This window comes from Chryseobacterium angstadtii (genome assembly GCF_001045465.1).
GTDB lineage: Bacteria > Bacteroidota > Bacteroidia > Flavobacteriales > Weeksellaceae > Chryseobacterium > Chryseobacterium angstadtii.
Map to the genome: position 1 here is coordinate 1 of NZ_LFND01000005.1, position 402,259 is coordinate 402,259.

General features: G+C 37.6%; 370 protein-coding genes, 3 tRNA genes and 1 pseudogene. 230 read left to right on the forward strand and 144 right to left on the reverse strand.

Features of this window, described 5'->3' with window-relative positions; translation table 11 throughout:
• The 18 genes from ACM46_RS14915 to ACM46_RS15005 all read left to right on the forward strand — a co-directional run.
• Nucleotides 1-2,412: RHS repeat-associated core domain-containing protein (locus ACM46_RS14915; protein WP_131707602.1), on the forward strand; the 2,412-nt coding region annotated here is incomplete at its 5' end.
• Nucleotides 2,413-2,729: 317 nt separating this feature from the next.
• Nucleotides 2,730-2,942, forward strand: coding sequence for an RHS repeat-associated core domain-containing protein (locus tag ACM46_RS14925; protein WP_185116205.1), 213 nt, complete (start codon nt 2,730-2,732; stop codon nt 2,940-2,942).
• 69 nt (nt 2,943-3,011) lie between these two features.
• On the forward strand, nt 3,012-3,758 hold the full coding sequence (locus ACM46_RS23555; protein ID WP_185116206.1) for a hypothetical protein: 747 nt from the start codon (nt 3,012-3,014) through the stop codon (nt 3,756-3,758).
• A gap of 19 nt (nt 3,759-3,777) precedes the next feature.
• On the forward strand, nt 3,778-4,098 hold the full coding sequence (locus ACM46_RS14935; RefSeq protein WP_131707603.1) for a hypothetical protein: 321 nt from the start codon (nt 3,778-3,780) through the stop codon (nt 4,096-4,098).
• Nucleotides 4,099-4,164: 66 nt separating this feature from the next.
• A complete protein-coding gene (locus tag ACM46_RS14940; RefSeq protein ID WP_048507498.1) occupies nt 4,165-4,590 on the forward strand; it encodes an RHS repeat-associated core domain-containing protein in 426 nt (141 codons plus the stop codon).
• A gap of 70 nt (nt 4,591-4,660) precedes the next feature.
• Nucleotides 4,661-4,885 carry a hypothetical protein gene (locus ACM46_RS14945; protein WP_131707604.1) on the forward strand — a complete coding sequence of 75 codons (225 nt, stop codon included), beginning with the start codon at nt 4,661-4,663 and terminating at the stop codon, nt 4,883-4,885.
• A gap of 60 nt (nt 4,886-4,945) precedes the next feature.
• On the forward strand, nt 4,946-5,140 hold the full coding sequence (locus ACM46_RS14950) for a hypothetical protein (protein WP_048507500.1): 195 nt from the start codon (nt 4,946-4,948) through the stop codon (nt 5,138-5,140).
• 2 nt (nt 5,141-5,142) lie between these two features.
• The gene (locus ACM46_RS14955; RefSeq protein ID WP_048507501.1) at nt 5,143-5,679 is read left to right on the forward strand and encodes a hypothetical protein; all 537 of its coding nucleotides are present in this window, start codon (nt 5,143-5,145) and stop codon (nt 5,677-5,679) included.
• Nucleotides 5,680-5,825: 146 nt separating this feature from the next.
• Nucleotides 5,826-6,233: a hypothetical protein gene (locus ACM46_RS14960; protein WP_048507502.1), complete on the forward strand. Its 408-nt coding sequence runs from the start codon at nt 5,826-5,828 to the stop codon at nt 6,231-6,233.
• Nucleotides 6,223-6,579 (forward strand): hypothetical protein, encoded by a 357-nt coding sequence (locus tag ACM46_RS14965; RefSeq protein ID WP_131707605.1) that lies wholly within the window; start codon nt 6,223-6,225, stop codon nt 6,577-6,579. Before ACM46_RS14960 ends, ACM46_RS14965 begins: the two co-directional genes overlap by 11 nt.
• 386 nt (nt 6,580-6,965) lie before the next feature.
• Nucleotides 6,966-7,460 (forward strand): hypothetical protein, encoded by a 495-nt coding sequence (locus ACM46_RS14970; RefSeq protein WP_131707606.1) that lies wholly within the window; start codon nt 6,966-6,968, stop codon nt 7,458-7,460.
• A gap of 378 nt (nt 7,461-7,838) precedes the next feature.
• The gene (locus ACM46_RS14975) at nt 7,839-8,600 is read left to right on the forward strand and encodes a hypothetical protein (protein WP_048507505.1); all 762 of its coding nucleotides are present in this window, start codon (nt 7,839-7,841) and stop codon (nt 8,598-8,600) included.
• 108 nt (nt 8,601-8,708) lie between these two features.
• Nucleotides 8,709-9,740: an RHS repeat-associated core domain-containing protein gene (locus ACM46_RS23825; protein WP_338151998.1), complete on the forward strand. Its 1,032-nt coding sequence runs from the start codon at nt 8,709-8,711 to the stop codon at nt 9,738-9,740.
• A 2-nt stretch (nt 9,741-9,742) separates the two neighbouring features.
• The gene (locus ACM46_RS14985) at nt 9,743-10,288 is read left to right on the forward strand and encodes a hypothetical protein (protein ID WP_048507507.1); all 546 of its coding nucleotides are present in this window, start codon (nt 9,743-9,745) and stop codon (nt 10,286-10,288) included.
• A gap of 129 nt (nt 10,289-10,417) precedes the next feature.
• A complete protein-coding gene (locus ACM46_RS14990) occupies nt 10,418-10,774 on the forward strand; it encodes a hypothetical protein (protein WP_131707607.1) in 357 nt (118 codons plus the stop codon).
• Nucleotides 10,775-11,028: 254 nt separating this feature from the next.
• Nucleotides 11,029-11,502, forward strand: coding sequence for a hypothetical protein (locus tag ACM46_RS14995; protein ID WP_048507509.1), 474 nt, complete (start codon nt 11,029-11,031; stop codon nt 11,500-11,502).
• A gap of 171 nt (nt 11,503-11,673) precedes the next feature.
• Nucleotides 11,674-12,447 (forward strand): hypothetical protein, encoded by a 774-nt coding sequence (locus ACM46_RS15000; RefSeq protein WP_048507510.1) that lies wholly within the window; start codon nt 11,674-11,676, stop codon nt 12,445-12,447.
• A 190-nt stretch (nt 12,448-12,637) separates the two neighbouring features.
• Nucleotides 12,638-13,009: a hypothetical protein gene (locus tag ACM46_RS15005; RefSeq protein ID WP_048507511.1), complete on the forward strand. Its 372-nt coding sequence runs from the start codon at nt 12,638-12,640 to the stop codon at nt 13,007-13,009.
• 123 nt (nt 13,010-13,132) lie between these two features.
• On the opposite strand, the gene ACM46_RS15010 is transcribed toward ACM46_RS15005, so the two are convergent.
• From ACM46_RS15010 to ACM46_RS15035, 6 genes are all read right to left on the reverse strand, one after another.
• Nucleotides 13,133-14,158, reverse strand: coding sequence for a phytase (locus ACM46_RS15010; RefSeq protein WP_083997434.1), 1,026 nt, complete (start codon nt 14,156-14,158; stop codon nt 13,133-13,135).
• 4 nt (nt 14,159-14,162) lie between these two features.
• Nucleotides 14,163-16,973 (reverse strand): TonB-dependent receptor, encoded by a 2,811-nt coding sequence (locus tag ACM46_RS15015; protein WP_048507512.1) that lies wholly within the window; start codon nt 16,971-16,973, stop codon nt 14,163-14,165.
• Between the two features lie 469 nt (nt 16,974-17,442).
• Entirely contained in the window at nt 17,443-19,383 is a 1,941-nt protein-coding gene (locus ACM46_RS15020) for a S8 family serine peptidase (RefSeq protein ID WP_053082709.1), read from the reverse strand.
• Nucleotides 19,384-19,791: 408 nt separating this feature from the next.
• Complete coding sequence (locus ACM46_RS15025; protein ID WP_048507513.1) at nt 19,792-20,151, reverse strand: nuclear transport factor 2 family protein; 360 nt, start codon at nt 20,149-20,151, stop codon at nt 19,792-19,794.
• A 2-nt stretch (nt 20,152-20,153) separates the two neighbouring features.
• Nucleotides 20,154-20,741 carry an FMN-dependent NADH-azoreductase gene (locus tag ACM46_RS15030; RefSeq protein ID WP_048507514.1) on the reverse strand — a complete coding sequence of 196 codons (588 nt, stop codon included), beginning with the start codon at nt 20,739-20,741 and terminating at the stop codon, nt 20,154-20,156.
• A 69-nt stretch (nt 20,742-20,810) separates the two neighbouring features.
• Complete coding sequence (locus ACM46_RS15035; RefSeq protein ID WP_048507515.1) at nt 20,811-21,647, reverse strand: sigma-70 family RNA polymerase sigma factor; 837 nt, start codon at nt 21,645-21,647, stop codon at nt 20,811-20,813.
• A 185-nt stretch (nt 21,648-21,832) separates the two neighbouring features.
• Between ACM46_RS15035 and ACM46_RS15040 the strand changes: the two genes are divergently transcribed.
• From ACM46_RS15040 to ACM46_RS15055, 4 genes are all read left to right on the forward strand, one after another.
• Nucleotides 21,833-22,393, forward strand: coding sequence for a DUF6624 domain-containing protein (locus ACM46_RS15040; RefSeq protein ID WP_048507516.1), 561 nt, complete (start codon nt 21,833-21,835; stop codon nt 22,391-22,393).
• Between the two features lie 244 nt (nt 22,394-22,637).
• Nucleotides 22,638-22,722: transfer RNA gene (locus ACM46_RS15045), tRNA-Ser, on the forward strand.
• A 249-nt stretch (nt 22,723-22,971) separates the two neighbouring features.
• Nucleotides 22,972-23,508: a helix-turn-helix domain-containing protein gene (locus ACM46_RS15050; RefSeq protein WP_048507517.1), complete on the forward strand. Its 537-nt coding sequence runs from the start codon at nt 22,972-22,974 to the stop codon at nt 23,506-23,508.
• Between the two features lie 102 nt (nt 23,509-23,610).
• Complete coding sequence (locus ACM46_RS15055; RefSeq protein WP_048507518.1) at nt 23,611-25,131, forward strand: serine hydrolase domain-containing protein; 1,521 nt, start codon at nt 23,611-23,613, stop codon at nt 25,129-25,131.
• Between the two features lie 143 nt (nt 25,132-25,274).
• Here ACM46_RS15055 and ACM46_RS15060 read toward each other — a convergent pair whose 3' ends face one another.
• Entirely contained in the window at nt 25,275-26,126 is an 852-nt protein-coding gene (locus tag ACM46_RS15060) for an AraC family transcriptional regulator (RefSeq protein WP_048507519.1), read from the reverse strand.
• 90 nt (nt 26,127-26,216) lie between these two features.
• On the opposite strand from ACM46_RS15060, the gene ACM46_RS15065 reads away from it, so the two are divergent.
• The 3 genes from ACM46_RS15065 to ACM46_RS15075 are packed head-to-tail and all read left to right on the forward strand — an operon-like array spanning nt 26,217 to nt 28,787.
• A complete protein-coding gene (locus ACM46_RS15065; protein ID WP_048507520.1) occupies nt 26,217-27,188 on the forward strand; it encodes a polysaccharide deacetylase family protein in 972 nt (323 codons plus the stop codon).
• 36 nt (nt 27,189-27,224) lie between these two features.
• Nucleotides 27,225-28,361: an alkene reductase gene (locus tag ACM46_RS15070; RefSeq protein WP_048507521.1), complete on the forward strand. Its 1,137-nt coding sequence runs from the start codon at nt 27,225-27,227 to the stop codon at nt 28,359-28,361.
• Nucleotides 28,362-28,382: 21 nt separating this feature from the next.
• On the forward strand, nt 28,383-28,787 hold the full coding sequence (locus tag ACM46_RS15075) for a DoxX family protein (RefSeq protein ID WP_048507522.1): 405 nt from the start codon (nt 28,383-28,385) through the stop codon (nt 28,785-28,787).
• Here the strand turns inward: ACM46_RS15075 and ACM46_RS22845 are convergent.
• Nucleotides 28,777-30,642 (reverse strand): BspA family leucine-rich repeat surface protein, encoded by a 1,866-nt coding sequence (locus ACM46_RS22845; protein ID WP_053082710.1) that lies wholly within the window; start codon nt 30,640-30,642, stop codon nt 28,777-28,779. The genes ACM46_RS15075 and ACM46_RS22845 overlap by 11 nt on opposite strands.
• 631 nt (nt 30,643-31,273) lie before the next feature.
• On the opposite strand from ACM46_RS22845, the gene ACM46_RS15085 reads away from it, so the two are divergent.
• From ACM46_RS15085 to ACM46_RS15155, 15 genes are all read left to right on the forward strand, one after another.
• Complete coding sequence (locus tag ACM46_RS15085; RefSeq protein WP_157859457.1) at nt 31,274-32,269, forward strand: L-tyrosine/L-tryptophan isonitrile synthase family protein; 996 nt, start codon at nt 31,274-31,276, stop codon at nt 32,267-32,269.
• Nucleotides 32,270-32,301: 32 nt separating this feature from the next.
• Nucleotides 32,302-33,138, forward strand: a complete 837-nt coding sequence (locus ACM46_RS15090) for a TauD/TfdA dioxygenase family protein (protein WP_048507523.1) — start codon at nt 32,302-32,304, stop codon at nt 33,136-33,138.
• Nucleotides 33,135-34,577 (forward strand): FAD-binding protein, encoded by a 1,443-nt coding sequence (locus ACM46_RS15095; RefSeq protein WP_048507524.1) that lies wholly within the window; start codon nt 33,135-33,137, stop codon nt 34,575-34,577. Before ACM46_RS15090 ends, ACM46_RS15095 begins: the two co-directional genes overlap by 4 nt.
• A 95-nt stretch (nt 34,578-34,672) precedes the next feature.
• A complete protein-coding gene (locus ACM46_RS15100) occupies nt 34,673-35,905 on the forward strand; it encodes an ATP-grasp domain-containing protein (protein WP_048507817.1) in 1,233 nt (410 codons plus the stop codon).
• A gap of 110 nt (nt 35,906-36,015) precedes the next feature.
• Entirely contained in the window at nt 36,016-37,368 is a 1,353-nt protein-coding gene (locus ACM46_RS15105) for an MATE family efflux transporter (protein ID WP_048507525.1), read from the forward strand.
• An 84-nt stretch (nt 37,369-37,452) separates the two neighbouring features.
• Nucleotides 37,453-37,977 carry a KdsC family phosphatase gene (locus tag ACM46_RS15110; RefSeq protein WP_048507526.1) on the forward strand — a complete coding sequence of 175 codons (525 nt, stop codon included), beginning with the start codon at nt 37,453-37,455 and terminating at the stop codon, nt 37,975-37,977.
• 147 nt (nt 37,978-38,124) lie between these two features.
• On the forward strand, nt 38,125-39,663 hold the full coding sequence (locus ACM46_RS15115) for an FAD-binding oxidoreductase (RefSeq protein WP_048507527.1): 1,539 nt from the start codon (nt 38,125-38,127) through the stop codon (nt 39,661-39,663).
• A 164-nt stretch (nt 39,664-39,827) separates the two neighbouring features.
• Nucleotides 39,828-40,856, forward strand: coding sequence for a bestrophin family protein (locus ACM46_RS15120; protein WP_048507528.1), 1,029 nt, complete (start codon nt 39,828-39,830; stop codon nt 40,854-40,856).
• A gap of 128 nt (nt 40,857-40,984) precedes the next feature.
• Nucleotides 40,985-41,689 carry a hypothetical protein gene (locus tag ACM46_RS15125; protein WP_206541010.1) on the forward strand — a complete coding sequence of 235 codons (705 nt, stop codon included), beginning with the start codon at nt 40,985-40,987 and terminating at the stop codon, nt 41,687-41,689.
• A 167-nt stretch (nt 41,690-41,856) separates the two neighbouring features.
• Nucleotides 41,857-42,687, forward strand: coding sequence for an SDR family NAD(P)-dependent oxidoreductase (locus ACM46_RS15130; protein ID WP_048507529.1), 831 nt, complete (start codon nt 41,857-41,859; stop codon nt 42,685-42,687).
• 414 nt (nt 42,688-43,101) lie between these two features.
• On the forward strand, nt 43,102-44,235 hold the full coding sequence (locus ACM46_RS15135; protein WP_131707608.1) for a serine hydrolase domain-containing protein: 1,134 nt from the start codon (nt 43,102-43,104) through the stop codon (nt 44,233-44,235).
• A 52-nt stretch (nt 44,236-44,287) separates the two neighbouring features.
• Nucleotides 44,288-44,911, forward strand: a complete 624-nt coding sequence (locus tag ACM46_RS15140) for a prealbumin-like fold domain-containing protein (protein ID WP_131707609.1) — start codon at nt 44,288-44,290, stop codon at nt 44,909-44,911.
• A gap of 36 nt (nt 44,912-44,947) precedes the next feature.
• The gene (locus ACM46_RS15145) at nt 44,948-45,721 is read left to right on the forward strand and encodes a leucine-rich repeat domain-containing protein (protein WP_048507532.1); all 774 of its coding nucleotides are present in this window, start codon (nt 44,948-44,950) and stop codon (nt 45,719-45,721) included.
• A gap of 69 nt (nt 45,722-45,790) precedes the next feature.
• The gene (locus tag ACM46_RS15150; protein ID WP_048507533.1) at nt 45,791-46,657 is read left to right on the forward strand and encodes a helix-turn-helix domain-containing protein; all 867 of its coding nucleotides are present in this window, start codon (nt 45,791-45,793) and stop codon (nt 46,655-46,657) included.
• 70 nt (nt 46,658-46,727) lie between these two features.
• Complete coding sequence (locus tag ACM46_RS15155) at nt 46,728-47,783, forward strand: hypothetical protein (protein WP_048507534.1); 1,056 nt, start codon at nt 46,728-46,730, stop codon at nt 47,781-47,783.
• Between the two features lie 117 nt (nt 47,784-47,900).
• Here ACM46_RS15155 and ACM46_RS23520 read toward each other — a convergent pair whose 3' ends face one another.
• The 5 genes from ACM46_RS23520 to ACM46_RS15170 all read right to left on the reverse strand — a co-directional run bounded on the left by ACM46_RS23520 (nt 47,901) and on the right by ACM46_RS15170 (nt 52,359).
• Nucleotides 47,901-48,047 (reverse strand): bacteriocin-like protein, encoded by a 147-nt coding sequence (locus ACM46_RS23520; RefSeq protein WP_173426491.1) that lies wholly within the window; start codon nt 48,045-48,047, stop codon nt 47,901-47,903.
• 27 nt (nt 48,048-48,074) lie between these two features.
• Nucleotides 48,075-48,218 carry a bacteriocin-like protein gene (locus tag ACM46_RS23400; protein ID WP_157859458.1) on the reverse strand — a complete coding sequence of 48 codons (144 nt, stop codon included), beginning with the start codon at nt 48,216-48,218 and terminating at the stop codon, nt 48,075-48,077.
• Between the two features lie 172 nt (nt 48,219-48,390).
• Nucleotides 48,391-49,335, reverse strand: a complete 945-nt coding sequence (locus ACM46_RS15160) for a 3',5'-cyclic-nucleotide phosphodiesterase (protein WP_048507535.1) — start codon at nt 49,333-49,335, stop codon at nt 48,391-48,393.
• A 318-nt stretch (nt 49,336-49,653) separates the two neighbouring features.
• The gene (locus ACM46_RS15165) at nt 49,654-51,108 is read right to left on the reverse strand and encodes a sigma 54-interacting transcriptional regulator (protein ID WP_048507536.1); all 1,455 of its coding nucleotides are present in this window, start codon (nt 51,106-51,108) and stop codon (nt 49,654-49,656) included.
• A gap of 108 nt (nt 51,109-51,216) precedes the next feature.
• The gene (locus ACM46_RS15170) at nt 51,217-52,359 is read right to left on the reverse strand and encodes a vWA domain-containing protein (RefSeq protein ID WP_048507537.1); all 1,143 of its coding nucleotides are present in this window, start codon (nt 52,357-52,359) and stop codon (nt 51,217-51,219) included.
• Nucleotides 52,360-52,719: 360 nt separating this feature from the next.
• Here ACM46_RS15170 and ACM46_RS15175 point away from each other — a divergent pair, with 360 nt between their 5' ends.
• The 3 genes from ACM46_RS15175 to ACM46_RS15185 all read left to right on the forward strand — a co-directional run bounded on the left by ACM46_RS15175 (nt 52,720) and on the right by ACM46_RS15185 (nt 57,801).
• Entirely contained in the window at nt 52,720-55,053 is a 2,334-nt protein-coding gene (locus tag ACM46_RS15175; RefSeq protein WP_048507538.1) for a hypothetical protein, read from the forward strand.
• Nucleotides 55,054-55,462: 409 nt separating this feature from the next.
• On the forward strand, nt 55,463-57,148 hold the full coding sequence (locus tag ACM46_RS15180) for a sensor histidine kinase (RefSeq protein WP_241486027.1): 1,686 nt from the start codon (nt 55,463-55,465) through the stop codon (nt 57,146-57,148).
• 5 nt (nt 57,149-57,153) lie between these two features.
• Nucleotides 57,154-57,801, forward strand: a complete 648-nt coding sequence (locus ACM46_RS15185) for a response regulator transcription factor (RefSeq protein ID WP_241486028.1) — start codon at nt 57,154-57,156, stop codon at nt 57,799-57,801.
• 727 nt (nt 57,802-58,528) lie between these two features.
• On the opposite strand, the gene ACM46_RS15190 is transcribed toward ACM46_RS15185, so the two are convergent.
• Nucleotides 58,529-59,845, reverse strand: a complete 1,317-nt coding sequence (locus ACM46_RS15190; protein WP_048507541.1) for a sensor histidine kinase — start codon at nt 59,843-59,845, stop codon at nt 58,529-58,531.
• 22 nt (nt 59,846-59,867) lie between these two features.
• The gene (locus tag ACM46_RS15195; protein WP_048507542.1) at nt 59,868-61,211 is read right to left on the reverse strand and encodes a sigma-54-dependent transcriptional regulator; all 1,344 of its coding nucleotides are present in this window, start codon (nt 61,209-61,211) and stop codon (nt 59,868-59,870) included.
• 205 nt (nt 61,212-61,416) lie between these two features.
• On the opposite strand from ACM46_RS15195, the gene ACM46_RS15200 reads away from it, so the two are divergent.
• The 4 genes from ACM46_RS15200 (at nt 61,417) to ACM46_RS15215 (ending at nt 67,366) form a co-directional block, all read left to right on the forward strand.
• Nucleotides 61,417-62,658 (forward strand): efflux RND transporter periplasmic adaptor subunit, encoded by a 1,242-nt coding sequence (locus ACM46_RS15200; RefSeq protein WP_048507543.1) that lies wholly within the window; start codon nt 61,417-61,419, stop codon nt 62,656-62,658.
• A gap of 35 nt (nt 62,659-62,693) precedes the next feature.
• A complete protein-coding gene (locus tag ACM46_RS15205; protein ID WP_048507544.1) occupies nt 62,694-63,416 on the forward strand; it encodes an ABC transporter ATP-binding protein in 723 nt (240 codons plus the stop codon).
• A 132-nt stretch (nt 63,417-63,548) separates the two neighbouring features.
• The gene (locus tag ACM46_RS15210; RefSeq protein WP_048507545.1) at nt 63,549-65,963 is read left to right on the forward strand and encodes an ABC transporter permease; all 2,415 of its coding nucleotides are present in this window, start codon (nt 63,549-63,551) and stop codon (nt 65,961-65,963) included.
• A gap of 107 nt (nt 65,964-66,070) precedes the next feature.
• Complete coding sequence (locus ACM46_RS15215) at nt 66,071-67,366, forward strand: TolC family protein (protein WP_048507546.1); 1,296 nt, start codon at nt 66,071-66,073, stop codon at nt 67,364-67,366.
• Between the two features lie 351 nt (nt 67,367-67,717).
• Here ACM46_RS15215 and ACM46_RS15220 read toward each other — a convergent pair whose 3' ends face one another.
• The 6 genes from ACM46_RS15220 to budA all read right to left on the reverse strand — a co-directional run bounded on the left by ACM46_RS15220 (nt 67,718) and on the right by budA (nt 72,870).
• Nucleotides 67,718-67,957: a hypothetical protein gene (locus ACM46_RS15220; RefSeq protein WP_048507547.1), complete on the reverse strand. Its 240-nt coding sequence runs from the start codon at nt 67,955-67,957 to the stop codon at nt 67,718-67,720.
• A gap of 211 nt (nt 67,958-68,168) precedes the next feature.
• Nucleotides 68,169-69,182: a zinc-binding alcohol dehydrogenase family protein gene (locus tag ACM46_RS15225; protein ID WP_048507548.1), complete on the reverse strand. Its 1,014-nt coding sequence runs from the start codon at nt 69,180-69,182 to the stop codon at nt 68,169-68,171.
• 39 nt (nt 69,183-69,221) lie between these two features.
• Nucleotides 69,222-69,533 (reverse strand): putative quinol monooxygenase, encoded by a 312-nt coding sequence (locus ACM46_RS15230; RefSeq protein ID WP_048507549.1) that lies wholly within the window; start codon nt 69,531-69,533, stop codon nt 69,222-69,224.
• A 20-nt stretch (nt 69,534-69,553) separates the two neighbouring features.
• Nucleotides 69,554-70,567, reverse strand: a complete 1,014-nt coding sequence (locus ACM46_RS15235) for a hypothetical protein (protein WP_131707610.1) — start codon at nt 70,565-70,567, stop codon at nt 69,554-69,556.
• Between the two features lie 98 nt (nt 70,568-70,665).
• Entirely contained in the window at nt 70,666-72,069 is a 1,404-nt protein-coding gene (locus ACM46_RS15240; RefSeq protein WP_048507551.1) for an L-dopachrome tautomerase-related protein, read from the reverse strand.
• 30 nt (nt 72,070-72,099) lie between these two features.
• Nucleotides 72,100-72,870, reverse strand: a complete 771-nt coding sequence (gene budA / locus ACM46_RS15245; RefSeq protein WP_048507552.1) for an acetolactate decarboxylase — start codon at nt 72,868-72,870, stop codon at nt 72,100-72,102.
• Nucleotides 72,871-72,972: 102 nt separating this feature from the next.
• Here budA and ACM46_RS15250 point away from each other — a divergent pair, with 102 nt between their 5' ends.
• Together ACM46_RS15250 and ACM46_RS15255 are read left to right on the forward strand one after the other, a co-directional pair.
• The gene (locus tag ACM46_RS15250; protein ID WP_048507819.1) at nt 72,973-73,821 is read left to right on the forward strand and encodes an AraC family transcriptional regulator; all 849 of its coding nucleotides are present in this window, start codon (nt 72,973-72,975) and stop codon (nt 73,819-73,821) included.
• Between the two features lie 123 nt (nt 73,822-73,944).
• On the forward strand, nt 73,945-74,457 hold the full coding sequence (locus tag ACM46_RS15255; RefSeq protein ID WP_048507553.1) for a thermonuclease family protein: 513 nt from the start codon (nt 73,945-73,947) through the stop codon (nt 74,455-74,457).
• Nucleotides 74,458-74,570: 113 nt separating this feature from the next.
• On the opposite strand, the gene ACM46_RS15260 is transcribed toward ACM46_RS15255, so the two are convergent.
• The 5 genes from ACM46_RS15260 to ACM46_RS15280 all read right to left on the reverse strand — a co-directional run bounded on the left by ACM46_RS15260 (nt 74,571) and on the right by ACM46_RS15280 (nt 79,073).
• The gene (locus ACM46_RS15260) at nt 74,571-74,987 is read right to left on the reverse strand and encodes a hypothetical protein (RefSeq protein ID WP_048507554.1); all 417 of its coding nucleotides are present in this window, start codon (nt 74,985-74,987) and stop codon (nt 74,571-74,573) included.
• Nucleotides 74,988-75,191: 204 nt separating this feature from the next.
• Nucleotides 75,192-76,394: an MFS transporter gene (locus ACM46_RS15265; RefSeq protein ID WP_048507820.1), complete on the reverse strand. Its 1,203-nt coding sequence runs from the start codon at nt 76,392-76,394 to the stop codon at nt 75,192-75,194.
• Nucleotides 76,395-76,610: 216 nt separating this feature from the next.
• Nucleotides 76,611-77,222: a response regulator transcription factor gene (locus ACM46_RS15270; protein ID WP_048507555.1), complete on the reverse strand. Its 612-nt coding sequence runs from the start codon at nt 77,220-77,222 to the stop codon at nt 76,611-76,613.
• Nucleotides 77,215-77,649: a hypothetical protein gene (locus ACM46_RS15275; RefSeq protein ID WP_048507556.1), complete on the reverse strand. Its 435-nt coding sequence runs from the start codon at nt 77,647-77,649 to the stop codon at nt 77,215-77,217. Before ACM46_RS15275 ends, ACM46_RS15270 begins: the two co-directional genes overlap by 8 nt.
• Nucleotides 77,650-78,425: 776 nt before the next feature.
• Nucleotides 78,426-79,073 carry a DUF1349 domain-containing protein gene (locus ACM46_RS15280; RefSeq protein ID WP_048507821.1) on the reverse strand — a complete coding sequence of 216 codons (648 nt, stop codon included), beginning with the start codon at nt 79,071-79,073 and terminating at the stop codon, nt 78,426-78,428.
• An 82-nt stretch (nt 79,074-79,155) separates the two neighbouring features.
• On the opposite strand from ACM46_RS15280, the gene ACM46_RS15285 reads away from it, so the two are divergent.
• The 9 genes from ACM46_RS15285 to ACM46_RS15325 all read left to right on the forward strand — a co-directional run bounded on the left by ACM46_RS15285 (nt 79,156) and on the right by ACM46_RS15325 (nt 88,156).
• Nucleotides 79,156-79,905, forward strand: a complete 750-nt coding sequence (locus ACM46_RS15285; protein WP_048507557.1) for a response regulator transcription factor — start codon at nt 79,156-79,158, stop codon at nt 79,903-79,905.
• Nucleotides 79,906-79,997: 92 nt separating this feature from the next.
• A complete protein-coding gene (locus ACM46_RS15290) occupies nt 79,998-80,360 on the forward strand; it encodes a helix-turn-helix domain-containing protein (RefSeq protein ID WP_048507558.1) in 363 nt (120 codons plus the stop codon).
• 402 nt (nt 80,361-80,762) lie between these two features.
• Complete coding sequence (locus ACM46_RS15295) at nt 80,763-82,019, forward strand: aminotransferase class I/II-fold pyridoxal phosphate-dependent enzyme (protein WP_048507559.1); 1,257 nt, start codon at nt 80,763-80,765, stop codon at nt 82,017-82,019.
• A 6-nt stretch (nt 82,020-82,025) separates the two neighbouring features.
• Nucleotides 82,026-82,655, forward strand: coding sequence for a TetR/AcrR family transcriptional regulator (locus ACM46_RS15300; RefSeq protein WP_048507560.1), 630 nt, complete (start codon nt 82,026-82,028; stop codon nt 82,653-82,655).
• A gap of 98 nt (nt 82,656-82,753) precedes the next feature.
• Nucleotides 82,754-83,839 (forward strand): DNA polymerase III subunit gamma/tau, encoded by a 1,086-nt coding sequence (gene dnaX / locus ACM46_RS15305; protein ID WP_048507561.1) that lies wholly within the window; start codon nt 82,754-82,756, stop codon nt 83,837-83,839.
• 32 nt (nt 83,840-83,871) lie between these two features.
• On the forward strand, nt 83,872-84,447 hold the full coding sequence (locus tag ACM46_RS23700; RefSeq protein WP_241486029.1) for a hypothetical protein: 576 nt from the start codon (nt 83,872-83,874) through the stop codon (nt 84,445-84,447).
• 431 nt (nt 84,448-84,878) lie between these two features.
• On the forward strand, nt 84,879-85,958 hold the full coding sequence (locus ACM46_RS15315; RefSeq protein ID WP_048507562.1) for a chorismate mutase: 1,080 nt from the start codon (nt 84,879-84,881) through the stop codon (nt 85,956-85,958).
• 163 nt (nt 85,959-86,121) lie between these two features.
• Nucleotides 86,122-87,048 carry a ribosome small subunit-dependent GTPase A gene (gene rsgA, locus ACM46_RS15320; RefSeq protein WP_048507563.1) on the forward strand — a complete coding sequence of 309 codons (927 nt, stop codon included), beginning with the start codon at nt 86,122-86,124 and terminating at the stop codon, nt 87,046-87,048.
• A gap of 691 nt (nt 87,049-87,739) precedes the next feature.
• On the forward strand, nt 87,740-88,156 hold the full coding sequence (locus ACM46_RS15325) for a nucleoside-diphosphate kinase (protein WP_048507564.1): 417 nt from the start codon (nt 87,740-87,742) through the stop codon (nt 88,154-88,156).
• A gap of 76 nt (nt 88,157-88,232) precedes the next feature.
• On the opposite strand, the gene ACM46_RS15330 is transcribed toward ACM46_RS15325, so the two are convergent.
• On the reverse strand, nt 88,233-90,077 hold the full coding sequence (locus ACM46_RS15330; RefSeq protein ID WP_048507823.1) for an alpha-L-fucosidase: 1,845 nt from the start codon (nt 90,075-90,077) through the stop codon (nt 88,233-88,235).
• A 191-nt stretch (nt 90,078-90,268) separates the two neighbouring features.
• Here ACM46_RS15330 and chrA point away from each other — a divergent pair, with 191 nt between their 5' ends.
• The 4 genes from chrA to ACM46_RS15350 all read left to right on the forward strand — a co-directional run bounded on the left by chrA (nt 90,269) and on the right by ACM46_RS15350 (nt 93,066).
• On the forward strand, nt 90,269-90,484 hold the full coding sequence (gene chrA / locus ACM46_RS15335) for an MNIO class RiPP chryseobasin precursor ChrA (RefSeq protein WP_048507565.1): 216 nt from the start codon (nt 90,269-90,271) through the stop codon (nt 90,482-90,484).
• A gap of 3 nt (nt 90,485-90,487) precedes the next feature.
• Complete coding sequence (gene chrH, locus ACM46_RS15340; protein WP_083997424.1) at nt 90,488-91,582, forward strand: MNIO family chryseobactin maturase; 1,095 nt, start codon at nt 90,488-90,490, stop codon at nt 91,580-91,582.
• 41 nt (nt 91,583-91,623) lie between these two features.
• The gene (gene chrI, locus ACM46_RS15345; protein ID WP_173426492.1) at nt 91,624-92,112 is read left to right on the forward strand and encodes a chryseobasin maturation helper ChrI; all 489 of its coding nucleotides are present in this window, start codon (nt 91,624-91,626) and stop codon (nt 92,110-92,112) included.
• A gap of 321 nt (nt 92,113-92,433) precedes the next feature.
• Complete coding sequence (locus ACM46_RS15350) at nt 92,434-93,066, forward strand: DUF4082 domain-containing protein (RefSeq protein ID WP_048507568.1); 633 nt, start codon at nt 92,434-92,436, stop codon at nt 93,064-93,066.
• A 70-nt stretch (nt 93,067-93,136) separates the two neighbouring features.
• Here ACM46_RS15350 and rpe read toward each other — a convergent pair whose 3' ends face one another.
• The gene (rpe, locus tag ACM46_RS15355; protein WP_048507569.1) at nt 93,137-93,787 is read right to left on the reverse strand and encodes a ribulose-phosphate 3-epimerase; all 651 of its coding nucleotides are present in this window, start codon (nt 93,785-93,787) and stop codon (nt 93,137-93,139) included.
• Between the two features lie 132 nt (nt 93,788-93,919).
• Nucleotides 93,920-94,993: a chryseobasin maturation metalloprotease ChrP gene (gene chrP, locus ACM46_RS15360; RefSeq protein ID WP_048507570.1), complete on the reverse strand. Its 1,074-nt coding sequence runs from the start codon at nt 94,991-94,993 to the stop codon at nt 93,920-93,922.
• 51 nt (nt 94,994-95,044) lie between these two features.
• On the opposite strand from chrP, the gene ACM46_RS15365 reads away from it, so the two are divergent.
• Nucleotides 95,045-95,749 (forward strand): DUF4294 domain-containing protein, encoded by a 705-nt coding sequence (locus tag ACM46_RS15365; protein ID WP_048507571.1) that lies wholly within the window; start codon nt 95,045-95,047, stop codon nt 95,747-95,749.
• Between the two features lie 21 nt (nt 95,750-95,770).
• Here the strand turns inward: ACM46_RS15365 and ACM46_RS15370 are convergent, their stop codons facing one another.
• Together ACM46_RS15370 and mnmC2 are read right to left on the reverse strand one after the other, a co-directional pair.
• Nucleotides 95,771-96,187, reverse strand: a complete 417-nt coding sequence (locus ACM46_RS15370; RefSeq protein WP_048507572.1) for an NUDIX domain-containing protein — start codon at nt 96,185-96,187, stop codon at nt 95,771-95,773.
• Nucleotides 96,188-96,493: 306 nt separating this feature from the next.
• Nucleotides 96,494-97,168, reverse strand: a complete 675-nt coding sequence (mnmC2, locus tag ACM46_RS15375) for a tRNA (5-methylaminomethyl-2-thiouridine)(34)-methyltransferase MnmC2 (RefSeq protein ID WP_048507573.1) — start codon at nt 97,166-97,168, stop codon at nt 96,494-96,496.
• Nucleotides 97,169-97,253: 85 nt separating this feature from the next.
• Between mnmC2 and ACM46_RS15380 the strand changes: the two genes are divergently transcribed.
• From ACM46_RS15380 to ACM46_RS15405, 6 genes are all read left to right on the forward strand, one after another.
• The gene (locus ACM46_RS15380) at nt 97,254-98,327 is read left to right on the forward strand and encodes a branched-chain amino acid aminotransferase (protein WP_048507574.1); all 1,074 of its coding nucleotides are present in this window, start codon (nt 97,254-97,256) and stop codon (nt 98,325-98,327) included.
• Nucleotides 98,328-98,441: 114 nt separating this feature from the next.
• Nucleotides 98,442-99,710, forward strand: a complete 1,269-nt coding sequence (locus ACM46_RS15385; protein WP_206541011.1) for a spondin domain-containing protein — start codon at nt 98,442-98,444, stop codon at nt 99,708-99,710.
• A gap of 593 nt (nt 99,711-100,303) precedes the next feature.
• Complete coding sequence (locus ACM46_RS15390; RefSeq protein WP_048507576.1) at nt 100,304-100,816, forward strand: FKBP-type peptidyl-prolyl cis-trans isomerase; 513 nt, start codon at nt 100,304-100,306, stop codon at nt 100,814-100,816.
• Between the two features lie 81 nt (nt 100,817-100,897).
• Nucleotides 100,898-101,938 (forward strand): peptidylprolyl isomerase, encoded by a 1,041-nt coding sequence (locus ACM46_RS15395; protein WP_241486042.1) that lies wholly within the window; start codon nt 100,898-100,900, stop codon nt 101,936-101,938.
• Between the two features lie 209 nt (nt 101,939-102,147).
• Nucleotides 102,148-103,938 (forward strand): DUF6119 family protein, encoded by a 1,791-nt coding sequence (locus ACM46_RS15400; RefSeq protein WP_048507578.1) that lies wholly within the window; start codon nt 102,148-102,150, stop codon nt 103,936-103,938.
• A 73-nt stretch (nt 103,939-104,011) separates the two neighbouring features.
• Complete coding sequence (locus tag ACM46_RS15405) at nt 104,012-105,178, forward strand: aspartyl protease family protein (RefSeq protein WP_048507579.1); 1,167 nt, start codon at nt 104,012-104,014, stop codon at nt 105,176-105,178.
• Between the two features lie 316 nt (nt 105,179-105,494).
• Here ACM46_RS15405 and ACM46_RS15410 read toward each other — a convergent pair whose 3' ends face one another.
• From ACM46_RS15410 to ACM46_RS15445, 8 genes are all read right to left on the reverse strand, one after another.
• Nucleotides 105,495-105,758, reverse strand: a complete 264-nt coding sequence (locus ACM46_RS15410) for a hypothetical protein (protein ID WP_131707611.1) — start codon at nt 105,756-105,758, stop codon at nt 105,495-105,497.
• 844 nt (nt 105,759-106,602) lie between these two features.
• A complete protein-coding gene (locus tag ACM46_RS15415) occupies nt 106,603-107,961 on the reverse strand; it encodes a M20/M25/M40 family metallo-hydrolase (RefSeq protein ID WP_048507581.1) in 1,359 nt (452 codons plus the stop codon).
• 3 nt (nt 107,962-107,964) lie between these two features.
• Complete coding sequence (locus tag ACM46_RS15420) at nt 107,965-109,323, reverse strand: M20/M25/M40 family metallo-hydrolase (RefSeq protein ID WP_048507582.1); 1,359 nt, start codon at nt 109,321-109,323, stop codon at nt 107,965-107,967.
• Between the two features lies 1 nt (nt 109,324).
• Entirely contained in the window at nt 109,325-110,728 is a 1,404-nt protein-coding gene (locus ACM46_RS15425; RefSeq protein ID WP_048507583.1) for a M20/M25/M40 family metallo-hydrolase, read from the reverse strand.
• 55 nt (nt 110,729-110,783) lie between these two features.
• Nucleotides 110,784-112,028: a DUF1015 domain-containing protein gene (locus ACM46_RS15430; RefSeq protein WP_048507584.1), complete on the reverse strand. Its 1,245-nt coding sequence runs from the start codon at nt 112,026-112,028 to the stop codon at nt 110,784-110,786.
• A 3-nt stretch (nt 112,029-112,031) separates the two neighbouring features.
• The gene (locus ACM46_RS15435) at nt 112,032-112,997 is read right to left on the reverse strand and encodes a D-2-hydroxyacid dehydrogenase (protein ID WP_048507585.1); all 966 of its coding nucleotides are present in this window, start codon (nt 112,995-112,997) and stop codon (nt 112,032-112,034) included.
• Nucleotides 112,998-113,120: 123 nt separating this feature from the next.
• Nucleotides 113,121-114,185 carry a 3-phosphoserine/phosphohydroxythreonine transaminase gene (gene serC, locus ACM46_RS15440; protein WP_048507586.1) on the reverse strand — a complete coding sequence of 355 codons (1,065 nt, stop codon included), beginning with the start codon at nt 114,183-114,185 and terminating at the stop codon, nt 113,121-113,123.
• A 124-nt stretch (nt 114,186-114,309) separates the two neighbouring features.
• The gene (locus ACM46_RS15445; RefSeq protein WP_048507587.1) at nt 114,310-114,660 is read right to left on the reverse strand and encodes a 4Fe-4S binding protein; all 351 of its coding nucleotides are present in this window, start codon (nt 114,658-114,660) and stop codon (nt 114,310-114,312) included.
• Between the two features lie 59 nt (nt 114,661-114,719).
• On the opposite strand from ACM46_RS15445, the gene ACM46_RS15450 reads away from it, so the two are divergent.
• Genes ACM46_RS15450 through ACM46_RS15460 form a run of 3 tightly spaced genes read left to right on the forward strand, consistent with a single transcriptional unit; the run spans nt 114,720 to nt 116,964 of the window.
• Nucleotides 114,720-115,754, forward strand: a complete 1,035-nt coding sequence (locus ACM46_RS15450; RefSeq protein ID WP_048507588.1) for an acyl-CoA reductase — start codon at nt 114,720-114,722, stop codon at nt 115,752-115,754.
• A gap of 43 nt (nt 115,755-115,797) precedes the next feature.
• Nucleotides 115,798-116,241 carry a hypothetical protein gene (locus ACM46_RS15455; RefSeq protein ID WP_048507589.1) on the forward strand — a complete coding sequence of 148 codons (444 nt, stop codon included), beginning with the start codon at nt 115,798-115,800 and terminating at the stop codon, nt 116,239-116,241.
• A gap of 33 nt (nt 116,242-116,274) precedes the next feature.
• Complete coding sequence (locus tag ACM46_RS15460) at nt 116,275-116,964, forward strand: Bax inhibitor-1/YccA family protein (RefSeq protein ID WP_048507590.1); 690 nt, start codon at nt 116,275-116,277, stop codon at nt 116,962-116,964.
• A gap of 496 nt (nt 116,965-117,460) precedes the next feature.
• On the opposite strand, the gene ACM46_RS15465 is transcribed toward ACM46_RS15460, so the two are convergent.
• The 4 genes from ACM46_RS15465 to ACM46_RS15480 all read right to left on the reverse strand — a co-directional run bounded on the left by ACM46_RS15465 (nt 117,461) and on the right by ACM46_RS15480 (nt 120,174).
• On the reverse strand, nt 117,461-117,709 hold the full coding sequence (locus tag ACM46_RS15465) for a DUF6952 family protein (protein WP_048507591.1): 249 nt from the start codon (nt 117,707-117,709) through the stop codon (nt 117,461-117,463).
• A gap of 2 nt (nt 117,710-117,711) precedes the next feature.
• Entirely contained in the window at nt 117,712-118,017 is a 306-nt protein-coding gene (locus ACM46_RS15470) for a thioredoxin family protein (protein WP_048507592.1), read from the reverse strand.
• 148 nt (nt 118,018-118,165) lie between these two features.
• The gene (locus ACM46_RS15475; protein ID WP_048507593.1) at nt 118,166-118,798 is read right to left on the reverse strand and encodes a peroxiredoxin; all 633 of its coding nucleotides are present in this window, start codon (nt 118,796-118,798) and stop codon (nt 118,166-118,168) included.
• Between the two features lie 182 nt (nt 118,799-118,980).
• Nucleotides 118,981-120,174, reverse strand: a complete 1,194-nt coding sequence (locus ACM46_RS15480; RefSeq protein WP_048507594.1) for a pyridoxal phosphate-dependent aminotransferase — start codon at nt 120,172-120,174, stop codon at nt 118,981-118,983.
• Nucleotides 120,175-120,344: 170 nt separating this feature from the next.
• On the opposite strand from ACM46_RS15480, the gene ACM46_RS15485 reads away from it, so the two are divergent.
• The 6 genes from ACM46_RS15485 to ACM46_RS15510 all read left to right on the forward strand — a co-directional run bounded on the left by ACM46_RS15485 (nt 120,345) and on the right by ACM46_RS15510 (nt 127,115).
• Nucleotides 120,345-121,172 carry a GLPGLI family protein gene (locus ACM46_RS15485; RefSeq protein WP_083997425.1) on the forward strand — a complete coding sequence of 276 codons (828 nt, stop codon included), beginning with the start codon at nt 120,345-120,347 and terminating at the stop codon, nt 121,170-121,172.
• A 176-nt stretch (nt 121,173-121,348) separates the two neighbouring features.
• Nucleotides 121,349-122,686 carry a M20/M25/M40 family metallo-hydrolase gene (locus tag ACM46_RS15490; RefSeq protein WP_048507824.1) on the forward strand — a complete coding sequence of 446 codons (1,338 nt, stop codon included), beginning with the start codon at nt 121,349-121,351 and terminating at the stop codon, nt 122,684-122,686.
• 97 nt (nt 122,687-122,783) lie between these two features.
• The gene (gene rsmG, locus ACM46_RS15495; RefSeq protein WP_048507596.1) at nt 122,784-123,419 is read left to right on the forward strand and encodes a 16S rRNA (guanine(527)-N(7))-methyltransferase RsmG; all 636 of its coding nucleotides are present in this window, start codon (nt 122,784-122,786) and stop codon (nt 123,417-123,419) included.
• A 62-nt stretch (nt 123,420-123,481) separates the two neighbouring features.
• Entirely contained in the window at nt 123,482-123,886 is a 405-nt protein-coding gene (locus tag ACM46_RS15500) for a hypothetical protein (protein WP_048507597.1), read from the forward strand.
• Complete coding sequence (locus ACM46_RS15505) at nt 123,886-124,425, forward strand: DUF922 domain-containing protein (protein ID WP_241486030.1); 540 nt, start codon at nt 123,886-123,888, stop codon at nt 124,423-124,425. The genes ACM46_RS15500 and ACM46_RS15505 overlap by 1 nt, the downstream gene beginning before the upstream one ends.
• The gene (locus ACM46_RS15510) at nt 124,422-127,115 is read left to right on the forward strand and encodes a PD-(D/E)XK nuclease family protein (protein WP_048507598.1); all 2,694 of its coding nucleotides are present in this window, start codon (nt 124,422-124,424) and stop codon (nt 127,113-127,115) included. Before ACM46_RS15505 ends, ACM46_RS15510 begins: the two co-directional genes overlap by 4 nt.
• Nucleotides 127,116-127,178: 63 nt before the next feature.
• On the opposite strand, the gene ACM46_RS15515 is transcribed toward ACM46_RS15510, so the two are convergent.
• From ACM46_RS15515 to ACM46_RS15530, 4 genes are all read right to left on the reverse strand, one after another.
• Complete coding sequence (locus ACM46_RS15515) at nt 127,179-129,125, reverse strand: T9SS type A sorting domain-containing protein (RefSeq protein WP_048507826.1); 1,947 nt, start codon at nt 129,123-129,125, stop codon at nt 127,179-127,181.
• Nucleotides 129,126-129,287: 162 nt separating this feature from the next.
• Nucleotides 129,288-130,466 (reverse strand): acyl-CoA dehydrogenase family protein, encoded by a 1,179-nt coding sequence (locus ACM46_RS15520; RefSeq protein ID WP_048507599.1) that lies wholly within the window; start codon nt 130,464-130,466, stop codon nt 129,288-129,290.
• A gap of 128 nt (nt 130,467-130,594) precedes the next feature.
• Nucleotides 130,595-131,383 carry an NUDIX hydrolase gene (locus tag ACM46_RS15525; protein ID WP_048507600.1) on the reverse strand — a complete coding sequence of 263 codons (789 nt, stop codon included), beginning with the start codon at nt 131,381-131,383 and terminating at the stop codon, nt 130,595-130,597.
• A gap of 23 nt (nt 131,384-131,406) precedes the next feature.
• A complete protein-coding gene (locus ACM46_RS15530) occupies nt 131,407-132,594 on the reverse strand; it encodes an MFS transporter (RefSeq protein ID WP_048507601.1) in 1,188 nt (395 codons plus the stop codon).
• Nucleotides 132,595-132,769: 175 nt separating this feature from the next.
• Here ACM46_RS15530 and ACM46_RS15535 point away from each other — a divergent pair, with 175 nt between their 5' ends.
• The 6 genes from ACM46_RS15535 to ACM46_RS15560 all read left to right on the forward strand — a co-directional run bounded on the left by ACM46_RS15535 (nt 132,770) and on the right by ACM46_RS15560 (nt 143,148).
• Nucleotides 132,770-135,610: a SusC/RagA family TonB-linked outer membrane protein gene (locus ACM46_RS15535; protein ID WP_048507602.1), complete on the forward strand. Its 2,841-nt coding sequence runs from the start codon at nt 132,770-132,772 to the stop codon at nt 135,608-135,610.
• Between the two features lie 10 nt (nt 135,611-135,620).
• Nucleotides 135,621-137,060 carry a RagB/SusD family nutrient uptake outer membrane protein gene (locus ACM46_RS15540; RefSeq protein ID WP_048507603.1) on the forward strand — a complete coding sequence of 480 codons (1,440 nt, stop codon included), beginning with the start codon at nt 135,621-135,623 and terminating at the stop codon, nt 137,058-137,060.
• Between the two features lie 2 nt (nt 137,061-137,062).
• Complete coding sequence (locus tag ACM46_RS15545; RefSeq protein WP_048507604.1) at nt 137,063-138,493, forward strand: glycoside hydrolase family 30 protein; 1,431 nt, start codon at nt 137,063-137,065, stop codon at nt 138,491-138,493.
• A gap of 9 nt (nt 138,494-138,502) precedes the next feature.
• A complete protein-coding gene (gene bglX, locus ACM46_RS15550; RefSeq protein ID WP_048507605.1) occupies nt 138,503-140,725 on the forward strand; it encodes a beta-glucosidase BglX in 2,223 nt (740 codons plus the stop codon).
• A 130-nt stretch (nt 140,726-140,855) separates the two neighbouring features.
• Nucleotides 140,856-141,665 carry a glycoside hydrolase family 16 protein gene (locus ACM46_RS15555; RefSeq protein WP_048507606.1) on the forward strand — a complete coding sequence of 270 codons (810 nt, stop codon included), beginning with the start codon at nt 140,856-140,858 and terminating at the stop codon, nt 141,663-141,665.
• A gap of 43 nt (nt 141,666-141,708) precedes the next feature.
• The gene (locus ACM46_RS15560) at nt 141,709-143,148 is read left to right on the forward strand and encodes a glycoside hydrolase family 30 protein (RefSeq protein ID WP_048507607.1); all 1,440 of its coding nucleotides are present in this window, start codon (nt 141,709-141,711) and stop codon (nt 143,146-143,148) included.
• An 81-nt stretch (nt 143,149-143,229) separates the two neighbouring features.
• Here the strand turns inward: ACM46_RS15560 and ACM46_RS15565 are convergent, their stop codons facing one another.
• Both ACM46_RS15565 and ACM46_RS15570 read right to left on the reverse strand, forming a co-directional pair.
• Complete coding sequence (locus tag ACM46_RS15565; protein ID WP_048507608.1) at nt 143,230-144,039, reverse strand: enoyl-ACP reductase FabI; 810 nt, start codon at nt 144,037-144,039, stop codon at nt 143,230-143,232.
• 120 nt (nt 144,040-144,159) lie between these two features.
• Nucleotides 144,160-144,459 (reverse strand): hypothetical protein, encoded by a 300-nt coding sequence (locus tag ACM46_RS15570; protein WP_048507609.1) that lies wholly within the window; start codon nt 144,457-144,459, stop codon nt 144,160-144,162.
• Nucleotides 144,460-144,671: 212 nt separating this feature from the next.
• Between ACM46_RS15570 and ACM46_RS15575 the strand changes: the two genes are divergently transcribed.
• Nucleotides 144,672-145,226 (forward strand): DNA-3-methyladenine glycosylase I, encoded by a 555-nt coding sequence (locus tag ACM46_RS15575; protein WP_048507610.1) that lies wholly within the window; start codon nt 144,672-144,674, stop codon nt 145,224-145,226.
• Between the two features lie 270 nt (nt 145,227-145,496).
• Nucleotides 145,497-146,864 (forward strand): hypothetical protein, encoded by a 1,368-nt coding sequence (locus ACM46_RS15580; RefSeq protein ID WP_048507611.1) that lies wholly within the window; start codon nt 145,497-145,499, stop codon nt 146,862-146,864.
• A gap of 87 nt (nt 146,865-146,951) precedes the next feature.
• Here ACM46_RS15580 and ACM46_RS15585 read toward each other — a convergent pair whose 3' ends face one another.
• From ACM46_RS15585 to ACM46_RS15620, 8 genes are all read right to left on the reverse strand, one after another.
• Entirely contained in the window at nt 146,952-147,542 is a 591-nt protein-coding gene (locus tag ACM46_RS15585) for an SMI1/KNR4 family protein (RefSeq protein ID WP_048507612.1), read from the reverse strand.
• A 10-nt stretch (nt 147,543-147,552) separates the two neighbouring features.
• Nucleotides 147,553-147,951: an HNH endonuclease gene (locus tag ACM46_RS23580; RefSeq protein ID WP_048507613.1), complete on the reverse strand. Its 399-nt coding sequence runs from the start codon at nt 147,949-147,951 to the stop codon at nt 147,553-147,555.
• A gap of 216 nt (nt 147,952-148,167) precedes the next feature.
• Nucleotides 148,168-148,440 (reverse strand): SMI1/KNR4 family protein, encoded by a 273-nt coding sequence (locus tag ACM46_RS23890; protein WP_420911838.1) that lies wholly within the window; start codon nt 148,438-148,440, stop codon nt 148,168-148,170.
• Entirely contained in the window at nt 148,400-148,582 is a 183-nt protein-coding gene (locus ACM46_RS23585) for an SMI1/KNR4 family protein (protein ID WP_206541012.1), read from the reverse strand. The genes ACM46_RS23890 and ACM46_RS23585 overlap by 41 nt, the downstream gene beginning before the upstream one ends.
• Before the next feature lie 148 nt (nt 148,583-148,730).
• Entirely contained in the window at nt 148,731-149,315 is a 585-nt protein-coding gene (gene comJ, locus ACM46_RS15600; protein ID WP_048507614.1) for a competence protein ComJ, read from the reverse strand.
• A gap of 13 nt (nt 149,316-149,328) precedes the next feature.
• Nucleotides 149,329-150,936, reverse strand: coding sequence for a polymorphic toxin-type HINT domain-containing protein (locus ACM46_RS15610; RefSeq protein WP_083997426.1), 1,608 nt, complete (start codon nt 150,934-150,936; stop codon nt 149,329-149,331).
• A gap of 4 nt (nt 150,937-150,940) precedes the next feature.
• The gene (locus tag ACM46_RS15615) at nt 150,941-151,747 is read right to left on the reverse strand and encodes a hypothetical protein (RefSeq protein ID WP_048507615.1); all 807 of its coding nucleotides are present in this window, start codon (nt 151,745-151,747) and stop codon (nt 150,941-150,943) included.
• Nucleotides 151,748-151,751: 4 nt separating this feature from the next.
• Nucleotides 151,752-153,881, reverse strand: a complete 2,130-nt coding sequence (locus tag ACM46_RS15620; protein ID WP_083997436.1) for a type VI secretion system Vgr family protein — start codon at nt 153,879-153,881, stop codon at nt 151,752-151,754.
• A gap of 545 nt (nt 153,882-154,426) precedes the next feature.
• Here ACM46_RS15620 and ACM46_RS15625 point away from each other — a divergent pair.
• Nucleotides 154,427-155,185: a Rossmann-fold NAD(P)-binding domain-containing protein gene (locus ACM46_RS15625; protein ID WP_048507616.1), complete on the forward strand. Its 759-nt coding sequence runs from the start codon at nt 154,427-154,429 to the stop codon at nt 155,183-155,185.
• Nucleotides 155,186-155,279: 94 nt separating this feature from the next.
• Here ACM46_RS15625 and ACM46_RS15630 read toward each other — a convergent pair whose 3' ends face one another.
• The 3 genes from ACM46_RS15630 to ACM46_RS15640 are packed head-to-tail and all read right to left on the reverse strand — an operon-like array spanning nt 155,280 to nt 157,140.
• Nucleotides 155,280-155,798: a hypothetical protein gene (locus ACM46_RS15630; RefSeq protein WP_048507617.1), complete on the reverse strand. Its 519-nt coding sequence runs from the start codon at nt 155,796-155,798 to the stop codon at nt 155,280-155,282.
• 10 nt (nt 155,799-155,808) lie between these two features.
• Entirely contained in the window at nt 155,809-156,663 is an 855-nt protein-coding gene (locus ACM46_RS15635) for a nucleoside phosphorylase (protein ID WP_048507618.1), read from the reverse strand.
• A gap of 18 nt (nt 156,664-156,681) precedes the next feature.
• Nucleotides 156,682-157,140, reverse strand: a complete 459-nt coding sequence (locus ACM46_RS15640) for a hypothetical protein (RefSeq protein WP_048507619.1) — start codon at nt 157,138-157,140, stop codon at nt 156,682-156,684.
• Between the two features lie 456 nt (nt 157,141-157,596).
• Between ACM46_RS15640 and ACM46_RS15645 the strand changes: the two genes are divergently transcribed.
• The 3 genes from ACM46_RS15645 to ACM46_RS15655 all read left to right on the forward strand — a co-directional run bounded on the left by ACM46_RS15645 (nt 157,597) and on the right by ACM46_RS15655 (nt 162,951).
• Nucleotides 157,597-159,426, forward strand: a complete 1,830-nt coding sequence (locus ACM46_RS15645) for a cytochrome-c peroxidase (protein ID WP_048507620.1) — start codon at nt 157,597-157,599, stop codon at nt 159,424-159,426.
• A gap of 417 nt (nt 159,427-159,843) precedes the next feature.
• Nucleotides 159,844-161,997 (forward strand): alkaline phosphatase PhoX, encoded by a 2,154-nt coding sequence (locus ACM46_RS15650; protein ID WP_048507621.1) that lies wholly within the window; start codon nt 159,844-159,846, stop codon nt 161,995-161,997.
• A gap of 54 nt (nt 161,998-162,051) precedes the next feature.
• The gene (locus ACM46_RS15655) at nt 162,052-162,951 is read left to right on the forward strand and encodes a leucine-rich repeat domain-containing protein (protein WP_048507622.1); all 900 of its coding nucleotides are present in this window, start codon (nt 162,052-162,054) and stop codon (nt 162,949-162,951) included.
• Between the two features lie 2 nt (nt 162,952-162,953).
• Here the strand turns inward: ACM46_RS15655 and ACM46_RS15660 are convergent, their stop codons facing one another.
• Nucleotides 162,954-163,277, reverse strand: a complete 324-nt coding sequence (locus ACM46_RS15660) for a translation initiation factor (protein ID WP_048507623.1) — start codon at nt 163,275-163,277, stop codon at nt 162,954-162,956.
• 162 nt (nt 163,278-163,439) lie between these two features.
• Here ACM46_RS15660 and ACM46_RS15665 point away from each other — a divergent pair, with 162 nt between their 5' ends.
• The 6 genes from ACM46_RS15665 (at nt 163,440) to ACM46_RS15690 (ending at nt 169,466) form a co-directional block, all read left to right on the forward strand.
• The gene (locus ACM46_RS15665; protein ID WP_048507624.1) at nt 163,440-164,369 is read left to right on the forward strand and encodes a DUF2268 domain-containing putative Zn-dependent protease; all 930 of its coding nucleotides are present in this window, start codon (nt 163,440-163,442) and stop codon (nt 164,367-164,369) included.
• A 144-nt stretch (nt 164,370-164,513) separates the two neighbouring features.
• Nucleotides 164,514-166,055, forward strand: coding sequence for a 2,3-bisphosphoglycerate-independent phosphoglycerate mutase (gpmI, locus tag ACM46_RS15670; protein ID WP_048507625.1), 1,542 nt, complete (start codon nt 164,514-164,516; stop codon nt 166,053-166,055).
• A gap of 152 nt (nt 166,056-166,207) precedes the next feature.
• Nucleotides 166,208-167,185, forward strand: coding sequence for an acyl-ACP desaturase (locus ACM46_RS15675; RefSeq protein ID WP_048507626.1), 978 nt, complete (start codon nt 166,208-166,210; stop codon nt 167,183-167,185).
• Between the two features lie 93 nt (nt 167,186-167,278).
• A complete protein-coding gene (locus tag ACM46_RS15680; protein WP_048507627.1) occupies nt 167,279-167,710 on the forward strand; it encodes a BT0820 family HAD-type phosphatase in 432 nt (143 codons plus the stop codon).
• 179 nt (nt 167,711-167,889) lie between these two features.
• Entirely contained in the window at nt 167,890-168,699 is an 810-nt protein-coding gene (gene map, locus ACM46_RS15685) for a type I methionyl aminopeptidase (RefSeq protein ID WP_048507628.1), read from the forward strand.
• On the forward strand, nt 168,699-169,466 hold the full coding sequence (locus ACM46_RS15690; protein ID WP_048507629.1) for a class I SAM-dependent methyltransferase: 768 nt from the start codon (nt 168,699-168,701) through the stop codon (nt 169,464-169,466). The genes map and ACM46_RS15690 overlap by 1 nt, the downstream gene beginning before the upstream one ends.
• A 136-nt stretch (nt 169,467-169,602) precedes the next feature.
• Here the strand turns inward: ACM46_RS15690 and ACM46_RS15695 are convergent, their stop codons facing one another.
• Nucleotides 169,603-169,929: a DMT family transporter gene (locus tag ACM46_RS15695; RefSeq protein ID WP_048507630.1), complete on the reverse strand. Its 327-nt coding sequence runs from the start codon at nt 169,927-169,929 to the stop codon at nt 169,603-169,605.
• A 168-nt stretch (nt 169,930-170,097) separates the two neighbouring features.
• Nucleotides 170,098-170,661, reverse strand: a complete 564-nt coding sequence (locus tag ACM46_RS15700) for a Crp/Fnr family transcriptional regulator (RefSeq protein WP_048507631.1) — start codon at nt 170,659-170,661, stop codon at nt 170,098-170,100.
• 219 nt (nt 170,662-170,880) lie between these two features.
• On the opposite strand from ACM46_RS15700, the gene era reads away from it, so the two are divergent.
• Nucleotides 170,881-171,756 (forward strand): GTPase Era, encoded by an 876-nt coding sequence (era, locus tag ACM46_RS15705; RefSeq protein WP_034727661.1) that lies wholly within the window; start codon nt 170,881-170,883, stop codon nt 171,754-171,756.
• A gap of 67 nt (nt 171,757-171,823) precedes the next feature.
• A complete protein-coding gene (locus ACM46_RS15710; protein ID WP_048507632.1) occupies nt 171,824-172,252 on the forward strand; it encodes a DoxX family protein in 429 nt (142 codons plus the stop codon).
• A 63-nt stretch (nt 172,253-172,315) separates the two neighbouring features.
• On the opposite strand, the gene ACM46_RS23405 is transcribed toward ACM46_RS15710, so the two are convergent.
• Nucleotides 172,316-172,480 (reverse strand): bacteriocin-like protein, encoded by a 165-nt coding sequence (locus tag ACM46_RS23405; protein ID WP_157859459.1) that lies wholly within the window; start codon nt 172,478-172,480, stop codon nt 172,316-172,318.
• Between the two features lie 129 nt (nt 172,481-172,609).
• Between ACM46_RS23405 and ACM46_RS15715 the strand changes: the two genes are divergently transcribed.
• From ACM46_RS15715 to ACM46_RS15725, 3 genes are all read left to right on the forward strand, one after another.
• Nucleotides 172,610-175,012, forward strand: coding sequence for an alpha/beta hydrolase family protein (locus ACM46_RS15715; RefSeq protein ID WP_048507633.1), 2,403 nt, complete (start codon nt 172,610-172,612; stop codon nt 175,010-175,012).
• Between the two features lie 5 nt (nt 175,013-175,017).
• Entirely contained in the window at nt 175,018-175,725 is a 708-nt protein-coding gene (locus tag ACM46_RS15720) for a hypothetical protein (protein WP_131707612.1), read from the forward strand.
• Between the two features lie 96 nt (nt 175,726-175,821).
• Complete coding sequence (locus ACM46_RS15725) at nt 175,822-176,256, forward strand: hypothetical protein (protein ID WP_048507635.1); 435 nt, start codon at nt 175,822-175,824, stop codon at nt 176,254-176,256.
• Between the two features lie 25 nt (nt 176,257-176,281).
• On the opposite strand, the gene ACM46_RS15730 is transcribed toward ACM46_RS15725, so the two are convergent.
• A complete protein-coding gene (locus ACM46_RS15730; RefSeq protein WP_048507636.1) occupies nt 176,282-176,971 on the reverse strand; it encodes an HAD family hydrolase in 690 nt (229 codons plus the stop codon).
• 78 nt (nt 176,972-177,049) lie between these two features.
• Here ACM46_RS15730 and ACM46_RS15735 point away from each other — a divergent pair, with 78 nt between their 5' ends.
• The 3 genes from ACM46_RS15735 (at nt 177,050) to ACM46_RS15745 (ending at nt 178,962) form a co-directional block, all read left to right on the forward strand.
• A complete protein-coding gene (locus ACM46_RS15735; protein WP_048507637.1) occupies nt 177,050-177,616 on the forward strand; it encodes a Crp/Fnr family transcriptional regulator in 567 nt (188 codons plus the stop codon).
• A 290-nt stretch (nt 177,617-177,906) separates the two neighbouring features.
• Nucleotides 177,907-178,407 carry a GNAT family N-acetyltransferase gene (locus ACM46_RS15740; RefSeq protein ID WP_048507638.1) on the forward strand — a complete coding sequence of 167 codons (501 nt, stop codon included), beginning with the start codon at nt 177,907-177,909 and terminating at the stop codon, nt 178,405-178,407.
• Between the two features lie 9 nt (nt 178,408-178,416).
• Nucleotides 178,417-178,962, forward strand: coding sequence for a hypothetical protein (locus ACM46_RS15745; protein ID WP_048507639.1), 546 nt, complete (start codon nt 178,417-178,419; stop codon nt 178,960-178,962).
• A gap of 181 nt (nt 178,963-179,143) precedes the next feature.
• On the opposite strand, the gene ACM46_RS15750 is transcribed toward ACM46_RS15745, so the two are convergent.
• The 10 genes from ACM46_RS15750 to ACM46_RS15795 all read right to left on the reverse strand — a co-directional run bounded on the left by ACM46_RS15750 (nt 179,144) and on the right by ACM46_RS15795 (nt 190,032).
• On the reverse strand, nt 179,144-179,632 hold the full coding sequence (locus ACM46_RS15750) for a hypothetical protein (RefSeq protein WP_048507640.1): 489 nt from the start codon (nt 179,630-179,632) through the stop codon (nt 179,144-179,146).
• Between the two features lie 11 nt (nt 179,633-179,643).
• A complete protein-coding gene (locus tag ACM46_RS15755; protein ID WP_048507641.1) occupies nt 179,644-180,471 on the reverse strand; it encodes a GLPGLI family protein in 828 nt (275 codons plus the stop codon).
• 238 nt (nt 180,472-180,709) lie between these two features.
• Nucleotides 180,710-182,068 carry an MATE family efflux transporter gene (locus ACM46_RS15760; RefSeq protein ID WP_048507642.1) on the reverse strand — a complete coding sequence of 453 codons (1,359 nt, stop codon included), beginning with the start codon at nt 182,066-182,068 and terminating at the stop codon, nt 180,710-180,712.
• A 104-nt stretch (nt 182,069-182,172) separates the two neighbouring features.
• Complete coding sequence (locus ACM46_RS15765; protein WP_048507643.1) at nt 182,173-183,357, reverse strand: sigma-54-dependent transcriptional regulator; 1,185 nt, start codon at nt 183,355-183,357, stop codon at nt 182,173-182,175.
• A gap of 56 nt (nt 183,358-183,413) precedes the next feature.
• On the reverse strand, nt 183,414-184,073 hold the full coding sequence (locus ACM46_RS15770) for a YggS family pyridoxal phosphate-dependent enzyme (protein WP_048507644.1): 660 nt from the start codon (nt 184,071-184,073) through the stop codon (nt 183,414-183,416).
• Nucleotides 184,074-184,237: 164 nt separating this feature from the next.
• The gene (locus tag ACM46_RS15775; protein WP_048507645.1) at nt 184,238-185,110 is read right to left on the reverse strand and encodes a polysaccharide deacetylase family protein; all 873 of its coding nucleotides are present in this window, start codon (nt 185,108-185,110) and stop codon (nt 184,238-184,240) included.
• Nucleotides 185,111-185,549: 439 nt separating this feature from the next.
• Nucleotides 185,550-188,420, reverse strand: coding sequence for a heavy metal translocating P-type ATPase (locus ACM46_RS15780; RefSeq protein WP_048507646.1), 2,871 nt, complete (start codon nt 188,418-188,420; stop codon nt 185,550-185,552).
• A gap of 278 nt (nt 188,421-188,698) precedes the next feature.
• Nucleotides 188,699-189,259 (reverse strand): helix-turn-helix domain-containing protein, encoded by a 561-nt coding sequence (locus tag ACM46_RS15785; protein ID WP_048507647.1) that lies wholly within the window; start codon nt 189,257-189,259, stop codon nt 188,699-188,701.
• On the reverse strand, nt 189,256-189,648 hold the full coding sequence (locus ACM46_RS15790; RefSeq protein ID WP_034727696.1) for an acyl-CoA thioesterase: 393 nt from the start codon (nt 189,646-189,648) through the stop codon (nt 189,256-189,258). The genes ACM46_RS15785 and ACM46_RS15790 overlap by 4 nt, the downstream gene beginning before the upstream one ends.
• Nucleotides 189,649-189,828: 180 nt before the next feature.
• Nucleotides 189,829-190,032: a helix-turn-helix domain-containing protein gene (locus ACM46_RS15795; RefSeq protein WP_048507648.1), complete on the reverse strand. Its 204-nt coding sequence runs from the start codon at nt 190,030-190,032 to the stop codon at nt 189,829-189,831.
• 421 nt (nt 190,033-190,453) lie between these two features.
• On the opposite strand from ACM46_RS15795, the gene ACM46_RS15800 reads away from it, so the two are divergent.
• Nucleotides 190,454-190,816: an RNA recognition motif domain-containing protein gene (locus ACM46_RS15800; RefSeq protein ID WP_048507649.1), complete on the forward strand. Its 363-nt coding sequence runs from the start codon at nt 190,454-190,456 to the stop codon at nt 190,814-190,816.
• Nucleotides 190,817-190,998: 182 nt separating this feature from the next.
• Here the strand turns inward: ACM46_RS15800 and ACM46_RS15805 are convergent, their stop codons facing one another.
• Both ACM46_RS15805 and ACM46_RS15810 read right to left on the reverse strand, forming a co-directional pair.
• Nucleotides 190,999-191,487: a BlaI/MecI/CopY family transcriptional regulator gene (locus ACM46_RS15805; protein WP_048507650.1), complete on the reverse strand. Its 489-nt coding sequence runs from the start codon at nt 191,485-191,487 to the stop codon at nt 190,999-191,001.
• 9 nt (nt 191,488-191,496) lie between these two features.
• Entirely contained in the window at nt 191,497-192,099 is a 603-nt protein-coding gene (locus ACM46_RS15810) for a phosphatase PAP2 family protein (protein WP_048507651.1), read from the reverse strand.
• A 125-nt stretch (nt 192,100-192,224) separates the two neighbouring features.
• Between ACM46_RS15810 and pdhA the strand changes: the two genes are divergently transcribed.
• The 10 genes from pdhA (at nt 192,225) to ACM46_RS15860 (ending at nt 203,230) form a co-directional block, all read left to right on the forward strand.
• Complete coding sequence (gene pdhA, locus ACM46_RS15815) at nt 192,225-193,226, forward strand: pyruvate dehydrogenase (acetyl-transferring) E1 component subunit alpha (RefSeq protein ID WP_048507652.1); 1,002 nt, start codon at nt 192,225-192,227, stop codon at nt 193,224-193,226.
• Between the two features lie 95 nt (nt 193,227-193,321).
• Entirely contained in the window at nt 193,322-194,935 is a 1,614-nt protein-coding gene (locus tag ACM46_RS15820; protein WP_048507653.1) for a 2-oxo acid dehydrogenase subunit E2, read from the forward strand.
• Between the two features lie 133 nt (nt 194,936-195,068).
• Nucleotides 195,069-195,737, forward strand: a complete 669-nt coding sequence (locus ACM46_RS15825) for an ABC transporter ATP-binding protein (protein ID WP_048507654.1) — start codon at nt 195,069-195,071, stop codon at nt 195,735-195,737.
• Between the two features lie 13 nt (nt 195,738-195,750).
• Nucleotides 195,751-196,329, forward strand: coding sequence for a murein L,D-transpeptidase catalytic domain-containing protein (locus ACM46_RS15830; RefSeq protein WP_241486031.1), 579 nt, complete (start codon nt 195,751-195,753; stop codon nt 196,327-196,329).
• Nucleotides 196,330-196,347: 18 nt separating this feature from the next.
• A complete protein-coding gene (gene radC / locus ACM46_RS15835; protein WP_048507656.1) occupies nt 196,348-197,025 on the forward strand; it encodes a RadC family protein in 678 nt (225 codons plus the stop codon).
• A gap of 197 nt (nt 197,026-197,222) precedes the next feature.
• Entirely contained in the window at nt 197,223-197,885 is a 663-nt protein-coding gene (locus tag ACM46_RS15840) for a hypothetical protein (protein ID WP_173426493.1), read from the forward strand.
• Nucleotides 197,886-197,958: 73 nt separating this feature from the next.
• The gene (locus tag ACM46_RS15845; RefSeq protein ID WP_048507658.1) at nt 197,959-198,891 is read left to right on the forward strand and encodes a phytanoyl-CoA dioxygenase family protein; all 933 of its coding nucleotides are present in this window, start codon (nt 197,959-197,961) and stop codon (nt 198,889-198,891) included.
• A gap of 200 nt (nt 198,892-199,091) precedes the next feature.
• Nucleotides 199,092-199,604 (forward strand): DUF7935 family protein, encoded by a 513-nt coding sequence (locus ACM46_RS15850; protein ID WP_048507659.1) that lies wholly within the window; start codon nt 199,092-199,094, stop codon nt 199,602-199,604.
• An 18-nt stretch (nt 199,605-199,622) separates the two neighbouring features.
• A complete protein-coding gene (locus tag ACM46_RS15855; RefSeq protein WP_048507660.1) occupies nt 199,623-200,234 on the forward strand; it encodes an inorganic pyrophosphatase in 612 nt (203 codons plus the stop codon).
• 260 nt (nt 200,235-200,494) lie between these two features.
• Nucleotides 200,495-203,230 carry a sodium-translocating pyrophosphatase gene (locus ACM46_RS15860; protein WP_048507661.1) on the forward strand — a complete coding sequence of 912 codons (2,736 nt, stop codon included), beginning with the start codon at nt 200,495-200,497 and terminating at the stop codon, nt 203,228-203,230.
• A 434-nt stretch (nt 203,231-203,664) separates the two neighbouring features.
• On the opposite strand, the gene ACM46_RS15865 is transcribed toward ACM46_RS15860, so the two are convergent.
• Nucleotides 203,665-204,804, reverse strand: a complete 1,140-nt coding sequence (locus ACM46_RS15865; protein ID WP_048507662.1) for an aminotransferase class I/II-fold pyridoxal phosphate-dependent enzyme — start codon at nt 204,802-204,804, stop codon at nt 203,665-203,667.
• An 89-nt stretch (nt 204,805-204,893) separates the two neighbouring features.
• On the opposite strand from ACM46_RS15865, the gene ACM46_RS15870 reads away from it, so the two are divergent.
• From ACM46_RS15870 to ACM46_RS15890, 5 genes are all read left to right on the forward strand, one after another.
• Entirely contained in the window at nt 204,894-205,937 is a 1,044-nt protein-coding gene (locus ACM46_RS15870; protein ID WP_048507663.1) for a M28 family metallopeptidase, read from the forward strand.
• Nucleotides 205,938-206,096: 159 nt separating this feature from the next.
• On the forward strand, nt 206,097-206,537 hold the full coding sequence (locus ACM46_RS15875) for a GNAT family N-acetyltransferase (protein WP_048507664.1): 441 nt from the start codon (nt 206,097-206,099) through the stop codon (nt 206,535-206,537).
• Nucleotides 206,534-206,896 (forward strand): VOC family protein, encoded by a 363-nt coding sequence (locus ACM46_RS15880; protein ID WP_048507665.1) that lies wholly within the window; start codon nt 206,534-206,536, stop codon nt 206,894-206,896. Before ACM46_RS15875 ends, ACM46_RS15880 begins: the two co-directional genes overlap by 4 nt.
• A 9-nt stretch (nt 206,897-206,905) precedes the next feature.
• On the forward strand, nt 206,906-207,406 hold the full coding sequence (locus tag ACM46_RS15885) for an endonuclease V (protein WP_048507666.1): 501 nt from the start codon (nt 206,906-206,908) through the stop codon (nt 207,404-207,406).
• A 175-nt stretch (nt 207,407-207,581) separates the two neighbouring features.
• The gene (locus tag ACM46_RS15890; protein ID WP_048507667.1) at nt 207,582-208,376 is read left to right on the forward strand and encodes a T9SS type A sorting domain-containing protein; all 795 of its coding nucleotides are present in this window, start codon (nt 207,582-207,584) and stop codon (nt 208,374-208,376) included.
• A gap of 85 nt (nt 208,377-208,461) precedes the next feature.
• Here ACM46_RS15890 and ACM46_RS15895 read toward each other — a convergent pair whose 3' ends face one another.
• Nucleotides 208,462-211,806, reverse strand: coding sequence for a DEAD/DEAH box helicase (locus ACM46_RS15895; protein ID WP_048507668.1), 3,345 nt, complete (start codon nt 211,804-211,806; stop codon nt 208,462-208,464).
• Between the two features lie 227 nt (nt 211,807-212,033).
• Between ACM46_RS15895 and ACM46_RS15900 the strand changes: the two genes are divergently transcribed.
• Nucleotides 212,034-213,092, forward strand: coding sequence for a 3-oxoacyl-ACP synthase III family protein (locus ACM46_RS15900; protein WP_048507669.1), 1,059 nt, complete (start codon nt 212,034-212,036; stop codon nt 213,090-213,092).
• Nucleotides 213,093-213,208: 116 nt separating this feature from the next.
• On the opposite strand, the gene ACM46_RS15905 is transcribed toward ACM46_RS15900, so the two are convergent.
• Together ACM46_RS15905 and ACM46_RS15910 are read right to left on the reverse strand one after the other, a co-directional pair.
• Entirely contained in the window at nt 213,209-214,273 is a 1,065-nt protein-coding gene (locus tag ACM46_RS15905) for a fimbrillin family protein (RefSeq protein WP_053082711.1), read from the reverse strand.
• Between the two features lie 286 nt (nt 214,274-214,559).
• The gene (locus ACM46_RS15910) at nt 214,560-215,624 is read right to left on the reverse strand and encodes a poly(ethylene terephthalate) hydrolase family protein (protein ID WP_053082712.1); all 1,065 of its coding nucleotides are present in this window, start codon (nt 215,622-215,624) and stop codon (nt 214,560-214,562) included.
• 547 nt (nt 215,625-216,171) lie between these two features.
• Between ACM46_RS15910 and ACM46_RS15915 the strand changes: the two genes are divergently transcribed.
• Nucleotides 216,172-217,587 carry an aminotransferase-like domain-containing protein gene (locus ACM46_RS15915; protein WP_048507670.1) on the forward strand — a complete coding sequence of 472 codons (1,416 nt, stop codon included), beginning with the start codon at nt 216,172-216,174 and terminating at the stop codon, nt 217,585-217,587.
• Nucleotides 217,588-217,700: 113 nt separating this feature from the next.
• Here ACM46_RS15915 and ACM46_RS15920 read toward each other — a convergent pair whose 3' ends face one another.
• Nucleotides 217,701-218,027, reverse strand: a complete 327-nt coding sequence (locus tag ACM46_RS15920; RefSeq protein WP_048507671.1) for a transposase — start codon at nt 218,025-218,027, stop codon at nt 217,701-217,703.
• Nucleotides 218,028-218,047: 20 nt separating this feature from the next.
• Nucleotides 218,048-218,440: a helix-turn-helix domain-containing protein gene (locus ACM46_RS15925; RefSeq protein ID WP_241486032.1), complete on the reverse strand. Its 393-nt coding sequence runs from the start codon at nt 218,438-218,440 to the stop codon at nt 218,048-218,050.
• Nucleotides 218,441-219,126: 686 nt separating this feature from the next.
• On the opposite strand from ACM46_RS15925, the gene ACM46_RS15930 reads away from it, so the two are divergent.
• The gene (locus tag ACM46_RS15930; RefSeq protein ID WP_083997427.1) at nt 219,127-219,711 is read left to right on the forward strand and encodes a Crp/Fnr family transcriptional regulator; all 585 of its coding nucleotides are present in this window, start codon (nt 219,127-219,129) and stop codon (nt 219,709-219,711) included.
• A gap of 115 nt (nt 219,712-219,826) precedes the next feature.
• Here ACM46_RS15930 and ACM46_RS15935 read toward each other — a convergent pair whose 3' ends face one another.
• Complete coding sequence (locus tag ACM46_RS15935; protein ID WP_048507673.1) at nt 219,827-220,663, reverse strand: hypothetical protein; 837 nt, start codon at nt 220,661-220,663, stop codon at nt 219,827-219,829.
• Between the two features lie 259 nt (nt 220,664-220,922).
• On the opposite strand from ACM46_RS15935, the gene ACM46_RS15940 reads away from it, so the two are divergent.
• The 3 genes from ACM46_RS15940 to ACM46_RS15950 all read left to right on the forward strand — a co-directional run bounded on the left by ACM46_RS15940 (nt 220,923) and on the right by ACM46_RS15950 (nt 223,288).
• Nucleotides 220,923-221,168: a hypothetical protein gene (locus tag ACM46_RS15940; protein ID WP_048507674.1), complete on the forward strand. Its 246-nt coding sequence runs from the start codon at nt 220,923-220,925 to the stop codon at nt 221,166-221,168.
• A gap of 329 nt (nt 221,169-221,497) precedes the next feature.
• Nucleotides 221,498-222,295, forward strand: a complete 798-nt coding sequence (locus tag ACM46_RS15945) for an SDR family oxidoreductase (RefSeq protein ID WP_048507675.1) — start codon at nt 221,498-221,500, stop codon at nt 222,293-222,295.
• 78 nt (nt 222,296-222,373) lie between these two features.
• The gene (locus ACM46_RS15950; protein ID WP_048507676.1) at nt 222,374-223,288 is read left to right on the forward strand and encodes a helix-turn-helix domain-containing protein; all 915 of its coding nucleotides are present in this window, start codon (nt 222,374-222,376) and stop codon (nt 223,286-223,288) included.
• A gap of 87 nt (nt 223,289-223,375) precedes the next feature.
• Here the strand turns inward: ACM46_RS15950 and ACM46_RS15955 are convergent, their stop codons facing one another.
• The gene (locus tag ACM46_RS15955; protein WP_083997428.1) at nt 223,376-224,935 is read right to left on the reverse strand and encodes a T9SS type A sorting domain-containing protein; all 1,560 of its coding nucleotides are present in this window, start codon (nt 224,933-224,935) and stop codon (nt 223,376-223,378) included.
• Nucleotides 224,936-225,482: 547 nt separating this feature from the next.
• Between ACM46_RS15955 and ACM46_RS15960 the strand changes: the two genes are divergently transcribed.
• Nucleotides 225,483-226,337: an EamA family transporter gene (locus ACM46_RS15960; protein ID WP_048507678.1), complete on the forward strand. Its 855-nt coding sequence runs from the start codon at nt 225,483-225,485 to the stop codon at nt 226,335-226,337.
• A gap of 141 nt (nt 226,338-226,478) precedes the next feature.
• On the opposite strand, the gene ACM46_RS15965 is transcribed toward ACM46_RS15960, so the two are convergent.
• Nucleotides 226,479-226,550: transfer RNA gene (locus ACM46_RS15965), tRNA-Arg, on the reverse strand.
• Nucleotides 226,551-226,644: 94 nt separating this feature from the next.
• Nucleotides 226,645-227,886: a PKD domain-containing protein gene (locus ACM46_RS15970; protein ID WP_048507679.1), complete on the reverse strand. Its 1,242-nt coding sequence runs from the start codon at nt 227,884-227,886 to the stop codon at nt 226,645-226,647.
• 560 nt (nt 227,887-228,446) lie between these two features.
• Here ACM46_RS15970 and ACM46_RS15975 point away from each other — a divergent pair.
• Entirely contained in the window at nt 228,447-229,784 is a 1,338-nt protein-coding gene (locus ACM46_RS15975; protein WP_173426494.1) for a helix-turn-helix transcriptional regulator, read from the forward strand.
• Nucleotides 229,785-229,810: 26 nt separating this feature from the next.
• Here the strand turns inward: ACM46_RS15975 and ACM46_RS15980 are convergent, their stop codons facing one another.
• Nucleotides 229,811-231,667, reverse strand: coding sequence for a helix-turn-helix transcriptional regulator (locus ACM46_RS15980; protein WP_048507681.1), 1,857 nt, complete (start codon nt 231,665-231,667; stop codon nt 229,811-229,813).
• Between the two features lie 231 nt (nt 231,668-231,898).
• Here ACM46_RS15980 and ACM46_RS15985 point away from each other — a divergent pair, with 231 nt between their 5' ends.
• The 4 genes from ACM46_RS15985 (at nt 231,899) to ACM46_RS16000 (ending at nt 234,518) form a co-directional block, all read left to right on the forward strand.
• A complete protein-coding gene (locus ACM46_RS15985; RefSeq protein WP_048507682.1) occupies nt 231,899-232,222 on the forward strand; it encodes a DUF4870 domain-containing protein in 324 nt (107 codons plus the stop codon).
• A gap of 25 nt (nt 232,223-232,247) precedes the next feature.
• A complete protein-coding gene (locus tag ACM46_RS15990) occupies nt 232,248-232,718 on the forward strand; it encodes a hypothetical protein (RefSeq protein ID WP_048507683.1) in 471 nt (156 codons plus the stop codon).
• Between the two features lie 82 nt (nt 232,719-232,800).
• The gene (locus ACM46_RS15995; RefSeq protein WP_048507684.1) at nt 232,801-233,784 is read left to right on the forward strand and encodes a hypothetical protein; all 984 of its coding nucleotides are present in this window, start codon (nt 232,801-232,803) and stop codon (nt 233,782-233,784) included.
• Nucleotides 233,785-233,789: 5 nt separating this feature from the next.
• Nucleotides 233,790-234,518, forward strand: a complete 729-nt coding sequence (locus tag ACM46_RS16000) for a hypothetical protein (protein ID WP_048507685.1) — start codon at nt 233,790-233,792, stop codon at nt 234,516-234,518.
• A 641-nt stretch (nt 234,519-235,159) separates the two neighbouring features.
• Here ACM46_RS16000 and ACM46_RS16005 read toward each other — a convergent pair.
• Both ACM46_RS16005 and ACM46_RS16010 read right to left on the reverse strand, forming a co-directional pair.
• Nucleotides 235,160-236,050: a hypothetical protein gene (locus tag ACM46_RS16005; RefSeq protein ID WP_048507686.1), complete on the reverse strand. Its 891-nt coding sequence runs from the start codon at nt 236,048-236,050 to the stop codon at nt 235,160-235,162.
• 4 nt (nt 236,051-236,054) lie between these two features.
• On the reverse strand, nt 236,055-236,912 hold the full coding sequence (locus tag ACM46_RS16010) for a hypothetical protein (protein ID WP_048507687.1): 858 nt from the start codon (nt 236,910-236,912) through the stop codon (nt 236,055-236,057).
• 755 nt (nt 236,913-237,667) lie between these two features.
• On the opposite strand from ACM46_RS16010, the gene ACM46_RS16015 reads away from it, so the two are divergent.
• Nucleotides 237,668-238,309 (forward strand): NAD(P)-dependent oxidoreductase, encoded by a 642-nt coding sequence (locus ACM46_RS16015; protein WP_048507833.1) that lies wholly within the window; start codon nt 237,668-237,670, stop codon nt 238,307-238,309.
• A 73-nt stretch (nt 238,310-238,382) separates the two neighbouring features.
• Here the strand turns inward: ACM46_RS16015 and uvrA are convergent, their stop codons facing one another.
• Both uvrA and ACM46_RS16025 read right to left on the reverse strand, forming a co-directional pair.
• Nucleotides 238,383-241,175 (reverse strand): excinuclease ABC subunit UvrA, encoded by a 2,793-nt coding sequence (gene uvrA / locus ACM46_RS16020; RefSeq protein WP_048507688.1) that lies wholly within the window; start codon nt 241,173-241,175, stop codon nt 238,383-238,385.
• A 6-nt stretch (nt 241,176-241,181) separates the two neighbouring features.
• Complete coding sequence (locus ACM46_RS16025; protein WP_048507689.1) at nt 241,182-242,258, reverse strand: hypothetical protein; 1,077 nt, start codon at nt 242,256-242,258, stop codon at nt 241,182-241,184.
• Nucleotides 242,259-242,942: 684 nt separating this feature from the next.
• On the opposite strand from ACM46_RS16025, the gene ACM46_RS16030 reads away from it, so the two are divergent.
• Complete coding sequence (locus tag ACM46_RS16030; protein WP_048507690.1) at nt 242,943-244,754, forward strand: TonB-dependent receptor plug domain-containing protein; 1,812 nt, start codon at nt 242,943-242,945, stop codon at nt 244,752-244,754.
• A 72-nt stretch (nt 244,755-244,826) separates the two neighbouring features.
• On the forward strand, nt 244,827-245,543 hold the full coding sequence (locus ACM46_RS16035) for a DUF2490 domain-containing protein (protein WP_048507691.1): 717 nt from the start codon (nt 244,827-244,829) through the stop codon (nt 245,541-245,543).
• Here ACM46_RS16035 and ACM46_RS16040 read toward each other — a convergent pair.
• Nucleotides 245,540-245,986: a phosphohydrolase gene (locus ACM46_RS16040; RefSeq protein ID WP_048507692.1), complete on the reverse strand. Its 447-nt coding sequence runs from the start codon at nt 245,984-245,986 to the stop codon at nt 245,540-245,542. The two genes, ACM46_RS16035 and ACM46_RS16040, sit on opposite strands and share 4 nt — an antisense overlap.
• Before the next feature lie 79 nt (nt 245,987-246,065).
• Entirely contained in the window at nt 246,066-246,401 is a 336-nt protein-coding gene (locus tag ACM46_RS16045; protein ID WP_048507693.1) for a YegP family protein, read from the reverse strand.
• A gap of 397 nt (nt 246,402-246,798) precedes the next feature.
• Between ACM46_RS16045 and ACM46_RS16050 the strand changes: the two genes are divergently transcribed.
• Nucleotides 246,799-247,203, forward strand: coding sequence for a DUF805 domain-containing protein (locus tag ACM46_RS16050; protein WP_048507694.1), 405 nt, complete (start codon nt 246,799-246,801; stop codon nt 247,201-247,203).
• 81 nt (nt 247,204-247,284) lie between these two features.
• Here ACM46_RS16050 and ACM46_RS16055 read toward each other — a convergent pair whose 3' ends face one another.
• From ACM46_RS16055 to ACM46_RS16100, 10 genes are all read right to left on the reverse strand, one after another.
• Nucleotides 247,285-249,060, reverse strand: coding sequence for an acyl-CoA dehydrogenase family protein (locus tag ACM46_RS16055; protein ID WP_048507695.1), 1,776 nt, complete (start codon nt 249,058-249,060; stop codon nt 247,285-247,287).
• A 56-nt stretch (nt 249,061-249,116) separates the two neighbouring features.
• Entirely contained in the window at nt 249,117-249,473 is a 357-nt protein-coding gene (locus tag ACM46_RS16060; protein ID WP_048507696.1) for a four helix bundle protein, read from the reverse strand.
• 42 nt (nt 249,474-249,515) lie between these two features.
• Nucleotides 249,516-250,694 carry a thiolase family protein gene (locus ACM46_RS16065; RefSeq protein ID WP_048507697.1) on the reverse strand — a complete coding sequence of 393 codons (1,179 nt, stop codon included), beginning with the start codon at nt 250,692-250,694 and terminating at the stop codon, nt 249,516-249,518.
• Between the two features lie 37 nt (nt 250,695-250,731).
• Nucleotides 250,732-251,094, reverse strand: coding sequence for a four helix bundle protein (locus tag ACM46_RS16070; RefSeq protein WP_048507698.1), 363 nt, complete (start codon nt 251,092-251,094; stop codon nt 250,732-250,734).
• Nucleotides 251,095-251,133: 39 nt separating this feature from the next.
• The gene (locus ACM46_RS16075) at nt 251,134-253,527 is read right to left on the reverse strand and encodes a 3-hydroxyacyl-CoA dehydrogenase/enoyl-CoA hydratase family protein (protein WP_048507699.1); all 2,394 of its coding nucleotides are present in this window, start codon (nt 253,525-253,527) and stop codon (nt 251,134-251,136) included.
• Between the two features lie 55 nt (nt 253,528-253,582).
• The gene (locus tag ACM46_RS16080; protein ID WP_048507834.1) at nt 253,583-254,035 is read right to left on the reverse strand and encodes a MarR family winged helix-turn-helix transcriptional regulator; all 453 of its coding nucleotides are present in this window, start codon (nt 254,033-254,035) and stop codon (nt 253,583-253,585) included.
• A 165-nt stretch (nt 254,036-254,200) separates the two neighbouring features.
• Nucleotides 254,201-255,124 carry an ABC transporter ATP-binding protein gene (locus ACM46_RS16085; RefSeq protein ID WP_048507700.1) on the reverse strand — a complete coding sequence of 308 codons (924 nt, stop codon included), beginning with the start codon at nt 255,122-255,124 and terminating at the stop codon, nt 254,201-254,203.
• Nucleotides 255,125-255,577: 453 nt separating this feature from the next.
• Nucleotides 255,578-255,955, reverse strand: a complete 378-nt coding sequence (locus tag ACM46_RS16090) for a GxxExxY protein (RefSeq protein WP_048507835.1) — start codon at nt 255,953-255,955, stop codon at nt 255,578-255,580.
• A 503-nt stretch (nt 255,956-256,458) separates the two neighbouring features.
• Nucleotides 256,459-257,430, reverse strand: coding sequence for an iron ABC transporter permease (locus tag ACM46_RS16095; RefSeq protein ID WP_048507701.1), 972 nt, complete (start codon nt 257,428-257,430; stop codon nt 256,459-256,461).
• 23 nt (nt 257,431-257,453) lie between these two features.
• Entirely contained in the window at nt 257,454-258,014 is a 561-nt protein-coding gene (locus ACM46_RS16100; RefSeq protein ID WP_048507702.1) for a TlpA family protein disulfide reductase, read from the reverse strand.
• A 32-nt stretch (nt 258,015-258,046) separates the two neighbouring features.
• Here ACM46_RS16100 and ACM46_RS16105 point away from each other — a divergent pair, with 32 nt between their 5' ends.
• Together ACM46_RS16105 and ACM46_RS16110 are read left to right on the forward strand one after the other, a co-directional pair.
• Nucleotides 258,047-259,171: a ferredoxin--NADP reductase gene (locus ACM46_RS16105; RefSeq protein ID WP_048507703.1), complete on the forward strand. Its 1,125-nt coding sequence runs from the start codon at nt 258,047-258,049 to the stop codon at nt 259,169-259,171.
• A gap of 5 nt (nt 259,172-259,176) precedes the next feature.
• Nucleotides 259,177-259,785, forward strand: a complete 609-nt coding sequence (locus ACM46_RS16110; RefSeq protein WP_420911839.1) for a SanA/YdcF family protein — start codon at nt 259,177-259,179, stop codon at nt 259,783-259,785.
• Here the strand turns inward: ACM46_RS16110 and tamL are convergent.
• Nucleotides 259,782-262,412, reverse strand: a complete 2,631-nt coding sequence (gene tamL / locus ACM46_RS16115) for a translocation and assembly module lipoprotein TamL (protein WP_048507705.1) — start codon at nt 262,410-262,412, stop codon at nt 259,782-259,784. The two genes, ACM46_RS16110 and tamL, sit on opposite strands and share 4 nt — an antisense overlap.
• On the opposite strand from tamL, the gene ACM46_RS16120 reads away from it, so the two are divergent.
• Nucleotides 262,398-263,123: a TrmH family RNA methyltransferase gene (locus tag ACM46_RS16120; RefSeq protein ID WP_048507706.1), complete on the forward strand. Its 726-nt coding sequence runs from the start codon at nt 262,398-262,400 to the stop codon at nt 263,121-263,123. The two genes, tamL and ACM46_RS16120, sit on opposite strands and share 15 nt — an antisense overlap.
• A gap of 284 nt (nt 263,124-263,407) precedes the next feature.
• On the opposite strand, the gene ACM46_RS16125 is transcribed toward ACM46_RS16120, so the two are convergent.
• From ACM46_RS16125 to porQ, 5 genes are all read right to left on the reverse strand, one after another.
• Nucleotides 263,408-263,905 carry a hypothetical protein gene (locus tag ACM46_RS16125; protein ID WP_048507707.1) on the reverse strand — a complete coding sequence of 166 codons (498 nt, stop codon included), beginning with the start codon at nt 263,903-263,905 and terminating at the stop codon, nt 263,408-263,410.
• Nucleotides 263,906-263,908: 3 nt separating this feature from the next.
• Nucleotides 263,909-264,217 (reverse strand): phage holin family protein, encoded by a 309-nt coding sequence (locus ACM46_RS16130; protein ID WP_048507708.1) that lies wholly within the window; start codon nt 264,215-264,217, stop codon nt 263,909-263,911.
• Between the two features lie 79 nt (nt 264,218-264,296).
• The gene (locus tag ACM46_RS16135; RefSeq protein WP_048507709.1) at nt 264,297-264,647 is read right to left on the reverse strand and encodes a YtxH domain-containing protein; all 351 of its coding nucleotides are present in this window, start codon (nt 264,645-264,647) and stop codon (nt 264,297-264,299) included.
• A 97-nt stretch (nt 264,648-264,744) separates the two neighbouring features.
• Entirely contained in the window at nt 264,745-265,419 is a 675-nt protein-coding gene (gene cmk, locus ACM46_RS16140; RefSeq protein ID WP_048507710.1) for a (d)CMP kinase, read from the reverse strand.
• A gap of 83 nt (nt 265,420-265,502) precedes the next feature.
• Entirely contained in the window at nt 265,503-266,495 is a 993-nt protein-coding gene (gene porQ, locus ACM46_RS16145; protein WP_048507711.1) for a type IX secretion system protein PorQ, read from the reverse strand.
• Nucleotides 266,496-266,660: 165 nt separating this feature from the next.
• Here porQ and pyrH point away from each other — a divergent pair, with 165 nt between their 5' ends.
• Both pyrH and frr read left to right on the forward strand, forming a co-directional pair.
• Complete coding sequence (pyrH, locus tag ACM46_RS16150; RefSeq protein ID WP_040999212.1) at nt 266,661-267,368, forward strand: UMP kinase; 708 nt, start codon at nt 266,661-266,663, stop codon at nt 267,366-267,368.
• A 155-nt stretch (nt 267,369-267,523) separates the two neighbouring features.
• Nucleotides 267,524-268,078 (forward strand): ribosome recycling factor, encoded by a 555-nt coding sequence (gene frr / locus ACM46_RS16155; protein ID WP_048507712.1) that lies wholly within the window; start codon nt 267,524-267,526, stop codon nt 268,076-268,078.
• Nucleotides 268,079-268,133: 55 nt separating this feature from the next.
• On the opposite strand, the gene ACM46_RS16160 is transcribed toward frr, so the two are convergent.
• The 5 genes from ACM46_RS16160 to ACM46_RS16180 all read right to left on the reverse strand — a co-directional run bounded on the left by ACM46_RS16160 (nt 268,134) and on the right by ACM46_RS16180 (nt 274,932).
• Entirely contained in the window at nt 268,134-268,778 is a 645-nt protein-coding gene (locus ACM46_RS16160) for a hypothetical protein (protein WP_048507713.1), read from the reverse strand.
• Between the two features lie 325 nt (nt 268,779-269,103).
• On the reverse strand, nt 269,104-269,898 hold the full coding sequence (locus ACM46_RS16165) for a hypothetical protein (RefSeq protein WP_131707614.1): 795 nt from the start codon (nt 269,896-269,898) through the stop codon (nt 269,104-269,106).
• 185 nt (nt 269,899-270,083) lie between these two features.
• On the reverse strand, nt 270,084-271,538 hold the full coding sequence (locus ACM46_RS16170; RefSeq protein ID WP_048507715.1) for an LptF/LptG family permease: 1,455 nt from the start codon (nt 271,536-271,538) through the stop codon (nt 270,084-270,086).
• 128 nt (nt 271,539-271,666) lie between these two features.
• Nucleotides 271,667-272,314 (reverse strand): outer membrane lipoprotein periplasmic chaperone LolA1, encoded by a 648-nt coding sequence (gene lolA1, locus ACM46_RS16175; RefSeq protein WP_048507836.1) that lies wholly within the window; start codon nt 272,312-272,314, stop codon nt 271,667-271,669.
• 65 nt (nt 272,315-272,379) lie between these two features.
• A complete protein-coding gene (locus ACM46_RS16180; RefSeq protein ID WP_048507716.1) occupies nt 272,380-274,932 on the reverse strand; it encodes an FtsK/SpoIIIE family DNA translocase in 2,553 nt (850 codons plus the stop codon).
• A gap of 524 nt (nt 274,933-275,456) precedes the next feature.
• On the opposite strand from ACM46_RS16180, the gene ACM46_RS16185 reads away from it, so the two are divergent.
• The 14 genes from ACM46_RS16185 (at nt 275,457) to ACM46_RS16255 (ending at nt 293,394) form a co-directional block, all read left to right on the forward strand.
• On the forward strand, nt 275,457-278,726 hold the full coding sequence (locus ACM46_RS16185; RefSeq protein WP_048507717.1) for a cytochrome c biogenesis protein CcsA: 3,270 nt from the start codon (nt 275,457-275,459) through the stop codon (nt 278,724-278,726).
• Between the two features lie 272 nt (nt 278,727-278,998).
• Complete coding sequence (locus ACM46_RS16190; RefSeq protein ID WP_048507718.1) at nt 278,999-279,862, forward strand: SPFH domain-containing protein; 864 nt, start codon at nt 278,999-279,001, stop codon at nt 279,860-279,862.
• 176 nt (nt 279,863-280,038) lie between these two features.
• On the forward strand, nt 280,039-280,236 hold the full coding sequence (locus ACM46_RS16195; protein ID WP_048507719.1) for a type II toxin-antitoxin system antitoxin: 198 nt from the start codon (nt 280,039-280,041) through the stop codon (nt 280,234-280,236).
• Between the two features lie 379 nt (nt 280,237-280,615).
• A complete protein-coding gene (amaB, locus tag ACM46_RS16205; protein ID WP_048507720.1) occupies nt 280,616-282,166 on the forward strand; it encodes an L-piperidine-6-carboxylate dehydrogenase in 1,551 nt (516 codons plus the stop codon).
• 104 nt (nt 282,167-282,270) lie between these two features.
• On the forward strand, nt 282,271-283,596 hold the full coding sequence (lat, locus tag ACM46_RS16210; protein ID WP_048507721.1) for an L-lysine 6-transaminase: 1,326 nt from the start codon (nt 282,271-282,273) through the stop codon (nt 283,594-283,596).
• Nucleotides 283,597-283,658: 62 nt separating this feature from the next.
• A complete protein-coding gene (locus ACM46_RS16215) occupies nt 283,659-283,889 on the forward strand; it encodes a DUF2007 domain-containing protein (RefSeq protein ID WP_048507722.1) in 231 nt (76 codons plus the stop codon).
• A 474-nt stretch (nt 283,890-284,363) separates the two neighbouring features.
• A complete protein-coding gene (locus ACM46_RS16220) occupies nt 284,364-284,876 on the forward strand; it encodes a GNAT family N-acetyltransferase (RefSeq protein ID WP_048507723.1) in 513 nt (170 codons plus the stop codon).
• 116 nt (nt 284,877-284,992) lie between these two features.
• Complete coding sequence (locus ACM46_RS16225) at nt 284,993-285,448, forward strand: hypothetical protein (RefSeq protein WP_048507724.1); 456 nt, start codon at nt 284,993-284,995, stop codon at nt 285,446-285,448.
• Nucleotide 285,449: 1 nt separating this feature from the next.
• A complete protein-coding gene (locus tag ACM46_RS16230) occupies nt 285,450-286,634 on the forward strand; it encodes an efflux RND transporter periplasmic adaptor subunit (protein ID WP_048507725.1) in 1,185 nt (394 codons plus the stop codon).
• Nucleotides 286,634-289,780: an efflux RND transporter permease subunit gene (locus ACM46_RS16235; RefSeq protein ID WP_048507726.1), complete on the forward strand. Its 3,147-nt coding sequence runs from the start codon at nt 286,634-286,636 to the stop codon at nt 289,778-289,780. Before ACM46_RS16230 ends, ACM46_RS16235 begins: the two co-directional genes overlap by 1 nt.
• A 91-nt stretch (nt 289,781-289,871) precedes the next feature.
• Nucleotides 289,872-291,287, forward strand: coding sequence for a TolC family protein (locus ACM46_RS16240; protein WP_048507727.1), 1,416 nt, complete (start codon nt 289,872-289,874; stop codon nt 291,285-291,287).
• Nucleotides 291,288-291,501: 214 nt separating this feature from the next.
• Complete coding sequence (locus ACM46_RS16245) at nt 291,502-292,485, forward strand: pentapeptide repeat-containing protein (protein WP_048507728.1); 984 nt, start codon at nt 291,502-291,504, stop codon at nt 292,483-292,485.
• Entirely contained in the window at nt 292,482-293,111 is a 630-nt protein-coding gene (locus ACM46_RS16250) for a nucleotidyltransferase domain-containing protein (protein ID WP_048507729.1), read from the forward strand. The genes ACM46_RS16245 and ACM46_RS16250 overlap by 4 nt, the downstream gene beginning before the upstream one ends.
• A complete protein-coding gene (locus ACM46_RS16255; RefSeq protein WP_048507730.1) occupies nt 293,095-293,394 on the forward strand; it encodes a hypothetical protein in 300 nt (99 codons plus the stop codon). Before ACM46_RS16250 ends, ACM46_RS16255 begins: the two co-directional genes overlap by 17 nt.
• A 71-nt stretch (nt 293,395-293,465) precedes the next feature.
• Here ACM46_RS16255 and ACM46_RS16260 read toward each other — a convergent pair whose 3' ends face one another.
• A complete protein-coding gene (locus ACM46_RS16260) occupies nt 293,466-293,819 on the reverse strand; it encodes a hypothetical protein (protein WP_048507731.1) in 354 nt (117 codons plus the stop codon).
• 177 nt (nt 293,820-293,996) lie between these two features.
• On the opposite strand from ACM46_RS16260, the gene ACM46_RS16265 reads away from it, so the two are divergent.
• The 5 genes from ACM46_RS16265 (at nt 293,997) to ACM46_RS16285 (ending at nt 298,949) form a co-directional block, all read left to right on the forward strand.
• Complete coding sequence (locus ACM46_RS16265; protein ID WP_048507837.1) at nt 293,997-294,494, forward strand: GNAT family N-acetyltransferase; 498 nt, start codon at nt 293,997-293,999, stop codon at nt 294,492-294,494.
• Nucleotides 294,491-294,970, forward strand: coding sequence for a MarR family winged helix-turn-helix transcriptional regulator (locus tag ACM46_RS16270; RefSeq protein WP_048507732.1), 480 nt, complete (start codon nt 294,491-294,493; stop codon nt 294,968-294,970). The genes ACM46_RS16265 and ACM46_RS16270 overlap by 4 nt, the downstream gene beginning before the upstream one ends.
• Nucleotides 294,971-295,141: 171 nt before the next feature.
• A tRNA-Ala gene (locus ACM46_RS16275) sits at nt 295,142-295,215 on the forward strand.
• A 277-nt stretch (nt 295,216-295,492) separates the two neighbouring features.
• Nucleotides 295,493-297,238: a T9SS type A sorting domain-containing protein gene (locus ACM46_RS16280; RefSeq protein ID WP_048507733.1), complete on the forward strand. Its 1,746-nt coding sequence runs from the start codon at nt 295,493-295,495 to the stop codon at nt 297,236-297,238.
• A 259-nt stretch (nt 297,239-297,497) separates the two neighbouring features.
• Nucleotides 297,498-298,949 carry an autotransporter outer membrane beta-barrel domain-containing protein gene (locus ACM46_RS16285; protein ID WP_048507734.1) on the forward strand — a complete coding sequence of 484 codons (1,452 nt, stop codon included), beginning with the start codon at nt 297,498-297,500 and terminating at the stop codon, nt 298,947-298,949.
• 463 nt (nt 298,950-299,412) lie between these two features.
• Here ACM46_RS16285 and ACM46_RS16290 read toward each other — a convergent pair whose 3' ends face one another.
• Complete coding sequence (locus ACM46_RS16290; RefSeq protein WP_048507735.1) at nt 299,413-300,096, reverse strand: hypothetical protein; 684 nt, start codon at nt 300,094-300,096, stop codon at nt 299,413-299,415.
• 425 nt (nt 300,097-300,521) lie between these two features.
• Between ACM46_RS16290 and ACM46_RS16295 the strand changes: the two genes are divergently transcribed.
• The gene (locus tag ACM46_RS16295) at nt 300,522-300,890 is read left to right on the forward strand and encodes a hypothetical protein (protein ID WP_048507736.1); all 369 of its coding nucleotides are present in this window, start codon (nt 300,522-300,524) and stop codon (nt 300,888-300,890) included.
• A gap of 39 nt (nt 300,891-300,929) precedes the next feature.
• Here ACM46_RS16295 and ACM46_RS16300 read toward each other — a convergent pair whose 3' ends face one another.
• Nucleotides 300,930-301,577 (reverse strand): hypothetical protein, encoded by a 648-nt coding sequence (locus tag ACM46_RS16300; protein ID WP_048507737.1) that lies wholly within the window; start codon nt 301,575-301,577, stop codon nt 300,930-300,932.
• A gap of 152 nt (nt 301,578-301,729) precedes the next feature.
• On the opposite strand from ACM46_RS16300, the gene ACM46_RS16305 reads away from it, so the two are divergent.
• From ACM46_RS16305 to ACM46_RS16380, 16 genes are all read left to right on the forward strand, one after another.
• The gene (locus tag ACM46_RS16305) at nt 301,730-302,302 is read left to right on the forward strand and encodes a C40 family peptidase (RefSeq protein WP_083997438.1); all 573 of its coding nucleotides are present in this window, start codon (nt 301,730-301,732) and stop codon (nt 302,300-302,302) included.
• 18 nt (nt 302,303-302,320) lie between these two features.
• Nucleotides 302,321-302,653 carry a LytR/AlgR family response regulator transcription factor gene (locus tag ACM46_RS16310; RefSeq protein WP_241486034.1) on the forward strand — a complete coding sequence of 111 codons (333 nt, stop codon included), beginning with the start codon at nt 302,321-302,323 and terminating at the stop codon, nt 302,651-302,653.
• Nucleotides 302,654-302,837: 184 nt separating this feature from the next.
• The gene (locus tag ACM46_RS16315) at nt 302,838-303,209 is read left to right on the forward strand and encodes a DUF2255 family protein (protein WP_048507738.1); all 372 of its coding nucleotides are present in this window, start codon (nt 302,838-302,840) and stop codon (nt 303,207-303,209) included.
• A 139-nt stretch (nt 303,210-303,348) separates the two neighbouring features.
• Nucleotides 303,349-304,161: a 2,3,4,5-tetrahydropyridine-2,6-dicarboxylate N-succinyltransferase gene (locus tag ACM46_RS16320; protein ID WP_048507739.1), complete on the forward strand. Its 813-nt coding sequence runs from the start codon at nt 303,349-303,351 to the stop codon at nt 304,159-304,161.
• A 123-nt stretch (nt 304,162-304,284) separates the two neighbouring features.
• On the forward strand, nt 304,285-305,382 hold the full coding sequence (locus tag ACM46_RS16325; protein WP_048507840.1) for a glycosyltransferase family 4 protein: 1,098 nt from the start codon (nt 304,285-304,287) through the stop codon (nt 305,380-305,382).
• Nucleotides 305,383-305,629: 247 nt separating this feature from the next.
• Nucleotides 305,630-306,487, forward strand: a complete 858-nt coding sequence (hisG, locus tag ACM46_RS16330) for an ATP phosphoribosyltransferase (protein WP_048507740.1) — start codon at nt 305,630-305,632, stop codon at nt 306,485-306,487.
• 2 nt (nt 306,488-306,489) lie between these two features.
• Nucleotides 306,490-307,764 carry a histidinol dehydrogenase gene (gene hisD / locus ACM46_RS16335; protein WP_048507741.1) on the forward strand — a complete coding sequence of 425 codons (1,275 nt, stop codon included), beginning with the start codon at nt 306,490-306,492 and terminating at the stop codon, nt 307,762-307,764.
• 4 nt (nt 307,765-307,768) lie between these two features.
• Nucleotides 307,769-308,800, forward strand: a complete 1,032-nt coding sequence (hisC, locus tag ACM46_RS16340; protein ID WP_048507742.1) for a histidinol-phosphate transaminase — start codon at nt 307,769-307,771, stop codon at nt 308,798-308,800.
• Nucleotides 308,797-309,891, forward strand: a complete 1,095-nt coding sequence (gene hisB, locus ACM46_RS16345) for a bifunctional histidinol-phosphatase/imidazoleglycerol-phosphate dehydratase HisB (RefSeq protein ID WP_048507743.1) — start codon at nt 308,797-308,799, stop codon at nt 309,889-309,891. Before hisC ends, hisB begins: the two co-directional genes overlap by 4 nt.
• Nucleotide 309,892: 1 nt before the next feature.
• Nucleotides 309,893-310,471 carry an imidazole glycerol phosphate synthase subunit HisH gene (gene hisH / locus ACM46_RS16350; RefSeq protein WP_048507744.1) on the forward strand — a complete coding sequence of 193 codons (579 nt, stop codon included), beginning with the start codon at nt 309,893-309,895 and terminating at the stop codon, nt 310,469-310,471.
• Between the two features lie 3 nt (nt 310,472-310,474).
• The gene (gene hisA, locus ACM46_RS16355) at nt 310,475-311,197 is read left to right on the forward strand and encodes a 1-(5-phosphoribosyl)-5-[(5-phosphoribosylamino)methylideneamino]imidazole-4-carboxamide isomerase (RefSeq protein WP_048507841.1); all 723 of its coding nucleotides are present in this window, start codon (nt 310,475-310,477) and stop codon (nt 311,195-311,197) included.
• A complete protein-coding gene (hisF, locus tag ACM46_RS16360) occupies nt 311,190-311,942 on the forward strand; it encodes an imidazole glycerol phosphate synthase subunit HisF (RefSeq protein WP_048507745.1) in 753 nt (250 codons plus the stop codon). The genes hisA and hisF overlap by 8 nt, the downstream gene beginning before the upstream one ends.
• Nucleotides 311,939-312,523 carry a bifunctional phosphoribosyl-AMP cyclohydrolase/phosphoribosyl-ATP diphosphatase HisIE gene (hisIE, locus tag ACM46_RS16365; RefSeq protein ID WP_048507746.1) on the forward strand — a complete coding sequence of 195 codons (585 nt, stop codon included), beginning with the start codon at nt 311,939-311,941 and terminating at the stop codon, nt 312,521-312,523. Before hisF ends, hisIE begins: the two co-directional genes overlap by 4 nt.
• 191 nt (nt 312,524-312,714) lie before the next feature.
• Complete coding sequence (locus ACM46_RS16370; protein ID WP_048507747.1) at nt 312,715-313,506, forward strand: SDR family oxidoreductase; 792 nt, start codon at nt 312,715-312,717, stop codon at nt 313,504-313,506.
• Nucleotides 313,507-313,509: 3 nt separating this feature from the next.
• Complete coding sequence (locus ACM46_RS16375) at nt 313,510-313,911, forward strand: GlcG/HbpS family heme-binding protein (protein WP_048507748.1); 402 nt, start codon at nt 313,510-313,512, stop codon at nt 313,909-313,911.
• A gap of 18 nt (nt 313,912-313,929) precedes the next feature.
• Nucleotides 313,930-314,733: a helix-turn-helix domain-containing protein gene (locus ACM46_RS16380; RefSeq protein ID WP_048507749.1), complete on the forward strand. Its 804-nt coding sequence runs from the start codon at nt 313,930-313,932 to the stop codon at nt 314,731-314,733.
• A 57-nt stretch (nt 314,734-314,790) separates the two neighbouring features.
• Here the strand turns inward: ACM46_RS16380 and ACM46_RS16385 are convergent, their stop codons facing one another.
• From ACM46_RS16385 to ACM46_RS16400, 4 genes are all read right to left on the reverse strand, one after another.
• On the reverse strand, nt 314,791-315,867 hold the full coding sequence (locus tag ACM46_RS16385) for an SDR family oxidoreductase (RefSeq protein ID WP_048507750.1): 1,077 nt from the start codon (nt 315,865-315,867) through the stop codon (nt 314,791-314,793).
• 83 nt (nt 315,868-315,950) lie between these two features.
• The gene (locus ACM46_RS16390; protein ID WP_048507751.1) at nt 315,951-316,532 is read right to left on the reverse strand and encodes a Crp/Fnr family transcriptional regulator; all 582 of its coding nucleotides are present in this window, start codon (nt 316,530-316,532) and stop codon (nt 315,951-315,953) included.
• Nucleotides 316,533-316,579: 47 nt separating this feature from the next.
• Entirely contained in the window at nt 316,580-317,035 is a 456-nt protein-coding gene (locus tag ACM46_RS16395; RefSeq protein WP_053082713.1) for a PPC domain-containing DNA-binding protein, read from the reverse strand.
• A gap of 47 nt (nt 317,036-317,082) precedes the next feature.
• Nucleotides 317,083-317,928, reverse strand: coding sequence for an NAD(P)-dependent oxidoreductase (locus ACM46_RS16400; protein ID WP_048507753.1), 846 nt, complete (start codon nt 317,926-317,928; stop codon nt 317,083-317,085).
• A 252-nt stretch (nt 317,929-318,180) separates the two neighbouring features.
• Between ACM46_RS16400 and ACM46_RS16405 the strand changes: the two genes are divergently transcribed.
• Together ACM46_RS16405 and ACM46_RS16410 are read left to right on the forward strand one after the other, a co-directional pair.
• A complete protein-coding gene (locus ACM46_RS16405) occupies nt 318,181-318,810 on the forward strand; it encodes a chloramphenicol acetyltransferase (protein ID WP_048507754.1) in 630 nt (209 codons plus the stop codon).
• A 553-nt stretch (nt 318,811-319,363) separates the two neighbouring features.
• On the forward strand, nt 319,364-319,705 hold the full coding sequence (locus tag ACM46_RS16410; protein WP_053082714.1) for a helix-turn-helix transcriptional regulator: 342 nt from the start codon (nt 319,364-319,366) through the stop codon (nt 319,703-319,705).
• 22 nt (nt 319,706-319,727) lie between these two features.
• On the opposite strand, the gene ACM46_RS16415 is transcribed toward ACM46_RS16410, so the two are convergent.
• Together ACM46_RS16415 and ACM46_RS16420 are read right to left on the reverse strand one after the other, a co-directional pair.
• A complete protein-coding gene (locus tag ACM46_RS16415; protein ID WP_048507755.1) occupies nt 319,728-320,459 on the reverse strand; it encodes an MBL fold metallo-hydrolase in 732 nt (243 codons plus the stop codon).
• Nucleotides 320,460-320,534: 75 nt separating this feature from the next.
• The gene (locus ACM46_RS16420; protein ID WP_048507756.1) at nt 320,535-321,284 is read right to left on the reverse strand and encodes an NUDIX hydrolase; all 750 of its coding nucleotides are present in this window, start codon (nt 321,282-321,284) and stop codon (nt 320,535-320,537) included.
• 349 nt (nt 321,285-321,633) lie between these two features.
• On the opposite strand from ACM46_RS16420, the gene ACM46_RS16425 reads away from it, so the two are divergent.
• Nucleotides 321,634-322,881: an MFS transporter gene (locus tag ACM46_RS16425; RefSeq protein WP_241486035.1), complete on the forward strand. Its 1,248-nt coding sequence runs from the start codon at nt 321,634-321,636 to the stop codon at nt 322,879-322,881.
• 9 nt (nt 322,882-322,890) lie between these two features.
• Here ACM46_RS16425 and ACM46_RS16430 read toward each other — a convergent pair whose 3' ends face one another.
• Nucleotides 322,891-323,265: a winged helix-turn-helix transcriptional regulator gene (locus ACM46_RS16430; protein ID WP_048507757.1), complete on the reverse strand. Its 375-nt coding sequence runs from the start codon at nt 323,263-323,265 to the stop codon at nt 322,891-322,893.
• Between the two features lie 163 nt (nt 323,266-323,428).
• Between ACM46_RS16430 and ACM46_RS16435 the strand changes: the two genes are divergently transcribed.
• From ACM46_RS16435 to ACM46_RS16490, 12 genes are all read left to right on the forward strand, one after another.
• The gene (locus tag ACM46_RS16435; RefSeq protein WP_048507758.1) at nt 323,429-324,364 is read left to right on the forward strand and encodes an alpha/beta hydrolase; all 936 of its coding nucleotides are present in this window, start codon (nt 323,429-323,431) and stop codon (nt 324,362-324,364) included.
• A 2-nt stretch (nt 324,365-324,366) separates the two neighbouring features.
• Nucleotides 324,367-325,539: an MFS transporter gene (locus ACM46_RS16440; RefSeq protein WP_048507759.1), complete on the forward strand. Its 1,173-nt coding sequence runs from the start codon at nt 324,367-324,369 to the stop codon at nt 325,537-325,539.
• Nucleotides 325,540-325,624: 85 nt separating this feature from the next.
• Entirely contained in the window at nt 325,625-326,323 is a 699-nt protein-coding gene (locus ACM46_RS16445; RefSeq protein ID WP_048507760.1) for a DsbA family oxidoreductase, read from the forward strand.
• Between the two features lie 245 nt (nt 326,324-326,568).
• Nucleotides 326,569-327,360 carry a T9SS type A sorting domain-containing protein gene (locus ACM46_RS16450; protein WP_048507761.1) on the forward strand — a complete coding sequence of 264 codons (792 nt, stop codon included), beginning with the start codon at nt 326,569-326,571 and terminating at the stop codon, nt 327,358-327,360.
• 131 nt (nt 327,361-327,491) lie between these two features.
• A complete protein-coding gene (locus ACM46_RS16455; RefSeq protein ID WP_048507762.1) occupies nt 327,492-328,100 on the forward strand; it encodes a 5'-methylthioadenosine/S-adenosylhomocysteine nucleosidase family protein in 609 nt (202 codons plus the stop codon).
• Between the two features lie 34 nt (nt 328,101-328,134).
• On the forward strand, nt 328,135-328,704 hold the full coding sequence (locus tag ACM46_RS16460) for a Crp/Fnr family transcriptional regulator (protein WP_048507763.1): 570 nt from the start codon (nt 328,135-328,137) through the stop codon (nt 328,702-328,704).
• Between the two features lie 95 nt (nt 328,705-328,799).
• On the forward strand, nt 328,800-329,330 hold the full coding sequence (locus ACM46_RS16465) for a YceI family protein (protein WP_048507764.1): 531 nt from the start codon (nt 328,800-328,802) through the stop codon (nt 329,328-329,330).
• Nucleotides 329,327-330,403: an NAD(P)H-dependent flavin oxidoreductase gene (locus tag ACM46_RS16470; RefSeq protein WP_048507765.1), complete on the forward strand. Its 1,077-nt coding sequence runs from the start codon at nt 329,327-329,329 to the stop codon at nt 330,401-330,403. The genes ACM46_RS16465 and ACM46_RS16470 overlap by 4 nt, the downstream gene beginning before the upstream one ends.
• Nucleotides 330,404-330,756: 353 nt before the next feature.
• On the forward strand, nt 330,757-331,338 hold the full coding sequence (locus ACM46_RS16475; RefSeq protein WP_048507766.1) for a 5'-methylthioadenosine/S-adenosylhomocysteine nucleosidase family protein: 582 nt from the start codon (nt 330,757-330,759) through the stop codon (nt 331,336-331,338).
• Between the two features lie 63 nt (nt 331,339-331,401).
• Entirely contained in the window at nt 331,402-332,196 is a 795-nt protein-coding gene (locus ACM46_RS16480; RefSeq protein WP_048507767.1) for a helix-turn-helix domain-containing protein, read from the forward strand.
• A gap of 68 nt (nt 332,197-332,264) precedes the next feature.
• A complete protein-coding gene (locus ACM46_RS16485) occupies nt 332,265-333,275 on the forward strand; it encodes a S41 family peptidase (protein WP_048507768.1) in 1,011 nt (336 codons plus the stop codon).
• Nucleotides 333,276-333,285: 10 nt separating this feature from the next.
• Nucleotides 333,286-333,807, forward strand: coding sequence for a GNAT family N-acetyltransferase (locus ACM46_RS16490; protein ID WP_048507769.1), 522 nt, complete (start codon nt 333,286-333,288; stop codon nt 333,805-333,807).
• Nucleotides 333,808-334,120: 313 nt separating this feature from the next.
• Here the strand turns inward: ACM46_RS16490 and ACM46_RS16495 are convergent, their stop codons facing one another.
• Complete coding sequence (locus tag ACM46_RS16495; protein ID WP_048507770.1) at nt 334,121-335,218, reverse strand: Fe(II)-2OG oxygenase family protein; 1,098 nt, start codon at nt 335,216-335,218, stop codon at nt 334,121-334,123.
• A 217-nt stretch (nt 335,219-335,435) separates the two neighbouring features.
• Here ACM46_RS16495 and ACM46_RS16500 point away from each other — a divergent pair, with 217 nt between their 5' ends.
• From ACM46_RS16500 to ACM46_RS16540, 9 genes are read left to right on the forward strand one after another with little or no spacing between them, the layout of a single operon-like run.
• Nucleotides 335,436-336,962, forward strand: a complete 1,527-nt coding sequence (locus ACM46_RS16500; protein ID WP_053082718.1) for a pyridoxal phosphate-dependent decarboxylase family protein — start codon at nt 335,436-335,438, stop codon at nt 336,960-336,962.
• Nucleotides 336,934-339,360: a GNAT family N-acetyltransferase gene (locus ACM46_RS16505; RefSeq protein ID WP_048507771.1), complete on the forward strand. Its 2,427-nt coding sequence runs from the start codon at nt 336,934-336,936 to the stop codon at nt 339,358-339,360. The genes ACM46_RS16500 and ACM46_RS16505 overlap by 29 nt, the downstream gene beginning before the upstream one ends.
• Nucleotides 339,353-340,669: a lysine N(6)-hydroxylase/L-ornithine N(5)-oxygenase family protein gene (locus tag ACM46_RS16510; RefSeq protein WP_048507772.1), complete on the forward strand. Its 1,317-nt coding sequence runs from the start codon at nt 339,353-339,355 to the stop codon at nt 340,667-340,669. The genes ACM46_RS16505 and ACM46_RS16510 overlap by 8 nt, the downstream gene beginning before the upstream one ends.
• Nucleotides 340,670-340,675: 6 nt before the next feature.
• On the forward strand, nt 340,676-342,493 hold the full coding sequence (locus ACM46_RS16515; protein ID WP_048507773.1) for an IucA/IucC family protein: 1,818 nt from the start codon (nt 340,676-340,678) through the stop codon (nt 342,491-342,493).
• A complete protein-coding gene (locus tag ACM46_RS16520; RefSeq protein WP_048507774.1) occupies nt 342,490-343,893 on the forward strand; it encodes an MATE family efflux transporter in 1,404 nt (467 codons plus the stop codon). Before ACM46_RS16515 ends, ACM46_RS16520 begins: the two co-directional genes overlap by 4 nt.
• 1 nt (nt 343,894) lies before the next feature.
• Nucleotides 343,895-344,140: an acyl carrier protein gene (locus ACM46_RS16525; protein WP_048504159.1), complete on the forward strand. Its 246-nt coding sequence runs from the start codon at nt 343,895-343,897 to the stop codon at nt 344,138-344,140.
• Between the two features lie 4 nt (nt 344,141-344,144).
• Complete coding sequence (locus ACM46_RS16530) at nt 344,145-345,533, forward strand: AMP-binding protein (RefSeq protein ID WP_048507775.1); 1,389 nt, start codon at nt 344,145-344,147, stop codon at nt 345,531-345,533.
• Entirely contained in the window at nt 345,520-347,958 is a 2,439-nt protein-coding gene (locus tag ACM46_RS16535) for a TonB-dependent receptor (RefSeq protein ID WP_083997430.1), read from the forward strand. The genes ACM46_RS16530 and ACM46_RS16535 overlap by 14 nt, the downstream gene beginning before the upstream one ends.
• Nucleotides 347,959-347,960: 2 nt before the next feature.
• On the forward strand, nt 347,961-349,130 hold the full coding sequence (locus ACM46_RS16540) for a PepSY-associated TM helix domain-containing protein (protein ID WP_048507776.1): 1,170 nt from the start codon (nt 347,961-347,963) through the stop codon (nt 349,128-349,130).
• A 723-nt stretch (nt 349,131-349,853) separates the two neighbouring features.
• On the opposite strand, the gene ACM46_RS16545 is transcribed toward ACM46_RS16540, so the two are convergent.
• Nucleotides 349,854-351,341, reverse strand: a complete 1,488-nt coding sequence (locus ACM46_RS16545) for an aminotransferase-like domain-containing protein (protein WP_048507777.1) — start codon at nt 351,339-351,341, stop codon at nt 349,854-349,856.
• A gap of 179 nt (nt 351,342-351,520) precedes the next feature.
• Here ACM46_RS16545 and ACM46_RS16550 point away from each other — a divergent pair, with 179 nt between their 5' ends.
• The 5 genes from ACM46_RS16550 (at nt 351,521) to bioA (ending at nt 356,380) form a co-directional block, all read left to right on the forward strand.
• Nucleotides 351,521-352,144, forward strand: coding sequence for a hypothetical protein (locus ACM46_RS16550; protein WP_048507846.1), 624 nt, complete (start codon nt 351,521-351,523; stop codon nt 352,142-352,144).
• Nucleotides 352,137-353,237 carry an aminotransferase class I/II-fold pyridoxal phosphate-dependent enzyme gene (locus tag ACM46_RS16555; RefSeq protein ID WP_048507778.1) on the forward strand — a complete coding sequence of 367 codons (1,101 nt, stop codon included), beginning with the start codon at nt 352,137-352,139 and terminating at the stop codon, nt 353,235-353,237. Before ACM46_RS16550 ends, ACM46_RS16555 begins: the two co-directional genes overlap by 8 nt.
• Nucleotides 353,238-353,309: 72 nt before the next feature.
• A complete protein-coding gene (gene bioD, locus ACM46_RS16560; RefSeq protein ID WP_338151999.1) occupies nt 353,310-353,993 on the forward strand; it encodes a dethiobiotin synthase in 684 nt (227 codons plus the stop codon).
• Between the two features lie 2 nt (nt 353,994-353,995).
• Nucleotides 353,996-354,982 (forward strand): biotin synthase BioB, encoded by a 987-nt coding sequence (gene bioB, locus ACM46_RS16565; RefSeq protein WP_048507779.1) that lies wholly within the window; start codon nt 353,996-353,998, stop codon nt 354,980-354,982.
• A 108-nt stretch (nt 354,983-355,090) separates the two neighbouring features.
• The gene (gene bioA, locus ACM46_RS16570; RefSeq protein WP_048507780.1) at nt 355,091-356,380 is read left to right on the forward strand and encodes an adenosylmethionine--8-amino-7-oxononanoate transaminase; all 1,290 of its coding nucleotides are present in this window, start codon (nt 355,091-355,093) and stop codon (nt 356,378-356,380) included.
• Here bioA and ACM46_RS16575 read toward each other — a convergent pair.
• Nucleotides 356,346-356,687, reverse strand: a complete 342-nt coding sequence (locus ACM46_RS16575; RefSeq protein WP_048507781.1) for a winged helix-turn-helix transcriptional regulator — start codon at nt 356,685-356,687, stop codon at nt 356,346-356,348. The genes bioA and ACM46_RS16575 overlap by 35 nt on opposite strands.
• 91 nt (nt 356,688-356,778) lie before the next feature.
• On the opposite strand from ACM46_RS16575, the gene ACM46_RS23710 reads away from it, so the two are divergent.
• From ACM46_RS23710 to ACM46_RS16585, 3 genes are all read left to right on the forward strand, one after another.
• Nucleotides 356,779-356,961 (forward strand): hypothetical protein, encoded by a 183-nt coding sequence (locus tag ACM46_RS23710; RefSeq protein ID WP_241486037.1) that lies wholly within the window; start codon nt 356,779-356,781, stop codon nt 356,959-356,961.
• 15 nt (nt 356,962-356,976) lie between these two features.
• Nucleotides 356,977-357,543, forward strand: coding sequence for an MBL fold metallo-hydrolase (locus tag ACM46_RS16580; RefSeq protein WP_277619859.1), 567 nt, complete (start codon nt 356,977-356,979; stop codon nt 357,541-357,543).
• Between the two features lie 77 nt (nt 357,544-357,620).
• Nucleotides 357,621-358,328, forward strand: coding sequence for a DUF421 domain-containing protein (locus ACM46_RS16585; RefSeq protein WP_117614446.1), 708 nt, complete (start codon nt 357,621-357,623; stop codon nt 358,326-358,328).
• Between the two features lie 28 nt (nt 358,329-358,356).
• Here the strand turns inward: ACM46_RS16585 and ACM46_RS16590 are convergent, their stop codons facing one another.
• Nucleotides 358,357-359,559 (reverse strand): CynX/NimT family MFS transporter, encoded by a 1,203-nt coding sequence (locus ACM46_RS16590; RefSeq protein WP_048507782.1) that lies wholly within the window; start codon nt 359,557-359,559, stop codon nt 358,357-358,359.
• 74 nt (nt 359,560-359,633) lie between these two features.
• Here ACM46_RS16590 and ACM46_RS16595 point away from each other — a divergent pair, with 74 nt between their 5' ends.
• Complete coding sequence (locus ACM46_RS16595; protein WP_048507783.1) at nt 359,634-360,416, forward strand: helix-turn-helix domain-containing protein; 783 nt, start codon at nt 359,634-359,636, stop codon at nt 360,414-360,416.
• 52 nt (nt 360,417-360,468) lie between these two features.
• On the opposite strand, the gene ACM46_RS16600 is transcribed toward ACM46_RS16595, so the two are convergent.
• Entirely contained in the window at nt 360,469-360,813 is a 345-nt protein-coding gene (locus ACM46_RS16600) for a mannan-binding lectin (RefSeq protein ID WP_048507784.1), read from the reverse strand.
• A 485-nt stretch (nt 360,814-361,298) separates the two neighbouring features.
• Complete coding sequence (locus tag ACM46_RS16605; protein WP_048507785.1) at nt 361,299-361,895, reverse strand: Crp/Fnr family transcriptional regulator; 597 nt, start codon at nt 361,893-361,895, stop codon at nt 361,299-361,301.
• A 504-nt stretch (nt 361,896-362,399) separates the two neighbouring features.
• Between ACM46_RS16605 and ACM46_RS16615 the strand changes: the two genes are divergently transcribed.
• From ACM46_RS16615 to ACM46_RS16630, 4 genes are all read left to right on the forward strand, one after another.
• Entirely contained in the window at nt 362,400-364,205 is a 1,806-nt protein-coding gene (locus ACM46_RS16615; protein WP_048507849.1) for a hypothetical protein, read from the forward strand.
• A 183-nt stretch (nt 364,206-364,388) separates the two neighbouring features.
• Complete coding sequence (locus ACM46_RS16620) at nt 364,389-365,933, forward strand: serine hydrolase (RefSeq protein WP_053082715.1); 1,545 nt, start codon at nt 364,389-364,391, stop codon at nt 365,931-365,933.
• 14 nt (nt 365,934-365,947) lie between these two features.
• On the forward strand, nt 365,948-367,399 hold the full coding sequence (locus tag ACM46_RS16625; RefSeq protein WP_048507787.1) for an amidohydrolase family protein: 1,452 nt from the start codon (nt 365,948-365,950) through the stop codon (nt 367,397-367,399).
• A 230-nt stretch (nt 367,400-367,629) separates the two neighbouring features.
• Nucleotides 367,630-368,583: an FAD-dependent oxidoreductase gene (locus tag ACM46_RS16630; protein ID WP_048507788.1), complete on the forward strand. Its 954-nt coding sequence runs from the start codon at nt 367,630-367,632 to the stop codon at nt 368,581-368,583.
• 100 nt (nt 368,584-368,683) lie between these two features.
• Here the strand turns inward: ACM46_RS16630 and ACM46_RS16635 are convergent, their stop codons facing one another.
• Complete coding sequence (locus ACM46_RS16635; RefSeq protein ID WP_048507789.1) at nt 368,684-370,531, reverse strand: chloride channel protein; 1,848 nt, start codon at nt 370,529-370,531, stop codon at nt 368,684-368,686.
• A 301-nt stretch (nt 370,532-370,832) separates the two neighbouring features.
• On the opposite strand from ACM46_RS16635, the gene ACM46_RS16640 reads away from it, so the two are divergent.
• Nucleotides 370,833-371,375 (forward strand): hypothetical protein, encoded by a 543-nt coding sequence (locus tag ACM46_RS16640; protein ID WP_048507790.1) that lies wholly within the window; start codon nt 370,833-370,835, stop codon nt 371,373-371,375.
• A gap of 96 nt (nt 371,376-371,471) precedes the next feature.
• Here ACM46_RS16640 and ACM46_RS16645 read toward each other — a convergent pair whose 3' ends face one another.
• Both ACM46_RS16645 and ACM46_RS16650 read right to left on the reverse strand, forming a co-directional pair.
• A complete protein-coding gene (locus tag ACM46_RS16645) occupies nt 371,472-372,275 on the reverse strand; it encodes an SDR family oxidoreductase (protein ID WP_048507851.1) in 804 nt (267 codons plus the stop codon).
• A gap of 43 nt (nt 372,276-372,318) precedes the next feature.
• Entirely contained in the window at nt 372,319-373,977 is a 1,659-nt protein-coding gene (locus ACM46_RS16650) for an FAD-binding dehydrogenase (RefSeq protein WP_048507791.1), read from the reverse strand.
• 145 nt (nt 373,978-374,122) lie between these two features.
• Here ACM46_RS16650 and ACM46_RS16655 point away from each other — a divergent pair, with 145 nt between their 5' ends.
• A complete protein-coding gene (locus tag ACM46_RS16655) occupies nt 374,123-374,557 on the forward strand; it encodes a rhodanese-like domain-containing protein (protein ID WP_053082716.1) in 435 nt (144 codons plus the stop codon).
• A gap of 1 nt (nt 374,558) precedes the next feature.
• Complete coding sequence (locus tag ACM46_RS16660; RefSeq protein ID WP_241486039.1) at nt 374,559-375,068, forward strand: TlpA family protein disulfide reductase; 510 nt, start codon at nt 374,559-374,561, stop codon at nt 375,066-375,068.
• A 140-nt stretch (nt 375,069-375,208) separates the two neighbouring features.
• On the opposite strand, the gene ACM46_RS16665 is transcribed toward ACM46_RS16660, so the two are convergent.
• From ACM46_RS16665 to ACM46_RS16690, 6 genes are all read right to left on the reverse strand, one after another.
• Nucleotides 375,209-377,479 carry a multicopper oxidase family protein gene (locus ACM46_RS16665; RefSeq protein ID WP_048507794.1) on the reverse strand — a complete coding sequence of 757 codons (2,271 nt, stop codon included), beginning with the start codon at nt 377,477-377,479 and terminating at the stop codon, nt 375,209-375,211.
• Nucleotides 377,480-377,501: 22 nt separating this feature from the next.
• A complete protein-coding gene (locus ACM46_RS16670; RefSeq protein WP_048507795.1) occupies nt 377,502-377,951 on the reverse strand; it encodes a heme-binding domain-containing protein in 450 nt (149 codons plus the stop codon).
• A 1-nt stretch (nt 377,952) separates the two neighbouring features.
• Nucleotides 377,953-378,615, reverse strand: a complete 663-nt coding sequence (locus ACM46_RS16675) for a DUF3347 domain-containing protein (protein WP_048507796.1) — start codon at nt 378,613-378,615, stop codon at nt 377,953-377,955.
• Nucleotides 378,616-378,654: 39 nt separating this feature from the next.
• The gene (locus ACM46_RS16680; protein WP_048507852.1) at nt 378,655-379,536 is read right to left on the reverse strand and encodes a DUF3347 domain-containing protein; all 882 of its coding nucleotides are present in this window, start codon (nt 379,534-379,536) and stop codon (nt 378,655-378,657) included.
• Nucleotides 379,537-379,628: 92 nt separating this feature from the next.
• On the reverse strand, nt 379,629-379,976 hold the full coding sequence (locus tag ACM46_RS16685; protein ID WP_131707615.1) for a hypothetical protein: 348 nt from the start codon (nt 379,974-379,976) through the stop codon (nt 379,629-379,631).
• 228 nt (nt 379,977-380,204) lie between these two features.
• On the reverse strand, nt 380,205-380,699 hold the full coding sequence (locus ACM46_RS16690) for a hypothetical protein (protein WP_048507798.1): 495 nt from the start codon (nt 380,697-380,699) through the stop codon (nt 380,205-380,207).
• Nucleotides 380,700-380,883: 184 nt separating this feature from the next.
• Here ACM46_RS16690 and ACM46_RS16695 point away from each other — a divergent pair, with 184 nt between their 5' ends.
• From ACM46_RS16695 to ACM46_RS16705, 3 genes are all read left to right on the forward strand, one after another.
• Nucleotides 380,884-381,222 (forward strand): MerC domain-containing protein, encoded by a 339-nt coding sequence (locus ACM46_RS16695; protein WP_048507799.1) that lies wholly within the window; start codon nt 380,884-380,886, stop codon nt 381,220-381,222.
• A 5-nt stretch (nt 381,223-381,227) separates the two neighbouring features.
• A complete protein-coding gene (locus ACM46_RS16700) occupies nt 381,228-382,433 on the forward strand; it encodes a GTP-binding protein (protein WP_048507800.1) in 1,206 nt (401 codons plus the stop codon).
• Nucleotides 382,434-382,717: 284 nt separating this feature from the next.
• Nucleotides 382,718-384,115 (forward strand): alkaline phosphatase, encoded by a 1,398-nt coding sequence (locus ACM46_RS16705; protein ID WP_048507801.1) that lies wholly within the window; start codon nt 382,718-382,720, stop codon nt 384,113-384,115.
• Between the two features lie 24 nt (nt 384,116-384,139).
• Here ACM46_RS16705 and ACM46_RS16710 read toward each other — a convergent pair whose 3' ends face one another.
• Nucleotides 384,140-384,742: a DNA-3-methyladenine glycosylase gene (locus ACM46_RS16710; protein ID WP_048507802.1), complete on the reverse strand. Its 603-nt coding sequence runs from the start codon at nt 384,740-384,742 to the stop codon at nt 384,140-384,142.
• A gap of 284 nt (nt 384,743-385,026) precedes the next feature.
• On the opposite strand from ACM46_RS16710, the gene ACM46_RS16715 reads away from it, so the two are divergent.
• From ACM46_RS16715 to ACM46_RS16750, 8 genes are all read left to right on the forward strand, one after another.
• On the forward strand, nt 385,027-385,377 hold the full coding sequence (locus ACM46_RS16715; RefSeq protein ID WP_048507803.1) for a hypothetical protein: 351 nt from the start codon (nt 385,027-385,029) through the stop codon (nt 385,375-385,377).
• A 45-nt stretch (nt 385,378-385,422) separates the two neighbouring features.
• Nucleotides 385,423-386,991: a hypothetical protein gene (locus tag ACM46_RS16720; RefSeq protein ID WP_048507804.1), complete on the forward strand. Its 1,569-nt coding sequence runs from the start codon at nt 385,423-385,425 to the stop codon at nt 386,989-386,991.
• 83 nt (nt 386,992-387,074) lie between these two features.
• On the forward strand, nt 387,075-387,467 hold the full coding sequence (locus ACM46_RS16725) for a hypothetical protein (protein ID WP_048507805.1): 393 nt from the start codon (nt 387,075-387,077) through the stop codon (nt 387,465-387,467).
• Nucleotides 387,468-388,734: 1,267 nt separating this feature from the next.
• Nucleotides 388,735-389,157: a transposase gene (locus ACM46_RS16730; protein WP_338152000.1), complete on the forward strand. Its 423-nt coding sequence runs from the start codon at nt 388,735-388,737 to the stop codon at nt 389,155-389,157.
• Between the two features lie 144 nt (nt 389,158-389,301).
• The gene (locus tag ACM46_RS16735; protein WP_048507806.1) at nt 389,302-389,676 is read left to right on the forward strand and encodes a hypothetical protein; all 375 of its coding nucleotides are present in this window, start codon (nt 389,302-389,304) and stop codon (nt 389,674-389,676) included.
• A 10-nt stretch (nt 389,677-389,686) separates the two neighbouring features.
• On the forward strand, nt 389,687-394,444 hold the full coding sequence (locus ACM46_RS16740; RefSeq protein ID WP_131707617.1) for a hypothetical protein: 4,758 nt from the start codon (nt 389,687-389,689) through the stop codon (nt 394,442-394,444).
• 29 nt (nt 394,445-394,473) lie between these two features.
• On the forward strand, nt 394,474-395,007 hold the full coding sequence (locus ACM46_RS16745) for a hypothetical protein (RefSeq protein ID WP_048507854.1): 534 nt from the start codon (nt 394,474-394,476) through the stop codon (nt 395,005-395,007).
• Nucleotides 395,008-395,834: 827 nt separating this feature from the next.
• A complete protein-coding gene (locus ACM46_RS16750) occupies nt 395,835-399,083 on the forward strand; it encodes a discoidin domain-containing protein (protein ID WP_048507808.1) in 3,249 nt (1,082 codons plus the stop codon).
• Here the strand turns inward: ACM46_RS16750 and ACM46_RS23715 are convergent.
• Nucleotides 399,061-399,234, reverse strand: a complete 174-nt coding sequence (locus tag ACM46_RS23715; RefSeq protein WP_241486040.1) for a hypothetical protein — start codon at nt 399,232-399,234, stop codon at nt 399,061-399,063. The genes ACM46_RS16750 and ACM46_RS23715 overlap by 23 nt on opposite strands.
• A 28-nt stretch (nt 399,235-399,262) precedes the next feature.
• Here ACM46_RS23715 and ACM46_RS16755 point away from each other — a divergent pair, with 28 nt between their 5' ends.
• A complete protein-coding gene (locus tag ACM46_RS16755) occupies nt 399,263-399,637 on the forward strand; it encodes a hypothetical protein (protein WP_241486041.1) in 375 nt (124 codons plus the stop codon).
• 86 nt (nt 399,638-399,723) lie between these two features.
• Here the strand turns inward: ACM46_RS16755 and ACM46_RS16760 are convergent, their stop codons facing one another.
• Both ACM46_RS16760 and ACM46_RS16765 read right to left on the reverse strand, forming a co-directional pair.
• Nucleotides 399,724-400,419: a response regulator transcription factor gene (locus ACM46_RS16760; protein WP_048507809.1), complete on the reverse strand. Its 696-nt coding sequence runs from the start codon at nt 400,417-400,419 to the stop codon at nt 399,724-399,726.
• Nucleotides 400,416-401,762 (reverse strand): sensor histidine kinase, encoded by a 1,347-nt coding sequence (locus ACM46_RS16765; protein WP_083997433.1) that lies wholly within the window; start codon nt 401,760-401,762, stop codon nt 400,416-400,418. The genes ACM46_RS16760 and ACM46_RS16765 overlap by 4 nt, the downstream gene beginning before the upstream one ends.
• Before the next feature lie 243 nt (nt 401,763-402,005).
• On the opposite strand from ACM46_RS16765, the pseudogene ACM46_RS16770 reads away from it, so the two are divergent.
• Nucleotides 402,006-402,259: pseudogene (locus ACM46_RS16770) on the forward strand (protein-disulfide reductase); the annotation flags it as partial.

The following is a 402,259-nucleotide window of genomic DNA, read 5'->3' on the forward strand; positions in this document are numbered from 1 at the left end:
GTTAACTACTACGACTCCTATCCTCAAGGGTATGATTTCAATCCCCCGTTTCCAACCACTATTCAGGGAGAGCCTGTCCTTACCGAAACTCCCTCTTCAGACGGCAGAAGCACCAAAGGCCTCCCCGTGATGAGCCTGGTGAAGAACATAGAAGACGATAGCTGGACCAAAAATTACACCTATTATGACACCAAAGGCCGTGCAGTGGGAACCTATTCCATCAACCATTTGGGAGGCTATACGAAAACAGAATCCAGACTGGATTTTGCGGGCGTTCCTCAGACTGTCATTACAAAACATAAAAGGCAGGCAACCGATACAGAAAAAGTCATTACCGAAAACTTTACCTATGACCATCAGAATAGAATGCTGGTTCATAAACATCAGGTAGACAATAATCCCGAAGAAATTCTTACTCAGAATATCTACAACGAACTTTCTCAGCTGAAATCTAAAAAAGTAGGAGGAATATCATTAGCCACCCCGTTACAAACCATAGATTACCAGTACAATATCAGAGGCTGGATGACCCAGATCAATGACCCGGCCAACCTGAATGGAAAACTTTTCGGATATAAAATAAAATACCATGATCCCGTTTACACCAGTATTTCATCAGCAAAATTTAATGGGAATATTGCTGAAATAGACTGGAATATGTCAACCGTCAATAATCTGAAAAGATACAATTACACCTATGACAAACTGAACCGGTTAACAGATGCCGAATATGCCGAACCTAATGCGACCAATCCTCATAATAAAAATTTTGATGAGCGTCTCACCTATGATTTAAACGGCAATATTTCATTCCTGAAAAGAAATGCCCTTCCTGTTTTTGGAGGAACCGCTACTCTGGTGGATAATCTTGAGTATAAATATTCTGGGAACCGTCTCAATCAGATTATAGAAAGCTCTCTGAATGACACAGGATATGAAGGTGGAAACAATACCATTGATTATGACCTGAACGGGAATATGATCAATATGAAAGACAAAGGAATCCAGACTATTGCTTACAATTACCTGAGTCTGCCCGATGCCTTTTCAATCAGCCAGTCAGATGCTTTGGGAAGCGGCCAGCCATCCAATTCAGATTTAAACTATTTATACCGTGCAGACGGAACAAAACTCAGAAAAACCTTTATAGGCTATGCGAGAAGAGGAGGATCCGATGTAAGGCGTATTACAGATTATCTGGATGGTTTTCAGTATAACTATAATGAAGAAGGAGGCCTTTGCCTGACCTGCAGAACAGATGCCGCTTTTGAAGAACAGGCCTACGAAAATGTAGCAAAAACATTTCCCGAGCCTAATGCTCTGCCCGAATGGAAACTTGATTTTGTGCCCACAGCGGAAGGATTTTACAGTTTCACGGAAAGTCGTTATATTTACCAATACCGGGACCACTTAGGCAATGCCAGAGTGAATTTTGCCAAAAACAGCGCAGGTGTTCTTGAAATTACGGATACCAATAATTATTATCCATTTGGATTGAATCATATTGAGGGAATGCTTAGTAATTCTAATTTTGGAAGTTATAATAGCTATAAGTACAACGGGAAAGAATTGCAGGAAACAGGAATGTATGATTATGGAGCTAGGTTTTATATGGCGGATATTGGAAGATGGGGAGTGGTGGATCCGCTGGCGGAAACTTCTAGGAGATGGAGTACTTACAATTATGCTTACAACAATCCTGTTAGGTTTATTGATCCGGATGGAAGGCAGAATGAAGATATAATTAAAGTTAATGCACAGGGCTATGTTCAATCTATTACCCCTCAGGAAGGGCCACACGTTGTAGTGGATGAACAGGGAAATCAATTAAATATGGGTGATTCTGTTGCTGATCAGGAACAGCTACAGGCACTTGTTGATTATGCCGGAACAATGACGGACTATGAAGTACAGGATGCGGAAGTCAGTTTGTATATACCATATCCAGCTCAAGATATGGCGGACAGTTTCAACAAATTAGGAATGGGAGGCATAAAAGATACGGCACAATACCTTCAGGCTTTTGGAGAGCAATCATTTTTTATGTCACCTTGGATGTTTTATATGGGTTTACTTGGTAATGGAACATTTGATTTTGCTGAAGAAATGTCTTTTTTGGTTCAAACAAGGGATAATGCTTATAATCCTATACAAGGGGGGGGTGCTACACCACCGGATGGAGCGGGAGGCTTTATCAGATTTGAAGGAACTAATACATTATATAATGTGTATGACGCAGGGAATTTTAAAACAGGAAAGGCATTTCAAATGATTGGTGCCCCTTTGGATGTTTTGAAAAGTGGTGCGGAGTTGAATAGTAAATATATATCACGTCAAGGTCCTGATACCGTAACAGATAAGAAGGCGTATACTAATGGTTACAATTATAACAGAGTAGGATGGAAAAAATAAATATTAGAAATTTAGCAATTTTATCTTTTATAATTTTCTTGTTAAATTTCTCCGCATTTGTCTTTATAGATATATTAGAGTTTATTAAACCATATTCGTCTTTTAATAAGAGAATAAGCTTTTTTATTTTATTTCCCTTAAATGTAATTGGTATTATAATTTCATTTGCTGTTATTATAAAAAATACAATAAATAAAGGGAAAATATTTTATACACTATTGTGCTTTCCACTATTACTTATATTATTTTATTTCTTTTTTCTTAAAGGGGTTTATTTAAAATAAAATAATAAGAGGATATAAAATCATTTGGGTAATGTGAGAATAAGTTTCACCAGAAACAGCACAGGAGCTCTGGAAATCACCGATTCAAATGATTACTATCCTTTTGGAATGAATCATTTAAGGACTGGAGGTGCTTTTTTTGGTGGAAATACATATAAGAATTATAAGTACAACGGAAAGGAGTTGCAGGAAAGCGGGATGTATGATTATGGGGCGAGAATGTATATGCCTGATATTGGGAGATAGGGAGTGGTGGATCCGCTGGCGGAGAAGATGACGAGGCACAGTCCCTATAATTATGCTTTTAATAATCCTATGATGTTTACAGATCCTGATGGTAGATATCCTATTCTACCTTTAGTCGGGACTATATCTACATTTTTAAAAACTTTTAATAACACTCCTTCTAAAATGGGTGCTCTTTCAGGTACAAATGCAGCCAATGCAATGTCAAGACTAGGAAATACTGAATTTAGTTGGAGTCAAGGAAGAAGCTTACCCATAGCTACTGGTTATTTTAATAATAGGGAAGGAAGATATGTTTACACATCTAAGGGAGGTTGGGTTGATATGGTACATTTTCTATTCTATGCTGGTAGGGCATACAATTATAAGCAAGAAAAAATAGATGCTCAAAAAGAAGTTTCTGAAAAAGGAGGGGCTGTATCTCTTCAAACGCTGGGTAAGTCTAAAATGAATCCAGTAAGTGAATCTTTACAAGATGGTTATTTACAAGAAACCTCGGATGTTGCTTTTGCTGCACATTCAGCATATAGTTATGAGGATTTACCTAGCGATAAGTTTGGAGCAGAGTTTGGAGCTAATGTTTTCGACTCTAATAGCAAACTATCTTTTGGAGAACAATTATTGAATTATATGAACACATTAGGAGCAACAGATCCACAAAATGCACCTAATTACAATGAGTTACCAAAGCAAGATAATTTAAAGACTCCTCCAAGAAAAAATTACAGTACAAAACCTGTTTATATTGAAGGAGATGACGGAAGTTCAAATGACAAGCCTTGTTCGTTATGTCAGCCAACAAGATCAAGACAATAATATTAAATTTAATTCGAATATGAAAGTATATAAATTTCTTGTACTATTTGTGAGTATGTTCATATTAAGTTGTACTTCAAAAAATATAAAAGAAGCTAATCAAGTTATTAATAAAATTGAGAATTACAGAAAGGAAAAGCATATGCTTCCCAATGATTTGAATTCTATAGGAGTTCAAGAAACGGAAGAGGGACCGGTCTATTATAAAAAAGTAGATTCATTAAATTACATTATCTGGATTCAAGCAGAATCTTCTATAGGTGAATCTAGAATATATTATTCAGATACTCAGAAGTGGGAAAATGGATTTAGAGAAGTAGATAAAAACAATACGAAATAGGTTATATATAAGATAACTTCAAATAGAATAATTCAAAAAACAGGTAATCTAAATGATTGCCTGTCTTTGGTTAAAAATCATTTAGTAAATGTAAGGATCGGTTTAGCAAGAAACACTGCAGGCGTTCTTGAAATTACGGATACCAATAATTATTATCCTTTTGGGCTTAATCATATTGAGGGAATGCTTAGTAATTCTAATTTTGGAAGTTATAATAGCTACAAGTACAACGGGAAGGAGTTGCAGGAAACTGGGATGTATGATTATGGTGCGAGGATGTATATGGCGGATATTGGAAGATGGGGAGTGGTAGATCCGCTGGCAGAGAAGATGAGAAGATGGAGTCCTTATAATTATGCGTTTAATAATCCTGTTCGTTTTATCGACCCAGATGGAATGACTCCTGTTACTGATTATTACAATTTAAAAGGACAGCTCACAAAGCATGTTGAAGATGGGAAGCTTGATAAAAAAGTAGTTTTTAACTACTAGTAAAAAAGAAGCTGATACAGATGCAGCAATTATTGCAGGACATGTAATTAATCAAGTGTCTAATGATGATTTGAAACAAATTGATGACATATATGCTTTTGGCAAAACAGATAAAACAGGTACTGAAAAAGGTTTTTTCTTTGGTCAAAGTGGAAAATCTTCAAAAACAGTTACTGGAGAGAAAGCTGGAGAAGTAGGCACTAAAGAATGGGCAGATGCAAGAAAAGATTTAAGAGAAAAAGGTGATAAACCAGCTTCTGATGCACACTTGCATCCATTGCATTATGATAGTTAAGGTAACGTAACAAGTTATGGAGTACCTAGTCCATCTTCTACAGATAGTGATCCAAAAAATATGTCTGGTAATACACAGCCTTCTATGGTATTAGGATGGACTGAAAATCAAGGATCATTACCTTCTGGTCAAATAGGAGGAACTCCTCCTCCAAATACATATACTCCTACTGTAGGATTTTATAATACTGGAGGGTCTATTATTAGAATAGATTATTCATCATTTAAAAAAGCAATGGAAAAAATAAACAAATAATTATGAAATATTCAGCCTTTATTTTATTAGTTCTGTTGATGAGCTCTTGTGCTTCTTACATAGATGTACCAAAAAAAAGTATTAGTAATGATAGTATGGTATTTGAGTATGGTAACAATTATAATAAGCTTAAATATATCAATAAAGTTAATGCTTCAGCCGATCAGGATATATACTATACAACAAACTTTTCAATAACATTACCTAAAAATATTGTTAACTGGAATGTAAGTAATAATAATTTTTTCTTCGAATATGATGATAAGCAGATATTTTATATTTACTCTTCTTATAAAAATGAAGGACAGGAGTCTGAGAATTGGGAGTTAAAAGATATTGATTACAATGAAGTTTTAAAATATCTAGGAGAGTATTGGGATAAACGAAAATATAACGAAAATTATCTCTATAAAGTCCATAATGGAAGAGTATCGAAGTTTTATACAAATGGGAAATACAAAATATTACTTTATAATATAAAAACTGAAAATATTCAGACATTTATCGATAGCTCAAAAACATTTAATACGAACTTATAACCCCTCGCTGCCGCACAAATCCTTTCGTGTGGCATTTTTATTAATAATGTTATCATATGTATATCTTTACGTAAAATATATATTGATGAGCAGAAATTCACGCTTGGTGTATCTGTCTAGTCATATACATTTAGTTTTTAGAATGTATGATTTGTCGTTTTTTACCACGCGAAAGGATTCGCGCGGTAGCGAGGGAAACAGATTGGTTTTCTTCATTTAATGCGAATATTGGTTTTGGTGCATCAGCTGGACTTGAAAAAGGAATTATAGTTCCTACAGACCCAAATCATAAATTTATTACATCAGATTTTGCAGGAACAGGTGTTTCCTATTCTGGCGGGGACGGTCCTATTAATTTGTCATATGGAGGTTCATTTAATGATACATATGATGGATATAAAAATGGTGATAATTTTATACCCTCTCATTTTGGACAAAATTCTAAAGCTACTAATAGTGGATACAGGAGTGGGGGTATAGGTGTATTTAAAGGGTCGGCGCAAGCTTTACCCGTAATGTGGACAAAATCTAAAACGCATGTATATGGACAATAATAATTTTAATCTATCTGATAAAAAACCAATGATTGTTTTTTTGTTAATATTTGGGTCAATTGTCTTTCTTATTGTTTTTTATTTGAATCATGATTCAGATAATATAACTAAAAAACAACTTTTAAAAATTAATAGACACACAAAAGTTATTGATATATATGTCAATAAAAATGAGCATAATTTTTTATATGTAAAATTTTCGAACGGGTCTGAGAAAATTATGGAAACTTCTTACCAAATAGGTGATTCTATTTCAAAAAGTAAAGGTGATTCCATTGAGTATATTTTTAGAGGGGATAGTATTATCCAAAATAATTTATTTGAAACAGCAAGAAAAGATGATTAAATGAAATCTAATAATAAAATCCTCGCTGCCGCACGAATCCTTTCGTGTGGCATTTTTATTAATAATGTTATAATATGTATATCTTTATGTAAAATATATATTCATGAGAAGAAATTTATGCTTGGCATATCTGTCTAGTCATGTATATTTATTTTTTAGAATGTATGAACCACGCGAAAGGATTCGTGCGGTAGCGTGGATTTAAACACGGAAGACATTAGTAGTATTAAAGGACGGTCTGAAGGAGTACCTAGTCCTAGAGATCCCGAAGCTGCTGCAACGAGGGTAGAAATGACAACCGCCGTTCAGATTGGAATTAAAAGAGATCCAGCCAATGCCCAAAAATTACTAAACTCTAACTAGAATTAGTTTAAAAACAAACCAAAATGAATAAATTGATTTGCCTATTTTTATTTATAGTTGTGAATTGCAGGGCTCAAATAAAAAGTGATAATGATTATCAAAATATGAGTGATGTAATAGATGAAAATATAAAAAAAACTGTTTACTATGAGATTTTAAAAGAGAATAATATACAAACAAAATTTTATATTACGAATTTATCTTCTGATGAAAAGGAAACTATAAAATCAAAATCTTTAAAAAATGGATTGCTACTAAAAGATGGGTTTTATGCTTTTTATATAAAGGATATTAGGTATTCATTTACTCATATTTATGTAAAATCAAATGGAAAAATAAAAATATTTCAATCTATAAATTGTCCGCCGGATAATATAAAAATAAAAGAAGCAATTACATATATAAAAGACAATTTTGGAAATAAAGGAAGCTTAGTTGATGATATTTCTAATTATTCAAAATATATTCAATATTCTAAAATTGATCCTCAATCTAAATTTAATTGTCAAACCCAATGAAGGGAAATTATTATTAATGACTAGTCTTTAAAATGAATGTAGATTATAGGGCAAAAAGTAATTATTGATTGGAGGTTTGGAAAGATTTATAAGTGATGCAACCCTCACTGCCACACGAACCCTTTCATGTGGCATTTTTATTTATAATTAATTTTAGTAAACACATCATTGTATATATTTCCGTAAAACAGATACAAAGAGTAAGATTCATTCAGTAGTATGGAGTAGATTTGAGTAAGGATATTTTTAGTCATTCATATCCAGAGATAACGGTAACCCTGAAACTTCTTTGTCTGATATAAATACAGCAAGAGGAAGTTGTCTACCTAGAGTGTTTCAAGTTTCAAGTAAAAGAGTGTGTAAAGCAATATCTAGAGAATGAAAATAGTATTTATAATAATATTAAGTTTAATCATTAATTTGTTTTATAGCCAAGACTATATTCCTGATTTTGATATTCCAAAATTTATAAAAGGTGGAGGAGTTTCAAAAGAAATTTACCGTAAGAAGAATGGAAAATTAGAACTTAGTGAAAAATTTTATTATGAGAAAGATTCTGCACTATTAAAATTAACAACACATCAAATATTATTGGATGGCAATATTCTTACAGGGGTTAATTATTTTTTAGATTCTCAAAATCGAATTATAAAGGAAGAGATTCAAACATCTAATTCTCATGTTGAACCCAATATTTACTTAACAAAAAATGTAACAATTAACTATTTTGATACTTATAAAGTAATTTTATTTCATGATAAACAAAATAAGGTGTATCTCAAAGAGTATTATTTTTATAATGATAAAAAAGAACTGGTTGAAAGCTTTATAGTTTCTAATGATGATCTCACATTGCATGAAAGAAGTATCTACTACAAAAAAAACGGATATCAAATCAATGAAAAAGAAACTTTTACAGATCCCAGATACAAAACTATTGTAAAAACGAAACTTGATAAAAATGGATTTCCTATTTATATAGAATCAGAAGGAAAACTAATGCAAAATAATGAGAAAATACCTAAGCAAATTACCTATTATGAGAATGAGATAGATGCTAGAGGGAATTTGTCTAAAGTATTTATTATGGATGGTAAAAAGAAAGAATTGATTAAGGAGGTAATTAATAAATACGAGTAGACAATTATTTGTATTAATTAGATAGTAAAAGCCATTGTAATTGATAGTCTACAATGGTTTTATTATTTTAAGATTGTAAACCGTTATATTTACCAATACCGTGATCACTTGGGCAATACCAGAGTGAATTTTGCCAAAAACAGCGCAGGCGTTCTTGAAATTACGGATGCCAATAATTATTATCCTTTTGGACTCAATCACATTGAGGGAATGCTTAGTAATTCTAATTTTGGAAGTTATAATAGCTATAAGTACAACGGGAAAGAATTGCAGGAAACTGGAATGTATGATTATGGGGCGAGGTTTTATATGGCGGATATTGGGAGGTGGGGAGTTGTTGATCCGTTGGCAGAGAAGATGACGAGACATAGTCCTTATAATTATGCTTTCAATAATCCGATAAGGTTTATTGATCCGGATGGAATGGCTCCTACGCCAATAGACATCATAACGAAAATTCTATCTGCAAAAACCAAAACTTATCCTTCGGGAACTAAAGAGTATTCTCGAAATGTTGCTATAACAATGACACTTTTAGTGTATAATCCTGAAAGACTAGATTTGTCAAAATCAAAATTTAATAAATCGCAAGGAGTTATAAACTGGAAAGAATTCAAAGGGGCTGCAAGTAGAGATTTAGCTTTAGGTAGTATTAGGCAAAATGATAATATAGAAAGTTTAAACGTTGTTTATAAGGTTATTACTGATGCAAATGATATAAAAGGGACAGCCAATGTTATGACAATTACCTCTAAGGATGTCTATAATAAAAAAGAAAATACTGATGTAAATGGATTAACAGAAGGGCGAGGAGGACAGATTGGTATTGTTCAGTATCAGGATGGAAATTTTAACGACACTATATTTCATGAAATGGGACATATGTTGGGATTAGGGGAAGGCTATAAAAGGCTTGGTTTTCAGTATCCAAACGAAGATTCAAATACAATAATGGATACTAATGGTAATAAATCTGTTACTACTCAACAAAAAGCAGAAGTGGGATTTGTTCCAGTAAATTATCAAACTGGTGATGTATATAAAGCCTCTACTCCCGGTAATAACCCTAATTTTAGAAGATCTTCTAAATTGCGGAAAGATGTTGAGACTTTTAATAATGATAATACACGTACTCGATAATTATGTTTAGATTGTTTTTTATATCATTTATAATTTTATTTATTAGTTCTTGTGAAAATAAAAAGAATGGTACATCATTCCAAAAGACTAATATCCAAAATATTCATTTTGAAATTCCAGAAACTTTCTCATTGAAAAAATCTAAGAGTGAAGATATGGTAGTATATGATATTTTTTCTAATGGAAAATCAATAGGTTCTATATATTTTGGATCCTACTACGAACCTTTCCATGAGAATTATTCCATTACAGTTGAAAAGGAAATATATGATAAAGGTAAGGTGAACGGGGAGAAAATATTTTTATCAGATAATGCTCAAAGAGATTATAAGAATGGTATTTTCAATGAGAACTATTATTATCTCGATACAATTAATAATAAAGTAGGGCAAATTATGTTACCAAAAAGAAGTAGTAAAGGATTAGTAGGGATTTATTTTGATAGTATAGACATCCATAAAAATAAGTTTGCCATAATAAGCACAGATTTAAGTGAACACAATAAAAAAATATTTTTGAAAATCTTTAAGACAATAAAAATAGAATAATTATTAAAATATAGTTTTTTGATAATTTTAAATATGTATTATAAATTTTTCATACCAGTACTAATTCTATTGATATTCTTTTCCTGTAAAGAAAAGAGGAGCATTCAAGCAATAACTATAAACAAAAATATGATTGACGAATTACAAAGAGATAATAAAAGATCTAAAGTGGGAGCTGTTTATGTTATAAGTTTATTTACGGATAATAATAAAAGTTTATGTGAGATTGTGAAGTGTAAGGAATCCCCCACGTCAATGAATTTTGTTGGGTGCCAGCTTTTAGATAACGATACAATCTTTTTGTATATAGATAAAAAAAATAAATATTTAAATTGTTATGAGCCATTAAATAAAGTTATTAAGTTTAATAAAAAGCAATTTATACTTGAGCAAAAAAAAGAAGTAAAGTATTATATGCTTGATACACTGAATTGTTCAATAACTCCTACTACCTCAAGCTTCAGCTCTGAGCAGGTGAATAGATAGTCTTCTTAATAAGTTAGATCTATTAATTTTAGTTAAGTGAGTCGGTAAGCTGTTTCTGAAAATAAAATGTACAGTTCTTATTGTCACAAGAATCCTTTTGTGTGGCATTTTTGTTCATAATTATTAGTATAGCCTAAGCTACTCAACAGCAGGGCTTGAAACAATTTATATCATAACTCAAGCTTAGAAAATAGAATTGGAGGTATTTATGCTCAGTATAATAATAAAAGTACAACTTGTAAAGGAAAATCTAAATGAAAAGAATAATATTATTAATTTTTTTAGCCAATTTCTTATTGAGTTGTAAATCTCAACTTGATAGAAAAGATGCGGAATATATTTTAGATACAGCTTTAGAAGTTTCTAGTAAAAATAGAATTAAATATAACTTTATAATTTTAACATCTATGAATGTTAGAGATACAGCATTTTATAAAAATGGAAAATTTGGCATTGGTATTACAATTATGGATAGTAAGGTGACAGATGGCTTAAATTATAAAAAAATATATTCTTATAAAGGAATTCCTATTGTTTCGAAAGATTCTTTAAGAATTTTTAATTCTTTGCTTACTCCTATTCCTTATCAAAATCTTAATGAAAATTCTATAAAAGGGTTACATTATGATCCATTTAATATCACATTAATTTTTGATAAAAAATCGAAGCTACTACATACCTTTCCAGAAAATTATGAGAATTATTTTAAGAAATTTAATAAAAATTAAATCATTGATTTTTTAGAATTCATTAAAAAAGATAATTTTAAAACAAGAGTGAGATATCCCATCTACTCTTCTTTAAAACATCTGCAAATGATTCCTAGTGTATCAGATTTAATTTTGACTTCAAGCACGAAGAGTATAATTGGTAAGTTTTCATCAAATTGATCTAATTCTATGAAAAATATAATTTTTTTAATTCTTCTAGGACCATTATTGTTTTCCCAAAATTTTCAAACAAAAGATTCTCTTAAAGTGCTTGCTAAAAGTAATTTTAAATCAATGGAAGTATTTGAAAATAAGAATGGGAAATTAACTCCAACAAGAAATTACAGCTACGACAAAAATAAGAATGAGATCACTATAAAAAATGTATCTGACAAAAATAAAGAATGGATCAAGACAGTTGTTCAACTTGATGATACTTATCGTATTATTCAAGAGAATAAAATAATTGAAGGGATGATGATTTCTGAGAAGGAAAATAAACTTGTGAAGAAACAAGTTTCAAAGATTAAACAATATACTTATGTATACAATAGTATTCAAATAGAAAGCTATAATAATGAAGGTCATCTATATAAAAAGGAATTTAATCTCGTTGACGATAAAGATCGCCTAATTTATAGTACATTATTATTAAATGCTTCTAGTGACATTGTCGTTGCGCAGACAGAAAGATATAATTGGATTGATAATAATAGCTATGATTATGAAAAGCTAACTTTCAATGCTCCAAAATCAAGAGTAGAAGGGGTATACAAGTTAAATCCATATGGAGATAGGCATTCTTTTAAAGGAAGTATGACTATTAATGATAAAACAGAATTGTTGGATTTTAGCCTAGAAGAAAAGATTAAAAAGTTTGATTCCAAAGGAAATTTAATGAAAATTTATATTCTTGATAATGGAAAAGAAAATATTTTAGAAAAAAGAAAAATTGTTTATTAATAAAAATTCCTCTGCTGCCGCACGAATCCTTTCGTGTGGTACTTTTATCAATAACTATCATTTGAATTTTTTTGAGAAGGAAATAGATTCAAATATTTTAGAAAACCATTATATTTACTAATACCTATAAAGACTGTTTAAATTTGCATAGTCTTTATATAGATAACGAAGGAAAAACTAAGAAATCAAAATGAAAAAGATAATGAGTTTATTAGTGATTGTATCTTTTGTATGCTGTACATCGCAGAATAGAATATATACCGAAAGTTTCAAAGGTAATTATACATATGCTGATAACAAACAATTTCTAAAAATAAAAATCCTTGATAATAATGCAATCACTATAGAGAAAAAAGTTGAGGCAAATAGAGTTGAATGCATTGGTAGTTATAAAATTATTTCAAATAAAAAGATTAAAATTAATTGTACAGATAAAAGAAATATAGATAAAGCCAATAGTATTGCTGATTTTATTCCTTTAAGATTTAATATGAAAGATGAAACAATATTTTTAGAATCAAATACAATCAAGTATAGGAGTCTAATATTACAAAAAGATTAATAATAGATTTTGGATTCAAAACTTATAAATTCAATAAACCTTCGAAAACCTTCGAAGGTTTACAGTTATAAATTACCCATAATAAACAAGCCCTTTAATCTCCATCTCATTTCAGGTCATGCCTTATTTTATACCCTGGCTTTTAATCCTTTCCTCAATAATCCTCCAGTCATAAAAATGAAAAACCCTTCCGTTGCTCATGGCGACAAATACACCTTTCGGAAATTTTGGTCCTAAATTCACATTCGCGACCTCCGAACCGTCGCTTTCACTGGTGGAAACGGGAATTTCAGCGATTCTTCCTTTTGCCGGATCTTCTCTCAGATAGACATTAAAGGTATCTTTTTGTTGGTTTGAAACCAGAATATATCCGGTTTGGGCTGAAGTAGGATAGATGGAGATTCCTTCCACATCAGATTTAAAATCACCTTTTCCAAAAATGAGAAGCTCCTCATTTCCTTTGGCCGGATCCGCATAATACTGATGTACTCCAAACTGTTCATCCGAGTAATAGATGTATCCCATTTCATCATCTACGGCGATACTTTCAATTTCTTTAAGACCGCTGTATTTTCCAAACTTACGGATAACTTCACCCGTTATTTTTCCGTTTTTTTCAGAAAGCTCATATTGCCACAGATAACCGTCGGCAGGTCCCGATTTTCGTCCCACAACAGCATAAATCATTCCCGTTGCCGGATTTTTATACATCGAAATCCCCATTGGATCACGCTCTGTTTCTCCGTCAAATACGGTAAAAGCACCCACTTCTTTAAGATCAGGAAGACTGTAAAGCTTTACCGTATTGGTTTCCCTTTCCGTAACCGCAGCAATATCCGTTTTCTTTCCGTTTAAAACAAAGCCGTATTCGATGTCTACGTTGTTCGGGCGCTTTAACCCCGGAACTTTATTGATAATTTTTCCGTTCAGATCGAAGGCGAACAGGCCACCGTCTGTATCTTTATCTGTGCCAATGATGATACTTTTTGAAGCATCTTCAGGATGAATCCAGATCGCGGGATCGTCCGTATCATGAACTACTGTTTCGGTAATGATAGAAGGTTTTATTTTTTTTCCTAAATGGTGTGCGGTACAGCTTACTACAAAAGGTAAAACTGAAATAGCTATTATAAGTGATGTCTTTTTCATACGTTTAAAAATCAAATTTTACTCCTAAAGTAAATCTTGGTCTGTAATATTCAACCTGTGCTGTTCTGCTCTGGATTCCCTGGTAGTATCTTAACGGTTGATTCGTTAGATTATTTGCTTCTGCAAAAACTCTCAGCTGACTGGTGATTTTATAGGAAGCATTGGCATCAAGGAAAACCTGTTTATCGTAATAGCGGTCCTCAAAAGAATTTCCACCCAGTTCATCAATATAATGAGAAGCATAATTCATAGATACTCTTGCTGAAAAACGTTTGTTTTCCCAGGATAGAGACCCGTTGAACATATGCGGAGCAGCTCCCGGAAGCCCTACATCGGTTCTTTCTATTCCATCTTCATTGGTGATTCCTTTAGCCTTTGACTTTGTATAGGTATAATTCACATACACACCAAGACCTTTCCAGAATGCTCCCGGAATAAAATCCAACTGACGCTGAAGAGCGACTTCAAAACCGTAAATATCTACATTATCACCATTACGCTGCTGGGTAAATCTCCAGTTGCTTTCTCCGGCAGGGATAGGATTGGACTGCCCTGCAAAATCGCCCGCAAAATCAGAGGCTGTATAATTCCTTCTGGAGTAGGTATAAATAAAATCCTTTAAATTCTTATAAAAAACACCTCCCGAAAGAATTCCTACGGATTTAAAATATTTTTCAGCCATAAAATCAAAATTATAGGCATAAGTGGCTTTTAAATCAGGGTTTCCGGCGGCAATGGTTTCATCGGCAGAGATAACGTTCAGATAAGGAACCAGTGAGTAATAATTCGGACGGGCTAAAGCTGTTGTAAAAGCCGCACGGAGCACAAGATCCTGAACCGGAACATATTTGAAAGAGATATTAGGTAAAATATTCGTGTAGGTATTGGTTCGGTTGATTTTTCCTTCCAAATCCTCTTCATTCATGACGTAGTTTCCGGTATAATCAATTTTTGTGGTTTCAAAACGGGCTCCGGCAATCATCGAGAAAGTTTCGCTGAAATCCTGATCCCATCTGATATATCCTGCGTAAATATTTTCTTTTGCATTGTAATTGCTGGAAAGGAATTCTTCAGGTTTCAGTTCTCCTTTAAATAAATTAGGATTAAACAGATCCAGACCACCTACATAGGCAGGATCTGCAAAAGTTCCCGGAACATAGTGGCCCGGCTGGAAATTGTTTCCATCTAAATTCACGGTAGGAACGGAGAGCAGGCTTCCCATATTATCCAAAGGCTCGAAAGCATAATAATCATTATTTCGCTCCTTTTCTTTTAAGCGAAGACGTAATCCTGCACGTAACCTTCCTTTCTGATTATCTATTACCGAAAATGGAAAACGGACGTTCACCTTAGCACCAAATTCTTTCTCCTGTGTAAAACTGTTGGCATCTGAAAGGTCACTCAGCGTATAGACTCCTAAATTGTCAGCGGCCAGTGGAGTGATCATAGGTCTTTCCGGATTGCTGAGATCTGAGGAAAAAGTCATTTTCCCGTTTTCAAATTCCATATACCGCTCATGAGGTTTTTTCTCACTTGCCGTAGCATAATTCATAGACCAGTCCAGATCGATCTTAGAGCCCAGAAGATGTTCACCGCGTAATGCATAGTTCTGCACTTTTTGTCTTTCCAGACGGGTATTGTCGTTATTGGCATCTCCCGTTTTATTCTGTCGGGTGATGCTCCCTTTCCAACCGGTGATCTCGGTTTCGTCCGTATTGTAGACCGGTTTAATTTTATATCCTAATGCAAACCTGTTTTCTTTATCTGTCCTGAAATTATACATGGCAGAAGCATAGATCTTATTTTTTGAATTGAATTCATAATCCATGTTCAGGTCAAAACTATGCCGGATTCGGTGTTCATTATAATACCGGATACCCATTTTACTGATGTAAGCCGTTTGTGCGGGATCATTAGCCTGGCTCCATGTAGGCTCAATATTGTCTGAACCGAAATTATTATTGTTATAAGAAAAACTGAAAACAGCGCCCAGCTTTTTATTAAGGAAACGGTTACCATACACGAATCCGGCTGTATAATTACCCTTTTCACGGATTGGATTATAACCGCCGGCAAGGGTTGCTGAGATTCTCTGACCATTAGGGGAGGCTCTTGTGATAAGGTTGACGGAACCACCTATGGCATCGGCATCCATATCCGGAGTAAGTGTTTTATTCACTTCAATAGTGGAAATCATGTCAGAAGGAATAAGATCCATCTGTACATTTCTGTTATCCCCTTCGGCAGAAGGAATTCTGTCGCCGTTCAGTGTTACGGAATTTAAATTCGGAGCAAGCCCTCTGATGATGAGGCTTCTCGCTTCACCCTGGTCATTCTGTATGGTGATTCCGGGAACACGTTTCAAGGCATCACCAATATTGGCATCCGGAAAACGTCCGATCTGATCAGCAGAAATTACGTTGGTAATATTGGCATTGTTTTTCTGCTTGTTCAGCGCCCTTGCCTGATTTTTTAGCGTAGCTCCACTCACTACCACTTCAGCAATCGTTGTCTCCTTGCGGGTAAATACAATATTCTGCTTTGTATTTTTTTCGGCTTCCACAGAGACATTGTATTCAGTTGCTCCATATCCTAGATAATCTACAGTCATTGTATAATTTCCGGAAGGAACATTCAGGAAAACAAAATTACCATGATCATCGGAGGTGGTGTAGATATTTCCCGGAGTCAATTTTATTTTTGCACCCGGAAGTGCTATTTTAGAATCGTCATTAATATTTCCGGAAACGGTTCCGGTTTGTGCGTAGAAAAAAATAGAGGCACATAATAAGACAGAGGTAAAAATTTTCTTCACTTTTTAACGGTATATTAGATTCGGACAAATTTAAACGTCTGTTTGGTAAGTGAGTTGAAATGAAGGTTAAGATTGTTTTAAGGATTTATGAATAGAATTGAGGTTTTCAAGAGTTAAGCGCTGCCTGATTTTCAAAATTAAATCATATTAGGCGAATGAAATCTTACATTATTTCATCAACAAAACCGACCTGAGTTTAATGGAATTATTAAACCCGGCCGGTCAAAATATATTAAAATTTGCTATTAAGCCTACTTAAAATTATTCTCCTTACTGCACTTCCGTTTTCGCTTCTTTAATGCTGTTGATTGAAGAGAAGACTACTTTTACTATGATATAATTAACTTAAAAAAAATAGTAGTTTTTCATCATTTTAAAAATGGGCCGGAAATGAATGCTCATACTAAATCAGCCCGGCCCCACATAAAAAAACTTTTGAAAATCGTATGAAAAATTATAATAAAAAAAACTATTCTTTAATCATTTTTTCAGTGACTGTTTCTTTTCCATTGCTTATTGAAACAAGATAAGTTCCTGAAGGAATAGAAGAAATATTGATTTTATTTTCTCCTTCTACTGCTTTTTGAGTGATAATCTCTTTTCCTCCGGCATCCATGATTCTAATTATTGTTCCTGATTTTTCTATTGCTGAAAGGCGCACATTAATTTCATTTTTAGCAGGATTTGGATAAATCTTAAATGATTCCGTTTTACTGATAGGCGTCTCGTTCTTTACCGTAGCTCTTGTTGGGTTGTTAGCTGATTTTCCGGTTACAATCAAGGTGTAGTTTTGTGAACCTCCTGTCAGTGTTCCTTTATGGCTGATCACCACAGAGTATTTTCCAGCTGGAAGTACGCCTGCATCTACGCGCTCAAAGTTATCGCTGTTATTATCCTTCTTTGCATTGGTAGACCGGGAGGTTAGAGCCCACGGATAATAGTTTGTGCCATTAGAGGCTACAATTCTAAGATCAAGATCATTCACTAATCTCTTCGTAGGATTGTTAAGATCACTTTCAGAGGTTTGTACAGCGCCGGCTCTGTCATACCATGAAATGGAAGCTATTATAGGATTAATACCGTCCGAATTGATGCTGACAGTTTCTTTTGCACCGTTATTGAGTTGTTTGTTTACAATTAGAGCTGTTGAGTTTCTGTTATTAATAGTTTCCACCATTTTTTTAGCATTAAGTAACCCCCATCCGAAATTTACATCAGGACCAGTTGCTCCGGAATCATCGGAAGTATGTAAGGCAAGGCCTTTTAATGCAGCTCCCAGCATAAAACTTCCGGTCTGGTTTTTGAAATGCTCATTCACAAGTACTAGGGTTCCCGTAACGTTAGGAGATGCCATGGACGTACCAGTCAACGATTCATAAGCGGTATTAGAAGAAGATACAGTAGAGTAAACTCCTGTTCCATTTCCTGTAATATCCGGCTTAATCCGCATATCATCAGTAGGTCCCTGACTGCTGGATGAATTAATAGTTACAGAAACTAAATTTCCGTTATTATCAATATTAGCATCATTGGCATTAGCTACTACAATAGCATTCTTTGAGGTAGACGCATCACTCAGGTTATCAAAAACTTTTGAAGACCCACCTCCTAAAGGATATTGGTTATAGCCACTGCCACCACTGTTACCAGCAGCTTTACACACAACATAATAAGGTGCATTAAACAGAATTTCGTCAAACTGGGCGGAAGTATCTATATAAGCTCCGAAATACCAGTAAGCAGCTTGCTCGTATATATTAACAGGATTGTATCCATAAGAATGATTGGAAATAGTAAGTCCCTGCGATGTTTCTGTAGCCATTTCACTGACATCATTGTTCCATTCATATGATTTAATTTTAGACTTAGGAGCCATCCCTTTAGCACTTGGAGTTATTCCAGATGCAGCAACAGTTCCTCCTACGTGAGTAGCATGGCGATTTCCTTGTGTACTGGTTGTAGGATTTCCGGTATCACCAATTGTTACACGGTTTCCAAACTCCTGATGGGTTTTGCGGATAGCATCACCATCCCAAACATTGACCTGAATATTTTCTCCATTCAGGTTCAAACCTAAGGAACCTCCTGAATTGAGATGATTGGCTCTTGTGGATTTCGCTGCTGCCGTATTGTTGTTGGTATAATAGATGGGAACTCCGTCTATTACTTTCATTAATTCCTGTTTGGATCCGTCACGGTTCTCAATAATAACAGGAATATTTTTTTTCTGGGCAAATTCCAATGCTTGGCTTTTTTCACGGGCAAACTTTTCTGCACTTTCTAAAGAGATTTTTTCAAGTGCGGAAACATTGGTTGCTCTAACGATTTTTTGTTTTTCTTCTAATGTTTGTGCATTAAAAAATAAAGTACCTGCTGTTAAAGCGCCTAATAAAATAATTTTGTTCTTCATAACTTTTGTTTTCTAATTTGTGTTTTGAATCTTTTGTTTTGGTTTTTTCAAAAGTACTATTTGAAAGATGTAATTGGATGGCTAAAGAAGCTTAGTTAATGTTTTTTGTTTTTTATTTAATTTATAATCAGTTGATTAGATGTGTTTGAATTAACAATAAAATTCATTGCGTTGTGATTTTTCACCTGATTTTATGGCGAAGTCCAGTTTTTTTCTGTCTGTAATGTCAAATTGCTTTGATAGGGTTATTTAAGGATAAAATGAAGTTTTTTTGGGCATTCGCCCATGCTGAATAGCTAAGTTGTTTAATTTGTAATATGTTTTTCTTAAAAACTGCTTTTTAAAAGAAAAAGACCCGGATTTTTTGCTCCGGGTCTTGATATATTCGTAATATAAAAATGCTAAATCTTATTCTTTGACTATAATAGAAGGAATATTAGTCATGACCAACCATTCACCATGTTCCTTAACGCAAATAATCAGGGATGAAAAAGAAAGGGCAGAGCTTTCCAGTTCTACTTCTGCATGAGCTATATTTCCCTTTATAGATAAGGATTTATACATGATGCTCCGTGATTTTCCTCCAAAAGTTTTTTCCTGAACATATTTGATATATTGTTCTTTTGAAATAATAAAAATACCTTCATTGCCAAAGAAGCCGTCCTGAATATTCTGGTAGCGGGGATGCAAAACTTCTTCCAGGGCTTTTGGGTCGCTGTTGTCTCCACCTTTGATGAATTTTTCAATAGTTTGTTTTATGTTTTCCATAATTAGCTGAAATTTAAATACTTATTAATCTGAGTCTTTACTAAATCTGTTTTTGCAGAAGTCTGATCGGAAAGGGCAATGCCTTCCAGAGGAAAATAATTAATATCAGTAATACCCAAATGATTTAAAATACAGGTCAGGTGGTTTTCCATTGGATTTCTACCTTCTATGGAATGAATGCCGCCTGAAACTGTAATGATATGGGCCTTTTTATTGGAAAGCAATCCTTTAATTCCATTGTCGGAAGTGAAGGTCTTTTCAGTTCTGATAACATGATCAAAATAAGCCTTCAGAGCAGAGGGTATTCCATAATTGTACATAGGGCAGAGGATCAGGATCTCGGTGCATCGGTACAGCTCGTCTATCCATACATCAGACAGGTGAAGATAGCCAGGATAAAAGCGGTCATCATAAAAAGCAGCAAAGGTTTGCTGGGTAAGATGGGGAACAGGCTGTGTGACTGTATCTCTTTGGATGACTGAACTATTGGTATGTTTTGTGGTCCAAAGATGGACAAAATAATCACCCAAAGTTCGCGAATAAGAATCTTCAAGCCTGATGCTGCTGTCGATTCTGAGAAGTGTGTTCATACTTTTTTCTCTAAAGACACAGCGATGGGAGAGAATGTGACAAAGAGCCGGATTATTTTATTTTTGAATTTAAACCGGAGATAGTCTTTTTAATTTTTCAGGATCTACAATAGAATAAATTTCACGGATCAATCCATGATGATCCAGATCTAAAATATGGCAGTTGTACAGGTGTTCCCCCTGCCAGAAACATAACGCAGGTTGGTGGTTGAGGTAATGAAACGTGAATGCTTTTTTGGATAAAAACTGTTCGTAAACATAAGCAAGCAGTGATGCGGTTGCTGATTTTCCTGTTTCTACAGCTTTAACTACACGAATGCGTTTCCCGCCATCTGCAGACAGTCTGATATCATCCATGAGGAGTTCCTCTATCCTGGGAATATTCCCTTCACTTAATGCTTCCTGGTATTGGTGAAGTATAGAAGTGTCTGTAGAATTGGCTGCATCAGGAGCGTACTGAATATGTTGCAGCTGTTTTCCCGCACGGCTGAGGAGCTGCCGGGAATTATCAATGCTTATATCAAGGGTTTCAGCAATTTCCTGATGAGAATAATCAAAGGCTTCTTTTAAAATATAAACAGCGCGTTCTCTGGGATTTAGCTTTTCCAGGAGTACAAGAAGGGTGTAGCGGGCTGTCTGTTCCCGGATCAGTTTATTTTCTCCGTTGTCGAAGGACAGAGGTTCCGGAAGCCACTCTCCATATACCATTCTTCCGGTATGTCTATTCTTGAAATTAATGGCATGGTTAATGGTGCTTTTTATCAAAAAATTAGTTTCATTCCTGATTTCGGAGTGATCTAAAGAAATATATTTTTCAATGACATCCTGTACAATGTCCTGAGCATCTTCGTAGGAGCCTGTTATATTGTAAGCGTAAGTCAATAGCCTGCTGTAATTTTCCTGCATGGTATTTCTCTGAAAGACAAATCTAATGAATAAAATGTGACAAGTTTTCGGAAATATTAAAAGAAGAGATAAAAATAGCTGCCGACATTCGTGTAAAAATACTGATTTCAGAGAGCTGAATATATTAACGTTTTGAGAAATACTTAAATCTTTATAATATTACAATTCTAAAACGCTGAAATAATATGGATAAAGAATTTTCATCAGAATTGCTTAGACTTGCTCAGAAAGATCTGTCAGTAAGAGAACGTCTCGCTTCTGAGGGGAAACTTTCGGGAGGTTATCACCCTGAAATGGAATCTGTTCATAAGCAAAATGCAGAACGTCTTAGAGAAATCATGGATGCAATTGGTTTTCCAACAGTTTCAAAGGTAGGAGCTGAAGCGAGTGATGCAGCCTGGCTTATTATACAGCATTCCATAGGAGAACCGGAATTTATGAAAAAATGTTACGAAAAAATGCTGGAGAACCGCCGGGATATCAATCTGTCCAATTTAGCTTATCTGCATGACAGAATACATTTTTTTCAGGGAAAGCCGCAACGCTATGGTACTCAATTGACCTTTACGGGAGTGCCATATCCGGTAGAAAATAAAGATATTCTCAATGAAAAACGCGAGCAAATGAATCTGCCTGCTCTTTCTCAGGAGGAAATAAACAGGATTCCCGGTGTGGACGATATTCCTGAAATAGAAAATCAGGATCAAAATTATAATGATTGGCGTGCTAAAACGGGATGGACGTAGCCGGAATCAGGTGAAATATCAGGACAGGAAGTATTCATTTGAGGAGAATCCGGAAAGATTTAGAGTATAATTATACAAAAATGGTCAGTGTAAAAATGCCTGAAAATACTGATGCATATGGGCTGATCAATATTTTACTCCTTATTATCCAATGACTTTGGCTAAACTGTGAAAAAATATTTTGCCAGTTACAAAAAAGTCTCTATATTTGCACCACTGAAAACAACGGTACAGCCGTTATTCAGGAGAGTTGGCAGAGTGGTCGATTGCGGCAGTCTTGAAAACTGTTGACTGTAACAGGTCCGGGGGTTCGAATCCCTCACTCTCCGCAGAAAAGCCTTAGAATGAAAATTCTAAGGCTTTTTTATTGGCTCATTCAAACTTAGCAATGCTGATAACAAATTTTAGGATGCTTGTACTCAGGAATATCAAGAAATGAAGCGATGTTGTTGTTTTAAATTATGAAGAGTAGGCGATTTAGGATTTTAAAATAGATTTAGCGTATCTAATCATCAGCTATTTCGGAATAGAGTGAAAATAATTAATATTGTTACATAAATTAAAATGTTCAATATCATATGTCACAACTTCTTAAATACAGAGAAAACTTGAATCTTACTCAAGAAGAACTGTCGGCAAAGTCAGGTATTTCCGTAAGAACCATTCAACGGATTGAGGCTGGTACTGAACCCAAAGGTTATACTTTAAAAATGCTGGCAAAAGCACTTAATGTAAAAGAAACTGAATTATTAAACAATCCTGTTAACGAGACTGTCAATTACCAATTGATTAAACTTATCAATTTATCTTCATTACCTTTTATTATTTTTCCGCCAATGAATATATTGGTGCCACTGCTTATTATGTATTTTAAAAAGGAAAATAATTTAATGACAAAACAGATGGTTTCTCTTCAGATTTTATGGACTTTAATATCAGTAATCGTATTCTTCTCTAGTCCGTTTTTGAATAGGATATTTTCTATTGATTTTCCATTAGTATTGATTGTTGCTGCAATAGCCTGCATCATCAATATTTATATTATCATTCTCAATGCAATTTCAATCGACAGGAAAGGCAAGATGCGTATATTTTTGAATTTCAACTTCTTATAATACCTGTCGGGTAGTTGGCGTGTTCTTGTCGGGCTAACTTTTCTATTAAATCGGGAATCATCCTGAAATTTGTCTCATTCATTAATATTAAATATTTTAACAATGAGACCGTTCAATTTAATTACTGCTATCTTAATTTTATTATCAATAAATACAAGAGCCCAGGTAAATCCAAAATCAGAATTATTTATTACCCTTCAGAAAAAAGACAGTATTTTATTTGAACAGGGATTTAATAAATGTAATCTGAGTGCTGTCGAGAATCTGGTCACTAATGATTTTGAATTTTATCATGATCAAAACGGGATTCAGGACCAAAAAACATTTTTAAAGAATTTTAAAGAAAGTATTTGTGAAAACCCCAAAGGCAAGCCCATCCGGAAGTTAGTAAAAGGAAGCCTCACAGTTTTTCCTTTATATAATGAGGGAAAATTATATGGAGCCCTTCAGTCGGGTATTCATGATTTTTACATGATGAATGACAAAGAACAACGTTTCACGGAAAGGGCAAAATTTATGGCTACATGGTTGTTGGAAAAGGGAGAATGGAAGTTGAATAAAGAACTGAGCTATGATCACAATAAGCCGGAAAGATACGATCCTCAATTTGAAGATGGCTATCCTTTTCCTTTATTCAATTCGGATTCAGAAATTCAGAGGCTTTTAAAAGATTTAAAAATACCTTCATTATCAATTGGATATATCCATGATGGGCAATTGCAGCAAATAAGATCTTTTGGAGTACAAAAAAATGATATTCCGGTAAAGTACAACAGTATTTATAAAGTAGCTTCACTTACAAAACCAATCACAGCAGTAGTCGTATTGAAACTGGTGGAGGCAGGAAAATGGAATTTGGACGAACCTTTAGCCAATTATTATATCGATCCCGCAATTAAAGAAAGCCCATTTTTAAATAAATTAACAACCAGAAATGTTTTGTCTCAAAAATCAGGTTTTCCCAATTGGAGATATTTAAGAGCAGACAAAAAATTAGCGTTTGAATTTGAGCCCGGAACGAAATTTCAATATTCCGGTGAAGGATTTGAATATGTAAGAAAAGCTATCGAAAGGAAATTCAAAAAATCTTTGGAAGAAATTGCAAAAGAAATCCTTTTTACCCCATTGAAAATGAATGATACCTCTTATTACTGGATGAAAGCAACAGACGAAAGCAGATACGCGGTAGAAAGTGATACAGCAGGACGGGCAATGAAGTATGAAAAATACGATACATCCAATGCTGCCGCAAATTTGCTCACAACCGTTGAAGATTACAGTCAATTTTTAGTGCATATTTTGCAAAAAGCAGGGCTTTCAGAAAAGTTATATAAGGAATTTATTCAACCGCAGACTCAGGTGAAAACCGGCATCAGTTGGGGGTTGGGAATGCAGATTCTTCCGGATCTCCCTGATCATGAATTGGCATTGCAGCATACAGGAGGAGATGATGGAACCAAATGTATTGTCTTGCTTCTTCCAAAATCAAAAAGAGGTCTTATTATTTTTATAAATTCTGAAAATGGTCTCATTATTTGGAAAAAAATTATTGAAGAATACTTAGGGAAAGTTGGTGAAGAAATTGTAAAACGGAATTTAAACAAAACTGAAAAACAAAATTGATTGATTAAAAGGAGGAATGCAATCAAAAGCTCATTGAGAAACGGTTTGTAAACCATTGTGAGAGGGTATCAAAAAGATATCTTTAAAAATTAAAGCCTGCAGTTTTTATCATTACAGGCTTTTTTTTGTTTTAACCACCCAAATTACTCCTTGTCTTCTGCTTTAAAATTTGAAGGTGATGTATTTTTATATTTCGTAAACAGTTTATTAAAATGGCTGGCATCGGTAAAATTAAGTTTGTCAGCAATTTCATTAATGGTATAATCACTGTGTAAAAGCAGCTTTTCCGCTGTTTTTATTTTATATTGAATCACGTGCTGTTGAATAGAAAAACCAGTCTTGTTTTTCACATAAATGCTTACATAATTGGAGGAGAGTGAAAATTCTCCGGCAATATTTTCTATCCTCATTTTGGTCTCATCCAGAGCGTAAATGCTTATATAGGCAAGGATTCTGTCGATTTTACTGAGTTCCGCATTCTTCCAGCTGTTTGTAGTTGGGTCATTAATCAGGTTTCTGCACAATAAGGTAACCATAATGGAAAATAATTCCGTAGTAATATCACCATTATATATTTTTTTTGCTGAAAACTCGTACCGTAAATTTTTAGCCAGCTGGATGAAGTACTTTCGGTCTTCAGCATTTAAAACTGCCGACTCATATTTGACAGACCTTCCTGTAAGCAGCAACTGAAAAGCTTCCTTTACATTTTTACTTTTTCCGGGCAGCAGATAAGTGGATGCATAATGATGGGTAAATTTTATGTAAATGAATTTTGTCTTTTTGTGAATGATGAACTCATGCTGATCACTGGGATGAAGCAGAAATACATCTCCTTTTCTGTAGGAAAAAGTAACATCATTCAGATGGTGGTTGCCTTTACCGGACTCTATTACAATCAGCTCATAAAAATTGTGATTATGGTATTCTACATCCCAGACTTCCTTTTCAACAGTGAAAATATTAAAATCCCTGAAATTGACGATACGTTTCATTTTTAATAGATTTTTACAAATATATAATAAATACATACAATGTTTATTCGGTTGAATTTGAGAAACTTTGCATCAACAAATTATCAAAACATGAAAATATCTCATCTATTACCTATGGCTTTGCTGGCCATATTATTAGTTTCCTGCAATGATTCCAGAGCAACCGGAGAAAAAGGTCAAAAGACTGTAATAAAAATGCATAAAAATCATTGGGCTAACGGTGCTCAATTGGTAATTTCAGTTTCCATGCAGTTTGAAACAGGTGGGCAACCTGATAGGGCAGAAAGCCCGTTTAGTGGAAGCCCGCTGCCTAAAGGACAGCCAGACCTGCCTGCAGAAAGCTGGTACCGGTACGGAGCTAATGAAGGCATTTACCGGATGCTTGATCTCTGGAGAAAATACGATATCAAAGTCACTTCCCATGTTGTAGGAACTGCGGCCCAAAAATATCCCGAAATTGCCAGGGCTATCGCAAAAGATGGGCATGAAATAGCCGCACATGGCATAGCGTGGGACAATCAATGGAATAAAAACTATGCTGATGAGCTAACCTTCGTAAAAGATGGTGTAGACATGGTGGAAAAGATCACTGGGCAAAGAGCGGTCGGCTATAATTGCAACTGGCTGAGACGCAGTCCGAATACTTTAAAAGTGCTTCAGGAACTTGGTTTTTTGTATCACATAGATGATCTCAGCCGGGATGAGCCATTCATTACTAAGGTCAATGGAAAAAAATTCGTTGTGATGCCTTATACACTTCGTAATAATGATATTGTACAAATCGCGGGAAATCACTGGAGTCCCGATCAGTTCCTATCCCAGTTAAAACATGAATTTGACCAGCTGTATGCCGAAGGCGCTGAAAAGAGAAGAATGATGAGTATCAGTTTCCATGACCGCATTGGCGGAACACCGGCAATGGTACATGCTATGGAAGAATTCATACAATATACAAAAGAGAAAACTAATGTAGTTTATATGAGGAAAGATGACATCGCCAAAATGGTGATTCACGATCCCAAAACGCTTGTAGACAACAGTGAAGAACAATACAATAACTAATCATACATCATTTAGAAACCTATTTAAATTAACCCAATGAAAAAGCTTTTTGAAACGTATACATTATCCGGAAATCATTTAAAAAACCGTTTTGTTATGGCTCCCATGACCAGAAGCCGGGCCTCAGAGCCCGGGGATATTCCTAACGCTTTAATGGCAGAGTATTATGGGCAGCGCGCCACTGCCGGTCTCATTATTACGGAAGCCACACAAGTATCAGTACAAGGTATGGGCTATGCTAAAACACCCGGAATTTACTCCAATGAACAGGTGAAAGGCTGGCAGTTGATCACACAGGCTGTCCACGAAAAAAAAGGAAAGATATTTCTGCAACTCTGGCATGTGGGCAGGGTTTCTTCATCTAAAATAAACGGCTTACAACCTCTGGCTCCGTCTGCTCTGACTGCGGATAAAACCAATGTTTATATTTTTGATGGTGCCCCGAATGGAGATGCTACATTTGTTCCGGTAGAAAAGCCGAGAGCTATGGATCAATCAGAGATCAGACAAGCTATCAGAGAATTTGCGGAAGGGGCTGAAAATGCTATTGCAGCAGGGTTTGACGGGGTTGAGATTCATGGCGCGAATGGATACCTGATTGACCAATTTCTCCGCAGTAATTCGAATATCCGTACCGATGAATATGGCGGAAGCAAAGAAAACCGTATTCGTTTTTTAATAGAAGTTACCGAAGCTGTTATTGAAGCTGTTGGTAAAGAAAAAACCGGGGTCCGCCTGTCGCCTTTCATCAAATTTAAAGATATGGATGACCCCGAAATCATGGAAGCCATTATGCTGGCGGCAGAATATTTAAACCGTATGGACATCGCCTATATTCACCTGTGTGAGGCAGACTGGGATGATGCGCCCGCGATTCCCCTGGAATTCAGGAAGGAATTGAGGGAAAAGTTTAACAATACTATTATTGCGACCGGAAATAAAACCCCGGAAGAAGCTGAAGAATTATTAAAAAACAACAGGGTAGATCTTATCGGTTTTGGGAGAAATTTTCTGACGAATCCGGATTATCCTGAACGGGTAAGGCTGAATGTGCCACTTAATGAAATATCAGATCCCCATACCTTATTTGGCGGAGGTGGAGCAAGAGGGTATACGGATTATACATTTTTTAATATGAAAGATTACGCGGGTAAAATGCCACCCAAAATTTAATTTTAAGAACAGTTCATATTTATGGAAAAATTGAAATTACAAAATACGGCTTATTTTCTGTTGAAAATTTCTATGGGCGTTAATATGCTGGGGCATGGGCTTGCCAGAATTCCTAAAATCAATGCTTTTGCAGAGGGAATGACTAAAATCTTTGAGAAAAGCTGGCTGCCTGAGCCTCTGATCATGATTTTTGGAACAGTTCTGCCATTCGCCGAGTTTCTTATCGGATTAATGCTGCTCATTGGGTTTAAAACCCGATGGGCACTTATAGCCGGAGCATCTTTGATTGTTGTTTTACTTTTCGGAAGCAGTACTATTGAAAATTGGGAAGCTATGGGAATTCAGATGATTTATGCCATTTTCTTTTACATACTGATCATTCAAATGAAGGATGAAAAACCTGGTCCGTTAAACTCTAATCTTTAATAAATTTTTTAGACTGTGAGTTTCCTGAATGGTCACTAGCTTTTAAAATATGTACCCCTTTCTGCAGCTCGGAAACATTAATATTATTTCCTTCAGGGCTCTTTTTTAAAAGTTTTCCATCTATAGAATAAATTTCAATATTTTTCAATCCATCTGAAAAGAATAGCGTGTTTTTTACAGGATTAGGATAAATATTGAAATTTGTTTTTTTATCTACCTCAGATGTGGCAAGTGTATTACATTCTGCATTGTAGGTATCACCGGTAATAATCCATCCTTTAAAACCGGTTAATGCATTTCTTGCCGCTACAGCCTGTGGAGTAGAATACGCCAACCCGGATGCTCCCAGTGTTAAATTATTCGGTGTGGAAGGACTGTTGGCCCATCCTTGTAACGTGGAGTTGTAATTAGAGCAGGATAAACCGGAAGAATCCAGCATGAAGTTCGTCTGCGTAACAGCATATAAATTCCAGTTGCTCAAATCCTGATTAAAGGCGGTAGCATTTTTAAATATATTACGCATATCTGTGACTGAAGAGGTATTCCAGTTACCTATCGGCTGATTAAAAATAGGGCTATCTGTAAACATTGCATACATATTGGTTACATTGGTGGTATCCCAGTTGCCTATGGGTTGATTAAATTTTTTTGCTCCGAAAAACATATAACTCATATTGGTAACCGATGATGTATCCCAGTTTCCGATAGGTTGATTAAATTTTTCTGCTCGGGCAAACAAATCCAGCATATTGGTTACCTTTGAAGTGTCCCAGCTTTCTATAGGATGATTGAAAAGTTTACTTTCTCTGAAAACCCCCGCCATATCTGTTACATTGGAAGTATTCCAGTTTCCGATGGGTAAATTAAATTGGTGGGTACTGCTGAACATATAGCGCATATTGGTAACTTTTGAAGTATCCCAGCTTTCAATAGGTTGATTGAACATTTCTGTACCATGGAACATATAGCCCAAATTGGTTACCTTAGAAGTATCCCAGTTTCCAATAGGTTGGTTGAACTTGAAGGCATTGCTGAACATTCCCTCCATATTGGTCACCTTAGAAGTATCCCAGCTGGAAAGAGGCTGATCAAAAATAAAAGCACCATCAAATACATGTGCCATATTGGTGACATTAGACGTATTCCAGACGCCTATGGGCTGATTAAACTCTTCTGTATAAGCAAACATTAATGAAATATCGGTAACATTGGAAATATCCCAGCTACTGATAGGCTGATTGAATTTTTTCGCAGAATCGAAGCTTTGTTTTAAATTGGTCACATGAGAAATGTCCCAATTGCTGAAAGAGGAATTTCCAACCAGTTTATAGCATCCTGAAAAGATACCGGACATATCTGTAACATTGCTTAAAAATGGAATGTCCGTAGCGGTGACATCCATTTCTTCACAGTACCAGAACGCATCTTTCATACTGGACCATTTAATATTTCCCCATTGTGCTACATCTATAATTTTATAAACATCTCCGCGAACAGCTGAGGGTAGTACATAAAAGCAGATACGGTGAAAGTTGCCGTTTCCATTGGTTGTTTTTAAAGTATAGGTCGCATTATTAGCGATAGGATTAGAAGGAGTACCGAAATCAATTAAAAGAGGGACTCCAAGAGAAGTAGTTACATTCGCCAGTGTTCCGTGGTGAGTTGGATAGCCAATTTCCTCCCAATAGATGTTATAGTTCGTGCCTATTCCTGGAAAGAGAATTTGATTGGAGGTACTTGGTGAAGGAAATGGCCCCGTATTGCTGGGCTTCCATATCGTGATAAATTCATCCTGTGCTTTTATAAACGAGAAAAACATTAAAAACAGACTCAAAAACAGAAATTTAATTTTCATAGGATTTCATTTATTTTAAATAGGACAGCCTTTTGATTTTACTTTTATTGCTTAAAAGTAACTGATACAGCCATTATAACAAAACCTTACTTAATAAGTGTAATGATATACCGGTTAACTGTTTCAGATTAATTGGTATTCGTTATTAAAAGTCTTTGAATTCACAATGACAATTTTTAAAGTATGTAAAACGTATCCTGATGAGGTTTTTCCGATGTAAGACCGTATCCGGAAAAAATAAAGTGAAGAATAAAATTCATGGGTTCCTCACTTTGTGCTGGTATTTCCTCAATTAATCTATTGTAAAATTTTGTACTTCGCTGTATACTTGTACAAACATATGTTTAGATTTTAAAACACACCTATTCTTAAGTAAATGAATTAAAAAAATACTTTGGAATTGATAGGTTGATTTAATTTCAAATCAGTATAAGTATATTAATCCGGTAATCATATACTTAAACAGGTAGTCAACAGATATCTAAAACTACATTTTCAGAACTTAATTTTTTTACCTCAAACCATTGTTGAAAAATAATGGCGGGGAACATCATTGCTATGCAGCTGCCGGAGCTAAGTGTATTCAAACTTACAAACCACAAACCACACACAAATCGAATTAACAATTAATATGATTAAAAAGAACAACGATTATAATATATGTTCACTAAACAGTGAGTTAGTGTATCAGAAGGCCCACGATATTCTGACAACTATCATGGAGTTCCGTATTACGGAAGATAAGAAAGGCATAAGTTGTACTATACCATGTAACAGCTGTTATCAACCCCATATTCCTAAAATTGTACAGGCAATTGAGAAGGAGCAACCTGTTTTGTTTGTATTGCCTGCGTTTCCGGGGAAATCTCCCAATCCTCAAAAAGTACTGGGTTCATTGCCGGATATGGCAGAAAGATATTCCTTACAATTTCTAAACGGTTTATGCCAGTCAATACAGAAAATATATGCTCCGGGAGCACGTATTCTGATATGTTCAGACGGGAGGGTATTCAGTAATGTAATTGGGATGAAGGATTCGGATATTACTGCTTATCAAAAGGAAATAGACTCCATCATCAGCAGGTATCAGCTTACCCATATTTCCACATTTCACCTGGATCAGCTATACGAAGGGGATAATTTTGAAAATATGAGGCTTGAGTTACTGGAAACATTTGGCAAGCCCATTTCTGTATTGAAAGATAAAGTATCCCGTGGCACTGAAGAAAATGCTTCCAGAGAAGACAAAGAAGCCAATAGGATGTATAAAGGAATTACAAGGTTTTTGTTTGAGGATTCCATCCATCCTGAACAGATAAAATCCCGGGCCGGTATTCAAAAAGATGCGAAAAAAAGAGCCTATCGCGTCATTCAGCTTAGCAATGCATGGAGTGAACTTATTGCCAGCGAATTCCCTGAGTATGTCCGTTTATCCATTCATCCGCAGACCTGTGGTGATATCAAACTTGGCATCAAACTATCCACCGAAAACTCAATAACGCCCTGGCATGGAGTTGCTCTGAATAGGAATGGCAGGATTGTGTTCATGAAAAGATTTGAAGCCGAAAAATTAAATGCCCGCTTAATATACGACGAAAACGGGCGACCTGATTATTATGAACTCTAAATAAACACCCAACTCAATAAATATTAATTAAAATGAAATATACCGTTACACACCTTAAACCATTTGGAATTTTAATAGAAGCAGATGGTAATGACCATCATGTAAAAGATTTAAGTACCAAAATGCTGAAAAACTATTTTGAAGAAGAAAAACTGGTGGTAGTCCGTGGTTTTAAAACATTTGACTCCTCTGATGATTTTGCCGGTTATTGTGAACGCTGGGGAGAAGTCAGCTTATGGCCTTTTGGAAAAGTTCTTGAATTGGTAAGGCAAAACAATCCTGAAGACCACATTTTTGATAATAATTATGTGCCTTTGCACTGGGACGGAATGTATAGACCCGAAGTCCCTGAATATCAGATTTTCCATTGTGTTGATTCCCCGAATATAGATCAGGGAGGAAGAACCACCTTCTCAAATACCAGCATAGCCATTGATCAGTCCCCGGCAGAACTGGTTGAATTATGGAAAAATATATCCGTACGCTATACCCGCAAAATGGAGTTTTATGAAAGTACTACCATTTCTCCCATCGTTACCAAGCATCCATATAGAGAGCAGTTCATCATGCGTTACAATGAACCGCCGGCAAAAGATATTCCTGATTTTATTAATCCGCCCATCATAGAGTTCGTCGGGGTAGAAGAAGACCATCTTGATGAAATTCAGACACAACTAAGAGAATTGTTGTACAGTCCACAGGTCTATTATGCCCATACATGGCAGAAAAATGATATTGTTATTTCAGATAATTTTACCCTTTTGCATGGCCGTGAAGCGTATACCCAGGATGCTCCCCGTCATTTACAGAGAGTGCATGTGAATAGTTCACCTGCTTTCAAAAATCCCGGATTAGAATCATACAGATGAGAACACAAATAGCAGATATCGTAATTATTGGGGCCGGACCCGTTGGATTAATGTGTGCCTATCTTGGTCAGCTGTGTGGTTTATCCGTCATCATTATAGATAAATCTTCAGGCCCGTTGGAAGTAGGCAGAGCAGATGCTTTGAATGCCCGTACCCTGCAGCTTATTGAGATCGTGGATTTATTTGATGAATTATATCCGCAGGGGAAGCCCTGCAATACGAGTTCCGTGTGGAGCAATGGTGAATTTATTTCCAGACAGTCTACATGGTGGGATGAGCTGGAAGGCTGCTTACATAAACATTTCCTCATGCTTGGCCAGTCTTTTATAGAAGAATTGCTGGATAAAAAACTTAAGGAGAAAAAAGCAGCTGTGCAGCGAATGACCACAGTGGAAAATATTGAATTGACAGATGATAGCTGCATCACCTATCTTTCAAACGGAGACATTATCCAGTCTGCTTACGTAATCGGGGCAGATGGTTCACGATCCACTGTTAGAGATCTTTTTCAGATTCCGTTTGATATTCTGCGCCCACAAATTATATGGGCCGTGATTGATGGAATAATAGAAACCGATTTTCTCAAAGTACCGGAGATTATTGTTTTTCAGGCGGATACTTCAGATGTGGCATGGATTCCCCGTGAAGGAGAAATAGACAGATTCTACGTAAGAATGGATGTTAAGGATTTTAGTATTGAAGAAGCGGTTGAGAAAATTAACCGAGCGATGAGTCCTCATCAACTAAAATTTAAAGAAGTGGTCTGGTTCTCACAATTCTCTGTTAAAGAATCTGTTGCGGAAAAATTTTCAGTCAATAATAAAGTATTTCTGGCTGGAGATGCCTGTCATATTCACTCGGTTAACGGAGGGCAGGGCCTTAATACAGGTCTTGCTGATGCCTTCAATCTGATATGGAAATTAAATATGACCATTAAATTCAATACATCCACAGCGCTTTTGCAGACTTATGAAAACGAGCGCAGGCCGGTGGCTCAAAGTGTTATCAATGCTTCAGGAGAACTTGTCCGTTCTACGAAATATTCTGATAGTGGGACCCATGCACAGGATTATGTGAGAATTGTACAAAAATATGCGGGGAATATAACCGGGATGGGAATCCGCTATGGAAATGAAGGATTGGCAGGGTCCAGAATATTCGATTTTAAAATGTATAAAGAGAATGTCGAAACACGATTATATTCTGTTTTGAATTATTCCCACTTCACGCTGCTGATTTTTGGAAATACACCCCAAAATGTGGAAGTTCCCGGATTTGTAAAAATAGTTCAGATCTATCCTGAAAAGCATTCCTCAGAATTTTGGACAAGCCATTCTCCCTATAAAGATATGGCCATTTTAGTAAGACCGGATTCCTATATCGAGTCTTTTGGCTCTTTAGAAGATATTCAGGCCCTATTATGGGATGAAATACTATAATATTGGTAAAATACAAGAGCAACAGTGAAGAAAAGATGATTTTTTCTTTGCTGCTGCTTAATACTTACAATTTTTATGAAAAATCAATTTATGTTATGAGCAGACCTGTTATTATTATAGACCCATTATCATCAGGGGTAGAGTTAGCTCCTGCATTCAAAAAAAGGGGAATACCGTCAATTGCCGTTACTATAGGATATACTGACAGGATAGGGTATGGAACACAAGTTCAAACTTCAGATTTTTCTGAAATTATTATGGATCAGCCTAACCTTTTGGATATCATCAAAAAATATAATCCTCTTGCCATTATTGCAGGAACAGATAAGGCTGTTCCTTTAGCAGAAGAACTCGCATTGGCTTTAACTCCCGAATTGGCTAACGACCCTTTAAAATCTTTAGACAGAAAACATAAGGGGTTGATGCAGAAAGCTCTTCAGGATGCCGGTGTTCCAAATATTAAGACGATCAGTACTTCATCTGAAAGCGAAGTGATTAATTGGATGAAAGAACATGAATTAACCGGATCTTCATTGGTGCTTAAACCACCCCTTTCAGCCGGAAGTGACAATGTTTTTCATATTCCGCAAGGGGGAAATTGGAAAGAAGCTTTTAACCAAATTCTGACTGAACCGTCCAAAATTACCGGGATAGTAAGTGAAACAGTTATTGTGCAGGAAGAAGTAGTGGGGACGGAATTTGCTGTAGGAACAGTATCGGCCAACGGTAAACATTATCTGGCTCACTTAATTAAGTATAATAAAATATCGTTTAATGGGCGTAAGACTATTTATGATTGCGTAGAGTTCATTCCTTATGAAGAAGAACTTTACGGTGAGTTATTCGAATATACCAAAAAATGTCTGGACGCATTGGGAATCTGCTGGGGAGCTGCTCATAATGAAATTATGCTTACTGAAAAGGGACCTCGTCTTATAGAAACGGCTGCAAGGATGTGTGGAGGTCCGGTGGTCATTTTTGCAAGGCAGGCCAGCGGCAGCAGCCAGGCAGATAAAGTAGTTGAAGCTTTTGTAGACGGAGATGTTTTAAAAAAAGACTATACATTTAAAGTACCTGTGATGCCTGTTTTTCTTAAATCTCCTGTGAACGGGGTTATCTCGAATTCCGAAATATTATCCGGGATTTCCCAATTGCCAACATTATTCAACCAATACATATGGTTTAAAGATGGTGATATTGTTCCCAAAACGGTAGATTATCTTACGAGTATTGGAATTGTTGCATTGTCCGGTGACCGCGATTCTATTTTGGCTGACTATCAAAAAATACGAAATATGGAAGCCAAATTAGTAATTCGTGAAGTATAACGCATGCAGTATTGGATCCGGTAATTACTGATCATGTACTAACAATCTGTAATAGTGAGTTCAGACAATAATTTTCTGCTAAAATCTGCTACAACTTTTTAATTATAATGATGCCTTTTTTAAATAGAGAATATACAAGAGAATGTCTGGCTTTGGCTTTTCCCGTAATGATTACACAGGTGGGACAGGTCTCCGTGAATTTATTTGATAATATTATCGTTGGGAAAATGCTGGGTGCAGATGCTCTGGCCTCTGTTTCTCTCGCTAATGCCATCTTCTATTCTACATTTGTTATTGCATTAGGATTTTCTTTTGCCATTCCTCCGTTAATTTCGGAGGCTCATGCCAGGCACGATTCACAAACGGTTAATTCCGTTTTTGCTCATGGTCTGATGATCAACATGGCTGTAGGAATTATTCTGACAATGGCATTGTTTATCTCTTTACCATTGCTTTATTATTCCGGGCAGCCTGCAAAGATAATTCCCGGAACTATAGATTTTCTGCAGATTGTCATAATTAGTATTATCCCGTTTATGGCATTTCAGGCTTTGAGAGGTTTTTCAGAAGGCCTTTCATATACTGCAGGTGTCACAAAGGCGACAGTTATTGCCAATGTAATCAATATTGTCCTCAACTATGTTCTTATTAAAGGAGTGTGGGGAATTCCTCCTATGGGGATCAGAGGCTCTGCTGTAGCAACTTTAACAGCAAGAATTTTCATGGTTGTTTTTCTTTATTTTGTTTTGTTTAAGGAGAATAGAACAAAAAGTTACCTCAACAATTTTTCATTGAAAATGGCTAGTTTCTCTAAAAGTATATTTTTTAGAATGATACAAATAGGCTTGCCGACAGCGTTACAAATGTTTTTTGAAGTTACGGCTTTTGCAAGTGCTGCTTTTATCTGCGGATTAATTTCTGCAGATCAGATAGCCGCTCACCAGATTGTATTTAGTATGGCTTCTTTTACGTATAATCTTTGTATTGGATTCGGTGTTACGGCAACGGTCATGATGGCCAGAAAATTAGGGGAGAAAAAGTTTACAGAGCTGAGAAAAGTAGGAATCAACAATATTAAAATTACATTTATTTTCATGCTGCTGTGCGGACTGCTCCTGATAATCGGTAGAAATAGTATTCCCTCTTTCTTTGTTAAAAAAGAGGATATCGAATTGATAAGGATAGTATCCGGATTAATGATTATTGCGGCTGTATTTCAGCTTTTTGGAGGGATTCAGGTGACTTCACTGGGAATACTCAGAGGTTTACAAGACATGAAAAAAGCTTCCTTCTATATCTTTATTGCGTATTGGATTATGACAATTCCTTTAGGGTATTTCCTCTGTGTATATCTGAAAATGGGAGCTCTCGGAATGTGGATTGCACTGGGAGCAGGGGTAATCATCTCTTCTATATTAGTTGTAAAAAGATTTTTATATACCTCTTCAATCCGGTCAGAATAAAAAAAGACCACATCTGTGGAGTAAATTGAAAGTATCCTGAAGACATAACATAAAAAATGAATTTATTAAGTAAAAAAAATAGATATGAAATTGAAAAAAAAATTAAGGAATATTAAAGCTTTTGTATTTGATGTGGATGGGGTTTTCACAGATGGACGCGTATATCTGTTGCCCGGCGGACACATGATGCGGTCAATGAATGTCCTGGATGGTTACGGAGTGACAAAAGCACTAAAGAAAAACTATTTAATAGGAATAATTACTGCTGGAAACGATGAGATGGTAAAACAAAGATTTAATGATTTGGGAGTTAAGGACTATTACGCCAAATCACAGGATAAAATGACTGATTTCATCCATTTCAAGAAAAAATATAATCTTAAAAGTGAAGAAATTCTGACTATGGGTGATGATCTCCCTGATTTTCATATGATGAAAAGTTCTGCGTTGGCTGTTGCTCCAAAGAATGCTATGGCTGAAATAAAGAAAATTGCAGATTGGATTACAACGCAGCAGGGAGGAAGCGGAGCCGTACGGGAAGTGATTGAAGAAGTGATGAAAGCGCAGGGAAACTGGCATAATAATGATGACATACATGTGAAAATGTAATACTTTTAGCTGGAATGTTAGTTGAAGATATCTTAGTAATAGATATCTTTTTTTGTTTTATAAATAATTGAAGTTGTATAGATGAAGACTGCTGCAATAATTTGTATCTTGTAGTACCACAGAACATTAAAAACTAATTACAAAATCATGAATATTATAGAACAACTTGAGAATATTACTCCTTACAACGGCAGGCCTGTAGAGGTGGTTGATAAGAAATGGTTAATAAGCTTTAATGGGTACAAGAAAAAAAAACAAAACTTTAATACTTACTATCAGTTTGACCCATTAGCAATAGTATATTGTGAATCTCCTGAGCAGGTAAGTGAAGTCGTTCAATTGGCAGGTAAAGAAAACCGCATTTTGAGGGTACGCTCAGGAGGACATGATCATGAAGCTGAATGTTCCGCAACAGGTGCTATTGTTATTGATCTGTCCAAAATGAAGCATGTTTCATTTGACAAAGCAACGAAAATTGCCGAAATAGAGCCGGGTGCCAGGTTTGAAGATATCGTAAGGATACTGAGTGCATATGATGTCTCTATCCCGCATGGAACCTGTCCTTCCGTAGCTATTGCCGGTTTTATTTCAGGCGGAGGATGGGGGCCCTGGACACGGTCAAAAGGAATGTGCTGTGAAAGTTTAGTAGCTGTTTCTATTGTTTTAGGAAATGGCGAAATTGCTTATCTGGACGAAAGGACGCAGAGAGGAAGGGAACTGTTATGGGCCATTAGAGGGGGAGGTGGCATGAGTTATGGGATCATTACAAAATTTTATATCGAAACCTTTCCGTTACCGGATGAATTGATCAAATTTGAACTCACATTTAAAGGAAGATTCAAAAGCATGGATGTCTTTAAAGTTTGGGAAGACATGATTGCTCCTTCAAACAATCCTGAGCTAACGGGAACCAATATCAAAATAAAGGCAAGAAATCCGGAGGATAAAGATTCCATAGAAGAATGTGTTATTTACGGCTCATTTGCAGAAAGTTCAGAAACATTTAAAACAAAGCTTAAAGTCTGGCTTAAACCTCTGGAAACCGATGAAAGTTTTTTAGAAGAATATCTGAAGATTGAAGAGATTAGAGAAAAAGGGAAACAGATTGCAGGGCAGATATTTTTTGAAGAATTATATGTAAACTGGGAACTAGGCCAGGCTAAATTAAGAGGAGGTACTCCGTCACCACATAAAGTAACTTCGCGGGTTGTGGTTGAAGACGGTTGGGGAGCCAGCGGAAGACAAAACCTCTATGAAAGCCTTAATACCTGTATTCTTCCTACTTCTCAGGAACTGAAAGATTCCGGAATAGAATGCTACGCAACGCACAATGCCATTTCAGGAGCGTATTATGCTAACCACAAAGCAGCAGGAACAGGAAATACTGAAAGTTCATTTCCATACAAGCAAAGACCTTTTATTATTCAGTATCAGGCTTGGTGGAAGCTGGAGGGTAATATTCCCGAAGCAAAATTTAAAAAATGTCTGAACAGTGTCCTGGAGTGGCAGCAGGAATGCAGAGACCGGTCTTTTCCTGAAACCAGCGGCTCTTTTATCAGCTTCAAAGACGCAAGCATTATGACCAAACATTATTTTGCCGAGAGCTACGAAGAATTGAAAAGAATAAAGGAGAAATGGAGCAATGACCCGGAAAATATCTTTAGTTCCCGAAAAACCATTATTTGATGAAATGGCGAAGTTGATTTTGGTAAACAAAATTCTAATGTATTGTAATGAGTCATTTTTACTGCGTTGTCTGATCAGAAAGTCTTGTAATTAACATAAAAAAAAATCTTCGAATCTATAGGTTAAAATAGTTAAATTAAACTATCAAAATAATATATAAACCTATGATTGTAAGAAAAAGTTTTAATCTTGTTGCTATTTTTCAATTCGCAGGTCATCATTTATGGTGGTTGGTAGCGTATATGCTTGTGGTCTCTTTGTCATATAACCTTCTTGGCTGGAATTGGCTGGCTATACCGTGGTTGCCGGTGTCTCTCATAGGTACGGCAGTTGCATTTTATATTGGATTTAAAAATAATCAGTCATATGACCGGGTTTGGGAAGCCAGAAAAATTTGGGGGGCTATAGTGAACAGTAGCCGAAGCTGGGGAGTAATGGTCAATTCTTTTATATGCAATAATGAAGATACTCAAATGTCAGAAAAAGAATTGATGCAGGTAAAGAAAAGACTCATTTACCGGCATATTTCCTGGCTGTATGTTCTTCGGAATCAATTGCTGGCACCTACCCAATGGGAACATGCGAGTTTAAAGGGGCTGTATGGAAAGGTAGCCCGCCAAAGACAGGAAGTAGGTGGTGTTGGTTTATTCAAAGAATATTTAAACGAAAAACAAAAAGAAAACTATTTCTCAGATGAAAAACAATGGAGTGGTGCAGCGAACGGAGCCACACAGATTATCAGCTTACAGTCTTTAGATATTGCAGATTTGGAAACAAAAGGCATTCTGCATATGCGGAAACAATTGGATATGCAAAAAGTATTATCAGATTTTTATGACCATCAGGGCAGAGCCGAGCGCATCAAAAAATTTCCTTTTCCGCGACAATATGCCAATATGAGTTTTATTTTCAACTGCATCTTCATTTTCCTCTTGCCACTGGGCATTGTTGCTGAGTTTGCAAAATTAGGCGAGGCAGGTGTATGGCTGATGATACCTTTTGGAACCATTGTAGGCTGGACCTATGTGGTGATGGAACTGATAGGTGATTATTCCGAAAACCCGTTCGAAGGCCTGCCGACCGATACACCCATGTTATCCATTTGCAGAACCATTGAGATTGATCTGTTGCAAATATTGGGGGAAGACGAAATACCTAAACCTATTCAGCCGGTAAATGATGTATTAATGTAATTACGGATCGCGCTTCAATTACTGATAATGCTATATCGGTAAGATTTTGAGGATAGAACTTAAAAGAAAAACCCGGGTTACGGCTAAATAGGCGGTCAATTTAATTAAAATTTATAAAAAAATAGATTGTGCAAAAACTAGCTAATAAAAATACGGCAATATGGATGGTATTGATTGGCAGTATAAGCATCATTGCTATGCCGTTGCTGCTTCCACTTTTGCCTCTTGGATATCTTAAAGACTTTGGTACAATAGGAGATGCATTTGGAGGTATTTCCAACCCGCTTTCACAAATAGTAGGATTTGTGCTGTTGTACCTTGCTTTAAAAGCACAAATAAATGCGAACAATATCCTTCAGCAGAACATATTGAAAGAGAACATGAAAGAGATGAGACAGAGAGAACTGGAACAGCTCCATGAACTCTATGTGATCTTTGAAAGAAATATTCGGGAATTTACGTATATCAACCGTTTTGAAGTTGAAGTTCAATTGCAGGTACTCAATGGCAAAAGAGCTATTTATTGTTTTGTAAACGATATTGAAAAAAGAAATATTGATCTACACAACACAGAAGGGTTATTACAGGAAGATGGAGTTCGGGAAATCGTAAGTATTCTGAAAACGGCCCAACTGATATTTGTGAAAATCGGTAATATGGATGTCGAAAATGATGATAAAAACTTTTATATCAACATCATGAAGCATGAATTGGTTTTCAGTATTTTTCCATATACAGATCTGGATGAGTCGGCGGAATTGAAATTACCTCAATGCCCGTACTGCCATGAATATCACGGTAATTATCCTCCGCTTATTTTTGATAAACTCTAGGAATTGAAGCTCTATTTTTCTGCTTAGAAATTTCAATTATTTTAAAACTTTTGCAATACATGTTTTTCTAAAAAAATCAATAAAAAAGTAAAATCATTTTTCAATCGTCATGTATTGTAAGCAGAATATATTTTGCGATTTATAAAACAAAAAATCAAAAATTTAAAATGGAAACAACAAACAAAACCTGGTTTATAACCGGTGCATCTCGCGGGTTCGGACGTATTTGGACAGAAGCTGCATTACAACGTGGTGACAAAGTGGCTGCAACCGCAAGAACCCTTTCAAGCATTGCCGATCTGAAAGAAAAATATGGTGATCATGTACTCACTCTGGAACTCGATGTTACCAATGCAGAACAGGCAAAAAAAGCGGTAGATGAAGCTTTTGCGCACTTTGGCAAAATTGATATTGTATTGAATAATGCAGGGTTTTCAATGATTTCAACCATTGAGGATGGTAATCCGGAAGATATTCGTGCGCTTTACGAAACCAATGTGATAGGGCCTTTGTTTGTGATAAAAGCAGCCCTTCCGCATTTGCGTAAACAGGGGTATGGTCATATTCTGGGAACTTCCAGCAACTTAGGTCATGTTACAATGCCTATTATCGGATACTATTGTTCTTCAAAATGGGCTTTCGAAGCCATTCACGAAAGTTTGGCGATGGAAATAGCACAATTCGGAATTAAGGTGACCATTGTAGAACCCGGAGCTTACGCCACTGAATTTGGAAGCGGGCAAATGCCGGATCTGTTTAAAGGTCTGGATATTTACACCGATTTCAAAAACGGATTTTTGGAACAAATGAAAGATCACCAACGTGGAAATCCCCATGCAACGCCGGAAGCACTTTTCAAAATGGTTGATTCACCCAATCCGCCGCTTCGTTTTTTCCTCGGAAGTGGTAATTTGGCCTGGACAAAAGGAGAATATGACAAACGTATGAAAGAATGGGAAGAATGGCAGGATGTTGCCGCTTCTGCACAGGGAAATTAGAACTCCTTAATAAATATCGTTTATTGAAACAGAGACTGTCTTTTTGTTAAGGCAGTCTCTGTTTTTTATTATTTATGGGAGTAATGCTTTTTAATCCTGGCACAGCAAGTCCACATTCAACATGATCATCGTATTTGTTTTAGTATAGCAAAGTTCAAAAGGAACCTTTTAACGGGAGTAACCGAATTCAGGGAAGTTGTAACAGTATCTCTGACACTTAATTCTTACCGGAATAGTTTTAGAAACTACTTGTCAGGGGTTTCTATTTCATTGTATTCAGAGGCAGTAAGATACAATTTCCTGATAGATCGGTTGAAGGCTACAAAGAAGTATTTTTTGAACATTTTGTGAATGAAAATAAAGTTAACTATATAGTTGACTTTATTTTTATATATTTACAAAAAAATAATTGTGGTGAAAAAAATAAAAAACAGAGTATTAACATCGGGATTGTTGCTGTTACTTCTCATTTGCTGGTACATAGGAACATCATCTCAACCGGTAACAAAACCGGAGAACGCTCAGGATCAAATAGAAAAGGTTATTGCTGAAGAAACGGAAAAATTGATGCGGGAGCCGGGCTATAAGGCTGTTTCAGGAGTACTTTATATCAAAGGCAAAGCTTATGAGTTTCATTATGGCAGACTGTCCAACGGAAAAAAGCCAGATAGTCATACCATATATGAAATAGGATCCTTAACTAAAACCTATACTGGCTTATTACTTTCCCAGGCGGTACACGACGGTAAAATCAACCTTGATGAGGACGTGAGAAACTATCTGGATGGGCCATATCCCAATTTTATTTTATCGGATGGCAGGCCCATCACGTTCAGACATCTCATTACTCACACAGCTGGTCTTCCTTTGTTTTTAAACTGTTATGATGGAAAACCAACAATAGAGCAACAAATAGCTTGTTTTGAACATTTGACTCCGGACGATTTTTTCGCCAGGCTAAAACAAACCAAGTTGATTGACAATTCGGGCAAAAATTACCATTATTCAAGTGTAGGAACGCAATTGATTGGCTATATTTTAGAGCGTGTTTATGGTTTATCATTCAAAGACTTGTTCCAGAAATATATTTTTTCCCGCTCAGGCGAAAAGCAAACCTTCTCGGAGTTAAAATATGACAAGAACTCGAATATATCAATAGGAAGAGACAGTAGTGGAGTTAAAATGCCTTTAATTAATGGGTTCTACAAATATTCAGGAGGTATGAAAGCCTCAACAGCTTCCATGTTCAATTACATAAAGATGTATCTGGAAAGCAATGATCCGGTGGTGAAACAAACGATGACCCGTTTGGCTGGCAACGTACAATACGGAAGAGCTTATGCCTGGAACACCTATAACTACGATAAAAAAATGAAAATGCTCTATCATAATGGCGGTAGCTTTGGTCATTCCTCATGGATCGCTCTTTACCCGGACATAAAAGTGGGAATTTTCATTGTGACGAATGTAGTAACTGCAGATTCCCAGAGCAAGCTGAACGAATTGTCCAATAACATTATCGACAAGATTGAAAACTCCATCAATTAAAATCTTTCAACAAAATAAAATATACAATCATCAATATCTAAAATAATATATCATGTTAAAAATCAATCATTCTTTCAAACCAAGAACTTGTTGTTCTTTTGTGTTTCTTTTGTGTTTTTGCCTGGGGGTGGAGGCACAGAAAAATGTGGAATATGTTCTTCCTACATCAGCTTTTAACAAAGAAGAAGCCTATAAAATGCTTGATGAGGGAAACAACAGCATCGAAGGGACTATTTCTTTGAAAAAAAGAGGTTATGTCAATTACCCGGGTTATCTGAGTACAGTTTTATTATATCCTGTAACGCCTCATCTTACCGAATTTATTGAGCTTAATAAGAAGTACAACAGCAGGAAAAAACAGGCAGCTATGACAAAAGAAGCTGCTATGGTCCGTATTGAAACAAAGACGATAGACAGCAAGGGGAATTTTGTATTCACCAACCTGAAACCGGGAAAATATTATATTGTAAGCCTGGTAACGTGGGAAAAAGTTAGAGCAAACAAGGTTCAGTCAGGGCCGGTAAGTGCCAATTACAACATGCTTGGAATACAGATGGGCGGCGGCCATGTTCCCACAGAAACCCGGTATGAGTCCCAGGCCTATGAAAAGGAGGTTGGCGATTACATTGAGGTATCAGGAAATAATAAGATCACTACTGTGAATATTGCTCAATAATCAGAATGTTATACTAATCACTAAAAACAAAAACAAATGAAACCCATTCATATTTTTCTCATCCATCTGTTTCTGTATTCCGGTATTGTTACCTTAAAGGCTCAAAACATCAGTTTTCCGGATGAAAATTTTAAAGCAGCTCTTATTGACCAGGGTGTTGATACAAACGGAGATGGAAATATCCAAAAATCGGAAGCCGCTCCAATTAAAAAACTGCATGTAAATAATGCCAATATTTCGTCATTGGTAGGAATTAAAAACTTTACAGGTCTTGAGGAACTTGCGTTTCTTGATAACAGGCTCACCTCTGCTGACTTTGAAGGGATGAAAAACCTTAAATACTTATATGGAAATAATAATAAGCTCACACAGCTCAAGTTGAAAGGGTGTACCAACCTGGAAGTGATCTTTATGGACCAAAACGAACTGTCTGCTTTAGATCTTTCCGGGATGGTACAGCTAAGAGACATACGGATCAACGTCAATAAGCTACGGTCAATTGATTTGAGTAGAAAGCCTAAACTGGAGAAAGTAATGCTCTTCAGGAATGAGCTGACGCAATTTAAAGCCGATGAATCTCCGGAGCTGAAAGAACTGGATCTTTCCAGGAATCAGATAACAGAAATGGATCTGAGACGTTTTTCCAGGCTAAAAGAAGCAGATCTTAACGGAAATCCTTTAAGAAAGATTAATGTGACAGGACTTGGTGCCCTGGAAAAACTCTATTGCGAACCCGCACCTTTTGCTCCGGCTCTGATAAAGCAAATGAATACTTCCGGTCTTGTCAGTCTGAAAGAGTATAAGTGGTAAGAATATGACCAACAGAGAAAATTTGTATTTTTAACTCATCCTTGTAACGGGAAAAAATTCTAACAGGAAATGGGATCAGTCACAAAAATTAAAACATATCATTTTCTCCCCTATAAATATGGTTCGGAAATGCTGTTGGATATCGGGCGTATCGAAACACTGAAGAATTATGTGTTGGATTGTACATTACATCAACTTAGTTTTTATGAGATTATTTTCATTGAAGAGGGCGAAGGAACCTTTACATTAGGCGAAAACAAGACATTGATAAAGCCTGGAACCGTTATTTTTACAAGTCCGGGACAAATCCGGCACTGGGACATAAAGAAAGAGGTAAAAGGGTATACGCTGTTTTTTGAAAAAGACTTTCTTCATCTGTTTTTTTCGGATGAACTGTTCCTGTACCGGTTCCAGTATTTCCATCAGTATTCACGCCCAACCGATATGCAGCTATCTGATCAGTCATTGGGCAGATGCCTGGAACTCTTGCATGGAATAGAAGGAGAGTTCAGACATCTTCAGAATGACAGCAATCATTTGATCAGGTCACTTTTGTACCAGTTACTGGTCATACTCAATCGGGATTATGCCAATGTTTACCATGTTCGGAGAGATACGTATATCCATCCGGATTTTTACAGGTTCAGGGCTTTACTGGAGAAGAAATTTGTAGATGACCGGAGTGTGGAAAATTATGCTCAGATGCTTAATATCAGTTCGGGATTTCTTAATAAAATCTGCAGACAGTTTAGCGGATTTTCGGCCCAGCAAATGATTCATTACAAACTGATTTCGGAAATAAAGAAATTACTTTATCAAAACAGATCTGCAAAAGAGATTGCTTACGAGCTGGGTTTTTCAGATCCGTCTAATTTTAACCGTTTCTTTAAAAAATGTACAGGGACCACTCCTCAGGAATATCGGAAGAAGATGTAAATGATCATTCTAAAAGCAAAATGACCATATTCGTACAATAGGCATATTCTAATTTTACAAAAAAAAGAATATGACAAAATACATCCTTAGTCTTCTCTTGTTCATCATGAACCTATTATTGATACAGGCTGAGCAACTATACGTTAATCCTCAGACGGGCAACGACGGAAATTCCGGAATAAAGTCTCAACCGCTAAAGACCATGATGGAGGCTGCAAAACGGGTAAACTTAAACAAAGAGGAGGGAGCAACCACCATTATCCTTTCAGAAGGTGTACATCTGTTAACTCAGACGGTTGTCTTCACCAATGATAAATATACCCTTAAAAACCGTCTTGTCATTCGTGCAGAGGTTATGCCGGATGATGCAGACTGGACTCCCCAGAAAATGCCGGTTGTTGTAACGGCAGTGCCGCTTGTACAGGGTGTGGGCGGAGAAGAAGCGAAAGGAATACAGCCGGAAGTAAGCCATGTGACGATTGAGGGGCTTCGATTCAGTGGCAGCCCGGACTATTCTTATGTAGATGGCAATAATCTACGCCGTTCCTATCCCATATGGCGTGATGGAAAAACATTGGATGATCTGCTTGTAACGCAGTGCCTGTTTGCGGGAAATGTAGATGTATTGCCGTTGCATGTCGGGGTTATTGCCAATGGATATGGTTTGGTCATCGATCATTGTGTTTTCTTCAATTGTAAAAACCCTGTTGTCTTTTGGAAAACCGATGGAGGAACCGGGAGTCGTAATGCGATGCGTTATTCACTTGTGTATGGCTGCTATTTCAGTGGGGTTTGGACGACGCAAAGTACTGATGGAGAGTCTTTCGATTTTCACCATAATGTCATAGCCAACAGTAGTACCGTATGGGTAAGAGAAAAAGGAAGTACACGGAAATATAGAGCTTCTGACAGCCTTTTTGCAGACTATACCAACCTTTCAGGATATGGAAGCGGTCCGTTAAGCGGAAGTGATGCAACATCAACAGACTTTCTGGAAATGAAAAATGTACAGACCACCGGCTCCGTAACAATCGAAAAGGACCAGAGTAAACGCAATTATCTGCAATTAGCAGAAGGCTCGATGGGTTCAAACTTAAAGGCAGGTCTTTTCAAAAAGGACCGGTAAGATCCGAAATGATTCTGAAAATAGTCTGATATATTGATGTGTTTTATAGTGAAAAGAGACTGTCTCAAAGTGAGATAGCCTCTTTTATTTTAATGTTTGGTAAGTATTATTGCTTTTTTAGCTTAGTATATCACATGGAGCTACACAAATCACCCAGGGGCATCTTTTTATTCCCGGAGGCGGGCAGCATGCTTCGGAACATCCGGAGGCTCCGCCATTGATACTTTTCAACTGATCTCTTGAAATTTTCTTAAAATTTTTCATAATAAAGTTATTGAGTTAGGTTAAAAATTAAGGCTGGTTTCCACCGCCGCATCCGTCGTATGGCATACATGTCCATTTTCCGTTGATCAGGCATATCTGGCCGCCCGGGCAGTTAATACCGCCTGTAATGGATTTCATTTCCTCTCTCTTGATTTTTTTTAAATTTTTCATAAAAATTAGGTTTAGTGTAGGCCTAAATTAATCAATTTTAATCAAGTGAAATATAATTATTATGAAAATTTTTATACTAATCCAATTTTATGTTGTGATATTGTGAGTTGCCTGTAGATTTTCTTTTAGATGAAATAAATGCTGCATGAGCGTGGAATACCTTGATGAATAACTATGGCAAACTTATTTTCACGCCTTGTTCGGGGAAAATATAATTGACTTTTAAAGGATTGTTTTCCAGCAGTTCTTTTTTTATAATCTCCGGATTATTTCCTGTAGGTTTTCTATGGGTGACTACGATATTGAGGTTTTCCAGGCTGTTTTGTCCTGTTTTTTCTTTCAGTTTTTCTAATTCTTCCCGCAGCAGATTGGGCGTCAGATGTCCAAATAACAGATTTTCAGGCTGGCTGTTTGGGAATGAAACCTCAATGAGTATGGTATTCAACTGTTTCTTTTTAATGAGAGGAGCCATATTTTTCCAGAGAATATCGAGTCGGTCAGATTTCTCAATCCGATCAGCTCCCGTATCACCTAAATAGAGTAAATAATGTTCACCTCTTCGAACCAGTGCTGCACTGCTTTTGTACGGATTCACATGGCTCAGTTCATAAGCTGTCAGAAAGAACGGCGTATTTGGAGCAGGGATTTCAATACCTTCCTGAAGCTCGTTATAATGGTACTTCCCGAGTATTGGTTTTTGGCCCTGATCGGCGAAATTAATCCAGGTATCTGAGATAAAGTAATGATTTTGCAAAATCTGAAGAACAGGTGACATCACAAAAATGTTCTTTTTACTGTCGGCAGGAGAGTTGATAATAAGCCCTGATAAATGATCCAGGTGGCCATGCGAGATAAAATATCCTTTTATCTGATCCCGCAGAACGTTTTCAGCAGTTCCGTTAAGGCTTTTCAGTTCAATGGCTTTTCGTATTCCGCTATTGACGGTACCGGCATCGAGGCAGATAAAAGCATTGTCTTTTGGGGCACCCACTAAATAGGCAGATAGATTATCTTCCTGTTCGCCGCCGTATATTCCTAATGGGACAACGTCAAAATTTTGGGCTTGACAGACAGTATACAGAAGAAATGCAAATAAAGAAAGTGTCGTTTTTTTCATGGGAGGTAAGCCGGAAAATCCGGGCAGCACAAATTTACATTGTTTTTTTGTGATGATATGCCTCTCTTTGTATTACTTTAATAAACGAAGTGGCTTTGTCTGACTTTAAAATTATTCAAAAAGGTAAAGAATCCTTGTTTATCCTTGCGGTAAATAATATTATTTTAATAATCAATTACTTAATACTATTCCTTAGCCCGAACTCAGGTTAAATAGTAAAAACATGGTCACATCATAAAAAGGACTGTCCACAACGAGAACAGTCCTTTGTTGGTATCTATTTGAAGAAATTCACTCCTGAATCCCTTTTGAAATTTTTTAGTTACGTAAATACTGGCCAATTCCCGCAGAATCGAATGTATAAGCAGATTGGTTCTCCGATTTATCCAGCTTTTTACTGATCGTTAATGCCCATAAAACAAGCTCTTTGCAGAAGTTCTGATCTTCCGGGCTTAATTCTGAAGCATTTTCCTCAACCACGGTTACTAAAGGAGTAATGCTGTTAAGTTTAGCATAGAATTCCTCATCCGTATCGTTGTAATTCAGTTCAAGGTGGTTTTTGTTGAACCATTTGATCAGGTCTGTATAAGGTGTTTTTATTCCTTCCTTCTCAAGTTTGGATATGCGTGGAAACAGGCTTTCAAACTGAATCATCACCGCCTGATCAATTAATATCCTGGCGACATAATCTGCACCTTCCTGTTCGCCTTCATACACCAGTTCAATTTTTCCTGTGATGGATGGAATGATGGACATGAAATCAAGCAGACGCACCGTAGTTTTCGCAGAACCTGATTCAATTAAACGCAATTTGGCCGCGGCTACCAAATTTTCCATTGCACTGATCGTGAGACGTGCGCTGACGCCACTTTTTGCATCCACATATTCACTGTCACGGGCTGCAAAAGCAACTTCTTCCAAAAGGTCTTTAGCCATATCCGGAATCTGTATCTGTGACTGATCCTCTGCGGAAATCATAGCCTCCTGTTCCGTAATCTGTCGGGCAAGTGCGATTGTTTTTGGATAATGTGTGAAAATCTGTGATCCGATTCTGTCTTTTAAAGGCGTTACGATGCTTCCTCTGTTGGTATAATCTTCTGGATTGGCCGTAAAAACAAACTGAATATCAAGAGGCATTCTCAGTTGAAAACCACGGATCTGGATATCGCCTTCCTGTAAAATATTAAACAGAGAAACCTGAATTCTTGCCTGAAGATCCGGAAGCTCGTTCAGAACGAATATGGATCTGTTCGCCCGAGGAATCATTCCGTAATGCAAAACGCGTTCATCAGAATAGGGTAGTTTTAAGGTAGCCGCTTTGATGGGGTCTATATCACCAATTAAATCAGCAACATTCACATCGGGAGTCGCCAGTTTTTCGTAGAAACGGTCGGAGCGGTGTACCCACGAAACAGGAGTGTCATCACCATGTTCCGCAATGAGATCTCTGGCATATTTTGAGATAGGCTGAAACGGGCTGTCATTGATCTCGGAGCCTTTTACAACGGGCATGTACTCATCAAGAAGGCTCACCATGCTTCTTGCAATTCTGGTTTTCGCCTGGCCTCGTAAGCCTAAAAGATTGATATGATGGCCTGCAAGAATCGCCTTTTTCAGTTGGGGAATTACAGAATCTTCATAGCCCCAAAGTCCCTCAAATACAGGTTCTTTAGCTTTAATCCTGGCTATTAGATTGGCTTGAATTTCCTGACTGATTGTTTTATCTGTATAACCGGATTTTTTTAATTCTCCGAATGTAGTATCGTTTTTCATTGTTCTTAAAGTAATAATAATTATCTGAAATGAGCTATTTTAATCCCAGCTCACAATTGTATAAATCTAAAGTTTGAAGTTTGAAGTCTGTAATCTGACATCTGTCATCTAAATCCTCTTTATCCTGTTCTTCTCATAATCCTCAAAAATCATTTGCCCCAGACCTGAAAGTCCTGTTAAAAAGGCTTTTCCTTTATTCTGGGCTGTAAATTCCTTTACAAATTGTCGCAGATAAGGATCCTGAGCAATCATAAAGGTCGTGATTGGAATTTTTAATTTTCTGGCCTGTGCGGCTCTGTTGAGGCATTGGGAAACAATCATTTCATCCAGGCCATAGCTGTTCATATAAAATTCTCCGTTGGGTAACCGGATGCAGCTTGGTTTTCCATCGGTGATCATGAAAATTTGTTTATTGGTATTTCTTTTTCTGCGAAGAATATCCATGGCAAGTTCCAATCCCGCTACCGTATTCGTATGGTAAGGACCTACTTTTAAATAAGGGAGATCTTTGATTTTAATGGGCCACGCTTCATTTCCGAAAACAATAATATCAATAGAATCTTTGGGATATTTCCGGTTGATTAATTCCACCAAAGCCATGGCTACTTTTTTAGCGGGTGTGATGCGGTCTTCCCCATATAAAATCATAGAATGGCTGATATCAATCATCAGAACCGTACTCATCTGCGCCTTATGTTTGGTTTCCTCTACAATGAGGTCGTCTTCCGTAAGGCGTAAGTCTGAAATTCCGTTATTGATCTGTGCATTTTTTAGGCTTTCGGTCATATTAACCGCGGATAAATCGTCGCCGTATTGAAAAGAACGGTTTTCGCCATCGCGTTCGTCCCCGATACCTGTTTTGCGGGTACGGTGATTGCCTGCGCCACTTTTTTTAAGTTTCCCGAAAATCTGATCCAGGGCATATTCCCGCAAAGCAGCTTCGAGTTTCGGAGTCAGTATATTTTTACCTTTTCCGGTTCCTGAATTGCCGTCTTCGGAATCTTTTTCTTCCTTAATGTAACCTCTCTTTTTTAAATCTTCTTCAAAATCCTGAAGAGAATATTCGTCGGTGAAAATATCATATTCCTTGTCAAGGATGTCGAGCCACTCAAAGGCTTCCTCTATATTGCCGGAAGTATGGGTAAGCAGATCCTTGAATACATCAAAGACCCGGTCGAAATGGGAAATGTCTTCCGGAATATGTTTGCTGAATGTAAAGCCTTTTTGATGATTAAAATCTTTGTTCTTCATAAAACGATGAAGCTTTTTTTACTGTTATTTACGTATAAAATACCTGAAATATGTTGTGCAACTTAAATCCATTAAACAGTTATGACCGTTTTTTAGCCCAGTTGAAAATAATCTGAAGGTATTCTGTATTTTTTTTAGCTGTTTGAGGATACAAGTTAGGGAAATAATAGGATCGTGAAAAATAGAAAAAACTAATGATTGTGATATGAAAAGAGAATATAGTTGAATAATAAAGCTGTTTTTCAAAACAACCTAAGCAAAAGTTTTATGTGATTCAAGAAAAATAACACAAAAGGGTGATTTTTACAGGATTATGTTTTTACTAATTTTATAGGGATAACTAAAACTAATAAAAACACCATGGAAAAACTTTTTGATTATCTTGAAGGACTTTTAGATACTATTAAGGACAACGGTCTTTTTATATTTCTGGCAGTTCTTTTTCCTGTTCTGCTCTACAAATTCGGAGCGGGTGAGGAAATTATTCTGGATCTTACATCCCGTGACATGATGGAAAGCCGGAACTTTTTTGTTATTGCTTCCTTTCTTTTCTTGGGCTTAAGCATCTGGTGCATACCTACATTGTCTATTTATATATTCAAAGCATTTACCAGAGTGCCATCTGACAGGGTTCTTCCTATATTGGACAAACTGCTGGATTTGTACAATGCCAAACCAAAGTCTAACCAGATGAGGAAAATACTTCAGGTTCCTGTCCGCTATATCGCCGTACTTCCGTGGATAATTTTCATTATTTCGTTAGTGAATGTTTATTATGGAAAGAAAACTATGATAATTACAATTCTGGCCCTTGCTGTTGTTATAAAACTTCTGGATTATTATAGCAAGATTTTAACGAAATCTTTTGATACGACTTTTCTTCAGCTTAAGAAATTTTGGGAAATTATATGTCTCGTGCTTATACTGGTTTTTGAATACGGAATTCTTCAGTTAGGTGTAAAAGGGTATTATACTTCTCTTATTGTATTTGCTAATATAACAGGAGTTTTGCTTGCCTATATATTTTTCCTGGTAAAAGAAAACTCAGAGGATTTTCCCGATGGTGATCCCCGCAAAATGAAAATGATTCATGATAAAACCTTTTGCATGCACGGCTTACTGCTGCTTATTTCTGTTGGAGTAATGATTTTTTACTTCACGAAGCAAATAAATGGAACGCTGAATACGGTTTCACCCATAACCATAGGTACAATGATAATGAGTTTCTACATTCTCATTATTGAACTTTTTATAACATCTCAGATGTTGCTTGCGAATTTAATGATTAAAGGTTTTTCTGATAATCGGTTTAGGTTCAGGGTGTATAAAGGAGTAGTTGTTTCTTTTGCCCTGTTGTGGATTATTTTGCTTTTCAGCAGTACGAATCCTCATACGATTACTCAAAATCCGGTAAAAGACCAGAATGAATATTTTGTAAGAGAAAACCTTTACAACCATTTTTCAGAATGGTACAAGAGACGCGGACCAGATCCAAAAACAGGTGAACTTGAAGTATTTTTGGTGTCAGGGCAGGGTGGCGGTTCCAGAGCTGCTTACTGGTTTATGTCCAATATGTTTGAACTGGACAGCCATAGAAAGGACTTCTATAAAAACCTCTATTCTATATCCACGGTATCAGGGTCAAGTTCCGGAGCTCAGATGTTTCTGGCTTCCAAAGAGCATTACAGGCTCTCTGAAAAAGCCAAACGGGATGTTGCAAGGAACATTTATACAAGAAATTATCTCAGTGGAGCTTTATATGGTTTACTCATTGGTGATTTTTTTGAAACCATAGCCGGTCTGTTTGGAATGCAAGAGCGTGACAGGAATTTCTATTTTCAGATGGAAGAACAAAAGGCATTTTTAGAGGCCCATAAAAAAGTAAAAGTATGGTCTGCTAAGGATTCTGTAAAGTACTTTTTTTCCAGAGATTATATGTATTACTACAACCGGAAGAAAAGTAAATACAACATTCCGTTGTTTTTTCTCAATTCAGCTATTGTTGAGAATGGTAAGAAAGCAGTTTTTAGTCCTGTGCAGCTGAATGCTCCCATAGACATTGTGAATAACGGGATAAGTAATGACTATGCTCTTTTCACCCTTTATGAGGATGCCTACGGGATTTACCGTAAATGCGACTGGTCTGCGAACAAGGAGATCCCCATGTCTGCCTGTGTAAATGCCAGCCAGTCGTTTCCGCTCATTAATGCTTACAGTTTCCTTCATGGGGTAGGTCGTTTGACAGATGGTGGTTTTTTTGAGAATTCAGGAACATCTACCACTCAGGAAATCTATACAGCTCTTAAAAAGTATGTTAATGAAAATAAGCTTCCTGTAAAATTTACTATGATCAATATATTAAATAGTAAGACGGATAGCGATCATGCTGTAAATTATTCAAGAGCATCTATACTTAATACAGCCACTGCCATACTGAACAACCCTTTTAAAGGCCATGAAGTTCTTGCCGTAAAGCAGCTTCATAAGCAGGTTGTGCTTATGAATAGTGACGGAAAAGACCGTATCATCACATTGATACCGACCGGAAAATATAATCTGACAAGAATTCTTAGCGAAAAATCGGTTTCTAAAATGCGTATTGATTTAGACAGTGTAAAGAAGCACAGCGATATTTTCAGGCTTAAAGATACCATGAGAGACAAACAGTTCCTTAAAGGATTTGCGACCCAGTAAAGTGGTTTGAACAATTCTATAGTTTATTCATAGGGAATTTAAATACAGAAAACAGACATATATTTTTCTTTTCCATAAAAAATTTAACCTGATAATGATTCGTAGCATCACGAAATTTTGCCCCTTTTATTTTGTAAATGATTTAAAAATAGATTTACCTGTGTGAAATTCTGAAGTTTATTAAGCGTTTTAAAGCAAAATTTAATTAAATTCTTGTGTTTATCAGTGATTTACTATTACCATAAAGACAAAAATTACTTTAACTTTGCTAATTGAATGATATACACTCATTGCTAAGTTTTAAGTAATGTTATGATATCAATTAAAACTAATACCGGAAGAATTAAATAATCAGAGAGTTAACCTAGCTGACATCACAGATATGAAATATAAATTCTTAAATTTTAAATTGAGAAAGATTGTTCATTACTCACTAATTCTATGTATTCTATTGATACAGGTTATTATAGCCGTATTCTTTTACAATGAATTCGTGAATGAGAAGAAACTGAATTTCATCAAAAAACAATTAGAGGAAAGCAGAGCTTTGGGTGGTTTAACGGATAATTCCAGAAAAGATTTTCTGGATGCCCAAAACTATCTTCAGAAATATATGGTCAGCCAGGATGGTGATGATCTGAAATTATATTTTAAATCACTCGGAAAACTGAAAAGTAATTTCGACAAAATAGATGAATACAAAGGCATACGGCCCAGAGTGAAAACAAGTCTTGCCCAGCAGAAAAAAGATACGCTGGGAAAAGCAAGGATGAAAACGATGCTGGATTCTGCCTACCAATCTTCTCTGAACCCTCCTGCAAGAATTGAAGATAAACCGTATGAGCTGAAAAAGTACAAGAATAATTTCGAAAATATGACGATTGAGACCCATACCTATTCTGATACCATCAAAAAGAAAGGTTTCATGGGACGTTTAAAAGATGCCATATCCGGAAAAGTAGAAGTTCAGAAAGAAAATACGGTCATCACGCTGACCAATAATAAAACGCTTGATCTTGCCCATGTAAAATCCGAAATGGATAGTACCATAAAGTCTATGGACAAACATTATACAGCCGAGATTAAGAAAGTACAGCAGAACGCCGTAAAGAGCCAGAAGGATAATACCTATTTTTACAATAATTTCAATAAACTACTGGTTTACAGTAACGGACTTATCAATGTTTATGAAAGTGCCATTAGGGATTTTAAAGCACAGCTAGAGAAAGAATACAACAAACAGGTTTCAGATAACAGTGAAATCAGAACCTCTCTGGTGCTCGGATTAATGATCTTAATGTTCATTGTTTCCATCCTGATCATGTATCTCACAAGAATGGCGTTTATCTACGAAAAGAAACTGAATGCGGCCAACGAAGAGATTAAGAAAAGTCTCACTTTCAAAAACAGAATTTTGGGAATGCTGAGCCATGAGCTGATGTCTCCGTTAAAGATTATTAATATTTTTATCGACAAGATCAATAGAACAACAAAAGATGAGACCACGAAAGATTATTTGAAGTCAATAAAATTTACCAACAGTACCCTTTTGATCCAGTCTAATCAGATTTTGGAATATACTAAGAACCAGGAAGCTCCAAAAAAACTGATTAGTACGGTTTTTAATCTTAAAGATGAAATTAATTCTATTACCACAGCTATTACGCCTTATATAGAAACCAGAAATAATAAATTTATAGTAACAGACAGAATACCTGCAGACCTTATCGTCAATTCAGACAACATAAAAATGAACCAGATTTTCATGAATATTCTGGGAAATGCCAATAAATTTACAGAAAACGGACAGATTGAACTTACTATGGCCACGGAAATGGTCAACGAAAATACAGTCTCCCTGATGACTACGGTAGGAGATACTGGAGTAGGAATTTCCGAATCTGATCTGGCGAAAATTTTTGAACCTTACTATCAGGGAATGATTTCAGATGAAATTAATAATTTTGGAGCGGGATTAGGACTGAGCTTATGTAAGGAAATAATAGAACTCTTCGATGGAGACATCTCCGTTTCAAGTAAGCTGCATAAAGGAACAAAAGTAACATTCAGTATCAATTTAAATATGAATAAATAATGGAAATGCCTGTTGAAAACAAGGAAATTGTATTTCTTTTAGCGGATGATCACAGCATTGTACGTCAGGGAATGGCCATTCTTATTGATGAAATTGTTCCCAATGCTACAATACACCACACTTCCTCCTTGCTGCAGATTGTAGAGCTGATAACATCCAAAGGAATAGAGATTGCTGTGATTGATGCCCATTTTCCGGACGGAAACAGTCTGCATATCTTATCGCAGATGAAAAACGCCAATCCGGATATTAAAATTCTCATTTTTTCAGGTCTTGAAGAAGATCTGCATGTTCTGAAATTTATAAAAGCGGGAGCCAACGGATATGTAAGTAAATTGAGTGATGAAGATGAAATAAGACAGGCTATTTCAGATATTGTTCACAAAGGAGAATATTTTTCTGATCTTTCCCGGAATTTATTGATACAGTACGTTCACAATCCGAATCTCATTAATCCATTGAGTCGCTTAACCAACAGGGAATTGCAGATCGCAGAAATGTATGCCGATGGTTATGGAAATCTGGAAATATCTAATCACTTGAATATCAAACAAAATACAGTTAGTACGATCAAGAAAAATATATTTGAAAAATTAAAAATAGAAAATCTTGTTGAGCTGATTGACCTGATCAAAACCCACCATAAAATATAGGATTTTTAAAACCTGAACTTCATTTATTCTTTATTCAAGCTATTTCGCCGATAAACATCTATGCTTTTATCGATATATATCGATGCCTTTCGTAAATATTTTTATCATGGAATGTTGTTACTTTGTACCAACAAAAACAACAAATGAAAAAAAGAGCAGATGAATTAAGAATGCTTTTAGGCTTTCTTAATTTTCTGCGGATGACTCCACAATAATTATGGGTGTGAAAATAATAAAACTATAATTATTGAAAACCTAAGTGATGAAATAAATATAAGTGTATGAATAACCTTGGGCTAGGCTTCTTGAAGACAGACCTTAAAAAAACACAAATTATTATAAAGAAGTAAATAGTTTTTGGTGATTGTACAGAAAAAATGAGGCTGCTTGTGATGGGCAGCCTCTTTTCGTATAAAAGATTGTCGTTATAAGCAGGTAATTTTTTAATCATTACATATGCATTTCCTTCATCAGAATCAACATCGTTGATTCCATCTTAGCTTCTCTTTGTAAGCAGCATAATAATTTTCTTTGCGTTAAAAAGAACTTTATCTCCTCTGCACAATCCATACTCAGTTTTGTAGATTTTAACGGATCAGGAGCAATAGTTGCGAGTAAACAAAAAATAATTGCTCTCGCAGATGACACAGATAGAGCAGATTAACAAAATTGAAAATCTTCATCATCCGATTAATCTGCGCGAAATTAAAAAAAATACGAGTTTTTTCTATTGTAAAAACCACATTTCAAAAGAGCTTCCTTCTTCCTGTGCATGATAGATGAGGTAGCCACGGTGGGCTTCCATAATACTTTTGGAAAGGGTTAAACCAATTCCGGAGCCGCCGTTTCTTGTGGTAAAAAACGGAAGGAATATTTTATTTTTAATCTCATTGGTAATACCCGAACCATTGTCCGTTAACGTTAAAATAACCCTGTTGTTTTGAGACCTTATAGCTGTTGTAATGATCTTTTCTTCCTTTTCTGAAACCGCAAATATAGCGTTGAGATAAAGATTGATAATGCATCGTTCAATCATTTTTACATCAGCGGAAACAAAATGTTCTTCTAAATTTAAAACCACCTGAATATGGTTCTTTTCAAATTCATGTTTTAAGAAATCGACTGCAGATTCTGTAATTGTTTTCAGCGATACATTTTTAAGGATCGGTTTGGGAAGCTCGGCCACCTGGCGGTAATTGTCAACGAAATTGAGGAGCTGCTTTGATTTCGAAGTGATAATCATCAGGCTTTCTTTCATTTCTTCCTGATCATCTTTATTCACCATATCCTGATTACTGATATATTCCAGATTTTGGATAAGACTGTTCACCGGAGTTAATGTATTTAAAAGCTCATGAGAAATCACTTTCATAAGGTTGTTCCAGGCCAGTTTTTCTTTCTGTTCAATGATTTTCTGAACAGATTCCAAAGTAATGATGAAAAAACTGTGCTGAACATTTTTCACCTGCTTTGTTCTCATGGAAAAAGACTGTTTCGCATTCTGGCGGATAGAAATATCAAGAAATTCCTGCCAGCTTTCATAGTTGGTCTCCTCAATAATTTTATAAAACTCAGGAATTTTAGTGGCATAGAGCTTCCATGAATTGTATTTTGGAATTTCAAGAATATTCAGGAAGGTAGGATTCACGTAAAACACCTTCCATTCCTTATCGGTTTCTGATAAAATCATCAGACCGGTATCTATTTGATCTAAAATACTTTCATACAGCAGCTTATAGGAAGACAGAGAAAGATGTTCATTTTTGCTCTGGTAGTAGAGCTGCACACTGCTGTTCATGAGCTCTGAACCTTTTTCTTTTGGAAATAGGGAAAAATCCTTTTTGATGATGGATTGAATAATTTTCTCTGCTTTTGTTATTTGAGATAAAAATGAGGAATTGGCTAAAATGACTAAAATCAGCATCAATGCAGAAAAAAGAAGCACATTGATCCATTTTTCCAACAGGAAAAAATGATAGCCCAGTATTCCGCAGACGATGGCCAATAAAATATAAATCAGCCAGATGTAATTATTTTTACTCATTGAAATGTATTTATAGATTCAATTATAATCCGAACTTTTCCATTCTTCTGTACAAAGCTGCTCGTGAGAGTCCCAGATCTTCTGCCGCCAAAGATATGTTGCCCTGATGCTTTTTTAGTGCTTTTTTGATGAGTACTTCTTCCATGTCTTCAATATTCAGGTTAGTGATTGTGCTTTCCTGTTCTTCCAGTTGAGGCATCAGCAGCTGAAGAATTTTATCATTGGATAAAATCACACTCCGTTCTATGCAGTGGTCCAGTTCACGGATATTTCCGGGCCATGGATAGTTTTTTAACTGGGATACTAAATTTTCGGATAATTCTAAATTCGGCTTATGGTATTTCTGCTTATACCGGTCCAGGAAATAGGTAGCCAGAAGAGTGATGTCTTCCTGTCTTTCCCTCAAAGCGGGAATGTTCACTTCCACCGTATTGATTCTGTAGTATAAATCCTGCCGGAAACGGTTCTCCGCTACTGCTTTTTTCAGGTTCTCATTGGTCGCGAATATAAAACGGACATCCAGCATTCTTTCCTTTGTTTCACCGATTCTGGAGAGTTTTCTGTTTTGAATCAGACTAAGCAGTTTGGTCTGGAGCTGAAGAGGAAGGTTGCCAATTTCGTCCAGAAAAACGGTTCCGTTCTGAGTGTTTTCTATTTTTCCCGCATAATCCTGGTGAGCGTCTGTAAAAGCTCCTTTTTTATATCCGAATAATTCCGCTTCAAAAAGATTCTCAGAAATACTTCCCAAATCAATATGTACAAAAGGCTCATTCTTTCTGTCGGACTGCTCATGAATAGATTCTGCCAAAACATATTTTCCCGTTCCGTTTTCACCCAGAAGAAGGACGTTGGCGTCAGTAGGAGAAACTTTTTTTATCTGTTCAAGAATTTCCTGCATTTTAGGTGAATGACTCTCCAGCTGATACTGATTGCTCTTTTGATTGATATTTTCCCATTGGCTCAGCTTTTTATTCTTCCGTGAAAGATCTACCGCGAGATTCACAGAGGCATATAGTTTTTCGTTATTCCATGGTTTGAGGATAAAATCCGATGCTCCTTTTTTTAAACCTTCAATCGCTAATTCCACTTCACCGTAAGCCGTCATCAGAATGACAGGAAGCTGTGGTTCAAGGGTTTTGATCTCATTCATCCAGTACAGGCCATCCTGACCGCTTTCAAATCCTTTCCGGAAATTCATATCCAGAACAACCGCATCGATCTGATGTTCAACGATAAATTTCAGAACTTTTGCGGGCTGGCTGAGACAGCTTACTTCCGAGAAAAATTTCTTCAGCCAGACTCTCGCAGAAAATAAAATATCTTCATCATCATCAACAATCAATATATGGGCTTCTTTTTTACGCATATCATTAAAAAAATTAATTGAACAGAGAACTCATTACACAAATTTAAAGCTTAAGTGTTCATTTTCGAACAAAAAGTGTCCGATAATGAACAGTTTTAACCAATGGCTTTCAAGCTTTATTTCAGACTGTCAGTCACTTACAGATTTATAATTTACTGGCATTTGGATTGTGTAATTAATTGTAAGCAAACGAGTTATCTTAATTATGGATACGAAAATAGTAAAAAAGAAATCTACATTGAAAATTGTTTTAATCGGATTGATCATTATAGTGGCAGGATCACTGTTCAGTCTGTATTTCATGAAACAGAAAAAGACGTATAATATTTCAGCGGAAGACATTCAGACAGAAGAAGTCACCCGTGGAAAATTTGAAGACATGCTGATGCTCACAGCACAGACCCAATCTTTAAACTCATCCCTGGTGAATGTTCTGGAAGGTGGTGCCATAAAGGAAAAGTTTGCAGAAGACGGGCAAATCCTCACGAAAGGAGAACCTATTGCAAGAGTCTACAATCCGAATACAGAATTTAATTATCTGAATCAGGAAACGGGAATCATGCAGCAGATCAGCCAGATGAGAAGTACGCTTCTTGAACTTAAAAATCAGGAATTCGTTCAGGACAAGGAACTGTTGCAGTCCCAGAATGATTATAATACGGCTTTACAGTCGTTCAATCTGCAGAAACGTCTTTATGAGGCTGAGATCGGCAAAAAGACAGATTATGACATCAGCCTGCAGAACCTGAATTACCAGAAACAAAGAAAATCAATCGTAGAAAAGGGAGCTTTTAACGAAAAAAAATCCAGAAACTCACAAATGGCTGCCATTAATTCTTCTATTGCTCAAATGGAGAAAAGCCGTCAGATTCTGCACTCCAATAAAAATAATTTCCTCATCATGGCTCCTGCTTCAGGAAGGCTGTCCTCATTTAATGTTTCGATAGGTGAAAACCTGACAACGGGCCAGAGTATTGGTAAAATTGATTTGATGGACGGTTATAAATTAGTGGCCAAAGTAGATGAATACTACATCAATAAGCTTCAAAACGGAATCAAAGGAAGTCTGGATAACGACGGTAAATCTTACCAGGTGATCATCACTAAAATTTTACCGGAAGTAAAAGACGGACAGTTTTCTGTAGAACTTAACTTTACAGATGTAAAACCACAAAACCTGAAAATAGGGATGACCTTTGGTGTAAAGCTTAAACTTTCTGCTGATACCCAGAGTGTAATGATTCCAAAAGGGAACTTCTATAAAGATACCAACGGAAAATGGATCTTCGTGGTAAAAGGAAACAAAGCAGAAAAAAGAAACGTTGTTTTAGGGCGCGAAAATCCTTTATTTTACGAAGTAGTTTCAGGACTGAAAAGCGGGGAAACAGTGATTACATCTGACTATTCAGATATTAAAAAATACGAAATTCTTGAGATTAAAAAATAAAAATAATTAACCTTCACATTTAAATAAGAATTACAATGATCAACGTTCAGAATCTTTCTAAAATCTATAAAACTGAAGATGTACAGACCAATGCTTTGAATAACATCAGCCTTCATATCAAAGAAGGGGAGTTTGTAGCCATAATGGGGCCTTCAGGTTGCGGGAAATCTACATTTCTTAATATTCTGGGTCTGCTGGATGATGCTTCTGCAGGATCTTACAAATTTGCGGAAGTGGAAACGGTAAAAGCAGGAGAAAAAAAGAAATCGGCTATCCGGAAGAAAAATATAGGCTTCATTTTCCAGAATTTTAATCTGATAGATGACCTTACAGTGTATGAAAATATAGAACTCCCATTAATTTATAACGGTGTTTCCTCATCTGAAAGAAAAAGAAGGGTAGAGGAAATCATGGAGCAAATCAATATCGGACACCGTGCCAGGCATTATCCACAGCAGCTTTCGGGAGGTCAGCAGCAGAGGGCGGCCGTTGCAAGAGCTCTGGTGACAAAACCCCAGTTGATTCTTGCCGATGAACCTACCGGAAACCTTGACAGTTCCAACGGAAATGAGGTGATGAATCTTCTGGCAGAGCTTCACAGAGAAGGCTCCACCATTGTAATGGTAACGCACTCTTCTTACGATGCAGGATTTGCTTCCAGAATTGTGAATATGAAGGATGGTGAAATATTCAATGAAGAACATGCTTCCCAAAGAAGGGATGTCTTTGAAAAGGCGGATGCGCAGGAGCTCCAATAACCGGAACATTCTTTAACTCATTATATTGTAAAAAACTAATAACCGTGGAACTCACTTTCCCGGATGGCAGGTGTGTTTTAGACCTGAATCTTCCCGGAAATATACCTTCATTACTTACAAAATTATACGATCATGCTTAATAACTGGCTTAAAATTGCTTTTATCAATTATAAAAAGAACTGGCTGTCTACTGCAATCAATTTATTTGGTCTTACGGTTGGTCTTACGGGATTCATGCTGATTCTGCTGCATTGGAATGATGAAGAGTCATTCGAAAAATGGAATCCTGAAAAAGATAAGATCTTCTATTTCCAAAGTCATTACAAGAAAGATAATTCTTACGGGAATAACATATCTGTTCCTATGGCAAGACGTGCCAAAGACGTCATTCCGGGCGTCGAGGATTATGTCCTGTTCAATGGTTCAGGAATAGGGCTTAAAATGACGACCAAAAACAAAACAGTCTATCAGCAGGAAGGAATGACCGCTACGGAAAGTTTTTTCAAATTCTTTCCTTTTAAACTGGTTTCCGGAACCTATAAAAATGCGTTGAAAGGAGAAGGCGTTATTGCATTGTCTACCACTGCGGCTAAAAATCTTTTCGGGACAACCAATGCTGCCGGAGAAAGTGTGAAATTTGATGGTAAAAACTATGTGGTAACTGCTGTTTATGAGCTGCCGAAAGAAAACAGCCAGATCAAACCTGAATTCATTATCAATCCTGTAGAGCAGATTAAAAATGATGAGAAGAACTGGGGGAATTTCAATTACGGATGCTTTTTTATGCTTAAAAAGGGGACTGATCTTATCACTTTACAGCAGAAATTTTTAACCGAAATTTTTGAATACAGAGCCAAACTGGACAAGGATTCCAATGGCATGACCCCTCAGCAGTATCTGGATCTCTATGGCCCTACAGGAAGCTTATTTACGCCTCTTGATGAGGTAAAACTTCACGCAAAGGCATCATGGTTTGGAGCGCCTGATTTCAAAACAATCTTGATCCTGTTCAGCCTTTCTGTCCTGATCGTTGTTTTATCAGCTATTAATTTCATCAATCTGAAGACTGCACAGGCCTCTCAGCGGGCTAAAGAAATCGGGGTAAGAAAAGCTATTGGCAGTACGAGAACCAACCTTATTGTTCAGTTTTTACTGGAAACGTTTGTTCTTTGCATCGCTTCGTATTTTCTTTCATTAGCTTTAACAGAGCTTCTTTTACCAGCCTTCAACAAGTTTTTTGATAAGGAAATGAAGATGAATGACTGGCATATCTACTTTTATTCCTTTGTCATGGTCATTATGGTAACATTGATCTCCGGATTGATTCCGGCCATCTATCTGTCCAACTTCAAAGCCATAGAAACCCTGAAAGGAAATTTCGCAAGAAGCAAACACGGAATCTGGCTGAGAAACGGAATTCTGACGTTACAGCTTATCATCTCATCTTTCTTTATTATTGGCGGATTGATCGTGAATCAGCAGGTGAAACACATGATGAACAAAGATCTCGGCTACAACGGGAAGCAGATTTTGATTATCAACTTCAATGACCCTAATCCAAAACCCTGGCTGAAATACGAAAGATTAAGAACCGAAATGAGCAAGATACAGGGAGTAGCTGAAATTTCTTATGGAGAAATTGTTCCGGGAAGTAATAGATCCAGCAGTTCCAATGTTGATTTTATGGACCAAAGTATTCAGGCTCAACACGGATCTATGGATTACAATTATCTGCAGTTTATGAATGTAAAACTGAAAAAAGGACGCTGGCTGGATCCGAATCTTAGTTCTGACACCATCAACAATGCCTTAGTCAACGAGGCTTTTGTGAAGAAATTCGGCTGGAAAGATGACGAAGCTTTAAAGAATGAGATCCGTCCGGGATTCGACAGCATAAAATATCATATTGTAGGCATCGTGAAAGATTTCAATATCAGAAGTTTGAGATCGAAGATAGAACCCATTGTGTTTTTTCATTATAAGGAAACAGGCTGGAAAAGAATGAATATTTATAACATTCAGATTAAAATAAAACCGGATGATATCGACGGAACTGTACAAAGAATTAAGAAATACTGGTCAGGATCAGTAGAACCGGGATATCCTATGGATTACTTTTTTGTGGATCAGAAATTTGCCAAAACTTTTGAAAAATACCAAAAACAGCAAACTCTTTTCACCATTCTGAATGCGATGGTTTTGATGGTGGCGTTGTTAGGCTTATTTGCCCTTTCTTCATTAATGATTGAACAGAAACTGAAAGATGTGGCTATTAAAAAAACTTTAGGAGCTTCAGACGGAATTTTAATCATGGGATTGACAAAACAATTCCTTTGGATTACTTTAACAGCGGTTATTATCAGCGTTCCGATCAGTTATTATCTGATGAGCGAATGGCTGAAAGACTTTGCTTACAGAATAGATATGCCGGTTTGGCCATTTATTATCAGTCTTCTTACGCTGCTTGTTCTAACATTTGCTGTGGTGAGCATCAAAGCCTATAAAGCAACAAAAGTAAGTCTTGTGAAGTATCTTAAATACGAATAATATTCACTTCCCTTTACAATACACTGAGTTCGGATAAGATATTTTGCTTTTAACGATATTATAAAGCCAGAAGCCTATTCCGGACTCAATTTAAATTCATCTTACACATGAAAAATCTAATCTTCCTATTTTTTGTGGGGCTATTTCCTGCACAGCAATCGTGGAATCTTCAGCAATGTCTGGATTATGCTGCCGCCAATCATCCGCTGGTTAAACAGGCAACAGTGAATATAAAGAAAAATGATCATCAGATAGCTGCCTCAAAAGGAATGTTATTGCCTTCTGTAGAGGCTGGCATTGATCATAGCTATAGTTTTGGATCGTCAATTAATCAGTCCAGTAACCAGAGAGAAGTGCTGAATACACAATACGACCAGCTGAAGGCTCAGGCTGATATTGAGCTTTTCAACTGGCGGAATTATGTGAATATTTCCCTGTCAAAACTCAACAAGGAAACCAGCTCCTACAGGCTTAAAAAGGCTCAGAATGAAGTGAAGCTGAATGTCATTCAAACCTTTTTCATCTACCAAAACAGCAAAAGCTGGCTCGATGTTCTGGAAACTCAGATTTCAGGGATTGAAGAGCAAATCAAGCGGACTGAAAAAGAAGTCGAAATAGGAAGCCGCTCAAAAAGCGATATTTATGACATAAAAGCCAACCTGGGGACGTTGCAGGAGCAATGGGTAAGCGCAAAAAATCAACGTGATCTGGCTAAAATAAATCTTCTTAACGCTTTAGCCATTCCTCAGGATTCTATAGATTTTGTGGCTACTGATGAGGAGGCTTTAGCGGAAGATGATTTCAATCAGCCTGATTTTACCAAAAGGTTACTGGAAAATAATCCGGCATACCAGACTGTTCTTGCGGAGATCAAAGCTCAGGAAAAAACGGTAGAGCTCGCAAGGGCAGCTTATTTACCAACCCTGAACGGAAGTTATAGTTGGTCTACTTTTTATAATAAATCTTTAAATAATAATGCTTCCACCACCAGTTTTTCAGATCAGTTGAGTCAAAACAAAAATCAATCGGTGTCTTTTGGACTTAGTATTCCGATTTTTAATAAATTTCAGGTCAAAAACAATGTGGAAGTTGCCAAATTGAATGTGATCAATTCTGCGTATGATAAAGAATTGATCGTCAACAATCTTACCCAAAGCATCAATTCCATAAAAGCACAATATATAAATGCTCAGGAAAAATATACTCTTTTAGAGGCTAATTTTGAAAATCAGAAACTGTCTTTTCAGAAATCAGAAGAAAAATATAAAGAAGGTCTGATGGATGCGTATACTTTCTTTGTGGTGAGAAACAACTGGCTGCAGGCTAATTATAACCTGATCAACAGTAGAAACGACGTTATCCAGCAGACGGAAATGCTGAAAGTACTGAAGAGCGGATTATAATCGACTGTTGTAAATAACCTGAGAGTTCGGGATAATGATGTAAGGAAGTCAGAAGCTCGAAGAGGGAAGTTATTGAAGTCCAAATATAGAAATGCGGGTGTGTTTTTATTAATATTTTTAAAACCACTTCAATAAGTATAAAGAAATTGTTAAATACTTACCGTCCAATAGTAGCTTCCATCCTCCATCTTCCTTCTTTTAATCTTAATTTCTTATTCCGAACTCAGGTCAAATATCGCATCATCCTATGAAATTCAAATGAGGCTGCCTCACTTTTGAGACAGCCTCATTTTCTGTACTTTTATTAAAGTATGATGGTAATAGTATAAAAAAATCTCTGGTTTATTGCTTTTAAGGATGAATCACTACAGGAGTTCCACCGCAAGTTGCATTACAAACATCGTACGGACCAGGGCCTAGCGGTAAATCAGTTTGGGCTTGGTAGAATCCGAGACAGCAGTTGAAACATGTGGAGAACTCAGCATTTTCCCAGCTGCCACAAGGACCGGCAGAAACACCTCCGGTGATATTTTTCAGTTTTGATCGGTCCAAAGTTTCCGCTCCCGGGATAGTTAATTTTAAATTTTTCATAGTAATAGATTTTAGTCACTCAAATATAATAATAAATTTCAAACAAGAGTGATAAATTTTGATTTAATGTGTTGATTTAAAATTGATTAATGTTATGTTAAATGATTTTACTTGAGAAATGTTTATTCTAAAGTGGTATTGAAAAATAGGATGCCTGCATTCAAATAGATTGCAGGCCCCTGTTCATAAATGTGGAAATGGAAATTTTCAATTAAAATTTAATCACTGTTTTGCCTATTGCTTTTCCGCTTTCCTGAAGTTCATGGGCTGCTTTCAGATGATCTGCCGTAAAACCTGTATACATCTTACCCAGAGTAGTTTGTAAAGTGCCGTTATCAATAAGTTCAGCCACTTTGTCCAGAATTTTATGCTGTTCCTCCATATCATCAGTCTGAAAAGTAGACCGGGTAAACATCAGTTCCCAATGAAAACTGACACTTTTACCTTTTAGCAGACGAAGATCTACAGGCTGTCCGGGATCACTTATAGAACCAATCCGTCCCTGAGGTTTAATCAGCTGTACAAAATCATTCCAGTATTGGTTGACATTCACAAAATCTACAATGAAATCTACCGTTTCAAAACCTGCTTCTTTCACTTCTTCTGCCAGATCATGATGATTCACTACATAATCGGCACCCATATTTTGGCACCATTCAATGGTTTCAGGTCTGGAGGCTGTCGTAATCACCTTCAGTCCTAAGACCTTTTTGGCAATTTGTATCGCAATGGAACCTACGCCGCCGGCACCACCAATAATCAGAATGCTTTTGCCCTGGTCTTTTTCGGGAGAAAGATGCATCCGGTCAAAGAAAAGTTCCCAGGCAGTAAGAGCCGTTAAAGGAATGGCAGCAGCTTCCTCTGTACTTATGTTTTGAGGAGCATGCCCCACAATCCGTTCATCCACCAGCTGATATTCCTGATTGCAGCCATCACGTGTAATAGCTCCGGCATAGTATACCTTATCACCTTTTTTAAAAAGAGATACCCCGTCACCAATGGCTTCTACTGTGCCTGCGGCATCCCATCCTATAATTTTGGGTTCATTGCTTACCTGATCTTTAAGGCTGTTCTGACGTACTTTGTAATCAACAGGGTTTACCGCAATAGCTTCTATTTTGACCAGAATATCTCTTCCGGTAGGTTGAGGGATTTCTTTTTCAAATTCAATAAAGCTTTCCGGTTCCGAAATAGCCAGTGATTTTTTAAATCCGATTGCTTTCATAGGAGAGTGTTTTATACTTTGATAATGTACGATATTTAATTAGGACTCAATATCCGAAACCGGGTTCAGTTCAATAAGCTGTATAGGCTCACTCATCAGCTCGCCGGTCTGTGCAGCAAAATTTTTAAAATGAATCGTTTGGGTGTGAAATTCAAAGGCAGCCGTGTCCTTAAATGCTTCCCGCATATAAAAGGTTCCTTTATTATTTTTATCCTCAAAAAGAATATAGTAAAGACATCCGGGCTCACTGCGTGTCGGATTGATCAGTTTTAATAATGCTTCCTTTAAAGCCGCTCTCTTTCCTTCTTTTGCTTTTAAAACAGCTGTTGATATAAATTGTTGATGAATCATAGTAATTTGATTTTTTGGTTTTAAAATTTAATGCCTTTAATTTGATAGTCCGCTTGTGTTTTATCACCACCCAATAATTTTCCGAGATAAGAATTAAGCACATAAATTGTCCCGTTATCTGCAGCATAGGCTGAAGTAGGGAATTCTGTCTGGCCGATCGCCATTTCTTTAACTTTGGACGCGGCAGCCCAGTTACTGGTGCTGGACAGCAAATGTACTTTTCCTTCTGCCAGGCCATTCTCTACCACAATGAGATGGTTTCCACTCCATTCCAGTCCGTCGGGTGCTTTGAAGGCATTATCCAGGCCTGTAATTTCTGTAACACTGCCATTGGAAATAGTAATTTTAAACAGTTTATTGCCCTGTGTATGAGCTGCAATTAAATAGCCGTCTTTGTGATAAACGATCCCGTTAAGTCCAAAACTGCCTGAAGGTGCAGCAAAGGCCGGGTTGGTCACAAAAACTGAAGCATTGTAGTCCTTATCAATTTTGTAAATCACAGGTGAAAAAGAATCTGTAATATAAATGTTTCCGTTGGCATCGGTGGCTATATCATTGGGAAATGCGCCTGCACTGGTTAATGGTTTTAAATTAATCCCTTTAATTATCGAGCCGGTTTTAGCATTATAAATTCCTACATACGCTATCTTTCCTGCTGTACTTCCGTTGGCTCCGCTTTTTTCCGAAGCACCTGCGTCACCGCTTGCTATAATGATTCTGTCATTTGTTTCGTCTGTATATATGCCTAAAGCCGCAATAAGATTGGCATCATTCACTAAAGGAGAGAGCGTTTTGCCGTCAGGGCTCAATGTGTACACCATACCTTTGTTAAAAGAGCTTATAACAAAACGGTTATTTTTATGGTCAAAATCAACCGATTCGGGATAAATACCTTCAGATTTTAAAGAATAGTTTTCCAGAAGAGGAACGGCTGAGGTTTCAGAGTTGTTCTCTTTATCATCGCTGCATGATGAAAGGCTTACTACTACTGCTGCGAGTAGAAAACCAGCCAATGAGTTTATTTTTTTATTCATAAGATTTGTTTTATTTTGTTTATCATTTATCATTTATCATTTATCATTTATCATTTATCATTTATCATTTATCATTTATGAAGAGTAGACCTCTCATACTAAAGTTTCACTCTATAGATAAAATAAGGAGGTTTCCCTTTATCTGCTTCTCCGGAAAAAGCAGGAGTACTGTTCAGCTGATTGACCGAAATGTACAGATAACCGTCTTCAGAAACCGCTACATTATCCGGCCATTTTAATCTTCCGTCTTTAATCAGTTCGGTAAGTTGCCCGTTCGCATCCAGTTTACTGATGCTGTGTCCTCCAAGATTGGTAATATAATGGTTACCGGATTTATCTGTTGCCGCGCCATCGCTTATAGGCTTATCTCCGAATTTTTGGATCGAATTTCCGATAGTGATATCGTCTGAATTGTCTCTGAAGAGTCTGGCAGGAACTTTATACCAGGATGTTCCGTTCATCGAACCAAAGAAAATAGTTTCCCGGTCATTGGAAAGAGTGATGGGATTAACAGCTACGCGTGCCGGTTTTCCACCAAAATCAATTACTTTTCCATCGATAATGATGTCCACATCTTCAGACTGCAAAGAAGCATGCCCGCTGAATCTTCTCGCTTTTTTTGTTTTAAGGTTTAAAGCGATAATACCCGGATTGGCAATACCAGCAAGATAAGCCCAGCCGTTTTTCTCGTCTATGGCCACATCCTGTATAAAACTTCCTTTTGGGGCAATATCAGCAGGAAGTTCAATTTTTTCTGCTACTTTGTTTTTCTTCAGATCAAACCACCAAAGTCGGGTTTTCCCTAATTCCAGACCCATATCTATTACCCACAGTCTGTTTTCTTTATCAACTGTGATGCCTAATGGTGTATCCAGTTGATCATTACTTGCGGGACCTCCGTTCTTTTGTAAAGCTGCGGATGGGAAAGGAACAGGTTTTCCGTTGACGATTTCCACCAGCTGCTGTTTAGGTGCCCCTAAAGGATGAATGGTTGCAAAAACACGTCCGGTACGGCTTACGGCAACATTTCCGGGTCTCACATCATTAAACTGAGCGACTATTTCAAGAGGGTTTCCCTGCTGCTGAAGATAAGAAGCAGTCCCATCCGTCCAGTCTTTGCGGACAGGAGTAAAAAAATCCAGATCTTCAGTACCGTCTTCCAGACAGAAAAACTCATGGGTAATACCCGCCGGAATAATCAGAACGCCACCGGCTTTTACAATGTACTCTTTATTGTTCATCAGAACCTTTACACTGCCTTTTGTGATATAAGTGACCTGTTCATTCGGATGCTGATGGGGCGGGACGTGGGCTCCCTTATCCATTTTCCAGAAGGCGAAAGTACTTTCTGCTCCCGAAACCCATTTACGTTGCAAACCTTTACCGACACTTTCCCAGGTTCCTTTGCTGAAATCGGTGTGTACTATTTTTTGCTGGGCAGGCATCACACCAAAGGAGAATAGGGCCGCAGCCTGAATAAGAATTGATTTTCCGGTATTCATAGTATTGATTGTTTATTTTTTTGAATTAATTTAATATTGTGCTTTAGCTTCGGAAGTCTTCCAGTTTCGCTGGTAGCCTTCGTTGTTCGTGTGAGGCAGTATTACTTCATAGTTGCTTTTTTCATCAAGCTGTATGGTTATTTTTGTATCGGAGAAAGTACCGTCTATCAAATGTCCTCCTGCCGTTTTATCATCCGAGATAAAATGAAAATGAAATGGAGAAAGATCCAGACCGCCTACATAAGGTGGACTATAAAAACCGACAAGAGTTCCTCTGATATTTTGCTTTTTATATTGTGGCCTTGTTTTCATAAAAGTGGCAATTCCGGTGGTATCCTTTTCACTCACTTTTACGGCTCCGCCTAAGGTTAGATTTTCGAATCCGGCTTCTATTTTTATGGCGTAGAAACGGTTTCGGGATGGCAGAAGATGTACAAGTTTCTGTTGTAATTCTGCCACGGTTTTTATCTGTTCTGCCATAATGGATTGATCTTTCCTGAAAAAGGTAAATGAACCGAAAGGAACCTGTCTTTTTTCAGAAGCTGTTTCTACCGATCCGTCTGTAGCCACGCGGAATAGTTGACCATCCAGCTGAATCAGTTCCCCGTCCAGAAAATTATAGGTTCCCAATCCAAAGTCACTTTTTTCTTTCAGCTCTTTTACTGTAATATCGCCTGTATAAACCCCGTTTCTCAGAGCATCCATAGAAGAGTAGTGGTAGATTTTATCTTCAGTTTGCTGGGCATGCAGTGAGGCAGAAAGGAGCGCTGTTATTTTTAAACTGAATATTGCTTTTTTCATAAATCAGAATTTGATAAAGCAAAATTATACTGATTTTTAGCAAGTTATTGGTATATTGTTTCTATGTTTTTGTATATTTTTGCTCATATAAAAACAACAGATATGAACCGGGATGTACTATACCAGCCTTACAGTATCCACTTTGAAACTTTGGATGTATTTCCGGAGAAAGAGAGCCGGAAGAATTTTTTTGAGCTTGTCTTTATTTTATCGGGTACCGGCCGCCATTGCATCAATAAACACAGCTTTGATTATTCCAACAATCATATGTTTCTTCTGACTCCTCAAGACTGCAGCCAGTTTTGGATAGACAGTACCACAAGATTCTTTTTTTTACAGTTCAGCAATATTTATTTAAAGGACAGCAGTATTTCGAAAGATAATATCCAGCGTCTGGAATTTATTATGGAAAATGCGAATCATAAACCGGGCTGTATTTTAAAAAATCAAAGTGATAAAACACTTATTCGTCCTATTGTGGAGGCATTAATCAGGGAAGCGGTGAACAAAGATGTCTATCACAGTGATATTACGGCACAGCTGGTCAATACGCTCATTGTGGTTGTGGCCAGAAATATAGCCAAATACCTGCCTCAAAAAATAGATGAAACCTCCGAATCGCGTATCATCAACATTCTGAATTACATACAAAGTAATATTTATGAGCCGGAAATGATCCGGACGGAAAATATCAGTAAAGCATTTGGGTTTTCAGAAAATTATCTGGGGAAATATTTCAAAAAACACAGCGGGGAAACGCTTCAGTCGTATATCAATAACTATAAAACGACTTTAATAGAACACCGTCTTAAACACAGCGACAGAAGGATTACTGAAATTGCAGATGAATTAGGATTTACAGATGAAAGCCATCTTAATAAATTCTTTAAAGCCCAGCGGGGAAAGAGCCCTAAAGCATTCAGACTGGAATTTATACAACAATCAGCCTAAGTTCTCTAATCCGGTTGAAAATTAATGCTTTTTTATTCTGTATTCAGATAAAAATAAAATGAAGGGTGAATAAAAATTCCTTTCTGGCAGAGGGTTTTCGAAATAAATACCTATTTTCGCGCCATGAGAATATTTCTATATGCATGGTTATGCTTTCCCCTTTCATTGTTCTCACAGACAAAGGCAAAAGTAGTTGGGATTTCAGATGGAGACACGATCACGGTTTTATTAAGCGGAAATGTACAGAAGAAGCTCCGTCTGGCGGAGGTAGACTGTCCTGAAAACCGGCAGCCGTTCGGAAAAAATGCCAAAAAATTCACATCAGATCAGGTTTTTGCGAAACAGATCTTATTTACGGAAACAAAAAAAGACCGCTATGGCCGCTCGGTGGCTAAAGTATATTATGACAACGGAAAATACCTTTCCGCAGAAATTATAAAAGCCGGCTACGGCTGGTGGTATTATGCGTATTCCAAAGATGCTGATCTTGGAGTGATGCAAAATAAGGCAAAAACTAAAAAGCTCGGTTTGTGGCAGGATAAGAAAGCGGTATCGCCGTGGGATTTTCGCAAAGAACAACGGGAAAATACTAAGAAGAAGCGACTTCAGAAACGTTTGGAGCAGCATGCGGCATAAAGAAATCCATTTTCCTTTTTCATTGTACAATAAACAGATAAAAGGCTATTATACAAAACGAAGCCGCGGCAGGAAATGCAGCGGCTTCTCTATATAAAATAATAAACAGGATATTAAGATTCAGCTTTCATCAGTCCGAAACCGGATGTGGCGGGCTCTTTTCCAAAAAGACACGAAAATATATTCTGAAACTCGTGAATGTATCTGCATTTAATAGAGTTTCCAGATATTTTCAAACCTTCCAGAATTTTTTTTGAACTTAAATCAATATCATATTTAATAAACGCTTCCGGCCTTTCATATCGGATTCTCTGTTCAGAACTGTACGTTCGTAGAAAACCGAATTTTTCAAGCCATTCTTCCGTTATCTGAATGGGTTTGATAGCGTCTGCCGGAACTGAAATACTTTGGATATCATTCTCAATTTTCACAAAATAATCATGGTTTCTGCCGTGAAATATTTCAGAGATCGTGTAAGTTTGGTTTTTGTATTCAACTAGGTTTTTAATTTTAAGATCTGCTGCGTTCATAATACTGTGAGTTTAGAAAGGTGTGTAGTAGAAGATGAATTGCAAATATTATGCCCAGCATTACAGTAAAAGCCTCGTGATTTTGAATGTTTTGTTAATTTTTTCTATAAATAATTAATTATATGTTAAAATAATACAGTTTTAGCCTAAAAATAACCGGATGGTGAAAAATAAATGAGGTACCTATGTGGTAGATAAAAGTGGTTAAAGATTCTTAACCGTTGCCGAGTCTCTGTTTTTTAAGGCCAGAATAAGTGAAATCCCGATGGAAAATAGAATGATTGAGATAAAAACGGTCCAGGAAAATGCATGAAGGATATAGCCGGTACCGCTTCCCAGAATACTGGATCCGAAATAATAAAAAAGCCAGTAAATAGAAGTGGCTGAAGATTTTCCATGCTTTGCCCGTAATGCTGTCATTTGGCTGGCCATCGTGTGAGCCGCAAAAAAAGCCAGTGTAAAGAGCCCCAGACCAAAAATTACAACATAGATATTTTCCGAAAGCAGGAGAGAAGCTCCACAAAACATAAAGATAACCGAACCTTTCAGAATACGTGAATGGCTGAACCTTTTGGAAAGCCTACTCGTAATCATAGTCCCGAAAACCCCGAAAGTATACATTAAAAAGATAAAGGCAATCACAAAATGGCTGAGAGAGAAAGGCGGGTCTTCCAGTCTGAAGGTAAGATAATTATATACACTCACAAAAGCGCCCATGAGAAGAGCAGCCATACAGTATAAACGGAGCATATAAGGATCTGTAAAAAACCTTCTCATCTGTTTTACTTTGAGAGAATAGTCAGTTTCCTGCGGATTAAAGAACCTGGACTCCGGGAAAAGCTTCCAGAAAACGAGGCCCAGAACAAGGCTTTCTATTCCTATAATCAGAACGGCATTCCGCCAGCCGAATTCTCCGGAAAGAAGGGTAGCGAATATTCTTCCGCTCATTCCGCCAATGGTATTTCCGCTCAGATACATACTGATGGCCAGGGCAACTACAGAAATATGTACTTCTTCTGTGAGATAAGCCAAAGCAACGGAAGAAACACCGGATACCACAAAACCTTTAATGACTCCTACCGCAATAAGCATACTGAGGCTGGGCATCCATGCTGAAATAATGGTAAGGATGGCAGAGGATATCAGCGAAAAAGTCATCAGTTTTTTTCTTGAATAACTGTCTGCTTTAAAAGCGAAAAACAGCAGTCCTATTGCCATACCAATGGTGGAAGAAGAAACAAGCAGCGAGCTGTCTCCGGCAGTAGTCCTGAAATATTCGGCAACTGTAGGCAGCATGGGCTGAAAAAGATAAAGCTGTGCAAATACGGAAAGCCCCGAAAAAAAGATACAAAACTTTATATACCGGAAACGCCGGCTTCCTTTTTCCGCTTTTTCAGATAGATCCATGATTCTTTTTACATTTAGAAAGGCTGTGACTTTTATAGACACTAAAAGTTCTGCAAAGTTCAGGATATTTTCTCAATTCTGAAAACGCTTTACTCAATTGGGTATATTGGCAAAACCGATGATAAGATAATTATTTTCTTTTGGATAGAGACCGGATACTATAACTCCATATTCCGGTCTCAGTATTAAGAAGGGGTGCTGTAAATGCACCATCCTTTAATGCATCATTTCGTGCACTTTAATCAGTTCGGCAATATTGCTGATGTTCAGTTTTTTGAAAATTCTTTTTTTATAAGTGCTTACGGTAGACATCTGGATATCCAGTTTGTTTCCGATTTCCAGATTTCCGCTTCCGTTGGCAAGAAGTTTGAAAATTTCGTATTCTCGGGAAGACAGTTTTTCAGAAGGATTGCTTTTTTTATTCTGAATGATAAGCCCAATCAGTTCACCGGGATAATAGTATCCTTTTTCGATGACCGATTTTACCGCTTCCTGGATCTCCTCTTCACTGCTCTGTTTGCTGAGGTAGCCTTCAGCTCCTTCACGGATGTATTGTATGGCTACATTTTTATCATACCCTGAAAATACAAGGATTTTTAAACTTTCCTGTATACTTTTAAGTTCAGAGATCATTTTTTTATACTGGGTTCCCGGCATATCAATATCCAGGAGAAGCAGATCGTAATGTTGGGTATGCAGATGTTGCTGTACCTGCTCATAGTTTTCTGCAAAATCTATTTTTAAATCAGGATAGGCAGATTCCAGCACTAAAGCAGTTCCTGCCCTCACTACATAGCGATCATCAGCAATTAAGATTTTTTCATTCATAAAAATTGACTTTAATAAGAGATAGTTCATGAGGGAAATTGAGGACTGGATTATTTAATGGATGCTTTTTTAAAGCCCCTATAATCGTACTCAGCCTGAATTCTTTTCCTCCGGAACAGGGATTTTCAAACTCCAGACAATACAAGCGGCGGGGGATGCCGGCTTTTCTTTCTGCAATTTTTCTTATTCCCGCATTGATGGTTATTTTAATTAGTTTTTGGTTATTTTCAATGGTATTTTGAAGGATTCTGCTGTATTTTGATATTAGTGTGTTGATAGAGGTCCGGAATAGCCCACGACCATTCTTAGCAGTGGTCTTAGCAATGTTTTGCGAAAGTCCCTTGCCATGATTACGTACTGTGAAAGTATGACACTGTCCGTAAATACTCGAAAACAATATTACAAAAAACAAGGTCCTTGCCTTCATAAATGCATAAATGATCTATGTTTTCCGCTTGATCAGGGCGAAAATGTATTAATAATAGTCATTGTACAAGTCGAAGTTTTTTTAAGGGTTGGGAATAACTGAATACAATTTTTTTTCATTAAATATTTCTATGTTTTGTGCCTTGTAATTAAACAACTTTGGTGTAGGCTGTAAAATTAGTGATTTTGTACGCATAAATTATCATAATATAGAATATTTGATATGAATTTTATCCGAAGGAATAAGCCACAGGCAGAAATAGGTGTAGTTAAATTTCTACAGGAGGTGACATATTATTCTACGGATTTTGTTTCCTTATCATTTTGAAGAATTTTAATTTTGATTGACTGCTTCAGGAAAGCTGATCCCGGATTCTTTTGAATTAACAGGCCGGTCTAATGAATTCTGAAAGCACAGATGTAAGCGCTGAATGACTTGTTCCCTCATAGAATTTCGGCCTTTTATCGATGAAGATATCTGGCTGGCAGAACAGGATCCCTTCAATATGACTCATTATACATGCTTTTTTTTATATTCTAACCAGGTCCGGAACACTTTTATAAGTACTCCGGATTTTTTTATTAATCAGGAAACAATGAATATCCGCTTAATAGCCATGTCAAGGTTCAAAACCTTGACATGGCTAGCTTCCACCTTACACTTCAAGTGCCCGAACCTATTAAAAGAACTTTACCAGGAACTCAGAGTAAATTAAAAACCTCCCCAAAAAGGGAGGCGAATAAAAATTGACTGTATATTGAATGAAAATTCAATCGTTATTGGTTGTTTTTGAGCCATTGAAGCCTGCGCTGATCGGGGAGATGCTTTACTTTGAAATTCTCAAAAACGGCAGTAAATCCTTTTCCGTCCGGACAAGCGGCCATTAAGCCTATCATTATGGGCGTGTTATCCTGAAGATGAGCATTACGCATCATCGTATAGGTTTTGTCATCAAAAGAGTAGAAGACTTCCACTGCATCAAGCCGCCTGACTGCTTTTATCCAGACCGAATCAGGAATTTTGTCTAATGAAACCACACTCCAGTCACTTGTTCCGTGGGTAACAACGGTGCTCAGGTTGTATTTTCCGTCTACAAATTCGATTCCTGCTTTGATATAATTTTCTTTATCAATTCTTAACATGAGTCCCATCTGATCAAACCGGGCTTTATAATTTCCGGTAATCTTCACTTTTGCCTCAAACTCGCCTCCGTAAGTCGTATAATAGAAAGGAGCATCATCTACCGTGAAACCGTAATGGGAAATTCTCCAGTAATCGCTTTGAGGAGTAACAAACATAGATAAACTGTTGTTTTTAATCTCCCATTTTTCGGGTTCATTGAACCAGTTCATCTTTTCCAGTGTCTGGGCAAAGGTATGCTGCATCAATGAAAAGATACAGAAACTTAAAACCAATTTTTTCATTCTGTTTAGCTGGACGTAAATTATTATTTTAGCAAAAGTATTGCGAAACCCCATTTCTGCCAATACTGATAAATAACCATTTATGAACATCATAGAAAAACTGAACAGCCGGCTTCTGGACAAAATGGCAGACAGATGTAAGCTTGACATAGAGATTTACAAGCAGGCTGCATTGATGTATGCTCAAATGGAAGGCGCCATATCCGTCCTGAGTGATATGCAGGCCGATAAAAGTTATGTTTACAAATCCAAGACGGCTCTCGAGCTGGGACTCAGAACTGAGGAAAATCCTGCAGAGATCAATTCTATATGGGAAGAGGAGATCATAAAAAAGATACATCCGGATGACAGGCTTAAAAAATATATTCATGAGCTAAGGTTTTATGAACTGATGGATTCTATAGAGCCAGACTCCAGAGCTGATTACTGTGTCCTTTCAAAAATCAGGATGAAAGATAAAAATAATGAGTACAGAATGGTGAAGCACCGCATGTTCTACATCTATTCACCAGACAACGGAAAGCTGAGATTTGCCCTGTGTCTTTATCATATGGCTCTTAATCAGAAGCATCCTCTGATTTCAGATTTTATGATCATCAATACCTGCAAAGGAGAAGTAATTGCAAAAGATAAGCTTGATTATCAGAGTATTCTGTCTAAAAGAGAGCTGGAGATCCTGAAATATGTGGGAGAAGGATATGCCAGTAAAGAAATAGCCGGATTTCTTTCCATCAGTATCAATACGGTAAGCAGACACCGCCAGAATATCCTTGAAAAACTGAATGTAAAGAATTCCGTACAGGCTTTTAAAGACGGTTTTTATGAACAGTAGATTGAACCCCTGCTGAAAATCCGAAGAGTCAACCATGTTTTTTTTATTCTTATCTTTAATTTTATAGATTGAAATTTTACTATAAACAAATGATGATAATGAAAAGAAGTGAAGAAATTACCCTGCAGTATTTCGCCTTCCTTGAAAAGCATATTCAGGAGGTGCTTTCCGGAGCGGTGCCGGAATTTATGGAGCTCAATGAAATTGCCGGACAGCTGGCAGTTTCTCATAAACACCTTACAGATACTGTGAAAAAAGAGAAAGGGAAGCATCCCTGCTATTTTTATGATGAGAAAATCATTCATGAAGCCAAAATCATGATTGCTGATTCGGAGCAGTCTATTGCTGAAATAGCCAGAATATTCACTTATGATCCTTCCAATTTTTCCAAATTCTTTAAAAAAATGACCGGAACTACACCGGGAAAATTCAGAAAAAATTACAGTTCTGAGTGAAAACTAAAAATAATGACGCTTACGGAAATTAAGTCTACTTTTTGTATACTCTTTTGAATTTGTAAAATGCCGGAAATTTTTACAAACCGAAATAACAAAAGAAAAATAATATTTTAGAAATGAGGCAATTGTGAGAACAGTTGTCTTTTTTTTATGATTTGTTTATAAATAGTGATTTATTGTTGTCTTTTTTTTGTTAAATTTAATTCACTAAAAACTAATTAACTGTTAAAATACGCAGCAAAATATCATGATCATTAAAATAATTTGATTGCCAGATCGTAAGGTGAAAGATCTTATATCATGTATAATATTTAATGAAATAGATGGATTTAACAAGCATCAAATAATCATATATTTGTTTCTTCAAACAACTAACATTAACAACTAACAACATTAAGGATGAGTATCGATTTTACAACAGCAACATTCAAGGACTTTGAGAATATTCCCGATTACAATATTCTTCAAAGAGCAGAAATTTTCAGCGACTTTCTGGACTATATGAAATCCAACGGACGCTTACATTACAGATTGAGAAATACTTCAGGGACCAATGCCACATTAAATGTGAAAATTGAAGACCAAAGCAGAGAATACGTAAGTTTTGTATCCAGCGATTATCTTGGATTTACACAGCACCCTAAAGTAAAACAGGCTGCGATTGAGGGAATAGAAAAATACGGAACGGGTACGGGAGCCACGCCGCTTATCGGAGGTTATTTTGATTATCACGACCGGTTGGAAAACAGAATTGCAGATTTTTTTGGAAGACAGGGAGAAGAAGCCGTTGTTTTTACCACCGGATATACCGCGAATAGTGCCATGCTGCAATGTCTTATGAAAGGAGAGGATCTGGCTATTTTAGACATGGCAGTTCACGCCAGTGTTCATGAAGGATGTGCTTTTACCAATAAAAAAACATTTCAGCACAACAATTTGGAACATTTGGAACACATTTTGAAGGCTTCAGAGAATCAGTACCGTACAAAACTCGTTGTAATCGATGGAGTGTATTCCCAAGATGGTGATATTTCGCATACCAGAGAGATCTATGACCTTGTTAAAAAGTATAATGCTTTCCTGATGGTAGATGATGTTCATGGGATCGGAGTGTTGGGAGAAACAGGAAGAGGAACCCTTGAGCAGGCAGACTTACTACAAAAAGTGGACATTATGACAGGGACATTCAGTAAGACCTTTGGTAATCTTGGTGGATATGTCATTGCTAATAAAAAAATAGCAACATTCCTAAAATTCCAGTCCCGTCAGCAGATTTTTTCCGCCACAGCGCCCCCTTCATCAGCAGGAGTGATTAAAGCTATTGACCTGATAGATGAAGAGCCGATCTGGAGAGAAAGGCTTTGGAACAATATCAATTATTTAAAGAAAGGACTTGATGATCTGGGACTTGATACAGGAATTACCTGCTCTGCCATAGTCCCTGTAAAGATTGGAGATCCTCATATTACGGGAGATGTAGGAAGATTATTAATGGAAAACGGCATTTATACAAACCCTATTATATATCCTGCCGTTTCCAGAAAAGATGCCAGAATCAGGATGAGTGTAACAGCCAGACATGAGAAAGAGCATTTGGATAAAACTTTAAATATATTTGAAGATATCAATACAAAATTGCATATTGCAAAAAAATAATAAATTATGCCCAGAAAAGTAGTGCAAGGTCCCATCAGGGATAAAGAAAAAACCAAACAGAAACTGCTCGCCGCAGTAGGTAAAATCCTTAGAGTAAAAGGTTATTCAGGATTAAAAGTAAGTAAAATCGCAGCTGTAGCCGGTTTCGATAAAAAGCTTATTTATGAATACTTCGGTAGTACAGATAAGCTTATTGATGAATACATCAGATCTCAGGATTATTGGAGCAGAGTGAATCAGGAATCTGTAGATGTAGATCTTTCCGACGGAGGAAAAGAACTTTGTAAGAAAGCTGTACTGAACCAGTTCGAAAGCTTTAAGAAAAACAAAGAACTGCAGAAAATTATTCTTTGGGAACTTTCGGAAAGCAAACCAATCCTTAGAAAATTGGTAGAGCAGAGAGAAGAAGCCGGAGAAGTTCTGTTTGAAAACATTATCGATCCTTATTTTGGTGACCAGGCAGTAAGAACAAGGGCTATTATGGCATTGCTTGTTTCAGGAGCTTATTATCTCAATCTTTATACAGGGTACAATGCCAGCAAATTCTGTGGTATTGATCTGAAAAGTGATGAAGGAAGAAAAGCAATTGAAGAAGCTATCGTTGAATTAATTGATCTTTCTTACACTAAAAAATAATGATTAAAAGTTTTCCGATTTTACCGAAAATAATTTTTTGTTGATAATTTGAAAACTTTTAATTTTCAGATTAAAACTATATTTCTTATTTTTGACCAATGGAAAATTTTATCGTATCTGCAAGAAAATATCGCCCCCAGCAGTTTGACACTGTAGTAGGGCAGTCTCATATTACAGATACGCTGGAACACGCCATTGAAGAAAATCAGCTGGCTCAGGCGTTGCTTTTCTGTGGTCCCAGAGGTGTAGGTAAAACTACATGTGCCAGAATCCTGGCAAGAAAGATCAACGAAAAGGACGGCTCAGTTTCAGAAGACGGTTTCGCCTATAATATCTATGAGCTGGATGCTGCATCCAACAATTCTGTGGATGATATCCGCGAGCTGATAGATCAGGTACGCTTTGCGCCTCAGGTAGGTAAATATAAAGTTTACATTATCGATGAGGTGCACATGCTGTCTTCTGCTGCCTTCAATGCATTCCTTAAAACCCTTGAAGAACCACCGGCACACGCTATTTTTATTTTGGCGACTACTGAGAAGCACAAAATAATACCCACCATTTTATCGCGTTGCCAGATTTATGACTTCAAGAGAATTACCATTGAGGATATTCAGGGACATTTAAGAAACATCGCCCAAAAGGAAAGCATCCAGTATGAAGACGATGCCCTGTACCTTATCGCTCAGAAAGCTGACGGTGCTTTAAGAGATGCCCTTTCTATTTTTGACAGACTGTCTACTTTTTCCCAAAAAAATATTACGCTGGCCAAAGCCGCAGAAGTATTAAATATTCTGGATTATGATCAGTATCTCAATATAGTGGATCTGGCCAAAGAAAATAAAATTCCCGAAGTCCTGTTTGCTTTCAACGAAATTGTAAAAAAAGGCTTCGATCCCCATATCTTTATTGCTGGGTTGGGAAATCACTTCAGAGACCTGATGATGGCTCAAAACAACAGAACAATAGAGCTTATTGAAGTCGGGGAAAAGACCAAAATGAAGTTTATGGAGCAAAGCCAGAAATGGAGTGCCCAGCAGCTGATAGACGGGATAGAGATCTGCAACCATGCGGATATTAATTATAAGAATTCCAAGAATCCAAGACTTACAGTAGAAATTGCACTGATGCAGCTGTCTTCCCTGACAGCCAATTTAGGCGATACTAAAAAAAAAAGTTCTTAATACTGGCGCCATTTCTCAGTGAAAAGCAGGAAGTGAAAATTCCTGAAAAAGCTCCTGAGAAAATAGAGATAGCAGCCGAAAAACCCGCAGAGCCTGAAACGCTTCAGGAAACAGCGGTAAAAACTACAAAACCTTTATCAAGACAGGGTGCTTCTTCCGGTTTCAGCATTAATTCTTTTCTGAATAAAGAAGAGAAAGAAGTAAAAGAAGAAACCGTAGCCGTAAGAACAGAAAACCTTCCCCAAAACCATTTTACGGAAACAGATCTGCAGATGGAATGGAACCTTATGCTCAAACAGCTCCAGACCAGAAATGGTTTTATCTTTAATGCAGTGAAAGCATTTAAACTGATAAAGGCCGGAGAGAATATCATTAGAGTTCTGTATCCTTCAGATTCTGCCAAAGTGGAGTTCGACAAAATTGCCGGAGAATTCTTTAATCACTTTAGAACAAAAGTTCACAACCATGCTATTGAAGTAGACTATCAGAGAGACTTTGATAATCTCAAGATCGAAGTAGTGACCAAAAGAAAAATGTTCGAAAAATTCATCGAAAAAAACCCGCTTTTAAAAGATCTTGATGATTTAATGAAGTTTGATCTGACATAACTTATTGTATTTTTCATAATTTTTTTTTGTGAGAATAAGTTTTTTTATATCTTTGTCAAAGATTTTTGCAAAAAATACTTTTTTGACAAAAACAAATCAGATTTAAAAAGCTAAACAACAAAAGGTTCAGACCCAAGTGGAAAAATTATTGATCCCATATCTGTCTCATTTTGCACCCGCTAAATTCTTTAGCGGTTATTTTAGTTTTTCTGCTTTCTATTATAGAAATTTCAGAACGTATTATCGATTTTATTGGTACTGCTAACTGAATTTCTTTCCAAAAAATACGGGAAAATTAAAGTCCTTTTGTTTTCCTGATTCCTTTAAAAAACTTTGAACGGCATTTTTTGAAAAGATTTATAAAGTAAATTTTATAATGAAAGGACTATTGCTGTTAATCAAAAAAAATAAAAAACAATAAATTTAAAAGTATGAATTTAAAAGATGTAAAAAATGAGTGGATCAATGAGCTTTCGCAGCCTTTAATGATCGCAGGACCATGCAGCGCGGAAAGTGAAGCTCAGATGCTTGAGACCGCCAGAAGAATAAGGGAAACCAATGCTCAGGTTCCTATTTTCCGTGCAGGAATCTGGAAGCCGCGTACAAAGCCGAATGGTTTCGAAGGAGTAGGTGTAATCGGTCTGAACTGGCTAAAAAAAGTAAAAGAAGAATACGGATTCAAAACGGCTACGGAAGTTGCCAATGCACACCACGTATTTGCTGCTCTGGAGGCTGATGTAGATGTCCTTTGGATTGGAGCACGTTCTACAGTAAATCCATTCACAGTTCAGGAAATTGCTATGGCTTTAAGAGGGACTGATAAGCCTGTTTTCGTTAAAAACCCGGTAAACCCGGATCTTGCTCTATGGATCGGTGCTTTGGAAAGACTTTTAGGACAGGATATTAAAAACCTGGGTGTGATTCACAGAGGATTTTCAACCTACCAGAAAACAAAATACAGAAATAACCCAAACTGGCAGATTGCTCTTGATTTCAAAAGCCAGTTCCCAAATATTCCTATGCTGATAGACCCTTCCCACATCTGCGGAAACAGAACAGGTCTTGCAGATATTACACAGGAAGCATTGAACGTTGGATACCAGGGCGCTATTATTGAATCTCACTGCAATCCTGATGAGGCCTGGAGTGACGCTTCACAACAGATTACGCCTGAAGTATTGGCAGAACTGATCGGAAATTTAAAAGTAAGAAATTCCGGATTGGCAGGTTTCGACAATGAAATGGGACGACACAGAACCCTGATCTCTGACCTCGATTTTCAATTGATAGAACTTCTTTCTCAAAGAATGAAGATCTCCGAGAAAATCGGAAAACTTAAAAAAGAGAATGACATTGCTATTTTCCAGCCTGAAAGATGGAAAGTGATCACGGAATACGCAACGCAAAAAGCAAAAGAAACCGGAATGTCACAGGAGTTTATTGAGAAAGTTTTCAAAGCGATTCACGAAGAATCTATTGAAGTACAGAACAGTATTATGATCGAAAGATAATCAGTAACAGGATTGAAGAAGGAGAAATTTATTCCTATTCATTCTTGTAGAAAGATAAATATTAGGGCTTAGAGCGTTTGGATTAAGGGAAAATTATATTTTTGTTTTCAACTATATCCTAGACTCTAAGCCCTAATTCCTTATATTTGCATCCACATTATCTATGAAAGGCAAAATCATTAAATCTACAGGTAGCTGGTACCAGGTCATGGAGCTCGAAACAAATACAATTTTCGAAGCCAGGATTCGTGGCAAATTCAAACTTATTAAGACAAGACTTACCAATCCGCTTGCTGTAGGAGATTTTGTAGAATTTCAGTTGGAACAGGATGATATCGCCTGGATTACCAAAATAGAGCCGCGTACCAATTATCTCATCAGAAAATCGGTCAACCTTTCCAAAGAAGCCCATATTATTGCTTCCAATATAGATTTGGCCTGCTTTATTTTTACGCTGAAGCATCCCGAAACCTCATTGGGATTCCTGGATAGATTTCTAGCCTGTTGTGAAGCCTATAATATTACCCCTTTACTGTTATTTAACAAGATGGATGTTCTGAATGAGGAAGAAATAGAACTTGTAAAGGACATAGAATTCCTGTATCAGGAAATAGGGTATGATACGTTGGAAATTTCTTCTTATTCCAAACTGAACTTTGAGGATCTTCAGGAACTTCTTAAAGATAAAACCTCTGTATTCTTCGGACATTCGGGATGTGGAAAATCTACTCTCGTTAATGCATTGCAGCCTGGTTTGAACCTAAAAACGTCTGAAATTTCAGATTCCCATCTGAAAGGAAAACATACCACTACTTTTGCACAGATGTATTTCTGGGATTTTGGCGGAAATGTTATTGATACACCCGGAGTACGTGAATTTGCCATGATTGACATTGAAAAAGAAGAAGTGCAGCATTATTTTCCGGAGATCTTCAAAAAAAGAGAAGAGTGTAAATTTCACAACTGTCTTCACGTCAATGAGCCTAAATGTGCCGTTCTCGCTTCCCTTGAGACGGGAGAAATTCAGCATTCCCGCTATGCCAACTATGTAAAACTCATGGAAGAGGCTGAAGAAGCTTCACTGAAATAAGCTCTGGTTTTTTAGCAAGCCTGAATTGTTTTCTGTTTGTTAGAACTTTTTATGAGAAGGAAGGGGCAAACAGAGATGGATAGAAACTGCTTTGTTCGGAAAAATCCTGTGGTGAGCCTTTTGATAAATTGTACTGACTTTGTTACCGGATTCAGGTCTTCGAAGCTGTAATTTTTTTATAATTTTTCCTCGAAATAATTTTATCATACTTGTCGCTGCCTTTTTTAAGTTAATTTTTTTCTGACAACACCATTTTTTTCAATATACTGTGCGTCTTATTTTACAATAACTCCACTTTTTCCCTCTTAAATTTCTGCCAATATGAACTTTTATTTAAATTCATATTCTGTTTACAATTTATTGCATAAAAAAAAATTTAAAAAATGCATTTATTTCATTGATTACAATAGAAGCAATAATGTATTAATATGGTTTTTATAGGTTTTAAAAATTATCAAATATTCAATAAAATGATTGATTTTTTACAAATAAAAAACCCAGCCGAAGCTGGGTAAAAACTAATAACCATGAAAACTCAAATTAAACATGAGAATCGTAATATAATTAACAATTACTGTGCCAAAGTTTTTTCTGCATTTCTTAATAAAAGTTATTTTTATGTTAAAAAAAAATTAAAATAAAAATCAAAGATATTTTTTGTAATTTTGCGGCATTAAAAAAATATACATTTATGTCTAACATTACATTCACTATGATTAAGCCTGATGCAGTAGCAGACGGACATATCGGTGCTATATTAGGTAAGATTGCAGAAGGAGGTTTTAAGATTAAAGCTCTAAAATTAACTCAGCTTACTGTAGCTGATGCTAAAAAATTCTACGAAGTACACGCTGAAAGACCATTTTACGGAGAGTTGGTAGAATTTATGAGTTCAGGTCCTATCGTTGCTGCTGTTTTAGAGAAAGATAATGCAGTTGAAGACTTCAGAACATTAATCGGTTCTACAAACCCTGCAGAAGCAGCAGAAGGTACAATCAGAAAAATGTTTGCAAGAAGCATCGGAGAAAATGCTGTTCACGGTTCTGATTCTAACGAGAACGCTCTTATCGAAGCTCAATTCCACTTTTCAGGAAGAGAGATTTTCTAAGAAAACGACCTTTAAAATATAGAAACCAGAGAATTTTCTCTGGTTTTTTTGTGTCATAATGTCTTAAAACAGATGTCTATAAATTGTTCTCAATAGCGCCAACCCCTTCTCTGTACAGTTCTACGGGCTTGTCAAGCAATACGGCAATGACTGTCATATTTTTATCAAGCCTGTCTTTCGGAACATCAATATAAACCACTCCGGGAGTATCGCTCCAGTAAAGCTTATTATATGTCTGATGCTGAATCATGGATCCTTCACCTGCAATCCTGATTCTGGCAATATTATTTTTTATTCCTTTTAAAGCAACAGGGCCTGTAGGAGTGCCTTCCACAAACAGATATAAGGTCTGTTTATCACTGGAAAGAGCACTCATCCCGGAATAATGTCCTTCCGGAAGACCTTTTCCGGTTTCGTATAATGCTTCCGCATGTTTGCTGATCCACTGCAGCGTCTCAGAATTGGTCTTAGCTGTTTTTTTAATTTTCATTTCCTGTCCGTCACTGGTAAGTCCGGAGTTATTGAGAAGATTGTTTCCGCTATACAGAAGATTGGCCAGATCATAAACCGCCGTTTTAGTTTTTTTACTTTCTAAAATATCATTCAGGGAATAAGAATCCGCAAGGAAATTTTTCAAAAAAATGGGTTGATCTTTGAAAACAAGTTCTACTGTTGTGACATCTTTGTCAAATTTTATTTGAGACAGATCGAGAGTCATCGTACTTTTATTTTCAAAACTAATTCCTACTTTGGCGCCCGGATCGCCGACAACCTTTACAGCATAGGGTTTATTGGTAACGCCATACAGTTTCACGAAATCCTTAGCTTCTTCAAGGTAAAGGAATACCGATTTTTTTGATTGTGAAACCGAAGATTTTCCTTTGAAATTTTCAAAAGGAATCCCTTCATCCGTTCCGTAGATCGCTTCTTTGTTTTTTGAAGTCCATCTTCCGAGATCCTTTAAAATCTCAACCTGTTTTTCAGGAATAGTACCGTCAGATTTCGGACCGATATTGAGCAGTAAATTTCCTCCCATACTCATCACATCGGTCAATGTTCTTATCAGCATATTGGACGTTTTATAACGATCGTCATACGTCTGATATCCCCAGGAATCATTCATGGTATAGCAGAGTTCCCAGTATTTGCTTTGCGGTCTTTCAACCGGAATGCCTTGTTCGGGGGTATCATAATCCCCCGGAATGCTGAGTCTTGAATTGATGATGATATTAGGATTGTACTTTTTTAAGATGTCAGAGGTTTTAGAAGCTTCCCACTCTTCAGGGGTATGTTCCCAATCGCCGTCGAACCACAAAAGATCCGGCTGATATTGTGAAGAGAGTTCGTTCAGCTGGGTCTGATAATAGTTGACGAACTGCTTCCAGCGCTTTGGATCACTGCCGATTTCATATCTTTTTTTTGTCCGGGTATTGATGTCGTAATAAGGATGACTCCAGTCAGGAAGAGAAAAATAAAGCCCTGTTTTCAGCCCTGATTTTTTAAGGTTGCTTATCAAAGGAGTTAAAACATCTTTTTTAGCTAAAGAGTGAGAAGGAATAGTTGTTGCTTTATCGGCTTTTGAGTTCCATAATGCAACGCCGTCATGATGTTTGGTGGTGATCACGGTGTATTGTGCACCGGAGTTTTTGATCAGATCAGCCCATTGATCCGGTTGGTATTGTGATGCTGAAAACCCATTCAGTTGCTTCATGTAATTTTCATGGTTGATATAGTTGTTAAAGAATGACCATGATTCTGAAATTCCATCAACAGAATAGATTCCCCAATGAATCATAATGCCGAGCTTGGCATTTTTAAACCACTCCATTTTTTTATCATCCGAAGATTTCGTTTGAGCATGAATACTGCACGATACCAACATTAATCCTAAGAAAAAGGCTTTGATCCACCTGTGTTTCATTTTCCACTTTTTATTAAACCTTAAATATAAATAAAGAAGATCAGATTTTTCAATAATAACACTGAATACTATCTTCAATATAAAAATAATAAGCTTAAACTTTTTATTTTAAAATATTCTACCTGTAATTGTTGTAATTTTAGAACAATCATAAATGGAATACTTATTGTAAGTTTCATCAAAAAGGTAATATGAAAATTCCAGCAATAGTAATGGCCAGCTTAGTGGCCGTAAGTGTTTCCGGACAGACGACAAAACCTGTGAAAAAAGGAAGCAAACCTGTTAAGAAAGTAGTGAAGAAAGCAGATTCTCCGAAAACCGTAAAAGCGGCCGAGCCCAAAGTGGTACTCAAAAAAGATACCATCCTGAAGCATGGCGGAGGTTGCCCAGCCTGTGGAATGGGATAGTTTATGAAGAAGCCGCTATTGGGTTTGTCTATGATGCCGGAAGCAGATTTTGTTTCCGCAATACTTCCTTTGCTGCAGGATCATTCTGTAGAGGTATTGGAATGGTCTTTTGATACCTTTTTTGATGAAAAAGAACCTGAATGGCTTTCCGGGTTGTTGGATTTTTACTCAGCAAACAACAGGCTTTTAGGACATGGAGTGTACTATTCTCTCTTTGATGCAAGATGGACCGGGCGGCAGGAAATCTGGCTTGAAAAATTAAAAGAAGAATGTAAACATAGAAAATACAGCCATATTACCGAGCATTTCGGTTTTGTGAACACTGAAAATTTTCATCAGGGCGTTCCGTTGCCCGTTCCGCTTCACCCTCAGATACTTCAGATAGGAAAAGACAGGCTGAAAAGACTTCAGGATGCTGTGGAAGTTCCTGTGGGAGTTGAGAATCTCGCTTTTTCATTTTCCATAGAAGATGTAAAAGAGCAGGGAGAGTTTTTATACAGGCTTGTGGAAGATATAGACGGTTTTCTTATTCTCGATCTTCACAATATATACTGCCAGTCCTGTAATTTTGAAAAAGATATGCAGGAAATTATCCGGCAGTATCCGCTAGAAAAAGTAAAAGAAATTCACCTTTCGGGAGGGAGTTGGCAGGAAAGTGCTTATGGGAAGAAATTGATAAGAAGAGATACGCATGATGACCGTATTCCGGATGAAATCCTGCTCGTACTGCCTGAAGTGTTATCCCAATGTCCTTCTCCTGAATATGTTATCATTGAAAGGCTGGGGCATACTTTAAACACAGAGGCTGAGAGACATATTTTCCTGGAAGATTTTAAAAAAGTTAAAGACATTATTGAGGCTTTTGATGGGTATTCTGATGAAAATAAACCGGGATCCCGAATGACCGGGAAATATTCAGAGCCGGTTGAAGATTTTTTGCTGTATGATGAACAGACAAAGCTGACAAAGTTGTTGTTTGATGAAAATAATGTTGAGTTTATAAAAAATCAGAAGTTTCATTATTTCAAACCGGAAAACTGGGACGAGGAAATGATCAATACTGCGCAACAGATTATTAAAAAATGGAATCCTTATTAGGATTTTTTTTGTTTTACATCACAAATCAAAAATAAATGAAAATGACAACGGTATTTTTATTAGTTACTGCCGTGCTTGCGGCTTTGATCGCTGGGCTTTTTTATGCTTATTCATGTTCTGTAGTGCCCGGTCTGGGTAAACTTTCAGATGTGGAGTATTTAAAGTCTATGCAGAGTATTAACCGTGAAATCCTTAATCCGGTATTTTTCATGAGTTTTATGGGAACAGCGGTACTACTCCCGGTGACCACTTTTCTGTTTCGCGGAGAACAGCCTGCTTTCATCCTGCTTCTTTTGGCATGTGCGGCTTATCTTATTGGTGTTTTCGGGGTTACTGTGGTAGGAAATGTCCCTTTAAATGATATGCTGGATAAGTTTGATATCAGCGGTTCAACAGCGGAAGCAATTCAAGAGATGCGCAATAATTTTGAAAACAGATGGAACCTTTTGAATAATGTAAGGACTGCATTTTCGGTCATAAGCATCATTTTAGTGGTCTGTGCATGCTTATGGAACAAACAGGCATCGTAATGATTTTTCAGATTACGTATAAATACTTAATCCTAAATTAGGTATTTATACGGATGCGTCGTATATGATTTTATTTAGATTTTTACATCAGCAATTGCACAGGGAATCAAAAGCATTAAAGTCTTACGACAAAAAAAACTAATAACCACATAAGCTCAAATTCCGCAGGAAAGGCAGCATCCCAAGAGCTGCCTTTTTCTTTTTAATCCGTTTGTATCTAAAAAAACGGTGCAATAACTCCTCTTAAAAGAGTGTTTTTCCTGGTGTTTTACTTTTCAGATATTTTAATCTTTGTCATATCAAATATTAAAATTAAAACCCATGAAACATTTAGAAGTTTTTTTTAAGCTGAGATCGCTATCTCTTAAAAGTTTATGTGCAGTAATAGCGCTGAATTCTATATTCTTAATCACAAGCTGCAGTAAAGATGACGATGAGGCAGCAGTTCCCGTGCCTGTAGTATATGCAGAAGAAAATCCGTTAAATAAATACCATGAAAACGCAGGATTTACTACGGTGACGAATTTTATCAATTCCGGAAATTACGAATTTGGCCTGGCGTTTTCCCCGAATGTAAAAGGAAAAATCAATGCTATTACAGTGAAACTGCCGGATGCAAATCCAAACTTAAAGGTAACGATTTGGGATTACACGGATAAAACCGTTCTCAGAACAGAAATGGTGAATGTATCGGCTTCTAATACTCTGGTAACTAAAGCGATTACGGAACTGGCTCTTGAGAAGGATAAAAAATATATGATTACGATGAATTCGAACGACTGGTACAAAAAAAATAAACCGGACAATACGAATGCAGTATATCCAATCACCGCCGGGAATATCAAATTTTTGGAATATCGATGGGTCGGTACTTCGTCTCAGGTTTTCCCTACTAACATATCATCAGATTACAATGGAGGGGATTTGAGTTTCAATTTTCAGCAGGTAGACTAATAACCAATATATTTCTTTGAGAAAGGGCAGCCCAATTGGCTGCCCTTTTATATGAATAAGTTTGAAACTTCTAAATTTTCAGTAATTCAATGGTTCTTTCCGGACTCTCAGCAGAGAATACGGCATTTCCGGCAACAAGTACATCTGCCCCTGCTTCGAATAATTTGGAAGCATTTTCAAGATTAACTCCACCATCAATTTCAATAAGAGCTGTAGAGTTGTTGCTCAGGATAAGATCTTTGGTTTCAGCGATCTTTTTGTACGTATTTTCAATGAATTTCTGTCCTCCGAATCCGGGATTTACACTCATTAAAAGAACAAGGTCCACATCAGCAATAATATCTTCAAGCATCAGTACCGGAGTAGAAGGATTTAAAACAACTCCAGCTTTTGCCCCCTTGCTCTGGATATGGTGAATGGTTCTGTGAAGATGAGTACACGCTTCATAATGTACGGAAATAAGATCTGCCCCATGATTGATGAATTCATCTACATATTTATCCGGTTCCACAATCATCAGATGAACATCTACAAATTTTTTGGCATGCTGCTGTACGGTTTTCATCACAGGAAAGCCAAATGAAATGTTAGGTACAAATCTTCCGTCCATCACATCAATGTGAAACCAGTCGGCTTGTGAATTGTTCAGCATTTCAATGTCTCTTTGCAGATTCCCAAAGTCTGCGGATAAAAGGGAAGGAGCAATAAGCTTCGTTTTCATTTTTACTTTTATATTAGATATATAGAATCAAGAATCAAGAACCAAGAGTCAGGATAGAATCTTCCGGATATTGGCTATCTTTTATTTCCTATTTTGAACGTCTTGAATCTTGTGTCTTGCATCTTGGTTCTCTTAATGATACTTCAGTTTCATCTCCGGTTTAATCTTCAGAAGCGTTTCGTAGATCAGCTTGATCACGTTGCCTACATCTTCTTTGGACACCATTTCTACTGTTGTATGCATGTAGCGCAAAGGTAAGGAAATTAATGCACTTGGTACTCCGCCGTTAGAGTGGGCAAAAGCATCCGTATCCGTTCCTGTAGCTCTGCTGGCTGCGGCTCTCTGGAAAGGTATTTTTTTAACCTTGGCGGTATCTATGATCAGTTCTCTGATGGTATGGTGAATGCTTGGCGCAAAGAAAACAACAGGGCCGTCACCACATTTCTGGTCGCCTTCTTTTTTCTTCTCAATCATTGGGGTGGTGGTGTCGTGGGTAACGTCCGTTACGATGGCAATATTAGGTTTAATGGTATCAGCAATCATATCTGCACCATACAACCCAACTTCTTCCTGTACGGAATTGGTAATATATAAGCCAAAAGGGATTGTTTTCTTATTTTCTTTTAAAAGTCTTGCCACTTCCGCGATCATAAAGCCGCCGATTCTGTTGTCTAATGCTCTGCAGACAAAGTATCTGTCATTCATTTCAAAGAATTCATCAGGATAGGTGATCATACAGCCCACATAAACGCCCATTTCTTCCACTTCTTTTTTGGAGACAGCGCCACAGTCGATGAAGATGTTTTCAATTTTTGGGGTAGGTTCATTCTGATTGGCTCTGGTATGAATGGCCGGCCATCCGAAAACCCCTTTTACAATTCCTTTTTCTCCATGAATGTGAACCACTTTTGATGGAGCGATCGTCTGATCTGAGCCTCCGTTTCGGATTACATAGATCAATCCATCATCTGTAATGTAATTCACGTACCAGGAGATTTCGTCTGCATGAGCTTCAATAACTACTTTAAATTCAGCCTCGGGATTGATTATCCCATAGCACGTTCCGTAATGATCCACTTCAATTTTGTCTACATAGGGTCTGATGTAATCCATCCAGATTTCCTGGCCTTTATGTTCGTAACCTGTTGGTGAAGAAGTGTTTAGGTATTTTTCTAAAAATTTCAAAGATTTCTTTTCAAATTTCATAAAAAGGAATGATTTTTGCGTTCAATTTTTACTGTTATAAGTGTAAAAATAATGAATTTTAGTAAGATTGTCTGTCTTTTTATCTTCTTTTTTGGAGTCAGTGTTTTTGGTCAGAAGGATTCTATCATAGCAAAACCTCTCAACCAATATCCTGCAGAATCATTGAAAGTAGATGAGTTCGGTAATAAGTATTTTTATGACGAACGTCAAAAGATGAAGGTTTATGAAATTAATGGCGAACCCGTTGTCGTTCTGGACGAATTGGTTCTGGTCAATAAACCCCGATTTAATAATCAGTTAGATAAAAACTACTATTATTTCCTTAATAAAAAACTGAATAGAGTGTATCCGCTGTTTGTTACTGCACTTCAACAGTACAGAGATATCCAGGCTGATATGAATAATATGGACAGCAAAGCAAAAAGAAAGTTTGTGAAAGAAAGACAGAATATGCTTGCGGATCAGTATGAAAAACAGCTTCGTGATCTTACAACCACTGAAGGCCAGGTTTTTGCTAAACTCATGAACAGAGCAACCGGTAAGAACGTCTATGAAATTATTAAAGAACTTAGAGGAGGATGGAGCGCTTTCTGGTGGAATGTAAAAGGTAAAATGGCCGATATTGATCTGAAAGACCAGTACAATCCGCATAAGAACCGAACCGATGAGTTTGTAGAATCTTTGCTTCAGTCCAACTGGAACTCAGGATATCTGCAGCCTTATCCCGGAGCCGAAAATTTTAAAGTCAGAAAATAAATATAAAATTCCTGTAAATCATTACAGGAATTTTTCTTTTAATTTATCGAATACAATTTTATCTACCGGAAGAGGAAAAGGATTATCAGGTCTGTCGATGTCAATCCATTCCGTTTTTTCAATACATGGATCAAGGATCAGGAAATCTTCTTCGGTGGTAATGTTTACTATATAATATATGGTAAGGAGCTGCTCATTTTCTCTGAAACGGGAAACCAGAAAATCTTCCTGCGTATAAAAATGTTCCACAACTTCTATTTTCACATTCAGTTCCTCATCAAATTCGCGGTGAAGACATTCAAGAAGTCCTTCACCGAATTCAAGACCTCCTCCCGGAAATTTCATTAAAGGTTCTCCCGCATATTCTTCAAATAGGGTCAGTACTTTTTTATCCTTTACTGCACACGCATATACTCTAATGTTGATCTTGTCAATCATATATAATGTTTTGTATAGCTAAAGTAGGGAAATAAGTGGAAAGGGCAAAGGGATGAGATGGCAAAAAGGTGAATAGGCGAAGAAAGCTGAGGAGGCTGAGAAAGCAAAGAAAGCGAATAGGAGCTTCATAGGAGAAACTGTCAATTCGCTTTTATTCTTTATTATATCTATTTATATTTTCCGTCCCCTTTCCTTATTTCCTTTATCTTAGCCTTCTCAGCTTTCCTTGCCTTTTCACTGCTTCATCATTCATCATTCATCATTCATCATTTATCATTTATCATTTATCATTTTTTCCTCCCCAAACTACATCTTCACTGCATTTATCATTTCCCGCTTGCCCGGAGGTCCCTGTTTCTTCTCTACCTTAAAATTAAGTTCCTGAAGGATTCTTCTTACACTGCCTTTAGAAGAATAGGTTGTTAACAATCCGTTAACGGACATTTTGTCCGAAACCATTTCAAATAGTGGTTTTTCCCAAAGATCAGGCTGTACCCTTGCCCCAAAACAGTCGTAGTAGACAAGGTTAATTTTTGGTAAGTCTATGTCTTTCAGGTCAAAAAAATCACATTCTATCTTTTTTAGGTTGAAACCATTAATGATTTCAGATGATTTCCCCCATTCTGCCTGATGAATTTTTTGATAAATATTTTTGAATTCGGGGTTATCAAAATGCTCAAAGTAGGCAAGGTCATTAATTTCGGATTCATTTATGGGGTATTTTTCCAGTGAAAAATAATTGATGACATGATTTTTGTCAGTTTTTAAATATTCATTAATTGTCACTAAAACATTCAAACCTGTTCCAAAACCGAGTTCTAAAATATTAATTTCGCAATCATTTAATTGATTTAATCCATTTTTTATAAACACATGTTCTGCTTCCTGGAGTGCTCCATGATGAGAATGATAGTTTTCATTTAAATCATTGATAAACAGTGTTTTACTTCCGTCGTTTGTGGTCTTAATTTCTCTTTTCAAGCTATTTTTTTGTCAAATTTACTCTAAAATTTTTATATTTAGAAAATTATGTTAAATTTGTAGAACATCGTAAAAATTTTTAAAAATGATAATTCAAAAAACTGAAAACTCCAGACTTTCGGACTTTGATCCGAACAATTTTTCATTTGGAAGTACTTTTATAGACCATATGGTGATATGTGAGTATGAGAATGGAAAATGGGGTGATGTTAAATTAGTTCCTTATGGTCCTATACCTTTTACACCAGCCATGATGGGAGTAAACTACGGACAGGCTTGTTTTGAAGGTATGAAAGCTTATAAAGACAAAGACGGGCAGGTTTTCCTTTTCAGGCCTGAAAAGAATTTTGAACGTATCAATAAATCGGCAGCACGTTTGGCTATGCCTGAAGTGACTGAGGAAATGTTTTTGGACGGGTTGAAGGCATTGGTAGATATAGACAGAAACTGGATTCCTCAGGGAGAAGGAATGTCATTATATATCAGACCACTTATTTTTGCTACTGAAGAAGCTCTTAAAGCAAGAGTTGCCAATAAATATATGTTTGCCATTGTAGCAACACCAGCGAAAAGCTATTACTCGGAGCCGGTTTCTGTAAAAATTTCAGACCATTATTCCAGAGCAGCAAATGGTGGAGTAGGTTCTGCTAAGGCTGCAGGAAACTATGCCGCTTCTTTCTATCCTACACAATTAGCTATCGAAGAAGGATATGAGCAGATTATCTGGACAGATGATGCTACTCACGAATATTTCGAAGAAAGTGGTACCATGAACGTATTTGTAAGAATTAACGATACCATCTATACACCACCAACTTCTGAGAAGATCCTTGACGGAGTAACGAGAGATAGCTTCATTCAGCTTGCCAAGAAAAGAGGAATTGAAGTTAAAATAGAGCCTGTAGCAGTGAAAACTGTTGTTGAAGCTCAGAAAAACGGAACATTGAAAGAAGTTTGGGGAGTAGGAACAGCTGTTGTCACTACCGTATTCCAGGCTTTAGGATATGAAGGAGTGAAATTGGCTCTTCCAAAATTATCAGACGAAGAAAGCTATGCTGCTATTCTTAAAAAAGACCTTACTGACCTTCAGAACAACCTTAGCGAAGATCCATTCGGATGGAGAGTTGTGGTTGAAAAAGATGTTTTGGAAACTGTTTAATTAAGCATTATTTAGCTCAATAAATAAGACCGGCAGAATAAATTTCTGTCGGTTTTTTTATTTTCTCGCTAAATATTGGTAATTTTTCAGAAAATTTAAAATACTATGCAATTTGTGAAGTTCAGATTATCGTTGAGTATGCTTTCTTTAATGAGTGTTCTAGCTGTTTCGTCATGCAGCGAGGATGATGCAGAGCTGGCGGTAAATGATTCGGCGGTAATCACAGTAGAAAATATTATTGAAAGTAAATCCCTGGTAGAATCCGGAACTTTCCAGAATGCGGGGTCTTCCCCTGTTCTTAATCCGGGGGAATCGGCTTCCTTTAGCTTTTATGCGGGAAAAGGGCAGGCGATTAGTTTTGTAGCGATGTACGGAAATAGTAATGATCTTTTTTTTGCTCCCGCCAATCCTGGGATAAAACTATATCAGGACAATGGGAATCCGGTAACCGGAGACGTTTCTTCACAGATGAAACTTTGGGATAACGGAACACGTGTCAATGAGGCTACAGGTCCTACGGTAACTCATCCTGGTGTAGCAGAAACAATTGTTAAAAATATTGCAGAAATTGCATTGGCAGTTCCTGCTTCACAGCTGTTGAAAGCAGAGCTTACCCATGAAGGCGGAACTAAATTTACATTAAAGCTAACCAATACTTCAGGCGGAACAGCCAATGAAACACCAATAAGCGCAGGAGTATGGGCCATATCTCATATTTCAGGAACAACACTTTCTAAGGAAGATCCTATTTTTTCACCGGGAAAACTGTCTGCCAACGGATTGACCGATCTTGCCGAAACCGGTAAAACAACGGCGATGACTCAGTATCTTACCGGAATTACAGGCCCTAATTCTCCTTTTTCACCTGTTTTGGTTGTTGTATACAGCGGAAATGACAATCCTATCTTTAAAACAGGAGAAAACGATCGGGGACAAGGCTTAAAAGAACTTTCCCAGCAAGGGAATGCAGATGTTCTGGCCGCTTTCCTTAAAACCAAATCCGGAGTAAAGGAAGTTTTTGTACTTAAAGACCCAGCTACCACTATTTTACAGCCCAGAATCAACGGGAACAATGGTGGCAAGGCTTCACAGACTATTTCTGCCCGTAAAGGAGACCGTATTGCTCTGGCAACGATGTACGGACAGTCCAATGACTGGTTTGTTGCTGCTACCAATAATGGGGTAGACGGTTCGACAAGAGGCGATATCTCTTCCATTATGGGTATTTTTGATAGCGGAACTCTGGAAAGCTCTTTTCCCGGTGCACATATCGGATCCCAGCCGGCGCAGGTTGAAAATCAACCGGTACAGCAGCTGGCTAATCCTAATCCGTTTAATACGCTTCCTTCCGTGCAGCAGATGATTAAAGTGACAATTCAGTAATATTTCAAGATTTAAAATAGATGATCACCTCTTTTTTGGGGTGATTTTTTGTTTAAATAAATGTTTTTTTTAACCACAAAAGACACAAAATTTTTTTGAATATTTAGTTTAAAGATGGAAATATATGATGTTATTAAAACTCATATAAGTATTTTAAAAATCTTAGATTTTTATATTCGGGATGCTAAAATCTGCTGAATCTGTGAAATCTGCGCGAGATAATTTGTAAACATTAAGATGAATGAAGATAATAAGTGAAGTTAAGATAAAATCCAATAGATTTTTTAAGCTGCACGGCAATACTTAAAGCGAAGCTTACCTTAATTATTCTTCAATACTTAAAAAATCTTAATGTTTAAAAAATACTCACTTAGATCAAGCAAATTGGGCAGATTTTTTATAAAATTTAAATAAGTTTAAGCATTTCAAAAAGCTTCTGTGTCTTCTGTAATTAAATTTTTTTAATCCTTGAATTTTTCAATCTTTTAATCATCTCAAACCTCCTTCATTACAAGTACTTTATCACGATCTGCTAAATTTTTTAAAACCGATTGAACAATATTTCCCCGAAATGCGTATTTTCGCAAAAGTTTATGAAAAAGTTACTCTTCATATCGGCAGTAAGTCTGTTAAGCTGCAACCGGAACACCCCCACGGCACATCCTCCTGTAGGGGGAATTCTGAGCCAGAAAGATCTGGATATTTCGAAGGAAAGGATGAGAAATCTGAATACGATTGAAAGAGGCCAGATTCAGGATTGGATCGCGGGGCAGTCTGTAAAGTATTATCCTACACAGCTTAATTACTGGGTAACTGTTGAAGGCTTTGATCAAAGAACAAGAAGAGCGGATGATACACCGATTTCTTATTCTTATGATCTGTATGATTTTGATGAAACTAAGATCTACGACAAACCTTTTGAAAGAAGAGATGCCAGATTCGGGCATTTTGATGAACTGAAAGCGGTAGAAAATGCTTTGCGTTTTATGCATGATGGAGAGGAAGTAACGCTTTTGGTGCCTTCTTCACTGGCCTACGGAACCTTTGGAGACGAAAAGAATATAGACAACGATATCCCATTAATCATAAAATTAAAAGCTCTATAAATAATGAAATTGTTTAACAAGAATATAATTCTGGCAGCGGCAAGTATTTCGCTGATGAGTTGTACCCCAATCTATAAAAAAATGAACGTAGACAAAGAAACTTACGAAGGTCTTAATGACGGACTTTATGCAAATCTTCAGACTTCTAAAGGAAACCTGATCGTGCAGTTCGAAGACAAAAAAGCACCGGTAACTGTAGCCAACTTTATTGGTCTTGCAGAAGGGAAAATAGATAACAAAGCTAAGGCGAAAGGAGTTCCTTATTATGACGGAACTATTTTCCACAGAGTAATCAAAGATTTCATGATCCAGGGAGGTGATCCTCAGGGAACAGGAGCAGGAGATCCGGGATATAAATTCGAGGACGAGAAAAACGACCTTAAACATACAGGAAAAGGAATCCTTTCTATGGCGAATTCAGGACCTAACACCAACGGTTCTCAGTTCTTCATCACTGAAGTAGCTACTCCCTGGCTGGACGGAAGACACACGATCTTTGGAAAAGTAGTAAAAGGAAACGATGTAATCGATGCAATTGCAAACGTTGAAAAAGGAGCTCAGGACAAGCCTAAAACAGATGTTGTTTTAGAAAAAGTGTCTGTTTTTGGGAAAGGTGATGCTTACAAAAACTACGATGCTGCAAAAACTTTCACAGAAGGTAAAGCTAAAATCGCAGAAAATAACAAAGCTTATATCGCTAAAGAAGAAGCCGAAAGAAAGAAAAAAGAGGAAGAATTCAAAGCTAACCAGGAAAAAATGGTGGAAAACCTTAAAGCTGGAATGCAGAAAACTGAATCAGGATTATACTACAAAATCACAAAAACAGTTGATGGTGCAAAAGCTCCTAAATCTGGTGACAATGTATCTGTACACTATGCAGGTAAATTAATCGACGGTACAGAATTCGATTCTTCATTCAAAAGAAACGAGCCAATTGAAATTCCAATTGGAATGGGAAGAGTAATCAAAGGATGGGATGAAGGTATCCTATTGCTTAAAGAAGGCGAAACTGCTACTTTATTAATCCCACCAGCAATGGCTTATGGGGAAAGAGGAGCAGGAGGAGTTATTCCACCAAACGCTTGGTTAGTTTTCGATGTTGAGCTTGTGAAAGTACAGTAATTGAAAATTTAAGATATTGAAAGCCGTCCGTGAGGACGGCTTTTTTTTGTTTTTATACGTAAATCTTTGAAAATAAGGGTGAAGTACGGATTCCCGTAAGGATGTAATATGCTACATTCAATAGATTTGAAAATGTACACTAATTTTGAATATTATAGGTGTAAAAGAATAAAATAATCTATGAATATGATAATTTAAAAGTAAAATCTATGAGTGAAAAGATTCAAAATAATATTTATCTATTAAGAGATAAAATTATGGTCCATACTAAAACAGGGGGAGCTCAAATAAAACTAATTGATTTTAGATATCTGAAATTATTTTTAAAAAATAAAGGATATGATGAACAAAAAATAAAACAAAACTTAGATAAAACATACGAAGTAAAATTATTTTACAAAAGAGCCGAGAATAAAATAAAGTGGAAGGATTTCATTAGATCAATATCTTTGGAGGAAGAAAAAATTTTAGAACTTGAAAAATCTGTTTCAGAAAGCTATATCCTTTTTTTAAAAAATAATAAAACGGGGAAAATATATTCATCAACTGGTGGTTATGCACATTTGACAGTTCAAGAAATTGCCACAACAGATTTTGGAATCCAAATTCTGTCAAGAATTATTAAATTGGATGACAAGGCTTTACGAGCAACAAAAGAACGTAATTTGACTGGAGGAGTGCAAGGGGAAGTTAAAATTTTCAGAAAAGATTACAATTTATACGAAAATGAAGATTATTCTAAAATCTATAATGAACTAGATGCTTTGATAGATAAAAAAACTCTTGTTGAAAAATTTGGATTTAAACATACTGATGTTAAAACTAATAGTATTTGTGTTGTGAAAAATTCTTTTTTATTAAAAAAATCCATATCATTTAAGGAACTTTTGAATATAATTGAGAAATGTGAAAAATTGTTTGAAGATGAATCTAATACCATAGAAATAAATAGCATAGAGAAAATAACCAGAACGGATAAGGTGCTACTTGATACTTTATTTGATGAAATATTAAGAAATGTATATAGTAATTATCTTAATAGGAACAATTTTTTTAGTGTTGAAATTAGTAATAAAGAATTTGAGAGATATTTTTATGCTTCCTATAGTCTATTGTATTTTAAATTGGGAAAAGTCAGCATAGAAAAAGAGACAGATGGAATTATTCGAGAAATCCAGTCAGTATTTGAAATTTTAGATGAGAAATTAGAAGAACCATTAGAATATAATGAGTTCAAAAAAGTAATGCTAAGCTCATATATTGAGACTTTTGATGAAAATGGAAATACACTAACACTAGATAAACTTATCGATCATTTTTGTACTGAAATTACTTATGAGGGAAGTTCTTATTTTTTCATTGAGAAAGATTGGTACATTGTTAAAAAGTCCTTTGTTGAAAATGTTAATAATCAGGTTAAAATCTTCTTAAGCGAAAACAAATATCAGAGTTTACAATTAAACAAGTGGTCTTCTGGAAACGAGAATGATTTCAATGCAAGTCACTTAGGTTATAAAAACACTTATGTTTTTGATAAAATTACACCACTGAATATTGAAGCATGTGATTTAATGAAAATTGACGAAATTAATAATGTAGTCTATTTTTATCATGTTAAAAAAGGCTTCGATAACTCCATGAGAGACCTTTGCAATCAGGTTTTGATTTCAGCTAAAAAGATAGAAGAAGATTCAAGATTAGGATATGCCTACCTACGAAAATTATATAAAAAATCATCTAATTATAAAGGAAAAGATGATTATTATCAAAAAGTTAAAAAGCAATTTAGTACAACTAATGAAGAACAATTTATAAATTTATTTAAAAATAAAAAAATTGTTTTTGTTTTGTCTGTTTTAGATACAGCTAAGAAAAAAAGAAGCTTGTATAGCAATATTGAAAAGTTTGATTCAAATATTGCAAAATTTACTTTAATAGATTTATCGAGACAAATGCGTGCGATAGGTGTAGATTTTCAAGTCTTACAATTGGAAAGATAAAAGTTTACATATATTGACTTATTTTACATTCTAAAAATCCATAAAAAGCTTTACTTTCGTGTAAAGTAATTTCATGAAAAAAATCCTCTACACCCTCCTCATTTTCTCCACAACCACCATTTCGGCCCAGGGCAAGAAATTCTTCAAAGGCGGGGAAGTAAAGTTGCAGAATCCGGTAGAAAAGATTAATCTGAAATTCGCCAATGATCTGCCCTTTGTAAAGGTAAGTATCAACGGGAAATTATATAATTTTCTGTTTGATACCGGAGCGCCTACCGTGATTTCTACAGCGGTTTATACTGAACTGGGACTGGAGAAAAAATACAAAAGCAAAGTAAAGGATTCACAGAAAAATAAACAGGAGCAGGTTTTTACCGTTCTTCCTGAAATGACTGTTGATAAAGCCGTTTTTAAAGATGTAGCAGCTATTGTTATGGATTTCAGTATCTCTGAACTGAGCTGTTTTAAAATAGATGGTATTCTGGGAGCCAATCAAATGGCTAAACTGTTTTGGAAAGTCAATTATGCAGAAAATTCATTGGAAGCTTCTACGGATCTGGCGCAGTTTAATCCTTCAGATTATGATATTGTGATTCCTTTTAGTCCCAGACCCCAGAAAACACCGATTGTAGAGGTTGATATTCAGGGGAAGAAAATGGATCTCACTTTTGATACCGGGTTTTCGGGAAGGCTAAAGATTGTAGATAAGGCATATGACGCCCAAAAAGTACTAAAGAGTGTTGATGTCTATGGGACGAGCTCTGTCGGTGCTTATGGAGCCGGAAAGCCTGCACCGGGCCATATTTTCAAGACAGCAGAGCTTTCATTGGGCAATCAACGTTTTTTCAATGAAATAGTAGCAACCGGAAATGCCGGCCTGATTGGAAATGATTTCTTTAAAAACTTTATTTTCATCCTCGATTGGTCCGGAAATAAGATTTACATGAAGCAAATTAAAAACGAGCCTGCAAAATTGGAATCTTTCGGTTTCGGATATCGTTTTATAGATGCAAAACCGACAGTTGCCTTCGTGTTTCAGGAAGAAAATTTTCCCCTTAAAGTAGGTGATTCTATCATCAGCATCAACAATGTCAATCTTGAAAATCTGGATAAAGACGGGGCCTGTCATTATTTTCTCAACAGAGTAGAAAGCGGACAGAATACAATCAATATAAAGATCAGAAGAGAGGGAAAAGAGATGGAAGTGAGATTGGAGAAGAAGGATTTTTTGAAAGTATAAGCTGGTGTTTGAGAGTTTGAGAGTGGGAGAGTTTTAGGTGTTGCGGGCGTGAGATGTGAGAGAATAAACTTTTAGGGTAAAATAATCTCATGCAGATTTCACAGATTGAGCAGATTTCTAGCATTGTAAATAAAAAAATCCTAGATTTTTAAAATACTTTTGTGAACTTTCTGTTTTCAAAGTATTTAGCTTTAGAAATAATTAAAAAGATTAGATAAAAACTTTTGTCCCTTTTGTGGTTAAAAAAAAACAAAAATTATAAATAAAAAACCGTTCAAGTCTATTGAACGGTATTCTAGTAAAGTCGAAATTAAGGTTATGCGTGTCTTGATTTCTTCCTCATTTGGGAAGAATTCATTTTTCCTGTAAGGGAGCTGATAAATACGAGTCCAAATCCTAGATAAGCTACGAATGCAGTTACGTATATGATCACACTGTTAAAATCTGGTTTTGAGGCATATATCAAATACACCAATACGGAAAAAACGGCAAAACTTAACAGGAGCATCAGGCTCCAGATATTCATTTTTGCGGCATCTTCATTTCTCTTAAAAATCATTTCAAAAAAGTCTCTCATCATAATCACTTTTTAAGGGTTATACATCTGTTTTCCGTTCTTTAATAGAGCGGTCCGGAATCATTTTCCGTTATAAATTAATAGCACACGGATCATGGTTAAAACTTGCTAAGGTCATGATCTTATGGCCGTTTGATTGTTGTACATCAGGAGATATTTTAATATCCCCATAAAATTTTAATTAAAAGCAGTATTGAAACCCGGAAAGGGATTCATGAGCTTTATGACACCGTACACAATATTCATCGTAAATGGAATTGATAAGAGGTTTATCTTTTCCGTTGCATACGGTATCTAAAGAAAAAGGATCATATAAATATGATAATGGCCTTTATCCGGCTCAGCGGAAACTGAAAATTCCGCGGTAACCTTTTCTCATCGTTTGTGCCTTAAATAATTTTTTTTCAATGATTTAGCTTGCGAATTTCATGCCAAAGTGAATTTTTTAACTTGTTTTTATAGATAAGTAATTTTAAGTTTGCATAAATCCACAACAAGTGACTCCGGAAAATTGAGAATAAAATTACAGAAGCCTGTTAAAGAATTAAACCATTTAAAGACAGCCCTCTTATGAATTCAAATACCGGAAAATGATCAGGAAGTACAAAAAATAGCCACTATAAATTAAACTCCTAAAGATCCAATTTACGGAATCAGATTCCCTTCTCATGTAAGGGTGGAGAAAATTCAGAGAATTTTTTGATGGGTTTGTTTAAAAGCCTTACAAAAAAAAATCAACAAGTTAATTCTAGAATACCAGAATCAACCTGTTGATGAAATCTTTCCAACTTAAAGTGAAAATATTTTAAAGAAGATTTTACATTAAAAATACATTTAAAGTAAAATCCTACCAGTTTTTATCAATCATATAAACAATCTGCGTCATCGCAGTAGCTCCCAGGAGAAGTTCTCTTCTGTTTACCTTATCAAAAGTATCTTCTTCGGTATGATGAATATCAAAATACCTTTGGGAATCGGGAACAAGCTCTGCCGTAGGAACTCCCATATCGTGAAGCGGGTAGATATCCGTTCCTGAATATCTTCCTTCAAAATTATATACACCATAAGGAAAGAACAGGCTGGACCAGCTTTTAATCTGATTTCTTTTCTGATCATCCATTTCCAGAGCAATACCTCTTGGAGTGAAACCTCCGGCATCAGATTCTATGGCAAAAAGATGTTTTTCATTCTTTTCTTTGACTGTTTTTCCGTATTGGATGCCTCCTTTTACTCCGTTTTCTTCATTTGCGAAACAGACCACTCTGATGGTATGATTATTTTTAATACCCAGTTTTTTAAATGTTCTCAATACTTCAATGCTCTGTACAATTCCGGCACCGTCATCATGAGCACCTTCACCTACATCCCAGGAATCGAGATGTCCTCCGACTAGGATCACGCTCTGGTCTTTTTTACCCGTAATTTCTCCAATGACAGAATGGGAGAGCTTTTCACCTTTCATTCCGCAATTGGAATTCAGTTTTGCGGTGACTTTCTGTGTTTTTAAAAGGGCTTCAAGTTCGTCTGCTGTAGTACTTCCAATAGCTACCGCCGGGATTTTTGAAACTTTGTCGTCGTAACGCATTGCTCCGGTATGTGGAACATCATCGAAGGCTGAAGACAGAGACCGGATAATAGCAAATTTACCTCCTTTTTTAGCCGTTAAAGAAGCAGCCGTTACCCTGTATTTGGCCGCATCACCGTAGCCTCTGAATGTTTCTACAAAAGACTGACTGAAAGGGTAGTTAAAGAATACTATTTTATCCTTTACCTGATCTGCAGAAAGCTTGTCATATTCTTCCATAGATTTTACGATAATAATCTCACCGGAAACATCTTTCCCGCCTGTGCCTTCAGAATTTCCAAGCGAAAGCATTTTCAGGTTTTTCCATCGGCCATCGGCCGTTTTGATCTGCAGAGATTCTTTTCCTCTCGTCCAGACCGGAACCATTACTTCCTGAAGCCATACTTTATCGGCTCCGGCATCACGAAGTTTTTGTTCGGCCCATTTTACAGACTTTTCATAGGCAGGAGAGCCACTGAGACGATGTCCGATATTTTTAGTTAAATCTTTAAGGTCTGTATAACCCTTTCCGTTGTTCAGAATTTCAATAGAAATCTTGCTGAACTGTATAGAATCTTCTTTAGACTGCCCGAAAACAGCCATTCCTAAGAATAATAGTGAAGTTCCAATGATCTTTTTCATAGTTTACCAGTTTTTATCAATCATATAAATAAGTTGTGTCATCACCGCGGCTCCCAGTAGGAGTTCTCTGCGGTTGACTTTCTCAAAAGTATCTTCTTCTGTGTGGTGAATGTCAAAATAACGCTGTGGATCAGGCACCAGTTCTGCCGTAGGAACACCCATTTCATGCAGAGGAGCTATATCTGAACCGGAATATTTTCCTTCAAAATTGTAAACTCCGTAAGGCAGGAACAGATTGCCCCAGCTCTGGATCTGCTTTCTGTTCTGATCATCCATTTCCAGGGAAATTCCTCTCGGAGAAAAGCCTCCCGCGTCAGATTCTATTGCAAAAAGGTGTTTTTCATTCTTTTCTTTGGCTGTTTTTCCATATTGTTTCCCTCCTTTGGTTCCGTTCTCTTCATTAGCAAAACATACCGCTCTGATGGTATGGTTGTTTTGAAGACCCAATTTTTTGAATGTTCTCAAGACTTCAATGCTCTGTACAATTCCGGCCCCGTCATCATGAGCGCCTTCACCTACATCCCAGGAATCGAGATGTCCTCCGACTACGATCACACTCTGGTCTTTTTTACCTGTAATTTCGCCAATGACAGAGTGGGAGAGCTTTTCGCCTTTCATTCCGCAATTGGAATTGAGCTTAGCTGTTACCATTTTGTTTTTTAATAAGGCTTCCAGTTCATCCGCAGATGTATTTCCAATGGCTACCGCCGGGATTTGCACGATATGGTCTTCGTAACGCATGTTTCCTGTATGAGGAACGTCATCGAAAGCGGAAGAAAGAGAACGGATAATCGCAAATTTTCCACCTTTTTTTGCCGTTAAATTGGCTGCTGAGCGTCTGTAGGCTCCGGCTTCCCTGTACGAAATAAAAGTCTGTACATGAGACTGATTAAAAGGATAGTTAAAGAATACAATCTTATCCTTTACCTGATCTGCGGAAAGTCTGTCATATTCCTCCAGAGATCTCACCATAATAATCTCTCCGGAAACATCTTTTCCGCCTGTGCCCTCTGAATTTCCCAGAGAGAGCATTTTTATTTTTTTCCATGATCCGTCTGAAGTTTTGATCTGCAAGGATTCTTTTCCTCTGACCCAAACCGGAATCATTACTTCCTGTAGCCATACTTTATCGGCTCCGGCATCACGAAGTTTCTGTTCGGCCCATTTTACGGATCTCTCGTAAGCTTCAGAACCACTTAAACGGTTTCCGATGTTTTTTGTAAGGTCTTTTAATTCCTGATATCCTTTTCCGTTATTCAGAATTTCTGTGGAAATCCTGCTGAATTGCAGAGAATCTTCTTTACTTTGCCCGAAAACAGTCAGATTGAGTACCAAAAACGAAAGGGCAGTGATCTTCTTCATATTACCAGTTTTTATCAATCATGAAAATAAGCTGAGTCATGGCAACAGCACCCAAAAGAAGCTCTCTTTTGTTCACTTTATCGAAAGTATCCTGCTCGGAGTGATGGTAATCAAAGTACCTTTGAGTATCTACCACCAGTTCAGCTAAAGGAATATCCAGCTTTTTCAGGGGTGAGATATCCTGAATAGCATCAGTCTGGTCAAAATCATAAACCCCGTAAGGAAGGAAATAATTCTTCCATTCGAAAATTTGCTTTCGTCTTTGTGGCGGCATATCTAAGGAAAATCCTCTTGGTGAATATCCTCCCGCATCTGTTCCTAAAGCAAAAACATGTTTTTCATCCTTTTTTTTCACATAGGCTGCATACATTTCGCGTCCTTGTCCTCCGTTTTCGCTGTTGGCATAAAAAACAAGTCTTATCGTATGGTTATTTTCAATGCCAAGCGCTTTGAATGTTCTTAAAACCTCAATACACTGGGCAATACCGGTTCCGTCGTCAATAGCGCCTTCCCCGAAATCCCACGAGTCTAATTGAGCTCCCAAAACAATCACTTTAGCATCTTTTTTACCTTGAATTTCAGCAATAATGTTGGGATTGGTAGTGTCGCCTTTTGACTGGGCGTTCATATTTATTTTGGCGGTAACTTTTTGATTTTTCAGTAGTTTTTCTAATTCGTCAGCAGATCTTACTCCAATGGACAGGGCTGGAATTCTTATTTTGTCATCAGGTTCATAATACACCATTTTTGCATGAGGCGTATCATCAGTAGCTGTTGTTAAAGATCTTATAATTAAAGCTTTTGCTCCTGTTTTGGCAATGACGGAGGCAGAAATTAATTTGGATTTTGCGGTGGCCAAATAAGAATCATTGGTATTAATGATCTTCGGGTCCATTGGAAGATTAACGAAAGCTATTTTCCCTTTCAATTGCCCCACAGACATGGCATTAAGTTCAGAGGTTGAATTGATTAAAACAATGTCTCCTGTAAGATCTTTCCCGCCAGTTCCTTCAGAATTTCCGAAAGACAGCATTCTGATATTTTTCCAGTCTCCGTTAGCTGTTTTTATTTCCAGGGATTCTTTTCCTCTGATCCAGACCGGAGCTTTAGCTTCCATTCTCCAGATCATTTCAATACCGATGGATTTGAGTTTTTTTTCTGCCCATTCCACCGCTTTTATATAGCCGGAAGTCCCGCTGAACCGGGGCCCGATTCCTTTGGTCAGTTCTCCCAGATTTTCATAGGCAGCACCGTTGGTCATAATCTCGTCCGAGATCTTCCTGAATTCATCATGATAGTTGAACTTTGCCGTGGCGACCTTTTTTACAGGTTTTTTCTGTGGCTTTTTTTGAGAAAATAAAAATCCACTCAAAAAGAGTGGAAGTATAATGAATATTTTTTTCATTTTTTATTTACCTTTCTTTTTCCAATGATAAAAGTAGGGAAAAATTGGGAATTTATTAAGGTTTCATATCATACATTAAGAGTGCTGTAACCAATTTAGGCTCAATGAAAGTACATTTTGGAGGCATACTCAGTTTAAGATCTGAAATTTTGATCATATCGTTGAAACTTACCGGATAGATTCCGAAACCTACCTTTCCTTCACCGTTGTCTATTTTTTCCTTTAAAAAGTTAATTCCCTGAAGGTTAGAAGTTCCTTTAGCATAAGAAATCTTTTCAGAACTGTCTGAATCTTCTATTTTAAGGATGTTTTTGAAAATGTATTTATCCAGAAGATGGTGATCCAGATTGTCCAGTGACATTTCCTTTGAACGGAGATCATGCTTTACATGAAGTGAGTAAAATTTACCGTCCAGATACATGGATATGTGGAATTTCTGCGAAGGGAAATAAGAGGTTTCACCCTTTTCATGGATCAGGAAATATTGGTCCAGCTGTTTTAAGAATTCTTCGCTGGAAAGCCCGTTAAGATCCGTTATGATCCTGTTGTAATCATGGATTTTGATGGATTGGTTGGAAACAATGAAACTGTATACGAAGTTGTAGGCTTCAGTTCCGTTGTGTCTTTTATTTTTTTCTTTAAGATGTTTCGCGTTCAGAGCTGTGGAGCCTATTCTGTGGTGGCCATCCGCAATGTAGAAAGAATCGATCTGATCAATCACTTCCTTGAACTGCTGAAGTTTCAGACGGTTGTCTATTCTCCAGATTTTGTGTCTGATTCCGATAGAATCTATATGATTGAAAATAGGAACATTTTTTTCCTCATGATTCATGAGAAGTTCAATCTTGGAATTGGAAGGGTAGGTAAGCAGTACAGGTTCGGCCTGCAGGTTTACTTTCTCCAGATAATGAGCGAGCTTTTCCTTTTTCTGAGGAATGGTACTCTCATGTCTTTTAATCTTTCCGTTCCAGAAATCTTCAATGCTTGCCAGTCCCAGTAAGCCTCTGAAAACCTGTTTGTTGGGGTAGATCTGCTCATAAAGATAGTATGCAGAACTGTCCTGGACCAATTTTTTTTCATCCAGAAGTTCTTCAAACGTTGAACGGATTTTCCTTAGATTCCGGTCAATATCTTTAGATTTACTTACAACGTAGGGTTTAATCATGTTGATGTAAGTATTTTCAACTTGAGCCTTCTCTGCAATCTCCTCTTGGGTGAAATTGTCAAGTGGATGTGTAGGGAAAGTGCTCTCAAAGTCTTTATGAGGTCTAATTCCACGGAAAGGTTTAAAAACAGGCATATTTTATCTTATGGTTTCTTTTTGTAGCTTAATAATTTGTTCTGCAAGTTCTGCGCCGATTTTTTCCTGAGCATCCACGGTGTTTCCTCCTACATGAGGAGAAAGGGATAATGCAGGGTTCATCAGCAGGGGAAGTTCAGGGGTTGGTTCGTTCTCAAACACGTCCAGTGCAGCTCCCGCCACTTTTTCAGATTCGATGAAATCAATAAGGGTAACTTCGTTGATGACACCGCCTCTTGCAGTATTCACTATGTAGACTCCGTCTTTCATTTTTTCAAATTGAGGCGTGTCTATGATATATTCATTCGTTTTTGGAGTATTGATACTGATGAAGTCTGTGTCTTTTAGAAAAGCATCCATATCATTGGTGGAAGTAATTTCAAAATTCAGAGTCTGTCCGTCGAAAAAGTCCAGCGTAAGAACTTTTGTCTTTGGGTTTTTGGTCAGAACTTTAATTTTCATTCCTAATGCTATTCCTATTTTCACGACTTCCTGTCCGATACTTCCAAAGCCGATTACTCCAAGTGTTTTTCCGGAAAGTTCATAAGCTTTGCTGAACGACTTTTTCATGGCATCGAAGTGAGTTTCCCCCTCCAAAGGCATCAGCCGGTTCGATTCGTGAAGGAATCTTGCCAATGCGAAAAAGTGTCCGAAAACCAGCTCAGCTACTGATTTTGAAGATGCTGTAGGCGTATTGATCACTTTGATTCCTTTACTTTTAGCATAATCTACATCAATATTATCCATCCCGATGCCTCCGCGTCCGATAATTTTCAAGCCCGGACAGGCATCAATCAGGTCTTGTCTTACTTTCGTAGCGCTTCTTACCAAAAGAATATCTACGTTATTTTCATTAATAAAATCAATAACGTGATTCTGAGCCACTCTGTTGGGCAGAATTTCAAATCCTGCTTCTATAAGGGCTTTTTCTCCTGTTTTTGAGATTCCGTCGTTTGCTAGAACTTTCATGTATAGTTTAGATTTAAAGATTGAAAAATTTAGCTATTTAAAAATTTTAAATCGGGGCGCAAATTAATAAATTTTAATTAACTGCTCTAAATCTTTCAATCTCTGAATTTTTTTAAGGTAAAATTATTTAATAGATTTCATGACATCTACCAGAACCTGAACACTTTCGATAGGCAAAGCGTTGTATAAACTTGCTCTGTATCCGCCCAAACTTCTGTGCCCGTTCAGTCCGCTGATTCCCGCAGCTTTCCAGGCATTGTCGAATTCTTCTTTTTTGCTTTCGTCTGTCAGTTTGAAAGAAACATTCATCAGAGAACGGTCCTCTTTTACACAGAACGTTTCAAACAGAGGATTGTTGTCTATCTCATCATATAAAAGCTTGGCTTTTGCTTCATTTCTTGCTTCCGCCGCTGCTATTCCTCCGTTCTTCTCAAGATACTGTAAAGTAAGAAGAGATGCATAAACAGGGAAAACCGGCGGTGTATTGTACATGGATTCTTTTGAAATATGCTGAGAATAATCCAATATAGACAACATATTTTCTCTTCCTGTTTTTCCAAGAATTTCTTTTTTGATCACAACCAGAGTAACTCCGGCAGGTCCCATATTTTTCTGAGCTCCTGCATAAATCAGATCAAATTTAGAAAAATCAATCTGTCTTGAGAAAATATCAGAACTCATATCGCAAACCATCAGGGTATCTACCTCCGGGAAAGATTTCATCTGAGTTCCGTAGATGGTGTTGTTTGAGGTGCAGTGGAAATAGTCATATTCCGAACCTACCGTATAGTTTTTAGGAATAAAAGAATAGTTTTCTTCTTTGGAAGAACCTACCACATCTACCGTTCCTAATTTTTTTGCTTCTTTTACAGCCCCTGCTGCCCATGTTCCTGTATCCAGATAAGCTGCTTTACCACCCACTTTCATCAGGTTGTAAGGAACCATTGCAAACTGCAGGCTTGCACCGCCTCCTAAATAAAGTACTTCATAATCATCACCAAGGTTCATCAGTCTTTTCACAATGGCACGCGCTTCGTCCATTACAGCAACGAAATCCTTGCTTCTGTGCGAAATTTCAAGAAGAGACAGACCAATTCCGTTGAAATCTAAAATAGCCTCTGCTGATTTTTCGAATACCTCCTGAGGTAATATACATGGCCCTGCGCTGAAGTTGTGCTTTTTGCTCATATTTTTACTTTTTTGGGTTGTGCAAGAGTTTTAAGAACTTGCGGTTGTGTTATTGATATTTTACTAGATTTATTGAAATTTATAGTTAAAAAAACCGCCTCAACCTACTGAGACGGAGCCTTTATTATTCACCGTGTAAGAACGCTTTTTTGTTAAGCAGCGCTTCGTCAGATTCTACGTGATCTTCATCAGGAACACAGCAGTCTACCGGACATACGGCAGCGCACTGAGGTTCTTCGTGGAATCCTTTACATTCGGTACATTTATCTGTTACAATAAAATAGACATCATCGCTTACCGGTTCCTGCGGTGAATTTGCATCTACAGTAAGTCCTGATGGCAGGGTCACAGTACCGGAAAGAGCGGTACCTTCAGAAGCTTTCCAATCTACGGCCCCTTCATATATTGCATTATTCGGGCATTCCGGTTCACAGGCTCCGCAATTAATGCATTCATCAGTTATTTTAATAGCCATCGCTAATTTTTTTTAAATTTGCACAAAATTACAAAATATTCCCCAATTTAAAAGTAATTATGAATACCGAAAATCAAGTTTTAGGACTTATTAAGTTAAGTGCTTATATAGAAGAGTTTTTAGCAAAGGATCAGGCTGAATATAATGATGGTGATATCGAATTTGAATTATTGCTGAAAAGATCCGAAATAGAAAATCCGTGGTTTACCATTGATAATCAGAAATTTGCTCTGAAAGAATGGACAGGACTTCTTACGGAGGAAAATATAAACAACTGGATCAGAAAGTATTCCGTTTCTAAACTTTCTAAAAAAGTGGGATTAATCCTTGCCGGAAATATTCCTCTTGTAGGATTTCATGACGTGATATCCGTGGTTTTAAGCGGTCATATTCCCATGATCAAACTTTCTTCAAAAGATAAGCAGATGATTCCTTTTCTGCTTAAAAAATGGAATGAATTTTCAGATAACACAGTTCAGTTTGAATTGGTTGAAAAACTGGAAAATTTCGATGCGGTGATTGCCACAGGAAGCAATAATACAGCAAGATACCTTGAGTACTATTTCAAAGATCATTTAAATATCATCAGAAAAAACAGAACGTCTGTTGCCGTTTTAAAAGGAGACGAAACTCCGGAAGAACTGGCACTTCTGGCTGAAGATATTTTCAGGTATTTCGGACTTGGATGCAGAAATGTTACACGGGTTTTTATTCCGAAAGATTTTGTGATCGACCGGTTGTTTGAAAGTTTCCTGGCATTCAAGGAAATTATCAATCATCATAAGTATGCGAATAATTATGACTATAACAGAGCGGTTTACCTGCTGAATCAGGATCAGTTCTGGGATAATAATTTTGTAATGCTGAAAGAAGACGATAAGCTTTTCAGTCCGCTTTCTGTTATTAATTTCAGCAGATATTCTTCTATGGAGGAAGTTAAAAGTTTTATCACTGAGAATGAAGAAAATATTCAGTGTATAGTGGCTAAAGATGAGCTGGGACTGGATTCCATAGCTTTTGGAGAGGCACAGCATCCCGCTTTGGATACCTATGCAGATAATGTGGATACGATGAAATTTTTGGAAGTGGTGTGATTTTCGTATCTTAACTGACTTATTTCACCAAACCCAATAGATTATGAAAAAAATATTTTTAGGACTTACATTGCTTGCAGCGCAGCTGATGTTTGCTCAAAAAGTGACCGGAGTAAAGGTTGAAAAGGTACAGAAAGAAGTTCCGGCACAGCTGACTAAAGAGAAAATCAATCTGTATAACGACAACTTTATGAAGTTTGTCGAAGCTCTTAAAAATTCTGACAGACCGTCTATTGATGTTCTTCTTTCCGATAAAGTAAAAGAAATCGTTACGGATGATGTTCTTAAAAAGGTAAAAGAAGGCTTTGACGTCAATAAAAAGCTGGACATTTTAAAAACAGGGTACCATAAATTAATGGACGGGTCCAGTTTGCCAAGCATCAACTATAAATATGCCGGAGATGCTTCTTCAAAAGAAGTGATTATGGCTGTATTTGAAGAAGATGGAAAAATTCTTGGGGTAATGCCTGCCAAGAAAAACAAATAATTTTATATCAAAAACAATAAAAAAATACTAACTATGATGACAGATGTCTTAGTCGCTCATTCTTCTGATTTGGAGAAAGCGTCTTTTTACAGGAAAACGTACCTGCATGTGGCTTTATCAATCCTTGCGTTTATCGGGGTTGAAACTATTTTATTGAAAACGGTTCCTGTAGAGATCATTGCAATGATGTTCGGGCAGAAATACACTTGGTTACTGATTATCGGTGTGTTTTGGCTGGCTTCCATGCTGGCTTCAAAATGGTCGTTATCACAGAGCAGAAGCACCCAGTATTTCGGATTAGGATTTTACATTATCCTGGAAGCGCTGATCTTTATGCCTATGATTTATATTGCGGCCGGAATGCAGGGCGGCGGAAACATTATTTTCCAGGCGGCTATGCTTACGATTGCTATGTTTGCAGGACTTTCTGCGGTAGCTTTTACTTCCAAGAGAGATTTTTCTTTTCTTAGAAATATCATTATTATCGGAGGCTTTATTTCAATAGGGCTTATTGTAGGAGGTGCTTTGTTTGGGTTCAACCTCGGACTTTGGTTTTCTGTAGGAATGGTACTTTTAGCTTCGGCAAGTATCCTGTATGAAACCAGTAAACTTAAAAATACCTATACAACAGGGCAGTATGTAGGCGCTTCTTTGCAGCTTTTTGCTTCCGTTATGCTGTTGTTCTGGTATATTTTGAGAATCCTGATGAGCAGAAGAAGTTAATTGAAAGTGAAGAGTGAAGAATGATGAATGAAAAATAGTGAATTCAGATTGGAAGCTCTTATCAATATAATCCTGGTGATCTTTTTATCAGGATTTTTTTATGCTTTTAAATTTTCAACCACAAATGGCACAAATAGTTTCACAAATACCACAATTTAAAGACTGCAATATTCGTGTCATTAGTGCAAAAAAATTAGTATAATTCGTGTTTTAAATGATTTGGGCAATTGAATTTTTAAATCTTTAAATGTTTCAATCTTTAAATTTCTAACAATTAATCCAAAAAATCCTGATGAAAAGATCACCGGGATTTTAATTGGATTCTTTACTGCAGATAAACAGAGGCAGCAGCATCAGCAATGGCATATTACGGAAGCTTAAAGCATTTGTTTAAAAGTAGATTAAAGAATGAAGAAAATAATAGGTTGAGGAAAGCCTCAGTAGTTTTGTGTTTTTAAGCTTTTCTTATTAAATCTTTAAATGATTCAATAAAAAATTATCTGTCAATAGATCCTAAGACCTTCTGTGCAAAAGAGTTTAAAGCGTCTTTTTCACTCATTCCGCTCTGAACGTTGGCATGTACTTCCAAAGCACCGCAGATGTTCGTGATCAGTTCTCCTGCTACATTTAAATCCTCTTCGCTGGTTCCTCTGAATTCGCAGAAGCTTTCCAGTACTTCTAATGTTTTTTCAAGATTTTCAGGAGTCTGATTCTGATAAAACTGTCTGATTACGGGTAACTTCATGATTATAATTCGTTAAAAAGATTAATTAAACTTTCTGCCTGGTTGCTCTGAACCTGATTCACCAGTTCTCCGTTTTTAAAAACTGCGAATGTAGGAAGGTTGTCTACTGTTGCTAATTTTCTGCTTTCAGGAAGTTTTTCCGCATCCACATAAAGGAAAGGGATATCTTCGTTTTCTGATGCCAGTTTCTTGAATTTAGGCTTCATGATTCTGCAGTTTCCGCACCATGTTGCGCCATATTGAACCACTACTTTTTCGTTGTCGTTTACTATATTCTGTAAAGTATCTTCTGTTAATTCTGTATACATAAGTTAAATTTTATGAAATTTAACAATGTAGCAATTTGATAATGTACCAGTGTAACAATTAAAATATTGGGTTTTAAATATTGTTAGATTGTTACACTGCTATATTGTTACATTAGTGTAATTGCTACATTGCTATATTAATTTTGTATTAGTTCTTAGCCAAGTATGCTGCTGTAGAATTTCTGTCTGCTTTCATAGCATCTTTTCCTTCTTCCCAGTTAGCAGGGCATACTTCTCCGTGTTTCTGAACGTGCGTGTAAGCATCAATCAGTCTTAGATATTCTTTTACATTTCTTCCTAAAGGCATATCGTTTACAGATTCGTGGAAAATTTTTCCGGTCTCATCAATAAGATAAGTTGCTCTGTACGTTACATTTGAACCAGTGAAAGTTTCTTCTCCTTCTTCATTGTATTCGAAATCCTGATCTACGATTCCCAATAGGTTAGCCAATTGTCTGTGTGTATCAGCTAAAAGCGGGTAAGTTACCCCTTCAATACCTCCGTTGTCTTTTGCTGTGTTCAGCCAAGCGAAGTGTACTTCGTTAGTATCACAAGAAGCACCAATTACTTTAGTGTTTCTTTTTGCGAATTCACCTAAAGCATCCTGAAAAGCGTGAAGCTCGGTAGGACATACGAAAGTGAAGTCTTTCGGATACCAGAATAAAATTACTTTTTGTTGGTTGGAAACTGCTTCTTCAAGAATGTTGATTCTAAGATCGTCACCCATTTCAGACATAGCATCGATTGTTACATTTGGGAATTTTTTTCCTACTAAAGACATAATTTTTCTGTTTTTATATTTAAATTTCTTGTGCAAAGATATAGATATTCCATCTATCGAACAAATGATTTTTGATAAATAAAATCTATAATTATTTTTGATCGATTTAAAGGAAAAAAGCCCTGATATCAGAGCTTTTTGTTTACTTTATATTAATTTTTATAGAGTCTAAATTGAAGTTATTAATTAAATGGAGCAAGAGTATCTTTGATACGTTTCATAGCTTCCCTTAAATCCTCTTCAGAAGCAGCATAAGAGAATCTGATGCATTCCGGGCTTCCGAAAGAAACACCTCCTACACAGCCTACATGTGCATTTTCCAGTAAGAACATGGCAAAATCATCCGAATCTTTAATTTCCGTACCATTCAATGTTTTTCCGATATAGTGGGAAATATCCGGGAAAAAGTAAAAAGCAGCTTTTGGAAGAACTACTTTGAATCCCGGGATCTCCTTCATCAGGTCAAATACCAGATCTCTTCTTGTTTTAAAAGCATCAATCATATATTTGTATTCAGAAGGATCGGTCTTTAAGGCGGTAATAGAAGCTCTTTGCGCTACGGTATTGGCCCCGCTGGTCATTTGTCCCTGAATCTTTTCACAAGCCTTAGCCAGCCATTCAGGACACGCAGAATACCCGATTCTCCATCCGGTCATGGCAAATGCCTTAGACATTCCGTTAATAACGGCAGTCTGCTCATAAATCTCAGGAAATTGAGCGATGGATGTCGTTTTTGTTTCGTAGTTGATATATTCATAAATCTCATCTGAAATCACGGTCACATGAGGATATTTTGCAATGACTTTCGCCATAGACTGAAGCTCATCATACGTATAATATCCACCGGAAGGATTACACGGAGAGCTGAAAAGAATCGCTTTGGTTTTATCCGTAATCGCTTCTTCAAGCTGTTCAGCTGTAATTTTAAAATCTGTAACGTAAGAAGTAGGAAGCATGACAGAGTTTCCGCCCATCATTTTTACCATTTCATCATAACTTACCCAATAAGGAGCAGGAAGAAGAACTTCATCACCGTCATTGATCACGGAAGCCAGTACGTTCAGAATAGCCTGTTTGGCTCCATTGGAAACACAGATCTGTGAAGGCTTATAGTCAAGGTGATTATCCCTTTTTAATTTGTAAGCGATTGCTTCACGAAGTTCAAGAAAACCGGGAACAGGAGAGTAGTGGCTGTAATTTTGGTTAATGGCGTCAAAAGCGGCCTGTTTGATATTGTCCGGAACATCAAAATCCGGTTCGCCCAGGGTAAGACTGATTACATCAATGCCTGCGGCCTTCATTTCTCTTGCTTTATTTGACATCACAAATGTCTGCGAGTAACCTAACCTCTTTACTCTATCTGAAAGTTTGTCCATTTAGTATTTTTGAATTTAAACAAATATATAATAAAAACGTTGGGGCAAAAAATAAAAAAGGATAAAGGAAAAAAGATTTTTGTCAGGTTTTGATTTAATCACTAGATTTGGAAATATGATCAAGCTTATCCGCTTTACCGTAGTATTTTATTAAATTTTAAGTTAAAAAAATGTTCAAACTTTTGTTTTTACTCTGTGCAGCTCTTTTCTCGGCGCAGAACTATCGCTTTGTCTACGAATATAAAATGAAACCTGACGTGGAAAGAAAAGATTCTGTCGTAACAGACTATATGAATCTGGATACAGACGGGAAAAAATCCTATTTCTCCAATGCAGTAAAATATGAAAGGGATTCGGTGTACAACGCCGATAAAAGCTATGCCGCTTTTTTGAAATCCAAAAACTACAACCGCAACCTGAATTATGTTCTTGAAAAAGACCATGCAAAAAAGTCATTTAATTTTTATAACAAATTCAAAAACGTAGGTCTGGTTGTAACAGATCAGGAGCTTCCGAAGTGGAAAATGGAGAATGAATTTAAAAAGATCAGCAATATGAATTGTCAGAAAGCAATCGCAGATTATAAAGGCAGAAAGTGGGTAGCCTGGTTCAGTAAAGATTTTCCGGTAAGTGATGGTCCTTACAAATTCAGTGGACTTCCGGGACTTGTAGTGTCCGTAAAAGACCGTGAAGATGATCATGTTTTTGAACTGATTCAGATAAAAAAAATCAGCGCAGTTACTGCTTTTATTCCTAAAAATAACAAGAAGATGAGTCAGGATGAATACAGAAAACTCATTAAAGGTTATAGATTTTCACCCGGAGAAGATATTGCAGCCATGAATGTCGATTCTAAAGCAGGAACCATCGGGCTGGAGCTGAAAGACGGCTATGTCACCCAACTTGACTATAGCAAAATCAAGAAAAGCGGAGCCGATATGGATGCTGTTATTGATAAAATGCTCAGGATGAGTAATAATCCTATTGAAAAAGAATAATATAGAGAGACTGCCCAAAAGCAGTCTTTTTTTATTTTTACTCAGATTTATTGATGATATTTTTTATGAATTAATACTTTGTTGAGTAAAAAATGAATTCCGATCAGAAGAGAATGGTAAAATGCCGTTCTCAAACTTTAGGTTTTGTATATTTAAACCATCTTATATTCAATCATATGAAATGTTCGCTTTTCTTTCTGCTGGTTCCTTTTATCGGGTTTTCACAAACTCATTCAAAAGATACTGAAATCAAGAAATATGTTTCTGAAGTGAATTCGGATTCATTAAAATCATACATCAATAAGCTTGTAGGATTTAATACCAGACATACTTTAAGCTCAGTAGACGATAAAAATCAGGGAATTGGAGCAGCAAGAAATTGGGTGGTTACAAAATTTAAAGATTATGCCAAAAATTCAGGAGGCAGAATGGAGGTGTATCTTCAGCAGGAAGATATTCAGCCGGATGGAAAACGGGTAGATAAAGTGGTCAGTCTGGGAAATCCCATCGCCTTTCTGAAAGGTACAGATCCCAATGATAAAAGGATTTTTCTGATTTCTGCCCATCTGGATTCACGTGTTACAGATGTGATGAACAGTACTTCATTCGCGCCGGGTGCCAATGATGATGGGAGCGGAGTAAGTGCCGTTCTGGAATCTGCAAGAATTTTAAGCAGATCTTCTTTTCCTGCCTCCATTATTTTTGTTGCGTTTTCAGGTGAAGAACAGTCGCTGCTGGGGTCTAAGTTGTTGGCTGATAAGGCTAAAAAAGACAACCTTCAGATAGAAGCTGTGCTTAATAATGATATGATAGGAAATCCCAAAGCAGGAGAAACAGGAGAGGTGAATAATAAGACACTTCGGGTATTCAGTGAAGGACTGCCTTATGCAGAGCTGGATAAAAAAGCCATGAGCATACGGAATCTCGGCCTTGAAAACGATAGTGAGTCCCGTCAGCTCGCACGCTACATCAAAGAAGTTGCAGAGCAATATGTAAAAGGCCTTGAAATAAAACTGATCTACAGAGACGACAGATTTCTGCGTGGCGGAGATCACTCCAGCTTTGTCAGTAACGGCTTCCCCTCCGTAAGACTTACCGAATACTATGAAAACTACGATCATCAGCATCAGGACATAAGAACAGAAAAGGGCAAACAATACGGTGATCTTCCGGAATTTATAGATTTTGGCTACCTGAAAAAAAATGTAGCCGCCAATATTGCGGTGCTGGCCAGCCTGGCCAAATCCGTTTCAAAACCGGAACATGTGGAAATGAAAGTAAAGGATCTTACCAACACCACGACCTTGCAATGGGAGAAACCAAAAACGGGAACTCCGGCGGGATATTACGTTCTTGCAAGGGAAACCGACAGTCCTGTATGGCAAAAAAAAATGTTTACAACGGAACTTTCCATGAAGGTTCCGCTTTCAAAGGATAATTTCATTTTTGCGGTGCAAACCGTTAACTCAACCGGAAATGTAAGCGTTCCCGTTATTCCGTCTATTGCCAGATGATCTTTTCCTGCGATAGATGAAATTAAAGCCTTACCGGAGCAACTTGATTTGAATACAACGGAAATAAAACTTATTTTTGCGGATTATAATAATTCATATGGCAATATCGTTAGTATTAAAATATTTTCCGGATCTTACAGAGAAGCAGATCGAGCAGTTTACCCAATTGGAAAATCTGTATAATGAATGGAATGAAAAAATCAATGTGATCTCAAGAAAAGATATGGAATCGCTGTATGAAAAGCATGTTCTGCATTCTTTAGGAATTGCAAAAATCATGGAATTCGCACCGGGTACAAAAGTCCTGGACATAGGTACCGGAGGCGGTTTTCCGGGAATTCCCCTGGCGATTCTTTTTCCTGAAACGGAGTTTACACTGGTAGATTCCATCGGAAAGAAAATCACGGTTGTGAAAGCTGTGGCTGAAGGAATAGGATTGACTAATTTAACGGCTATCCACGGAAGAGCAGAAAAAGTAAAGGAAAAATTCCATTTTGTAGTAAGCCGTGCAGTTACCCAGATGCCGGAATTCCTGAGATGGCTGAAAGGAAAATTTGAAAAAGAACAGTTGAATCCGAAACATAACGGAGTTTTGTATTTAAAAGGCGGCGATCTTGCCGAAGAACTTGCCGGAATTAAATGCGAAATCTTCAATCTTAAAAACCATTTTGATGAAGAGTTTTTTGATACTAAAAAAGTGATTTATGTATCAAAAGGTAATTTTAACTCTTAATTTCGTGAAATTATAAGTTATTTTTTACTGAAATTACATTAATAATCAGTAAATTAGAAGGTATGAAAAATCTTTTAAGTATTGGGTTTTCTGTATTGCTTTCAGGGCTGGTTTTCGTCTCCTGTGAGGATGATGATTATCAGACCATACAATCTGTAGGAAAGATCAGGATCGACAGTGTGAAGATCATGAAAGATACCATGGATGTATATTCAATACAGAGCATTAAGACGTATTCTACTTATCCGTCCCAATGTCAGGGTTTTTACGGATATGACTATATTCATGACAGCAGTCTTGAAAGATCGGTTACAGCCTATAGATACACAACGGAAGGTCCCTGCACGCAGCAGTCTCATGTAGGCGCCAGCCAGATCAATTTCAGCCCGCGTCAGACAGGAAATTATACATTTAGATTCTGGAACGGCAACAACAGCTGGATTACGAAAACAATTGTGGTTCAGTAATGATGAAGCTGCTTGTATTTTTCTGCCTTATTTCCGCCAATATCCTTTTCGCACAGAAAATCATCTGGCAGGAAGACCGGAAACTGACCTGGGATAATTTTAAAAGTCCCTTAAACAGGAAGAATAATGCCGATGTAGCTGCTTACACTCATTGTGGCTGGGAATATTCCGTAGTGAAATCCAGCAACCCTAAATCTCCGGTTAAAATTGAAATCACCACAATTTTTAATGAAGACCGATCCTGGAAAGACCCCAAAAGAATAGATGATTATATTCTCCTGCACGAGCAGAAACATTTCGATATCGCTGAATTGTTTGTACGGAAATTCAGAAAAGAAGTAGAGGAAAAAATCAAAACTTCCGGGGACTACGATAAAAACTTTAAAGTACTGTACCAAAAAATATCAAACGAGTATAAAAACTTTCAGATCTCCTATGACAAAATTACAGAACATGGGATGAATAAAGAAAAACAGGCAGAATACAATGCCATCATCGCTGAAGAAATAGACCACTTAAAAAGCTACAAAGCCTCTTGAAATTCCTTAACAAGATCATCCGTGAACTGCTGGACCAAAATCCGGACCTTTCGGAGTTTAACATCGTTTTGCCCGGAAAACGGCCCATCGTATTTATCAGGCAGATTTTAGAAGAAAACAACTATTCCGGATTTCTTCCCAATTTTTTTACCGTAGAAGAACTGATTGACAGGATTGCAGACAAACAGCCTGTTCAGGGGATCTCTCTGTGGCTTTTTGCGTTCGAAGTCTACCGTAACTTAGGTCTTATTCCAAGAGATGATTTTTCGGACTTTTTAAAGTGGTTTCCTACGCTTCAGAAAGATTGGGATGATATCCTGAAGTTTTCTGAAAGTGATGAAGCTGTTTTGCAGTATATGTTTGATGAAGAACGAATTAAAGAATGGGCTCAGGATCTTGGGGAAGATGATGATGTTCCACGTAAGAAATTTCTGAATTTCTGGCAGAATATGAATATTTTTCTTCCGGAATTGAAGAAAAAGCTACAGGAAAAGAACTGGGCTACTTCCGGAATGATTCATGAAGCGGCAAAAGAAAAAATTGCTGGTTTTGCTGAAAATACTTCTGAACATTTTGTTTTTTGTGGTTTTAACGCCTTTACGCCTGTAGAGGAAAAATTGGTAAGAAGCCTATTGAGGTGGAATAAAGCGCAGTGTTTTTTTCAGGCAGACCGCTATTATTTTGATGATGAAAAGCAGGAAGCCGGAAAATTCCTCAGAAATCACAAAACTTGGAAAGAATTTGATGACAACAGAGCTTTCCAGTGGATTGAGAATGATTTTAACCAACCCAAAAATATAAAAGTCTATGAAGTTTCAGGCAATGTAACGCAGACTAAAGTGCTGCCTGAAATTTTCAGTGGCATTGAAAATAAAACCTATTCCAATACAGCGGTTGTGCTGCTGGATGAAAATCTTCTTCCTGCAAGTCTGGATGTGATGTATGGAGTTGAAAACCTGAATATTACGATGGGTTTTCCTCTGAAGAATCTTTCATTTTCCAATGCGGTAAAGCAGCTTTTCTACCTTCAGAAGCAGCTGGAAAAGAACAGGTCTTCCTATTACTACAGAGATATTTTTCCTATCCTTGAAGAGCTTCCGAAATCTGCTGAAGATGAGTTGATTATCAGTAATTTCAGAACAAAAGTAGAGGAGAGGAATATCGTTTATATTTCAAAAAAGCTTTTAGAAGAGCTTCTGAGCGATCTTTCTTATTATGATCTTCTTAAAAAAGCGGATCATACGGGCGTTTATCTGGATCAGCTGATTGATTTCTGTAAACGGATCAAATGGCTGGAAATAGATGATATCCAGTATGAAAATGTATCTCACTTTGAAACCGCATTCAGAATCATTAAAAACCAGCTTAGTCCGTATGATTTTGTCATTAAGATGGAAACGCTTGAGATTCTGATCAATCAGCATGTGAATTCCGAAAGTATAGATTTTCAGGGAGAGCCGCTTCGGGGACTTCAGATCATGGGGCTTCTGGAAACCCGTCTTCTGAACTTTGAAAATGTAATCATGCTTTCGGTGAACGAAGGAAAGCTTCCGTTGGGAAATTCGCAGAATACCTATATTCCGTTTGATATCAGAAGGTATTTTGATCTTCATACTTTTCTGGAAAATGACAGTATTTATGCCTATCACTTTTACCGGCTGATTCAGGATTCTCAGAATGTGCATCTGTTGTACAATGCGCTCAGTTCGGGAGTGAATACCGGAGAAAAAAGCAGGTTTATTACCCAGATTGAAATGGAGAGTTCCCATCCGATAGAACACCTTATTATTGAGAATTCTTCCGAGCCTATTGCCTCTATGCCAATAGAAATTCCGAAGACGGAAATTGTGCAGGAAAGACTTTTGAAATGGAAAGAAAAAGTCTCAGCTTCACACCTTACCAGTTATCTGTATAATCCGATAGATTTTTATCTTTCCAAGATATTAAAGACTTCGGAAACGGATGAAATTGAAGAAGAGCTTTCCGTTAAAAACTATGGGAACCTGGTTCATTATTCACTTCAAGAAGTATATGAGATACTTAAAGGTAAAGTGTTAAAAGAAAAAGATTTACAAAATTCAATTAAAGATATAGATCAATACATTAATGTAGCCATTGAAAAGCTGAAACATCAGCCTGAATTCTATGAAAAAGGGATGAATTACATCCATAGGGCCATTGCTAAAAAGGTGATTGAAAATGTACTTACCCATGATCTTGAACTTGTAAAAAGTGGTAACAGCCTTGAGATTTTAGATATTGAAAAAAGATTTGAAAACGTAGATTTCTATCTGGATCCCAATGATAAAATTTCTTTCTTCGGATTTATAGACCGGATAGACCGCCTGAACGGGACTCTAAGAATTATTGACTACAAAACCGCAAAGATTAAAAACCTGACGGTAAAAATTGACGAAAACAATATAGATGACTATTTCCATAACAGTGAAAGAAAGCAGGCTTTACAGCTTTGTATCTATCATTATGTAGTGCAGAATCTCCCTGAGTTCTGGGGACTTCCTATAGAGACGGGAATCTGGAGTTTTGCAGAAGCTAAAAAAGGAGTGGTTTCCCTGCAATTCGACAAAGGAAATATTGATGACGCTATGGAATCTGTAAAAAATCTCATTCTGGAAATTCTGAATCCGGATCTCAGTTTTATTGAAAATATCAAGTCTTATTCGAATTAAAAAATGCATCCCATTGCCGGGATGCACTCAATTTGAAATGAAGAATATACAAGTGGGCTTGTTTTATAATTTTACTTTTTTGTTGACGGTTTTTCCATCAGTACCTGTCATTTGTACGATGTAAATGCCTGATTCTAAGTTTTTAGATTCAAAATTTGCTTTGTTGACTTCCTGCTGAGTAACCAATGCTCCGGAAATGCTGTAAATACTTATGCTTTTGATACCATTGTCAGCTTTCGCAATGATCTGACGGTTTTTTGTAAATATTTCAGCTTTATTTGCCAATGCCGGGTTTGCAACTGCCTTTTTGAACTGCAGATGGTAATAAGGAGTAGCGATTTCAAATATATTGTTTTGATTTTCAATTTCTTTGATGTCAATTCCACCGTCTGCGGCATACTGTTCCTGTGAAATGGTTTTTAACAGGTTCTTATTTTCATCAAAAATATAGACGCTGATCAATTCTTCCTGAGGAATTTTAATTTTTAAAACGCCATTGCTTTCAGATTGAACGATCTCATTTTCAGGAACTTCAATAGGGGTGTTTTTAACATACGGAATAAGCTTTTCATTTGCCTTTTCCTGTACTTTCAGAAGATAAACCCCGTCTTTCAATGTAGTCAGACTGTTTCCTGTTGCAGATTTACTCGCTGCTTTTTCCTGATTAAAATCTGTAATTCCGACAAGCTGCATATCACCAAGATCAGGTTTCAACTGCGAAGAATACTGAGCATTCGCTTCCGGTTTATTATTTCCCTGCTGTTTTGAAGTCAGGATAGCCCATTGATTAAGAAGGCCTCCGCTTCTAAGGGTGTTGAATTTAACATTGGAAGCCAGAACGAAAGGAACAATTCCTCCCACATGGCCCAATGGTCCCCAATAGAAAGAATCCAGCTTATATTTGTTAAGATCCCACCATGCATAGTAACCGCGCTGTACATCAATGGTTTTAGAGGTATTTTCAGGCGGAATGGCCAAATCTACGGTAGAATGTCCTAAGGTCATAGGAGTTTTGTTGTACCAGTCGTAGACATCCTTCGGTTTCATGCATCGTCTGAGGTTATTATTAGGGTTGTTGGTCACATCATTGATGAAGCTCTGTGTGAAAAGTTTTCTCCAGATGACAGGGCCCCAAAGAAGGCCTCCGTTGTCCTGAACCACATGGTAGTTGTATTTGTCAAGATATTCGGCCGATATTACTTCCGAAATACTGTTGTTGTACGTTTTATAACCTGTATTGTTGCAGGTATGGAGCACATTGGCCAGGAAAGAGGTGAACGGATAGAAATCTTTTTCCAGAACGCCTTTGTTTAGTGTGACCCCTGAAAAATCATAAGGTCCGTCTCCCATATAGGCATATTTGAATTTCAGATTCGTGGGATTGGAAGAATTCAGGCTTTTCAGCGTTGACATTGCGGCGTGAGCACCTTGAGAATAACCTGCCAGGAAATATTCATCATAGCGTTTTATTCCCTGCTGGGCCAGTACTTTATTGGCTGCCGTTACAAAATCTATGGTAGCTCCGGCCTCGGTTGCGGAGTCTACATAAGGATGAACACCTTCTCCGCTTCCCATTCCTACATAATCCGGTGCCATCAGGATGTAACCGTTCAGTACATAAGAAAGTTCCACAACAAATCCCGCTGTTAAGGCTCCTTTAAAATTGGAGGGAACATTTTCTCTGCTGTCCGTGGTCCCGTGGTCGGATACTACGGTGGAAAGTTTAAAATTAAGGTTAGGATACATGAGAAGTCCGGTAGCTTTTACCAGAACATTCTTCTCATTTTTAGTATAATAGGTAATCTTATAACCTTTGAGTCCTACATTGAAACCATTAAGATAGCTTACGAAATCCGGAGCATTCTGTTCGCCAAGACTGTTGGCAATGAAATTAACGACGCCTTGCGGGGTCAGATCCAGTTTCTGCTCTGCGCTCACAAGATCTCCTGCCTGCTGGGCAAAGAAGAATGGAGCTGCTAAACCAAGTAAAAGAGTGGATAATTTTCTCATATCAATATTTTTTAATGTGATTAAATTAATTATTTTTAATAAAATCATTATAATATTAATATATCAATAACTATTCATTGAATATAAATTCCCAGTAAAGTGAGTAAAATAAGGAGTCCGGCCATTCGGCCGGACTCCTCTCCAGTATATTTTGTCTTTTATTTAGAAAGCGTTGATTCCTGTAATATCTAAACCTGTGATCAGCAAATGAACATCATGTGTTCCTTCGTACGTAATTACAGATTCAAGGTTGGCTGCATGTCTCATCATTGGGAACTCACCCATGATTCCCATACCGCCAAGTATTTGTCTTGATTCTCTTGCAATGTCAATAGCCATTTTCACGTTGTTACGTTTAGCCATAGAGATTTGTGCAGGACTTGCTTTGTGGTCATTTTTAAGATTTCCTAACTGAAGACAAAGCAATTGTGCTTTAGTGATTTCCGTTAAGAATTCAGCCAGTTTTTTCTGCTGAAGCTGGTAAGAACCGATAGGCTTTCCGAACTGTTTTCTTTCTTTGGAATACTGAACAGCTGTACAGTAGCAGTCGATAGCAGCACCTATTACACCCCAGGAAATTCCGTATCTAGCTGAATTCAGACAAGATAGAGGTCCTTTCAGACCGGTAACTCCAGGAAGCAGGTTTTCTTTAGGAACTTTTACATCATTGAAAACAAGTTCTCCTGTTTTTGATGCTCTTAAGCTCCATTTGTTATGAGTTTCAGGGGTTGTGAAACCTTCCATTCCTCTTTCAACAATCAGTCCCTGTATTTTTCCTTCTTCATTTTTTGCCCATACTACAGCAATATCGCATACAGGAGAGTTGGTAATCCACATTTTGGCTCCGTTCAGAAGATAATGGTCACCCATATCTTTGAAATAGGTTTCCATAGAGCTTGGATCAGATCCGTGATTAGGCTCCGTAAGTCCGAAAGAACCGATCATTTCTCCGGCAGCAAGCTGAGGAAGATATTTTTTCTTCTGCTCTTCAGAACCGAATTCATTGATAGGGAACATCACAAGCGAGCTCTGTACCGAAGCAGCAGAACGTACCGCAGAATCTCCTCTTTCCAATTCCTGCATAATAAGACCGTAAGAAATCTGATCTAACCCTGAACCCCCATATTCAACCGGGATATACGGACCTAAAGCTCCGATTTTTCCCAATTCTTTCATCAAGCCCGGAAGATCGGTATGATTTTGCGCGGCCTGGTCAATCTGCGGCATTACAAAACTTTCCACCCAATCTCTTACCGATTGACGGATCAGTTTGTGTTCTTCAGTAAGTAAAGCATCAATTCCGTAGTAGTCTGGAATGCTTGTAAGAGGATAATATGACATGATTTTTTGATTTGTCTAAAAGTAATACTTTTCGGGTGGTTTGAAAAATTTTTTTGAAAATCTTTGTACCCTTTGATTCTCAGTGAGATAAATCCGGACTGGTGAAATATCAGTCAGGATAAAGTCTCCTAAGATTCTTCGTCATTAGAGATAGGATACTGATGGACTGCATTGTGCACCTTGCTTTTGAACTTATACAGATACGGAGCTTTGTTTGCGGATCCGTCATAAAGTTTTTCCAGCCTGTCCAGAATATTTAAGCTTAATATTTTACGCTGAAAATTATTTCTTCTGAACTTCTGTCCTAAAATAGTTTCATACAGCGACTGAAGATCTTTCATCGTAAATTTCTCAGGAAGCAGATTGCTGGCTGCCACTTCTGTGTTGATGTTCATACGCAGGTATTCCAGACCGGTTTCTATCACCCTGTCATGATCAAAAGCCATTTTCGGAAGTTTATTCACCTCAAACCATTCACAGCTTTCATTGAAAGCATCCGGAAAAGTATTGGCAATAGAAAAATCAATAAGGCTGCAATAGCCGACAGTAATGAATCTCTGAAAAATCCAGTGATCTTTGGGAACTTCAATTCCTTTGTTATTGAGAAGAATCTGATGTACGTTATTTTCAGTACGGTCTATCCTTCCGAAAGTATGGAACTGCTTTAAGAAAAGATCCTGAAGATGAGTTCTTTCATACAGCACTCTGGCAGCAGCTTCGCGAAGATCTTCATCATTGAAAACAAAACCGCCGGGAAGCGACCATAAATCCAGATCGTGGTATTTTAAAAGCAAAACCTTCAATATGTTGTTGTGAAAACCAAATATGGTGCAGTCAACAGATACATGTGCTACAAAATCTTTTGTATCAATAAGTTCCTGAAGGGTTTCTTTATTTTTGGTGTCTTTGATTTTCATGGGAGTAAAAATAAAATTATTTTCTATAATTTCTTCCCTGCAAGCTTAAAATATATCAAACTTACCGTAAAAAGCACAGAAACAGCAAGTAATATGTAAAGCGGATAATAGTTTAGTAGTTGTTTTCCAAACAGGACAGACATGATGATAGAACTCACAGAGCTGCCAAGAGAAGAAAAAATAACAATCAGGGAAGTAAACAGGTTAATTTTCTCTTTATCCACCTTAGCAATCATCTTAGAATTGATAACAGGGTAGAGCGGCGACAAAAAAAGCCCGATCACAGGAAACAGAAATACAATAATCCCGGAATTCACAGAATCAAAATACTGCACCCCTAAAATAATAAGCAGAACAGTAATAATTAAAGAAATACACAAAATATAATATTTCGATAAGGAAAACCGGTGAATCACATTGGCAGTAACCGTTCTTCCTGCGTAAGAAAAGAGGGCAAGGAAAGAAGTAGCCTGCAAAGCAAAAAAAGAATTGACATTCATGTGATTTTTATAAAAGGAGGGAAGCCACGAATTGAATCCCTGTTCTACAAAAACAATAAAGAAAATAACGGCAAGGAATGTCAGGGTTGCCGGCTTGGCAAAAACAGAAAGCTCAGAAAAAAGACTTGTGCCTTCTGCTTTTTTGGCTTCCGAGATATTCAGCTTTGAAAATAGAAATATGGTCACCGCACAAAGAATAGATATAGACAGAAATCCGAATTTCCAAAACTCTGAATATGGGCTGGAGATCAGCCACCCAAAACCTGTATTCACTACGAAAATTCCTATCATAAATGAAGCTTCCACACTGTTCATCATCTTCGCAAGAGACTTTTCATCTGAAATATTGTTCCGGATAATTCCAAATACACAGATTTTTCCAACGGCAAAACACGTCCCGATAATGGCAAACCAAACCTTATAAAACCAGAAATCTTCTACAAAAGGCAGCAGGCACGAACAGATTCCCACAATTACAAGGGCAGATATCAAAGCCTTTTTAGTGCCTGTTTTACTGATAAAATTCACTGCAAAAAGCGAAATAAATGCAATGGGAAGGTCCTTAAATGATTCCAAAAAGCCTAACTTCTCGTAAGTGATTTTTGCCTCAGAAAGCTGGAGGATCACAATACCCATACAGTTTAAGACCATTGAAAAAATAAGAAAGGTCAGTTTTAAGGGAAGTGAGATCCGGGAAAGCTTAGCAGTCATTTTGGGGATTTTTTTATTGTTTTTTTTGAGTTATTTTATGAATTATGACGCGAATATAGGGCTTTAAATGCCCAAAAATAAACGAAAAATTAAAATATTTATGAATACAATGTTAATTAATTAAAAAAAAATATATTTTTATTGTCTCAATTTGAGAATTAAAAACTAACTGTATATGAATCTAAGAATATCAAAAAGCCTGGGAATGGTTGCTGTGCTGTATTTTACAGCAAATTTCAGTGCACAGACCAAGGTAAAAGACACCGTTCCGAAAGAAAAAGCCATAGAAGAAGTTGTTCTTGTCGGTTACGGATCAGTAAAAAAGCAGAATCTTACCAGTGCTGCTTCTGTTGTAAAAGCAGACGCTTTTGATAACAGGCCTCTTTATAACGTAGGGCAGGCGCTTCAAGGACAGGCTGCCGGAGTGAGTGTGGTTCAGGCTTCAGGAAAGCCGGGTGCCAATATTGACATCAAGATCAGAGGAAACAACTCAATTTCATCGGCGGTAAGCCCTCTTTACGTGATTGATGGTATACAGACCAATGATATCAGTGGAGTCAATACGGATGATATTGTAGATATGACGATTCTGAAAGATGCATCATCCACTGCGATATATGGTATTAACGGATCTTCCGGAGTTGTTATCATCACCACAAAAAGAGGAAAAATAGGGAAACCGCAGCTTAATTTCAATGCTTACTGGGGATTTTCTAAAGCCGTGAAAAATATTGATGTCCTCAACCAGGATCAATACAAATCGTTATTAAGCGATATTAAACTGAACGGAGGTGGGGACTACCTTGCGACAGCCAATAACCCACGATATGCAGGAATTAATACGGATTGGACGAAAGAAGTTTTTCAGACTGGCTTCGATCAAAATTACAACGTTAACTACGCTTTCGGAAATGAAAGCATCAAAGCGTATGCAGCACTTGGATACCAGGATATTGACGGAATTATAAAACCATCCCGATTTCAGAGAACCTCTGCAAAACTCAACCTGGATGCGGTGATTCTTCCCTGGCTGAAATTAAATTCATCCGTTAATTATTTTCTCACCAACCTTACGAATACCAATGATAACCTGAGTACAGCAAGAGGCGGTGTTGTGTTAAGTGCCTTCAATACCCCTACATTTTTACCTGTTTATGGAAACCAGGTCAATATGAGTCCTTCAGATCCTGAGATATATGACCAGGCGACCGGAGCGATAAAAGACGGTTATAAACCGGGCCAGTTTGCTCCCAATCCATATCAGTCATCATGGGAAAACCCTGTTGCTTATCAATCCAGAAAAGATAAAACCCTTACCCAGAGATTTTTAAGTAATTTAGGACTTGAGGTGAGACTTTTCAAAGATCTGACCTGGAAACCATCTATCTCATTTGATATGATAGATTCCAGAAATACGAAGTTTACAGATGGATTTCAAACGAGTTATGGAAGATCCAAGTTGGGGATAGGTTCTCAGGAGTTCAATACCTTCCAGGAATATAATTTTGAAAATACGCTGAACTATACTTTCAAAAAATCTGTTCATGACTTCTCTTTGCTTGGAGGAATGCAGATCAATGAAAGAAATTTCCAAAGCAATTATTACGGCGGAGACACCTTCCCTGAAGGCATCTTCAACTTTAATTACGATCTGGCAAAAAATCAAAGCTATGATATCCGTAAAGAAATTTTAAGACAGGTTTCGTTTTTTGGAAGAGCACTTTACACATTGAACGGGAAGTATACGGTAATGGGAGTATTCAGAGAAAATGCCAATTCGGCGCTGGCTCCGGGAAATAAATGGGGCTTCTTTCCGGGAGTTTCTGCCTCATGGCTGATTTCCAAAGAAAACTTCCTGGCAGACAGTAAAATAATCAGTGAATTAAAATTAAGAGGAGGTTGGGGAAAAACAGGAAATGCTTCAGCAATTCCGGCCTATTCCCATTTTAATCTTTATAATCCTTTCTGGAATAACGGTGTTCCTGTCTATACAAATACTCAGTCCGACAGTGGTGATCTGGCTTGGGAGACAACAACAGATACCAATGTGGGATTGGATCTTGGAATTTTAGATAACAGAATCAGACTGAGTGTGGATGCCTATCAAAGAAAGACAGACAATCTGATCGCTCCGATTAGATTAGGGACTTCTGACTTTTTAATTTTCAGAAATATTGGTTCTCTGGAAAATAAAGGACTGGAGCTGGCTCTTAATACCGTGAATATTAAGAATGAAAGCTTCACATGGAATACCTCATTTAATATTTCATTTACTAAAAACAAGATAACAGAGATGAGCTCCTATCTTAGATCCATCCCGGCAACTAATATAGAAGGAATGGGAACGTTGGTGAAATTTGAACAAGGGCAGCCATTGGGAATGTTTTATGGGTACCAAACTTCAGGAGTAAATCCTAACAATGGAGATATGATGTATGTAAATGCCAGTGGAAATGTAGTTCCTTATACAGAATTAAAACCTGAAGACAGAAGATACATCGGAAATCCTAATCCTGATTTTACTTTTGGTTTCAGCAATAATTTCAAACTTAAAAACTGGTACCTGGATATGCTTGTTACCGGATCCGTGGGTAATGATATTTTCAATGCAACACGATTTGATCTTGAAATGATGAATGATTACAAAAATCAGTCTACAGAAGTATTGAACCGATGGACAACAGCAGGCCAAATTACCGATGTGCCAAGAGCGAATTCCCCATCTGCACAGTTTATCTCTGACCGATTCATAGAAAACGGATCTTATCTTAAACTGAAAGCCGTAACTTTGGGATACAATTTTTTGAATCCGTTCAAAGGACTAAGCAAACTTAATCTGTACGTAACAGGACAGAATATCTTCACCATAACAGACTACTCAGGAATGGATCCTGAAGTAAACGCATTCAGCCCTAATAACGGAACTTCCGGTGCCGAAAGAGCTGTTTTTGGAATAGATTACGGAACCTATCCGCAGGTAAGAACCATCATCATAGGATTAAAAGCTAATTTCTAAATTATTCACAATGAAAATCAATAAAGCAATATATTATCTGTTCGGAGCATCCGTCCTTTTTACAGGGATTTCCTGTAATGATTTCTTAGATACCGAGCCTATTACAGAGCAGGGTATTCCCATCATAAACCCACTAAAAACTGCAGCTGATGCAGAAAACAGGATGAATACCATTTATTCTGCATTTGGAAATGAATACTGGCAGCTGGATTATCCCATGAATGGTGATGCACAAACCGATATTTCCTACGCAGGAGCAGATAACATCCAAAACTTCCAGCAGGATGAATACCGTATTATAGCAACCAATTCCAATGTAGAAAGAGACTGGAAATACCTATACGGTTTTATCAATGACTGTAATATGATCCTCAATTATGTAGATGAAATCAATGATCCGGCACTCACAGCAGCCAGAAAGACCGAAATGAAATCCGAAGCAGCGATTATGAGAGCCTTATATTATTTCCATGGGGTACAGCTTTGGGGAGATATTCCGTTAGTAACGAAAGCGGTGATAGGGGTAAATGCGGGTAACTTTGATGAGGTGTACAGTCAGGTTTATCCTGCAAGAAAAACAACTCAGGAAGCGTATGACATGATCATTGCAGATCTTGAAGGCGCTCTTGCCAATGCTCCGGCAGGAAGTGAAAAATACAGAGCCAATAAAAATTTAGCGTACGGATTACTAGCCAAAGCAAATGCTACAAAACCCAACCCGGACTGGGCAAAAGTAAAACAATATGCCTCCAATATATCAGGAGTGAACCTACTTCCCGTATATGATCAACTTTTTGACGGACTCCATGAAGCCAATGCAGAATCTATTTTTGAGGCTAATGGTAATGCAGGAAGTGTATGGGCATGGGGATCATCTATGTTTTTGGGAACCGACTGGAAAAAATTCAATATTCCTTCCAATGATCTTGTTAAAACATTTACGGATGCCGGAGATACTCAGAGATTGAACAGCTCAATTAAATTTTCTCCTGTGGCATGGTCCGATAATTACTGGCCAAGCAATAATTATCCGTTCATGTATAAAATGAGAAAGATGGATGGTACCCAGAATTTCTATATCATGAGATATGCAGATATTCTTTTACTGCAGGCAGAAGCCTCTGTAAGAACAGCAGATTATGCAGGAGCAGCAGGATACATCAATCAGGTGAGAACCAGAGTAGGGCTTGCTCCGGTAGCCATTACCTCTGAAACAGACGGAATTACCAAAGTGCTGGCAGAGAGAAAACAGGAACTGGCTTTCGAAGGGCAGCGCTGGTTTGATCTGAAAAGAACAGGAACTGCTATTGCCACACTTTCCCAGCAGAAAGACGGAAACGGAAATATTCTTCCGTATGCCGCCAATATCAATCAAAACAGATTGTTATGGCCTATTCCTCAGGGACAGAGAGATAACAATCAGAACTTAACTCAAAACCCAGGTTATTAAATATGAAGTTTCACAATTTATATAGTTTCTTTTTTAAAGGTACCGCGCTGCTTTGCGGTGTGGTACTTTTTCCTGTATCATGTGCATCCGTAGGAACGGACAAAGAATCAGGTGTTCAGTATTGGCTTACAAAAGGCGATGAAAGTGTAAAACTGCAGCTTCAGAACCCAGTCAGATTTGTAAATAATTCCAACAGCTTTCAGAATATTGAAATTGATGCTGCCCAAAAGTTTCAATATGTTGACGGCTTCGGATATACATTAACGGGAGGTAGTGTTGAGGTACTCAACCGTTTGTCTCCTTCAAAGAGAAAAGCTTTGCTTCACGAACTTTTTGGAGCTGATAAGAATTCTATTTCCATCAGTTATTTAAGGTTAAGCATAGGCGCATCAGATCTCGATGGAGAAGTATTTTCCTATGATGATTTACCTGCAGGAGAGACAGATCTTTCCCTTTCGAAATTCAGCCTGGCAAAAGACAAAGCTTTGATTGCAATGTTAAAGGAAATTTTAAAGATCAATCCCAATATTAAAATCATTGCAGCACCTTGGTCAGCTCCGGTTTGGATGAAAGATAACGGAAAATCAAAAGGAGGAAGTTTAAAACCTGAACTTTATGCTGCCTATGCCCAGTACTTTGTGAAATACGTCCAGGGAATGAAGAAAGAAGGAATTATAATTGATGCAATCACGCCTCAGAATGAACCTTTACATCCGGGAAATAATCCAAGTTTATATATGCCTTCCGAAAAGCAGGGAGATTTTATTAAAAACCATTTGGGACCGGCCTTTAAGACCAACAATATCAAGACAAAGATCGTTGTATATGATCATAATTGTAATAAACCTGAATATGCCATTGATATTCTGAAAGATCCGGAAGCTTATCAGTATATAGACGGATCTGCTTTCCATTTATACGAAGGAGAAATTTCAGCGTTAAGTACGGTTCACAATGCGTTTCCCGATAAAAACCTATATTTTACCGAGCAATGGACAAGTTCAAAAGGAACTTTTAATGAAGATCTGAACTGGCATACAAGAAATGTAATCATCGGATCCATGAGAAACTGGAGCAAAAATGCCCTGGAATGGAACCTTGCCAATGATTCTAAATATGGACCTCACACAGACGACGGTGGATGTGGAATATGTAAAGGAGCGATAACGGTTTCCGACAGTGAGAACTTCACAAGGAATGTTTCCTATTACATTATTGCACACGCTTCTAAATTTGTTCCAGCCGGGTCTCAGAGAATAGCCTCAACGCAGACAGATCATCTGGCGACAGCAGCGTTTATGACTCAATCTGGGAAAATAGTTTTAATAGTTCAGAACGATCATAAAGAAGATGAGAATTTTAATATTAAATTTGCCGGGAAAACCGCTGCAGTAACAATTCCCGGACGCTCAGCAGCAACCTATGTTTTTTAATTCTATATCATGAAAAAAGCTTATTTCTTACTTGCATTTTCAACATTGGGAGTGAATGCCTACGGGCAGAAAACGATTGATCAGAAAGTGGCGGAACTTCTGTCTAAAATGACCCTGGAAGAAAAAGTAGGGCAGATGGTTCAGTACAGCGGTTTCGAATATGCCACGGGACCTCAGAAGTCCAATTCTGCAGCGGTTTTAGAAGAAATAAAGAAAGGAAAGGTCGGCTCTATGCTCAATGTAGCGGGAGCTGATGAAACCCGGGCTTTTCAAAAGCTGGCCCAGCAATCCAGACTTAAAATTCCGTTGCTTTTCGGGCAGGATGTTATTCACGGATACCGGACTACTTTTCCTGTCAATTTGGGACAGGCAGCAAGCTGGGACCTTGGAATGATAGAAAAATCCGAAAGAATTGCCGCTACGGAAGCTTCCGCCTATGGCATCCACTGGACTTTTGCTCCGATGGTAGACGTAGCCAGAGATCCGAGATGGGGAAGAGTCATGGAAGGTTCAGGAGAAGATACTTATCTGGGAACACAAATCGGTTTGGCGAGGATCAAAGGTTTTCAGGGAAAAGGATTGGGAAGTCTTGATGCCGTAATGGCCTGTGCAAAGCATTTTGCAGCGTACGGAGCCGCAGTTGGCGGAAGAGATTACAACTCTGTAGATATGAGTCTGAGACAATTGAACGAAACCTATCTTCCTCCTTTTAAAGCCGCAGCAGAAGCGGGTGTGGCAACATTCATGAATTCATTTAATGATATCAATGGAATTCCTGCCACAGCCAATCAATATATTCAGAGAGATCTGTTAAAAGGAAAATGGAATTATAAAGGTTTTGTAGTTTCAGACTGGGGCAGCATCGGAGAAATGATTCCTCACGGCTATGCCAAAGATGCGAATGAAGCTGCGGAAAGAGCAGTTTTGGGTGGAAGTGATATGGACATGGAAAGCCGGGTTTATATGACAGAACTTCCCAAACTGGTAAAAGAAGGAAAAGTAGATATAAAGTTGGTGGATGATGCAGCAGGAAGAATTTTAACCAAGAAATTCGAAATGGGACTTTTCGATGATCCCTACAGGTTCAGCAATGAAAAAAGACAGAAAGAGCAAACCGATAATGCAGAACACAGAAAATTCGGAAGAGAATTCGGAGCAAAAAGTATCGTACTTCTTAAAAATCAGGGCGCTGTTCTTCCCCTTTCAAAAACAGTAAAGACAGTGGCTTTGATCGGGCCTTTTGGAAAAGAAACAGTAGCCAATCACGGTTTCTGGTCTATTGCATTCAAAGATGATAACCAGAGGATTATTTCACAGTTTGACGGAATTAAAAATCAGCTGGATAAAAATTCAACCCTATTATACGCAAAAGGCTGTAACGTTGATGATCAGGACAGATCCATGTTTGCAGAAGCGGTAGAAACGGCCAAAAAAGCAGATGTAGTGATCATGACATTAGGCGAAGGACATGCCATGAGCGGGGAAGCAAAAAGCAGAAGCAATATTGGCTTTACAGGTGTTCAGGAAGATTTGCTTAAAGAAATCGCCAAAACCGGAAAGCCAATCGTATTGATGATCAATGCCGGAAGACCGCTGATTTTCAATTGGGCAGCAGACCATATTCCTGCTATCATGTACAATTGGTGGCTGGGAACTGAAGCAGGAAATTCTACCGCAGATGTTTTGTTCGGAGCCGTAAACCCGGGAGGAAAACTTCCGATGAGCTTTCCGAGAACAGAGGGACAGATTCCTGTTTATTATAACCATTACAATACAGGAAGGCCGGCCAAGAACAATACGGACCGCAATTATGTTTCCGCTTATATTGATCTTGATAATGATCCTAAATTTCCGTTTGGCTACGGCTTGAGTTATACGGATTTTAAATATTCCGATATGGTTTTAAGCTCAGAAAACCTTAAAGGAAACCAGACACTGAATATAAGCGTAACTGTTTCCAATACCGGAAAGTACGACGGTGAAGAAGTAGTACAGCTTTACATCAGAGACCTTTTTGGAAAAGTGGTAAGACCCGTGAAAGAATTGAAAGGTTTTAGAAAGATATTGATAAAGAAAGGAGAAAGCCAAAAAGTAGATTTCAAACTGATCCCGGAAGATCTGAAGTTTTTCGATGATCAATTAAATTTCGACTGGGAAGGTGGAGAATTCGACATCATGGTGGGAACCAGTTCTCAAAATGTACAAACGAAAAGAATCACCTGGACTAAATGATATTCAATAGGAGCGGGCTTTAGTCCGCTTTTGGAAAAGATATTCAATAGGAACGGGCTTTAGCCCGTTCATTCAAAAAAAGAAAAATCAAAACGGCTTTAGCCAAAACCTAATTTTTGCCTACGCATCCATGAAAATCAAATTCCAACATATCATTCAACTCATTACTATCGGAACTCTATTTTTTTCGATGACAAACTGTGTTTCAAACCACACATATTCGGGGAAGAAATTGATTTGGAGTGATGAATTTAACGGAAAAGGTCTTCCGGATTCTTCAAAATGGAACTACGATGTTGGTGGTGATGGCTATGGAAATAACGAAGCTCAGTTTTATACCAAAAACCGACTGGAAAATGCTAGAATGGAAGGCGGGAACTTAATTATAGAAGCCAGAAAAGAAGATTGGGAAAAGAATAAATATACTTCAGCCAGACTTTTAACGAAAGGAAAGTTTTCTTTTCAGTACGGAATGGTTGAGGTAAGAGCAAAACTTCCCAAAGGCCGCGGAACATGGCCTGCGATCTGGATGATGAGCGAACGGATGAAGGAATGGCCGGACGATGGCGAACTGGATATTATGGAGCATGTAGGTTTTAATCAGGGCTATGTTCATGCCTCGGTTCACACCAAAAAGTATAATCATATTCAGGGAACCCAGAAAACGGATACTTTGGTGGTGAAAGATGTCAGTGAAAAATTCCACGTATACAAAGCAGAGTGGACTCCGGAAAAAATAGACGTTTATATTGACGGACAAAAGTTTTTCACTTACGAGAATAAAGAAAAGACTTATGAAGCATGGCCATTTGATCAGCCTTATTTTATTATTTTAAATCTGGCAGTGGGCGGCTTCTGGGGTGGAAAAGAAGGTATTGATGATGCTGTTTTTCCACAGAAATATTATATAGATTACGTAAGAGTTTATCAAAATAAATAATGAAGCGAGGGCGTTTGCGTCCAAAAACAGAAAGAAAAAGATTATGAAAAAACTAATTGTGAGCTGTTTGGCAGTAGGAACTTTTTTAAATGCCAATGCACAGAACTATTGGAAAAAGAATGCAGGGAAAACAGCAAAAGTGATTCTGACCAGCTCCAAAACGAATGAAAAGATGGCAGATAAAGGAGTGGTTAAGTTTGAGAAATTCGGACAGCCGAAAGAAACAGATGCCTGCATTTTTGTAGATCCGGATTTTAAATATCAGAAGCTGATCGGAATAGGAGGAGCGATCACCGATGCCTCTGCGGAAACCTTTTATAAAATGCCGAAGGATAAGCAGAAAGAAATTATGGAAGCTTACTTTGGAAAAAACGGATTGGGATATACGGTAGTTCGTACGAATATGAATTCCTGTGATTTCTCCAGCGATTCCTACACTTATGTAGAAGATAATGACACGGCATTAAAGACGTTCAATATCGCTCATGATGAAAAGTATAAGATCCCGATGATTAAAGAAGCTCAGAAAGCCATCGGAAAAGATTTTACCTTTTATTTTTCACCGTGGAGCCCGCCGGCCTGGATGAAATCAAACAAAAGCCTGTATAAAGGAGGAAGACTGGAAAATCAGTACTACCAGACCTGGGCGGATTACTACATTAAATTCATTAAAGAATACGAAAAAAGAGGAATTAATATCTGGGGACTGACGGTTCAAAACGAACCAATGGCCACTCAAACCTGGGAATCCTGCATTTATTCTGCGGAAGAAGAAGGAGAGTTCCTTAAAAATAATCTGGGGCCTACACTTTGGAAAAACGGCTATAAAGACAAAAAAGTAATGATCTGGGATCACAACAGGGATTTGATTTACCAAAGAGCCACCACGACTTTAAGCGATCCGGAAACTTCAAAATACGCACACGGAATCGGATATCACTGGTATGAAACCTGGAATAATAAAACGCAGCTTTTCGATAATTTAGCGGAAACACAAAGAGCTTTTCCTGATAAATTCCTGGCTTTTACCGAAGGCTGTAAAGAACAGTTCAAAATGTCCGGTATTTATGATGTAAGTTTAGGAGAGCTGTACGGGAGAAATATGCTTAACGACTTCAATAAAGGAACGGCTTTATGGACCGACTGGAATGTTCTTCTGGATGAAACGGGAGGTCCCAATCACGTAGGGAATTTCTGCTTTGCTCCAATCATTGCAGATACGAAAACAGGAGAAGTGCATTATACCTATGAATACTATTACGTAGGTCATGTTTCGAAATTCATTAAACCAAATGCCAGAAGAATCGGAAACTCTTCCAACAGAGCAGCCCTTACTTCTACTACTTTCATGAACGAAAACGGCCAGCTGGTGACCGTTATTATGAACGATTCTGAAAATGATATTGAGACGAATCTATGGATTGAAGGGATGTCTGCCAAGCTATCTGCTCCGGCACACTCTATACAGACGGTTATTTTATAATTTCATAAAATTGTTTTATATAGAACCGGCGGCCTCGAAGAGGCCGCCGGTTTATTTTTCTGTATATTTTTAAATGCTTTTTTATTCAGTATCATATTTACTGATGACTCTCTGGGTAACGCCCGAGCTGCTGAAACCACCGTCATGGAAAAGGTTTTGCATTGTAACTTTCTTCGTAAGATCCGAGAAAAGAGTTACACAGTAATCTGCACATTCCAGAGCCGTAGCATTTCCAAGTGGAGACATATCTTCTGCATAGCCTAAGAAACCACCGAAACCTTTTACACCGCTACCTGCAGTAGTCATTGTAGGAGACTGAGAAACCGTGTTGACACGTACTTTTCTCTCGCCCCAATAGTTACCGAAAGTTCTTGCAATACTTTCAAGATAAGCTTTGTTATCAGACATATCGTTGTAATCCGGGAATGTTCTCTGAGCTGCAATATAAGTAAGGGCCAAAATACTTCCCCACTCATTCATACAGTCTTTTTCCCAAGCCACACGCATTACTTTGTGGAAAGAAACAGCGGAAATATCCCAACCTTTTTCCAACCAGTCGTAATTCATTTCTGTATAATGTTTTCCTTTTCTTACGTTGATAGACATTCCGATAGAGTGAAGGATAAAGTCGATTTTACCAAATTTGGCAACGGCAGCATCAAAAAGTTTTTCAAGATCTTCCACAGAAGTGGCATCAGCACCTATTACTTCAGAACCTGTTTTTTCTGCTAAACCATTAAGCTCTCCCATTCTTAATGCAATTGGAGCATTGGATAGGATAAATTCAGCGCCTTCTTCATGACATCTTTCAGCAACTTTCCATGCGATAGATTGCTCATTAAGGGCTCCGAAAATAATTCCCTTTTTGCCTTTAAGTAGACCGTATGACATAATTTTTTAAAGTTTATTTAAATACAAATGTAGCAATAATTTGTGTTTTGAACATCATAAAAATGGAGCCTTATCAATTTAAGACTCCATTTTCTTGAAAATATTTATATGACTGAAATTTTAATTCGTTTTCTTATTCCATTCTGCTTTCACATCTTCCGCTGCATCCTTTGTTTTTTCCCATGCATCATTGGCTTTATCCTTGATATCGTCCCATGCATCAGAAACATTGTTTTTTACTTTATCCAGCCAGTCTTCCTGAGTGGCTTCCTCATCATTGTTTCTTTTATCATTGATATAGGCTTTTGCCTTATCTGCCAGTTCTTCAATTTTCCACTTGGCATTGTCGGCAGCATTTTTTAAAGAATTCTCTGTATTGTTTACTGCATCTTCCGCTTTGTTGTATTCTGAATTATTCATAATATGTAATATTTTATTGTTGTGTACCAGTAATTAAACAATAACCATTCCTAAAACCGGGCCTCGCTGTTAAACTTTTCTTAATCTTTTGTTATACTTTTCTAAATCACCAATAACTTCCATCTTCCTTCTCCAAACTTCCAGACATTATTAAAAAAAGAAAGGCTTTATCCCGAACTTAGATTAACTTTAATAATATAAAATTGACCTTTATGGAAAAAATACGCTGCGGCTGGTGTGAAAAAGATGAGCTTTACCGGAAATATCATGATGAAGAATGGGGGAGACCTGTGTATGATGATGAGATTATTTTCGAATTTCTTGTGCTTGAAACCTTTCAGGCAGGGCTTAGCTGGTATACAATCCTTTCCAGAAGAGAACATTTCAGAAATGCCTTTGATGGTTTTGATTTTAGAAAAATTGGACTTTATACCGATGAAAAAGTTGAAGATCTGATGAAAGATGCAGGAATTATAAGAAACCGCCTTAAAATAACAGCCACCATCAATAATGCCCGGAAATTTCAGGAAGTGCAGAAAGAGTTTGGTAGCTTTTCAATTTATATATGGGGCTTTGTAGAAGGAAAACCATTGGATAACCGGCCTAAGACTTTAGCAGATATTCCTGCTGCAACGGAGGTTTCGGATATTTTATCGAAGGACCTTAAAAAAAGAGGTTTTAAGTTCATGGGTTCTACGGTAGTTTATGCACATATGCAGGCGACCGGAATGGTGAATGATCATTTGGAAAGCTGTTTCATCAGATAGTGATAAATTTAATTTTATTCAATTTTAAGTGATGTTTTTTATTAATAATATAATCGTTTTTGATGATTATAAAATTAAAAATGATGTTATATGTTTTCAGTAAAGGATTTGATGTTGTGTTAATATAAGAAATGTTTCAATTAATAGTGATTAAAAGGTTGTTTACTCACCATTAAGTGTATTTAATTGTAGAATTTGTAAAAAATATTGCATTTTATTAAAAATTCGTATATTTGCACCCTTTAAAAATAAACTATTAACAAAAAGGTGATGCAAAAAAAACTGAAACTTCAACTGCTTCCTGTCTTATTATTTTCAACTGTTTTTATTCAAGCTCAGGTGGGGATTGGTACTTCTAGTCCGGATCCATCGGCTATGTTGCAGATCAGTTCGAAAAATAAAGGGATGCTTTTGCCAAGCATCGCCTTAGCATCATCTACAGACCAGATTACAATTCCCAATCCTGCCGAAGGGCTTATCGTATGGAACAACGGTTCCGGCGCTTTGACGACTTCAGGGATTTATTACTGGAGCGACTCCAAATGGAATATGCTTTCTACCGGTACGGGAAACGGATCGAATGGAGGCGTTACTCCACTGGCAGCCTGGAATAATACAGCCATGAACAGCGGGAACTCCGGAGGAGCCAACACAAACCTTGCACTGGGAACCAATACTACGGATGATCTTGTTTTTAAAGTAAATTCTATAGCAGTAGGAAGACTGGGCGTTAATAATTCAATCAGTTTCGGAACGGCTGCCAATGCCGCGCAGAACGGAATTGCATTAGGGAACTCCAGCAGTGCTTATCAGGGAATTGCTATCGGAACGAATACTTCAGTGACGGCTAATGAATCCGTAGCATTGGGTGCCAATTCTAAAATCTCCGGATATCAGTCAACAGCAGTGGGTTTTAATGCCAAAGTAACCGTTAATGAAGCTACTGCAGTAGGAAATAATGCTGATGCATCAGGATTTCAGTCTATTGCACTGGGATATAATGCGAAAACAACCACAAATGATGCTACAGCTTTAGGTAAAAACTCTACGGCATCAGGGTTTCAGTCAACGGCAGTAGGGTATAACGCGAAAACGACTTCTAACAGTGAGACCGCTATAGGATATAATACCATAACCAATAACCAGAATTCCACAGCGGTAGGTTCCGGTGCGAATGCTTTGGGACAGTTCTCTACAGCATTAGGGTATGGTGCGGTAACTTCTCAGGCCAACGCTATTGTTATCGGTAATAATAACGCCAATATCGGAATTGGTACCGGAACACCGAATGTTTCGGCTAAAATAGATGTAAACGGTCAGTATAAACTGGGAGAAAAGGGAAGTGTACAGAAAAATCAGATCAGTTTTCAAACATGGCCTTCGGTTTCCGTCAATAATCTGGCTCCGGGAAGATCGGTTAGCATGGAAATTCCTATTCCTGCCAATATGCAGCCCGGCTCCGTAAGAGCGGCTATCGTAGTTTCTCCGGCAGGTGACTTCGCGGGAAACACTTCTTTTTCAATATCCAACCCAAGAATGACCTCTACTTCAAGCGTTACCATCAATCTTACCAATATCTCCGGAAATACGGAAAGCTTATACTCGACGCATTTTTATGTGATGATTAATGAGTTTTAAGGAGTAGAGATTATTTTTGGCTAATGGCTAATGGCTAATGGCTAATGGCTAGAGCACGGCAAATTGGTCTGCATATTTTAAAAGTGCTTATCCATTCAATAGAGCATCCCACTCTTCAAAAGACAAAGGTGGTAATCCTTGCTTTTCTCTTTGCTCATTTTTAATCTTAACTGATATGGGAGTTATTTTTACTTTGCTATTTTTTTTGGCAATTTCAACCTCTTGTTGACTAGGCAGTTCAGGTAGAATCAATTCGTTTATATATTCTTCTATATTATCGGCTACCTTTGCCGGCCATTTATCTATTCCTTCGAGCCCCCAATCGTCTTCTTCGTGAAACCAATAAAACACTTCTTCCGAATTCTTATTCATACATAGCAAATCTCCGCCGTCTACACTTGCAATTGGGAAAAGTTCTTCAGGCATTCTTTCTGCATAGGTTTCATAATTTTCTGATAAACTTTGGTATTGATCTTCAGAAATTCCAAAGAAATAATTTAAGTTAAACTGAATTTTATTTTTTTTATAAAAAGTTTTAGAGGGCTTACATACATTGTAATTCAAAATAAGTTCTTTAAAACCCGCAGGAAGTTGAAAGTGATATTTTATTTCAAAATCACTAACTTTTTCTTCTACAATGTTTTTTTCTAGTTGTATTAATGTGATTATTTTATTCATATTATTTTATTTAAGGTAAAGTACCATCTCTTAGACCAGAAGCTTCTCCGGTATGTGGGAAATTACCATTGATTGATTTAGGAACTAATTGCATGGTTAATCCATCTTCCACATGATGCCAAACATAACCGGCAGGAGTTTGTGTATAACCAGCAGCAGCATTTGCTAAAGCTTCGTCATGTGAATATTTACCATTCATACCTGTTACTGGACTCACTTCATCAATCGCATGTGGAGAGAAGTCAGGATAACCTGCAGCATTATAAGTCACAGAATCTCCATTAATATCTGTATAAGTAGTACTGCCATCAGGATGGTTAACTGTTTTAGAATGATCAATTTTTTTATTTGTTGGAGATGGGCTTCTTGGTTTGCATCCATTATGCACCAATATCCCATCCTCAGTCACATAATAGTTTTCGTTGTCTGCAATATTAAAGTTATAACATTCTTCGTAGTAAAAGTATTTTGAAAACTACAAAAAATGCCGGGCTAGAGCACGGCAAATTGGTCTACATATTTTAAAAGTGCTTATCTATTCAATAAAGCTTCCCATTCTTCAAAAGATAAGGGTGGTAATCCTTGCTTTTCTCTTATTACTTTTAGTTTGATGGAGTTAACAATACTATTCGTTATAAAAAGAATTTAAAAACTCTGTAAATGATTCGGAAACTGGGATGAAGTTTTTATTTTTCAGGAATTCCGCTTCTATAATATGAACTGAACCTTCTTCTGACAGTAAAAAAATATTTCCTCCATTATCATACGCAAATGGAATCTTTTTATCAAAGACTATTCCGCTTTCCTTATAGTCTTGAATAATCTTTTCAATGGGTAACAGACCATATTTTATAGGGTTAAAACCATTGATAGTAAAGACATGTTGTATTCCTTTTATTTATATATTCGTAAGGAGGATATCCACCATTGTAAGTAAGGTAATGTTTTTTAAAGTCGTCAGGAAGATTTATCTGTAAAGTTTTTTCAAAATTTTTTAAATCTGTTTCCGTAAGTTGTTTTTCCGTTTGCTCAAATTCCATAATATCTATTTTAACAAGTTTTGTTTAAATGTAGGTGAATTGCTTTTATGGGTAATTTCATTATATACGGATATTTTCTTCTCAGTAACAGAATAGTTTTTATTGTTAATAATCTCAAATTTATAAAAGCTGATAACTTTGACTATTTTTATTGTGAATTAACATTCTCCAGTTTTTTAGTTTCTAAATTTAGATTTGTTTCGAAGTTCCAGCCATATTCATCTTCTTTAAGAACTTTAAAAATTGGATTATCGTCTCTTACAAAAGTAAATCTGTAATACACCTCTTCTTCGGAAATATCCTGCTCAGGCTTCCCTAAGCATACTTCATATAATAAGCTGTAACTTCCCGGTTCGAAATTGATTGTTTCAATTTTATTTAATGGATAATATTTTCCTTTTTCTTTTTCAGAGATTTCATCAACTTTTAAATCACGATATAGCTTTATGGATTCAGCCACAGTATTGATACTAAAATCATCATAATTTAAAACTTCAAAAGGGAAAACAGCCGCTCTGATTGAATCTGGACTTATTTCTACTTTATCTGTTTTATTTATGAAAAACCAGCATCCAAATGAATCATCAACTAATGGATCTAAAACAATGTAATCTTTGTTCCATATTACACCATCTTCAATATCCTTTTCAGTCCATGTTTGCTTTTCCAAATCAAAAGGAATAGAACGTATTATGATTTGATTGTGTGATACTAAAATGTTTTCCTTAATCATTTTTAAATTTATTTTAATCTGTTATAATAACTTTTACAATTGTACCATTTGGATAGTCACTTAGAGCATTACCAATAGCACTTCCAGCTCCTCTGTTGTCAGATGGATTTATATGTCTGACACTTGCTCCATTTCCTCCTTCAGCAAACATTGCCATTGGCCATTCATCTCTATCTAAACTCGGTTTAGTTTTAATTCCTCTAAGAGAATTTGCTCTATTTGTTTTTGATCCATCCCTCGCAATTGTCACGACACTTGGTTTTCCTGAAGCTATAGCGTCTTGAATGTGTTGACCTGTTTCTGGGTAATCAGCCTTACTAATTGTTACTTCTACAGTGTGTGCTTGGCCTTCAACATTTCTTACTTGGGCTTTATTAGTGTATCCATTATGCACCAATATCCCATCTTCAGTCACATAATAGTTTTCGTTGTCTGCAATATCGAAGTTATAAACTTTTTCGTAATGTGGCAAGACTTCAACACTGATAATGGTTGTATAATGACCGCCTTTAAGATGTAATAAATCTCCTGCGTTTAAATCTCTGGCTTCAACCCAATCATCATTGCAGAAGAAGCGGTGCTCCGGGGTAACTCTGAGAAATTCTCCGGTAGGAAGCTCCAGAGAAAGCATTTGCATGGTATAGCGCTCGTGTTTTACGAGAATGGGCTTGTATTCCTGCTGTTTCGTTTCCTCATTATAAGTAAGAACCAGATCTCCTTCAAAGAGCTCTTCAATGGGTTTTAGTCCGTTCGGAGTATGAATCTGGGTCCCTGCAGGAAAACAAACCAATGTCGCTCCTCTGGCTGCAAAAATACCCAATATAAGGCTTACTCCGCTTTCTTTAAGCTTTTCCAGAGTATCTTTGTCACTGCTCCAGATATTGTACTGATCATAGTAAGCGCCTCCAATCCCCAGACCTCTGAGCCATTTACAGGCAGCGGGCAGGTTTTTAAATCCTTTAAAGGTAAATTGTTCTATAAGTTCTTTTCTGGCGGTATTCATGAATTGCTGTCCGAAAGTGGTGGCGAATCTGCTGACTCCCTCTCTGATTGTTGTGGCTCCTGCAGCTGCTGAACCGGCCCCTGCTACCATTGAAGTAGCCCCTCTTCCCGCGAGAAATCCGAAAGCAAAGTTGGCTACATGCCCCAAATTGGTAAGTGCTGCGCTTCCCCAGGCTTCCCAAACGGTTTCTTTTGGGGTAATGGTTCCTCCTTCTGCAGGACATATCATGATGGAGGAAAGGGTAAGGGTTTTATGATCTTGTATAGAAAATTTTTGTGAAGTGTTCGTCCATTTTCTTTGTGCTGCCGCTGCCTTACATTTTATAAGCCCTATAGCAACGGCGGCCAATACGGCTGCTGCAATAATAGCTGCTGCCAGCCAGCCCGGTCCGGGAATCATAGCGCATATTCCTACGGCAATACCTGCCGCTGCTCCGGCCATAAAGGCTACACTGCCCAGGCAGACGAAATTATTTCCTTTAAGGGTATCCAGTTCTGTAGCGGCTTTGTCTCCGCTAAAGGTGACAAAATCCTGGCTTGTGACCTTCATCTTCTTTGGAGCAACTCCTTTATCGCATACTACATAATGTTTTTCGGTAAGATACTGTTCTTCTTCCATGATATTACAGTTCTAAATGAGTTTCCATAAAACAATGATAGTAGAAAAATTCACCCAGTTTTTCAGTAATGGTAAAATCAGATTTTAGCAATATCCGGTCATCATACAGGTATTTTCCGTTCACTTTGTATTCGGGATGCATATAGTTGTCTTTTGCAAATTCCCGTAGCCTTCTGATCATCTTATCGTCCCGGATCATCATTCCTTCCACATTCCATTCATCAAATTCCTGTTCCGTAGTTTTTTTGGAGACGGAAAGATTGACCGGAATAACCACTCCGGCCCCAAACCGATCCATATCTTCTCTTTTTACATAGCTTTTTGAGCCTTCTTCAATGGGTTCTTTTCCGAAAATATAAAAGAACTGATAAAAGAAATGGATGTATTTGATGCTTTTTATTTCCATATCCTCATTGGTAAGCTCGTACTCTTTGGCGCGGATAATTTCATAAGCTTCAATAGGATGGGCATTGGTAAGCCATTCTTTTACTTTTCCCCATTTTTGACGGATGAGGTCTCCATTATAAATTTTAGCAATTTCTCCCTTTTTGTTGATCCCAACTTCCAGGGTGCTGTAGATACTGCATATTTTATTGGTCATTTCCGTAATCTGAACAATCAGGGGATCTTCATACATTTCCAGATTGTATTCAGTTTCAGTAATTTCAAACAGGTGATAATCTTCATCAGGATCTTTTCCTTTGTATATAACAGATGTTTTAATATTGATTTTGTAATTACTGTCCAGACTGTGTACTTTGGTTTTGCCTATAATATCTGTATTGTATTGATATTCTTTGCCTATCTCCATCTGATTACTTATTAATATTTACTTTACTGCCATTGATCTGAACTTCTGAGCTTCCGGAAACATCTATTTTTTTACTGCCTATTTTAGTTTCATCTTTAGAAGAAACATTGATGCTTTTTTTGGCGTCTACAATAATTTCTTTTCCGTTGATGGTTATTTTTCCTTCCTTATCGATCACAATGGTACTTGCTCCCACCACAATTTTGAATTCTGTATTGGCCGTAAGGGATACTTTTCCTGTTTTATCCATTTGCAGTACCGAGGCATCACCTACATTGATCATATTGGTGTTTCCTGCTTTTACGGTATTGTTGTTTCCAACGGTTACCGTTTTATCGTTATTGGCATTGGTGAGTGCGTTTCCGGCACCGTCAAAGAGCATATTAGCTCCTCCCTGATCTTTCAGATTCATAGAACCAGCTCCGTTATCATATTTTAATTCGGCTCCGCTTTTTCCGCTAAAGCTCATGATGTTGTTTCCCGCTCCTCCGCCTGCGCCAATGCTGCCATGGAACATTCCGCCCATAACAAAAGGACGGTCGGGATGCTGATGAACAAAGTTAACCACCACCTGATCCCCAACTTCCGGCACAGACATAAATCCGCGGTTTTTGTTTACTTTATCACTGCTTCCGGCATCAGGGCTCATCATCCGGATGAATTCCGTAGTGTCCGGCCCGTTCTGCCAGTCAAACTGAACCTGTATGCGGCCTTGATTTAACGGGTCAGTATTCGAAATAACTTTAGCGAACTGAGGATCAGCTTTAGGCATTAGAAATTCGGGACGGGGAAGATATCCGGTATCGGCAGCTATAGCTTCAAAATTTCCGGTATAATAACCTCTTCCGTCTACCTCATGGCTGATTTCCGTGATCATAAGCTTGGTAAAATAAGCCGTCTGATTGGTTTCTGTTTTCCGCATTTCCACATCTGCAGTACATCCAGGATATAAAAAGGGTACACTGGTAGTTCCGGACGTGATAAAGACATCTACTGCTTTGCTTCCGGCGGTCCCTTTCTGTGACGCATCCACATCCATAAAGGTTGTGGCTTTAATTGGAGCCACTCTTAGAGAAGGTGTAGTAAACGTTTTTTGTGATATTTCGTAAGCACGTTTAGCAATATCTGATTGGTGGCTTATTTTTGAGCTTCCTGTGGTGAGCTTTTCATTTTTACTGCTGTTATAGCCATAAAAAGTAGGGTTCACATGTTGGGCTTTCATTTTTATTTTAATATCGTGTACGCTGCTTCCATAGACCAGCTGTACGGGTTTTTCCTGTGGCGGAAGTTTTCCGAAATGAAGAACTTCGCCGTCATAATAAAACTGCTCTCCATAGGCTTCTGCTATTCTTGCGAGATAATTATAATGGGTTTCTTCATACTGAGAACTATAAGAGACATTGCCGTGCTGGGAATCTACTCTGAAATCAAATTTATTGGATCCAAGACCTTCTTTAATAACCCAGTCTGCAATACTGTTCAGGCTGATTTCCTGCGCGCCGCCAAAACTTTGGATATGAGGTGCAGCATCGAGCAGTACGGTAGGACTGTTTCCTGTAAGTACTATGTTTCCCAGACTGCCTTTGTCCTGGCTGAATCCTACTTCTGTGATCACACCCACGAAATTCCGTTCAGGGCTTTCTTCCACATCCTTATATTTGAATACAACCGTAATTCTTTTACCCAAAAAATTTTGCGCCTGCTCAAGGTTATGATTTTCAGCACTTCCTAAAGTGTCATGAGCAAGAGTGAGACTGAATTCATGATGTTTAACGGCACTCTGGGTAAGTTTGAAGTGTTTGAAGTGTTTGATCACTTTACCCTCAATGATGATTTCAAGTTTAGCAACGCGGTTGATTCCCAGCAATTCACTTGTGGGAATGGATTTGGCATTGTGTATTTTGGATGTAGGCTGTTCTGTCCAGATTTTATTTTCAGAAACTAGAGTCGGGTTGGGCTGGGAAACTTTGTTCATAAAAGTATCAGCCTGAGAAAGTGACTGTCCTGCGGTCTGTGCTGTTTTTTTTATTTGATCGGCTTTTTTTAAAGTCTTATTGCTTCCCGGTTCTATGGAACCCAGATCTTTTTTAGATTTTGGGATCTGTTTTTTTGATGATTGGCTATCTTGAAACATAACATATTTTTTCTGGTTGGTGTATGTAAGCAGCAGTCTGAATAAAATGCAAAACTGCATGAGGGTTTTTCTTATCACTCACTTCAGATGAAAATACTGCCTGGTAATGTCAACAGAATAGTATCATTTGTGAGGAATTTATCGTTCTGTTTTTCACTTAATTTATAGGATGAAATCCTTTTTTTTTATGCTTTAAAGTATAATTAATGTTTTGTTTAACTAAATTTAACATTCTGATTTACAGGGGTGTATTTGTGGTATTAAAATCACGTCCATGTGAAACAAATATAAGAATCGGGGAGGTGAATAGGAAAAATATACAACCCTATTTTGGTTTTTGTCGTAGTTTTACTACTAACGATTGTTAGGCTTAAAATGAGACATAAAAATGATGAAAGGAAACATCACTGTGGTTTATTTGAATAAATTAAAATGAAAGAATGTTTAACAGGATATTTTGATTTATTTTTGTTGAAGATCTGCTTGAATCTCTACTTCAGCCAGAAATTGAAGGCTTAAATAATGAAAGCGGATCCTTTAAATTTATGAAGAAAATAGGAATTATAGGTTGCGGCTGGCTTGGATCCAGGATAGCAGCTTCAATGTCCGGTCGATACCCAATATATACTACCGCAACTACAAATATTAAAGCCGATGAGCTGAACTCTAAAGACTTTAATGCCACTGTTGCCAGTTTCCCGGATTTTCAGCTGGAGAAAAAGATCACGCAGTGGGATGAGATAAAAGGGATGGATGTCTTAATCATTACCATTCCGCTTTCCGGAAAAAGCTGCTGTGTAAGTTCATTGTATAACAGAATTCAGCACTTACTGTCATTTATCGGGGATTTTAAAGGACAGATGTTCGTAATGAGCTCTACCGGAGTGTATCCGGATATTCCCGGGAATTATACTGAAGAAAATCTTTCTTACAATCAAGTTCCCGGAGAGAGAATGATCAGAAATGCCTATCCGCAGGTTAATATTCTGAGATTAGCCGGATTGATGGGAGATAACAGACTTCTTAAAAATTATACCATTTCAAATCTGGAAGCTCCTGTAAATCATATTCATTACGAGGATATCTGTCATGTGATTGAAAAAATGATGGAGAAAGGCTCAGAAGGCAAGCTGTATAATGTAGCTGCACCAGAGCATCCGTCAAAAGGATTGGTGATCAATGCTCAGAAAAATCTGCCGTCTGCTGAAGAAACAATAGGTGAGGGTAAAATAATTCTGTCATCAAAATTAATTTCAGAGCTGGATTTTGTGTTCAAGCATCCCGATCCGAAAGCATTTCACTAAGATAATTATAACGAATTTTTTTTCAATCAAACCTTATAGGTTTTTAAAACCTATAAGGTTTAGTTATTAGATTTAATTGAAAAGTATTAAAATTCTATTTTTTCTGCAGTAGTGTATATACTCTGTCTGCATGGAAATAAGAATAGAATAAATCAGTATTGGCGAGCCAGTCGAAATGAAGGCCAAAATTTCTCTTGGATTCCGGAACATGGGCTTTATTGGTTTTTGACTGTTCACTTTCGTCAAATACCAGGCTGTTTTTAACAATTCTGCCTTCTGTTACCTGCATGAAATAATAGTCGACCGGAATATCTGCCCATTCAGAATGATGTTCTATGATGAAGTTCTCAATCTGATAGTTTTTTATCATTCTGAAAATATCTATATCACAATGATCATTATCACGGTTATACGTATAATTCTCAAAACTGTCCCTGGATTCTAAATACCGGATGTAGTCTTTTAAAAACTCAAAATCTTTGGCTTCCTCCAGCCCGAGATCACAGGAAGTGTTGAAAGGAATAAACGTAAATCCCTGAACTTTAAAATGAACAATATCCCTGTTCAGTTCCAGATTTTTATCCGTAATAAGACATGTGATGTCCTGGCCCATGATTTATATTCTATTTAATGATTCTTTCCAATACCCAATCGATAAGGTTTTTCTCAGAAGCATGATGATCCGCAGAGAATTCTCCACGTCTTCTGTTGGCAATAACGTTATTCACGGTAATCGCTTTGTGACCCAATAATTTGGAAAGAGCATAGATGGCTGAGGTTTCCATTTCAAAGTTGGTTACGCCAAGATCATTTAATGTTTCCAGGAATTGATCATCCACAGCCTTTAAACGCAGCTGTCTTCCCTGTGGAGCATAGAATCCCGGGAAAGTAGCCGTATTTCCGTGGTATTTTGCATCTTTATAATATTCTCCCATCTCTTCTGCCCAGTCTGAAAAATAAAGCATAGGTTTGATTCTTTCATACGGGAATTTCTCCATAAAACTTTTTGAAAATTCATTCTCAAAATTGTAGTCCTGATAAAAATGCATCAGCCCGTCCAGACCTACAACATTTTGGGTTACAAGCATATTGTCTACCTGAACATCAGGGTTTACGCTTCCGCAGGTTCCCATACGGAAAAGTTCAAGTGCTTTATGTTCCGTTTTGAATTCTTTGTTTTTAAGATCAATGTTCACCAAAGCATCCAGTTCGTTCATAACGATATCAATGTTTTCAGTTCCGATGCCTGTGGACATTACCGTAATTCTTTCTCCGCGCAGCGTTCCTGTGTGGGTATAAAATTCTCTTTTGTTTTTTTTGATCTCTACCGTATCAAAATATTTTGAAACTTTTGCTACTCTGTCCGGATCTCCCACAAGGATGATCTTATCAGCAATATCTTCAGGCAAAAGATTTAAGTGGTATACACTTCCGTCATCATTCAGAACCAGCTCTGAGGCAGCAAGTTTATTTAGCATAATCTATATTTTTGTTTTTTAATTAATGAAAATAGCATCTTTATAAGGTGATCCGGCAAGGTCATAGATCGTATCATATTCTTCTACGATTCTTTTTTGTCCCTGGAATACTTCATAAACCGTAATAATGGTCTTTTCAAAGTTTTTCGGATCTTTTCTTTGAGAGGTGATTTCGTAGAACTTGTCGCCTTTTTTCAGAACGGAAACAATCTCTTCTTTTGTAGAGTTATTAGATTCCATCATGCCGGGAAAGTCCATTACTACTTCTTTCAGATCAGTGTAGTTTTTGTAAGGTTTTGTTACTCCATTTGAATAGACGTATACATTGGGTACCTGTTTGTCTTCTTCAAGGCGTACCAGATAATAGTCATTGCCTTTTTTCTCTGCATAAACGGCCATTTCTTTCTTTTTCTTCTGCGCAAACGTACAAATGGAAAGGAAACTCGCCACCAACGCGAATAATACTTTTGTTTTCATAATAATATTTTGTTTTAATCTGTTGAAAATAATGTTAAAAACCTCTCCCAATATCTTTCGTCATTACTTTTTTTAACAGGCATCAGGAAGTATGCCGTTTTGAAGTACCGTGAATTTGATTTCGGGGTTTAAAATTAATAAAAATATTTTACCTGAAATAACCTGATTTTGTGTTAAAGAAGTTAATAGGTTGCAGTTGGTAGCCGGAAGCAAGTAACTGCATATCCTTGTCAAGGTTTTAAACCTTGACAAGGATTGTTTCTTTAGTGAAATAAATTAATAAAATAGTCCTGCCACTCAACTTCTGATCTCAATACCTTCCATCTTCCCGCTTCAAAATTTCTGACATTATTTAAAAAAACTTCCTCTCAAATGTTGGTTAAAATATAAACATTTCTTAATCTGGAATTAAACTTGGGATAATATCGAAACGGTACTTTTGCCGCTAAAAAATTGATGAGATTGTATGCGCTACTAGCTGTGATGGTATTGATAGGCTTTGCTGTCATGTCTTTTAACCCGGTTGATAAGGGAGAAAAAAATGAAAATACCTTTATCAATAAGGGACTTTCAGATTTTAAGAGCAAGCTTGATCAGCTGAAATCGGATGTATATCAATTCTCAGAGGATAAAATAAGTATTGAAGAGCTTAGAAATTCTTTAAGTACAACAAGAAATTCATTTAAAGAAATAGAATTCTACATTGCCTATCATTATCCCGAATTTACAAAAACACATCTTAATGCAGCTCCGCTTTTCCATATAGAAGCTGCCGGAACTTCAGCTTATACATTACCTCCGGAAGGACTTCAGGTGTTGGATGAACTGATATTTTCAGAGGAAGCGGGAGAGGAAAAAGAAAAGATCAAAACCATTACAGATTTTCTGTACAATTCTTATTCAGGCTTTTATCTGAGTGCCATGAAGAATGGTTTAAGCCGCGGGAACAACAAAACATTACCTTTAAGAATAGAGCTGATAAGGATTTATACATTAGGAGTGACGGGTTTTGATACCCCCGGTTCCCTGAATATCTCCGAAGAAGCCCGTCATGCATTTGCGGGAATTAAAGAATACATCAACGACGATGCTTATTTTAAGAATTATAATGTTCAGAAGGCCAATCATATTCTGACAGAAGGAATGACTTATCTATCAGCAAACAAGGATTTTGAAACTTTTGACAGGATTGAATTTTATAAAAAATACATTCAGCCGCTTTATGAGGAGTTCGGAAAGTGGGATGGAAGAGCAGATGATCTCAAAGAATTTTCCGGCTGGAATGTGAAGAGCAAAAACCTGTTCAGCAGTGATTTTCTGGATCCGTATTTTTATACATTGCTGAAGTCTTCGGAAGATAATGCAGACCTCCGAAGCCTCGGGAAATCTATTTTTTATGATCAGAATTTAAGTCAAAATGGCAAAATGAGCTGTGCATCCTGCCATCTTCAGGAGAATGCTTTTACAGACCTTAAAGCAAAATCTCCGAGCAATGTGGAAGGAAAAACCGTTTTAAGAAATTCGCCTTCTCTGTACAATGCGGTTTTCGCAAAAAGATTCTTTTATGACCTTAGAGCATTCTATCTTGAGCAGCAGGCAGAACATGTTATCTATAATGATGATGAATTTAATACAAGTTATGAGGAGATCATCAAAAAACTAAAAACAAAGCCTGAATATAAAAAAGCATTCCGCGCCGCTTTTAAAGACGGAAAAATAAATAAAGAAAATTTTTCTAAAGCACTGAGCTCCTATGCAGCTTCCCTGTATTCTTTTGATAGCGATTTTGACCGTTTTATGAGAAATGAAAAGGATATTCCGGATGAGGTGAAAAAAGGATACAATTTATTTATGGGTAAAGCCAATTGTGCGACCTGTCATTTTGCGCCTCATTTTTCAGGTTTGGTACCGCCATTCTTTAACGAAAATGAATCTGAAGTACTGGGAGTGACCGTAAAACCCATAAACCAGCTGCCTTTGGAGCTCGATCCGGATCTGGGACGAGGAAAAAGTCCTGTGAAAAAAGAAAAATCCTGGATTTATGATTATTCTTTCAAAACCGTTACAGTCAGAAATATAGCCCTTACAAAACCCTATTTCCATAACGGAGCCTTCAATACACTGGAAGAAGTGATGGATTTTTACAATGAAGGCGGAGGAGAAGGACTCGGCCTAAAAATGAAGAATCAAACCCTGCCGCCGGATAAATTGGATTTAACCAAAACCGAGATTAAGCAGATTATTGCTTTTCTGAATTCTTTGACGGATATCAGCAGGGCGAAGTAGTTCGGGGTGCGGGTTTGCGGGTTTTTGAGTTCCGCGATTCGAGTTTTTGAGATGCAAGGTGCGGGCTTTGGGGTTTCGGGGCAGGAGATTTGAGATATAAAAAGGTTATTTAGTTTTTAAAAGCTAAGATTTTGAGAGAATGATAAATGATGAATAGAGGTCGTAATAATCATTAATCACTCATCACTTATCACTTATCATTCATCATTTATCAAACCTAAACTTAATTCCCTCGCCACCTATCTCACAACACCGTACCCCGTATCTCGCCACCCGCACCATATCATTTAACAATTATTTAATTCCCTTAACATTAAGTTTCAGATTAATTAATATTTCCCGATCCATATTTAAAGTCTTATTAACGGAGTTGCTGCGCCAAAAAAATAGTTTTGCAAGGTCTAATAAATCAAAAAAATGAAGAAAAAATTACTTACAATTGCGGCATTGGCTATGGTCGCAGGCTTTAGCGTACAGGCGCAGACTTTTTTATTCAATAAGAATTCATCCTGGAGCTATAAAGACAATAACCAGGCGTTAGCAGATCCCTGGAAAGGCCAGACATTTGATATTTCCACCTGGGCTGCAGGAAACGGACCTCTGGGATATGGAGATCCCGTGACCACTACAATTAATTCAGGGCTTACAACAGCTTATTTTGCTAAAGATTTTACGGTAGATCTTTCAACCCTTTCAGATAATATGGAATTGGGGGTAATGAGAGACGACGGAATCGTGGTTTATCTGAATGGGGTAGAAGTCGTGAGAGACAATATGCCAGCTGGTACTATCACGTTCAATACATTTTCCAGTACAACCATAGATGGTGCTGCGGAAAATATTTACAATATTTTTTCTATTCCAAAATCCAGATTCGTAAACGGAATCAATAGAATTTCTGTGGAGCTGCATAACAGAAGTACTACCAGCTCTGATCTTAGAATTGATGCTTATCTAAAGACAACAACTACTGTTACTCCTTCTGTGGGATGTACGGGAACGCATATCAGCTGTTTTACATCTATTGTTCCTACTGCACAGACCAACAAACTGATTATTCCTGCTGAACATAAATACCAGCTTATCTTAAAAGAAGGCGACAACTATACTGAAGGAGGCGGAATGGTAGGCGGGCAGAATGACTTTACAGGTTATGTTGCCAAAGCCGGAAGCAGTACAAACGGATATCTTTCCGTTAACCATGAGACCAACCCGGGAGGGGTTACCATGGCAGAACTTAATTATAACGCAGGAACCAAACTTTGGCAGCTGACAAGATCCAGAGCAGTAAGTTTCTCAGATCCAAGTTTGGTGCAGACGATCAGAAACTGTTCCGGAGGAATAACACCCTGGGGAACGGTAGTTACGGCTGAAGAATCTGTAACTTCAAACGATGTCAATAATGACGGCTACAAAGATTACGGATGGCTTGTGGAAATTGATCCTGCTACAGCACAGGTAATTTCTAAAAATGCAGACGGATCCAAAGGAAAACTTTGGGAAATGGGTATTATGAACCACGAAAATGTAGTGGTGAATAATGCAGGAACTATTGCTTATTACGGCGAAGATGGCGGAACCCACATGGTTTATAAATATGTAATGGATACTCCGAATAACCTTGCTTCAGGAAATCTTTATGTGTTAAAATTAGATCAGGGATTAAGTGCATCTGGCGATCCGGTAGGAACTACAGCCACATGGGTTCAGGTTCCGAATAAAGTGAAAGCAGACCAGAATAATACAACAGGTCAGGCTCAATCATTAGGAGGAACAAGATTCAACGGAGTGGAAGATGTAGATATCAGCCCATTAGATGGTAAAATCTATTTTACTGCAAAAGGACTGGATAAAGTATACCGTATTAAAGATGACGGAAGCACTGCTTCTCAGGTAGAAACTTTCGTAGGAGGTTCTTCTTCAACCTATTCTTTCAATACTGCACAGGGAATGAAAACCGAAGCCTGGGGAGATGGAAATGATAACCTTACGTTTGACGAGCTTGGAAATCTTTGGGTTCTTCAGGATGGCGGAAAAAATTACATCTGGGTAATTGCTCCGGATCATACACAGGCCAATCCTAAAGTGAGACTTTTTGCATCAATGCCTGCAGGATCCGAGCCTACAGGGCTTACTTTTACTCCTGATCATAAATTCGGTTTCTTCTCTATCCAGCATCCGGATTCCACGATTTCTACAGATATAGATGCAACAGGAAATACAATTGATTACAGAGGTAAATCCGCTACCGTTGTTATTGCCTTGAAGCAAAACTTAGGAACATCAGGTGCATTAGGAACCATTGAAAATCAGAATGCAGAAAATACAGTAGACGTAGCACCCAATCCTACTTCAGGTATCGTGAAAATCAATTCGCCAAAAGGATTAAAAGATATTTCGGTAACTGCATACAGCATGGATGGAAAAATTGTATATACGAAGAAGTTCAGCGGAGTTAACAGGTCATTGGATCTGGACTTTACCCACCAGCTGGAAACTTCCCGTATTCTGGTTCTGAATATCGAAGCGGAAGGCGGTTTCCAGAAGACTGTGAAATTATTAAAAAAGTAAACTATTAATATTCAGTCTCGGCGGCGGCAAAGCCGCCGCCGAGACTTTTACTCTATGAAAAAGCTTATTCTTCTCACTTCTGTTTTCTCCCTCTTTCTGGCCAATGCACAGATAGATCCGGTGAAATATCCTACGTTTACCAATATCGACGAAGCATTAAAGAGTGAAAAAACGGTTTACAGCATGAGCTTCAGAGAAAAGGGACTTTTTAATATTCCTCCCGGGATTTCAAAACTGAAATCTCTGTTTTTCCTGAATATCATGGGAAATAAGCTTGAAAAAATGGATCAGGAAATTTTTGAACTGACTGAGCTGGAGATTCTGAATGTGAATGAAAACAGCATTAAATATATTCCGGATGAAATAGGAAATCTGAAAAAGCTGAATAGCTTTTCCATGAATCTCAATAGTCTGACCTCTGTAAATCCCAATATTGCTAAACTTCAGAATCTGAAAGCGGTGCATTTGGATGCCAATAACCTGAATGTTTTTCCGGAGGCTTTGATGAATATTCCTGCTTTGGAGGAAATTAATCTTCAGGGAAATCAGATCAGCATCATTGCGGACCGTTTGGACCGGATTAAAAACTTGAAGTTTCTCAATCTTTCTGAAAATCAGATCAATGATTTGGGGAATCTTTCTTTTCCTAAAAACCTGAAATATCTGGAATTACAGCAAAATGCCATTGTAAAACTGCCGGAAAACCTGTTTAAAGCTCAGAATCTTGAATTTTTAAATATAAGTAACAATCATATCACAGAAATATCCTCTCAAATAAAAGGATTGAAAAATATAGTCAGTATGAATCTGGCAAATAATAATCTGAAAGACATTCCCGAAGAAATTGGGCAGCTGAAAAAGCTTAAAACCCTTATTCTGACAGGAAATTCTATAGAAAAAATAAAGATTGAACGGTTAAAAAAACTGATGCCGGAAACCCAGATCTATTTCTAGATCTATCCGCCGACTCTTTTAGTTTTGTATCCCATTTCTTTAAGGATATTCATTATTTTATCACGATTATCGCCCTGAATAATAATCGTTCCATCTTTCTCTGAACCGCCTATTCCCAGGGTGGTTTTTATTTTTTTTGAAATTTTCTTCAAATCTTCTTCACTGCCTTCCCAACCTTCAACTATGGTTACAGGTTTACCGTTTCTGCCTTTCTTTTCAAATTTGCACACCAAAGGTTCCTGCTGCTTAAAAGCTTCTTCAGGCATCTCAAAATCCTGCTCTTCATGTTCCGGAAAAAGGTTCTTTAACTGATCTCGTAAATCCATAGAACAAAATTAAAAAGATTTACCGATTAATGAACGTAAATAATCAACGAAATTTCAATTTTTGAAAAGTTGATTGGAATTCAATAAAAAACCTGTGAAAATTCCGATTCGACATAAGTTTTTATATTTTTCACCGTTTGATAGAAAATCTTTAAAACTAATATGAGAGCCAGATACATTTTTGCATTCCTTCCATTAGCTTTTGGAATGACCAACGCCCAGACAGGTTTTTCCAGTGATCCGTTAAATGCAGTATTTGAAACTAAAGATACAGACCGTTTCTGGAAAGCATTCGATACTATGGAAACCTCTAAACAAAATCCTTTTGCAGACTATATCAAAAACGGATCTCCGGGTGTAAAAGGTTTTATAGAATACAGGATCATCAATGCAGATTCATTATATACAATGGTAAAAAAGAGAAAAGAAGATTATCTCAAAAGCCGTAATGTTCTGTCCGGAATCAATCAAAAGGAAAGAAGAATCAAATCAATTTACAGTGCACTGAAATATTGGTATCCGCAAGCCAAGTTTCCACCGATATATTTTGTATACGGAAGATTTAATACCGGAGGAACGTTTTCTAAAGACGGAATTATGATCGGAACAGAAACCCTTCAGAATCTGGATGGCATTGTAGGACTTGCTTCGCATGAACTGATTCATTTCCAGCAGGATATCAAAGGAAATGATAGCTTGTTAAAATATATATTAAGTGAAGGAAGTGCCGATTTTATCAGTGAAATGGTATCCGGAGAAACCATTAACAGCCAGTTTTATAAATATGGAGAAGCCAACTCTGATAAGTTATACAGAGAATTTGTAACTGTGATGAAGAAGAAAGACTTTACAGACTGGCTGTACGGAACCAGTAAAAAAGATGATCGTCCCAACGATCTGGGCTATTGGATGGGCTATAAAATTTCCGAAGCCTATTTCAAAAAACAACCGGATAAGCATAAAGCCATTCACGATATTCTCCATATTCAGAATCCTCTTCTGTTTCTGAAAGAGAGCGGCCTTCTGGATCAGTATATCAGAGAATATGCAAAGAAAAATAATATGAAATTTGAAGACTTTTTTAAAGAATAATTTTTTTGTTTGAAAGCAGAAGAGAATTGTATGGTTCACTAATGATCTGTCGGGTTTCCTGATCATCATCCATAAATTTAAGGACTTCAAATTCTTCCGTTCATCGGAAATTAGGTAAATTTGTGTAACAAAAAGTTATACAAAATGTCAAAAAAAGCAATATTAGCAATCCTTGACGGATGGGGACTGGGAACCAATCCGGAGGTTTCTGCATTAGACAAAGCCAACACTCCATTTATAGACAGCTGTTATCAAAAATTTCCACATACCACACTTGAAGCCAGCGGCCTGGCAGTAGGACTTCCCGCAGGACAGATGGGGAATTCCGAAGTGGGACATATGAATTTAGGTGCCGGAAGAGTGGTATACCAAAATCTTGTAAAGCTGAATATGGCTGTTGAAAACGGAACTTTGGGACAACAGCAGATCATTCAGGATGCCTTTGAATATGCTAAAAAAGAAAATAAAAAACTCCACTTCATCGGGCTGGTTTCCAATGGAGGAGTTCATTCACATATCAACCACTTAAAAGGTTTATTAACTGCTGCAAGTGAATTCGGACTGTATGAAAATGTTTTCGTGCACGCATTTACAGACGGAAGAGACTGTGATCCGCATTCAGGGCTTGGATTTATTGAAGAGCTTCAGGAGCATATGGCCACTACAGTAGGTAAGCTGGCTACCGTTACCGGAAGATACTACGCTATGGACCGTGATAAAAGATGGGAACGTGTAAAATTGGCGTATGATGCGATGGTAGAAGGTGTCGGGCTTCAGACTACAGATGCTTTGGCTGCCATTAAGTCTTCTTATGACAATAATGTAACAGATGAATTTTTAAAACCTATTATTCTCGTTAATACTACGGCAACAGGAAACATTGTTCCGGTAGCTAAAATAATAGATGGAGATGTGGTGATTTGCTTCAATTTCCGTACAGACAGAGGTCGTGAAATTACAGAAGTTCTTACACAGAAGGATTTTCCTGATTTCTTTATGCATAAACTGAACCTTCATTATATCACATTAACCAATTACGACAAAACATATCATAATGTACAGGTTGTATTTGATGAAGAAGTTTTGAAGGAAACGATGGGAGAAATCCTTGAAAGAAATGGCAAAACGCAGATAAGAATTGCTGAAACGGAAAAATACCCTCACGTAACATTTTTCTTCTCCGGAGGAAGAGAGGAAGAATTTGTTGGAGAAAGAAGACTTTTATGCCCGAGCCCGAAAGATGTTCCGACTTATGACCTGAAGCCTGAAATGTCTGCCTACGAAATTACCAATGCAATACTTCCGGAACTAGAGAACGGAACGGCTGATTTTGTCTGCCTGAATTTCGCCAATACAGATATGGTAGGGCATACCGGAGTTTTTGAAGCCGCAGTAAAAGCCGCAGAAACAGTAGATCAATGCATTGAAAAAGTGGCTACTACAGCTTATGAGAACGGATATGCCGTATTTATTCTCGCAGATCACGGAAATTCAGATGTAATGATCAATCCGGATGGTACGCCTAATACTCAGCATTCCACCAACCTTGTTCCGTTTATTGTAATGGATAAAGACCATACATGGAATTTAAAACCAGGAAAACTGGGCGATGTGGCTCCTACTATTTTAAAAGTAATGGGAGCGGAAATTCCGGAAGTAATGACAGGAGATATCTTAGTGAGCTAAAAATTCAATAATAATGTCACAAAAATGTCGTTGTGATATAGATGGCGGCATTTTTGTATGATTTATATCAGTCATCGTATGGGTTGCATATGTTATTATGCGACAAATAATAAATAAATCATATCTTTGCAAATTAAAATCCATATAGTAAAATGTATCAAAAGCTTGTCAGAAAAGAAGTAATGGGAATATTGGAAAAGGAAGTGAGTTCTTTTCTGGATAAATTTTTAACGCCAATTGAAAAAATTTGGCAGCCCTCCGATTACCTTCCGGATCCGTCAAGCTCAGATTTTAAATATGACCTGGAAGAAATCCAGACTTTTGCCCGCGAAATGCCTTATGACCTTTTTGTAACCCTGATCGGAGACTGTATCACCGAAGAAGCATTACCTTCTTATGAGTCCTGGTTGATGGGAGTTGAAGGCATCAATCAGGAAGAAAAAGTAGGCTGGGCCAACTGGGTAAGAGCATGGACTGCTGAGGAAAACAGACACGGAGATCTTTTGAACAAATACCTTTATCTGTGCGGACGTGTGAATATGAGAGAAGTGGAAATTACCACTCAGTATCTTATTAATGATGGTTTCGATTTGGGAACAAGTATGGACCCATACAGAAACTTCGTTTATACAAGCTTCCAGGAAACAGCTACCAATATATCTCACCGTAGAGTAGGAACTTTGGCTAAACAGTCCGGAAACGGAAAACTGGCGAAGATGTGCGGAGTAATTGCTGCCGATGAAGCCAGACACGCTAAAGCTTACAAACATTTCGTTGCCAAGATCCTTGAAATAGATCCGTCTGAAATGATCCTTGCTTTTGAAGACATGATGCGTAAAAAAATCGTGATGCCTGCACACCTGATGAGACAGTCCGGGCAGAAAGCAGGAGAACTTTGGGGACATTTCTCAGATGCGGCACAGAGATGTATGGTATACACCGGAAACGATTATATCAATATATTATCTGACCTTCTGGACGAATGGAAGATTGAACATGTAAAAGGATTGACTGAAAAAGCTGAGAAAGCTCAGGAATATCTGATGAAGCTTCCTGCAAGACTACAGAAGATTACAGACAGGGTTGCTACTCCGGATCTTCAGTTCCAGTTCAGCTGGGTGAAAAGCTAGTTTCAGATAATCATTAAATTATAAAAACTTAAGAGTGCCATCGTTTTCGGCACTCTTTTTATTTCTTATCTTTGCAAAGCTAAAATAAACAAAATGTTAAATAATAAAAAAATTGCTGTCGATTTTGATGGAACTATTGTGGACGATGCATATCCGGCAATTGGAAAAGCGAAAATTTTTGCTTTCGAAACCTTAAAAAGACTTCAGGCAGAAGGATACAGATTGATTCTTTGGACATACAGACACGGAAAAACCCTTGATGAAGCAGTAGAATTCTGCAGAGAAAACGGGATTGAATTCTATGCCGTAAATTCCAGCTTTGATGGAGAAGTTTTCGATTCTGAAAATCAATCCAGAAAACTGGATGCAGACTGGTTCATAGACGACAGAAATTTAGGAGGATTTCCGGGCTGGGGAGAAATCTACAATATTATCCAGGAAAGAATAGAATTCCGTGTGGAAGGAAAAGAAGTGCTGGCTTATTCAAAACTCAAAAAAGAAAAGAAAAAAGGACTTTTCTGGTAAAAATTTAAAATAGAGGCTAGAAGCTAGAGATTACAAATTAGTTTTTTAATGCTGCTTCTTTATTTAAAACTTGATCAGAAAACCATAGATGTTGGGAAGGTTATCATTTAATCGTACTTTAAAATATACATTAAGTTGTAATCTAACTTCTGACATCTAATATCTAACATCTAAAAAAAATGATTCAATTAAAAACAATAGAGGAACTTCGCCTGATGAAGGAGAGTGCACACCTGGTTTCAAAAACACTGGGGATGCTGGCAAAAGAAATAAAACCGGGAATAAACACTTTATACCTGGATAAGCTGGCTCACGATTTTATTAAAGATCATGGGGCTGAACCTGCTTTCTTAGGATATGGCGGCTTCCCGAATTCTTTATGTATTTCTCCGAATGATCAGGTGGTTCATGGTTTTCCCAACAACGATATTATCCAGGAAGGAGATGTACTTTCTGTAGACTGCGGGGTTATCCTGAACGGTTTCGTAGGAGATCATGCCTACACCTTTGAAATCGGGGAAGTAAAACCTGAAGTGAAAAAACTATTACAGGTAACGAAAGAATCGCTTTATAAAGGGATTGCACAATGTGTAAGAGGAAAAAGGATAGGAGATATTTCCTATGCCATCCAGAGCCACTGTGAAAAAGAAGGTTATGGTGTTGTGAAAGAATTGGTAGGGCACGGTCTTGGAAGAAAAATGCACGAAGATCCACAGGTACCTAATTATGGAAAACAGGGAAGCGGAAAAGTAATCAAAGACGGTCTTGCGATCGCTATAGAGCCAATGGTAAACCTGGGTACGGAAAAAGTGAAATTTCATAATGACGGCTGGACGGTAACCACTCTGGACAATCTGCCTTCTGCTCATTTTGAACATGATGTAGCTGTGGTTAATGGTAAGCCGGTACTGCTTTCTACATTCAAATATGTTTACGAAGCATTAGGTATCGTGAGCGATGAAGAAAAGCCATTCCAATTGGATTTTTAATGAAAAAAGTAACTAAACTTTTATTGAATAAAATACCTCGTCCCATGCTTATTAAAATGAGTATCTGGGCGAGACCTCTTATCTATCAGCTTTTCAAAGGAGATGAGTTCTATGATCCTATTGATGGGAAATCCTACCGGAAATTCCTTCCTTATGGTTATGGAAAACAGCGTGAAAATGCATTGTCTCCCGGAACACTGAGTCTGGAAAGACACCGCCAGATGTGGCTGTATTTGCAGAATGAGACCGATTTTTTTATTAAAAATCACAAAGTCCTGCATATAGCTCCCGAACAGGAATTTCTAAGGAAGTTCAAGATGATGAAAAATCTGAACTATATCTCCGCGGATCTTTTTTCTCCCATTGTAGATGTGAAAGCGGATATTCTGGATTTACCTTTTCCTGATGAAAGTTTTGATATTGTTTTCTGCAACCATGTGCTGGAACATATAGAAGATGATGCAAAAGCTATCAGTGAATTGTACAGAGTCATGAGGCCAGGAGGCTGGGGGATTTTCCAGGTTCCGATGAGAAATTCTCTGGAGAAGACCTATGAAGATTTTTCTATTAAAGATCCAAAAGAACGTCAGAAACATTTCGGGCAGTATGACCACGTCCGCTGGTACGGAATGGATTATTTTGACCGTCTGAGAAAAGCCGGCTTCGAAACAGAGCCCAACTTTTATTCTCAGAACTTTTCAGAAGAAGAAATTAGAAAATACGGGTTAAGACAAAATGAGATTTTACCCATCGTTTTCAAAAAATAAATAAACCGCCTTCATCATTTTGGAGGCGGTTTTGTTTTTATTCTGAATATAAAACGTTGATCAATTTTCAAACAATAAGCCCATTTTCTGATTTGAAAACGGGCTTATTTAATATAGATAGAAGTTGCTTTTAATTTTAGTGAGAAACAGATTTCAGTCCTACCACTGAACCAATAAGGGTTACAATGAAGAATATTCTCCAGAAACTTACAGGGTCTTTAAAAAAGAAAATTCCCATCAGAGCAGTTCCTACAGCTCCGATTCCTGTCCATACCGCATAAGCAGTTCCTATGGGAAGTGTTTGTGTCGCTTTAATCAGCAATAGCATACTGATGGTCATGGTTACCAGAAATCCGGCATACCAATAGTACATTTCAGATCCGGATGTTTCTTTGGCTTTTCCTAAACAGGAGGCAAAGGCTACTTCAAATATTCCGGCAATGATTAAAATAATCCAATTCATTTCTTTTGATTTTCTCTTCAGCAAATTTCCGGATTTGCGGGCAGAAAAAATTTTACATTTGTTAAAAAATAAAGTGAATTTTCTCCGAGATTCGGCTTGCTGGTTGCGAGTTTCTGGTTGTCAACCTTGCAACTCGCAACCAGCAATTCGTATCCCGCACCCGAAACCTCATTTAATCTCCGCCCGGATCCTGCTCAGACTCACCTGAGTAATTCCAAGATAAGACGCAATATGCCCCAGCTGAACTCTTTTAAGAAGATCCGGTTTATAGGTCATCAGATCTTTATAGCGTTCCAGAGACGTTTTGAATTGCCTGGAAATAATCAGTTCTTCTGTTTTTACAAGTTCCCTTTCTGCAAATTTCCTTCCCCAGTTGGCAATGTGAATATCTTCGTTGAACAGTTTTCTCAGGCTTTCCGTTTCCAGAACATACAGGTCACAGTCTTCAAGGAGCTCTATACTTTCATAGCCGGGTTTGTCTTCCACGTAGCTTTTCATGGAAATTGCGGTCTCACCTTCACTTCCGAACCAGAAAGTGATATCGTTTTCAGCTGTAGAAGCGTAGGCGCGTACAATGCCTTTCCTTATAAAATAGATATGAGGAATAATCTTATCCGCTTCCATAAGACAGAAATATTTAGGATGTGATACTTCTGTAATATGCTTTTTTAATGAGGCTTTGGAAGCTTCAGGAAGCACATAAATACGGTCGAGAATCTGGTCTATATCCATAAGGTAATAATAATGTAAAAGTATAGGTTTTAAGAGATCCAATACAACTGTATCCGGATTAATTTCCAAATTAATGAAATAATAAAAGAGGGACTTACTGGGATCAACAGAATTGGTCCGTTTTTTAAGCAGATTACACTTTTTTCTTTTCTAAAAGTTGACTTAAACCGTGGAGACCAGTTTTGTTTTACTAACTTTGCATTTTGTAATATTATTTTTATGCACAAAGCAGGATTTGTAAACATAGTCGGAAAGCCTAACGCCGGAAAATCTACCCTATTAAATCAGTTAATGGGAGAGAAGCTGGCGATTGTAACTCAAAAGGCCCAGACAACCCGCCACAGAATTTTTGGAATTTATAATGAAGAAGACCTGCAGATAGTATTTTCTGATACTCCGGGAGTATTGGATGCCAAATACGGTCTTCAGGAAAAAATGATGGATTTTGTAAAGGATTCTTTACAGGATGCTGATGTATTTCTATTCATTGTAGACGTTACCGATAAAGCCGAGCCTTCAGAATTTTTAATTGATAAACTTAATAAGATCCCGGTTCCGGTATTGCTGTTACTGAATAAAGTAGACCAGACCAATCAGGAAGGGCTTGAAAAACTGGTGGAAGAATGGCACAACAGAATCCCGAAAGCAGAGATTCTTCCTATTTCCGCTTTGAATGCCTTCAATACAGACATTATTTTGCCGAAATTAAGATCTCTTTTACCGGAAAATCCGCCATACTATGATAAAGAGCAGTATACAGATAAGCCGGAAAGATTCTTTGTAAACGAAGCAATCCGCGAAAAAATCCTTTTGAATTATGAAAAAGAAATTCCTTATTCTGTAGAAGTAGTTACGGAACAGTTTAAAGAAAAAGAAGGAATTATTTTCATAGATTCTATTATTTATGTGGAAAGAGATACCCAAAAAGGAATTATCATCGGACATAAAGGAGAGGCTATCAAGAAAGTAGGAACAGAAGCCAGATTGGATCTTGAAAAATTCTTTTCCAAAAAAATTCATTTGAACCTGTTTGTAAAAGTGAAAAAAGACTGGCGTAAAAACGACAGGGATTTGAAAAATTTCGGGTACAGATAAACTAAAAATGCTTGTAATTCCGTTCTATTAAAAGATTTTTATTACCTTTAGTCTAAATTTTCAGTAAATGAACTATCTCAAGTCAAATTCCAGCTCAGTACCTAAAGATATTATTTTACTCGTTGTGAGAGTGTTTGTAGGCTTTGCTATGCTTTCTCACGGTTTTCCGAAGCTTCAGATGCTGTTGGAAGGGGGTAAAATAGAATTTTACGATTTTATAGGATTAGGTCCTTTAGTGACCCTTATTCTTACGGTTGTTGCTGAATTTGTCTGTTCAATACTGCTTATATTAGGGCTTTTTACAAGAATTTCTTTAGGATTTCTGATCTTCACGATGGCTATGGCTGCTTTCCTGGTTCATGGAGCAGATCCATTTGAGAAAAGAGAACTGAGTCTTATTTATCTGTCCGTGTATCTTCTTCTGATGGCATTTGGTGCCGGAAAAGCTTCAGTAGATCATATGATAGAGAAAAGAAAGAGAGCTTCAGACTGGTAACCGGATCTGAATACGATAAAATACAAGAGGCTGTTTCAAAAGGAAATAGCCTCTTTTTTGCTTTTATAAAGGTTTGCAAGGAAGGTTTGAAGGAATGCACGACCATTTTGGAGAGTCGTTCGCATCTATTCCTATAATACACGGTTTGTAACCTGTTCCGCATACAGGAGCACCTCCTCCGTTAATAGTTTTCAAATCTCTTTTAGATAATTTTTTTAAATTTCTCATAATATAAATATTTTGTTTATTTGACCGAACTAATATAATATTATTTAATTATATCACAACAATGTGGGATAAAATTTATAAGTTCAGTTATATCTTAAAAATGACTAAATTCGTGGAAAATGAATTTATATGAAGATTAAACTGACTATTTGCCTTTTGGCATTTCTCAATTTCTATGAGGCACAGGAGAATATTACGTATCAAAAACCTTCTGCGGAAATTCTGAAGCTTGCAGATTATGAAAGACCTCCGAGTGTTTTGATGAACAGTAAAAAAGACTGGGTAGTATTCACTTACCGTCCAACGTATAAAACACTGGAAGATCTTAATCAGCAGGAAATGAAACTGGCAGGATTAAGAATCAATCCGGTAACCAATATTTCAAGCAGTGCTACCTATTCCAATAATCTGAAGATCAGAAAAATCAATGATAAAAATGAAATTCAGGTAAAGAACCTTCCTGCGAATGCTAAAATTACCTATTTGTCATTTTCACCTGATGAAAAGAAACTTGCATTTACCAATACAACAAGCAAAGGCGTAGAGCTTTGGGTAGTAGATATGGAAACGGCTTCGGCCAAAAAAATTACAGCAGATAATCTGAATGCCAATTTGGGAAGCCCTTACACCTGGTATAACGATTCACAAAGCTTTCTGATCCGCACTCTTCCCCAAAACAGACCAGCTCTGATAGATGCCAGCAAAGACCTTCCTACAGGGCCTATTGTGTCTACAGCAGACGGTAAGGTTTCGCAGAACAGAACGTATCAGGATCTTTTAAAAAATCCTCAGGATGAAAAGAATTTTGAAGTTCTTACCGCTTCTGATGTATACAATGTAGATCTGGCAGGAAATCTTAAAAAAATAAAAGATCAGGACATGTATTCCGGACTGAGTTTTTCTCCGGATGGAAACTATCTGATGGCGACTGTTATCAAAAAACCGTTTTCCTATATCGTACCTTTAAACAGATTCCCATCTACCACAACAGTGTATGACGCCAAAGGAAATGCTGTAAAAGTAGTGAATGAAGTTCCTTTGAATGAGATCATGCCAAAAGGTTTCTCTTCCGTAAGAACCGGAAAAAGAAGTATGGGATGGAGAAGCGATATGCCGGCTACTTTATCGTATGTTGAAGCTCTGGATGGAGGAGATCAGTCTAAATCTGTAGATTACAGAGATGAGGTATTTACATGGGAAGCTCCTTTCAGCTCTGCTCCAAAATCATTCTTTAAAACAAAACAGAGATATGAAGGAGTAAGCTGGACCAACGATCATTATGCGGTTGTTTCTGAAGGCTGGTATGACACGAGAAATACTAAATCCTATTTGGTAGATCTTAATAGCGGGGAATCAAAAATATTTGATGACAGAAATTATCAGGATGTTTACAGTGATCCGGGAAATTTCAATACCGCAAAAAACCAGTACGGAAGATTCGTTATTGATATGAAAGGAGGGAAAACGTATCTTATAGGTGACGGATTTACCAAAGACGGACAGCATCCTTTTATTGATGAAATGGATGTGAAGTCGCTCAAGAAGAAAAGGCTGTACACTTCCAACGTGAAGAACGGTAAAGAAGAGATTATTGACATTCTGAATGCTTCAAAAGGTGAAATTTTAACGACACAGCAGTCTCCAAGCCTGTATCCTAATTACTTTAAAAAGAACATTAAATCTAATAAGGCTGAAGCGGTAACTACTTTCGCAAACCCTTTTGAAAGCATCAAAGATGTATACAAAGAGGTAATCACCTACAAAAGAAATGATGGAGTTACTTTGACCGGAACGCTTTATCTGCCTGCCAATTACGACAGAAAAGCGAAAACGGAAAAACTTCCTCTATTGATCTGGGCTTATCCTACAGAATATAAAGATAAAAATACCGCAGGGCAGAATACCCAAAACCCGAATGATTTTACATTCCCGTACTACGGATCTTTTGTATACTGGACAACGAAAGGATATGCCGTACTTGATGATGCAGCATTCCCGATTATCGGAGAAGGAAAAACAGAACCGAACGATACTTTCATTCCGCAGTTGGTAGCCAATGCTGAAGCAGCTATTAATGCAGTGGATCAGTTAGGATATATCGATAAGAAAAAAGTAGCGGTAGGAGGGCATTCTTACGGTGCATTTATGACGGCTAACCTTTTGACGCATTCCAAGCTTTTCGCGTGTGGTATTGCAAGAAGTGGTGCCTACAACAGAACTCTGACTCCGTTTGGATTCCAGAGCGAGCAGAGAAACTATTGGGATATTCCGGAGATCTATAACACCATGTCTCCGTTCATGAATGCGGATAAAATGAAAACACCATTGCTATTGGTTCATGGTGATGCAGACAATAATCCGGGAACCTTCACTTTACAGACGGAAAGATATTTCCAGGCCCTGAAAAACTTGGGAGCGCCTGTAAAAATGGTTCTTCTTCCGAAGGAGTCTCACGGCTATGCGGCTAAAGAAAACATCTTACACCTTTTATGGGAACAGGATCAGTTCCTTGAAAAGTGCCTGAAGAAATAAAATAATTGAAGAGAAAGCCCGTTCCAACAATGAACGGGCTTTTTTTATTTCCCTTAATAATAACCATGATGAGAATATCCTACATTTTATTTTTTATTCCTGCTTTAAGTTTTGGACAGTTATCCTCTGAAATAGAGAATTTATATGGTGAGTTATCTAAAAGTAAAAATGTTGAATCTGCTCATATCGGATATGGCATGTCTGAAAGTAAAGTCTATAAACTGTTTGAAGAGATCAACAAAAAGGCCTCTGACAAAGAAGTGGAGTATATTGCTTTTAAGGGAAATTCTGTAGCAAAAGCTTATGCTTCATATGCTGTTTTCAGTAGAAAGCTTAAAATATTGGATCAACTGTTTGATGATTATATCAAGAATAATGATTCCATTAGTATTATTCAAGGCTGTGTAGGATCTAAGTCACATTTAGCAGATGAGCTTTACAGGATGATCTTCTGGGAAAAGGATAATATAAAAATGACAGAGGTTTATAGGAAACATAAAGCCAGTATTAAAACCGAACATGAGCTCGTAAATTTCATTGAGCTATTTAGCATTGTGGAATCAAAATGGAAGGTAGAAGAAATTGATTCAGTTTTAATAAAGTTTGATCAAATGGTTCTTAATAACCCATCTTCACCACAGAGTTTGGTAGAGCTTATTACAGGATGTTATTACTACATAGAAAAAAACATCCTGAATATCATGATAAACTAGCTTACTTCGAGAAAAAGTATAATTCTGAAGAGATAAAGAAATATCTGGAGTTTTGCAGTAAATAATTTGATTGAAAAATAAACTTACAATTTTACTATGCCAATAGTTAGACGTTTTGAGCAAAATAAGAAAACATTAGAGCAGTTTTATAAAGAGCTTATTCCAAAACCTGATGATCAAATCGCAGACTTTGGAACACCTATGCTGGAAGTTCTGAAATCCGTCAATACAATGTTTCAGGAAACTGTTTTGTATGGATTAACTTCTCATGCATCCTTGCTTTTATTTAGCGACAATCATGAAAATTCAGATTATTATGTAATTATTAACGCATACCAACTCAATTCGTATGCTGAATATAGAATTGATTATGTGATTCCGGAAAATATTAGACCATGGGAAGGAGCAATTGTAAATGGGAGTTCCGGAACATTAGATGAATTTGAAAAAAAGATTATTATTTCAATGTATAATTCTGAAGGATGGAAACATAATATTGAATTGCAAAATCTATACGAGAGCATAAAGTAAAAAACCGTTCAATTTGAACGGTTTTTTACAAATATTTCAACACTTCATCAATACTTTTCAGTTCCATAAAATGATTATGCTCCAGATGATGTTCATGCTGTTCATGACTCCAGGTTACATGATAAGGAATATGTGCGGCAAAACCTCCGATTTCCAGAACTGGCAAAACATCTGATTTGATGGAATTTCCAAGCATCATAAAGTGTTCAGGTTTACAGTCCAGGTGTTTCAACAGCTTTTGATAATCGCTTTCCTTCTTGTCACTCATAATTTCAATATGATGGAAATAGTCCTGCAATCCTGAATTTTTGAGTTTTCTTTCCTGATCCAGCAGATCGCCTTTTGTAGCGACAACCAGCCTGTATTTCCCTTTTAAAGCTTCTAATGTATCAGTAACTCCATCCAATAATTCTATCGGCTTCTGCAGTAATTCCTGACCAATCTCAATCGTTCTGTTGATTAACTGCATAGAGGCTGTGCCGCCCGAAACCCTGCTCACCGTTTCGATCATACAAAGCATGAAACCTTTTACACCATAACCATAGAGGTGAAGATTCTGCATTTCGGTTTTAAATAATTCCTGAGACACGGAATGCTGTGGCAAATAATTTTCGAGCAGCACACAGAATTCTTTTTCTGCTTCCTGAAAATAAGGTTCATTGATCCAAAGGGTGTCGTCTGCATCAAATGCGATGGTGGTTATGTGATTATTCATTTTACTTTTTGTAATTTTCTCCTGACAAAATTCAGTATAAAAATTCAATCAGAAAAGGACATTTGTCCCGGATAAGATATGTTAAGGACCAATCATTTGTTTTTAAGCTATTTAGAAGATCTTTACCAAAAGAAGGAGCATGAAGAAGATATCATGGTAAGGTTCTTTTCTAAAGGGAAAAGGATATTTACACAAAATGAAAAACCTTCAAAAATAATGTTGATTAAAGAAGGAATTACCAAATGTTTTTTCGTTGAGGAAAATGGTAAAGAATTTATCGTTGAATTTTTGGGAAAAGGGGAGATCATCGGGGAGATAGAGCTCATCCGGAATATTTCCTGTCTGTGCAGTATAGAAGCAGTAACGGATGTAACCGTTTATAGTGTCGCTATACCTTATTTTAAATCTTTAATAAAAAATGATCTTTCGCTGAATAATCTCCTGCTGGATGTTTTTGCTGAACGGATTGTGAATACTTCCAAAAGAGCATCATACCAACAGCTGTATGCGGCAGAACACACTTTAGCCCAACTTCTTGAACTCCAGAAACAGGAGAAAATTGAAATGTCAAAAGAAGATATAGCGGCTTACCTGGGAATTACGGTGAGAAGCCTGAACAGGACGCTGAAGAATTTGGGAAGATAGAGAACGTTGGGAAGCCGGAAGATAGAAGAAGGAAGTTATTGAGTGCTAAAAGACGGTTGGTATGGGTTCCTATGAAAAAATAACTAGACTCTTTTTTACCGTTACAATTTCGAGTAATAGCCATGTCAAGGTTCAAAACCTTGACATAGCTTCCTAAAAAATAAATAGCAGCTTCCATTCTCCCTCTTCCAGTTCCCATCCTCAATTAATTGCAATTATTGACCGGATTTCTACTCATAAAAACATTATCCTCCGTATTTTTGCACAGATATAAAATCGGAAACTACAAAATGAATGACCTGCAATTCAGGGATGCTGACCTGAAAGATTTAGAAAAAATAGTGGAGATCTACAATTCTACCATTCCGTCCAGGATGGTGACCGCAGATACCGAAAATGTGTCTGTAGAAAGCAGAAAAGAATGGTTTGAGGAGCACAATCCTGAAACAAGACCGCTTTGGATTATTGAAAATGATCATGAAACAGTAGGATGGGTAAGCTTTTCTTCATTTTATGGAAGGCCCGCATACAACGGAACCGTTGAAATGAGTATTTATCTGGACGAATCCTGCAGAGGAAAAGGCTTTGGTAAAAAAGTGATGGAGTATTGTATTGACCGCGCACCCGGTTTAGGAATAAAAACGCTTCTCGGATTTATCTTTTCTCATAATGAAGCGAGTTTGAAACTCTTCAGGCATTTCGGATTTGAAGTATGGGGAATGTTTCCCGATGTGGCCGTTCTGGATGAGGTGGAAAGGAGCTTGACGATTTTAGGAAAAAGGGTAGGATAGGTTGATACAATGAAAGAATTATTTGCGATTTTATCCATTGTAATGTTTGTGGCTAAAGGAAATGCCCAAACAGAAAATATCAATAGTGGGAAATATCACCCGGCAAAGGAACATTTTGAAACTGAGTACCGTAAACAGGAATATCCCCAATATTCAAGATCTCAGATCAAGGTGGAAAAAGATAGGATTGTTATTGATATTGTTAAAGTTATTGAGTTTTCAAAATATTTAGATGAAAGATTTAAATTGATTTTTGCAAACGGATTATTAGACCCTGTAAGAATTAATGGAAATCCGGTTTTAAAAATAACGGATATGGATGAATTACTCTTATTGAATCCAAATCCTCAAACCAAGAGATTTAAATTTTGGAGTTTTCCTCAAAATAAAAATGCTGAAAAAGATAGTATTGAATATCTTCTTAGAGGTAAGGTGAATCCCAATGAATATTATTTTGAACTTCAAAATGAAAATGCAGATGAAAATACAGGTTTTAAAGAATTTGTAGAAGGAGCAAAGCTTTCTTATCTGGCGTATGGAGGAATTATCCTTTAACTTGCTTTAACTTATAATGTCTTCTTAGACTTGAGCAATAAAAATGATGTGGGTAGAGAGAAGTTAGAAGCTGCTGTTATCCTTGTCAAGGTTTTAAACCTTGACAAGGATAATTTAAAATGAATTTCGCGAAGTTGGAGACTTCGCGAAATTCGTAAGGAATGGATCAAATTCTTTTAATCTATTCCGGATATTTTAAATCGATAAGTTTAGCTCTATACTCCTTCAGATTTTTGAGAATTTCATTTAAATCTTTATCTTTATTCAGGATTACAATACCATGATAAATAGGATAGTCATTTATACTTAGATCAAATTTGCTGAGTGATTCGTTGGATGCTTTTGTAGTTGATTTTATATAATCAGCTAAAAGAAAAATGAGATTAATATTGGGTTCAGACTCATAAAAAGGTAAATAATCTTTTTCTTCATGAATGTCAAAAAAATCCCTTATTGTCAATCTTAAATAGTCTTCAATGGCTAAAATTGCAAGCTTGTATATGGACTCATATTCCTTTTTATCATCCAATGAGCCCCACCAATCTATTGCTAATTCATTTCCTCTGAAATATATTATTGCTTTATTTAAGCCTTCAATAATGATTTCTAATCTTCTAAATGTAGGATCGAAGAGAGCATGTCTTCGTAATTCTTCTATACTTAAATCCATTTTTAAAGAAGTTACTTACTTTTAAAAGCAGGTTCTTTATCTTTTTCAATATAAATGTAGCGACTTTTTATACCGTTCTGAAGCATGGATTTCTTTTTATTAAGCTCTTCAATCGTTTCTATACTTTCGTTCTTGAAAGAGGTTTTCTGGCCATTTTTTATACCTTCCGCCATCATCCTCGTGGGATTTTCGTAAATGTCCTCGATATACTTATTGAATTTCTCGTTGGAAATAGGAATGGCAGACTTTCCATAGTGAGTTTCGACAAAATCTTTGGTATCGTATTCGGTGCTTAGCTTTTTATTGCTGATCAGCTTATAGATAAAATTTTTATCGGTGTCTTCCAGAATAAAGATCAGACCCGGAAGTCCTCTGAATTTGTAAGGACCTTCTTTAATATTCACTTCATTACAAAACCAGGCATTCCATGTTCTGCCTCCGAAATCGGTAGTGGCTTTTTGAAGTTTATAGCCGTTATATTGTTGTGTTTCCTGAAGCAGTTTCCAGTTCATTTCGTCATTGGTATTCACTACAAAATAGTCGAAAAAATCTCTGTACCATTTGTTTTTAGACGAATTGGGAGCTCTTTCGATTACCTGGTCTGTTTTGGTACTGTATCTTGAAACAGATCTGTTTGCGTTTTTATTGATGGAATCATATTCTGCAAACGTTTGATCATAGAATTTTACTGATTTTGGGCTGATGTCGAGATTCATAAGATTCCGTCTGTAATCTTCAGAAGCATCTTTTCTGTACTGAAGTTCATAAGTAAATCTATTGGTTTGCGCTTGATAAAATGATCCTGCATATAAGGCAAGCAGGAATATAATTTTTTTCATGATTCTATTGACTCTGTTTAATAATGGGCCAAAAATAGTGAAATATAATAAACAAACCAGCGCGGAGTCGAAGACTCCGCGCTGGTTTTTCAGCTATTCTTTTAAAAAAAATCGAAATGTCTGAAGTTCGAAGACGCAAGTGGTTCAGCCTTAGGAACAATTATATTTTTATTTTAATTGTTGATTAATTTAACCAAACCATCAGAAATATAAATGTCCAATAGTAGCTTCCATCCTCCTAATTCTGCTTAATTCTCTTCGCAGACATATTTAAAAATCGTTTCACCAGGAAAACCGCAGAAACGGTAAGTCCCAGTCCTAAAGCAATCCACATTCCGAATGCACCCATTTTCAGAGTAACACACAGAAAATAACCCAGTGGAATTGTAATGATCCAGTAAGCAATGAAAGTATAAATGGAGGGAATTTTCACATCCTGAAGCCCTCTCAGCATTCCTAAAGCGGTAACCTGAATTCCATCCGATAGCTGGAATAATGCGGCAATAACCATTAATTTGGAAGCCAGCGTAATTACTTCCACTTCCTCTTTTTTAGTAAAGAAAGTCGGAAGTATGTTTCTGCCCAGAATGAAGACCAGACCGCAGATACACATGAAAATAAAGGCAATTTTAAGGTTATTGATTCCTACTTTTCGCAGTTCAACAAAATTCTGCTCACCCAATTTTCTTCCGATCATTACCGTAGAAGCCACACTGAATCCTACACACAGGTTGAAGGTAAATGAAGCCATACTCAATGCAATCTGGTGAGAAGCAATATCGTGCGCTGAAATTAAACCACAGATAAATGCAGCCCCTGCAAAAGCAGTTACTTCAAAGAACATCTGTAAAGCCGTTGGCAGACCCAATTTCACCATTTTATCAAACATACTTCTGGAGAAAACCTGGATTTTTAATGAAAAATCTTTAATATATCGTCTTGTCTTTTTCTCTTTTACCAATACCACATAAAGGAATACTACCATGAAAATTCTCGAGATCAATGTTGCTAAGGCTGAGCCTTTTACGCCCATTTCAGGGAAAATCCATAGCCCTTTGATGAAAACATAGTTCAGAACAATATTAATGATGTTGGCAATAATTGTTGCTTTGGTAACGCCTATGGTGTAAGAAAGACCTTCGGAAACTTCACGAAGAGTCTGAAATGCCATAAACGGAATCATGCTGATCGCCATAATACCGAGGAAATCCACTGTATTAGGGATAATTTTGGCAGGCTGCCCCGAGTGATAGAGCAGAGGCATTCCTAAAAGTAGAACTCCCATTAAAATGATTCCCACAGACATATTGATGACAAATCCGTGGCTGAAAACAGAATTAATTGTTCCATGATCCTGCTTGGAATGAGCCTCCGAAACCAGAGGCGGTATGGCAAACGAAAATCCCAGCGCCAGTACAAATACCGAGAAAAACACAGCATTTCCCAATGAAACTGATGCCAGCGCGTCTGCACCTAAAAGTTTTCCGACAATAATATTGTCGAACAAATTCACCGAGACCTGCCCCACCTGCGTAAGCATTACAGGAAGAGCCAGAGTCAGGCATTCTTTCGTATAGTTTTTGTTTAAAAAGTTCATAATAGTTTATGATTCATATATAGTTTAATTCTTAAAATCGGGCAAAAAAAAAATTTGCAGTAAGGCTACTGCAAATTTTATAATATATTTAATGTTTAATTACATTATTTCCTTACAAAACTGGCAACATCCTCTTCGGAAACAGTATTTCCGCCAAGAATAATTAATCTTTCCACAACATTTCTAAGTTCTCTGATATTTCCGGTCCATGAAAGAACTTTAAGGGCATCAATAGCTTTATCATCAAACTTTTTCACGGCAGTACCATGCTCATCGGCAATCATACCGGAAAAATGCTCCACTAATAATCTGATGTCATCTTTTCTGTCATCCAATGGGGGAACATAAATTTCAATCACAGAAAGCCTGTGATAAAGATCTTCCCTGAACTTACCTTCTTCAATCTCCTTCTGCATGTTTTTATTCGTTGCTGCAATTACCCTTACATCAACTTTTATTTCTTTGTCGCTTCCTACCGGAGAAACTTTGCTTTCCTGCAATGCTCTCAATACTTTAGCCTGGGCAATAAGACTCATATCTCCAATTTCATCCAAAAAGATGGTACCACCGTTGGCCTGTTCAAATTTCCCCTGCTTGTCTTTGATAGCACCGGTAAAAGAACCTTTTACATGTCCGAAAAGTTCAGATTCAATAAGCTCGGAAGGAATAGCCGCACAGTTGACTTCAACCATCGGGCCTCTGGCACGTTCACTTTGATTGTGGATGGCATGTGCTACCAATTCTTTTCCTGCACCGTTTGGTCCTGTAATCAGAACTCGGGCGTCAGAAGCAGCTACCTTTTCGATCATATCCTGGATTTTTTTCAATGCAGGAGAATCTCCGATCATCTGATATTTTTTGTTAACCTTTCTTTTTAAGGTTTTATTTTCAGTTTGAAGGTTTTTATTTTCCTTTTTCAGACTTTCTTTAGCCAAAGCATTTTTTACGCTTGTAATCAGCCTGTTGATATCGATAGGTTTGGAAATAAAGTCGTATGCACCTTCCTTCAGGCAGGAAACAGCAGAGTCTATATCCGCGTGACCTGAGATCATGATGAATGTGCTTTCAGGTTTTAAGACCATACTTTGTTTCAAAAGTTCGGTTCCTGAAAGTTTAGGCATCTTGATATCGGAGATCACCAATGCGAAATCTTCTTTTTCTATCTGTTTGTAGCCTTCCAGGCCATCTTCAGCGATAACAAATTCGTAATCGGTAAGTTCATCAGAAAGAATACTGTGTAATACTCCCGAGATTGCTTTTTCGTCTTCTACAATAAGGATTTTTTGCATAGTTGCAAATTTAGATTTTTTGATTCAATTATTAGCAAAAACTATACCTAAATATACTATTTTGAATAGTCTCTTCTGCCGAAAATAGCAGATCCCACCCTTACGGAATTGGCACCGCATTCAATGGCAGCCGGGAAATCATCACTCATTCCCATAGATAAGGTTTCTAATGTTTTTAATTGATTCAATTCATCAAAAAGTCCTTTTAACAGTAAGAATTCTTCTTTTACCTGTTCTTTATCGTCCGTAAATGTTGCCATTCCCATCAGTCCCGTGATGTGAATGTTTGAAAATTTTCCATCCACATAGTCTTTGAACAAAGCTTTTGCTTCAGCTATTTCAAGCCCGAATTTACTTTCTTCAGCGGCGATTTTTACCTGGAGAAGTACCTTTATGGTTCTGTTGTTTTTGCCCGCTTCCTTGCTGATTTCTGAAAGAAGTTTTTCTGAGTCCACACTCTGGATTGTATCTATAAACGGAGCAATATACTTTACTTTATTCGTCTGCAGATGCCCTATAAGATGCCATTGAATATCCTGGGGCAGGACAGGGTACTTTTCCATAAGTTCCTGAACCTTATTTTCCCCAAAGATTTTCTGGCCAAAATGATATACTTCCAGAACAGCTTCTGCCGGATGTGTTTTAGAAACTGCTACCAGTTGTACTCCCGCCGGAAGCTGATTTTTTATTGCGTTGTAATTTTCTTTACGATTCATAAATGCAAATTTCTGAATTTTAAAAGCAAAAAACTAATGAATCTGTAAAATTGTTGTTGACAATTGCTGGTTTGTATTTATTGGTTGCTAGTTGTCAGTTTAACATCAGTGTAATTTATTCCAATTGTTACACTGTTAGATTACTAGATTGTTACATTATTATATCAATTCAAAATCTCATTGATTTTCGGATACTGCGAGATCTTTCTAAACACAAATTTGTTGCTTTTCTGCAGTTTCTCAATAAACATATCAAGTTCGTTGATGGAATCCGCATCTCTGAGGTATTGATCGTGGGTAAGGAACACCAGATGCCTTGATGTTTTTTCCAGATCATTTAAAAATATGCTGTCTACTTTTTTAATCATAGCTTCATGGCTGCCTTTCAGAGTCATTTTTTGGGAAGGTCTCCATTCAAGATCCCAGCCGATTACTTTGTAGCCTGCTTTTTTAAGTCCGTTGGCAGCTTCTGCGGAACTTTTGATATCGGTAACATCAATATTGTTCAGTCTCCAGATATTTCTTCCCGGTGTTCTTGCTATTTTATCATAAAGTTTAAGGCTGTCTTTCGCAATATCAAAATCGTGAACTACGGCATCAGCATTTTTGTAAAAATCAGTGTATTTGTTATGGGCGTGTGTAAAGCTGTGATTAGCCAGCTCAATCAGAGGATTGTTTCTTAAAAGATCAAGATCATCCTTTTGTCTCTTGCTTCCATAGGCATGCTTTCCTACCAGAAATGCAGTAGCACAAACGTTTCTTTTGTTTAAGATTTTAAGAAGGTTTTCCGTTCCCTGATTAGGGCCGTCATCGAAGGTAAGGTAGATAATTCTTTTATCGGTTTCTACACTTTCATCATCTATTTTTATTTTGGGGACCGTTTCTACGGTGGGATGTTCGTGAGAAGTTATTTTTTCAAACTCTTTCACGTCAGTTTTGCTGTTACAGCTGTTGAAAATAATTGAAGCCGCACTCACCAATGCAGTCATCCCAAGAAAAGCCTTTTTTTGTGACTTTTCCCCAAATAAATTTTTCATAAAGATAATGGAAGTTTAAATTGTTAAAAATCGTTAAAATATTGCTAAAATATTAACAAATTATATGCCAGTATTTGTTAATATTTTGATTTTTAATTTTATTTTAAGGTCTTTATTTAAAGATGTATTATCGAAAGAAGTGTTATTTGAATATTATGTTTTGTTATTACTTTGTTTTAACATTTAAAAATGCCGAATCGATGCTTATTTTCTATTGAGATTGAAGTTTCGCTATTCTTCCTTTACCGGGGAATTATTTTCTACAGCCAGTTTTTAGGAAGAAATTACGGTGTAGAAAAATAAGTCTGTCGAAATTGAAAATGTAAAATGGGTTCTTTATAACAAGAAGAAAGTCTTTACTTCAGATGTTTCCGGCGCTTATTGCAAATTCCGGGCATCCAATGTAAAGACTTCTTTATTTCTTTATCTGAGGCGTCTCTTATCTTACATCTGCATCGAGATCAACAGAGTTTAATCTTAATGAATTGAGAATCACAGAAAGTGAGCTGACACTCATTGCTGCCGCCGCAATCATAGGGGATAATAAGATTCCGAAGAAAGGATACAGTAATCCTGCTGCTACCGGAATACCTAATACATTATAAATAAAGGCAAAAAACAGATTCTCTTTGATGTTTTTAAGGAGCTTCTCGCTCAGTAATTTTGCTTTTGCCACTCCTAAAATATCACCTTTTAACAGGGTAATCTCTGCGCTTTCCATAGCAACATCAGTTCCTGTTCCCATTGCAATACCAACGTCTGACTGTGCTAAGGCAGGGGAGTCGTTGATTCCGTCTCCGGTCATGGCTACAATCTTGCCTTGCTGCTGAAGTTTTTTAACCTCATTCAACTTATCTTCCGGAAGGCATCCTGCTTTATAATGTTTGATTCCCAGTTCTTCAGCAACTGCTTTGGCAGTATGTTCGTTGTCTCCGGTCATCATCATCACATCAATTCCTTCCTTCATCAGGCGCTGAACAGCTTTTTTGGAAGTGTCTTTAATTTTATCCGTAAAGCTTATGAATCCTAATACTGTTTTGTCCTGTGCGATATAAGATATGGTATGTGCTTTTGACTGTACTTCTACTGCTTTTGCCTTTAATTCCTGAGGAATCGACAGATTATTGGAGGTAAGAAGCCCTTCGTTTCCTAAATAAACGGTTTTTCCGTTGATATTTCCCTGAACTCCTTTTCCTGAAATATTTTCAAAAAGATCCACTTTTTCAGCCGTTAGGTTTTCATCTTTCGCTCTTTTAATCACCGCGCTGGAAAGAGGATGCTCTGAATTTTGATTTAATGAAAAGGCCAGTTTTAGCAATTCATTTTTATCTCCGTTTCCGGATATTTCAATATGTTCCACAGAAGGTTTTCCTTCAGTTAAAGTTCCTGTTTTATCGGTAATCAGTACATTTACTTTATGCATCTGCTCCAAAGCTTCTGCATTTTTGATCAGAATTCCGCTTTTGGCTCCTTTTCCGATTCCTACCATCAGTGACATTGGAGTTGCCAGCCCGAGCGCACATGGACAGGCCACAATTAGAACGGCAACTGCATTCACGAATGCAAATAAGCTTCTTTTTCCTTCCGGCCCGAAAAACTGCCATAGAACGAAAGTAAGAACAGCGATCAGGATTACGATTGGAACGAAGACTTTAGAAACTTTGTCGGTAAGCTTCTGAATAGGAGCTCTGCTTCGGCTGGCTTCGTTCACCATTTTGATAATCTGCGAAAGAAGGGTTTCATCACCTACTTTTTCGGCTTTCATGATGAATACCTTGTTTCCGTTGAGCGTTCCCGAAGAAACTTTGTCATCTATATTTTTTTCTACCGGAACGGGCTCTCCTGTGATCATACTCTCATCTACCAAAGAGCTTCCTTCCGTGATTTTTCCGTCAACAGGAATTTTTTCACCCGGTTTTACTTTCAGCAGATCTCCGATTTTCACCTGGGAGAGCAATACTCTTTTTTCCTCTCCGTTGATCATCAGATTGGCTTCATCGGGAGACAGATTCATCAGTTCTTTAATGGCATTCCCTGTTTTTTTATGAGCGGCAGCTTCCATCAGCTGTCCTAAAATGACAAGCGTCAGGATAACACAGACCGCCTCAAAATACAAGGGTATTTCATGATTATGTCCTCTGATTTCATGAGGAATAATGTCCGGAAATATTAAGGCTGCAATGCTGAATATGAATGCTGCGGCTACCCCTAAAGCAATCAGGCTGAACATATTTAAATTCCAGGTTTTAAAAGAAACCCAGCCTCTTTTTAACAGAAACCATCCTGAATAGAACATCACCGGAATAGTAAGAGCCAGCTCCATGAATCCCTGAATAGTGTGGGAAAAAGGAAAGTTGATGAACATTCCCCCCATCGAAAGGATAAAAACCGGGATGGTAAAGGCAACGGAAATAATGAATTTCCTCTTTAAATTATTATATGTTTCATCTTCCTCGTCATCACCGCTGTCAGGCATTCTTACGAGGTCCATTCCGCAGATTGGGCAGTCTCCCGGTTCATCACGGATGATTTCCGGATGCATAGGACAGGTATATTTTGCCGTTTTCTTTTCGGGATATTTTACGAGATCCATTCCACAGACAGGGCAGCCTACGTTGGAATCGTAAGTTTTGTCTCCTTCGCAGTACATTGGGCAGTAATATTTTCCGGCCATGTCATCTGTGACTTTCGGAGCTTCATGATGGTGGCTGCGATCATGATGATGGGAATGGCTATGATTGTGAGCATGCTGATGATTCTGAAGAGAACCGGCTTTTACCAGATCTTCAGTAATTTCCTCGAGATGCATGTGGCAAACAGGACAGTCTCCTTTTTCGTCATAAACTTTATCTCCTTCACAAAACATCGGGCAATAGTACTTTCCTATACTGTCTTTAAAGTTTTCCGGAAGATGGGTTGAAGAATAAGTGGGTTTATGATCTGGATTTTTGGCATGTTTTTCTTCGATGGGAACCAGATACATTTTGCAGACAGGACATCTTTCACCCTGTTTAAAATATACTTTTTCGCCCTCGCATTCCATCGGGCAATAATAAACAGAAGAAGGTGAAACCCGGTCCTGAGGTTTTACAAATGCAGTTTCAGGTTTTTTAGGATCTTCCAGCTTGTATTTACCTCCCAAAGCATCATTTAAAACTGAAAGTTCGATTTCCTTATCGGAAGTGATGGTTGCTGTATTGTTTTCCAGATTGACATCGGCTGTTACTCCCTCAATACTGTTGAGTTTTTCAGAAATTTTTTTCTGACAACCGGAGCATGTCATTCCGAGTATATTATATTGTCTGTTCATGATCCTTGAATTTATAGTACAAATATCCAAAATGGATAAGTAAAGCTGTTATAAATTTAAGGATAATAGTTATAGAATTTTGCCTGCGAGTGTGTTTGAGAGTTTGAGGGTAGGAGTGTTTGAGGGTGGGAAGGTTTGAGAGTGGATGTAATTTCGGGAGTTTAAGAGTAATTATTTTTTGATATTGTATGATCATAGCAATCGGTTTGTGCGTTTTAAAACACATTTACGCTCAAGCACTAAAACCCTCCTATACTCAAACCCTAAAACCCTCCGACTCAAAAGCTGTCCAGAGTCTTCCTTTGATGAACTTTCAGTTTTTTGAATTCTGTAGGCGTGAATCCGGTAATGTTCCGGAACTGGGAAGAAAGGTGCTGAACGCTTTTATAACCCAGCTTTCCTGCAATTTCGGTCAGGGTAAATTCATTATAAAGAAGCAGTTCTTTTACTTTTTCAATTTTGTGAAGGATGAAAAACTGTTCCAGGGTAATATTTTCATTTTGAGAAAATGTTTTGGAAAGAGCACTGTAGTCTTTATAAATCTTCGAACTTAAAAATTCGGATAAAAGAAAGTTTTCATCAATATCCAGCTCACTGATCTTGATGATGATCATATTTTTAATTTTATCTACCAGCTGATGGGCAGAATCTTTTATTCTTTCAAAACCGGTTTCAATGAGTTTTCTTTCTATAGACTGCATTTTTTCAGCAGGAACTTCAGTGGCCGTTTCTACTTCACCCAAATTTACAGAATGCAGCGCTAAACCTTCATCGCTGAAGATTTTTTCCACTGCGGCAATGCAGCGGTTACACACCATGTTTTTAATGAATATTTTCATGGTTTGCTCAGTCTGTCTTTTACAAATTCTATCTGTGTTTTTCCGTGTGGTGCAGGATTTCCTTCACTATCCAGATTTACCATTACGATTTTGTCTACTGTAATGATGGTTTGGTGGGTCATTTTATTTCTTACATCACATTTTAAAGTTACGGATGAAGACCCGAAATGAGTGGCTTCAATACCTATCTCTATAATGTCTCCCTGTTTGGCTGAACTTACGAAATTGATTTCCGAAATGAATTTTGTAACCACTTTTGTGTTCTCCAGCTGAATGATAGCATAGAGCGCTGCTTCTTCGTCAATCCATTGAAGAAGTCTTCCTCCAAAAAGAGAGTGATTAGGGTTCAGGTCTTCGGGTTTTACCCATTTTCTGGTATGGTAGTTCATATTCTGATAATTTGCAGTACAAAGGTAGCGTTAAAAAGCGGTTCAGTCAAGAGAACAGGATATACTAATCCTAAACCAATGATTCATTTTCTCAATCAGTTTTTGAAACTGGTTTTATTTTTTTTACAATGTCTGAAATTTCAGAAAAAAGGGTTGCTATAGAAGGATCGTGAATCTCTTCTATTCCCGGAACTCCAGTATATCACCAGGCTGACAGTCCAAAGCTTTACAAATGGCTTCAAGGGTGCTGAAACGGATGGCTTTCGATTTTCCTGTTTTTAAAATGGAAAGATTGGAGAGGGTAACGTCTACTTTTTCGGAAAGCTCATTCAGAGAGATCTTTCTTTTAGCCATTACAACATCTAGATTTACAATGATAGGCATATGGTACAGGGTTTAAGATGGAGATTTTGTTTTCTGCTGAAAATCTGTTGGTTAAGGAAATAGGTTTTTTCAAAAAGCAAAGAGGCAAGATTATAAGCAGTCATATTAAAATATGGATGGATATGCTGTGGTACAGGGCATTGTAATGGGAAGGTGCTTAGGATTTCCACGTTATTTTATTTTAAAAATGAAAATGTAAATATCAGTAAATATTTATTGAAAAACAATATTTATTAATTGTTATTTAATAATTTATCAGTTTGAATTCAACATAATGTGAGAAATGATGAAAAAAAGTTTTGATTTGAATATTTTAATTGTATCTTGCGTACGTTATATTTGGAATCAATATTTGTTCATTAATTTATGTTGTTTTTCTTTTATATACCAATTTTTTATTAATTTTTTAATTTTATTCAAAATGAACATTTTTGTTTCAAACATCAATTACGCAACTAAAGAATATGAGTTGCATGATCTATTCGCAGAATTCGGTGATGTATCATCCGCTAAAATCGTTACAGACAGAGAAACTGGCCGTTCAAGAGGTTTTGGTTTCGTAGAAATGGGCGATGAAGAAGGAAAGCAAGCTATCGAAGCTCTAAACCAGAAGGAATTCAACGGTAAAACTTTGAACGTATCTGAAGCTAAGCCAAGAGAAGAAAAGCCAAGAAGAAGCTTTGACAACAACAGAGGTGGTGGCTACGGTGGTGGAAACAACAGAGGCGGCGGTTACGGCGGTGGAAACAACCGTGGAGGTAACGGCGGTGGAAATCGTTGGTAAAAAATATAAGGTGGCTTTTTAGCCACTTTTTTATGTAATATTTATCCCTTTCTAAATCATTTAGGAAGGGATAATTTTTTGCAGACATTCTGCTTATTTTTTGAAAGCGATTTATTAAAAAACAGAAACCAATTTTTTTCTGAATTAATAATGAATACTCTGTTTATAGGCAATTCCTGCTCTTAATCTTTTTTCTTCTTTTTCTTTTTTTCTTTGTCCTTATTATCCTTTGCTTTGGCTTTTTTCGTTTTCTTAGGATTTAAGACTTCCTCAGCATATTCAAATTTAGGTTCTTCAACTTTTGCCGGGATGATTTCAATTTTAAGGTCAAAATAGTTTTTAAGATCATCCTGAGAGATTAAATTCTCGTTAAACAGAAATTCAAGAATATCCTTCCCCGAATCGTTGTAGAAATTATGGGCAAGTTCTTTCAAAAGAAACTTTCTGTACTCCTCCAGTGGAACAATCACTGTATATTTAAAAATCCTTCCTTCTTTTTGAGTCGTGATATAGCCTTTTTCCACTAAAATCTTCAGATAAGTGGAAACTGTATTTTGGTGTGGTTTAGGTTCAGGATGCTGTTCCATAATATCTTTAAGATAAAATGATTCAAGTTTCCAAAACAGCTTCATGAAATTCTCTTCGGCAGCAGTAAGATGATTTATTTTCATAGAATATTCTTAATGTTGAAATTGTATATTGCAATAAAGATAGATAAAAGATACCAGAAATGCTATTCCGGCACCCATAAATACTTCCTTTATCGTGTGTCTTTTTAAAATAACGCGTGTAACTCCCACTAAAGCAGCAATTCCCAGCCAGATTAATCCGGCTTCCCAATTCAGAGTGAAAAACAACGCTGCGACAAATACATTGAAGGCGGTATGCATTGAACTTTTAATGAAAAAATTACTTATCTGCATCGTGAAAATAAGGATCAGAATAAAAAGCATAACCAGATCTATATATCCGTTTTGAAAATAATTGAAAACAAGATAAGCAACAACGGAAGCGGCGATAAATATATAAAGGGTTTTTCTTTGCACACGGTCTGAAACATCCATATTGGTATATCTCCCGGTTTTCACATTCCATACGAGCCAGATTACCACGGGGATGATAATAAGTAATAAGATAGGTGCAAAATAAAGAAGAGATTCTTTCAGGGAATACTCTTTTACACTCATATAAATAAAAAATATAAATAAAGAAACCAGCGGGTTGAAAAAATCTGAGATCACTTTTGAGATTTTATGCAGTAGTAAAGACTGTTTTTCTTCCATGTTTAAGTTTAAAATTCAAATATAACACTATAAGCAAAAAAACAATTAGTATCTATACGATAAAAACAAAGTTTTTTTTATAATTTTGCTCAAATATTTCATCATAAAAAAGCAAGAGCTAACACATGAAAGAATTTTCTAAAGAGGTATACCTGAAGTGGTATGAAGATATGACAATGTGGAGAAGGTTTGAAGACAAATGCCGTTCTCTTTATCTAAAACAAAAGATCAGAGGTTTTTTACATTTGTATAATGGCCAGGAAGCTATTCCTGCCGGCTTCGCACATGCAATGGATTTAACGAAGGACAGTATGATTACTGCTTACAGATGCCACATCCATCCAATGGCGATGGGAGTAGATCCTAAGAGAATCATGGCTGAACTTTGCGGTAAAGCTACCGGAACATCCGGAGGTATGGGTGGTTCTATGCACATTTTCAGTAAAGAACACCGTTTTTACGGAGGACACGGTATTGTAGGAGGACAGATCCCTTTGGGAGCCGGAATTGCTTTTGCAGATAAGTATTTTGACAGAAAAGCTGTAAACATCTGCTTCTTCGGAGACGGAGCTGCGAGACAGGGATCGCTTCATGAAACTTTCAATATGGCGATGAACTGGAAGCTTCCGGTAGTATTTGTAGTTGAAAACAACCAGTATGCTATGGGAACGTCTGTAAAAAGAACAGCCAACCATGAAGATATCTACAAATTAGGATTAGGGTACGAGATGCCTTGCCTTGCCGTAGATGCCATGGACCCTGAAAAAGTAGCTGAAGCAGCTTATGAAGCTATAGAAAGAGCGAGAAGAGGAGACGGGCCTACATTCATTGAAGCAAGAACTTACCGTTACAGAGGACACTCTATGTCTGATGCTGAGCCTTACAGAAGTAAGGAAGAAGTAGCGATTCATAAGAATGATGACCCTATGGAACTGGTAAAACACAGAATCCTGGAAAACGGATGGGCTACAGAAGCTGAATTGGAAGCTGTAGACAACAAGTCAAGAGATTTTGTAGAAGAATGTATCGAATTTATGGAAAACTCTCCATATCCTGATCCGGACAAGATCTACGAATATGTGTACGCTCAGGAAAACTACCCGTTCTTAGATAAATTAGAAAAATAAAATAATTTGCTGATTCGATGATAGATGATGTGGCCATTCTATGTTCACTGTTCTTATCATCACATCATCACATTAACAAATTAACACAATAAATTATGGCAGAAGTAATTACGATGCCCCGACTTTCCGACACTATGACGGAAGGTAAAGTGGCGAAATGGCATAAAAAAGTAGGAGATAAAGTAAAAGAAGGAGATATTTTAGCCGAAATTGAAACAGATAAAGCTGTTCAGGATTTCGAATCTGAAATAAACGGAACTCTTTTATACATTGGTGTAGAAGAAGGCGCTGCTGCTGCTGTAGACTCTGTTTTAGCAATTATTGGAAATGAAGGAGAAAATATCTCCGGATTAACCGGTGGGGCTGCTGCTCCGGCTGCAGGAGGTTCTGAAGAGAAAAAATCTGAAGAAGAATCCAAAACAGAAAATAATGCTACCAGTATTGAACAGACCACTGCGGAAGTTCCTGCAGGGGTAGAAATCATTACCATGCCAAGACTTTCTGACACCATGACAGAAGGGAAGGTAGCTAAATGGCACAAAAACGTAGGCGATACAGTAAAAGAAGGAGATCTTCTTGCTGAGATCGAAACAGATAAGGCAGTTCAGGATTTTGAATCTGAATTCAACGGGGTATTGTTGAAGCAGGGTGTAGAAGAAGGAGGTGCTGCTCCGGTAGATTCCGTATTGGCGATCATTGGTCCGGAAGGAACAGATGTTTCTGCAGTAGGCGCTCCAAAAGTTGCTGCTCAATCTTCTGAAAAACCAGCTGAACAGAAAAATGAAGCTAAAGCAGAAGAGAAGCCAGCTCAGGCTGTAAGTTCTTCTTCTTCAGACAGAATTGCAATCTCTCCACTGGCTAAAAAAATGGCTCAGGATAAAGGAGTGGATATCAATAGTATCAACGGTTCAGGAGAAAACGGAAGAATTGTTAAAAAAGATATTGAAAATTATCAGCCGTCTCAGGCAAAAGCTCAGCCTTCTGTTTCTGCTCCTGCAGCGGCTCAGGTTGCATTAAGCTTTGTTCAGGGCGAAGATACGGAAACACCAAACTCTCAGGTTAGAAGTATCATTGCGAAACGTCTTGCTGAAAGTAAGTTCTCTGCTCCTCATTATTATCTGATGGTAGAGATCAATATGGATAAAGCGATTGAAGCCAGAAAAGAAATCAATTCCCTGCCGGATACGAAAATTTCTTTCAATGATATGATTATCAAGGCTACGGCGGTTGCTTTAAGAAAACACCCTCAGGTGAATTCAAGCTGGGCTGGAGATAAAATTATCCACAGAGGAAACATTAATGTAGGGGTGGCAGTAGCTATTCCGGACGGATTAGTGGTTCCAGTATTGAAAAATACAGATCAGATGAATTATACTCAGATCTCTGCTGCGGTAAAAGATATGGCTTCAAGAGCTAAAAACAAAGGTCTTAAAGCTAATGAGATGGAAGGTTCTACTTTCTCGATTTCAAACCTGGGAATGTTCGGAATTGAAACATTTACAAGTATCATCAACCAACCGAATTCTGCAATTCTTTCAGTAGGGGCTATCATTGAAAAGCCAATTGTGAAAGACGGTCAGATTGTAGTAGGAAATATTATGAAACTTTCTTTAGCATGCGATCACAGAGTGGTAGACGGTGCTACAGGAGCTCAGTTCTTACAGACTTTAAAAACATATCTGGAAAGCCCGCTAACTTTGTTACTGTAACAATTCCAGATTGTATCATATTAAAACCTCTCATTTCGGGAGGTTTTTTTATGGACTTTACCCATGATTAAAAAATCGTGTTTTAGTGGGTAAATAATTATGTTTTTATTGGGGTAATTAGTATTTTTGAATCATGATTAGAGCAAGCAATATCCATAAATCTTATGGAAATTTAGAAGTACTGAAAGGAGTAGACATTCATATCAAAACGGGTGAAGTAGTTTCTATTGTAGGCGAGTCCGGTGCGGGTAAGTCTACATTGCTTCAGATCTTAGGAACGCTGGATCACCCCAGTAATTCCAATAAATATAATACAGAAATCAGTATTGCAGGGGAATCTTTCATCAATATGAATGATAAACAGCTCTCAAAATTCAGAAACCAAAATATTGGCTTTGTGTTTCAGTTCCATCAGCTTCTTCCCGAATTTACAGCTCTTGAAAATGTTTTGCTTCCTACAAAAATAGGAGGGGCTAATGAAAAGGAAGCTCTAGAAAAGGCATATGCCTTATTTGAAGATCTCAGAATAGAGGAGAGGCTGAATCATAAGCCTAATCAATTGTCAGGTGGGGAAGCGCAGAGGGTGGCCGTAGCAAGAGCTTTGATCAATTCTCCTAAAATTATTTTTGCTGACGAACCTACAGGAAATCTGGATTCCAAGAATGCAGATGATCTTCACAGGCTATTTTTTGACCTGAGAGATAAATATAACCAGACTTTTGTGATTGTGACCCACAACCCCAATCTGGCTGAAATCACAGATCGAAAGCTGGTGATGAAAGATGGAATGATCGTGGAATAAAAGGCCTACCTTGATGAAAAAAATTATTTTCCTGTTCCTTTTTATTATTTCCTGTGTAAAGGCTGAGCTTCAGGGAGGTGTTTTTTCGGAAGAGATTCCGGAAGCAAAGGTTTTGGAAATAAAAAACTACATTAAGGGAAAAGGTTATAACCAGGATATTGCTATTTTCATTAACTTTAGAATTCCTTCGGGGAAATACAGGTACTTTATTTATGATCTGAAAAATAATAAAGTACTGCAAAAAGCAATTGTTGCTCATGGTTCAGGCTCTGTGGTTCGCAATTCAGAAGCCTTGAAATTCAGTAATACAGAAGGATCATACCAATCTTCACTTGGGAAGTATGAGATCCTTGGGAGTTATATCGGTAAGTTTGGAAAATCTTACCGTCTGAACGGTTTAGATACTACAAACAGTAATGCAATGCAAAGAGCAATAGTATTGCATTCTTTGGGATGTGTTCCGGATAAGGAATCTCATATACCCGCCTGTTTAAGTTTGGGATGTCCAATGCTATCCACCAATGCATTATTACAAACCGCAAAGTATCTGGATACGTCAGAAAAACCGGTGATACTTTATGCATTTTATTAACTTGATAACTTCCAAAATATGACGATAAAATTCCTTGCAGAAGATGACAGACCCAGAGAAAAATTTTTACTGAAAGGTAAGAACTCTCTTTCCGATTCAGAGCTTCTGGCCATTATAATGGGAAGCGGAAGCAGAGATGAAAGTGCGCTGGATCTGGCAAGAAAGATCATGGCATCAGTCAATAACAACTGGCATCAGCTGAGTCTTCTTTCCAGCAAAGATCTCACGAAGTTTAAAGGGGTAGGAGAAGTTAAAGCCATTTCCATTATTGCTGCGTTAGAAATCGGAAGAAGGAGATCTGTTCAGGAAATTCCGTACAAGCCTATCATTTCAAACAGTGATGATGCCTATCTCATTCTTAAAAACCAGCTTTCAGATTTAAGAACAGAGGAATTTTGGGCCATCTTCATGAATCAGAGCAATAAAGTAATCCATATCTCAAAACTTACACAAGGAGGAATCAGCCAATCTGTAGTAGATGTAAGGATTTTATTTAAAACAGCACTAGACCATTTCTCTACAGGAATTATTATTGCCCACAATCATCCATCGGGAAGTCTTAAGCCGAGTAAAGAAGACATTAATATCACAAAAAAAATAAGAGAAGCCGGAGAAACACTTAGCATCCAGCTTTTAGACCATATCATTATTACGCAGGATACATATTTGAGTTTCTCAGATGAAGGATTGTTATGATTAGAAGAGTGAAATACAGCGAAATTGATTTCGTAAAATATACGGAGTGTATTGAAACCTCTGTGCAGAGAAATTGGTATACACAAAAGGATATTTTAGATCAACTTTCGGGGAACTGGCATATTTTGGTATATGGAAATTATGAAGCGGTGATGCCTGTTCATATGTATAGAAAACTGGGGATAAACTTTGTTCATATGCCTCTTTTTTGTCAGCAATTTGGTGTTTTTTCGAAAACTGATAATCCGCAAATCAATGATCAGTTTCTCTATTTTCTAAAGAAGAACTATGCGGTTTTCTTTTATTTGTTTAATCAGGATAATAATTTTTCTGTTGAGCTTGAAAAAAGAAAAAACTATGTGATATCAACTTGTGATTATACCGTATTAAAGAAAAAATATTTTAAAGGAAGAAAATCTGCAGTGAAATCTTCCCAACATCTTGTTTATAAGGAAATAGAACTGGATGATCAGAGTCTTTTATTTTTCAAAAATAATTTTAAAGGCCTGGAAAAGCAATCCGATTGGGACAAACTTAAAGCTTACTTATCATTTCTATCAAAAACAAAATCACTTCAACTTTGTGGAGCTTTTTTCAATGATTCATTAATTAATTTAGCCGTTTTAATTGTTGATAAACACCAATTGTTATTATTAAGTTTAATTAATGACGAAAATTATAAAGCTGAGAACGGCGCTTCTTTTTTAATTGACAGAATCTTAAACTTATATATTCACGAGAAATCTTTTAACTTTATGGGGAGTAATATCCGGGGGATTGAAATTTTTTTTAAAAGTTTCGGTGCAGAGCTTCGTGAATATTATTTTTTAGAAAATAAATTTCTTAAAAGATTTTCTTAATCAGCTTGTTATTTAGATTAATTCTAAATATTATTGTAACTTTATAGATCATTATAATATTAATATTTCAACTATGCTAAAGCAGATCCGTCATTATAAACTCCCTTATATTATTTACAATTTTTTTAACAGAAAAAAGTTAGAACATAATATTCCTTTGTACAAAAAATACGGAATCAATAAAAATTATTTCTCCAGTATTTCCAGTGCAGATTTTGCTCATCTTCCTGCTTCAGAAAGAACTATTGCGAATGAAAAACTGACTGATACTCCTTTTTTTAAAGAACTATCTGCAGAAAATAAGGAAAGTGCATTGCAGTATGATGATAACGGATATATGATTTTGAGGAATTTCATTACTACAGATGAAGCCGATCAAATTAACAGTGAAATTGAAAAACTGATGGAAAATGGGACGCTGAAATTTATTTACGGCGGAAAACTAATGTTTGCCATCCATCATTCCGAAATTATTAAAAATATCGGCAGTGATAAAAATCTGACTGAGTTTTTGTCTGTTCTTTTAGACGGCCAGGCTAAACTTTTTCAGAGCATCAATTTTATTAATGGCAGCCAGCAGAAGACGCATTCCGACAGTATTCATATGACGACTTACCCGCTGGGAGGTCTGCTGGGCGTGTGGATTGCCCTGGAAGATGTGGATGAAACCAACGGAGCTCTGCATTACATCCCCAAAAGCCATAAACTTCCGTATTTTCTGAATTCAGACTATGAAAATGAAGGCGACTCCATAAGAATCGGGAAGAAGAGTTACCGTGCTTATGAAGAATTTTTGGAGAATAAAGTGAAAGAATTAGGTTTGAAAAAAGAAATTTTTAAAGCAAAAAAAGGAGACATGTTGATATGGCATGCAAATATTCTTCACGGTGGCGAACCTCATACGGATAAAAACAGAACAAGAAAAAGCCTTGTATATCATTTTTTTGACGAAAACAGTGTCTGTTATCATGAAGTGACACAAAGACCGGCTCTTTTTGAATTATAAAAGATTATGGATCTTGAACGTAGATTTAGGCTAATTTTTTCCCAGTTATTATTTGGTTTTTTGTCTTAATAAACAGAATGATGATCGGTTTTTATCTTATCATGATCCTCTCTCACATCTATATTCAGAATTCTAAGACCGATATATTCAAAAACTCTTTAGAAGCCGGAAAATAATTAGTAATTTTGCGGTCTAAAATTATGGCTAGTTTTTCAGGATATCTACCGTATGCTTTTGCATTGATTATCGCAATTCCTTTCTTGGTTTTGCTGAGACAATTTGTACACTCCTATATTACTCTAAAAAATCAGGAGATCAAGCTGCTTTCTGTAAAATCCAATTCAGAAAATAAGGCGCATTCCTATGAAAGGATGACTCTTTTTTTAGAAAGGATGAAGCCTTCAAATATCATTCAGAGATTTGATAAAGATCTTGCTGCCCACGAGTTTATCTTTCTTACGGAGAAAACCATCAATGATGAATTCGAATATAATTCCTCACAGCAGCTGTACCTTACAAAAGGATCGTGGAAAAACATTGTGGACTCCAAAAATGCCCTGATAGATTTACTTCATAAAACCTATGACGGTCTGAACGGAAATACAAATCTGGAAGAATTCAAAACCATATTCCTGATGAACTATATGGAGGGTGATGATTATATCGCAGCCACAATAGAAGACCTTAGAAGAGAAATTTTAATTATAACTTAAAAAAATAACAGATAAATAATGATTCCAAATTTTAAAGCACATCCATGGCACGGGGTTTCTGCAGGAGAAGATGCGCCAAATGTTGTCAACGTATTCGTGGAAATCGTTCCTTCAGATACTATTAAATATGAAGTAGATAAAGAAACAGGATTTTTAAAGGTAGACAGACCTCAGAAATTTTCTAATATTATTCCCGCTTTATACGGTTTTGTTCCCAGAACATATTGTCATGACGAAGTAATGAAACTGGCTATCGAAGCCGGAGCTGATGATGTAACGGAAGGAGATCATGATCCGCTTGATATCTGTGTACTAAGTTCTCACAATATTCATTCAGGAGGATTATTAATGGAAGCTATTCCAATCGGTGGATTCAAAATGATTGATGGTGGCGAGGCAGATGATAAGATTGTTGCCGTAATGATTGGAGACCACGCTTTTGGACATTTCAGAGATATTTCTGAACTTCCTGAAGCAGAAGTGAAGAGATTGATGCATTACTTCTTAACGTATAAGAACTTACCGGATGAGCCTGCAAAATGTAGAATTCATGAGGTATACGGAGCTGAGCACGCTAAAAAAGTGATCAGAGCTTCTCAAAAAGATTACGCAGAAAAATTCGGAGGCTAAAAAGCATTCCAAAATTATAAAAAAAGCAGGTGAATTTTCATCTGCTTTTTTTCGTTGATAGCACTATTTTACTTTCAGCAGTGAAATAAGGAATACAGGAAAACTTAAATAAATTAATCTTTTCATCAGATATCATGTACTTATGATGTCCTGTAAATTGACGGAAAAAACATATTAAAAGATATGGTTTAATAAAGCATAGGAATTTTTATTATATTTATAAAACTAATTACTATTTATTAATATAAAAATAATAAACTATGGATTTGTTCTATTTAATTCCGGTTTTTGGTGTTGTCGCCCTGTTGTATACTTTTCTTCAGAGTAATTGGGTAAGTAAGCAGAATGCCGGAAATGAAAAAATGAAAACAATCAGCGGACATATCGCTGACGGTGCCATGGCCTTTCTAAAGGCTGAGTACAAGATTTTAACTTATTTCGTAGTGGTGGTAGCCATTCTACTGGCCGTAATGGGGCTCAGTAATTCCAATTCTCACTGGAGCATAGGTATTGCTTTTGCCGTTGGAGCTGTATTTTCTGCCCTCGCTGGATTTATCGGAATGAAAATCGCCACCAAAGCCAATGTGAGAACCGCAGAAGCAGCCAAAACCTCACTTTCCAAAGCTTTAAAGGTTTCCTTCACAGGAGGCTCTGTAATGGGAATGGGAGTTGCCGGACTGGCAGTTCTTGGCTTAGGAGCCCTTTTTCTGATTATCAAGCAGATTTTTGCTCCCGATGCTACTGTAGACTCTCATGAAATGGAAAGAACCATTGAAATTCTTACAGGATTTTCTTTGGGGGCAGAATCCATTGCTCTTTTTGCAAGAGTGGGCGGAGGTATTTATACGAAAGCCGCCGATGTGGGAGCCGACCTGGTAGGAAAAGTAGAAGCAGGAATTCCTGAAGACGATCCCAGAAACCCCGCTACCATTGCTGATAACGTAGGAGATAACGTAGGAGATGTTGCAGGAATGGGAGCCGATTTATTTGGTTCGTATGTGGCAACCGTCCTGGCTACGATGGTTTTAGGCAGAGAAACAATGTCCGATGATTCTTTCGGAGGATTTGCACCTATTCTCCTTCCGATGCTGATTGCAGGAACAGGGATTATTTTCTCCATGCTGGGAACCCTTTTTGTAAGAATCAATGATAATGAAGGTTCATCTACTTCCAGTGTGCAAAATGCCCTGAATTTAGGAAACTGGGGAAGTATTGTAATTACAGCCATCTCCTCTTACTTTTTGGTGACTTATCTTCTGCCTGAAAAAATGGTGCTCAGAGGTCACGAATTTACCAAAATGGGCGTTTTCGGAGCAATCATGGTGGGACTTGTCGTAGGAACTTTAATGAGTATTATTACAGAATATTATACGGCGATGGGTAAAAGGCCAGTTTCAAGTATTGTAAGACAGTCTTCTACAGGACATGCCACGAATATTATCGGTGGTCTTGCGGTAGGAATGGAATCTACCTTACTTCCGATTATTGTTTTGGCAGGAGGGATCTATGGATCTTATCTATGTGCCGGACTTTACGGTGTGGCTATTGCGGCTGCAGGAATGATGGCTACTACGGCTATGCAGCTTGCTATCGATGCATTCGGGCCTATTGCAGATAACGCGGGAGGAATTGCTGAAATGAGCGAACTTCCCAAAGAAGTCAGAGAAAAAACAGATATTCTTGATGCTGTAGGAAATACCACAGCTGCTACAGGAAAAGGATTTGCCATTGCCTCTGCAGCATTGACTGCTCTGGCTCTATTTGCCGCTTTTGTAGGAATTGCAGGAATCGACGGAATTGATATTTACAGAGCAGACGTTCTCGCAGGATTATTTGTAGGAGGAATGATTCCTTTCATATTCTCTTCACTGGCCATTACGGCAGTGGGACAGGCAGCTATGGCAATGGTAGAGGAAGTAAGAAGACAGTTCCGCGAGATTCCGGGGATTCTGGAAGGGAAAGCTCAGCCCGAATATGAAAAATGCGTAGCCATTTCCACAGATGCTTCCATCAAAAAAATGATCCTTCCCGGAGCTATTACCATTATTTCACCGCTTTTAATCGGTTTTATTTTTGGGCCTGAAGTTCTAGGAGGATTCCTGGCTGGAGCTACCGTATGCGGAGTTTTGATGGGAATGTTTCAGAATAATGCCGGAGGTGCCTGGGATAATGCTAAAAAATCATTTGAAAAAGGAGTTGATATCAATGGCCAAACGTATTATAAAGGTTCAGAGCCACATAAAGCTTCGGTAACCGGTGACACGGTGGGAGATCCTTTTAAAGATACATCAGGACCGTCAATGAACATCCTTATTAAACTGATGTCTATCGTTTCATTAGTTATTGCCCCAACTTTGGCCGTATTGCATAAAGATAAAATTGAAGCCAACAGAAAGGCTAAACTTGAAACTCTGACAAAAGCTTCCCACGGAAGTTCAGCAACAGTGCATACAGATCTTCAGACAGCTTCTGTTTCTCCAAAAGAAATTAAAGGTCATCTGAATGAAAATGGAGATTTTGTGTATGAAACAGGAAATATTCAGGAAATAAAACTGAAAGGAGGAAAAACCATCACATTAGGAGAAGGAAGCAGACTGTTTCAATTATATAATGCAGTGGAACAGAAAGACCAGAAAGCAATGGATCCCAATAACTGGTATACGGTCGAAAATCTTTATTTCGAAACAGGGTCCAGTGATCTGAAAGCAGGATCGGAAGTACAGCTAAATAATCTGGCTGAAATTCTAAATGCCTATCCCGATTTGAAAATAAAACTGGGAGGCTATACAGATAATACAGGAAATGAAGAAAGCAATCAGAAGCTATCCAATCTGAGAGCTCAGACCGCAAAACTTAAACTTCTGGAATTAGGAATTTCCGGTGACAGAGTAGAAGCGGAAGGCTACGGATCTCAGCATCCGGTTTGTGAAGCCAATGATACCGATGAATGTAAAGCCAAAAACAGAAGAATTGATGTAAGAGTTCTTGCTCTTTAAAATCATTCATATATATTGAAAGCACCGCCATCGCGGTGCTTTTTTATGAAACAGTACAGAAACAGTACAATTATAATTTTAAAATGTACCGAGGCATAAAACCTATCGAAGTAATATCCAATTTTGTATTACTTTAATAAACGAAGTGGCTTTGTCTATCTTTAAGACACTCAATAAGGTGAAAAATTCTTTGTCTATCTTTGCGATACATCATAATTTTAAGATGTACCGGGCATAAAACCTATCGAAGTAATATCCAATTTTGTATTACTTTAATAAACGAAGTGGCTTTGTTTATCTTTAAGACACTCAATAAGGTAAAAAATTCTTTGTTTATCTTTGCGATAAATATTAGGTTGCTAGTAATCATTTGTTTGTGTTAAGCAGCTCAGGCCAATTATTATTTTTATGCTGAAAACACGGCAAAGTACAGTCTAAAGATTTCTCTGAAGATGTTCCAGGGCCTGAATAATTATTTCATCTTTTTTAGCAAAACTGAACCGGATATAATCTGAGTTCTTCCGTGAATTATAAAAAGCGGAAAGCGGAAGACATGCTGTTTTTTTCTCTACGGTTAACCACTTCGCAAACTCTACATCCGTCATTGTTTTGGAAATATTTCTGAAATTGACAATTTGAAAAACACTTCCTTCGGCTTTTTTTATAGCTTCCAAAGGAGTAGACGCTATCATTTCATTGAAGATATCCCTTTTCCGCTGCATGACCAACCGGTTTTCCGAAGAGTCAAATACTTCCAGATATTTGGCTAAAGCATATTGGGCAGGAGCATTGGCACTGTAGGAAATATATTGCTGATGGCATCTGAATTTGGCCGTCAGATCTTCAGAAGCAAGCATGTAACTGACTTTCCATCCGGAGGTATGAAACATTTTTCCAAATGAAAAAATACAGAATGTTCTGTTTTTCAGTTCAGGATGCAGAAAAGAACTGTAATGCTCAACGCCGTCATAGCAATAGGTATCATAAATTTCTTCGGAAATAAGATAAATTTCCTGGTCCTTTATCAATTCATACAACTGATTCCAGTCGTCTTTTTTCCAGATGGTTCCGGTAGGATTTTGCGGAGAATTCACAATAATGGCCTTTGTCTTTTCAGAAATGCATTTTTGAAAAATCTCCCAGTCAATGGTAAAATTATCATCAAGATCATAATAAACAGGAATACCTCCGTTGAGCACAACAGACGGTCCATACGTATAATAAGAAGGCTGGATAATAATCACTTCATCTCCCTGATTTAAAACTGATCTGAGGGCAGTATATAAAGCAAAGGTTGCACATGGAATGACTGTAACTTCATTCATCTTCAGAGAAATGCTGTGAAATCTTCCCGCATTGAATGCAATGATATTCTCAATCAGTAATGGATTGCCCGCAAGAGGCTCGTAATGATGGGTATCATGATCTGCGGCTTCTTTTAAAAATGCAGTTAGTCTTTCATCAATATCAAAATCCGGAAGTCCCAGGGAAAGATCAAAACTATTGTGCTTTACAGCGAGTTCAGACATTTCCGTGAAAAAGGAATAATGGGTAAATCCATAAATATTTTCCATCTATATATTGCATTAATTCAAATATAATAAAAAATGCAGTTCATTACAGATTAAATAAAATTTGTTATTTTTAAGCAAATTATTATCACATGAAAAAAGTACTTCTTCCGCTGTTGGGACTGGCTTTAGCAGTCAGCTGTGGGACGACAAAATCTTCAGAAGCGGCCTCGGCTCAGTCCTCATCTGTAGCAAAAGGCGATAAAGCATTTCTATCTGCATACAAGATGATTAAAGCAGATGAATTAAAGAAAAACTTATACGTTATTGCATCCGATGAAATGGGTGGCAGAGATACCGGAAGCCCGGGCCAGAAAAAAGCAGGGGAATATATCGTTAATTACTATAAAGCTTTGGGAATAAGCTCTCCTAAGGCATTAGGATCCTATTATCAGAAGGTTCCTGCTGAATTTATGAAAAAAAGAGGCGGTGGAAATCTCCCGGATTCTGAAAACATTCTGGCTTTTATTGAAGGAAGCGAAAAACCTGAAGAAATTGTAGTAATTTCCGCTCATTACGATCACGTAGGAACTAAAAACGGAGTCGTTTATAACGGAGCCGATGATGATGGAAGCGGTACGGTAGCCGTTATGCAGATTGCAAAAGCATTTCAGGAAGCTAAAAAAGCCGGAAAAGGGCCTAAAAGATCCATTCTGTTCCTTCATGTGACAGGAGAGGAGCATGGTCTTTTCGGTTCTGAATACTACACCAGCAACCCTGTATTTCCACTGGCGAACACGGTAGTAGACCTTAATATTGACATGATTGGAAGGGACGATCAGGAGAACAGAGGAAAGCAGTATGTCTATGTGATAGGCTCTGAAATGCTGAGCTCTGAACTTAAAGTGATTAACGAAGCTGCCAATAAGAGATCCAATAATTTAGAATTAAACTATAAATATGATGATCCGGGAGATCCACAACAGCTTTACTATCGTTCCGATCATTATAATTTTGCTAAAAACAATGTTCCGGTAGCCTTTTTCTTTGACGGAATTCATGAAGATTATCACAAACCGACCGATGATCCCGAAAAAATTGATTATCCGCTGCTTGAGAAAAGAACCCAGCTTGTATTTACTACAGCTTGGGACATTGCCAACCGACCTGCAAGAATTGTAGTAGATAAAAAATAATTTTTTGGCTCAAAGCAAAGACGTAAAAAGTTTAGAATATGATAAAAAACGCGTCTTTGCTTTGACCAATTTATAATTTTCAAATTAAAATGTATCCCGCAGGAATTTATGTTGTAAAATCTCCTGAAACCAAATAATTAAATTGAACTTTGAATAAATATGCTGATTCGTGAAGCCATAGCGGAAGATATTCCGCAAATTCAAACCGTGAGAAATTCTGTGAAAGAAAATACCCTCTCAGATCCCGGATTGGTCACTAATGCCGACTGTGAAGAGTTTTTATTCAAACGTGGAAAAGGATGGGTTTGTGAAATAGATACCCGGATTGTGGGATTCTCTATCGTGGATCTTGAAGATAATAATGTTTGGGCTCTTTTTTTACATCCTGATTTTGAAAATAAGGGAATCGGAAGAAAACTTCATGACATCATGCTGGACTGGTATTTTGAGCAAACCCAAAAAGATCTCTGGCTGGGTGCATCTCCGGGTACAAGAGCGGAGATATTCTACAGAAAATCCGGCTGGCAGGAGAATGGGATGCATGGAGATGAAATCAGGTTTGAAATGAATTATAATAACTGGAAAACAAAAAGAAAATGAAACAGGGAGTAAAATCTATAAGACCTTTCATCGGAGCTGAAAATTTTGAACTAAGCAGAAGGTTCTACAGAGACCTCGGCTTTGACGAAGTGATTCTTGAACCTAAATTATCCCTCTTTAAAAGACAGGAGACAGGGTTTTATCTTCAGGACTATTATGCCAAAGACTGGGTAGACAATACCATGATCTTTATGGAAGTAGAGAATACGGATGAATTCTGGAAAGAGCTTTTGTCTTTGAATCTTATTGAAAAATATGAAAAAGTGAGACTGACACCGATAAGAACAATGGAGTGGGGAAAGGAATGTTTTGTACATGATCCGTCCGGGATTTTGTGGCATTTCGGGGAATTTTTTTAAGAAAGAAAGATGATTTACGCTTTTGATACGTATTATTACGAAGACTATGCGAATACGGTATGTATTGCATTTGAAGACTGGATTTCTGAAAATGAATCCAAAATTTATATTGAAAAAACAGACATCACCTCCGGATACGAGAGTGGTGCATTCTATAAACGGGAATTACCCTGTATTCTCAGCCTGCTGAAGAAAATTGAACTGAAACATGGAGATCTTATCATCGTAGACGGTTATGTGAGCCTTGATAATGAAGGGAAAATTGGTCTTGGAGGCTATCTGTATGAAGCTTTAGATCAGAAATATCCAATTATAGGCATTGCAAAGAATGAATTTGCATCGCCGGACTCACAACGAAGAACCGTTTTAAGAGGAGAAAGCAAAACACCGCTGTTTCTGACTGCAAAAGGAGCCGATGTGGATGAAATACTTCCTGAAGTTATTCGGATGTCCGGTTCTTACCGGATACCGGCTTTGCTGAAAAAGCTGGATCAATTGTCCAGAGCCTGATTATTTTCTAATTTCTTTTAGCCAAATTATTGTAGTTGTCAGATTTATAGCAGATTAGTTCAATCTGCTTTTTTGTTACTAGCATTATTCTTGGAAAAGTGACAAATGTCATGCGCATGTTATTTTTATTGATTCTAAATAAATATAAATTTGTCTCAAGAAAAATAAGCAATCCATGAAGAAACTTTTTACTTTTTCAGCTGTGGTATTCTATATGATGATGAATGCGCAGTACTGTACTCCGGCTTTTCAATATGGAGCAGACAGTAATATGATCACCAACGTGAGTCTGGGAAGTATCAACAATGCATCGCCTTCTCAGTCGGGAAGTACGCAGGCTTATGAGAATTTCACCACATTATCCACGGATGTTCAAGCCGGAAACACCTATCAGATATCCGTAAAAGGACCTTCCAGTACGTTTCCAAGTGATGTGGTTGTTTATATTGATTTTAACAGAAATAACAGTTTTGATGATGCAGGCGAGAGCTTCTATATCGGAAGACTTGGAGCGGCCAACCCTTTCAATGCATTAACGATAACAAAGGATATTTCAATTCCGGCTAATGTAACGGCTGGGGTGACAAGAATGAGAGTGCTTAAAAACACAAATACGGCAGCCTATTCCAATCCCAATGCACCCAATTCTATCAGTACATCCTGTGATACGGGACTGAGAGCAGGACAAACAGAGGATTATGCACTGAATATACTGGCAGCGAATCTGTCAACATCTGAAGTGGTAAAGAAATCTTCTGTGAAAATATCACCCAATCCAACTTCCGGAACTGTCAATATAAAAATGGAAGAAGCTCTTGAAAGCTATGAGATTTACAGCCTGTCAGGTCAGAAACTTGATGAAGGAAAATCGGCTCCTGTGCAGATGGAAAGCTTATCACCCGGAACTTATCTTATTAAAATTTATACCAGAGATAAAAAAACAGTGACAGAAAAAATCATAAAAAAGTAGAAACACTTATCTAATCATATCCATATCAATTTTTGTTTTTTAACCGGCAGAGCCTATCTGCCGGTTTTGTTTTGTATAAGATATTTTATAAAGGCTTCGAATTCAGTATTTCCAGTAAATCATTTTTGGAAAATTTCTGAATCCCCGATCCATCCGTCTGAAGCAGATTTTGAGCGAGCTCATTTTTCTTTTTCTGAAGACTTAAAATTTTATCTTCTACTGTATTCGAGCAGATCAGACGTACGGCAATGACATTTTTGGTTTGTCCGATACGGTAACTTCTGTCGATTGCCTGGTTTTCTGCAGCAGGATTCCACCACGGATCCACCAGATAAATATAATCCGCTTCTGTAAGGTTTAAACCTACACCTCCGGCTTTTAAACTGATCAGAAATACACGGACTTCATCGTTTTCCTGGAAATTATTAACAGCTTTACCCCGGTTTTTGGTTTGTCCCGTAAGATATTCGAAAGGAATGTTTTTATGCTCAAGTTCTGCTTTAAGTAAGTCCAGCATCTCTACAAACTGTGAGAAGACAAGGATTTTGTGGTCTTTGGATTTACTTTCAATTTGTTCCATCAACAAATCTATTTTTACGGCATGCTCCCCTGAATAACCTTCTTTTAAAAGTACGGGAGAATTACAGATCTGTCTCAGTCGCGTAAGCCCGGTGAGAACATGCATGCTGTTTTTATTGAGATCATCATCGTCATTAGCGGCAATAAATTCACGGAGCTCCTTTTCATAAGCGTCATAAATCTTGCGCTGTTCGGTATTCATTTCACAATAAATCACCATTTCCGTTTTTTCCGGAAGCTCTTTGGCCACCTGCTTTTTGGTTCTGCGGAGAATAAACGGCCTTATTTTTTGCTGAAGCTCCTGAGTTCTTGTACCGTATTCAAATTTATCAATAGGAACAGCGTAAATATCTTTAAAATACTGTTTGCTTCCTAAAAGTCCCGGACAGGCAAAAGAAAGCTGGCTGTAAAGATCAAATGTATTGTTTTCAATAGGAGTTCCGGTAAGAACCATTCTGTTTCTCGATTGTAGTAGGCGGGCAGCTTTATATCTTTCGGAATTTGGATTTTTAATAGTCTGGGACTCATCCAGAAAAACATAATTGAACCGGAAGTTTTTCAGAAACCGGATATCGGAAAGCAGCATTCCGTAGCTGGTGAGAACTACTTCATACTCAGACATGTGTTCTGAAGCTTTCTGTCTGTCTGCCCCATAATGAGTAAGCACTTTTAGAGAAGGAGCAAATTTAAGGATCTCTTCCTGCCAGTTGAAGAGCAGGGAAGTAGGAACCACAACAAGGTTCGTGGTTGGTCCGTTTTTTTCCCTTTGAGAAAGAATGAATGTGATTACTTGTAAGGTTTTCCCCAATCCCATATCATCTGCCAGACATCCACCGAAATTGAATCCGTCAAGAAAGCTCATCCAGTTCAGTCCATCATGCTGGTAGTCTCTCAAAACAGCATTGAGTTCTTCAGGAATCTTTACTTTGGGAATTTCTTTTACAGATGAGAACTGAAGGGAATACGAATTGAGTTCTTCCTGTATTTCATCGCTTAAAACCTCTTTTTCAAATAGAGAAGAGACCTCGGTAAAATGAATCTTAGGAATTTTAAGATCCTCAGCATCAACTTCTCCGATACGGAAGAATTCACTCATTCTGGTCATCCATTCCTCTGGGAGAACACCCAATGTACCATCGTCCAGCTGTACAAATTTACTTCTGTTGCGTATGGCGCGATGGAGCTGTTTTAAAGCGGCTTCTTTCTGGCCAAAACTGACCTTTAATTTGGCGTTGAACCAGTCCATTCCGCTGGTTATCTGAATATTGATATTCGCTTTGTACGAGTTGATTTTGTTGTTTTTAAGTTCGTTGAAACCCAATATAAGAACGCCTTCGTTTCTCCAGATTTCAAAGGCCTGAAGAAACCAGTCCTGGTCCAGAAATTTATCTTTATGCAGATAAAAATAATCATAGCCATCCATCTGTTCTTCAAAATCAGGATGCTGTTTCATGATGAGAGAAGTAAAACGGGCTTCTTCAGCATCATTTCTATCAATTTTAAAGACATTTCCGTTTTGATCGGTCCCGAAAAGCTGCTTTCTGGAGTAGACAGGAATTTCAGACTGACCATATATCATCACGGGAGTTACCGCAATATAATTTCCCTGTTGACGGAGATAAATAATCTTTTCATTCTGATCATTTTTCTCTTCAAGCTGTGCTGGAGTTGCCTGTAATATATAGCTGTAATTTATGTGAATACGCTGTTCAAGCGATGCAAGTATATTTTGCATAAACGCTTCGTATTTTGAAGCATGAATAAGCAGAATTTCATTATTTGCTTTAAAAAATTTGATGATTCTCAACATATCCGGATCATCCACAAAGCTAAATGTATTCCTATTATACACGAAGTATTCATTCCGGATGATTACATTTTTGAAAGGTATGGAAATATCATTAAATTCAAGCTCGCCCGTCACTTCATAGAACGGCTCTTTTTTGAATACGTTAAGCTGTATTTCTGCCTGTAAAATATCAAGATGTACGGGAACAAGAGACTTTGCAGATACGGTTTCCGAAAGTTCACGGTCATGATAATAAGTATCAAGTCTGAGTGGATTCTGTGCGATAAGCCTGAGAGCTTCCAGTTCTGCCGTATTGTACTCTTCATTATAATTGTTCTGAAAAGCGGAAACAGCCGTGTAAAACTTAATATGCACCGGCTCTTCGGCTTTCCAGATGAACTGCATGGCATCTACAGAATTCACCGGATTTTTAATTTTTCCGGTCTGCGTAGTTTCTGCTTCCATCAGAGAGAAATTCAGATGGCTGTAATACCGGTGTCTGCCGATAACCAGAATTTTTTTCTTCCCGTTTTCCTGTGAAGCCAGTTCATGAACTACTGAAGAACGTTGAGGCAGAAGATTTTGTTTAAGAACATCCTCATCTATCGGTAACATTTCTTTGATCTTTGGCTGGGCCTCTGCTTTATCTTCGGTATAACTCAGTTCGAAATAAACATCCAGATCAGGTTCATTTTCCAAGCCATAGCTTTTGGCTTTCTCCATAAAGAGTTTCTTCCGGAGAAACGGATCGAAAAAGGTTCTGAATTTTTTTTCCTCCACAATGGAATGGATGATTTCAGCCTGATGTTCACAAAGTTGATCTTTAGGGTTGCTGCACGTGCAGGTACTCACGATGGAGCTGCCGATCTGGTTTACAGAAACAGACGGATACTGCTGTAACGGAGATTTTTTTGTAAAAATACCGTGGTCTTTTTCAATGGCAGTGGGGACAATTTCATGAAAATTTCTGATCTCCAGAAATGCGCTGCCGGAGGTATGCTTCAGAAGATCATACACCGATAGTGTGCTGATGCTGGTATTTTCAAGAATATATGCTGCCATAAACACGCGAATTTACAAAAAAGATAACAAGTTGAAGATGACGTGAAAAAGTACTGCAAATAGTGATTTATTGAAAACAGAAAGAGCATTTTATGCTTTGAATACCAATATAAAAAGACAATTGTATTTTATCATACGATTAATAGAAATTTTATCGTTATTATTGTACAACAATTAAATTCATGAGAAAAACAAAATGAATTTGAAAAAAATATAATTTTTTTTTAATGACAAGCAAAATCATAGGAGTCGGCAACTATATTCCGCCGGAAACCATTACTAATTTATTTTTTGACCAACATCATTTTATTAACAAAAACGGAGAGTCATTAAAGGAAGCGAATGATATTATTGCCCAAAAGCTAAAGGAAATTACCGGAATTGAAGAAAGAAGGTATGCATCTGAGCATCAGGTAACCTCGGATCTTGGGCTGATAGCGGCACAAAGAGCAATAGAGAACTCAAAAATAGATCCTGAAACGCTGGATTACATCATATTTGCCCATAATTTTGGAGATGTTCGTTTTGGTACTGTTCAGTCCGACAGCGTTCCGAGTCTGGCTTCAAGGGTAAAACATCTGCTAAAGATTAAAAATAATTTCTGTGTGGCGTATGATGTACTGTTTGGATGTCCCGGCTGGATCGAAGGAGTGATACAGGCCAATGCTTTCATCAGAGCCGGAATTGCAAAAAGATGCCTGGTTATTGGTGCGGAAACATTGTCGAGAGTAGTGGATATTCACGATAGAGACAGTATGATTTATGCTGACGGAGCAGGAGCAGCTGTTCTGGAAATCAGTGATGATAACAGTGGAATACAGTCTCACTTATCTGCATCATATACTTTAAATGAAAAGGATTATCTTTTCTTTGGTAAATCGTACAACAATGACGGTTGTCCTGATACGCGGTACATCAAAATGGATGGCCGCAAGATCTATGAATTTGCCCTGGTGAATGTAGCAGATGCCATGAAAAAGTGTCTGGATGCAAGTGGGTATTCTATAGACCAGCTCGATAAAATCATTATCCATCAGGCGAACGAAAAAATGGATGAGGCTATTGTAAAACGTTTCTATCAGCTCTATGATGTTCCGATGCCGGAAAATATTATGCCTATGGTTATCTGTAAACTGGGGAACAGCAGTGTAGCTACTATTCCGTCTCTGCTTACCATGATTCTTAACGGTGAGCTCCCTTCCCATGAGATAAAAGAAGGACAGATCGTGCTGTTCGCATCTGTAGGAGCAGGGATGAATATCAATGCATTTGTTTATAAGTTTTAAGAGGTTGAAGAAAAGATTGACGATTATATAGTCGAATTTTTTCATCATTAACATAAAAAGGCCCGGACTGATTGTCCGGGCCTTTGTTTTTTTTAAATTCCATTCTTTAATCAAAATTATTGAAGATTGGCAGCAACCCCATTTCTCTTTACCTGATATAAGAAAGGGGCCTGGATAAACTGCTTATCCTGTTTTAGTTTATAATTGGAACCTTCAAAATAGGCTTTAGCTTCAGAATCGTTGTACCCCTTATATTTCAGCCAGGCAACGGTAATTCCGGCAAATTCATTCTTAGGAACTTCCATCGTTGGGCTGAAGTGGGTTCCTGTAGTAGCCGTTGCAGACCATACAGGAATATGCTGGGTCTGAGGTCCGTACCATACCTGTGGAACAAATGCAGGCACAATATAATCCAGGGCGCTGGTTAAAATAAAGGTAGGAGCTTTTACGGTAACGCCTAATGCCAGTGGGCTTGGCTGTATCGGCAGTGAACCGACCACTTTTAGTTCAGGATCAATAAGATGCAATGCACTTTCGGGAAAACTGGCTGCCCAGAATGAAGCGCCTCCTCCCGCTGAATGCCCGGATACAATCATTTTAGATAAATCAATTTTTCCGTAAAGAGGAGACTGGCTGTCCTTATTCAGTTTTGCTGCGTGAATTGCTGCAAAAACATGCATAGCCGGCGTTACATTCACAAAATTAGATGAAACAATTACTACAAAACCATGACTGGCCCATAATTTAGCCATATCATAGTAATTTCCGTCATTGGAAGTGAAGCCGCCTACAAAATTGACAACAGGCAACTTACTTAGATTCTGAATGTTTTCCGGATAATAAACAGACATATTGATAGGAAGGCCGTTGTTTCCGTAAGGGAAATTGTTAGTGCATTTAAATGAATTATCCAGAACATTAATTGATTTCAGTACATCTGTAATGATTCCTCCGATATTTTCACATTTTCCGACCATAGCGGTGGTTGTTACCTGATATGGGCCCGTTGTGGCATACTGCTCATTGGCTATGCCTGTTGCAGGAAATAATACAGATTTTGAAGCATTCTGGCTTTCTGCCATTATAGGGTTGTTGGGTGGGCTATCCAGCATTTCGTCATTGTTTTGACAGGATAGTAAGCATAATGATGCTACCAGTACAGGAATAATGATTTTTTTCATAAGTTTAATTGTTTTATAATGATATTGTTAGGTAAAGCTGGATGTTTTTGTCTTTTTTATCCATTACCTAGTGATTGGTTGAAGCAAATAAAATGCATTCTGAAATGTTTTGCATGGGCCAGTTTTTGATTTTATATGAATACAGTTTTTTTATTGACTCCTGTATCTATATAAAAAAGGCTCAGATTTATGATCTGAGCCTTCACTTTTGGAAAAGAGTAAAATGGGTTATTATTTTACCGTGTATAAATAGACATTTGTTGTTTTTTTTATTTTAAAAGCGATATTACTGAAGATTATCGGCTACCTGATTTCTCACCACTCTGTAAGGATGAATACCCTGAAGGAACTGTGAATCGTTTTTAAGCTTATAATTAGGTCCTACAAAGTAAGCTTTAGCGTCTGTATCGTTATATCCTGTATATTTCAACCATGCAACACTTATTCCTGCAAATTCATTCTTAGAAATTTCCATAGTGGGACTGAAGTGGGTAGCCGTAGTAGCCGTAGCCGCCCAGGCAGGAGACTGGTTGATAAGATGACTCTGATGCAGCTTTGTATACCACGGCATAACAACGATATCGAACCTGCCGGTTAAAATAAGAGTAGGTGCCTTTACCGTAAAACTAACGGCTGCAGGTCCGGGTTCTATAGGAAGAGAGCCCACTACTTTTAAATCCGGGTCAATCAGTTTCATAGCACTTTCGGGAATACTGGACGTGAGAAGGGAAGCTCCTCCTCCTGCTGAATGCCCGGCAATAATCATTTTAGACATATCAACTTTTCCGTACAGCGGAGATTGAGTATCCTTATTCATTTTTGAAGCTTTGAAAGCACCAAGAATATGCATTTCCGGCATTGAATTGATGAAATCCGAAGAAACCACCACTACAAATCCATGACTGGCCCACAGTTTAAGCATTTGTGCATAATTTCCCTCGTTGGAAAGTATACCGCCTACGAAATTAACGACCGGAAGTTTGCCGGGAATACTTGCAATATTGGAAGGATAGTATACGGATGTGGTAATGGGAAAGCCATTTCCGTAAGGCAGATTATTAGTACATTGAATAGTATTGTCCAGTATATTAATAGATTGCAGGATATCTATTACTATTCCTCCCAAACCTCCGCATTCTCCAAGAACAGCATCGGTGCTTACTTCATAAGGCCCCATTTTTCCATATTGCTCATTGGCAATACCTACAGCAGGGAAGAAATTAGATTTTGAAGCCATCTGTTCTGCAGTTGAAGTTCTGCTGTCCGGGACTACTTCCAGTGTTTCGTCATTATTCTGACATGATAGAACTGACAGGGATACTGCCAATACGGAAAGAATCATTTTTTTCATAAATTTAGTTTTTAAATGGTTCTAAAGCATTTTTCATTTATTGGTGATTTATTGCCAAAGAAACTACTTTTACTTATTTTTTATATGATCCAGTTTTGTATTTTTTTTAAAAACAGGAAATAAATAAATTAATTTTTTTTTGAAGGTCTAAAAACCGGAATACTTATCCGTTTAGTGCTTATTACAGAAGCTCTGAAAGTAGTACTGGGACTGTGTTTTTCTTCAAACACTAATCATTTTTCATTACCTGTTAATTTTTGTTCAATCTTTTTTGTTCAAAACTGGATCAGATTAAATTTTAAAACTGGCCTACCAAAAAGAGACTAAAATATTTTTTCTTTGACAGTCATAATTATTTGATTAAAGGTCAATTATATGTCGTTGCAATTCCTGATGTACTGTTCCAATAGCCTGATTTACCTGTAAAAAGTAAGCTTAACGGAGTAATCATGTTTTCATCTGAATAACGATGCTTGTGGCATTGTCGTAATTTCATTGTAAAGCGGCAATAATAAAAAGAGATTTTAATTAAACAGCTTATTTTAAAATGTTACGACCTTGGAATCTTGATCTGGAAATTGATGAAAAATATTCTCATCTACCCATTTATAAGCAGATTGTTGAAACCATTATTGATGCAGTATACTCCGGAAAACTGAAAAAAGGAAATGTTCTTCCCGGAACCAGAAAACTGGCAGATATGCTGCAAGTCAACAGAAATACAGTAATTGAAGCTTATAACCAACTGGAGTATCAGGGGTGGGTAACTTCCAAGCAAAGAACAGGAACCTTTGTTTCTTATAATCTTCCGAGCCAGGAAACAGGGCAAATGTTTACTGAAAGTCTCAAAAATACTTCTCTTATTAATAAAATTGTATTCGATCAGGGGCTTCCGGATACCAATTTCTCTCCTATGGAAGATATTATCCGGGAATACAAAGTGGTTCTGAAAAAAATACAGAAACAGAAATTGTACACTTTTACAGATTCGGCCGGATATAAAAAACTCAGAGTGATATTATCTCAAATGCTGAATCATCAAAGAGGAATTATTGGAGACGAAAATAATATATGCATTACAAGAGGCAGCCAGATGGCTTTGTTTCTCGTTTCTCAGTGCTTGTTGAAAACGGGTGACTGTGTTATTGTAGAACATCCCGGCTACAGGCTTGCGTGGGATGCATTTGGATATGCCGGAGCAACCGTTTTGTATGCGGAGGTAGATTCGGACGGAATTATCATTTCAGATGTCAAAAAATACATAGAAATGGGAATGAAGATAAAAGCGGTTTATGTATCTCCCAATTCCCAGTTTCCTACTACAGCTATACTAAGTGAGGCAAGACGCAAAGAACTCGTTGAGTTATCCAATGCCCACAATTTTTATGTGATAGAAGATGATTACTGTATTGATCTCAACTATACCGGAAACAGACTTTTGCCGCTTTGCAGCGATGAAAGATTAAAGAATTATGTATATGTGGGTACCTTCAGCAGATCTGTAAGCCCGTTTTTAAAGATAGGGTATGTGGCAAGCAGCCATATATTCATTAAAAAGCTGGTTGCTCTCAGAAGGATTATAGACATTAACGGGGATCCGATTATGGAGCGGGCCTTGTTTAATTTAATGAAAGACGGCATTTACACCAAACATGTAAAGAAATCTGTACAGCATTATAAAAATAAAAGAGATTTTCTGGATGGGCTTTTAAATAAATACCTCAAAGGGAAAATTACCTATGTAAAACCCCAGCTGGGGCTTGGGTATTGGATTATACCCTTGAAACCGATGCTGAATGACTTTGAAATATTTTTAAAAGATGAACTGATAAGCAGGGGAATCCGGTCAATTATCGGTTATGATTATTATAAGAACGAAGGGGAAGGTTTTCTGATCAGTTTTGGGTCTGTATCCGAAGCGAACCTGGAAGAAGCGATAAAAATATTGGCGGATTATTTTTAAATCTGTCTCATATCTTCACAGAAACATTTTTTATTAACAATTTATATTTAACAACGAAGGAAGCTGAACACTCAGTTTCCTTTTTTAAATGGATATTTGTAAAAAGATAAAAGCTACTTTTTGTAGAGCTTTTTCCATTTCGTAATAGTATTTCTGCTAAGCTTGAAATGGGCAGCCAGCTGGCTGTTGTTTAAATTATTAACGAGCTGGTATTCCAGAATCTTTACAATGGCATCTTCATTATAAGATTTGTGTTTCTGATTAAAAGCTTCAGTTTCCTTACAGTTGGTATTGAATATAAGATCATTGAGTGAAAGGATATCAAGTGTGGATAAATTCTCTTTTTTAAGAATCAACAGACACTCTTTATGATGATGTAATCCTTTTTTTAGGAGGATATCTGTATAGAGTCTCCTATAATCCGGTATGTTGTTTGTCATCTGTTACAAATTTTTTATAGTTATGAATTATCATATTTGCTGAGCCATTTATAAAGGGTGGTTTTGGGAATTTTGTACTCCTCCATCACCTGTTTTTTAGTTTTTTCACCCGTTTGAATGAGGTCCAGAATATAATCTATAATTTCTTTTGTGTAAATGTTCTTCCGAAATTGGGGAAGTGTGGTTCCGGTTTGTATTTGTTTGGTAGGAGGAGAATACAGGATGAGGTGCTGAGAATAGATCCTGAAGAAGTCGTATTCTAATAATTTGCACCATTTCAGAAGTAGATCTGTATCTAAAGACTTTGAGGTATATACTTGCTGGATTTCGGCTTCAGTCTGTTTAAAAAAGCTACAGATACGGCCGGTTTGTATTCCGGATTCCTCCATTCTCCGCTTAATTAATGAACCCATGTGTATATTTTTTGATTCAAAAATCATTGATATTCATTTTTTATGTAAACAATACGGTAACTAATCACTTTGTTTTATCACAGCAGAAAAACAGTATTTATCAGTTGATTTTCCATTCAGCCTGTCAGAAGATATCCTGTAAACTGATAATGAATAAAAATTACCCGTTTCCTGTAATTTTTTCCTTAAAATAAATAATGACCTGTTATGATAATATAGATTTCAACATTGAATCAAACTCATTTACGTTTACAAAAAAAGATAAAAAAAAAACCTTTGGCCTAGTCCAGTTTTTAGTTTTTGGTCAAACCAGCTTCAATGTAAAGGATTTTCCTGATGAAATCTGGATTTTAAAATAAAATAAAACTGGATGATACTAAAAATTCCCAAAAGTGCTTTTTTTGTATCATTAAAAATTCCGGTATTCTTGAATAAATAATGAGCCTATTGGTTATGGAGAAAAACGTAGCAGGGATATTACTTTTAACAGGACCTCTTTTTATTTCACGTATTTATTGCCCGGAGATATCTTCTGGGAAGCTTTTTTACTCTGTTAATGGAACAGAAGATACAGACAGAGAAAATCTGCATCCTGAATTTTGATCAGAAATATGCAACAACAGCACACCACTTACTTAAAATATCAATATAAATCTCTTTTTACAATGCATTGAAATTTATTCAGTATGAAAAGCATTACAGAAGAATATTCCGCATACAGTTCCCTGTTTTTAGTGGATGAAGCCCATTATACAGAACTCTGCAGCTACCTGAAAAAAGTGACTTTTAAAAAAGATGATTTCTTTTTGAAAGAAGGGGAATACTGCAGGTATGTAGGATTTCTGAAATGTGGACTGATGCGAAGCTTTTATAACAAAGACTGTAAAGCTGATATTAATGTGAATTTTCACCTCGATCACAGTCTCATTACTGATTATGACAGCATTTTATTCGGGATAAAGTCCAAAATAAATATTAAAGCCATCGAAGATTCTGAAGTGTTTCTTCTGCACAAAAACCATCTCCAAGATTTGTATCGCAAAGATCCTTATTGGCAGGAATTCGGAAGAAAAATGGCAGAGGTAGTTTATCTTCATGCAAAAAGACGGGTAGAAAACTTGCTATGCAGGTCTCCTGAGCAGCGCTATCATCAGTTATTACTAGAAAATCCAAAAATATTTCAGTTGATGTCTCAAAAACATATAGCCAGTTATTTAGGGATACAACCTCAGTCTTTAAGCAGAATAAAAAGAAGAATACAGAAGCGTTGAAAATACTCCATAAAAGCATCCTGAAATAAACATCCCCGGATCCTGAAAACCGGGGATTAAAAACTTAAATCTACTATGCTATTAAAAAAATATAGTCATAAATGGGTTGTAAAGCTTATAAAGCCTTTCTGTAAACCTGGGTATTAATTGAACCCCGGCCCCAGTTAAAATTATTCGCCGCATCCCACATATTGAACCTGAATGTAGTACTTCCTGATCCTGCATTTTTTTCAATATATCCGTTTAACGAATAAGTAATGGTATAGGCAGGGCCATTATTGGTAATATTCTCAATATAGCTGGCTCCTATAGTAGACATAATAAAACCTCCTGCGCCACCATTCAATGCAGAAAGAGTTACTTTTCTGGAGCCTAAATCGGCCTCTGTTCCATTCTTTAAAAACCGTATTCCCATATAGCCCCCTGGAGTAGTTCCCATTACAGGAATACCGATAGGCGTAGAATAATTAACCACAACTTTTACCGAAGAATTGGCGGGAACGGTAATGGTGGTAGATAAACCGATATCTACATTATTTATCGTAGTATTGCTGGTAACAATTCTGTCTACCGGACCTGCTGCTGCACCATCATAGGCATTGTCAAAGATCCAGTTTTTTGTGGCATTTTGGAATCGGTACCATACATTATCCGTCCCTGAAAAATAATAATAGCCGGGAGAATCTACATTGGAAGTCTGTCCGGTTCTGTTGGCACTGGCTGCAGCAAGAGTAACATACAGAACAGCTCCGTCCTGTGATGAAGTATAGGTTTTTGCTTTGAGCTGGTCTCCGGTTACAGAAGGTGGGATAATTCCATCTAATGTATTAATATCGCTGGCCTGCCCTATAATATGCAGGGTACTTTTAGGTGAGATTGTATTAATTCCTACCTGGGCTGAATTAAATGTGAAAAGAAATAAAACGGATACTGAACACAATATTTTATTCATTGCTTTTTGATTCGGTTAGTATTGCAAAGAAATAATTTTTCCACATGTGGTGACTAATCCAGTTTTCTGTTTTATGCTTATCCAGAAGGTATTCTGACCCCGAAAATACAAGACAAGCATTACTGTATACTATAAAAATTAAAAACTGGATGGCTACGGATAGAAGCAAAATAATTTTATTTGTACAGAGTCTGAAAAACTGATCATTTTTAGATTCTTATATTCAATACATTTCTAATTAATAAACTATTTCTAATCTATGCAGTTTGACTTTATGATCATCCACATCGGTGAATTTATACGGCTTAAAGTGATTGAACTTGAATTGGATTCCGCTGCCATCAGTTCTTTTTTTCAATGCACCGAAGCAGACATTGAAGAAATGTACCGCTCAAAAAGTATGAGTATCCAAAACCTTCAAAAATGGGGCGAACTTCTGGAACACAATTTCTTTGCAAACCTGTGCCTGGCTTCATATTCTTCATGTTCCAAAGATATCGGGTAAAATAATAATTAAACTAAGCTCGGGACAGAAAGATTTCCAGATCTCCACGCTAAGGCTGAGATTTAGAAAAGTCAATAGTCAATTTTCCTACGCAAGTGAAATGTGAAAGTCCTCCAACTCCAAGATACCTCTCAAATAATTCATCACTTCCCGAAACTCTCAAACCCGCATCCCGAATCCCGAATCCCGGACCCCGTTCCTCGTAACTTTCAAAATTATATATCGCTGTTACCTGTCATCCATTTTGGCTACACGTTAATCCGTTTTGGCAACTCTTTCCTTTTTTCTATTGCAGACCTTTGTTCTGTTAATTTAAATACAGAAAAAAAATGAAAACAATTTTTATAACAGGCGCTTCAACAGGATTAGGAAAAGCAACTGCCCAATTATTTCAAAGCAAAGGATGGAACGTTATTGCTACCATGAGAAATCCGGAAGGAGATACAGAATTGGGTAAGCTGGATAATGTAACACTGCTTCCACTGGATGTGACCAATCTTGAGCAAATTAAATCTACTGTTAACAAATCACTGGAATTAGGACCTGTGGATGTAGTGTTCAATAATGCGGGTTACGGTCTTATTGGTCCTCTGGAAGCATTAACGGATGAGCAGATTTTAAAGCAGCTGGATACCAACCTTCTTGGAGTAATCCGTGTAACGCAGGCATTTATTCCTCATTTCAGAGAGAAAAAAAGCGGGATGTTTATTTCCACAACTTCTATTGGCGGGCTGATTGCTTTTCCTTTAGGCTCTACATATCACGCTACCAAATGGGCCCTCGAAGGATGGAGCGAAAGTCTGGCCTATGAGCTGAACACATTTGGAGTTGATGTGAAAACAGTTTCCCCCGGAGGAATTAAAACCGATTTTGTAAGCCGTTCTTTAGATGCAGCCACAACTCCGGCCTATCAGGAAATGACCGATTCTTTATTTTCCAGTTTTGAGGGTATGATGGAAACTGCTTCCGAGCCTGTGCAGATTGCTGAGGTAGTATATGAAGCCGCTACAGATGGTAAAAAGCAATTGAGATATGTAGCCGGAGAAGATGCAAAAGCCCTATATGCACAGCGTCTTGAGCAGGGAGATGAGTTGTTCAGAGAACAGTTTGGAAAACAGTTCATGTAAGAATTCTAAAATAATAAGGCAGTATAAATCTATTTCTTTATGCTGTCTTTTAAGCTGAATATTTAATACATTTATAGTATGGAAAAGAAAGATAATACACCACTGAAATTTTCATCCATATCGGAGTTTCACGACCTGCTGAAACTTCCTAAGCCCCTTCATCCGCTGATCAGCCTGATAGATATTACCAAAATGAAGGTAGATAAGGAAATGTTTAGAAAAAGTTTTCTGATGAATTTCTATAAAATTTCCTATAAGTTTTCAGAGCACGGGAAAATGGGGTATGGGCAAGGGTATTATGATTTTAATGAAGGAGGAATGATGTTTACTTCGCCCGGGCAGATCCTTTCCGCGGATGTGGAGGCAGAATATTGTGGATATACTTTACTGATACACCCCGATTTTATGCGGACTTATCCTCTGGCGAAGAATATTAAGAAATTTGGTTTCTTCTCTTATGATACCAATGAAGCCCTGCATCTGTCTGATCAGGAAAAAACAATAATTACAGGATTGCTGGACAATATAAAGAGTGAATTGCATACCGCTATTGATGAGGTAAGTCAGGATGTTATTATTTCCTATATTGAAGTTTTGCTGAATTACAGCAACCGTTTCTACAAAAGACAGTTTATCACCAGAAAAGCAGTTAACAGTGATTTGCTTTCTAATATGGAGACCATACTGGACAACTATTTTAATAACGAACAGACTTTAAAAAGCGGAATTCCCACCGTGGAATTTCTGGCTTCCGAACTTCATCTTTCCCCTCATTATTTAAGTGATATGCTCCGGAATCTTACCGGTCAGAATGCACAGCAGCATATTCACGAAAAACTGATTGAAAAAGCAAAAGAATATCTTGCAGGGACAAATTTTTCAGTATCGGAAGTCGCTTATGCTTTAGGTTTTGAACATCCTCAGTCTTTTAATAAACTGTTTAAAAAGAAGACTGATAAAACACCTTTAAGTTACAGACAGTCATTTAACTGATATACCATCTAATCAATCTGAAATAGAAATTAAATAACAAAAGGCTGCCATTCGGCAGCCTTTTTTATAGGATTATACTACAATTAATTATTTTTTGATGGCTTTCAACGTTTTGGTAGTGCCGTCATTCATTTTTAAAGAAATAAAGTAAACTCCAGTCTGTAAATCACCCAGATAAAGCGATGCAGATGGTTTTTCAATCACTTTAACCAATCTTCCTGAAGGATTGATGATACTTACTGATTTTACATCAGATACATCAGAAATCGTAACCACATCATTGAAAGGATTTGGAGATACACTGATTTTTTTACTGTTGCCGGCTACTTCGTTGGTAGACAGAGTAGAATTGTCATAAGCAGAAATCTGGAATTCTCCGTTGCTTGTGGACGAGCTGTACTTCCATACACTTACATATAATGTTGCTCCTGGGGTTTGTCCTGTTAATGAAACCAATGAGAAGTTTCCGTCACCACCGTCATCATCACATCCAATTTCTGTTAAAGAACCACATGTTCCGCTATATACAGTAATTGAGGAATCACTAAATGAAGAGTTGGCGGCTTCTTTGGTTTCTATCTTAACTTTTCCGCTTTGCGGTACCACTACACTAAACCATACATTTCCTGTAGCACCCGAATTACATGAAGGTGCTGTACCGTCAGCAGTAGCTCCGCTATTGTCCGATGTGATCATTCCGGAAGTAAAGTCTGTTCCCGATGTTAATGGTATTGCAGTTGAGCAGTTATCATTAGCCAGAGGAGTAGACTCATAAGCTGAAATCTGGAATTCTCCGTTGCTTGTGGAAGAGCTGTACTTCCATACACTTACGTATAATGTAGTTCCCGGGGTCTGTCCCGTTAATGAAACCAATGAGAAAGCCCCGTTGCCACCGTCATCATCACATCCAACTTCTGTTAGAGAGCCACATGTCCCGCTATATACGGTAAGTGATGAATCACTAAAGGAAGAGTTGGCAGCTTCTCTGGTTTCTATCGTAATATTTCCGCTTTGTGGTACCACTACACTAAACCATACATTCTCTTCGGCATCCGAATTACATGAAGGTGCTGTACCGTCAGTAGTCGCTCCGGTATTGTTTGAAGTGATCATTCCGGAAGTGAAATTTGTTCCTACTGTTAATGGGACTGCAGCTGAACAATTATCATTAGCCGGAGGTAATACCTGATAGGCTGAAATCTCAAAATCTCCGTTACCTGTACTGGAATCATATTTCCATACGCTCAGATAGATGGTGGATCCCGGCGTCTGCCCGGTTAAGGAAAGCTTTGAAAAAAGTCCCTCACCGCCGTCATCATCACAGTCAATTTCTGTTAAAGATCCACAGGATCCGGTGTAAGCGGTAAGTGTTGAATCATCAAAAGAAGATCCTGAAACTTCTCTGGTTTCTATCGTAATATTTCCGCTCGCCGGAACGACTACGCTAAACCAGACATTTTCTACGGCATCTGAATTACAGGACGGAACATCCCCATCATCGGAAGCTCCCGCATTCGTAGAAGTGGTAGCTCCTGATGTAAAATCTGTACCAACAGTCAGAGATGTTGCTCCTGAACAATTGTCATTTTGGGCATACACCAATGTGGCAGCAAGCAATGACAAGCAAAATAATAGTTTTTTTTTCATAATATTTTTTATTAAAGACTTTTAACAGGATAGGTGTGTGAAAAAGAGAAAATCAGATAAATCTTACGAATTACAATTCATCATTTGGACTTTTCGGCTGACATGAATTGGCGGTTTATCTTTAATTCTCATTTGTGTTGATAATTTTGTAAATATACAAAATTAATTAAGTTTTAATAGTGGATTTTACTGTATTAAGTAAATAATTAATGCATATATGGAATTTGAATTAAACTTATTTTGATGTTATAAATGCCTGTTTTGTATAATTTTTTACTATATGTTTAAATTAAATAATTTGATTAGTTAATTACAGTATATGAAAGAATTTATTTAACCTAACTTGTTGCATTAAGATTCGATAAAAATTAATAAAACAAATTTTTTTTTTATGACAGATTGGAAAATAAAGGTAGTTACAGAGTAAAGTATGGTTTTACTTCGATAAGTTTTTGTATTTTTTATATTAGATGTACTGATGAATTGAATTCACACAATGTAAATAGAACAAATCAAAAGCTGTAATATTGCAATTCAAATCATACTAATGAAGACTAAGTTTCATCTTCCACCGATTCCGGCCGTATTATTATCTATTATCAGTGTGCAATGTGGCGCAGCAATTGCGAAGGGACTTTTCCCTGAAATTGGAGCAGCGGCTACTGCTACTTTAAGGATTGGGCTGTCTGCGGTTATCTTATGGATTGTTTTCCGTCCTAACCTATCCAAACTCAATGCGAAACAATGGAAATATGTAACACTTTATGGGTTATCGTTAGGTGCAATGAATTTAATTTTTTACATGGCTATTGAGCGTATTCCAATTGGGCTGGGGGTGACTTTAGAATTTGTAGGACCTTTGGTTCTGGCAATTTTCAGCTCAAAAAAAATGACAGATTTTGTATGGATCATTTTAGCAGTCGTGGGTATTGCATTAATCGCACCATGGTCGAGTAATGGATTAAACGTAGTTGGCGTTTTATTAGCCCTGCTCGCTGGTGGTTTTTGGGCGGCATATATTGTTCTTGGAGGAAGAATATCTAAAATAATGAAAGGTGTTGATGCGGTTACTATTGGGATGCTCATTGCAACAATCTTTATACTGCCGTTTGGGATTTTTGATGGACGGCTTGCTAGCCTCAACCCACATTTGATCGGTTTAGGAGCGGCACTCGCTCTGCTTTCCAGTGCTATTCCTTTTACGCTGGAAATAAATGCTCTTAAACAATTACCAGCACGAACTTTTAGTATTTTAATGAGCCTTGAGCCTGCAATGGCCTCTTTAGCTGCTTTCGTATTTTTACAGGAATATTTATCAGTTACCGAATGTATTGCCGTAGCCTGTGTGGTTATTGCATCAGCGGGCTCTGCAATAACTTCGAAAGGCATAGAAGCTAAATAGAACATTATTTTGAAAAAATAACAGGAATACACCAATTATCTTGTTAAAGAAAGATAATTTTTGATGTAGCTATCTTTTGTAGATGGCTTTCTTTAAAACTGAGTGTGTAATACCTGTAAGTGTTATTAATAAAAGGAGATGCAGCCTCACCAGGAATCGAACCTGGATCTAAAGTTTAGGAAACTTCTATTCTATCCGTTGAACTATGAGGCCATTGAACAGAATAAAAATACTAATAAATTTAAATAAAAAAGGACTTTGAATCATCAAAGCCCTTTAATTTTAGGTGAAGCTGAACGCTTTTTTCTTAGTCTTTTGTGATTTTAAGCTTTTCGGATCCGTTATCTTCAAAATGTATATGGAGAATATAAATTCCTTTGGCATAAGCTGAAAAATCAATTTTTGCATCACGAACTTTAGCATAGCGTATGGCCTGTATTTTTCTGCCGTCTATGGTGTAAATCTCAATTTCCTTAATGAACTTATCGGTTTTTAAATAACCTGTTTCGGAAACAGGGTTAGGATAAAACCGGAAGCTCTGCAAAGCACTTTCGGAAACAGCCAGCTGACCGGTGTTTATCGTTTTGCTAATGGTTTCCGAGCAGGAGTTTTTGGTTGCCGTAAGAGTTACGGTATAGGTTCCTGCAGCTCCGTAAACATGGTTCGGGCTCACTGAAGTGGATGTCGTTCCATCTCCGAAAGTCCACAACACTGTATCATAATTCGTTGACAGATTGGAAAACGTAACATTCTGACCATTGCCGCCCGCTGAGAAACCTGCGTGCAGATGAAATACATTGGAGTTCCATTGGGCCGGATTGCTGAAAAATGTGCCGTCTGCCAGCTGCTGGTAATATTCAGCTTTAACCTGTGTCATTCCGCTGTAGAAAGTAGACGGAAAAATCCTGTCCTGAAAAAGAGCCGTGTATACGGATGCTGCTACAAGATAACTGCCCTGCGGACCGGGATGAACATCGTTGTAACTGCTGTGTAATGCCAGATCCTGAGTGGCTGTATAGTGAGCTCTTGCAGACTCTCCGGCAGGAACCATTTCAACCTGCATCAGTGTAGACATTTTCGTAATAGAATCTTTAATGGTCCTCTGAAGATTGAAATAAGTGGCATAGTCATTCTGAGAAGGAACACCGTACGGAATTTCATAGAGAAAGATTTTTGAGCACGGACTGTATTTCCTGATAGAGTCTCTCAGCTTTCGTCCTCTTTCTGCCGTTACGGAAACGGGAAAAGAATGACCCGCAGATTCCGCCGTTCCCGGCTGCATGACAACGTATTTGTAATTTTTAGACCGTATGGTCTGGTACAGCGCATTGTCGTTCACATGATTTACAAATCCGGCACCTCCTACGGTGTGGGATGTTACCTCCACATTTTTTCCTTTGGTAGCGGCAAGATCTTTGAAAAGCACAGGCATGTCGTTGAAGTACGTCATACTGTTTCCAATAAATAAAACCTGATCTGCCTGAGCAAAAATGAGTGTACAAAAATTGATCAGGACGAAGGCGAGAATATTTTTAATCATACTGTTCATAAAGATTAATTGTTTAAATAGATTAAAAACCTGCGGAATGAAAAAGACAAATCCGCAGGATCTTGATAATTAGTATGAAATACTCAGGTTTTTTTCCTTTTTGATGTAGGAAATATTCTCGAATTCTAAAAAAAATGACAAAGCAGAATGCTGCATCAATAAAGGGTAGTTTTGTTTCATAAAAAATAATTATTTAATTGATAAAGTTAATATTTATGTTAAAAGTCATATAAAAAACAGTGAAATATCATTAATATTGCAACGTATTCATCGTTCAGATCAAGATATAGAATTGATGTTCCCGGGTGGTTATCGTTTTTAATGCTCTCCGAAATTAATCATTATTTTCTTTACAATAAGGGCTGTAAAAGGCTGATCAATAAAATGTAGTATGTAAGTCGTAGGTATCTTTTTCTGATGATGTAATAAATAATACCCGGACAACTTATTTGAGAACACTAAAAAATAATATGGCTAAAAAAATACTTTTTTGTTTATTCCTCTTTTCACTTTCTTGTCCTATTTGTGCTCAGCAGACAAGTGAAGAAAATTTGAAAAATGTGATTTTTGACATCGGGTTTTCTACCGCAGGTGAAGCGGAAATAAAAAAAATTGACAGTCTTATTTCTATATGCCATCAATACGGTTATCGGGATTGCGAAACGTTTGGGTATCTTAAAATCGCGAATATTTACAACAAAAATAATGATATCAAAAAAGCGTTTTATTATACGGATCTCATTGAAAAGAAAAATCTCATGAATCCTGAGACAGATTTTGAAGCCGTTTTTTATTTTCATACCCTTCGGTCTGTACTCAATCAAAAATTAGGAGAAAGAATTACAGCGCTTAAATTATTAGATGAAGTGGCAAACAGGGCAAAAGGAAATGCCTATTTTGAATATCTGCTCGACTGGCAGTATGCAGGGCTCTATAATGAAATGAATGAACAGGATAAAGCACTGAAAGCCTATAAAAATGCTTATCTGAAAGCAAAAGAATACAGAAGGACAGAAGGGCTCAGCAGCAGAAAAAACAAAAATAAAATAAGCAACAGCTACAAACCCACTTCTTATCTTGCCGGAATGTACCTGGATTCAGGGAAAATAGATTCAGCCCGGATTTATATTGAAGAATCGCTGCGTGATGCGAAGAAGGTGAATGATATTGGACTTCAGTATGTTGCTTCTTTATTTGCCGCCAAATATTACGTTAAAGTAAAAGATTATACCAAAGCCAAACAAAACTTATGGATCTGTAAAAATATAGCCGTCAATGATTATAAAAGTGAAAACTTTCAGAAAGCGGTCATCACGGATCTGATGAATTTATACGAGCAAACAGGCGGGAAAGACAGCGCAGATTATTACTCCAGACAGTTACTGACATTGCAAAACTTTAATGAAAACCAAAATAAAGCCCAGCGGGATATCCTCGATAAAAAGAAGCTGGAAGAAGACAGTAACAAAACAAGGGAAAGGAACACACTGATCTATTTATGCACAGGGCTCCTTCTGGGCTTTGTACTGGTTTATCTTTTGTATATCCGGAAAAGTAGGGATAAGAACATAATCCCAACCGATGCTCCTGTTGTACAGGATAATGATCTTTTTGAACAGGTCATTATGATGGCCAAAGAAAACAACCCCGAATTTTTAACCCGTTTTAATGATTATTGCCCGGGCTTCTCGGAAAAGCTGCTCGAGGTTGCTGATCTTAAAAGTTCCGAAATCAGATTTTGTGCTTACCTGTATCTTAACTTTTCTACAAAAGATATCGCAGCTTATACCTTTATTTCGGTAAGAACCGTGCAGACCAAAAAATACCGCCTCAGAAAAAAACTCAATATTCCTAATGAAGCCGATATTTATTTATGGCTCACAGATCTTTTAAAATAAGATGTTATTACACAGCCTGCAATGATCTAGCTACCGAGTTGATGCAAGAAAGCATTCAGATCCACCTCTTTATCCAGTCCTAATTTCTGTTTGATTCTGTAGCGGCTCATCCTGACACTTTTAGGTTCTATATGCATCAGCTGGGAGATCTGCCGTGTATCCATTTTTAGATAAAGATAGGCGCAAAGCTTCATATCCAGAAGACTTAGCTTTTTCAGAGCTTTTTCAGTAAGAAGATTGAAAAACTCAGGATGAATCTGCTGTATCTGTAATTTGGCTTCTTCAAAATCGTTATCCAGGACAATTTCTTCCTTCACAATTTTCTGCATGTTCAGAGAATTGTCATCTCCAAGCCTGTCCTTTATGGTATGAAGAACCCGGTTTTTATGTTCCAGTTGAAGGGCATTGGCCATAGCTTCTTTCTGCAACTGCTGCTGCTGTGCTTCCAGAAGCTGCTGTTCTGCTTTTAATCTGGCTTTTTCTTCTTTTTCAAGTTTAATCTGCATTTCAGATTCATGGTTTTCCAATTGAAGCTGCTTTTCACGTTGCAAAGAAAGACGGAGTTTAAAATGATAAGAACGGAACATAAAAAGAAGTCCTAACAAAGAAGCTATTGCAATACAGGCATATAAATAAGTCTGCATTTTACGGCTGGATTCCCTTTCCTTCAACATTTGTACCTCGTTGTTTTTCTTTTCGGTTTCAAACTGTATTTCAAGCTTTTGCGCATTCAGAGCCTGTTTCTCATTGAAGTTTTTGTTGCTGTATTGGGTGACTTCCTCCTGAAAGGCTAGGGCTTTTTTAAAATCTCCCTGTTGCTTATAAAGAACAGACAGAGCCTGAACCACATTGATTAAAGTATAATAATAAGGATGCTCTCCGGTTTTCATGAGGTGATAAGCTTCCAGCAGATAAGTTTCAGCCAAAGCCGTGTTTCCTTTCCGTGAGGCCAGTTCACTTAATATTCCCAAACTGCTGGCGGTCACTTCCTGAGTATTTGGAACATCTTTAAGGAGATTGGCTGCCGATTTTGCATAATACACGGCTTTTGCTTCTGCTTCCTGATCGTTTGGCGGAAAATACTTTAAATAGGTGTTTGCTATATTCACACAGGTAATGGCGTGTGTATATTTTGAAACCTGTCTGGGATGCTGGCTGTAAAGATCTTCAGCTTTGTGCAGATAAAAAAGAACACTGTCGAGCTCCGGCTTCTCTTTAGAAGCATTGTAATTGTATTCATGGGCAACGGATAAGGCCGCATAAGAAGTGCTTAAAAGGTTATAATCTTTTGTTTTTAATGCATTTTCGGTTGCTTTACGGGCATATTTGCTCACTTCTGCTGTATTATTCCAGTCTGAATGGGCCGCATAAAGCTGATAATATAATTTAGATGCAATATAAGGATCAGATGATTTTTCCAGCTGTTTTAGTCCTAACTGGCAAAAATGTATCCTCTTTTCCTGATTCTCTACCGTTTTGTATAAAAACGCCTGGGCATAATATCCGTAAGCCATAGCAACCGGATTTCCGGACTGTTGTGCAAGGATCAGCGCAGAATCACTTACCTGTTTTATAGTGGCAAGCTGCTGATTATTACCTTTTATAACGGTGATGAGGGTATAGGCTTTAGCAGCTTCCGTATAGTTTTTATAATGAATAGCAATGCGGGCGCCGTGTCTGGCACTTTTTTCTGCTGCAGTGTAATCCCTGTTGATTCTGTAAGCTTCCGCAAGCTGACACAGTAAAGCTGGTTTAGATTTTTCCTGAACTCCTTTACCGGCAATGGTCTGTCTCAGACTGTCGATATAAAGACTTTGGGCCGGACAACTTAAACCGACGCAGAGGAACATATAGATAAAGAAGTGATGCAATGCAGATTTCATAGATCTAAATTAAAACAAATTGTTGAACGAAATTATGGCGGTGAATAAATAAACAAATTGAATGTGATTGTAATTTGTTGATAATCAATTGTAATTGATTTGTGTAGACATATTGTAGATGCAGTTTCTAAGCAATGTAGATAGTTTGTAGCGCAACAGATTTTGGATAATCCGGGTTTTGTCCAAATATTTGTAACAGCAATAGTGCAGAATAATTTTAGGAACCAAATTATGAATAACAAAACTTTATCAGTCATTTCCTACATCACTCCGATAGGCTGGCTGTTTGCTTATTTTTCAGGAAAAGATCAGGCAGATTCTCTGCTGAAGTATCATTTGAAACAGTCGTTGGGGCTGATGATTGTGAGTATTATTTTCAATATCATCATGAGAATTTTGGCTACGGCTGTTCCGGCGCTTTCTTTTTTAGGGATTTTAGGACTTCTGATCCTGATATTCTGGGTTTTGGGTATGATCAATGCGGCCAATGGCGCTGAAAAACCCGTTCCGGTATTCGGGAAAATGTTTGAAAATCAATTTGCTTTTATAGGTTGATCGATTTGATTAAAGAATTAAGATAATGAATTACAGGTATTTTACGGAAGAAAATGGTCGGTTTCATTTAAAAAATAATATACCCGCTGCCATGATCCGGTTTATTGGATGTCTTATTATTGCGGCCGCTTTGTATTTTATTATTCCTCCTGAAAAGAAGATTGGGGTTTGGGGTGCTGTATTATTTGTATTCTTTGCCCTGGTCAATCTATTAAAAACAACCAAAAAACTGGTAATTGACCCCAAAACGAAAACCATTATCCATAAAAATAATATACTGAACAGTGAAGCGGAGTACCGGTTTGATGAATTTGAACAGTTTTATGTGCTTGTCGCAAAATATCTCTTTATCACGATGGACAGTACCGCTTTTTTTATATTCAATAAAGGAGGTAAAGAAAAAAGAGTTCCGATTATAGTAGGGCTTTTTGGATCGAAAAAAGTTCAGAATGCCATCAATGAAGTAAGTGACATCATGAATTTGGATGGGAAATAGATGAAGATTCCTGTAGAGAAAGACAAAGATTATTAATACTGAATTTCTCAGAGCCGATTAATCATTATTAAAAAAGCAAAATATGAAACATGCCCTCGGGATATTCTGGATACTCTATATGCTTTTTTTTGCGATACCGTTTCCTATGATTCTGTATTATAGTATCAAAAGCTCTGAACCGCCTGTTCTTACTAATGTCAATCCCTGGTTGGCAGTGGGGATTTTAGCCGTTTCTATTCTGTTGTGGATTATTGTTTTGGGCGGCTGGTTTTATAAATGGATCATTGTGAATTTTGTCGCCAAAAGAAATGTAGCTCATCTGGTCAAGCATGGAATTCCCAGGAAGGCTGAAATTCTGGAAGCGGTAAAAGTATCCAGGCCCGGAAGCCAATACAATAGCTATGAACTGAAGCTTCTGTTTAAAAATCTGGTGAATACCGAAATTAAACAGAAAATAGTGGTTAATGATGCGAAGCCACAACAGAACCGTTTTGAGAAAGGGAAAAGTATTGAAATACGGATTGATAACAATGCGAAAAGGACGCCTTATCTTATTCCGGCAGGAAGCGAAGCTGGGATCAATATTTTGACGATTATGCTTATCAGTCTTGGCTGGCTTACAGTTACAGGATTAGTCACAGGGTATTATATCTACTCTTATCAGACTGAAAATAATGGAATGGGCTGGAGGTTTATTGCCTGGTGGCATCCTTTAATTTTGTGTCCGGCTATATTACTGTTTTACAGAGGCATTTTCTCTTACTTTCTGAACAGGATTTTCAATGGCAGAAAGGGAGAGGCGGAACTGATTAAGTTAAAGGGAATAAGAACCACAGCACGGTTGATCAGTGCAGACCAGACCGGAACTTATATCAACGAGCAACCTATGATTTTGTTCAAACTGGAATATGAGGATGAACAGAACCAGATCCGGAGATCTGAAATAAAAAAGATTGTGAACCTTCTTGACCTGAGCAGTGTAAAACGGCAGACTATTGATGTCTTTTACTTAAAAGAAGATCCGGGCCGTATTGCTTTTGCAGAAGATTTGGAAGAAATTACCTGAACACCATGAAAAAATCACTCATTATAATAACCGGGAGTCTTCTGTTATCAGGTTGCGAACAGGTTTCAAAGAGTATTAAAGACACCTTTGAACCTCAATCAGATACCCTTGCACAATTGAAAAATGAACCTGTTCCATTTACTGGCGAAAGCCCATACGATGCCGCGGTGGAAAAACAGATTCAGGAAGTGGAACATTTGGTTACAACCGTGATAGAGAGGCATTCCCAAACCCACATTCAGAAAGATACAGAAGGTAAAAACACAGACTTTTTAACAAATGAAGAAAAGCTGAAAAGCGCTGAGGAAGCATTAAGGAAGCTTCCTCAGTATACGGGGAAAGAGATCAAAATCTATTCTACCATTCATTTTTATAATGATGGCAGGATTCGTACCATGCTTCAGCATCCTGTGAATCCGGAATATATTGATAATTATGAATACCGTAACGGGAAATGGTCGGAGCCTGAACCAGAGCAGATATCCGTTAAAGACCATATTCAGGACCGTCTGATCCCTTTGGAAAGAATAAGTTTCACCAACGTAGCAAAAGCTGCATCAGTCTATCAGGAAAAAATAATTTTGATAGAAGGTGCAAAACCTATAACCAGTCTATATATATCCGTATGGAATAACTCCGTGCGATGGTTTCCAACAAGTGTAAATGGGAGCAGGGAGCGTTATTCCATCGAGCTCAATCAAAACGGATCTTTAAAAAAATGGGAAAGGGAGTAAAGATGAGCCATGATCACCCATTTTATTGTGACAGAAGGTTTATCATTTTTAATAAAGGATTTGTTTGTCTAAATGGATAATTTAAAAGAAGTAAAGATGAAGCCAATTTCATAGATTCTTCCTAAGTTATATTGTGTAGTAGTTAAAGTTGGAAGAAGGGAATATCCATGTCAAGATTTTGAACCTTGACATGGTTTTTTTTTATTTTCTCTTGACTAATATTGTGTGTTTCAAACCTTGCCAAGAATAGTTTGAAATAAATCCGGCTTCTTTTTATATAAATCCACCACCAGATCTATCTAACAATACAATAAAAGAAAGGACCCGCTCTTTAGAAGCGGATCCAGTAGATAAAACATCTCATTTTTTTAATTAGACAACAATTAAAAAAGCACAGCCGACAATGCTGTGCTTAAATTTTTATTTCAAATTTAATTGCAATTTCAAAGCTGAAAAAAGCAAAAAAAGATTTCATTTCAGTTGTATTACATAGTAAATGTAGCAATATTTTTAATACGAAATATGAATTTAATGTTAAAATTCACAAGTTATCCACATTTTTTTGTGGATAAGTACCAAAATTACATTTTCAAAACTTCTTATTTCTCCTTCTTTTGCCCATGAACAGGAGAAAAATGCTATTATAATGCAGTTGGCAGATAAATAATAGAAATGGTGTTGGTAAGTACCCTGTTATAGTTATTGGCCTCCGTATTCAGATTATATTGATTTCCTGTGGTTCCCGGGGTAATATATTTTACGAGAGGAACTGTTTTTTGATTGGCCTGCATAAAAATAATGCTTTTCATGTTTAAATACGTAATGAAATTACTTCCTCTGGCTGAATCCAGAGTCTCATAAACACTGTAGAAAATAGAATCTGTGAGTCCGCTTGCAGGAAATGTTCCGGTGTATGGCTTTGCCAGACCCAAACGGATGGGGTTTTTAATATTGTTGGCCGGATCAAAATTATTGGCCCATGGTTTTAGAAGAATGTTCATATTCACCAGGTAGTAACCGGTAAAAGGCGCCGTAAATTCACCTGTCGAAGTATCGAAAGTATTGGATTTGTCCGCCACCTTATTATCAAATATAAATCTTCTGATATTATTGCCTAGATCACCGCTCACAAAAGTCAGATCGTTTCCTGAGGATTTCATATTAATCAGGGCAACCAGTCTGTTCAAAAGAATATTATTGATTTTCGTATTCATTTCATCGGCATTCACAAAAATATTCCATCTCCCGTTGCTGAAAGAGTAGAGTCTGTTTTTGATGACATCATCGCTTGTGTTGAGCGGAGTTCCGTTGTCTGCATCACTTAAATTGAATACCAGAAGTCCGTTTGCCGGATTATTGATGGTGGTAATATCAGTAGCTCCGGATAAAGAAACTCTTGGGATCAAAAGTCCTTTGTTGGTAGCCTGAACGTCAAGTGCAGCACTGTTATCCGGACGTGGGTTGGCATTGATACCTACCTGGGAATAATGAAAAACTCCCAGAAAGAGGGCAAGTAAGCTGTATATTTTCATCGTCTTAATTAATTGGTAGATAAACAATGGTAATATTATTAGCCTGAGTTCTGTTGTATCCCAGACTTTCTGTGGACATAGAATAAATATTATCTCCAGCCGTAGTGCCCGGGGTAATATACCGGGTAAGAAAACATATTTTTTGGTCTTTATTCATATAAATAACGCCGGAGACTTTCAGTGTTAATGGCTGCTGATCATCTGTGACTGCGTTTAAAGGCTGATTGAGAAACGCAAATGTTGCATTCCCGTTATAGGTAAACGTAGAGTAGGGATTACTTACGCCTAAACGTACAATGTTGGTTGTATTTTGAGCCTGATAACTCTTCAGAAGAATAGAAGCATCTATCTGATAATACCCATTTTTAGGGGCTTTGAATTCCGAAATGGTGGGATCATAAGAGCTGTTTCTGTCGAAAACTTCATTAGTAAAAAATATCTTTCTGATATTAGCTCCCAGATCGCTTCCAACATAGGACGTGTCATTTCCCGTAGTGGAAACATTGGCCACAACTTCAAGCTGGGGAACACCAAGTCCCTCAATGGCTGTATTCAGTACAGTGTCTGTTACGAGTAAATTCCATGAATTGGTGGAGGATGAAAAGGTATAAAAATTATTGGCCATCACTCTGTTGCTGGTTCCTGTAGAAGTAGTGAGATTATAAACAATCAGGCCGTTGGCCGGGGAAGGTATTGTGGTGATATCCAGATTGTCCTTCAGGCTTACTCTTGGAATCAGAAGTCCTTTATTAGAATGCTTAATGTCCAGTACTGCACTTGGGTCAGGAGTGGTAGTATTAATACCCACTTGAGCACTTGCACTGATGCCTAATATCAATGCCGAAATAATTAGTGTTTTCATCTTTAATTTACTGTTAAAAAAAGTGTTATAAAGACAAAGGTATTGGTTTCATTTGTTCTTATTTTGAGTTTTTATTTGAATGTATTGAATTAAAATTCAATTATTTAAATAATATTCATTCCATATAATATTTATTAGAGTTATTTTTAAATAGATAATCGTTTACAAGATATAATTTGGTGAAATTTAATTTTTTAAAACTTTTTTCTGTTGGAAGATACCTGTTGAAAGGCTATTACAAGGTATATTTTTAGTTTATAATGAATTTTAAAAAATTTGTAATAAAATATTCATAATATCGATTGTTTGTCATTAAAATTTAAACTAAATAATTGACTGCTATAGGTTTGTGGCTTAAATAAAAAGTAGAACTTTCTTGTAATTATCTCTGAGCTTGTAAAGCATTTCTTAATTTTTGTTTGCTATAAAATTAGCCTTGTCAAGGTTCAAAACCTTGACAAGGCTAACAAGGCCGAAGAGGAGAGCAGCCATTATTCACCTCTGGCTTTTGTTGGCAACTTATTAAATTTCCTGACCCGAATTCAGATTTAATACCTATATTTGAGTCATTAACATCTCTTTATCAATATAATCCACCAGTCAGATTGGTTTCTAAATGATCTGGCATCCCCGAGGTTCAAAATTTCTGAACCCTATTTTCCCATGATTTAATATGAAGAAACAGACAGCCGTATCGGATGAATTCTTTGTCATTTGTGATGGTTGTCAGGTTTTATAAACAAAAAGAGATTATAATGAAAACAAATACTATTGCCGTAATAGGCGGAACCGGGAAATCCGGAAATTATCTTGTTCAGCAGCTCCTTAAAAAAGGGTATTCTATGAAGTTGCTGCTTAGAACCCCTGAAAATTTTAATGATGAAGATCCTTTAATTGAAAAGATAAAAGGTGATGCAAGAGATTTTGATGCTGTGAATTATCTTGTGAAAGACTGCCAGGCTGTTATTAATAAAATTGGACAGCCTGCCGGAGAGACATCTGTTTTCACGGCTGCTACCGGGAATGTGATCCGGGCTATGAATTTCCATAAAATTAAAAGGTATATTTCCACCACAGGGCTGAATGTGGATACGCCTTTTGATCAAAAGAATGATCGGGTAAGGTCTGCAACAGAATGGATGTATCAAAACTATCCGGAAATTACAAAAGACAAACAGGATGAATATGAGCTTCTGGTAAACAGTCATTTAGATTGGACTCTCGTAAGGCTTCCACTCATTATCCCAACTTCCGCGCAATTCAAAACAGAAGCTGATCTCACGGATTGCAAAGGAGAAGAGATCAGTGCGGCGGACCTTTCGGAATTTCTGGTTTCCCAGATCGATGACAGAAGGTATATCCGGCAAAGCCCCTTTCTTTATAACGTAAAGGAATGAATTACAGGTTTAAGGTTTCCACACCTTAGATTTTCAACAAAAAATAGAGAGCTCAACGGCTCTCTATTTATATTTAGTTTTCAAGTTTTTCTGCGATGTATTTTGCGGTATGTGATTTTTTGCTTTTTGTGAGATCTTCCGGCGTGCCTGCAAAAACAACTTCTCCACCATATTTTCCGGCTTCGGGGCCAATGTCGATAATATAATCTGCACATTTGATAATATCCGGCTGGTGTTCTATAACAATCACGGAATGTCCCAGATCAATCAAAGCCTGAAGAGATTTCAACAGCTTCTGGATATCGTGGAAATGAAGTCCTGTGGAAGGTTCGTCAAAAATAAACAGAGTTTTGTCTGTTGTAACGCCTTTCACAAGGAACGAGGCTAGTTTTACACGCTGTGCTTCACCTCCGGAAAGGGTAGAAGAGCTCTGCCCAAGCTGAAGATAACCCAGTCCCACTTCCTGAAGCGGTCTCAGTTTGGTAACGATTTTTTCTTCGTTATTATCTTTAAAGAATTCCAAAGCTTCGTCTACCGTCATATGAAGAATATCGGAAATGCTTTTTTCATCGAATTTCACCTCCAGGATCTCGCTTTTGAAACGGGTACCTTTGCATACTTCACATTCCAGCTCTATATCTGCCATAAACTGCATGGAAACATTGATGACTCCTTCTCCTTTACATTCGTCACATCTTCCACCGTCTACGTTGAAAGAGAAATGCTTGGGTTTATAACCCATCATCTTTGATACTTTCTGTTTGGCAAAAAGATCTCTGATATCATCGTACGCCTTCAGATACGTAACGGGATTGGAACGGGAAGATTTTCCGATAGGGTTCTGATCAATCAGTTCAATATGTTTAATCAGTTTCTTAGGGAATTCCACAGAGTCGTAATCTCCTTTTTTTCCACCCATTCCAAGCTGGATCTGGATATCATTGGTTAGGATTTCCTTCATTAATGTAGATTTTCCGCTTCCTGAAACTCCTGAGATTACGGTAAGGCTTTCAAGAGGAACGTCTACATCTATATTTTTAAGGTTATTTTGTCTTGCCCCTTTAATATGGATCCATTCCTTCGCTTTTCTTCGCTTTTTAGGAACTTCAATTTCCATTCTTCCGGTCAGGTATTTTGAAGTAAGGGTATCTGCGTCTTTAAGGTCGTTATAGTCTCCGGCAAATACCAGCTCTCCTCCGAGATAACCTGCTTCAGGGCCAATATCTATAATATAATCTGCCGCTTTCATCACATCTTCATCATGCTCCACCACGATTACGGTATTTCCCAGATCACGAAGATTTTTTAAAACTCCGATCAGATTTTCCGTATCTCGTGAGTGAAGTCCGATAGACGGTTCATCAAGGATGTAAATAGACCCTACCAGAGAACTTCCCAAACTCGTTGCCAGATTGATTCTCTGGCTTTCACCTCCGGAAAGGGTATTAGAAGTTCTGTTCAGTGTTAAATATCCAAGTCCTACTTTTAAAAGGAATTGAATGCGGGTTTTGATTTCATAAAGTAATCTTTTGGCCACATCCTGATCATGCTCGGAAAGTGTAAGCCCGTCTATTAAAGGATAGAGTTCGTCCAGCGGAAGCTCGATCATAGACTGAATATTGTGTCCGTCTACTTTTACCCAGCTGGTTTCTTCACGCAGTCTCAGACCTTCGCAGGTAGGGCACAGCGTTTTTCCTCTGTATCGGGAAAGCATGACGCGGTACTGGATTTTATACAGGTTTTCTTCAAGCATTTTGAAGAAATTGTTGATAGAAGGGAAGTTATTTTTCCCGTTTCCTTTCCACAGGTAACTTTTCTGTTCTTTGGTTAATTGGTGGTAAGGCTTATGAATAGGGAAGTCTTCAGCCTGTTTGATGAAAAGTTTTTTCCATTCACTCATGGTTTCTCCTTTCCAGGAAACAACGGCATCTTCGTAAATGGATAAGGTTTTATTGGGAATAACAAGATCTTCATCTATCCCGATCACTTTTCCATATCCTTCACATGCAGGGCAGGCTCCGTAAGGATTATTAAAACTGAAAAAATGCACATTCGGTTCAAGGAATTCTATGCCGTCCAGTTCAAATTTATTGGAAAATTCTTTTACTTTTCCGGTGTCTGTATTTTTCAGTGAACAGTAGCCGTGACCTTCATAAAACGCCATTTGGATAGAGTCTGCAAGCCTTTGAAGGAAACTTTCATCTTCTTCGTAGGAAAAACGGTCGATGGCAAGATTAATGATCATTCCTTTTTCAGGAACAAAACCAAAGCTTTCCAGATCTTCAATACCGGCTACATTTCCGTTGATCTCAAGCCTTGTGAAACCTGCAAGTTTTAAAACATTCAGTGTTTCTTTAAAATTGTCGGCATCATATTCCAGAGGAGCGGTCAGTAGAAAAGAGGTTTCTTTTTTGGAAGCTTTAATAAAATCAATCACATCAGAAACTGAATCTTTTTTTACTTCCTCCCCAGAAACCGGAGAATAGGTTTTCCCGATTCTGGCAAAAAGAAGCTTCATGTAATCATAGATCTCCGTAGAAGTTCCTACTGTAGAACGGGGATTGGAAGAAATTACCTTCTGCTGAATGGCGATAGAAGGAGCAAGCCCTTTGATGTCATCTACTTTTGGTTTTTCTAATTTTCCCAAAAACTGACGGGCATAGGAGCTTAAACTTTCTACATATCTTCTCTGTCCTTCCGCATAAATGGTATCGAAAGCCAGGGAAGATTTTCCGCTTCCGGAAACTCCCGTGATTACGATGAGTTTATTCTTTGGAATCAGAACGTCTATATGTTTCAGATTGTTAAGATGAGCATTCTTAACGAAAATCTGTTTTTTAATATCTATTTCTATTGTTTTAGCCATGTCTTTTTATTCATATAAAGTGTATACTGACTGAGAATTATCTTTGGTCAGTGTGATGGTGTTTTTACCGTATGCAACATTCATATTATTAAAGACCGTATTTTGGGATTGGGTCTTGATGTTAATAATTCTGTTCTGGTTGTCATAAGAAAACACATCGGTATATGTTGCTTTTCTGTCATCATATCCCTGTAGCCTTGTTATTACAGAAATAAGACCGTTTTTATAGGTGTATTGGGAAATTGTTTTATTTTTTACTACATCTGAGCCGAAATCATATTCAGTTTTCGTCATTTCTTTCAGCTTTCCTGTTCCATCATAGCTGTAAGTTCTGGATTCTCTGATATTTTTGCCATAGATGGAAACAAATTTTGTCAGTAAATTATTTTGGTAGGTGTATTGTTTTTCAACAATTCCGTCCCATGTTTTGTATCTGTCCAGTATGATATTTCCGGCTTTGTCATATTCAAACGTTTCAGAGCCGGATCTGGACGATCCGTTAGGGAATATGAGTTCGCTGGTTAAAGAAACTATTTTTCCCGCGGAATCATACTGATAGGTACCTACGGCTTTTGAATTTCCGAATAGTTTGGTTCCTTTTGTCAACCTGCCTTTTTCATAAACATAATCATAGGTTTCATCCTGCTCCTGAATTTTGGAAATATTGTTTTCTGCATCATATGAGACCTGTCCTTTTTTGGGACGGTGATCTTGCGATGAATATTCAAAAGAAGTAATTCTTCCTTCTGACAGCGTAGTTGTATATTGATCTTTTCTGGCTTGGGGAAAATCTACAGGTCCGGGCGGTATCAGATCCTTTTGTCCCGCAGGAAGTTCTGTATTCCAGCTGCTGAAAAGAATTTTTCCGCTTCTGTCAAACTTTTTTACCCATACATCAGTTTTGCTTTCGCTTTTATTGATGGTTTGAAGTTCGCTGATGATATGATTTCCGATGATCCGGTTTTCAAACTCTTCTTTAGTATCCAATTCCTGTATGGGATTCGGAGTTTTTGCTTCGGGATATGCGAATTGAGCATTGATGGAAATGCCTGCAAAAAATATGGAAAAGAAGATTATTTTCATCGTAAAATTAAGACCCACAAAATTACGAATTTTTAGTGAAAACAATATGCTTAAAATGCATCAGAAACATAAATATATTTTTACGTTCAGCGCTAAAAAAGAATACCTGTTAGCGTTGAATGAAAGTAGATAGAGGAAATAAATGATTATCATTCATAAGGTTATATAAATGGCATATTTCTATGGTAATTTAAATCATTTTATGATTTTCGTTATATTTTTGAATTTTACTATTGTTTTGTATTTTAAAATTATTTAAAATTGTATTCATAAATTTGTAATATAGAAATGAGAAAGTTATTCAGAGATCTTGTTACACATTTAATGAGAAAAAGATAAAAAGTTACTTCCCTACAAGAGGCTGTTTTCAGAAATGGAACAGCCTCTTTTTATTAGATGCCGGCTAAAAAAAGATTCCAATGGTAAGCAGCCAGCTTCGTCAAATCAACCTGTTGATTCTCTCTTTGCTTTCCTTAAATCAATATTCTCAAAGATAGTCTTTGCGTGGTAAAAAAATACATGAAATTTTCTGCAAAATTTACCAATTTGATCGGTAGAAGAAGCTTAAAACCTATTTTAAAGTCATTATTTTTATGATATCTATCATTTGCCTGTGTTCCGGAACTCCCTTACTTTTGATGCCATTATTAAAGAAACTGATTAAGAACAAAAACGGCAGCTATTATGATCAAAAAGATTGGAAGTATATTTTTATTGGGATCAATATTATGTGTTCAGGCACAGGAAAAGACCACGGATATTGAAAGTGTTGAATTTCAGGGTAAATTTATTTCTACTCCTTATAAAAATGCCAATCAGAATATCACGGTGATTACTAAGGAGGAAATCTCTAATTCACCGGCAAAAAGTATTGACGAAGTGCTTCAGCAGGTTCCGGGGATGGATATCAGAAGGAGAGGAGCGAATGGTGTTCAGAGTGACATAGGCTTCAGAGGAAGTTCTTTCGAGCAGGTACTTTTGTTGCTGAACGGAATCAGAATGAACGATTCCCAGACGGGACACAATTCCATGAATATCCCTGTAGATATGGATGATGTGGAAAGAATCGAGATCATAAAAGGTCCGGCAGCCAGACGATTCGGACAGAATGCATATGCCGGGGTTATTAACATTATTACGAAAACAAATCCCGGAAAACGCGTAAAAATAAGTGCTGACGGAGGTGATTTTGAAACCTATGGCTTCGGTTTCAATGCTCAGTTGGGAAATGAGAAGTTTTCCAATTCTCTTCAGGCCAATTCCGCTTCATCACAGGGATATATGTACAATACGGACTACGAGATCCGAAATGTTTTCTACCAAAGTAAACTGAATATTAAAAACGGGGATTTAAAATTACAGGCAGGTTTTTCGGAAAAGAAATTCGGGGCCAACGGGTTTTATGCCTCTAAAACTGCTACGGAACAATATGAAGAAACTCAGGCTTCCATTGTAAGTTTAGCGCATCAGCAGACGTTCGGGAATTTGAAAATCAGTTCAAATGCCTATTGGAGAAGAGGTCAGGATATGTATGTTTTTATTAGAAACAATCCGGGCTTTTACAGGAATATGCATATCGGGAACAATGTAGGTGGGGAAGTGAATTCCAGCTATCAATGGGGATTGGGAACAACCGGCGTGGGAGTGGAGTTGAGAAAGGAATTTTTAGCGAGTAACAATTTAGGAGAACGAAACCGTTTTGTTTCGCAGGTATTCTTTGAGCATCATTTTTCGTTGCTGGATAAAAAACTAAATATCAGTCCGGGAATCTCCTGGGCGAATTATTCTAAGGAAGGGAACTTTTTCTACCCGGGATTGGATGTAGGATATAATTTCAATCAGAATAATAAAATTTGCGGAAATATTGCCAGAGTTCACAGAGTTCCGACCTTTACGGATCTTTATTACATAAGTAAAACAGAGCAGGGAAATCAAAATCTTCTTCCCGAAAATGCTGTTTCATCGGAAATTGGATACCAGTATCAGAACAGTAAAATCCTTGCAAAAGTGAGTGGATTTATGAGGAATTCCAACAATTCTATCGATTGGGTGAAAAAAAACCTGACTGATCCGGTTTGGTACGCTCAGAATGTAGGGAAAATCGACACAAAAGGAGTTGAAGTTGAATTGAGTCACAGAGCGTTCAGCTGGTTGAAATATACTGCGGGATATACCTATCTGGACAGCAAAATAAAAGAATCTAATGAATTTGTTTCCAGATATATTCTAGACAATCTGAAGCATCAGGTGGTGGCTAAATTAGAAACCAGATTCCTGAAATATTTTACGAATGAATTGGTATACAGGTATAATGAACGCCTAAATCAAGGGAGTTATAATCTTCTTGATGATAAGCTGAGTTTTGCCAGAAAAGATTTTTCGGTATACGTGTTGGTTAACAATGTGACGGATACAAAATATACGGAAGCTTTTGGGGTAGCTATGCCTCAGAGATGGTTCCACTTAGGCTTCTCATACACGATTAATATTAAGTAAATGTTAATTTATTGATTAATTAAAATTAATATTAACAAATTATTAAATACTATATTTTTGCAAAAATTTTTTATGAAACTTTTTTTAAGCCTGAGTTTACTTTTCAGTATAACATTTCTCAAAGCACAGGACCATATTTCCAGCTTCAACGCAGTGACTCTAACCTACAAGTTTCATCCGAAATTTTTTCTCTATGCAGAAGGACAGCTCAGAGGTAACGAAGATTATACGTATCCGGATTACTACGAGATCAAAGGAGGACTGGGATATAATCTGACCAAGAATCATAAGCCTTTTGTAGGACTTGGTAGGTATGTGAACTATAAAGAACACCGCCTGAGCAGAGAAGAATTCAGGGTTTGGCTTCAGGATGTCATTGATTTCAAAAAAGGGATCGTGAAGTTTGAAAACCGTCTCCGTGCAGAAAAAAGCTGGTTCTATGAGCCGGCAACCGATAAAGCTTCCCAGAGAATGCGCTACAGGTACCGTCTGAATGTAAGTGTACCTTTGAACGCCAAATCCATTAAAAAAGGAACTGTTTTTGCCAATGTATATGACGAAATATTCCTGGTAAGCCCTATGAAACCTACTTTCGCAAGAAACAGAGTGTATGGTGGTTTCGGTTATCAGATTGATGACTACTTCGGAATCCTGACGGGTTATCTTTGGCAGCGTGAGTTTGAAGCGAAAGGAAATAAAAACCTACACTTTGTCTATCTGGCATTAAACATCAATATTGACGATACGAATCATCCTGTGAAAACCTATGATTTCCCGGGAGCGGATTAATACTTCTCTATCAGATAATGATAGGCTTTCAAATATTTGTTGAATCTTTTGATATCTTTTGGGGTAAGCTCTCTGTTTACCCTTCTGAGGTCCATATTGTCCCGGAGGTCATTTAATTTTACAGCGACAGCCAAAGGTGACCTTTCTGTTCTTTTAACGAACTCATCGTAATCTTCTTCAGGATCAAATTTGGTGAGACAGCTGATGGCAAAAATAATGTATTCGGGAAAACCTTCGGCTCTTAGATATTCAAGGCTGAACTCTTCCGGGTGATCTTCCACCACATCATGAAGAACGCCAACAATCTTTTCGTCGAGTGTTTTGCCGTATTCCATGACACGCATGACGTGTGCAATGTAGGGAGCATGGTATTTGTCTGTTTGTCCTTTGTGTGCCTTATCGGCTATTTTTATAGCTCTGTTGAGCAATTCTTCTTTTGTCATTTCAAATAGAAAATAGAATACAAAAATAAAAAATGCCTTAAAAAATAAGGCATTTTTATTGAGATTATTTTAAGTAAAATTAAAGAGCAGTTTCATCTTCCACGGAAGCAGTCGGGGCGTTGTTTTTTACGGATTCTATACCGTTTTCCATGCCGTTTTCAGATTCGTACATCTGGCTGGTTCCTATGATCTGACCATTTCCGGCCTTTAAATTGAAATAGCAGCGGCCGTCTTTGGCTGTATTTCTTTCAAACTTCGAATCGTCCTGAGAATTGGTGCGTACAGATTCTATTCCGTTTTCACAGGATGCTTTTGAGCTGTATCCCTGGCTCGTTAAGATCACCTGTCCGTTTCCGGCTTTCAGATTGAATTGAAATTCTCCGTTTGTTCTTGTCGAGATAATAAATTTTCCCATAGTAATTAGTTTTTGTAATTGGGTTAGTGGTTTGTAATTATTTAAAAGGTACTTCTTTTTTCAAGATACCGTTGTATTTTGGCTTTATTCTGTCTTTTGGAGCAAAGAAAGATGAATATAGATATGTAGTAAAGACTTGTGTTTTTATTAACATATTGAAAGTGTGAGTGATCTCTGGTTGTTTTTAATGATTAAAAATAGCAAAAAAATTAATAATAACAAAATAACCTTCGCGAAGGTTCGATCAACAAAAAATTGAATTATCTCATTTAGAACTTGCGATGTGTGATTAACCTTTTTAGAAAACGGAACTTTTAGTTGTCCCGAATAATAATAAAAAGTAGTTGGAGATCTGAAAAAAAACTCTATTTTTGGCCATTAAAAAAAAACTAAAACTATGAAATGGTATTTAAAAGTATTAAAGCAGTATGCTGATTTTAAGGGAAGAGCAAGAAGAACCGAATACTGGATGTATGTATTGTTTAATATGATCTTCGCAATTGCAGCCCTGGTATTGGATAATCTTTTAGGATTGAAATTTAACGAGCAAATACCTTACGGATTTATTTATCTGATGTATGGATTGGCTACTTTCATCCCAGGATTAGCAGTACTTGTTAGAAGATTACATGACGTTGATAAAAGCGGATGGTGGTTTTTTATATCTTTGATCCCAATTATTGGAACTATTTGGTTACTTGTACTCCTGGCAACAGATGGAACTCCGGGGTCTAATCAGTATGGTGTAAATCCTAAAGAAAATTTCAATGAGATAAATGAAATCGGACAAAAACAGATGTAATTTTAAAAAGAATTACAACCCATATTAATATAAAAACGCTCCAAATTTTTGGAGCGTTTTTTATTGTATTTAAAATAATGTTTAGTAATTACCTTTCGCAATATAGTGTGCCGCAATCTTTTCAGTTAAAGCCACTACATTCGGATGATTGGTATATTTAGTAAACCTTCTTAGACCCGAAAGCATCATTCTCTGCTCATCACCTTCCGCGAAAGAAATAATTCCTTCTTTAGCAGCTACGATGATTTTTTCAACTCCTTTGTAAAGGTTCAGCTGAGCCATTGCAGCTTCCACAGAATCAGGAGAGAAGTGTTTTTCAGCTCTTAATATGGCAGATTCCGCCATATAGATCTGGTTAAGGATTTCAGAAGCATTTAATAATAAGTGCTGCTGTTTTTCAATATCCATCATATATTTCTGAAGTGCAGCTCCGGAAACCATAAGGAATACCTTTTTAAGATTCGCAATAATTGCTTTTTCCTCACTCATGAACGCTGAATAATCAGGAACTTCAAATGAAGGAATTCCCATCAGTTCTTTGCTGATTGCCATAGCCGGAGACAGAAGATCCAGTTCCCCTTTCATTGCTCTCTTAATCAACATTCCAACGGATAATAATCTGTTGATTTCATTGGTTCCCTCATAAATTCTTGAAATTCTTGAGTCTCTCCATGCAGCTTCCATAGGAGTATCTTCAGAGAATCCCATACCGCCGTATACCTGGATTCCTTCATCAGCTGTGTGCTGTGCAAGATCAGATACAAAAACTTTAAGGATAGAACATTCTACTGCGAATTCTTCCACTCCTTTAAGCTCTGCCGCCTGATGATCCATTCCTCCGGCTACCAGTTCGTCAATTTTATCCTGAACATCTTTAGCTGCTCTGTATGAACCTGCTTCACTTACGAAAACACCGGTTGCCATTTCAGCAATTTTCTTTCTGATGGCTCCGAAAGTAGAAATAGAAACTCCAAACTGCTTTCTTTCGTTAGCGTACTGGATAGAGTGGTTTAAAATTCTTCTCTGAGCATCCAGACATGCAGCTGCCAGCTTGATACGGCCTACATTCAGGGCATTTAAAGCAATCTTAAATCCGTTGTTTCTTTCTCCTAATAGATTTTCAACAGGAATTTTCATATCGTTGAAGAAAACCTGACGGGTAGAAGAGGCACGGATTCCTAATTTATGCTCTTCCTCACCGAAAGTAATGCTTCCCGGATTTTCAAGCTCCGAACGGTTAATGATGAAACCTGTAATATTTTTGTCATCATCTATTTTCGCGAATAATGTGAATGTATCTGCAAATCCTGCATTGGAAATCCACATTTTCTGACCATTGATGATATAATGTTTTCCGTCTTCGGAAAGTTTAGCTCTTGTTTTTCCTGAGTTGGCATCAGAACCTGCATCCGGCTCAGTTAAGCAATAAGCCCCAAATTTTGTACCTGTTGCCAGATCCGGAAGGTATTTTTTCTTTTGCTCTTCAGTACCGTAAAGTACGATAGGAAGAGTTCCGATTCCGGTGTGTGCTCCATAAGCAGTCGCTAGTGAACCCGTTACTCCGGAAATATAATCGCAGGCAAGCATGGTTGTAACAAAACCCATTCCCAGACCGCCGTATTCTTCAGGAACAGATATTCCCAACAAGCCCATATCTCCAAGTTTACGCATTGTTTCTTCAGTGAATGCATAATCTTTCTTTTCAAAACGTTCTTTCTGTGGAACAACTTCTCTGTCGATGAATTCTTTAGCAGAATCACGAAGCATTTTTTGCTCTTCGTTCAGTTCCTCAATACTGAAAATGTCATTCGCAGGAATTTCCTTAATCAGGAACTCTCCGCCCTTTAATGTAGCCATATATTATTTTGTTTTTTAATAAGATTTTGAAGAATAAAGAGAAAAGAATAAAGACTTTAATGGGTTAGATTTTTTTGAAAGCCTGAAATTATTCTCTGTAATTCTATGATTTTATTTTCTATATTTTCCATTTTAGACGACTCAAAATAACCTCTGTGATTTGAGATAATGATTTGAGTCTGTAATTCATAAAGAGAGCCAAGACTTATTTCTAAAAACCGATTAAAATCTTTATTAGAGCTTCTGCTAGAACCTTCCGCAATATTGGAAGCAACAGAAACAGCACATCTTCTAAGCTGGGATTTCAGTCCGAATTCTTCGCTTTTGGGATAAGTATCGGTTATAGCATATGTTTCATCAGCTAATTCAATGGATAATTTCCAGATGTTTAGGTTTTTGAAATTATGCTTCATCTTGGTCTTTTCTCTTTATTCTTTACTCTTTTTGTCCATTAATTAAAGAAGCTCAAAGATGGAAGCCGCTCCCTGGCCTGTACCCACACACATAGATACCATTCCGTATTTGTTGCCGCGTCTTCTCATTTCGTCAAGAAGCTGAACCGTTAATTTGGTTCCGGTACATCCAAGCGGGTGACCAAGAGCAATAGCACCTCCGTTGACATTTAAGATATCAGGGTTTAGACCTAATTCTTTTTTAATGGCTACAGATTGTGATGCGAAGGCTTCGTTTAATTCAATTAAGTCAATATCTTTTAATTCAAGACCTGCTTGTTTTAATGCTTTTGGAATAGCATAAATAGGACCCATACCCATAATTCTAGGCTCTAAACCTGCTGCTGCATAAGCCACTAATCTGGCTTCCGGTTCAAGACCTAATTCTTTCACCATTTCTTCACTCATTGCCATTACAAAAGCAGCTCCGTCACTCATCTGAGATGAATTCCCGGCCGTTACGGTTCCTCCGTTGGCGAATACAGGTCTCAGTTTGGCCAGACCTTCCAGAGAAGTGTCTTTTCTAGGACCTTCGTCAATAGAGAAGTCGAACTTTTTAGACTGCATTTTTTGGTTCTCATCCAGGAAATTGTATTCTACAGGAATTGAAACAATCTGGTTCGTAAACTTTCCTTCAGCATTAGCTTTTAAAGCTTTCATATGCGATTCAAAAGCGAACTGATCCTGTTCTTCTCTTGTAATATTATATTGTTTGGCTACTTCTTCAGCAGTGTAACCCATTCCCCAGTAATAATCAGGGTTGGTTTTCGCGATATCTGTTTCCGGAACGGGCTTATAACCACCCATCGGAATATAAGACATAGATTCTGTACCTCCTGCGATAATACAGTCGGCCATTCCTGCCTGGATTTTTGCAGAAGCAATCGCAATAGCCTCACTTCCTGATGCACAGTATCTGTTTACGGTAACTCCGGGAACTTTATCGGTATTCAATCCCATTAAAGAAATCAGACGGGCTACGTTCAACCCTTGTTCTGCTTCCGGCATTGCGTTTCCTACGATAAGGTCGTCAATTCTGTTTTTATCTAATTGTGGAAGTTCAGCCATTAGTTTTTCAATAACTGTAGCTGCCATCACGTCTGGACGAGTAAAACGAAGGGAGCCTTTAGGTGCTTTTCCTACGGCAGTTCTAAATCCTTTTACTATATATGCTTGTTTCATTTTGTATTAAAGTATTTACGTAAAATGTATTAATGATTTAAAATGTTTGAGTATTAAATTTCTGCTTCAGTTTTGCCAGCATATTTTGTATGTGTTTGATTTCTGAATAAATTATATTAAAATCATCATTTTTAAAAAATCCCAAATCGTTTGCAATTAAAATCTGAGTTTCAAATTCAAATGAAGAGCCTAAAGCAATATTCAGAAAATGTGAAAACTGGGCATTGGTATCCCGACCTGCACCTTCAGCAATGTTAGAAGGAATTGAGTAAAGACTTCTTCTGGATTGAGAGGTAAGCCCAAACATTTCATCCTTTGGAAAATCATTTGAAGCCAGGTAAAATACTTTACAAAGCTTCATAGATTTTGTCCAAACTTCTAAGTCTCTAAAATTGTGCATCGTGAATACATTAATACTTTTTACATTTTACAAAAAAATCTAGTTTCTCAACGGTTTTCCATTCTGCAACATATACTGAATTCTCTCCAGAGTTTTTCTTTCACCGCAAAGCTGTAAGAAGGTTTCTCTTTCAAGATTCAATAGGTATTGTTCAGTAACAACAGTAGGTTCGGAAAGGTTTCCTCCCACCATTACGTTCGCTAATTTGTCTGCAATTTTCTTATCGTGCTCAGAGATGAAGTTTCCGGTAAGCATCTGGTCGGTTCCTACGTAGAACATTCCCAGTGCATCTTTCCCTAAAACTTTTACCCTTTGCTCGATAGGCTGAGTATAACCTTGCTCTGCCAATAGTTTGGCTACTTTCTTAGCTTCTGCAATCTGTCTGTTTTTGCTTACGGATACAATATCTTTTCCTTTTTCAAGAATTCCCATATCATACGCTTCATAAGCGGAAGTAGCTACTTTACCCATAGCGATATTCATAAATGCTTCACGAAGTCTGTTGTTTTTAACATCATCGCTGTGGAATTCTCTGGAAGTTCTTAAAGTAAGCTCTTTGGTACCACCACCGCCAGGAATTACTCCAACTCCGGTTTCTACCAGTCCGATGTAAGTTTCTGCTGCTGCAACCACTCTGTCGGCATGCATAGTCATTTCGCAACCGCCACCAAGCGTCATTCCGTGAGGAGCAACAACTACAGGAATAGAAGAGTAACGAACTCTCATCATGGATTTCTGGAAATAAGCGATGGCCATATTCAGATCATCCCAGTCCTGTTCAATAGCCATCATTAGGATCATGGCAAGGTTGGCTCCTACAGAGAAATTGGTTCCCTGGTTTCCAACTACCAATCCGTCGTATTCTTTTTCTGCTAAATCAATAGCTCTGTTTAATCCGTCAAGAACTTCACCTCCCAAAGAATTCATTTTTGAACGGATCTCAAAGTTGATGATACCGTCGCCAAGATACTCGATAGCAGCTCCGGAATTGCTCCAAAGTGTTTTGTTCTTTCTGATATTGTCTAAGATAATAAAGGCATCCTGACCAGGAATTTTATTGTATTCTCCTGAATTTTTGTCAACGAAAATACTTTGACCTTCATCATTTACTTTATAGAAGGATTCTACATTTTTAACCCAGTCTGACACTTCATAACCTGCATCTTTTGCGAGTTCGATACCTTTTTGAACACCTACGGCATCCCAGATTTCGAAAGGACCGTTTTCCCATCCGAAACCGGCTCTCATAGCATCGTCTATTTTGTAAACTTCGTCGGAGATTTCAGGAACTTTGTGAGAAACATAGGCGAATAATGCCCCTAAAGATTTTCTGTATAATTCTCCTGCTTTATCTTTTCCACCAATTAAAACTTTAAATCGGTCAATTGGTTTGTCGATATTTTTAGTTAATTCTAAAGTTGGGAACGAAGATTTTCCCTGAAGCTCATATTCTAATGTATCAAGATTCAATCCGTGAATTTCAGATTTACCTTCTGCATTTTTTACTTTTTTATAGAATCCCTGTTCAGTTTTAGAACCCAGCCATTTGTTATCCATCATTTTCTGAATATAACCTGGAAGGGCAAAAACATCATTGAAGTCATTAGCTTCTGCACCGCTCTGGCGAACACCGTTGGCTACCATCACAAGTGTATCAAGACCTACTACATCCGCTGTTCTGAATGTTGCTGATTTTGGACGTCCGATGACAGGACCCGTTAATTTATCAACCTCAGAAACAGTTAATCCTAATTTCTGTACATTATGAAGAAGATCCATCATGGAGAAAACCCCGATTCTGTTGGCAATGAATGCCGGAGTATCTTTGGCTAAAACAGTCGTTTTTCCTAAGAATTTAGCCCCATAATTCATGTAGAAGTCAATCACTTCCGGATCTGTATCCTGCGTAGGGATGATTTCCAGAAGAGGAAGATATCTCACCGGATTAAAGAAGTGAGTTCCTGCAAAGTATTTTTTAAAGTCATCGCTTCTTCCTTCCACCAGAAAATGAATAGGAATACCTGATGTATTAGAAGAAATTAATGTTCCCGGTTTTCTGAATTGTTCAATTTTTTCATAAACAGATTTCTTAATGTCAAGTCTTTCAACAACAACTTCAATAATCCAGTCTGTATCTTTAATTTTCTGCAGATCGTCATCGAAGTTTCCTACTTTTATTCTATCCGCAAATTTAGGTGAATAGAGAAGGGCAGGGCTTGCTTTTTTCAGCTTTTCAAAGTTTTCAGAAGCAATTCTGTTTCTTACCGCTTTGTCATCTTTGGTCAAACCTTTTTTCTGTTCAGCTTCCGTCAGTTCAAAAGGAACGATATCCAAAAGAGACACTTCCACACCAATATTGGCGAAATGTGCTGCAATACCGCTTCCCATAATTCCTGAACCAAGAACCGTTACATGTTTGATTCTTCTTTTCATATGTAAATTTTTATTATTTCTAAACTCAGATGAAACCATGAGGTTTCATGATCATTTATTTTCTGTTATTTAATAATTCGTTTGCAATTTTCATGATTTCAGACATCACTTCCTTGAAAGTTTCAATTTTTTCAGGAGCAATTTTTTCCATCACTTTCTTGTTGAAATTGACCACTACTTCTTTTGACATATTCCTGGAGTTCAGACCTTTATCTGTAAGTTTAATGATCACTTCCCTTTTATCGGTAGTGGTCTTTTCCTTATAGATGTATCCGTTGTCTTCCAGAAGCTTGATAATTCTGGTCAAAGAGGTAGGTTCAATGGCCATTTTAGGGCCTAAGTTGGTACTTCGGGTACCTTCTTTGGGATCAATTTTAAGAAGGGTGAGGGCTTGTACAGCTGTAGAATCATGCTCTTGGGCAAGTTCTGTATACATTTTAGAAACAGCCAGCCAGGTCTGTTTTAAAACTAAATCTACGTTTTCTATTTTTTCTTTATTATTATCCATCATTTATGTACTAATGGTGTTACCCAAATTTAGTAAATATTATGCATGCATAGTATTTATTAACGTTAAATTTTGTTAATAACCTGATAATAAACCGATTAAATTGTATGACTAGCATAATACTATGCATGCATAGTATGTGAATTATTTAATATAAACGTAGTATTAATGAATGTTTTTAACGAAATGTATTATTTCTTCGAAAGATTCACATTGCTGTTTGATAGTGTCGGTATGGATTTCCCAAAAACCGTTTTTATATTCAAAATGTAAGGTGGAAAGGTCTTTTTCGAAATTTTTCTGAAGCAAAGAATAGAGCATTTCCTTATGAACCTGTGGCGCTTCAATGGAAGGAGGAACAAAATTTTCATTCACCTGAAACAATGAAACATTCGTAAGTTCTTCATGCTGAAGCAGCACGTCTTCTACAATTCCCGAGAAAAGCTGATTATCTTTTACATACCATATTTTATCTGCAAATTCTTTAGCCAGCCTCCAGTCATGAGAAGAAAATAGAATGAGTTTATTTTGCTCTTTGGCCAGTCTGCGGAGTGTTTTCAGGATAATCAGTTTATTTTTCTCATCCAGATGCGTCGTGGGTTCATCCAGGATAATTATAGGTGAATTTTGAGTAATAGCCCGCCCGATGAATGCTTTTTGTAGATTTCCATCCGAAAGATTTTTGAGTAAAGTATGCTTATATTGATCAAGCTCCAATTCATTGATGATGTGAGATACTTCTTCCCGGTCTTCTTTTTTTAACTCAAAATAGAAAGGGTAGTAGATGTATTTTCCCAATGAAATGAGGTCTTCAACAGTATAATGCTGCGGAATGTTCGATTTTGAAAAAACAATGGCGATATTTTCTGCAATCTCCTTAACGGAAAGGTCTTTTATATTTTTATGATTAATTAAAATTTCTCCTCCTAAAATAGAAATTTGATGTAAAATAGATTTGATAAGGGTCGTTTTTCCTACACCGTTATTACCAATCAGAAGGCATACATCACCTAGTTTCAGATCTGCATGGGCATTTGAAATTAAATTCTTGCTGTAGCCTATATTGGCTTGTCTGATTTGTAGGTGCATTGATTTATGGGTTAATCACAAGGATGTAACTTGTTTTACAAAAATACTGCTTTAAAGTATAAAAATGTCAAAAGTTTTGGATAGGCTTGTTTCTTAACAGATGAATATATTGGTTAATCGCAAAGACGCAAGTTTTTTATAAAAATAGTTTTTTTAAGACGCTAGGAATTTGACTCTGTCAAATTTTTATACGAGAATATAAATATAAAATAGAAGAGCTAATCTTAATAATTCTAACCATATAGACAATCATTTTATCGAAAATAAAATCCTAGCGCCTTAATACGCAATCCTACAAAAACCTCGCGTCTTTGCGACTAACCAAATAAATAATTTTTTATTCATTGCTTAATCTTATTTATTAACTTATAGAAATATTGATCAATCATAAATAAGCAATTGAATATCAAAAAGGATTATGAAAATTAAATAACCTGATTTCGTCAACATAATTTATAAATAATTAACGATTCTGGTTACTCCATTTTTAAAGACATCGGATTGGAAGTTTAAAAGCATTCCTAATTTGCAATTTGTCATCTTTAAATAGGTCAAAAGTTGTGCTTTATGAATAGGATTGATATATTCTACGGCTTTTAATTCTAGTATCAATTTATTTTCAATGATTATATCAATTCTAAAAGCATTTTCAATTTTTAAATCTTCATAAATAATGGGAAAGAGTTTCTGTTTTTCTACTAATAAATCGGTCTTTGAAAGTTCATAGAACAAACATTCTTCGTAAACATGTTCAAATAATCCAGAGCCAAGCTTTCTGTGAATTTTTAAGCCTGCGTCAAAAACTATTTTTGATAATTCATTTTCTGTCATTGTGTTGTGTTTTTGTGAATTTACACTTTTCATGGATAAATAAATCACAAAGACAAAAAATTGCATTAAAATGAGGATGTTGTAAGAAGAAAAAAAATCAGTAAGCTCAACAGTCTGAATTTCCAATTTACATTTTATCGGAGATAAACCCCCAGCGTCTTAATACGCAATCCTACAAAAAGGACTTAGCTCCCTTACGATTATCAACAAGAAAGCGTTGCTTTATTTTTTATAAATGAATATATTGGTTAGTCGCAAAGGCGCAAGTCTATTATAAAAATAGTGTTTTTAAGGCACAAGGAATTTGACTCTGTCAAATTTTGATGCTGGTTTTATAGTGAGTATAAAATGGATGATTTAATCTTAATAATTCTAACTCTCCACATCATCATTTTATCGGAGATAAAATCCTGGCGCCTTAAAACATAGCTCCAAGAAATACCTTTTGCGCCTTTGCGATTAACCAATATTCCTTTTAAGCTTTAAAAATTCACTTATTCCTCTTAAAGCCTGTTCTGTTTCAAAAGCATCAATAAAATAACAGGTATTCCAAACACAGAGCTTATCACATTCAGAGGAATTTGTGTTTTCTCAGCGGTTACCGAGAAAAGCATCATCATGAGCATTCCGAGAAACATATTAAGAATCCATTGCTGCCATAGTTTGGATGGATTATAAATCAGTCTGCAAAAGTGAGGAACTATGATACCGATAAATAAGATTGGGCCAAGAAATGCGGTAATAGAAGCTGAAAGCAGGGAAGAGGCTGCAATAATCAGGATTTTCAGCTGATTGAGATTCACACCGAGACTTTGCGCGTAGGAAGTTCCTAACGAATTACCAATGAGAGGTTTTATACTTTTAAAAGAAAAAAACAGGCCTATGAAAACCAGGATAGACAATACATAAATCTGGTTTCTCGTAACCATATTATTAGCCCCGAATGACCATAGAATATAGTTTTTCAGACTTTGATTTTCTGCATAGAACTGCAATAAAGAAACAATAGCACCTGCAAATGCGGAAACAAGGAATCCGAAAATAATGAGATAGGATTTATCTTGAAATCTGTTCGACATAGAAAGCAAAACCAGCATAAGCAAAAGACTTCCGGCAATAGCTGCAAGGCTGAGAAAGCTGTTCTGCAAAAATTCAGGGATCAGGAAATCATGGGAGAATAAAATGTAGAACGCTACAGATAAACTGGCTACGGAAGTGATTCCCAGAATATCCGGGCCCGCCAGAGGATTTTGGAAATACTCCTGCATCAGAAAACCCGATGTGGGAATGGAAATTCCCGCTAAAAGCATGACAAGTACCCGGTTGATACGGATTTCGGCGATTTGACTTTGGGCAGAATCCTGAAAAAAATCCTGCAGATGTAAAGTTAAAAATCCTGTGTTCAGGTTAAAAACCGTTGTAACAACAATAGCTGCTGTCAGCAGTAAACACAGGATTTTGAATTTTTTTGACATTATTCAGAAAGAATCTGGATGTTTTATTTTAAAAAGGCTTCGACTTTGGAGTTCAGTACGTCTTCAGTCATCATTCCTAAATATTCATCAGTTTTATCGCCTTTTCTCAGATAAGTAAAAGGAATTGAACCGCCGTCCCATTGCTTGAAATTGCTGGTGAAAAAGGTTTGATCCAGCTTTTGGCCATCCAAAAGGATGATGTTGGGCGCCAGATTGTTTTCCTGTGCAAATTTCTTTACAGAACTGTTCCACTCAGATTTATCATCAAGGTTGATGAATGTGAATTTTACAGGCTTATCTTTTAATTCCTCCATTTTTTTCTTAAAATGAGGGATCTCTCTCATGCACGGGCCACACCAGGTTGCAAAAAAATTGGTAACATATAAAGTGTCATTTTTTTGAGCTAAATATTTTCCGACATTCTCTGGAGAAAGTTCTTTTGAAAGGCTGGCTTCATTTTCGGGAGCTGTATTTTCTGTTACGGAAAGTGAGTCTGATGCAGATGAATCTCCCGTTTGCTGGCTCTCCTTTTTACAACTGTAAAGAGCGGTGAGAATAAGCGTTGATAAAATTATCTTCTTCATAAATTATTTTTTGACTATTTTTGAATTGAAGTATGGAACAACAAATCTATAAAGGGAAACTGATACAGTTTCATCTGTTAAAAATAGCGAAAAAGGAACAACTGACCAAAAATACTTTTTCTCTGGAATTCGATATTCCGGAGAATTTGCAGGAGAATTTTAAGTTTGAAGCCGGGCAGTTTGTCAGTGTGAAATTTATTGCTCACGGCAGGGAAGTTATTAATGATTATTCCATGACTTCAGCTCCGTACGAGAAAAAAATAAGCCTCGGAATAAAGGTAAATTCTTCTGAAGGAGCTACTTCGGAGCTGTTCCGTAATTATCAGATAGGAGATGAGCTTATGGTAGGTGAGCCTTCGGGAAGATTCACACTGGTTTCCAAGCCGAGTGAATTCAGAACCATCGTTGCTTTTGCTGCCGGAATAGGAATTACACCAATTCTGAGTCATTTTAAAAATATTCTTCATACGGAACCGCGGACCAGATTATTTCTGTTTTTCGGAAATAAGAATTCCGAAGAATTGATTTATAGAGATGAGTTGGACCGTCTTGCCAAAAACAGTGGTGAGAGATTTCAGATTTTCTATTTTTTTTCGAGAGAGAAAACGGCAGACCAGTTTTTTTATGGCAGGCTGGATGAAAAGAAACTTCACCTTATCATCAATCAGATTCTTCATCTTGACGATACAGACGAGGAATCTACCATTTGGGATGCAGTGGATGAAGTGCTGATCTGCGGTAAAGGAGAAATGATAAAAGCGCTGGCCAATGCCTGCTATCACCATGGAATTCCGAAAAGAAATATTCACTTTGAGCTTTTTGAAGAATATAATGATGATATTTATCCGGTAGAAAAAGAATTTCCTTTGATTGAGAACGTAGAAGTCGCTTTTAAAATGCTCGGAAAGGACTATGAAACCATTCTTCCCAGCAATAAAGAAAAGATTCTTCAACAGCTTCTGACCCAAAAATTTCCGGTACCATATTCATGTAAATCCGGAATCTGCGGAAGCTGCGAATGCTATCTGGAAGAAGGAGAAGTAGAACTCCTTGAAAATGAATATCTGACAGAAAAAGAAGAAGCACAGGGAAAAATACTCGCGTGTATGTCCATTATAAAAAGTAAGAAAATAAAGCTTAACTTTGATCTTAGTTGAGAGTTATCAGGAACATATTTAACTTAGGGGTTGTATCTGCGGAATTGGGAATTCTGTTGATATGTCTTTGTAATGCCTGGGTTTTCGGGCTCACCAACGGACGAACGTATACTAAAATTTCAAAGATCCCTCCGAGGGAAATTGCTCTGGTGCTGGGAACTTCGCCTAAAATGAGATCCGGTCTTTCCAATCCTTATTTTACCAAAAGAATGGATGCGGCAGCCCTTTTGTATCATCACGGTAAGATCAAAAAGATCATTGTAAGTGGCGAAAAAAGTAAGGGCTATAACGAACCTGGTGCCATGAAGAATTATCTGGTTAATCAGGAAGGAGTTCCGGGGGATATCATTATTGAAGATCCGAAAGGATTTAATACCTACAAAAGTATTCTGCGTTGTAAAGACGTTTACAAAAAGAAAGATGTGATTATTGTATCACAGGGCTTTCATAACCTTCGTGCGTTGTTTTTTGCAAGAAATAATAATATGAATGCCCTTGGATTTGATGCGCAGGATGTCACCAAACCTGAAAGTTACTACAGAAATCAGGTCCGGGAAATACTCGCCAGAGTGATTGCTGTAGTGTATTTCATATTGGGAATTTCTCCGGATTAGAAAGGATATCCGAATGCGATATTCAGTGTAGGTTTGAACGGCTGGATGTTTTTAAATCTCCATCGGTCTCCATCAGGTTTATTCGGATCGTAGATCTTGTAAGCTAAGTCAAGTCTGAATGTGATATAAGCGACATTCACCCTTAAACCAAATCCACTCCCGATACCCATTTGTCCCAGGAATTTGTTGAATTTAAACTCATCTCCATAACCTCCGCTTCCATCGGATTTTCGAATACTCCAGGTGTTTCCGATATCGGTAAATAAAGCCCCTTCATACATTTCATTAAACGGAATTCTGTATTCTATATTCGTGGTCAGCTTTACATTGTTCGTCATATAGGTACGGACTCTCTCGTCAACCTGAGAATCTGAAGGACCTAACCCTCCAAATGCCACCCATGCTCTGATATCATTGGATCCACCATTGAAATAAGACTTAATAACGGGCATATCAGTAGAGTTGCCATAAGGAATACCAACACCGATAAACTGGCGTAAAACCAGGGTCTGATTACCATTGAATTTAAAATATTTCCGGGTATCGATATCAAACTTCACAAACTGCGCATAAGGAATTCCGAATATGGTTCTCTGCGGGTTGGTTACAACACCTCCCGCATCTCTTTTCTGATTGAATATGCTTAAAATATTTCCGGCAAGTTCTACTTTACCATTAAAATAAAAAGCGTTTGGATAATCTTTTTTACCGATCTCACTATACACAAAATTGTAGATCATAGAAGATATTAAGATGTCCTGAGTCTGTCTGTCTTTATTTACGAGAGATCCCATAAATGCCAACAGGAGATCCTGGCCTTTCTTATCAAGCGTACCTAAGTAATTAAGATCTTTCAGGATCATCTGCGAAACATCATCAATACTAAGCTGCCCAGAAAGGTACCTGTTCTGAATATTTGCAATCTGCGGATCAGTAGAAGCAGAAGTATAGGTAAAATAATTACTGAACATATCGTCCTTTATGACATTATCATTCGCAAAATAATCATAATAGGCATCTTTATTTTTCGTAAGACTGACCTGGGTATTGAAAAGGGTAAGCCTGTGTGATACCTGATCATTAACATTAGCCTGATAATTCAGTCCGGTATTGAAGTTAACCCTCCCTAATCCAATATTATTTTGCACCGATGCTCCCAGAAGAATGGAAGAAGTAGGCGTATATCTTTTCGGAAGAAGTTTATAATACTCAAACGGCAGAAGAAGTCTCGGGAAATTAAGGGAAGCCTGCGCAGAAATTTCGTAAGCCAGGTCTTTCTTATCAATGTTTTTCGTACTTCTTATGGATCCGAAGGTTCCGGAAATGCTGGTTGAAAGGTTTTCTGCCCCTTTGAAAACATTCCTCGTCGTAAGGTCTACAGAAGGAGATACCCCAAGATTCAGGAGCTGGGAATAGTTGATATCCGTTCCTACTTTAAGCTCGTATTTCGGAAGGGGTTTCAATACGTAAAGAACGTCCACGATACTATCATTAGGAGCAGTTCCTCCGCCTCTTCTTAAAGAATCTCTGGCCTTCAGAATGCTGAAATTGTTCATAGCGAGGAAATTTCTTTTCGTAAGGTCAAGATTCTTTTGGTCATAAATTTTCTTACTGTCTACAATAACTGCCCTCCATAAGGAAGATGTTTTGTAGCTGTTATCCATTTTATGAAATCTGATTCTTCTTAAACTGTCTTTTATGGTATTCTTAGGAAAATCGCTTGCTTCATTAACGATGGCCACATCAATATTTCCGATAGTTGCCATTTTATAAGGATGATCCGCAGAGTCCTTATGGATCTCCAGGGTTAAAGGAACCTGTGTTTTGCTTTTCAGTGAATCTGCAACAAAGTAGATCTCTTCATTCGTATTATTGAATTTATAGTATCCGTTTTCCCGCATCAGCTCCGTAATTCTTGTGACTTCTTTTTCCAGAACAGTCTGGTCAAGCCTTTGTCCCGCTCTGATAAGACTCTTATCCAGCTTTTGCCAGTACAGACCTTTTACCGTAGGATCTGTAATATTATAATAGTAATCTTTAATATAAGTAGGCTGATTGTGCTTGATAAAGTAATTAACTTCCGCTTTTTTTGAGGCGGAATCAATATCATGTTTAAGATGTACATCAGCATCCCAAAAACCTCTGTAGGTAAGTCTTTTCTCTATGGATTCCGTACTTTTTTCACTTCTGCTCTGGTCCAGAATTACAGGCGGTGTTCCCCAGCTGTGAAGCAGACGGTCCATAAACAGGGTTTTTCCCAAACTGCTTTTCATATTGTATTTAAGGAAAAGAGAATCTCTCAGTTTCTGGTTTCTCATTTCATCAGGATACGTCATGTATTCGTTGAGAAGAGTATCATATTTAGGATTCGCCATATTATAAAATCCTAAACTTAATGGCATGAAAAGAAGCTGCTTTTTATTGGGTTTCTGCTGAACGTAATCTTTCAGTTCATCATCGAAAGATTCTTTCTTATCTTCGAACTCAAAGTTGTTTCTGGTAAGCAGATATTCACCGTCCGGAACTTTTTTAGTCGTACTGCAGGCATAAAGGAGACCAACAAATGTTGCAAATGAGATAATTTTATAATATTTTTGAGGAGAATTCTTATAATGCTTACAGCTCATACAATAAAAGTTTTACAGTCTTTAGATAAAAAGAAGTTCAGACAAAAATACAATTTGTTTTTGGTTGAAGGTAATAAAATCATTTGCGAACTTTCTGAATCTAATTTTAAAGTTAAAGAAATATATTCTACCGATCCACAAAAATTGGACCGCACTGATGTTCCTATTATACAGATCACTGAAAATGAGCTGAAAAAAATCAGCTTCCTGAAAACCCCTAAAGATTCCGTGGCGGTGTGCTATCTTGCCGATGAAGAAAAAACGGAAGATAAAGATGTACAATTGGTGCTGGATGGAATTCAGGATCCGGGAAATCTGGGGACTATTATCCGTCTGGCAGACTGGTTCGGAATAGAACAGATTATCTGCAGTGAAGACACCGTAGATTTTTACAATCCGAAAGTGATTCAGGCAACGATGGGGTCTTTTACACGGGTTAATATGGTTTATACCCATCTTACCGAATACCTTTCCGGAACAGAGAATGTAAATATCGGAACGGATATGGAAGGGGAGAATATCTATACTTTTGAAAAGCCGAAAAAAATGAATCTGATTCTGGGTAACGAAGGAAACGGAATGCGTGTGGAAACGGAAAAGCTTCTTCAGAAATGCATCACCATTCCAAGATTTGGAAAATCCCAGTCTACGGAAAGCCTGAATGTTTCTATGGCGGCGGGAATTATTTTGGGACAATTGTTTTCTAAATAGAATTTAGAATTTAGAGGTTAGAAATTAGAGGGTTTTAGAAGGAATAAAGAATATTCTCGTGGTTAGTATTTTAAATCATTCAAAAAACTAATAATGGTATTCCGGCTTTCATCAACTAATACTGAATAGAAGTTAGAAATTAGAGGTTAGAAGTTAGAGGGGTTTAGAGGAAATAAAGAATATTCTTACGGCTAGTATTTTAAGTCATTCAAAAAACTAATAATGGTATTCCGGCTTTCATCAACTAATATCTAATTTCTAACCTCTAATTTCTATATTCTAAACTATATGAGCTGTTCCAAGCTGGAAACACTTTTGTTTTTCTGATAGACTTCCAGTTTTTTTCTGACGTATTTCAAAGCAATAGGAGCGAGGTAAATCATAGCTGCGCCCAAAAGCTTTTTCTTCCAGTTGGGGCTTTTCATATTCTTTTTGGCATAATTCCCGACTACTGCGGTGATGCCAAGTTTAATCAGACTGTCTGTCACATTGCCGCCTAATGCGGTACTTGCGATTCCTACAGCTGTATTTTTATTGATAAACATATCTTTTACTTCGGAAGTAAGCTGTCTGGCAATAACATCTTTTCGGAGCACTACTTTTTCATCACCGTCTTCATCTACTTTTTCCTGCAGATATTGGTCTGTAAGCCCGTTGGTAAATGCACTCAGGCTTTCTTTGGTATTTTTAAAGGTAAGAAGATTTTCAAGATCATTGATTTCACCCTGAAGCAGTTTTTTCTTTCTTCTCAGTTCTTCGATGCTTTCGTATTTTCTACCCATAGTTTAATGATTTAAAAATTTAATAACCTGATCTGCAACCATATTGACAAGCTTATTTTTAAAAGCCATAATAAGAGCCATTACGAGTACATAAAAAGCAGCAACAATCAGGAATCCGTAGGAAGTATTATCCAATGCTTTACCAATAAGAAATGCCATTCCGAAATTGAAAAGGATAATAAAAAAAGTAAAAGCAACCAGCAGTACTACAAAGTAGGTAATAAGCCCTGCAGAAAGAGAAGATTTTTCAGTAGCTTCAATTTTCAGAAGATCTATTCTCTTTGATGCATATTCTTTAATAGTCTCTATCATTGTTTTTTTTTAAAGTTACAAAAAAAGGAACTTTCTCACAAAAAGTTCCTTCTCATAATTTACTCAAAAAATAAATTATTTATTTTTTAAGATCGTTTAGTTCAGCTTCTACATCCTTTACTACATCTGCTGTTTTGGAAACAATCTGATCTTTGTATTTATCATAACCGTCTTTTACAGTATGAGCTACGCTGCTGGCAGTTTCTTTAAAAGTAGAAGAAATATTGCTGTATTGGTCTTTTACTTTTTCGGAAACTTCACCGTATTTGTTTTTAGCCTGATCCTTAAGATCGTCTGCTTTATTTTTGATTTTTTTTCTGGTTTCCTTACCTTCTTCCGGTGCATAAAGCATTCCTAAGATTACACCCGCTGCAGCACCTGCAAGAAGTCCTGCCAATATACCTGCTGTATTTTTTGCGTTTTTCGACATTTTTAGCTTTTTTAATAGTTAATAAAATATTAGTTTTTTACTGGGTCAAAATGTACAATTTGTATACCAAAGGAGGTTTTCTTCCTATTAAAAATTGTTAAATCTTGTTGATGTGAGATAGAATAAGATCTATGGTTTCTTCTTTTGTAAGCTCCGTATTGTCTATGACAATGGCGTCCTCTGCCTGTTTTAAAGGAGCGATTTCCCTTTCACTGTCAATCTTGTCGCGATCTATGAGGTTCTGTTTTACCTGCTCTCTGTCTGTCTGAATTCCTAAACCGGCCAGTTCAAAATATCTTCTGTTGGTTCTTTCGTCAATACTGGCAGTCAGGAAGAATTTATAGTCCGCATTTGGCAGAACTACTGTCCCTATGTCACGTCCGTCCATAATAATGCCCCCTTTTTCTGCCAATGAGCGCTGCGAGTGAAGAAGAAAGTCTCTTACTTCTTTCTGTTTGGCGACAAGACTTACATTATCGGAAACTTCCGGGGTACGGATCTGCTTGGAAATATCAATATGATTAAGATAAAGGATCAGTTCTCCATCGTGGTTTCTGAATTCAAGTTCTATCTGGTCTAAAGAAGAGAAAAGCTCCTGAAGATTGATGGTGTCGGTCCCATCTGTACAGTTCTGTAAGGCAAACCATGTAACGCCCCGGTAAAGTGCGCCGGTATCCAGATGTATAAGATCCAGTTTCTCGGCAATGACTTTGGAGATTGAACTTTTTCCGGTAGACGAGTACCCATCGATAGCTATTACAGGTTTTTTCATACCGCAAATTTCAAGATTTTTTTTAGAAAATCAAGGTTGTACAGAAAAAAATCTATGTTGTTCTGTAAATTTTTATTCTGAAACTATTCTCCTGCGTGGCTGCTAAGGTCCATAGAGACTCCTATCTGGTTCACATTGGAAGAGTTGTGATATCTTACGTGAGCATAATCAATACGGAATCTTCTCAGTTTAATTCCAAATCCGCCGGAAAGTCCTGAAAAATTTCTCTGATCTGCTACAGCAAGCTCGTTTCCTCTTTTTGCATTGTATCCCAGTCTGATGTTAAAGCTTTTCTCAGGGAAAAGTTCTGCGCCTATGGAAAAGTGGTCGGCAAGTTTTCGCCCGAAGCCTACTTCCTGTCCGTTGATATTATAATCCGAAGAAATATCGAACTGTTGAAGATCGTGAGCCGTAATAGTCACAGCCAGCGGGATCGCTTTAAGGATTCTGGTGTAGCCCAAATCTATTCTGAACGGAAGATTTTCTCTGGTTCCGTTAAAGGATTTCAGCTGGAAACCGAAATTTCGGAGAACAAGAGACAGAGCTTCTTTGTTTTTTTTGTTATGATAGGTAACTCCTGCAGTTCCGGAGATGGCCGAGGAAGTATAATTGTCGATTTTTGAAGTAATGAAGTTGATGCCACCACCAATCGTCCAGTCTTCTTCAAACTGATAAGCATAACCGGCTCCTATGGCTACGTCTGAAGCTTTGAATTGCCCGTTTTCATAGCCGCTTTCGTCGGTTCTGGGAATGCTTCCATAGGTCATATATCTGGCATTGATGGTCGCCATATGCCCGTTGTCGAAGTCTCTGGCATAAGCAACGGTACCATATTTGGAGTCAGCAAGATAAGCTGCGGCATTCACAGAAAGCTGCTTGTCTGAATCTCTATTAAGGAGTGACGGGTTTGCAATAGCAAAGGAAACATCATGATCTCTGACGGAAATTGCATCGCCGCCTAAGGCAGCCTGTCGGGCAGATACAGGGATGTTTAAGAAAGGATAAACATTTGTTCCTGTTTGCGCATAAGAAACAATTCCTGACAGAAATAATGAAAAAATGACAATTTTCTTCAATTCAATTTATAATTAATGCAAAAATAATCCTTTTTCGTACTTATCAAAATATTTCTGACATTATTTCTGCGTAAATATTTTTCTTTTTTCAATATTTTTAATGATTATATTTGCAAAATCAAATTTCGGAGAAATTGGCTCCGGTAAGTTTATTAAAAATTAAAGATGAAATATAAAAGAATCCTTCTGAAACTGAGTGGTGAGGCCTTAATGGGGAACAGACAATATGGTATAGACAATGAAAGACTGCAGGAATATGCCGCTGAAATCAAAAAAGTAGTAGAAAAAGGCTGCGAAGTGGCAATTGTAATTGGAGGAGGAAACATTTTCCGTGGAGTAGCAGGAGCTGCAAAAGGAATGGACCGTGTGCAGGGAGACTATATGGGAATGCTGGCAACGGTAATCAACGGAATGGCTCTTCAGGGGGCACTTGAAGATGCAGGAATCAAAACCAGACTTCAGTCTGCTATCGAAATGGATAAAGTAGCTGAACCTTTCATCAAAAGAAGAGCCGTAAGACATCTTGAAAAAGGAAGAGTAGTGATCTTCGGAGCAGGAACAGGAAACCCTTATTTTACTACAGATACAGCAGCGACTCTTAGAGCTATTGAAATTGGTGCAGATGTAATCTTAAAAGGAACCAGAGTAGACGGAATCTACGACAGCGATCCTGAAAAAAATGCAGATGCTGTAAAATACAATTCATTATCATTCGACGAGGTATATGCCAAAAACCTTAAAGTAATGGATATGACAGCCTTCACCCTAAGCCACGAAAACAAATTACCGATTATTGTATTCGATATGAATAAAGATGGTAATCTGGAAAAGATTGTAGACGGGGAAAATGTAGGGACTTTAGTAGATTTATAGGGAGCAGGTGGCAGAGAATAGGTTGCAGGTGATTAGAAAATTTAAAAATTAAAAGATTTAAAAATTTAAAAATTACCCTTCGCTTATTGCTCATTACCCATTACTTATTATTTATCATTTATAAAATGTGTAACTTATCAAATTTTAGCTATATAATGGAAGAATTAGATCTTATATTAGAATCGGTAAAACAGGACATGGATGCAGCTGTAAAGCACCTGGATCATGCATTTCAAAGAATTAGAGCAGGACGTGCTTCTACGTCTATGGTTCAGGATGTAATGGTAGAATATTACGGAGCTCCAACTCCTATCAACCAGGTTGCGAATGTTTCTGTGCCGGATGCAATGACTATCTCTATTCAACCTTGGGACAGAACAGCAATTGGTGCTATTGAAAAAGCAATCATCAATTCAAATTTAGGTTTTGCCCCTTCTAATAACGGAGAAAATATTATTCTTAACGTTCCGCCTTTAACAGAGGAGAGAAGAAGAGAACTGGCGAAGCAGGCTAAAGTAGAAGCTGAAGGTACAAAAGTAACCATCAGAAATGCGAGACAGGACGGCCTGAAAGAACTTAAAAAGCTGGACGGAGTTTCTGAAGATGTTGTAAAAGGAGTGGAAGAGGAAATTCAAAACTATACGGACAAATATGTTAAGACTTGCGATGAGCATCTTAAAAATAAAGAAGCTGAAATTATGAAAGTATAATTTTCAGACTTTGAAAATACAAAAAAGAGGTTTCTGTGGGAACCTCTTTTTGTTTTTACAGGCATTTGATTTCGCCTCGCTGGTCTCTGTGTTTTAATAATGACTGGTATGTTTTCAGAAGTTCTTCCGTGTTGCATTGGATTTTTTTACCGGGAACTTTGTCTGATGCAGAAGGATCTTTGCGGTCGGACCGGATGGTGTATTTTTTTTCGAGGCACTGCACGGCTCTGTCATCGTTAAGATAGATACGCGTTTCTATAATATCATCTTTGGTAACAGGTTTTTCAGGGGTTCCTCCGTCAAAACTCCATTCCGTTTCCTGCTTAACAATAAAGAAAGGCTTCCCGTTTTTGATAAAATATCTTTCGGAGGCTGAGAAATGACTGTGTTCTGCGTAAGAATGTTCTATCACTTTAATTTCTCCCTGATCTGAATAAAAAGTCACCTCTCCTAAAGGTTCCTCATTGCAGTTGTACTGAAATCCTGCAGGACTGAGCTTTTTGGATTCCAGTTCTGCATGAAGAGCAGCATAGTCTTTTTTTATCTGATTAATAAGATCTGTTTCGTTTTTTGCAGGGACAGTATCTTGCTTTGAAGGGGCTTCATTTTTTGAAACAGAAACATGAATTGCTGTTTTATCTTTATCGTTTTTACATGAAAAAAGAAAAAGAACACTAAGGATGAGAACTATTTTTTTCATATACTTTTTTGTTATGATTTAAAAACCGGGTAAAGAATTACTGTTCATCAAAATAACTGGGACTAAAATAGAAAAAGATCCAGAATAAAGCATTTCTTTTTTTATATCAGTAAGTTTGAAATTGAAAGGGGGGAATTATTGAGGCTTGTAAAGATATACTACAGAATAGGTTTGTTAATTTTTTTATCCGGCTAATTACCCGGAGCAAGATTTACGGGAAAAATCCTTGACAAGGATTCTCAATAACAACTGTTTTTTATCAGGGCTCAATCCAAACAAAAAAGGCCCAGAACTTCTGAACCTTTTTCTATTTATGTAATGAAATTTATTTACAGTTTTCGTTGTAATCGGTGATCACTTCTTCCACAATTTCCGGAACGTTTGACATTACGTCATCAATCTGGCTTTTGATCAGTTTTCCAAGTCCGGATCTCTTTTTTTCATCATTTTTAAGAGAGGCATAGGCGCCGCTGGTCAGCTTACCTTTTGCGTAGCTGCAGTCGGCTATAATTATTTTAGCTTTGGCTAAAGTCAGTTCCTCAATTTTTCCTCCTTTTTTGGAGTAGATATAGGAAGGGGCATTTTTAAGTCTTTGGGTTTCGCGGTCTGCTGCATCAATCTGGCCCTGTCCGGCTGCAAAGGTAGTAGGGTAGCCGTACAGCTTGTATACTTTAATTTTGCCGTCTTTTACCACTTCTGCAAACTGAGTGCTTTTAGTAAGGTTGTTGAATGCTTTGATGTTTCCGCTTAAACCTCCGGTAGCTGTATTGAAACCTTCTTTAGTGTTGGTGTACTTAATCATTTCAAAATGCCTTTCATTGCTGTTTTCATCAAAGGCAATATATTCCTTAATATCATCCGAATCAAAAGTTTTGAATTTCTGTTTCTTTTTAGACTTATCTATATCGGATGCGGCAACAAATTTTACTTTTTTCTGATTGTTCCAGGGATTATTGGCATCTCCGTTCATTCTTACAATACCTTCGATCTTTTTGCCTCCTTTGTCGATGATGTAACCATACTTTTCATCATTTCTCAAATCATAATCCGTATTGTCCTCCTGTGCAAATGCAGGGAAATACATTAATGCGAAAAAACTAAATACTAGTATTTTTTTCATGTAGTTATCGTTTTTAACAATTTTTTGTAAATATAGTTTTTTATCTATTACTTCCAAATACCCTTTATACCACAAGTTTTAAATAAAAAGACCCGGAAATTCCGGGGCCCTATATTCATTAAATTTATAAATCTTTAAATGCTTCAATCTTTTAATTTTTGAATTTTTTAATCTTTTAATTAAGATTATTGATACCTCTTATGTTCCTTATTTTTAGAAAACCTTTTTGTAATAGGTTTGAGGAGAGCTTTGTATTTCTCTGCATCAAACAGCTGTGAATCGGTCAATGCTTTATAAGTCATCCATACTCCAAAAGGCAGAAGGATAAGGTTGGGAAGCCATGCTGCAAGATAAGGACTCATTCCACCGCCCCATGCAATATTTTCAATACCAAGATTCATCACATAGAAGATGATGAAGATAACGATTGCAATAATCACCGGAAGTCCCATTCCTCCTTTTCTGATAATAGATCCTAAACTGGCTCCGATCAGGAAGAAGATAATACAGGTAACAGAATAAGAAATAATTCTCTGCTGGTAGATCACTACTTTACTGAAATATTTTACATTCGAAGTGAAATCGTTCTTTTTACCGGAAGCCGTTGACTTTAAGTTGTCCAGCCTGCTGTATGCATTAAAGAGAATATCCAGCTTTTTATCGCCTTTTACGGTATCCAGTTTGATCTGCTGTTTTGCAAGCGTTTTGGACTTGTTTTTATCCATGTAGTTGATCATGGAATTCGTCTGGCTCAGTACATCGGCACTGACACTTGAAAAGAAGGCTTCATTTTCTTTTTTACTTTTATCAACAGTTGCATTCAGCTGTCCATATGTCTGGAAACGGTAGTCGTCTGTGATCTGCTCTTTTTCTATGGCTTTGTTGATGATTTCGCTGATGTCGAAATGGGAAACCAATGTATCAAATTTAATAGCCTGATCCGGTTGCTTAAGTCTTACGTTTTCACCTTTTCCGGCGAAATTGTCTTCAAATACATAACCGTTATAAAGCTCAAGCTTCAGGAAATTCTTGTTAGCCGCAGGAACAAATTTCCCTTTTTCTGCTACAATAGACTGCTGATTTTCATAATTGCTGGCTTTTCTGTGTACAAAAACACCTTCTATACTTTCTCCGTTTTCCCCGTAGATTTTATCGAATTTCACCATATATCCCGGAATCTGGTCAATGAACTGTCCCGGAGTAAAATTTAAAGCAGGTTTGGTCTGGGCAATATTGAAAAGCATGTTTTTGGCTTTCTTCTGGAAATCCGGAATAATATTGTTGGAGAAAAAGAACAGCATAATAGCCAGTATAGTGGCCACACCCAACAAAGGAGCCATAACTCTGGTAAGGGAAATTCCCGCTGCTTTCATGGCGGCGAGCTCATAGCGTTCTCCAAATTCACCGAAGGACATAATACTCGCCAGCAGGATGGTAAGCGGAAGTACCATACTGATAACACTTACTCCGAGGTAGAAAAGAAGTTTGAGGATCTGCCAGTAGCTTAATCCTTTTCCCATGAACTGCCCCAGCTGAACCCAGATAATGTTTACAATAAAGATGAAAAACAAAACGCTGAATATAAAGAAAAACGGCCCAAAGAAGGTTTTTATGATATATCGGTCTAGTATTTTTAACATGCGCCAAAATTAATGAAAAAGCCACAAAGTTTACTTGTGGCTCTTATAAATTTTATTACTTTTTATTTAATAGCAAATTTGCTTATTAGCCTTCTCAGCTTTCTTCGCCTTTTTGCCTTTTCTCTTCACTACAATTCCGTGATGACGTAATTCTTGAACTTATTCTTGTCGAAAACAAACATATTAGCGTCAAGATCCTGGTTCTCCTTATACTCTTTAATGGCAATAACGGCTACATCTTTATTGTTTCCATGCTGCTCCAATTTAACCATCTGCTTTTTTGCAGAATCTACAAACAGATAAACAGACTGTATTCCGTTGGATTTTACCGGAGTCAGTTTAATAAAGTCTGCATTGACTCCGTTTACATTTTTCTTTCCGTTATACGTTACGTTATAATCGTTTCTGTAGGTAGTAAGATAGTTGATAGGGGAGAACATGCTGCTGCTTCCGTTAGGTTTTGCAATTGTAACTTCCATATCATCTGCATTGATATTGTAAATTTTGCTTCCGTCGAAGATCTGTTCCGTATCCATGATCTTCAGTTTATATTTATCTCCTGCAGAGTAATAAATTCCCGGTTCTGTTTTGGTTACCTGCCCGTTTACACCTGTTCCGAAAGAAAACTTGAAGTAAGAATTCTTTTTGGAGTTATAATTGGCTGTGATATCATCCAGGATCTTTTTTGCTTTCGCATCAATTTTCTGTGCTTCGGCAAATCCTACGGCACCTATTACAAAACTTCCGATTATAACTTTTGAAATAATATTTTTCATTTTTTTAATTGAATAAACTTTAAACATTAATGCTGTCAGACTAAACTGATCCGGCATTTTTCCCTTTAATTACGCAAATCTTCCAAAAACTGTTCCAAAGAATGAAGATCACTGATAATCACTTCTCTTGCTTTTGCCCCATTAAATCCTCCTACAATTCCGCTTGCTTCAAGTTGATCCATGATTCTTCCTGCCCTGTTATAGCCTAACTTCAGCTGTCTCTGAAGCATAGAGGTAGATCCCTGTTGCGTAGAAACAATAATTCTTGCAGCTTCTTCAAACAAAGCATCTTTTTCATTCGGATCAAAAGCTCCCACTGTACTTGTAGAATCTTCAGAAACAAATTCAGGAAGAATAAACGCAGATGCATATCCTTTTTGTTCCCCAATATATTCTGCCAGTCTTTCCACTTCCGGAGTGTCCACGAAAGCACACTGAAGTCTTAAAATTTCATTTCCGTTGAAATAAAGCATGTCTCCTTTACCAATCAGCTGGTCTGCACCCGGAGAATCAAGAATAGTTCTTGAATCCACACTGGAAATTACTCTGAAGGCAGCTCTTGCAGGGAAGTTAGCCTTAATCATACCCGTGATTACGTTTACGGAAGGTCGCTGTGTAGCTACAATAAGGTGGATTCCCACGGCTCTTGCCAACTGGGCTAGTCTGGCAATAGGAAGTTCAACTTCTTTTCCTGCCGTCATGATAAGATCTGCAAACTCATCTACAACCAATACGATATAAGGAAGGAAACGGTGTCCGTTCTCAGGATTTAATTTTCTTTCCGTAAACTTTTTGTTGTACTCTTTTAAGTTTTTACAGAATGCATTTTTAAGAAGGTCATATCTGGTATCCATCTCTACACAAAGAGAATTCAGGGTATTGATTACTTTGTTGGTATCTGTAATGATGGCTTCATCCGCATCTGGAAGTTTGGCCAGATAATGTCTTTCGATTTTTGAATATAATGAAAGTTCCACCTTCTTAGGATCCACCATAACGAATTTCAGTTCGCTCGGGTGTTTTTTGTAAAGAAGAGACGTAAGAATGGCATTAATACCTACGGATTTACCCTGTCCTGTGGCTCCGGCCATCAGCAAGTGCGGCATTTTGGAAAGGTCAGCCATAAAAACTTCATTCGAAATAGTCTTTCCGAATACAACAGGAAGATCCATATCCGTATTCTGGAATTTATGAGAAGCAATCACAGAACGCATGGAAACCATAGTAGGATTCTTTCTCGGAACTTCAATCCCGATAGTTCCTTTTCCAGGCATCGGTGCAATGATTCTGATTCCCAGTGCGGAAAGATTCAGAGCGATATCATCCTGAAGTTTCTTAATGGCAGATACCCTGATTCCTGCTTCCGGAACAATTTCGTATAGTGTAACGGTAGGCCCGATGGTTGCTTTAATTTCTGAAATACCCACGTTGAAGTTTTTCAGAAGTCCTACAATTTTATTTTTGTTTTCTTCTAATTCCTCTTTATTGATGGATATTTCTTCGCTGCCATAATCTTTTAGTAATTCTACCGGAGGCATCTGAAACCCTGCCAGATCAAGTTTATGATCATACAGTCCGTGCTTTTCTACAAGCTCCTGAGATTTTCTGTCTGAATCATCCAGTACATCAACTGCCTGAGCAACTTCCACATTGAATTTGATATCGTTTTGGGTAGAGGTAACCGGAGGAACAGGAGTCGTAATAGCCGGACTCACAGGAGTCATGTCAAAAGCCTGCTCCGGTGTTGATGTAGGAACAGAAGGTTTTGTGTTCAGATTGAAATTCACAGGCTTTTCTTCCTCTTCAAACGAAGTATGATTAGGCGTTACAATCGTCTCTATATCTGTTGTAGGCTGAACCTCAGGAAATCCTTTCGGAACATTTACCGGATCGTTTTGCTTTGTTTTAGGTTCTGGCGTATTAGACACGTCAGTAACTGTTACATTCGGTGCTGATTCTTTAGCTTCCTCTTCAAGTTCCTCATCAGCTTCAAAGTTTTCCTCAGAGCTTGGCATCATGGATTTCATTTTACCGATTGTACTATCATTGATTTTATCCAGTTTAGCCTTAACAGAGCTTGGACGAAGATTGAATTCCAGGATAAAGTATAAAAGAATACTGGCAGCCAATACCACCCAAAGTCCTACAGATCCTATAATGGCATTAAGATAATCCATAATCTGATAACCGTATACGCCACCCAAAACTCCCTGTCCTTTCGTAACTGCCCCCATGAAAATAGGAAGCCAGCAGATAAAAAACAAAGAATGACCAATGGTTTTCCATGGCTTGAAAGTTCTTTTTTTAAGAATAAGGGTTCCTACAACCAGAAATAAAAAGGCGATAATGAAAGAAGCAATACCTATGCTTTCGAATATGAAAATATTCCCCAGCCAGTCGCCCACCTTCCCAAAGATATTAGAAGATTTTATCGTTTTATCGGTCATGGTTCCTGCCTGGCTCTGATCTGCCTTCCAGTTCATCAAATAAGAAATGAAGGAAAGAGCGAGAACAACAGAAAAAAGTATAAAGGTAAGCCCGAAAAAAATTCTTGGCTTAGATAAGATTTTGCCTTTATCAGGCGATTCAGTCGGTTTTGTCTGTGTCTTTTTATCCATAATATCAATGTGGGCAAATTTAATGTTTTTTCAACATTAATAGAATCTTTTTTTGTTCAAAAGATAGCGTAATTTAGGGTTATTTTTTAAAATTACACTGTCTCTTCCGGATATTTTTTTTCATTAAAATGTAATCATAATGTATGTTTTTTTCACTTACCTAAATAAGCATGATTACTCCTCAACTAATTTTATTCCATAAATTGAAAAAACGGAGAAAATATAAAATAAATACTGAGTTTTCAAATGTGGTTTCTAAAGGAGATGGGTTTATTGTAAAGGTTTAATTATCTTTTGTCAGTAAGCTTTTTTCGACAATTGCAAATAGAAGCTTTCAATCAGACGGATAGGTAGATTGTATCCGGAATTTTATGAATTTAAAAATTGAATTTTCTATAATATTTTTCACGTTATTAAGAATGGTTCAAAATAACTGAAATAGGCTCCAAAATGACAAAAAACAGCTTTTTTTAGCCTCTTTGTTGTTTATCATCCTTATTTTTGCATGTCAAGTAAAATAAATCATGAAGAAGCTCCAAGATATTCTTATCTCAACCAGAACAATGGCTGTGCTGTTACTGGTGTATGCATTTGCAATGGCGTATGCAACGTTCTTAGAAAACGACTACGGAACTCCTACAGCCAAAGCTCTAATTTATGAAGCAAAATGGTTTGAATTAATCATGTTCCTGCTCATTCTCAACTTCGTAGGAAATATCGGAAGATATAGACTCTGGAGAAGGGAAAAATGGCCGGTACTGGTTTTCCACCTTGCTTTTATCCTGATTTTTATAGGAGGTGCCATCACCAGATACATCAGTTTTGAAGGGACTATGCACATCAGAGAAGGTGAAACTTCCAATGAGATTGTGACCGATAAGAATTTCTTTAAGATCCAGGTCGAGGAGAAGGGAGATGTTCTTAACTATCAGGATGTTCCTTATCTGATGTCTCCTCTGCACAAAGATTTTAAAGCAACCTACGACTTTCATGGAAAAGAAGTAAAAGTTTTTACAAAAGATTATATCCAGAGAAAAAAAGACAGCCTAATTGCTGAACCAAACGGAACAGAATATCTTCACCTGGTATCCACAGGAACTACCGGAAGACAGAATATCTACATCAAACCGGGCGAGACAAAATCTATCAACGGAACTTTGGTAACGTTCAACAGAGCGATAGAAGGGGCTGTAGAATTTAAAAAAGAAGACGGAAAAATATTCATTAAAACTCCTGTTGATGCTGCATTTATGACCATGGCTACTCAGGCTACGGGCACCACTAAAAAAGATGAGTTTCAGCCTTTGGTTTTAAGAAGTTTATATACGATCAACGAATTGAAACTGGTTGTTCCTGAAGGCCTTAAAAAAGGAAGACTGATGGCTTTCGAAGGGGACAAAAAGAAAGACGCTATGGTACCTGACGTGCTTAGAATAGAGCTTCAGGGCCCAAAAACAAAACAATTGGTAGATCTTTCTGTAGAAAAAGGTAATCCGAATGCATTCAAGCAGGTAACAATGGACGGACTGAATATTATGGTTGGTTTCGGACCAAAAGTATACAACACGCCTTTTGCATTGAAGCTGGATGACTTCGTGATGGAAACATATCCTGGAAGTTCATCTCCAAGTGCTTATGAAAGCCACGTAAAAATCATTGACGAAGGAAAAGAAACTCCTTATAAGATCTATATGAACCACGTTCTAAACCATAAAGGATACCGCTTCTTCCAGTCAAGCTTTGACCCGGACAGAATGGGAACCGTACTTTCTGTGAACCACGATTTCTGGGGAACTATCATTTCTTATATCGGATACGGACTATTATTCTTGGGAATGTTTGTGATCTTCTTCTGGAAAGGAACTCATTTCTGGAAACTGAATAAAATGCTGACTGATGTTAATAAAAAGAAAACAGCTGCAGTACTTCTAGTGTTGTTGAGCTTAGGCTTAAATGCACAGAAGATAGAAACTCACGGAACAACTGACGGAAGCAGAGAACATATTCATGTGGAAGGAGACGATCATTCTCACGCTCCGGCTCCGTCTGCACAACCACTTGATGGTGCTGCTCCAAAACAGAACTCTCTGGCAACGCCAATGAATAAAATGAGATCTATTTCTCCGGATGAAATCATTGCAAGAAACAGAATCAGCAAAGAGCATGCGGACAAATTCGGATATCTTCTGGTACAGAATTTTGATGGTAGGATTGTTCCTATCAATACGGAAGCTCTGGATGTTTTAAGAAAATTATACAAAAAAGACGAATTCAAGGGAACAGACGGAAAGTCTCTTACGGCTAACCAGTGGTTTCTGTCTGTCAATACAGATACACCGAGCTGGACAATGGTACCCATGATCAAAATCGGTACAAAAGGAGGTGATGAATTGAAAAATAAAACTAAGGCTGATGATGAAGGGTATACTTCACTGATGAACCTTTTCCCTGCGGATGCCAATGGAACCATGACTTATCTTCTTGAGCATGATTATAACACTGCATTCCGTAAAAAACCTTCTGAGCAGACCAATTATGATAAAGAAGTAATTGCGGTGAACGAAAGGGTACAGATCTTCAATGAGTTTTTCAGCGGTCAGTTTATGAGAATTGTTCCTGTAAAAAATGATGCCAACCACACATGGCATTCATGGCTTGATCAGAAATTCGAACCGGATATGGAATCTCAGCAGGTAATGGGACCTTATTTTGCAGCGGCTCTTACGGCTCAGAAAACAGGAGACTGGAGCAAGGCAGATGCTGAACTGGTAAAGCTTTCAGAATATCAGCAGAAATGGGGGAAAGCAGTAGTTCCTGCAAAATCTAAAGTAGATCTTGAGGTTTTCATGAACGAAGTGAATATCAACTTCAAATTGTTGATTTTCTACACCATAATAGGTGGATTATTGTTGATCTTAGGATTTGTAGAGTTATTCAAGTCAAATAAAATTTTAACTAAAGTAATCAAAGTAATTATTGCTATAGGTCTGGTTGGATATTTATGTCACTTCTTAGGCCTTGTGGCAAGATGGTATATCTCAGGACACGCGCCATGGAGCAACGGTTATGAAGCTATTATTTTCATCTCTTGGGTGGGGATTACAGCAGGACTTGTTTTATACAGAAATGCTAATGCACTTATCCCTGCAGCCGGATTTATGGTGGCTGTTATTATGATGGGATTTGCGCACGGTGGTTCCGCACTTGATCCGCAGATCACGCCGCTTGTTCCTGTATTGAAATCTTACTGGCTGATTGTTCACGTAGCGATTATTACATCAAGTTATGGTTTCTTCGCATTGTCCATGATTATTGCTGTAATTTCTCTGGTATTCTATATTATTTCAAATAAAGACACCTATAGAATTCACCACGATACAACATTAAAAGAATTGGTAATCGTTTCTGAAATGTCCCTTACAATCGGTCTTTTTGCCTTAACAGTAGGAAACTTCTTAGGAGGAATCTGGGCCAATGAATCCTGGGGAAGATACTGGAGCTGGGACCCGAAAGAAACATGGGCATTCATCTCCATCATGGTATATGCTTTTGTATTACACATGAGATTGGTTCCCGGATTAAGAAGCAGATGGGCGTTCCACGTAGCAACCATGTTTGCCTTCTGTTCTATGGTGATGACCTACTTCGGAGTTAATTATTACCTGAGCGGACTTCACTCTTACGCAGCAGGAGATCCTGTTCCTGTTCCGGCATGGGTATACATCGGCCTGGGAACAATGCTTCTCTTATCAGCGGTTTCTTACTTCAAGTTTAAAACCTTAACGAAGAAATAAAAAATATTTACAGTATAACAACTGAAATCCCGGAATTTATTTTTCGGGATTTTTTTTGTGCGGGATTCGAGGTACGAGTTTTTCAGGTTCGGGTTTCGGAATTTATTCTATTCTATCAACAGAGCTCCCATACCCAGCGCATCTCGTACCCCACACCTCGTAACTCGTATCCCGAAACCCGCATCAAAAAAAACTATCTCCAATCATTCAAAATTAAAAACTTATCCATATCTTTATGATATCAAATTAATATCAAATTTAAAATTACAATCATGGAAAAAGTATTAAAACCTATGTCCGGTTATCTGGCATTAGTATTCTGTCTGGTTTTATTTGTCGGAGCTGTTTATTTTTTTATTTCCGGAGTTGAGCAGAGTATCACCTATGTGATTATTGCTATGCTTTGTTTTCTGCTGTTCTGTTTCTTTCTGAAAGGACTGATGATCATTCAGCCTAATCATTCAAGGGTATTGAATTTCTTTGGAAGATATGTGGGTACAGTAAAGGATAACGGTTTGTTTTTCATCAATCCTCTGTATTCATCACAGAAAATGTCTCTTCGTTCAGAAAACCTTCAGGGGCAGACTTTGAAAGTAAATGACAAAATGGGGAATCCTATTGAAATTGCCGTTGTCATGGTATGGAAAGTAGGAGATACCTATAAAGCAGCTTTTGATGTTGAGCGCTATTCAGACTTTGTAAGAATGCAGAGTGAAGCAGCAGTGCGTCATTTGGCAATGAGTTTTCCTTACGATAATTTGGAAGACGACCATGCGCCGATTACCTTGAGAGAAGGTGGCGATAAAATCAATTCTATCCTGGAGCAGGAGCTTACAGACCGTCTTTCAAAAGCAGGAATCGTCATTCAGGAAGCGAGAATTTCTCACCTGGCCTATGCATCGGAAATTGCAGGAGCAATGCTTCAGAGACAGCAGGCTACGGCTATTGTTGCGGCAAGAACAAAGATTGTGGAAGGAGCAGTAGGCATGGTAGACCTGGCATTGAAAAAACTTTCGGAAGAAAATATTGTAGAGCTGGATGACGAAAGAAAAGCGGCTATGGTAAGCAATTTAATGGTGGTGCTTTGCGGTGAAAAAGCAGCAACTCCCATCTTGAATGCAGGAACGCTTTATTAAATGAAGAATGAAGAATGAAGAATGAAAAAATAAAAATGTAGAGTGATGAATGGAAAATGAATTGTTAGATTCAGCTGAGTGAAATATTTTGCGGGCTGGTATACGATTTATTTAAATGAAGTTTTTGCATTTTAATGCGTTATTGAAAAGAATTATTAAACAGGCAAAGAGAAAAAATGAAATCGGAAAAAACTTCAAAACCCTCCGAAAGCAAAAGTAAAAAATCTTTTGTGATAAGGATCGATGAATCTACCTACAAGCAGGTGGAGAAGTGGGCTAATGACGAGTTCAGAAGTGTAAACGGACAGATAGAATACCTGTTGCATCAAAGCCTTGTCAATTCGGGGAGGAAAAAGAAAGACGCGGATGAGTAAACTTTTGTAGGTAACCTTCCCAATACTAGAACAATAATAATCTAATTAGCCTTTATACAAGAAAAAAGCAGAGAAAATTTCTCCGCTTTTTTTATTTTATACAACTCTGAAGCGTATCAGCTCCGAAGTAGAATATGACGAGCCAAATCAAACCTTTGATCGTGAAAAAAGCAAATCCTGCCCACCCTACACGCTTGAACCATTTCTTGAACTTCGAATTGTTGTTTTCCTGTGAATTTTCCATGTCTGAGAGTCAAAAGATTACGTTACAAAGATAAGCATGTTTATAATGATTCCAAATAAAAAGGTTGTTAAAAAATTAAAATTTTGAGGTTCGCATAATATTTCTATCTTTAGAGGAAACGAAAAGTAACATTTTATGTCTAAAAAAGTAAAGGATTTCGGAATCGAAAAAACACTCAAAAACCTTGGTATTAAAGAAGAAAATAAGGGGACTTCAGTGGGCGGAAAATATTTTGCTTCGGGGAAAACAATTGAAAGTTTCTCTCCGGTAGATGGCAAGCTTATCGCCAAAATAAAGACTTCCGGAGAAAGTGATTATGACAAAGTAATTGAGACGGCTCAGAAGGCGTTTCAGGAGTTTAGATCTATCCCTGCTCCTAAAAGAGGTGAGATCGTTAGGCAGCTTGGCCAGAAATTAAGAACATATAAAGACGACCTTGGAAAACTGGTTTCTTATGAAATGGGTAAATCCCTTCAGGAAGGTCTGGGAGAAGTTCAGGAAATGATTGATATCTGTGATTTCGCAGTAGGAGTTTCAAGACAGCTTCATGGGTACACAATGCATTCGGAGAGACCTGGTCACAGAATGTATGAGCAGTATCATCCGCTTGGGATTGTGGGAATCATCACCGCATTCAACTTCCCGGTTGCCGTATGGGCCTGGAATACAGCGTTAGCCTGGATCTGTGGAAACGTTACCATCTGGAAGCCATCTGAAAAAACACCATTGTGTGCTATTGCCTGTCAGAATATTATGGCTGAAGTATTAAAAGAAAATAATCTTGGAGAAGGTATTTCAAGCGTATTGGTTGCTGACCACGAGATCGGGCAGAAGCTGGTTGATGATAAAAGAGTTTCATTAGTTTCTTTCACAGGTTCTACAAGAGTAGGAAGAATGGTTTCTTCTAAAGTAGCGGAGAGATTCGGGAAATCTATCCTTGAATTGGGCGGAAACAATGCAATCATCATTTCTAAAGACGCAGATATCGATATGTCTATCATCGGAGCTGTTTTCGGAGCTGTAGGTACTGCTGGACAGAGATGTACGTCAACAAGAAGACTGATTATCCATGAAAGCATATACAACGAAGTGAAGACCAGATTGGTAAAAGCTTACGGTCAATTGAAAATCGGGAACCCGTTGGATGAAAATAACCACGTAGGACCGCTTATCGACGTAGATGCTGTAAATCAATACGAAGAGGCCATCAAAAAATGTAAAAAAGAAGGTGGAAAATTTGCTGTTGAAGGCGGAGTTTTAAGCGGAAAAGAATACGAATCAGGTTGCTATGTGAAACCATGTATCGCAGAAGTTAAAAACGCTTACGAAATTGTTCAGCACGAAACTTTTGCTCCTATCCTGTATTTAATCAAATACAAAACACTGGACGAGGCTATTGCTATTCAGAATGATGTTCCTCAGGGATTGTCATCTGCTATTATGACCCAGAATTTAAGAGAAGCAGAATTATTCCTTTCTCACGCAGGTTCAGACTGTGGTATTGCCAACGTAAACATCGGAACTTCCGGAGCTGAAATCGGAGGTGCATTTGGCGGCGAAAAAGAAACCGGAGGCGGAAGAGAATCTGGTTCAGATGTATGGAAATACTACATGAGAAGACAAACTAATACTATAAATTACACCACGCAACTACCTTTAGCACAAGGGATTAAGTTCGATTTGTAAGAATTTAATTTAAATCATTTAACGATTTAAGAATTTAAAAATTAATAACCTGGAATGTTTAAACTTTTTTAATCATTCAATTTTTAAATCAAACACAATTAATTATGGAACAAACAATTGATATAAAAGTAAATAAAGTAAAAGAAACAGTAGGAAGACACGTTTTGGCAGACGGCTTTGATTTTGTGATGGATATTGAAAAATCCCACGGTTCATGGCTGTATGACAAGCTTACAGACAGAGAGTACCTGGATATGTTCTCTATGTTTGCATCAGCCTCTATCGGGTACAATCACCCTTATCTGGTAGAAAGATCAGAGTGGCTGGGAAGAATGGCTGTAAACAAGCCTACTTTAGCAGACGTGTATTCAGAGGAGTATGCTCACTTTTTAGAAGTTTTTGAAAGAGTGGTAATTCCCGAAGAACTGCAGTATGCTTTCTTTATTGAAGGTGGAAGTTTAGGAGTGGAAAATGCAATGAAGGCGTGCTTCGACTGGAAAACGCGTAAGAATTTTGAAAAAGGACTTCAGACGGAAGCCGGGATCTGTATTCATTTCAGACAGGCATTTCACGGAAGAAGCGGCTATACTTTGAGTTTAACAAACACTTCTGACCCAAGAAAATATCAGTATTTCCCGATGTTTGAATGGCCAAGAATCTTAAACCCTAAATTGTCTTTCCCGATTACGGAAGAGAATTTGGAGGAAACCATCAAAAATGAAAAACTGGCTCTTATCCAGATTGAAGAAGCTATTCTGATGAATCCAAATAAAGTGGCTTGTATCATCATTGAACCTATCCAGGCAGAAGGAGGTGACAATCACTTTAGAGACGAATTTTTATTAGGATTAAGAAAAATTTGCGATCAGAATGAGATCCTACTTATTTTTGATGAAGTTCAGACAGGTATTGCCATTACAGGGAAAATGTGGGCGTTCCAGCATTTTACAGCAAAGCCGGATATTATTTCTTTTGGTAAAAAAGCTCAGGTTTGCGGAGTTTTAGCGAACAGAGAAAAATTTGATCAGGTTCCGAACAACGTTTTCAGAGAAAGTTCAAGAATTAACTCTACTTTCGGAGGGAACTTTATAGATATGCTTCGTTTCCAGTTGGTGATGGAAGTCATTGAAAAAGAAAACCTGGTTGAAAATGCAAGAGTGGTTGGAGATTATTTATTGGAAAGATTAAAAGAGCTGGCTCAGAAATATCCTTCGAAAATTTCAAATGCAAGAGGAAGAGGCCTTATGTGTGCCATTGATCTTCCTTCAGCAGAAGACAGAAACCATTTAATGAGCGAGCTTTTCAAGGATGGATTAATCATTCTTCCGTGTGGAGATCAGTCACTTCGTTTTAGACCACACCTTAATGTTACACAGGCAGAAATTCAGTTAGCTTTAGACAAAATCGAGAGCAATATTAATAAAATTTAAAACCAAAGATTTGTAATTTTCAAAAAAACATTGTACATTTAGATACTCAAACGATATAGAATATGGAAAGAAGTACGAGAGTATCGGTTTTTGAAAGTGACAAGCCTTCAGAAATCCAACTAATAAAGTCTAAATTGGATGATGCACAAATTACAAACAGCGTCGAAAACAGTTATCTTACATTCACGACGACACCTACTGCAACATCGTTAAAAGTAATGGTAGATCTGGAAGACGAGAAGAATGCATTTCAGATTATTGATGCATACCTTCAACAAAGTGAAAATCAATAAAAACAATTTCATAATTTTAAATTTTACTACTTCGAACCGAAAATTAATTTAAATTAATTTTCGGTTTTTTGGTTCAAAAAATGGTTAGCATTTAAACGTTTAAATATTTAAAAATTGAAAGATTAAAAAATTCAAAAATTAAGAGATTAAGAATAGGAATTCCTGTTCTGTGTATTTGATAAAATATTCAATAAGGGTGGGCTTTAGCCTGCCTTCAGAATAATGGTCATTATATTCGGTTTTAGCCAAAATCAAAATATGAACAAAGAGGATTTGTTCTCTGTACAATATAAAATATTCAATAGGGGTGGGCTTTAGCCCGCCTTCAGAATAAATCCTAGCTAATCCGGCTTTAGCCGAAATTAAAATAGGAACAAAGAAGATTTGTTCTTCGTACGAAATAAAATATTCAATAGCGGTGGGCTTCAGCCCGCCTTCAAAATATAAACATTCTTATTAAAAAATAAACCAAAAATGAACGTAGAAACTCAGCTGAGGAAAGCAGAAATTGAAGACAGAAATGCTATTTGGGCTATTATCCAACAGTCTATTGAAAGAAGAAAACAGGACGGAAGCACCCAATGGCAGAATGGCTATCCCAACATGGGAACCGTGGAAAGTGACATTGCAAAAGGCTTTGGATATGTTCTTACTGTAGAAAATGAAATCGCAGTATATGCAGCCCTGATACTGAATGATGAACCGGCTTACAGTACCATTGAAGGAGCTTGGCTCAGCGACGGAGAATTTGTAGTGGTACACAGAGTAGCGGTAGATGGAAAATTTGCAGGCCAGGGAATGGTGAAGAAATTATTTGATCATATTGAAGATTTCACAAGAGCTCAGGGAATTCAAAGTATAAAAGTAGATACAAATTATGATAATATTGCCATGTTGAAAATCCTGGAAAGTAAAGGATATTCCTACTGTGGCGAGGTCCTTTTAGCAGACGGAATGAGAAAAGCCTATGAGAAGATTATAATTTAAGTCAAAAGTTAAATCAACTTTCATTGAATTTTTAAAAGAAGTTGTATTTATAAACTCTATCATGTTTGTTCGTTTAGTTCTGAACTAATTTTTACTTTTGTCAAAATTTTTATATTATGCACCAAAGTATAGAAATTGATGAAAAAATTTTTCAAGATGCCGTAAAGTTTTATGGCACCGTTTTCAACCTACCGCCTTTAGCTTCAAAAATCTATTCCTACCTTCTTTTCGATTATGAGAAAGTAGGAATTACTTTTGATGAATTTGTGGAAGTGCTTTCCGCAAGCAAAAGCTCTGTATCAACGAGTATTTCACTACTGTTGAATGCCCAGCTTATCATAGACCACAATAAAATGGACGAGAGGAAACGGTATTTTTTCATCAATGACGAGTACAAGAAGATCAGATTTGAAAAAATAGTTCAAAAAATGCAGGACGAACTCAAATTACTGGATGATCTCAACCATTTTAAAAAAAATCATGACAATGAATACAATGAACGAATAGACGCTTACAAAGCACTTCTCAATAAAAACATCGAAAATATTCAGGAATCTCTTAATAAACTTTAAAATGAATAATAAGCTAGTTATACTTTCTATTGCAGCGTTTTCACTTACAGCCTGCAAAAAAGAAGCTCCGAAACAGGATGGTGCGAAACCTTATCCTGTAGTTTCCGTGGAGTCAAAGAATATAGTGGGCTATCAGACCTTTCCGGCTACCATACAGGGAAGGGTAAACAATGATGTCCGCGCAAAAATACAGGGATATATCACTCAGGTGCTGGTAGATGAGGGACAGTATGTTACAAAAGGACAGCCTTTGTTCCGTCTTGAAACCAACATTCTTACTGAAAATGCAGCGGCTTCCAAAGCCGGTATCGGTGCAGCTGAATCTACTATTGCAGCAGCGCAGGCATCCGTAAATGCAGCTCAGGTAGAGGTGAATAAACTGAAACCATTGGTTCAGAAAAACATCATCAGCAATGTACAGTTGCAGACCGCACAGGCTAATTTAGCCCAGGCCCAGGCCCAGTTACAGCAGGCGAATGCGGCAAAAAAACAGGCCGTTGCCAATTATAAAGGAGTAGAAGCCAATATTGAATATTCTATCATCCGTGCTCCTATTTCCGGAGTAATAGGAAGACTTCCTTTAAAAGTAGGTAGTTTGGTAGGACCAACTGATCAGACTCCGTTGACAACGATTTCTGATACCTCTCAGATCTATGCCTATTTTGCAATGAATGAAAAAGAATATTTTGATTTCCTTGAAAAATCGCCGGGGGCATCCATGCCTGAAAAAATCAAAAACCTTCCTATGGTGGAACTTCAGTTGGCCAACGGAAGCCTTTATCCTGAAAAAGGAAGAATTGAAGCCATTACAGGACAGATTGATCCTACTACGGGGACTATTCAGTTCAGAGTTGGCTTTACCAATGCCCAGAAATTACTGAGCAACGGTAACAGCGGAACTATAAGGTTCCCACAGAATTACAACAATGTGCTGGTAGTGCCGGAAAGTGCTACTTACGAACAGCAGGGTATTGTTTACGTGTATAAAGTGGAAAAAGACACCGCTAAAAACGTCGTGATTGATGTGGTAGACAGAATAGACAATATGGCAATCATAAAATCAGGAGTTAATAAAGGCGAAATTATTGTAGCAGCCGGTATCGGAGGTCTTAAACCAGGTACCGCAATCATAAAGAAACCTATCAAAATGGATAGCCTTGTTCAATCAATAAAACCGAAATTCTAATGATAAAAAACTTTATTAACAGACCGGTTTTATCTACCGTAATCTCAATTTTGATTGTGATTCTCGGTGTGCTAGGGCTGATCTCGTTACCGGTTACACAGTATCCGGATATTGCACCTCCCACAGTAAGCGTATCAGCCAGCTATACGGGAGCGAATGCCGAAACGGTCATGAAAAGTGTGGTAGTCCCTTTGGAAGAGCAGATCAATGGGGTGGAAGGTATGGACTATATCACTTCCAGTGCCGGAAATGATGGTTCTGCCCAGATCCAGGTATTCTTTAAACAGGGAATAGACCCGGATATCGCTTCAGTAAACGTACAGAACCGTGTGGCAAGAGCAACGCCGCTTCTGCCTTCTGAAGTAACCCGTTCAGGGGTTGTTACCCAAAAACAGCAGACAAGTGCCCTGATGTATATGTCCTTCTATTCCGAAAATAAGGATCTGGATGATGTATACCTTCAGAACTTTTTGAATATCAATATTATTCCGAATCTTAAAAGGATTAATGGTGTAGGGGATGCCAACGTTTTCGGAGGTAAAAACTATTCGATGAGAATCTGGCTGGACCCTGCAAAAATGGCGGCTTACAGTGTAACACCAACAGACGTAACCAACGCCATCAATGAGCAGAGTAGAGAAGCCGCTGCGGGATCTATAGGACAGAATAGCGGAAGTTCTTTTGAATATATCATTAAATATGTAGGTAAATTCAACGATAAGGAACAGTACGATAATATTATCATCAAGGCTCTTGCCAACGGACAAAACCTGATGCTGAAAGATGTTGCTAAAGTAGAACTGGCAGGCCAGTCTTACAGCGGAATCGGGGAGAATGGAAACAACCCTTCCATCAGTATGGGGATTTTCCAGACTCCGGGATCCAATGCTCAGGAGATTATCAAGAACATTAAAGATTATCTGAAATCGGCGGAAGGAACTTTTCCAAAGGGAATCAAGTATACTTTCAACTTTGATACCAACGAATTCCTGGAAGCTTCCATTGAAAAGGTAGTACATACCCTGATTGAAGCCTTTATCCTTGTATTTATCGTAGTGTATATTTTCCTTCAGGATTTCAGATCTACCCTGATTCCGGCCATTGCGGTTCCGGTATCTATTGTGGGAGCATTCTTCTTCCTGAATCTCTTCGGATATTCATTAAACCTCTTAACCCTTTTCGCATTGGTATTGGCCATCGGTATTGTGGTGGATGACGCCATCGTCGTCGTCGAGGCTGTCCATGCGAAGATGGAACATGGTATTTCAGATGCTAAAAAGGCAACTGTAGAAGCGATGGATGAGATCACGGGAGCAATTATCTCTATTACATTGGTAATGGCAGCCGTATTTATTCCGGTAACGTTTATTACAGGTCCTACAGGGGTATTTTATCAGCAGTTTGGAATTACGCTTATCGTAGCGATTATTATTTCTGCCATCAACGCCTTAACTTTAAGTCCGGTTTTATGTTCATTATTCTTAAAGCCTCACGCAGAACATCATACAGAATACAAAAACCTTAATTTCCTTCAGAAATTTTTCTATAAGTTCAATATTGCTTTTAAAACAACTACGGAACGTTACGGAAGAGGATTTGTATTCCTGTTAAGACATAAGTGGGTAACCCTGGTTATTTTTGCCGTTACCGGAGGAATTTTATTCTGGGCAAGCAGCAGCATGAAGAAAGGTTTCGTTCCTACAGAAGATAGAGGAATTATCTTTACAGATGTTCAGCTTCCTCCGGGAGCTTCTATGGAAAGAACTTATAATGTTTTAAAAACTCTTCAGGCTAAGGCTATGAAAGTTCCGGGAGTTCAGAACGTAACCATTTCAACAGGTAGAGGATTCTTATCCGGAAACGGAAGTAACAACGGTCTTGCCTTTGTGAAGCTGAAACCTTTTGACGAAAGGAAAAAAGACGGCCAGACTTCTGAAGATATCACCAAAAAACTATTTGGAATTGTAGGATCTGTTCCTGATGCCAAAGTAGTATTCTTCCAGCCGCCAAGTGTACCGGGATTCGGGAATAGTGCCGGTTTTGAAATGGTACTGTTGGATAAATCCGGAGGAGAATATGCAGATCTGGATAATAAAACCAATGAATTCATCGGTAAGCTGATGCAGAGACCGGAAATTGAATTTGCACAGACTTCGTTCAATACAAAATATCCACAGTATCAGATGGAGATCAATGTTCCTCTGACCAAGCAGCTTGGTGTTTCGGTAAGTGATATTCTCGCTACCATGCAGGGATATATCGGAGGAATCTATACCGCCGACTTTACTAAGTATGGGAAGCAGTTCAGAGTAATGGTTCAGGCCCTTCCTGAAAACAGAAAGAACATTGAAAACCTGAACGAACTTTACGTAAGAACAGGTTCAGGAGTCATGTCTCCTATCTCACAGTTCGTAACCCTGAAAAAAGCCTACGGACCTCAGTCTGTAAGCCGTTATAACCTCTTTACTTCGGTAAAAGTGACAGGAGCAAACTCTGCAGGATACAGTTCCGGAGATGCAATCGCTGCGGTACAGCAAGTGGCCCATGAAACCTTGAATCAAAATTATGCCGTAGAATTTACGGGGTTAACAAGAGAAGAATTGAATTCCGGATCTCAGACGCTGTTGATCTTTGGATTAAGCTTAGTCTTTGTTTACTTTATCCTTTCTGCTCAGTATGAAAGTTATATTCTACCGTTAATTGTTGTTATTTCCCTTCCTCTTGGGGTAATGGGTGCTTATTTCGGGCAAAAGATCATGGGACTGGAGAACAATATTTATTTCCAGATCGCCTTGATTATGTTGGTCGGATTATTGGCAAAAAATGCAATTCTTATCGTTGAATTTGCCGTCCAGAGAAGGCATCACGGGGAAACCATCGTTATGTCTGCCATCAATGCAGCCAAAGCCAGAGTAAGACCGATTCTGATGACCTCTTTTGCGTTTATCTTCGGATTACTGCCATTGGTGCTTGCCAGCGGAATTGGTGCGGTAGGTAACCGTTCCATTGCAACAGGTGCGGCAATTGGATTGTTGATAGGAACTGTTTTAGGATTATTTGTAATTCCTGTACTGTATGTGATCTTTGAAACACTGCAGGAAAAAATCAAGCCTATTAAAAAAGAAGACATCAGTTTAGCAGAATAAAATTAAGATTTAAGAAATTAGAAGTTAGAGATTAGAAATAAATCTAAAAACTAACTTCTAACTTCTAAACTCTAACTTCTAATTAAAAATAATGAAGAGTTTATTAAACATCATAAAAGGAATCACTTTTTCGGCGGTCATATTAGGTGCCATTACATCATGTATGGCCAGAAAAGAATATGAAAGACCGAAAAATGTTGTCGACGAAAAGCTTTTCCGTACAGATATGCTTCCCTCAGACAGTGTAAGTGTAGGAACCGTTTCGTGGAAAGAAATTTTTACGGATCCTATATTGCAGGGGCATATTTCAAAAGCTTTAGACAATAATTTAGATATCAGAATTGCCCTGCAGAGCATTGGTTCTGCCGAAGCTTATCTGAAGCAGAGTAAAGCTGCGTATCAGCCCACTCTTTCTGTAGGACCCAACTACACCTTTCAGACTCAGTCTATTAATACCCAGTTCGGGCAGATCATTGGAGCGAGACGTTATATTAATCAGTTTGATATTACGGCAAGCATCGGATGGGAAGCAGATTTATGGGGTAAATTAAAGGCTCAGGAAAAAGCCCAGCTGGCTGCTTATTTGGGAACAGTGGCGGCTCACAAAGCGGTTAAAAGCGATCTTGTATCATCTATTGCTTCCGCTTATTACCAGCTTCTGACTTTTGATGCTCAGAAAAGAATTATCAATGAAACGATTGCCGTAAGAGAAAGAAACCTGGAAACCACCAAAGCTTTAAAAGCTTCCGGAAACCTTACAGAAGTTGCCGTACAGCAGAGTGAAGCTCTTGTTTTTAATGCAAAATCACTGTTGATTGATATTGAAACACAAACTCAACTGCTTGAAAACACAATGAGTCTCCTTATGGGAGAACCTTCACATTCTATAGAAAGATCTACACTGGAATCACAAAAAATTCCTATTGATCTCAAACTAGGATATCCGGCGCAGTTATTGGCCAACCGCCCAGACGTTATGAGAGCAGAGTATAACCTTATGAATGCTTTTGAACTGACGAATTCTGCAAAAGCCCAGTTTTATCCTACTTTAAAACTTACGGGAAGTGGAGGACTGCAGTCGGTAGATCTTGATCATTTATTCAGTGTCAATTCATTATTTGCCAATGTGGTGGCAGGTTTGGCGCAGCCGATTTTAAATAAAAGGCAGATCCAGACCAACTACGATGTAAGTCTGGCGAATCAGGAAACAGCTTATCTGAACTTTAGAAAAACGGTTCTTACGGCCGGGAAAGAAGTTTCAGATGCCATCAGAGTATTTTCTGTGCAGGATTCTTTTATTGAATTAAAACAGAAGGAATTGGATGCCTACAAGAAATCGGTTGACTATTCTCAGGAATTGGTGAACTATGGTATGGCCAATTACCTCGAAGTATTGAATGCAAGCGTTAATTCATTAAATGCGGAGCTTAATATCTCCAATGCGGAATACAGTAAAATGAAAGCTGCCGTAGAGCTGTATCAGGCTCTTGGTGGTGGATGGAAATAAGAATTCCAACCAATATACATAACAAAAACGTACATCAGCAGTGGTGTACGTTTTTATGTAATACGGTTTGAATAGACTTTGCTAAAATAGAGATTTTTGTATTTCTAATAAGTGAATTTATTGTGTATATTTGGTTTATAATATTTTTCAGTCATTATTAGCATATTTAAGAAAAACATAAATGTGTTGATAATCGTAAATAGACACATTAACCATGATGAAAATTTTAATAGACCCACTTTTTAATAAAAAAGAGATTAGTAGGAAAAAAGAAAACATAATATCTACCGAAGAAGAATTAAAAAAGCAAAAATTAATAGCACTTAAAGACGACAATTATTTAGTAGATTCCGGTAGAGTTGAAAAAAAGGATATGAAATTTTTTACTAATGAAAAAACTTATATCTCTAAAAAACCACATTATAAGTTAAGTGATCTAAAATATATTAATCATTTATTTATTAGAGCTGTTGCTAAAGATATAATTTTTGAGAATGTAGATTTTTCAAAAACTATTTTTGAAAGTTCATACCTGAAGGATTGTAGATTTATAAGATGTAACTTTGAAGGAGCAAAGTTTGTAAGCTGTAACTTACAAGGGTCTTATTTTGAATGTTGTAAATTTGATTATGTCATTTTTGAGAAGACATTTGTTGATGATGAAATATTTGAATGTGCTCCTAAATTAGATAACTTAAAGTATAAGTTTGCACGATCACTAAAATTAAATTATGCCTCGATAGGTGATTATATTAAGTCATCAAAAGCTGTTACCATTGAATTAGAGGCTACAAAGAGTCATTTAAAAGATAGCTGGCTTTCAGGAGAAGAATGGTATAAATTGAAATATGGGGGGCCAAAACGAAGGATTGAGCAATTTTGGAAATGGACGAAAGTTAGTATTTTAGATTTTATTTGGGGAAATGGAGAAAGTTTATGGAGATTAATAAGGTTTAATTTAATAATTTTTGCATTATTAACAGTGTATGATATTTTTGAAAAGAATAATACAAACGCTTTTGCAATCTTTAAAGTTTTCACAATTGAAATACCAGGGAACTATTTTGGATTAAAATTAAAAAATAATAATTATTTCGAATATTATGATGATTGGCTAAATTTAATATTAGTGATTACTAGATTGGTGTCTTTTGGGTTATTAATGTCTATAATTTTAAAAAAATATAATAGACGATGAAAAATATTTATATTTTTGGCTCGGTAGTCAGGGGTGAGGTTGATCAATATTCTGATATAGATTTGTTATTAATTACTGATGAATTTACAGACAATATTAATGCTAATAAATACTCAATTTATACCCCGGAAAGAATTAAAGAATTATATATAGAAGGAAATCCATTTGCATGGCATTTATATTATGAGTCTAAGATTGTGTATTCTTCTGGACAAGATTTTTTAATTGGTTTAGGTAAACCTGCTAAATATAATAATTGCAAATCAGATCTAATAAAATTTAAAAAATTATTTGATGATAGTATTATTTCTATTCAAAGTAATGATTTTTCTTTAATTTTTGATTTTGCAATGATATTCTTGGCAATTAGAAATTTTGCTACTTGCTATACACTTAGCTTTTACACTAATCCTATATTTAGTAGGAAAGCATTTGAAAGATTATATGATTATCCACTTAAATTGGATGAAAGAGTTAAAGAATTGTTAATGATGTCAAGAATAAGCTCGACAAGAGGAATAAATTATGACATTAAAGAAGAATATCTATCCTTGTTTAATATGGAGGTGCAAAAAATAGAAAGTTGGTTCAATGAAATTTTAGAAAATTATGAAAGCAGAGTTTAATAGCAGAGTTGATTTACAAAGAGAGGTAATAAAGATTATTAATAGTAAACCTCTAAAAAAACAATTAACGGGTTTATCAAAGCCTGCGATTGATAATTGGTTTGTAAATAATAATATATCAAATGAGTTTTTAAAAAGTATTTTAATTGTCATATCAGAAAAACTTTTTTTTATTGCTAATAAAAGTCAAGATCAGATTACTGAAGAGTATAGAGATTTACAATTAAGTGTACAGAAAAATATTGAAGATCTAAGAATATTTACAAAAGATCAAATTTCCTAAATATTTTTTTCTGTAAAATTGTATATGATAATAGTTTGAAATATACTTTACTAAAAATAAAATTTGAGGGATCATAGAATGATCCCTTTATCTTTTAAAAACTGAATTTCTTTGGATAAAATATTTTTATTTAAATTTTCACCAAATTTGTGTGACCATACGTAATCTAAATAATTGAAAATTTCTTCATCGGTAAGAGCGGAACAAAAAACATATAAGTTTCTTTTTTCTTTATTATTAAAATGTTCAATAGTGTAACTATTAAATTTGTCCTTCCCGAAATTTTGGTTATCAAAATAGATATTCTTTTCAATAGCAGCATCTTTTATTAAATCCATAGAATGTTCATAAAAAAAAGATATATCAAGTGGGTCTTCTTCTATAAGGTCGCCCATCAATTGCCAAATAAAACTGTTGGTTTTCATATGTAATTTAGCCTTTTTATAATTTCAAAGCTATTAGGTTTTAAAATTAATGAAAATTATATGATTTTTAAAAATATATTTTAAAGTGTTGAATTATATAAATGACTTTTCTTTTATACAATTTCATTTGGATATATGTAGTAAACTACGTAGTTTTGTAATATAAATTTAATGGACATGGAAATACATATTCAACAACTCAATAATACCTATTCAGATCAGCTGATTGATCTGATTCTCACTATTCAGCAAAAAGAGTTCAATATTCCGATAACGGTAGAAGATCAGCCGGATCTTAAACAGATTGAAAGTTTTTACATCCAGGCAGGCGGAAATTTCTGGGGTGCATTTATAGATGGAGAACTGGTAGGTTCCATAGCATTGGTGAAGTTTGATGAAAAAGAAGCGGCAATAAGAAAGATGTTTGTAAAAAAAGAATTCAGAGGAAAAGAACTGAATATTGCACAGAAACTCCTGGAAATTTTAATTACATTTTGCCGGGAGAATAAAATAGATCATTTATATTTAGGAACGGTATCTGTACTCGGAGCGGCCATGCGTTTTTATGAACGAAATCATTTTGTACAGGTTGAAAAAGAAAATCTGCCGGATACATTTCCGTTGATGAGTGCGGATAATGTTTTTTATAAACTGAAAATAAACGAAGAGATATGAATATAATTGATGAATCGGGGATTCTGGCTATTTCTACAAGATTACAGCGTCTCAGCGAGCAGCTCAGGAAAGATGGGGCCATGATCTATCAGTCTTTTGGGATTGATTTTGAGCCGAAATGGTTCCCGGTCATTTTCACCCTGCATCACAAAAAAATGCTCAGTGTGGTTGAAATCGCCAACGAAATAGGGTATACCCATCCTTCCACGATAAGCCTGCTCAAAGAACTGGAGAAAAATAAACTGATTCAATCGAAAAAAGATAAACAGGACGAACGCAGAAGACTGATTATCCTGGCTCCGAAAGGAATTGAGCTGATTGAAAAGATGAAACCGGTTTGGGAACTGATGTCAAAAGTATTAGGGCAGATCGCGGATAATGAAAATAATCTTTTAACTGCAATCAATGAAGCAGAAAAAAAAATAAATGAACAGTCTTTTTATCAAAGAGCTTTACAGATTAAAAATGAAAAGTAAATGAATTGATTGTTAATTATTTGCATGGTCATTGGTCCTGTTTTGTTCTTAATGTTGATTCAAATCCTTCAGTATGCAGTGAAATTTTTAATGAATTAAAATAAAAAAAGAGGGGAAAATATTTGTAAATGTGGTTTAAATACTTACTTTTGTACCGCTTTAAGAAAACAAGGGGGATTGGCGCAGTTGGCTAGCGCGTTTGACTGGCAGTCAAAAGGTCACGGGTTCGAATCCCGTATTCTCCACTACAGCAAAGCCCTTTTCACAAGGGCTTTTTACTTTTTTGAACTTTTTTGGAGTAATTAATACGTACGAAAAGTTTAAGCTTCGGATGCAGTTCCTTTAATCTGTTTATTTTCTAAACTTTAAAAAGTACTTACCAATATAGTTAGGCTACTTCTATTATCCTTTATTTGTAAAATGAGGGTTGTGATATTCGTACTATATTAAAATATATTAACATTGATTTTGTAACATTTTCTATGTTTTTGCACTAACTAGTGAATAATTAAAAACATTTACATGAAAATGAAAATAAAAAATATAGTGCAGCTCAGCATTATAGCAGTTTTACTCTGTTTTAAAATCAATGCACAAAATTATCAGCCATTGAATATTGTTAACGGTTTTAATGCAGACCTTATTGCTAACGGCAATGGACCTGCATCGTCTTCCACTACACAAAGCGTGGATGATCCTGTTAACGGTTATGTATTTATGTCTACAGATTTTATTAACGGTTCCAATGTAGCTCCCACTTCAGGATTGCCCAGTAACGGATTGATCAATTCTGTCAATACCTCAGGTTTATCATTTCAGTTAGCCCCTTATACCGCTGATAATTCTTTGAGGTTAGAGAATACAAATGATTCAGGAGTTCTGACATTTAATGCCAACCCAAAAGCATCAAAAGTGTATATGCTTGCTACAACGGGTAGTGGGAGTTCTTCTGCTGAAATCATAGTTACATTTACTGATGGCAGCAACCAGACTTTTTCGGACCAAAACATCAATGACTGGTACTATGCAGATTCTTATGCAATATGGGGAATCGGAAGGGTGAGTAGAGTTACGGATAATATTGAAAACAGTACGGATAATCCAAGACTGTATGAAATTGCACTTCCTATAAGCTCCACGAATCAGGCCAAAAACATTGCGAATATTTCCGTGACAAAAACGTCATCTGCAATGGGTATTTTGTGTGTATTCGGTTTTTCTTATGTGGTGGCTAATAGCTGTATCGCTCCGGATACTGTGAGCGCAACCAATATAACTGCAGATTCTGCTGAAATATCCTGGAATTCAATATCAGGAGCTACTTCTTATGAAATTTACAGAAGTCTTTCCAATACGGCTCCCAATGGCTCCACTCCGGCAACAATTACAGGACTTTCAGGTACGTCTGCAATTATTCAGGGCCTATCTCCGGCTACTTCATATTACGTGTGGGTAAGATCAAATTGCGGTGGTAGCAGTACAAGTGACTGGAGTCCTGCATTTGCTAATTTTACGACTTTGTGCAGTAGTGTAAATACTCCGTATACAGAAAATTTTGATTCAGCAAATTGGTATATTCCTAATTGTACTTCATATGAGGACCTAAGTACAGGGGGAAGTTGGGGTGTTATAGATGCTACCGGATTAGCTGGTTTTTCTTCAAATGTACTGTATACTTTTACGTCAGATCAGAATGATTCCAATACCTGGTTCTATACGAATGGGATCCATTTAGTGGCTGGCAATACCTATGTTCTTACATTTGATTATGCTGATTATGAATCGCCTCAGAGTTTTCAGGTAGTTTATGGATCATCACCAACGTCTTCTGCAATGAATAATTTGATTCAGGATTATTCTGATGTGAATGTGGGCACATCTACTCCTGCTTCACTTACCCTAACTCCGACGGTAACAGGAGTCTATTATTTAGGGTTTAATGTGTACACTCCTGCTTCCAGTGGCTTTTTTGGAGCTCTGTTTTTAGATAATTTGTCTTTGGTACAAGGAAATTTAGGAACATCAGATCATACATTAGATAAAAACAAGATAAAAGTGTATCCTAATCCAACAACTCATTATTTATATGTAAAGAATGATCAAAAAATTATGACGGTCAATATTTTTGATTCTTCCGGAAAAAAAGTTTTATCTGCAGATAGGGTTGATGAAAAAATTGATGTTTCCCAATTACTGCAGGGAAATTATTTTATTACTTTAAAACTGGCAGATGGAACAACCTATTCTCAAAAATTTATAAAAAGATAAGAAATAAGTTATCATAGAAGTAATATTTTCTACTACATCATTAATAAATCCCGTACAATGGGTTATTAAGTAATGGCTTCAATAGTGAAAAGGTTTGGTTATATTAAAACGATTGAGGTTAAACAATAGATTAAAATCCGTGTATATTAATTTTTATTATTATTTAAAGAGGAGATTTCCTTGAAAAATAATTTATCATAGTCTATTTTTTTAGTAGAAAATATTATTACTTTTGAGTGAACATTTTAAATCAATAATTATGAGAAAAATTATTTTACCAGCGATCCTTAGTTGTTTTTCCTTTTTAAGTGCGCAAGTAGGTATTAATACGACTACTCCGACGGCAACTTTAGATGTTATTGCTCAAAATGCAACAAGTACAAGTGTAGATGGTATTATTGCTCCTAGAATTGACAGATTAAGAGCCTTCAATATGTCTGGTGTACCCAATGGAACATTGATTTATATTAATAACATTGGTACAGGTTCTGCTACAGGTCAGACTGCAAATGTCACTTCAACCGGATATTATTATTTTGAAGGTACAGCCTGGCAAAAATTAACTACGGCTAATATCTACAGCTCAGATGGTACTTTGAATGCAAACCGTACAGTAACTATGGGAACAAATAATATAGCATGGAACAGTACTGCCGCTACAACTACAGCCACGAATCTGAATGCCAATAGTGTTACTACAGGAAAAGCTTTGGATATTTCTACAACTGGGCTGACTACAGGAACTGCTTTTAACATTACTTCTTCTAACGCAGCAACTAATACGAATGGGGTGATAAAAGTAGCCAATACTTCTGCTTCCGGAGCAGGAACTTTTGCCACTTTACAAGCTAATAGTACGGCGGGATCTGGTTTGAATATACTCAATAATGGAAATGTAGGAGTAGGGATTTCTACTCCCAACAGTACACTGAATATAGAGGGATCTTTTGAGGCCGGCTATAAAGAAGTTACAGCAAGTACTACTTTAACGGATAAAGACCATTACATTACATTCAGTGGAACTACAGCCAATCAAACAATTACTTTACCAACAGTTCCAGCCACAGCAGCGGCCTCTTTTTCGGGAAGGATATACAGAATTAAGAATATATCTACACAATCTTTAACCCTTGCGGCGGCGGCAGGTGCTACTTTACGTCCTACTTCCACCAATGTCTCCACATACATTTTACCTGCAGGTGCTTATATGGAAGTAGTTTGTAATACTAATTTAGGTGCAGCTGCAGTTTGGGACTTGTCCTATTTGGCTCAGACGGTATTGTCAAATGTAGAAATTTATGGAGGTCAGGCTTTGATACCGCCTCATAACTCTTTTGCAGCGGATTTTTCCAATCATACGGTTGCCACCTATGATACGGCAGATTGGCAGGTTATTTCTAAAACATCTACCAATACCAGTACTTCTGGTACAGGCAGCACTATCAGTATAACGAATGCAAAACAAGTTATAGTGTATGAATATCAGGGTACACCATTTACTCTGACTAATCTTTTCCCTATTTTAACTCCGGGTAATAATAGCGGTTTTCCAGATGTATACACGGCAAACTTTGTCTCTATCGCCAATACAGGGACAGGTGGTAAAACAAGATTGACAGTAAGTGTTACCAGAAGTGAATTGAATGGTAATGGTACCAACTGGGCCGGAACATTTTTACTGAATATTCTTTTGGCAAAAAAAGTAAACTAAGGAAAGGTCTAACCTATAAGAAATCAGGTCAATATACTTTAATAGAAAATATTTAAACTGATTGGCAGTCAAAAGATCACGGGTTCGAATCCCGTATTCTCCACTCGAAAGTAAAGGAGTTACAATAAAACATTGTAACTCTTTTTTATTTGATGGAAAACCAGCGAGCAGATAATTCTGACAAAATTCACGAATAAAAAGTCTCTGTTTTATTCAATTTCTTGTTCCCTCAAAGTATCCGCTTCATCGAATCAATGAAATTGATTCTCTCTTTGCTTATCTTAAAGTCTATAGTAACAGACTTGATCTTTGCATGAAAAAACATCCATTTTATTTCAGCTTTTATTCCTTCTCATTAAATCTTATGCTTAATAGAGTTAATAAAACCTCTTTGTTAATGAAAATTAATAAGCCACTACAATGTGCAGTGGCCTATTGGTGGAATATGGATTAAAAAATATTTCTAGTTACTTCTCGAACGTGATACAGTTAGCAAGTAAACCAGATGGGCAAACATGCTTCTTTTTACGGATTCTATTTTTACACTGCCTGTAGTCTGATTGATTGTGGTTACAATATCCGCATTGCATTGTCCTGAGAAACTTCCGGCCCCCAAATAGTTTGCAGAATTTGCAGTAGGGTAAGAGATCCTCGGATAGTCAGGAGCAACCTGTTCCGCAGCGGTAATTCCTCCTATATAGCTTTTGTTATCAATAAAACTGGAAGCCCAGGTTCCTGAAAACTGGCCGTTCCCTGTATTGATGGTTTGGCCTACAACTACCTGAGTATCCACTGCTCTGGTAAATCCGGCGCAGGAAGTGTAATGATTTACTCTAACGGTGCAGGAAGAGGAATTGTCGGTGGGTTGAAAGCATTGTCCTTCATAAATGGTCATTCTTTGTTCAGCAGGTGAGGTTGAGGTATTTAGTAATGCTTTTGGAGAAAATATCTCTTCAGGGGAGATCAGAGTTAATACACCCTGTTGGTCTGCTGCTACAATTTTTCCTTCAGTATTGGCCAATCCTCTTATTCTTGTAATTCCATCCACATCTAAAGTGTGGGTCGGTGTAGTCGTATTGATTCCAACCTGGGATTTTAAATTACTGAAAAAAATAGCAGCCACAAAAAAGATTATTCTTGTTTTCATGTTTATGAATTGGGTTTTTATGAGGTTTTAGATTTTTCACTAAATTAAGAAATATTTATAATTTCGAAAATAAATTTTATTTAAATTATGTATTGTTAATTAAAAATAATTTATAAGATAAAAATGTAGTATAATAAACAGATTATATTCACGTAATAATAATTTTAATTTTTTGATGTATTTTTTGTATATCTATGGTGTACTGCTTGTTTCTATTTAAGAAATAATTGTATTTTAGCCAAAATAAGCGCCTTATTCATAAAAATATAAACGGGTGATTAAAATTCAGATAATCTGAATAAAAAAATTAGTAGATTTGCACCCAGCAAGCCGTAAAATGATAAACACACATTCGGTTCCCTGTTTCAGGAGCAGAATGTAAACGATAATAATAATTTGATTAGGTTATAAAACTATTAGAAACTATGAAGAAACTTTTTTTACTTCTTTTAACAGCTTTTTTATTTATCGGATGTAGTTCTGATGATGATACTATTTATGATTATATAGGAACATGGTCAGGAAAGTACACGGGAAGTGATGACGGAACCTGGTATGTAGTAGTTGCCAGTGACGGAAAGGTAACAGGAACCATGCATTCCTCGGTAAATGATGAAAATTATAATATTTCCGGGCATTTAACTGAAACCGGGGATCTTACTGCTGTTGTGGGGCTTCCTTCCGATGGAGAATTCAAAGGAACCCTTTCAAGAGAGAAAAAAGGAAACGGAAGTTGGTCGAACGCTGTTCCTACTCCGACAAGATCCGGAACCTGGACAGGTGATAAACAATAAAGAAGAAGCCTGCAGAATCAATCTGCAGGCTTTTTTTATTCAAATAAATCCCATATGGGTAATTTCATTTTTTTGCTTCAGAACTAAAAAATAGAGCAGGAGTTGGCCATCGGAAAACTGTTTCTTTAAATATATAGTGTTTCCCTGTTCTGCAGTTACATTTTCCTCAACATATTTCGCAGAATAAGCTTCCAGATCTGGCTGTATGGTAATGATCACCATTTCATCTGCTGAAAGTCTGTTTCCTATATTCAGGATCAGATTTTCATTTTCTTCTGAAATGAAAGCATCAGGATATACATTTTCTTTCTCTCCAAATCTGAATTCTTTAAGCGCCTTCAATCCTTCCGGTGTTGAAAGCCCATTTTGTACCGTTCTTTTTCCTCTTTCAGAAACAGTGTCAAAATCTTTGACAACAGTCATCAGCTGGGCAAATTTCTGATAGAGCAGGGGATCTCCGGCTTCTTTGGTATAGCTTTCAATACAACTTCGTAAAGTTTTTCCGGCTTTGGAACAATGCCCGAACTCGGAACTGTTCTGCCTCACTTTTTCGTAAGAAGGATTCTTTTTAAAAGCTGTTTTATTAAATCCACTTTTTTTCCGCACAACATTTTTTCCGTTCAGGCTGTAAAAAACCAGATCGCCTACACTTCCTTTAATTTTTATTAAACTTTCATAGGTTGCCATATCGCAAAATTGAATTCAAATATACTAATAAATATAGAGAATTAAAATTTTAACATATATTTATCATATAGTTGTAGTATACTTATTATATAATTTAAATATAAAATGTATATTTGTATAGAATTAGTTACTTCATTTAAAATCAGATGACTATGATACCGGGATTATTTGAAAAAAACTTAAAAATAAAGCAGATATCTGTTCTGCTTTTGGCCTCTGCTTTTGTGGTTTCATGCGGGTCTTCCAAGAATGTATCTTCCGGAAAAAAAACGGGAACCAAAACAGTAGCCAAAGCTGAAAACCTCAGAAAGCTGGATTCTAAATTCGACGGAAAAATCTCCAGATCCATGAATGATATTCTCAAAGATGCAGAGAAATACCTGGGAACTCCTTATAAATTTGGAGGGAATACTTCGTCAGGTTTTGACTGTTCCGGATTTACCGTAAAAGTTTTTGAAGAAAATGATTTCTCACTTCCCCGAAGATCTGCTGATCAGGCGGATGCCGGACAAAAAATAGATATTAAAGAAGTAAAACCCGGAGATTTACTCTTTTTTGCAACAGCCGGAGGAAGCAGAGTTTCCCATGTAGGCATTGTTCATGATATAGGAGCAGACGGTGAGGTGAAGTTCATTCATGCATCCACATCAAAAGGAGTGATGATCTCCTCCCTGAACGAAAAATACTGGAACAAGGCTTATCTTCACGCTCAGCGAGTATTATAACAGCCTTGTTGAGATGATATGGAGATAAAAGACCGGACCTTTGCCTTTATTAAAACTGATAAAAAGCTGGTAAAGCTCTTCTTCAGAGATATTACAGTCATAAAAGGTTTGGGAAATTATGTGGAAATCAATACCCTGTCTCACAAAAAATACATCTACTACAAATCGCTTAAAGAACTCATTGAAACCCTTCCTGATGAATTCATGCGGGTTCATAATTCCTATATCGTCAACTTAACGAATATTGAATCTTTTGAAGACAATCAGCTTGTTTGTCAGGATCAGAAAATTGCCGTGGCAAAAAGCTATAAAGACTGCCTGATTACTGCACTCAATACAATGATGCTCTGAAAAATAATTCATCATAAAACCCCTGTCAAGGTTCAAAACCTTGACAGGGTTCGAGGTTATCTGCATAGCAATTTTGAAAAAGAAAACATCAGAAAACCGCCCATCCAGATAATATTTTCTTCAGACCAAATAATAAATTGGTTCAACTGCTTTATTCATTTTAGATTCGTAAAAAAAAATAACAATGAATAAAGACGAAGCACTGCATTACATCAACAGCCACAACCTTATTGAAATAAAAGCAGGAAAACACAGGACCACTTTTCTCGAAATCTGGATGGTTACCGTTCATGACAGAATTTTCGCAAGATCCTGGGGATTGGCGGAAAGAAGCTGGTACAATACCTTTTTAGAAGATTCGGATGGGCAAATTAAATGTGGAGAAAAAATAGTCAATATAAAAGCTGTGGTCCCGGATGATGCAGTAGAGCTGGCTTCTGAAATTAATACCGCTTATTTAACAAAATATAATACAGGCGAAAATATAAAATATTCAAAAGGAATTATTCAGCAAAAACACGTAGAAAAGACCATGGAATTGATTATCTGTGAATAGAAAGACCACAAAAAATACTGAATAACGGCTTGTAAGGACTTATCGCCGAACTTGTATACTAAAACAATCTTTTGTACTTTTGACCTTCAAAACCGTGCGGAGCCGCAGGGATAATTTATACTAAAATCAAATAAGAAACATGTCGTTACAACAAACTATTGAAAACATTTGGGATAATAGAGATTTATTACAGAATGAAGACAGCCAGAAGGCGATAAGAGAAGTTATTTCTTTACTGGATTCCGGAGAACTTCGTGTTGCTGAGCCTACAGAAAACGGATGGCAGGTAAATGAATGGGTGAAGAAAGCCGTAGTAATGTATTTCCCGATTCAGAAGATGGAAACTATTGAAGTAGGTCCGTTTGAATTTCACGACAAAATTCCTTTGAAAAGAAACTATGCTGAAAAAGGAGTGAGAGTTGTACCGCATGCTATTGCAAGAGAAGGTTCTTTTGTAGCCTCAGGCGTGATTATGATGCCTTCTTATGTAAATATCGGAGCTTATGTAGATTCAGGAACTATGGTAGATACATGGGCTACGGTAGGAAGCTGTGCACAGATTGGTAAAAACGTTCACCTTAGCGGTGGTGTAGGAATCGGTGGGGTTTTAGAACCGTTGCAGGCTGCTCCTGTGATCATTGAAGATGACTGCTTCATCGGGTCAAGATGTATTGTTGTAGAAGGGGTTCACGTAGAAAGAGAAGCGGTATTGGGAGCTAACGTAGTATTAACTGCTTCCACAAAAATTATTGATGTTACCGGTGATCAGCCTGTAGAAATCAAAGGAAGAGTTCCTGCACGTTCGGTAGTGATTCCGGGAAGCTATACAAAGCAATATCCTGCCGGAGAATATCAGGTTCCGTGTGCATTAATTATCGGACAGAGAAAAGAATCAACAGATAAAAAAACATCTCTTAATGATGCGTTAAGAGAGAATAATGTGGCGGTATAAACCATATAATTCCTAAATTTTGAAGATTTATTTTTAAAATTGACATATTAAACCCCGAATATTGATTTGGGGTTTATTTTATGAATACATTTAGACCATTAAAAAGTTGATAAAAACATGGGTATGAAAATTGCCTTCGATGCAAAACGTTTTTTTCATAATACGTCCGGATTGGGTAATTATTCAAGAGATCTGGTAAGGATGCTTTCTGAGTATTATCCTGAAAATGAATATCTCCTGCTGAATAAAAACAGTTCAGAACGGGGAAAAGAAATTCTGGAAAAACCCAATGTACGTTTTGTGAAAACTTCAAAAGGAAACCTCTCCCGCCAGTTTAAAATGGGTAAAGATGCCCAGAAAGAAGGCGCAGATATATTCCATGGTCTCTCCGGCGAACTTCCTTTGAAATGGGGAAAAGAGCCCATCAGAAAAATAGTGACCATCCATGATCTGATCTTTATGAGATACCCGCAGTATTATTCTTTTTTTGACCGGAAAATACACTTGTGGAAATTTAAAAAAGCGGCTGTTTCTGCAGATAAAATCATCGCCATTTCAGAACAGACAAAAAGAGATATTGTCACCTACTTAAAAGTTCCCGAAACTAAAATTGAAGTTATTTATCAGGGCTGTCATAAGGCTTTTAAAGAACAGCAGTCAGATGAATTGATTAAAGCGGTCAAAGAAAAATTTCATCTTCCGGCACGCTATATTTTAAATGTGGGAACTATCGAAGATCGTAAGAATCTTCTCAACATTGTCAAAGGAATCTTGGGAACAGAAATTCCTCTGGTTGTGGTCGGTAGAAAAACCGCTTATTATAAAAAAGTGGAAGCTTTTATCAGACAAAATAAAATGGAGAAACAGGTCCTCTTCCTGGAAGGTGTTTCTATGGATGAGCTGGCTGTTATTTATAAACTGGCCGATATTTTTGTTTATCCGAGCTTTTTTGAAGGCTTCGGAATCCCTGTCATAGAAGCCCTTTTCTCGAAGACGGCAACCATTACAAGCAATACCAGCTGCCTTCCTGAAGCAGGAGGAAATGATACCGTGTATATAGATCCCGGAAATGATAAGGATATCGGAGCCAAGATAAAATTTCTCTGGGAAAATGAATCGGAGAGAAAACGCCGTGCTGAAAAGAGTTTCAGCTTTGTTCAGAAATTTAATGATGAACCTATCGCACAGCAGTTGATGGATTTCTACAAAAAAAATCTGTAAAAAAACTTTGCAGTTTAAAAATAAATCCTACATTTGTACCACAATTCAAAACAATGAAACCGAATTTTTTAACACTTCATCATTACTATCATCATCTCTGCTAAGACGGAATTGATTGATATAAACATGTGTTAAAATCAAAAATAATTAAAACCGTCTGAGTAAACAGACGGTTTTTTTGTTTCCCGGATTTCCCCGGAAATATCCAACAGATCAGTTTTATTTACTCAGACTTCAAAACAATACAATGAGTAAATTAAAAATTGCGATCCAGAAAAGTGGCCGCCTTTACGAAGAATCTCTACAGCTCCTGAAAGACTGCGGTATTTTTGTAAACAACGGCAAAGACCAGCTGAAAGTTTCTGTAGACAACTTCCCGATGGAAATCATGTATCTCAGAAATTCAGATATTCCCCAATACCTTGAAGACGGAGTAGTAGACGTAGCCATCGTTGGTGAAAATCTTTTGGCTGAAAAACAGAAAAACATCCAGATTGTTGAAAAGCTGGGTTTTTCAAAATGCCGGGTTTCTCTTGCCGTTCCCAAAGAAGTGGAAACCGATGATCTTTCCTATTTCCAGGGGAAAAAAATTGCCACTTCCTATCCCAATACCCTTAAAAATTTTCTTGACCAAAAAGGAATTACTTCCGACATCCACATTATTTCAGGTTCCGTAGAAATTGCCCCGAACATCGGACTGGCAGAAGGTATCTGTGATATCGTAAGCTCCGGAAGCACCTTATTTAAAAATGGATTGAGAGAAACAGTTACCATACTGAAATCCGAAGCTGTTTTGGCCAGAACATCCCAGCTGGAAGCAGATAAAGCACTTATTCTGCAAAAATTCTTATTCAGAATCCAGTCGGTTTTAAGAGCAAAAAACTCAAAATATATCCTGATGAACGTTCCCAATGAAAAAATCAGCGACATCGCTTCGGTTCTTCCCGTTCTGAAAAGTCCTACAGTGATTCCTTTGGCTGAAGAAGGCTGGAGCAGTATTCATTCCGTGATAGATGAAGAACGTTTTTGGGAAGTTATCGACGAGCTGAAAGAAAGCGGCGCGCAGGACATCCTTATTATTCCAATTGATAAAATGGTGATTTAATTATGAAAATATACAGATATCCGGAAAGGAAAATATGGTCAGAGCTCGTAAAGCGCCCGGTTTTTGAGCGTGAGGAAATATCCGGGCTGATCACGGAAATATTTGAAGCTGTTGAAAAAAACGGAGACAAAGCACTTGTAGGATTTAATAAAAAATTTGACAAAGCCGTAACTCCCGAAATTACAGTTTCAGCCGAAGAACTTGAAAATGCAGAAAATGCAGTTCCCGAAAATCTAAAGAAAGCGATAAAACAGGCAAAAGAAAACATCACAAAATTCCATACCGCCCAAAAAACACAAACCGAAAAGATTGAAACCGCAAAAGGGGTAATCTGCTGGAGAGAAAACCGGGCTGTAGAAAAAGTGGGGATCTATATTCCCGGAGGAACAGCGCCTTTGTTCTCCACAGTATTGATGCTTGCTGTACCTGCGAATCTGGCTGGTTGTCAGGAAATTATTCTTTGTACGCCACCGGATCGTAACGGTAATATAAATCCTGCGATTCTGTTTACGGCAAAACTCTGCGGAATTACTAAAATATTCAAAACAGGCGGGGCGCAGGCTATTGCAGCAATGACTTTGGGTACAGAAAGTATTCCGGCGGTCTACAAAATTTTTGGACCTGGAAACCAGTTCGTTGTCGCGGCAAAAGAATATGCACAGCGTTATGGAGTAGCGGTTGATATGCCTGCAGGTCCCAGTGAAGTCCTTGTTATTGCAGACGGTAAGGCTGTTCCCGACTTTTGTGCCGCAGATCTTCTGTCGCAGGCAGAACACGGAAGCGACAGTCAGGTGGTATTCATCACAACAGATGCAAAAATTTTCACCGGAACTATTGAGGCCGTAGAAAAGCAGATCATAAAGCTTCCCAGGAATGAAATGGCCCGTCAGTCACTGCAAAACAGTCTTTTTATCCTGACCAGTTCCCTTGAAGATGCTTTAGATTTCAGTAATCTTTACGCTCCCGAACACCTTATCCTTGCTCTGGAAAATTTTGAAAACTATATTCCGGGTATCAGGAACGCCGGATCTGTTTTTCTCGGAAATTATTCCTGTGAAAGTGCGGGAGATTATGCAAGCGGAACCAATCACACATTGCCTACCAATGCTTATGCAAAGAACTACAGCGGTGTTTCACTGGACAGTTTTGTCAAAAAAATTACATTCCAGCACCTTTCCAGAGAAGGTCTTAAAAGCATAGGAAAAACAATAGAAATAATGGCAGAGGCAGAAGGCCTTATCGCTCATAAAAATGCAGTATCCATCCGATTAAAATAATATAATGAAAAATTTGACTATCAATAGTTTAGTAAGAGAAAATATCCTGAAATTACAGCCTTACATCAGCTTCAGGGATCATAATGAATTTAATGAACCCGTGATGCTGGATGCCAATGAATGCCCGTTTGGAGAATTCAACAGGTATCCGGATTCTTCTCAGAAAAAGCTTAAAAATAAATTAGCAGAGCTTAAAAATCTTTTACCGGAACAGATCGCCATCGGAAACGGAAGCGATGAACTGATTGATCTGATCATTAAAATATTCTGCGAACCCAAAAAAGATGCTATTCTGATGATGAATCCTTCTTTTGCGATGTACGGTTTTTACGCTGCAGTGAATGAAAATGAAGTAGTAAAACTGGATCTGGATGAAAATTTTGAAATTGTTAAAGATGATTTTTTAAAGATCACCCAGGAGCGCGAGATCAAAGTTTTCTTCTTATGTTCTCCTAATAACCCGACCGGAAACAGTGTGGAAGATCTTGAATTCTTCCTTCAGAATTTTAACGGAATTGTGGTGATAGATGAAGCATATATAGAGTTTTCCGGAAACAGATCGGGGATTGAATTGCTGGACAAATATCCTAATTTAATTGTACTCCAAACCTTTTCAAAAGCCTGGGGAAAAGCAGGAGCAAGAGTCGGTACGGCTTATGCTTCGGAAGAGATTATCCGTTTTATCAATACGGTAAAAGCCCCTTATAATGTGAATTCTCTAAGTCAGGAACTGATCTTAAATCTATTGGAAGATGATAACATGCTTAAAGATAATGTTGACAAAGTTCTGAAGGAAAGAGACTGGCTGAAAGAACAGTTCAACAGCATTGAATGCATTGTAAAAGTATTTCCGACAGATGCCAATTTCTTTTTGATCCAGATGGCTGACGGCAGTACCGTTTATCAGAAAATGCTGGAAAAGGAAATTTTGACCAGTCAGAGAGCGCCCGCCATTCCGGATTGCATCAGAATCAATGTGGGAAGCCGTGAGGAGAATGAAAAATTAATCAACGTTTTAAAAGAAATTCAATCATGAAAAAAGTATTGTTCATAGACCGCGACGGAACACTTATCATAGAACCGCCCGAAGACTTTCAGGTAGATTCACTGGAAAAGCTGGAATTCTATCCCGGAGTTTTTCAGAATCTTTCCAAAATTGCAAGGGAAATGGATTATGAGCTGGTGATGGTAACCAATCAGGATGGTTTGGGCACCGAAAGTTTTCCTTACGAAGATTTTATTAAACCTCAGGAAAAAATGCTGAAAGCTTTCGAAAATGAAGGAATTATTTTCAGTGATATCCTGATTGATAAAAGTTTTGAACATGAAAATCTTCCCACCAGAAAACCGGGAACCGGAATGCTTTCCAAATACCTTTACGGGAATTATGATTTGGAAAATTCATACGTCATTGGCGATCGGGTTACAGATATTCAATTAGCTGAAAATTTGGGATCTAAATCTATTTTTCTCAATAAAAACTTTAATGATGATGCGACGCTAAGTACAGACAGCTGGCCCGCCATTTATTCTTTTTTAAAACAGGAATCCAGAAAGGCCAAAGTCTATAGAAAAACCAATGAAACCGAAATAGACATTCAGATAGATCTTAACGGAAATGGAAAATCTGAAATTTCTACAGGCCTTCACTTTTTTGATCACATGCTGGATCAGATTGCAAGACACGGAAACATAGACCTGAAAATTAAGGTGAATGGAGATCTTCAGGTAGATGAGCACCACACCATTGAAGATACGGGAATTGCTTTAGGAGAAGCCTTTTTAAAAGCACTGGGAAATAAAAAAGGGATTGAAAGATATGGTTTTCTTCTTCCGATGGATGACTGTCTGGCCCAGGCTGCCATTGATTTTGGAGGAAGACCGTGGCTGGTTTGGGAAGTTGATTTCAAAAGAGAGAAAATTGGCGATGTTCCTACAGAAATGTTCTTTCACTTCTTTAAATCATTTACGGATTCTTCAAGATCCAATCTGAATATAAAAGCAGAAGGAAACAACGAACACCATAAAATTGAAGCGGTATTCAAAGCCTTTGCAAAAGCGGTAAAAATGGCGGTGAATCAATCGGACAGCAGTTTCAATTTACCATCAACCAAAGGAAGTTTATAAAATGATTGCATTAATAAAATATAACGGAGGAAATGTAAGTTCGGTGCAGAATGCCCTGACCCGGCTGAACATTCAGTCTGTAGTTACGGATGATCCCGAAGTGATTATCAAAGCGGATAAAGTCATTTTCCCCGGCGTTGGAGAAGCTTCTTCAACCATGAAAGTATTGAAAGAAAGAGGTCTTGATCTTCTTATACCTTCCTTAAAACAGCCTGTTCTCGGGATTTGCCTCGGTATGCAGCTGATGTGCGGAGATAATGAAGAAGGAAATACAAAAGGGATGGGAATTTTTAATACCGGTGTTAAAAGATTTCCACCGCAAGAGCTTGTTCCCCACATGGGCTGGAATACGATTTCAGATCTTAAAAGTCCGCTCTTTTCAGGAATTGAAGAGGGCAGCGATGTCTATTTTGTTCACAGCTACTATTGCGGGCAGGCAGATGCTACCATTTCGGTGTGCGATTACATTTTACCGTTCAGTGCCTCATTACAGAAAGACAATTTTTTTGCGGTACAGTTTCACCCGGAAAAATCGGGACAGACGGGAAGCCGTATTTTAAACAATTTTATACAGCTATAAATGATGAAAATTATTCCGGCTATTGATATTATCGACGGAAAATGTGTCCGTCTTTCAAAAGGAGATTATAACACCAAAAAAATCTACAGTGAAGATCCTGTAGAAACTGCTAAAGAATTTGAAAGTTTCGGAATCCGTTTTCTGCACCTTGTAGATCTTGACGGAGCTAAGTCTAAACATATTGTCAACCAGAAAGTTCTGGAAAATATAGCCCGGGAAACTTCCCTTCAGATTGATTTCGGAGGCGGATTAAAATCAGGGAACGATATAGAAACAGCTTTTAATTGCGGAGCCAGGCAGATTACCCTCGGAAGTATTGCCGTGCAGGATCCGGAATTTTGTTTTGAAATGATCAGAAAATACGGCAGCGAAAAAATTATTCTGGGTGCAGATTGCGAAAACAGGAAGATAAAAACCTCAGGATGGCTGGAAGAAAGTAATTTAGATATTATTGATTTTCTTCTGCAATACCAGGAAAAAGGAATACTTCAGACCATCTGCACAGACATTGCAAAGGATGGAATGCTGGAAGGCCCTTCAACAGATCTGTACCGGGAAATTCTGGATAAAACCTCAGTGAAACTTACAGCCAGCGGCGGTATCACATCCATTGAAGATGTGTACCGAATGAAAGAGATCGGATGCTCCGGAACCATTATAGGTAAGGCTATTTACGAAGGAAAAATAAAATTACAACAACTTCAGGAATTTATTGAAAATGCTTAAAAAAAGAATTATCCCATGCCTGGACATCAAAGATGGAACTACGGTGAAAGGAATCAATTTTGAAGGGCTCCGAAATGCAGGAGACCCTGTAGAACTTGCTGTGAAATATGAGCAGGAAGGAGCTGATGAACTTGTGTTTCTGGATATTACCGCAACCGTAGAAGACAGGAAAACATTCGTTGAACTGGTGAAAGATATTGCAGGGCAGCTCAGCATTCCGTTTACGGTGGGAGGCGGAATTTCTTCCGTGGAAGATGTCAGAAAGCTTTTAGAAGCCGGAGCAGATAAAATCAGTATCAATTCTTCGGCGGTTAAAAATCCGCAGCTGATCTCCGAGCTGGCAAAAGAATTCGGAAGCCAGTGCGTGGTTGTGGCTATAGACACGCGGCTGACTAACGGATCAGACCTCGTATACGTCCGGGGCGGAAGACAGGTTACTGCATTGAACACGGTTGAATGGGCCAAAGAATGCGCTTCTCTTGGAGCAGGTGAAATTCTTCTGACCTCCATGGATGGTGACGGAACAAAAAGCGGCTTTGATGTCCGCATTACCAGCTTGGTTTCAGAAGCCGTCAATATTCCGGTGATTGCTTCAGGAGGAGCAGGAAGTATTGATGATTTTGTTCAGGTATTTAATGAAACTAAGGCAACAGGAGCTTTGGCAGCCAGTATTTTCCACTTTAATGAAGTGCCTGTTCAGGAATTGAAAAAACAACTTAAAAAGCAAAAAATAGCAGTACGATGAAAATAGATTTTGAAAAAACAAACGGCCTTGTTCCGGTGATTATCCAGGACAGCACGACCCTTCAGGTGCTTATGCTGGGTTATATGAATCAGGAAGCTTTTGAAAAGACAGAAAAAGAAGGAATTGTCACCTTTTTCAGCCGCTCCAAGAACAGACTGTGGACAAAAGGTGAGGAATCCGGTAATTTCCTGACAGTAAAAAATATCAGTATCGACTGTGATCAGGATACAATTTTAATTCAGGCATTACCCAAAGATACAGTCTGCCACACCGGAAGCTTCAGCTGTTTTGGTGGAAAAGAATCCAAAGGCTTTATCTATGAATTAGAATCGAAGATAAATGATAGAATAGATCTGAAAACAGAAGGTTCTTATACCTATTCCCTTTATCAGAGAGGAATTAATAAAATGGCACAGAAAGTAGGGGAAGAAGCGGTAGAGCTCGTTATTGAAGCCAAAGACAGCAACGACGATCTTTTCAAAAACGAAGCGGCAGATCTCATGTACCACTTCCTGATTCTTCTCAAAGCAAAGAAAATGACAATGGAAGATATAGAAGACGTTCTTAGAAAGAGAGCTTAATAAATAAAGATAATGACCTTTGAATTTTTCAAAGGTTTTTTTGAAAGCAACCATGGCTAAACTGTTGTCATCTTAAATTCCATATTTTTCCGGAATATTGAACTTTTCAGCAATATAACATTGAACCGTTCACCAACAAATATCTTTCTGAAATCATTGAAATTTGTACCTGTAATCATAAGAAAAATATAATGAATAAAACAATTCTAATTACAGGTGCAGCAAGCGGTTTCGGAAAAATTGCCGCCTTCGATCTTGCTCAAAAAGGACACAACGTGATTGCTACCACACAGGTTTATCCTCAGATGAGTGATTTAATTCGTGAAGCCAAAGAAAAAGGAATAACGCTTACAGTAGATAAACTGGATGTAACCCATTCAGGAGATATCGAATACATTTTGAAGAAATATGAAAACATCGACATCCTGATAAGCAATGCCGGAATTATGGAAGGTGGTCCTATTGCCGAGCAGCCCGTTGATCTGATTCGCTCTATGTTTGAGATCAATGTATTTGGAGCATTACAGCTTGCCCAGGGTTTCATTAAGAAATTTGTTGAAAAAAAGCAGGGGAAAATCGTATTTACATCGTCTATGGGCGGCCTTTGGACAGTTCCTTACGTAGCGGCTTACTGCGCTTCAAAACACGCGCTGGAGGCTATTGCAGAAGGGTTGAAAACAGAACTGGCTCCTTTCAACATTAAGATCGCGACGTGCAATCCGGGTGTTTTTGGAACAGGGTTTAATGACAGAGGAGTAGATTCCATTTTCAGATGGTATGATCCTAAAGTGAATTTTACTCCGGAATCCTCCTTCGATGGCGTAGGAGAGTCTCTTGCTCATCAGCTGGATCCTCAGTCTATGGCAGACGTGATTGTAAATGTGGCACTGGATGAAAATTCTAACTTCAGAAATGTACATCCTAAAGAAACGGAAGATTATGTAAAACAGCTCCAGGCAGAGGCATGGAATGCAAAAAGTTAAATTATGAGTATCACTTTTAAACAGGCTGAAAAAGCATTGAGCACAGCCATAGAAAAAGCAGGATCCATTCATATTCCGGTAAGCATTGTCGTAGTGGATGCAGGAGGACATCTCATGGCACTCGCAAGACTGGACAGTGTGTACGGCGTTATTGATTTTGCTCTTAAAAAAGCCAGAACGGCCGTCATGTTCGGGATTGACAGTGAGGTGATGGGAAGTATCATTGCCGGAGCGGATATCCACGGATATGGTATGATCAATTCCAATGATGGGCTTCTGACCATTCCGGGTGGCGTAGTACTCAAAGATTCGGAAGGAAAAATAATAGGAGCCATAGCTTCTTCCGGCGGAACGCCTGAGCAGGACAGAGAGATTGCTGTGGCGGGTGCTGCTGCTATCGGTTAAAATTCAGATATTTGCAGTATGGAGAATACTTCCGAAATAATATTTGATCAATTGGTCTATTCATGTGCTTTTGAAACATACAGAGGCCATGAGGAGTTTATTCCGGACCATTTTCTGGGGTTTCAGCTTTCCGGGGAAACGCATGCTTTTTATGGCAGGGAAAAAGTGGTCATCAAAGATAATATGGTGGTTCTGGTCAAAAGAAATCAGCTGATCCGTACGGTAAAACAGCCCGCAAAGAACGGGAAATACCAGTTTATTTCTATAACGCTTGATCAGGAAACACTTCGGCAGTATGCGGCAGAAAATAAAATGTCGTCCACAGGAAAATTTCCGGACACTGAAAAGCTTTTCTTTGGTTCCGATGAATTTTTCAACGGGTATTTTGCATCACTTCTTCCTTACGTTGACAAGACAAAAACAGCGACTTCAAGACTGGTGGTTTTGAAAATAAAAGAAGCCATAGAGCTTATCCTTCAGAGCAATCCGGAATTTAAAAATCTGCTTTTCGATTTTTCTGAACCTCACAAGATTGATCTTAAAGAATTCATGAATAAAAACTTCATGTTCAATGTATCGGTAGAAATATTCGCCAGACTTACGGGCCGCAGTCTTTCTGGATTTAAGCGTGATTTTAATAAAGCATTCAACAATACGCCCAAACAGTGGCTTAAAGAGAAAAGGTTGGATGAAGCCTATTATCTGATCCGGCACAAAAATAAAAAACCGTCAGATATTTATCTCGATCTGGGATTTGAAAATCTTTCCCATTTCTATTATTCATTCAGACAAAAGTTCGGTTTTACAACCAGCGAAGTTTGAAATAAAAAAACACATCAATAATAAGCAAGGAGCAGTGGAAAACTGCTCCTTTTCTGTTTAAGGGATTAATCTTTCCGCTCTCAGCTTTTCAAACAGTCCGGTAAAAGATTCTTCCGTATTCTGGTAGTCTGAAAATCCAAGCTTTCTGCTTTCGGACATATCACACATCACTTCCAGAGGTCTTCCCAGATCCAGATCGGTATGCCATGCTGAAGCAAGTCTGTCCAGGCTGGTTTCCTGCAGGTTGTATTTTTCTGCTATTGTTTTCCAGACCTCTTTATCATTATTCAATTCATTTTCAAGAGGGCGTACCGTTCCGTCAAAATCTTCAGATTCAATACCAAACCAGTCTGCCAGCCTTTTCCAAAGCCATTTCCATCGGAAAACATCTCCATTCGCAATATTGAAAGCCTTATTTTTTGCAGATTCCGTAGTGGAAGCCCATACGAGCTGTTTGGCCAGAATTCTGGCATCGGTCACATCAGAAACGCCGTTCCACTGTTCCGGAGATCCGGGCCAGATGAATTTCCTTCCGGTTTCCTTACAGATACTCGCGTATACCGCAAGGGTAGTGCCCATATTCATCAGGTTGCCCACAGCATATCCGATTACCGTGTGCGGTCTGTGAATACTCCACGTGAATCCGTCTCTGGCAGATGCTTTGTATATTTCATCTTCCTGGGCATAGTAGAAGTTCGGAAGAGGAAGTCTTGGATGCTCTTCCCGGACAGGTGTTTCAGGGAGTCTTCCTTCTTTGGCATACGCCTCAAACGGTCCTAAATAATGCTTCAGCCCGGTCACCAAAGCTACATGCTTCACAGATTGTTTCGGAGCCAGTACATCCAGCAGATTTCTTACCAAAGCACTGTTGATACGGATGTTTTCTTCTTCCGTATCGTTTCGCATCCAAGTGGTGAAGTAAACATGCGTAGGAGAGGTTTCCTTTAATGCGGTGCTTAAACTTTCCGTATCCAGAAGATCCGCTTTCACGGAACGGAGCTGCGGGATATTGTGATTTGGATTTCTGGACAGCCCATAAACCGTCCATCCCTGTGTAATAAGCTCTTGAGCAAGATTGCTTCCTGTAATTCCTGTGGCACCGACTACCAATGCAGTATTGTTTTTAAAGTCCATATTCGTAAAATTTCTTTTACAAAATTAGGAACAGCATAGTGTTAGATTCCTTGATCTGCGTCATGCCTTTCTGTTGATCCAGATCAAGTATTCAGAGACCATTTTTTTCGTATCCTGCTTACTGTTTCGGGAGCAAGCCCTAAGTAGGAGGCAATAAGATGATGTGGAATTCTCTTGATCATTTCAGGATTTTTCCGGGCGAATTCCATGTATTTTTCTTCTGCGGTAAAACTGTTGGAAACCATCAGCCTGTAATCTTTTGTAACCAGACTGTTTTGATAGAGAATTCTGAAATACCGGTCCATAACGGGAATTTCCAGCATCATTCTTTCATAGTCTTCCAGTGTGATCATCAGCACTTCGGTTTCTTCTACGGCATCAATATTCAAAACAGCCTTTTCCTGATTGATAAAACTATTGAAGTCGGAAATCCACCATCCTTCAAAAGCAAACATATTGATCCGCTCGTTTCCTTTTTCATCCAGCAGGTAAGACTTCAGTAAACCGCTGTTCACAAACGAAAGACATTTGCAAATATCCCCTTCCTGCAGCAGATACTGCTTTTTCCTCAGTTTTTTTGAGATGAAAAAAGACCGGATCTGACTGATCTGCTCCTGAGGAACATCAACTTTGTTTTGGATATGGGAAAGAAGGATATCAAACATTGGAAAATATTTAATCAAAAATACTACTTTGAAAGCAGTATTTTATTTCATTTCTCAAAATCATAGAAATTGATTCCTATATCTTTGTTCTTTGTTTTCACAACTCTGGTATCTAGCGGATAGATTATAAATTCTCCTGCACCACGGATTTTAGCATCCAGAAGATGCCCTGCCAGAGCGGTATAATCTTCCCTTCCTAAAGTAATATGAAGGTGAAGAACAGGCTTTTCTTCTATCTCGGAGATATTCCCTGAAATATTGGTGATTTCCATTTGTTCTCGGAACGTTTTGTCCACATATTTTTTTTCAGACGGTTTAAAAAAGCGCAGCGTGGCTTCATTGGCGGCCCCGATACCGGTTACTTCTCCCGCCTTAATGTTTTGGGTAGTTATAAAATCGGTTAATGCATCAACAATACTGGATTGGTCCTGAACACTTACGATATAAATTGAACCAGCTTTTCTTGCGGACCAGTTATTTCCTTTAAAATTTTGTGTATCCATAACGGTTGTTGTTAAAAATACGGATGATATTCCGTTTTCTAATGTCCTTATTTTTTCAGATAATTGATGATTCCGATCACATCATCTTTTCCGAAACCTTCATCATGAGCAGACTGATAGGTTTCACTCAAAACTTTTGATAAAGGGAAGTCAGCTCCGGCATTCTGAGCAAGGAGAATATCTTTCAGCATCAGATCCAGGGCAAAAGCCGGGTCGTAGCTGTTATTAATTAACATTGGCGTTTTTACTTTTGTAGCCCCGTTTCCGCTGGCACTTTCATTAATAATTTCCAGCATGGCAGTACGTTCAACACCCAGTTTATCAGCAAAAAGAACCGTTTCTGCCAATCCCTGATAAATAGCTGACAGAAAATAATTGATGGATAATTTTCCGGCAATCCCTTTTCCGTTGGCTCCCAGATGTTTTACGGCTTTTCCTAGCTTTTCGAAATAAGGCATTGCGCGCTGAAGGTCTTTTTCTTCACCTCCGGCCATAATAATCAGGCTTCCTTCTGCTGCAGGAACAGTGCTTCCTGCTACGGGAGCATCAATGAAAGAAGCTTCTTTTATTTTAACGGCAGTAGCAATTTCGGCACTTGCCTCTGGAGAAATAGTGCTCATATCCACAAAAAGCTTTCCTGTGATATCCGACTTCAGAACCTCCGAATAAATAGCCTTTATGGCATGATCATCAGTAAGCATGGTAAATATAATGCTGTTGTTCCTGATCAGATCGGGGATTTTGGTATAAACGGTTGATTTTTCTTTAAAATCTTCAGTCTTTTCAGTAGATCTGTTGTACACGGAAAGAGGAAATCCTGCTTTTTCAAGATTTTTAGCCATTGGATGGCCCATATTTCCTAATCCGATGAATCCTATTTTTTCTGTCTCCATATTTTATTTTTTCAGTTAAAGTATATAATGGTTTCTGTTGTAAAGGAACCTGAAGAATCTAAGTTTGAAATTGGTAAGACCTACTTGTGTGTATTGGAGTAAGTCCGTTCTGTATGCATCAAAAAACCGACCAAACGAGTCTCTTACTATTAAGTTTTCATAACAGAATTGAAGATCTGTTCCGTTCATATTTTTTTGATATAAATTTTTTAAAACGGGAAAACTTGCGGAAATTTGCAGCAAATAAGATTAATGAAGATTATAGACATCGAAAGCTGGAACCGAAAAGAACATTTTGAATTTTTCTCACAAATGGCAAGCCCGTATTTTGGATTTACTACCGAAGTAGACTGTACAAAAGCGTATCAGTATGCCAAAGAAAACAGGCATTCCTTTTTCGCCACTTATCTTCATCGGTCTATGCTTGCTGTGAATGCTGTAGATGAACTTAAACTGAGGATTGTAGAAGGTAAAGTAGTTTTATACGATACCATTCATGCGGGAAGTACTATTGCGAGGGAAGACGGAACTTTTGGTTTTGCCTTTATTCCTTTTTCTGAAGATTTTAGAGGATTTAATGCGAGAATGCAAAAGGAAATAGAAGCGGTACAGCAGTCTTCGGGACTTCGGCTCAAGAACGGAGATATTGGGAAAGATCTTATCAGGCATACTACCATTCCGTGGAATTCTTTCAGTGCATTGCTTCATCCTACCGGTTTTAATAATTCGGAATCTGTCCCGAAAATCACGTTCGGAAAATTCAGTATCCGTGATGGTAAAAAATACCTTCCTGTATCTGTGGAGGCGCATCACGGATTGGCAGACGGACTTCATCTTGCCCGTTATCTGGAGGTATTTCAGAGAGAACTGGACAGAGATTAATCTGTTGTCGGTCTTTTGTAAGAACTTTCGGTTTTTATATTAGCTTTTCATACCTATCAATTTTTCAGCTCTGAATGCAGGGCTGAGACATGAGCTGTTTCCCATCATCAGACACCGTTTTCCCGGCTGAAGATCTTCAAAAACATTGATTAGGATCATAAAAAAGAACATCTGCAATCCGTTACATTTGTTTAAAATAAATAAATGAACAGCTTATCTTCAAAACTTGAGTTCAAATGAAATAATTCAGGATTAATGGGAATGACGTGGTATGTATGTGGTATTCCAATTTTGTAAAACTTTAATCATTTTCTCTTTCTTTGTTTGAAAATAAATGTGTGAATGATTTCATGGATAGAATTTGTCAAAATAAACAGAGAATATCATGAAAACACCATTAAAAAACAATACTGATGCATAGGAAATGATGAAATTTAAGTAACAAAAAAAATAAAAGCTCCATCAAGAGCTTTTGAGATAAAAGGGAGAAGAAGAGTTTGTACTGATGCTTTACTTGTGAAAAGGATCAGAAATAAGAGATGAAAAAAATAATATGAAAAACGAAAAAATAAAATCGAATTTAGAAGATTTAAACCAAAAGATAGTAAGGGAAGACGAAATCATAGCACTGGCCAAAGAAAATTCTCCCAGACTTCTGAACAAATTCAGATTAGTGTATCCTGATTTTTTTGATGAAATTTCAAAAGTTCAACCCAATCTTAAAAACTCTGAACTGATCTTCTGCATTTACCTGAAACTCAGCTTTACAACGAAGGAAATTGCAACATATACTTTTGTAACCCCGAAAGCCATCCAGAACAGAAAAAACAGAATCCGGAAAAAGCTTAATATTCCTTCTGATATGGACATCTATAAATGGTTCAACGACCTTTAAACCTACTTTTGTATCAGTTTATTTATATTTGGATTACTGCTTTTTCCAGATCATGGTAAAGCAGTAATTTCCATTGTTCTTCAAGGGCTTCTTTCTGCCACTTCAGCCTTAATTCCATTGCTTTTCTGCCATCGAAATCACTTTTATAAGCCAGATGATATTTCAGGTAAGATTCCTGAGGAAGATCGTCGGCACCATAAAATACGGTTTCATTATTTTCTCTTATCCAGAATACCTGCATAAAAGGGGTGTGGCCGCCAACCACTTCAAAAGAGATCTCATTATTGATTTTTCCCTGATCTTCATCCATCCACACAATATTCGGAAGGGTGATCAGTTTTTCCAGTATATCAAAATCGAAAGACGGATTTCCTCTGTTTTCAAAGGCAAAATCCAGCTCACGTTTCTGAATATAAATGGTTGCATTCGGAAATGCCGGAACAAAACCATTTTCCGTTTTTTGTATGCTGCCGTCAATATGATCCTTGTGGAGATGCGAAAGCAGAAGTTTGGTGATCTGTCCGGGTTTTATATTTTCCTTTTCCAGGAGTTCAGAAACAACAGTTTGTCCCGTGGTATTTTTCCATCCGATGCCGGCATCCAGGAGAATATAATCATGATCTGTGACAATCAGAAAAGGCTGTACAGACATTTTGATTCCTTTTACCGTGTCGCGGTTCTGATCTGTTAAAAGCGTAAAGTCCTTCGTTTTGCTGGCCGAAAAATTACCTTCTTTAAGGGGAATAATTTTCATGCTGCAAATTTCCTTAATATTTCTAAGATCTGAAAACCTTTTTTTCAATGAAACCCATCGGAAAAAACAATCATATTACCAGCTGTTAAGCCCTTCTTTCATGGCTTTGGCGTAATATTCATCATCAAAAGAGTAGAGGTCGGGAGCTTTATGGGCCCCACCGCGTCTTTGTTCTTCAAGTTTTTTGAGAATTCCCAGGTTTTTAATTTTCCGGTAAAAATTGCCGCGGTTCAGTTCTTTTCCTAAAACAGCTTCATACAGCTTCTGCAGTTCCGGAAGGGTAAACTTTTCAGGAAGAAGATTTCTTCCGATAGGTTTGGCTGTTATTTTCTGCCTCAATGCGAGGAGCGCTTTCTGAATGATTTCATAATGATCCATCCCAAATTCAATTTCGGGCAGCTTGCTTAAAAAGACCCATTCACAGGTCTCACTGAATTCATCAGGAATCAGATGGAACCTAGACGGGCTGTACAGGGCATAGTATCCTACGCTGATAAAGCGCTGTTTCTGGAAAAGAGTTTCGTCAAAATCTTCGAAATAAAATTCACTCCGGTTTTTCTTCCCGAATACCCCAAATTCTTCAAGATACACATCAGATATGCCCGATCTTTCTTTAAGAATCCTTTTTACAGCTTCATCCAGATCTTCATCTTTTCTTACGTAGCCGCCCGGAAGCAGCCATTGTTGCCTGTAATTGGTTTTTATCAATAAAACTTTAAGCTCGTTATGATCAAATCCAAAAATAACCGGATCGGCTGAAATATGAGGCAGGAAAATTTCTTTTGCCGCTATTGACTGCTGTAAAAGCCGCTGTTTAGAATCCATGGAACTTGTATAAATGTGTCTAGTACAAATGTGCTAAAAAAAAATGAAATTTCATAGAAATCCTTTATATAAAGGTATTTATGGGATATATATTGAAAAAATAAGGATAAAAAGATAAAGGCATAAAATATTAACAGATATTTTTCCGTTAGAAAGAGACACAAAACAGAGGATTTACGTTCTGTAAAGCCTTTTTTGACGAAAAAAACATCTCCCGCTTTTCCTTCCGAAATAATTGTAAGATTAAATGCCATAGTTGATTGAAATTGGCCGTCCCGAATAGACGGCCTATTTTTTTAATGATTATCTTTGACCGTTTTTAATGAAGGATGCGGTATAATGAGTAGAAATGCCGCATCAGGCAGATTTTTCTCTGTATAATTTTGAAATAAATTCTAATCGTATCATGCAGGCAAGTTCTTCCCCTGGTATTTCCCGTACTGTAATCTGGCTGATGGCCGTTATTTCGGGTCTTGTGGTAGCCAACAATTATTATAATCAGCCTTTACTGGCCCTTATTTCCGACGAACTTCATGTTTCTGAAAGTGCAGCAGGCAGAATTTCTGTACTTACCCAGATTGGTTATGCGCTGGGATTATTGCTGCTTGTACCATTGGGAGATAAATTTTTACGTAAAAAATTGATTTTAGTGGATCTGGTCCTTGTATTCGGAGCCTTACTTTGGATGACGTTTGCTACAGAATTATGGATGCTGTATGCGGCAAGCCTTCTGATTGGCGCTACTTCGGTAATTCCCCAGTTATTTGTGCCTATCGCGGCAGAATTGTCTTCAGATAAGGAAAAGTCCTCAAACATCGGGCTTGTGATGTCAGGACTTCTGCTGGGAATCCTTTTATCCCGTTTTATAGGAGGAATTGTAGGAGAAATGTGGGGCTGGAGAACGATGTTCGGTATTGCTGCCGGATTAATGATTGTGGTTTGGATAGCCGTGTATAAGATGCTTCCGGAAATGCAGCCCAACTTTAAAGGATCATACAAAGAACTTATGCGCTCTGTTGCTCATCTTGCCAAAACCCAGCCTATCTTGCAGCTCGCTTCATTTCGTGGGGCAATGGCTTTTGGATCTATGTGTGCTTTGTTTACCACATTGGTCTTCCATATGGAAAAACCGCCTTTTAATGCGGGTTCTTCCGTAGTGGGAAGCTTCGGACTGGCAGGAGCCGTAGGAGCGCTGGCCGCTGCAAAAGTGGGAAAACTTCAGAAATACCTGGATATCAACCGTATTATTCTGTATTCCCTTTTTATTGTGGTAGGAAGCTGGGCTTTTACCTATTTTGCCGGTGAAACCTATTGGGGACTGATTGTAGGAGTGATTCTCGTCGATCTCGGAGTACAGTCGAGCCACATTATGAACCAGACCAATTATTTTTTAATTAAATCTAATGCGGTGAACAGGCTGAATACGGTTTATATGGTATCTTATTTTATCGGAGGATCACTTGGAACGTGGCTTGCTTCCATAGCCTGGCAATATGCCCAATGGTCCGGCGTATGCTTTGTAGGAGCCTCTTTCGGGTTGCTGGCGATTATTGCTCATGTAGTGTTCTGCAAAAAAATGAATGCTTCTGCGTCTTAAACTTTAAACTTAATTCTTTTCCGTATTTTCTTTAACCAGATCTCTGTGTTTATTTCCCCATTTTTCCAGGTCTTCCCAGATTGGGATCAATTCTCTGGCGATGAGGGTAAGCTCATAGTCTACTCTTGGTGGAACTTCGGCATGTACCGTTCTTTTTACCAAGCCTTCTTTTTCAAGTTCTCTAAGCTGTAGGGTAAGCATTCTTTCCGTGATTCCGCAGATCCGGTCGCGAACCTGGCTGAAGCGCAGTTTTCCGTCTTTCAATCTGTTTAATATCAATAGTTTCCATCTTCCTCCGATTTTGCAGACCGCGTAAGACAGATCACATTCCTGAATGTATTTTTTATTGATGTTATTCGTCGAATTTTCCTTTATTTTTCCCATAGCTTACAAATTTGTTAGTACCATACAATTAGCTGTATACAGTACAAATGTAAGGTTTGAAAATTAATTTTGTCCCCAGAAACTGAAAATAGAATACAGTTCTGGGAATAATAGCGCTCATATTCCCTTCCATAAAATATCATTAACAGGAAAAATAAGAATAATGAAACTCACATCATCCATACAACAGATCGTCGATCATTTAGAAAAAATAAAGTCATTCAATGCACAGAATCCACTGGATGATACCCGGAAATATCTTGAAACCATGTCACTTCAGTTTAGTGGAAAAAAAGAAGCTGTTGCCATGATAGAAGAATTGAATATTCCGATGGAAAATCACAGTATCCCGATCCGTATTTATCGTCCGAATGGAAAAAGTGTCAGAAAATCATCCGCGATTATTTACATTCACGGCGGATGGTTTATTGCAGGAGGTTTTGAAACCCACGACGCTGTAGTCCGTAAACTGGCCAATAAAACAGGATCGGCAGTGATTTTCATAGATTACAGACTGGCTCCTGAACATCCTTTCCCTGCCGGGCTGAATGACTGTGTTGATACGGTAAATTGGGTTCTTGAAAATGCTGAATTTCTGGATATTGATAAAAACAGAATCGGACTGATAGGCGACAGTGCAGGAGGAGCCCTTGCAACAAGTGTTTCCACGCAGGTAGGAGAATTTCTGAAATTTCAGACATTGATTTATCCGGCTGCAGATAACCGTTTCAATACAGATTCATGGAAAACTTATGAGAATGGCCCTGTTCTGAATAAAGAAGGCGGTATTCAAGCCTGGAAATGGTATCATCCAGAAGGTGAAATTACTCCGGATCCTTTAGCGGTCCCGATTTTGATAAAAGATTTTAAAAATACCCCGCCTACACTGGTTCTTATTGCTGAACATGATCCTTTAAGTGATGAAGGAGAAGAACTGGCACAGCATATGAAAAATGCAGGAATTCCGGTTGATATCAGTTTTTATAAAGATATGGTTCATGGTTTTATGCATATGGGAGAAATCCTTAATGAAGTTGATGAAGCCGTTATAGAAATGGCCGCTTTTGCTCATCATCATCTTGAAACCATTGAAATATAACGATGAAAAAATACGCCTACATCGGATGTCTTGGATTTATAGCAGTGATTACTACAGAATTTGGCGTAATTGGAATCCTTCCCCAGATTGCAGAGCATTATCAGATCGGTATTGACAAAGCAGGCTGGCTGCTCAGTGCTTTTGCATTGATTATTGCATTGACAGGACCTTTTATGACCTTACTGATGTCCGGATTCGACCGCAGAAAAGTGATGCTTGCTGCTATTGCTGTTTTTCTTCTTACTGCGGTGGTTTCCGCTATGTCACCTCCTTTTTGGTTGCTAATGCTGGTGAGGATACTTCCGGCATTTTTACAGCCTGTTTATATTGCAACCGCTTTATCAGTTGCAGTATCAGGTTCGGATAAAAAGGAATCAAACAAGCTGATGGGCATTGTTTTTATTGGGGTTGCCTTAGCTATGGTAACTACGGTTCCTTTTGCAACATGGCTGGCCAGTGTATGGGTTTGGGAATCTTCTTTCGCGGTTCAGGCTGCAGTCAGTATAATGGCTTTGATGGTTATTTATTTTCAGCTTCCCTCGATGCCTGTAAACGGAAAGAAATCTTATAAAAGCGAGCTTAAAATTCTGTCCAAACCCATCTTTATCATCAGTACAGCAATGAATTTTTTTATGATAACAGCCTGGTTTTCTACGTACAGCTATTTTGCCGATTATCTGAATAAAGCGAAAGGGATGGATGGTACCATGATCAGTTATATGCTTTTTCTGTTTGGGATTATTGGAGTTTTTTCCAATTGGATAGCAGGAAAAATGCTGAGCTGGAGTGTATCAAAAACAACGGCTTTGTTCCTTTCCGGGACGGTAATCATACCTTTTCTACTGTATTTCTCGGGAGACAGTATGCCTGCAAATATCATTGTTATAGCGGTCTGGGGTTTTCTGTATTCTCCAAGCTTTCAAAATGCTTCAACTTATATGATCTCTTCCGTCCCGGATTCTCTGGAATTTGCCAACAGTTTAGCTACTTCTTTCGGAAACCTGGGGGTAACGTTGGGAACTGCATTGGGAGGATGGATGATTGTCACTAAAGGCGCCTCTTACAATCCGTGGATAGGCTTTGTATTTGGTATTCTGGCTTTTTGCATGATCATTTTGAGAAGTATTCTGGAAAAAAGAGCGGAAAAGAAGAAGATTATTATTCCCTGCCGATAATATACTGTAATAAATTTTGTTACAATTGTAAAATGTAGTAATTTTGATGTATTAAAAATTTCACCAGGAATTAAAATCAAAAAAAATGAAAATAGAAATATGGTCAGACATTATGTGTCCTTTCTGCTATATCGGAAAGCATAATTTTGAACAGGCCCTTGAAAAATTACCTTTTAAGAATGAAGTGGAAGTCGAATGGAAGAGTTTCCAGCTGGATCCAAGTCTTGATGCGGTAAAGACACAAAATACCATTGAATATTTTAAAGAGAAAAAAGGATTCCCGGCAGATCAGGCTGCTCAGATGATTGGTCAGGTAGCCCAGATGGGAAAAGGAGTCGGAATAGATTTCAATTTTGAAAAAGCCCTTATCATTAATACTTTCACAGCTCATAAATTACTTCATCTGGCTAAAAAATACAGTAAGTCTTCCGAAATGGAAGAAGCCCTTTTTAAAGCTCATTTTATTGACGGAAAAAATGTAGGCGACATTGATGAACTTGTTACCCTTGCTGAAAATTCAGGAATAGATAAAGAGGAAGCAAGACAGGTTTTAACATCCGATGGACTTAATTATGAAATCAGTCAGGATATTCAGGAAGCAAAAAACAATGGTATTTCAAGTGTGCCTTTCTTTGTTCTGAATGGGAAGTATGCCGTTTCGGGTGCGCAGCCGGCTGAAGTGTTTGCAGATGCGCTCCAACAAACCTATAAAGAAACAGTAAGTCCTTTTAAAGACCTTTCGCAGGGTGGAGCTTCATGTGATACTGACGGTTGTAGTGTTTAATTATGTAAGGAAGTCTGAAGCCGGAAGAAGGAAGTTATTAAAGTCTAAATACAGAACGACAATGCCGTTTTATTAAATTTTTAAGGTTAATTCCTTAAATTTTATTCTTTTCCAGCTTTATGACTGTTCTATTTTTTTAACAAAAATTCCACGAACGACACTGTTGAAAGGCCGTGACATTCGTGGAATTCGTAGAAAAAGACTAGTTTTGCAGAATTATAAATGCTAAAAAAACAATTCTAACCATGAAAAAAATTTTATTATCGTTAGCTGTAATAGCTACGAGCTGTGTATTTGGTCAAATCAACCTTGAACATTCTTTCGCGGATAATGAAGATGTATTTGTCTATAATAAAGACAATTCTACTCTGTATGTATCAAAAACTTCTGATAACAAGATCAAAATTTATAATTCAAATTATACTTTACAAAAGACCGTCAATGTTCCAATGCCTGCTAATCATGGAATGTTTTATTCAGGATATTTTGGAGCCAACTCTTTCTTTATGTCCAAGCATATTTTCAACACGGATGATAAATATGAATTTATGGTTGAAACCTATTTTCAGGATACAGTAACAGGAAATATTACTTACAAGCTTCTGCTAATCAATGAAGACGGTAATCTGATTAAAGACTTCCATCCGAATCCATCCTCTAAACAGTCCTCTGAAAATTTTGAAGTGTATCACGATAATGTCAATAACACCAACAAATTGATTGTTCATAATTGGGTGAACGGATCTACCAATCAGTTTGATGTTTATGCATTATCTACTTCTACACTGACATCAAAGGAGATTCAGTTACAAAATAAATTAGCAGCATTCCCAAATCCGGCCAACAAAGTTCTGAATATTATCAATCTAGGAAACGGAGCTAGTAAAGTTCAGGTTTATGATACTGCAGGAAAACTGGTGATCAATAAAACATTCAGTTCTAATGATAGCAAAATTTCTGTTGATGTTGAAACTTTAACGAAAGGAATTTACATCTATAAAATCGGAGATTTCAGTTCCAAGTTTATTAAAAATTAAAATCTGATTAAATCGATATTCAGTATAAAACACCTCAAACCGGGGTGTTTTTTTATTCTGTTTGAATGAATAAAAAAATAACCTTCGTTTTATCCGATCAATGCTTACTTTTGTTTAAATATGTATACTCCATGATAAAAATCAATGCCGAAGCTCAATATCCGGTTTCAGAAACTCTGTTTGTCTTTGCTTTGGACTCGGAAGCAGGAAAGGCTTTTGACGGGAAAAATAAATTGGTAACGGGAATAGGCAAAGTAAATGCGGCAATAGAACTGACTAAAGAAATTCATTTCAGAAAGCCCAAACTGATTGTAAATCTGGGATCTGCAGGCAGTAAAAACTTTAATAAGGGTGAAGTAGTCTGCTGTACAAAATTTATTCAGAGAGATATGGATGTGAGAGGTCTTGGTTTCAGTCTTTATGAAACACCGTTATCCGGAATTCCTCCTGTACTGGAATATGGTCTTCAGATGAACGGCCTGGAAGAGGGTGTTTGCGGCAGCGGCGATAGTTTTGAGATGAATCATTCCGAAACAGATTATAATATTGTAGATATGGAAGCCTATCCGCTTGCCCTGATTGCAAAGCAGGAGAATATTCCTTTTCTGTGCCTGAAATATATCTCCGATGATGCAGGAAGTGATGCCGCAGATGACTGGGCTGTTCAGGTACATCTGGCTTCTGAAGCCTTTAAAAAACTACTTTTCACCGAAAATTCGGATCTGCTCAAGACTAAATGATCTGCTTTCTGATCAACCGGATAAAACAATACTTATGAGTGAAATATTAAAGCAGCAGCTACTAAATGTCATTGAAATCTCTGATCAGGAATTTGATTATATTTTAAGTCATTTTACCTATAAAAAATTGAAAAAACATCAGTTTCTTGTTCAGGAAGAGCAGCAGGTTATGGATGATTATTTTATTCTGTCCGGTTGTGTAAAATCTTATTATACCGACGCGGCAGGAAAGGTTCATATTATTCTTTTCGGAACAAAAGACTGGTGGATTACAGATTATGAGGCCTATTACTATCAGAAGGCAGCCACATTGAATATAGACTGTATAGAAGATACGGAAGTATTATGTTTAAGCAATAACAATCGTGAAAAGCTCTGTAAAGAATTGCACAAAGTTGAACATTTTTTCAGAAAAAAAACCAACCGCAGAAATGTATCCCTGCAAAAAAGAATTCTTACTTTACTGAGCAGCAGTGCCAGGGAACGCTATGAAAAATTTCTTTCAGATTATCCTGATCTTGTTCAGAAACTTCCCAAACATCTTCTTGCTTCTTATTTAGGAGTGACCCGTGAAACGCTAAGCAGGCTTTATACCTTAAAATAATGTGATACAGATCACCATTTAAATGTGAGGTGAATCCTTTCAAAAGGCTGCTTATATTTCCAATTTTGTCACAGAAACTTTAATACATAAAGACAATGACAAAATTTAGTATTCAGCCTGAAAGCAGTACAGTGAACTGGACAGGCAAAAAGATCTTAGGACTTCACACAGGAACCATCTCTATCGAAAGCGGTTACCTGAGCTTTGAAAATGAGGATCTTACCGGAGGGGAAATTGTAATTGATATGAAAAGTATCATTATTACGGATATTAAAGATCCTAAAATAAGCCAGGACTTTCTTGATCATCTGAATCATGATGATTTTTTTTCCACACATCAGTTTAAAACAGCAAAACTGGTCATTACCCACGCAGAAAAAACAGAAGAAAAGTATAAGATCACCGGTGACTTAACCATTAAGGATATCACAAATCCTGTAAGTTTTATCACTTCCGTAGAGATTTTTACAGATTTTCTTCATGCTCTTGGAGAAATTGTGATAGACCGCACACTGTACAATATGAAGTATGGCTCCGGTAAATTTCTTCCCAACCTTGGGGATAAATTGATTCATGATGATTTTGTACTTCAGTTTAAGTTGATCGGACAAAATTCAATGCCATGAACTGGAAAAACACACCATTCACAAAAATATTCGGGACTGAGTTTCCTATCATTCAGGGACCGTTTGGAGGAAAGCTTTCTTCAGTGGAACTTACGGCTTTGGTTTCTAATGCCGGCGGTTTAGGTTCTTTTGGTGCCCAGCCTTTTTCCCGGGAAGAAATGATCAGTATTTCAAAAGAAATCAGGCGGCAGACCAATAAGTCATTCAATCTTAATCTTTGGGTAAAAGACAGGGATGAGGATATTGATCTGTTTCAGAAAGAAGAATTTGAGAAAGTCATTAAAATATTTCAGCCGTATTTTGAAGAAACGGGAATAGAACCACCTTCATTTCCGCTTCCTACCAGCCCCGGTTTTGAAGAACAGGTAGAGGCTCTTCTGGACATTAAGCCTTCTGTCTTCAGTTTTGTTTACGGTATTCCTTCTGAAAATATTCTGGAAAAATGCAGGCAGCTCGGCATTAAAACCATGGGAACTGCTACCACACTGGATGAAGCCATTGCCATAGAAAATGCAGGTGTGGACGCTGTGGTTGCTTCCGGTTCTGATGCAGGAGGGCACAGGGTTGCATTTCTGGAGCAGGCAGAAAAGTCTTTGGTAGGAACATTTTCACTCATTCCTCAGGTGGCAGACCATGTCCGGATTCCCGTTATTGCAGCCGGAGGAATTGCCGATGCAAGGGGAGTGAAAGCTGCTTTCAGCCTCGGAGCCGATGCCGTGCAGATCGGAACGGCATTTTTAGCCACAAAACAGTCGGGAACCAGCAATATTCACCGGAAATTACTGTTTTCCGAAAACGCAAGATACACCACACTCACCAAAGTATTTACCGGAAGACTTTCCAGAGGTATCAGAAACCGCCTTACAGAAGAATTGCATGAAGTACAGCATGCTCTGGCTCCATATCCTCTTCAGGGAAAAATTACAGGAAAGCTCGGAGCTTATCCTGCCAACACAGAAGCGCACCCGGAATTCAAATCTTTCTGGAGCGGGCAGGCAGCTCCGCTGTTGAAACACCATGATGCACAGGTTTTTATGACGGGTTTAATTAAAGAGCTCAACAGTATCATGTAACGCAGAAAATACCGGCTATCTAAAGAATATTTCCATGAATTATCCGTAATTTTACTTGATTAATCACTACTGGCCCTTACTCTTTTTTATTTCTACTTTTTTAGACAGACTCTTAGTTTTTTAGGTTTAAGACAACCAGGAAATTTGGCTTCACGCCTTATTAAGCGGACATTTTATCCAGGTAATTTCATCAGTGACTTTGCTTATTCTGAACAAAATAAAGTAAACTGTAAAATTTAGCATAAAAACACCTCACACCGGGGTGTTTTTTTATTCTGTTTCAATGAATAAAAAAAGAAATAACCTTCGTTTTATCCGATCAATGCTTACTTTTGTTTAAATATGTATACTCAATGATAAAAATCAATGCCGAAACTCAATATCCGGTTTCAGAAACCCTGTTTGTCTTTGCTTTGGATTCGGAAGCGGGAAAGGCTTTTGATGGGAAAAATAAATTGGTAACGGGAATAGGAAAAGTAAATGCTGCTATAAAATTGACTAAAGAAATTCACTTCAGAAAACCCAAATTGATTGTTAATCTGGGGTCTGCAGGCAGTAAAAACTTCAGTAAGGGTGAAGTGGTCTGCTGTACGAAATTTATTCAGAGAGATATGGATGTGAGAGGTCTTGGTTTCAGTCTTTATGAAACTCCGCTATCCGGAATTCCTCCTGTTCTGGAATATGGTCTTCAGATGAACGGACTGGAAGAGGGTGTTTGCGGCAGCGGCGACAGTTTTGAGATGAATCATTCCGAAACAGATTATAATATTGTAGATATGGAAGCCTATCCGCTTGCCCTGATTGCAAAGCAGGAGAATATTCCTTTTCTGTGCCTGAAATATATCTCCGATGATGCAGGAAGTGATGCCGCAGATGACTGGGCTGTTCAGGTACATTTGGCTTCTGAGGCGTTTAAAAAGATATTGTTTTCATAATACAGGTTTACGGAAATTCAGCAGCAGTTTTCTATATGATTTTAAATTCCCGACTGACTTGATATGAAAGTTACTTTTTATGAGCCCAAGCATCCCTTGCTTAAAAAATATATGCAGGGCTATTATTTTATAGAAAAAGATGATAGTGATCAACCGATCAGATATCTTACGTTTCCGGACAACTATTTCATTGTATCAGCTTCTAAGGATGTGACCGTGAGTGTAAGAAAGGGATGGGTAGAGGTGTACAGATCCTTAACAGAAAATTTGGAGATGGACTTTGTTTTCAGATGTTCTGTTCCTACTGAAATTTTTTATCAGCAGTCTGTGGATGAAATTACTTTTTACTTTAAGCCATTGGGGATTTATCATTTCTTTGAGGTAGACGGGTGTGAAGTTTTAGAAGAGCATATTCAGCTCTCAGACCTTAAAGAGATGTTAGCTAATGTTTTAAATGAGCCGGACAGGGAAATACAGATCAAAACACTGGAAGATTATTGGCTTTCAAAATTCAGGGAGAAAGATTTGGCGTTGGCATACTCCATATTGACCGATTTTGAAACTGAGCTCAGCATCGAAGAAATTGCGGCAAAAAATGGTATAACGAGGCAGTATCTCAATAAAATCTCTAAACGTTATCTGGCTAAACCTGCCTCAGAGTTCAGAAAAATCCAGAGATTCCGTAACGCTTTGATATCCAATAAAACGGCCAGAAATCTCACAGAGCTTTCTTATGAAAATCTTTTCTATGATCAGTCACATCTCATTAAAGACTTTAAGGAGTTTACTAAAATAAGCCCCAAGAAGTTCTTTGAACATGTAGATACGAGGAAGAATAATATCTGGCTGTTCATCTAAGTTTCCATTTTTACAATTTATTTTTTTTCTATTGAAATATTTTTGCTGAAATCTTAAATCTAATTTCAATGAAAAAAATACTCATCGCAATTTCTCTTTTCTATTCTCTGGTTTCCTATGCTCAGAAAGAGGATATCAAAACGGTACTGTCTGAGATTACAGAGAAAGTGAAGAGCCATTATATTAATAAAGAAACTTACAAAAAAGTAGATTCTTTACTTCAGAGCGAATATAAAAAGGGAACTTTTAATAACCTGAATAAGAAAGACTTTTCAACATTTATCACTCAAAAATTAAGAACAGATATCAAAGACAAACATTTTTTCTTTAAATATCTCGATCAATACAGTCCTGAAAAGCTGGTAGACGAAAAGCAGAAAGAGAAAGAAAATGATTTCCACAACAGTCTTGAAAATTTTGGCTTTGAAAATGTGCTCCGGATGGAAGGTAATATTGGTTACATCAATCTTAAAGGTTTTGCAAGTGCTAAATCCAGTGAAAAAACATTGGCGGCTGCCATGAATTTTGTTGCCAACACCAATTCGCTCATCATTGACCTGAGAGAAAACGGTGGCGGAGATAATGAAATGCTTCTGTTGTTCTGTAGTTATTTTTTTGATAAAAAGACTGATCTTTATACAACCTACTTCAGGAATAAAGATAAAACGGTCATGAACAGCACACAACCTAAAGTTTCCGGACAGAAATACCTTCATAAAAAGGTTTATATATTGACCAGTGAAAAATCTTTTTCTGCGTCAGAAGGTATGGCTTTCTTTTTACGGGAGCATAAAGTAGCTGAAGTTATTGGAGAAACAACAGGTGGCGGTGCCAATCCGGGAGAGCATTTCATCCTACAAAATAAATATTTCCTTTTCGTTCCGGCAGGAGAAGTAAAGTCGGTTATAAGCCATAAAAACTGGGAACAGGTAGGAGTGACTCCAGATTTGGAAGTAAAACCTGAAAACGCTTTAAAAGCCGCCCATATTAGAATTTTAAAAGATATTCTGAAAACAGGAACAAGAACAGAGCTAAGTATACTTGAAATAAAAAATCTTATTAATAAATTAGAGCAATAAAAACCATAATATGTCGTCAATAATTATCCATAAAGCTTCAGCCGAAGATCTGGAAACCATACAGGAGGTAGGAATACAGACGTTTTTGGAAACCTTTTCAGAAAGCAATCCGGAAGAAGCTATGAAAGAATATCTGGAGAAAAGCTTCAGTACGGAGAAAGTGGGATCGGAATTAAACAATCCGGATTCTTATTTTTTTATTGCCTGGGAAGAAGATACGTCTGTGGGATACCTGAAATTAAATTCCGGTGCGGCACAGACTGAACTGCAGGATGATACTGCTCTGGAGATCGAACGTATATATGTGAAAAAAAGCCATCATGGACAAAAAATAGGACAGCTTTTGTATGATAAAGCGATGGAAGTAGGCCATAAACTAAAGAAAAATTATTTATGGCTGGGAGTTTGGGAAAAGAATCTGAAAGCACTCAGTTTCTACAGAAAAAACGGGTTTGAAGAATTCGGGAGTCATACATTTACGCTGGGAAATGATGATCAGACCGACTTAATGATGAAGAAGATTTTAGATTAATTATAAATCAGTTTTGAAAGAAATCAACTGACAAAAGCTTCAACCCGGGTTGGAGCTTTTTTGTTTAATCATTCATAGAAATAACTTTATTTAAATTAATGTATATTGCTTTAATATAGTGTTTTATATTATTTTATTTAAAGTGTAATTAAGATGTGCTTATTTCAGATATATGCTCACTTAAAGCGAAGCTCATCTTAATCCTCTTAAAAACTTAAATATTCTTAATGGTTAAAAAAGTAAAAAAAAAATCCTTTTAAGCATTACACTTAAAAGGATCCATCATAATTATTATCAAATATTAATAAGACATTTAAATATTTTCAAAGTTTTTACCCAGATGTTCTTCAATGACGAAGAACGGGTCTTCCGTAAGCGTGTGGGCTCTCATTTCCATCAGACTTACTTTGCTCATCATACGAAGCATAATTCTTCTTTCGCAACGGTACTCTATACCATCGATGTTTCTTACTCCCGCTCTGAAAGCAGATCTTCCGTGGGCGCATAAGTGATTGTTCACCAATATAACATCTCCGGCCTGCGGTGTGAAACCTGAATAAATCAGATGTCTTGCCTCTTCCCAGAATTCATTCAGGTGATAATGAGCATCATCAGCCTGTCTGATACTTGGATTGAAAAGTTGTTCTGCGGCATCAAATCTCATGAAAGGAAGCTCATAATTACCGTAAAGAATGGCATCCAGTACTTCTTCTTCGTCAGTTCCTGTTTCCAGATTGGCATCTTTCGGAATTTTAAACTTACGCTCAAACAGAGGTCTGAAATTTTCACCGATAGATTCGTGGGAACGGATAGAATATAGAGTAGATGGCACCTGCTCTTCATTACGGATGTACATAAAGCTTAAAAAGTCCGCCTGATGTTTCAGAAACGCATCTTCTGTATGTACATAAAGATCTGTTGAGGATCCTGATCCGGTTTGGGTTTCCCTCATTTTTTCATCCGGAATAATGGCATGCATCAGTCCTCCGCCTTTACGCTGAGAATAATACTGTACAGGCTTGGATGGAAGCGCACCATGAATTAAGGCACAGGCAAAACCATATAGATTGAATTTGGAATAATCTGCGGACTGCCAGTTCGGAGGAGTAGTTCCTATACTTTCCTGGTCTATGTCCATTAATCCTCTGAATGCCAGTGCTCCATACTGATTTTTTGAGAAGTCGCTGGCAAAATCAGCTGCTATATGTAAAATTCTTTCCGGTAAGAAATAAGAAGCCAGCTGATGTACGTGAGTAATAAATTCTCTGTTTTCATAGCTTCCGTATTTTCTCTGAAGATGCTCTGCCGCATCTTGTATCATTCTTCTTTCCTGAGAGGTGATCTCAATGACTCTGGGAAGCAGTTTTACCGCGGTAATACTGTCTTTATCTAAAATTTCTGTAGAATTCATTAAAAAAATATTTGGTGTGTGAATATAATTTTTATATTTGTTTTTAATTATTCTAAATAATAATAGCGCCATCAAATTTATGAATAATTTACGAATCTCCAAATAAAAAGTAAAAAAAATGTAAAATTTAAAAACTTGACTGTCAGGCATATACATCTATATGTCACCCAACTGCAAACAACTTATTGATTTAAAAAATCACCTTACAAATACGTATATGAACAACAATCAAATGCCAGCCGGAGAGATCCTGGAAGGCTCCTTACCTCACATTTCGGGGAATTTTGGAAATATTTTTCATTCTGATAATTATGATCATTATCGCACCGCTGTAGAAGATACTTTAGACCTTGTCGGAAAATTTCTTCACAGAAATGTTAAACCTTTCAGCGGAATAGAAGCTAAAGAAATGAAAGGTATGGTAGAGCAGATAGACCTTAATCAAAAACTATCTTCATACCAGGAACTTCTTCAGGAAGTAGATACTATATATGTAAAGCATGCCACAGCTTTTCACCTTCCTCAATATGTGGCACACCTTAACTGTCCTATCGTAATTCCTGCACTGGCCGGAGAGATCCTTGTAAGTGCTATCAACTCTTCTCAGGATACTTATGACCAGAGTGCCGGAGGAACCTTTATGGAAAGAAAGCTGATCGATTGGACAGCTGCACAATTAGGATACAGCGCAGAAACAAGCGACGGTGTTTTCACGGCAGGCGGATCGCAGAGTAATCTGATGGGACTCGTGATGATGCGCGACTGCTTTTCTCAGAAAAGATACAGCCACAATATCAAACTGGATGGGCTTCCTCCGCAGGCAGGGAGATTCAGAATCTTTGTTTCGGATAAATCTCACTTCAGTAATTTAAAGAATGCCTCTATCATGGGATTAGGCGAAAAATGCATCGTTAAAGTTCCTACAGATGAAAGATTCTGCATAGACATTGCGCTGCTTAAAAAATACATTAAAAGAGAAGAACAGATGGGGAATATCCCTATCGGAATCGTAGCAACTGCCGGAACTACAGACTTTGGAAATGTAGATCCTCTGGAAGATATAGCCAATATTGCAGAACAGTACAATATCTGGATGCATGTGGATGCCGCTTACGGATGTGCTTTGCTGTTAAGCGAAAAATACCGTCATCTTCTGAACGGTATAGAAAGAGCAGACTCGGTAACGATAGATTACCACAAATCTTTCTTCCAGCCCATCAGCAGCAGTGCTTTCATCGTTAAAAATAAAAGGGAACTAAGAATCCTGAAACACCACGCAGATTACCTGAATCCTGCAGAAATGGATGAAGAAGAAATTCCTGCACAGATCAACAAATCCATTATACAGAGTACCCGAAGATTTGATGCTTTGAAACTTTGGTTTACGTTAAGAATGATGGGGAAAGAGCAACTCGCAGAATACACAGATACGGTGATAGACCTTACCAAAGATGTTGCGTCTATGATTACTGAAAATCCTGACTTTGAACTGCTTTCGGATACAGATCTGAGCGTTCTGGTTTTCCGTTATATCAGAACCGATATTGAAGACCTGAATGCTTTGAACCAATATATCAAAATGAAGCTTTTCTACAGCGGGGAAGTTCTGGTAGCAAGTACAAAAGTGGATGGTAATTTCTACCTGAAATTTACCTTCCTGAATCCAATCACGACGACAGAAGACGTTCACCAAATTTTAAACAAAATAAAATCACATGGAGAAGACTTTGGTACAAACCAGTAATCTTACAGAAAAAGCACAGGAAATTACAGTCCGGATCCTGCTGAACGGAATGCTCCGCGAACTTGGAAACGGAAAATTTTATCAGGGAGTTCCGAAATACGATACACTTACCGCTCAGGCTTTGGAAAAAAATACGTCTCCATTGCACATAAGATTTGAGTTAAAGAAAAGTGAAGTCTTTTTATTCGCTCCGGTTTCTTACCGTTCCGAAAGTACTTTTCATAACTATGGAGACTCTTTATGGGTGGTGGACCATAAAAACCAAAAAGTGGAGGAAGCAGATGTTGATCAGTTGACAGCATTAGTGTACCGCGAGCTTTCAGAACAATTCAGTGAAAAAGGCTTAAATCTTTTTACCAAAAGAATCCACAGCAGCCTTAGAAACCTGGAAATGATCATGGAAGAAGGTTTACAGGAAAAAGATGCCTTAACCTATTCTTTCCTGGAATCTGAGCAGCAGCTTCCGGTGGGCCATAATCTCCATCCTTTTACAAAAGCAAGAATGGGCTTCTCAAGAGAAGAACAGCTTCTTTACGGGCCTGAATTCAACCAAGGAATTCAGCTGGAGTATTTTCTGGTTCATAAAAACAATGTTCAGGAAAATTCAGTTTTGGAACAGCCGTACAGCGAGTTTCTGAAGAGTATGGTTTCCTTACCGGAAGATCTTGAACATCAGTTTCTCAAAGAAAGTGAAAAACTTTCTGATTTTTATGTAGTTCCGTGTCATCCGTGGGAAGCTACCTATCTTTTGTCTATCAAAGAAGGCGCGGAAATGATTAAAGACCGCAGTTTAATCCGCATCGGTGCTTTTGGAGAAGAATTTTATTCAACATCTTCCATCAGAAGTATGTACAGCCAAGATATTCCGTGGATGCCTAAGTTTTCTTTAAATGTTCTTTTAACAGGATCTATAAGAATCAATACGGAGAAGGATCTGGCAAGAGGCTATGCATCCGCTTTATGGCGTAAACATGCTGGAACGGCATTTGAAAAAGATTTCAGCCAGTTTAAACTGCTTCTGGAGCCTGTAACATTGGGCGTTTATCATCAGGATAAAAATATCGAAAGCCTTAATCTGCTGATCCGTGAAAATCCGTTCCAGCCGGAAGACAAAATACTTCTATTGGCAAGACTGTGTCAGGACGAACCTGCAGACGGGAAAAACTTTATACAGAAATTCTTTACGGAAGTTTCCGAAAAGCTGGGAACAAGCCCGGAAGAAGCAGTTACCAGCTGGTTTGCAAAATATATTCAATTATTAATTACTCCTTTAAACCATTTATACAGCCGTTACGGAATGGCTCCTGAGGCTCATCAGCAGAACCTTCTTATTCAGCTGGACGATCAGTTGCTGCCGCAGACGCTGTTTGTAAGAGATGCACAGGGCTATTTATTAAGAGAAAGCGCAAGAGAACAATATACAGGCCTTTCAAAGGATTATCCTGAAATTGAGGACCTTTTCATCAGAGATGAGCGCCTTCTGGATATTATCTCTTATCATGTGCTGGTAAGCAATATTTCTGCACTGGTTGCGTCATTAGGAAAGACAGGATGGGTAAAAGAGAGAACATTGATCAACATCCTGCACAACGAATTCGAACAGATTCATCAGGAAACCCCTTCGGACTTTACGCGTTATGCACTTAAAAACCGTTATTGGGGCACTAAGACAAACTTTAAGGCAGTAGCTAACGAGATTGATGGAATTACCAGTGCCGGAGCTATTTCTTATGCTAAAGTTCCGAATCTTCTTCACCTGTATTATTTCTCAGATCAGCTGATTCATCCGAAAGGACAAGAAATCTTCTTTCAAAGGTATTTCCAGAAAGATGATGTTACCGTGACAATGAGACCAATAAACCTTGATGAAGATCTTGAGATGCTTCATGAATGGTTCAACCGTGAACATGCTGTAAAGATCTGGCAGATGAACTGGCCGATTGATGAGCTGGAAACGTATTACCGTCTGATGCTTCCAGGGGATGAAGCTCACAGTTATATCGTAATGAGCAACGGCGAGCCTACGTGTAATATTGAGATATACTGGCCATGCAGAGATATTGTAGGAGATTACTATGATGTGCTGCCAACCGATTACGGAACCCACCAGTTTATAGCACCTACAGATCCGAAGAAAAAATACGTTTCACCTTCCACACAATCTATGGTAGACTATGTTTTTGGCCAGCCCGAGGTTGGTAAAATGGTAGGGGAAGGCTCTGTAGATTCTCTGGCTTCTATGATGAACAAAGCCCATGTAGGCTTCAAGGTAGATAAAGTCATTGAAATGCCGCACAAAAAAGCCAATCTGAACTTCTGCTACAGAGAATGGTATTGGGAAAAATTCCCACAGAACAAAGACGTACAATTCACCGTAAAAATTACTGAACATGAATAATGAAACCATATATAATGTGATCGGAATAGGTATCGGTCCTTTTAATTTAGGGCTGGCTGCCTTATCCAATCCTATTTCTGAATTAAAAACACTTTTCCTTGACCAGAGAGATGGTTTCGACTGGCATCCGGGATTAATGATTGACCATGTAACGCTTCAGACACCATTTTTGTGCGACTGCGTATCTATGGCAGATCCTACCAATCCTTTAAGTCTTCTGAATTATCTGAAAGAAACAAACAGGCTGTATAAATTCTTTATCAGAGAAGATTTTTTCATCCCTCGTAAAGAATACAACCGTTACTGCCAATGGGTGGTAAGCCAGCTGCCACAGTGCCGTTTTTCCACTCAGGTTGTAGATATCGTGTATGAAGACGGATTATATCTGATTACAACGGTTCACACCAAAACTAAGGAAACGGAAGTATTTAAAACAGAAAGACTGATTCTGGGAACAGGAACACAGCCTCACATTCCTTCGTTTATTCCGAAAGAAGATTCACGTATCCTTCACACAAGTTCATACCTGTACCGAAAGGAAGAACTTTTGGCTCAGGGTAAAAAAATTGCGGTGATTGGTTCAGGACAGAGTGCGGCTGAGGTTTTCTATGATTTGCTACAGAGCCGTGACGAAAATACACACTTAGGCTGGTATTCACGTCCGGACCGTTTCTTCCCGATGGAATATTCAAAGCTGACGCTGGAACTTACTTCCCCTGATTACGTAGATTATTTCTACAGCAGAGGGGAAGAGGCAAGGAAAATCATTTTAAGCAAACAGCAGGCTCAGTTTAAAGGAATCAATTATGACCTCATCAACCAGATCTATGATTTCATCTATGACCTGAATATTGATAATGCAGATCCGAAACTGACCATTGTTCCAAACAGCCAGCTGGATAGAGTAGACAACAGCAGCCCGGGCCATTTAACTCTCGAATTCACGCAATTAGAGCAAGAAGTTCCTTACGAGCAGGAAGCGGATTATCTGGTGGTAGGAACAGGATACCGTTATCATGAACCTGCTTTCCTGAAGAATATCCAGTCCAGGATTAAGAGAGATTCCAGCGGATTATTTGCGGTTAACAGAAATTATTCAATAGACCATAATGGCGGCGAAATCTATGTGCTTCACGCAGAAGTGCACACGCACAGCTATATTTCTACCGATCTTGGAATGGCGGCTTACCGTAATTCTTATATCATCAATGATATTCTTGGAAGAGAATACTATCACATTGAAAAGAAAATAGCGTTCCAGGATTTTGATGTAGAAAAACATGCGGCTATGCCAACGGTCAAAATATAAGTAACAATGAACACCCATTTAAAAAATAATACAATCAGCCAGGAAATCTGGCTGCAGGCCAACAGAGATCTTATGGCCAAAACCATTGCAGAACTGATGCATGAGGAAAGGCTGAAGCCAATAGCCGTGTTTGAAGATGAAGCAGGGTTTACCGTCTTTAAACTTGAAACCGGATTTGAAAATATTGAATATGGTTTCCGCGGACAGGAAAGAATGATGGATTACTGGTATATTGATAAAGACAGTATCGTGAAAACAGAGAACGGTGTACAAACCTCAACGCTGAACATTCCTCAGTTCTTCCTTGAAATGCAGACCGTATTCGATCTGGATGCCAATACGCTGGCAAGATATACCGAAGAACTGCACCATACTTTATACTGTGATGCTTTGATTTTATCGAGAGGTGTAAAGTCTTCAAAAGAGCTTGCGTCCAGCAATTACCAGACGGTAGAGCATCAGATGACGGGTCATCCCTGGGTGATCGTGAATAAAAGCAGATTAGGATTTTCTCCTACAGACCTGCAGACTTTCGCTCCGGAAGCGGGAGAAACGTTGAAAGTTTTATGGCTGGCTGCTCATAAAGACAGATCTGCTTTCCAGTCGCTGGAGCATATTGCTCAGGAAAAATTTTACCGTTCCGAGATTGGAGACGAATTGTATCAGGAATTTCAGCAGAAGCTGATCGGTATTGGTAAATCTGTTCAGGATTATAATTTAATTCCGGTGCATCCGTGGCAGTGGGAACACAAGCTGAAGATCCATTTTACAGGCGATATTGCATCCGGTATCTTAATACTTTTAGGAGAAGGAAATGATATCTATAGCCCACAGCAAAGCATCAGGACTTTGTTCAATACAGATCATCCTGAGAAAAGATATTTGAAAACGGCAGTTTCTATTTTAAGTACAGGAAACATCAGAGGACTTTCACCTAAGCAGATGAAAATTGCTCCGGCTATTACAGACTGGGTGAAAGGGCTGATCAAAGATGATGCTTATCTGGAAACAAAAGAAACAATATTTCTGGGAGAGGAAGCTGCTATTGCTTATCTGCACCCTCAGTACAGTGCGATTGCAGGAGTTCCTTATCAGTACAATGAATTTTTGGGAGCTTTATGGCGCGAAAGTGCCTGCAAATATTTAAAAGAAGATGAAGAAATGTTCACCATGGCTTCTCTGCTTTTTGTGGATCAAAACGGAGTTCCTTTGGTACAGGCTTTTGCAGAACAGGCAGGAATCAGCATTCAACAGTGGATTACAGACTATCTTGATGCTTATCTTACACCGCTGCTTCATATTTATTACACCCATTCCCTTTGTGTGACTCCTCACGGAGAAAACATCATGGTGGTATTGAAAAACGGAATGCCTCAGAGAATCGTCATTAAAGATTTTGTAGATGATATCGTACTGACCACAGAAGCAAGGGAAAAACTTCCTGATCATCTGGCAGACGGGCTGATTCAGTCTTCCAACAAGGAAAATGTACCTCTGTCTATTCTTTTGGGCGTTTTTGATGCATTCTTCAGGTATTTGTCTAATGTTTTGCATACCTATTCCAACTTTCCGGAAGAAACATTCTGGACGCTTGTTCATGAGTGCATAGAGAATTACAAAAATCAGAACCCTCATCTGAATGAGCGCTACGAAAAGTATGATCTCTATATTCCAACGTTCAAAAGATTTTACATCAACAGCCTGCGTTTGAAAAATAATGGCTACAGCGAAAACAAAGCATTTGCTATTCCTAAAAAGGATGGAGCTCTGCCAAATCCGCTGTACCAGATCGCCAATAAAAACTCTGTAGCAACAACGGTATGAGGAAGTTTCTGCATCTTGTAAAAGAAGGCTCTGTATTTGCGTACGGAGCCCTGGCGGGAAAAAAAGTAGAACTTACATCCGGTAGCATCAACCGTTCTATCTTCAGCCTCGCCATTCCTATGGTGATGGAGCTGGTGATGGAGTCTGTTTTTGTCAGTATCAATCTTTTAATTATTGCCAGACTGGGAGATAAAGTTCTGGGTCTTGTAGGAATTGCAGACAACTATATCAATTTTGCCAATGCCATTGCGATTGGATTAGGTATAGCAGCAGCAACACTTACGGCAAGAAGAGCAGGTGAAAAAGATCAGGAAGGCATGAGCCGTACCGCCCATTACATTATATTGCTGGCAGCAGCTTTTGCTTTGTTGATTGGAGGTTTGTCATGTCTTTTTGCCGGTGAAATCATCAGTTTCCTCGGATTCAATACCAATACGGTAAGTCAGGGACTGTCATTTTCACAGCTGGTCTTTTTAAGCATAGGGCTGGTGATCCTTCGTCTTTCCATCAATGGATTGTTCAGAGGAGCCGGAGATGCAGATCTTGCCATGAAATCACTGTGGCTGTGCCATATATCAAGTATGGTCTTTGCGGTGATTCTTGTGTTCGGTCTTGGTTTTATTCCTGCTTACGGATTAATGGGGTTGGCTTATGCTACTGTATTATCCAGATTATTAGCGGTTTTATACCAGTTCTTTATTCTTCTTACAGGCAAAACCAGTGTCAATATCCTGACAAAATTCCATGTAGATCTTCCTTTGCTGAAGAAAATCATGAGAATTGCTCTGGGAGGTCTGGTACAGTACATTGTTCCTGCTTCCAGCTGGCTGATTATGGTTAAGATTATAGCCACTTTCGGGACTACAGCGCTTGCAGGATACATTATTGCTCAGAGAATTGCTTCTGTAGCAACGATGCCTGCCTGGGGAATAGGAAATGCTGCAGGAGTTCTTACAGGTCAGAATTTAGGAGCCGGAAACCCGGACCGCGCAGAAAAAACAGTGTGGCGGGCAGGAGGAATTAATATGACCTATCTGGTAGCGGTTGCTATATTCTGGCAGTTTGCCGCCGAATATGTGGTGACTTTCTTCACTAAAGAAGCAGAAGTAGCCCGGTATGCCGTACAGTATATCCATGTGGTATCTATGGCGTATCTCTTACTGGGCTTTACAATGGTAATCAGCCGTGCACTGAATGCGGCCGGTAATATTATGCAGGTGACCCTGCTGTACATGATCATGTTCTACGTCATTCAGCTTCCGTTGGCTTATTTCCTCGGAGTAAGGCTTCAGTGGGAACTGAAAGGAATCTTTACGGCTATAGTTTCTTCGGAAATTGTACTGGCTGTATTGTTCTTAATGATCTTCAAAAATGGTAAATGGAAAACTATAAAAATTTAAAATGCACACAACAGACGAATTTTATGAAATTATCGCATCAGCAATTGCTGTAAAGAAAGAACTGGTAGACGAAAACCTGACGTATCAGGAAATCCCTGAATGGGATTCTATGTCGCACCTTCTTATTGTAGAAGCTCTGGAGCAGTTTTATCAGGTAAAGTTTGACTTTAATGACATCCTTGAAATGGGAACCGTCGGAAAGATCCGCGAAAAAATGAAAAAATACGATGTACTCGTAGAAAACTAAGTATATGAAAATTTTAGAAAATGTAATTGCCAACAAGAACTTGTTGTTTACAGATGCTTCCAGCGGTGCCACCACACCGATTGGAACGCTGTACCGGTCTTTAGGCCTCAATCCTGTAGAAAAAGGATTGATCTTTTTGTACAATGACAATCAGCTGCCCAGCATTGAGGTGCTCCTCAATTTTTATGGAACGGCTCATGCCATTGCTGTTTTAGGACAGAAACTGCATCCGGAATTTAAAGAACGTCTGGAAGCTGAATACCGTCCCAAATACATCTTCGATCCATCAAGAGAAGAAGTTCAGGGATATGTTTTGAAGGAATTTTCCGACAGTGTGAAAATCTTTGCTAAGGAGAATTACCAGCCGGAAGTCACTATTGATCCTGAAATCAAGATCCTTTTAAGTACTTCCGGCACCACCGGAGTTCCGAAGCTGGTGAAACTTTCAGATGAAAACCTTTATCAGAATGCGGTAAGCATCCTTCAGTACATGCCCATTGAAGCATCTGATGTAGTCCCGTTAAACGTACCGATTAATTTCGTGTACGGTTTTTCTATTTTTACGACCAACTGTATGCGGGCGGGAAGAATAGTCTGCACGGATAAAGACATTATGCAGAAAGCCTTCTGGGACGAAATGGAAGAATATGGCTACAGCACGCTGGGAGGCGTTCCGTATCTGTATGAAAACCTGAACAGAATCGGGTTCTTCAGAAAAAACAGCAACAGTCTCAGATATATGACGCACACAGGAGGTGTGATTAATGCTGAGCTGAGAAAAACCATTTTCAACTACTGTCATGAATTTGAAAAACAGTTCTTTGCCCAGTACGGTCAGACAGAAGCCGGCGGAAGAATGGCTTATCTTACCACAGACGGACTTCTTGAAGAAGAAACATCTATCGGGACCCCTGTACATGGGGGAACATTCCAGATAGACCCGGAAACGGATGAACTTCTTTTCTTACATTCAAGCATCAGCGGAGGTTATGCCAACAAGCTTGAAGATCTGTCTACTTACGAACAGCCCAGACTTCTTCATACGGGAGACACCGGAAGAAAAGGACAGAACGGACTGTATTACATTACAGGAAGAATCAAAAGAATCATGAAGCTTTTCGGAATCCGTCTCAATCTGGATGAGGTAGAGTTTATTCTTAAAAATGAACTGGACGGCAATACGGTGGTGTGTCTGAACGGCAATGATAAGAAGATCATTGTTCTTTATGACAACCTCGGGATTGATCCCCAAACCATTACCGAAATCATTAAAAACAAGCTTCGCATCAATCCGCAGTACGTACGCACCGAACACATAGAGTCATTCCCATTATCACAAAACGGCAAAATCAACTACCCACTGCTACAAAATTTACAGCATGAAAATATTTAAAACCCCTATATTACTTTTATTCCTTGTCGGTCTTCCTATTTTTGCTTCTGCCCAGCAGAGTGAACGCGTTAACGGAAAGATCATGTTGTCCGAAAAAGTGCCCGTGAAGAATGCGCTTTTAAGATTAGTTAATACGCCGTATCAGGCTAAGACCAACAATTTAGGAGAATATTACTTTGATAATGTGCCACCCGGAGAATATACGCTTCAGGTGGTTTTGAATGACATTGAACTGATGCGTGAGAAGATCCGCATTGAAAAAGATGTTTTTGAAATTCCGGCTATTTATACTTCAGTAGAAAACAACGTGATTGAAGGAATTACAGTGTATGCCGTAAGCCGAAACAAATTTCTCGATAAAGACAGTACATCTGTTGCAAAGATGCCTTTGAAAAATCTTGAAAATCCTCAGTTCTATACAAGCATCAATCAGCAGATTCTGAAGGAGCAATTGATCTATGATGTTTCCGATGCCTTGAAAAACGTTTCAGGTATTGTAAAAATGCAGGGAAGTGCCGGGAGAGCGGGAGACGGAAGTTTTTATTATAATTTAAGAGGATTTCCTACCAGGGTTTCTATGGTAGACGGTGTTCCGGCAACCACCAACTCGGAAATTGATCCTGCAGATATTGAACGTATCGACGTGATCAAAGGACCTTCCGGAACCCTTTACGGAGGGGCGGTGAATTCCTTCGGAGGATTGATTAATGTAACGACCAAAAAGCCGAAAGATTATTTCGGAGGAGAAGTTTCTTATCTTTTGGGAAGCTATAATCTGAACCGTGTTACAGCTGATGTATATGGCCCGATTACAGATTCAAGAAAAACGTTGTTCCGTTTGAATGCTGCGTATCAGTATCAGAACGGATTCAGAGATTCTGAATTCAGAAAATCAATGTTTGTGGCCCCTACATTCAGTTATCAGGTGAACGACAGGTTAAAATTTAACCTGGGAGCTCAGATTTATACCTATGAAGGAACCAACACTCCGATTATCTTTTTACCTAGAACGAGAGCATTTATTGCAAAAACTCCGGGTGAACTTGGATACGACTGGAAAAGATCTTATTCAAATAATGATATGAGCTTAAAGGCGCCTTCCATCAATGTAAAAGCTGAGGTGAATTATAAAATTTCAGATCAGTGGACTTCTCAGACTTTACTCTCAAGAAACTACAGAAAAACGGAAGGATTATACCAATATCAGTTCATGAGAGGAGACACGGATAACATTTTAGAGCGTAATGTACAGTGGCAGAATGGTGAGGGAGCCTCTACCAGCTTTCAACAGAACTTTAATGGAGAATTTAAGATAGGAAGCGTTAAGAACAAACTTCTTATCGGATTAGATTATTTAAACCAGTCTTTGAATAATAACCTTTCTCCAATTGTTGCATATGACAGAATTGATGGGAAGAATCTCGCAGCGCCAATAGGTGGAGGAGTGACAGGAACATATGGAGCCATTTCCAAAGATTTGGCTTTACAAAAAATCCAGACTTCTACAGCTCCTTTAGTAAGAAATACGGCATCCAGCAATATTTACGGAGCGTATATTTCTGATGCGGTATACATTACAGACCGTTTGATTGCTTTATTAAGCTTACGTTTTGACCATTATGAAAGCAAAGGACAACTTGACTTAAACACAAATATCAATACGGGAACATTCAATCAGAATGCATTATCTCCAAAATTCGGTTTAACCTACCAGATCCTTAAAGATCATTTGTCTGCATATGCTAACTATATGAATGGTTTCAGCAATGTAGTTCCGGTTGCACAGCCGCTTGCAGACTATAGTGGAGATTTCAAACCACAGAGATCCAATCAGTGGGAAGTGGGATTCAAAGGAAATCTTTGGAGAAACAGAGTGAACTTCACAGTAGGATATTATGATATTCTGGTTAATAATATGCTAAGAGTAGAACCGATATTTCGTGACGGAAAAAGCTACAATGTGACCATTCAGGATGGAGAACAGAGAAGTAAAGGTTTCGAAATTGAAACGATCCTTAACCCGATTCAGGGTCTGAATATTATGGCAGGATATTCTCACAACGACAGTAAGTTTGTAAAAGCTGCTCCTGCTGTGGATGGCCGTCGTCCGTCTTCTTCAGGTCCCACTAATGTATTCAATTCATGGGTGAGCTATATATTGCCGATCAATGGACTTTCAGGTCTTGGATTAGGCTTTGGAGTAAACCGTGTCGGCGAGCAGATTACTGTAGATAATGCAACTACCGGACAGTTTACCTTCCCGGCTTATACTTTAATCAATGCTTCCATTTCTCTTGAAAAAGAAAGATACAGATTAGGATTTAAAATGAATAATTTAGGAAATGCACAGTATTTTGCAGGGCAAGGTGTTATAGTTGCCCAAATGCCTCGTAACTTTGTAGCTGAGGTGAGTCTTAAATTTTAATAATGAATTCTACATTTAGAAAGATAACATATCAATTACATCTATGGCTCGGACTAACGTCCGGGCTTATAGTTGTAATAATGGCAGTTACAGGATGTATTCTTGCTTTTGAAAAAGAATTGAAACATGCCATACACCCGGAAAAATATTTCGTTAAAACCATAAAAAAAGAAAAACTTCCGTTTTCTGACCTTAAACTAAAAGCTGAACAGGCATTACCGGACAGTCTGAAAGTGAGCAGGGTAGAGATATCTTCAGATCCTTCAAGAAGCTATGTCTTCCGATCTTTGAAAATGAATAAGGAAGCATTAACGTACTGGGGTTCTTATATTCATTATTACAGAGTGTATGTAGACCCTTATACCGGAAAAGTGCTTGAAGTGGAAAATGCAAAAAATGATTTTTTCGAGATTGTGATGGATCTTCACAGAAGACTTTTGCTGGGTGAAAAAATTGGAAAAACCATTACCGGATATTCAACGCTTATATTGGCAATTATGCTTTTTTCAGGGCTGGTGATCTGGTTTCCCCGGAAAATGAATAAGAATGCACTGAAAGGAATGTTTTTCATTAAAACATCGGCCAAATGGAAAAGAATCAATTATGATATGCACAATGTCTTGGGATTTTATGCGGTCATTCCTCTGCTTCTGATCTGTTATGCCGCTTTGGTCTGGAATTTTGAAGGCTTCGACAAATGGATGAAGAAAACGCTGAACGGAAAAGCCAAAACGGAAGAGAAAGCCAAAAGCATAATTCCTTCCGAAGAATCAACGGATCAGAAAAATATCCTGAATATCGTAGGAAATAGAGTAGAGAAGAGTCTGGCAGATAAAGAATCGGCGCTCATCAGCTTTCCGAAGACAGAAGAGGGAACTTATTATGCTGAGGTTACCTATGGCAGCAAGCATTACCAGAATGAGCAGTTCAATTTTGATCAGTATTCGGGTAAAATAATAAGACAGCAATCCTACCAGGATAAGAACATTGGATATGGCTCTGCATTAAGAGCAAGGAATTATGATCTTCATACAGGAAGTATTCTTGGAACCACCGGAAGATTCTTATTTCTTTTTGCAGGTATTATTGCGGCTTCACTTCCTGTTACGGGATTTATTATTTATTTAAACAGAAAAAAGAAGAAGCCAAAGAAAAAGAAAGTGAAAGTATAAACTTCGAAAAACTTAAAAAACAAAAATTCAGATAAGTGTAACCATTGAGTGTTACACTTTTTTTATTCCTGAAAATTTCAAAAATCCATAAAACGCAAACATCTGTGTACATCCGTGCCATCTGTGGTTAATTTAAATTTAAAACCAATTTTCACGGAATACTATTTTGAAACATTAAGATCAATGAAATGAGTAAGGTTAGTTAAGAAAAATCAATTGATTTTTTAAGCTATCCACCTTAAAGCAAAGCAAAACTTAATGTTCTTAAAAACTTAATAACCCTTAATGGTTTATGAAAAAAGCTCTTAATTTCCATTTCAAACCTAATAGGTTTTTAAAACCTATTAGGTTTATTGTAACCATCCTCAAAAATCTGCTACATCTGCATAATCAGCGAGAAATAGAAAGTATTTTTACAACAATTCCATGGTGAGTTCCATATTCATTATTGAAAATCGATTTTCACGGAATACTATTTTGAAACATTAAGATCAATGAAGTGAGTAAGGCTAGTTAAGAAAAAAATCAAATGATTTTTTAAAGCTATAAACCTTAAAGCAAAGCAAAACTTAATGTTCTTAAAAACTTAATAACCCTTAATGGTTTATAAAAAAAGCTCTTAATTTTCATTTCCAACCTAATAGATTTCAAAAACCAATAAGGTTTAAAATCAACATCCTCAAAAATCTGCTATATCTGCATAATCAGCGAGAAATAAAAAAATCACAGCAATTTTTTAGCATTTTCCGCAAAAATTCCAACACTTCTCTCCATTTCCTCAATAGTAAGGTTTCCAAATCCCAATCTCATGGCAGTAAGATCTTTAGTCTGATAAAGCAGTGTCTTAGGAATAAACAGATTATTCTGCGCACAATTCCGGCTCAGTTGCATCAGATTGACCCGAACATTCCATTCCAGCCAGAAAGCAAGACCTCCGGATGGTTTTTGAAACTGTATCAGCCCTTCCAGATTGTTTTCAAGCAGTTCGGCAAAATAATCCCGCCTTTCCTGATAAACCTTTAGAGATTTCTTCAGATAACGGTGGATTTCACCTTCTTCAATCATTTCTCCCAGGGCTCTTTCCATTAAAATATCTCCCTGCCGGTCAATGATACCCAGATATTTTCTCATTTCTCCCATCAGATTTTCAGGAGCTACGATAAATCCGGTCCTGAACCCCGGTGCCAGCGATTTTCCAAAAGACCCGATGTAAATAACCATTCCGTTTGTATCTGCGCTGGCAAGTGGAAGGATGGGGCTTTTATCATAATGAAATTCATAATCGTAATCATCTTCCAGAATGATGAATCCATATTCATTGGCCAGATCCAGAAGTTCCAGTCTGCGTTGGGCGCTTAAAGCAACAGTTGTAGGATAGTGATGATGCGGCGTAAGATAAAGCATTCTGATTTTTTGCTTTTTGCAGGCTTCTCTTACATGTTCTACAATAATTCCGTCTTCATCAATGGGCATCGAAAGAATATTCACGCCTGCCTTTTGAAAAATCATATTCACGGAAAAATAACTCAATGCTCCTACCAAAACAGTATCATTCTGAGAAAGGAGAATTTCGGAAACAATATAAATACTCATCTCCGTGCTTCGGGTAATGAGAAGATTGTTCTTTGAAATTGGCATTCCTCGGGAAAGATTGAGGTACCGGGATAAATGTTCTTTAAAAAATTCACTTCCGTCGTGGTTGTAATGTCCCAGCATTTTCTGGTTGGATTTCCTTTTAAGAATAGAACTGTAAAACCGTGAATGCTGGCCAATCTGGGTCAGTCTGATATCCGGTACGCCATCATTAAAAACATATTCACAATCTGAATGCTCAAACGGATTATCTAAAATATTGGACGTTTTAAAAGAGAAACCTGTCGTTTCGGGGTAATTCTGAAGACTGTTTTTTTCAAAATTCTTCACTTTCACGGGTTTCTCATGATTTTCTCCGATAATGAAGGTTCCTTTGTTGGGAAGGCTTTCTACCCAGCCCTGTGCCGATAGCTCGTCATATACTGCTACTGCTGTATTGCGGTGGATTTCCAGAACTTCACTGAAGGTCCGGGTTCCGGGCAGTTTGGTTCCATAAGGTAGAAAACCTCTCTGAATAGCATTGATCAGTTGATTGGCTATTTGCATATAGATAGAAGTCTCTGAACTTCTGTCGATTTCTATAAAACTTTGATAAGGAATTTTAACCGGACTATCCATAATATTAAAACTGGCACCTTTTAATGGTCCGGCAATATACTAATTTTGGATCAAAGTAAATGATAAGTTACGGGATACGCGTTACGAGGTATTAACTACGACCTATGAAAAGAGGATTAAACCCCGAAACTCGTACCCCAAAACCCAAACCTCGCAACCCGAACAAAAATCAAAAATATATGGAATTTCATCAACTGCTTGAAAAAATTGTACAGGATGGAGTAATGCACGCCAAATGGCTGAATACGCTCTCATTCATGGAAAATGCCGGAGCAAGAAAAATTTCGAAATGTGAGCATCCTGTTTCAGTGACCTTGATTCAGCTTAAACATGCTGCTGAAGAGCACCGTCACGCTTATTATCTCAAAAAACAGATCGGGAAAATAGACCCTGAATTGTGCAAAACCTACCAGCCTGATGAACTTCTGGCGCCGGTAGCTACCAGACAGTACCTTCATTCTTTAGACATCAAAGCATGCAGATACCTTCAGACTGTATTCAATCTGAATCAGGAAGAACTGAAATATGCAGCCTATCTTTTTGTGACGTATGCTATTGAAGTCCGTGCTGATGAACTGTATCCGGTCTATCAGGATATTCTGACAAAAGAATCTTCAAAAATTATGGTAAAATCTATTATTCTGGAAGAAGAAGGACATCTTGAGGAGATGATCAATCAGTTAGACGAGTTTTCGGCAGACTGGAAACTTCATGCCGAGCATATTCTGATGATAGAAAAAGAATTGCATACCCAATGGATTGACGCTATAGCAGAAGAAGTGTCACAGGTAGATTATGCTTAAAAAATTTCAGCAAGCCCTCGTTAAAAGAGAGGAAGACGGAATATTAAGGACTTTAAAACCTCAGTCAAAAGGAGTTGATTTTTATTCCAATGATTATCTGGGTTTGGCTGGAAATAAAGAATTGCAGTTGGAGTTACTGTTACAGATCCAGGAAAACCCGGAATTGCTTTCCGGAAGCTCCGGATCCAGGCTAATTAGTGGAAACAGTAGTAAAGTGACAGAAGTGGAAAACTATATTGCGGAACAACATCAGTATTCTGCAGCATTGCTTTTTTCTTCCGGCTATAATGCAAATTTAGCTTTATTCTCTGCATTGCCAGACCGCCATGATGTCATTATTGTGGATGAACAGATTCACCGTTCGGTTCATGATGCCTGCAGGATGTCGCATGCTAAGAAATTAAAATTCAGACATAATGATCTGGAAGATCTGGAATGTATTCTGCAAAAACAAACCGGGCATTGCTATATTGCTATAGAAAGTCTCTATTCAATGGATGGAGATCTGGCTCCGATTCAGGAAATTGCAGCTTTGGCGAAAAAATATAATGCCGCTTTGGTTGTGGATGAAGCCCATGCTTTTGGCGTTTTCGGATACGGATTGATTGAAAAATATCAGTTGCATCACGATGTTTTTGCAGCCGTAATGACTTATGGAAAGGCTTTGGGAGCACATGGAGCATCTATTCTATGCAATGAAACAGTGAAGGCTTATCTGGTCAACTTTGCTTCGCCATTCATTTATACCACAGCAGCACAGGATTTTTTATGGGCAGCTATACAAACCGGATATGAATTTTTAAAGAAGAACCCCCAATTACTCGAAAAGCTTCACAGAAATATTAACATTTTCAGAAATCAGAATATACAAACACCCTCTTCGGGATTGAGCCCGATACAGGCTGTACTGATTCCGGACAATCAACAATTGAGAAATTTACAGAGAGCTTTATCCGACAAAAACTTCTTAACCTACGCCGTCTACAGTCCAACTGTAAAAGCAGGAACCGAAAGACTCAGAATATGCCTTCACAGCTTCAATACTGAAAAAGAAATTGTTGAAATGGCGGAGATTATTGGAGGGTTTGTTTGAAGCGAAATGGTGAAGGAAGCAAATAAAGCAAAGATGGCTGAGAAAGCGAATTTGCAAAATTGCTTATGGATAATGAATAAAAAAAAAGCAAAACCCGAAACCCGAATCACGCACCCCGTAACCCGAACCCCGCAACACCCCATGAACAAACTATTCATCACCGGCATAGGAACCGAAGTTGGAAAAACAATATGCTCAGCTGTTTTAACGCAATATTTTAAAGCAGATTACTGGAAACCTGTACAGTCCGGAGATCTGGAGTACTCAGACAGTTATAAAATAGAATCCTGGACAGATGATACAGTCTGTCATCCGGAAACTTACCGTTTTAAACTGGCTGCGTCTCCTCACCAGTCTGCCCGCGAGGAAGATGTACAGATAGATATTAATCATTTTCAGATTCCTCAAACAGATAATATGCTTATTGTAGAAGGAGCGGGAGGACTTATGGTTCCTCTTTCAGATGACACTTTTATGATTGATCTGATTGAGAAGCTTGAACTTCCCACAGCATTGGTGGTCCGGAATTATTTAGGGTGCATCAATCACAGTCTGCTTTCCATCATGGCATTAGAACAAAAAGAAATTAAACTGGAATATCTGATCCTCAACGGAACTTTTCCTCCGGATACGGAAAGAGTTATTTCCGGATATATAAAAAAAGAAACGAGAATTATCCGCATCCCTGAAATTGATCAGCCTACAAAAGACAGCATCAGAAATGCTGCAGAACAATTAAAAAAAACAAATTTATGATAATGGACAAAAAAACAACCATCAGAAACAACTGGACAAAAGAAGAAATAGAGGAGATTTATCATCAGCCTCTGCTTGAACTGATCTATAAAGCATCCACAGTGCATCGTGAATGGCATGATCCTTCAGAAGTGCAAATCTCAACATTGTTATCCATCAAAACGGGAGGGTGTCCTGAAGACTGTTCTTACTGTGGTCAGGCGGCCCGTTACCATACCAATATCAAAGTGCAGGCGCTATTGCCGACAGAAACCGTTATTGCCCATGCCCAAAAAGCAAAAGACAGCGGCTCATCCCGTTTCTGTATGGCTGCTGCTTGGCGTGAAGTTCGTAACAACCGTGATTTCGACAGGGTTATTGATATGGTAAAAGGAGTCAACGAGCTGGGACTTGAAGTATGCTGTACTTTGGGAATGCTTACCGAAGAACAGGCCATCCGTCTTCAGGAAGCAGGTTTGTATGCCTATAACCACAATCTGGATACTTCAGAACAATATTATGAAGAAATCATTTCTACCAGAACCTTCGATAACAGAATCAATACGATTAATAATGTAAGAAAAGCAGGAATAACGGTATGTTCAGGAGGAATCATCGGACTTGGGGAAACACACAGAGACCGTATTTCCATGCTTTTGACCTTAGCAACGATGCCGAAACATCCGGAATCTGTTCCTATCAATGCTCTTGCAAGAGTGGCAGGAACTCCGCTTGAAGATAATGAAAAAGTAGATACCTGGGAAATGGTAAGAATGATTGCTACGGCAAGAATTGTAATGCCGTCGTCAATGGTCAGATTAAGTGCCGGACGTATAGAAATGAATGAAACAGAACAGGCCTGGTGCTTTATGGCCGGAGCCAATTCTATCTTTACAGGAGAAAGAGAAACCTTATTGGTAACTCCGAACCCGGGTGTTTCTGAAGACATGCAGATGCTGGAAAAACTGGGTCTGAAACCGATGAAGATGAAGGAAAGTACCTGTTGTTAGAGGATACGAGTTACGTGAATTCGTGATTCGGGTTTGCTTACAGAACTTCTATCCCGTCTTTTAACGACTAACTTCTAATCTCTAATTTCTAACTTCTAATTAAAGAAAATGAAAACATTAATACCAACCCATCTGACCGAAAGAGATAAAGCTGTCAACTGGCATCCTTATACTCAGATGAAAACAGCCGGAGATGCCGTGCCTATAGTAAAAGGAAAAGGCGTTTATTTATATGATGAGGATGGGAAAAAATATATAGATGCTGTTTCATCATGGTGGGTAACTTTGCATGGTCATGCTCATCCATATATTGCAGAGCGTGTATTTCAACAGTTGAATACGCTGGAGCAGGTTATTTTTGCAGGATTTACCCATGAACCTGCTGTTCAGTTATCAGAAAATCTGCTGAACCTGCTGCCGGAAAATCAAAGTAAGGTTTTTTATTCTGATAATGGCTCAACCGCAGTAGAAGCGGCGTTGAAAATGTGTATTCAGTACGCCTATAATCTGGGAAAAGAAAAGACCAAAATTTTAGCTTTCAAAAATGCGTATCACGGGGATACTTTCGGTGCGATGTCGGTAAGCGGCAGAAGCGTATGGACAAAACCTTTCGGAAGTATGCTGTTTGAAGTGGTTTTTATTGATACACCCAATGCAGAAAATCTGGACGATTTAAAAAAACAGATCGGAGAACTTGCAGAAGAAACAGCCTGTTTTATTTATGAACCTTTAGTACAGGGCGCTGCAGGAATGCTGATGTATGACGCCAAACATCTGGACGAGCTGATGAAGTTCTGCAGAAGTGAGGAAATTCTGATGGTTCAGGACGAAGTGTTTACCGGTTTCGGAAGGACAGGAAAATTATTTGCTGCCAATCATCTTACGGAAATGCCGGATATTATGTGCTTTTCGAAAGGTTTAACAGGAGGAACAATGCCAATGGGAATTACGACCTGTTCGCAAGAAATTTTCAGTGCATTTTTGTCTGATGACCGGTATAAAACACTGTTCCACGGGCATTCTTTTACAGCCAATCCTTTGGCATGTACTGCGGCATTGGCCAGTATGGAGCTTTTATTACAGGAAGAAACATTAACAGCAATTGACCGTATCAGCAGACAGCATTCAGATTTTTCTAAAACTCTTTCAAACCATCCGGATGTAGAAAACGTACGCCAGACGGGAACTATTCTTGCTTTTGAATACAAAACTAATCAGAATACCTCTTATTTTAACGAGATTGGGAAAAAACTGTATGATGCATTTTTGCATCGTGGCATTATTATGCGTCCTTTGGGAAATGTCATGTATCTGGTTCCACCGTATTGCATCAACGCAGAAGAATTAGACTTTGTTTATGAGACTATTCTTGAGGTTTTAGAGCTATTTCAGAATTAAGATCATTGCCCCATTGATGAAGCTGATGGAGTATAGGTCCTAATTTCAAAGCTTTGTCCGTTAATTTATAATAAACTTCCGGAGGGAAATTATAGACTTCAATTCGTTGGATGATATGATTTTCCTCCAGTTGTTTTAGCTGCTCCGAAAGTACTTTCTTTGAGACTCTCGGCATTTTTCGCCACAGCTCTACAAACCGGATCTGTTCTTCTTCAAAAAGAGAATGCAGAATCAATGGCTTCCATTTCCCGGAAAGAATATCCAGACTTCGTCTCAGTCCGCAGTTTTTAAATTCTTCAAAATTCATACATGATTTGCTATTTGTCGTTAACCTTTTGGTAACCGTCCATTATTTAACAGAGGTTAAGCAATAGTTTTGCTGTACAAATTTAAATAAAATGAAACTACAGTTATGGCGTAATGCTACCTTGCTGCTCCAAATCGGAGAAAAAAATATTTTAATTGATCCTATGCTTGGAAAAAAAGGCAGTCTGGGAAAATTTCCGATGACAGACAACGAACTTCTGAATCCTCTGGTTGGTCTTCCGTTCAGTGAAGAAGAATTGAACCATAAGCTGTAGACCATAGATGCAGTGGTGGTGACTCATCTTCACCCTGATCACTGGGATGAAAAAGCCATTGAGCTGTTAGATAAAAACATTCCTGTCATTTGTCCCGCAGCAATTTCAGAGCAGATTTCCGAATTCGGGTTTAAAAATATAATTTCCGTGAAAACTTCCGTGACATGGGAAAATATTCATATTTCTACCACGGAAGGACAACATGGAACCGGAGAAATAGGAGAAAAGATGGGATTGGTCAACGGATTTGTTTTTAAAACAGAAAGCAAAACCATATACATCGTAGGCGACAGCATTTGGTACGAGGGAATAGCGGCGGAAATCAGCAAACATAAGCCACAACATATCGTTGTCGCAGGAGGTGCTGCCACTTTTGTGATGGGAGATCCTATCATTATGACCAGTGATGATATTGTCCGGCTTTGTCAATATGCACCGGAAGCTTCTGTTTTGGTCACTCATCTTGAGGCAGTGAGCCACTGCAAAGAAGACCGCACATTTATTCAGAAAAAGATCAATGAAAACAATTTGCAGGATAGATGTTTTATTTTGCAGGATGGAGAAGTGTATTCTTTTGATTAAAAGGATGGTGGCACTCGAAGCCACCTTTCCCAAAGGCAATGGCTTATTTTTTGGATGCCTTTCCTAAATTAATCGCTATGTTATCTGTATTTCTATTGGAGCTGAACTGGAAAGAATTACTGATGGGGCACGAAGAATGGTCCTTTCTTTTAGAGATTATTCTCAGGACAGCTATTATGTTTCTTGCTATTATTATCGGATTAAGGGTTTTAGGCAAAAGGGGAGTGAAACAGCTCTCTATTTTTGAACTTGTGGTTATTATTGGTTTAGGTTCTGCAGCCGGGGATCCTATGTTCAACAAAGATGTAGGGATTATTTCCTCTATTCTTGTTTTTGTTGTTATCATCCTTTTGTACAGTATTATTACCTTTTTCATAGGGAAGAGCAAAAGATTTGAAAAGCTGGTGGAAGGTTCGTGCAGCTGCCTCATCCGCAATGGAGAATTTGCTATCGATAATTTTAAGAAAGAAAACCTGGGCAGTGATGAATTCTTTGCCGAGTTAAGATTAAAAGGGGTCTCGCAGCTTGGGCAGATAGAAACGGCTATTGTGGAAAGTTCGGGGGAAATCAGCCTGTTTTATTACGAGGATAAAGATGTGAGATACGGTCTTCCCATTATGCCGGAATCGTTAGAAAATCCATTAAAGAATATCAGCAAAGAAAGTTATTATTCCTGTATCTTTTGCGGATATACAGAGCATAAAACACAGGGAAATGCAGGCTGCTGCCCTAAGTGCAGTAAAGATGAATGGGTGGAGGCAAGCAGCAGAAAAAGGATTACTTAGCGGCTGATCTAAAATATCCCGATAAGAGCTAGTCTTCTACACATTTATTTCTGGCCGCTTTCATCCCGAAATAAAACATCAAGATCACGGCGCAGCTTAAAAAGTAAAAAGAACTTTTCCACGAGAGATCCCAGTCATGAAGTCTTCCAAAAACCGGAGGCCCGAATGCAGCAATCATATAACCTACAGACTGTGCCATTCCTGATATTTTCACGGCATTGGCACTGTTTTTCGTCCTTGTTGAAAAGAAAAGAATAGATAAGCTGAAAGATAATCCGTTTGAAATACCGATAATGACTGCATTGGCATAAATCCACTGAGACTGCAGCCATGCAAACATTAGGGTGCTCACCAACATCAGACTGCAGATGAAAACAATCAGAATTCGCTGGTTCTTCATTTTGCTGGCGATAATCGGAGCACAGAAAGTGATAGGAATCATAGTGATCTGAATCATAAAAAGAACCCACCCCGTGCTTTCTTCCTGCATTTTATAATCTGTGAGGAAAGAGGGAAGCCAGGCCATAATGCAGTAATAGAACAATGACTGAAGTCCCATAAATATACTGATATTCCATGCCTGGGCAGATTTAAACATATTAAAATCAGAAACACTTAATGCCGCTTTTTTCTGACCTGAATTTCTTTTGTTGAAGATCAATTCCAATATAAGAACAAATAGTCCCAGTCCGGCAATAATGAGCCATATCCCGAGTGAACCACGCCATCCGAACCCTGTCCATTCTCCAATTCTGACACTGAAACCCGATGCCAGCGCTGCAGTAAGATTCATGGACACCGCGAAAATCCCGGTCATCAGTCCGATTTGTTTAGGGAAATTATTCTTGATGTATCCCGGCGTCACCACATTTCCTATACAGATTCCCAAACCGATGAAAACCGAGCCTGCAAAAAGCGTCCAGAGGGAACCTGTAATACGCAGGAAAAGCCCGAAACTCAAAATTATCAGAGAGTACATCAGCAATTTACTGATACTCAACTGATGCGAAAATCTGCTGACCAGAACTGAGCAGGTCGCAAACATAAAAAGTGGGATAGAGGTAAGCAGGCTCACCTGAAAACTGTTCAGGTGTAAAGCATTCTTTATATCCGCTAGTACGGGAGAAACCGAAATAATCGGAGATCTCAGGTTGCTGGATACAAGGATAACAACCAGAATATTAATGGCCATCAGGATATAGGAAGCATTCTTTCTTGTTTCGTTCTTCATCGCACAAATAGATTTATGGCAAAATTAATTCAGTTGTTTTGTTTAATTTTGTCAAAGTTTTAACTTAAAACGACATGAACCCTCACGACACGATTGCAATTGACGAACTGGAAAAACCTTATTTTGTATGGTTTGAAGAAAACTGGCGGCATGATGATATTCTTCATTCTCATCAAAAAGGCCAGTTGGTGTATGTAGAAAGTGGATTTCAGTACATTACGATGGACGGAAAAATCTATCTGCTTCCGCAAAATCATGCCGCATGGATTCCTCCCGGGGTTATTCATAAAACCAATTCCCATTCCGAAAAAATAAAACTGATGATTATGTTTGCGAATGTAGAACAAGATAGTGCTTTTCATCGCGAGATTAGTGTTTTTTCAGTACCTCCTGTATTGAAGGAAATGATAAGATATGCGGAGAAATGGTCAAAATTAACATCAACGGACCCTGATGAAATCCTGTTCCTGAAAGCTCTTTTCAATGAGCTGCCTCAATTTGTAGAGCATTCATTAAAACTCCATATCGGGCTTCCCGAAGACAAACGGCTGTCTGATGCGGTGGGCTATATTCATAATCATTATCAGGAAGATATAAGAATGGAAGATCTAAGTGACATTTCTTTGCTTTCTTTACGCACTATAGAACGCATTTTTAAAAAAGAAACAGGAACGACCCTGAGTAAATATCAACAGGTTCTGCGGATTATCAAAAGTCTGGAACTGCTAAGCTCCGGAGATCTTACCATTTCAGAAATAGCCTATGCTGTAGGCTATAAAAGTGTACAGGCTTTTACAAGAAGCTTTCAGTCTGTCATGAAATTCAGACCTACAGATTTTATAAAGACCATTAAATAAAAAATCTCCGGGGTGGCCGGAGATTATAATCTGTAGTGAATTGAATATATTCCTAGAACTTGAATACACAGCCGCAAACGCTCATTTTGCCTTCTACAACTGTAGTCCACTGGCCGTTCCATGTTCCTCCGTAAGAGGCGCATATGGAAGGACACACTTCTTTCGCATCTTCGTTGCTCCAGATAGGTCCCGCTAAAACGTCCAGGGTGTATTCTGTGCTTCCCGATGGTTGTGTATCGAATTCAACTTCGATAACGCTCATCTGACCTTCAACAATGGTGCTCCATTGTCCGGTGAATTTTCCTAAATGAGCCGCGGCAATACGGCCTCCTAATCTCTGTGCTTCGTCATTGCTCCAAAGCGGACCTGCAATGATGTTGATTTTGAATGTTGACATGGTGTAATGTTTTAAGTTGTTTAACATTACAAATTTGTCACTTTAAAGGGAAGTATGGTAGAGTAGAAAGCACTAAATTAATAATTCCGTATTTCCACCTAAGCATTCCATAAACATGTTGAATTTTAATATATGAACCCAATAAACAATTACGAATGCGTATAATTAAAAAGGTCCCCTAAAGGAGGAGACCTTAAAAAAACACAAATGATGAAAAAAAATTATTTCGATCCACAAATATAGATAATTTTATATCATAAAAAACATAATTTTGATATAAATTTTAAAAAATTATTAATTCCAGTTAAAAATAATGAATTGAGTCATTCTTATGTTTCTTTCATTATTTTATAATTGTATTTCTACAATAAGAGAAAAATGTACGGAAACGAAGAGTACGAGGATATTTCTACGACCTGGGAAAAATTCAGATTAGAAATTGATCAAAAATCCTTTGTAAGAAAATGAGGAATTTGAAATAAAGGTTAATAAAATATTTTACCGTTTTGTATTCTTACCGTTTTTTCTTTTTCCATCTTTTTGACAACCCGGATAACGGTTTCTACACATAAACCCGTAAGAGAAGCCAGCTGCTGTCTGGTAAAAGGAAACTGGTAAGAATATTTGCTGGTGTACTGATTATAAGATTTAAGACTTTCCATGACCCGTTTTACCTTTGTGCCAGGATCAGGTGCCGAAATATTATTCAGCATCACATGCCTGTAATACATTCTTTCAGCAGTATAGAGGTAAAGCTTTTCAAAAAGTTGAGGAGAGTTCCTGATAAGCTCGAGAAATTTAACTTTCTCCATTCTTATGATTTCGCAGCCGGACATGGCTACAGCATTCACAGGATAGGCTTTATCAATGAACAAGGAACTTTCCGCAATACAATGCCCGTCAAAAGGGATACTGTGAATGATTTCCCGCCCGTCCTCGTGATAGTTGTTGATTTTTACCGTTCCGGTTTTGATCTGAAAATAATATTTAGGCATGTCACCCTCTTTAAAAATAATCTCATTCACGGTATACTTGATCAGCTCAGCTCCTGAGGAAAGCAAAAATTCTTCATCAATTATCATAGGTATATGCATCTGTTCTGTATTCTGGGCGGCTATAAAGCATAAGTTTTACCTGTTTTCAATAAATCCGGTTTATGCTCTTTTAAATTTTCAGCCAAAAATAAATATTACTTTATAAAAACAAGGTAAAATAAACAAACTTTAACAAATTGATATTAAAAACAATGCTAACATGATTCCAGTCATAAAATGTATCCTCCCTTCTGTTTAATTTTGAAATCATATATATTTCCATATATCTCAATACATTACGTTTTAACATGGCCTCTCGATTGAGAGGTTTTTCAGTTTCTTTAAACATTCTGGATGATGTGAAAGAAAGATGCGGCAAAAGAATGATATTTAGCATATTTCCGATATTACAAGTGTTATTTAATGCATAGCTAATATTAAAATGATAAATTTAGGACAGTTAAAGTCCATAACGAAAGAACTTCTTTCAACACAATGAAGTATTCTGAGGCTTTAACTCATTTTAAAAGAAAGAATTTTTATCAAAATAAAATGACACATAAACCGTTACACAATTTCCATATTCCGGTGATGGGTCTGGCGTATACCATAGACAGCCCGATCCGTGTTGCCCAATATGGAATTTCTTCCGTTATTTCCATTATTGATGATGAAATCCTGGAAAAAATGAAAGACTTTTATAACAGGAAATTCAATCTGGATTATTTAGGAATTTCAACAAAAACAGAAGATTACAGAGCAAAAAGAATTACGGCTTACCTGGATATGGTAGATGATATCGTGAATGAAAAATTTGAAACTTTCAAACAGGAAATCACCAAAAATAAGGAGGCTTTAAAAAACTTTATGGCCATATTGCCCAATACTTCAGATCTGAAAAACGGGCTTCAGAATCTTATCAATCAGAAAGACAGCTTAGGATCGAGCATTAAAAATTTCATTGAATCCAATCTGACTCCGGGGAGCATTGATGTCAATATTATGACGAAAGTCGATAAAGACAACTACAAAAAAGACGAACAGCTTCCTGTGATGTTCAATGACGCTCATGCTTCGCTTCGTGGTTTTGCACAGAGCAAGTTATCTTCTTCAATGGTACTTTCTGCGGGGATGAATCCGCGCCTGTACAGCTATATTGAAGAGTTTGATGACTTTTTTCCGGATCAGAATGGTATGCTGAAAAAGAAAATTATTCTTAAAGTCAGTGATTTCCGCTCTGCTATGATTCAGGGAAATTTTCTGGCCAAAAAAGGACTGTGGATTTCAGAATACAGAATAGAGTCCGGTCTGAATTGTGGCGGTCACGCATTTGCCACAGAAGGAATGCTGCTTGGACCTATTATGGAAGAGTTTAAGCAGAAAAAAAATGAACTGATTCAGTCTGCCCATGCATTGATGATTGCTGCACTGGAACAGAAAGGAAAACATTCGGTTTCTGAGCCACTGGAGATAAAAATTACAGTTCAGGGCGGGGTAGGAACCTCTGAAGAACATGAGTTCCTGCTGGAAAACTATCATGTAGACAGCGTGGGATGGGGATCTCCTTTTCTGCTGGTTCCTGAAGCGACTTCCGTGGATACCGAAACCCGGAATCTGCTTTTAAAATCAAAGGAAAAAGATTTTTATCTGAGTAATATTTCACCTTTGGGAGTTCCTTTCAATACTGTTCGCGGAACATCCAATGAGCTTTTGAAACATCAAAAAGAAGCGGCCGGAAGATATGGAAGCTCATGTCCTAAAAAGCTGCTGGCTTTGAGCAAAGAATTTTCACCGCAGGGAACCTGTACGGCTTCTAAAAAATACCAGGATATTAAGTTGAAGGAATTGCAGGCCAATGTTGAATTGTCTGCTGAAGAAGTGAACAGAAGAAAGGCACAAATTACAGATAAAGCCTGCCTGTGTGTAGGATTGGTGAATTCCGCTTATATGGAGCAAAATCTGGAAATAAAAGGCGAAAAACAAGGCGTAGTGATATGCCCGGGACCCAATCTTGCGTTTTTTGATAAAGAAGTTTCGCTTTCGGAGATGGTAAAACATATTTATGGAAATGCCAATGTTCTTCCCGATAACCAGCGTCCTAATATGTTCATCAATGAACTGAAGATGTACGTGGATTATCTTAAAAAAGAAATTGCGAATTCTTCGGCACAGATTACTCATGCCCAGACCAAGAAGTGGAATGCATTCAAGAAAAATGTATTGGAAGGTATTGAATACTACAATCATCTGTTTCATACATCCAATTTCTTTAAAAGCGGATTGAAAACCATTGACCTGCAGCTGCAGGAATATAAACTGATGCTTACAGCCATTGAGGTTCCTCAGGTTGAAAAGTAACAGTACTTTTTTTAATTGATAGATCAAACAGCTTCCATTGCGGAGGCTGTTTTGTATTCCACGAAGTGAAAAATCATGCCATAATCAGGAAAGCAATCAGATGATTATGAATATGATATATACTGTTAATTGCATAACTTGGTATTTGTAACAAATCATTACTTTTGTTGAAATACATTTTTTATGAAATACGGTTTAATTTTTATTTTTCTGTTAAATTTCAATTTAGCATTTTCTCAAACTGCTTTTCCGACAAAACAACTGGATGACAAGCTAAATATCTTATTAAAAGAAACTTATGCACCCGGGTTTTCCATAGCCATTGTTAAAGATAACAAAGTGGTGTATAGTAAGGGATTCGGGTATAGTAATATAGAAAAAAAACAAAAAGCAGATGAAAATACTTTATTTGCGATTGGTTCCACTACTAAAGCATTTACAACCGGTTTACTCGGAATTATGGAAGCTGAACATGGGTTAAGCTTTGATGATAGTCCACGGAAATATCTGCCAAAGCTGGAGTTTTATAATGATCTGCTTAATTCCGAGCTTACCATTAAAGATCTGGTTTCTCACCGCTCAGGGCTGCCAAGGCATGATATGTCCTGGTATCTGTTTCCTACCGAAAACAGGGATAGTCTGTTGGCCCGGATAAAATACCATGAACCTTTCAAAGATATTCGTACCCAATGGTATTATAACAACTTCGGATATCTTATTCAGGGTATGATTACGGAAAAAATTACGGGTAAATCCTGGGAAGATAACATTCGGGAACGGTTTTTTATCCCTCTGGAAATGAAAAACTCCAATTTAAGCTTTGCAGAAATGAATAAGGCAAAAAATATGGCGATCGGTTATGAGTGGAAAAATATGGAGACAACCAAAGCCATGAACTATTACAATATTGCTGCTATGAGCCCCGCAGGAAGCATTAACAGCAGCGCTCTTGAGATGACCCGCTGGATACAGATCTGGCTGAATAAAGGAAAATACAAAGAAAAGCAGGTGCTGCCGGAGGCTTACGTAAAAAAAGCCATCAATCCGTTATTCATCATAAGCGGAATGCCGGATCCGAAGTTCCCTGACCAGCATCAGAACAGCTATGGATATGCCTGGTTTGTCTCTTCATACAAAGGACATTACCGTCTGGAACATGGAGGTAATATTGATGGTTTTTCAGCGAATGTTTCTCTTTTTCCTTCCGATAATATGGGCGTTGTAGTGCTTACTAACCAGAATGGGTCTATGTTACCTTCATTAGCCAGAAATATAGTTTCCGATCTCTTACTTGCCGCTAAAGAAACAGACTGGATCGCGTATCTGAAGGAAAAGCAGACCGAGGCCAAGAAAAAACTTGCAGAAACAAAGAAAACAGCAGCAGAAAGCAGAACAACTGGCACCAAACCATCACATCCACTGCAGGATTTTGCTGGAGATTATACGCATCCGGGCTACGGAACCTTTCATATTACAACAAAAAAAGATTCACTTTTTGCTCAGACTCCAAAAAACGAACTCTATTTATCACACAAACATTATGATGTCTTTATTCCAATGGAGGTTAAAAATAATGTGATAGATAAAGACGCTGATGATGATTCCAATTTTAATTTCCAGACAGATGATTCCGGTAAAATCGTTTCTATGTCTGTAAAGCTCGAACCAATGCTTGAACCACTTACATTTAAAAAGAAAGCCACAGTTACAGCTCCAAAAACAAAATAAAACAGGGTTGATGTATGGGAACATTATTAAAAAAATGGCCAGCTGCCTGTATGGTGCTTCTTATGATCGGATGCAACAAACCAGCTGAGACAAAGATGTATGATATTGTCATCCAAAATGCACGGGTCATTGATCCCGAAACTAAAACAGACAGTATACTTCAGGTAGGAATTATTGGTGACAGAATTGAGGCTGTTACCGGACAAAATCTTAAAGGAAGAACTACGGTAAATGGTGCAGGGAAAGTGCTTGCTCCCGGTTTCATAGATTTGCATGCACATGGGCAGACCAATATGGAAAATGCTTACCAGGCTTACGATGGAGTGACTACCGCTTTGGAACTTGAAGTGGGCGTAGATACCATCTCAAAGTGGCTGCAGGCCCGTCAAGGTAAAGCTGTTCTTAATTACGGGGCATCAGCCTGCCAGTTGGCTTACAGAAATCGCGTTCTAAGAAAAAATAATAAAGTATACCCTTCGATTTATGAGGAATTAACCGATAACAGTGTCAAATTTCCGGTCCCAGAAAAAGATTTTAATACCTTTGAAAAGCTTCTAAGGAAAGCAGTTACGGATGGAGTTATCGGTATTGGGGTTCCGGTTGGGTATCTGCCTAATGCTTCAGCAGAAGAAATTGGGTTTGTATATGAACTGGCAGGCAAATGGAAGATTCCGGTATTCACCCATGTTCGTGAAGGGGGAGCAATTGCTTTTCAACAGGCTATTGCCGATGCTGTTGTGAATCAGACCCAGTTACATATCTGCCATATCAACAGCATGGCGAGGAAAGATATACTGTTCTGCCTCGATTTGGTTCAAAAAGCACAATTAAGAGGTTTTCCCGTTACCACCGAATTGTATCCCTATACTGCAGGTAATACCGAGATAAGTTCAGAAATATTTAATGAAGGATGGCAGCAGCGTTTGGGATGCAGCTACGGTGATTTGCAATGGGTTGCCACCGGAGAAAGACTGACTCCTGAAACATTTAAAAAATATAGAAAAACCGGAGGCTCGGTTATCGTGCATATGCTTAAAGAAGACTGGATTAAGGCTGCTATTGCTTCTCCGGTTACAATGATTGCCAGCGATGGAGGGGATTATTCGCCTAAAGGACATCCCAGAGCTTCAGGAACTTTTTGTAAAATATTACGCCAATATGTACGGGAAGACCAACTGATAAGTCTGCCAAAAGCTATTGAAAAAATGACTCTGATGCCTGCTAAAGTTCTGGAAAAAGCAGCTCCGGATATGAAATTCAGAGGTAGAATACAGAAAGGCTGTTTTGCAGATTTAATATTGTTTGACCCCAAAAAAGTAAGGGATAATGCAACCTATGAAAACGGATTCTCCTATTCTACAGGAATGGAAAATGTGTGGATCAATGGCAAAATGCTGATTTCCAAAGGGGTCATGCTTTCTGGAGTATTTCCCGGAAAAGCCGTAAAAGGACGCATGGTAAAATAAATCAAATTTCTATAACATATTGATTTTTAATTCATAACATGTAGATGGTTTAAAATTGATTGAAGTAAGATATCATTTGTATTACTTTAATAAACGGAGTAGTTTTGTTTAGCCTTAAAAACATTCAGGAAGGTAAAAAATCTTTGTCTATCCCTGCGATAAAGGAAAGTATTTTAAAATCAATTATTGGAATCATTTCTAATCCTGAATAAGGATAAAATAAATACAGAATGAAGCATGTAACAGTAGCAGGCTGCGGTATTGCAGGTCTTACCAGTGCGATTGCCCTTCAGGAAAACGGTTGGGAAGTCTGCATATTAGCCAGAGAACGGTTCGAAAATACATTATCCGAAAAAGTAGGGGCTATCTGGTTTCCTTTTGCAATAGAACCTGCAGAAGAGGCTGCGCGATGGGGAAGTAAGTCATATCAGCGCTATTTGAAGGAACAGTTACCTGATAACGGTGTTTCATTTATTCCTTTCACCATTGTTTATAACGCATCCAGTGATACATCATGGGTGCAGAAATTACCGGAAGAAGCCGTACGCGAATCCAGCCTGGAAGAATTACCATTTGGAGCAGAAACAGCCTATGTAGCGGTTGTACCTCTTGCTGAACCTCCCATATACCTGCCTCATCTTTTTAAACGTTTTATGGCTAATGGAGGCAGATTTGAACAGAAAGAGATCACTTCTTTAAAACAGCTGAGCGATTTGGACACTTTTGTCGTAAACTGTACCGGATTGGGAGCAAAAGAAATCTGTATGGATGATGAACTCTTGCCTATGCGCGGGCAAATCCTGAGAACTGCGCGTCTTGATATACAGTCCTGCGTGAATTCAACCCAAGATGGGGCTTTAAGTTACATCATAAAAAGGAAAAACGACTGTATCATCGGAGGGACAGACTATCTTAATGACTGGAATATGAATATTGAAAGCAACGATACGGCATTAATTTTATCCAGGTTTCATGAATCGGGATTATCCTCAAAAGCACCGGAGATCCTGGAAGAAATCGTAGGGTTGCGTCCCAAAAGAAGCGAAGTCCGTTTTGCATTCGATACCCAATATCCAAACGTTTTTCACAATTACGGACATGGCGGTTCTGGTTTCACCGTGGGCTGGGGATGCGCATTGGAACTGGCAGAGATAATGACCCAACATGCTTCCAGTAATCAATGAGTTGTCAACACAAACATGGCTTGTACCTTTATTGTTCGAAAATTGGATTTAGAGACAAAACCAGGGTATTGCAAAGCTGTTGAACTTTTATGAGTTAAAATTAATCAGAATATTCCTTTAAAAGCTGTCTGTAGCTCATCAGGATAGAAGATTTTGAGATAAACCCGATAAAATCATTTTCATCACTGGTTACAGGAAGATTCCATACTCCGGTATCGTCAAAAATCTGGAGAATTTCCAATGGTTTATTTTCACGGTAAATGACTGCCGGAGGAGCTTTCATAATCTGGGCTACGGTTTGCTTACTGTCGATTTCCTTATTAAAAAGATAAGGACGGATATCATCCAGGGTAAGAATTCCTTTCAGTTTCCCAAATTCATCAATAACAGCGTAAATATTTTTGTTCCCGTTTTTTACCTGCTCAAATAATTCGGTAACAGAAGCATTTTCATTGATAGTTTCTGAATACTGATCAATAAAATCTTCCGTTCTTAAAGCAAAAAGAAGGTTTTTATCATGCTTATTGGTGAATATTTTTCCCTGATCGGCCAAAGATTTAAGTTCCGGAGAAATCGGGGAGAACCATTTTGCAATAAGATAAGAGATGATGGAAACAATCATCAGCGGAATGAAAAGATCATACCCGAAACTGGATTCGGCAATCAGGAATATAGCGGTAAGCGGGGCATAAAGTACACCGCTCATTGCTCCGGCCATTCCTACCAGAACAAGATTGGTCACGGGAACATCCGTAAACCCGATATGCTGGCAGATCAATGAAAATAGATATCCTACAGTACCCCCGGCAAAAAGAGACGGCGCAAAATTACCGCCGTTACCTCCACTGAAGATGGTGAAAGAAGTGGCAAATGCCTTTAAAAGACATACCAAAATCAAAAATATAATGATCGTCCAGTCACCAATCTCAAAATACCTGAAAAAGCTGTTTTTGATAATCGCATGGGTATTCCCGTTCGTAAATGCCTTTACCGTTTCATATCCTTCCCCGAACAGAGGTGGAAAAAGAACGCACAGCAAGGAAAGTACGACCCCTCCAAACATAGCCTTCTGCATTCTTGAAAGCTTAATTTCTTTGATAAAATGTTCTACTTTTTGGGAAATAATCACAAAATAACGGGCATATAATCCGGTAACAATCCCCAAAATAAGATAGTAGGGAACATTTCTATAATTAAAAGCCTCTCTTGTGTAAAATCTGAAAAGGATATCTTCCTGAAGAAGAACTCTGGATAAAAGACTTCCGCAGACAGCAGCAACTACAAGCGGTATGAAATCTGTAAAAACAACGCCTGTCAAAAGAATTTCAAAAGCAAACATAATTCCGGCAATCGGAGCGTTGAATGCCGAAGCAATTCCCGCAGTAGCCCCGGCAGCCAGTAAAAGTGTTCTTTCTTTATAGCTCAAACGGTAAGTCTGCGCATAGTTGGAACCGATAGCTGCTCCGGTAACCGCTATGGGGCTTTCCAGTCCGGCAGAACCTCCAAGTCCTACTGTAACCGCACTCTGAATAATCTGAGAATACATTTTCACAGAAGCCACGATGCTTGAGTTTTGTGCAATTTCATACAGAATGGCACCAATTCCTTTTCTGTCCTGTCCTTTAAATATCGTAATTACAATAGCTGTCGTCAGTACAATCCCTAAAAAAGGAAAAACAATATAGAAAAGAATCTGATATTCAAAATGAACCCTGTGCGTAATAAAATTATGGATGTTGTGAACGAGTGTTTTCAGGATTACTCCGGCAAGGCCGGCGGTACAGCCCACAAGGATTCCCGAAAGCACCAGAAACTGATTTCTGCTCAGCCTGTTGTTCAGCCAGTGGAGGATGAGTTCATAGCTGCGTGCCTTTTCCAGCCCGTAGTTTTGAAAGTCTCTTTTAAATTTTAAAAAGCTTAGATATTTTTTTTTATTGTGAATTTTCACCTGGGAACCAATTTTAAAACCGTAATGGTTTCGTAAATTTATGAAATATCTTTATAAAAATTTCACCTCAGATTGCTTAAAAATATAAAATTAGGGCTGTAAAATACTGTAATTCACTCCGTTATTTTAAATTCAAATATTTTTTTGATTTTTTTATTCTGATTCTGATTCTGGTGAATTGTAAATGCTATTAAGTGGCCAACGACTACATAAAAAGTTTTTTTGCGGAAGGAAACTCTTGCTTTACAATAGATCACAAATTATTTTTTTATACATTTAATTACTCATTAAACTTATTTCTATGATCCGTAAAATATCCATCACTCTGCTAATAATTATTTTAGTTTCTGCTGTTTTTCAATCCTGCAGCAATAAAAAAGCTGAAAATTTTCAGGAAATACTGACCAAAAAGGAAGCCCAGATGACGGCTATGCTGATTGGTGAAAAAGGTTTTGAATCCGTTAAACTGGACTATCTGATTGCCCATGATTACACAAAAGCTCTTTACATCACAGATCAGGAAGAAAAAGAATTCAATACCATTATTAAAGAGATTGAAATGGCTGATATAGAGGGAGTCCAAAAAGGAAAAGAAACCCAGCAGGCGGTTCTGAATTATTATAAAGCTCTCAAAGACCTTTTCCTTTTTTCAAGAAAAGAAATTGAGCAGGAGAAGCTGATGCGTTACAGTAAAGATGACAAAGAAATACGGGCAGCACAGGACCGGAGACTTGAATTAGGGTATGAAAAACAGGAACTTTATCAGAAAGTATTCAAAGCGGATGAGAAATTCTTTACGGTGAAAAAGCAGTTTGAAGAGGAAAATAATTTGGAATGGAGGTAAATGGGGCTGAAAGGTTAAAAAGCAAAGAAAGCTGAGAAAGCTGAGAAGGCTAATAAGTTAATTTGTAATTTTGCCTATTCACTATTCACTTTTTCCTCAAACCACTTTTGCTTTCCGCACAATCTTTGCCAGCAGAGCCGGAAAGAATCTTTTGAGATAAACACCCATAGTTTCGCGGCCGCCTATCGAAGCCTGATTTTTCTTTTTTTCTATGGCCGATAGCATTTTTTTTGCAAAAACGTCAGCCGGCATTCCATTTATTGTGGCATCATCCATTGTGCCCTGAGAAGTGCCGTTCCCGGTTACTGCATTGATTGAAATATTGGTTTGTATAAATCCGGGACAGATGAGTGTCACCACAATTTTTTTGGTAAATAATTCTGCCCGAAGCGAGTCGAAAAAGCCGTGAAGTGCATGTTTGGCCGCTGCATAACTGCTTCGCATCGGGGCTCCGAAAATGCCCATAAGACTGGTTACCGCAACAACGTGGCCGCCGCCATTCCGGATCATATAGGGGAGAACAGCCTTAGTAAGGGCTACAGTTCCTAAAAAATCAATATCCATTAAACGCTTATCGACTTCTATATCTGTATCTGTTGCCAGAGAACGCTGTGACAAACCTGCATTGTTGATCAGAATATCTATTTTTCCAAACTTTTCGATGGCTTCTGCCGCCATATCCGGCATTTTCTTATAATCTTCCAGGTCTAGGGGAAGTATAACAAAACGGCCTGCCTCCAGCCCTGCTTTTTCAGCAACCGCATACAGCTGATCTTTATTTCTTGATGAAAGAATAATTTTAGCATTACTTTTTACAGCCAGCTCATTCACCAGAGCTTCTCCAATTCCTGATGAAGCTCCGGTAATCCAGATCACTTTATCATTAAAATAACGGTTCATTTTTAATCTGTCTACAATTTTGATTCTTGATAATTGCCCCTTTTTAAAGTCGGGCAATATATTGTCCTGCTTTCATTCCCGAAAAAATACATCCTCCCAGAAATGTTCCTTCCAGAGCGCGGTAGCCATGCATTCCGCCTCCGCCAAAGCCTGCCGCTTCTCCTGCGGCATAAAGTCCTTCAATAACGGTATCATCTTCTCTTAAAACCTGTCCGTTGAGATTGGTTTTGATGCCTCCCAGTGTTTTGCGGGTAAGAATATTGAGGCGTACTGCAATCAGAGGACCGTTTTGGGGATCCAATATTTTATGTGGAGTAGCTACACGGCCCAGTTTATCTCCTAAATAATTTCGGGTATTTCGGATATAATTGACCTGGGTGTCTTTGGAATATTTGTTATCAAGCTCTCTGTCTCTGGCCTCTATCTGTGTTTTAATCTTTTCATAATTCAGAAGATGATCACCGGAAAGCTGGTTCATTCTTTCCACCAGATCTTTCAGGTTGTCTGAAACAATAAAGTCTTTTCCGTGTTCCTTAAAAGCTTCTACAGGTCCCGGGGCTTTTTTTCCAAAGATCCTTTTCAGGAAAAGAGCGTAGTCTTTATTGGTGATATCCGGGTTTTGTTCCGATCCCGAGAGGGCAAATTCTTTTTTAATGATTTTCTGGGTCAGAATAAACCATGAATAAGAAAAGCCTGTATCCTGTATATATTTCAATGTTCCAAGCGTATCAAACCCGGGAAGGAAAGGAGCGGGGAGACGGTTTCCTGTAGCATCAAACCATAGAGAAGACGGTCCGGGCAATATCCGAATACCGTGTTTGGGCCATATCGGGTTCCAGTTTTCTATACCTTCCGTATAATGCCACATCCGGTCCGGATTGATAATGTGTGCCCCGGAATTTTCTGCAATTCCTATCATTTTTCCATCCACGTAAGCCGGAACACCGCAAACCATATTTTCAGGGGCTTTTCCCAGTCTTTCCGGCCAGTTTTTCCGGACCAATTCATGATTGGCTCCTATTCCTCCTGATGCAATGATGATATGAGGGGCATGGTATTCAAACTGAGAAATGATATTTCTGTTGGTTGCGGCACCTCTTTCCTGGTTGTCGTTTTCAAGAATATCTCCTTTAAGACCTTTTATTTTTCCATGTTCTGAAATCAGTTCGGTGACTCTGTGTCTGAATTTCATTTGTAACAGCCCTTTTTCTTGGGCTTGATACGCTTTTTCCACAAAAGGCTTCACCACACCAGTCCCGGTTCCCCAGCTTACATGGAAGCGGGGTACGGAATTCCCGTGACCGGTTGCAGATCCGTCACCACGTTCTGCCCAGCCTACCATAAACATAAGCTTAATGCCCAGTTTGGAAATATAATTGTATTTTTCATGGGCTGCAAATTTCAGGTAGGCTTCTGCCCATTTTCGAGGCCAGTCATCTTCTGCACGGTCGAATCCTGCAGTACCTGTCCAGTCCTGAAGAGCCAGTTCATAAGAGTCTTTAATTCCCATTCTCCGCTGCTGGGGCGAATTGATGAGAAACAGGCCTCCGAATGACCAGAACGCCTGGCCACCTATGTTTTGCTCTGTTTCCTGATCAAGCAGGAGGACTTTCTTTCCCTTATTGGTTATTTCCATAGCAGCAGTAAGTCCTGCGAGCCCTGTACCGACAATAATGGCGTCAGGCCGGAATTTCTCTTCCATTGTATTGATTTGCTTTTGTTTGCCCTTTATTTCCCAGAATAAATATATAAATTATTTAGGCTTAAAAGGTTTAAAATATTTCAAACATAACTATGCTTATCATAGAGCTCATGGGTAAATTCATATCTTTGTTAAAAATAAAAGAATGAAATATTTGTTTTTAATGACGTGTCTGGTGTGTTCGTTTTTCAGCCAGATGTCTGCCCAGCAGAAACAGGATCCGTGGAATGAAAACCAGCTTATGGATCCGGCACTTTTAGCTTCAAAAATTACAGCGAACAAAACAAAGGATATTGTGATTATTTCTGTAGGTCCGGAAGCTATTATCAAAGGTTCTGTAGACATCGGGTCAACGCGTGAGCCGGAGAATCTTGAAAAACTCAGAAATTACCTTAAAAATATTCCCAAAGGAAAAGAGGTGATTATTTACTGCGGATGCTGTCCTTTTGTAAAATGCCCGAACATCCGTCCTGCATTCAATTTGCTGATGGAAATGGGTTTCAAAAATGCTAAACTTTTAAACCTGCCAAAAAACATCAAAGCAGACTGGCTGGATAAAGATTATCCTACAAATGACTAATATGAGAGCTTTTTTTTCTTTTTTATCCGTAATTATTCTTACCGGATTGATGACTGCACAACAGTCCAGAATTACAGTGGGACAACAGGCTCCTGATATTGTTCTGCCTCAAACGGATGGCACCTCATTTTCTCTTTCTTCTTTAAATGGTAAAGTCGTACTGATTGATTTCTGGGCGACCTGGTGTGCACCCTGTGTTGAAGAGCAGCCGGAGCTTAAAACGCTGTACAATACCTTTTCTGAGCAGGTGAAAAATAAAGAATTTGAAATTCTGGGTGTTTCTTTAGACCGAAGTAAAGAAAACTGGCAGAAAGCGATAGAACGCTTCGGGATCAACTGGATTCAGGTGAGTGATCTTAAATTTTGGAAAAGCCCTGTTGCTAAGGCCTACGAAATAGAGGAACTTCCTTTTAACGTAATTACAGACGGTCAGGGAAAGATTATTGCTAAAAATCTTCACGGAAAAGAGCTGGAAGACTTTCTTCATCAGTATTTTAATCAAAAGAAATAATATTTTCGAATATATAAGCAGGAGCGGTCATGAGTACCACTCTTTTCTTTTGGTTTTTAAAGGAAAATAAGCAGGATGTTCATAAAAAAGCCGGCTTTCAAAAGAAAACCGGCTTGATGTAAAAACTAGAGGGTTGTAGACTAATAAGCGAGTGTAATTCCTCCTCCTACGCCCATATCACTGTCATAATGCGCGCGGATGGCTACATTTTTATTGATGATATATTTCAATTCTCCCATGTATTCCATATCGGTATTGACCATAAAACCTGCTCTTATTCTTTTTGAGACAGGAATATCTTCCCGCATTAACTGCAAGCGTACAATACCGTCATGATATACTTCTGCCTGGAAATTGACCAGCATAGGTAAGGTATACATAAAACCTAAACTAATAGCTCTACGCGTATCTTTTTCATTTTTCTGACCAAATATATTTTTCTCACGTTCATCCATTCCCATCTTTCGATAGCGCCAGTCAAAGCCGATAAACGGCATAAACCACTGCATTTTTCCGATATATCTTCCCAAATGGGTTTCCACTTCATATCCGTGCATATCATTATACCCTAAACGCCATTCTGTACCTAAGCTCCATCTGGCATTCTGAAGCATGGCATCCCCATCGTTCCCATTGGTCGCAAAATCGTTCTGAATCATAAAGTGAGGCATATTGCTTTCTTTCTGTAATTCTTTGTAAGCATGCTTCTTATCAGGTAAATAAGGATTCTTATAATCATCCACTGCAAAAACGCGGTTCATTCCGGACATCATGTGGTAGAGGATATGGCAATGGAAAAACCAGTCTCCTTCTTCATTAGCCAAAAACTCGATGGTATCATTTTCCATAGGCATTACATCCAGAACATTTTTAAGAGGTGATTTTTCTCCTTTTCCGTTAATGACTCTGAAGTCAAAACCGTGTAAGTGCATGGGATGTCTCATCATAGAGTTGTTGTAAATGGTAATGCGCAGAATTTCTCCCTTTTTTACAGGTATTTTATCTGTTTCTGACAGAATTTTATTATCCATGCTCCATACATATCGGTTCATATTTCCGGTAAGGGTAAATTTTAATTCTTTTACGGGAGCATTTTTTGGAAGCGATGTGTCATAAGGAGACTGCAGCATGGCATAATTGAGGGTTTTAATGTCACCCAGCGCGTTTGCATTATAACGGTCGGAGGAATTCTCCATATCCATTTTATGCTGGCTGTGATCCTGCTTTCCTTTTGAATTTCCTGTAATTTCAGGATACATGACAACGTTCATATCCATTTGGTTCAGGCTCATTTTCATGCCCATATCATCCAGATCTCCATTCATTTTCATCATGCCATTCATCATTTTCATGCCTTCAAAATATTTCAGGCGGGGAAGGGGTGATATCAGCTGTTTGATACCATTGCCGACAAAATAGCTGGCTGACTGGGTTCTGTCTTCTGTAGTTGCTAAAAATTCATAGGATATGCCTTCTTCAGGAATGGTAACCACAATGTCATAGGTTTCTGAAACGGCAATAATCAGCCTGTCGACTTCTACAGGTTCTACATCATTACCATCATTGGCCACAACGGTTATTTTTCCTCCGGCGTATCGCAGCCAGAAGTAGGAAGAAGCGCCGCCGTTGGATATTCTTAACCTGACTTTATCACCAGCTTTTAAGGTTTTTCCGTCCACGGATTTTAAATCGGTTGTATTATTTCCGTTGATTAATATTTTATCATAATAGACATCACTTACATCCATTGCGAGCATTCGCTTCCATTCATTTTTCAATTTGGTTTTAAAATAACCTTCTTTGATGGCTTCTGCGTAGGATTGGGTGGCATTCTTTTTAATCGCGGCCCAATCGTTGGCGTTATGAAGCATCCGGTTGACATTATCGGGATTAAGATTCGTCCATTCACTTAAAACAATGGGAACGGTAGGTAAATCATCAATTCCTTTTCTGAATGTTTTGTCGTCGTTCCTTTTTTTCATGACAAAATTCCCATACATCCCGATCTGTTCCTGTAAACCGGAATGAGAATGGTACCAGTGTGTACCGTTTTGAATAATCGGAAAGCGGTAGGTATAGGTGGCACCTGGTTTAATGGGCTTTTGGGTAAGCCACGGCACACCATCTTCTTTATTGGGTAAAAATACACCGTGCCAGTGCAGGGATGTACTTTCTTTTAACTGATTATGAACTACAATTTCGGCAGTGTCTCCTTCAGTAAAAGTAAGAGTGGGCATGGGGATCTGCCCGTTAACGGCAATCGCTCTTTTCTCTTTGCCGCCGTAAGTGACTAAGGTATCTTTCACAAACAGGTCGTAACGCACCACTTTTTGTGCAAAAACGGATTGCGAATAGGACCATATAAAAAATGCACACAGCAATCTTATTGTGATATTTCTGGGTATAATCATTTTTAGTTTTTTTTAATGAAACTTATTGCTGTTCTTTCAACCAATCGGTTAAAGTTTTAATTTGCTTATCATTCAGTTTTGCATTGTTATGCATTATGGTATAGGATGATAAGGGCATTTGCTTAGTTTCTATTTGTTTCTTTATCGAGTTGAGTAATCTTTCCTGCTTTCGGTTGGAATAGGTATCCCATTCATTGAAATTCAGTTCTTCTTTTCCTTCTCTGATATGCTTTTCCACCATGTTTCTGGCAGGCTGTATATAATCATACCATACATAGTTGGTGTTGTTGCTGTGACAGTCGTAACAAGAAGTCTGAAACATCGTTTTTACCTCGGCAGACATTGTATACTTCCGCGTGAAATCGGTTTTGTAAATCTGCCCTTCGTCTGTATTGGGAGCAGGCTGGTGCCATTGAAAAGCAATAAAAATAAGCAGCAGTATCACTGGAATTATCTTTACTATTTTCTGCATGTTACCATTCTTTTTTTACAGAACCACAGGTAAGCATTTCACTGCCATAGTACGGATTTTTAATGGCTTTGGCCTCACTGATCCAAATAGCTCCTTTCCCGTCATTGTACATCGGGCAATAGCTTTCGTATAGTTTTTGGCTGGAACCGAACATAGCAATAAGATCAGAGATATCTTTACTCAATGGAACCAGATGCTCTCTTTGATGATCCAGTTTGCCTGCATTATCACCAATATGTTCTGCATTTTCTTTGGCATCCTCCGCAATTTCCATATACTCTTTGTGTTTATTTCCCGGTATGGTTTTCATATCGACCTTATTTAGAGTGGCCAACAGTTGTTTTCCTGCACTGGCAGCCGCTTTGTCATTATCCGCAACAAGTGCATTTTTTAAAGTCAGATAATCTTTAATGATCAGTGAGATGGAAAAGTTCTGGATCTGTTCTTTTGCCTCTGTTTTTTCTGATTTTTTAGATAAAGTATCGGTAGAGATATTTGAAGATGCTGAAGTGCTTTGCTGGGAATTTGAAGCAGACTGAGTATCAGACATTGCTGTTGTATCATTATTTTGTACAACACTGTCTTTATTGGGCGACTTATTGCAGGCAACGGATACGGCTGCAACGCTTACTAATGATATGATTGAGAAAACTATATTTTTCATTTGAATTATTTTTATGGTTTAAAGAATGATTGAGACGTATTATTTCTTAATGGTTTCCTGTACACTACCGCACGTAAGCATCTGAGAACCGTAAAACGGATTTTTAACTGTTTCCTCTTTGCTTAGCCAATTGGCTCCTTTACCATTATTGAACATCGGGCAATGCATATAATACACAGGCTCTGACTGGTTGGATGCTTTAGCCAGATCATATAGACTTTTTGAAAGCAGGGAGAAAGATGTTCTTTGCTTGGCTACATCGTTAGAAGCGGCTATTTTTTCTGCATTGGCCGTTAGGTCTTTTATAACATTCATCCAAACGGTATGTTCTTCTGTAGAAAGTTTGTTCATGTCTACAGATTTCGCTGCACTCACTAATTCTGCCGCTTTTTTAGAAGAAGTTCCCGCATCAGATTTTATCAAAGCATCTTTTACCAAAAAATAAGTGTCAAAAACAGGTGTTAGCTGTGATGAATTTTGATTGGCTGTGGTATTGGCAGAAGACATTCCGCCGTGGTTATGGTTGGTGTGGTCATTTTTCATATCCATAGCATTCCCTTTGTTTTGAGTGGCTGGTTTTAGCTCTCTTGTGTATTGACAGCATTCCGGGAGTTGGGCATAAGTGTCATCAGGAGCCAAAAACTTTTCGCTGTCGTAACCTGATAGGGCAATACGCTTTAAAATTTCATCCTGAGTTGTTTTTTTACTGTCGTATTGTAGAGTGGCCATTTTGGTATTCTCATTCCATTCTACGGCAGCTACGTTTTTTACGTTTCCTGCTTTCTCTATGGTGGCTTTACACATTTCGCACTTGCCGTATATTTTTACGGTTTCTGTTTTTGCATTTTTGATTTGTGCAAAAATGTTGACGGCGGATAGTAATACGGTGATTACTACCAATATTTTTGATATTGATTTCATGTTGAAATATTTAATTTGATTAATAATAAAGGGGTCTCTGAAAACCGGATTCAGTTTTCGAAAAGACATAATAATGGCTGTAAGCCTTGTTTTTAACCTATTTTGGGAGGTTGCCAGATAGAAAAATTGGCTGAAGGATAATAAGGTTGTTTGAAGACAAATTTCAATGTACCTTCTTCGCTGAAATGTTTTTTAATTTTTAGATCTGCCACAGAAGGTAGGCCTAAAGCCGGCAATATGGTGCTGCATCTGCATGAACAGTCCTTGCATCCGCCATTACAGTCGTGATGTTTTTTGCTGTCGCTGCATGATTTTGGTTTGCAGCATGATTTTTCGTCTGTATCTTTTTTAGAGGGCTTGGTAGAGCAGGAAGCGGTTTCGGTTTTTATTTCTTTTTTAGAACAGGCAAATCCGATGCTTGGTATTAAGAAAAATGCCAAACAGAGAAAAATAATCAGCCTGATATGTGTACCGGAAGCTTTCAATATGACAAAGCTAAGATTTATTTGCGATTAAATTAATTTTTTTAGAGTTTTTAAATGAAAATTATAAAGAAAACAAATTTTTAAGATATCCTTGTTTTTACAGATTCCCCGGATTATTTAGTTTAAAACCAGATCAATAGAGAATGGGGATTAAGCTTTTAATTATCAACCGTCAGTTGGTGGTTATTTCTTTTTGATACCGATAACTTTTAATGCTCCAGGAGTTAAATAAATAGTATCAAAAACAGTAAGCGCTTCTACATCAGGAAATGCAGGAGACATCAGATCACTTTTATTAAAAGACAATTCAACGCTCTGATCATAAGATGCCTCAATTCTTACTACAGAATAGCCGTTATAAGCTATTTTAAAGTCTTCAAACATGCAATTCCTTTCTGCTTTCTGGTATTGGGTATATTCCTCAAATCCATTATTGTCATTTCTTTTTCCGTCATTGTGATCTAATGATTTCCAGGAAGAATAATTCTTGGGTTCTTTTAAGGCGTTCCCCTGTTCATCCACAGGAACAAACATTCCGAGGGTAAGCGGTTGTCTTAGGAAACTGGCATAATTTTTCATCAGCTTTAAGGTCTGAAGATCTGCATATCCTTCGTTGGAATAGTACTCAATGACAAAATCTGTCATCGGAATCAGCTTGTGGGAAGCTTCAGTAGGCATAATAGGTGTTTTCTTTTCAAAAAATAAAATTAGTATTTTTTTATTTACACTACCAAACATTCTTGATATTTAAAATACAAGTAGCTATTTCTTATTTTATTTTAATGCAACTTTGTTGCGTTATTTAAATTTTTATCTCTACTTTTGCAACAGAGTTACTATAAGAAATTTAATCCCTTATTTTATGAAATCGAAAATTCTTGATGCAGTGGGAATCTCTGCGGCAGTTCTGTGTCTTATTCACTGTATTGCTTTTCCTTTATTAATGATTATTCCGTTCGGTATTTCTCATAATCCCTATATTGATCTGGCTTTTCTGTTGATCGGCCTCGTTGTGGTTTACAGAATTACACGGACTATGCCTCATGACTGGCTGAAACTTCTGTTTTGGACTTCTATTCTCCTGATTTCCGTTTCAGTTTTGGCTGATCTCATCTTTGAAGTACATATCCCTTTAATTTATGCAGGAGCGGCAGGATTAATTACCGGACATATGATCAATTATAAAAACCATAAACATTAATCAGGATGACGAATAAAAAACTGCCAGTAACCGTGCTCAGCGGATTTCTAGGAGCCGGAAAAACTACTTTACTGAATCATATTCTGCATAATAAGCAGGGCCTTAAAGCGGCTGTAATTGTGAACGATATGAGTGAAATCAATATCGATGCGCGTTTGGTTCAGAACCAGCAGACGCTTTCCAGAACAGAGGAAAAGCTCGTGGAAATGAGCAACGGATGTATCTGCTGTACGCTGAGAGAAGATCTGATGATAGAAGTGGAGCGACTGGCCAAAGAAAACCGTTTCGACTATCTTTTCATTGAAAGCACGGGAATCAGCGAACCTATTCCTGTTGCACAGACATTCACTTATATTGATGAAGAAAGCGGTATTGATCTGTCCCGTTTCAGTTTTGTAGATACGATGGTAACGGTGGTAGACTGTTTCAATTTTATGAAAGATTTCGGATCGGGGGAATTGCTTGTGGACCGCGATCTTACGGATATGGAAGGTGATTACAGAACGATTGTGAATCTTCTTACCGATCAGATTGAATTTGCCAATGTTATTATTTTAAACAAAACAGACCTTGTAAATTCTGATATTTTGGGATTTTTAAAGGCTGCCATTCAAAAACTTAATCCTGAGGCTAAAATCATTAGCTCAGAGTTCAGCCAGATTGATTTTACAGAAATTGTGAATACCCGGCTTTTTGATTTTGATAAAGCGCAGGCATCTGCAGGCTGGCAGAAAGAACTGGCATCCGGTCATCATACACCTGAAACTGAAGAATACGGAATAGGTTCTATGGTTTTCCGGAATAAAAAACCTTTTCATCCTATGCGTTTGTGGAAATACCTTAATGAGCGATATCCCGAGGGAGCTATGAGAGCTAAAGGTCTTTTCTGGCTGGCTTCAAGACCGGATGATGCTCTGAACTTTTCTCAGGCAGGAGGATCTTTCAGACTAGAGAAAGCAGGAGTGTGGTGGAGCAGTATGCCTATGAGCCACCGGGTACAGTATGCCTCATTTGCAGAAAATCAGGAATTTATTGAAAGCCGTTGGGACGCCATTTGGGGAGACCGGATTAATGAGTTGGTTTTCATAGGCCAGCATCTTGATCAGGAGCAGATAGAAAAAGATCTTCAGGATTGTTTGATCAATACTCTTGAAAAAGAAGCTTTTGATCAGGGGAAAAGTTTTGAAGATCCATTTCCTCAACATATTTAATCTGAGATTCGGGTTAAGACATTTCAGTTTTTATCATGATATAAGGAAGTCAGAAGCTCGAAGAGGGAAGTTATTGAAGTCCAAAGATAGAAATACAGGGGTGTTTTTATTCATATTTTTAAAACTACTTCAATAGTAACTTCCATCCTCCATCTTCCCATCTTTTAATCTTAATTTCTTATCCTGAACTCAATACATTTAGATGAAAATTCATAATTAATTAACGCAACATAATTTCATTAATTGACAATGCAGTTTAACTTGCATCTTGAAATTTTATTATCATGGACAGACGTAAATTTTTAAAAGGATCGGCATTGCTTACCGGGCTGTTTACTTTAAATCCTGCTGATTTATTGGCTAACGGTTTAAAGGAAGTCTCAAATCCTAAGAAAAAAGCAAAGAATATTATCTTTATGATCAGCGACGGAATGAGCTCCGGAACTTTGGCGATGGCCAATCTGTACTCTCAGAATATTCTGAGCAAAAACGGAAACTGGATGAATCTGTATCATGAAAATAAAGTTTCAAGGGCTTTGATGGATACGGCTTCAGCAAGTTCTGTGGTTACGGATTCTGCCGCGGCAAGCTCTTCTTTCGGTGGTGGATTCCGTGTGAAAAATGGTGTTCTTAATATCGGGGCCAATGGTGAAAAATATGTTCCAATATGGCAAAAATTTAAAAAAGCAGGCAAAAAAGCGGGTTGTGTAACTACGGTGACTATAACCCATGCCACGCCTGCAGGCTTTTGTGTGAATTCAGACAGCAGAAATGCAGAAAATGAAATTGCTGAAATGTATGCCGAAATAGGCTTTGACGTGATGATGGGAGGTGGTGATGAGTTTTTCAATCCTTCAAAAAGAGAAGATAAAAAAGATGTCTACGGGCTGTACCGTCAGAAAGGCTACCAGATTTTCACAAACAAAGGGGATCTGAAAAAGGCAGAAAAAGGAAAAAAGATTCTGGGAGTATTCAATTCCGGAGCTTTGCCTTATTCTATCGACAGAACTCATATTCCTGAGTTGCAAAATACCCCTTCACTGGCTGAAATGGCCCAAACAGCTATTGATCAGATGAAAGACCATCCGGAAGGTTTCGTCTTACAGGTGGAAGGTGGAAAAGTGGATTGGGCGGCCCATGCGAATGATATTGCTGCTTTGATTCATGATCAGCTTGCTTTTGATGAAGCGGTTAAAACGGTGATGGATTTTGCCGAAAAAGATCAGAACACCCTTGTGATTATTACCACAGATCACGGCAATGCCAATCCGGGAACCATTTATGGACCTGATGCTACCAAAAATTTTAACAGCATTTCAAATTATAAGTATACCAACGAATACATCCTGAATGCCATACATCCGGATTTTAATCTTCAGAAGATGAAAGACTGGATCTATGAGACCAGTAAAATAAGTCTGGCTGATGAAGAAGCCAAATATCTGCTGAGCTTTTATTCCGGACTGGAAAAACAGGAAGCAGGGCTTTACAATTATAAAAAGCTGCCTTTTAAAGCGTATTCGGAGATTCAGAAAAAGCATAATTCTGTAGGCTGGATCAGTATGGATCATTCCGGAGATTATGTTGAAACGGCAGTATATGGGCCAGGGAAAGAGCTTCTTCCTGCTTTCATTAAAAACACAGATCTGCATTATCTGATGCTGAAAGCGGCACACATTTGAACAGATCAAAAAAGGGTAGTATTTCTAAGATCGTGGCTTGCTTACGTATTTATTGCCCTTGACAAAAAAACGCCACGGCAGAAGTACATCTTCCTGAGCATAAGCAACCCCAATACGGGGTCCTGCTGCAATTTCATCAGGAGAATATCTGATTCCGTGATCTTCAATCCATATTTCATCTTCGGTAAGATCTTTTTTATTGAAAGAACGGTCTATTCCCAAAGCTTTTGCTGCTGAACCCGGCCCGGAGGATATCACCGCTTTATCAGCCGGCATTTTCCGTCTGAGTTCCATAGTTTCGAGACCTGTCAATGGCTGTACCGCTCTTACCAGAACAGCATGGGGCTCATTTTCAACGGAAGTGACAACATTGAAAAGATGATGAATTCCGTAGCACAAATACACATAGGAAATGCCTCCCTGACTGTATAAGGTTTCTGTACGCTCTGTACGGCGGCCTCCATAGGCATGGGAAGCTTTGTCGGTCACGCCAAAATAAGCTTCGGTTTCTACAATGATCCCTGATGTAATATGTCCGTCTATTTCCGTGAAAAGGACTTTTCCCAAAAGGTCCCTGGCCAGAAAAATAACGTCCTGATTCAGATAATAGGAAAGAGGTAGTTTCAAATCTTTTTATTTACCCAAAAATAAGCATAAGGTAACGATTATCAAAGTGTATCAGAGAGGAACAAAATAATTCTGGCTGATTGAAAAAAGAACAAACTGGTATGGTATGCATTATATAATTGTTTCTAAATTTGTGTTGATACCCAATAGTATTCATTATGAAAAAATGTAATACAAAGGAGGCGTGTATTGCTCATATTCCTTTGTTTTCAGTCATAAAATTTTAATTAAAAATGATTAATTTCATCTTGAATAATGGGTAGATTCAACCATAAAAACTTTATATGATAAACAGTGAACATTTTTCATACGATCTGGAATCTGATACGGAGCCTTTTGGGTATGAGATAGCCAGTCTTGTTGCCGATAAATTAAAAACCGGTCAGATTTTGGGATATGGCCACCGCGACTACTGCGGCATGGGAATGAAGGCAGATGAAAACCAACGGTTTTTGTACGGAGAAATTTACGACGGCATTGATTTTTCAAACCCGCGGATCTTTGAAACAAAAGATGTATTTGTAGAATGGCTGGCTGCCCAATCTACCGCTTCACTGGCCCGTTTGGATGATGAAGAATTTTTTCAGGGAAATCAGATTATTTCAAGGAAACGCCTGCTGGATTTTATAAAGTAACACCTCAGTTGTCTAGATACAACCACTAAACAGACTATACATTTTATGAAAACATTTACCTATTTTTTTAAAACAGGCAACAGGGCCGTGGTTCTGTTAATCTGCTTTTTGATGACGCTCACCTCTGTTATCCATGCTCAGACGAATGAGAATGCGACGATAACTTCATTGTTTCAAAATTCCTATAAAGTATATAAAGACATCCGAAAGCCCAATGGTATTTATCTCGATGCTTTGGCACTCAATGGAGCAGGGGACAAGCCTGCAGCTATTGTAGCGAACGGGATAGGCCTGATTTCAATCTGTATTGCAGATGGCATGCGTCAAAAAACTGGTGATGCCACCAATTGGGAGAGTAATAGCAATGCTAAAACTATGGTGAATGCAACGCTTCAGACATTCATTGATTTTAAAAATGCAGGAAAAACAAATTCTGCGGGACTATTTCACCGGTATTTTGACTATAATACAGGAGATCTGGCACAGGGCGGATGGTCCGGAGAATACAGCACGGTAGATAATGCCATATTCAGTATGGGAGTTATTTTCTGTAAAAATTATTTCGCTTCCGATCCTGCCATTGTTGCCAAAGCAGATCTCCTTTTAAACTCGATGGATTATACCAAAGCGATAGGAACCAACCAGATCTACATGGTTCTGGATCAAAACGGAAACGGGAATAGCCCGACACTTCCGTACAATGAATACATGCTGGTTTCCTGGCTTGCCAAGAATGCACCTTCTTCCAGTGCCAATTATGCAGGATCTCAGACCTTCTGGAACACTTATTTTGCCAATCCTGCAACAGCGCCTGTTGTTAAGATGAACTATTGGGGCTATGAAACTTTATCTGACGGGCAGCATTGGTTATCCAGCTTTATTCCCCAGTTCTGTTATTATTTGTGTAATTACTATAAGAATAATACGGCCTACATGAATTATTTTACCAATACCAAAGAGAGTGACAAACTGTACTGTCAGAATATTGGGTTCAGTGCTTCTGAATGGGGACTTGGTGCGGGAGAAATTCCCGGCGGAGGATATTCTGCGGATGCGGTGGAGAATAATCCCAATCAAATCGTTTCGCCTCATATTATAGCAGGATTTATACCTGTTTATGCCCAGAGTAAGGCTGATCTGCTGAGTTTATACAACAACGGAACCGGATCTGCCGTTTATGATCTGGTTTCGGATCCTTCAAAAAAAGTTCTTTGGAGATACCGTAAGAATAATACTGCTTTAAGGACATCCTACATTCAGGCGATTGATTTTTCGTCCATGCTTTTCGGTCTGGCATCGCTACCTGAATATCTGGGTGATAATTGGTTTAATACTTTTAATGTTATGCCGGGTTCACCAACGCTAAGCACGGTTGAGACAAAGACTGGTGACGAAAGCATCCATTATAATTCTTTTGAAAAGGCTATAAAAATAAAAGGGATCCCGGGTGAAAAGCAAATTGAAGTATACACTCTGGAAGGAAAACTTCTGTATAATGGATCAACATCGAATGATCAGGCTTCAATTGATGCCAGTACGATGAAAAAATCTGTGGTATTGGTTTTGATCAAAACACCTAAAACAATCACTAAGAAAAAGATATTGATTTATTAAGTATCTTCATCTCTGTTTATTGTATGCTGCCGGATGATGATGTTTTGAATTTATAAAATGATATAACCGTTTAAATTTCCATTATGAAAATAGGTATCAATATACTTTTGGTCATCTCTTTTTTACTTTCCTCTTGTAAGCCTGATACTCCCAAAAAGACAACCGGAAAAACAGATCCGCTCTGCTGGAAGGATATCCGGGTGGGTGAGCTTCCTCCGGAAGGAGCCTACTATGCTATTGACAGTCTGGTGAAAAAATGGAATTTATGCTATGAGCGTATAGAAATGGGTTGCGAAATAACGGATAGTATTACCCGATTACAAAAACAGAGTGAACATTCCAACACCATCTACTTCAAAAGTCTCGAAAAAAAACTGGGAAAGAACTGGAAACAGCAGTTTGACCGGGAACTTCATAAGTTAGACAGCATCAACTGGATCAAGATCAGCAAAGAGATAGACAGCCTGAATCAATGATGTTTTATTTCTTATTTTTCGAGATAGAAAGATTTCAGATCTCTAGGCTAAGGCTTAGATTTAGAAAGGTCAATAGTCAATTTTGCTACGCAAGTGAAATGTGAAAGTCCTACAACTCCTTGATACGGCTCAAATAACCTATCACTTCCCGAAACTCTCAAACCCTGAAACCCGTATCCCGTACCTCGTAACTTTCACTATCTTAATTTTCATACCCCGAGTACAGATTAGTTAACTTAAATAAATAGAAAAAGGAGACCGTAAAAGTCTCCTCTTTTGTTTCAGAAAGCTAATCGTGAATTCATTATATATCAGCATTCTGATATCATTCTTTCTATTTTTTAATAAACTGCTTTTTGAATGATTTTAATATAAGATACTTTGACCGTTTAATACCTTGCTCATGAACAGAATCAGTGCAAGGACGAATAATTTTTTAAATTTCATAGCTTGTGGTGTTTTTTGTTAGAGTTAGATGAAAGTCATATGATTAAGAATTTCTACTTGTTCCAGCCCCGTCTTTGTTTTAGCCTTTTATTTTCCAAAAATTGAAGTTTCCTTAGCCATAACACCTGGCGTGAGATTGAAATTTATACCTGAATTTGAGCTGGATATTTTTTATGCTATGAACCTTCTTTTTCCTGTATCAGTGCAGTAATTATCTTATTTATTAGGGTTTAATGGTAGAAGGTATGTGAAATTGAAAGAAAAGAGAAAAAGATGCTATTCTTTTCATTGAAAGCCATAATTGTATTATCAATTTTACAAATGTATAATTGATTTTATAGATTATTTACTAAGTATAATCAATTATTGTTAAAATTAATATGATTATAATTTTATTTGTTTGATAATCAAATCAATGATTGTTGAAAATTAACATTTTATTTCAAAGGGATGTGATTTAGTTAGTGTTAATTATGGATTTTGTTTTATGGAAAAAAAATAATACAACGGTTTAATAATTAGTGAGTTGTGCTTTTTTAGTTAATTTTTTACTATTCAAAGCATAATATTGTTAAAGTCATAAATGTTGTGTTAATAGAATTAATACATGTTGTCTTGTAATATTGTGATATTCAGTTAAATAATTTTTAATAATTAATGCTTTTGTTAATATTTTATTAATCTAATTAATGAAAATTAATAGCAAAATTTATTGTTAACTCTTCTTCCATAAATAATTTTGAACCACAAACTGCCTTTGAATGAATTTTTGCCAGGCTTAAATTCCACAAAAGCATTTTTTGAATAAAGAAAATTATTAATGAAAATAGATCTAAAAGAAATTAATATCGGACCTCTTATTAAAATGGAGGTGGAGAATAGTGATATAGATATCAGCCGCATATGCAATTTTATGAAATGCACTGAACAGGAGGCTGTTGATATGTATACACAACATGAGCTCTCTACCGATCTTCTTTTAAAATGGAGCAAACTCCTTAAATATGATTTCTTCCGGTTGTACTCACAGCATCTTATTTTTTATGCTCCTCAAAAAGATCCCGTCGGGGCTCATATCAAAAAGAAAAGTATGCTCCCGAGTTTCAGGAAGAACCTGTATACCAGTGAAATGATCAGGTTTATTCTTGAACTCATACGGACGGAAAAGAAAAGTAAAAAAGAAGTGATTGAAGAATATAATATTCCCAAAACCACTTTGCATAAGTGGCTTGACAAATATTAAAGCCCATTGATAAAAAGTCTCTTATCGTATTAAAGAAGAGATGGGTTTTATATGTTTTGTGAACGCAAGGGTAGGGATTTAATTAATTGATATTTAAGTTTTTATATTCACGATAAACATAAAAATGATAAACAAGTTATAAGTATGAAACTAACCAGACCTGCGTATAAAAAAATATACGAAGACATGCTGAGATTAAAGTTCCCAGACAAAAGAAAAGATTGCGAAACTATTCTGTCAAAAGATGATCTGACAGAATTTGATATCCTCCAGATTGAAAATATTCTCTTCAGGAAAACAGAAACGGAAAAGTCTCTTGATGATAAAAGACACAGATCCTATGACAGAGATACCATTTTAAAAATCCTGGCCTATCAGAAAGCTAATAAGTTAAATAACACCCAGGTAGCTTCCCGCTATGGTTTAAGCAGAAACACGGTAGCCGGTTGGAAAAAGCGATTTCTTCTGATCAGGATTTCCGGCAAAAATGATAATTATTTAAATATGTGTTCCCTTTAAATTAAATAATATGAAAAAAAAGTATTACCTCTCTATAGGGTATTCTATAGTGTTGATTATTCTCTCGTTTTGTTCTTTGCTATCCGCTCAAACAACGAGCGCTAATGCTATTACAAACGGAAATTTTGGTACAGATACCACTACAGGCGGAAACCTAAATGGCTGGGCTACCAATGGAACAGGAACAGATCTTCCTACTAGTAATAATTGGTTTGCTGTTAATGGTGGTGCTACTGCATTTCGTGATGGAGCAGAGGGTTTGAATCTTACCCAGTCTAATGTTGTTTTTAAAACATCATCCAGTCCTAAATATGCGACTTTTTCGGTGAAAATATCCCCCGTTAATGCTTTTGGAGTCCCAGTTAATACATCGTGGGGAAAAATGAGCATTTGGTTAGAGGGACCATCCGGAGGATTTATAAAGCTCTTTTCTGTTTTTAACCCCATAACTGCTGACGCCAACTCACCAACTGTTAACATAACAGAAATCAATCCGGCTATTGTACAGAAGCTAGCAGTAAATAACAGTCTGACAGCCCGTAGTTTTGCTACAGGGGCTTATTCAACGGTTGATGTAACTGTAGATACCGATCTCTTGCCCAATTCAGGTATAGTCTTATTCCAGCGTAACAATGGAACGGCAAGCGGCCCGAATGGAACGGCCGGAACAGATGATTTCTTTATAGATGATGTTTCTTATACCCACCTGGTATGGCCGGATACAGATAATGACGGCATCGATGATAGTGTAGATATTGATGACGACAACGACGGAGTTCCTGATGCTACAGAAAATCCTATTTGCTATTTTAGCGCCGATGAATGGAATACAGGTGTCAAACCGCAAAGCATAGTTACCATAAGTTCTGCATTGACTACTACTACAGGGTTTTTCGATCAATTGACGGATGGAGTTAATAATGTGAGCGCGGTTACTTTTTCAAATACCCCGGCACAGGCTATTCAGAATGCCAACGTTTATCTGTTTAATTTTGCTTATCCTGTAAGGCTGGATGCTTTATATTTAAAGTTTAATACAGCAACACAATTTGCTGGAACTACAAAAATACAGGGCTCGAATACCAATAACGGTACAGATTGGGTAGATCTTTCTGCCGCCATTTCACAAGCAGCAGTAAGTAATACTACCGTAAATGGTGATGTGAGTGTGACGACGTCCATTAAATATCCGGTAACCCTCAACACAACTACTGCCTTTAAATATATTAGAATTACCGGAGTAGCAGCAACTAATATTGCAGCCCAGAATGCTTCTGAAGTGTATTTTGATTTTAATACACCAACATACGTTGCTTCCCGTTATCCGAAACTAACGTGTACAGGCGCAGGCACAGATGCCGATGGAGATGGAACTCCTAATCACCTAGACCTCGATAGTGATAATGACGGCTGTTCTGATGCTAAGGAATCGGGAGCTACTACTAATACGACGGCTAATTATCAGTTTCCTGATATAGATTCTAATAATGATGGATTAGTAGATGCTGTGGACGCTAATAATGATGGAATTGTGGATTATTCTTCTGTTTATTCCTACGCAATTAATTCATCCATTAATGCATGTACAGATTCTGATGGAGACGGTATTGCGGATGTCAATGATATTGATGATGATAATGATGGAATTTTGGATACTGTAGAGGCAGGGTGTAATCCAAATGTAGGTTATAATACAACATCAGCAAGCGGAATAAGTAATATTTTTAGCCAATATGGAGTAAATTCAGGAACTTTATATACCCAGCTTGCAGATGATATTGGTCTTGTTTTTTCGGAAACATCAACCTTTGCTTCAGGGATTCTATTATCAAGTGCTGCTTGTGCACAGCCTGCTTTACAAGGAACCACTTATTCTTCCGATATTTGGATAAAATCTGTTAATCCGACAAATATTACGCAGCCGGTACCATTAAAAAGTATTTCATTTAAAAATGACTGTGCTGCCAGCAGTACTAATCATGAGTATATAGCCTATTCGGCTTATGATGTTAGTGGAAATCTACTATACACTTATAATATAGCTGCAGATCCTACAATAGTACAAAATTCAAATTTTAGATTTGATTTGGTGATGAATCCCAACTATCAAGTTTATTCCATTAAGATAAGCCGACTGTCAAATGCCGTTGTGGTGACTGGCGTAACTTTAGGAACTGGGAATGGTTTTTCGGTCTGTAATATGAGTACCGATACTGATGGAGATGGCGTTCCTAATTACCTAGATCTCGATAGTGACGGAGACGGATGCCCGGATTTAAAAGAAGCAGGGGTAAGCCCGCTGACAGATCTATTTACTCCGTCTGCTACAAACAATGTAGGAGGAAGCTATGGAATTGCAAATCCTGCGGGCAGTCAGCTTAATCCGTCTGCTGCGGATACAAATAATGACGGATTAAATGATAGTGTTGATCCTGATCTTAATGGGGTAACCAACTACACTTCAACATACAATGCTTATGCAATTAATTCATCTATTAATGCATGTACAGATTCTGATGGAGACGGTATTACAAACGTAAATGATATTGATGATGATAATGACGGAGTTCCGGATAAAGTAGAATGCCCGGGAATATTTGGAAATATGACTACAGGCGGAGGTTTTTCCACTACAGCAGCCAATATTCCTAATTGGTATATGGGGCTTGCATCAGCAACTCTTCCTATTGCAGAACCCTTTACTCCAACCGTAATATCTATTAGTAATACCGGAGCGGTATACAATTATGGAATCGGAGGAGGCAATCAGGTGAATTCACCGCTTACCGGAGGTCTTTTTGATACGAATGACGGGGGAAATACAGCTGCAGGACTTCAATATGTACTGCAGGAAAATGATCCTAACAGACCCGTAGTCAATAAACTATCTTCTCCTCTGGTAGCCGGAGCTACTTATAACTATGCCTTTGACTTAGGGCTTCGTACTACTACAGGAACTACCAATAAGTATATTGTGATGCTGTATAACGCAGATACCCAAAGACCGGAAAAAATGATAGAATCCGGAGTTCTTAACACTTTACCGGGAACTTCAGATACGCCAAGCTATAAAAACTTTACCGGAAGCTTTGTTCCTGCTTTATCAGGAAACTACTATTTATTATTTTACCCTTCAGTATCTGGTGGAGCAGCTGATGATTTTGTCATCGACAGGGTAGCTGTAGCCGGAGTATCTTCAAGCACATGTGATACTGACGGAGATGGTGTTCCTAACTATCTGGATCTTGATAGTGACGGTGACGGATGTCCTGATGCTATGGAATCAGGGGTTTACGAATATGTAAGCACGAATGGAGGAACCATGTCAAACGGTAGTTTAACAACTAATATGATTGATCCAACCGGAGTTAGAAATGCTGTTGCCGGTACGGGAGCCCCTGCTGATTATGGTGCCAACGGTTTTTACAATCTATTGGAAACCACAGAAAACGGGATAGCTAAATATCCATCCACTTATGATATGGCTCTTGATCCAGGTGTTTCAAACTGTTCCGACAGAGATGGAGATGGAATTCCGGATTTTGTAGATATTGATGATGATAATGATGGAGTATTGGATCGTATAGAAGCATGTCCTTCCAGACAGTATTCTGTTCCCGGAGATGTTATTGACGGTAGTACAACAACGGTGCAAAGTTCTGTACCATCTGCAGGATTTGCAGAATCACCAGCAACAACCTGTGCAGGCACAGGAACGATTGATAATCAATATCCTTTTTCTAACCCGGCAGCATGTAGTTTTATAACAAGAACAGGGACTCAGGCTAGTGGTACATGGAAAATTACGTTCTCTTCTCCGGTTCCAGCAGACAGAATCATGATAGGTTTTGTAACGGCTGCTACTGCAGCTACAACCAACCTGGTTTATACGTATGCAGTTAATCCGGGTACTGATGCTACATTAGGAACTGCAAGAGATTCGGAGTTCAGTGATATAATAACCAGAACTAATTTAACGAAAAACGGTAGTACCTCTTACAGTCAGACAACATTAGGTGCTAATACAGATCCTGCCATAACATTAAAAGGTTTTGGAAACCGTACCGTGAAAAGTTTAGACTTTTCAGTGTCTGGGGTAGCAGCTACCGGAGCCGTTTCATTCTTTGTGACGATTCAGTCTAATAACTGTGATCCTGACGGAGACGGAATTGTAAACAGCCTTGATAACGACAGTGATAATGACAACTGTTCGGATGCTGTTGAAGCAGGAGTTATCACTTACGTTACAGCCAACGGCGGAACCTTCAGCCCGGGAACATTGAATAACCCTTCTTCCACGTTGTCTCCTAATGCAACGGTAGGAAATAATACTCCTGCTGACTACGGAGCCAATGGATTCTACACGGTCATAGAGAATAATGATACTGCAGCCGCTACCTATAATGGTACTTATACCTATGCGAATGCAATCAATGCAGCTATAACGGCGTGTGCTCTGGCATGTTTCAGACCGGCTGTTACCGCAGGAACTATTTTACCAACTTTATATGGTATTACAGCTTTAGGAAGAGCTGCGGAAAACACCGGAAGCTGGCCTGGAGTAAGAAAAGGAGGCTGGGTAGCCCTTGAAGCCAAAACTAAAGGATTTGTACCGAACAGACTAACCACTGCGCAGATTAATGCTATTCCGGCAGCTGATCTGGCAGAAGGAATGATGGTATATAATATTACTTTAGATTGCTTGTACATCAATACAGATGGTACTGCAGCCGGATGGAAATGCTTCAATACCCAAACATGTCCTTAATCGTATAATCATTTAACACAATGAACACAATGAAAACATTTAAAATTCTCATATTTTTGTTTGGAACCGTAGCTGTTTCCGGGCAGGTTGCCATAGGGAAAGGCTCCGTTACCAGTGCTTCGGTTTCCTTAGAGTTTGAAACCGGTAATAAAGGGATCATTCTTCCCTGGGTCACCAGTACAGCTGCTGTGACAGGAGCAGTGAACGGAACGATTGCCTATGATCTTACAGACCATAAAGTAAAGGTGAAATATGCGTCCGGCTGGAAAGATCTTTCCGTAGATACTACAGGAACTACAGTAGATCCCGTGACAAGTACGGATGGGGTTTCAATGCAGACTCCATTCAATGAAGAGCCCGGTGCAAAAGTTACCGTTGGAGCTCCGGGAGCGGATCCCGGAATTCTGGTGCTGGAAGATACCAACAAGGCGATGATTCTACCTAAAGTATCGAGTCCTCATTTAAATATTATTAATCCTGCTCCGGGCATGATGGTCTATGATACCACAGCAAAACAGCTGGCTGTTTTCAATGGTACAGTCTGGAGTTTTTGGAAACCATAAAATAAAACTTTTTAGAACAAAGTGATTTAATAGGTTAATTGGACAGCCCCAAGAGTGGGGCTGTTTTTTATTTTATATGCAGTTGATTTTCAATATAATCTGATTGTTGTGATGAGTTGTATGGCCTTGGTCACTTCTTTACTTATGGCAAAAAATAATCATTTTCTTTTTAGGATTGATGCAGGAAACTATTGAAGATAAAGAGAAAAGGAAAACGAATGTTATTGTTTCTATCAAACATGGTATTTTATTGAGAATCTTGTAAATGTATAATTGATTATGTATTGATGGTTTTAATCATTTGATAATCAATCTTGTAGTTTGTGTAATTCATATTTTATTTTAAGATATGAAGGTATAATGACTGTTAACTATAGATTTTATATGAATTAGCAGGTATTAGATTTAACTATTTGATAATGAAGGTTATATGTTTTTTTTTAAGTTAATATTTTTGCTATTAAAAGTATTATATAATTATTATGATGTTTTTACAAATTGAAATTAATATGTGTTTAACCTTAAATTATTGATATAAAGCAATTTAAACATATGATTTTTAATGTTTTTATTGAATTTGTATCACCTTAATTAATGAAAATTAATGTTCTGATTTATTGTTGTTCCTATATCTGTAAATAGTTTTGAAAATTGAAATGTATTTGATTGGATTATTTTCAATATTGAACTAAAAGAAAAACATTTTTGAAAAAAGAAAATTATTAATAAAAATAGACTTAAAGGAAATTAATATCGGGCTTCTTATTAAGGTTTCGAATCCAGAAGATAACCATACATAAATATCATTTCCTTTAAAAAAACACATTATGAAAAAAAAAATTATGACTAAATTGTTTAGCCTGTTGTTTTTATCGGCTATTTATTTTTCTTGTCACTTATATGCACAGACAGGCCCAACGGATGACTGGGATGGTGATGGTATAATCAATCAAACTGATCTGGATGATGATAACGACGGCATTTTAGATACTATAGAAGGATGTAATGGAGGGGTTCTATCTGGAACATGGACAATATCCGGAACTACTGCAAGCTATGACTTTGGAAATGGAGTGATCGCTAAATTAACTGTTACCAACGCTACAACTTTAAGAAACCAAGCTTTTGCCAATACAAATTATTGGTCGTCAACAGCAGTTATGGGAAGTAATGCTTTTGCCGCCAATTACTCTTTTACAGGAGCAACTCCAAGATTAGTGATATCATTTGTTGATGCTTCAAACAATCCTGTATTTGTTAGTAAACCCCTTATTCATATTGATGAATTGGGAGGAGCTGCCGGAACAACACCTCAAAGAGAGACATCTAAAAGAATGACTTTACTGAATGGGCTTACATGGACTCAGCTAGCTGGTAAAACCGATTTCTTAACCACACAAACCACCGTTCAGGATGCCAACGCAGGCCAAACATCTACGACAACAGGGCATTATACAACAGCCGGAACATTGCAGATAGACCAAATGGTATCACAAATAACGATAGATTTTGCCAACGCTTATGCAGGAAATGCTACGGTTGACGGAGTTCTTTTGAAACTGGGTAATATATGTGCTGAACCAGATACAGATAAAGACGGTATTTTAGATGTCTTCGATCTGGATAGTGATGGAGACGGATGCCCGGATGCTATTGAAGGTGGCGGCGGATTTACAAGCTCTCAATTGGTTAATTCTTCTATAAGCGGAGGAAATACCGGAGCAGCGTACAATGGTTATGCAGGTCCTGTAATTCAAAACTTTGGAAACACTGTTGACGCGAATGGAATTCCTACTATCGCTAATGGCGGACAAAGTGTAGGAAACTCTAAAATAATGTCTGCTGATGATGACTGGGATGGCATAGGAAATTCCTGTGATCCTGTAGACAACAGGCCCGATACCGATGGTGATGGAATCAAAGACTATTTGGATGTAGATGATGATAATGACGGAATTACTGATGTCTTAGAACAGGCCTGTGGCATATCGAGTAACGCATTTAAAACAAGTCTTATTGTTACAAAACCTTCTACCATTAACTATACTTTTGATGGTACCCAGACATTGGCAAATCTAGTGGATGGAGTTGATGCCAATGATTTTGTTATTTATAACCCTACCGGAACTCTGAGTAATTCCGAATGGCTTAGGATTGAGCTGCCTACAGCAAGAGTGCTTACTTCATGGGAAATAGGCCAGTATTCCGGGCAGACATTATTCAGTACTACCAGTACATACAAAATACAGGGAAGTAATAATGGGGCCTCCTGGGTAGATCTTACAGGAACATTATCCTATCAAAATAATCAAACAGGGCAGAGTTCACAGTCTAATTCCAATATTGCGGATTTTTCCACCAATAAAACTGCCTATAAATATTACCGTTATTTTGGAATCGCAGGAGCTGTGGGAACTGGTTGGGCAACAGAATTCTTTTTTAAAGAATGTGCTTCCCTGGATACGGATAATGATGGTATTCCTAATCATCTGGATCTGGATAGTGATGGTGACGGATGCCCGGATCTAAAAGAATCAGGAGTAAGCCCGTTAACTGATCTATTCACTCCATCTACAACCAACAATGTAGGAGGAAGCTATGGAATTGTAAATCCAGCCAACAGCCAGCTTAATCCAGCTGCTGCTGATACAAATAATGATGGTTTGAATGATAGTGTGGATCCTGATCTTAATGGAATAACCAACTATACTTCCACGTACAGCGCATACGCAACTAACTCATCTATAAATGTCTGTATTGATACAGATAACGACGGAATACCGAATTTTAAGGATATTGATGATGATAATGACGGGGTTTTAGATATAGTAGAATGCCCTTCTCTTGTTGGAAATATGGCTACAGGCGGAGGTTTTTCCACTACAGCAGCCAATATTCCTAATTGGTATATGGGGCTTGCATCAGCAACTCTTCCTATTGCAGAGCCTTTTACTCCAACGGTAACATCTATTACTAATACCGGAGCGGTATACAATTATGGAATAGGAGGTGGTAATCAGGTTAATTCACCACTTACCGGAGGTCTTTTTGATCTGAATGACGGAATGAATACAGCTACTGGACTTCAATATATTCTCCAGGAAAACGATCCTAACAGACCCGTAGTCAATAAACTATCTTCTCCTCTGGTAGCCGGAGCTACTTATAACTATTCCTTTGACTTGGGGCTTCGTACTACCAATGGTTCCACCAATAGATATATTGTGATGCTGTACAACGCAGATACCCAAAGACCGGAAAAAATGCTAGAATCCGGAGTTCTTAATACTTTACCTGGAACAGCAGACAACCCAAGTTATAAAAACTTTACCGGAAGCTTTGTTCCTGCCTTATCAGGGAACTACTATCTGCTATTTTACCCTTCCATATCAGGTGGAGCGGCTGATGATTTTGTAATTGACCGAGTAGCTGTAGCAGGAGCATCGGTAAGTATTTGTGATACTGATGGTGATGGTATCCCGAATTATCTTGATAATGACAGTGATAATGACAACTGTTCGGATGCTTCAGAAGCAGGAGTTATTACTTACGTTACAGCCAACGGCGGAACCTTCAGCCCGGGAACATTGAATAACCCTTCTTCTACTTTATCTCCAAATGCGACGGTAGGAAACAATACTGCAGCTGATTACGGAGCCAATGGATTCTACACGGTCATAGAGAATAGCGATACCGCATCAGCGACTTACAATGGTACTTATACCTATTCCAATGCAATCAATGCAGCTATAACGGCTTGTGCTCTGGCATGTTTCAGACCGGCTGTTACCGCAGGAACTATTTTACCTACTTTATATGGTATTACTGCTTTAGGAAGAGCTGCGGAAAACACCGGAAGCTGGCCTGGAGTAAGAAAAGGAGGTTGGTTAGCCATTGAAGCCAAAACTAAAGGATTTGTACCGAACAGGCTAACCACTGCGCAGATTAATGCTATTCCGGCAGCCAATCTGGCAGAAGGAATGATGGTGTATAATATTACTTCAGACTGCCTGTATATCAATACGGATGGTACTGCAGCCGGATGGAAATGTTTCAATACCCAAACATGTCCTTAATCGTATAATCATTTAACACAATGAAAACATTTAAAATACTCATATTTTTGTTTGGAACCGTAGCTGTTTCCGGATAGGTTGCCATAGGGAAAGGCTCCGTTACCAGTCCTTCGGTTTCATTAGAATTTGAAACCGGTAATAAAGGGATCATTCTTCCCTGGGTCACCAGTACAGCTGCTGTGACAGGAGCAGTGAACGGAACGATTGCTTATGATCTTACAGACCATAAAGTAAAGGTGAAATATGCGTCCGGCTGGAAAGATCTTTCCGTAGATACTACAGGAACTACAGTAGATCCGGTGACGAGTACGGATGGGGTTTCAATGCAGACTCCATTCAATGAAGAGCCCGGTGCGAAAGTTACCGTTGGAGCTCCGGGAGCGGATCCCGGAATTCTGGTGCTGGAAGATACCAACAAGGCGATGATTCTACCTAAAGTATCGAGTCCTCATTTAAATATTATTAATCCTGCTCCGGGCATGATGGTTTATGATACCACAGCAAAACAGCTGGCTGTTTTCAATGGTACAGTCTGGAGTTTTTGGAAACCATAAAATAAAACTTTTCAGAACGAAGTGATTTAATTAGGTTAATTGAACAGCCCCATGAGTGGGGCTGTTTTTTTATAATGATTTGTCTCTCATTCAACCAGTTTGAAACCGACTCCTCTGATATTCAGTATCTCTACAGAAGGATCAAGCGTTAGGAATTTACGCAAACGCGTAATGTAAACATCCATGCTTCGTGCGGCAAAAATATTATCGTCTCCCCACAATTTGAGCAAGGCTGTTTTACGTTCAAGGACTTGATTTTTGTTAATCATCAGCAGGTTGAGTAATTCAGCTTCTCTTTGAGATAAATTAATGGTTGTGTTGTTGTGGATAAGTTCCAGTCTTTTAAAGTCAAACTGAAAACTGCCAATTGTATTATCTGTTAAAGTGATTGTTTCGGTTTCAACAAGATGGGTTGAAGATCTTCTGATTAATTTTTTTATTCTTAATATAAGCTCTTCCATACTGAAAGGCTTTCTCATGTAATCATCAGCTCCAATTTCCAATCCTTTAATAACATCAGATGTTTGTGATTTGGCAGTTAAAAAAATAACCGGAACCAGATCGTCAATTTTTCTGATATCTTCAACTAAAGAAAAACCATCTTTTCTGGGCATCATGATATCCACCACACAAATATCGGGTTGCCTGTTCTTAAATTTTGCCCAGCCTTCTATGCCGTTATTGGCAATCTCTATTTCAAAACCATTCATTTCCAAAGTTTCTTTTACGATCATGGCCAGCACAGCTTCGTCTTCTACTAATAAAACCTTTATTTTATTCATATGTTCGGAAATTTTATAATAAAAGTAGTCCCTGAATTTAATTTACTTTTCACTGTAATCTCTCCATTTAAAGTATTCACAAGTTTCTTTACAAAATTTAACCCTAATCCGTAGCCTTTTACGTCGTGAAGATTCCCTTTAGGAACTCTGAAAAATTTATCAAATATGTAGGGGAGATACGCGGAGTCAATTCCTTTACCATTGTCCTCAACATGGAATTGGATCCCTTTTTCAATTGGAGAAATCTTTAAGAGAATATCTACTCTTTTATCAGCATATTTTATTGAATTATCTAACAGGTTAGAGAGCACTGTATCAATGATATAGGGATCGGTACGAAATTCATCATTTGTTAATTGATTGATATATTGTATAGTGACATCTTCATTAATGGCGAATCTATTGATAATGGTGGGCACTAAATCATTCAAATGTACTTGAGTAAGCTTGACTGTATTTGGCCGTTCACTGAATTGAGCAATATCAAGCATCCTGTCTACATTATGGTTCAGTTTGTCCAGGATATCATTATTAAGGGTAAGGTATCTTTTTACCTTATTTTCGTCGTTAATAGCATTAAAATTAAGCAAAGCTTCATTGGATGACTTCAGTATAGAGATAGGTGTCCGGAGCTCATGAGTTATATTATTGATAAAGTCATTCTTCACATCATCCAGTTTCAATTGCCTTTTTATGGTGAGTGCCATAAAATAATAGCTTCCCACTGACAGCAGAATAAGAATCAGAGAAACCGATAGAGAAACTATATTTTGTCTTATGATGTAAATACCAAAATTATTCATCTGAACTTTTGCAAATGCATGATCTTTGGATAACTGGAGAGGGATGTAGAACGTATTTTTAACTGGAATCTTGTTATGACTTAAAGAAAGGTTAAAATTAATATCAATATTGTTTTTAGCCAATTCGTGTTGTATTATCGCCTTCAAATTTTTTAAATCAATTGACTTTAATGTTGATGCTTTTAATTGCAGAATTATTCTTTTCATAATCGGCAATTGTTCTGTAGGTATCTGAATAGGCATTATTGTCATTCGGTAAGGTAGCTCTTTTGTAGTATCCCAGTTTTTCTTTTTGGAATTGTCATACCATTTACCCGTCGCATAATATATGCGTTGATCATCCTTTCTTATGATGGGTATTGAATCGAGTTGCTTGAGCTGATAAAGCTCAATACTTTTCTTCAATGTATTATCTATTACAGTATTTAAATTTTTCTCTGCGATTTTATAAGAATTAAAGGTCCAGTATACCTGAAAAATAAAAATGCAGCAGACTGTAATCGATGCCATTAAAAATACTCTTCTGTATTTCTTATTCATTTTGTATTCAGTGTTTGAAATTTATAATTCATAATGTGTTTTCGGTATCACAAATGTAATTTATTTATGCTTTTATTCATTAACGGTTAACACTAGTTAACACTAGTTAATTCTCGATTAACAATTTACGTTATAGAACTTTTTTAGGTTTGCTTTATTAATTAATCAAAAATGGATTGGCTAAAAGCAAGATATAGTAATTATAAAATGATGAAATCTGCCGAAGTCTTAAAAAATAAAGAAATGAAATTTAGAAACTGGTTTTTAGTAGTGTTGCTGTTTCTAGCAGCAGGAATGAATGCGCAGATTAAAAATCCTGTCAAGTTTAAGTTTACCATCAACGATTTGGGGAACAATCAATACGAGGCTGTTTTAAATGCAACCATGGAAAGCGGCTGGCATATTTATTCCAAAGATCTTCCGGAAGATACAGGAATTCCTACGGAGTATAAAGTTTCCGGAAAAAACATTGAGCTGATAGGAAAATTTACCGAAGT

What these genes read in the sequence shown, in the direction of transcription:
- ACM46_RS23555 (WP_185116206.1), top strand. Translation starts at nt 3,012, where the DNA reads ATGATGTTTACAGATCCTGATGGTAGATATCCTATTCTACCTTTAGTC.
- ACM46_RS14935 (WP_131707603.1), top strand. Translation starts at nt 3,778, where the DNA reads ATGAAAGTATATAAATTTCTTGTACTATTTGTGAGTATGTTCATATTA.
- ACM46_RS14950 (WP_048507500.1), top strand. Translation starts at nt 4,946, where the DNA reads ATGTCTGGTAATACACAGCCTTCTATGGTATTAGGATGGACTGAAAAT.
- ACM46_RS14955 (WP_048507501.1), top strand. Translation starts at nt 5,143, where the DNA reads ATGAAATATTCAGCCTTTATTTTATTAGTTCTGTTGATGAGCTCTTGT.
- ACM46_RS14960 (WP_048507502.1), top strand. Translation starts at nt 5,826, where the DNA reads ATGATTTGTCGTTTTTTACCACGCGAAAGGATTCGCGCGGTAGCGAGG.
- ACM46_RS14965 (WP_131707605.1), top strand. Translation starts at nt 6,223, where the DNA reads ATGGACAATAATAATTTTAATCTATCTGATAAAAAACCAATGATTGTT.
- ACM46_RS14970 (WP_131707606.1), top strand. Translation starts at nt 6,966, where the DNA reads ATGAATAAATTGATTTGCCTATTTTTATTTATAGTTGTGAATTGCAGG.
- ACM46_RS14975 (WP_048507505.1), top strand. Translation starts at nt 7,839, where the DNA reads ATGAAAATAGTATTTATAATAATATTAAGTTTAATCATTAATTTGTTT.
- ACM46_RS14985 (WP_048507507.1), top strand. Translation starts at nt 9,743, where the DNA reads ATGTTTAGATTGTTTTTTATATCATTTATAATTTTATTTATTAGTTCT.
- ACM46_RS14990 (WP_131707607.1), top strand. Translation starts at nt 10,418, where the DNA reads ATGATTGACGAATTACAAAGAGATAATAAAAGATCTAAAGTGGGAGCT.
- ACM46_RS14995 (WP_048507509.1), top strand. Translation starts at nt 11,029, where the DNA reads ATGAAAAGAATAATATTATTAATTTTTTTAGCCAATTTCTTATTGAGT.
- ACM46_RS15000 (WP_048507510.1), top strand. Translation starts at nt 11,674, where the DNA reads ATGAAAAATATAATTTTTTTAATTCTTCTAGGACCATTATTGTTTTCC.
- ACM46_RS15005 (WP_048507511.1), top strand. Translation starts at nt 12,638, where the DNA reads ATGAAAAAGATAATGAGTTTATTAGTGATTGTATCTTTTGTATGCTGT.
- ACM46_RS15010 (WP_083997434.1), bottom strand. Translation starts at nt 14,158, where the DNA reads ATGAAAAAGACATCACTTATAATAGCTATTTCAGTTTTACCTTTTGTA.
- ACM46_RS15020 (WP_053082709.1), bottom strand. Translation starts at nt 19,383, where the DNA reads ATGAAGAACAAAATTATTTTATTAGGCGCTTTAACAGCAGGTACTTTA.
- ACM46_RS15025 (WP_048507513.1), bottom strand. Translation starts at nt 20,151, where the DNA reads ATGGAAAACATAAAACAAACTATTGAAAAATTCATCAAAGGTGGAGAC.
- ACM46_RS15030 (WP_048507514.1), bottom strand. Translation starts at nt 20,741, where the DNA reads ATGAACACACTTCTCAGAATCGACAGCAGCATCAGGCTTGAAGATTCT.
- ACM46_RS15035 (WP_048507515.1), bottom strand. Translation starts at nt 21,647, where the DNA reads ATGCAGGAAAATTACAGCAGGCTATTGACTTACGCTTACAATATAACA.
- ACM46_RS15040 (WP_048507516.1), top strand. Translation starts at nt 21,833, where the DNA reads ATGGATAAAGAATTTTCATCAGAATTGCTTAGACTTGCTCAGAAAGAT.
- ACM46_RS15050 (WP_048507517.1), top strand. Translation starts at nt 22,972, where the DNA reads ATGTCACAACTTCTTAAATACAGAGAAAACTTGAATCTTACTCAAGAA.
- ACM46_RS15055 (WP_048507518.1), top strand. Translation starts at nt 23,611, where the DNA reads ATGAGACCGTTCAATTTAATTACTGCTATCTTAATTTTATTATCAATA.
- ACM46_RS15060 (WP_048507519.1), bottom strand. Translation starts at nt 26,126, where the DNA reads ATGAAACGTATCGTCAATTTCAGGGATTTTAATATTTTCACTGTTGAA.
- ACM46_RS15065 (WP_048507520.1), top strand. Translation starts at nt 26,217, where the DNA reads ATGAAAATATCTCATCTATTACCTATGGCTTTGCTGGCCATATTATTA.
- ACM46_RS15070 (WP_048507521.1), top strand. Translation starts at nt 27,225, where the DNA reads ATGAAAAAGCTTTTTGAAACGTATACATTATCCGGAAATCATTTAAAA.
- ACM46_RS15075 (WP_048507522.1), top strand. Translation starts at nt 28,383, where the DNA reads ATGGAAAAATTGAAATTACAAAATACGGCTTATTTTCTGTTGAAAATT.
- ACM46_RS22845 (WP_053082710.1), bottom strand. Translation starts at nt 30,642, where the DNA reads ATGAAAATTAAATTTCTGTTTTTGAGTCTGTTTTTAATGTTTTTCTCG.
- ACM46_RS15085 (WP_157859457.1), top strand. Translation starts at nt 31,274, where the DNA reads ATGATTAAAAAGAACAACGATTATAATATATGTTCACTAAACAGTGAG.
- ACM46_RS15090 (WP_048507523.1), top strand. Translation starts at nt 32,302, where the DNA reads ATGAAATATACCGTTACACACCTTAAACCATTTGGAATTTTAATAGAA.
- ACM46_RS15095 (WP_048507524.1), top strand. Translation starts at nt 33,135, where the DNA reads ATGAGAACACAAATAGCAGATATCGTAATTATTGGGGCCGGACCCGTT.
- ACM46_RS15100 (WP_048507817.1), top strand. Translation starts at nt 34,673, where the DNA reads ATGAGCAGACCTGTTATTATTATAGACCCATTATCATCAGGGGTAGAG.
- ACM46_RS15105 (WP_048507525.1), top strand. Translation starts at nt 36,016, where the DNA reads ATGCCTTTTTTAAATAGAGAATATACAAGAGAATGTCTGGCTTTGGCT.
- ACM46_RS15110 (WP_048507526.1), top strand. Translation starts at nt 37,453, where the DNA reads ATGAAATTGAAAAAAAAATTAAGGAATATTAAAGCTTTTGTATTTGAT.
- ACM46_RS15115 (WP_048507527.1), top strand. Translation starts at nt 38,125, where the DNA reads ATGAATATTATAGAACAACTTGAGAATATTACTCCTTACAACGGCAGG.
- ACM46_RS15120 (WP_048507528.1), top strand. Translation starts at nt 39,828, where the DNA reads ATGATTGTAAGAAAAAGTTTTAATCTTGTTGCTATTTTTCAATTCGCA.
- ACM46_RS15130 (WP_048507529.1), top strand. Translation starts at nt 41,857, where the DNA reads ATGGAAACAACAAACAAAACCTGGTTTATAACCGGTGCATCTCGCGGG.
- ACM46_RS15140 (WP_131707609.1), top strand. Translation starts at nt 44,288, where the DNA reads ATGTTAAAAATCAATCATTCTTTCAAACCAAGAACTTGTTGTTCTTTT.
- ACM46_RS15145 (WP_048507532.1), top strand. Translation starts at nt 44,948, where the DNA reads ATGAAACCCATTCATATTTTTCTCATCCATCTGTTTCTGTATTCCGGT.
- ACM46_RS15150 (WP_048507533.1), top strand. Translation starts at nt 45,791, where the DNA reads ATGGGATCAGTCACAAAAATTAAAACATATCATTTTCTCCCCTATAAA.
- ACM46_RS15155 (WP_048507534.1), top strand. Translation starts at nt 46,728, where the DNA reads ATGACAAAATACATCCTTAGTCTTCTCTTGTTCATCATGAACCTATTA.
- ACM46_RS23520 (WP_173426491.1), bottom strand. Translation starts at nt 48,047, where the DNA reads ATGAAAAATTTTAAGAAAATTTCAAGAGATCAGTTGAAAAGTATCAAT.
- ACM46_RS23400 (WP_157859458.1), bottom strand. Translation starts at nt 48,218, where the DNA reads ATGAAAAATTTAAAAAAAATCAAGAGAGAGGAAATGAAATCCATTACA.
- ACM46_RS15160 (WP_048507535.1), bottom strand. Translation starts at nt 49,335, where the DNA reads ATGAAAAAAACGACACTTTCTTTATTTGCATTTCTTCTGTATACTGTC.
- ACM46_RS15165 (WP_048507536.1), bottom strand. Translation starts at nt 51,108, where the DNA reads ATGAAAAACGATACTACATTCGGAGAATTAAAAAAATCCGGTTATACA.
- ACM46_RS15170 (WP_048507537.1), bottom strand. Translation starts at nt 52,359, where the DNA reads ATGAAGAACAAAGATTTTAATCATCAAAAAGGCTTTACATTCAGCAAA.
- ACM46_RS15175 (WP_048507538.1), top strand. Translation starts at nt 52,720, where the DNA reads ATGGAAAAACTTTTTGATTATCTTGAAGGACTTTTAGATACTATTAAG.
- ACM46_RS15185 (WP_241486028.1), top strand. Translation starts at nt 57,154, where the DNA reads ATGCCTGTTGAAAACAAGGAAATTGTATTTCTTTTAGCGGATGATCAC.
- ACM46_RS15190 (WP_048507541.1), bottom strand. Translation starts at nt 59,845, where the DNA reads ATGAGTAAAAATAATTACATCTGGCTGATTTATATTTTATTGGCCATC.
- ACM46_RS15195 (WP_048507542.1), bottom strand. Translation starts at nt 61,211, where the DNA reads ATGCGTAAAAAAGAAGCCCATATATTGATTGTTGATGATGATGAAGAT.
- ACM46_RS15200 (WP_048507543.1), top strand. Translation starts at nt 61,417, where the DNA reads ATGGATACGAAAATAGTAAAAAAGAAATCTACATTGAAAATTGTTTTA.
- ACM46_RS15205 (WP_048507544.1), top strand. Translation starts at nt 62,694, where the DNA reads ATGATCAACGTTCAGAATCTTTCTAAAATCTATAAAACTGAAGATGTA.
- ACM46_RS15210 (WP_048507545.1), top strand. Translation starts at nt 63,549, where the DNA reads ATGCTTAATAACTGGCTTAAAATTGCTTTTATCAATTATAAAAAGAAC.
- ACM46_RS15215 (WP_048507546.1), top strand. Translation starts at nt 66,071, where the DNA reads ATGAAAAATCTAATCTTCCTATTTTTTGTGGGGCTATTTCCTGCACAG.
- ACM46_RS15220 (WP_048507547.1), bottom strand. Translation starts at nt 67,957, where the DNA reads ATGAAAAATTTAAAATTAACTATCCCGGGAGCGGAAACTTTGGACCGA.
- ACM46_RS15225 (WP_048507548.1), bottom strand. Translation starts at nt 69,182, where the DNA reads ATGAAAGCAATCGGATTTAAAAAATCACTGGCTATTTCGGAACCGGAA.
- ACM46_RS15230 (WP_048507549.1), bottom strand. Translation starts at nt 69,533, where the DNA reads ATGATTCATCAACAATTTATATCAACAGCTGTTTTAAAAGCAAAAGAA.
- ACM46_RS15235 (WP_131707610.1), bottom strand. Translation starts at nt 70,567, where the DNA reads ATGAATAAAAAAATAAACTCATTGGCTGGTTTTCTACTCGCAGCAGTA.
- ACM46_RS15240 (WP_048507551.1), bottom strand. Translation starts at nt 72,069, where the DNA reads ATGAATACCGGAAAATCAATTCTTATTCAGGCTGCGGCCCTATTCTCC.
- budA (WP_048507552.1), bottom strand. Translation starts at nt 72,870, where the DNA reads ATGAAAAAAGCAATATTCAGTTTAAAAATAACAGCGCTCCTTTCTGCC.
- ACM46_RS15250 (WP_048507819.1), top strand. Translation starts at nt 72,973, where the DNA reads ATGAACCGGGATGTACTATACCAGCCTTACAGTATCCACTTTGAAACT.
- ACM46_RS15255 (WP_048507553.1), top strand. Translation starts at nt 73,945, where the DNA reads ATGAGAATATTTCTATATGCATGGTTATGCTTTCCCCTTTCATTGTTC.
- ACM46_RS15260 (WP_048507554.1), bottom strand. Translation starts at nt 74,987, where the DNA reads ATGAACGCAGCAGATCTTAAAATTAAAAACCTAGTTGAATACAAAAAC.
- ACM46_RS15265 (WP_048507820.1), bottom strand. Translation starts at nt 76,394, where the DNA reads ATGGATCTATCTGAAAAAGCGGAAAAAGGAAGCCGGCGTTTCCGGTAT.
- ACM46_RS15270 (WP_048507555.1), bottom strand. Translation starts at nt 77,222, where the DNA reads ATGAATGAAAAAATCTTAATTGCTGATGATCGCTATGTAGTGAGGGCA.
- ACM46_RS15275 (WP_048507556.1), bottom strand. Translation starts at nt 77,649, where the DNA reads ATGAAGGCAAGGACCTTGTTTTTTGTAATATTGTTTTCGAGTATTTAC.
- ACM46_RS15280 (WP_048507821.1), bottom strand. Translation starts at nt 79,073, where the DNA reads ATGAAAAAATTGGTTTTAAGTTTCTGTATCTTTTCATTGATGCAGCAT.
- ACM46_RS15285 (WP_048507557.1), top strand. Translation starts at nt 79,156, where the DNA reads ATGAACATCATAGAAAAACTGAACAGCCGGCTTCTGGACAAAATGGCA.
- ACM46_RS15290 (WP_048507558.1), top strand. Translation starts at nt 79,998, where the DNA reads ATGATAATGAAAAGAAGTGAAGAAATTACCCTGCAGTATTTCGCCTTC.
- ACM46_RS15295 (WP_048507559.1), top strand. Translation starts at nt 80,763, where the DNA reads ATGAGTATCGATTTTACAACAGCAACATTCAAGGACTTTGAGAATATT.
- ACM46_RS15300 (WP_048507560.1), top strand. Translation starts at nt 82,026, where the DNA reads ATGCCCAGAAAAGTAGTGCAAGGTCCCATCAGGGATAAAGAAAAAACC.
- dnaX (WP_048507561.1), top strand. Translation starts at nt 82,754, where the DNA reads ATGGAAAATTTTATCGTATCTGCAAGAAAATATCGCCCCCAGCAGTTT.
- ACM46_RS15315 (WP_048507562.1), top strand. Translation starts at nt 84,879, where the DNA reads ATGAATTTAAAAGATGTAAAAAATGAGTGGATCAATGAGCTTTCGCAG.
- rsgA (WP_048507563.1), top strand. Translation starts at nt 86,122, where the DNA reads ATGAAAGGCAAAATCATTAAATCTACAGGTAGCTGGTACCAGGTCATG.
- ACM46_RS15325 (WP_048507564.1), top strand. Translation starts at nt 87,740, where the DNA reads ATGTCTAACATTACATTCACTATGATTAAGCCTGATGCAGTAGCAGAC.
- ACM46_RS15330 (WP_048507823.1), bottom strand. Translation starts at nt 90,077, where the DNA reads ATGAAACACAGGTGGATCAAAGCCTTTTTCTTAGGATTAATGTTGGTA.
- chrA (WP_048507565.1), top strand. Translation starts at nt 90,269, where the DNA reads ATGAAAATTCCAGCAATAGTAATGGCCAGCTTAGTGGCCGTAAGTGTT.
- chrH (WP_083997424.1), top strand. Translation starts at nt 90,488, where the DNA reads ATGAAGAAGCCGCTATTGGGTTTGTCTATGATGCCGGAAGCAGATTTT.
- chrI (WP_173426492.1), top strand. Translation starts at nt 91,624, where the DNA reads ATGACAACGGTATTTTTATTAGTTACTGCCGTGCTTGCGGCTTTGATC.
- ACM46_RS15350 (WP_048507568.1), top strand. Translation starts at nt 92,434, where the DNA reads ATGAAACATTTAGAAGTTTTTTTTAAGCTGAGATCGCTATCTCTTAAA.
- rpe (WP_048507569.1), bottom strand. Translation starts at nt 93,787, where the DNA reads ATGAAAACGAAGCTTATTGCTCCTTCCCTTTTATCCGCAGACTTTGGG.
- chrP (WP_048507570.1), bottom strand. Translation starts at nt 94,993, where the DNA reads ATGAAATTTGAAAAGAAATCTTTGAAATTTTTAGAAAAATACCTAAAC.
- ACM46_RS15365 (WP_048507571.1), top strand. Translation starts at nt 95,045, where the DNA reads ATGAATTTTAGTAAGATTGTCTGTCTTTTTATCTTCTTTTTTGGAGTC.
- ACM46_RS15370 (WP_048507572.1), bottom strand. Translation starts at nt 96,187, where the DNA reads ATGATTGACAAGATCAACATTAGAGTATATGCGTGTGCAGTAAAGGAT.
- ACM46_RS15380 (WP_048507574.1), top strand. Translation starts at nt 97,254, where the DNA reads ATGATAATTCAAAAAACTGAAAACTCCAGACTTTCGGACTTTGATCCG.
- ACM46_RS15390 (WP_048507576.1), top strand. Translation starts at nt 100,304, where the DNA reads ATGAAAAAGTTACTCTTCATATCGGCAGTAAGTCTGTTAAGCTGCAAC.
- ACM46_RS15395 (WP_241486042.1), top strand. Translation starts at nt 100,898, where the DNA reads ATGAACGTAGACAAAGAAACTTACGAAGGTCTTAATGACGGACTTTAT.
- ACM46_RS15400 (WP_048507578.1), top strand. Translation starts at nt 102,148, where the DNA reads ATGAGTGAAAAGATTCAAAATAATATTTATCTATTAAGAGATAAAATT.
- ACM46_RS15405 (WP_048507579.1), top strand. Translation starts at nt 104,012, where the DNA reads ATGAAAAAAATCCTCTACACCCTCCTCATTTTCTCCACAACCACCATT.
- ACM46_RS15410 (WP_131707611.1), bottom strand. Translation starts at nt 105,758, where the DNA reads ATGATGAGAGACTTTTTTGAAATGATTTTTAAGAGAAATGAAGATGCC.
- ACM46_RS15415 (WP_048507581.1), bottom strand. Translation starts at nt 107,961, where the DNA reads ATGAAAAAGATCATTGGAACTTCACTATTATTCTTAGGAATGGCTGTT.
- ACM46_RS15420 (WP_048507582.1), bottom strand. Translation starts at nt 109,323, where the DNA reads ATGAAGAAGATCACTGCCCTTTCGTTTTTGGTACTCAATCTGACTGTT.
- ACM46_RS15425 (WP_048507583.1), bottom strand. Translation starts at nt 110,728, where the DNA reads ATGAAAAAAATATTCATTATACTTCCACTCTTTTTGAGTGGATTTTTA.
- ACM46_RS15430 (WP_048507584.1), bottom strand. Translation starts at nt 112,028, where the DNA reads ATGCCTGTTTTTAAACCTTTCCGTGGAATTAGACCTCATAAAGACTTT.
- ACM46_RS15435 (WP_048507585.1), bottom strand. Translation starts at nt 112,997, where the DNA reads ATGAAAGTTCTAGCAAACGACGGAATCTCAAAAACAGGAGAAAAAGCC.
- serC (WP_048507586.1), bottom strand. Translation starts at nt 114,185, where the DNA reads ATGAGCAAAAAGCACAACTTCAGCGCAGGGCCATGTATATTACCTCAG.
- ACM46_RS15445 (WP_048507587.1), bottom strand. Translation starts at nt 114,660, where the DNA reads ATGGCTATTAAAATAACTGATGAATGCATTAATTGCGGAGCCTGTGAA.
- ACM46_RS15450 (WP_048507588.1), top strand. Translation starts at nt 114,720, where the DNA reads ATGAATACCGAAAATCAAGTTTTAGGACTTATTAAGTTAAGTGCTTAT.
- ACM46_RS15455 (WP_048507589.1), top strand. Translation starts at nt 115,798, where the DNA reads ATGAAAAAAATATTTTTAGGACTTACATTGCTTGCAGCGCAGCTGATG.
- ACM46_RS15460 (WP_048507590.1), top strand. Translation starts at nt 116,275, where the DNA reads ATGATGACAGATGTCTTAGTCGCTCATTCTTCTGATTTGGAGAAAGCG.
- ACM46_RS15465 (WP_048507591.1), bottom strand. Translation starts at nt 117,709, where the DNA reads ATGAAGTTACCCGTAATCAGACAGTTTTATCAGAATCAGACTCCTGAA.
- ACM46_RS15470 (WP_048507592.1), bottom strand. Translation starts at nt 118,017, where the DNA reads ATGTATACAGAATTAACAGAAGATACTTTACAGAATATAGTAAACGAC.
- ACM46_RS15475 (WP_048507593.1), bottom strand. Translation starts at nt 118,798, where the DNA reads ATGTCTTTAGTAGGAAAAAAATTCCCAAATGTAACAATCGATGCTATG.
- ACM46_RS15480 (WP_048507594.1), bottom strand. Translation starts at nt 120,174, where the DNA reads ATGGACAAACTTTCAGATAGAGTAAAGAGGTTAGGTTACTCGCAGACA.
- ACM46_RS15485 (WP_083997425.1), top strand. Translation starts at nt 120,345, where the DNA reads ATGTTCAAACTTTTGTTTTTACTCTGTGCAGCTCTTTTCTCGGCGCAG.
- ACM46_RS15490 (WP_048507824.1), top strand. Translation starts at nt 121,349, where the DNA reads ATGAAATGTTCGCTTTTCTTTCTGCTGGTTCCTTTTATCGGGTTTTCA.
- rsmG (WP_048507596.1), top strand. Translation starts at nt 122,784, where the DNA reads ATGGCAATATCGTTAGTATTAAAATATTTTCCGGATCTTACAGAGAAG.
- ACM46_RS15500 (WP_048507597.1), top strand. Translation starts at nt 123,482, where the DNA reads ATGAAAAATCTTTTAAGTATTGGGTTTTCTGTATTGCTTTCAGGGCTG.
- ACM46_RS15505 (WP_241486030.1), top strand. Translation starts at nt 123,886, where the DNA reads ATGATGAAGCTGCTTGTATTTTTCTGCCTTATTTCCGCCAATATCCTT.
- ACM46_RS15515 (WP_048507826.1), bottom strand. Translation starts at nt 129,125, where the DNA reads ATGAGAAAATTATCCACTCTTTTACTTGGTTTAGCAGCTCCATTCTTC.
- ACM46_RS15520 (WP_048507599.1), bottom strand. Translation starts at nt 130,466, where the DNA reads ATGTCATATTATCCTCTTACAAGCATTCCAGACTACTACGGAATTGAT.
- ACM46_RS15525 (WP_048507600.1), bottom strand. Translation starts at nt 131,383, where the DNA reads ATGAAAATCAAAGACACCAAAAATAAAGAAACCCTTCAGGAACTTATT.
- ACM46_RS15530 (WP_048507601.1), bottom strand. Translation starts at nt 132,594, where the DNA reads ATGACTGCTAAGCTTTCCCGGATCTCACTTCCCTTAAAACTGACCTTT.
- ACM46_RS15535 (WP_048507602.1), top strand. Translation starts at nt 132,770, where the DNA reads ATGAATCTAAGAATATCAAAAAGCCTGGGAATGGTTGCTGTGCTGTAT.
- ACM46_RS15540 (WP_048507603.1), top strand. Translation starts at nt 135,621, where the DNA reads ATGAAAATCAATAAAGCAATATATTATCTGTTCGGAGCATCCGTCCTT.
- ACM46_RS15545 (WP_048507604.1), top strand. Translation starts at nt 137,063, where the DNA reads ATGAAGTTTCACAATTTATATAGTTTCTTTTTTAAAGGTACCGCGCTG.
- bglX (WP_048507605.1), top strand. Translation starts at nt 138,503, where the DNA reads ATGAAAAAAGCTTATTTCTTACTTGCATTTTCAACATTGGGAGTGAAT.
- ACM46_RS15555 (WP_048507606.1), top strand. Translation starts at nt 140,856, where the DNA reads ATGAAAATCAAATTCCAACATATCATTCAACTCATTACTATCGGAACT.
- ACM46_RS15560 (WP_048507607.1), top strand. Translation starts at nt 141,709, where the DNA reads ATGAAAAAACTAATTGTGAGCTGTTTGGCAGTAGGAACTTTTTTAAAT.
- ACM46_RS15565 (WP_048507608.1), bottom strand. Translation starts at nt 144,039, where the DNA reads ATGTCATACGGTCTACTTAAAGGCAAAAAGGGAATTATTTTCGGAGCC.
- ACM46_RS15570 (WP_048507609.1), bottom strand. Translation starts at nt 144,459, where the DNA reads ATGAATAATTCAGAATACAACAAAGCGGAAGATGCAGTAAACAATACA.
- ACM46_RS15575 (WP_048507610.1), top strand. Translation starts at nt 144,672, where the DNA reads ATGGAAAAAATACGCTGCGGCTGGTGTGAAAAAGATGAGCTTTACCGG.
- ACM46_RS15580 (WP_048507611.1), top strand. Translation starts at nt 145,497, where the DNA reads ATGCAAAAAAAACTGAAACTTCAACTGCTTCCTGTCTTATTATTTTCA.
- ACM46_RS15585 (WP_048507612.1), bottom strand. Translation starts at nt 147,542, where the DNA reads ATGAATAAAATAATCACATTAATACAACTAGAAAAAAACATTGTAGAA.
- ACM46_RS23585 (WP_206541012.1), bottom strand. Translation starts at nt 148,582, where the DNA reads ATGGAATTTGAGCAAACGGAAAAACAACTTACGGAAACAGATTTAAAA.
- comJ (WP_048507614.1), bottom strand. Translation starts at nt 149,315, where the DNA reads ATGATTAAGGAAAACATTTTAGTATCACACAATCAAATCATAATACGT.
- ACM46_RS15610 (WP_083997426.1), bottom strand. Translation starts at nt 150,936, where the DNA reads ATGGAAGAAGAACAGTATCTTACCGAAAAACATTATGTAGTATGCGAT.
- ACM46_RS15615 (WP_048507615.1), bottom strand. Translation starts at nt 151,747, where the DNA reads ATGGAGATAGGCAAAGAATATCAATACAATACAGATATTATAGGCAAA.
- ACM46_RS15620 (WP_083997436.1), bottom strand. Translation starts at nt 153,881, where the DNA reads ATGTTTCAAGATAGCCAATCATCAAAAAAACAGATCCCAAAATCTAAA.
- ACM46_RS15625 (WP_048507616.1), top strand. Translation starts at nt 154,427, where the DNA reads ATGAAGAAAATAGGAATTATAGGTTGCGGCTGGCTTGGATCCAGGATA.
- ACM46_RS15630 (WP_048507617.1), bottom strand. Translation starts at nt 155,798, where the DNA reads ATGGGCCAGGACATCACATGTCTTATTACGGATAAAAATCTGGAACTG.
- ACM46_RS15635 (WP_048507618.1), bottom strand. Translation starts at nt 156,663, where the DNA reads ATGCTAAATAAACTTGCTGCCTCAGAGCTGGTTCTGAATGATGACGGA.
- ACM46_RS15640 (WP_048507619.1), bottom strand. Translation starts at nt 157,140, where the DNA reads ATGAAAACAAAAGTATTATTCGCGTTGGTGGCGAGTTTCCTTTCCATT.
- ACM46_RS15645 (WP_048507620.1), top strand. Translation starts at nt 157,597, where the DNA reads ATGAGATTGTATGCGCTACTAGCTGTGATGGTATTGATAGGCTTTGCT.
- ACM46_RS15650 (WP_048507621.1), top strand. Translation starts at nt 159,844, where the DNA reads ATGAAGAAAAAATTACTTACAATTGCGGCATTGGCTATGGTCGCAGGC.
- ACM46_RS15655 (WP_048507622.1), top strand. Translation starts at nt 162,052, where the DNA reads ATGAAAAAGCTTATTCTTCTCACTTCTGTTTTCTCCCTCTTTCTGGCC.
- ACM46_RS15660 (WP_048507623.1), bottom strand. Translation starts at nt 163,277, where the DNA reads ATGGATTTACGAGATCAGTTAAAGAACCTTTTTCCGGAACATGAAGAG.
- ACM46_RS15665 (WP_048507624.1), top strand. Translation starts at nt 163,440, where the DNA reads ATGAGAGCCAGATACATTTTTGCATTCCTTCCATTAGCTTTTGGAATG.
- gpmI (WP_048507625.1), top strand. Translation starts at nt 164,514, where the DNA reads ATGTCAAAAAAAGCAATATTAGCAATCCTTGACGGATGGGGACTGGGA.
- ACM46_RS15675 (WP_048507626.1), top strand. Translation starts at nt 166,208, where the DNA reads ATGTATCAAAAGCTTGTCAGAAAAGAAGTAATGGGAATATTGGAAAAG.
- ACM46_RS15680 (WP_048507627.1), top strand. Translation starts at nt 167,279, where the DNA reads ATGTTAAATAATAAAAAAATTGCTGTCGATTTTGATGGAACTATTGTG.
- map (WP_048507628.1), top strand. Translation starts at nt 167,890, where the DNA reads ATGATTCAATTAAAAACAATAGAGGAACTTCGCCTGATGAAGGAGAGT.
- ACM46_RS15690 (WP_048507629.1), top strand. Translation starts at nt 168,699, where the DNA reads ATGAAAAAAGTAACTAAACTTTTATTGAATAAAATACCTCGTCCCATG.
- ACM46_RS15695 (WP_048507630.1), bottom strand. Translation starts at nt 169,929, where the DNA reads ATGAATTGGATTATTTTAATCATTGCCGGAATATTTGAAGTAGCCTTT.
- ACM46_RS15700 (WP_048507631.1), bottom strand. Translation starts at nt 170,661, where the DNA reads ATGGATATAGACCAGATTCTCGACCGTATTTATGTGCTTCCTGAAGCT.
- era (WP_034727661.1), top strand. Translation starts at nt 170,881, where the DNA reads ATGCACAAAGCAGGATTTGTAAACATAGTCGGAAAGCCTAACGCCGGA.
- ACM46_RS15710 (WP_048507632.1), top strand. Translation starts at nt 171,824, where the DNA reads ATGAACTATCTCAAGTCAAATTCCAGCTCAGTACCTAAAGATATTATT.
- ACM46_RS23405 (WP_157859459.1), bottom strand. Translation starts at nt 172,480, where the DNA reads ATGAGAAATTTAAAAAAATTATCTAAAAGAGATTTGAAAACTATTAAC.
- ACM46_RS15715 (WP_048507633.1), top strand. Translation starts at nt 172,610, where the DNA reads ATGAAGATTAAACTGACTATTTGCCTTTTGGCATTTCTCAATTTCTAT.
- ACM46_RS15725 (WP_048507635.1), top strand. Translation starts at nt 175,822, where the DNA reads ATGCCAATAGTTAGACGTTTTGAGCAAAATAAGAAAACATTAGAGCAG.
- ACM46_RS15730 (WP_048507636.1), bottom strand. Translation starts at nt 176,971, where the DNA reads ATGAATAATCACATAACCACCATCGCATTTGATGCAGACGACACCCTT.
- ACM46_RS15735 (WP_048507637.1), top strand. Translation starts at nt 177,050, where the DNA reads ATGTTAAGGACCAATCATTTGTTTTTAAGCTATTTAGAAGATCTTTAC.
- ACM46_RS15740 (WP_048507638.1), top strand. Translation starts at nt 177,907, where the DNA reads ATGAATGACCTGCAATTCAGGGATGCTGACCTGAAAGATTTAGAAAAA.
- ACM46_RS15745 (WP_048507639.1), top strand. Translation starts at nt 178,417, where the DNA reads ATGAAAGAATTATTTGCGATTTTATCCATTGTAATGTTTGTGGCTAAA.
- ACM46_RS15750 (WP_048507640.1), bottom strand. Translation starts at nt 179,632, where the DNA reads ATGGATTTAAGTATAGAAGAATTACGAAGACATGCTCTCTTCGATCCT.
- ACM46_RS15755 (WP_048507641.1), bottom strand. Translation starts at nt 180,471, where the DNA reads ATGAAAAAAATTATATTCCTGCTTGCCTTATATGCAGGATCATTTTAT.
- ACM46_RS15760 (WP_048507642.1), bottom strand. Translation starts at nt 182,068, where the DNA reads ATGAACTTTTTAAACAAAAACTATACGAAAGAATGCCTGACTCTGGCT.
- ACM46_RS15765 (WP_048507643.1), bottom strand. Translation starts at nt 183,357, where the DNA reads ATGCAAAAAATCCTTATTGTAGAAGACGAAAAAGCAATCTCGGGAGTA.
- ACM46_RS15770 (WP_048507644.1), bottom strand. Translation starts at nt 184,073, where the DNA reads ATGAATCGTAAAGAAAATTACAACGCAATAAAAAATCAGCTTCCGGCG.
- ACM46_RS15775 (WP_048507645.1), bottom strand. Translation starts at nt 185,110, where the DNA reads ATGAAAAATTTATTTGGGGAAAAGTCACAAAAAAAGGCTTTTCTTGGG.
- ACM46_RS15780 (WP_048507646.1), bottom strand. Translation starts at nt 188,420, where the DNA reads ATGAACAGACAATATAATATACTCGGAATGACATGCTCCGGTTGTCAG.
- ACM46_RS15785 (WP_048507647.1), bottom strand. Translation starts at nt 189,259, where the DNA reads ATGAAAATATTCATTAAAAACATGGTGTGTAACCGCTGCATTGCCGCA.
- ACM46_RS15790 (WP_034727696.1), bottom strand. Translation starts at nt 189,648, where the DNA reads ATGAACTACCATACCAGAAAATGGGTAAAACCCGAAGACCTGAACCCT.
- ACM46_RS15795 (WP_048507648.1), bottom strand. Translation starts at nt 190,032, where the DNA reads ATGCCTATCATTGTAAATCTAGATGTTGTAATGGCTAAAAGAAAGATC.
- ACM46_RS15800 (WP_048507649.1), top strand. Translation starts at nt 190,454, where the DNA reads ATGAACATTTTTGTTTCAAACATCAATTACGCAACTAAAGAATATGAG.
- ACM46_RS15805 (WP_048507650.1), bottom strand. Translation starts at nt 191,487, where the DNA reads ATGAAAATAAATCATCTTACTGCTGCCGAAGAGAATTTCATGAAGCTG.
- ACM46_RS15810 (WP_048507651.1), bottom strand. Translation starts at nt 192,099, where the DNA reads ATGGAAGAAAAACAGTCTTTACTACTGCATAAAATCTCAAAAGTGATC.
- pdhA (WP_048507652.1), top strand. Translation starts at nt 192,225, where the DNA reads ATGAAAGAATTTTCTAAAGAGGTATACCTGAAGTGGTATGAAGATATG.
- ACM46_RS15820 (WP_048507653.1), top strand. Translation starts at nt 193,322, where the DNA reads ATGGCAGAAGTAATTACGATGCCCCGACTTTCCGACACTATGACGGAA.
- ACM46_RS15825 (WP_048507654.1), top strand. Translation starts at nt 195,069, where the DNA reads ATGATTAGAGCAAGCAATATCCATAAATCTTATGGAAATTTAGAAGTA.
- ACM46_RS15830 (WP_241486031.1), top strand. Translation starts at nt 195,751, where the DNA reads ATGAAAAAAATTATTTTCCTGTTCCTTTTTATTATTTCCTGTGTAAAG.
- radC (WP_048507656.1), top strand. Translation starts at nt 196,348, where the DNA reads ATGACGATAAAATTCCTTGCAGAAGATGACAGACCCAGAGAAAAATTT.
- ACM46_RS15840 (WP_173426493.1), top strand. Translation starts at nt 197,223, where the DNA reads ATGCCTCTTTTTTGTCAGCAATTTGGTGTTTTTTCGAAAACTGATAAT.
- ACM46_RS15845 (WP_048507658.1), top strand. Translation starts at nt 197,959, where the DNA reads ATGCTAAAGCAGATCCGTCATTATAAACTCCCTTATATTATTTACAAT.
- ACM46_RS15850 (WP_048507659.1), top strand. Translation starts at nt 199,092, where the DNA reads ATGGCTAGTTTTTCAGGATATCTACCGTATGCTTTTGCATTGATTATC.
- ACM46_RS15855 (WP_048507660.1), top strand. Translation starts at nt 199,623, where the DNA reads ATGATTCCAAATTTTAAAGCACATCCATGGCACGGGGTTTCTGCAGGA.
- ACM46_RS15860 (WP_048507661.1), top strand. Translation starts at nt 200,495, where the DNA reads ATGGATTTGTTCTATTTAATTCCGGTTTTTGGTGTTGTCGCCCTGTTG.
- ACM46_RS15865 (WP_048507662.1), bottom strand. Translation starts at nt 204,804, where the DNA reads ATGGAAAATATTTATGGATTTACCCATTATTCCTTTTTCACGGAAATG.
- ACM46_RS15870 (WP_048507663.1), top strand. Translation starts at nt 204,894, where the DNA reads ATGAAAAAAGTACTTCTTCCGCTGTTGGGACTGGCTTTAGCAGTCAGC.
- ACM46_RS15875 (WP_048507664.1), top strand. Translation starts at nt 206,097, where the DNA reads ATGCTGATTCGTGAAGCCATAGCGGAAGATATTCCGCAAATTCAAACC.
- ACM46_RS15880 (WP_048507665.1), top strand. Translation starts at nt 206,534, where the DNA reads ATGAAACAGGGAGTAAAATCTATAAGACCTTTCATCGGAGCTGAAAAT.
- ACM46_RS15885 (WP_048507666.1), top strand. Translation starts at nt 206,906, where the DNA reads ATGATTTACGCTTTTGATACGTATTATTACGAAGACTATGCGAATACG.
- ACM46_RS15890 (WP_048507667.1), top strand. Translation starts at nt 207,582, where the DNA reads ATGAAGAAACTTTTTACTTTTTCAGCTGTGGTATTCTATATGATGATG.
- ACM46_RS15895 (WP_048507668.1), bottom strand. Translation starts at nt 211,806, where the DNA reads ATGGCAGCATATATTCTTGAAAATACCAGCATCAGCACACTATCGGTG.
- ACM46_RS15900 (WP_048507669.1), top strand. Translation starts at nt 212,034, where the DNA reads ATGACAAGCAAAATCATAGGAGTCGGCAACTATATTCCGCCGGAAACC.
- ACM46_RS15905 (WP_053082711.1), bottom strand. Translation starts at nt 214,273, where the DNA reads ATGAAAAAAATCATTATTCCTGTACTGGTAGCATCATTATGCTTACTA.
- ACM46_RS15910 (WP_053082712.1), bottom strand. Translation starts at nt 215,624, where the DNA reads ATGAAAAAAATGATTCTTTCCGTATTGGCAGTATCCCTGTCAGTTCTA.
- ACM46_RS15915 (WP_048507670.1), top strand. Translation starts at nt 216,172, where the DNA reads ATGTTACGACCTTGGAATCTTGATCTGGAAATTGATGAAAAATATTCT.
- ACM46_RS15920 (WP_048507671.1), bottom strand. Translation starts at nt 218,027, where the DNA reads ATGACAAACAACATACCGGATTATAGGAGACTCTATACAGATATCCTC.
- ACM46_RS15925 (WP_241486032.1), bottom strand. Translation starts at nt 218,440, where the DNA reads ATGGGTTCATTAATTAAGCGGAGAATGGAGGAATCCGGAATACAAACC.
- ACM46_RS15930 (WP_083997427.1), top strand. Translation starts at nt 219,127, where the DNA reads ATGAAAAGCATTACAGAAGAATATTCCGCATACAGTTCCCTGTTTTTA.
- ACM46_RS15935 (WP_048507673.1), bottom strand. Translation starts at nt 220,663, where the DNA reads ATGAATAAAATATTGTGTTCAGTATCCGTTTTATTTCTTTTCACATTT.
- ACM46_RS15940 (WP_048507674.1), top strand. Translation starts at nt 220,923, where the DNA reads ATGCAGTTTGACTTTATGATCATCCACATCGGTGAATTTATACGGCTT.
- ACM46_RS15945 (WP_048507675.1), top strand. Translation starts at nt 221,498, where the DNA reads ATGAAAACAATTTTTATAACAGGCGCTTCAACAGGATTAGGAAAAGCA.
- ACM46_RS15950 (WP_048507676.1), top strand. Translation starts at nt 222,374, where the DNA reads ATGGAAAAGAAAGATAATACACCACTGAAATTTTCATCCATATCGGAG.
- ACM46_RS15955 (WP_083997428.1), bottom strand. Translation starts at nt 224,935, where the DNA reads ATGAAAAAAAAACTATTATTTTGCTTGTCATTGCTTGCTGCCACATTG.
- ACM46_RS15960 (WP_048507678.1), top strand. Translation starts at nt 225,483, where the DNA reads ATGAAGACTAAGTTTCATCTTCCACCGATTCCGGCCGTATTATTATCT.
- ACM46_RS15970 (WP_048507679.1), bottom strand. Translation starts at nt 227,886, where the DNA reads ATGAACAGTATGATTAAAAATATTCTCGCCTTCGTCCTGATCAATTTT.
- ACM46_RS15980 (WP_048507681.1), bottom strand. Translation starts at nt 231,667, where the DNA reads ATGAAATCTGCATTGCATCACTTCTTTATCTATATGTTCCTCTGCGTC.
- ACM46_RS15985 (WP_048507682.1), top strand. Translation starts at nt 231,899, where the DNA reads ATGAATAACAAAACTTTATCAGTCATTTCCTACATCACTCCGATAGGC.
- ACM46_RS15990 (WP_048507683.1), top strand. Translation starts at nt 232,248, where the DNA reads ATGAATTACAGGTATTTTACGGAAGAAAATGGTCGGTTTCATTTAAAA.
- ACM46_RS15995 (WP_048507684.1), top strand. Translation starts at nt 232,801, where the DNA reads ATGAAACATGCCCTCGGGATATTCTGGATACTCTATATGCTTTTTTTT.
- ACM46_RS16000 (WP_048507685.1), top strand. Translation starts at nt 233,790, where the DNA reads ATGAAAAAATCACTCATTATAATAACCGGGAGTCTTCTGTTATCAGGT.
- ACM46_RS16005 (WP_048507686.1), bottom strand. Translation starts at nt 236,050, where the DNA reads ATGAAAATATACAGCTTACTTGCCCTCTTTCTGGGAGTTTTTCATTAT.
- ACM46_RS16010 (WP_048507687.1), bottom strand. Translation starts at nt 236,912, where the DNA reads ATGAAAACACTAATTATTTCGGCATTGATATTAGGCATCAGTGCAAGT.
- ACM46_RS16015 (WP_048507833.1), top strand. Translation starts at nt 237,668, where the DNA reads ATGAAAACAAATACTATTGCCGTAATAGGCGGAACCGGGAAATCCGGA.
- uvrA (WP_048507688.1), bottom strand. Translation starts at nt 241,175, where the DNA reads ATGGCTAAAACAATAGAAATAGATATTAAAAAACAGATTTTCGTTAAG.
- ACM46_RS16025 (WP_048507689.1), bottom strand. Translation starts at nt 242,258, where the DNA reads ATGAAAATAATCTTCTTTTCCATATTTTTTGCAGGCATTTCCATCAAT.
- ACM46_RS16030 (WP_048507690.1), top strand. Translation starts at nt 242,943, where the DNA reads ATGATCAAAAAGATTGGAAGTATATTTTTATTGGGATCAATATTATGT.
- ACM46_RS16035 (WP_048507691.1), top strand. Translation starts at nt 244,827, where the DNA reads ATGAAACTTTTTTTAAGCCTGAGTTTACTTTTCAGTATAACATTTCTC.
- ACM46_RS16040 (WP_048507692.1), bottom strand. Translation starts at nt 245,986, where the DNA reads ATGACAAAAGAAGAATTGCTCAACAGAGCTATAAAAATAGCCGATAAG.
- ACM46_RS16045 (WP_048507693.1), bottom strand. Translation starts at nt 246,401, where the DNA reads ATGGGAAAATTTATTATCTCGACAAGAACAAACGGAGAATTTCAATTC.
- ACM46_RS16050 (WP_048507694.1), top strand. Translation starts at nt 246,799, where the DNA reads ATGAAATGGTATTTAAAAGTATTAAAGCAGTATGCTGATTTTAAGGGA.
- ACM46_RS16055 (WP_048507695.1), bottom strand. Translation starts at nt 249,060, where the DNA reads ATGGCTACATTAAAGGGCGGAGAGTTCCTGATTAAGGAAATTCCTGCG.
- ACM46_RS16060 (WP_048507696.1), bottom strand. Translation starts at nt 249,473, where the DNA reads ATGAAGCATAATTTCAAAAACCTAAACATCTGGAAATTATCCATTGAA.
- ACM46_RS16065 (WP_048507697.1), bottom strand. Translation starts at nt 250,694, where the DNA reads ATGAAACAAGCATATATAGTAAAAGGATTTAGAACTGCCGTAGGAAAA.
- ACM46_RS16070 (WP_048507698.1), bottom strand. Translation starts at nt 251,094, where the DNA reads ATGCACAATTTTAGAGACTTAGAAGTTTGGACAAAATCTATGAAGCTT.
- ACM46_RS16075 (WP_048507699.1), bottom strand. Translation starts at nt 253,527, where the DNA reads ATGAAAAGAAGAATCAAACATGTAACGGTTCTTGGTTCAGGAATTATG.
- ACM46_RS16080 (WP_048507834.1), bottom strand. Translation starts at nt 254,035, where the DNA reads ATGGATAATAATAAAGAAAAAATAGAAAACGTAGATTTAGTTTTAAAA.
- ACM46_RS16085 (WP_048507700.1), bottom strand. Translation starts at nt 255,124, where the DNA reads ATGCACCTACAAATCAGACAAGCCAATATAGGCTACAGCAAGAATTTA.
- ACM46_RS16090 (WP_048507835.1), bottom strand. Translation starts at nt 255,955, where the DNA reads ATGACAGAAAATGAATTATCAAAAATAGTTTTTGACGCAGGCTTAAAA.
- ACM46_RS16095 (WP_048507701.1), bottom strand. Translation starts at nt 257,430, where the DNA reads ATGTCAAAAAAATTCAAAATCCTGTGTTTACTGCTGACAGCAGCTATT.
- ACM46_RS16100 (WP_048507702.1), bottom strand. Translation starts at nt 258,014, where the DNA reads ATGAAGAAGATAATTTTATCAACGCTTATTCTCACCGCTCTTTACAGT.
- ACM46_RS16105 (WP_048507703.1), top strand. Translation starts at nt 258,047, where the DNA reads ATGGAACAACAAATCTATAAAGGGAAACTGATACAGTTTCATCTGTTA.
- ACM46_RS16120 (WP_048507706.1), top strand. Translation starts at nt 262,398, where the DNA reads ATGCTTACAGCTCATACAATAAAAGTTTTACAGTCTTTAGATAAAAAG.
- tamL (WP_048507705.1), bottom strand. Translation starts at nt 262,412, where the DNA reads ATGAGCTGTAAGCATTATAAGAATTCTCCTCAAAAATATTATAAAATT.
- ACM46_RS16125 (WP_048507707.1), bottom strand. Translation starts at nt 263,905, where the DNA reads ATGGGTAGAAAATACGAAAGCATCGAAGAACTGAGAAGAAAGAAAAAA.
- ACM46_RS16130 (WP_048507708.1), bottom strand. Translation starts at nt 264,217, where the DNA reads ATGATAGAGACTATTAAAGAATATGCATCAAAGAGAATAGATCTTCTG.
- ACM46_RS16135 (WP_048507709.1), bottom strand. Translation starts at nt 264,647, where the DNA reads ATGTCGAAAAACGCAAAAAATACAGCAGGTATATTGGCAGGACTTCTT.
- cmk (WP_048507710.1), bottom strand. Translation starts at nt 265,419, where the DNA reads ATGAAAAAACCTGTAATAGCTATCGATGGGTACTCGTCTACCGGAAAA.
- pyrH (WP_040999212.1), top strand. Translation starts at nt 266,661, where the DNA reads ATGAAATATAAAAGAATCCTTCTGAAACTGAGTGGTGAGGCCTTAATG.
- frr (WP_048507712.1), top strand. Translation starts at nt 267,524, where the DNA reads ATGGAAGAATTAGATCTTATATTAGAATCGGTAAAACAGGACATGGAT.
- ACM46_RS16160 (WP_048507713.1), bottom strand. Translation starts at nt 268,778, where the DNA reads ATGAAAAAAATAGTTCTCATCCTTAGTGTTCTTTTTCTTTTTTCATGT.
- ACM46_RS16165 (WP_131707614.1), bottom strand. Translation starts at nt 269,898, where the DNA reads ATGAAAAAAATACTAGTATTTAGTTTTTTCGCATTAATGTATTTCCCT.
- ACM46_RS16170 (WP_048507715.1), bottom strand. Translation starts at nt 271,538, where the DNA reads ATGTTAAAAATACTAGACCGATATATCATAAAAACCTTCTTTGGGCCG.
- lolA1 (WP_048507836.1), bottom strand. Translation starts at nt 272,314, where the DNA reads ATGAAAAATATTATTTCAAAAGTTATAATCGGAAGTTTTGTAATAGGT.
- ACM46_RS16180 (WP_048507716.1), bottom strand. Translation starts at nt 274,932, where the DNA reads ATGGATAAAAAGACACAGACAAAACCGACTGAATCGCCTGATAAAGGC.
- ACM46_RS16185 (WP_048507717.1), top strand. Translation starts at nt 275,457, where the DNA reads ATGAAGAAGCTCCAAGATATTCTTATCTCAACCAGAACAATGGCTGTG.
- ACM46_RS16190 (WP_048507718.1), top strand. Translation starts at nt 278,999, where the DNA reads ATGGAAAAAGTATTAAAACCTATGTCCGGTTATCTGGCATTAGTATTC.
- ACM46_RS16195 (WP_048507719.1), top strand. Translation starts at nt 280,039, where the DNA reads ATGAAATCGGAAAAAACTTCAAAACCCTCCGAAAGCAAAAGTAAAAAA.
- amaB (WP_048507720.1), top strand. Translation starts at nt 280,616, where the DNA reads ATGTCTAAAAAAGTAAAGGATTTCGGAATCGAAAAAACACTCAAAAAC.
- lat (WP_048507721.1), top strand. Translation starts at nt 282,271, where the DNA reads ATGGAACAAACAATTGATATAAAAGTAAATAAAGTAAAAGAAACAGTA.
- ACM46_RS16215 (WP_048507722.1), top strand. Translation starts at nt 283,659, where the DNA reads ATGGAAAGAAGTACGAGAGTATCGGTTTTTGAAAGTGACAAGCCTTCA.
- ACM46_RS16220 (WP_048507723.1), top strand. Translation starts at nt 284,364, where the DNA reads ATGAACGTAGAAACTCAGCTGAGGAAAGCAGAAATTGAAGACAGAAAT.
- ACM46_RS16225 (WP_048507724.1), top strand. Translation starts at nt 284,993, where the DNA reads ATGCACCAAAGTATAGAAATTGATGAAAAAATTTTTCAAGATGCCGTA.
- ACM46_RS16230 (WP_048507725.1), top strand. Translation starts at nt 285,450, where the DNA reads ATGAATAATAAGCTAGTTATACTTTCTATTGCAGCGTTTTCACTTACA.
- ACM46_RS16235 (WP_048507726.1), top strand. Translation starts at nt 286,634, where the DNA reads ATGATAAAAAACTTTATTAACAGACCGGTTTTATCTACCGTAATCTCA.
- ACM46_RS16240 (WP_048507727.1), top strand. Translation starts at nt 289,872, where the DNA reads ATGAAGAGTTTATTAAACATCATAAAAGGAATCACTTTTTCGGCGGTC.
- ACM46_RS16245 (WP_048507728.1), top strand. Translation starts at nt 291,502, where the DNA reads ATGATGAAAATTTTAATAGACCCACTTTTTAATAAAAAAGAGATTAGT.
- ACM46_RS16250 (WP_048507729.1), top strand. Translation starts at nt 292,482, where the DNA reads ATGAAAAATATTTATATTTTTGGCTCGGTAGTCAGGGGTGAGGTTGAT.
- ACM46_RS16255 (WP_048507730.1), top strand. Translation starts at nt 293,095, where the DNA reads ATGAAAGCAGAGTTTAATAGCAGAGTTGATTTACAAAGAGAGGTAATA.
- ACM46_RS16260 (WP_048507731.1), bottom strand. Translation starts at nt 293,819, where the DNA reads ATGAAAACCAACAGTTTTATTTGGCAATTGATGGGCGACCTTATAGAA.
- ACM46_RS16265 (WP_048507837.1), top strand. Translation starts at nt 293,997, where the DNA reads ATGGAAATACATATTCAACAACTCAATAATACCTATTCAGATCAGCTG.
- ACM46_RS16270 (WP_048507732.1), top strand. Translation starts at nt 294,491, where the DNA reads ATGAATATAATTGATGAATCGGGGATTCTGGCTATTTCTACAAGATTA.
- ACM46_RS16280 (WP_048507733.1), top strand. Translation starts at nt 295,493, where the DNA reads ATGAAAATGAAAATAAAAAATATAGTGCAGCTCAGCATTATAGCAGTT.
- ACM46_RS16285 (WP_048507734.1), top strand. Translation starts at nt 297,498, where the DNA reads ATGAGAAAAATTATTTTACCAGCGATCCTTAGTTGTTTTTCCTTTTTA.
- ACM46_RS16290 (WP_048507735.1), bottom strand. Translation starts at nt 300,096, where the DNA reads ATGAAAACAAGAATAATCTTTTTTGTGGCTGCTATTTTTTTCAGTAAT.
- ACM46_RS16295 (WP_048507736.1), top strand. Translation starts at nt 300,522, where the DNA reads ATGAAGAAACTTTTTTTACTTCTTTTAACAGCTTTTTTATTTATCGGA.
- ACM46_RS16300 (WP_048507737.1), bottom strand. Translation starts at nt 301,577, where the DNA reads ATGGCAACCTATGAAAGTTTAATAAAAATTAAAGGAAGTGTAGGCGAT.
- ACM46_RS16305 (WP_083997438.1), top strand. Translation starts at nt 301,730, where the DNA reads ATGATACCGGGATTATTTGAAAAAAACTTAAAAATAAAGCAGATATCT.
- ACM46_RS16310 (WP_241486034.1), top strand. Translation starts at nt 302,321, where the DNA reads ATGGAGATAAAAGACCGGACCTTTGCCTTTATTAAAACTGATAAAAAG.
- ACM46_RS16315 (WP_048507738.1), top strand. Translation starts at nt 302,838, where the DNA reads ATGAATAAAGACGAAGCACTGCATTACATCAACAGCCACAACCTTATT.
- ACM46_RS16320 (WP_048507739.1), top strand. Translation starts at nt 303,349, where the DNA reads ATGTCGTTACAACAAACTATTGAAAACATTTGGGATAATAGAGATTTA.
- ACM46_RS16325 (WP_048507840.1), top strand. Translation starts at nt 304,285, where the DNA reads ATGAAAATTGCCTTCGATGCAAAACGTTTTTTTCATAATACGTCCGGA.
- hisG (WP_048507740.1), top strand. Translation starts at nt 305,630, where the DNA reads ATGAGTAAATTAAAAATTGCGATCCAGAAAAGTGGCCGCCTTTACGAA.
- hisD (WP_048507741.1), top strand. Translation starts at nt 306,490, where the DNA reads ATGAAAATATACAGATATCCGGAAAGGAAAATATGGTCAGAGCTCGTA.
- hisC (WP_048507742.1), top strand. Translation starts at nt 307,769, where the DNA reads ATGAAAAATTTGACTATCAATAGTTTAGTAAGAGAAAATATCCTGAAA.
- hisB (WP_048507743.1), top strand. Translation starts at nt 308,797, where the DNA reads ATGAAAAAAGTATTGTTCATAGACCGCGACGGAACACTTATCATAGAA.
- hisH (WP_048507744.1), top strand. Translation starts at nt 309,893, where the DNA reads ATGATTGCATTAATAAAATATAACGGAGGAAATGTAAGTTCGGTGCAG.
- hisA (WP_048507841.1), top strand. Translation starts at nt 310,475, where the DNA reads ATGAAAATTATTCCGGCTATTGATATTATCGACGGAAAATGTGTCCGT.
- hisF (WP_048507745.1), top strand. Translation starts at nt 311,190, where the DNA reads ATGCTTAAAAAAAGAATTATCCCATGCCTGGACATCAAAGATGGAACT.
- hisIE (WP_048507746.1), top strand. Translation starts at nt 311,939, where the DNA reads ATGAAAATAGATTTTGAAAAAACAAACGGCCTTGTTCCGGTGATTATC.
- ACM46_RS16370 (WP_048507747.1), top strand. Translation starts at nt 312,715, where the DNA reads ATGAATAAAACAATTCTAATTACAGGTGCAGCAAGCGGTTTCGGAAAA.
- ACM46_RS16375 (WP_048507748.1), top strand. Translation starts at nt 313,510, where the DNA reads ATGAGTATCACTTTTAAACAGGCTGAAAAAGCATTGAGCACAGCCATA.
- ACM46_RS16380 (WP_048507749.1), top strand. Translation starts at nt 313,930, where the DNA reads ATGGAGAATACTTCCGAAATAATATTTGATCAATTGGTCTATTCATGT.
- ACM46_RS16385 (WP_048507750.1), bottom strand. Translation starts at nt 315,867, where the DNA reads ATGGACTTTAAAAACAATACTGCATTGGTAGTCGGTGCCACAGGAATT.
- ACM46_RS16390 (WP_048507751.1), bottom strand. Translation starts at nt 316,532, where the DNA reads ATGTTTGATATCCTTCTTTCCCATATCCAAAACAAAGTTGATGTTCCT.
- ACM46_RS16395 (WP_053082713.1), bottom strand. Translation starts at nt 317,035, where the DNA reads ATGGATACACAAAATTTTAAAGGAAATAACTGGTCCGCAAGAAAAGCT.
- ACM46_RS16400 (WP_048507753.1), bottom strand. Translation starts at nt 317,928, where the DNA reads ATGGAGACAGAAAAAATAGGATTCATCGGATTAGGAAATATGGGCCAT.
- ACM46_RS16405 (WP_048507754.1), top strand. Translation starts at nt 318,181, where the DNA reads ATGAAGATTATAGACATCGAAAGCTGGAACCGAAAAGAACATTTTGAA.
- ACM46_RS16410 (WP_053082714.1), top strand. Translation starts at nt 319,364, where the DNA reads ATGAAAAACGAAAAAATAAAATCGAATTTAGAAGATTTAAACCAAAAG.
- ACM46_RS16415 (WP_048507755.1), bottom strand. Translation starts at nt 320,459, where the DNA reads ATGAAAATTATTCCCCTTAAAGAAGGTAATTTTTCGGCCAGCAAAACG.
- ACM46_RS16420 (WP_048507756.1), bottom strand. Translation starts at nt 321,284, where the DNA reads ATGGATTCTAAACAGCGGCTTTTACAGCAGTCAATAGCGGCAAAAGAA.
- ACM46_RS16425 (WP_241486035.1), top strand. Translation starts at nt 321,634, where the DNA reads ATGCCGCATCAGGCAGATTTTTCTCTGTATAATTTTGAAATAAATTCT.
- ACM46_RS16430 (WP_048507757.1), bottom strand. Translation starts at nt 323,265, where the DNA reads ATGGGAAAAATAAAGGAAAATTCGACGAATAACATCAATAAAAAATAC.
- ACM46_RS16435 (WP_048507758.1), top strand. Translation starts at nt 323,429, where the DNA reads ATGAAACTCACATCATCCATACAACAGATCGTCGATCATTTAGAAAAA.
- ACM46_RS16440 (WP_048507759.1), top strand. Translation starts at nt 324,367, where the DNA reads ATGAAAAAATACGCCTACATCGGATGTCTTGGATTTATAGCAGTGATT.
- ACM46_RS16445 (WP_048507760.1), top strand. Translation starts at nt 325,625, where the DNA reads ATGAAAATAGAAATATGGTCAGACATTATGTGTCCTTTCTGCTATATC.
- ACM46_RS16450 (WP_048507761.1), top strand. Translation starts at nt 326,569, where the DNA reads ATGAAAAAAATTTTATTATCGTTAGCTGTAATAGCTACGAGCTGTGTA.
- ACM46_RS16455 (WP_048507762.1), top strand. Translation starts at nt 327,492, where the DNA reads ATGATAAAAATCAATGCCGAAGCTCAATATCCGGTTTCAGAAACTCTG.
- ACM46_RS16460 (WP_048507763.1), top strand. Translation starts at nt 328,135, where the DNA reads ATGAGTGAAATATTAAAGCAGCAGCTACTAAATGTCATTGAAATCTCT.
- ACM46_RS16465 (WP_048507764.1), top strand. Translation starts at nt 328,800, where the DNA reads ATGACAAAATTTAGTATTCAGCCTGAAAGCAGTACAGTGAACTGGACA.
- ACM46_RS16470 (WP_048507765.1), top strand. Translation starts at nt 329,327, where the DNA reads ATGAACTGGAAAAACACACCATTCACAAAAATATTCGGGACTGAGTTT.
- ACM46_RS16475 (WP_048507766.1), top strand. Translation starts at nt 330,757, where the DNA reads ATGATAAAAATCAATGCCGAAACTCAATATCCGGTTTCAGAAACCCTG.
- ACM46_RS16480 (WP_048507767.1), top strand. Translation starts at nt 331,402, where the DNA reads ATGAAAGTTACTTTTTATGAGCCCAAGCATCCCTTGCTTAAAAAATAT.
- ACM46_RS16485 (WP_048507768.1), top strand. Translation starts at nt 332,265, where the DNA reads ATGAAAAAAATACTCATCGCAATTTCTCTTTTCTATTCTCTGGTTTCC.
- ACM46_RS16490 (WP_048507769.1), top strand. Translation starts at nt 333,286, where the DNA reads ATGTCGTCAATAATTATCCATAAAGCTTCAGCCGAAGATCTGGAAACC.
- ACM46_RS16495 (WP_048507770.1), bottom strand. Translation starts at nt 335,218, where the DNA reads ATGAATTCTACAGAAATTTTAGATAAAGACAGTATTACCGCGGTAAAA.
- ACM46_RS16500 (WP_053082718.1), top strand. Translation starts at nt 335,436, where the DNA reads ATGAACAACAATCAAATGCCAGCCGGAGAGATCCTGGAAGGCTCCTTA.
- ACM46_RS16505 (WP_048507771.1), top strand. Translation starts at nt 336,934, where the DNA reads ATGGAGAAGACTTTGGTACAAACCAGTAATCTTACAGAAAAAGCACAG.
- ACM46_RS16510 (WP_048507772.1), top strand. Translation starts at nt 339,353, where the DNA reads ATGAATAATGAAACCATATATAATGTGATCGGAATAGGTATCGGTCCT.
- ACM46_RS16515 (WP_048507773.1), top strand. Translation starts at nt 340,676, where the DNA reads ATGAACACCCATTTAAAAAATAATACAATCAGCCAGGAAATCTGGCTG.
- ACM46_RS16520 (WP_048507774.1), top strand. Translation starts at nt 342,490, where the DNA reads ATGAGGAAGTTTCTGCATCTTGTAAAAGAAGGCTCTGTATTTGCGTAC.
- ACM46_RS16525 (WP_048504159.1), top strand. Translation starts at nt 343,895, where the DNA reads ATGCACACAACAGACGAATTTTATGAAATTATCGCATCAGCAATTGCT.
- ACM46_RS16530 (WP_048507775.1), top strand. Translation starts at nt 344,145, where the DNA reads ATGAAAATTTTAGAAAATGTAATTGCCAACAAGAACTTGTTGTTTACA.
- ACM46_RS16535 (WP_083997430.1), top strand. Translation starts at nt 345,520, where the DNA reads ATGAAAATATTTAAAACCCCTATATTACTTTTATTCCTTGTCGGTCTT.
- ACM46_RS16540 (WP_048507776.1), top strand. Translation starts at nt 347,961, where the DNA reads ATGAATTCTACATTTAGAAAGATAACATATCAATTACATCTATGGCTC.
- ACM46_RS16545 (WP_048507777.1), bottom strand. Translation starts at nt 351,341, where the DNA reads ATGGATAGTCCGGTTAAAATTCCTTATCAAAGTTTTATAGAAATCGAC.
- ACM46_RS16550 (WP_048507846.1), top strand. Translation starts at nt 351,521, where the DNA reads ATGGAATTTCATCAACTGCTTGAAAAAATTGTACAGGATGGAGTAATG.
- ACM46_RS16555 (WP_048507778.1), top strand. Translation starts at nt 352,137, where the DNA reads ATGCTTAAAAAATTTCAGCAAGCCCTCGTTAAAAGAGAGGAAGACGGA.
- bioD (WP_338151999.1), top strand. Translation starts at nt 353,310, where the DNA reads ATGAATAAAAAAAAAGCAAAACCCGAAACCCGAATCACGCACCCCGTA.
- bioB (WP_048507779.1), top strand. Translation starts at nt 353,996, where the DNA reads ATGGACAAAAAAACAACCATCAGAAACAACTGGACAAAAGAAGAAATA.
- bioA (WP_048507780.1), top strand. Translation starts at nt 355,091, where the DNA reads ATGAAAACATTAATACCAACCCATCTGACCGAAAGAGATAAAGCTGTC.
- ACM46_RS16575 (WP_048507781.1), bottom strand. Translation starts at nt 356,687, where the DNA reads ATGAATTTTGAAGAATTTAAAAACTGCGGACTGAGACGAAGTCTGGAT.
- ACM46_RS23710 (WP_241486037.1), top strand. Translation starts at nt 356,779, where the DNA reads ATGAAACTACAGTTATGGCGTAATGCTACCTTGCTGCTCCAAATCGGA.
- ACM46_RS16585 (WP_117614446.1), top strand. Translation starts at nt 357,621, where the DNA reads ATGTTATCTGTATTTCTATTGGAGCTGAACTGGAAAGAATTACTGATG.
- ACM46_RS16590 (WP_048507782.1), bottom strand. Translation starts at nt 359,559, where the DNA reads ATGAAGAACGAAACAAGAAAGAATGCTTCCTATATCCTGATGGCCATT.
- ACM46_RS16595 (WP_048507783.1), top strand. Translation starts at nt 359,634, where the DNA reads ATGAACCCTCACGACACGATTGCAATTGACGAACTGGAAAAACCTTAT.
- ACM46_RS16600 (WP_048507784.1), bottom strand. Translation starts at nt 360,813, where the DNA reads ATGTCAACATTCAAAATCAACATCATTGCAGGTCCGCTTTGGAGCAAT.
- ACM46_RS16605 (WP_048507785.1), bottom strand. Translation starts at nt 361,895, where the DNA reads ATGATAATTGATGAAGAATTTTTGCTTTCCTCAGGAGCTGAGCTGATC.
- ACM46_RS16615 (WP_048507849.1), top strand. Translation starts at nt 362,400, where the DNA reads ATGACACATAAACCGTTACACAATTTCCATATTCCGGTGATGGGTCTG.
- ACM46_RS16620 (WP_053082715.1), top strand. Translation starts at nt 364,389, where the DNA reads ATGAAATACGGTTTAATTTTTATTTTTCTGTTAAATTTCAATTTAGCA.
- ACM46_RS16625 (WP_048507787.1), top strand. Translation starts at nt 365,948, where the DNA reads ATGGGAACATTATTAAAAAAATGGCCAGCTGCCTGTATGGTGCTTCTT.
- ACM46_RS16630 (WP_048507788.1), top strand. Translation starts at nt 367,630, where the DNA reads ATGAAGCATGTAACAGTAGCAGGCTGCGGTATTGCAGGTCTTACCAGT.
- ACM46_RS16640 (WP_048507790.1), top strand. Translation starts at nt 370,833, where the DNA reads ATGATCCGTAAAATATCCATCACTCTGCTAATAATTATTTTAGTTTCT.
- ACM46_RS16645 (WP_048507851.1), bottom strand. Translation starts at nt 372,275, where the DNA reads ATGAACCGTTATTTTAATGATAAAGTGATCTGGATTACCGGAGCTTCA.
- ACM46_RS16650 (WP_048507791.1), bottom strand. Translation starts at nt 373,977, where the DNA reads ATGGAAGAGAAATTCCGGCCTGACGCCATTATTGTCGGTACAGGGCTC.
- ACM46_RS16655 (WP_053082716.1), top strand. Translation starts at nt 374,123, where the DNA reads ATGAAATATTTGTTTTTAATGACGTGTCTGGTGTGTTCGTTTTTCAGC.
- ACM46_RS16660 (WP_241486039.1), top strand. Translation starts at nt 374,559, where the DNA reads ATGAGAGCTTTTTTTTCTTTTTTATCCGTAATTATTCTTACCGGATTG.
- ACM46_RS16665 (WP_048507794.1), bottom strand. Translation starts at nt 377,479, where the DNA reads ATGATTATACCCAGAAATATCACAATAAGATTGCTGTGTGCATTTTTT.
- ACM46_RS16670 (WP_048507795.1), bottom strand. Translation starts at nt 377,951, where the DNA reads ATGCAGAAAATAGTAAAGATAATTCCAGTGATACTGCTGCTTATTTTT.
- ACM46_RS16675 (WP_048507796.1), bottom strand. Translation starts at nt 378,615, where the DNA reads ATGAAAAATATAGTTTTCTCAATCATATCATTAGTAAGCGTTGCAGCC.
- ACM46_RS16680 (WP_048507852.1), bottom strand. Translation starts at nt 379,536, where the DNA reads ATGAAATCAATATCAAAAATATTGGTAGTAATCACCGTATTACTATCC.
- ACM46_RS16690 (WP_048507798.1), bottom strand. Translation starts at nt 380,699, where the DNA reads ATGCCTACTGAAGCTTCCCACAAGCTGATTCCGATGACAGATTTTGTC.
- ACM46_RS16695 (WP_048507799.1), top strand. Translation starts at nt 380,884, where the DNA reads ATGAAATCGAAAATTCTTGATGCAGTGGGAATCTCTGCGGCAGTTCTG.
- ACM46_RS16700 (WP_048507800.1), top strand. Translation starts at nt 381,228, where the DNA reads ATGACGAATAAAAAACTGCCAGTAACCGTGCTCAGCGGATTTCTAGGA.
- ACM46_RS16705 (WP_048507801.1), top strand. Translation starts at nt 382,718, where the DNA reads ATGGACAGACGTAAATTTTTAAAAGGATCGGCATTGCTTACCGGGCTG.
- ACM46_RS16715 (WP_048507803.1), top strand. Translation starts at nt 385,027, where the DNA reads ATGATAAACAGTGAACATTTTTCATACGATCTGGAATCTGATACGGAG.
- ACM46_RS16720 (WP_048507804.1), top strand. Translation starts at nt 385,423, where the DNA reads ATGAAAACATTTACCTATTTTTTTAAAACAGGCAACAGGGCCGTGGTT.
- ACM46_RS16725 (WP_048507805.1), top strand. Translation starts at nt 387,075, where the DNA reads ATGAAAATAGGTATCAATATACTTTTGGTCATCTCTTTTTTACTTTCC.
- ACM46_RS16730 (WP_338152000.1), top strand. Translation starts at nt 388,735, where the DNA reads ATGAAAATAGATCTAAAAGAAATTAATATCGGACCTCTTATTAAAATG.
- ACM46_RS16735 (WP_048507806.1), top strand. Translation starts at nt 389,302, where the DNA reads ATGAAACTAACCAGACCTGCGTATAAAAAAATATACGAAGACATGCTG.
- ACM46_RS16740 (WP_131707617.1), top strand. Translation starts at nt 389,687, where the DNA reads ATGAAAAAAAAGTATTACCTCTCTATAGGGTATTCTATAGTGTTGATT.
- ACM46_RS16745 (WP_048507854.1), top strand. Translation starts at nt 394,474, where the DNA reads ATGAAAACATTTAAAATTCTCATATTTTTGTTTGGAACCGTAGCTGTT.
- ACM46_RS16750 (WP_048507808.1), top strand. Translation starts at nt 395,835, where the DNA reads ATGAAAAAAAAAATTATGACTAAATTGTTTAGCCTGTTGTTTTTATCG.
- ACM46_RS23715 (WP_241486040.1), bottom strand. Translation starts at nt 399,234, where the DNA reads ATGATCCCTTTATTACCGGTTTCAAATTCTAATGAAACCGAAGGACTG.
- ACM46_RS16760 (WP_048507809.1), bottom strand. Translation starts at nt 400,419, where the DNA reads ATGAATAAAATAAAGGTTTTATTAGTAGAAGACGAAGCTGTGCTGGCC.
- ACM46_RS16765 (WP_083997433.1), bottom strand. Translation starts at nt 401,762, where the DNA reads ATGAATAAGAAATACAGAAGAGTATTTTTAATGGCATCGATTACAGTC.